This is a genomic window from Stenotrophomonas sp. SRS1 (assembly GCF_026130205.1).
GTDB lineage: Bacteria > Pseudomonadota > Gammaproteobacteria > Xanthomonadales > Xanthomonadaceae > Stenotrophomonas > Stenotrophomonas rhizophila_B.
In genome coordinates this window covers 1-461,373 of the sequence record NZ_JAINFD010000002.1, presented here as the reverse complement: position 1 = coordinate 461,373, position 461,373 = coordinate 1, and the positions used below count along the sequence as shown (strand labels likewise).

The window sequence follows — 461,373 nt, the reverse complement described above, 5'->3', positions numbered from 1 at the left end:
TCGGCCAACCCCAGCATCGCCGCCAGTCGCGGCAGGCGACACAGCTCGGGCAACCAGGACTGCTGGCGCGGGTCGTTCATGGCGTCAGGCGGCGAAGCGCGCCTCGAGCCACTCGCCCAGCGCGTGCATTTCTTCCGCACATACCTGGTGGGCCATCGTATAGGTGTGCCACTCCACCGGCAGGCCGAGGGTTTCCAGGGTCTGCGCGGTGTCCCGCGCGATCGCCACCGGGATCACCGGATCCTGCGTGCCATGGGCCATGAACACCGGCACGCTGATCGCACCGGCCACACGGGAAGCCGCCGCCTTGGCCGGATCCGGCAGATAGGTCGACAGCGCGATCAGCCCGGCCAACGGACGCGTACGACGCAGCAGCGCGCTCAGGATCACCGCCCCACCCTGGGAGAAACCGGCCAGCAGGATCCGTTCGGGCGGAATACCACGGGCGACCTCGCGTTCGATCAGCAGCTCCAGTTCCACGATGGAGGCGTCCACACCTGCGCTGTCGGCGCGCGAACGGAAGTCCGCGCTGACGATGTCGTACCAGGCGCGCATCGGGACACCGTTGTTGATCGTGATCGGCTGCACCGGGGCATGCGGGAACACGAAGCGGATCGCCGGCCAGTGCGGACGGACCAGTTCGGGCACGATCGGGGCGAAGTCATGGCCATCGGCACCCAGGCCATGCAGCCACAGCACCGACCACTGCGGGTCGGCGCCGGTTTCGTTTTCCACGGTATCCAGCATCAGGCGGCTCCAGTACGTTCAAGCCGCATTATGACCGCGCCCCACCGCAATGGGGGCGATGCCTGGAGTGACGTGATCAGCCGGCGGGATGTGCCTCGGCGGCGGCGCGGCGCAGTTCGGCCGCACGCACCAGCACCTTGGGCGGCGCCGATTCTTCGGGGATCTCCATCAGGCCCAGCCGGTGCATCCAGACGCCAGCGGTGCGCGAAGAGGTGAAGCCCACCACCGGAATCGCCAGCACCATGCCGATCACCACCGGGGCCATCCACGCGGCCAGCGAGGGGGAAACCGCGTAGGCCAGCGCGCCCATGAACAATCCGAACACGCTCAAGCCCCCATAGCCGCGCGCCAATGCCGACCAGGACACACCGCCATCGTCGCGCTGCTGCGCATCCCAGCCCGAGTCCCTGCCGGCCAGCACTTCGGCCACACCGCGCGACTGCACGTACATCACCACCGGCGCCATCAGTGCCGCGAGGATGGTCTCCAGCAGCATCGAGATGAACGCGCGGATCGTGCCGCCGCAGCCACGGCGCTCGACCGGCTCCAGCAACATCGCCAGATAACCCAGCACCTTGGGCGAGAGCAGCACCACCATGGTGATCGCGAACATGCGGATCACCTGGGTCTCGTCCTGGTGGCGCCAGTACACGCCGGGCGAGAGATGCAGCACTTCATTGAGGTCGATGCCGCCCTGGAACAGGGGAATCGCGATGCCGATCAGCATCAGCATCGCCCACATCGGCGCGGTGAAGTAATGCCCGATGCCGACCAGCATGTGCATGCGGCTGACCCAGTGCAGGCCTTTTGAGCCGACGATCTTGGCGTGCTGAAGATTGCCCTGGCACCAGCGGCGATCGCGGACCAGCAGGTCGGTGAGCGTGGGCGGGCCTTCCTCGTAGCTGCCTTTAAGGTACGGCACCATGTGGGTGGCCCAGCCGCCACGGCGCATCAACGCGGCTTCGACGAAATCGTGGCTGAGCACATGGCCACCAAACGGCTCCTTGCCCGGCAGCAGCGGCAGGCCGGCCTGCTCGGCGAATGCCTGGGTGCGGATGATCGCGTTGTGACCCCAGTAGTTGCTCTCCGCGCCATGCCACCACGCCACGCCACGGCCGATCACCGGGCCGTATACGCGCCCGCCGAACTGCTGCATGCGGGCAAACAGGGTGCGCCCACCGACCACCGCCGGCAGGGTCTGGATCAGACCGACATCCGGGTTGTGTTCCATGCCCGCGACCAGGCGCACGATGGTGTCGCCGGTCATCAGGCTGTCGGCGTCCAGGATCAGCATCTGCGGGTAGGCACCGCCGAAACGGCGGACCCAATCAGCGATGTTGCCGGCCTTGCGCCCACTGTTGTCGCCGCGGCGACGGTAGAAGATGCGGTCATGGCCGCCGACCGCATCGCAGAGCGCATGGAAGGCTTCTTCTTCGGCCTGCCCGATGTCGTCTCGCCGGGTGTCACTGAGCACGTAGAAATCGAAGTTCTCGAGCTGGCCCGTCTCGGCGACCGACTCATAGATCGCCTGCAGGCCGGCCAACAGCCGACGCGGGTCCTCGTTGTAGGTGGGCATCAGCAGCGCGGTGCGGGTGTGCACGGTCGGCAGCGGCGCGTCCGGATCGATCCCCAGCTTGTAGCCACGATCGAACACCGCGGTCAGAAAGCCGGCCACGGCCCCGGCGAAGGACAGCGCGATCCAGGCGAACAGGCCCACGAACAAGACCAGCAGGCAGGCTTCGAGCACGCTGATGCCGTTGACGGCCAGCACCTTCCACATCATCCGGCTGGCGGCGGCGGTCATCGCGGCGGTGCCACCCAGGATGTAGAAGCGGCGCAGCCCGATCATCCGGGGCGCGGTGCGCTGACGCCGGACCTGTAGTTGGCCTTCACGCAGGGACTGCTCGGGCATCGGCAACGGCGACTCGGCCGGCAACGTCGCCCGACCGGCATCCAGTCGGGCGTGGAGGGTCTGGGTACTCATGCGCGATGTCCCTGTGCAGGGCGTGCCAGGCCGAAGATGCAAGATGCGAAAAGGGGCGTCCTGAGCGCGGCGCGCCGGAGGGCACGCATTCGTCCTGTCGGTGCGGGCCGATCACCGGCACGCCGCTGTTGTCTGTGACTACCGGAACCCACGAACTCTCCAACCGACTTGAGACGAAAAATGCGGCTCAGTCTATGGCGCGAAATGTAAGGTGGGTGCGAAGGTTTCACCGGTGATTTCTCCGCATTCAGCTTTTGGATCGAGCCAAGTGGGCAGCGTCGCAGGACCACGGAGGCGCAGGGCCCGTGCCATGGGCCTCTCCCCATTCATCTTACAGATGATCGTCATCGGACACGACAGTCCAGAGAAGGGATGTCTTCCCCCTGTCCCCGGCACAGCAGATGCCGGCGTTGCGCAGTTCGCCAGTCGGCCGCGCATGGCCGAGCCGCCCCGGAATCGAGGCAGCAGGTAGGGCAAGCAGGTCGCCAGACCGAGGGCCTGGCAAGGTGCATCCACTCAGACGGTGGGCGCGGCGATGGCCAGGTCGGCATCAACCGGCAGGCGCGACAGGGCGCGCGCGCTCACCTGCGAGAACTGCAGGTGGGCAAGCAGATGTTGCGCCTGGGTGGCCACCGGGCACGGCGCAATCTGCGGTCCTGCCGGGGGGCGCTCGGGGGTCATTACATCACTGGACATGGAAGGGCATCTCGTTGACGTCGCATTGCCCGCGGGGCTTCCGGCCGCGCGGATTGCGCACCCTATCGGAAAACCGGGACGAATGTGTGACGGCGCCCGCCGTACCTGCTGGAGGGGGTGGGATGCACCGGAAAAGTGGCGCTTTTCCAGGTCGCCCCGCTATCATGTAATCGTTTTCAAACAACGATTCGGATATGGATTCCAACACTGCTTCCCCCCTCAGCCCCAAGTGGCAGTTCCGCTTCAACTTCTTCGAACAGCACGGCGCCCCCAATTCGCCTGGCTTCAAGGCCGCATTCAAGACGTTGACGTTCGGCCAGAGGATCAAGATCAACTTCAACTTCTTCGCGCTGTTCTTCAGTTGGATCTACCTGCTGATTCTGGGTATGTGGCGCAAGGCGCTCACCATTCTGGGCATCACCCTCGTGCTGATGGTGATCCTGGCGTTCCTGCCGGACGTGGTCGGCCGGGCGATCGGCATGGCCTGGTCGGTGCTGATCGCGCTCACCACCAATTACTCGTACTACCTGGAAAAAGTGAAGGGCGACACCAGCTGGAACCCCTTCGCAGGCATGCGCTGGTAAGCACTGCGCACGCCTGGATGAAGAAGCCCGGTCATCGACCGGGCTTTTTTGTGCCGCGCCGACCGTGGGCGTCGATCACCACCTCCCCATCTTCTTTGCGGAACGGCGCCTGCACCGGCGGCAGGATCTCCAGCACGGTCTCCGAGGGTCGCGCCAGGCGCACCCCCAGTTCGGTCTGCACGAAGGGCCGGTTGATCAGGATCGGATGGGCCAGCATCGCATCCAGCAACTGGGTGTCCTCCAGCGTTGGATCGGCCAGGCCCAGCGCGGCGTACGGGGTGCCTTTCTGGCGAAGCGCATCGCGAACCTGCAGGCCTGCGGCGGCGATCAGTGCGATCAAACGCTCACGATCCGGCGGGGTGCGCAGGTACTCCACCACCTCCGGCGCCACGCCGGCATGGCGCATCAGCGCGAGCACATTGCGCGAGGTCGCGCAGTCCGGGTTGTGGTAGATCACGGCCTTCATGCGTGGGTGCGCATCGGGTTGGGCAGCAAGGACATGAGGTTGCTCCGGATTTATTGTTCGACTATTCTAGAAACATGGAACACGACACCGCAACCCACGCCCTTGCCGCCCTCGGTCATAACACCCGCCTGAGCGTTTTCCGCCTGCTGGTCCAGGCCGGCCGGGGGGGGCGGTTGGCCGGAGAGATAGCCGCCGACCTCGGCCTTCCCGGTGCCACGCTGTCCTTCCACCTCAAGGAACTGAGCGCGGCCGGCCTGGTCAGCGCCGAGTCGCGCGGGCGCAGCATCTGCTACCGCGCCGACTTCAAGGCGATGAATGGCCTCATCAGCTACCTCACCGAGAACTGCTGTGCCGGCGAGACGGACTGCGGTCCCACCGGCCAATGCGCACCGTCGTGCTGATCGGTTGACCGCCGGGCCCATCGCGATGACGACACGTGCCACCTCCCGCCTGTCCTTTCTGGACCGCTGGCTTACCCTGTGGATCTTCGCGGCGATGGCGCTCGGGGTGGTACTGGGCACCGTCTTCGATGGCCTGCCCGCCGCGCTGGACGCGATGACCATCGGCGGTACCAACCTGCCGATCGCAGCAGGTCTGATCCTGATGATGTACCCGCCACTGGCCAAGGTGAAGTACGAGGCGCTGCCCGCCGTCTTCGCCGACAAGCGCGTGCTGGCGCTGTCGCTGCTGCAGAACTGGGTGGTGGGACCGGTGCTGATGTTCGCGCTGGCCGCAGTGTTCCTGCACGACCGGCCGGAGTACATGACCGGGCTGATCCTGATTGGTCTGGCCCGTTGCATCGCGATGGTGCTGGTCTGGAACCAGCTCGCGCGCGGCGACAACCAGTACGTGGCAGGCCTGGTCGCGTTCAACTCCCTGTTCCAGATCGCCTTCTTCAGCGTCTATGCGTGGCTGTTTCTGACCGTGTTGCCGCCGCTGTTCGGATTGCAGCGCAGCGTGATTGATGTCAGCACCTGGACCATTGCCGGCGCGGTGCTGGTGTATCTGGGCATCCCCTTTGCGGCGGGCTATCTGGGGCGACGCCTGCTGCTGCGCGTGCGCGGGGCTGACTGGTACGAAACGCGCTTCCTGCCCGCGATCAGCCCGGTCACCTTGGTCGCACTGCTGCTCACCATCGTGGCGATGTTCAGCCTCAAGGGCGGCGATCTGGTGCGCATTCCCATGGATGCGGTACGTATCGCCATCCCACTGACGATCTACTTCTTCGTGCAGTTCCTGCTGAGCTTCTTCATGGGCCGCTGGATCGCACGCGACTATCCGCGCACCACCGCCATCGCCTTCACCGCAACGGGCAACAACTTCGAACTGGCCATCGCCGTGGCGATCGCCGCCTTCGGGCTGGGCTCACCGGTCGCATTCGCTGCCGTGATCGGGCCTTTGGTGGAGGTGCCGGTGTTGATCGTACTGGTCCATCTGGCGCTGCGCCTCGGACGCCGCTGCTTCAATGAGACCGCCGCACTCCCCCATTGAAACGAATCGAGCCTGTCGTTGATGCCCTCACCGGGCAAGCAAACTGAGAAGCCCGCACTCTGGCAGCGCCTTATGCGGGTGATAGCATGCACGGAGTTCATCTCCCGCCCGCATGTAGACCTCCTGCCGAAAGGAGGGTTGCCACCTGCCTGGACAAGGACCGTCATGGCTCCGTCAAACCGACTCGCGTTCCTCGATGCCCTGCGTGGGCTTGCTGCCGTCTATGTGGTGATCTTCCATGTAATGGCAATGCCATCACCTGCACTGGCGACAGGCCCAGTAATGGGCGCGATCCTGGCAATGGGTGGTACCGGCGTCGCGCTCTTTTTCGTCATCAGCGCGTTCTCGCTGGCATACACAATGCCGCGCCACGCCGCGACGCCTCGACCGCTGCTGAGCTTTTACCTGCATCGGGTGTTTCGTATCGCGCCGTTGTTCTTCGTGCTGCTGGCTTTCTCGATCTGGCGCGATGGCCGTGGCAGCCACGCTGGTCACTCTGCGACTGAAATCCTGGCCAATGTGACGTTCACGTTCAACCTGTTTGACGGATGGGAAGCCGGGATCGTCTGGGCCAGCTGGGCCATTGGCGTAGAAATGCTCTTCTATGCAGTATTTCCACTACTTTTCCATTTTATCCACACCCTGACGCGAGCCAGCGTGGCGGCGCTGCTGGGCACCATCATCAGCCTGCTTGCGGTCACGGGCATGCTTGGCGCACCCGGGTTGGCGGCGACTGGCGACTACGGCCTGCTGCGCCACTTGCCTGTGTTCCTCTACGGCATTCTTGCCTATCACGCCTTCAAGGCACTTCACGTGATGCAGCCGAGCAAGGCTCGGCGCTGCGGCATGGGGCTGCTGGTCATCGGTGGCACTGTGCTGATCGGGCTGACGCTCGCCAGTGCACGCGCAGCTCTATCCCCGGCTATCGGCTGGGGTCTGTTCGGCGCCACCTATGCCGTGTTGCTTCTTGGCATGTCATTGTTCCCGCTGTCGGCGGTGGTCAACCGCGCTACAACGTACCTCGGCCAGGTCAGCTACTCGCTTTATCTGGCCCATCCCATCGTCATTGCGCTGCTCCTACCGGTGTTCCGACGTATCCAGGCGTCAGTACCCCAACCGGATCTGGCCTATCTTGCCTGCGCAGCGCTGACGCTTGGCATCGCCATTCCATTGGCACAGCTTGGCTATCGCTTCATTGAGGTACCCGGCATACGCGCCGGGCACCACATGCTGGCTTACATCAACGCCCGACGTACCACCGCGATGGAGCGCGCCGACCAACGGGAGTAATCGGCAGGATCCGGCCTCAGAACGTCTGCCACTCCTCACTCGCCACCGCCGCCACCGGTACGCGCGAGGTACCGCGCGCAGGCGCACTACGACGCACCGGTGCGGCCGGCGTGCCGGGATGGGCCTGCAGCCGGAAGATCGCCACCGCCGTGCCCAGCTGCTGCGCCTGCTCTTCCATCGCACGCGCAGCCGCCGTGGCCTCCTCGACCAGTGCGGCATTCTGCTGCGTCGTTTCGTCCATCTGGGTGATGGTCTGGTTGACCTGCTCGATACCGGCCGACTGCTCCTTCGACGCCGCCGAGATCTCGGCCATGATGTCGTTGACCCGGCGCACGCCGGTGACGATCTCTTCCATGGTGCGGCCGGCGGTGTGGACCAGCGCGGAGCCCGCGCTAACCTGGGTGACCGAATCGTCGATCAGCCCCTTGATCTCCTTCGCCGCGCCCGCCGAGCGCTGCGCCAGTGCGCGCACTTCCGTGGCGACCACCGCGAAACCACGGCCCTGCTCGCCCGCACGCGCCGCTTCGACCGCTGCGTTCAATGCCAGGATGTTGGTCTGGAACGCGATGCCGTCGATCACCGAGATGATCTCGGCGATGCGCTTGGAGGACGCCTCGATCCCGGCCATGGTGGTCACCACCTTGCCGACCACCTCACCACCCTTCGACGCCACATCGGCTGCGCCCGCGGCGAGCTGGTTCGCCTGCACGGCATGGTCCGCGTTCTGACGCACGGTGGAGGTCAGTTCCTCCATCGAGGCGGCGGTTTCTTCCAGGCTGGCGGCCTGTTGTTCGGTACGGCGCGACAGGTCGCTGTTGCCTGCGGCAATCTCACCGGCAGCGAGGTTGATGCTGCCGGTGGCCTGCTGGATGCGGCCGACGATGTCGGTCAGCTGCACCACGGTGGTGTTGGCATCATCACGCATCCGCGCGAACACGCCGTGGAAATCGCCCTGCATGCGCGCGGTGAGATCGCCGGCGGCGATCGCCCGCAGCAGCGCGGAGATCTGCTGCAGGTTGTCGTCGCTGACCTGCATCATGGTGTTGAGGTTTTCGACCATCGCGCGGAAGTCGTGATCGAAGCGCACCACGTCGCCACGCTGGCTGAAATCGCCCATTGCCGCGGCACCGGCGAGATCGCCGATCTGGGTATTGATCGCGCGCAGGTTGGCCTTGGTGGTATCCATCGCGGCGGTGAAGGCGGCCTGCTCACCGGGCAGACGATCCATGTCCTGGCTCAGGTCACCGACCGCATAGCGCTGCATCACCTCGACCAGACGACGCGTGACCGCGATATTGGCGCCCACCAGCTGGTTGGTGTCTTCCACCATCTTGCCGTACTCGCCCGGGAAGGTATGGGCGTCCATGCGGTAGCTCAGCTCGCCTGCCTCGTGGCGCTGGGCCATCTCACCCTGTGCGGCCATCACTGCGCGCAGCTGGCTGCGCATACGCTGCATCGATTCGAGCAGTCGGCCGACCTCGTCATTGCGCGCGGGCGGCAGCGGCGTATCCAGACGACCCTCGGCGACGTCGGCCGAGAGACGGACCGCATCGGCCAGCGGGCGGATCGCCTGCCGGCGCAGCAACACGTACACGCTGCCACTGAGCACCAGTGCCGCGCCCAGGCCAACGGCCAGGATGATCCACAGCAGCGCGCGCGCCTGCGCGGTGATCAGCGCATGCGGCACGACCACGCCCAGCGCGAAATGCTCCTGGCTGCCGCCGATGCGCAGCGGAACGTAGGTCTTCACATTACCTGCCGCATCCGGCTCGAAGGCATCGAAGGGCTTGTCTGCCTTGACCGCTGCCAGCATCGCCGCGGTCAGGGCGTCGTCGCGGCGCTTGCCGATTTCCTGCGGGTCCTGCGCGGCCAGCACGATGCCACCGGGCGAGATCAGTTCGACATGGCCTTCGCCCATCGGGCGCAACGCGGCCAGGTGCTTCTGCAATGCGGCCAGCGCGAAATCCACCGTCACCGCACCAACGAACGTCCCCTCATCGATCACCGGGGTGGAGAGCGTGGTCATCAGCACTTTCTGGCCGCCGACTTCATAGGTGTACGGTTCGGCCACGGTCTGCCGCTTGAGCGCCTTCGGCTTGAGATACCAGTCGCCATCGCCGGGCACGTCATAGCCGGTGAGCGCATCCTGCATCGGCGCACCGTCGTGCCAGGCCCAGTAGCTCATGAACCGGCCGGTGTCATCGTGTGCCTCGGCGCCGACGAACTCGGCATCCTTGCCATCGAAGGCGTCGGGTTCCCACAACGTGCCAAAGCCCACCCATTCCGGGTGCACCTGCACCTGCTGGTGGATCACCGCAGACACCGTCGCCCGCGACAGCGTTCCCGCAGCGCGCTGGACGAGCAGATTCTGTGCGAGCGCCTGGCTGGTGGCGAAGGCGCTGGACAGATCACCGCTCACCCGCAGGGCTTCGGCCTGGGCCTCGCTCTGCATGGTGTGGCGGGAGGCATCGACCAGCGACGCGCTGGCTTCCCGATAGCTGATGGCGGCGGTGACACCGAAGCAGAGCATGGCGATCAACGCCGTACCCAGCATCAGTCGGTTGGCGATGCTGCCGGGGCGCTTGGACGCGGTGGGGCGGGACACGGGCATGGGGGCGGTTCCGGAAAAAGGGCATACCGGCGGACGCAGACATGCGCCGCCACGGAAACACGCAGTCCATTGCGGGCCGGTACGCGCGCGGTGCAATCACGGCGCGGCCAGCGGAGATCGGGGATCGATGCCACCGTCCCGCCCTGTGAAGATGCCGCCTGCAGGCACCGCGACGGTGCCCGCCCAGAGAAGGGACTCAGTTGGATAACGGCGATAGGCCCACGATGTTTAGCACGGCTTTCTGACCGTGTTCAGTGTCCGCCGGCAGAGGCATCGCCCCGCCCCAGCCGCTCCACCAGTGTCTGGCTGGCCGCGTTGAGTCCGACCACCTCCACCTGCGCTCCGCGTGCACGCAGTTTGCCGGTCACCCGCTCCAGCGCACCCACCGCGCTGAGGTCCCAGAAGTGCGCCTCGGTCAGATCGATCACCACGCGCGCGGGCACGTGCAGCAGATCGAAGGCCGCCGCGAACTGCCCGGCCGAGGCGAAGAACACCTGCCCGCTGACTGTGTAGACACGGGTACCGTCGGCCGTGTTGGCTTCGGCGATGTCCAGCATCCGGCCCACCTTGCGGGCGAAGAACAGCGCCGACAGCAGCACCCCGGTCAGCACCCCCTTGGCCAGATCGTGGGTGGCCACGGTCACAACCACCGTGCCCAGCATCACCACCGAGGAGCTTTTCGGGTGCAGCCGGAACTCGGCGAACGAGCGCCAGTGGAAGGTGCCGATGCTGACCATGATCATCACCGCGACCAGGGCGGCCATCGGAATCTGCCGGACCCAGTCCGCGCCGTAGACCACCAGCAGCAGCAACAGCACACCCGCCACCAGACAGGACAACCGGCCACGCCCGCCGGAGGACACGTTGATCACCGACTGCCCGATCATCGCGCAGCCACCCATGCCGCCGAACAGCCCGGCGGTGATGTTGGCCAGGCCCTGCCCGGCGCACTCGCGGTTGCGCTGGCTGGGGGTGTCAGTCATGTCTTCCACGATCTGCGCGGTCATCATCGATTCCAGCAGACCGACTACCGCCAGCGTGGCCGAGACCGGCAACAGGATGCGCAGCGTCTCCCAGGTGAGCGGCACATCCGGCAGCAGGAAGGTCGGCAGGCTGTCCGGCAGCGCACCCATGTCGCCGACGGTGCGGATGTCCAGGCCAAGCCAGATCGACAGCCCGGTGAGCACCACTATCGCCACCAGCGGTGAGGGCACCGCCCGGGTCAGCAGCGGCAGCAGATAGATGATCGCCAGGCCGGCCGCGCACACGGCGTACACCGTCCATGGCATCCCGATCAGCTCGGGCAACTGCGCCAGGAAAATCAGGATGGCCAGTGCGTTGACGAAGCCGGTGATCACCGAGCGCGAAACGAAGCGCATGAGTGCACCGAGCTTGAGCGTGCCCGCGACGATCTGCAGCAGTCCGGCCAGGATCGTGGCGGCCAACAGGTACTGCAGGCCGTGGTCGCGGACCAGATCGACCATCACCAGCGCCATCGCGCCGGTGGCCGCGGAGATCATGCCCGGCCGGCCACCGGCGATGGCGGTGACCACCGCGATGCAGAACGAGGCGTATAGGCCGACCTTGGGGTCGACCCCGGCAATGATGGAAAAGGCGATCGCCTCGGGGATCAGCGCGAGGGCGACCACGGCGCCGGACAGCAGATCACCGCGGATGTTGCCGAGCCATTGCTGGCGCAGCGGATAGGACACAGACATGGACAGACTCCACGCACCGGCGATGCGCACGGCGCGTTGTGTGATGAAGACAAGCACTCCCTGAGCCAGCGCAAGGGCCGGCGCGTCGTCAACGCGGTATCAGGGTGGCGTCATCACACGGCGGCCGGAGCAGGAGGGGCGCGCAGGATACCGCAGGGCGACGGGGGCCTCAAACCGGCGGCCATTGACCGGCCGTGGCGGCGGCGCGCAGGATGCGGGCACCCCCCCTGCCCCGGAACGCGCCCATGTACGGTTTGATCGGCAAGATGTTGACCGCGCCCGGCCAGCGCGACGCCGTCATCGCGATCCTGCTGGAGGGCACCAGCGCAATGCCGGGCTGCCGCAGCTACGTAGTGGCGCGAGACCCGACCGCGGCGGAGGCAATCTGGATCACCGAGGTCTGGGACAGCCAGGAACTGCACCGTGCCTCGCTGACACTGCCGTCTGTCCAGGCGGCGATCGCGAAAGCGCGGCCGATGATCACGGGGTTCGGCGAGCGGTTCGAGACCGAACCGGTGGGCGGCCTGGACACTGGCGCGGCGCAGCCCTGATCACCGCGTGGCATTGCCTGCCCATCGCGACGGCGCCTGCCCGGTCACCCTTCGGAACGCCGCCGCGAACTTGCCAGGGTTGGCATAGCCCATCGCCAAGGCGACCTCGGTGACGCTGTGGCCTGCCAGCAGCCTCGGCTTGGCGGCCTCCATCCGGCGCCAGGTGAGGTACGCGTAGGGCGTCATGCCGGTCGCCAGCCGGAAGCCGCGACTGAATCCACTGGCCTCCTGACCGACTTCCTGCGCCATGCGGGTAACGCCAAGGTCATCGCCGAGATGGGCCTCGATCAGGGCCTGAACGCGCTTGACGTGCACCGGCGACAACGCGCGTCGCGTCGCGGGCGCCGCAACCGGGAGTCCTGCCAGCCGCGTCATGACCAGATCGATACCGTGCTCGAAGAACGCGGCTGAGCCTGCATGCGCTTCAGCGCAGTGCCATAGTGCCCCCATCACCGAGGCGATCACCGGGTCCTCCTGCAGCGTCGATGCTGCGCGATGCAGCTGCTCCAAGCGCACGTCGTGCCCCTGCAGATGCCGCGCGTCGATGGCCAAGCCCAGCAGCGCCAGCGCTGGGCTGCGGAATTCGCCTGGGCAGTCCGGCAGCACCACATTGAACGCGCCTGCGCGCCAGGGCTGCGCGATGCGTCCGAGCGCCGTGCGCTGATACAGGGCGCCGCCGCCGCCAGTGAGCAGCCCGATGCGCAACGCACTGCCCTCGCCCATCGCGCCCTGCGCCGCGGCGAACGTATGGCGGAGCATCAGCACCGAGCCGTCGGCATTGCCAACGCACGCGTCCAGCGGACCGCCACTTTCGGCCGCCACGCGTGCAGCCACGGCAGTCGTTGGTGAGGCAGAGGCGCAGGTCATCGGGTGTCCCGTTCTGGAGCGGCCGCTCCGGAAATGGAGCAGCGGCACCTGATTGTTACACAATAACATTGGCGATTCTTCCCCATCACCGTGGTGCGCGCCACCACCCCCAGAGGCTCCTCGTGAACCACGCTGTACTTGCCGGCGCCGTGCTCGCCGCGCTTCAGTTGCTGCCCAGTGCACCCGCCCGGGCCCAGTCCACCCCGGCCGCCAAGGCCACCGAGCTGGACGGCATCGTAGTGACCGGCAGCAAACGCGATACCCCGTACCTCAAGAGCGACATGTCGGTCACCGTGCTCAACCGCGAAGCGCTCAAGGAAGCGCACGTCACCGAGTTCCGCGACCTGGACAAGCTGGCCCCCAACGTGAAGTTCAACGTGATGGGCCAGCTCAGCGACATGTTCATCTCCATCCGCGGCATCGAGTCCAACCCGTTTCTGGTCAACCGGGCCTCGGTCTATATCGATGGCATTCCGTTCCGCGAGTTGAGCAACGCGGTGTTGAACCATGTGGAGTCGGTGGAGATCCTGCGCGGGCCGCAGGGCACGCTGTACGGGGCGAACAGCGAGTCCGGCCTGGTGCTGGTGCGTACGCGCGCACCGTCGGCGACGACCGAAGGTGAGGTGAATGTCGGGCTGACCTCCTTCGGCAACGGCCATGGCAGCAGCGTGGATGGCTTCCTCGGCGGCGCGCTGGGCAACAGTGACCGGTTGTCCGGCTCGGTGGCGTTCATGGCCTCGGACGAAGACAGCCACCTCAAGAACCTCACGCCCTTCAACGGTGTCAAGGGCAAGGTCAAGGAAACCTATCTGCAGGGCAAGCTGCGCTGGGAACCGACCGATACGCTGGCCATCAACGCGATCGCCTATCACCTGGGCACGCGTGCACCCGGGATGTTCGAGTACGAATATCTGCCGCTGGATGTCGGCCTGTATAACCGTACCTACGGCGATCTCTTCAACGGCGGCCGTCGTACTGGTGACTTCACTTACATCAACGATGCGCCCAAGCGCACCACCAAGAATGAAACCGTGGCCGGGACCAGCGCGCAATGGCAATTGTCCGGTGGCACGCTGGACGCGGCACTGTCCTACCGCCAAGAGGAGGACACCTCCGCCGGCTACGACTTCGATATGACCGCCACGCCCGCGTTGGCAGGCCGCATCTACGACAAGCAGCACAGCTGGAACGGCGAACTGCGCTTCAGCTCCCCCAGCGATCAGGCGCTCACCTACATCGCCGGCGTTTCCACCTACCGGCACCACAAGGACTCCATTCTGGGCACGCTGGTCGGCCCGCCCTTGCGCGGCTTGGGCAGCTATGACCTCGCCCCGCTGCAGGGCTCGGATGGGCAGGACTACAGCGTGTTCGGCACCGCCAGCTACACCCCACCCTCGCTGCCGAAACTGACCGCCAGTCTCGGCCTGCGCCATGAGCAGGCCAGGCGTTCCACACGCCAGCGCGAAGGCACGCTCGACCTTGGCCCGGGCGGGCTGGTGTTCTATCGCGACGCCGAACTCGCACACACCTTCACTGCCACACTGCCGCGCGTGTCACTGCGCTACGACGCCAGCGACACGCTCTCGTTCTACGCCGCATCCGCCAAGGGCTACATTCCGGGCGGCTTCAACCTGGCGGCCGCGCAGAGTGACGTGGTCAACGACAAAGTGCTGCGCTACGAATCGGAAATGATGTGGAGCCATGAGCTCGGCTTCAAGATGAACGTGCTCAACGGGCGCGGGCATATCGGTGGCGCGGTGTTCCACATCACCTCGGACAACTGGCAGGAAATCCAGCTGGCCACCGATGCCAACGGCCGTCCGATCTCCTCGGACTATGTTGGCTCGGATGCGTCCATCCGCTCGCGCGGTGTCGAGCTGGAAGGCGCGCTGGAGGTCCTGCCGGGCCTGACGCTGATGGCAAATGCGGGTTACGTCGACGCCGAGTACCGCAAGCTGTTCGTCGGCGCGAATGAAAGCCTGGCCGGCAACGACGTCAAACTCACTCCGCAGTACACGGCGTATCTTGCCGCACGCTACCAGCACCGCTCCGGGCTGTTCGCGCGTGTGGAGTCTTCGTTCAATGGCCGCATGGCGCTGGACGAACGCAATCGTGCCTACCAACCGGCGGTCGCCATCCTCGGCGTGCAGTTCGGCTATGAAACCGGACCGTGGAGCACCCGCGTGTACGTCGACAACCTGACCAACAAGCGGCGCATCAACGGGTTGATCTTCGACAACCTGGCGTTCGGGCGCGACGGCAACTACTACGGCCCCATCGACCGGCCGCGCATCGTCGGTGCGGAGGTAGGCTATCGTTTCTGAGGCAGCATGGAGGGTGCCACGAGCGGCGCCCTCTATTCCTTGAGTACGTCCTGTGCATCCACCATATCCACCCCGGAGATCTGCCCCAGCCAACCGTCGAACCACGGCTTGTGAGACGCGCCGACGATGGAGAGGACGCGGGAACCGGGGTGGTCACGCACGACCTCGAGAATGTTGGCGACCATGCGCAGATTGCGGATCTCCCAGCCCTGCACCCAGATCTGGGGATAGTGCTGCGGCGATACGGCAGCCAGTGTCTGGCTCACATTCGACTCGGCGAGCACCTGCAGCGCCGCAGGATCGTTGACGCTGCGATACAGCCCGAGCACGTCGTTGGAGGCGATGAAGGCCGCTTCGCGTTCGGTCATGGCATCCAGCGCAGGTCCATAGGTGCTCCACGCCTGCTGGAGCGCCGTGCCGAACGCCTTGCGATCCGCAATCTGGTGGTTATCACCGGTGTGATCATCGATGGCGTACACACGCTGCTGGCCGAGTCGCGCCGCGAGCACTGCGGCGACCTGATAGCTCTCGTTCTTGCGGGTGCCAAGCTGCTTGAGCAGTTCGACCAGGCTCTCGTCCAGCCCATCACCTGCCCGTCGCTCGGCCACGGGCAGCTGCAGCCATTGCACATAGGCAGACGCTCGCTCGCCAGCGGCGAGGAACAGCGCCGCGAGTTGGCGGCGTTGCCCGGCGGTGGGGGCAGCCGGCCACGCCGCCAACGTCGTGTTGACCTGCACGAGCGCGGTCGGCACCTCCAGTCCCGTGGCCGCTTTCGCCGTCTCCGTGCTGGCACAGTAATCATCGCCGTAGACCGTTGCATGACGCTTGGCCAGATCGCACTGCTCACCACTGATGGCTTCGATGGTGATGTAGCCGGGCTTGAACGCCGCCAGCCTGTCCAGCAGTGGATCCAGTGCCTTGGGATCGAAGGCCTCGTGCTCGCTCAGGTGGATGCTGCCCAGCACGAGAATCTCGGTGCGCGGGCCGACCATCTCCTTGTCGAGCGAGGCGAGGTCGACACCGGCGTACGCGACCGTGGGCAGCAGAAGCGTCAGGCAGGCCGACAGCGTTGAGTAGCGTTGCTTCATCATCCAGAGCCTGAGCGGGGTGTTGCTGGATGTTTTAGCACTGCACCTGCGCGGGGGCACCTGCCCAATGGCAGGGTGACCAACGACGACGGCGAAGAGGGCTGCGTTGATGCGCGTTCCGCCCCCTGCAATGCATTGCGCTTCCACCAGTGTCAGAATTCCACGGTCTGCGCGCCTGCAGACCGTGCTCAAGGAAGCGAATGTGACAACGGGAAAGGACTCGCGCGAATGGATCAGATGGGCACTGCTGCTCGTCTTACTTGCCATGCTGTTCGGCATTCCCAACAGTTCGCCGTGGTTCGGCCTGGTGTTCGTTTACATCATGGCCGCCGGGTTGTTCATCGTGGGCAGCATGCTGTGGACCGCACTGCGCAGCCAGCGGGCCGCGGCCGCAGTGCGCCGCATGCCGCCCACGCGGGCCCTTCAGACCCGCGAGGTGAGGGCATTGGAGTGGTTCGGTCAGCCCGAGCGCATCGTTTGGCGCATGCCCCGCGGGAACGCGATTGATCTTGCAGGGGCGGCACAGGCCGCGGGCCGTCGCCCGGTGGTGCACACGCTTCGCGGACCGTATCGCGTGATGGTGCGTGGCCAGCACCATGAGCGGCATGACTTCATCGGCGAGGTCGAGGTGCTGATGCTGCCGGGGGCTGATCGCTGCGTGCGCGCGGACAATGAAGCCGACGTGCTGCTATGCGGGAAGTTCGCAGTGGTGCTTGCGTTGAATGGCGCGTGGCGGATTGACCAGGCGCCATCGTTGTTGCGTTGAATGATACGAGGAGTGAGGCGGCGGCCGTTCCGTCATGCTGGCGCAGCGGCCCAGTTACCTATAAGCCTGACGCCCAGATCACAACTGGACGAGCCAGAAGAAGCATCGCCGCGCACCCCTGGGGGCAATAGAGCACCCCTCTTGTGTCTGAACCCATTGAATCTGAACAGGTATGGCTGCAAGTCAGGCCCGATGCGCCTGCAAAGAGCCCTTTGCCCTGAAACCCAGTTTGCTATAAAACTTATACAAACTTTATAGTTAGCATCCATGAAGATCCCGGTAGACCCGCCAAAGCTGAACGAAATCATGGAAGAGGCAGCCCAGCACCCCGGCTTCCTCGGCATCATCATGTCCGGCAAAACCTCTGCCGAGGTCAATGGAGAGTACATTCACTGGGACAGGCTCCGGCACAAAACCCCGCCTGAGGGGCTGACCTCGCGCACCTGGTGGGCCAGCATCAAGTTGGCCAGGCTGGGATTGAAACGCAACCTGCCACTGCTCGATAAGCATGCCGTGAACTTCTCGGTGTCCATTACCGACACCCTCCAGAAGCGCCTTCACTTCATTGACCGCGAAGCGGCCGGTGCCATCCAGGGCATGGAACGCTCTGGTGGGCAGGGTCGTTTCCTCATGCGCTCGTTGATCGAGGAGTCCATGACATCCTCCCAACTCGAGGGTGCTGCGACCACGCGAGTGGTGGCCAAGGAGATGCTCAGCACGGGTCGACAACCTCGCGACCAAAGCGAGCGGATGATCTACAACAACTACATCACGATGAAGGCGATCCGTGAGCGCGGCAAGCGCCCCTTCACCGTCGATGAAATTCTCGAACTGCATGCGATGCTCACCGACGGCACACTCGAGTCCGAGGAGCACTGCGGCCGGCTGCGGACCGCAGAGGACAACGTACTGATCTTCGACCGTGGATCGGACACCGTGCTTCACACGCCACCGCCTGCACGGGAAGCGCGCGAACGCTTGCAACGTCTGTGCGACTTTGCCAACAGCCAGGACGACGAGCCGTTCGTACATCCGGTGATCCGCGCCATCGCGATTCACTTCCAGATCGGATATGACCACCCCTTCTACGATGGAAATGGACGCACCGCACGCGTTCTCTTCTATTGGGCAATGATGAATGCAGGTTACTGGCTGACGGAGTACCTCTCCATCTCCAGCGTGCTCAGAAAGTCCCCCGGCAACTACATGCGCGCGTATCTGTACACCGAGCATGACGATGTTGATATGACGTACTTCGTCGCACAGCAGCTGGATGCGATTGAACAGTCGATCACCGCTCTGCACCGGTACATCCTAAGCAAGAGCGAGCAGGACAGGGCAGCGCGCCGAGTGCTACGCAAGGCGCAGGTGGCCGGCATCGAGCTCAATCACAGACAGCGGGCGATTCTCGCGAATGCCATCAAGGATCCAGATCGGGGGTACACCGTGGCGACCCACCAAGCTGCCCATCAGATTTCCTACCCGACCGCATTGGGCGATTTGACGGCCCTTGTGGACGCCGGCCTGCTGGAGAAGCACAAGGTCGGGCGTGCAAATGAGTTCGTACCGGTAGTAGACATCGCGACGATGCTGCAGCAGTAGCGCTTTTTGGTGGGCCCACCAGGACTCGAACCTGGAACCAAAGGATTATGAGTCCTCTGCTCTAACCGTTGAGCTATAGGCCCTTGCGGCCGCACAGTGTAGTGGAGGCCCGCAGGCGCTTTCCACTGCAACCCTCACATCAGCCAAAACGCTGCCCCATCGCCTGCACCCGACGCGCATTCTCCGCAGCCAGCTCACGCAGCCCGCCCAAGCGCAGCAGCGCCGAACCCGCCACGCGCTGCCAGTAGTCCGCCGCCAGCGGCGCTGCCCAGTGCAGGTGCGCGAGCTGGCCGCTGCGCTCCGGCGCGATGGAGGCAAGCGGCGCAGCCACACGCAGCACCCCTGTGCGCGAGGGTGCCAGTGACATCGGCAACATGTCATACGCGGGCGCCAACGGCAGCGGGCCGCGATCAACCAGGTGGAAACCCAGATTGCCCTGATGCATGTCGCTGTTGCCGATCAGCCGGCCGAACGCGTGCAGCCTTCCCATCGCGGCCTGCGCGTCGCGATCGACCCAGCCCTGCGTCAGCAGCGCGTCGGCGGCGGTCCCCCAGTCCACGGTCACGTCACCGACGAAGGCCGAGGACAGCGCCAGCAGCGAGACGAAGCCGCGCCGGCCCAGCACGTCGACGGTGCGGTCGAAGCGCTGCACCTCCAGGAACGTATGCGTGTCGGTCTGGAGTATCTCGGACACCGCTGCCGGCACGCCGGCGTCGCGCAGGCACTGCAGGGCGAGGTGCTCGCAGACCAACAGGTCCGCCCAGCGTTCTGCGGCCTCGCCTGCGGTGGGCTGCGCGAACTTCACCAGCGCCGCATAGCGCCCTCCCTCATGTTCCACCGTGGCAGTGAACTTCGGTTGCTCGCCACCCGGCGACGATCCGACGTCTTCGCCTTCCAGTGCCGCTGCGGCGCGCTCGGGATAACGACGCGCGCGCTGCCCGGCCAGGACGTGATCGCCAGGCGCGTCGAGCGCGCGCAACGCCATCTGCACGGCATCGCCGCCCAGCAGGAGATCACCGATCTCGGTGCCGCCTGCACGCACCAGCGCCTGTAGGGTGTCACCCGATTGCCATCGATTGAGGTCGTCGGGGACGCCCAGGTCACGCCCGCGACGATGCGCGAACGTACGCCCGAGAAAACCCTGTGGCCGCAGGTCGTCCAGGTACCACGGCAGCCCCGGGAAGTGGCCATCAACGGTCTCGGCTGGCGAACGGGTCAGATTGGGGCGTGCGGCGTTGGTCGTCACGTGGAAGGTCTCGCCCGTGAGTGCCACGACTGTGCCCAGTTCTTCAAGGGTGGCGTCCGGGCGCAGACGGAACAGCGGCCACTCGCTGCCCGCGGCGGTCTGCTGGCGCATGGCATAGACCGTGGCGCGGGTGCGGCCAAGTCGCACCACGCGATCCCCGGCCTCGGCGACAAGACGACTCAACGTTGTCCGGGTAACCCCCAGGCGATCGACGAGATCGGCAGCTGAGACGACCTCGCCAGCAGGCAGGTTGTCGAACAGCGTCTGGAGCTGGACGGTACGAGGACGGGCCATGGCCTAAGTTTCGGGACGAGTTAAGTTACGAATCTATACGGCAATCTTCGGCGAAGCGCAACCCAATTAACCATATAAGCCATTGATTGAAATAACATCACCCCGGAGAACACCGAGAAAAAATCCGTAATTAAGTTACGAAAAACGCAACGAAATCACCAAATCAGCCTAGCGATCCCAACCCCGTCGAACACCCCTCCATCCGCTGCGCCGCCGCTAGGCTCGAGTACACCACGCGGCGACACCCGCCCCAAAAAACAAACCCCGCTTGCGCGGGGTCTGTCGGGTTTCAACGCGGTGCGCTGGAATCGATCAATCGATATCCAGGAAGCTGCGCAGCTGCTCGGACCGGCTCGGATGACGCAGCTTGCGCAGCGCCTTCGCTTCGATCTGGCGGATACGCTCGCGGGTGACGTCGAACTGCTTGCCCACTTCCTCGAGGGTGTGGTCAGTGTTCATGTCGATGCCGAAGCGCATGCGCAGCACCTTGGCTTCCCTCGGGGTGAGGCCGGCCAGCACGTCACGCACGGTTTCAGACAAGTTGATGTTGGTGGTGTTCTCGATCGGGGACTCCACGTTGGTGTCCTCGATGAAGTCGCCCAGATGGGAATCCTCGTCGTCGCCGATCGGGGTTTCCATCGAGATCGGCTCCTTGGCGATCTTCATCACCTTGCGGATCTTGTCTTCCGGCATGTCCATTTCCTTGGCCAGCTCCTCCGGCGTAGCCTCGCGGCCGTACTGCTGGAGCATCTGACGGGAAATGCGGTTCAACTTGTTGATCGTTTCGATCATGTGCACCGGAATACGGATGGTGCGCGCCTGATCGGCGATCGAACGGGTGATGGCCTGGCGGATCCACCAGGTCGCATACGTGGAGAACTTGTAACCACGGCGGTATTCGAACTTGTCCACGGCCTTCATCAGGCCGATGTTGCCTTCCTGGATCAGATCGAGGAACTGCAGGCCGCGGTTGGTGTACTTCTTGGCGATCGAGATGACCAGGCGCAGGTTCGCTTCGACCATTTCCTTCTTGGCCTTGCGTGCACGCGCTTCACCGTAGGCCATGGCGCGGCTGATTTCCTTCAGCTCGTCCAGTTCCAGCCAGGTGGTTTTCTCGATGTCGATCGTCGCCTGCTGTTCGGAGATGATCTGATCCTTCACGTCACGCAGGGCCGAGGACCACTTCTGCTTGCGCTTCAGTGCGTCTTCCACCCACTCCAGGTTGGTCTGGTTGCCTTCCCACGAGCGGATGAAGTCCTTGCGCGGCATGCGCGCGGTCACGGTCGCCAGGTTCAGCACGCGGCGTTCGTGGGACTTGATCGAGGCCATGACGTCGCGCAGCTGCTTGACCAGCACATCGGTCAGCGGCAACGGCAGCTTCAGGGTCACGAACACGGCGGCCATGTCGTCGCGCAGCTTGGCCAGCGGCTTGCGGTCGCCCTTGGCAGCGGCCTTCTTGAACGCGGTGTACGCATCGCTCAGGGCCTGCATGCGGCGCGCGACTTCTTCCGGATCCGGACCGGTCGGGCCGGCCTCTTCCTCGACGTCGTCGCCGTCATCTTCTTCATCGGCGTCGTCGTCAGCGTCGTCACTGGTGTCTTCGGCCACGGCCGGGGCCGGGACTTCTTCGACCAGATCGTTGAAGCCGACGATCACTTCGGCCAGGCGCTTCTTGCCTTCCTTGTGCGCGTCGTAGTCGGCCAGCAGCGATTCCACCGATACCGGGAAGGTACCGAGTGCGGCCTGGACCTGGCCCAGACCTTCTTCGATGCGCTTGGCGATGGCGATTTCGCCTTCGCGGGTCAGCAGCTCGACGGTACCCATTTCGCGCATGTACATGCGCACCGGGTCGGTGGTGCGGCCACCTTCGGTGTCGAGCGCGCTCAGCGCGGCGGCAGCTTCTTCGGCCGCGGTGTCATCGACTTCGCGGTTGCCGGTGTTGCCATCGTTGAGCAACAGGGTTTCTGCATCGGGCGCAACTTCATGGACATCAATGCCCATGCCGTTGATCATGCCGATGATATCTTCGATCTGCTCCGGGTCGACGATGTCGTCGGGCAGATGGTCATTGACTTCGGCGTAGGTCAGGTAGCCCTGTTCCAGGCCCTTGCTGATCAGAAGCTTGATGTCGTTTTGCTGGGCAGGACGTTCGTTGGCCATGTAGTGCTCGCGCCACCGGCTGGGAGAGGGAATAGAACCTAGCATTATACCAGCCCGGCGCCCCGCGTTCCCGGGCGGTGGTCCCGGGGGCTAGGGTCTGAGCAGGAAGGTCACGGGACCATCGTTGACCAGGCTGACAACCATATGGGCACCAAACTGGCCGGTTTCCACCCCCGGGGCGTGTTTTTGTCTGCAGATATCGACCAGCCGGTTGAATCCGCGTTCAGCCTCCGCCGGCGGCGCGGCGGTACTGAAGCCCGGCCGCATCCCACTGGATGTATCGGCCGCCAGGGTGAATTGGCTGACCAGCAGCAATCCGCCACCGGTATCACGCAGGGACCGGTTCATCTTTCCGGCCTCATCGCCAAACACACGGTAACCAAGCAGGCGATCGGCCATCCGGGCGATCTGGGCCTCGCTGTCGCCCGGTTCCATGCCCACCAGGGCCAGCAGACCGGAGCCGATCTGGCCGATGACCGCCCCCTCGACACGGACGCTGGCTTCGCTGACGCGCTGGATCAGGACAAGCATGGACAAGGCTCCGCAACTGAAGGCGGCCTACCTTAACGTGCCCGCGCGCCGACAGGCAGGCCGCCAGCGGCTAGACTTTGCAGTGATGAAACCGCACACCACTGCCCGCCTGGCCTACCGCGCCGCTGCCCTGTTCACCCGCCTGCCCTGGTCCTGGCTGCGTGCCTTCGCCTCCGTCCTGGCCTGGCTGTGGATCCGTCTCAATGCCCGTGAGAGCCGCGTCACCCGCCGCAACCTCGAGCTGGCCTACCCCGACATGGGCGAGGCCGAGCGCACCGTGCTCCACCGCGAGGTGCTGCGCTCGACCGCGCTGCAGGCCATCGAGACCCTGCGCCTGTGGACCCAGCCGCGCGAACGCAATCTCGCGCGGTTGACCGAGCGTCACGGCGAGGCGCTGTACGACGCCGCCCTGGCCGCCGGCAAAGGCGTGATCGTGGCGGCACCGCATTACGGCAACTGGGAGCTGCTCAACCAGTGGCTGGCCTCGCGCGGGCCGATCGCGATCGTCTACAAGGCGCCGGATGAGGAAGTGGGCGATGCCTTCCTGCAGCTGGTCCGCGGCGGCGACAACGTGCAGCAGGTGCGCGCCGAGGGCCCGGCCGTGCGCCAGTTGTTCAAGGTCCTCAAGGACGGCGGCGCCACCGGCATCCTGCCCGACCAGCAGCCCAAGGCCGGCGACGGGGTGTTCGCCCCCTTCTTCGGGGTGGAGGCGCTGACCATGACCCTGGTCAACCGGCTGGCCGAGCGCACCGGCGCAACCGTGCTGTACGGCTGGTGCGAGCGGATCGGCCCGGGCATGGAGTTCGCCCTGCATATTGAAGCGACCCCGCCGGCCGTGGCCGATCCGGACCCGCGCACCGCGGCCACCGCCCTCAATGCCGGGATCGAACGCATCGCCCGGCGCGATCCGGCGCAGTATCAGTGGACCTACAAGCGCTATACGCTGCGCCCACCGCAGAGCGGCGAGGACGATCCCTATGCCACCGAGGACCATCCGCACTGACTGCGACGCAGCGTCGCGCCGCTGGTGCGATTGAATCGCCGCGATCCGTCCCCACTGTGGAAACCACGATGTCCCCCACGGCCCCTGACATGTCCTCTGCTTCTTCCCTGTTCGGCGACCCGGCCGCGATCCGTTGCGAGCGCGCGGTGGCCGAACTGCGTGCCGGCCGCCCGGTGGTGATCGACGATGGCCAGGGCCAGCGCCTGGCTTTCATCGCGCTGGACAGCAGTACCCGCACCAGCTTCACCGCCTTTGCCGCGGCCGCGGAAGATCGCCACTACCTGTTCCTCACCGCCACCCGCGCCCGTGTGCTCGGGGTGAGCGCCGATCGGGGCGCGCGCGTGCCGCTGGCCGGCATCGACTTCGATGCCCTGCCCTCGCTCAGCTACCTGCGCGACCCCGGTGCGATGCCCCCGGGCTGGACCGGTGGCGAAGCGCTGGACGATGGCGCGGTGGAAATCGCCCGCCTCGGCCTGCTGCTGCCGGCGATGGTCGGCGTGCTGCTCGCCACCGATGACCGCCGCTTCGACGACTGCGCGCAGGTCTCGTTGTGCGACCTGAGCCAGGGCGCCGAGCAGGCCGCGCATGCGTATGAACTGGTGGCCCGCTCGCCGGTGCCGCTGCGCGAGGTCGGCATGACCGAATTCGCGGTGTTCCGCGGCGGCGTGGCCCAGCGTGACCAGGTCGCCATCATCGTGGGCAGCCCGGATCTGTCCGCCGTGGTGCCGGTTCGCGTGCACTCCTCCTGCCTGACCGGTGATCTGTTCGGCTCGCTCAAGTGCGACTGCGGCGACCAGCTGCGGCGCGGCCTGCGCAAGCTCAAGGACCTCGGCGGCGGCGTGCTGCTGTACCTGGACCAGGAAGGCCGCGGCACCGGTATCGCCGCGAAGATGCGCGCCTACGGTTATCAGCACGATGGCCTGGATACGATCGACGCCGATGCCCAGCTCGGCTTCGGTGCCGACGAGCGCCGCTACGGCAGTGCCGTGGCGATGCTGCAGGGCCTGGGCGTCAGCCGTGTGCAGCTGCTCAGCAACAACCCGACCAAGGCCCAGCGCCTGCGCAATGCCGGCATCGACGTGGTCGACTGCGTGCCGGTCACCGGCGACATCACCGCCGAGAACGAGCAGTACCTGCGCACCAAGGCCGAACGCGCCGGCCACCTGCTCGATGTGGACGCACTGATCCAGGCCGCGCAATAGCCCACGGCAACCTGCTACCGTCTGCGCCACGGGCGGTTGCACCTGTACGCATGCGCCCGGTCCGTTTTCCAGCCGAGCGCCTTGCCTTGTCCGAACTTCTCGACACTCCCGTGCCGCCGCCCTTGCCGCTGTTGCCGCCCGCCCCCGACTGGCAGGCGATGCCCCTGCGTTCGGCCTCGCTGGCCGCGTTCGGTGGTGCGATCGCCGGCGCACTCCTGCTGGGAGGCGTGCTCGGCGCGCTCTGGGTGGTGTTCGATCTGCCGGGACGCTGGTGGGGCGCAACCGGCATGGTCGTGCTCGGCGCGCTGATCGGTGCGGCCCTCGCGTTCCGCCGCCAGCGCCGCACGTATTGGCGGCTGGATGCGCAGGGCCTTGGCTTGCGCCGCGACCTGCTCTGGCAGAACGAAACCCGTGTACCGACCTCGCGCGTGCAGCACCTGGATCTGCGCCGTGGCCCGATCGAACGCAGTGCCGGCTTGAGCACGCTGGTCGTGCATACCGCCGGCAGCCGCTTCAGTGCGGTCACGCTCAGTGGGCTGGACAGCGCCGATGCCGAGCGCCTGCGCGACACCCTTGCGCACCAGCTGGACCAGGACGACGACGCACTGTGAGTACCCCGCCGCCGCTTGACGCCGCGCCGGAGCAGCGGCTGCATCCCTGGTCATGGCTGTTCGTGCTGCTGATGCAGTTGCGTCAGGGCTTGATACCGCTGATCGCGCTGGTGGTGTTCGGCCAGCGCGGCGACCGCGATGAGCTGTGGCTGTCACTCGGCCCGGTGATCGCCGTGGTGGCGCTGGTCGCGTACTCGGTGCTGCAGTACCTCACCTATCGCTATCGGATCGGCGCGTCGGCCATCACCGTGCGCAGCGGGGTGTTCGCGCGCAATCGTCGCGAGATCCCCTTCGCCCGCATCCACAACGTGGTGGTCCACCAGAACCCGTTGCACCGCCTGTTCGGCGTGGCCGAGCTGAAGCTGGAATCGGCCGGCGGCCATCGCCCCGAAGCGGAAATGCGGGTGCTCAAACTGGATCAGGCGCTGGCACTGGAGCGCCTGGTACGCCAGCGCGGTCAGGCAGTGCCGGCCACGGCCGAGGGCGACGCCGCTGCGGCCGAACCGGCCGAGGATGTGCTGCTCGCCCTGAGCCCGGGCGAGGTGGTCCGTATCGGCCTGCTGTCCAACCGCGGCTGGGTCGTGGTGGTGGCAGTGCTGGGCGCGATGGTGCAGTTGTTCCCGCGTGGCAGCGTCTCCGATGTGATCGAGGCCGGCGGTCGGCAGGCCTTCGGGTATGCCAGCCACCTGCACCCCGGGATGTGGCTGTGGACCATTGCCGCGGTGGTCGCCGTGGTGGGCTTCTGGGTGATGCTGCGGGTGTTGTCGGTGGTGCTCGCGCTGCTGCGCTATTACGGCTTCCGGCTCAGTGAGCACGAGCGCCGGCTGACCGTGGCCAGTGGGCTTCTGACCCGCATGCGCACCAGCGTGGCGCGGCGCCGGATCCAGGCCTGGACGTTGCGCGAGAGTGCGCTGCAGCGCTGGTTCCAGCGCCGGCAACTGCGTATCGATATCGCTGCCGGCAACCCCGGCGAAGGTGAGCGGCGTGACCTGCGCGAGCTGGCGCCGCTGGCGACGCCGGCCGTCTGCGATGGGCTGGTCCAGCATCTGCTGCCGCACCTGCAGTGGCCGCCAGCGCGCTGGCAGCCGGTGCAGATGCGCGGCTGGTGGCGGCTGTGCCTGGCCGCGCTGTGCATCGTTCCGTTGCTGACGGCGGCGGCGATCTGGTACGGCGGGCCGTGGGGCGCGGTGTTGCTGCTGTGGCTGCCGTGGTCGGCGTTCCGCGCGCACCGGCAGATGGCGCGCATCGGCTATCACCTGGATGACGACTACGTCGCCGTGCGCGGCGGCTGGTGGCAGCGCTGGTGGCGCTTTGCCGAACTGGACAAGCTGCAGGCGCTGCGCCTGACCCGCTCGCCGCTGGACCGCCGGCTGGGCACCGCCAGCGTATGGCTGGATACCGCGGGTGCAGGCATGGGCACGCCGCTGGTGCTGCAGTACCTGCCGGAAGCGGAGGCGCGTGCGGTGTACGAACAGTTGGGCCGCGCGTTGGCGAAGCGTCGCCTGCGCTGGTAGGAGAGAGCCTTACCGCTTCGCCGGCCCCCAATACCCGAGCTCCTTGCGGATCTGCAGGCCGCGCGTCCATGCACCGAACGGTTTGCGCTTGAGCGTACCGAGTTCACCGGACAGGAAATCCTCGGTCGCCGCGATCACCCGCTCGGCCGAATACCCATCGCGGAACGGATGGATGGTATCGGCGTAGCGCCGGATTTCGGCCATCAACGCCGGGGTGGGATTCAACGCCTGGGCCAGCATCGCCGGCAGTTGGGTGGCATCGTCGAAATCGATCATGTGCGGCTGCGGAACCCGGTTACGGAAGGTCACCACCGGTTTGTGCTGCACGATGAACTCGGAGACGATCGAGGAAGTATCCGAGACCAGCACATCGGCGGCGCGCTGCCCGGCCATCACCTGTTCCGGCTCGATGAAGCGCGCATGCGGGCCGGCCAGCGCGCGGTAACGGTCGAACAGCTCCGGGGCGCACTTGGGGTGCAGGGTCAGCAGCCAGTAGTGCTCGCCACGGGCGATATCGGCCGCGATCTGCTCGTACAGATGCGGCGCGGCGCTCAGCCGCTCGGTGAAGGTCGAGCCGAACAGGATCACCGGGCGGCCCTGTGCCGGCACGCGCAGTCCCGCGCTCAGGCCACCGTCATCGCGGAACAGCGGATCGAGCTTGGGCCAGCCGGTCTCGGCCACGGCGAAGTGGCCCTCGCGCGCGGCCAGCTCGCGGAACGGGGTGGTCGTGGCCGGGCCCTGCGTGCAGTACAGATCGAACAGGCCGCGCACCCGGAAGTGGCCGCGGGCACTGTCGCGCTTCTGCACGTTGAAGCCGTGGAAGACCTGCACCTTGGCCCCGGCAATGAACGGCGGCACCCAGTTGGCGGCGCTGAACACCGCGCGCGGACGTAGTGCCAGCGCGTCTTTCAGGCCTGCATTGGGCACGCCGGGCAGCGACGCGCCGGCGGCGCCATCGGCGAACCAGGCCGACACCGATTGACCGGATGCGTGCAACGCCTGCGCCAGAGGGGCGAGAATGGGCAGCGCATAACGCTCCGTCGCAAACAGCAGGTACTCGGCCATCATGTCCTCCTCGACCGCTCCCACTGAACGGCCTCGCATTTCGGCCTGCATTATCGCGTTCAATGAAGCCGACCGCATCGGCGATTGTCTGGCCTCGCTGGCCTTCTGCGATGAGATCATCGTGGTGGACTCGCAGTCCACCGATGCCACGGTGGCGATCGCGACCGCCGCCGGGGCGCGGGTGCTGCAACGTCCGTTCGATGGTTTCCGCAGCCAGAAAGCGTTCTGCGTCGAGCAGGCCGCGCATGACTGGGTGCTGTGCCTGGACGCCGACGAGCGCATCAGCGACACCCTGCGCGAGGCGATCCTGTCCGCCCAGGCCAACGGTTTCGCCGGCCACCACGGCTACCGGTTCGCACGGCTTTCCGAGTATTTCGGCAAATTCCTGAAGCATGGCAACGCCTACCCGGACCGGGTCCTGCGCCTGTTCGACCGCCGCCATGGCGGCTGGCGCGGCAAGCGTGAGATCCATGAGGCGGCCAGCGTCGATGGCGCGGTGGGTACCCTGCCCGGCGATCTGATCCATTACCCCTACCGCTCGCTGGAGCAGCAGCTGCTCAAGACCCAGCGCTACGCACGGATGATGGCCGAACACGAGTTCGCGCGCGGCAAGCGCGCCACCCTGCCCAAGCTGATCCTTGCCCCGGCGTGGCGGTTCTGGCGCGGACTGTTGTTCCGCGGCGGCTTCCGCGATGGCTGGCACGGGCTGGTCTATGCCTATGTGCGCGCCAACTACGTGCGCCAGAAGACCATCATGCTGTGGATGCTGCAGAACGGGCAGCCGGTGACCGATCCGCCACGGGATCAGCCAGGCGCCTGAGCCCTGGCCTGTGCCAACGCCACCCGGCGGGTATGGCCCTGGACGATCGACAGTCCGGCCAGCAGCCCGACGATGGTGACGTAGAAGCTGGCCGTGATCTGGTGCGCGAACATCGACTGGGTGATCCCGCACAGCACATAGGTCACCACCACCATGATTCCGGCGGCCGCCGGACCACGGAAGGCCTGCTCGCCGCTGCGCCGGTGCAGGCCGGTGAACACCCACAGCGGCACGCCATAGATGGCCAGCAGCAACAGCAGGCCAGGTGCGCCCTGGGTCGCGGCCCACTCGGCCAGATCGTTGTGCGCATGGCCCAGATGGCAGCGCAGCTCACCCGGATCGTCGCGGCAGACCGGCAGCCGCTGCATGGCGCTGTCGAAATGGCCGATGCCCACGCCGGTCAGCGGATGGTCGAGGAAGGTGTCATAGGCCACCTGCAGGCGCTCCAGCCGCGCACCGGCCGAGGAATCGCTGTCACCGCGCTCCATCCGCACCACGTCATGCTTGAGCTCGGTCAGGCGGACCTGCTCACGCAGGCTCGGGATGGTCAGGGTCAAGGTACCGGCGATCGCCACCAACGCCAGCAGCACGCCCAATCGAGCAGGCCCGGTACGCCAGCGCAGGCTCATCGCCATGACCACCAGCAACGCCAGCAGGGCCAACCAGACACCCCGGCTGCCGCTGAGCACGATGGTGACGCAGCCGGCGACCATGCCCACGATCACCCATGTCCAACGTTTGTGTGGCCGGCAGAACACCACCAGCACCATGAGCACCAGCACGATGTCGGCCAGTACGATGGCGTTGGTACTGAGGTCGGCACGCGGCGCGCCGCCGGCCACCTGCAGGATCGACAGGACCATGGTGCCGAGAAGACCGGCCAGCGCCCCGCTCCACAGCCAGCGGATGTCCGGCCGCAGTGCACAGACCCACAGGGCGATCCAGGGGATCACCACGAACCGCGAGCGGTTGTCGATATCGCGCAGACCCTGCTCGAACAGATAGATGGAGAGCAGTGCAAAGGCAATCGCTGCCACCACCAGCCAGGTCAAGGCCTTCACCGGCCGCCCGGCCAGGCTACGCGCGCGCCACAGGTAGTCCGGCGCCAGCAGCGTGCTCAGCAGCAACAGGATGCCGTAGGGCAGCAGGTTCTGCGGCAGCGTCAACACCAGCGCCGGCATGCAGAACAGGCCCACGGTGGCGATCCAATGCGCCACCCCGGCGCGCCCCTGCAGCAGCGGTAGGGAGGCAGGCGCGGCCGGCCCGGATGCGGGGGAGAACGTCATTGCCAACCTCGATTGCCACACGCAGGATTGCAGAAATCACTCATCGCCATCGATCCGGTGCAGCGCGCGTTCGCGTGCCTGTTCCTCGGCACTGGCCACGCACGGGCCATGGATATCACCCGGCCTTACCAACCACCAACGCCGGCGGTTGGCCACGCCGGCCAGTTCGGCGCTGGTACGGTCCACGCAGGCCAGCAGCGCATCCTCCTGCACCAGGAGCCAGCGCTGCTGCGGCTGTTCCGCCTGCCAGGCAACGCCATCGGCGAGCTGCCGGTCCCAGCGCCGGTTGAAGCCGAAGGTTGCCGCGTTACGGTCCGCCATCAGCAGGTTCTGTTCTTTCCAGGCCACCAGACCGAGCTCGGCATCAGGGCCGATGCGCTCGCCGACCTGATGCATCAGGCCACGCGCGGAGCTGGAGTCGTTGAACAGGGGATAGCCGATCAGCCCGAACGCCACCCAGGCCATGGTCAGGGTGGCCACCACCGCCAGATGGAAGCGCCGCACCCCGGCCACGCACAAGGTGAGCACGGCCCAGCAGCCCAACGCGACCGCGACCCAGCCCAGGCCCGAGGTCACCGCGGTATCGATGCCACGGTCGAGGATGAGTTTGCGCTCGAAGCCCGGCTGGCCCATCAGCATCGAGATGCCGATGCCCAGCAGGCCGGTCGCCAGCAGCGCCACGAAGCCGCCCAGCAGCCACTGGAAGGCGCGCTTGCGCAGCAGCCCCGGCAACAGCGGCGCCAACGCCAGGCAGAACATGGGCAACGCCGGCAGGATGTAGACATCACGCTTGCCGTTGGGGATCGAGAAGAACAGCACGATCAGCAGCCACCACACCAACGGCAGCAGGTAGCGCGCATCGCGCCGCTGCAGGCGCCGGCGCCAGGCCGGGATCGCCCAGGGAATCGCCAGGAAGGCCGGGATCCACATCGACGGCATCGTGCCCAGGAAGTACCACCACGGCTGGTGGTGATCCCAGGATTGCGCATAGCGCTTGGCGGTCTGCCGGAACAGGATGTCATCCAGATAGGCGCGGTACTCGGTCGAGCCGCTGCCCAGCGCGGTCACCACCATGGGAACCAGCCACAGGGCGATCGCCAGCAGAAACGCCAGCGGCCCGGCCCAGAACCGCCAGTCGCGGATGTGCAGCTTGACCCGCGGCCAGCCCAGCAGCGATGCCACCGCGGCCGGCACGATCATCAGCAGCGCGATCACCCCCACGCCCTTGGTGATCACCCCCAGGCCGGCAGCGAACCAGCCCAGCCACCACCATCGCCACGCCGGCCCACTGAGCAGGTGCCGCAGCAGGCCGTAGTTGGCCAGGGTGATGAAGAACACCACCAGGGGGTCGATCTGGGCTTTCTTGGACTGGAAAGTGAAGTGCAGCGCGAACAGCAGCGCCCACGCCGCGTACAACCCGACCCGCCGTGTCCACAGGCGGCGGCCGAGATCATAGACGCAGGCCAGCGTCCCCAGCGCGGCCAGCAACGAGGGCAACAGGAACGCCACGCGCCAATCGCCGATCAGCGTGTACAGCGTCGCCTGCGACCACATCAGCATGGGCGGCTTGTCCGAATACAGCTCGGTGCCGCGATGCGGGAACAGCCAGTCGCCGCTCTCCACCATCTGCTTGGCGACCAGCGCAAAGCGTGGCTCATCGGACGGCCACGGATCACGCATGCCCAGGCCAGCCCCCAGAACGAGCAGGGCCATCAGGGCAAGCAGCCAGAACTCTCGGGATGCGCGGTTTTTTAGCATGGGGCGGAATTCTAGCCGGGTTCGGATCAGCCCTTCTTTAACAGACGCGCATAGAAGAAGCCGTCAGCACCGTTCTCACCCGGCAGGCGCTGGCGCCCGGCCCAGGAATCATGGCCATACGCCTCGCCCAGCGGCAGGAATCCCGCATCACGGGTGCGCTGCAGGAAGGCTTCGACCTGGAACTGGTTTTCATCGCGCAGGATCGAGCATGTCGCATACAGCAGGGTTCCGCCCGGGGTAAGCATCGTCCAGCAGGCATCCAGCAGGCGTGCCTGCAGGGCCATCAGTGCCTCGATGTCGGTCGCGCGGCGATGCGCCAGCACATCCGGCTGGCGGCGGATGATGCCGGTGGCCGAACAGGGGGCGTCGAGCAGGATGGTGTCGAACAACTGCCCGTCCCACCAGCTGGCAGGATCGGTCGCGTCACCCGCGAGCACCTTCGCATGCTGGCCCACGCCGGTACGCACGAACGTTTCGCTGATGCGCTTGAGCCGGCGCGCGTCGATATCCAACGCCAGCAGCTGCAGGGTGGGATCGCGCTCCAGCAGGTGTGCGGCCTTGCCGCCCGGTGCGGCGCAGGCATCAAGCACCCGCGACCCCGGGCGCGGCGCAAGCGCATCGGCCACCTGCTGGGCAGACAGATCCTGCACCGACAGCGCGCCATCGGCGAAGCCCGGCAGCGCGGACACGGCTACCGGCACCGGCAGACAGATCGCGTCGGCACCCACGCTCGATGGCTCGGCCGCGATACCGGCTGCCTCCAACTGCTGCAACATCGCATCGCGGCTGCTGTGCTGGCGGTTGACCCGCAGCCACAGCGGCGCGGCCTGCAGGCTGGCACTGAACACGGCATCGGCCTCCTCCGGCCAATCCTGTTCGATCTTCTCAGCCATCCACAGCGGGAAGGCATCGCGCGCCGGCAGCGGCGGAATGCCTTCGCGCTGGGCGCGGCGCAGCAGTGCATTGACCATGCCGGCCTGGCGATCTCGGCCCATCGCGCGGGCAGCGTCGACCGTGGCCGAGAGCGCGGCGTGCGCCGGCAGCTCCAGCGCGTCGAGCTGGGCGAAGCCGACCAGCAGCAGCGCGCGCAGTTCGTCTTCGCGCACACTCAGTGGCCGCGGCATCCATTGCGCCAGTGCGGCGTCATACGCGGCGCGGCGACGCAGCACGGCAAAGCACAGCGCCTCCAGCAGCGCGCGGTCGCGGCTGTCGTCCAGGGTCGGCAGTGCGGTGGCCAGTTCGGCCTTGAGCGAACGGCCGCGGCCGATCACCTGGGCCAGCACGCGCGCGGCCAGCACGCGGGTCGGCACGCCGGGGGCGGTATGGGCGGTGTAGGGGCCTGCAGGCTTGCTGGAACGCGCGTTGGTCATCTCAGGCACCCACGCCGAGATCACGACGGGCATTGAGGTAGTCGGCGGCGGTGATCGCCTTGCCGCCCTCACGCTGCAGCACACGCAGGCGCAGCGCCCCCAGGCCGCAGGCGATGTCGATGCCGTCGCGCGAGGCGGCCAGCAGCGTGCCCGGGGCCTTGCCCTGGTTGTCCTCCAGCGCGATCGCACCATGGATGCGGACGCGCTCGCCGGCCAATGTCGCCTCGGCGATCGGCCACGGGTTGAAGGCACGCACGGTACGGGCCAGCGCCTGGGCATCATCGGACCAGTCCAGGCGGGCTTCGGCCTTGTCCAGCTTGTGCGCGTAGGTGACGCCCGCCTCGGGCTGCGGCTGCGCGATCGGCTTGATGCCGGCACGCAGCAGGCCCAGGCCATCGGACAGCACCTGCTCACCCAACGCGGCCAGGCGGTCGTGCAGCTGACCGCCGGTGTCGTTGGCGCCGATCGCGATGTGCTGCTTGAGCAGCACCGGGCCGGTGTCCAGCCCCGCTTCCATCTGCATCAGGCACACGCCGGTCTCGGAATCGCCGGCCTGGATCGCACGCTGGATCGGCGCGGCACCGCGCCAGCGCGGCAACAGGGAGGCATGCACGTTCCAGCAGCCATGGGTCGGGATCGCCAGCACGGCCTTGGGCAGGATCAGGCCATAGGCCACCACCACCATCAGATCCGGCTGCAGGTCGCGCAGCTGCTGCTGGGCTTCGGGGGTCTTGAGGCTTTCCGGCTGGAACACCGGGATGCCGCGTGCGATCGCTTCCAGCTTGACCGGCGATGGCGCCAGGCCACGGCCACGCCCTGCGGGACGATCAGGCTGCGTGTACACCGCGACCACTTCATGGTGGCGGGCTGCGGCACGCAGCGAGGACACGGCGAACGCCGGCGTACCGGCAAAGACAATCTTCATGGCGACCCCACTAACAGAACGTAAAACGGCGCCGATGTCCGGCGCCGCGCGACAGCACACGTCGCGCGGTCAACCCGCGCGGCGGTCGCTGCAATCACCTCAGGCAACGTGCTTGCGCAGCTTGGCCAGCTTCTTGCGCACCATCTCGCGCTTGAGCGGCGAGAGGTAATCAATGAACAGCTTGCCGTCCAGGTGGTCCATCTCGTGCTGCACGCACACGGCGAGCACGCCGTCGGTGGTCAGTTCCTGGGCCACGCCGTGGCGATCCAGGTAGCGCACGGTGATCTGGTTGGCGCGGGTGACGTCGGCAAAGATGCCCGGCACCGACAGGCAGCCTTCCTGATAGACCTGGCCCCCTTCGTTGGCGACGATCTCCGGGTTGATGAACACCATCGGGGTGTCCTTCTCCTCACTGACGTCGATCACCATGAAACGCTTGTGCACGTCGACCTGGCTGGCGGCCAGGCCGATGCCCGGAGCGTCGTACATGGTCTGGAACATGTCATCGATCAGGGTCTGGAACGCCGGCGTGGTCACGTCGGCGGCATCCATCAACGCGGCCTTGGTGCGCAGGCGCGGATCGGGAAATTCGAGAATGGGCAGGAGAGCCATGGCAAATACCGGTAGGGGGCGCCGGTCGAAGCGGCGTACAGGGCGATTCTATCGCCAACGCTTGCCCCGCGCCCCGGTTTCTGGACTATAGTGCGCGAACCTGTTGGGGAATCAGGCACCACATCTATGTTTGAACGAACTCGTACGGTCGTCGCCGTAGCGATGCTGACCGTCGCTACCTATGCTACCGCCGTGGAAATGAATGGCGGGCACCCGGATACCTATGTCGTGCGCAAAGGGGACACGCTGTGGGACATCTCGGCGCGGTTCCTGCAGAAGCCCTGGCTGTGGCCGGAGATCTGGCAGGCCAACCCGCAGGTCAAGAATCCACACCTGATCTACCCGGGTGACGTGCTCAGCCTGGCCTATCTGGACCGCGTCGTGGCCCAGCCCGGCCAGCGCCAGGAGGCCCCGATCAACGGCGTCCCGCTGGAGCAGGTCGAGCCCTTCCTGAAGCAGCTCAGCGTGGTCGACGAGGTCAAGTCGCTGCCCTACGTGGTCAATCTGGAAGACAACCGTCTGCGCGCCACCACCGGCCAGACGGCCTATGTGCGGGGCCTGGAGAATGCGCAGGTCGGCCAGCGTTTCGCCGTGGTCCGCCCGACCGTGCAGTACGCCCTGCCCAAGCCGACTGAAGATCTGAACGCCCGTGGCGACACCACGCCTGGCAGCGGCAACGTCTGGAAGACCTTCATCGTGCCGAGCAAGCGCAACCAGACGCTGGGCTACGAGCTGGCCCAGATCAACGTCGGCACGGTGACCCGCGTCCAGAGCGGCGATGTCGAGGTGACCTCGGTCGTGCTGCAGGGCCAGGTCGATGGGCGCGAAGTCCGCGCCGGCGACCGGCTGGTGCCGGTCGAGGCCCGCCCCTACGACCTGCAGTTCGTGCCGCACGTTCCCGCCCCGCAGACCGCCGATCTGGATGTCCGGGTGCTGGCCGTGGCCGACACCTTCACCTCGGCCGGCCCGCGCGACGTGATCGCGATCTCCGCCGGCAGCGCCAACGGCGTGGACAACGGCACGGTGTTCTCGCTGTGGCGCCAGGGTCGTCACGTCGCGCACCGCATGGACTACCCGAACTCGTCACGCATGGACGATGCGCTGGTCAGCGGAGCCGGCCGGGTCACCCTGCCGGACGAGTACGCCGCCCATGCGATGGTGTTCCGCACCTTCGAGAACGTCAGCTACGCGCTGGTGATGGAAGGTGTAAAGCCGGTCAAGGTCGGTTATTCGGCACTGCATCCCGATAAGCAGTAAGCGCGGCAGAATCTGACGTTGCACTCCGACGGCGCCCTAGGGCGCCGTCGTCGTTTGCGTCCCAGGCTGTCGGGATGCCGATTCCCTGCGTTGCCTCGTCCACCGCCCTGCTCACCCTGGTCCTGGCCGGCGGTGCCCTGCCACCCCGCCTGCGCCTGCTGCGGGCGTTTCCGGATGCGGGGGCCGCGCTTCGGGCCGGGCCGAGCGCATGGCGTGCGGCCGGCTGTACTCCTGTCCAGTGCGCCCGCCTGGCCCTGCCGGACGTGGTTTACCTGAAGCACGCACTGGCGTGGCTGGCCGACCAGCGCCATCACCTGCTGGGCCTGACCGATCCCGACTACCCGGCCCTGCTGGCCCAGATCGAGGAACCGCCCCTGGCCCTGTTCGTGGATGGGGAGCCGGCCCGGCTCTGGCACCCCGCCGTGGCCGTGGTCGGCAGCCGCTCGCCGACTCCGGGGGGCCGTGAGCACGCGCAGGCATTTGCCATGGCCCTGGCCCGCGACGGCTGGTCGGTGGTGAGCGGGCTGGCAACCGGTGTGGACGCGCAGGCCCATGACGGCGCACTCCAGGTGCCCGGCGGGATGACCGTCGCCGTGGTGGCCACCGGCCTGGAGCAGACCTATCCGCGCCAACATGCCGCCCTGCATGCCCGCATCGCGGCGAACGGGGCGGTGGTGAGCGAATATCCGCCGGGCATGCCGGCCATCCAGGCGCACTTTCCCGCGCGCAACCGGATCATTGCCGGGCTCAGCCTGGGCACCCTGGTGATCGAGGCCGCCCAGCGCTCCGGCGCCCTGATCACCGCCCGCTGCGCCGCCGAGGCCGGGCGGGAGGTGTTCGCCCTGCCCGGCTCGATCCGCAACGCGCGTGCCCGCGGCTGCCACCGCCTGATCCGCCAGGGGGCGGCGCTGGTGGAAGAACCGGCCGAGGTGACCGCCGGGCTGACCGCGCTGGCCCAGACCCTGGCCGGGGCCTTGCGAACCCGGCTGGACGCCCCCACTGAACAGGCACGACCGGCGCCCGGGCGCGCCCCCTCCTACACCGACCCGGACTACCAGTGCTTGTGGAAAGCCCTGGATGACGACCCAACGGGTATGGATTCCTTGATCCAGCGCAGCGGATTGACGGCGGCTCAGCTGTCGGCCATGCTGCTGGTCATGGAACTGGATGGAAAGGTAATGGCCGCCTATGGTCGCTACTGTCGAAAACCCTAGTTTCTTCACCTCCACAGCGTCGTTGACGCAGGCCGAGGGGCAATGAAAGAGAGCATTCTGGATGTCCTGCTGTACCTGTTCGAACACTATTTCAGCGAAGACGCGGATCTCATCCGCGACCGCGACTCCCTCCAGAACGGCCTGATCCAGGCCGGCTTCAGCCCCACCGAGATCAACAAGGCCTTCGATTGGCTGGACGCGCTCGCCGAGCAGCGCCCGGCCGTGGTACTGGGCCGCGTCAATGGCCCGGTACGGATTTTCCATGGGCCCGAGCTGGACAAGCTCGACGTGGAAGGCCGTGGCTTTTTGATGTTCCTGGAGCAGCACGGCATCCTCGATGCCAGCCAGCGCGAGCTGGTGCTGGACCGTGCGATGGCGCTGGACCAGGACGAACTGGACCTGGACGACCTCAAATGGGTCGTGCTGATGGTGCTGTTCAACCAGCCCGGTGCCGAAGCCGCCTATGCCTGGATGGAAACCCAGATGTTCGTGGACGAACCGGAACCGCTCCACTGACCTTACACTGAGCGCCTTGCGCATTCAGGAGCGGGCCGGTGGACCAGTGGTTCTTTGCAGAAGGAAACAGTCAGCAGCGCGGTCCGCTGCCTGCTGACGAGTTGATCGCGCTCTACCGTTCCAGCCGCATCGCGCTGGATACGCTGGTGTGGCGCGACGGCATGGCGCAGTGGCAGCCCTTGGAATCCGTGGCGGCCGAGATCGGTCTGGACATCGCTCCTGCCGCCGAGGCGGTGGAGGCGATCACGCCTGATCCCGCTGTCCCGCCGGCACTGCCTGCCGCGCCCATCACGCCCGCTCCGAGCATCGACCCTACCGCCGTGCTGCCGCCCCGCAAGGGCCTGAGCGGCTGTGCGATCGTGGGCATCATCGCGGCCGTGTTCGCCGTGCTGGTGCTGATCGTCGGCGGCGTGCTTGCAGTGCTGGCGGTACCGGCATACCGCGAGTATGTCGCGCGCGGCAAGACCACCGAGGCGATCGCCACGCTGGCCCCGATCAAGTCCGCCGTGGCCGAGTTCGCCAGCGAACATGGCCGCTGCCCGGTCAACGATGACGAGGGCTTCCAGCCAGCCGAAAGCTACGCCGCCGGTGCCGTCGGCGCCGTGCGGATCGGCCGTTTCGACAATGGCCACTGCGGCGTGGAAGCCGAACTGACCGTACCCGGCAGCACCTCGCTGGACGGCAAGCTGCTGTGGCTGGATTACGACGGTGAGCAGCAGCACTGGGAATGCAGCGGCGAGCCCGACGACACGTACCTGCCGCAGGATTGCCGCGGCTGATAACGGACAGATGTCCATGGATGCACCCAACAGGGGATTGAAGCAATGACTGAGTGGTATTTCGCCGATGGCCAGGAACGTCAGGGACCGCTGAGCGCAGACGACATGCGCCAGCGCTTCCAGCGGGGTGAGATCACCCTGACCACGCTGGTGTGGCGGGAAGGGTTTGCGCAGTGGGCACCGCTGTCCGAGGCCGTCGATGAGCTGCAGCTGCAGCATCTGGCCAGTACGGCCAGTACGGTCGGCAGTGGCATCGACCTGCGCGGCGATTACACCGCCATCGACAACGGCACTGCGCCGCTGCCGGGCACCGGCGGTGGTACCTACTCGCCGTACACCGCGCCTGCCGCGGCCACCGGCTATGCCAACACCGCCGTGGTCAGTGGCCAGGAGGTGGTCTATGCCGGCTTCTGGAAACGTTACGCCGCCTACTTCATCGACTACATCCTGCTGACCGTGGTCACCCTGCCGCTGAGCATGATCATCAACGTGATGGGCGTCAGCTCGGGCAACGAGGGCGTGCAGGTCGCGCTGACGCTGGTGGTGATGCTGCTCAGCATGGTGATCAGCATCGGCTATTACGCCGGCTTCCACGCCTCGCGCGGTGGCGCCACGCTGGGCAAGATGGCCGTCGGCATCAAGGTCGTGCGCGGCAACGGCGAGCGGATCAGCTTCCTGCGGGCCTTCTGCCGCTACCTGGCCACCATCGTGAGCAGCCTGATCCTGATGATCGGTTTCATCATGGCCGCCTTCACCGAGCGCAAGCAGGCGCTGCACGACATGATGTGCGACACCCTGGTGGTCGACAAGTGGGCCTTCACCGAGCATCCGGAGCTGCAGCAGCGCGGCCTGGGCACGGTCACCATCGTGATCCTGGTCATCGCCGCACTGGCCGTGGTGGCCCTGTTCGGCGTGATGCTGGCCATGATCGGCGTGATCGCCTCGATGTCCTGATCCAGGCAATCCTCACACCCGGCCGCTTGACACAAGCGGCCCCGGCGTGATTCCACTAATAGGCAAGAAAGCTGAACGCCCGGCCCACCCCCGGGCGTTCGGTTTATGTATATCGCCCGCGCCGCTTCACTAATGCGGCCATTTGCTCCACCCTAGCGGCCCTCCCCGGGGCCCTGCCCATAGAATCCTGACGCCATGCCCAAGCACCTGCTCATCGTCGAATCGCCCGCCAAGGCCAAGACGATCAACAAATACCTCGGCAAGGACTTCACTGTCCTGGCCTCGTATGGGCATGTGCGTGACCTGGTGCCCAAGGAAGGCGCGGTCGACCCCGACAACAACTTCGCGATGCGGTACGACCTCATCGAGAAGAACGAAAAGCACGTCGATGCCATCGTCAAGGCCGCCAAAGGCGCCGACGACATCTTCCTGGCGACCGATCCGGATCGCGAGGGTGAAGCGATCAGCTGGCACATCGCCGAAATCCTGAAGGAACGCGGGCTGGTCAAGGACAAGCCGATGCAGCGCGTGGTCTTCACCGAGATCACCCCGCGCGCCATCAAGGAAGCGATGGGCCACCCGCGCGAGATCGCCGGCGACCTGGTCGATGCCCAGCAGGCGCGCCGCGCGCTGGACTACCTGGTCGGCTTCAACCTGTCCCCGGTGCTGTGGCGCAAGGTGCAGCGCGGTCTGTCCGCCGGCCGCGTGCAGAGCCCGGCACTGCGCATGATCGTCGAGCGCGAAGAAGAGATCGAAGCCTTCATCGCCCGCGAGTACTGGAGCATCGATGCGCTGTGCGCGCATCCCTCGCAGCACTTCAATGCGCGCCTGATCAAGCTGGACGGGCAGAAGTTCGAACAGTTCACCGTGACCGACGGCGACACCGCCGAGGCCGCGCGCATGCGCATCCAGCAGGCCGCCCAGGGCGCCCTGCACGTCACTGATGTGGTCAGCAAGGAGCGCAAGCGCCGCCCGGCCCCGCCGTTCACCACCTCCACGCTGCAGCAGGAAGCCTCGCGCAAGCTCGGTTTCACCACGCGCAAGACCATGCAGGTCGCGCAGAAGCTGTATGAAGGCATGGCGATCGGTGAAGAAGAAGGCACCGTTGGCCTGATCTCGTACATGCGTACCGACTCGGTGAACCTCTCGCAGGATGCGCTGGCTGAAATCCGCGACGTGATCGCACGCGATTACGGCATCGGCTCGCTGCCGGACCAGCCGAACACCTACCAGACCAAATCCAAGAACGCCCAGGAAGCGCACGAAGCCGTGCGTCCGACCTCCGCGCTGCGCACCCCAGCCCAGGTGGCGCGCTTCCTCACCGACGACGAGCGCAAGCTGTACGAGCTGATCTGGAAGCGCGCCGTCGCCTGCCAGATGATCCCGGCCACGCTCAACACCGTCAGCGTGGACCTGTCGGCCGGCAGCGAGCACGTGTTCCGCGCCAGCGGTACCACCGTGGTCGTGCCCGGCTTCCTGGCCGTGTACGAGGAAGGCAAGGACAACAAGAGTGCCGAGGACGACGATGAAGGCCGCAAGCTGCCGGCGATGAAGCCCGGCGACCGCGTGCCGCTCGAGCGCATCCTGGCCGAACAGCACTTCACCCAGCCGCCGCCGCGCTTCACCGAAGCGGCGCTGGTCAAGGCGCTCGAGGAGTACGGCATCGGCCGCCCCTCGACCTATGCCTCGATCATCCAGACCCTGCTGTTCCGCAAGTACGTGGAGATGGAAGGCCGCAGCTTCCGCCCGTCCGACGTCGGCCGTGCAGTGTCCAAGTTCCTGTCCAGCCACTTCACCCAGTACGTGGATTACGACTTCACCGCCAAGCTCGAAGATGAGCTCGATGCGGTGTCGCGTGGCGAGGAAGACTGGATCCCGCTGATGGCGCGGTTCTGGGAACCCTTCCACAAGCTGGTCGGCGAAAAGAACGAATCGGTCGACCGCGCCGAGGCCAGTGGCGCGCGCGAGCTCGGCACCGATCCCAAGACCGGCAAGCCGGTCAGCGTGCGCCTGGGCCGTTTCGGGCCGTACGCGGCGATCGGCAGCACCGCCGAGGACGCCGAGGACAAGCCCAAGTTCGCCTCGCTGCGCCCCGGCCAGTCGATGCACACCATCTCCCTGGAAGACGCGCTGGAGCTGTTCCTGATGCCGCGTGCGCTCGGCCAGGACAAGGAGGAGGACGTCAGCGTCGGCATCGGTCGCTTCGGTCCGTTCGCCAAGCGTGGCAGCACCTATGCCTCGCTGAAGAAGGAAGACGACCCGTACACCATCGATCTGGCCCGCGCCGTGTTCCTGATCGAAGAGAAGGAAGAGATCGCGCGCAACCGGATCATCAAGGAATTCGAGGGCAGCGAAATCCAGGTGCTGAACGGTCGGTTCGGCCCATACATCAGCGACGGCAAGATGAACGGCAAGATCCCGAAGGATCGTGAGCCCGCCTCGTTGACCCTGGCCGACGTGCAGAAGTTGATGGAAGACACCGGCAAGCCGGTGCGCAAGGGCTTCGGCAAGAAGGCCGCCAAGAAGGTCGTGGCCAAGAAGGCACCGGCCAAGAAAGCGGCCACTGGCGACGCGACCAAGAAGACCGCCACCAGGAAGGCCGCGGTGAAGAAGGTCGCCAAGAAGGCCACGGCAAAGAAGGCAACCAAAAAGGTGGCCAAGAAAGCCGTGAAGAAGGCCGTCAAAAAGGCCTCCTGATCGCCTTGGTTGACCCCTCCCGCCACGGCGGGAGGATAATGCGGGCCATGCATCCGGCCCGCCTGTCATGAACGAACTCACTGTGGACACTGCCCTGCCTGCGCTGCGCGCCGGCGGGGTGATCGCCTATCCCACCGAAGCCGTCTGGGGCCTGGGCTGCAATCCCGCGCACGAAGCGGCGGTGATGAAGCTGCTGCAGCTCAAACAACGGCCGGTCGAGAAGGGGATGATCCTGGTCGCCGCCGATCCCGCCCAGCTGGACGGCTGGGTACGGATGGACGCGCTGCCGCTGGATCGCCAAGGCGCGGTGCTGGCCAGCTGGCCCGGCGCCAATACCTGGATCCTGCCCGCCGGCGAACGTGCGCCGCGCTGGATCACCGGCGAGCACAGCGGCATCGCGGTGCGCATCAGCGCACACCCCCTGGTCGCCGCGCTGTGCCGCGCCTGGGGAGGCCCCCTGGTCTCCACCAGTGCCAACCTCGCCGGCGAGCCGCCGGCACGCACACGCGCCGAACTCGACCCGCGCCTGCTGGCAATGCTCGATGGCCTGATCGATGGCCAGACCGGTGGCCTGGCACAGCCCACGCCGATCCGCGATGCGCTCAGCGGCCAGGTATTGCGCAGCTGAGCCGGCTTTTGCGTGGCGGGGAGCAAACCCGCACACTGAGCGCATGACCCTGCGCCCTGCCCTGTGCTTGTTCCTGTCCGCACTGCTGAGCCCTGTCGTGCCTGCGGCGGCGCAGAGCGACAACGTGCGCGTGTATCGCTGCGTCGGCAGCAGTGGCGCCGTCTCGCTGCAGGACGCACCGTGCCGCGAAGGCCGGCAGGAAGTGCGCGACCTGCAGCGTCCGCGCGATCCCGCCCCGCGCGTGGTACGCAGCGACCGCGGGCCCGACCCGGCGCCTGCACCGCGAGCGCCCGAGCGCGAAGTGCGCTACGTGCACGTGCAGCCGCCGCAGCCGATGTACGAGTGCAGCACCAGCGAGGGCGACACCTACGTCAGCGACAGCAACGAAGGTAATCCGCGCTGGGTCCCGATCTGGACCAATGCCTATCTGCCCTATCGTCCCGGACCGAGGCCGCCATCGGGCGGCTATCCACCGTCACGCCCGCTGCCACCGATCGCGCCGATGGGCAGTGGTTCGGTGCGCAGCAGCGGCGGCTCGCTCTCCGTCAGCGGCGGCGGCTCACGGGTCGGCGGCAGCATCAACATCGGCGGTGGCAGCTCGCACTGGGAAGGCGGCGGTTATCCGTACCCCGGTGTGGAAAACAGCGTGGTGATGCCCGCCGGCAACGTGCTGGTGCGCGACGAATGCCATGCGCTGCCCGCTCAGGAAGTCTGTTCGCGGTTGAAGGACCGGCGCTGGGACCTGATCCGCCGCTACAACAGTGCGCTGCAGGGCGAGCGCGACGCACTGACCCGCGAGCAGCGCGGGATCGATGCGCGCCTGGACCAGGACTGCGGCGGGGCATGAAACGGTCCCTGCTGCTTATGGTGCTGGTGAGCCTGCCCGCTGCGGCGGACGAATCGGTGTTCTTTCGCTGCACCGATGCCGGCGGCAGCCTGACCATCCAGAGCGTCGCGTGCCCCGCTGGCAGCGAACAGCGCATCCAGCGGATCAGCGCGCCGGTGCGTGGCCCGGCCGTGACCGGGAATGCGCCGACCGCCCCCACCACCGAATACAGCATGCCGCCGCTGCCGCAGGACGGCGACGAAGCCAGTGGTCTGCTCGACAGCGCTGCGCTGCGCCCTGAGCCCTCCACGGCCGTGCAGGACGCTGCAGGGCCGCCCAGGCCACCGCTGCCGGAGATCTATCAGTGCGTCTCCGCCGATGGCGGCCGCTACCTGCATGAGCGCGAGCCCGCCCCGTCTCGCTGCGAATCGCTGGCCCTTACCGGCCTGGGGGGCAGTCATGCGCCGAGCAATGCGGCGAGCTGCGAAGTGGTGCGCGACGCCTGCCAGCCGATGGCGGAGGAGCAGCGATGCAGCGGCTGGCAGCAGCGCTTCCGCGATGCGCGGGGCCGCGAGCGCTTCGCGGCCCCGGACAACCAGGCCGCGGCGACCGCCGAGCGCGCGCGTCTGGAAGCGGTGTTGGCCGACAGCGATTGCCCGGTGCCGTGACCGGTAGTGCCGGTCGCTGGCCGGCTCAGAACCCGTAGCGCAGGAACCCGCCATCCACCGCGATGCACTCACCGGTGACGTAGCTGGAGGCCGGCAGGCACAGAAAACCGACCGCCGCCGCCACCTCTTCCGGTTCGCCGATGCGGCGCATCGGGGTCCGCTCGATCACCTGGTCGTAGTAGTCCGGATCCGACAACGGCCCGGACGTACGCCGGGTGCGGATGTACCACGGCGCCACGGCGTTGACGCGGATTCCGTCCTCGGCCCACTCCACGGCCAGGTTGCGGGTCATCTGGTGCATCGCGGCCTTGGTCATGCCATACACCGCGCCGCTGCGCACGTGGGTCAGGCCGGACACGCTGCCGACGTTGACGATCGCCGAGGCCGCGTGCCGCGCCAGCAGCGGGTGCGCATAACGCGACAGCTCGAACGCCGAAAACAGGTTGGTCTCGAAAATCCCGCGCCACTCGTCTTCGGTGTATTCGGTGGCCGGCTTGCTGATGTTGCCACCGGCATTGTTGACCAGGATGTGCAGTCCATCGCTGTGGTCTTCTACCCAGTCCAGGATCTCGCGGCGGTCCTCGTCATCGGACACGTCGGCAGCCAGGCCATGGATGTCGCGGTCCGGGAAGGCATCGGCCAGTTCGTCGCGGGCCATTTCCAGCGCATCGGCATCGCGGCCGACGATCAGCAGGTCCGCACCGAAGCCCAGCAGTTCGCGCGCGATCGCCAAGCCGATGCCGGCACTGGCGCCGGTGATCAATGCGGTCTGTCCATCCAGTCGCCAACGTTGCGCGCTCACGTGCTTCTCCTGCGGTGATCCATGGGATGCGGCACCCACGGTGCGGCCCGGATAGGATAACGCGCGATGGCCGGCACGCCGGACGCCGTCACGCGCGATGCGCGAGGCGGTGGGACACTGATGCTCCGCTACCCGCTCAACGAGGGAGGTTGCCATGACGATCCGTACTGCCCTGCCGCTGCTCGCGATGATCGCGCTGAGCGCCTGCAACCGCCCGGTGCCCCCGGCGCCGGATACACCGCCGGAACCGCAGGCCACCGAACTGCGCGAGGCCATCCAGCAGCCGATCGACCGCGCCAGGAGCGTGGGCGATACGTTGCAGAAGACCGCCGACGCGCAAGCTGCTGAGGTGGACCGCGCCACCGGCGGCGACACCCCGCCCCGGCCGTGAGCCCAGCGACCAGATAGCAGAACGCCCGGCACAGGCCGGGCGTTCTTGTGTCACACCGAACCGCTGATGCCGCTTACAGACCGCAGAAGCAGTACACCAGCGTCTTGACCGGCGCGGCGTTGTTGCGCGGATCGCGTGCAGCCTCCTCGACGAAGCGCAGCTGGGTGTCCAGCTCCGGCATCGAACGGGCCAGCATCAGGCGGGCCATGCCCGATTCGCCCAGCATCCAGGCACCGGCATGGCTGCCGGCGAAGCCGCTGAGGAACTGCGCGAACGGGGTCGCGCCCTTCTCGATGTAGCGCACGCGGAACTTGTCATCCGCGCCCAGCTTGGCACGGCTGGCCGCGTCGGCCACGGCAGCCTTCAGACCGCCGAAGTCATCGACCAGGCCACGTTCCTTGGCCTGCGCACCGCTCCACACGCGACCGCGGGCGACTTCATCAACCGCTTCCACCGGCTTGTTGCGCGCGGCGGCGACCTTGCCGGTGAAATCGGCGTAGCCCTTGTTGATCACCGACTGGATGACCTGGCCCACGGCCGGGTCCATCGGGCGGGTGATGTCGAACGCGCCGGCGAAGCGGGTAGTGCCCACGCCATCGGTATGCACGCCGATCTTGTCCAGCGAGCGCGCCACGTTCGGGATCATGCCGAAGATGCCGATCGAACCGGTGATCGTGGACGGGTCGGCGTAGATGCGATCGGCATTCATGCTGATCCAGTAACCGCCCGAGGCGGCCAGATCGCCCATCGAGACCACGACCGGCTTGCCGGCTTCCTTCAGCGCGACCACTTCGCGGCGGATCTGCTCGGAGGCGAACACTTCACCGCCCGGCGAGCTCACGCGCAGCACCACGGCCTTCACGTCCTTGTCGTCGCGTGCTTCACGCAGCAGCGCCGAGGTCGACTCGCCACCGATGCGGCCGGCCGGCAGATCGCCACCGGAGATTTCACCGGCCGCCACGATCACCGCCACCTGCGGACGCGAATCCACCGGCGAACGACGGCCATCGAGCACGCTCAGGTAGGCATCCAGATCGACGTTGCGGTAACCACCGTCAGCGTCATCATCGGCGACACCACGCTCGGTCAGCAGGGTATCCACTTCCTCGCGCGTCTTCAGGCCGTCCACCAGCTTCTGCTGCAGGGCGAACTTGGCCAGGTCGCCACCGGCAGCGGCGATGCCTTCGGGCATGGTGTCGATGCCGGCGGCCAGCTGTGCCGGATCCAACTTGCGTGCCTTGGCGATGTCGGCCAGGTAGCGCTGCCACACATCGTTCATCCAGAACAGATCGGCTTCCTTGGCCTGCGGCGAAGCGGCATCGAGCACATACGGCTCGGCGGCCGACTTGTACTCGCCCACCTTGAACAGGTGCACGTCCACGCCCAGCTTGTCCTGCAGGCCGGTGCGGAAGTACTGGCGGTAGCGGCCCAGGCCTTCCAGCACCACGCCCCCCATCGGGTCGAGGTAGACCTCGTTGGCCTGCGAGGCGAGCAGGTACTGCGACTGGCTCATGTTCTCGCTGAAGGCCACGACCTGCTTGCCGGCAGCGCGCAGCTCCTGCAGCGCAACCGTCACTTCGCGCATCGAGGCGAAGCCGCTCGGCTGCAGCTTGTCCAGCTCCAGCACCACGCGCTCGATCTTCTTGTCGGTCTTGGCGGCCTCCAGCGCGCGGATCAGATCGCGCAGCTGGATTTCTTCGGCGCTCTTGTCGCCCACCGCCTTGCCCAGCGCGCGGCTGACCGGATCAGCACTGAACTGTTCGACCAGCCGGCCTTCCGGTGCGATCACCAGGGTCGTGCGGTCCTGCAGCGACGTCTTCGAGGTCGCGCTCTTGCCCATCGCGACGATGAACACGATCAGGATCAGGAACAGCAACCCGAAGAACACCAGGTTGAGGATGAGCCGGCGGGTAAAGTTCATCACATCCCACAGCCCGATGAAGAAGCTGGCGACGGGATTGCGACGCGCGGGTTGATTCATGGGGGTAACTCCAAAGTGGCTTCTTGCCGTGGTGCCAGAATAGCCGGTGCCGGGCGCGCCGGCATCGGACACAAGTCAGGGTGTCGAAGGGAGACCGGCGCGGGCGCTGCTCACGCGCAGGCGCCAGGCCATCAGGATGGCGGCAGCGGTCAGGCCCAGGATCAACCCCAGCCACATACCCTGCGGGCCCATGCCCAGCCCCAGTCCCAGCCCGGCGCCCAGCGGCATGCCCAGGCCCCAGTACGAGAACATGGCGATGAACATCGGCACGCGGGTGTCTTTCAGCCCGCGCAGCGCGCCGGCCGAGAGCACCTGGACGCCATCCGGGAACTGGAACGCGGCCGCATACAGCAGCAGGGTCGAGGCCAGGGCGGCCACGCCCAGATCGTTCGTGTAAACGCCAACGATGGCGTCATGGCCGAACAGCAGCACCAGCGCGGACAGGGTCTGCGTGCCCAGGATGATCAGCAATCCTGCGATCGCCGCGCGGCGCACGCCCAGCCCGTTGCCACTGCCGACGGCGTGACCGACCCGCACCGTGGTGGCCTCGGCCACGCCCATCGGGATCATGAAGCACAGCTGGGCCACGTTGATGGCGATCTGGTGCGACGCCGCTTCGGTCGCACCCAGGCGCCCGATCAACAGCGCGGTGACGATGAACAATCCACCTTCCATCAGCACGGTGATGCCGATCGGCAGGCCGGTCCGCAGCAGGTCCCAGATCGCGCTCCAGCGCGGCGCCTCGAAGTGCGCGAACAGCTGCAGATGGGCGAAACGCTTGGTCTTCCAGAGATAGCCGGCAAAGCACAGCGCCTGCAGCCACATCATGATCGCCGAGGCCATGCCCAGGCCTTCGGCGCCCAGCTCGGGGAAGCCGAGCTTGCCGTAGCAGAGCACGTAGCCCAGCGGCGCCAGCACCAGCAGGCCGCCAAAGCCGAGCAGCATCGTCGGCAGCGTCCAGTGCATCCCCTCGCTGAGGTAGCGCATGCAGAAGTACAGCGTCAGCGCCGGGCCGCCCCAGCGCACGGCATGCAGGAACGCGGTCGCGCCGGGCACGATGTCCGGCGCGATGCCGAACGCCGGCAGCAACGGCGGCACCACCGTGAGGAAGGTGAACATGATCAGGCCCAGGCCCAGCGCCAGCCACAACGCCTGGCGGAACAGGGGGCCGATCTCGCGCTCGCGGCCAGCACCGTGCAGCTGCGAGACCGAGGCGGTCAGCGAGATCAGGGTGCCGATCGGGATCAGCATCGGCAGCCACAGCAGCGCCGTGCCGATGGTGACGGCGGCGAGCGTGTCGGTGCCGTGGTGACCGGCGATCACGTTGTCGACGAAGGAGATCAGGCCGGTGGAGACATGGCCCAGAACCAGCGGCAGCGCGAGCAGACCGGTGGCGCGCACTTCCCGGGAGAGGCGCGGCGTGGAGGAAGCGGTAGACATGGACGTCACAGACAGCAACTACGGTCGCGCGCGGAGGGCACAGGCACCGGGTTGCGGCCCGATATCTTACGCGCGCGGCCGGGGAAAAGCCGCGCTTTCAGGTAAACGGGGCGATGCCGTCAGTGGCCGACGTGCTCGCGCAGCCAGGTGTCACGCGCACCCGGGGCCACGCCCAGGAATTCGGCGCGTACGCGATCGCGGTCCTGCGGTGGAGTGCGCTGTGCGACCAGGGTCAGCTGAGTGAGCTGGGAGGGCGTGAGCTGGCGCAGCACCGCCAGCGCGGTGGGGCGCTGTTCGGCCGGCAGATAGCCGAACAGGCCCTGCAGTTTGGTGAACTCATGCCCGAGCTGCGGGCCAAGCAGCCAGCCGTCGCGGAAGCGCTGGTCCTGTTCGGCGAAGCGCTGGCGAAGCGCCTGCTGCTGCGCCGGCGGCAGCGCTGCGACGCGGGCCGCCGCGGCACGGACACGGGCACGCTCGCTTTCGGTCATGGCCTGCCAGGCCGCGTAGCGGCTGCGCAGCTCGCGCAGCTGGGCCGGATCCAGCGCGGCGGGGGTGGCCGGGATCGCCGGCGCCGTGGCGCTGGGCGGGGCCGGCACCGCCAGCGGCACCTCGACCCGGTTGGGGGCGGCGCTGGCCGCACTGGCGAGCCCAAGGGCGATCAGCAGGAAGGCAGGCTTACTCATCGGCGGCAGCCGTCTCCAGGCCGGCGGTAGCGGGTTCAGGGCGGCTCGGCTGGGCCTGCGATTCGTCCACCGGTACCGGCCCGCCAGCAGCAAACCAAGCGTACAGATCGGCATCGCGGGCGGTCGGCAGGTCCGGATCGGCCAGCATCGCCGCGTCCGTGGCGGCGAAAGGCGAGGCGGTCGGGGCCACGGTCGGCAGGTCATCGGCCGGCAGCTCCTCCACGGTGACCTGGCCGGCATCGGCAACCGCGCCTTCCGGTGTGTCCGCCGTGGGCTCATCGGCCTGGCCGGCGTGCTTCCACCATGCCGCCCCGCCGAGCAGTACGCCCACCGTGACCGCGACGATCAGCACCCCCTTCCACGGGAAGCGACGGCCGCGCGGGCGCTTGACCGGGCGGCGCGGAGTGGGCGCATCGGATTTGACCGGGGTGCGCCAGGAGGCAGCATCGGGCTGCTGGCTGGCCGGCGCGGCCACCGGCTGCTGCAGGCGCTGAAGGCGGCTCGCCGGCAGGTCACGGATACGCAACTGCACCTGCTCTGCCAGCGCACGCCAGCCAGCGGCATCGGGGTTGCCATGGGCATCGCGCGGACAGGCATCGGCCAGTGCGTGCTGGTAGTCGGCCATCGGCAGATCCAGGATCTTTGCGGCCGCGGCTTCATCCAGCCCCCCACCGATCCGCAGCAGGAACGCCAGTCGCGCCGGCGCGGCCAGCCCGGCCAGGTGCTCCAGCGACGCGGGCCAGGTGCCTCCGGCCGGCTCGCGCAACGGCGCGCGGTGTACCAGCAGCGACCAGAACCGCTCCGGCCACTGGGCCATGGGCAGATCGCTGGCGATCCCGGCGAAGGCACGCATGACGGCGACCAGCGCCTGTTCGGCGACGGTCGGGTCGCCGCACTGCAGCTCGGCCACGACCAGGGCGCGGCGTTCAACGCCACGGAGAAACGCCGACAGCGCGCCGGCTGCGGTAGAAGAAACGGGGGCGGGCGCAGCCGTCATAGCAACTCCATCATTGTGTGGAAATGATAGCGATTGCGTCACTCCAGCGGCGCGCGGATGTTCATTTCCTGTGAGCGGCCACGGTCCGCAAAGCCTTCCGGCGCAAAAGGTTGTGCACAGCACCACGTAAAACCGGGGTAGAACCACACGTGAGCCCCGCGTCAAGTCTGTTTCAACTTTGTTTCACAGCTATCTTGTTGTTTTTATTGATCATTGTTGCGTGGCTATTTTTTGACCAACCTGAGCAGAACGTCGGAAGTTCCTGACGCAAGGCGGTCACATACGCAGTGGCGCACAGACTTATCCACAGAAGATGTGGATAAGCCTGAATCTCCAATCAAGTCGGATATTTAGGTGGGATTTATGATTCGGCGCGCACCCGGTTGAGACGGTGAATGGGCGTGATCCGGTCCGCCCCTGCCCGCTACACTGGCCCGATGACCTCCTCGTCTTCGACCCTGCGCGTCGCCCTGCCGGTGCCGCTGCCGCAACTGTTCGACTACGCCCCGCCGCCCGGGCCGGCCCCGGACCCGGGGATGACCGGGCAACGGGTCCGGGTGCCGTTCGGCTCCCGGGAGCTGGTCGGCGTGGTGGCCGGGATCGGCCAGGTCGAAGACCCCGGCAGCCTGCGCGCCGCGATCGAGTGGATCGACACCACGCCCCTGGTGACCGGTGAGCTGTGGCGCTCGCTGCAGTGGCTGGCGCGCTACACCCATGCCCCGCTGGGCGAAGTGATCAGTACGGCCCTGCCCGGTCCGCTGCGGCGGGGTGAGGCCGTGCCGGACACCCATCAGTGGGGCTGGCAGCTGACGGCCGCCGGCCACGACCCGCAGCCCAAACTGCGCAGCGGTACCCGCCCGCAGCGCCTGGCAGCGTGCTTGGCCGAGGGCGTGGTGAACGAAGACCGCCTGGATACCTTGATGGACGACTGGCGCAGCGCCGCGCGCTCGCTGGCCAAGCGCGAGCTGGTCGAACGGATCGCGCTGGAGCACAGCCCGGCCGTCGCGTCGCCGGCCAGCGGCCCCGCGCCCAACGCCGAACAGGCCGAGGCGATCACCGCGATCACCGCCGCCGACGGCTTTGCCGCCTTCCTGCTTGATGGGGTGACCGGCAGCGGCAAGACCGAGGTCTACCTGCAGGCCATCGTCGCCTGCCTGGCGCGCGGCAAGCAGGCGCTGGTGCTGGTGCCGGAGATCGGGCTGACCCCGCAGACGCTGTCGCGCTTCCGCAACCGCCTGGGCATTCCGGTGCATGTGCTGCACTCGGGCTTGAACGACAACGAGCGCGCCCGCGTGTGGGCCGCCGCCGCGCGGGGCGAAGCACAGGTCATCGTCGGCACGCGCTCGGCGGTGTTCACGCCGCTGCCGAATGCGGGCCTGATCGTGATAGACGAAGAGCACGACGGCAGTTACAAACAGCAGGACGGCATCCGCTATCACGCACGCGATTTTGCGCTGGTGCGCGCCAAGGCACTGGACGTAGCCGTCGTGCTCGGCAGCGCCACGCCGTCGCTGGAATCGCTGCACAACGCGCATGCCGGCCGTTACACCCACCTGCGCCTGAAACAGCGCGCGGGCGCCGCGCGTCCGCCGGTGGTGCGCGTGCTGGATGTGCGTAAACGCCCGCTGCGCGATGGGCTCTCGCCGGAAGTACTGGCCGGCATCACCCAGCATCTGCAGGCCGGGCACCAGGTGCTGGTGTTCAAGAACCGCCGCGGCTATGCGCCCGTGCTGCTCTGCCATGACTGCGGCTGGACCGCGCCGTGCCAGCGCTGCGATGCGCCGATGACCGTGCATGCCGGCGGCCGCCGCCTGCAGTGCCACCACTGCGGTGCGCGCCAGTCCGCGCCGCTGGCGTGCCCGGACTGCGGCAGCCTGGCGTTGCAGCCGCAGGGCATCGGGACCGAGCGGCTGGAAGAACACCTGGTCGAGGCCTTCCCGGAGTTCCCGGTGATCCGCATCGACCGCGGCACCACCGGCAAGCGGGATGCGCTGGAAACCCAGTTGGCCTCGCTCGGCGATCGCGCGGGGATTCTGGTCGGCACGCAGATCCTCGCCAAAGGTCACGACCTGCCGAAGCTGACCCTGGTGGTGGTGGTCGGCATCGATGAAGGCCTGTTCTCGGCCGACTTCCGCGCCAGTGAAAAACTCGCGCAGCAGCTGATCCAGGTCGCCGGCCGCGCCGGGCGTGCGGTGGATGCCGGCGAGGTCTGGCTGCAGACCCACCACCCGGGGCATCCCCTGCTGGAGACGCTGGTCAACGGCGGCTACCACGCCTTTGCCGATGCGGAACTGCAGCAGCGCGAGGCGGCCGGTTTCCCGCCGTTCGCGCACCTGGCGCTGCTGCGTTCCGAAGCACAGCAGGTGGAGCATGCCAACGCGATGCTCAGCGCCGTACGCGCCTTGATTCCCGACGATGCCGCCGTGGAGCGCTACGGCCCGATGCCGGCACCGATGCCCCGCCGCGCCGGCTACCAGCGCACCCAGCTGCTGCTGTCCTCACCCGCGCGACGCCCACTGCATGGCGTGCTGGATCAGGTGACGCCGCAGATCTCCGCGCTGCCGCAGGCACGCAAGGTGCGCTGGTCGCTGGATGTGGATCCGATGGATCTGTACTAGGCCGGCAGGTGCCGACCGTTGGTCGGCACGGCCGCTCAGGTCAGCGCGGTCATGACCCCACGCTGATACGCCGGCCGCTGCTTCAGCCGTTCGTACCACGCGGCCAGATGCGGCAGGTCCGGCCGCTGGATCGGCATCTCGAACCAGGCATAGATGAAGGCACCCAACGGGATATCGCCCATCGCGAACTGCTCACCGGACAGATACGGCTGCCGCGACAAGGCCTCATCGGCCATCGCCAGCAACTCGCCCGAGCGCACCAGTGCGGCAGCGATGCGCGCCTCGTCCCGATCAGCAGGCGCGGTCCGCAACGTGCCCCAGAACAGATCGCGGAACACGCCGGCGAAGGTCGAGGTGGTCCAGTCCATCCACTTCTCCGACTGCGCGCGCGCCACCACGTCTTCCGGGTACAGCGTGCCCAGCGCGTAGCGCGCGCAGAGATAGCGCACGATGGTGTTGGATTCCCACAGCGGCAGGCCCTGGTCCTCGATCACTGGCACCAGCCCGTTCGGATTCATCGCGCGGTATTCCGGCGACTGCGTGCCACCGAATGCACCGCCGACCTCGATCGACTCGTAGGGTGCCCCGATCTCCTCGGCACACCACAGCACTTTGCGCACGTTGCTGGAATTGCGACGGCCCCAGATTTTCAGCATGATCGGACTCTCGTATCGGGCGATGCGCGGCACGGGTCGCGCGGTGCGGATACGATACGCCCAACGGCGGGCTGTTACTTCGCCGCCTTCGCCGCACTCTTTTTCGGCAGCGCGCGCACATAGGTCGATTTGCCGTCCTTCTTCATCTCGAACAGACCGGTCGCGGCCAGCAGATCGCTGAGTTTTCCGTACCCGTAATTGCGCGAATCGAACGAGGCCTGGTTGCCGATCTGGCTGCCGACCGGCCCCAGGTGTGACCAGCCATCCTCGGCTTCGGCCGAGGTCACCGCGCGGCGCAGCATCTGCACCAGCCGGGTGTCATTGCGCAGCTCCGGGCCACTCTTGCGCGGGCGGGTTTCCTCGTTGTCCTGCTCCACCTCCTGATCGGCCGCATGCGGCTGACCCAGGGCTTCGATGTAGGTGAACTTCGAGCACGCGTTGACGAATGGCTCAGGCGTTTTCTTCTCGCCGAAGCCGTACACCTTCACCCCGTCGGTCAGCAGGCGCATCACCAGCGGGGTGAAGTCGGCATCACTGGAGACGATCGCAAAGCCATCCAGATTGCGGGCGTACAGCATGTCCATCGCGTCGATCACCATCGCCATGTCCGAAGCGTTCTTGCCGCGGCTGTAGGCGAACTGCTGGATGGGGCGGATCGCGTACTCGTGCAGCACGGACTCCCACCCTTTCAACCGCGGGCTCTTCCAGTTGCCGTAGGCACGGCGGACATTGGCCACGCCATAGCGAGCCACTTCGGCCAGCACCGCATCAATCTTGGATGAGGGCGCGTTGTCGGCATCGATCAACAGGGCGATGCGCTTTTCCGGTTCGGACATCTCGGTCTCCTGGGCAGGATCGGATCGGCCATCGGGCAAGCGCGATGGCCCTTGAACCCAGTATCGGCCATCGACGTGAACATCGCGCTTCACGTGCGACCATGGGCCGCATCACGAGACGACCTGCGCCGCCCCCCGCCGGCGCCCGCCAAGGAGTGAAGCATGACCCGCGATCCCACGCCCCACCTGCTCATCATCGGTGGCGGTTTTGCCGGCCTCTGGGCCACCCGTGCCCTCGCCTCGGCGCACGTGCGCATCACCCTGGTGGACCGTCGCAACCATCATCTGTTCCAGCCGCTGCTCTACCAGGTGGCCACCGCAGGCCTGTCCGCGCCGGATATCGCCGCGCCGCTGCGCCACATCCTCGGTCACCAGCGCAATGTCGAAGTGCGCCTGGGTGAAGTGACCGACATCGACAAGGCCGCGCGCACGGCGACGCTGGCCGATGGCACGCAGATTACCTACGACACCCTGATGCTGTGCACCGGCGCCACCCATGCCTACTTCGGCCACGACGAATGGGCCGCCGATGCGCCGGGCCTGAAGACGCTGGACGATGCCATCGCGCTGCGCCGCAAGCTGCTGCTCGCCTTCGAGCGCGCCGAGGCCGAACCCGATCCGGCGCGCAAAGCGGCGTGGCTGAGTTTCGCCGTGGTCGGTGGCGGCCCCACCGGCGTGGAACTGGCCGGCACCCTGGCCGAGATCGCGCGGCACACGCTGCGCAATGAGTTCCGCCATATCGATCCCGCCTCGGCCAAGGTCCGCCTGATCGAAGCCGGCCCGCGCGTGCTGTCCACCTTCCCCGAGGTGCTCTCGCTCAAGGCCCGCCGTCAGCTGGAAAAGCTCGGCGTGGAAGTGCTCACCGGCACGCCGGTCAGCGACATCAATGCCGAAGGCTTCCAGCTCGGCGAGCGCTTCGTCGAGGCCCGCACCGTGGTCTGGGCCGCCGGTGTCGCCGCCTCACCGCTGGCGCGCACGCTGGACGTGCCACTGGACCGCGCCGGCCGCGTGCCGGTGCAGCCTGACCTCACGCTGGAGGGCCACCCGGAGATCTTCGTTGCCGGTGACCTAGCCGCACTGAGCCAGGCCGACGGCAAGCCGGTGCCCGGCGTTGCGCCGGCGGCCAAGCAGATGGGCAAGCATGTGGCCACCACGATCCAGGCGCGTCTGGCCGGCAAGACCGCGCCGGGTCCGTTCAAGTACCAGGACTTCGGCAACCTGGCGACCATCGGCCGCATGGCCGCCATCGTCCACCTCGGCCGGCTGCAGCTCTCCGGCGTGCTGGCCTGGTGGTTCTGGCTGGCCGCGCACGTGTTCTTCCTGATTGGCTTCCGCAACCGCGTGGTGGTGCTGCTGAACTGGGCGGTGGCGTACTGGAGCTACCAGCGCAGCGCGCGGATCATCTTCGGCGATGCACAGGACGATCGCCGGCCGAAACGACCGCCCACGCCCTGATCATCCCTGCGACAGACATCCCCAGCCGTCGACCTGGCCGCTGTAGGAGACCGCCTCGCTGGCCAGCAGACCTTCGAAGCCGGCGATGTTCTGGTGGGTCGGCAGCATCAGTGGATGCACCACCACCTGCCACGGGTACTCTTCGTTGCCCTCGTAGGCAGCGAAGGACACCTTCTGGTCGTTCTTGAGCAGGTGCACGGCAAAGGCGATCGCCACATCCTGGGTCGGGAAGATCAGCGCGAAATCCACCTCGCGCGGAATCGACAGATCGTCGCCATCCTGCAGCATGTTCCAGAGCACATCGCCATTCTCATCTTCCGGGTACAACGACAGATCGCGGGACATGGCACTCCAGGGCTTGGGCAAGCGGATCAACGAACGAGGGTCGATGGTATGCCGCCAACGAAGGCCCGAACAACCCGCACGCGGGGCTACGTGGGTTCGGGCAACTGCAGCCACGCCAGCTTGCGCTCGCGCGGTTGCCGCTTCAGCTGCCACTCGGCCTTCGACGCCGCTGCCCGGTCCGGGTAGGCGCGCATCGCCAGCACCTTCACCGGCGGGTTGGCCCGCGTGTATTTCGCCCCTTTGCCGGCCAGATGGGCCTGGAAGCGCGCGTCCACGTCGTTGCTGATGCCGGCGTAATAGCTGCCGTTGCGGCATTCAAGCAGGTACAGGTACCAGAGGGCGGGTTCAGCGGGCATACCGGGATTATCCCCCGGCACGGGCCCGGCGACTGCTAGAATCCGCCCCGGATGCAGGAGAGAGGCGCCGCGCTGGCGCCCGCCGAAGGCGCAGGCTCCCATAATCGCTCAGGCCGGTGGCTGCACAGCCACCAACCATGCATCCGACACGCCGATCTGGAGAGAGGTCTTCAATGACCCGCCGAAGGGGCACGTGGCTTTGGCCACCGAACTCTCAGGCAAAAGGACAGCGGGAGCGGCAACGGAATCCCACCCCACGACAGTGCAGCGGCGCTGGCGTGATGCGTGCGTGTTTCCGTCCCCGCCTGACGTGTTTCCCGGAGCCACCCCATGCTGCTCTCCCTGATCTACCTCATCGCCATCTCGGCCGAAGCCATGACCGGCGCGCTGTCGGCCGGCCGCCGCCGCATGGACCTGTTCGGCGTGGTCATCATCGCCTGCGTCACCGCGCTCGGCGGCGGCTCGCTGCGCGACATCGTGCTCGGCCACTACCCGCTGGGCTGGGTGAAGCACCCGGAATACCTCGGCTTCACCATCTGCGCGGCGCTGATCGCGACCTGGGTGGCGCGCTGGATGCACCATTTCCGGCGCACCTTCCTGGTCCTCGATGGCCTGGGCCTGATCGCGTTCACCCTGATCGGCTGCACGGTCGCGCGCGAGGGCGGGCACACGGTGCCGATCATCCTGATCGCCGGCATGCTCACCGGTGCGTTCGGCGGCGTGCTGCGCGATGTGCTGTGCAACGAGGTCCCGCTGATCTTCCAGAAAGAACTGTATGCGGTGATCACCCTGCTCACCGGCGCGGCCTACCTGACCCTGCTGGAACTGGGCGTATCGCTCAATGCGGCGACGCTGTGGTGCCTGGGTGGTGGCTTCCTGTTCCGCCTGCTGGCGATCCACTTCAAGTGGGAAATGCCGAAGTTCGTGTATCGCGACGAGGTGCATTGACGCACCGGCGGGCATGACCAAGGTCACGGGAGCTTGAGCGGCCCGGCCCTGTATCATGGCGCTCCCGTTCCATTCGAACGGCATCCAGCCACGCGGCGGTGTTCCACCCGCTGCCCCGCCAGACACCCTCTCCCCCGTTGACCAGCCGCTGTCGGCCGGTCCCCATGGACGCACTGCTCCGGTGGAGGGTGCGCAGGATGCGTATGTCCGCTTCAACGCCCCCGTCGTCTCGCCGTCGTATGGTCAAACCGCTGTTGATCGCTGCCGCTGTCGGCCTGGCCGCCATCGCTGCATGGAAACTGCTCTCGCCCGCCCCCGCCGCCGGCCCGTCCGGTGGTCCGCAGCCGACCCCGGTACGCGTGGCCACCGCAACGCAGGAAGATATGGTGGTGCGCCTGAAGGCGCTCGGCACGGTGACCCCGCTGCATACGGTGAGCATCCGCAGCCGCGTGGATGGCGAACTGCTGCGTCTGGCGTTCTCCGAAGGCCAGCACGTCACCGCCGGCGAGCTGCTGGCCGAGATCGATCCGCGCCCGTTCCAGGTGCAGCTGTCGCGTGCGCTGGGTACCCAGCAGCAGAACCTGGCCGAGCTGGACAACGCCGAGAGCCAGCTCAAGCGCTTCGCCGAACTGCAGACCAAGCACTTCGTCTCCGCGCAGGACCTCAGTGATCAGCAGAGCAAGGTGCGCCAGCTGCAGGGCCGCCGCCAGACCGACCAGGCCGCGGTGGATGAAGCACGCCTGCAGCTGCAGTACACCCGCATCACCGCGCCGGTGGCCGGGCGCATGGGCCTGCGCAATGTGGATGTCGGCAACCTGGTGCGCAGTGGCGATACCGAACCGCTGGCCACGATCACCCAGACCACCCCGATCAGCGTGCTGTTCACCGTGCCCGAGCCGGACCTGCCGGCGGTGGTCGCTGCGGCACGCGCCAATCCGCAGCTGACCGTGGAAGCCTGGGACCGCGAGGAGCGCACTGCACTGGGCGATGGCGTGCTCTCCAGCCTGGACAACCGCATCGATACCGCCACCGGTACGCTCAAACTGCGCGCGCAGTTCGCCAATGCGGATGAATCGCTGTTCCCCAACCAGTTCGTCAACGTGCGCCTGCAGGTCAGCAGCAGCGATGCGGTGGTCATTCCCAATGCCGCGGTGCAGTTCGGCAGCAAGGGCAGCTACGTCTACGTGATCGCGGCCGATGACACCTCGTCCCTGCGCAGCGTGGTGCTCGGCCCGGCCGATGGCGAACGCGTCTCGGTGCGCGAAGGCCTCAAGGCGGGCGAGCGTGTGGTGGTGGAAGGCATCGACGGGCTGCGCGAAGGCGCCAAGGTCGAGGTGGTGGAGCAGGACCCGCCGCGGACCGGCGCATGAACCTTTCGCGCCCCTTCATCGAGCGCCCGGTCGCGACCACGCTGCTGATGGTGGCGCTGCTGCTGTCCGGCGTGATGGCCTACCGCCTGCTGCCGGTCGCGGCACTGCCGCAGGTCGATTACCCGATCATCCAGATCACCACGCTGTATCCCGGCGCCAGCCCGGATGTCACCACCAGCGCGGTCACCGCGCCGCTGGAACGGCAGCTGGGCCAGATCCCGGGGCTGAAGCAGATGTCGTCCACCAGCTCCGGCGGCGCGTCGGTGATCACCCTGCAGTTCTCGCTGGAGGTGGCGCTCGGCGTGGCCGAGCAGGAAGTGCAGGCCGCGATCAACGCCGCCGACAGCTTCCTGCCTGACGACCTGCCGGTGCCACCGGTGTACCGCAAGGTCAACCCGGCCGATACGCCGATCCTGACCCTGGCGGTGACCTCACAGGGCCTCTCGCTGCCGCAGGTGCACGATCTGGTCGATACGCGCATGGCGCAGCGGCTCTCGCAGCTGCCCGGCGTCGGCCTGGTCAGCCTGGCCGGCGGGCAGCGCCCGGCGGTCCGCATCCAGGTCAATCCTTCTGCGCTGGCCGCCAACGGCCTGAGCATGGCCAGCATCCGTACCGCGATCGGCACGGCCAACGTCAACATGCCCAAGGGCAGCTTCGACGGGCCGACCCGCGCGATCATGCTCGATGCCAACGATCAGATGCGCTCGGTGGCCGAGTACCGCGCCCTGATCCTGGCCTGGAAGGACGGTGCACCGCTGCGCCTGGGCGACGTGGCCACCATCGAAGATGGCGCCGAGAACCGCCAGCTGGCCGCGTGGTCGGGCACCACCCCGGCGGTGCTGATCAACATCCAGCGCCAGCCCGGCGCGAACGTGATCGCCGTGGTCGACCAGGTGCGTGCGCTGCTGCCGCAACTGCAGGCCTCGCTGCCGGCCGGTGTGGATGTGGCCATCCTCAGCGATCGCACCGAATCGATCCGCGCGTCCATCCGCGGCGTGCAGCACGAGCTGCTGATCGCGATCGCACTGGTGGTGATGGTCACCTTCCTGTTCCTGCGCAACATCCCGGCCACGATCATTCCCAGCATCGCGGTCCCGCTGTCGCTGGTCGGCACGTTCGGGGTGATGCTGCTGGCCGGCTTCTCGCTCAACAATCTCACCCTGATGGCGCTGACCATCGCCACCGGCTTCGTGGTGGACGATGCGATCGTGATGCTGGAGAACATCGCCCGTCATCTGGAGCGCGGTGCCACGCCGATGCAGGCCGCACTGAAGGGCGCCAGGCAGATCGGCTTCACGCTGATCTCGCTGACCCTGTCGCTGATCGCCGTGCTGATCCCGCTGCTGTTCATGGCCGACGTGGTCGGCAAGCTGTTCCACGAATTCGCGATCACCTTGGCGGTGGCGATCGGCATCTCGCTGCTGGTCTCGCTGACGCTGACGCCGATGATGTGCGCGCGCCTGCTCAAGGCCGGCCATGCGACCCGTCGCGATGCCGATGGGCAGGAATCGGCCCAGCAGGGCGACCCGTTCGACCGCGTCGTGGCGGTCTACGATCGCCAGCTGCACTGGGTGCTGCAGCGCCAGCCGCTGATGCTGGCCGCTACCGTCGCCACGCTGGTGCTGACCGCGCTGCTGTACGTGTGGGTACCCAAGGGCTTCTTCCCGGTGCAGGATGCCGGGCTGATCCAGGGCATCAGCGAGGCGCCGCAGTCGATCTCCTTCCAGGCGATGGCGCAGCGCCAGCAGGCGCTGTCGGCGGCGTTGCTGGAAGATGAGGACGTGGCCAGCCTGTCCTCGTTCATCGGCGTGGACGGCAACAACGCCACGCTCAACAGTGGGCGTCTTCTGATCGAATTGAAACCGCACGCACAGCGCGATGCCGATGCGCAGGCGATCATCGCGCGGCTGCAGCAGCGCGTGGCGCATGTACCGGGCATCAAACTGTACCTGCAGCCGGTGCAGGAACTGGGCATCGAGGACCGGATCAGCCGGACCCAGTACCAGTTCACCCTGACCAGCCCGGATATCGCGCAGCTGGATACGTGGACGCCGCGCCTGCTCGAGCATCTGCAGCAGGCACCGGCCCTGGCCGACGTCGCCAGCGATCTGCAGAACCAAGGGCTGCAGGCACACGTGGTGATCGACCGGGTCGCCGCGGCGCGTCTGGGCATCAGCGTGGAGACCATCGCCGATGCGCTGTACGACGCGTTCGGGCAGCGCCAGATCTCGACCATCTTCACCCAGGCCAACCAGTACCGCGTGGTGCTGGAAGCGCGCCCGGACGTGGCCTTCGGTCCGGATGCGATCGCACGCCTGCACGTCACCGGTCCGGATGGTCGGCAGGTGCCGCTGGGCGGCATCGCCCGGATCGAACAGCGCCCCGCGCAGCTGCTGATCAACCACGTGGGCCAGTTTCCGGCGGTGACGTTCTCGTTCAACCTCGGCCCGCAGGCATCGCTGGGCGAAGCGGTGCAGGCCATCGAGAGCGCACGCGCCGCGATCGGCCTGCCGGCCAGCGTCGAACTGCGCCTGCAGGGGGCGGCCGATGCGTTCCGCGCCTCGCTGTCGAGCACGTTGTGGCTGGTGCTGGCGGCGGTGGTGGTGATGTACCTGGTGCTGGGCGTGCTCTATGAGAGCTTCATCCATCCGATCACCATCCTCTCCACCCTGCCTTCGGCCACGGTGGGGGCGTTGCTTGCGTTGCTGGTCAGCGGACGCAGCCTGGACCTGATCGCGGTGATCGGCATCGTGCTGCTGATCGGGCTGGTCAAGAAGAACGCGATCATGATGATCGACTTCGCGCTGGAGGCCGAGCGCGAGCACGGCATGGCGCCGCGTCAGGCCATCCATCAAGCCGCATTGCTGCGCTTCCGCCCGATCCTGATGACCACGCTCGCCGCGCTGTTCGGCGCGATCCCGCTGATGTTCGCCAGCGGCTCGGGCGCCGAGCTGCGCCAGCCGCTGGGCCTGGTGATGGTCGGTGGGCTGATCGTCAGCCAGGTGCTGACCCTGTTCACCACGCCGGTGATCTATCTGTTCTTCGACCGCTTCCGCCAGCGCCCCGCGCCGGTGACCGACGGGGCTGACGAGGCGCTGGCGTGAGTCCGCTGTCGCGGGCGATCGGCTGGTTCGTGCAGCATCCCGTCGCCACCGTGCTGCTGGCGGTGGCGGTGGTGCTGGCGGGCCTGCTCGGGCTGCGCCTGCTGCCGGTCGCGCCGTTGCCGCAGGTCGACTACCCGGCGATCAACGTCAGTGCCAGCCTGCCGGGCGCGAGTCCGGAATCGATGGCGGCCAACGTCGCCACGCCATTGGAACGTGCACTGGGCACCATCCCGGGGTTGACCGGGATCGACTCGGCCAGCACCCAGGGCTCGACCCAGGTCGAGCTGACATTCGCGCTCGGCCGCAACGTGGACGATGCCGCGCGCGACGTGCAGGCGGCGATCAACGCCGCGCGCGCGCAGCTGCCCAGTGGCATGCCGGGCATGCCGCAGTACCGCAAGGTGAACCCCTCGCAGGCGCCGATCATGGCGCTGGCGCTGAGTTCGGACAGCCTCTCGCCGGGCCAGATCTACGACGTGGCCTCCACCGTGATCGCGCAGAAGCTGGCGCAGATTCCCGGCGTCGGCGAGGTGCAGGTGGGCGGCAGCTCACTGCCCGCGGTGCGCGTCTCGCTCGATCCCAATGCCCTGAACCATCACCGCATCGCGCTGGACGACATCGCCGCGGCGATCCGCAACGCCAACGCGCTCAAGCCGCTGGGCACGGTGGCCAGCCAGGCCCAGCAGTGGCAGCTGGCGGCCACGCTGCAGCTGCGCACCGCCGCCGAGTACCGCCGCTTGATCGTGGCGATGCGCGACGGCCGCCCGGTGTACCTGGAGGATGTGGCCGGGATCCGCGAAGGCGTCGAGGATCGCTACGCCAGCGGCTTCCACAATGAGCGCCCGGCGGTGCTGCTGATCGTCAGCCGCCAGCCGGACGCCAACATCATCGAGACCGTCGACGCCATCCAGGCGCAGATGGCCACGCTGCAGTCACTGCTGCCGGCCACCATCGACATGCAGGTGGTGATGGACCGCTCACCGGTGATCCGCGCCACCCTGCGCGAGGCCGAGCTGACGCTGTTGCTGGCGATCGCCCTGGTGGTGCTGGTGGTGCTGGCCTTCCTGGGTCACTGGCGCGCGGCGCTGGTGCCGACGGTGGCGATCCCGGTCTCGCTGCTGGGCGCGCTGGCGATCATCGCCCTGCTCGGGTTCTCGCTCAACACGCTTTCGCTGATGGCGCTGATCGTGGCCGCGGTACTGGTGGTCGACGATGCGATCGTGGTGCTGGAAAACATCGCCCGCCATCGCGAAGAAGGCGCCTCGCCAATGACCGCCGCGCTGCGGGGCGCGGGTGAAGTCGGTGCCACGCTGCTGTCGATGAACATCGCGCTGGCCGTGGTGTTCATCTCGATCCTGTTCCTGGATGACTTCGTCGAGAAGCTGTTCCGCGAGTTCTCGCTGACCCTGGTGGCGGCGATGGGCGTCTCGCTGCTGGTTTCACTGAGCCTGACCCCGATGCTGTGCGCGCGCCTGCTGGGCCGTGAGCGGCCCGGTGCGGGCAACGTGCTGCAGCGGGGCGGCACGGCGTTGTTCGAGCGACTGCGCGGCGCCTACGTGGCCAGCCTGCAGACGATGCTGCGCTGGCTCGCACTGCCGCTGCTGCTGTTCGCCGGCGTGATCGCGCTGAATGTGTGGCTGTTCCAGCAGGTGCCCAAGGGCATCGTGCCCAAGCAGGACACGGCGCAGCTGCGTGGCTTCGCGCGCGGCGACGACGGCCTCTCTTTCCAGGTCATGCAGCCCAAGATCGAGGCCTACCGCAAACTGCTGCTGGCGGACCCGGCCATCAGCGACATCATCGGGTATATCGGTGGGCGCAGCGGGGTCAACAACGCCTTCATCATGATCAAGATGAAGCCGCTGGCCGAGCGCAAGGTCTCCAGCCAGCAGGTGATCGACCGCCTGCGCGCCAACATGCCGAAGATTCCCGGTGGCGGCATGTTCCTGTGGGTGGACCAGGACATCAAGCTGGAAGGCAGTGGCGACAGCGGCCAGTACGAGTTCCAGCTGCTCTCCGGCGAACTGGAACCGCTGCGGCAATGGACGCCCAAGGTGGCCGATGCACTGCGCGCCCTGCCCGAGCTGGTGGATGTGGAATCCAAGGGCGATGAAGGCATGCGCCAGGTGGTGCTCGACATCGACCGCGATGCCGCCGCCCGCCTGGGCGTGGACATGCGCATGATCGCTTCGGTGCTCAACAACGCCTTCAGCCAACGCCAGGTCGCCACGCTGTACGACACCCTCAACCAGTACCGCGTGGTGATGGAGCTGGACCCGCGTTACACCCAGGATCCCTCCACGCTGGAGCAGATCCATGTGATCGGCAAGGACGGCCAGCGCCTGCCATTGTCGTCCATCGCGCGGTGGGAGTACGGCATGGCGCCGGACCGGATCTATCACAGCCAGCAGTTCGCCTCGGTCTGGATCGAATTCGCGCTGGCGCCCGGCGTCACCCTGGACCAGGCAGTAAAAGCGGTGGACCAGGCCATGGCCAGGATCATGTTGCCCACCCATGTGCAGGCGCGGCTCAGTGGCGAAGCCGGTGGCTTCGAAAAGCTGCGCGAGCGCCAGCTGTGGCTGATCCTCGGCGCGATGCTGGCGGTGTATCTGGTGCTGGGCGTGCTGTACGAGAGCTTCGTGCAGCCGCTGGCGATTCTATCCACCCTGCCCTCGGCCGGCGTTGGCGCCTTGCTGGCGCTGATGGCCTTCGGCAACGAGTTGAACCTGATCTCGCTGCTTGGCCTGTTCCTGCTCGTAGGCGTGGTGATGAAGAACACCATCCTGATCATCGATTTCGCGCTGTCGGCCGAACGCGAGCGCGGGCTGTCGTCGTACGACGCGATCTGCGAGGCGGCACGGCTGCGGTTCCGCCCGATCCTGATGACCAGCGTGGCCGCGCTGTTGGGCACATTGCCGCTGATGCTGGCCACCGGCGAAGGCTGGGAGATGCGCCAGCCGCTGGGCATCGCGATCGTGGGCGGGTTGCTGGTCAGCCAGTGGCTGACCCTGTACACCACGCCGGCAATCTATCTGGCGTTGGCGAGGCTGCGGCGGGCGGCGTGATCATCGGACGCGCGACGCCCTAGGCCATCGGCAACATCAGCGTCATGCCATCCATTGGCGACTCGATGAAGCCATGCTTGAGATAGAACCCTTTGGCAGTCTCGTCGAAAGCATGGCACAACAAGGCACGCGCGCCGATCTGCCCGCAGACCTGCAGCGTGCGTTGTACAGCGTCCTTCAGCAGCCCCGCGCCGACGCCTTGGCCGACCCAGTCGGCATGGACGGCCAGCCTGCCCAGCACGATGACCGGAATGGGGTGCGGCATGTTCCGGCGAAGACGGCCGGGAACCACGTGATGTGAAACGCCGCCGGCAGCAAGTGCGTAGTAACCGACCACGTTGTGTTGCGTATCACAGACAACAAAACACCGCGATGCGCCCGATGCCTGGTTCTGATGCGCACGCTCCACCAACCACGAGGTCAGCGCCGCGGCGCTGCATCGGAACTGCTCCAGTCGATGCCCCTGGGCAAGCGCTTGCGGCGCAGACAACCGCACTGTTCAGCGCTCCCAAGGTGCGGGCGTGCTCAAGAGCTTCCTGATAGCGGCGTTGTTTTCCAGCGGTGCATCCAGCAGTGCATTGAAGCGCCGCAGCTCCTGAGGACTCAGGGAGAACTGGGTCTGGTCCGCCAGTACCTCCCGCGCCTTCTCACAGGCCGCATCCAGAATGAACTCGGTTCGGCTTACCCCGGCAATCTCGACGGCACGGTCTATCAGCGCCTGCTTGTCGGCGGGCGCCCGGAAGTTGATGACTTTGGTGGCGAGGGCCACAGGAGGCACTCCGGAGGTCTGTGCATACAATGTACACACAACTGGATGATCGCTCAACGGCACACCCCTCGTTGCAAACGGTGAGGCAAGGGTATGCCGTTAGTTCTCAATGAAAAATAGGGAGTTTCCCCGGAATTTGGTAGGCCGCAACTCCCCGCGCAGGGGCGCTCCGCCCTCTCAGGCGGCCTTGCTGATCCGCACCGCCCGCCGCGCACGCACCGCTTCGGCCAGGCTTTCCAGCACCGCCAGCGAGCTGTCCCAGCCGATGCAGCCATCGGTGATGCTCTGGCCGTAGGTCAGCGGCTGGCCGTCGACGAGGTCCTGCCGGCCGGCCACCAGATGGCTCTCGACCATGACGCCGACGATGCGCTCTTCGCCGTTGGCCAGCTGGGCGTTGATGTCGGCGATGACCTTGGGCTGGTTTTCCGGATTCTTGCTGCTGTTGGCATGGCTGGCATCGATCATGATGCGCGCGGCCAGGTGCGACTTGGCCAGGGTCTGGCTGGTCGCTTCAACGTGGTCGGCATCGTAGTTGGGCGTCTTTCCGCCACGCAGGATCACGTGGCAGTCCGGATTGCCGGCAGTGGCCACGATGGCGGTGCCGCCTTCCTTGGTGACTGACAGGAAGTGATGCGGGTTGGACGCCGCACCGATCGCATCGGCGGCGATCTTGATGTTGCCGTCGGTGCCGTTCTTGAATCCGACCGGGCACGACAGCCCCGAGGCCAGTTCGCGATGTACCTGGCTTTCGGTGGTGCGCGCGCCGATGGCGCCCCATGCCACGAGATCGGCGATGTACTGCGGCGAGATCACATCGAGGAATTCAACGCCGGCGGGCAGGCCGAGCTTGTTGATGTCGCGCAGCAGGCCACGCGCCACGCGCAGGCCCTTGTTGATGTTGAAGCTGCCGTCCAGGTCCGGATCGTTGATCAGGCCTTTCCAGCCCACCGTGGTGCGCGGCTTTTCGAAGTAGACGCGCATGACGATTTCCAGCTCGTCAGCAAAGGCGTCACGCAGCGGCTTGAGGCGCTGGGCGTATTCGATGGCGGCCACCGGGTCGTGGATCGAGCACGGGCCGATCACTACCGCCAGGCGGTCATCGCGGCCGTGCAGGATCTCGTGCAGGGCCGCGCGCGAGGCGCTGACCGTATCGGAGGCTTCGTCGTCGCAGGGCAGCATCGCCAGCAGCTGCGCCGGCGGGGTCAACGGTTCGATCTTGCGGATGCGCAGGTCGTCGGTATGGGGGGGCATGGGGTAACTCCTTGGCAGTGGGGGTCCCCAGCGCGGCGGCAACAAAAAAGCCGCCAGGTGCGCTGGCGGCTTTCGGGAATGCGTCTGAAGGTTTCTTCAGGGTGAACGCATGCCTTCCTCCGCCGGTGGCTTCGGAAAGTAATACCAAAAGTAGGAATTGGCGGGGCGTGCGTTCATTGGGGAGTATTGATAACACAGGGGTTTGGAGGTGCCAACTGTTTCATTCGCAACTGCGATGACCATTCAGCCGCTGCCGACCCGGCGTGCACCATCACCCTCGCGGCAGCGCGGCCAGCTCGGCCAGGTGCTGCTGCAGGTTTCCCGCTGCACCCACTGCATGGGTAGTGGTGAAGTACTCATGCCAGCCGGTGGCGCCGATCGCGGCCAGCAAGGCATCGGCATCCAGCCGTTCTGCGCACTGCCACACCGCATAGAACTGCTCGGCCGTGGTGTGCGGCACGTCCTGCTCGATACGGCCCATCGCTACCGGCGTGACGCGTGCGGGATCCACGTTCTGCATGCCCGCACCGATGCGGGCGAAGAGCGCCCCGCGCGACACCGGGTCCAGCGCGGTCCAGGCAGGGGTGGCGGTGTACAGCTCGATCAACATGTGCGACATGGCATTCCTTGAGGTCAGAGCGAGCGCAGTGCGCGCTTGCGGATATAGGTGTTGGCCGGATCATCGCCGTGGTGCTGCTGCCATTCGCTGCACAGTGCGCGGACCCAATCGGGCTGGCTTTTGCCGGCGTCGTTGAGCCAGTTGCCGACCGAATCCTGCACGTAGCGCGAGGCGTCACAACACAGCGCCTGCAGCAACGGCAGGGCGTGGTGGGGTTCCTGCTTGAACAGCGTGATGTGCGCGGCCCATACGCCACGCGGGCGCAATGCTTCGCAGGCAAAGCGGCGCACGTTGGGTGAGGCGTCGGTACTCCAGCCGTGCAGGTGCGTCAGCACGCGCAGCGGTTCGGAGACGATATGCGGACGCACGGCCAGCCACGCCCACTCGCGCACGCCAAAATGCGCGTCATCGGCAAGCGCGCGCAGCGCATCCAGCTTGTGCTCCAGTGACAACGCAGGGTCGCTCCCGATCAGATAGCAGGCCCAGCCACGCACCGTGTCACTGGCATGGCGTGACCACTGCGCGTGATCGCCGTGACCATGCACGCGCAGCAGAGTGGCCGCACCCTGCATGCGCAGGGTGATGCCGCGCTTGGCGGCGTTGCGCATCGGGGTGATCGCAGAGGCTGGCAAACCGGGTGCGACATTGGCCATCAGCTTGGCGAAATCAACGGCCAGCACTTCGGCCAAGTGCGTGGCTTCGGTTTCACCGCGATCCAGCTGTCCGCGTCGCTCGCGGGTGACGGGCTGCTTCATCCGGCACGCCCTGCGTCAGTGCGCGACCACACGCGTTGCAACAGCGTGCCGAGCGTGCGCCGTTCCCTGGGGCTGATATCGGCGAACAGCGAGGCGATCCAGTGGGTCTGCTGGTCGAACAGTTGCGCAGCCAACGTCTGGCCCGCTGCAGTCAACTGCACCTGGATGCGTCGCTTGTCGTCCGGATCACTGTGGCGGCTCACCAGGTGCTCGCGCTCCAGGCCATCCAGCAGGCCGGTCACGGTGGCACGGGTGACGCCGGCGCGCTCGGCCAACTGGTGCGGCGACAGTGCCGTGTCCGCGCCGCGCAGCAGGAACAGCAGCACGAAACGTCCTTCGCTCAGGCCCAGCGGTGCCAGACGACCCGCGCAGTCCTGATCGATCGCGCTGGCCAGCGACAACACCTGGAAACACAGCGCCAACTCACCCGTATCCGGCTGGCCGCGACGTTCCAGCTCGGTCAGGAAGGCCTGGTGTTTGATTTCCAGCATGCAGGCGGATCCGGAATAGTACGGCGGCTAACTATATCGCCGTTGCATGGCATCTGGAAGCGTTTCGTACCGGAAGTCGCGCCGACGACAGGTACTTCAGCGCCGACCGGCGCGCTGTGAGCCCGTGATACGCGCACAAAAAAACCCCGCCTTCCGGCGGGGTTTTTCGTACTGCATTGGCGCATTACTGCTCCGATGCGTGCCGACCGAAGGCCGGCCTCTACATCAGAAGTCCATGCCGCCCATGCCACCCATACCGCCCATGCCGCCGCCAGCTGCGCCAGCGCCGTCATCCTTCTTCGGGGCTTCGGCAACCATCGCTTCGGTGGTGATCATCAGGCCAGCGATCGAGGCAGCGTTCTGCAGCGCCGAACGGGTCACCTTGGTCGGGTCCAGGATGCCGAATTCCAGCATGTCGCCGAACTCGCCGGTGGCTGCGTTGTAGCCGAAGCTGCCGGTGCCTTCCTTGACCTTGTTGACGATCACGGACGGCTCTTCGCCAGCATTGGCCACGATTTCGCGCAGCGGGGCTTCCATCGCGCGCAGGGCGATCTGGATGCCGTGGTTCTGGTCTTCGTTGGCACCCTTCAGGCCGCTCAGCGCGGTGACCGCACGGACCAGGGCAACGCCGCCGCCCGGGACCACGCCTTCTTCAACGGCTGCACGGGTCGCGTGCAGGGCGTCGTCGACGCGATCCTTCTTTTCCTTCATTTCGATTTCGGTCGAGGCACCGACCTTGATCACGGCAACGCCGCCGGCCAGCTTGGCCACGCGTTCCTGCAGCTTCTCGCGGTCGTAATCCGAGGAGGTGTCTTCGATCTGGGTCTTGATCTGGGTGACACGCGCTTCGATGTTGGCCTTCTCGCCGGCGCCATCGATGATCGTGGTGTTTTCCTTGGAGACCTGCACCTTCTTGGCGCGGCCCAGGTCCTTGATCGTCGCCTTTTCCAGCGACAGACCGATTTCCTCGGAGATCACGGTGCCGCCGGTCAGCACGGCCATGTCTTCCAGCATCGCCTTGCGACGATCGCCGAAGCCCGGTGCCTTGACGGCCACGACCTTCACGATGCCACGGATGGTGTTGACCACCAGGGTGGCCAGCGCTTCGCCTTCGATGTCTTCGGCGATGATCAGCAGCGGCTTGCCGGCCTTGGCGACGCCTTCCAGCACGGGCAGCAGATCGCGCACGTTGGAGATCTTCTTGTCGTGCAGCAGCACGTACGGATCATCCAGGTCAGCGGTCTGCGACTGCTGGTTGTTGATGAAGTACGGGGACAGGTAGCCACGGTCGAACTGCATGCCTTCGACGACGTCCAGCTCGTTGTCCAGGCCCGAGCCTTCTTCAACGGTGATGACGCCTTCCTTGGTCACGCGGCGCATCGCTTCGGCGATGATGTTGCCGATCGACTCGTCCGAGTTGGCCGAGATCGTGCCGACCTGGGCAATCGCCTTGTCGTCAGCGGTCGGCTTGGAGATGTTCTTCAGCTCGGCGACGGCGGCGATCACGGCCTTGTCGATACCGCGCTTGAGGTCCATCGGGTTCATACCGGCAGCGACGGCCTTGGCGCCTTCGCGGATCAGGGCCTGGGCCAGCACGGTGGCGGTGGTGGTGCCGTCGCCGGCGTCATCGTTGGTGCGCGAAGCAACTTCCTTCACCATCTGCGCGCCCATGTTCTCGAACTTGTCAGCCAGTTCGATTTCCTTGGCGACGGAGACGCCGTCCTTGGTGATGGTCGGCGCGCCGAAGCTCTTTTCGAGCACGACGTTGCGGCCCTTCGGGCCCAGGGTGGCCTTGACGGCATTGGCGAGAACGTTGACGCCGCGAACCATGCGGGCGCGGGCGTCTTCACCGAAACGAATATCTTTGGCAGCCATTGCGATTACCTTTTTATGTAGAGCCGGGCGATGCCCGGCTGCTTGAACGGGAGGAAGTGCGGAAGCGCCGGCACGGGGCCGGCCGCATCACTCAGCCGACGATGGCGAGGATGTCGTCTTCGCGCAGGACCTTGAACTCGACGCCTTCGGACTTGTAGCTGCTGCCGGCGTACTGGCCGTAGATGACCTTGTCACCGACCTTCAGCGACGGCGCGCGCACGCTGCCGTTGTCCAGGGGCTTGCCCGGGCCGACGGCCACGACTTCACCCTTGGTCGACTTTTCCTTGGCGGAATCCGGAATCACGATGCCGCCGGACGAGATTTCGTCGGCTTCGATCGGCTTGACTACGACGCGGTCATGAAGCGGCTTGATGCTCATGTGAGACCCTTTTAAGTTGTTGATTGGTCTAGGAAAGTCTGGGGATGTTAGCACTCGCACAGGGCGACTGCCAGCCACGCTCACGAAAAAACCCGACGGTGCGGGACAGAGCAGAGATGGTGCTGGCCCCTCCCCTTTCAAGGGCAGTGGGCCGGATTTTTTCGCCGACCCCGGCCTGGATGTGAATGTTTGACGCAGTTCTCAATGCGAAAGGTCGAATCCGACAGACCTACGGATGTGTCATCTGGAGTGAGTAGATTCGATCGGCATTGACCAATCACAAGGAGCCGTAGATGAGGTTGCTGACGCCGCTGTCCCTGGCCTGCCTGCTGGTGCTGGCCACCAGCCCGGCCCGGGCCGATGTATTCATCAATGAACTGCATTACGACGACAGCACCCCGGCCGGGGACGTCGGCGAGGCGATCGAAGTGGTCGCCACCGCCGGTGAAGACCTGTCCGGCTACCGGCTCTATCTCTACAACGGCAGCAACCCCTCGGCGGCCGCGGTCTACGCCAACAACGCGGTCCCGGCCGGCACCGCCAGTTGCGGCGGCGCCCGGCTGGCCACGGTCAGCTACCCGACCAACGGGATCCAGAACGGTCCCAACGACGGCATTGCCCTGGTCGACGCCAGCGGCAAGGTGGTCCAGTTCCTCAGCTACGAGGGCACCATCACCGCCGCCGGGGGTCCCGCGGCAGGCCTGACCAGCCAGAACATCCCGGTCAGCGAGACCAACAGCACCGCCCCGGGCACCTCCCTGCAGCTGACCGGCAGCGGCAGCCAGTACGTCCATTTCACCTGGGCCGAATCGGCCACGCAGACCTTTGGCGCGTGCAACCACGGCCAGACCTTCAGCGGCGGCGGCCCGACCGGCCCGAACACCGCGCCCTCGGTCACCGCCACCACCCCCGAGCAGGGCGCCAGCACCTTCCCGGCTGCCGCCGACCTGAGCGTCACCTTCAGTGAGCCGGTCACCCTGTCCAGCGGCGCCTTCGCGCTGAGCTGCGGCCAGTCCGGCACGGTCGCGCTGAGCCACCCGACCACCGGCACCCGCTTCACCCTGGCCACCAACACCGCGCTGGTGGCGGGGGAAGCCTGCCGCTTCGACATCCGCGCCACCCGCGTGAAGGATGCCCAGGGCGCACGCCCGGCCGCCGATACGCGCATCGCCTTCACCGTGGCCACCGCCACCACGCCTGATCCGGGCAACCCTGGCACTCCCGGCGAGTACTACGCCCGGGTCAACACCTCCAACCCCAGCCAGTTGCGCTGCTCGCTGCACGAGACCATCAAGGGTCACACCGCCTACCCCTACAGCGGCTCGGGCACCAGCACCTGGACCATCCTGGAAATCGCCGACGAAGATCCCAACAACAGCGGCAAGATCCTCGATGCCTACCGCAACCGCAGCTACACCAAGGTCAGCGGGCGCGCAGGCACCGGCAGCGGGCTGACCTACAACCGCGAACACACCTGGCCCAACTCGCTGGGCTTTGCCAGCACCACCGGCGACAAGGGCCTGCCCTACGCGCCCTATACCGACACCCACATGCTGTATCTGACCGATGCACAGTGGAATGCGGACCGCGGCAACAAGCCCTTTGCCAGATGCGACAGCAACTGCGGTGAACGCGCGACCGAGGCCAACAATGGCTTCGGCGGCGGCAGTGGCGGCTACCCGGGCACCTCCAACTGGGTGCGCACGCCGGATGGCAATGGCGGCTCGTTCGAAGTGTGGGGCCACCGCAAGGGCGATATGGCGCGTGCGGTGATGTACATGGCGATCCGTTATGAAGGCGGTAAAGATGCCAAAACCGGGCAGTCCGAGCCGGACCTGGAGCTGACCGACGACCGCAGCAAGATCGTCAAGACCTCGGCCTCACCGGCTTACATGGGTCTGCTCTCGACCCTGATCGACTGGCACCTGTCCGACCCGCCGGACGCGGCAGAACGCGCTCGCAACGAGGTGATCTTCAGTTTCCAGGGCAACCGCAATCCGTTCATCGACCACCCGGAGTGGGCCACCCCGACGCTGTTCACCTCGGCCAAGCCGGCCACCTGCCAGCTGGCCAACTGAGCCCGGCCGACCGGCGCCCCCTCGCGGCGCCGGTCGGACCATTGGCCTCTGGCGGTCCTATACTCGGCCGTCATGTCGATTGCCGATCCCGTCTTCCTGCTGTTCACCACCTGCCCCGACGTGGCCTGCGCCACGCGGCTGGCACGCGCGCTGGTGGACGAACGCCTGGCGGCCTGCGTCACGCGCCTGGACGGGGCGCATTCGACCTACCGCTGGCAGGGCGAGGTCACCGAGGACCATGAGGTCCAACTGTTGATCAAGACCACCGGCAGCCGCCTGGACGCGGCGATCGCGCGCGTGCAGGCCCTGCACCCGTATGAACTCCCCGAGTGCATCGCGGTCGAAACCCGCGCCGGCCTGCCGGCGTACCTGGATTGGATTCGGGCGCAGACCCGTGAGGAAAGTGATTGATGACGCTGTTTCGTCGTGTTGCCGCGCTGTGCGCGTTGCTCGTGGTCTCCCTGCCGGCCTGGGCGGTCAGCGAAAAGGATCTGCTCCCGGTCGATGAGGCCTTCGGGCTCACCGCGCAGGCGCGCGACCGCGACCGCGTGGAGATCAGCTGGAAGATCGCCCCGGGCTATTACCTGTATCGCCACCGCACCACGGTCAAGGCCGATGCCGGCTTCGACGCCGAGGCGCTGCAGCTGCCGGCCGGCAAGAAGCACCACGATGATTTCTTCGGCGAGGTGGAGACCTACCGCGAACGCCTGACCGGCGTGCTGCCCGGCAAGGCCGCCGATGGCACCGACACTGTCACGCTGGAAGTGCGCTACCAGGGCTGCGCCGATGCGGGCGTGTGCTACCCGCCGCAGAAGCGCACGCTGCAGGTGAAGCTGCCGGCCGGTGGCGGTGGCACTGCCAGCGCGGCACCGGCCGCCGCCAGCGCTGCTGCCTCCCCGTTCAACACCCCACTCGCCAACACCACCGGCAGCGCGCTGCGCCTGCCCGGCACCAGCAACGCCCAGGCGTTGCCGCTGCCGTCCGAGCGCGCCTTCGGCTTCGATGCCATCGTCGGCGATGGCAACACCGTGCTGCTGCGGTTCACGCCGGCGCCGGGCTACTACCTGTATCGCGACCGCACCTCGCTGGCGCTGGAAGGCGCGCCGGGCATCCGCGCGGACAAGCCGACATGGCCGGCCGCGAAATCGCACCGCGATGAGCACTTCGGCGACGTGGCGGTGTATTTCGACCAGATCGACGTCCCGCTGCCGCTGCGCCGCAGCCGTGCCGATGCCACCGATGCCACCCTGGTGATCACCTTCCAGGGCTGCCAGACCGATGGCATCTGCTACCCGCCGATGACGCGGCGGGTGAAGCTGGCGCTGCCGGCCGGCACGATCAATGCCAAGGCCGATGAGGTCGCACAGAAGACCGAGGTCATCGCGCCGCTGCCCAATCGCGACAAGCGCGCGCAGGCCCGCGGCGACGGTGGCACCGGCAGCCAGCCGATGCTGATCCGCCCGAACGAGCCGGCCCTGGCCGTGCCGGGCGACACCGCCGCCACCCCGGATGCCAGCGCCGACAACGCACAGCGCACCCCTCCGCCGGCCTCACCGGCCGCCGCACCGGGCAACCTGCTGGTGCTGCTGCTGTTCGCCGTGGCCGGTGGCCTGATCCTCAACCTGATGCCGTGCGTATTGCCGATCCTGTCGCTGAAGGTGCTGGGTGTGGCACAGAGTGGCGAGAGCCGCCAGCGCGCGCGCAGCCATGCACTCTGGTACACCGCCGGCGTGCTGGTCGCCTTCGCTGCGATCGGTGCGCTGGTGATCGCGCTGCGTGCAGCGGGCCAGGCCGCGGGCTGGGGCTTCCAGCTGCAGCACCCGTGGTTCATCGCCGCGCTGGTGTATCTGATGTTCGCCGTCGGCCTGAGCCTGTCGGGCGTGTTCACTATGGGCGGCAGCATGGGCGGGGTCGGCCAGACGCTGGCCTCGCGCAGCGGCCCGGTCGGCGATTTCTTCACCGGCGTGCTCGCCTGTGTGGTGGCCAGCCCGTGCGTGGCCCCGTTCATGGGCCCGGCACTGGCCTATGCCTTCGCTGCGCCCGGCCTGCAGGCGATGCTGGTATTCCTGGCACTCGGCCTGGGCCTGGCCCTGCCGTTCCTGCTGATCGGCTTCGTGCCGTCGCTGGCCCGTCGCCTGCCGCGCCCCGGCGCGTGGATGGAAACCCTCAAGCTGGTGCTGGCCTTCCCGATGTACGGCACCGCGATCTGGCTGCTGTGGGTGCTGGGCAAGCAGCGCGGCGTGGATGCGATGGCGCTGGTGCTGGGCGGCCTGGTGATCCTGTCGCTGGCGCTGTGGTGGTTCGAGCGCAGCCGCTGGCGCAGCCAGCGCGTGGGCGGCCTGCTGGCCCTGCTGCTGGTGCTGGCCGCGCTGTATCCGATCTGGGGCGTGACCCGCCTGGATCCGCCGGCCAAGGCCGCACAGCCGGCCAGCGACAACGTGGTGGAGTACTCACCGCAGATGCTGGACCGCCTGCGCCAGGACAACCGCGTGGTGTTCGTCAACATGACCGCCGACTGGTGCGTGACCTGCAAGGCCAACGAGCGCGCGGTGCTGGGCACCGATGCCTTCCGCGACACCCTGCGCCGGACCAACGCGGTCTACATGCGCGGCGACTACACCAATGTCGACCCGCAGATCACCGCGTTCCTGGATGAGCACAAGGCGGTCGGCGTGCCCCTGTATGTGGTCTACGGCCCGGGCGCACCGCCGACGGTGCTGCCGACCGTGCTGACCCAGGCGCTGGTGGAAGAAGCGCTGCTGCGGACCGCACGATGAGCCTGCGGCCACCACGGCAGATGGTCGTGGTGGTCGTGATCGCGGCCGTGCTGGGCATCGGCACGGGGCTGTGGTTCGCCGGGCATGACACCCGCGCTGCGATCGCCCCACCCCCGCAGCGCGCGGCAGTAGCCGCAGCCCAACCCGGCGATCCGATGCCGGCGATCACCCTGCCCGACATCCACGGACACCCCGTGGATCTGGCCCGCTTCCGTGGCCGCCCCCTGTTGATCAATGTCTGGGCCAGCTGGTGCGGCCCCTGCGTGGAGGAAATGCCCGCGCTGAACGCGTTTGCCGACGCCCAGGGCGACAGCGGCGTGCAGGTGCTCGGGCTGGCGCTGGATACCCCCGAAGGCGTGCGCGATTTCCTGGCCCGCATTCCCGTGGCCTACCCGATCGTGCTCGACACGCCCGGCCCTGCCGATGCCAGCGTGCGCCTGGGCAATGCACAGGGCCTGCTCCCCTATTCGGTGCTGGTCGATGCCGAAGGGCGCATCGTGAAGCAGAAGCTCGGGCCGTTCTCTGCCGGCGAGATCGAGGCGTGGGCGCGCCACTGAGGCCGTCTGCCATCGTCGACAGCGTGGCCGTTGATCGTGGCCGCGCAACCTCGCCGAAGGTCTTGACCGCCGTTGCGGCACCCCCAACAATGACGAGATTCATTCTCATTCGCTGCCAGGCAGTGTCACGCCGCCTGCGTGGCTGGCCGCGCTGCCTTCTGCCGCCGGAACCGCCCCATGTTGAAGACCGTTCTTTTCCAGCTGCATTGGCTGCTGGGCATCACCGCCGGCACCGTGCTGGCGGTGATGGGGCTGAGTGGCGCCACGCTGTCCTTCGAAGATGAGCTGATGCGCGCGGCCAATCCGGCGCTTGCGCAGGTGGTGGAACGCCATGCAGCCGGCGAGCAGCCGCTGGCGCTCACCGAGCTGCTACCGCGATTGCAGCAGGACATGCCGCACGCGCTGCAGCGGCTGCGCGTGGATGCCACCGGGCAGCGCCTGTCGGTCGCGCGTTTCGAAGGCGGCCAGGCCAACTGGCGCTACTTCGATCCGTACACCGGCACCGTACTCACCGGGTTGCGGGGGATGGCGTTCTTCGCCTTCGTCGAAGACCTGCACCGCCACCTGGTCAGCGGCGAACGTGGCCGCCTGATCACCGGCAGCTGCGCGATCACCTTGGTGTTTTTCTGCCTGTCCGGGCTGTATCTGCGCTGGCCACGACGCTGGTGGCACTGGCGCACCTGGCTGGCGGTGGAATGGTCGCGCACGGGGCGCAGTTTTCTGTGGAGCCTGCACTCGGTGGTCGGCACCTGGGTACTGCTGGTGTACCTGCTGATCGCACTGACCGGGCTGTGGTGGTCGTTCGACTGGTACCGCAAGGCCGCGACCACCTTGCTCGGCGGCTCGAGCGCCGAGCAGAGCCAACCGCGCACCCGCGGCGGCCCACTGGATCTGCACAAGGTGCAGGCCACCCTGTACGCGCTGGACGGCGTGCGCCACGGTTACATCGATCTGCGCTTCCCGGCCAAGCCCGGCCGCGCGCTCACCAGCCGCGTGCAGGGCGGCGATGCCGCGCACGACCGCGCGCAGGACATCGCGCAACTGGATCCGGCGACTGGCGCACTGCTATCGCTGGAGCCCTACGCCGCCAAAAACCCCGGCGGCAAAATCATCGTCAGCATGTTCGCGCTGCATTCGGGCAGCTTCTTCGGCCTGCCCGGGCGGATCATCGTGATGCTGTCCAGCCTGGGCATGCTGGTGTTCTTCATCACCGGCTGGATGTTGTACCTGGACCGCCGCCGCAGGAAACGCGAGGTGCGTGCCTCACGCCTGCCTCTTGCTGCGGCCATGGGCACTGGACAGCCGTGGCTGGTCGGGTTCGCCAGCCAGAGTGGGTTTGCCGAGCAGCTGGCCTGGCGCGCTGCCGCCCAGTTGCAGGCGGCCGGCCTGCCGGTGCAGGTGCGTCCGCTCGCGCAGGTGGACGCGGCACTGCTGGCTACCACGGACAAGGCGTTGTTCGTCATCAGCACCTTCGGCGATGGTGAAGCACCCGATGCCGCGCGTGCGTTCGAGCGACGGGTACTGACGCAATCCGGGTCACTGCAGCGGCTGGCATACGCCGTGCTTGGGCTGGGCGACCGCGAGTACGCGCGCTTCTGTGGCTTCTCGCGTCAGGTGGATACCTGGCTGGCCGCGCAGGGTGCACAGCGCCTGTTCGCCAGCATCGAGGTGGACCGCACCGACGCGGTCGCACTGGGGCACTGGCAGCAGCACCTGGCCGCGCTGACCGGCGTCGAGGACCACACCCCGCTGCCCGCGCCGGTCGAGCTGCAACCGTGGGCGCTGGACGCGCGCGCGCAGCTCAATTCCGGCAGCGCCGCCGGGGCCATCTGGCAGGTGTCACTGCGGCCGCCGGCACACACCCGTTGGCAGGCCGGCGACATTCTGGAGATCGCCCCCCGCCATGCGCGTGCACACGTGCTGGCGGTGCTGACCCGCAATGGTCTGGATCCGCAGGCACCGGTGACGGTGGATGGACGCATCACGACGCTGGCCGAGGCCGCCGCCGCGCGCGTGCTGCCGGAGACAGCGCAGGCGCCCGATACGACTGCAGCGCCTGACGCCGCACGCTGGCTGGCGCGTCTGCCGGCACTGCCGCATCGTGAATACTCCATTGCCTCGATCCCGGGCGATGATGTCGTGCAGTTGGTGATCCGGCTGACCGAGCTGCCCGATGGCCGCCACGGCCTTGGCTCGGGCTGGCTGTGCGTACATGCCGCTGATGGGGACAGCATCCGCGCCCGGGTGCGCCCGAACAGCGGTTTCCATCGCCATCCCGAACATGCCCCGATGCTGCTGATCGGCAACGGTACCGGGATCGCTGGCCTGCGCAGCCTGCTGCGTGAGGCAGACGCGCGTGGCGACCGCGGGCATTGGCTGGTGTTCGGCGAGCGCACGCGTGCGCACGACTTCCTGTATCGCGGGGAGATCGAGGCGTGGCAGGCGCAGGGCCATCTGCGCCGGGTGGACCTGGCGTTCTCCCGCGATCCGGACGGCGGCGGCTATGTGCAGGACCGCCTGCGTGCGGCGCCGGAGGCACTGCGCGCGTGGGTGGACCTGGGCGGCAGCCTCTACGTGTGCGGCTCGCTGCACGGCATGGCCGAGGGCGTCGATAGGGTGCTGCGCGAGGTGCTGGGCAACGACGCGGTCGATGCCCTGCTCAAAGAAGGGCGCTACCGCCGCGACGTGTACTGAGGTGCACTGCGCCGCTCAGGGAAACCAGCGGCGCAGATAGCGCGCGGTGGCGCCCTGCCTGGCGCGACTGACCTGGGCCGGCGTGCCTTCGGCCACGATCCGGCCGCCCTCCTCGCCCGCGCCCGGCCCCACATCGATCACCCAGTCCGCATCGGCCACCACGCGCAGGTCGTGCTCGACCACCACCACCGTGTTGCCGGCATCGACCAGGCCGTGCAGCTGCGTCATCAGCTTGTCCACATCGGCCGGATGCAGGCCGGTGGTCGGTTCATCCAGCACGTACAGGCTGTTGCCGTGCTGGCTGCGTTGCAGCTCTGTCGCCAGCTTGATCCGCTGCGCCTCGCCACCGGACAGCTCGGTGGCGGGCTGGCCCAGGCGCAGATAGCCCAGGCCGATATCCCGCAGCAGCTGCAGCGGCCGCTGCACGGGCGGCTCTTCGGCGAAGAAGGCCAAGGCTTCCTCCACCGTCATCGCCAGCACCTGCGCGATGTTGCGGCCGTTCCACTGCACCTCCAGCGTCTTGGCGTTGTAGCGCTGCCCATGGCAGGTGGGGCATGGCGCGTAGACGCTGGGCATGAACAACAGCTCGACGTGGACGAAGCCCTCGCCTTCGCAGGTTTCGCAGCGGCCTGCCGCGACGTTGAAGGAGAAGCGGCCCACACTGTAGCGGCGTGCCTTGGCCGCGCGGGTGCCGGCAAACAGTCGGCGCACATGATCGAACAGGCCGGTGTAGGTGGCCAGGTTGGAGCGCGGCGTCCGCCCGATCGGCTTCTGGTCGACGTTGACCAGACGCTTGATCGCCTTGGCCCCGTTCAACCGGCCACGGGTGCGTTCGATGCGGCTGGGCTGCGGCAGGTCGGTGTCGGTCTCTTCGATGACCGGCTCCTGCCCCAGGTGCTCGCCGACCAGCTCGACCAGCGCCTGGCTGACCAGACTCGACTTGCCCGAGCCGGAAACTCCGGTCACCGCCGTGAACGCCCCAAGCGGAAAACGTGCATCCACGCCATGCAGGTTGTTGCGGTGAACGCCCTGCAGGCCCAGCCAGCCGGACGGCGCGCGCGGCGTGCGGCGCGGACCGGCGGCGTCCTGGAACAGATACGGCGCGGTAACAGACGCCTTGATCGTGCGCAGGCCGTCGGGCGGGCCGCTGTAGAGCACCTGGCCGCCGTGCTGACCCGCACCCGGGCCGACATCCACCAGCCAGTCCGCACGGCGCAGCATCTCCAGATCATGCTCCACCACGAACAGCGTGTTGCCGCCCGCCTTGAGCTGCGCCAGTGCGTCGTACAGGGCCTCGCCATCGGCTGGATGCAGGCCGGCGGTGGGCTCATCGAGCACGTACACGACGCCGAACAGGCTGGAGCGGATCTGCGTGGCCAGGCGCAAGCGCTGCAGTTCGCCCGGTGACAGCGTCGGGGTCGCGCGGTCCATCGACAGATAGCCCAGACCGAGCGATTGCAGCGTGCCGATCCGTTCGACCAGATCGTGCGCGATGCGCTGGGCCGCGATGCGTTTCTCCTCGGACAGATCCGGCGTTCTACGCACATCGCTGCCGCCCGCATGCGCGTTGCCACCGGCAGCGACCCGCTTGGCCGTGGCCTGCTTGCCGGCGCTGCGGCTGCGCGTGGCGGTTGCTGCCGCTACCTCGAAATGCCCCTCTGCCGCCGGACGCAATGCCTGTGCCATGGCGCTGAGCGGCAGTTGCGACAACGTGCCGATATCCATGCCGGCGAAGGTCACCGAGAGCGCTTCGCGCTTCAGCCGGCGGCCATCACAGACCGGGCACTTTGCGCCGATCATGTAGCGCGCGACGCGCTTTTTCATCATCGCGCTCTGCGTGGTCGCAAAGGTGTGCAGCACATAGCGGCGCGCACCACTGAAGGTGCCCATGTAGCTTGGCTCTTCCTTGCGACGCACGGCGGCGCGGGTTTCGGCCGGGGTGAAGCCGGCGTACACCGGCACCACCGGCTGTTCCTCGGTGAACAGGATCCAGTCACGCTGCTTCTTGGGCAGGTCGCGCCAGGGAACATCCACGTCGTAGCCGAGCGTGACCAGGATGTCGCGCTGGTTCTGCCCGTGCCACGCCGGCGGCCATGCGGCGATGGCGCGTTCGCGGATGCTCAGCGAGGGATCGGGCACCATCGACTGCTCGGTCACTTCATACACGTAGCCCAGGCCGTGGCAGTTCGGGCAGGCGCCCTGCGGCGTGTTCGGCGAGAAGTCCTCGGCGTAGAGCATGGGTTGCCTGGCCGGATAGGTGCCGGCGCGCGAGTACAGCATCCGCAGCAGGCTCGACAGCGTGGTGACGCTGCCGACGCTGGAGCGCACGCTGGCCGTGCCGCGCTGCTGCTGCAGGGCCACGGCCGGCGGCAGCCCCTCGATCGCATCCACGTCCGGCACGCCCACCTGGTCGATCAGGCGACGTGCGTACGGCGACAGCGATTCCAGGTAGCGCCGCTGCGCCTCGGCGTAGAGCGTACCGAACGCCAGCGAGGACTTGCCCGAGCCGGAGATGCCGGAGAACACCACCAGCGCATCGCGCGGGATGTCGACATCCACGTTCTTGAGGTTGTGTTCGCGTGCGCCGCGGACGCGGACGACGGCGGTGCTGGACGGGGTACGTCGCGCTGGCTTGTTCATGGGAGCAGGATAGCGAACCGCACTGGCTCACCGCCGGTGAGGGCCCGTGAAGGGCGCGTTGATCCGGCACCGGCCACGCCGGTCCGAACGTGCGAGAGTGAAGAAGGGAACAGCACCTTCACAGCGATTGCGCTGAACTACCGCTGGGAGTGCGGTGGGATTGCCGCCAACACGCCATGCCGTACGGAGAGAGACCGCCATGACCGCCTTGAAAATCTTCCTGCTCGCCGGTGCACTGCTTTACGGCCTGCCGGGGCTGGTGTGGTGGGTGAATCATCGGCGGGCCAAACGCGCCAGGCTGGCCCAGCGCGTGATCAGCGTGGATGCCCCCGCGCCATGAGCGACGCTGCCGGGAGGACCTCCGAATGCCATTGACCGACGAACAGCGCCGCATCCTCGATGACATCAATGCCACGCGGCCGGTCAGTGACCAGGACGCCAACTGGGCGGTGAAGGCCGGCTATGCAGCCCAGGCCGAAGATGGCGACATCGACCTGACCCAGGCCGGTCGCCAGCTTGTGGATTCCAGCACGCTCTAGACGTGCCGGGATCGATCAGACCGGTGCGAAACCGCGGGTGGTCTTCTTTTCGTTCTTCTCGGCCTTCTTTTCCTTCGCCGTCTTGGCAGGCTTCTTTTTCGTTTCTTTCTGCTTGTTCAGGCCCTTGGCCATGGCAGCGTTCCCGGTTGGATGTTCCGCAGCATGGCACATCCGGGGCGTGTCAACGCATCGGTGCGGCATGCACGCCCCGGCTCAGATCACCCGGGCGGGTCGTTGCAGCCCGCGCCCCACAACGCACACCAGCACCGCGGTCGCCGCGAAGCCACCGGCCAGCCAGAGGTTGGCACTGAGCCCCTGCCGGTCGAGCGCCTGACCGCCCAGCCATGCGCCCGCTGCGATCCCGATGTTGAAGACGCCGACGTAGAGCGCGGAAGCCACCTCCACCGCGCGGGGCGCAGCCTTCATCATCCACGTCATCAACCCGACCGATACGCCGCCGTAGGCCAGCCCCCACGCGATCAGCGCGATGGCACCGCCGGCGCGCGCGTCGCCCATGGACAGAAACAGCAGCGGCGCCAGCACCAGGCCCGCTGCGATGAGCAACACCGTCGGTGCCGTGTATCTCGCCGCCACGATGCCCGCGAGGAAATTTCCGGCCATCCCGGCAGCGCCGTAGCCGAACAACAACAACCCCACCCAGCGCGCGTCGAATCCGGAGACTGTCATGAGCAGTGGCCGCACGAAGGTGAAGGCAATGAAGTGTCCGGCGACCAGCAGCAAGGTCAGCAGCAACCCGAGCTGCAGCCCCCGGTTGCCCAGCTGCTCACCGAACTGGCGCACGGTGGTGGTATGGGTCGACGGCAGCCTGGGCACGACGGCCAGATGCAGTGCGAGTACCACCGCGCTGAGCAGGGCCATGCTGGCGAATGCCCAGCGCCATCCCAACAGCTCACCGATCAAGGCACCGAGCGGAACGCCCAGCACCGAGGCCGCCGCCACACCGCCGAAGATGAGCGAGGTGGCCAGCCCGACGGATCGCGTCGGCACGAGCCGCATGGCCAGCCCGCCGGCAATCGCCCAGATGCCGCCCATGCACAACCCGACCAGCACGCGTGCCGCCAGCATCCAGCCCAGCGTGGGTGCGAAGGCCGCGCCCAGATTGGCGATCATCAGCAGGCCCAGCAGGCCGCACAGCAGCGTGCGTCGGTCCAGCCGGCCGGAGGCGATGACCACGAGCGGGGCGAACAACGCCGCCAGCAACGCCGGCAGCGAGACCATCAGGCCTGCGGTGCCGGTGCTCGTCTGCAGGGCGTCGGCGATCGGGGTCAGCAGGCCGACGGGCAGCATTTCGGTGGTCACGACCGAGAACGTGGCCAGGCTCACGGCGGTGACCGCCCACCAGGGGTGGCGTGCATCGGGCTGTCGCCCGGAAAGGGGGGGCGTCATGCTGCAGCTCCGTGTGGTGTGAGTGTTCCAGGTGCTTGCATCAGGCGTCCCCCGAGGCGGGTGCCGGGGGCAGACGCAGCCTGCGATGCGCGGACATCGCGGCCAGCAGCACTGCGCCGCCGGCACACACCGCGATGAGGAATCCCGCGCGCACCCCATGGGCATCCACCCACTGGCCGGACGCGGCGGCACCCAATGCGACACCGACGTTCAATGCCGCCAGCAGCCAGGTCATGCCTTCGGTCAACTGACGCGCCGGCACCTGCTGCTCGACCAGCGACATCGCCACGATCATGGTCGGTGCGAAGAACGCGCCGGCCACGAACACCGCCGCACCCAAGCCGAACAGGCTGCCCGCCCACCACAGTGGCAACGTCGTCAGTGCGGTCGCGAGCCCGCCCAGCAGCAACCAGCGGTGCAACGGCGCCTGCAGCTTCATGGCGCCGAACAGCGCCCCGGACAGGCAGGAGCCGGCGGCATAGGCGGACAACACCAGGCTCGCGGCCGCGGGCTGGCCCAGGTGCGCGGCGAAGGCGACGCTGACGACATCCACCGTGCCTACGATCACGCCCATGGCGACCATCAACAGCGCGAGCCAGCGCACGCTGGGCAGGCGCATGACAGACCCATCGCGCCTGGCGGTCGACGCTGCTGCGTCGATGGGCGGCTCCGTCCGGCGCTGCGCGATCAACGCAAGCACGCCGATCGGCAGCAGCACGGCAGCAGCGAGTACACCGGCCTGGGGAAGCACTGCGACGGCCAGGCCGACCGACAGCGGCGGCCCGGCGATGAAGGTGACCTCATCGAAGACGGTTTCCAGCGCGTACGCGGTCTGCAGCTGCGGCTGGCCGCGATAGATCGCGGTCCAGCGCGCGCGCCCCATCGCGGACATGCTGGGCATCGCGCCGGCCAGCAGCGCGCCGACGAAGAGCAGCGCGGTCGGCGCCTCCCACCACGAGGCGCCGAGCAGGAGCAGCAGCCCGAGCACGCTGACGCCGGTGGCCAGCGGCAGTATCCGGCGCTGCCCATGCCGATCCACGAGACGGGAGACCTGCGGTGAGAGCAGCGCGTAGGTCAGCACGAAGGTGGCGGCCACCGCGCCCGCCAGCGCATAGCTGCCACGCACCTGGGCCAGCAGCGTAATGATGCCGATGCCGGTCATCGGCAAGGGTAGCCGCGCCAGCAGGCCCGCCAACGCGAAGCCGGGGCTGCCCGGGGCTGCGAACAGCTGTCGATAGGGGTTGGTCACGGTTCTCTGCACTGCCTTTTGCGCCACTTACATACACATCGTATGTTTAAAATCCTATATACATACGCACCGGATGTAAACAATCATCCGTCCCGTATGCAAGGAGATGATGATGGTTCGCCGCACCCGTGCCGACATGGAGCAGACCCGTGCCACGCTGCTGGCCACCGCCCGCGCGGTCTTCAGCGCGCGTGGCTACGCCGAGACCTCCATGGACGATCTCACCGCGCAGGCCGGGCTCACCCGTGGCGCGCTGTATCACCACTTCGGCGACAAGCAGGGCCTGCTCGCGGCCGTCGTCGATCAGATCGACGCCGAGATGGACGACCGCCTCAAGGCCATCTCCGACGCCGCCGAAGACCCGTGGGCGGGCTTTCGCCTGCGCTGCATCGGGTATCTGGAGATGGCGCTGGAGCCGACCATCCAGCGCATTGTCCTGCGCGACGCGCGCGCGGTGCTCGGCGGTGCCTCGCCGGAATCGCAGCGCCACTGCATCGATTCCATGCAGCGCCTGCTCGCCTGCCTGATCGATCAGGGCGTGGTCGCCGAGGCCAACCCGCAGGCCCTCGCCTCGCTGGTGTACGGCAGCTTGGCCGAGGCGGCGTTCTGGATCGCCGATGGCGACGATGGCGACGATGGCGATGCGCGGCTGGCACAGAGCGTGACCGCGCTGGACCTGCTGCTGCGTGGGCTGCGGGTCACCTCACCGCACTGACCGCTCATCCTGTCTGGCCGCCACTGGATCGGGAGCCTGACCGCAGGTCATATATCGCTCCATGTACTCGCAGGGCCGCCCCTACGCTTCTCCCATCTACTGAAGGAGAGGACGCATGAAGATTCTGGGTGTTGTGCTGATGGCATCGGCGCTGGTGATGAGCGGCCCGACCGCGGCAAGGAACGCTGCCCCGGCCACGGACCGGACCGCGGCGCTGGTCCACGAGGCCGATGCGTTCTTCAAGGGCCAGCAGCCGGGCGGCGTGGTCCTGGTGACCCAGGGCGACCGGGTGCTGCTGCGCCGGGCCTACGGCATGGCCGATATCGAAAATGGCGTGGCGATGCGACCGGACGCCGCGCTGCGGCTGGCCTCGGTGACCAAGCAGTTCACCGCGGTGGCCGTGATGCAGCTGGTGCAGGCCGGCAAGCTGCGGCTGGAAACCCCGCTGGACACACTGGACCCGGCACTGGCCGGCCCCATGGGCAAGGTGACGGTGCAACAGCTGCTCACCCATACCTCCGGCATCAAGAACGTCAGCAGCATTCCGGCATCGCGCGCCGCGCGCCGCGAGGAGGCCGATGCACTCGGCCTGATCGGCTACTTCAAGGATCTGCCACTGGAGTTCGCCTCCGGCACGCGGTTCCGCTACAGCAACTCCAACTACATCGTGCTGACCCACCTGATCCAGCGCCTGTCCGGCCAGTCCTATGCCGAGTACATGCAGCAGGCGATCTTCCAGCCGCTGGGCATGCAGCACACCCGCTATGACACCCACCTGGCCATCATCCCGGGCCGTGCGCATGGCTATCGGAAAGCGCAGGGCGTGCTGCAGAACGCGGACTTCATCAGCATGACGCAGCCCCAGGGCGCGGGTGGCCTCATCAGCACGGTGGACGATCTGGCACGCTGGCATCAGGCACTGCGCGACGGCACCCTCGTTCCCGCCGCGTTGCTGGCGCAGGCCATGAGCAAGACCGTGCTGGCCGACGGCAAGGCATCGCCATACGGCTTCGGCTGGATCATCGGCCAGGTGCAGGGCCTGGCCGATGTGGAGCATGGTGGCTTCATCAACGGCTTCAACAGCTACGTGGTGCAGCTCAAGGCACCGGATGTGTTCGCCACAGTGCTGACCAATGCGGAGTTTCTCGATCCGACCACGTTGACCGTACGGCTGGCCGCGATTGCCGCCGACGTCCCGTATGCGGCCACCGTCGCGCCCAGTGCGAAGGACGCCGTCTGGCTTGGCCGCTACGTGCTGGCCGAGGATGACGTGCGGGTGCTGTCGCTGGTCGATGGTCACCTGCAGCTGCTTCGCCAGGGCGAGGGTGAGGAACCGGTCGCGGTCAGCCCCGGCACCGATGGCCGCTACTACCTGGATGGCGGTCTGGATGCACTGAGCTTCGCCACTGCCAACGACGGCCGCGCGTTCGTGACACTGCATGACCGGCTGATGGGCGATACCGTCGGCTACCGCGCGCCGACCGCGGCCGCCCCGGCTACAGGCTCAGCACATCCCTGAGGCGTGCGCTCTGGCGGCGGGAGACCTCCACCTCCAGCCCGCCGCGCAGGGTGAGCATCAGCCCGCCATTGCTCCAGGGCGACACCTGCTCCACGTAGTCCAGATTGACGATGTACTGGCGGTTGGCCCGGAAGAACTTTTCCGGCGCCAGCTGCGTTTCAATCGCGCCCAGCGGGCGATACAGCAGCGGAGCGTGCTGCTGGAAATAGACGCGGCTGTAGTTGCCGACCGCCTCGATCACCCGTACGTCGCGCGGTTTGACCAGGTAGCACTGCTCGCCATCCTTGATGAAGATCGGGCTGTCCATCGAACGCCGTACCGGCGTGACGGCCACCGCCTCGGTCAGCTTGTGGATGGCCTGCGCCAGCCGCTGCGGCTCGATCGGCTTGAGCAGGTAATCCACGGTGTTGTAGCCGAAGGCCTTGAGCGCATGTGCATCGAAGGCGGTGGTGAACACGATGCGCGGCACCTGGGTCAGCCGCGCGAGCACATCGAAGGCATTCCCGCCGGGCAGGTCGATATCCAGGAACACCACGTCCGGGGTGGTGGACTCGATCAAGGCGATGGCGGCATCCACATCGCCGGCATGGCCGACCACGCTCAGTTGTGGATAGGCCTTGAGCTGGTGCTCCAGCTCGAAGCGCGCCAGTTCCGAGTCTTCCACGATGACGGCGTCGATCATGCTGCACTCCCGATCCAGACACGGGCGACGACACTGTCGCCCTGTTCTTCCAGGCTCAGGCCTGCATCGCTGCCGAAGGACAACTGCAGCCGCTGCCTGAGATTATCCAGGCCGGTACCGGTGCCATCCGGCGCCCGCAGCTGGCCACTGTTGCGCACCTCGATCCGCAGCACGCCCGCCGGTGCGGCAATGGCGACGTGCAGATCCCCGCCGGTGCTGCTGAGCCCCAGGCCATGCTTGACGGCGTTCTCCACCAGCAGCTGCACGCAGAAGCGCGGCACCTGCCTGCGCAACGCTACGGCATCCACGTGCTCGCTGTAGCGCAGCCGCTCGCCCAGCTGCAGGCCAACCAGGCTCAGGTGGTCGCGCACTACCGCCAGCTCTTCTTCCACGGTCACCAGCGCGTCCTCGCTGCCGGTGAACTGGTAACGCAACGTATTGGCAAAGCGCGTGATCTGCTCCCGTGCCAGATCCGGATCCTTGAGGATCAGCGCGCGGATGTTGTTGAGGGTGTTGAACGTGAAGTGCGGGCTGATATGCCCGAGCAGGCGCTGCAGATGGGCTTCCTTGAGCGCCAGCTGCAGATCCTTCTGGTGACGGGCCGCTTCGGCCAGCCGGGTCTGCCGGCTGATGGCCAGATACAGCAGGCTCCAGGCGATGAAGGCCGGCGCCAGCAGTGGCGCACGCGAGATCATCGGCTGCGCATCGTGCAGGGCCGCCAGCCCAGGTGAGAGACCGGCCAGCAGGGAAAGCACGACATACACGGCCACGTCCACACCGACGGCTGCCAGCACACTGGCGACCAGCAGCATGCCCAGCCAGCGCAGCTCCCCATAGCCATCGGCCTGCACCTTACGGTACAACCAGCGCAGCCCCAGGCTGGCCAGTAGACCACCGATGCTGACCGCAGCCACCGCCAGGAACTGAAGCGCGTCCGGCACCGACGCTTCACTCGGCCGCGCAATGAAGGCGATCAGCGCGAACAGCGACCAACCCAGCACGTGCAGGAGCCAGAACCTGAGGGTCACCGCATCGATCCGCTGGAGGGGAGCCGTACTCTACTCGATCCGGCTGGCCGGCCCCGCTCAGCGCCGGCGCGAGGTCATACGCGGCTGCAGCGCGTCCAGGGCGCCGGCGTTGCGGCGCGCCCAGTCGTAGATCAGTTCGACCGGTTCCACCAGTTGCCGCCCCAGCGGGGTCAGCGTGTACTCCACCGAGGGCGGCACGGTGGGGTACTCGGTGCGCAGCACGATCCCGGCATGCTCCATGTCGCGCAGGGTCTGGATCAGCATCTTCTTTGAAATGGCCGGCAGGCTGCGGTGCAGGGTGTTGCTGCGGGCCGTGCCGTCGTGGCGCACGGCCAGGGTGTGCAGCACCATCGAGGTCCACTTGGTGCTGAACAGCTCCAGCACCCGCCGGGGCGCGCAATCCTCCTGCCAGTGTTCTTCGGGACTGCCGGTTTTCATGTGTGGTTACCGTTTGGTGCCTTCTTTCGAGGCGTACCTGGATATCCTAAGGTGTGCGCCTGTAAAACAATGAAAGAGGCGACATCGTGAGGCAGAAAGCGTTGGTGGTTGGTGCGACCGGGATCGTCGGCAGTGCGCTGATCCAGCAGTTGCTGCAGGAAGGCTGGGAGGTGCATGGCCTGGCGCGTCGGCCCGATGCGCTGCCGGCGGGTGCGCACGGCGTTTCGGCCGATCTGCGTGATGCCCAGGCCACACGTGAAGCGCTTTCCGGACTGGCGCCCACGCATGTGTTCATCACCACGTGGTCGCGGCAGGCCAACGAGGCCGAGAACATCCGCGTCAATGCGGCAATGGTGCGCCATCTGCTCGATGCGGTGCAGCCGGCCGGCACGGTGCAGCACGTGGCGCTGGTGACCGGCCTGAAACACTACCTGGGCCCTTTCGAAGCCTATGCGCAGGGCAACCTGCCGCAGACCCCGTTCCGTGAAGAACAACCGCGCCTGCCGGTGGACAATTTCTATTACGCACAGGAAGACGAGGTGTTCGCCGCCGCCGCGCGCGATGGGTTTCACTGGAGCGTGCATCGCCCGCACACGGTGATCGGTGCGGCGGTCGGCAATGCCATGAACATGTGCACCACGCTGGCCGTGCATGCCACCCTGTGCCGCCACACCGGGCGCCCGTTCCAGTTCCCGGGCTCGCGCGCGCAGTGGGAAGGGGTGACCGACATGACCGATGCCGGCGTGCTGGCACGGCACCTGCTGTGGGCCACCCGGACCCCGGCGGCGGCCAATCAGGCCTTCAACGTGGTCAACGGCGATGTATTCCGCTGGCGCTGGATGTGGGGCCTGATCGCCGCGTGGTTCGATATCGAGGCCGTGCCGTTCAGCGGTGAGGTGCAGCCGCTGGCGGTGCAGATGGCCAACGATGCTGCGCCATGGTCCGCACTGGCCGCCACGCACGGTCTGGCAGAGCCGGATATCCACCGGCTGATCTCTCCCTGGCACACCGATGCCGATCTCGGGCGCCCGCTGGAGGTGATCACGGACATGTCCAAGAGCCGCCGGATGGGGTTCCTGGATTACCAGCCCAGCGACGATGCCTTCTTTGCGCTGTTCGCCAGGCTGCGGGCGGCCAGGTTGATTCCCTGAAGCGGGGTTACCTTAGACACTGTGGTCCCTGCGGTGCGAGCCGCTAGGCTGCGGCACACGCCCGCCGGGCCTTTTCGGATCTCACCCATGCCCCTGTTCTGGCCATCGTCGCTGGTGTTGCTGGCGGCGCTTCCGCTGAGTGCGCCCGCTGCCGAGCAGTGGGTCGTCACCACCGATCTCTGGGGCAACCCGTATTACCAGACGCTGCACCTGGACGTGCAGGACGCGCGCGTTGGCGGAACGCTCGGCGGCGACCCCATCGCAGGCACGCTGCGTGACGGGTCTCTGCGGTTCACGGTGAAGGACAGCGATGGCCAGCTCCAGCACTTCACCGGTACCGTCAACGACGCGCACATGCAGGGTGAAAGTGATCAGCCGGATACCAACAATCGCGCGGCACGGGCCACGCATGCGTTCCGCGCATGGCGGGTGCCCACGCGGGCGGGCAACGCACCACAACACCATGTGTTCACGCCGACGGACTACTCCAATACCTTCAGCGCGGACCGGGCACCGGTCCTGGTGATCCATCCCGGCGATTCGCTACAGACCCGGACGCTCGACTCCGGTGGCGTCGACGAGCATGGCGTGACCCGGGCGCTGTTCGGCAATCCACAGGTGGGACCGTTCTTCATCGTCGGTGCAGAGCCGGGCGATACGCTGGCGATCACGCTCACCTCGCTGAAGCTCAACCGCGATTACGCGGACAGCCTGGATGGCCTGGTAGGCCGACTGAAAACCCCGCGCGTCGCAGCCGAGGCCACCGCGTTGGGCAAACCGGTGCGCTGGACGCTGGATCGCACCAAGGGCCTTGCCCGCCCGGAAGGGGCCTCGGGTGCGTTGAAGAACGTCCAGATTCCAGTCAAGCCGATGCTGGGTGGCCTGGCCCTCGCGCCGGGCTTCGGGTATCCGCCGCTCTCCACCGGCGATACCCAGGACAGCGGCGGCAACATGGATTTCAACGCTGTCGTCGAAGGCAACACCGTCTATCTTCCCGTGCAGCAACCCGGCGCCCTGCTGTACCTGGGGGATGGCCACGCGTTGCAGGGCGATGGTGAAACCACGCAGTGGGCATTGGAAACGTCGCTGGACGTAGTGGTGCGGGTCGAGCTGGTGAAGCGGGCATCGATCTCCACCCCGCGTGTCGAATCACCGACGCAGATCATGACCCTGGGCCAAGGCGGCTCCAGCGACGACGCGCTGCGGATCGCCACCTCGGGCATGCTGCAGTGGCTGGCGCAGGCCTACGGCCTGTCCCTGTCCGAAGCGGCGCAGGTGCTGGGCGTGGCGGTGCAGTATCACGTCGCCAATCTGGCTGGCCGCAGCGTCGGCGTGGCAGCGAAGATCGACAAGGCCGTGTTGCAGCAGTTGCCCACGCCAGCACCGGGCGCCACCGCAGCAGGCGAGGCACGCAGCGCGCGGTGATGAAGGCCAGGTGATGACGCGGATCAACGCGGAGAAGGTGTTCCACAGGCGTACCGCACTTCGCTAATCTAGGTTGGCTTATTGCACTGCCTTGATGCCGCCCTCCCCACCGCGAGTCCCCTTTGAGCTCCTCACCCTCCACCGGTACCCACGGCGAACGTGATGCCGAGCGCGTCAAGCTGGCGCTGGCCGCTGGCGCGATCATCGGCACCTGGTTCTGGGATGTTGCCCAGGACAGCCTCACCGTCGACGATGCACTCGCCCAGGCCCATGGCCTGGACCCGGCGCTGGCCCGCAGCGAACTGCGCCTGGAGCAGGTGATCTCCGTGGTTCACCCGGACGATCGTCAGGGGCTGACGCAGGCGATCGACGACGCCGTCCGCCGCGGCGGGCGCTATGCCCACCAGTACCGGACACGCGGTCCGGACGGTGCTTACCGCTGGATCGAGGCCATCGGTCGCGTCGACCTGGACGCCCAGGGCAATGCGGTCGGGTTTCCAGGCGTCCTGATCGATATCGATGAACGCCGCCGCGTGGAGGCCGAACGCGATCAGGCACAGACCTTGTTGCGTTCCTTCGTCGAAGCGGCCCCCGGCGTGCTCTACGCCAAGGACCGGCAGGGCCGGATCCTGATCGGCAACCGCGGCACCACCGATCTGATCGGTCTGCCGCCCGAGGTGTATGTGGGGCGCACCGATGCCGAGCTGCTTGCTGATCCTGTGCAGGCCGCCACCGTCATGGCTACCGACGAACGGGTCATGGCCAGTGGGCAGACCGAGCAGTTGGAAGAAGAAGTGAGTTTCCGCGATGGCCGGCGCGCCCACTGGTTGTCGACCAAGTCGCCGCTTCGCGATGCCGACGGCACGGTGATCGGGCTGGTCGGCACGTCACTGGACATCACCGACCGCAAGGCCGCCGAAGCCCGTCATCTGGAGGCGGAAGAACGCTACCGGCTGGCGGCCCACGCCACCAACGATGCGATCTGGGACTGGCGAATCTCCGATGGCCACGTGATCTGGAACGAGGCGCTGACCACCCTGTTCGGCCATGCGTTCAGCGAGACCAGTGCGCAGTGGTGGCTGGACCATATCCACCCCGATGACCGTGCGCGCGTCGATGCGGATATCCATGCCGTGATCGAGGGCGACGGCACCGCGTGGAACAACGAGTACCGGTTCCGACGCGCCGATGGCAGCTTCGCCTCCGTGCTCGACCGCGGGACCGTCCTGCGGGGCAAAGGCGGCGAACCGCTGCGGATGATCGGCGCGATGCTGGACCTGACCGTGCGTGAGGCGGCCGAGGCAGCCCTGGCCAAAAGCGAGGAGCGCCTGCGGTTTGCCACCGAAGCAGGCGACATGGGCTTCTGGGATGTCGACCTGGCGGCAGACGCCTTGATCTGGCCGCCCCGGACCAAGGCGATGTTCGGCATCTCCCCCGATGTCCCGGTGTCACTGCGCGACTTCAACGACGGCATCCACCCCGACGACCGCGAAGCGACCCTCGCCGCCTTCGCCGCCGCAGCCGACCCGGTGCAGCGTGCCCTCTACGACGTGGAGTACCGCACGATCGGTAAGGAGGACGGCGTCGTTCGCTGGGTCGCAGCCAAAGGCCGCGGTCACTTCGAGGGCGACCGCTGCGTGCGCGTGGTGGGGGTGGTGATCGAGATCACCGCGCGCAAGATCGCCGATGCGCGCCTGAAAGAATTGAACGAGCATCTGGAAAGCCGCGTGCTCGAAGAAGTCGCCGAGCGCACCCGCGTGGAAGATGCGCTTCGGCAGAGTCAGAAGATGGAGGCCGTCGGCCAGCTCACCGGCGGTATCGCCCACGACTTCAACAACATGCTGGCGACCGTGATCGGCCCGCTGGATCTGCTGGCGATGCGGCTAGGCGACAACGACCCGCGCACCAAGCGCTACATCGACATGGCCATCGATGGCGCCACCCGGGCGGCGCAGCTCACCCAGCGGTTGCTGGCGTTCTCGCGCCAGCAGCCATTACAGCCGGTTCCACTGGATGTGAACCAGCTGGTGGCGGGCATGTCCGACCTGCTGGTGCATTCGCTGGGCAGCAGCATCCGCTTGCAGACCGTACTGGCGGCCGACTTGTGGCAGACATTCGCCGATGCCAATCAGCTGGAAAACGTGATTCTCAACCTGGCCGTCAATGCGCGCGATGCGCTGCCTGGCGGTGGGCGCCTCACGGTGGAAACCGCCAACGGTGAGATCACCGCGGGTGCTGGCTCCGCCCCGGCGGAGGTTCCCGACGGCGAGTACGTTCTGATCACCGTCACCGACAACGGTAGTGGCATGCCGCCGGAGGTGATCGCCAAGGCATTCGATCCGTTCTTCACCACGAAGAAGGTGGGCCAAGGCACGGGGCTTGGCCTGTCGCAGGTGTATGGCTTCGTCAAACAGTCGGCCGGTCACGTAAAGATCCGCTCTGCCGTCGGGCAGGGAACGACGGTGACCCTGTATCTGCCGCGCCTCATTGCCGACTTCGCCGCTACGCCTTCGCCGACAACCAGCGGTACCGCTCCGCTGAGCGGGGGCCGCGAGCGTGTGCTGATCGTGGAAGACGAGCCCGGCGTCCGCCAGTTCTCCATTGATGCGTTGAGCGAGCTGGGCTACCCGGTGCTCGCCGCCGATGGTGCCGCTACCGCGCTTGCCCTGCTCGACAGCCATCCGGACATCGCGCTGTTGTTCACCGATGTGGTGATGCCCGAGGTCAACGGGCGGCAGCTGGCCGATGAGGCACTCAAGCGACGGCCGGATCTGAAAGTGCTGTTCACCACCGGCTACAGTCGCAATGCGCTGGAGCACGACGGCGTACTGGACCCCAGCGTCCACCTGATCGGCAAACCTTTCACGCTGGAGGAGCTGGCCCTGCGGGTGCGCGCGGTGCTTGCCGAGGTGCGCTGACGGGAGGACTCCGGGAATCGAATTCCGGAGTCCTGGAACGTAGTGCACGCCCTTGATTCGACAGGGATCAGGCAGCCTGCTGGCTCCTGCCTGCCTGGGTCCACCATGAAACGTTCACTGCTCTGCGCCCTCTTCTCCGCCGCGCTGCTGTTCTCCCCCACCACCGTTCTGGCACAGACCAGCGACCATGACGCCGTAGACCAGCTCATGCAGAAGATGCTGCGTGGCTTCGAGGCAGGCGACCCGGCGCTGATATTCGAGGTACTCAGGAAAGATGGCGTGGTGGTGGGCTACTCACCCGCCGCCGGCCGCATGGTCACCCAGACCACGGAAGAATGGGCCAAAGGCTTCACTGGCGAGCCGGCCACGGATGAGGCGCAGCGCAAACGCAGTTACCGGATCCTGGACGTCACGCCACACGCTGCGCAGGTGAAGCTGACGCTGGACTACCCTGGTTGGGATGGCGAAGACTACCTTGCCCTGCTGAAAATCGATGGCAAGTGGATGATCGTGAGCAAATCATGGAGCGGCCAACGCAAGTCGCCGGCGTCATGAGTCTTCATCCTTCACGCTCACGTACAGCGTAGGCACGGCCTTCATGAAATCCCCCAGTCGTCCCATCTGGATCTGCAGATCATCGGGGAGGACGTCGGCCGCAGCGTCGAGCAGTGCCTGGCAGTGCCGCTCGAACGGTGCGACCACGCGACGTCGTGGCTCGAGCATGATGGAGTAACAGGCCTGGCTCGACCACGGCGGGGGCGCCAGCGCGTAGTGCGAGCTGCCCAGGGCAAACAGCGGCGCGTGGCTCTCGCCTGGCAGCGACAGCGTGATGTCGTTGGCGTTCACCTCGGCCCGGGTGTGGGTGCGCTGGATCGCCCACGCATCGAGTGTGTTGCGGCCCGGCACCGGGCCCACGGTGCCATCCACGGCGCCCGCCAGCAGGGACAGCGCGGCGTCCACGCTCACCCCGTAGTGGTCCAGCATGTGAGGCTCCAGCGCCATCCACAGCTGTATCGCGCCGGCCACCGGACCATACGCGTGCAGGATGTCTGCAGGTGCCAACGCCGGCAGCAGCGTGGACTGCACCAGCTGCGCGAGTTCCTCCACGCTGCGTGTGGCGCTGGTGACGGTCAGGAACAGATACGGCGCCATCCCCGCCCGCTCGGACTCAAGCGTCGGCACGGCCGCCGCCCCCTCCACGGCATTGCCACGCGCGCACGAGGGCAACAATGCGGCGCCCGCAAGCGCGGCCAACAGCAGGCGCCGCCGCGCCAGAAAATGAGTGTCATCCATGCGCAGAGAATACACGGGGGTAAAAGCGACCCGCTTGACGGGCCGCGTATTTTCTCAATACTGCGCCAATGCTCAGCCAACACTTTCTCTTCTTCTTCGCGATGCTGGGCGCCTTCAATGGCATCGTCGCGGCGTCGGTATTGTGGTGGCGCGCCAAGGGTGAGCCCACGCAGCGCTGGCTCTCACTGCTGATCCTGATGGTGGGTGTGCGAACGGGAAAATCCGTGGCGTTCCACTTCTGGCCGGATATTCCGCTGGTCGTTCTCCAGCTCGGGCTGACCGCCTGTTTCCTGATCGGCCCCTGCCTCTACTTTCTGGTGCGCTCCAGCCAACGGGAGACTGCCGGGACGGACACGAACGGCCGGTGGCACCTCGCCGCGCTGCTGGTGCTTGCCGTGGCGGTGAATGTCCTGCTGCCCTACACCCGCAACATCGAACTGTGGCGGTACGTCATCACGCCGGGCATCAACTATGCCTGGCTGGGCTACCTGCTGCTCACCACCGTGCAGGTGTATCGCCACCGTGCCCGGCTGCTGTCCTCGCCGTCCGCCACGCTTCTGCTTGGGGCGCTGGGGGGCATCTGGATCATCTGGATCGCGTACTACACGGCGGGATACACGTCCTATATCGTCGGCGCGCTGTCCTTCACCTTCGTTCTCGCGGTAAGCGTTCTGGTCGGGCTCCGCCTGCGCGCGGGCCGGGCAACGATCGAGCCCTATCAGGACCGTCGGATTCCCGCGTCCGACGCCGCCGTTCAACTGCAGGCCCTGGCCGAGCTGATGGCGCGCGAGCGGTTGCATCTGGACCCTGCCCTGACCCTGCCCCGCCTCGCCCGCCGGCTTGGCATGCCCCAGACCCGGCTGTCGCAGCTGCTCAACGACAACAACCAGACCTCGTTCAAGCAGTACCTCACCCAACTGCGGGTGATCGAAGCCAAGGCGATCCTGCAACAGCAGCCTCCCAAGCCGCTGGATATCGTGGCGCAGGAAGCGGGCTTCCAGTCCATGTCGACCTTCTACAGCGCATTCAAGAAGTGCGAGGGCGTCACCCCGGCGGCCTACCGCACGGCCGCCACACACTCCTAGAATCGATTTCCGCACTCCGGGAAGACGCTGCAATACATTGATTTGAAAGCGATTGGATAGGGTGCTGGCTCCTTCCTGCGAGTCAGCGCCATGCAGACGTTACGTACCATCGCCACCTTCGTATTGCTCCTGCTCAGCGTCTGGCTGGGCGGTACCTGCACCACCGACGCTGCGCCGCGGACCACCGTCCCCACGGCCGTGGGACAGCCCGCCGGCGGCCAGCAGAACCGCATCCTGTTCATCATCGCCAGCGCCACGGTGCATGGAACGTCCACGCTCCCGGCCAGCGTCAGTTTTGGCGAGGTGGTGCATGCCTGGGATGTCTTCCATGCCGCCGGCTATGCGGTGGACTTCGTGTCGCCCGACGGCGGCGCCGTACCGATTCTCGATGACTACGTCAGCGACGACGTGGCGCACCGTCTGGACGATGCCCGGATCATGCGCGGGCTGCGCGGCACCGTCACCCCGGCACAGATCGATCCCACGCAGTACCGGGCGGTGTACTACGTGGGCGGCAGCAATGCCATGTACGGGGTCGCCGAGAACGTGGCGCTGCAGCGCATTGCGATGCAGGTCTACGAGGGCAACGGCGGGGTGATCTCGGCTGTCTGCCACGGAACGGCCGGCATCGTGAATCTCCAGCTTGCCGGTGGCCAGTACCTGGTCTCGGGCAAGCGCATCAGCGGCTACCCGGAAGAGCATGAGCGGCAGGATGCGCCCTATTTCAACCAGTTCCCGTTCCTGATCCGCCAGACCGTCGTGTCCCGCGGCGGTGCCTTCCGGACGGTGGAAAGCGATGACCCGCATGTCGAAGTCGATGGCCGGCTGGTGACCGGGCAGAACTACGCCTCTGCCACGCCGGTGGCGCAGGCCGTGGTCGAGGCACTTCGCGCCCAAACGGCGCAAGCATCCAGCCCATCAGCAGCTCAACCCTGATCTCCCACACCCCTGAGGAAACACCATGAAAGTATCGATTCGATCCGTCGGCCTTGCCGCCAGCCTGTGCCTGCTGCTCCCCACCTCGGTCATGGCGCAGAACACCGATCGTGAGGCGGTGGACAAGGTCATGCAGACCTTCATGCGCGCCTACATCACCGCCGACAACACGTTGGCCAAGGACGTCTTCCGGGCAGACGGCGTGATGATCGGTTACTCCGAAGCCCGTGGCAGCGCGCTGCAGATGCGGACCGGGGAACAGTTCGCCGAGGGCTTCAACGGCAAGCCGGCGGCCAACGAGGCCCAACGCAAGCGCCGCTATGAAATCGTGGACATGGCCACCAACCTGGCGGCCGTCCGCGTAATGCTGGATTACCCAGGCTGGGACGGCGTGGACTACGTGGTTCTGCTCAAGACCGATGGCAAGTGGAAGATCATGAGCAAGTCCTGGACCGGCCAGATCAAGCCCTGAGCTGAACCTGGCAGACGGGACGCCATCGCTTCCGGGAGCTACCCGGAAGCGATGCGAGCCTGCATCCTGCCTGGGCTCAGTCGGCGCTCAGGTTGGCAACGAAGAACCGGGTGAGTTTGTCGAACGGAATCCGATCAACACGATCATAAAGATCCACATGTCCTGCACCCGGGACGAGATACAGCGCTTTGGGCTGCCCGGCCAGCGCGTAGGCCTTCTGGCTGAACTCCAGCGAGTGGGCCTCGCTGCCGGCGATGAACAGCATCGGGCGTGGCGAGATCGTCTCGATGTCATTGAATGGGTAGAAGTTCACGAAGCGGACTTCGCTGGTCAGCATGCGGTTCTGGGTGGTCTCCAGCGTGCGGCCCTTGGGAATGGCGATGCCACGCGGGGTCCGGTAGAACGCCCAGAACTCGCGGGTCACGGGATCGGCATCGGCGGGCAGTTGGATGGGAAGATAGTCGAGGAAGATTCCGTTGCCGGTGGTGAACTCGGTGTAGCGCTGCTCGGCCGCCTTGGCCAACATCGCCTTGCGCTGTTCCAGCGACACCGACTGGCCCAGACCGTTGCGCGTCACGTCGCCCATGTCATACATGCTGACCGTGGCAATGGCGCGCAGCCGCGGATCCATCTTGGCCGCGCTGATGGCGAAACTGCCGCTGCCACAGACGCCGAGCACGCCGATCCGCGTGCGGTCGATGAAGTCGCGGGTCCCCAGGTAATCCACTGCGGCACTGAAGGCTTCGCTGTACATCTCCGGGGCGACCAGATTGCGCGGCTCGCCGTCGCTCTCTCCCCAGAAGGGCAGATCGATCGCCAGGGTCACGAAGCCCTGCTCGGCCAGCTTCTGCGCATACAGCATGGAGCTCTGCTCTTTGACCGCCCCCATCGGGTGGCCGACGATCACCGCGGCCGACGCGGTGGCGTTCGATGCCGCCTTGGGCCGGACGAGATTCCCCACCACCTCCATGTGGTACTGGTTCTTGAAGGTCACCCGTTCAACGGTGACCGTGTCACTTTTGTAGAAATTGTCTGCACCGGTTGGCATGGTGGCTCCCAGGGTCGTGAAGGAACTGGCGGCCAGCGCCAGCAGCAGGGCAAGTCGTTTCATGAGAGGTACTCAGCGAGAAATGCGGGGCGTTGGTAGGCCGGACCCACGGTAGCCCTCCGCAACCACCGTGATTAGCCGGGGGAATGCGGAAGGCGTACTGAGCTCTGCTCACAAATCGCGGTGTTAATGTGGGCATCGCGCCCGACTCCTGATGCGGAATCAGCAATGGCTGTCCTGAAAACCAACGATCTGCAGGCGTTTCTGGCCGTCGCCAGGGAGCAGAGCTTCACCAAGGCCGCGGCACGGCTCGGGGTCTCTGCATCGGCGCTGAGCCACACCCTGAAACAGCTCGAAGCGCGCCTGGGCGTCCGGCTGCTGGCCCGGACCACGCGCAATGTCGCGCCCACCGAAGCGGGCGAGCGGCTGATGCGCTCGATCGGCCCGCATTTCGACGCCATCGGCGAGAGCGTGGATGCGCTCGGCGATCTCCGTGACCGCCCTGCCGGCACCCTTCGCATCACCTGCAGCGACGATGCCATCGAGATGGTGATCCGGCCCAGGCTGGCGACGTTCCTGGCCGCGTACCCGGACATCACGCTGGAGTTCTACGTGGACTACGGATTCACCAACGTGGTCGAGGAACGCTTCGACGCGGGCATCCGCCTGGGCGAGGCACTGAGCAACGACATGATCGCCGTCCGCATTGGTCCGGACTGGCGGCTGGTGGTGGTGGGCTCGCCTGCGTACTTCCAGCGCCATCCCAAACCCCGTACGCCGTACGAGATCACGGGGTTGCCCTGCGTCAACATCCGTCACCGGCCCGCAGGCAGCATCTATGCATGGGAGTTCGAAAAGGACGGCAAGGAATTCAGCGTCAAGGGAGAGGGGCAGCTGGTGTTCAACAGCATGTTCCATGTCATCAATGCCGCCGTGGATGGCATTGGACTGGCGTATGTGACCGAGGATCTTGCCGCGCCCTACCTCGCCAGCGGCCAGCTGGTGCAGGTGCTGGACGAGTGGTGTCCGCTGTTTTCCGGCTACCACCTCTACTACCCCAACCGCCGGCAGGGATCGCCTGCGTTTGCCGCCCTCATCAACGCGCTGCGCCATCCAGCACTATGACGTGCGGGTGCGCGCGGCAAGCGCAGCCAGCAGCGAACCGACAAGCAGCACCGCCGCGCTGACGATGAAGGTCGCGCGGTAGCCACTGCCGTCGAAAAGCAGCCCACCCACCGTGGAACCCAGCGCGATGGAGAGCTGCACGACCGCCACCATCAGTCCGCCACCGGCCTCGGCATCATCGGGCATGGACCGGGCCAGCCATGCCCACCAGGCGACCGGAGCAGCCGTCGCCACCAGGCCCCAGGCAGCGAGGAGCACGAAGGCCATGCTGATGGAGTGACCGAAGACGGTGAGCCCCACCGCGATGGCCGCCATGACCAATGGGATGATCATCAGCGGCAGGTACACGCTCTTCCTGATGCAGCTCCCGATAAGCACGGTGCCGACGAAGCCGGCCACCCCCAGCGCGAGCAGCAGCATCGACAGCGTGCCCACGCTGACCTGGGTCACCGTTTCAAGGAACGGGCGCAGGTAGGTGAACAGCATGAACTGACCGCTGAAGAACACCCCGACGGCGGCCATCCCGCGCAGCACGAGCGGGCGCCGCAGAACAGCGAAGATGCTGCCGGTCGCCTGGCGAGGCGCCGGCTTCAGTGCAGGAAGACTGATCCATTGCCACACCAGTGCGATCACGGCGATCGGCAACAGGCATAGAAAGGCGCCGCGCCAGCCGATGATGCCGCCGAGGTAGCTGCCCAACGGGGCTGCCACGACCGTCGCCAGCGCATTGCCACCATTGAAGACGGCGAGCGCCTTGGGCACGCTCGCGGCCGGCACCACCCGTATCGCGATCGCGGCCGACATCGACCAGAAGCCGCCGATGACCACACCGATCAGCGCGCGCCCGATCATGTAGACCGGATAGCTGGGGGCGAGGCTGACGATGACGCCGGAGATGCCCATCAGCACGGTGAGCAGCAGAAGCAGTGTCTTGCGGTCGAGGTCACCTGCGATGCGGGCGATGCACAGGCTGGTGATGACGGCGAAGGCACCGGAGATGGCAATCCCATAGCCGGCCCATCCTTCGGTAACACCGAGCGAGGTGGCGATGGGCGTCAACAGACTGACCGGCATGAATTCCGAGGCGACCAGGCAGAACACGCACAGGGTCATGGCGAAGATGCCGGCCCAGTGCGCCGGCGCGGCGGCAGCGCGATTCGCGTCGCTCTGCGCGGGGAGGGAGGTGGCGACAGGGGGCATGGGGAGCACTCTCTGGAACAGGAATGGCGTTGCCGCCCTGCACAGTGCGCAGGGACGAGACAGGGACGTGGCGTTGGGCAGCGCGGACGACGCGCGACAGAGCCCGGACGTGCTTTCAGTGGGCGCCATGGTGGCCCACGCAGCGGGGACTGATAAGCAGCCCCGGGGTTCATGGACTACTGAGGTTTTCTCAGCAGTGCGTCATCACCACACCATCGAAGCGCTTCGACCAGCAGCGCGAACGCCGGCGAGTTCTGGCGCCGGCTTGGGTAGTAGAGATGGAAACCGGGAAAGGGCGGGCACCAATCCTGCATCGCCCGCATCAGCCGCTTGTCCGCCAATGCATCGGCCACGATCAGGTCCGGCACGCAGGCCAGGCCGCGGCCCTCCAGTGCCGCCTGGACGATCAGGCGCACACTGCTCAACGTCAGCCGCCCCTCCACCTGCACGTTCACGCTGCGGCCGTCCTTTTCGAACTCCCACGCATACAGCCCACCCTGGGTCAGCAGTCGCATGTTGATGCAGTCATGCACGGTCAGGTCCTGGGGCGTACGCGGCACCCCGCACCGCTTGAAGTAGTCCGGGGCACCGACAACGGCCATCCTGAGCGGCGGCGTGACCGGGACCGCGATCATGCCCTTGGCCACCTGCTCGCCCAGGCGTATGCCCGCATCGAACCCCTCCGCGACGATGTCGGCCAGATTGGACTGGTCGGTGATCTCCACCCGGATGTCCGCGTAGGTATCCAGCAGAGGCTGCAGCTTGGGCCAGACCACCTGTTCGCTGGCCGGATCGCTGCTGTTGATGCGCAAGGTGCCGCTGGGCCGATCGCGCAGTTCACTCAGGTCGTCGATAGCGCTGTCGATGCTGGCGAAGTGCGGCCCGATCTGCGCCAGCAGCCGTTCACCGGCTTCGGTCGGTGTCACGCTGCGCGTAGTGCGGGTCAGCAAGCGGATCCCCAGCCGCTGCTCCAGCACCCGCACGGTATAGCTCAGCGCAGCCTGCGACACCCCCATCCGCGCGGCCGCGCGGGTGAAGCTGCGCTCCTGCGCCACCGCCATCAGGGCGCGCAGGTCGTTGTAGTGGTCGCGCCGCATGGTCGCCCATTGATAAGCCGTTTTTATAACTCTATTCGCGACCTGCAGGTTTATCCACATAAAACGGTGCGGCACCATGGGTGCGCCCCACGTTGGGCCATCCCCGCAGGAGCGCACGATGACCACCCCGCCTTTCCCCTCCTTCGCTGTCGCTGCCCGATCGCATCATCGGATGCACGGCCGACTCATCCACCGCGCCACCCTGCGGGCTGCCGCTGCGGCACTTCTGTTTGGCATGGCCCTGCCCCTGCTGGCGCAGCACCCGGCCCCCGCCCACACCACGGATATCCACATGAACACGCAGTCGGCTCTCTCCGCACGCCAACAGGCCATCCTGCCAATCGCCGCTTTCACGGCGGCCGGCGATCTTCACCGCCTCGAACCGGCCCTGCGCGCCGCGCTGGACGCCGGGCTGACGATCAATGAGATCAAGGAAATCCTGGGTCAGCTCTACGCCTATGCAGGCTTTCCGCGCGCATTGAATGCGCTGGGCACCTTCATGACGGTGGTGGAGGACCGCAAGGCACAGGGCGTCCACGATGCGCAGGGGAAGGCACCGACCGCGCTGCCCGCGCCGGACCAGATGCTGGCCGTAGGCACCGCCAACCAGACCCGGTTGTCGGGTCAGCCGGTCGCAGGCCCGTTGTTCGCGTTCTCCCCTCAAATCGACCGCTACCTCAAGGAACATCTGTTCGGCGCGATCTTTGCGCGCGACAACCTCGACTGGGGTGATCGCGAGCTCACCACCGTGGCCGCGCTGTCGGCCATGACAGGGACCGAGTCGCAGGCGCAGGCGCACATGCGCATCAGCCGGAACGTGGCGCTCAGCGAGGCGCAGCTGGAGCACGTCGTGGCGGTGCTGCGCGACGTGGTCAGTGCCGAGGCCGCCGATCGCGCGGACCAGGCGCGGCGCCACACGCTCGCAAATTGAACCTTGCACAGGAAATGGCCATGACCGGCTGGAAGGCACTGATGCTGACGTCACTAATACTGGGGAGCACCGAGGTCGGCGCGCAGCCCATCGTGCGTTTGTTCGAGCTGCATGCCGACCCTGGCCGACAGGAGGCGTTCGATGCTGCCGGCCGGCGCAACCTGGACGCCTCCCTGCAGACGGAGCCGGGTGTTCTGGCGATGCACGCCGTCACTGATCGCCAGCGGCCGGGCGTGGCGTACGTCTTCGAAATCTACGCGGATGCGGACGCGTTGAAGACGCATCTTGCGACCGCGCATTACGCCGATTTTCTGCGCGCCACGCAGCCGCTCGTTGCCGACAAGAAGCTGACGGAAACAACACCGGTGTTTCTTGCCGAAAAGCCGGACCGTCTCTCGGTCATGCAGCGCGGCAACACGCCGGAAGTCCGGATGGTCGATGTGACGGTCAAACCCGCAGATATACCGGCATTCACCCGGATCGTCACGGCGGAGATGCGCGAGTCCATGCGGATCGAACCGGGCGTCCTGGCGATGTATGCCGTTACACGGCGGGATCACCCGGAGCAGTGGATCTTCTTTGAGATCTACGCCGATGCGGCTGCGTATGACATGCACCGGCAAACGCCTCACTTCAAGGACTATCTGCAGCGGACTGCGGAGATGCTGGTGGACAAGGGGCACAGCGAGGTGAGCACCATCGCATTGAAGAGCCGTGGCGGGATGTTCTTCGATGCGACCGACATGCCCTGAAGCGGGCACGCTGTCATACGTGCCCGGAAACTCAATGGCCCGCCGGAAGGATCAACGCTCTCCGCGCACCCCCAGCCAGGGGATCGCCACAACGCGAGGTGGCGTCGCGATGACGCTGCTGCGCGCACTCACGCGCCCCCCTGCCATCGGCATCCACCTGCGACACTCCGCCGCCTTGCCCGCCAAACCGCACCTGCACGCCGATGCTGTTGCTGCGCAGGCTGTTGCGACCCTGCTCGTGACCGAGCAGCAGCGAGAACATCCAGCCGCTGTCCAGCTGCAGATCCACGCCAGCGCCGATCGACAAGGCATCATCGTTGTAGCTGCGCATCGCCAGGACGTAATCGCTCGCGTTCGGGCGCTGCACATAGTTCATCGTGGCTTCGCTGCGGTTCTCCAGCGCCTTGCGATACTCCACGTTCCAATGCGGACGCCAGCTGACGCGCTTGCCCTGGAAGGCATGGTTGCCCTCGATGCCCAGCGCGACACTGCTGTTGTCGATGTCCTGACGACCGTAGGTCAGATCGAACGCATCCAGACCATGCTCGCGATAGCCATCCAGTCTCGCGCGGTGCCCATCGTAGCGGCCATAGCTGGTCAGCGTGGTGCCGCCGGCACTGCGATGTTCGTAACCAAACGTAAGTGAGCCGAACCACTGGTCGCCCTGGCGTGAGCCATGCGCCGACGCGCCGACCAACTCATTCCAGCGATTGACATCGAAATCCAGCCGACCGCTGGCCAGCATGCCGTCGAAGAACACGTGCTGGCCCGCGCGCCACAGGCCGTAGACGGCCAGCGAGCGCTGGTCAGCATCGGTGCTGGACGGACTCTTGATGAAGTCGGTGTCCTGTCGCCCCCAGCTGCCTGCAAGTCCCAGCAGCACGTTCTCGCCGATGGCCCGATCCGCACCAACCGTGATTCCGCCGGTGTTGAAGTCGAATCCACCGCTGCCGCGCCCGGCCTTGCCGAAGGTCGCCGTACCGGCTGCCCATGCACCCCAGCCCTCGGGCAGGCGCGGAAGACCGTTGACCATGCTGTCGGCTGCTCTGTTCAGCGGTACCGAGATACCCGGCACACCAAGGCCGCCTGCGTAGGCCAGGGCGATGTTGAAGCTGGAGGCATTGCTGCCAACCCGCACTTGGCGCAGGCGGTCGCGGATGTTGCCCTGCTGCACCTGGGCAAAGCGGATGCTGGCATCGGCCTGCGCCTGCAAGGTGCCGACAACCTGCGCATCGGCGGTCGGATCAGGACGCGCCGCCACGACCAGCCGGACCTCGATCGACGCTGCTGCGTAACTGCCGCTTGCCGCCTGTGCAGCGGTCAGCACCGTACTGCCCTCACCCACTACGGTCACCCTGCGGCCATTGACCGTGGCGACGGCCATGTTGGAGCTGCTGAAGGTGAACGCGCCGGGGCTGGTGCTCTGCGGCAGGGCAAGCTCAAAGTCCGATTCGCCATACACCTTGCTCAGATCGTCCTGCCAGGTGATCACCGGGGTGGCCATGCTGATGTTCACCTCCAGCTGCAGCTGGGTTGCGGCGGCACGCAATGTGTCGCCGGCCTGATTGGCGGTCAGCACGCAGCGACCGGCGGATACCATCGTCACCGTGTCGCTCTGCACAGCGCACACCGAAGGGGTTGTGCTGGCAAACACAATGGGATTGCCGGAGTCACCGCCGGTGGCGGCGACACGGAAGCTGCCGCCCGCGCTGTAGACGGGATCGGCCGGCGTTGCGGTGAAGCCGGTGATGGTCTGTACGGCCGCCGCCACCACGAACCGGTAACTACGCTGACCACTGAAGCCATTGGCGTCGGTCACCTCCACGTCGAAATCGAAGGTACCGGCGGACGTAGCTTCACCGGAGATGTCCCCGGATTCGGCGAGCAACAGCCCTGGCGGCAGGCTGCCGGAACGCAGCGCAAAGCGGTAGGGTGCTGTCCCGCCACTGGCGGTCAGGCGCTGCCGATAGTCCTGCCCGCCATCGGCGGGCGGCAGCTGCGGCTGGTCCAGCATCAGGGTCGGCGCATCCACCACTAGGGTATAGCTGCGGCTCGCGGTGAACGGACCCGTGCCGGTGCTGCTGTCAGTCACCAACACCGTAAAGCTGAAGGAGCCTGCTCCGTTGGGGGTACCGAACAGCTCGCCGCCGGGCGACAACTGCACGCCGGCCGGCAACGCGCCACCGGAGACCGCATAAACGTACGGACCGGTACCGCCGCTGGCCGACAGGATGTGACGGTAGGCATTGCTGGCCGTGATGGACGCCAGCGAAGCAGGATCCAGCGACAGCGTCGGTGCGGACACCGTGATATCCACCGCAGCCGCTGCGGAGGTGGTGTAGGCATCGCTGGCGCGGTAGGTAAAGCTGTCCGGACCTGCATAGCCCACGGCCGGCACGTACTCGATATCCATGCCGTTGACCGTCGCCGTGCCATGGCTGGGGGCGCTCACCATGGCTACAGCGGTCGGTGTACCTGTGATCGGCAGCGTGATCGTAGTTGCCGCCGCACCGTAGGCAACGGTGGCCGTGGTAGGACCGGCAACCAGGGCCGGGGCCGGCGTGACTGCATTGGAGGCTGCTGAAGCCGAACCCGTACCGGCGCTGTTGGTGGCGGTCACGGTGAAGGTGTAAGTGACTCCCGGCGTCAGGCCGTTGAAGCTGAGCGGCGAGCCGCTCCCCGCGACGGTGGCACCGCCAGGCATCGCGGTGGCGGTGTATCCACTGACCGGCGCGCCTCCATCGTTGCCGGGTGCGGTGAATGTCACGCTTACCTGACCGGCGCCGATGACCGTCGCGGTGCCAATGCCCGGCGCGGCGGGGACAACTGCATTGACCGTAAACGTTCGGGTGACCTGAGCCGCCGGCAGATAGCTGCCATTGCCGGCCTGGTCGGCATGCAGGGTACAGGTACCTGCACCCACGAAGGTCAGCATGCCGCCGGTAGTGATCGTGCACACCCCGGTCGTGGACGAAGTGAACGTCGGGGTCAGTCCGGAATCCGCCGTGGCGGTAAAGGTCGGCGTTGTGCCGAAGTTCTGCGTTCCCGGGTTGTTGAACGTGATGAGCTGCGCGGCCTTGGGGGTTACCGCGCTGGAAGCCGTCGAGGACGGACCCGCGCCGGCGGCATTGTCTGCCGTGACCGTAAAGGTATACGCGACCCCGTTGGTCAACCCGGTAACCACCATTGGCGAGCTCACTCCATTCACAGGGGCGACATCGGCCGGACTGACGGTGACCGTGTAGCCGGTGATGCTGGCGCCGCCGGTGAACACAGGCGGCACGAACGCGATGCTGACCTGGGTATCACCGGCAGTGGCCGACGGAGCGGGAGGGGCGCCCGGCACAACCGGAGCGACAGTGAATGACTGACTTGCCTGGGGCGCAGCCAGATAGCTGCCATCGCCGCCCTGGTCGGCGTTGATGGTGCAGGTACCTGCGGAAAGGAACGTCAGCGCGCCGCCGGACGTGATCGTACACACTCCGGAGGTGGCGGATCCGAAGCTGATCGTATAGCCGGCACCAGCGCTGGAGGTGGCGGTCAGCGTCGGCGTGGTGCCGAAGTTCTGCGTGCCGGGGTTGTTGAAGGTGATGGTCTGCGGCGCTGCAGGCATCACACTGTTGGACGCCGCCGATGCGTCACCTGTACCGGCTGCATTGCTCGCGGTGACAGTGAAGGTGTACGCCACGCCGTTGGTCAAGCCGGTCAACGTGACTGGTGAACCGGCGCCGGTCGCAGTGACCCCGCCCGGGTTGGCTGCCACCGTGTAAACGGTGATGGGCTCCCCCCCCGTAAAGGACGGTGCGGCGAACGTGACCGTGGCCTGGGTGTTGCCGGCGGTGGCCGTGCCGATGGTCGGCGCACCTGGCACCACCGCATTGATGGTGAAGGTCTGCGTCACCGTGGTAGCCGCATTCCATGCGGGACTACCCGCCTGATCGGCGTCGATCGTGCACACGCCGGCACTGACGAAGGTCAGCGTGCCACCCGAGCTGATGGTGCACACCCCGCCAGTGGACGAACTGAACACAGGAACGAGTCCCGAGCTGGCCGTCGCCGAGAGCGCTGGCGACGTGCCCATGGTCTGAGTGCCCGGATTGGCGAACGTGATGGACTGGTTGCCCTTCGGCGTCACCGCGCTGGTCGCGCCGGAGGCTGCGCCAGTGCCGGTTGCGTTGATCGCCTTCACGTCGAACGTATAGGCGGTGCCGTTGGTGAGGCCTGAGACCACGATAGGTGACGTGGTGAATCCATTGCCACCTGCGGTGGCACCGCCTGGGCTCGCGGTCACCAGATAGCCGGTGATCGCCGAGCCACCATTATCGGCCGGCGCGGTGAAGGCCACGGATACCTGGGCATCGCCAGGCGTTGCTGCTCCGATGACCGGCGCGCCGGGAGCGGCAGGCATCGCCACGGTGTGGGTCACACCCGACAGGTAGGGCGCAACACCCGTGTTGCCCGCGGCATCGGCAATGTCCGTCGCACCATTGAGATTGACCTTGAGCGTCCCCGAACCCGCGATGCTGCCAACGTTGACGTTGACCGATGTCCCGGAACTCGCCGACACACTCACGATACTGCCACTGGCACTGCCCGTGCCGACGAGTGTGAAATCGTCCGTGGACACATTCGACACCGTCTCATCGAAGGTCACCGTGAATGCCATCGCCGCGTCGCTTGCGGCGGGGGATCCCATCGGCGCGATGCTGTTGACCGAAGGAATGCGATTGTCGACCGTCGCGTTGCTGGTATCGGCCGTGGTGGTGGTGTTGGCGGCGTTGTCCGTCGCGGTAAAGGTGACGTTGCGGTTGCTGACACCATTGATGGCGCCACCGACGATCGTATAGGTTGCCGTCCAGACGCCGCTGCTGTTGACGGCGGTGACAGCGCCGCCGCCACCGAACTGGCTGAAGTTCACGCTGACTGCGCTGATCGTATCGGTATTGTTATCCCCGCCCGCCGTGTTGTTCCAGACGGCAGTGACGGTGTCGCCGAGTTTGTAGGCACCACCAGTTCCCGACGCACCGCTGATGTTGATGTTTGCATTGGTCAACGTCGGGGCGATGGTATCCACCGTGGCATTGGTGGTGTCCGCACGGGTGGTGCTGCCACCGCTATTGGTCGCGGTCACGCTGACGTTGCGGTTGGCGGCGTCGATGACTCCGACCGTGAGGGTATAGGTCGCCGTCCAGATGCCGGCACTGTTGATGGCCGCGACGGCCGAACCACCCCCGAACTGGCTGAAGTCGACGGTCACCGCGCTCACGCCGGCATTGGTGTCGCCACTCGCACTGTTGTTCCAGGTCGCGGTGACGGTATCGCCGATCTTGTACGCGCCGCCGGTACCGGTCCCGCCACTGATGCTGATGCGTGCGTCGCTCACCGTGGGCGGCAACGGAGCTCCGCAGCTCACCGTGGCGGTGAACGTTCCACCGCCTCCTCCCGACCACAGATAGACGACATAGTCACTGGCGTCAGCCGGCACCACATGGGTGGCATTGAGATTCAACTCATTGTTCTGCGCCGCATACTGCTCACCTACGTCCGTGAGCTTGCCGTCATCATAGATCGCAAAACCACCGCCACCGCCATTGTTGGCATTGCTGGTATTTGTGCTTCCCGCTGAAGTGACGACATAGTGGAGCCGCTCCCCGGCAGCAACTGCATAGGGACCTTCGAAACGATCTACGGAAGGCGTGTTGATGGTGACTCCACCACCCCAGTAGGTTTGAATCGCCTGGCAGCCACTGGACAGCGCCGCCATCGCAGGCGCGGTTGCAGCAAGGCCGCAGAACGCTGCGGCGAACAGGGTGAGGCGACGCAGAGTGCGACGCTGTTGGGATTTGGGACACACACCAGCGGCCCGGCAGGCAGACACGATCAACGACACACGACACCCCTTGTTGCCTTGTAGTGCCTTTCCTGGAAAAGGCCGAAAACAGCACAACCGCCCCGGGAGTACCCCAAGATCGACTGCCCGCCTGGATAGTTGTGATCCTTCCCCTACCGCTGCCCGGTTCCTTCCAGGCAGGTCACGCCCTGCAATCTCTGTTCCACCCGTGACCGCCACGAACTCCACAGGGTCGCCGAGCCGGCCATCCCACCGGCCGATCGGGCACGCGCATTGCGCGCCATGCGGAGATATCGGCCACGTTGCCTGAACCTGTAGCGTCGGTCCGATGCTGTTTGGGGGACTGCCGGCTAGCCAGTTCCACGTGTCTCCGCCGCGGCGCCCGAGGCAGCACAGCCTGCGGACATCGTGCTACCGCAACGGTCCCGCTCAATTTTCAAACATACGCTTGAAACACGCGTAACTTCGTCGAACTGGACACGATCCACCAGTTCCGCCAGACTCCGCCCTTTCCTGTTGTTCGGCACCCATGGCGAAACTGCTGGTCCTGCATGGCCCCAACCTCAACCTGCTCGGCACGCGCGAGCCGGGGGTCTATGGGCACACCACGCTGGCGCAGATCGACCAGGCCCTGCTGGCCCAGGCGCAGGCCGCCGGCCATGCCGTGGAGAGCCTGCAGTCCAATGCCGAGCACGTGCTGGTGGATCGGGTGCAAGCCGCCCGTGAAGACGGCACCGCCTTCATCCTGATCAACCCGGCAGCGTTCACCCACACCTCGGTGGCCCTGCGCGATGCGCTGGCCGCGGTGGACGTGCCGTTCATCGAGATCCACCTCTCCAATCCGCATGCGCGCGAGCCCTTCCGCCAGCACAGCTATTTCAGCGACAAGGCGGTCGGGGTGATCTGTGGGTTCGGGGCGGACAGCTATCGCTATGCGATGGATGCAGCGCTGACCCGGCTGGCGGCCACCTCCGCGTGATGACGCTGCCGCGTGTCCTCGCCAGCGTCGCGCTGTGGGGCTGCCTGTGTGGCGCCGCCATCGCCGCTGATCGCAGCGCGGAAGGCATCGACTGCGCGCAGCCGAGCGGCACCATGGAATCGGATCTGTGCGCCTCGGATGTGGCCAGCGAGGCCGATACCGAATTGAACGCGGTGTACGCCCAGGCGCGTCAGCAGTTGCGCAGCCAGGCGGCCGAAGGCGCCTGCACGCACTGCGCCGATGCGGAAAAGCAGCTGATCCTGGCCCAGCGCGCGTGGGTGCAGCTGCGCGATCACGATTGCGATGCGGTCTACGCCTTCAACGCCGATGGCACCTCGCGCAATGGCGCGCAGATGCGCTGCCTCACCACCCTCGCGCGCGACCGTACGCGGCAGCTTCGCGATTTCTACGAATTGCTTTGACCCGAGCGCATCGCGCTTCCCACCACACTGACACCACGAGCCAAAGAGGCCCCTATGGATCTCCGCAAAATCAAGAAACTGATCGACCTGCTGGAAGAGTCGAACCTCGCCGAAATCGAAATCAAGGAAGGCGAAGAGTCCGTGCGCCTGTCGCGCGCGCCCGTCTCCGGCTACGGCATGGTGCAGGCCCAGCCGCAGATGATGATGGCCCCGGCACCGGTCCAGGCCGCTGCCCCGGCGATGCCGATGCAGTCACCGACCGAGGCCTCCACCGGTGGCACCGCCAAGGCCGGCAACGCCCTGCCGGATGGCCACGTCCTGCGCGCACCGATGGTCGGCACCTTCTATTCGTCGTCCTCGCCGGACAAGCCGGCCTTCGTGTCGGTCGGCCAGGCGGTCAAGGCCGGTGAAACGCTGGCGATCATCGAAGCGATGAAGATGTTCAACCCGATCGAAGCCGATGTCTCCGGCACCATCGTCGCCATCCTGGGCGAAAACGGCCAGCCGGTCGAATTCGACCAGCCGCTGTTCGTGATCGGCTAAGGATTAGTCCATGCTCGACAAAGTCGTTATTGCCAACCGAGGGGAGATCGCGCTGCGCATCCTGCGCGCGTGCCATACCCTGGGCATCCGCACGGTGGCTGTGCATTCCACGGTCGACCGCAACCTCAAGCACGTGGCCATGGCCGACGAGTCGGTCTGCATCGGTCCGGCACCGTCCTCGGAGAGCTACCTCAACATCCCGGCCCTGATCGCTGCGGCGGAAGTCACCGACGCCCAGGCCATTCACCCGGGCTACGGCTTCCTGTCGGAGAACGCCGACTTCGCCGAGCGCGTGGAAGAATCCGGTTTCATCTTCATCGGCCCCAAGGCCGACACCATCCGCCTGATGGGCGACAAGGTGGAAGCGATCCGCGCGATGAAGGCCGCCGGCGTGCCGTGCGTGCCCGGCTCGGGCGGTCCGCTGACCGACGACATCGTGGCCAACACCAAGATCGCCCGTGAGATCGGCTACCCGGTCATCATCAAGGCCTCCGGTGGCGGTGGCGGCCGTGGCATGCGCGTGGTGCATGCCGAAGCCTCGTTGAAGGCGGCCATCGAGACCACCAAGTCCGAAGCCAAGGCCGCTTTCAGCAACGATCAGGTCTACATGGAGAAGTTCCTGGAAAATCCGCGTCACGTGGAAATCCAGGTGCTCGCCGACGGCCAGGGCAATGCCATCCACCTCGGTGAACGCGACTGCTCCATGCAGCGCCGCCACCAGAAGGTGGTGGAAGAAGCGCCGGCACCGGGCATCACCGCTGAGTTGCGCGATGAGATCGGCAAGGTCTGCGTGGAAGCCTGCATCCGCATCGGCTACCGCGGCGCGGGCACCTTCGAGTTCCTGTTCGAAGGCGGCCGCTTCTACTTCATCGAGATGAACACCCGCGTGCAGGTGGAACATCCGGTGACGGAGATGGTGACGGGCATCGATCTGGTCTGCGAGCAGCTGCGCATCGCTGCCGGCCAGAAGCTGACCATCAAGCAGAGCGACGTGGTGCTGACCGGTCACGCAATCGAGTGCCGCATCAACGCCGAAGACGCCGAGACCTTCGTGCCGAGCCCGGGCCAGATCACCGCGTTCCATCCGCCGGGTGGCCCCGGTGTGCGTGTGGATACCCACATCTACAGTGGTTACCGCGTGCCGCCGAACTATGACTCGATGATCGGCAAGCTGATCGTGCACGGCCCGGATCGCGAGACCGCGATCGCGCGCATGCGCGTGGCGCTGAGCGAGCTGGTCGTGGACGGCATCAAGACCAACGTCGCGCTGCAGCAGCGCATCATGCGCGACAAGGGCTTCCAGGCCGGTGGACAGAACATCCACTACCTGGAAAAGCGCCTGGCCGAACGCAAGAACAAGTCGATCGCGTTGACCTGATCGCTTGCTCTACGCGGTATGCCGGACAGCAGAAAGGCGGGGATCTCCCCGCCTTTCTGTTTGCGCGAACCGCGCTGCCGGAGGGCACAAACCCGGTAGCGCCAACCCATGGTTGGCGTACGCGTGACATGCCGCCTGCATACCGCAGCCACGCATGGCGTGGCGTTACAGACGCGTGCTTACGGCTTGGCGGTATCAGCCGCAGTGACCTGCGAGTTCTTCACCGGCTCCACGCCCAGCGACGAGGTCGGATCCATGATCACCATCGTCTCGGTGGAGCCATCCGGCCACACCACCTGGAAGGTGCTGCCGCTGGGCAGCGAAGCGAACGGCATGCCACTCTGCGCGCGGTATACCGCAGCGACCTGACTGGCACCGGCACGACGCACCTCGGCATCGGCCTTGACCGAGGTCAGCTGCACTTTGGACAGGCTTCGGTAACGATCGTCATAGGTGTCGATCATCACCAGACCCACCGCTCCAGCCGAGTACGCGACAAACAACGCCACCCAGAACCAGAATTTCGCACCATGCAGGATTCGACGGTAATTCATCGCCCTTTCCTCTGCTTGACCAGCTCTTCGACCAACACGCTCATTTTCCCCGCACCTTGCCGCGATACCGCAGCGTCATACACAAAAGTGGCAAAGTCCTGCCCACCGTCCTGCGAACAGATCCCTCCGTTCGCGCAGAAATTGTTCATCAGCACACTGTCCGGCCCGCAGGCCATGCCCAGCTCGCAGGCCGCCAACCGCCAGGCCAGTTCGCTGAACTGATCGCCGGCCACCAGGCCGCTCATCGCGTTGTCGCCGCTGGCACGTTGGCCCATGCCCGGCGCCAGTGCCATGAAGGCTTCCGGATCCCGCGAGTCCATCACCCGCTCGACCAGCCCGCGACGATAGTCCGGTGCGTTTTCCAGCGGATGACCTTCGGCGAACAGCGAGGCCTCGGCCGCCAGGTTGCCGGCCTTGGCGGCCTGCAGGCGCTGGGTCAGGATCAACGACCGACCCAGATTGTCGCTGCTGACGAAGCCGGCGCAGCGGCGCGAAACGCGCTCGCGCGCGGTCACCATCGACACGGACGCTTTCATGCCCAGGCCGGTCAACACGTCGTTGTCCAGCTGGTAGCCACCCGGGTCCATGGCGTACGTGGCGCAGTAGTCGTACACGCGGCTGACCATCCACCCGGCCTCGGCGTTGCCATTGGCGGCCTGCAGCTGCAGGCGCTGCGCATAGGCGAACAGGTCGGTATCGCCTTCGATATCGGCGCGCAGGTCCAGCGGCAGGCCGGAGGCCACGCCCGACCCGCGCTCGTTGCCGAGCAGGCGCCGGGCCAGTTGCCGCGCTTCTGCCGGAACCGCACTCGGCGCACTGCCTGCCGGCGGCTCATCCATATGCTGGCCGGGCTGATCGGCATGCAGCACCCGATCACCGGCGCGATAGCCCACCACCCCCAGCAACGCCAGGGCCGGTACGAACAGCAACCAGGTTTTCAGGGTCGGCACGAGCGCCATGGGCAAAGGTTCACAGGCTGTCGGTGATGGACAGCAGAAATCCAAGTTTAGCAAGCGGCCACAGCGGTGTCTGAACCGGCTGTCCGGCCGATCTTACCGGCCAACGAGACGCCCGGACCTGAGCGGCGCCGGGACCATCAGCCCGCACTGGTCTAACATGCACGGTTTTCCGCCGGTCCCTGCCACCATGCCCTTCCTGGAACTCACCCTGCACTGCACCGAAGCCACCCAGCCGCGCTATGAGAATGCGCTGGACGACGTGGGCGCGCTGGCGGTGACCCTGCTCGATGCCGATGCCGACACCAGCAACGAGCGCGCGATCCTGGAACCGGGCGTGGGCGAGACCCCGTTGTGGAACGATCTGGTGCTCACCGCGCTGTTCCCGGGCGATACCAATGCGCTGGCCCTGCTGGCCGCGCTGGATGCCTTCGATCCCGGCCTGGACTGGGCCAATGCCAGCTTCCGCGCCGTGGCCGACGAAGACTGGGAACGCGCCTGGATCGACCAGTTCCAGCCGATGGCCTTCGGTGAACGCACCTGGATCGTGCCGTGGAACCATGAACTTCCAGAGGCCGCGCAGGCCGAGGAGGCCGCCGTGGTCCGCCTGGATCCAGGCCTGGCGTTCGGTTCGGGCACCCACCCGACCACAGCCCTGTGCCTGCGTTGGCTGGACGGCCTGGCCGCCGAGGGTGCGCTGGCCGGCAACACCGTGCTCGATTTCGGCTGCGGCTCGGGCATCCTTGCCCTGGCGGCGCTGAAGCTGGGGGCCGCGCGCGCGGTCGGCGTGGACAACGACCCGCAGGCGGTGCTCGCCACCGGTGACAACGCCGAGCGCAATGGGCTGCAGGACCGTGTGCAGGTCTATCTGCCGGACGACGAGCCGCAGGCGACGTATCCGGTCGTGGTGGCCAACATCCTCGCCTCGGCGCTGGATGCACTGGCCGATGTGCTGGCCGCGCGCGTCGCGCCGGGCGGCCGCATCGCGCTGTCGGGCATCCTGCATGGGCAGGAAGGCGAACTGCTGGAGCGCTATGCCCCGGCCTTCGAACAACTGGCGGTGGCGCAGGACGGTGACTGGATGCGCATCACCGGCGTCCGCCGTGCTTGAATAGCCCGTCTCCTGCCCGGTCCCGTGCCCATGTCCGAGCCTCCGATGCCGCCGCGACGCCCGATCGCCACGTTCCTGCGTCCGTCGCCGGAGGCGCGGGCCGATCCGGCTGATCGCCCGGCCGCGCCGTCTGACGCAGCGCCTGCGCCGTCGGCCACGCCTGTGGACGATCGCATCGGACCGCTGGCGGTCGAACAGGTGATCGATGCACAGCCGGTACACGAGCCGGAACCCTCCGTCTCGGAATGGGAACGCTCACCCGCGTCCGAGCGGCACCGTGTCGCCGACGATGCGCTGGCGGCCGCGCCACTCGTTGAGACGGCAGCCCCATCGGATGACGTGCGCACCTTCAACGAGGCCGCGCGCAGCACGGCCACGGCGGCCCTGCCGCCAGCCGACGCCATCACCACACCGAGCTTCCTGCGCCTGCCCGGTGCGCGCCTGCGCACGCCGCGCTGGCAGTGGGGCATGGTCGCCGGGCTGGCCGCCGTGCTGCTGGTGCAGATCGCCGTGGCCGACCGCGCCCGGCTTGCTGCCGATGCCGGCACCCGCCCGTGGATCGCCGGGCTGTGCGGCGTGCTGCGCTGTTCATTGCCGGCCTGGCGTGAGCCGACGGCCTTCAGCATGCTCAGCCGCGATGTGCGCCCGGTTCCGGGCCAGGCGGGCGCGCTGCAGGTGCAGGCGAGCATCCGCAACGATGCACGCTGGGCCCAGGCCTGGCCGTCGCTGCGGCTGTCGCTGTCCGATGCCGATGGCCGCGTGATCGGCACCAATGTATTCGCGCCGGCCGACTATCTGGACCGCACCACGGACCCGGCCGCTACGCTGGAACCGGGGCAAAGCGCGCAGATCGCCTTCCGCGTCCGCGAGCCTGCGGCGTCTACCGTCGCATTCACCTTTGAGTTCCTCTGAGGCGTCGCCGGGGCCGCCGCAGCGTGGCAGGCGGCCGACGCACGCGCTAGACTGACCCCATCACCCTTCCGCCGTGGGCTGTTGTCCGCCCCGGCTCTTGCACCGGGAAACTCCTTGAACGCTGTCCTTTCTCGTCCTGACAACAGTCGTGGCGCGCCCAAGCCACCCCTGCGCGAACACGTGGCCCAGTCGGTCAGGCGCTACCTGCGGGACCTGGATGGCTGCGATGCGGACGATGTCTACGAGATCGTGCTGCGCGAAATGGAAATCCCGCTGTTCGTGGAAGTGCTCAACCACTGCGAAGGCAACCAGAGTCGCGCCGCGGCGATGCTGGGCATCCACCGCGCCACCCTGCGCAAGAAGCTGAAGGAATACGGCATCACCACCTGATGCCGGTGGGCAGGCGCCGCGTGCCTGGCCGGAAGTAGGCCGGATCGAGCAGCGCTCGGTGCCGGCCTTCGTCGTTTCTGGGGCCATGCCAGCGCCACTGGCCTACACTATGCCCCCGCTCCGCTTCGATCTCCTGCCCCCATGAGTTCCGATCTGCTGCCCGTGCGCCGGGCCCTGCTGTCCGTTTCCGACAAAACCGGTCTGATCGACCTGGCCCGCGCCCTGGCGGCGCGCAACGTGGAGCTGCTCTCCACCGGCGGTACCGCCAAGGCGATCCGCGAGGCCGGCCAGGCAGTGAAGGACGTGGCCGACGTCACCGGCTTCCCGGAAATGATGGACGGCCGGGTCAAGACCCTGCACCCGATGGTGCACGGTGGCCTGCTCGGCCGCGCGGGGCTGGATGACGCGGTGATGGCCGACCATGGCATCGGCGCGATCGACCTGCTGGTGCTGAACCTGTATCCGTTCGAGTCGGTGACCGCCAAGGCGGACTGCACCCTCGAAGACGCAGTGGAGAACATCGACATCGGTGGCCCGGCGATGCTGCGTTCGGCCGCGAAAAACTTTGCCCGCGTGGCGGTGGCGACCGATCCGTCGCAGTACGACGAACTGCTCGCCGAACTGGACGCCAACGACGGCAAGCTGTCGGCGGCCAAGCGCTTCGCCTTCTCGGTCGCGGCGTTCAACCGCGTAGCCCAGTACGACGCGGCGATCAGCAATTACCTCTCCGCCGTGACCACCACCGACACCGCCGTGCCGGTGCGTGCGGAGTTCCCGGCGCAGATGAATTCGAACTTCGTGAAGGTGATGGATCTGCGCTACGGCGAGAACCCGCACCAGAGCGGCGCGTTCTACCGCGACCTGTACCCGGTGCCGGGCACGCTGGCCACGTTCCAGCAGCTGCAGGGCAAGGAACTGAGCTACAACAACCTGGCCGATGCCGATGCGGCGTGGGAGTGCGTGCGTCAGTTCGACGTGCCGGCCTGCGTGATCGTCAAGCACGCCAACCCGTGCGGCGTCGCCGTGGGTGCCGGCAACGGCGATGCCTATGAGCTGGCCTACGCGACCGACCCGACCAGCGCCTTCGGCGGCATTATCGCCTTCAACCAGCCGCTGGATGCCGCCACCGCCAAGGTGATCCTGGACCGCCAGTTCGTGGAAGTATTGATCGCCCCGGACTACGAGCCGGCCGCGCTGGAATACGCGCAGAAGAAGGCCAACGTGCGCGTGCTGCGCATTCCGCACGGGCAGGGCCTCAACAACTACGACACCAAGCGGATTGGTTCTGGCCTGCTGATGCAGAGCGCCGACAACCGCGGCATGAGCCGCGACGAACTGACCGTGGTGAGCAAGCTGGCGCCCACCGACAAGCAGTTCGCCGATCTGCTGTTCGCCTGGAAGGTCGCCAAGTTCGTCAAATCCAACGCCATCGTCTACGCCAAGGACAACCGCACGATCGGTGTCGGCGCCGGCCAGATGAGCCGCGTCTACTCGGCGCGCATCGCGGGCATCAAGGCCGCCGATGCAAACCTGGTGGTGGACGGCTCGGTGATGGCCTCCGATGCGTTCTTCCCGTTCCGCGACGGCATCGACGCCGCCGCTGCGGCCGGCATCAAGGCGGTGATCCAGCCGGGTGGGTCGATGCGCGACAGCGAAGTGATCGCCGCGGCCGACGAACATGGCCTGGCGATGGTGTTCACCGGCGTGCGTCACTTCCGCCACTGATGCCTGGACCGACACGGATGTCTCCACGGCCTCGCCACCGCCTTGCAGCGGTGGTGATCGTCACTGCCGCAGGGGTGCTGGGCTGCACGCCCAGCAGCGCACCGGTGCCGTCGCAGGCAGCACCGGATGCAGTCGCGCCGAAGGCCGCCCCGCTCGCCCACGTCAGCCGCACGGAGCGCCTGCAGGCCTTCCTGACCGAGCGCTACGGCAAGGCCGCCAGGCTCTCAGGAAAATGGCGTGGCAGCTGGACCCAGGACGGCGACACCCGCCTCACCGATTGGCATGTGTGTGCCGAACAACCGGTGGTGACCGGCGACAGTTGGCAGCAGCTGTTGGCTGTCTGCGGCTCACCCCTCGATAATGCCCACCCGGACCCGGGCGCGATCGACTTCTTCGTGCTGCGCCCCGAGGCGGACCGCTTTACCGTGGCCGCCGAGCTGACCGGGCAGAACTTCGGCAGCCAGGGTGAACCCGGCACGGTGCAGATTCTCCGCGCCGGCAGCGACTTCTACGGTTTTCGCATCGAGCATGGCTGGTTCGGCCAGGGCTATTCGCTGATCACCCAGACGCTGGTGCTGCCTGGCCCGGATGGGCTGGTGGAGGCCGGCGGGATGCGCAGCCATATCGACAACAACGCGGCCTACGACTGCGACGATGCCGACGCGGAACCGGAGTGCCAGGCGCGGCTGTTCAACCTGGAGTTCACCTTGTCCTTCGACAGCCGCGATCCGGCGGCGCGACAGTGGCCGCTGGTGATCGAAGAGACCGGCCTGGGGTGTGGCGGGCAGCCGGTGCAGCGCGAACATCGGTTCACCCTGGACCCGAAAACGTGGACGTATGCGTTCCCCGAGGCGCTTCAGCGCGAAGGGTGCGAGTGATCCGTTCGTGGGCACTGGCAGGTGTGGCGCTGGCGCTGCTGGCCGGCTGTGAGCGTACACCTGCGTCTTCCGAACCCGCCAAACCACATCGTGTGCTCGACACCACGGCGCAGCCAGAAGACACCGTGCGGGTCAGGGGCGATCACACCCAGCGCCTGCTGGCCTTCCTTCGCACGCGCTATGGCGACAAGGCCGCCCTGGATGCGCCGTGGAAGGATGCGTGGGAGGACACCGAGGTCGAGGCACTACGCCCGGTCACCCGCAGCGTGTGCGCGCGTGACACGGTCACGGCCGGCGGTCATGAGCAGACCCTGTTGGCGGTGTGCCAGACCCTGGACGACGCAGCCACGGTCGAGCCGGGACGGGTCGATCTGTATGTGCTGCGCGTGGGTACGGACGATGAAGACGCCAACCGGGGCGGCATGTTCACCCCACTGCCTGCCAAGGATCCGCTGCTGGTGATGGCCCAGCGCCTTCAGGGACCCTACGGGCGCCACGGCGCACCGGGTACGGTCCAGATCGCGCAGCTTGGCCCGCAGCGCCGCGCGTTCCAGATTACCCACGAGGAACACCGGCGCGGCCACCGGCGCCTATGGCGCAGTTACATCGCCGAACACAACCATCGTCTGCGCGATGTCGCCCGGTACCGCGACCACCTCGACAATCTCGCCCTGCACGGCTGTGACGGCAAACCGGCCGACTGCGGCGAGGGCGTGTTCGCGGTCGACTTCAGCACGACCGTGGGCGACAGCAACGTCGTGGATGGCTACTGGCCGTTGACGGTGCGTGCCAGCGGCCACGACTGCACGGGCCCGGCGAGCGAGTTCTACCAGCTCATCTTCGATGCCCGGCAGCGCGCGTATCCGGTGCCGGATGACCTCCAGCGCGACGGCTGCGCCGATAGCTGAGGCCGTGTTGCCATGACGACCGACCGCGCGAATGCACCCGCCGCCCGCACCGCGTAAAATCACGTTCCTGCCCTCTTACGCGAGAACTGCATTGAAGATCCTGGTCATCGGCGCTGGCGGCCGCGAACACGCCCTGGCCTGGAAGCTGGCCCAGTCCGCGAAGGTCCGTGAGGTCATCGTCGCCCCCGGCAATGCAGGCACCGCCACCGAGCCCAAGTGCCGCAACGTGGACGTCAAGGTCACCGATCTGGACGGCCTGCTGGCACTGGTCGGCACCGAAGGCATCGGCCTGACCGTGGTCGGCCCGGAAGTGCCGCTGGTGGCCGGTGTGGTCGATCGCTTCCGCGCCGCCGGGCACCGCATCTTCGGGCCCACCGCCGCCGCCGCGCAGCTGGAGGGCAGCAAGGCGTACGCGAAGGACTTCCTGGCCCGTCACAAGATCCCGACCGCGTTCTATGCCGTGCATACCGACATCGAACCGGCGCTGGCCTACCTGCGTGAGAAAGGCGCACCGATCGTGGTCAAGGCCGATGGTCTGGCCGCCGGCAAGGGCGTGATCGTGGCGATGACCCTGGCCGAGGCCGAGGACGCGGTGCGCGACATGCTCTCCGGCAATGCCTTCGGCGATGCTGGCGCACGCGTGGTGATCGAAGAATTCCTGGACGGCGAAGAAGCCAGCTTCATCTCGATGGTGGACGGTAGGACGGCACTGCCGATGGCGACCTCGCAGGACCACAAGCGCGTCGGCGACGGCGATACCGGCCCGAACACCGGCGGCATGGGCGCGTACTCGCCGGCCCCGGTGGTGACCGATGAGGTGCATGCGCGCGTGATGCGCGAGGTGGTCAACCCGACCGTGCAGGGCATGATCGCCGACGGCATTCCATTCACCGGCTTCCTCTATGCGGGCCTGATGATCGATGCCAGCGGCGCGCCGAAGGTGATCGAGTTCAACGTGCGCTTTGGCGACCCGGAAACCCAGCCGGTGATGCTGCGGCTGCAGTCGGACCTGGTGGATCTGGTCGAAGCGGCGATCGATGAGCGCCTGGACACCGTGGAGGCGCAGTGGGATCCGCGCCCGTCCCTCGGCGTGGTGATGGCCGCCTCGCCGTATCCGGAGACCCCGATCACCGGCGACGTGATCCATGGCCTGGAGGCGGTCGCCGCGACGGCCAAGGTGTTCCATGCCGGCACCACGCTGGACGCGCAGGGCCAGGTGCTCAGCGCCGGCGGCCGCGTGCTGTGCGTCGCTGCGTTGGGCGGCACGGTGGGCGAGGCACAGCGCAACGCATACGCCGGCGTCGGTGCGATCCACTGGACCCATGAGTTCCACCGCCGCGATATCGGCTGGCGGGCGATTGCGCGCGAACAGGGCTGAGGCGGGTCAAGGGCAGCAACGGCTGCCGTGCAGCGCAAAGGCCCGGCATTGCCGGGCCTTTGTTCTAGAGGACGGCGTCGAGGCCTTTCCGGTCGATCAGGTTCAACAGTTTCAGCGATGGCCCACTGGGCTTCTTTTCGCCCTGCTCCCAACTGCGCACCGTTGAAACGCTGGTGTTCAGCACGCCTGCGAATACCGGCTGGCTGAGCGCAAGCGATGTGCGAAGTGCACGGATCTGGGCGCTGCTGTACGTGGGCACCGGCTCCAGGCACAGGGCGTCGTAGCAGATCAATCGACGCTTATCGATGACGCCATGCGCATGCAGGTGGACCGCAGCATCGTGCACGGCCTCCAGAAGCCGGCTCTTCGGGCGCCGCGGCTCAAGTGTCTTTGTCATGACATATCTCCTGCAGGTCGCCGCACTTCACGGCGCGATCCAATTGTGTCGAGCTCATTCCCAGAAATTCCGAGGCATACAACTGGAGCGCATCCCGTTCCGTACCGCTGATTGTCGCGCGCTCGTTCTTCTCATAGCCGAAAAGGAAGAACCAACTGCTGCCCCGTGGGGCCGCGATGATGGTCGGGACACTCCCGCGCTTCCCGCGGCCGGGCAATCGAACCCGCTTCTTGAAGATGCCACCGCCCAGGTCAGCATCCACCAGGCCTCGCCGCATCTCTTCCACCGCGCGGCACAGGGCTTCGTCGCCGAGCGTGGACCTTCGCAGGCTGCGGTTGAAACTCCGGGTTCGGAAGATACGCTGCATGACCATACCGTGCCACTTAGTGGTACGGCGTGAACATCGGCAGGTGGCGTCACCGTCTGTCGGAAAGATCAGCGGCGAGATACCGGTATAGCGCTACCGGAACAGAAAAGGCCCGGCATCAGCCGGGCCTTTTTGCGTAACCACGCCAGTCACTGCATCACGCAGTAAACAGCGCCTTCATCTTCTTCAGGGCATTCGCCTCGACCTGGCGGATGCGCTCGGCCGACACGCCGTACTCATCGGCCAGCTCCTGCAGCGTCACCTTGCTGTCCGCGTCCAACCAGCGACGGCGGATGATGTCGCGCGAACGCGCATCCAATTCGGCCATGCCTTCGCGCAGCAGCTGCAGCTGATTGTCTTCGCTGTCCATCCGCTCATACGCCATCGAAGGATCTTCTTCGTTGGCCCGCAGGTAGGCAGCCGGCGACGGCGGCGCATGATCGTCATCGTCATCGCTGGAGAGATCGAAACCGATATCGCGACCCGACAGGCGCGACTCCATCTCGAGCACTTCGCGCTCGGACACGTTCAGGTCCTTGGCCACCGCGCTGACCTCGGCCGCGTTCATCCAGCCCAGGCGGGTCTTGGACTTGCGCAGGTTGAAGAACAGCTTGCGCTGCGCCTTGGTCGTGGCGACCTTGACGATGCGCCAGTTCTTGAGGATGAACTCGTGCATTTCCGCACGGATCCAATGCACCGCGAACGACACCAGGCGAACGCCCATGTCCGGGTCGAAACGCTTCACCGCCTTCATCAGGCCGATGTTGCCTTCCTGGATCAGGTCGCCCAGCGCCAGGCCGTAGCCGTTGTAGCCGCGGGCGACGTGCACCACGAAGCGCAGGTGGGAATGGACCAGCTCGCGCGCGGCGTCCAGGTCCAGCTCGTCGCGGAAGCGGCGGGCCAGATCCTGCTCGTCATCGACCGACAGCACCGGGATCTGGTGCACGGCACCGATGTAGGCGTCCAGCGAACCGAGCGCACTGGGAATCGGGAGATTGTTTGCCACAAGGGCAGTAGAGGTGTTCTGGCTCATAGCACTCATCTTAGCAGTCCCGGAATTGGACTGCTAAAGGGGAAAGAAGTTCCAGCGTTCTGTTGATGGGATGCTGGTACAGATTGCCCGTCTAACGTACCGCGAAATGATGACAGTGGCGAGAGCCTGGGAACGGCGCCGAAAAACCAATGAAATCAACGATTTATGGTGGTTAATGGGGTGATATCGCGTGTTTTCTGGCTGAACAGCCCGCAGGAAGCGCCCATTCATCCCGGAAAGGTTGCCGGCAGTTCAGCCAGGCATGGCCTGGCTCTACCCCCCTGCGCTCCCATGCACCCACCGAAGCCAACCGCCAACACCGCGATCCCCGGTAGTGCCACGCCATGCGTGGCAGGCCCGAACCCACCGAAGCCTAGTAGTACCCCGCCATGTTCAAGAAGAACCCCTTCTGGTCGTACTTCAGCTCGGTCATGTCATCGCTGAACTCGGTGAAGTTGTAGCCCACCCCGACCTTGAAGTTCTCCCCTACCCGGCGGTCCACGCCCACCAGCCAACCTTTGCGCACGCCGCCGTCGCGCACCTTCAACCACCGGTGCTCGGCCAGGCCTTCCCATTGCGCGAACAGGCGATAGCGCAGTTGCAAGGCAGCGAAGTCGGCACGGCTGTCCAACCACGCCCCCTCACCGCGCCCGGTGCGGTAGTCACCCCAGCGCGAGGCCAGCTTGCCGGCCACTTCCCAGCGCGCGCCCAGCTGGCGGATCCCTTCGAGCGAAAGGATCTGCGACCGCTGGTCATACAGGTTGCCGCCCTCCTGCCCGAGCGAGGCCACGTCGTAGAGGTAGGTGAACTTGCCGAAGCCGGCCCAGCGCGTGTTGTCGTGCGGGCGCCAGGCGAAGCCCATGTTGGTCTCCACCAGCTTGGCGTCGGCCAGGCGGTCGATGCGGTCTTCGGTATCGGCGTAGTTGGCGCGCAACGCGAAACGCCAGTCCTCATTGAGCTTGTACAGCAGGCGGTTGGTGGTCACCCACTGCTCGCGCTGCTCGGCGCCACTGTCGCGGCGGTACTCCAGCTTGCTGTTCCACTGCGCCACCGCATCGGTGCGCCCGCCACTGACGCTGTAGGCGCGGCGGTCGACGCGGCCGACGGTGGAATCCAGCTCGCCGTCCATGATCGTGAAGCCCAGGTTCCAGCCCTGCGCGGGATAGAAATCCATGCCGAAGGTATGCACGAGGCCGGCGCTGTCCTGGCGGCGATCCTTCAGATACTGGCTCTCGTTGTAGACGTTGACCTGGTTGCTCAGCCGCCAGCGCTGGCCCAGCGTCCAGCCACTCTGCAGGCCGGTATCGAACAGCGGATCGGTGCCGGTGCGGTCGGTGCTGTAGCTGTAACTGCCGTAGAGGCTGTGATCCGGGGCCATGCGGTACTCGCCATCGACCTTGGCACCATGACCGCGGCTGCCACCACTCACTTCCGCACCGACACTGCTGCGATCACCGAACAGGTACCGCGCGCCGAGGGTCAGCAGGTCATTCTTCTCGTAGGCACCGCCGTCATCGTCCAGCGTGACCTGGCCGGTGCCGTACACCTCCCACGAGGCCCCGAAGCGCTGGCGGTAACCGATCGCGGCCAGCAGTGCGTCCACGCTCTGCAGTTCCTGCTCCTCGCGCACGCGGCGCAGTTCACCGGTCAGCTGGCCGTCGTTGCCCAGCCGCCACTCGGCGGTCAGCTGGCTCTGCTCCAGGGCAAGTTCGCCCTGTTCGGTGCGGGTGTGTCGGCCATACAGACTGAAATCGTCGTTGAGGTAGCCGAGGAACTCGGCGCCGTACTCCTGGATCGGCAGGCCGGTATCCTGGCGCGCGACCGAGAAGCCAGCATCGACATCGCGCCACCATGCCCCCAGGCTCCAGTCCTGCGTGGTCCAGCCCAGCTCGCGCAGGTTGGCCCGCGCTTCCACTGCACTGGCGGTGCCCGAGCGCCGGCCTTCGTACGGGTTGCGGCGGATGAAACTCAGGCCGCCGTTGTCCGAATAGAACACCGGGGCGGCGGTCGCTTCGGTGCGGGTCTGCTCCATCTTCAGATAGGTGCCACGCCCTGCCTGCAGGGTGAGGTCGGCGCCCTTGAGGCTGTAGTTCTCACCGCTGCGGTTCTCGTCGATCCAGGTGCCGCCGATCGCCACGTGGTCGCCGATCCACTGCCGGCCACGTGCGCCGTAGGTCACGTCATTGCTGCTGAAGCCCAGCGGCACGTATTCGTAATCCACCAGCAGCAGCTGGTCGTAGCCATCGAGCGGCATGTCGCGGGTGATGCTGCGCACGTTCTCGCGGGTCAGCTGTGCCAGCGGCCGGGTCAGGATCAAACGGCCCTGCAGCGTGTCGATCTCGTAGTCCACGCCTTCCTGCAGCGTGGCGCGGGTTTCGGTGCGGCCGGTAGTGCGGTCGCGCACTTCCAGCACCACCTGTTCCGAGCCGGGCAGCACGTCGGTATGGCGCAGGTAATACAGGCTGCCGCCGGTGCCGAGGAACTCACTGTGGCCTGGTGCGGACTGCGCTTCCGATCCAAACACCTTCACCTGCGAGCGTGCCTCGCCCAGCGGCGTGGCCTCCAGCGACCGCCAGTTCAACGCACCGCCGTACAGCGAGCGCACGTACTGGCCGTACTCGGTGCCGGTGATGCCGGTGGCGTAGTTGCCCCACACGGCCTGGCTCTGGTCCCAGTCCACGCGCAGGTACAACCGCCCCTGCGTATCCACGTCGCGATACGTGGTGGAGTCATCGCCATACACCGGGTAATACAGGTCCGGATCCAGGCGGCGGAACACGTCCTGTGCGTCGGCCTGGGTGAAATCGCGGAACAGATACTTCAGCTCACGGTCCTGGGTGTCGGCCTGTGCAGTGACCAGGTATTTGCCGCGCAGCTTGCCCTTCAGATAGAACGCCAGCCGGCCTTCGCTGAGGAAACTGTCATCGTCACGATCATCGGCGGCGAGCGGCTGCAGATTGCCGCTGGCGCTGTTCTTGGAGACGGTGACATCGGCAATGGCGACCAGGAACAGGTAGCGGCCGGTGACATCCACATCCAGCTGACGCTGCGCGGAGGGTGCATCGCGTGATTCCACACTGACGTCGTAGCGATGCTCACCCACCGGCTCGAGAAACTCGGCCGCGAACTTCTGCTCCAGATCGACCGGGAAGTCCTGGCCGTTGATGCGCACGCGGCTGTTGGGCTCCAGGTTGCGGCCATACAGGCGCACGCGCGACCCGTGGATGGGGATGTTCTGCAGGCGGAGCATGCTCTGCCCATAGATGCTGTTGCTGAGCTGCAGGTCCTGCGCGCTGTCGCCATCCAACGCCTGGCCAAGTGTCTTCTGCACGCTCTCGCGGGTGATCTGCAGGCCACGATCGAAATCGGCCGGGGTCACCAGTTGGATGCGCTGGAGGCGGGTTTCATCGAACGCACCACTGGCGCCGTAGGCGCGCGCCACGTAGATCAGCTCATCGCCGGTGCGCAGCTTGATCTGCGGCGGCAACTCACCGCTCCATTCGGCATCGCCGACGTAATCGGCCGGCAGCTCGATGCGGGCCAGCGGCGTGACCAGATCCGTGTCGGTGCCGCGATACAGCGTCACCTCCAGTGTCTGGATGAAGGAGGCGTAGTTGTTGTAGGTGTGGAAGCGCAGCGGGCGGATCACCCGGCCGTTCTCGAACGGCACCGTGGCGGCCGCCTGCACGCTCAGGCTGGGCGGCACCATGGTCGGGTCTTCGGTGGCCCACACCACGCCGCCGTTGGGCAGCTCGGCCATGAACTGGCCCCCACGCGCGGCGACATCCGGGGTGACTGCCGGCGATGCCGGCACCGCGCCGGCCGCGGGAAACTCCGCGCGGCCGGGTAGCGGCAGCTCCGGCTCGCTGTCATCGAGGATACGCAGCAGCAGCCCGTCATCGTTGCGGCAGCTGTCGGCCTCGCAGCGGATCGGCGCGGGGGTCGGAACCGGTGTGCCCTGCTGGGCCGCCGCCGGCAGGGCCAGCAGCAACACGCTGGCCAGGCCGACGATGAGGCGGCGGGAGATCGGGCTCGGAATCAGGGTCATATCCATGTCAGCGCCCCTCCCCGGTCATGCGACCGGAACTGGCAGGCTCGGGGGGATCGTCCAGGCGCAGGCGATGCAGTACACGCCCGTCGGCGCCCAGCACCTCGACCGTGGTTGCCGTGGCGATCGGGCCGGGCAGCTGTGGGCGTAGTGCCTCACGCAGCACCTGCGCACGCTGCAGGGCGAGCGGCGCCTGCCCGGCGGCAGCGCTGAGCTGCAGGCGCCCGCCACCGCGCGACACCAGTGCTTGAGCGGCCGTTGTGATCACCGGCGCGCGGTCAGCGTCCAGCCGTGCCGTGCCGGGGGCGAACAACGCGTCGCCGAGTTCGATCCGCGCGGGGCGCGATGCCGCAGTGGCAGTCGGCACGGTCGGATTCGATGCGGTCGTGCTCAGCGCACCCTCGGGCATCCGCACGCCGAAGTCGAAGCGCGCCGGCAGCCCAGGCGTGATGCGACGGACCAGCGGATTGGGCGTGGTGAAGCGCGCACCGGCCGGCAGCGTGGACGGATCCACCTTGAGGATGAAGTTGCGCCCGCGCGCTTCGCCACCGGGGATCCCGACCAGGTGGTAGCGGCCGAAGGCGTCGGTTTCCATCAGCAGGCCTTCCACCGCTGCGATGCGCACGCCGGGAATGCCGCGCTCACCGTCATCCTGGATGCCGTTGCCGTTGCGGTCGTCGAACACGCTGCCCACGATCAGGCTTTCATCGAGCAGTGGATCGGTGGTGATCTCCACCTCGGCCGAGGCGACGTTGCCGATCGTGCGGTTCTCGCCGTCGATGGCGGTGATGCGGTTGGTATGCACGCCCGTACCAGTACCCGCACCGACACGCAGGTAGTACACCACCGTGGCCCGCTCACCCGCCGCCACATCGATGCCATCGATGCGCAGCGGCTGCACGCCACTGGTGCGCGCGTCGTTGTCGGCATCGATCACCGCAAAGCCACCGCGCACGAAGGTGAAGCCCGGCGGCAGCGTATCCAGCAGCGTGGCGCCATTGGCATCCACCTCGCCGACGTTGTCGATGGTGACGGTGTAGCGCACCAGGTCACCGATCTGCGCGCTGCGCTTTGCGGCCACCTTGGTCAGGCGCAGCACGGCCTGCTGGCCGGCCACCGTCACCGCGACATTGGCCTCGGCGCACATCGGGGTCGGGATGGATACATCGCAGACCCGGTAGCGGAAGCTGTCGGTACCGGCGAAGTTGGCCGCTGGCGTGTACGTGCACAGACCGTTGGCGCACTGCACGGTTCCGTGCGCCGGTGCCACCGCGACCTGCAGCGAGGCCGGATCCAGCGGCGCAGTGCGGGCACTGTCATTGGCCAGTACATCGATCACCTGCGGTCCGGCGGTTTCAGCGGTCATGGCGTCATCGGCCAGGGTGAGTACGTTCGGGTCCACCATGACCGTGACCGTCGCACCGGCACACATCGCCGGATCAGCCACGTCGCAGACCTGATAGTCGAAGCTCTGCTCACCGGAGAAGTTGGCCAGTGCAGCGAAGCGGATGCGGGCACGCGGCATCACCGTCGCGGTGCCGTAGGGCGGCGCTGCGGTGATGGTCACGCTGACCGTGTCCGGATCGATCGGGGTGCCGTTGACGCGGTCGTTGCCCAGTACGTCGATTTCGATCACGCCGTCCTGCGGTATCTCCACACGGTCATCCGTGGCGTCCACGCCGGGTTCGCCGGCGATCACCGTCACGGTCACGTTGCCGGTGTCGCAGACGGTGGGCTGGTTGAGCAGGCAGATCGTATAGGTTGTGCTGTAGCTGCCCGGGGCCAGCCCGGCGGCGACATCCACCCAACCGTCGGCGCTGAAGCTCAGTGCGTTGGTGGCCACCGGCGCGAAACTCACCTGGGACGGATCGAGCGATGCGGCGTTGAACGTGTCATTGGTGAACACGTTGAGCAGCCGCACGCCGCCGGTCGGACCGACCGGACCGCCGCTGTCGTCCACCGCCAGCAGGGCACCGACGGGGCCTTGTATCCGGACGGTGGCGATCGCGGTGGTGCAGTTGGTCGGCACGCCGTTCTCGCACAGCTGGTACGCCAGCTGCACCTGGCCGGGCTGCACACCGGCCGCGACCATGATCTGGCCCTGGTTGTTCATCGTGTAACCGGGCGTGCTGCCGGTCAGGCTCGGGACCACACTGCCGACCGGCGGCGGGGAGACGTTGTTGAAGCTGTCGTTCTCCAGCACCGAGCGGGCGATGGTGCCGCCCACCGCCGGGTCCACCGGCGTGCCGGTGAAGTCATCGTTGACCGCCAGCACCACGTTGACCGAGGCGGTCAGGGTGAGCGTCACGGTGGCATCGCCACACTGCGCGCTGTACGGCGCGGGCAGACAGACCCGATAAGTGAAGGTCAGCGGGCCCGCGGTGCCCGAGGGCGCGGTGTAGGTGAAGCTGCCATCCGCGTTGAACAGCAGGCCCGGCAGCGTGCCACTGGTGAGGGTGTAGAGCGCATCGGGCGCGGCGTTGTCATTGAGGCCGACGTTGCCTATGAGCGGCAGACCGGCAAGCACGGTGAAGCTGTCGTTCTGCGGTGTCGGCGTGATCACCACGGTCACAGTGGCGGTGGCGCAGTTGGCCGGCGCGGCCGCTTCGCAGATCTGGTAGGTGATCGGCGTGGCGCCGGATGCCGCGCCGGTGCCGACGCTGATCGTGCCGTCTGGATTGATCGTGACCGCAGCAGGTGCGCCGACCAGGCTCAGGATCACATCGGCGGGCGGCGGTGGGCTGATCCCGTTGAGGCGATCGTTGGCCAGCACACTCGTGGACGAGCTTCCCCCCGCCACGACGTTGGTGAGCACGTCATCGCCCGCCACCAGGGTGCCGTTGTTGATGTTGATGGTGACCGTGGCCGTGCCGCAGGTCGACGCATAGGGCGCGGGCAGGCACGTCAGGTAGGTGAAGCTGACCGGGCTGGGCGTACCCGGCGGCGGAGTGTAGGTGAACGCACCGGTGCCGGTCAGGATCAGCCCGGCCGGCGTGGCGCCCTGCACGGTATAGAGCGCGGCAACCGGCATGTTGTCGTTGCTGGCCACGCTGTTGCTCAGGGTTTGACCCACCTGCACCGAGAAGGCGTCGTTCTGAGGTGCCGGGCTCACCACCACGGTGACGCTGGCGGTATCGCAGTTGCCCGGCGCAGCGGCTTCGCAGATCTGATAGGTGATGGCGGTGGCCCCGGAGGTGACGCCGGTAGGCACGATGATCCTGCCGTCGGTTCCGATGCTGAAACCGGCAGGTGCGCCGACCAGACTCAGCACCACATCGCCAGCCGCCGGCGGCGACACGCCGTTGAGGCTGTCATTGGCCAACACGCTGGCAGCGGAGGTGGTCCCCGGTGCAACGCCGGTCAAGGTGTCGTCAGCGGCCACCAGTTGGCCGTTGTTGATGCTGATGGTGACGATTGCCTGTCCACACAGGCTCGCGTTCGGGGCCGGCAGGCAGACCTGGTAGGCCACGCTGACCGGACCGGTCACGCCAACGGCAGGCGTGTAGGTGAAACTGCCATCCGGGGTGAACAGCAGCCCTGCCGGCGCGGTACCCTGCAGCGTGTAGAGCGCACCGGCCGGGGTGTTGTCGTTGGCGGCAACGGTGTTGGTCAAGGTCTGCCCCGCCTGCACCGCGAAGGCATCGTTCTGCGGTGCGGGGGTCACCACCACGGTGACACTGGCGGTGTCGCAGTTGGACGGCGCAGCCGCTTCGCAGATCTGGTAGGTGATCGTGGTCGGCCCGGAACCGACGCCACTGCCGACACTGATCGTGCCGTCGGGATTGAGGGTGAAACCACCTGGTGCGCCGACCAGGCTGAGGATCACATCGCCGGCCGCTGGCGGCGACACCCCATTGAGGCTGTCGTTGCCAAGTACGCTGCTGCCCGTGGTCGCCCCGGGCAGCACGCCGGTCAAGGTGTCATCGCCCGCGCTCAGCGTGCCGTTGTTGATGTTGAGGGTGACGGTGGCGGTCGCGCACAGACTGTTGTTCGGCGCCGGCAGGCAGGCCTGGTAGGTAAAGCCCACCGGCGACACCGCACCGACCGGCGGGGCATAGGTGAAGCTGCCATCGGAAGTGAAGGTCAGCCCTGCCGGTGGCATGCCCTGCACGGCCCAGGTGGAGCCGGCCGGCATGGCGTCGTTGGCGGCCACGCTGCTGCTCAGTGTCTGTCCGGCCTGCACCGAGAACGCGTCGTTCTGTGGGGCCGGGCTGACGATCACGGTAACGCTGGCGGTGGCGCAGTTGCCCGGCGCCGCCGCTTCGCAGATCTGGTAGGTCAGCGTGGTGGGACCGGCACTGACCCCGGCGGACACGGCGATGGTGCCGCTGGGCGTGATCGCAAACCCACCCGGCGCACCGACCAGGCTCAGCACAACGCTGGCCGACGCCGGCGGTGAGACACCATTGAGGCTGTCGTTGGCCAGCACGCTCGCCGCCGAGGTGGTGCCCGGCGCCACGCCACTCAGCGTGTCGTTGCCGGCGAGCAGCGTGCCGTTGGCGATGTTGAGGGTGACAGTGGCCGTGGCACACAGCGACGTCGGAGCCGGCAGGCAGGCCTGGTAGGTGAAGGTGACCGGACTCGGCGTGCCGGCCGCCGGTGTATAGGTGAACGAACCGTCCGGAGTGAAGACCAGGCCGGTCGGCAGCGGGCCCTGCACCGCGAACGTCGCACCGGCCGGCATGCTGTCATTGCTGGCCACGCTGTTGCTCAGGCTCTGCCCGGCCTGCACGGTGAAGGCATCGTCCTGCGGCGTGGGGGTCACGATGAGTGTGACGGTGGCGGTGTCGCAGTTGCTCGGCGCAGCTGCCTCGCAGATCTGGTAGGTCAGCGTGGTGCTGCCCGATACCACGCCGGTCGCCACGCTGATGGTGCCTGCCGTGGTGATGGCAAAGCCTGCCGGTGCGCCCACCAGGCTCAGCTGCACGTCGCCCGGAGCGGGCGGGCTGACCGCATTGAGGGCGTCGTTGGCCAGCACGCTGGAGCTGGACGTGCCGCCGGCGACGATCTCGCCGAGGGTGTCGTCGACGGCGACCAAGGTGCCGGTGTTGACGTTGAGCGTGACGGTGGCGGTGTTGCACAGGGCGGCATCCGGCGCGGGCAGGCAGGCCTGGTAGGTGAACGTCACCGGGCTGGCGGTGCCGAGCGGCGGCGTATAGGTGAACGTGCCGTCGGCATTGAAGGTCAGGCCGGCTGGTGCGGTGCCCTGCACCGCCCAGGTGGACCCGGTGGGCAGGCTGTCATTGGCGCCGACATTGCCGTTGCTGATCGTGCCGCCGACCTGCACCGCGTAGGCATCGTCCTGCGGCGCAGGTGCGATCACCAGCGAGACCGTGGCGGTATCACAGTTGGACGGCGCAGCGGTTTCGCAGATCTGGTAGGTCAGCGTGGCCGGGCCGGAGGTCACCGTCAGCGGCACGCTGATCGTGCCGTCGGTGGCGATGCCGTACCCGACAGGTGCACCGACCAGGCTCAGCTGCACGCTGCCCGGTGCGGGCGGGCTCACCGTGTTGAGTGCATCGTTGGCCAGTACGCTGGGCGTGGCTGCGCCCGGCGCAATACCGACGAAACTGTCGTCGCCAGCAACCAGCGTGCCGAGGTTGACGTTGACGGTCGCCGTGGCGAGACCGCACACCCCACTATTGGGCGCGGGCAGGCAGGTCTGGTAGGTGAAGGTCACCGCGCCGGCGGTACCGACCGGCGGGGTGTAACTGAAGCTGCCGTTGCTGTTGAACACCAGCCCGGTCGGCGCGGTGCCCTGCACGGCCCAGCTCGAACCGGCCGGCATGCTGTCATTGTTGGCAACGCTGCCGCTGGTGATCGTCTCGCCTGCCTGCACGGCGAAGGCGTCGTTCTGCGGCATCGGCGTGACCACGAAGCGGATCACGGCGGTGTCGCAGTTGGTCGGCGAGGCGGTCTCGCACACCTGGTAGGTCAGCAGCGTGGCGCCGGCGCTCACCCCGGCCGGGACCTGCACGGTGCCATCGTTGTTGATCACGAAGCCAGCCGGCGCCCCGACCAGCAGCAGTTGCACGGTGGCAGACGCCGGCGGAGTGACGCCGTTGAGCGAATCGTTGGTCAACACGCTGGGCGTGGCGGAGCCGACACTGACCGGAGCGGCGAAGGTATCGTCGTTGGCCACCACCGCATTGACGCTGATGTTCAAGGTCGCCGTGGCGGTACCGCACACAGCTGCGTCAGGTGTGGGCAGGCAGGCCTGGTAGTCGAAGGTGACCGGGCCGATGGTGCCGGCCGGCGACGTGTAGGTGAAGCTGCCGTTGCTGTTGAACACCAGGCCCTGCGGCGGCGATGCCACACTCCAGCTGGAACCGGCCGGCATGTTGTCGTTGGCCGACACGCTGCCGGTGCTGGGCTGGCCGGACTGCACCGCGATCACGTCATCAAGCGGCACCGGACGCACCACCAGGGCGATGTTGGCGGTGGCGCAGTTGTTGGCGGCCGCCACTTCGCAGATCTGGTAGAGCAGCACGATGGCGCCGGTGGGCGCGTTCGCCGCCACCGAAAGCGTGCCGTTGGAAGTGAGCGTGAACCCGCTGGGCGCGCCGACCAGCGACAGCGTCACGCTGGCGGCGGCTGGCGGGGTCACCCCGTTGAGCGCGTCATTGGTCAGCACGCTCGGCGTGCTGGTACCTGGCGCGATCGCTCCGAAGCTGTCGTCGGCGGGCACCAGCAGGCCGTTGTTGATGTTCAAGGTGGCCGTGGCCGTGCCGCACACGGCGCTGTTCGGCGCGGGCAGGCAGGCCTGGTAGACGAAGCTGGCCGGGCTGGTGGTGCCGGCCGGCGGCGCATACGTGAAGCTGCCATCGGCGGCGAACGTCACGCCTGCCGGCGGCGTGCCCAGCAGCGTGTAGAGCGTACCGATCGGCATGTTGTCGTTGCCCGCCACGTTGGCGCTGAGCGTCTGTCCGGCCTGCACGGTGAAGGCATCGTTGGCCGGCGCCGGGGCGACCACCAGCGCGATGCTGGCGGTGGCACAGTTGGTCGACGCGGCCGCTTCGCAGATCTGGTAGGTCAGCGTGGTCACACCGGCCGGCGCACCCGCCGCCACGGTGACCGTGCCATCGGCGGCGATCGCAAAACCGGTCGGTGCACCAATCAACGACAGGACCACCTCGGCGGCCACCGGCGTGGCGCTGTTGAGGGTGTCGTTGGTCAGCACGGACGGCGACGCGGCACCCGGCGCGAGCGGAGTGGTGAAGCTGTCGTCGATCGCCACCAGGGTGCCGCTGTTGACGTTGATCGTCGCGGTCGCGGTGGCGCATGCCGCGGCATCCGGCGCGGGCAGGCAGACACGATAGTCGAAGGTGATGGCCCCGGTGAAACCGGCCGACGGCGTGTAGCTGAAGGTACCGTCGGCCGCCAGCACCAGGTTGTCCGGCGGGATGTTGAGCACCGTGAACTGTGCCCCTGCCGGCGCATTGTCGTTGCTGGCCACCGAGCCGTTCAGTACCTGCCCGGCGGGGGTGGACAGCGCATCGTCCACTGCCGATGGCGCAACCACCAGGCGTACCGTGGCGATGGCGCAGTTGGCCGGTGCCGCCGCTTCGCACAGCTGATACGTCAGGTTCTTCACTCCCGCAGGCGTTCCGGGTGCCACCGTCACCGCCCCCTCTGCGGTGATCGCCAGCCCGGCCGGGGCACCCACCAGCGCGACCTGCACATCGGCCACGGCCGGCGGCGTCGCACCGTTGAGCGCGTCGTTGGCCAACACCGAGGTAGTGCTGCCACCGGTCACCGGATTGATCGGCGTGGCGCTGAAATCGTCATCGTTGGCGGCCAGGGTCCCCACGGTGATGGCGATGCTGGCGCTGGCAGTGGCACACAGGGCCGCGTTCGGCGCTGGCAGACAGACTTGGTAATCGAAGTTCACCGGCGTAGCGCCACCCACCGGCGGCACGTAGTTGAAGCTGCCCGACGGGGTGAACGACAGCCCCGCCGGCACTGTGCCGGTGACGCTGAACACCGCGCCCGCCGGCACGTTGTCGTTGTCACCTACGTTGCCGTTGAGCGCCTGCCCGGCCGCCGTCGAGAACGTGTCATTGGTAGCCGAGGGGGTGACCACCAGGCGGATGGTCGCGCTGGCGCAGTTGCCGGGCAGCACCGCCTCGCACACCTGATAGGTCAGAACCGTGGCGCCGCCGGTGGCGCCGACGGGCACCTGCAGCAGGCCGTTGGCATCGAGGGTATAACCGGCCGGCGCACCGACCAGGCTGAGCAGAACGCTGCCTGCCGCCGGCGGCGTGGTGCCATTGAGACTGTCATTGAGCAGCACGCTGGTCGCGCTGCCGCTGCCGGGCGACAGCGGGGTGGCGCTGAAGTCGTCGTCCAACGCGACCAGGGTGCCGGCGTTGACGTTGATCGTGGCACTGGCACTGCTGCACTGCGCGCTGTCCGGTGCCGGCAGGCAGACCGTGTAGGTGAACGCGACGGGCCCGGTGACGCCCACTGGTGGGGTGTAGAGGAAGGTGCCGTCCGTGCCGAACTCCAATCCGTCCGGCACGGTGCCGGTGACTCGGAATACTGCGCCGGTGGGCACGTTGTCGTTGCTGCCGACGGTGCCTGCCAGCAACTGTCCCACCGGGGTGGAGAAGACATCGGCGGCGGCGAGCGGCGACACCACCACGCTGATCTGCGCCGAGTCGCAGTTGCTGGGCAGCGCCGCTTCGCACAGCTGATAGGTGAGCGTCACCGCACCGGCCGGCACGCCACTGCCGATCGTCAGTGTGCCGTCGGCCAACAGCGTGTAACCCGGCGGCGCACCGATCAGGCTGAGCAGCACATCGGCCGACGCGGGCGGTACCGTACCGTTGAGGCCATCATTGCCCAGCACCGATCCGGCGCTGCCACCCGTGGCGGGATCGATCGGCGTTGCGCGGAAATCATCGTCGTTGGCGACCAGCGTACCGGCGTTGACATTGATCGTCGCAGTCCCACCCGAGCACACCGCGCTGTCTGGTGCAGGCAGGCACGTCAGGTAGGCGAACGTCACCGCGCCCTGGGTTGCCACCGGCGGGGTGTAGGTGAAGCTGCCATCGGGGTTGAACACCAGCCCTGCCGGTGCCGTGCCGCTGAGGCTGAAGCCCGCGTTCACCGGGACGTTGTCATTACCGGCCACGCTGGCACTCAGCGCCACGCCGACCTGTGTACTGAAGGTGTCGTTGACCGCCACCGGCGCCAGCAGCAGTTGCACCGCACCGGTGTCGCAGTTGGAGGGCAATGCCGCTTCGCACAGCTGGTAGCTGACGTTCACCGCGCCGGCAGCAGCGCCGCCGGGAATCGAAAGGGTGCCGTTGCTGTTGATCACGTAACCGGCCGGCGCACCGATCAGACTCAGGATCACCTGTGCCGGTGCCGGCGGAATCGCACCGTTGATGGTGTCGTTGCCCAGCACGCTGTTGGTGGTACCGCCGGTGGCGGGATTGAGGATCGCGCTGCGGAAATCATCGTCGTTGGCGACCAGCGTGCCGGCATTGACGTTGAGGGTGACCGTGGCGGTATCGCACACGCCCTCCAACGGTGCGGCCAGGCAGGCCTGGTAGGTGAAGGTGGTGGTACCGGTGTACTGCGCCGGCGGGGTATAGGTGAAGCTGCCATCGACGTTGAACACCAGCCCGGCAGGTGTGGCACCGGACACTGCATACGTGGTGCCGACGGCGACGTTGTCGTTCACTGCCACGTTGCCGCTGACCGGCGTGGCCACCTGCGTGGTGTAGGCGTCGGCCACTGCATCCGGCGCGATCACCACCGCGATGGCGGCGGTGGCGCAGTTGCTGGTCCCGGCCTGGCACACCTGGTAGCTCAGGCTGATCGGACCGGCCGGAGCGCCGGCGGGCACCTGCAGCTGGCCGTCCGGCTCAAGCGTGTAGCCGGCCGGCGGTGCGTTGATCAGCGACAGCGTGGCCTGCGCCGGCAGGATCGCGACGCCATTGAGGGTGTCGTTGCCGAGCACGCTGGCGGTCAGGCCACCAGCACCGGTCAACGGCGTGCCACTGAAATCATCGTTGCCGGCGACGATCGCACCGGGACTGACGTTGATGGTTGCGGTGGCCGCATCGCAGATACCGGCATTCGGTGCCGGTAGGCATGCCTGGTAACGGAAGGTGTCCGGCCCGGTATAGGCGGACTGCGCGGTGTAGCTGAAGCTGCCGTCGGCGTTGAACGTCACCGTGCCGTGTGCGGCCACGGCCAGCAGGCTGAACTGCGCACCTACGCCCACGTTGTCGTTGCCGGCCACATTGCCGGTCAGCGCGATGCCCGCCGTGGCCGAAAACGCGTCGTCGACCGCATCGGGTGCGACCACCAACTGCACATTGGCAGTGGCGCAGTTGGTCGGCGCGGCCAGTTCGCAAACCTGGTAACTGAAGCTCACCGCGCCGGCCGCCGCACCCACCGGAACCGATACCTGCCCTGCCGTGTTGACCGCGTAGTTGGCCGGGGCGCCGGTAAGGGTCAGGGTGACCGCGGCGGGCAGGGCCGCCGCACCGTTGAGGGTGTCGTTGCCGAGCAGGCTGATCGTGGAGGTGGTGCCCGGCTGCAGCGGCGTGACGAACACGTCGTTGACTGCGGCGATCAGGTTGGCCTGCACGTTCACACTCACCGTAGCGGTATCGCACACGCCGACATTCGGCGCCGGCAGGCAGACCTGGTAGGTGAACGAATCCGGTCCGGTGTTGCCGTTGATCGGCGTGTAGCTGAAGGTGCCATCGGCGTTGACCACCGCGGTGCCACGGGGGGGCGGGGTGCCCAGCGTGTAGGCCGAGCCGCTGGCGATGTTGTCGTTGCCGGCCAGGCTGCCAGTGGCCGGTTGTCCGCCACCGGGCGTGGACACCGTGTCGTTGACCGCATCGGGGCTCACCACCAGGTTGGCGGTGGCCGTTGCACAGTTGGCCGGCAACGCGTTCTCGCAGAAGCGGTAGGTCAACGCCAGCGGGCCGGCTGCCGCAGTGACCGGTACCTGGATGGCCCCGTTGCCGGTGATGGCAAACCCGGCCGGCGCACCCACCAGGCTCATCGTCACCTGGGCCTGCGGCACCGCGCCGCCGTTGAAGGTGTCATTGGTCAGCACGCTCGGGGTGAGCCCGCCCGCACCGGACGGCAGGGGCGTGGTGAAGGTGTCCTCAGCGGCCACCAGCGCATTGGCATTGACCACGATCGAGGCGGTCGCGGTGGCGCACACGCCGCCATTCGGTGCTGGCAGGCAGAGCTGGTACTGGAACGAGGTCGCCGTGGCGATGCCCCCGGCGGGCGCATAGACGAAGCTGCCATCAGCGTTGAGGGTGAGCCCGGTCGGCGGCGTGCCGACTGCGCTGAAGGTTGCGCCGGCCGGTGCGTTGTCGTTGCTGGCCACGGTGCCGCTGAGCGACGCCACGCCACCGGTCGCGTTGAAGCTGTCGTTCACCGCGGTCGGGCCGATGATCAGGCTCACCGTCGCGGTGGCGCAGTTGGTCGGCGAGGTGTTTTCGCAGATCTGGTAGGTCAGCGTGGTCGCCCCGGCGGCCGCACCCGCGGGCACGGTGATCACGCCTGCGCTGTTGATGGTGAACCCGGACGGTGCGCTCTGGAGCGCGATGATCAGATCGGGTCCGTTCACCGGCGCGCCGTTGAGCGTGTCGTTGCCGAGCACGGTGGGCGTGCTGCCGCCCGTGGTCGAGGAGATCGGCGCAGTGAAGGCATCGTTGTTGGCGACCAGCGCATTGGCCTGTACCGGCACGGCCGGCGTGGTGGCGCTGTTGTCGCCCGGCGTCGGATCGGTGGTACCGATGGGCAGCACCAGCGACACGCTGTTGGCCGGCACCGTGGCCGGTGTGCTGGTGGGTGCGGTGCCATTGACCAGCAGCACCACGCTGTCGCCGACCGCGACACTGACCTGCACGTTGATCGCGTTGCCACTGCCATTGCCTTGGGCGCACGAGGAGGCGGTCGTGGTGGCCTGGCAGGTCCAGCTGACGTTGGTGAGCAGCGCGGAAACGGTGTCGACCACGCCCACGCCCGAGGCCGCCGACGGGCCGGCGTTGTTGACCTGGATGCGGTACTGCACCGGCCCACCGGCGGCGACCGGGGTGGCACTGAGCAGGGTCTTGGTGACACTCAGCTGAGCCTGCAGCGCCAGTGCGTTGCTGTCGGTCGCGCTGTTGTTGCCCAATGCGGGATCGGCCACGTCGGTCGGTGCGCTGACCGTGGCGGTGTTGTTGAGCGGGTTGGGATAGCTCTGCGCCAGCAGCGGCGGCGGCAGCAACAGCGCCAACAGGGCCAACAGGGCCACCGCATGCGCGATGCTGGCCGACGCCCTGCCTGCCCTGCGATGCGTGCCGTTAGCTGCCATGCGTTCATCCTCGAAAGCGGCCAACGGCCCTGGTCGGTCCATTCGGCTGTGGTGGTCCTGTCCATCCCGACGCAGGGCGACTGCCTGCGCTGCCCGCGGTGCTGTTCCCGACGCTAGTACGCGCCGGGACTACTGCTGAAGCTGACCGGCACACTGATCGTGGCCTGCCCCCCGTTGATGAGATTCACCCCGACGTTCACTGCAGTGCCGCCAACGGCACCACCGCTGGCCGCCGCGCAGGCGCTGCCACTGGTGGCGCTGCAGGTCCAGGCGCCACGCAGCGTGGTGCCGCTGGGCAGGCTGTCAGTGACCACGGCATTGGTCACCGCGTCCGGGCCGTCATTGCGCACCAGCAGCGTGTAAGTCGCAGTGCCGCCCGGCGTGTAGCTGCCGCTGCCGTCGGTCTTGGTGATCGACAGATCGGCCTGGCGCGTTCGATTGGTGATCCGGCAGACCAGCGTCACCGCGGTGGCGGTCATCGCGGGCGCCTGCAGCGTGAAACTGCCGCCGCTGCCAGAGGACACCACGGCGTTGTTCTGGTCGGTGCACTGCCACGTGCTCGCATAGCGCGTGAGCGTGGTGCCGGCCGCCGCCGCTTCGGCCAGTGCGTAGCTGCCACCGGGGACAGTGATCACCGCCGCGGTGGCACCGTTGTTGCCCACGTTGCTGGCCGAGCCGACGGTGCTGCCGTTGTAGGTGATGGACAGGTTGAAACGGCCGGTATCGCTGGTCGGCTGCAGATCCTTGACCAACTGCAGCGTCGCCGCACAGGCCTGGGTGATGCCTTCCACAGTGAAGACCGCTTGGCCGATGCGGATGCCGAGCAGGCCCAGCACGTTGTCGACCAGCCCACCCAGCAGCGCCGTCAGTACGGGCGTGACCAGCCCATTCACCTGCGTCCGGATCGGCGTGAGCAGGGTGTTGACGATGCCGTTGACCAGATCCGCCACCGGCAAGGGCAGCGCGATCCCCCCCAGCAGCGTCACCGTTGGATTGCCGCTGGTGACCTGGATGCTGAGCGAGTTGACCAGGGTGGACACCATGGTCGCCGCACTGACCGTACCGGCACTCAGCGTGCGGGTCTGTGGATACGGGCCGGTGAAGCTGGCGCTCTGCAGCCCGGGGGTGGCCGTGGCGAAACTGCGGATGCTCACCGTCAGGGGAACGGTGATATCGGCAATCGGCGTCTGCAGGCCGAGAATGTTGGCCGACACCCGCACGCGAACGCTCAGCGAGGTGAGCGTGGCAGCACTCAGCGCGCTATCAGTCAGCACGGTGCTGCGATTGAAGAACGTGGCATCGCTGATCTGGCCGACGTACAGGTTCACCAGTCCCGGGCGCGCCTGCAGGGTGACCGCGTTGCCGACCAGGTTGATCGCCGAGATCGTGCCTTCGGCCCGGGCGACGTCGGCATACACCTGCAGGTGCAGCACGTCGGCGCTGACACTGGTGTTGGACAGAGTGACGCCGAGTAGATTCAGACCGCTCAGGGCCGCTGACAGCGTGCCGGTGTTCAACCCCTGCACGAGATCCAGATCGAGCTTGATCCGGATCGCAGCGCTGTGGAACGCCGCACCGGCTGCGCCACAGGTGTAGACGGGCGGCTCGATCACCTGCGCCCACAAGCGCACATTGGCCACGCCATTGAGACCGAGCGCAGCGGTGTTGACGGTGATCGGTGTGGGCGTGGTGAGCACGTTGCGGAAGTTGTAAAGCTGCACACCGCCGGTGAGCAGATCGAGCACATTGAGCCGCACGGTCGCCAGCGAACCGGTGGGCAGTGCGATCTGCAGGATGTCGGCCAGGCGGATGCTGCCCGTGGCACCGGCCACGCCCAACGGCAGTGCGTTGAGGACGTTGGCCGCTGCCGTCTGCCCATCGGCCTGCAGCACCTGCACCATCGCCGCGCGGAGTTGGCCCAAGGTGATGTTGGTGTTGAGCACCTGGCTGGGATCACTGACCACCACGCCGCCGTTGAGTTGGGTCAACAACGCATTGAGATTGACGTTGGCGCCGGCCAGGTTGTTCCAGTCGGCCACGCTCAGATTGAGGGTGGTACCGGGCAGCAGGACGCCGAACAGCAGATTGAGCACCGGGCTCTGGGTGGAATCGATCGAGGCCAGCCGCGGGCCCGCGCTGACGCACGCGCCCGCAGTGCACGCCGACTGGGCATTGGCTGAAGAAATACCGGCACTTAATGCGATCAGCGTCACAAATAGCAGGGTTTTGGCCATCAAACTGAATCGCCTTAACGCGAGCTTCACACCAGAAACTTTATCCATCGGCCATCCCCTGCGTCCTGGCCGAAGCCGCCTGTCACCGGCCGGTGGGTACCGACCATGATCGACAGGGCATCGGCCTGCTTCCGATGTTTTGGATATCCCGGCGCGTCATGGCCGGCTTGAGGGATTAACTACGTGCACGGATGGAAACCGTCAAACCGGCCACATCCAATGCAGGGGGAAGTTTGACTGTCGGCTCGCGGTTTCTCGGTGGAGCGCTTAGTGCGACAGCGGCGGCAAGTGATTCTGTACAGAGCAGGAAAAGAATCACTGCCCGGCAAGTATCGATAACCATCCACCGATCAAGGAACGAGAAAGGGGAAGGCCATGTTGGCGATGTCGGATCGAATTCGCGCAGCACGCACCAGTGCAGGGATGTCACAGACACAGTTGGCCGTGGAAACCGGCGTCAAACGCAGTGCGGTCGCGCAATGGGAGCGTCGCGGCGGTACGCACCCGAGCGTGTCGCACCTTGCACATATCGCCGTCAGCACGCGCGTTCGTTTTGAGTGGTTGGCCACGGGCCGCGGCGTGTGCAAGGCCAGCGGCGAAGAACTCACCGTGAGCACGCCCACCCAGGACTACGTGCGTGATGATCTGGAGGGCAACGTGCTGTCGCTGCTGCGGCGCCTGCCGCCGCGCAAGCGGCAGGTCGCGCAATCCATCATCGAGATGCTGGTCGTGTAGGCCAGCACGGTCGCGGGTCAGGCCGGAAGATCCAGCGCAGCGCGCGGCGGCAGCGACCAGTCGATGCGGCCGTGGCCGCGGCGCTGCAGGTACTCGTTGGTCATCGAGAAATGCCGGCACCCCAGGAAGCCGCGATGCGCCGACAACGGTGACGGATGCGGTGCCTTGAGCACGCGGTGCCGGCCGGTATCGATGACCTTGCCCTTCTGCTGGGCGTAGCTGCCCCACAGCAGGAACACCAGGCCCTCGCGCTCGCGGTTGAGGGTATCGACCACGTGGTCGGTGAAGCCCTCCCAGCCGCGCCGCTGGTGCGCACCGGCGCTGCCCGCTTCCACGGTCAGCACCGCGTTGAGCAGCAGCACGCCGCGATGCGCCCACGGCAGCAGGCACCCGTGGTCGGGGCGCGGAATGCCCAGATCGGCCTCGATCTCTTTGTAGATGTTCAGCAGCGACGGCGGCACCGGCACGCCCGGCATCACCGAGAAACTCAGGCCATGGGCCTGGCCATACCCGTGGTAGGGATCCTGGCCAAGGATGACCACCTTGACCTGGTCGAAGGGCGTAGCATCGAACGCGGCGAAGATCTGCGGGCCCGGCGGAAACACCTGCGCACCGGCCGCCTTGCGCTGGCGCAGGAACGCGGAGAGGTCACGCATCTCCGGGCGCAGCAGGTAATCACCGATACGCGTCTTCCAGCTCGGTTCGAGCTGGATACTGGGTACTACATCGTCATTCATCGCAATACAGGTTTGTCGTTGAGGCGGGACAGACGCAGCTGGAACAGCACCTTGGTGATGAGCAGCCGCTCTTCGATCGGCTTCTGCACCAGATCATTGGCACCGGCCTGGAGCAGCCCGGATTGATTGTGCGGGTTACCGTCGCCGGTCATCACCAGCACCGGCAGGCGGCGCTTGCCGTAGCCGAAGTCCACGCGCACGCGCTGCACCACATCGCGGCCACTGAGTTCGCCCTTGAGCGTGACATCGGTAAGCACCAGATCGATGCGGTGACTGCTGCGGCCGAGCGACTCGGCGGTGAGCAGCGCGAAGGCGTCTTCGGCCGTCAGCACGTGCAGCACGTTCAAGCCCTGCCGTTCGAGCATGCGCTTGGTCGCCTCGGCCACCACGCGGCTGTCCTCGACATACAGGATCGTCGCGCCCGGAATCGTCTCCGGCTGGACATAGCCGCGGATGAAGGTGGCCAGCGCTTCGTGGCCGAGCGCCTTGTCGAAGTAGTCGGTGACGTACTCGGTGAAGCGACGCTGCTCCAGATGCTGCTGCGCGTCGCCGGACACCACGATGACCGGCACATAGGCCTGGCCCGCCGCGTCGCGCACGATGCGCGCCAGGTCCAGCCCGTCGCCGTCGCTCAGAGTGAGCGAGGTGGTGACCAGACTGACCGGCCCGGCGTCGAGTGCCGCACGCGCCTCGCCGATGCTCGCGCAGCCCACCACCTCCACCGCCGGCAGTTCGCGTTGCAGCACATCGGCAATCAACTTGCGGACCAGCTTGGAACCATCGACGACCATCACGCGCGGCGCATCGTCGGCGAGGTGCTTCAGGACTTGCGGGCGCATGCGGGCCTCAGGTTTCGGTCGGACGGGTCTGGCGCAGGAAATGCCCTGTCACCAGCCAGGCGCCCAGCCAGCCCAGCACGACGGTGCCGAGCAGCACGAACGACGAATGCAGCAGATCCAGACCATGCAGCACGAACGGGCTGCCGTAACTCTGCGAGAGTGCCGCCAGCGGCGGGCGCAACGCCAGCCCGGCCGCGCCGATCAGCGCCAGCGCGACGGCACCGGCCCCCAGGCCATACCACGCGCCCAGATACAGGAACGGGCGGCGGATGAACCCATCGCTGGCCCCGAGCAGCTGCAGCACACCGATCTCATCGCGGCGGGCCTGGATGTCCAGGCGCACGGTATTACCGACCACCAGTGCGGCGCCGAGGCCGAGCAGGACCGACAGCACCTGCACCAGGCGCGTACCAAAGCCCAGCCAGCCATCCAGGCGCTTGCGCCACAGCGCATCGTGCTGGACCAGGTCGGCCTGCGGCAGGCCTTCCAGCGACTGCGCCAGGCGCGCGTCATCGGCGCCCTCGCCCGGGGTCACGATCAGCAGGGTCGGCAGTGGATTGTCATGCAGCGCATCGATCGCCTCACCCAGCCCGGCGCTTTCGCGCAGCTCGGCCAGGCCCTGCTCCGGGGTCTGCACGGTGACGTTGGCCACATCGGCGCGGCCGCGCAGGGTCTCGGCGACCTGGCGGGCCGCATCGGTACCGGCATCGGTCTTGAGGAACAGGTTGATGTCGCGCGACTGCTGCACGCTGCCGGCGAAGTGCTTGAGGTTGTCCAGCGCGATCGACAGGCCCAGCGGCAGGGCCAGCGCGAGCGCCATCACCATCACCGTGAGCAGGGTCGCCCACGGCTTGCGCCACGCGCGGCCGAGGCTGAAGACCACGCTGTGGCCGTGGTGGTGCAGCCACACACCGAAGCGCGAGGGCGCGGCGGTTTCTTTGGTCACCGGGGTGTTCATTCGGCCAGGTCCTGCGGCGAGATGTCATCGACCAGGCGGCCGTGGTCCAGGATCAGCACGCGCTTGCGCATGCGCCGCAGCAGCGCGAGATCGTGGCTGACCACCAGCACGCTGGTGCCGCGGTCAGGCAGCTCGGCAAACAGCGCCATGATTTCCGCCGCCAGCGTGGGATCCAGATTGCCGGTCGGCTCATCGGCGACCAGCAGCTTGGGCTCGCCGACAATCGCACGGGCGATGCCGACGCGCTGCTGTTCACCGGCCGACAGCTGGGAAGGCAGGGCTTTTTCGCGGTGGCCCAGGCCCATGCGTTCGAGCACCGAGCGCACGCGCTTGCCGATCTCGTTGCGGCGGGTGCCGCGCAGGATCAGCGGCAGGGCGACGTTCTCGGCGATGCTGCGGTCCATCAGCAGGCGGTGGTCCTGGTAGACCGCACCGACCTCACGCCGATGCCGCGGGATACTCCCGCCACGCACCTTGAGCAGGTTGCGCTCATCGAAGATCACCGCGCCGCGGCTGGGCCGCTCGTCGAGATGGATCAACTTGAGCAGGGTGCTCTTGCCCGCACCGGAATGGCCGGTGACGAACAGCATCTCCCCGGGGGCGACATCGAAGCTGACGTCCACCAGTGCCTGGTGGCCGCCGGCATATTGTTTGCTGACATTGTCAAAACGCAGGACGCTCATTCCCTGATTATGCAGGACGAGGGTGGCGGCGTGGAGGTGGGGTGTATCTGTGGGTGCCGACGGTTGGTCGGGGGAAGCGCCATCGCATTCGCGCTGTCGCCCCACGGTTCGCTGCGCAAACCGTGGGCCCCTCTCATCAGCACCCCATCCCCCGCCGCTTCGCGACCGCCCCCTTACCAAGGGGGCTATACCCCCCCAGGCATCGCGGGTCACGCGTCCCGTCTTACGAACCGGACAGCATCCGGCGGATCTTGCGGCCCAGGCGGGTCAGGAACGACGCGCCCGGATCGGCGGCGGGCGTGCCGCGCATCGGCTTGGCGGTCACCTGCACCGGGGTCACCGGGCCGGTGGCTGCCGCGCCCTCGGCACCTTCGACCGGACGGCCGTGGCGACGACGACGGCGCTTGCGCGGCGCGCGCTCACCTTCCACCGCCGGGCTGCCATCGGCAGACGGCGCGGCGGTCGGGGCCAGCTGCGGCTTGACCTCGGCCTCGACGGCGGCGACCGGCTGCTCGCCTTCCACGTGCGGCTTGCGCTCGCGACGCGGCTTGCCATCGGCACTGCGCTCGCCCGGTGCACGGCGCTCGCCACGACCACCGGCCGGCTTGCCGCCACGGCTGCTGCCACCGCCACGACGCTGCTCTTCGGCGGCACGCGCTTCGCGTGCTTCGCGGAAGATCTGGCCGACGCTTTCGTTCTCGTCGCCCTCGGCATCACCTTCGCCTTCCGGCGACGGTGCACGCGGCGCGCGCGGGATCGGGGTCAGGATTTCGCTGGTGACCGGCTCGACCGGGATCTTCTGCTCGATGTAGGCCTCGATGTCCGGCAGGCCCATCGCGTAGCGCTCGCAGGCAAAGCTGATCGCATCGCCTTCTTCGCCCAGACGCGCGGTGCGGCCGATGCGGTGCACGTAGTCTTCCGCATCGAACGGCAGATCGTAGTTGTAGACGTACTTGATGCCGTCGATGTGCAGGCCGCGGGCGGCGACATCGGTGGCCACCAGGATTTCCAGCTGGCCCTTCTGGAAGCGGTTGAGCAGGCTCTCACGCTTCTTCTGCGGCACATCGCCGGACAGCACGCCGACGCGGTAGCCGGCCTTTTCCAGCGAACGCGCCACACGCTCGACGAACACCTTGGTGTTGACGAACACCATGGTGCGGGCACCTTCGCTGCGCGAGAGCAGGCCCAGCAGCAGCGGGATCTTCTCTTCGTCGGCCGGGAAGTAGATGCGCTGGCGCACGCGGGCGGCGGTGATCGATTCGCTCTCCACCACCAGCTTCTGCGGCTCGTTCATGTGCTCATAGGCCAACTCCAGCACGCGATGGCTGAGCGTGGCGCTGAACAGCAGCGTCTGGCGCGTGCTGCGCTCGGGCATGCGGCGCAGCAGGAAGCGGATGTCCTTGATGAAGCCCAGGTCGAACATGCGGTCGGCTTCGTCGAGCACGCAGATTTCGCAGGCGTGCAGCGAGACCACTTTGTGCTGCTTGACGTAGTCGATCAGGCGGCCCGGGGTGGCGATGATCACGTCAACACCCTGCTGCAGGATCTCGCGCTGCTTGTCGTAGTCCACGCCACCGTAGACCAGCGCGAAGCGCAGGCCGAGGTCGGAGCCGAACTTCACAGCATCCTTGTGGATCTGGATGGCCAGCTCGCGGGTGGGGGCCAGGATCAGCGCGCGCGGGTCTTCCGGCTTGCGATCAGCCAGTGCCGGGCGGGTCAGCAGGCGGTTCACCACCGCGACCAGGAAGGCCAGGGTCTTGCCGGTGCCGGTCTGGGCCTGGCCGGCGACGTCGCCGCCGGGCAGCGCGACCGGCAGGGTCAGCGCCTGGATGGGCGTGCAACGGGTGAATCCGGCTCCTTCAAGGCCGGCCTGCAGGGCCGGATGCAGCTCGAAGGAGGAGAAGGTCAAATCGGTCAGCGGTTTGTCGCTCATGAGTCCGTCTTGGTAAGGCCAGCCGGCAGAGGTGCGGGTGGCTTGCATCATCTTGGGGGGCACCGTCGCAAACGGCCCCTGCGCCGGGATTGGCGGGGCCGGACTCGGGTCCAGGGCGCCGCGCAATGCCCCAGTTTAGCGCAATGTCGGCGGCAAACCGGGGTGGACGGTCGCACCGACCTCTGAGAATGCCCGGCCTCAGGGCGTCTGCCCGCACGCCAATTGGCCGGGAAGCGCCGTAGACCCCGCGTTCACAGGCCCTGCCGCCGGTTGAACAGGCCACCGCCGAGGGCTGGAAGCAGGCCCCCGCCTGCCGCATATCTGACGTGACCGCCCTGCCCTGCACAGGGGGCGATCACGGGATGCTTCTTTCCAACCAGCGTCTGTCCGGTCACGACGATAGCGGTACACTTCGCCCCGTGAGCGTCCAGGCATCCGCCGTACGCACCGCTGGCCGCCCGCGGCCACGAGGCACCAGACGAGGGTCACGCCCGCTTGGCGTTGCCCAGGTTCAACTTCCTCCGGCCCTGCCGGGTGCATTACCAGACGAGAAACCAAGATGAGCGACAAGGTTGTACATGTCGGCGACGCCGACTTTGATAGCGCAGTGCTGAATTCCAAGGAACCGGTGCTGGTCGATTTCTGGGCCGAATGGTGTGGTCCCTGCAAGATGATCGCCCCGGCACTGGACGAACTGGCCGATGCCTACAACGGCCGCGCCAAGATCGCCAAGGTCAATGTGGACCAGAACCGCGCCCTGGCCGCCAAGTACCACGTGCGCTCGATCCCGATGCTGCTGGTCTTCAAGGACGGCGAAGTCCAGGCCCAGCAGATCGGTGCCGTCGGCAAGGCCCAGCTGGCCGGCATGCTCGACAAGGCCCTGGCCTGATCGCAGCAGGCAGCCGGCACCGTCCGGCTGCCACGCGGGCCCGTCGCCCGCATGAATGACCCTGCCCCACCCGGCTTGCGCGCCGCCGCGAGCCGGTGTTAGTGTCGGCATATCCGGCCGCATTCGCGCGCCGCATCTTCTGGACGCAGTTTCCTTCCAGATCCTTTCCCAACGTTCGCCGCCCTGCCGGGCGCTCGCACCTTCTAGCGAGGAATCCAGCACTTGTCCGATATCACTACTTCCGAACCCGGGAGCGCCGACGCGCCCGCCGAGAAGCGCGTGCGCAAGCCGCGCGTCGCCAAGGCCGCCGCCAACACCGCTGCCGAAGCCGGTTCCCCCCCCTCACAACCCGCTCTGCCTCTGGCTGCCGCGTCTGACGCGCCGGCGCCGGCTGCCGCTCCTTCGGCAGCCCCGCAGGCATCGGCGTCGGCAGCTTCTGCCGGTGGCGACGCATCGCCCTCGCAGGGCGGTGGTCAGCAGGACACCGGCGACGGTGGCCAGCGCAACCAGAACGGCCGCAACCAGAACCCGCAGGGCGGGCAGAACCCGTACCAGCAGGGCCAAGGTCAGAACCAGGGCCAGGGCCAGGGCCAAGGCCAAGGTCAAGGCCAAGGCAATCGCCGCGACCGTTTCCGCAATCGCCGTGACCGCAACCGCGGTGGCGATCGCTACAACGACGACGGCATGCCGCAGGACAACGGCGAACAGCAGCCGTTCGTGCGCAGCCAGCAGGCCAACGTGCCCGAAGGCTTCCCGGTCTATTCGCTGAGTGACCTCAAGCGCATGCCGGCACAGAAGCTGCTGGAAATCGCCGAGCAGCTGCAGATCTCCGAAGGCGTGGCCCGTGCCCGCAAGCAGGACGTGATCTTCGCCCTGCTCAAGGTGCTGACCCGTCATGGCGACGGCGTTGCTGCCGATGGCGTGCTGGAAATCCTGCCGGACGGCTTCGGCTTCCTGCGCGCGGCCGAAGCCAGCTACCTGGCCGGCCCGGACGATACCTACATTTCGCCCAGCCAGATCCGCCGCTTCAACCTGCGTACCGGCGATCATCTGTCCGGCCGCATCCGCTTCCCGAAGGACGGCGAGCGCTACTTCGCGCTGTCGATCGTGGACACCATCAACGGTGAGCCGCTGGAAGCGTCCAAGAACAAGGTGCTGTTCGAGAACCTGACCCCGCTGTTCCCGCGCAAGCGCTTCACCCTGGAACGTGGCAACGGCTCGTCCGAAGACATCACCGGCCGCATCCTCGATCTGATGGCACCGCAGGGCAAGGGTCAGCGTTCGCTGATCGTCTCCCAGCCCAAGGCCGGTAAGACGATGATGATGCAGCAGGTGGCCACGGCGATCACCACCAATCATCCGGACGTGCACCTGATCGTGCTGCTGATCGATGAGCGCCCGGAAGAAGTGACGGAAATGCAGCGCACTGTGCGCGGCGAAGTCATCAGCTCCACCTTCGACGAGCCGGCCGCCCGTCACGTGCAGGTCGCCGAAATGGTGATCGAGCGTGCCAAGCGCCTGGTCGAGCACAAGAAGGACGTGGTGATCCTGCTCGACTCGATCACCCGCCTGGCACGTGCGTACAACAACGTCGTGCCGAGCTCGGGCAAGGTGCTGACCGGTGGTGTGGACGCCAACGCCCTGCACCGCCCGAAGCGCTTCTTCGGCGCTGCGCGTAACGTGGAGGAAGGCGGCAGCCTGACCATCATCGCTACCGCGCTGGTCGATACCGGCAGCAAGATGGACGAAGTGATCTACGAAGAGTTCAAGGGCACCGGCAACAGCGAAGTGCACCTGAGCCGTCGCATCTCTGAAAAGCGCGTGTTCCCGGCGATCGACATCAACCGCTCGGGTACCCGCCGCGAAGATCTGCTGATCGAACCGGAACTGCTGCAGAAGATCTGGATCCTGCGCAAGCTGCTGCATCCGATGGATGAAATGGCTGCGATGGAATTCCTGCTCGACAAGATGAAGAACACCAAGTCCAACGACGAGTTCTTCGGTTCGATGAAGCGCTGATCCGCACTGCATCGAAACACAACGAGGCCCCGCACTGCGGGGCCTTTTTGTACCCCTTCGCTGATGCCGTTCCAACCGCATCCCGGCTGGCGCGGCACCCTTCCTGCCCGTGATCCCATGCGCCCGTTGTCCGCCCGCCTCAACCTCGGCACGCTGATCCTTGCCCTGGCCCTGCTCAGTGCCCTCATCGCGCTGGCCAATACCCTGCATGCCAGCTACCGCGTGCAGCGCGAACAGTTGATCGGCAACACGCTGGAAGCCAACCGTGTGTACGCCAGCAAGCTGGCCGAATCGACCCAGAACTTCGTGCTCTCGGCCCAGCAGCAGATCGCCTACAGCGCGACCGTACTGGGCCAGCGCCGGCATGACCGGGCGGATCTGGAAGCCGAAGCCGCACGCCTGCAGCTGCAGACCAACAGCTTCAATTCGGTGCTGATCGTCGATGCCGGCGGCACCGTGCTGGCCACCTCGCCGCAGAGCCTGGCGCTGCAGGGCGTGCTGCTCAAGAGCGTGGGCAATCGCGATGCACTGGCACGCCGCGTGCCGTTCATCAGTGATCCCTACGAGTCGGCGACGGGCCGGCTGCTGGTCGCGATCTCGCACCCGATCTTCACCGCGCAGGGCGAGTATCAAGGCTACATCAGCGGCACCATCTACCTGCGCCAGCGCAGCATCCTGCAATCGCTGCTGGGCAAGCATTACTACCGCGACGGCTCGTACCTGTACGTGGTCGATCGCCATGGCCGCATCCTGTATCACATTGAACAGGACCGGATCGGCCAGTTCGCGCTGGAGAACCCGGCCGTGCAAGCGGTCACCCAAGGACATTCCGGCGCGCAGCAGGTGCTCAACAGCCACGGCGTGCGCATGCTGGCCGGTTATGCGCCGGTGCCGAGCGTGGGCTGGGGCGTGGTGGCCCAGCGCCCCACCGCGGCCACACTGGCGTCGCTGTCCAAACTGATGTCGTCTGTGATCTGGAACGCGATTCCGCTGGGCATCCTGTCACTGCTGATCACCTGGTGGTGCGCGCGGCGCATCTCACTGCCGCTGTGGCAGCTTGCCCGCAACGTGCAGAACCGCGACACCGGCATCGCGATCCGCCACGTCACCGGCATCCGTGCGTGGTATTACGAAGTCGCCCAGCTCAAGACCGCCCTGCTCTACAGCTTCAACCTCCTGCAGGACCGCATCGGCAAGCTCAACCGCGCCAGCATGACCGACCCGCTCACCGGCCTGCAGAACCGACGCGGCCTCCAGCAGGGGCTGGAAGACTGGCAGGCCCGTGGCCAGCCGTTCGGGATCATCGCGCTGGATATCGACCGCTTCAAGGCCATCAACGACCGCTTCGGCCACGCGATCGGCGATGCGGTGATCCTGCGCATCGCACAGTTGATGCGCGACGGTTCGCGCGACACCGATCTGCTGTGCCGCAACGGTGGCGAGGAATTCCTGATCCTGCTGCCGGGCAGCGATGCCGCTGCCGCCGCCCGGGTGGCCGAGCGCCTTCGCCTGCAGGTGGCCGCCGAAGTGTTCGAGCAGGTCGGCGCCGTCACTGTTTCGCTGGGCGTGGCGCACTACCCCACCTACCACAACGACCCGCAGCAGGCCCTGCGCCTGGCCGACAAGGCGCTGTACATGGCCAAGGAACAGGGCCGCAACCGCACGGTGGTATACCCGCAACCCGACAGTACCGGCATCGGGTAAGCAGCGCATCGCGGGCGCAGCACGCCCGCGATGTCCGGCGGCGCGTTCAGCCGCTGAGCGGCGTGAGCAGGCGCGGTGCGTTGGGATCGTCGGCCAGGGTCGCCGTACCATCGGTCAGCAGATCCGGCGAGAACCCGGCGCTGTCGGCGCCGGTCACCCACGGGATGCGGCTGCGCGGGCCGGGGATGTAAGCGCGCCAGTGCCCCAGATCATCGGCAGGCGTCTGGTTGATGGCGAAGGTCACCGGCACACGCAGCGTGCGGTAAGGCTGACCGAGGGCGGTATCGCCGGCGCTCTGCGGGAAGCGCCACTTGCGTGCGGCCTCCAGCGACGCCTTGGCCAGGCCACTGCGGAACGCGTCCATCTGTCGCGGCGTGCCAGCGCTGCGCAGGTTGACCTGCTCGGCGATCCGGTCGATCACCCGGCCCTCTCCGTCGACCTTCAGCGCCAGATACACCGTGCCCTGCCCGCCATTGCGGAATACCTCGGCCGGATACCGTGGCGGCAACATCCGCCCCCGGATGTCTGCTGCACGTTCGGCATCACTCTTGGCGGGCTCGAAGTGCGCGCTGACCAGCCGCACGTTGAACGTCTCGTTCGCCCCCGGCCGCGCCACCACGCGCACGGTCATGCGCGTGTCCATCGGCACCGGCACGCCGTCACGCACACTTGGCTCGAACTGCCACTGCTGCACCGTGTTGCGCACCAGCGCGGCTACGGCATCGGGAAGCGCGTCCTGCTTGTCGATCTCCAGCGCAGTGATACGCCCGTCGCTTCCAATGGCCAGCGCGCCCTCCACGCGCATCCCCATTTCCACCGACACATCGGCCGATAGCTTGGCGGCATGAGTAGGGGCTGCCGCCAGCAGCAATGCCGCCGCAATTGTCTTGATGATATCCATCGTGGTGTTTCTCCTCATGCGATCCATCGTCATCGCTGTCGACAGAATAGTGCGCAATGAACACGCGCCTTATTTGGTCGACACATGGTTGGCAACCTCACCAGAGACGCCCTCTTCTTTTTCGTCAGCCCTGACCCAGCGTAGTCTTCAACTGCGGACCGGTCTCTTCACCCGCAAGGTAGACGCCATCATCGAGGGCATCCGGCGCGACCAACTGCGGCTCGGGCGCCAGCCAGGGTGCGGTGTTCCGAGGGCCCGGCAGATACGGCTCCCACCGTGGCGCATTGCGATCGGCTGGCGGTGCGAAGCGCACCGGGAAACGCACCACCCACGTGTCGCGAGCGGCCCGTGGGCCCTGCGTGGGCACCCGGAAGTGCCAGTCGCGCACGGCCTGCGTGGCACTGTCGGCGAACGCTGCCCGGGCTGATGCGATCTCGCGCGGCGATACCAGCACGCGCAGATTGACCTGCTCTGCCAGCACGTTGCGGACCTTGCCGTCGCGGCCAACCTGGATCAGTAGGAACACATCCGCAGCGGCTTCGCGGCCCACCCGGCGCGCAGGGAAGGTCGGAACCGATCCCCGTTCACGGGCCACGATGGTCGGATCGTTCTTGTCGTACTCGACAAAGCTGGCGTGGCGGATCTCCACACGCGAACCGCCATCGTCGAGCGTCTTGCCGATCAGGCGCAGCGTCATCGGCGTGGTGATGGCGACGGACTGGCCATCGCGTACGGTGGGTTCGAACTCCCATCGAGCGACTGCATCTTTCACAAAGGTGACGACGCCTGCCGGAATCGCGCTTTCCCGATCCAGGCGCACCGCAGCCACGCGGCCGTCCGCACCGATATCAAGGCTGCCCTTGATCCGCATGCTCGACTCCACCTGGCTCTGGAGCGCGCGCATGCTCGGTGCCGCATGAACGTCCTGTGCTGCCAGGCCTACGGCAACTGTTGCCACGCCAAGCGCCAGTACCCACTGCCATGCCACTTTCATCAATTCGACTCCCTGTCCTGATGGTCTGTCAGCCTAGCAAACTCTGCAGGTTGGTTTGGAGACTTACCCGCACCCTCATGCTCATTGAGGGGCTCGGATGATGCACCACAGCCAGAATGATCACCCGCCAAGCGGGGTCAGCAGTTTCGGTCCCGTGCTGGCGGCGTCCGCCATGAACACGCCGCCGGCAGGCAGCAGGTCGGCATTGGCATCAGCGCTCAGTGCCTTGTCGCTGCGCCACGGGGCCTGCTGGTGCGGGCCGGGAATGTAGGCGTCCCAGCGGCCGTATCGCTCCACCTCATCGCTGAACGAGAATCGCACCGGCACCCGGATGGTCCAGCTCGCCTCGTCCTTCTGATCTCCGGTAGAGGGCGCCTTGAAGGTCCACTTACGTGCGGCGCCCATCGACACGCGGGCCAGCTTGTCGCGCATTTTCCGCATGTTCGCCTCGTTGGCGATCACACGAAGATTGACCTGCTCGGTGGCCACATCCAGCACCTTCCCGTCGCGCCCGACCTGTATCAGCAGCAGGACATCGCCACGCCCGCGCGCATTGAAGACATCCTCGGGATACACCGGCGGCGACATCTTCACCTTGGTGACGTTGTCGGTCGAGGTTTCGTCGTACGTCTCGAAGTTCGCTGCCAGCAGCGTGATCAGGCCGGTGCCATCGGGGTTGTTCTTCGCACCCAGGCGGATGGTGGCCGGCGTACGTGCCTTGACGGCCTGGCCATTCACTCGCACCGGGGCGAACCGCCACGTCTTCACGGCACTTTCGACGAACGTGACGATGGTCTCGTCGACCTGCGCGCGCTTGTCCAGGCGGAACGCCTCGACCTGGCCTTCGGTACCGATATCGATCTCACCGGTCAGCACCATGCTCGCTTCAGCCTGCTCGCGGACCTCGCGCTTCGTCTGCGCGGCCACATCGAACATCGTCGACGCCCCCATGCCCCCCAGTACAAGCATCAACGCAATTCCTCGGAATGAACGCATTTCCACCTTCTCCTTGTGAATGCATCCAAGCCTAGCCCAGGTTCCGGCCGAGGCCTATCAGGCAAGTCTGTTACTGGCTGAATAGGGAGGCGTATCCGGATACTCACCCGCGGCGAAGCCGACCTGCAGCCGCTGCCACCACACTGGATCGAAAAGAGGCGCGAAATGCTCGCGCACCGCGGCCAGCTCGAGTGCCGGCAGGCCCATGAACATCCAGAACCGTTCCGGGAACACATCCCGTGGCCCGATCTGGAACCACGGCTCGTCAGCCAGCGCTTCCTCCTCATTGCGCGGCGCCGGCCACGCACGGAAGTTGCACTCGGTGACCAGACACAGCTCGTCGTAGTCGTAGAAGACCGCACGTCCATGCCGCGACACGCCGAAGTTCTTCGGCAGCATGTCCCCGGGAAAGATATTGTTGCGCGCCATGTCGGTGATCGCCTGCGCATAGTCGAGCGCGGCGACGCGGCGTGCCTCGGCGGTCTGCTCACGCAGGTACAGGTTGAGCGGACGGAACCGCCGCTGCACGTAGCACAGCGCGATCACCAGTTCGTCGCCGTCCTCGCGCACACTGCTGGCGCACTGGGTCAGCAGCTCCTCACGCAGCGCCGAGGAGAAGCGCGCCCGCGGGAAACGCAGGTGCCGATAGGGCTGCGCATCGAGCAGCCGGCCGACGCGATCCAGGTTGAACACCAGGGCGTACTTCTCTTCGACCTGGTGCCGGGTCATGGTTTTCGGCCAGGCGAAGCGGTCCCGGATCAGCTTGAACACCAGCGGATAGCTGGGCAGGGTGAACACCGCCATGACCATGCCGGGCGTGCCGTCGGCATGCACCAGCTGCTCACTTGGCTGTTCGTGGAAGTGACGGAAGAACGTGCGATAGCGTTCGGTCTTGCCCTGCTTGGCACGCCCGAGCACGGTGTAGATCTCATCGACCGGCTTGCCCGGCAGCAGGCTGCGCAGGAACACCACCGCATCGCCCACCGTGGCCAGATCAGCTTGGAAATAGCTGCGCGAGACGCCGAACAGATGCGCGACATCACGGCGCCGGGTCAACACCGCATCCACGCGCAGGCCGCGCTCGTCATGCACCAGCGCGATCACGCAGGGCGAGAAGCGATGCTCACCGAATACGCGCCCCACCAAATAGGCGCGACGCTCGCGATAGAACACGGTGTCGAGCAGTTCAATGCTGCGCACCGGGTAGTCGCCCCAGTGCGCCAGATCGTCCTGCAGGCGCACCGCGATCGCAGCGGCGCAGCGCAGCTGGTGCGCGTACGGCACATCGAAGCGATAGTCTCCCAGTACGCGCATGAAGGCATCGGCCGGGCGCGTGGGCGACAAGGTGTAGCTGTGCCGCGCGACCGGATGGGTAATGGCATCGGAGGGCTCCACGTCCATCGCCATGAACTCGATCGCCCCGTCCACACCGCGGGTGGCGAACAGCCGGCGCGCCAGCGTGTTGTAGAACGTCTTGTACAGCTCGGCGTCGATCAGCCCCGCCAGCAACGCCGCATAGGCCGTGCGCACCTGCAGCCACAGCGCGCGCTCGCCGATGCGCTCACCGACTGCACGGCGCAATTCATCCACGGTCTCGGCGATACACCGGTCGTACAGCCCGATGCGCTCCACGGCGTCCTGCCGTGCACCGGCCCAGTCGCGCCGTTCGAAGCGCTGCCGCGCACGCCGCGAGATCGCCGCGAAGCGCGCGTGGTAATCCTCGAACCCATCGCGGATCAACCGCGCAAGCGCCTCCGCTGACGCAGTCATGCGGTGCCACCGATGGGGCATGGAACGTTCTGGCAGGAACAGCGACCGTGCATGCATCCACTTCCACAGGACCTGCTGCCACCATACGGCAGCGACTGGGCGCTTGCCCAGCGGGCGCCCACAAAAAAACCCGCGCCGAAGCGCGGGTTCTTCATCGTTCACCGCAGCCGCGGGACCGCTTCGTTACAGCGCAGACAGCGCGCTGTTGAAGGTGGTGCTCGGACGCATCGCGGCGCTGGCCTTGGCCACGTCCGGACGGTAGTAGCCGCCGATGTCGACCGGCTTGCCCTGCACCGCCGCCAGCTCGCTAACGATGGTCTGCTCGTTCTCGGCCAGGGCCTTGGCCAGTGGAGCAAAGCGGGCCTTCAGCGCGGCATCGTCATCCTGCGCGGCCAGGGCCTGGGCCCAGTACAGCGCGATGTAGAAGTGGCTGCCGCGGTTGTCGATGCCACCGAGCTTGCGTGACGGCGACTTGTCGTTGTCCAGGAACTGGCCGTTGGCCTGGTCCAGGGTCTTGGCCAGCACGGTGGCACCGGCGTTGTCGTAGCGGTTGCCCAGGTGCTCCAGCGAGGCCGCCAGCGCAAGGAACTCACCCAGCGAATCCCAGCGCAGGTAATCCTCTTCCACGAACTGCTGCACGTGCTTGGGCGCCGAACCACCGGCACCGGTCTCGAACAGGCCGCCACCGGCCATCAGCGGCACGATCGACAGCATCTTGGCGCTGGTGCCCAGCTCCATGATCGGGAACAGATCGGTCAGGTAGTCGCGCAGGACATTGCCGGTCACCGAGATGGTGTCCTCGCCCTTGCGGATGCGGTCCAGCGAGAAGGCGGTCGCTTCCACCGGGGCCAGGATGCGGATATCCAGGCCGGTGGTGTCGTGGTCCTTCAGGTAGGTCTCGACCTTGGCGATCACCTGCGCATCGTGCGCGCGGGCGGCATCCAGCCAGAACACCGCCGGGGTGCCGCTCAGGCGAGCGCGGTTCACGGCCAGCTTCACCCAATCCTGGATCGGGGCGTCCTTGGTCTGGCACATGCGCCAGATGTCACCGGTCTGCACGGTGTGCTCGAACACCACGGCGCCCGCCTCATCGGAGACGCGCACGGTGCCGTCGGCCGGGATCTGGAAGGTCTTGTCGTGCGAGCCGTATTCCTCGGCCTTCTGTGCCATCAGGCCGACGTTCGGCACCGAGCCCATGGTGGCCGGGTCGAACGCACCGTGGGTGCGGCAGTCGTCGATCACGGCCTGGTACACACCGGCATAGCAACGGTCGGGGATGACGGCCTTGGTGTCCTGCAGCTTGCCATCAGCATTCCACATGCCGCCGGAGTCGCGGATCATCGCCGGCATCGAGGCATCGACGATCACGTCGCTCGGCACGTGCAGGTTGGTGATGCCCTTGTCCGAATTGACCATGGCCAGGCCCGGGCGCTTGCCGTACTCGGCGGCCAGGTCGGCCTTGATCGCTTCCTGGGTCGCTTCGGGCAGCTGCGGCAGGCGCGCGAACAGATCACCGATGCCGTTGTTCGGATCGAAACCAGCTTGCTTGAGCACCTCGGCATGCTTGGCCAGCACGTCCTTGTAGAACTCTTCGACGACCACGCCGAACATGATCGGGTCGGAGACCTTCATCATGGTGGCCTTGAGGTGCAGCGAGAACAGCACGCCCTTAGCCTTGGCATCGGCGATCTGCGCCTGCACGAACGAGGCCAGCGCATTGCGGCTCATCACCGCGGCGTCGACGATCTCACCGGCCTTGACCGCAGTCTTTTCCTTGAGCACGACGCTGCTGCCGTCGGCTTTGAACAGTTCGATCTTCAGGCTGCCGGCAGTGGCCAGCGTGGCCGACTTCTCGCTGCCGTAGAAGTCACCGCCATCCATGTGCGCGACATGCGACTTGCAGTCCTTGGACCACTTGCCCATGCGATGCGGGTGCTTGCGGGCGTAGTTCTTGACCGACAGCGGCGCGCGGCGGTCCGAGTTGCCTTCGCGCAGCACCGGGTTCACCGCGCTGCCCTTGACCTTGTCGTAGCGCGCCTTGATGTCGCGCGAAACGTCGTCGGTCGGCACGTCCGGATAGTTCGGCAGTGCGAAGCCCTGGTCCTGCAGTTCCTTGATCGCGGCCTTCAGCTGCGGCACCGAGGCGCTGATGTTGGGCAGCTTGATGATGTTCGCGTCCGGGGTGGTCGCCAGCTGGCCCAGTTCGGCCAGGTGATCGGCCTCTTTCTGGTCGTCTTTCAGGTAATCCGGGAACAGGGCCAGGATGCGGCTGGACAGCGAAATATCGCGGGTTTCCACGGCAATGCCGGCGGTGGCGGTGTAGGCCTCGACGATCGGCAGCAGCGACTGCGTGGCCAGGAACGGGGCTTCATCGGTGAGCGTGTAGAGAATCTTGGGCGTGTTCGACATGGGGGATCAGGGCTCTCTTGCAGATCTCGTGAATGATGGCCGACGGCAATGCCGGGCCGCGTGCAACCGTGTCGCGTGCAGGGCCTCGCACAGCCTGGCCCGCACTTTCCCCGGGGACCGCGCCAACCAACGGCGCGCACGGCGGGAAACCCCTGCATTGTCGCGTTTTCAGCCCCCCGGAGCAAAGCCACCCCATACGCAAACGTACTGGAACGCTGTGGTGCATCGGCGCCAGGCCCCCGCAGTTTCCGGATGCAGAACCGCTCATTCGGAAACTGCGGCGGCCTCCGGGAGACCGTCCACCCATTCCGCGAGGGGCTTTCCCCACACGCTTTGGCGAGGACACGTGAGTGTCTGGCTGCTGTGGTTGCGCTTGAAACTACATACCCGGAAGCTGCCAACTGCCGCTGCCAGATCCTTTCGCTGTGAGGCGCCGGTCGCCGTGCCGATCAGATGCAGCGGCATGACACCCGATCGGCCAGGCTTGACGAAGATGTCGTATCGGGTCGAATCGCCCTCGGCTGTTCTGTAGCCTGAAAGCTGATAGTCAGGAAGGGTTAGTTTCAGATCGATAGAGGATCCCGGACTGGGCGGTTGCGGTGCGTCGCCTTCATAGACCAACAGCACCCTCCGTTGCTCCTTCAGAACTTCATGAATCCCGAAATCCGCAGGTGATTCGTAGCTGATCGACATCCCGGTGGGGACACGCAGGCAGGCGCCATAGAGGAAGTGATCGCAACTGTAGGCCCATACGCCCCCGTCTTGGGCGGAAGCAGCAAAAGGAATAATCGCTGCAGCAAGAGCTAGAACTCCGGAAAGTCTTTTCATACAACGGCACCCGGAACTCTATTCATTATTCCATTCCCACGCATCGGATCGGGGAGCCCTGTTCGCTTATCGTACTGATCATCGACACCTCCCAGATGACCTACTTCATGAGGGACAACTCCACTTAAAAATCTATCGAGGACATTTGCCTCGCTTCGCTTCCCACCTAGCTCAGCGAAGCTTCTTCCCGTTGGATTGGAGGTCTCGCCCTCAACCAGCTTGATCTCATTACGGGCAGGGCGCGGTGTCTTTTTATCTATATCTGAAACACTCACATTCACACGGGTTTCCTTACCATCAACGCTATAGGTACCTGACATCCCTGCCACCTGTTCCTTGAAGGATGCAATCCGCTCCGGTGTTGCAGCGTTTCCCGTGAACTTTGCGTGCAAATCTATCTTTATAGATCCATCTTTCATCTGCGTAACTACAGCGACACGTCCATCTGGGTCAGTGAACGAGTAGGGATTGCTGTTCGCATATCGATATCGGTTGAATTGAGATGCCTTTTCCCCATGAGGACTTACGGGATCCACGCTTAAAAAGATGCCCAACTCTGGAGAGAAATAGCGTTGCTGCATGTAACTGAGGCCTGTGCTTGAGTCTTGCACGTGCCCAGCGCAGCCCGGCGCATCGAGCACTCGTGGACCGACAGATTGGCCATAGGGCTCGTAGATAAACCGTGCTGTCACATTCCCCTGTTCATCACTGGTTGCAACCTTGTTGCCAAGAGCATCAGTGTGGATGTAGGTAACCGTCTGCGCATGAGCAGACCAGCCCATCATCATAGAAGCTAATACGCACCACCTTACTTGCCCCTTCATTTGGCGCTCCGATTTCCTTGTCAGAAGTCGAACCTTCTTATCACATCTGCATGCACCAGCCGCGCCCACAAAAAAGACGCAGCCTCGCGGCTGCGTCCATCGTGAGCCTGTTGCCGGGAGAGAGTCGGCGTCTAGGCTTACTTGACCTCAAACTCCTGCGGCGATCCGGCCGCCTTACCATCTACCATGACTTCCGCGCGGTACTTGCCCGCCGGCCAGCCATTGGCATTCTTGAAGGAAATGTTGGTGGTTTCGGCACCGGTGGTATTGACCACCTGGTTCTGCTCACCAGCCACCTGGCCATTCTGGAAGGTCAGCTTGGCCGCCACGTTGGCGTTGTTGGCGCTGCCATCGGTGCGGATCGACACGATGATGTCGTCCTTCGGCGCGAACAGCGCGGCCGAGGTGACGGTCTTGTCGGCTGCGGCGGTCTTGCCAACGGTAACGGCCGAAACGTTCACCCCTGCTGCAGCGGTCATCGGCTGCGGCGCGGCTTCGGTCATCGGGGCCGGGGCGGCCGGCGTCATCGCGGCGGGCTGCGCGTTGTTGTCAGCGGTGTCTTCTTTCTTCTTACAGCCGGCGAGGGCCACGGTGGCCAGAAGTGCGGCGAGAACGGCAGTACTGATGGACGACTTCTTCATGTGAGGTTGCTCCCTTGTAGATGATGGGCAGTACAGCGGATCAGGCTTTGGGCGGCAGTTTCAGGGTCTGGCCCGGTTGGATCTTGTCCGGGTCGTCCAGTACATCGCGGTTGGCCTCGAAGATGCGCTTCCACGCATTGGCATCACCCAGTTCCTGCTTGGCGATCTTGGAGAGCGAATCGCCCTTCTGCACCGTGTAGGTGCCCCCGACCTTTTCCGCAGTGGTATCCACCGAGGAGGTCACGCCCGAAAAATCGACCTGATCGACTTTCTGCGCAGTGGTATCAACGCTGGCGCTGACACCGGAAAAGTCGACTTTCTTATCGGTACTCATCCATACACTCCCGTCTTGATTGACGACATGGGAGGCACGGTGTCACAGCCCTTGTTAATGGGGCATGGCGTGGATGTGAAGACGTGCGGAACGCCTACTGGCGCAGGTCGCGGACGGTGCGCGCCGGGGCGGCGATGCCCGGGCTGGCACGCCACGGGTTGATGTCCAGCCCGCCGCGGCGGGTGTAGCGCGCTTCCACTTCCAGCCACTGCGGCTGGCAGCGCTGGGTGATCTCGCTGAAGATCCGCTCCACGCACTGCTCGTGGAACTCGGCGTGCTCGCGGTAGCTGATCAGGTATTTCAGCAGTCCGTCGCGGTCGATCTTCGGGCCGCGGTAGCGCACGCTGACACTGGCCCAGTCCGGCTGGCCGGTGACCGGGCAGTTGGATTTGAGCAGGGCCGAACTCAATGTTTCAGTGACCACCTCATCGGCATCGGCGAACAGGAACTCCGGGGCCGGCGGGCCGTAGCGCTCAATGGTCACCTCGCGCTCGTCCAGCGACTCGCCCTCGGGCTCTTCCACCAGCGGCGGCACCCCGAGCACCACCGTCACCACCGCCCCGGCACACGCCGACAGATCGCGGGTGATGCACAGCCGCGCGGCCGCGTCATCATCGAAACCCGTGCTGTTGAGCGAGTTGAGATACAGCTTGAACGACTTGGATTCGATCAGGTTCGGCGAGGTGCACGGCACGCTGACCGTGGCCACGGCCACACGCGGTTTGCCGCGACCGTCCAGCCAGCTCAATTCATAGGCCTGCCAACGGTCATGGCCGACGAACGGCAGCGCCGCCTCGTCCAGGCCGATCTCCTCGCGGGCGCCACGGCGCGGGATGGGGAAGAGCAGGCCGGGATCGTACTGCGACGGGTAAGCAACCTCGCGACCGAGGCTGGAGTCCTGGGGGGTATTCATGCCGCCATTTTACGCCGGTAGGCGCGCGGCGTCCGGCGGCGAAAACGAAAGGCCCCGGCCAGCGGCCGGGACCTACCGTCTACCAGCCGTCGTTTGACGTCAGCCTGCGCCAGGCGCCGCAGCCGCCGTCCCGTTGAGGTAATCCAAGCTCACCTGCAGCAGCGCGCGCAGGCCCACATCCAGCGCCTTCTCATCAAGCAGGAACTTAGGCGAATGATTGGCCGGCGCCGTGGCCGGATCGATCCCCTCGCTGGTGGAGCCCACGAAGAAGAACATCCCCGGTACCTGCTGGGCGTACAGCGAGAAGTCCTCGGCGCCCATCTGCAGCGGCGGCTCATACACATTGCCCTCGCCCACCACGGCCTGCAGGCTCGGCAGCATGCGCGCGGTCAGCGCCGGATCGTTGACCGTGGCCGGGTTGCCCTCGGACTCGTAGATCTCGGTTTCGGCCTTGGCCCCGTGCGCGGCCGCGGTGTGCTCGGCCACGTTGCGCAGGTCGGCGAAGATCTGCTGGCGCATGCCCTCGTCGAAGGTGCGGATGGTGCCGACCATCTCCACTTCATCGGGAATGATGTTGTAACGGATGCCGCCCTTGATCGCGCCGAAGGTCACCACCGCCGGCTGCTTGGAGAGGTTGGCGCGGCGGCTGACAATGGTCTGCGCGGTGCCGACCAGGTCGGCGGTGGCCACGATCGGGTCCACCCCGTTCCACGGCGCCGAGCCATGGGTCTGGCGGCCGATCACCTTGATCCCGAACCGATCCGATGCGGCCATCAGCGGGCCGCCACGCACCGCGATCTGGCCGGCCGGCACGCTGGAGAACACATGCAGGCCGAACACGGCCTCGGGCTTGAAGTCCTTGAACAGGCCTTCCTTGAGCATCAGCGCCGCACCGCCCTCTTCCGGCGGCGGCGCGCCTTCCTCGGCGGGCTGGAAGATCAGCATGACTTCGCCGGGCAGGTTCGCGCGCATCTTCACCAGCGCATCGGCCACGCCCAGCAGGGTGGCGGTGTGGGCGTCGTGACCGCAGGCGTGCATCACCCCGACGGTCTCGCCGCGGTAGGTGCTGGTGGCCTTGGAGGCGAACGGCAGGCCGGTCTGTTCGGTCACCGGCAGTGCGTCCATGTCCGCGCGCAGGGCGATCCGCGGGCCGGGCTTGCCGCCCTTGATGATCGCCACCACGCCGTGGTGGGCGATGCCGGTCTGCGGCTTCAGGCCCATCGCGCGCAGGCGCTCGGCCACCTTGGCCGAGGTGCGTTCTTCGCGGTTGGACAGCTCCGGGTGCTGGTGGAAGTCACGGCGCCAGTCGATCACCTGGGCCTTGAGGCGGGTCGCAGCGGCGGCCACTTCCGGGCGTTCGGCGGGGGCGGCGGCGGCCAGGCCGGGGGCGGCCAGCAGCAGGGCGGACATCAACAGCGACAGACGGGGCATTGAAGGTCTCCACGGGTCAGAACGGCGGTCGAACCTGAATGTAGGGCATCGGCGCCGGTCGCGCTGTAACTTTCTGCCCGGGCAAACGTTCATGGATGGAACCTCACCCGTCACATCCGGTCTGATCGCCCGTCCCATCCGTCATGCATGAAAGGCCACGGGCGACGAGTATGCTTTGCGCCTAGCCAACCGGGCCCCCGCCCTTCGCCAGCCCTCGGGAGTTATTGAATGTCGCGTTTCTGGAAGATCGTGCTGCTGGTGGTCGCAGTGCTGGTGATTGCCGTTGTGGGTATGCGCCTGATGGGCGGCAAGAAGGGGGATGCAGGCGACCCGGCAGCCGAAGGGCGCCAGGGCGGTGATCCGGCCAATGCCGGCCCGGTGCCGGTCACGGTGATCGATGCGGTCCGCCAGGACGTGCCGGTCTACGCCAGCGCGCTGGGCACGGTGGCGGCGATGAACACCGTCACCGTGAGCCCGCAGGTCGGCGGCCAGCTGATCAGCCTGAACTTCAAGGAAGGCCAGGAAGTGAAGAAGGGTGACCTGCTCGCGCAGATCGATCCGCGCACCCTGCAGGCCAGCTACGACGAGGCCGCGGCGGCCAAGCGCCAGAACCAGGCCCAGCTCGCCACCGCCCGCTCCAACTACCAGCGCTCCAATTCGGCCGAATACCGCCAGTACGTGGCCAAGACCGACCTGGACACCCAACGCAATCAGGTGGCCCAGTTCGAAAGTGCCGTGGCCGCCAACGAGGCCAGCATGCGCGCCGCCCAGGTGCAGCTGCAGTACACCCGGGTGACCGCCCCGATCTCCGGCATCGCCGGTATCCGTGCGGTCGACGCCGGCAATATCGTCAGCGCCGGCACCGCGCTGGTGACGCTGACCCAGATCCATCCGATCCATGTCGTGTTCAACCTGCCCGAGCGCCAGCTGCCGGCCGTGCGCGAAGCCCAGGCCGCCGGTGCGGTGGATATCGCCGCGCTGGACCGCAACGACGCGCACGTCCTTACCGACGGCGGAAAGCTGGACGTGGTCGACAACCAGATCAGCAGCGACAGCGGCACCTTCCGCGCGCGTGCGCTGTTCGACAACGCCGACAATTCGCTGTGGCCGGGCCAGTTCGTCAACGTCCGCATGCAGCTGCGCACCATCGCCGGCGGCGTGGTGATCCCGACCCAGGCCGTGATGCGCGGGCCGGACGGCGAGTACGTCTACATCGTCACCCCGGACAGCACCGTGGCCATGCAGACGGTGAAGAGCGGCGTGGAAGTCGGCGACAGCCAGGTGCAGATCACCGAGGGCCTGAAAGGTGGCGAGCGGGTCGTGAGCGAAGGTCAGTTCCGGCTCAAGCCGGGCGCCAAGGTGACCGCGCTCAAGCCGGGCGAAACCCCGGCCGCACCGACCGAAGCCGAGCTCAAGGCCGCCCAGCAGCAGGGTGGCGGTGGACGCCGCGGTGGCGGTCCGCGCTGATCGCGCCCGCCCTACGTACCTGACGCCGGCCCCAGGGCCGGCGTTCGCCTGATCCAACGCAGCACGACGCACCAGCAAGGACCCGCCCGTGGGCTTTTCGACGATTTTCATCCGCCGCCCGATCGCCACCTCGCTGCTGATGGCGGGCCTGCTGCTGCTCGGCATCCTCGGCTACCGCCAGCTGCCGGTGTCGGCGCTGCCCGAGATCGATGCGCCCAGCCTGGTGGTGACCACCCAGTACCCCGGTGCCAACGCGGTCACCATGGCCTCGCTGGTGACCACGCCGCTGGAGCGCCAGTTCGGGCAGATCTCCGGGCTGGAGATCATGACCTCCGATTCGTCGGCGGGGCTGTCCACGATCATCCTGCAGTTCTCGATGGACCGCGACATCGACATCGCCGCGCAGGATGTGCAGGCCGCGATCCGCCAGGCCACCCTGCCCTCCTCGCTGCCCTACCAGCCGGTCTACAACCGGGTGAACCCGGCCGACGCGGCGATCGTCACCCTCAAGCTCACCTCCGACACGCGCCCGCTGCGCGACGTCAACAACTACGCCGACTCCATCCTCGCCCAGCGCCTGTCGCAGGTGCAGGGCGTAGGCCTGGTCTCCATCGCCGGCAACGTGCGCCCGGCCGTGCGCATCCAGGTCAACCCGGCGCAGCTGTCCAACATGGGCTTGACCCTGGAAGAGCTGCGCAGCGCGCTGACCCAGGCCAACGTCAACGCGCCCAAGGGCTCGCTCAACGGCAAGACCCAGTCCTACTCGATCGGCACCAACGACCAGCTGACCAGTGCCGCCGAGTACCGCGACACCATCATCAGCTACAAGAACGGCCGCCCGGTGCGCCTGTCCGATGTGGCCAACGTGATCGACGGCGTGGAGAATGACCAGCTGGCCGCGTGGGCCGATGGCAAGCCGGCGGTGCTGCTGGAAGTGCGGCGCCAGCCGGGCGCGAACATCGTGCAGACCGTCGAGCGCATCCGCGCGTTGCTGCCGCAGCTGCAGAACGTGCTGCCGGCCGACGTGCATCTGGACATCTTCAACGACCGTACCGAGACCATCCGTGCTTCGGTGCATGAAGTGCAGTTCACCCTGATCCTCACCATCGGCCTGGTGGTCGCGGTGATCTTCGTGTTCCTGCGCCGCTTGTGGGCGACCATCATTCCCTCGGTAGCGGTGCCGCTGTCACTGGCCGGCACCTTCGGTGTGATGGCGTTCGCCGGCATGTCGCTGGACAACCTCTCGCTGATGGCGCTGGTGGTGGCCACCGGCTTCGTGGTCGACGATGCGATCGTGATGATCGAGAACATCGTGCGTTACATCGAACAGGGCAAGAGCGGGCCGGAAGCGGCCGAGATCGGCGCGCAGCAGATCGGCTTCACCGTGCTCTCGCTGACCATCTCGCTGGTGGCGGTGTTCCTGCCGCTGCTGCTGATGCCCGGCGTCACCGGCCGCCTGTTCCACGAATTCGCCTGGGTGCTGAGCATCGCGGTGACGCTGTCGATGCTGATCTCGCTGACGCTTACCCCGATGATGTGCGCCTACCTGCTCAAGCCCGATGCGCTGCCCGAGGGCGAAGACGCGCACGAGCGGGCGGCCGCCGCAGGCAAGACCACCGTGTGGTCGCGCACCGTCGGCCTGTACGAACGCAGCCTGGACTGGGTGCTCGACCACCAGCCGCTGACCCTTGCCGTCGCTGCCGGCGCGCTGGTGCTGACCGTGGTGCTGTACCTGGTGATTCCCAAAGGCCTGCTGCCCGAGCAGGACACCGGCCTGATCACCGGCGTGGTGCAGGCCGACCAGAACATCGCCTTCCCGCAGATGGAGCAGCGCACCAAGGCCGTGGCCGAAGCGCTGCGCAGCGACCCGGCAGTGACCGGTGTCTCGGCCTTCATCGGCGCCGGCACCATGAACCCCACGCTCAACCAGGGCCAGCTGTCGATCGTGCTCAAGGAGCGCGGCGACCGCGATGGGCTCGATGAGATCCTGCCGCGCCTGCAGAAGGCCGTGGCCGGCATTCCCGGGGTGGCGCTGTACCTCAAGCCGGTGCAGGACGTCACCCTGGATACCCGCGTGGCCGCGACCGAGTACCAGTACTCGCTGTCGGACGTGGACAGCGCGCAGGTCGCGCTGCAGGCCACGCGCCTGACCGAGGCGCTGCGCCAGCGTCCGGAGCTGGCCGACGTGGACAACAACCTGTCCAACCAGGGCCGCGCACTCGAGCTGACCATCGACCGTGACAAGGCCAGCGTGCTCGGCGTGCCGATGCAGACCATCGACGACACGCTGTACGACGCCTTCGGCCAGCGCCAGATCTCCACCATCTTCACCGAGCTCAACCAGTACCGCGTGGTGCTGGAAGTGGCCCCTGAGTTCCGCACCAGCACCGCGCTGATGAACCAGCTGGCGGTGGCCTCCAATGGCGCCGGTGCGCTGACCGGCAGCAACGCCACCAACTTCGGCCAGGTCACCTCGTCCAACTCGTCCACCGCCACCGGCATCGGCGCGCAGAACACCGGCATTCCGGTCGGCGCCGGCAACATCATCCCGCTGGCCGCCTTGGCCGAGAGCAAGGTCACCAGCACCCCGCTGGTGGTCAGCCATCAGCAGCAGCTGCCGGCGGTCACGGTGTCGTTCAACATCGCACCGGGCTATTCCTTGTCCGATGCGGTCAAGGCGATCGAGGAGACCAAGGCGGGCCTGGAGATGCCCTCGCAGGTGCACGCACAGTTCATCGGCAAGGCCGCCGAGTTCACCGGCAGTCAGACCGATGTGGTGTGGCTGCTGCTGGCCTCGCTGGTGCTGATCTACATCGTGCTGGGCGTGCTGTATGAGAGCTACATCCACCCCTTCACCATCATCTCCACCCTGCCCCCGGCCGGCGTGGGCGCGCTGCTCGCGCTGATGGTGTGCGGGCTGCCGTTGTCGGTGGACGGCATCGTCGGCATCGTGCTGCTGATCGGCATCGTGAAGAAGAACGGCATCATGATGGTCGACTTCGCGATCGAAGCACGCCGCACCGGTGCCAACGCGCATGAGGCGATCCGTCGCGCGTGCCTGCTGCGCTTCCGCCCGATCATGATGACCACCGCTGCCGCGATGCTGGGTGCATTGCCGCTGGCGCTGGGCACCGGCATCGGCTCGGAACTGCGCCGCCCGCTGGGCATCGCCATCGTCGGCGGCCTGCTGCTCTCGCAGCTCGTGACGCTGTACACCACACCGGTGATCTACCTGTACATGGAGCGCTTCTCCGAGCGCCTTCGCCAGCGCCGCGAGCAGCGTGCGCTGCGTCATGGCCATGGCCCGGTGCAGGAGCCGCAAGCGTGATGATGAGCACCGCAGGCCGTTGCGGAGGCGTTCGATGAACATCTCCGGTCCGTTCATCCGCCGCCCGATCGGCACCGCTCTGCTGGCCATCGGCCTGTTCGTGGTCGGCGTGATCTGCTACCTGCAGCTGGGTGTCTCGGCGCTGCCGAACATCCAGATCCCGGTGATCTTCGTGCACGCCAACCAGGCCGGCGCGGATGCCACGACGATGGCGTCCACGGTGACCGCGCCGCTGGAACGCCACCTCGGCCAGCTGCCGGGCATCGACCGCATGCGCTCGTCCAGCTCCGAAGGCAGCTCGCTGGTCTTCATGATCTTCCAGAGCGACCGCGACATCGATTCGGCCGCGCTGGACGTGCAGACCGCGATCAACTCGGCGCAGTCCGACCTGCCTGCGGGGCTGGGCACGCCGATGTTCCAGAAGGCGAACCCGAACGATGACCCGGTCATCGCGATCGCGCTGACCTCGGAAACGCAGTCGGCCGACGATCTCTACAACGTGGCCGACTCGCTGCTGGCCCAGCGCATCCGCCAGATCACCGGCGTGTCCTCGGTGGATATCGCCGGTGCCTCCACGCCGGCGGTGCGCGTGGACGTCAACCTGCGCCTGATGAACGCCCTCGGCCTGACCGCCGACGATCTGCGCAACGCGGTGCGCGCGGCCAACGTGACCTCGCCGACCGGCTTCCTCACCGATGGCAACACCACCACCGCGATCATCGCCAACGACTCGGTGGCGCGCGCGGCCGACTTCGCCCAGCTGGTGATCAAGACCGCCGACAACGGCCGCGTGATCCGCCTGCAGGACATCGCCAACGTCTACGACGGGCAGCAGGACGCCTACCAGGCCGCGTGGTTCAACCACAAACCGGCGGTGGTGATGTACGTGTTCACCCGCGCTGGCGCCAACATCGTGGAGACCGTGGACCGGGTGAAGGCGCAGATCCCGACCCTGCGCGACTACCTGGAACCGGGCACCACGCTCACCCCGTATTTCGACCGCACCCCGACCATCCGCTCGTCGCTGCATGAAGTGCAGATCACCCTGCTGATCGCGCTGGCGATGGTGGTGCTGACCATGGCGCTGTTCCTGCGCCGGCTCGCCCCGACCCTGATCGCCGCGGTGACCGTGCCGCTGTCGCTGGCCGGCGCGGCACTGGTGATGTACGTGCTGGGCTTCACCTTGAACAACCTTAGCCTGCTGGCGCTGGTGATCGCGATCGGCTTCGTGGTCGACGATGCGATCGTGGTGATCGAGAACATCATGCGCCACCTCGACGAGGGCATGCCGCGCATGCAGGCCGCCCTCACCGGTGCGCGCGAGATCGGCTTCACCATCGTCTCGATCACCGCCTCACTGGTGGCGGTGTTCATTCCGCTGCTGTTCGCCGAAGGCATGATGGGTGCGTTCTTCCGCGAGTTCACCGTCACCCTGGTCGCCGCCATCGTGGTCTCGATGATCATCTCCCTGACCCTGACCCCGGCGCTGTGCAGCCGCTTCCTGAGCGCACATGCCGATGCCGGCGCACCCAGCCGCTTCGGCCGCCTGCTCGATGCCGGCCACGACCGCATGCTGCGGATCTACGTGAAGCTGCTCGACTTCTCGCTGCGTCATGCCCTGTTGTTGTCGCTGACCCCGCTGCTGCTGATCGGCGCGACCATCTTCCTGTTCGGTGCGGTCAAGAAGGGCGCGTTCCCGGCCCAGGACACCGGCCTGATCTGGGGCCGCGCGAACTCCAGCGCCACGGTCTCCTTCGACGATATGGTCAACCGCCAGCGCCGCATCACCGACATGCTGATGGCCGATCCGGCGGTGAAGACCGTGGGCGTGCGCCTGGGCAGTGGCCGCCAGGGTTCCAGCGCGCAGTTCAACGTTGAACTCAAGTCACGCAAGGATGGTCGCCGCGAAACCACCGCCCAGGCACTGGCGCGGCTGAGTGCCAAGGCCGACCGCTATCCCGACCTGCAGCTGCGCCTGCGTGCGATCCAGGATCTGCCCAGCAATGACGGCGGGGGAGCCAGCCAAGGCGCGCAGTACCGCGTCTCGCTGCAGGGCAACGATTTGGCCCAGCTGCAGGAGTGGCTGCCGAAACTGCAGGCCGCGCTGAAGAAGAACCCGAAGCTGGCCGACGTCGGCACCGACGTGGACGCCGCCGGCCTGCGCCAGAACATCGTGATCGACCGGGCCAAGGCCGCACGCCTGGGCGTCTCGGTCGGTGCCATCGACGGCGCGCTGTACGGCGCCTTCGGCCAGCGCCAGATCTCCACGATCTACTCGGACATCAACCAGTACAGTGTGGTGGTCAACGCCCTGCCCGAGCAGACCGCAACGCCCGGAGCGCTGGACCAGATCTACGTGCGGGCCGGCAATGGCGAGATGGTGCCGATCACGGCGGTGGCCGAGCAGGTGCCGGGGCTGGCGCCATCGCAGATCACCCATGAAAACCAGTACACCACGATGGAACTGAGCTACAACCTCGCCCCCGGCACCAGCATGGGCGAGGCCAAGGCGATCATCGACAGCACGGTCAACGGCATGCGCATGCCCGGTGACATCCGTCTGGCCGAGGACGCAGGATTCGGCTTCGATTCGGACCCGATGGCGATGCTGATCCTGGTGATGGCGGCGATCATCACCGTCTACCTGGTGCTGGGCATGCTGTATGAAAGCCTGATCCACCCGGTCACCATTCTCTCCACGCTGCCGGCGGCGGGCGTGGGTGCGCTATTGGCGCTGTATGGCACCAATACCGAGCTGTCGGTGATCTCGATGATCGCGCTGGTGCTGCTGATCGGCATCGTCAAGAAAAACGCGATCATGATGATCGACTTCGCCGTGGTGGCGCAGCGCGAGCACGGCAAGACGCCGTTGGAAGCCGCACGTGAGGCCAGCATCGTGCGCTTCCGCCCGATCATGATGACCAGCATGGTGGCGATCCTGGCCGCAGTGCCGCTGGCGATCGGCCTGGGCGAAGGCTCCGAGCTGCGCCGCCCGCTGGGCATCGCGATGATCGGCGGCCTGCTGTTCTCGCAGAGCCTGACCCTGCTCAGCACTCCGGCGCTGTACGTGATCTTCTCGTGCCTGCGCGAGCGCTGGGTGGCTCGCCGGGCGCGGCGCCGCGAGAAGCGTGCGTTGAAGCGGGCCGCCGCCGCGCGGTGATGGCGGCATGCCTGCACTGAACGTGGTTCATGCAGGCAGGTGCCGACCGTGGGTCGGCCCGCCGCCGGATTGACGCAATCGACCCAAAAGAGAACAATTCGCATCAGCCACGGTCCTGCACTGCCCCCCGCGATGCCCCGCTGCCGCTGACGCGGCACGCCTGACGACTCAGCCACCCCCTCTTTTCCGCCTTCTTCTGATCGCGGACGGTGTGCTGCTGTCCGCGGAGGACCCCCACAACATGCGCCAGTCTGTGTCTTCGCTCCCGGCCGTGGTGCCGGGCCGCCGTGCCCTGCGCCCGGCCCTGCTCGCCCTTTCCCTTGCCGCGGCCTGCACCGCCCACGCCCAGTCCGCCCCGGATGGCGGCGCCCGGGCGCGCTCGGCCACCGATCTGGATGCGATCAAGGTCACCGCCGAACGCACCCATACCGACACCGGCGCCTTGGGCGACCGTGCCGTGCGCGATACCCCCTTCGCGATCTCGGTGGTGGGCCGCGAGGACATCGAGAAGCGCCAGGTGGTCTCGCTTGGCGAGGCCTTCCTCACCGATCCGTCCGTGGTCACCCAGGTCAGCGCCTACGCCAGCGGCTGGAGCTCGCCGATCCGCAACCGCGGCATCGATCTGAGCTACGACAGCTACCGCGTCAACGGCCTGCAGGTCTCTTCGTGGGGCACCGAGTGGCCGCTGGAAGTGATGGAGCAGGTGGAACTGCTGAAGGGTCCCGGTGGCTTCATGTATGGCTTCGGCCAGCCCGGCGGCATCGTCAACTACGTGACCAGGAAGCCGACCGAGGTCACCACGCTGTCGGCGCAGCTTGGCTGGCGCGAGGCGGGCATCGTCAGCGGCCAGGTCGATGTGGGCGGGCGCTTCGGCGACGAAGAGATGTTCGGCTACCGCTTCAATGCGTACCAGGAGAAGGGCGAGACGTTCAACGGCGGCGACGTGAACCGCAAGGTGGGCGCGCTGTCGCTGGACGCGCGTCTGAGCGACCGCCTCACCTGGACCTTCGATGGCGTGTTCCAGTCGCGCGAGCTCAGCAACGAATCCCCGCAGTACTACTTCATCGGCCTGACCGAGCTGCCGCGCCCGCTGGCCGGCGACATCGACAACAGCATCGATGGCAGCTACTACGACACCCGTTCCAGCCTGCTCTCCACCGCCTTGAACTGGCAGATCAACAGCGACTGGAAGGCCAGCCTGAGCTATGGCGTGACCACCTCGTGGAACGACGTCAACAAGATCTTCGCCTACATCGATGACGTCAACGGCGACTACGACGTCAACACCTACGAGCTCGGCGGCAAGAGCGAGTGGAAGCTGGCCCAGGCCATCGTGCAGGGCCGCTTCCAGACCGGCCCGCTGTCGCACCAGGTCGTTGCCGGCGTCTCCCACCAGACTGGCCTGGGCTGGGACCGTCCGTACGAGTGGAACACCCTCGGCCGCGGCAACATCTATCAGCGACCTACGCTGCGCCATGATGCGGTCGGCTCGCGCGTGCTCAGCCGCGGCAGCGAGACCGTGCAGCAGGCGGTGTTCGTGAGCGACACCGTCAGCTTCGCCGACGGCTGGTCGGTGCTGGCCGGCGCGCGCTACAACGACTTCGAAAACAAGGGCGCGTACCACACCTATCCGGTCACCCCGACCTACGCCCTGATGTACAAGCCGGCCGATGCCGTGACGCTGTATGCCAGCTACGTCGAATCGCTGGAAGCCGGCAGCCGCGTGGGCAGCGATTACATCAATGCCGGCGACGTGCTCGACCCCACCATCAGCAAGCAGTACGAGATCGGCGCCAAGATCGAGTACCCGCGCTGGAGCGCCAATGCGGCCGCCTTCCGATTGGAGCGTGGCGCGAACATCGACCTGATTACGTCCGCCGGCAAGCTGCTGGTGCAGGACGGCATCACCCTGTACGAAGGCGTGGAAGTCAGTGGCGATGTGCGCCTGACCGATGCCGTCACCCTCGGTGGCGGCGTGACCTGGCTGGACCCGACCTACGACAAGCTCTCCCCCGACAGCGTCGCCCAGCAAGGCAACCGCACCGCCGGCGCCGCCCGCTGGCAGGGCGTGCTGCACGCCGACTACAGCATCCCGCAGATTGACGGTCTGAGCGTGTATGCATTGGCCCGCTACTACGGTGACGTCTACTACGACGCCGACAACACCCTCAAACTGCCCGACTACACCCTGGTCAACGCCGGCCTCGGCTACCGCATGCAGGCCGCCGGCCATCCGGTCACCTGGCGCGCCGGCGTGGAGAACCTGGCCAACAAGAAGTACTGGTCCAACGCAGGCGTGGGCCTGCCGCGCACCTTCTCGGTCAGTGTGCGGTTCGATATGTAAATTGCACCGGTCCCGCTTTTCGATGCGCACCGACCCACTGTCGGAGGGTCGGCGTGGGTGGGTGGACGGGACCGTTTCGCGCCATGGATGGCGCGAATCGAGCTTACAAGGACGTACTTGCTGCGTGTCCCGGCAACCCACCCACGCCGACCCAGCCCCGCAGACAGAGGTGTCCCCTTCACCCCGCTCCGGCAATAATGGCGGCCTGCCTTCCGCCGAGTCGCCATGCCTTCGTTCGAAACCCGCGTCAGCCGCCTGTGGGCGCATGAGAAGGCCAGCTATGGCCTGCGGGTGTTCATTGCGTTGTCCGCGGCGATGGGGCTGTGCTGGTACCTGGACCAGCTGCCTGCGCTGCCTGGCGTGTTCCTGGGCATCATCGCCAGCGCGATCGCCGAGACCGACGACAACTGGTGGGGCCGGATCAAATCGGTGGCCCTGTCACTGGTGTGCTTCGTGGCCGCCGCCGCCGCGGTCGTGGTGCTGTTCCCGCATCCGTGGTGGTTCATCACCGCGCTGGCCGCCGCGACGTTCGGGCTGACCCTGCTCGGCGCGCTCGGCGAGCGCTACGCCTCCATCGCGCAGGCCACGGTTACGCTGGCCATCTACACCATGATCGGGCTGGAGCAGCACGGCGCGACCGATCTGCCCCAGGCGATCAACGCGGTCAGCCACCTGCTGGCCGGTGCGGTCTGGTACGCGCTGCTCTCCATCCTGTGGACCGCCCTGTTCGCCAACCGGCCCGTACGCGAGCGGGTCGCGCGCCTGTACCTGGAACTGGGCCGCTACCTGCAGCTCAAGGCCGATCTGTTCGAACCGGTGCGCGATGCCGACGTGCAGAAGCGCCAGCTGGCCCTGGCCGAGCAGAACCGGCGCGTGGTCGAAGCGCTGAACATCGCCAAGACCGCGATCCTGGCGCGCTTCGGACGCTCCGGCCGGCCCGGCGTGCAATCCGGCCTGTACCTGCGCCTGTATTACATGGCCCAGGACTTCCACGAGCGCGCCAGCTCCTCGCACTACCCCTACGGCGCGCTCACCGAGGCGTTCTTCCACAGCGACGTGCTGTACCGCTGCCAGCGCCTGCTCGCGCTGCAGGGTGAGGCCTGCGCCAACCTGGGCCAGGCGATCCGCCTGCGCCAACCGTTCCAGTACGGCGAGCGCACCAAGCAGGCCACTGCCGATCTCACCGATTCGCTGACCTGGCTGCGCGCCCAGCACAACCCGCAGTGGCAGCGTCTGCTGGCCTCGCTGGAACTGCTGGGCCACAACCTGCAGAGCATCGAACGTCGCCTGTCCGAGGCCGAGAAATCCGAGTCCACCCTGGACAACGTCGATACCCGCCTGCGCGATACCAACCCGCATACCCTGCACGAGATGGGCGTGCGCATCCGCCAGCAGCTCACGCCCGGCTCGGTGCTGTTCCGGCATGGCCTGCGCATGGCGCTGGCGCTGATCATCGGTTTTGCCGCGATCCGGCTGTTCAACGCCCAGAACGGCTCGTGGGTACTGCTCACCATCGTGTTCGTGTGCCGCCCGCACTTCGGTGCGACCCGCCAGCGGCTGGCGCAACGGATCGCCGGCACGCTGATCGGCCTGGTGCTCACCTGGGCGCTGATGCAGCTGTTCCAGGACCTGCGCATCGAACTGCTGATCGCCCTGCTCTCGGCGCTGCTGTTCTTCTTCACCCGCAGCGATCGCTACCTGGTGGCGTCTGCGGCGATCACGGTGATGGCACTGACCTGCTTCAACCTGATCGGCGATGGCTTCCTGCTGATCTGGCCGCGCCTGGTGGATACGCTGCTGGGCTGCGCGATCGCCGCGGCGGCCGCGTTCCTGATCCTGCCCGACTGGCAGGGCCGGCGCCTGAACCTGGTGATGGCGCGCGTGCTCGACAACTGCGCCAAGTACCTGCACGCCGTGCTCGGCCAATACGGCAGCGGCATGCAGGACGATCTGGCGTACCGCATCGCACGGCGTGACATGCACAACGCCGATGCGGCGCTGTCCACCGCGTTGTCGAACATGCTGCGCGAGCCCGGCCACGTGCGCCGCAACCTGGATGCCGGCTTCCGCTTCCTGGCGCTGTCCAACACTCTGCTTGGCCATCTCTCCGCACTGGGCGCCCACCGCACCCAGCTGGACAGCTACGGCCAGGATCCGCTGGCGCTGTCTGGCGGTGAACGGGTGCAGCAGGCGATGCAGCAGATCGCCAGTGCGCTGCAGCAGCGCGAGCCGGTGGCCGAAGACGCCAACGAGGGCGATCGGGCCCTGGCCGAGCAGCTGGAGCAGATCCCGGACGACATGCCGCCCAAGCTGCAGCTGATCCGCACCCAGATGGGGCTGATGCTGCGCCTGCTGCCCAAGCTGCGGGGCGCCGCCAACGAGGCCGCGCGCACGTTGAGGTAGGTATCGACCGTTGGTCGATACGGATGTTGAACGTGTCACGGCCAACGGTCGTGAGCTACCGCCCCGGGGCGACGCGCGCCGTTGCCATGCTGCGCCAACAGGGAGAATGCTAGGCTGCGCCGGTTCGCAAGGAGTCTCCATGTCCGGCCATAGTCAGTTCGCCCTGCTCAAGCAGCGCCGTTTCCTGCCGTTTTTCATCGTCCAGTCGCTGGGCGCGTTCAACGACAACGTCTACCGCCAGGCCATCATCGCGCTGCTGTTCTTCCTCGGCACGCCGATCGAAGAGCGCTCGCTGTATACCAACCTGGCGCCGGCGATCTTCATCCTGCCGTACTTCCTGTTCTCGGCGCTGGCCGGCCAGATCGCGGAGAAGCTGGAGAAATCGCGGCTGATCGTGATCACCACGACCATGGAAATCGCGATCATGTCGCTGGCCGCGCTTGGTTTCCTGACCGAGAGCATGCCGGTACTGCTGGTCGCGCTGTTCTGCACCGGCATGCAGTCCACCCTGTTCGGACCGGTGAAGTACTCGGTGCTGCCCTCGATCCTCAAGCCTGAAGAGCTGACCGGCGGCAACGGCCTGGTCGAGATGGGCACCTCGCTGTCGATCCTGACCGGGATGATCGCCGGCGGCCTGATCTTCGCCCTGTCCGGCAGCCATGGTCCGATCGTGGCCGCCACCGCCGTGATCGTGCTCGCGGTGGCCGGCAACCTGACCGCACGCATGATCCCCAAGGTCGATGCCGGCGCGCCGGACCTGAAGATCCACTGGAACCCGCTGCCCGAGTCGCTGGCAGTGCTGCGCATGGCCAAGAAGCAGAAGGCCGTGCGCAACGCGATCCTGGGCGTGTCCTGGTTCTGGTTCGTCGGCACGATGATGACCTCGCAGCTGCCGACCTATGCCGAGGTCAACCTCGGCGGCGGCTCCCTGCTCTACATCTTCGCGCTGGCCCTGTTCTCGCTGGGCACCGGCACCGGTTCGCTGCTGTGCGAGAAGCTGTCCGGGCGCACCGTGGAAATCGGGCTGGTGCCGCTGGGCGCGTTCGGCATGACCGCCTTCATGCTCGACCTGTACTTCGCCCGCGTCGGCGAAGCGGCGACGGCCGGGCTGTCGATCTGGCAGTTCGTGCAGGCCCCGGGCAGCGCGCGCATCATCATCGATCTGATCGGCATCGGCCTGTTCACCGGCTTCTTCGTGGTACCGCTGTTCGCCCTGATCCAGAGCCGCACGGCCAAATCGGAAATGTCGCGCGTGTTCGCCGCGCTCAACATCCAGAACTCCGGCTTCATCGTGCTGGCGGCGGGGCTGGGCCTGCTCACCCAGCGCGTACTCGACTGGACCATCCCGCAGCTGTTCCTGGCGCTGGCGATCGCCAATGCCGTGGTGTCGATCTACATCTTCACGATCGTGCCCGAGTTCCTGATGCGCTTCCTCAGCTGGGTGATGGTGCGCGCGCTGTACCGGCTGCGTCCGCATGGCATCGAAGCCAACGTACCGGACGAAGGGGCGGCACTGATCGTATGCAACCACGTCAGCTACATGGACGCGCTGATCCTGTCGGCGACCCTGCCGCGCCCGGTGCGCTTCGTCATGTACTACAAGATCTTCAACATCCCGGTGATGCGCTGGATCTTCCGCACCGCAAAGGCCATCCCGATCGCCGGCGCACGCGAAGATCCCGCGCTGATGCAGGCCGCCTTCGATGAGGTGGACAAGGCGCTGGCCGAGGGCGAGCTGGTCTGCATCTTCCCGGAGGGCGCGTTGACGCGCGATGGGCAGGTGGGCGCGTTCAAATCGGGCGTGGAGAAGATTCTCGAACGTCGCCCGGTACCGGTAGTGCCGATGGCGCTGCGCGGGATGTGGTCGAGCATGTGGAGCCGCCGCGACACGCGCCTGGGCCGCATGCGTGTGCCACGCCGTTTCCGCGCGCATGTCGAGGTCGTCGCATCTGCGCCGATCGCAGGCGAGGTCGCCACCGCGCCGATGCTGGAAACCCAGGTGCGGCAGCTACGTGGCGATCAGGCGTGAGCCCCGCGCTGCCTGCATGTAACCGTATACATAGAGGCAGGCACATCGGTTAGATTACCGCCCGGGACACCTCGTACGCACCCACCCACCCAAGCAAATGGAGTTTCGCTGATGAATGCCACTGCCCCCCTGCCGCCCGCCCCGGGCAGCATTCCGAACCACCTGATCTGGTCGATCGTCGTCACCATCCTGGCGTTCTTCGTGTGCTGCCTGTCGTGCCTGAGCTTCCCGGGCATCGTCACCGGCGTCGTCGCGATCGTATTCGCCAGCAAGGTCAACGGACTGCTCAACCAGGGCGACCTTGAAGGCGCACGTCGTGCCTCCAAGAACGCCAAGATCTGGGCCTGGGTCACCACCGGCTTCCTGATCGCCGGCGTCGTGCTGTTCGTGATCTCGCTGGCCTTCATGGGCGTGGACGGTTACATGGAACAGATGCAGCAGTTCCAGCAGCAGATCGAAAGCAACAGCTGATGATCGCGCTGCACGGCAAGCGCTGGTTGCTGGCGGTGTTGCCACCGGCCGCCTTGGCGGCCGGTGCGGGGATCTGGGTGCTGCGGCACTACGACCCCAACAGCGCCAGCAGTCCGTTCCCGCCGTGCAGCTTTCTGGCGGTCACCGGGTATTACTGCATCGGCTGCGGGCTGACGCGTGCACTGCACGCGCTGGCTCATGGCGATGTGGTCACCGCCTTTTCGATGAATCCCCTGGCCATGCTGATGCTGGCCATCGCCCCGCTGGTACTCGGTTGGGCACTGGGCTGGCGACCACGCGCGCTGCAGCCGTTGATCACGCTGCTGATGAAGCCCGCTTTCTGGCTGATCCTGCTGCCCGCATACTGGATCGCACGCAACCTGCCGTGGGTGCCGTTTACCTGGTTGGCGCCGGGCTGACCCGGACCATCAGGTGACCCAACCGGCGATCACCAGCAGCGCCAGCACCGCCATCCACAGCAGCAGCATGCGCCACACCAGGCTCATCGCATCGCGCAGCTCCGGCAGACGACGCCACACCGGCACCATCCCCGCATCACTGTAATCATGCGCATCCTCGCGAAGCTCGGCGCTCACGCTTGCCCGCGCGACCGCACCGAGGAAGTGTGTCGAGGCCGACCACTGATTGCCGTGCGCCTCGCGCCACGCCTTGAACGCGGTATCGAAATTGCCGACCAGCGCCATCGACAGTGACATCAACTGCGCGACCGGCCACTCCAGCCAGGCCAGCACCACGCGCGCACCGGCGACCGCTTCCACGCTGGCCAGCGAGCGCATCGGGCCAACCGCCAGCAAGGCCAGCAGGCGATACAGCAGCGCACCGACCGGGCCCAGCAGCAGGAACCAGAACAGCACTGCGAACCAGCGCCGCAGCGCGTTGAGCACCGTTGCTTCGACGAGCGAGGGGACGTCTTCCTGCAGGCTGCCACCGGCGGACTGCAACTGTGCGATCGCCAGGTGGCGGGCGTGGGCGTCATCGGCGTCGATCACCGTCTCGACGTCGCGGTCCAGATCGCGCGGACCCCAGCACATCACCAGTACCAGCACGCCCAGCAGCAGCGACGGCAGGCCGTAGACGCGGTCATCGAACAGCCACTGCAGCAGGCCCAGCACCGCCACGAACGGCAGCACGGCCAGCCAGGCGCCCTTGCGGCCGCGCCAGAAGCCGTCTTCGGCGGCGTGCCGGTCCAGCCACTGCAGCCAGCGCCGGTACAGGCCGAAACGCCGCAGCGCGACGGCCACGCCCGGCGCGACATGGCCCAGGGCCAAGGCAACCAGCACGGCGACCAGGGTGGTGAACATGTAAGCCTCCGGCTCGGGACGTGGAACGCGCCGCTACTATGCCTTGCGGCCCGGCAATTCCCCGGGCCGTTGGTAATGTACCGCGCCGCGTGTTCAGCCGGCGGCAACGGCAGGCGCCCCTCAGGCGACCTGTTGGCGGTACCAGTGTTCGATCAGGCTGCGCGAGATCGAGATGGGCGGGGACAGACGGATGCCGTCGCCGTCATCCTCGACATCCCGGGCGAGCGCCGCGCCCACTTCCTCGGCAGTGAACCAGCGCGCATCTTCCAGTTCGCCGTTCACGGTCGGCACGTCGTCTTCGGCCGTGGCGGCGAAGCCGAGCATCAGTGCGCCCGGGAACGGCCACGGCTGGGTGCCCAGGTAGCGGCACTCACGCACACGTACGCGGCTTTCTTCGAAGACCTCGCGGACCACGGTCTGCTCCAGCGATTCGCCGGGCTCCACGAAGCCGGCCAGCACCGAGTAACGGCGCGGGGCCCAGTTGGCCTGGCGGCCCAGCAGCAGCCGGCCCTGGTTTTCCACGGCCACGATCACCGCCGGATCCACGCGCGGGTAGTGTTCGGTGGCGCACTGGCCACACCGACCGACGAAGCCGCCGCGGCTGAAGGTCACCGCGCCACCGCACACCCCGCAGAAGCGGGTGCGCGACTGCCAGTAGGACATGCCCCGGGCGTAACAGAAGGCGGTGGAATCGGCGATGGACCAGGTGGCGGCAGACTGGCGCAGATCCACGCGCTGCGGCGCGGCCACCGTCACGGCGGCGGCCTCCAGCGAGAACCACGCCTGCTCGCCGCGCAGGCCGAGGAAGATCGCGGTGCCGGGCCCGCCGCCGAGATCGGCGCCGGTCAATGGCAGTGGCTGACCGTCATCGCCGGCCAGGGCCGTGCCATCGGGATCGAGTACCAATACGCGCGCGTCCGGCCACAGGCGCAACAACGCATCGGCGTCATCGCGCAGGGTATCGGCGCGCTCCAACGGCTCGCTGACGAAGGCGAAACCGGAAAGCTGCGGAGTAAATGTGGACATCGCAAGAGCCTGCCCACATTCGGCGGGGCTGGCAAGCGGCAACCGACCGTTTGGCCGGTTGCGCGCACATCACATGCTGAAACTGCTGCCGCAGCCGCAGGTGGTCTTCGCGTTCGGATTGCGGATCACGAACTGCGCGCCGGTCAGGCTTTCGGTGTAATCCACCTCGGCGCCCATCAGGTACTGCAGGCTCAGCGGATCGACCAGCAGCGTGACGCCGGCGGTATCCACGGCCAGATCGTCTTCGGCGCGGTTCTCGTCGAACTCGAACCCGTACTGGAAGCCGGAACAACCGCCGCCTTCGATGTAGACGCGCAGGGCGAGGGCAGCATTGCCCTCATCCTGGATCAGCTCCTTGACCTTGGCCGCAGCGGCCTCGGTGAAGTTCAGCGGACGGTCCAGGGACTGGTAGTTCGGCGCGGCGGCGGGAGCGCCGGGCAGGGAAACAAGCGTGCTCATGCCCCCAGCATGGGGGTGCATGAGCACGGTTTCAAGCTCAGGCCATCGCCTCGGCCAGCTTCTTGCGGGCCGCGGTGTCCTTGCCCTTGCCCTCGTCCGCATCCCCGGACGGCGGCGGCAGGGCCATCTGCGCCGAGGTGTGGATCAGGCGGCCGGTCAGCTGGGCGCCGGCGTGCATTTCCACCACCTGGTAATGGATGTTGCCGGTCACCCGGGCGCTCGGGGTCAGTTCGACCCGCTCGGTGGCGTGCACATCCCCGTCCAGGCGGCCGCTGATGACCACCACCTGGGCGCGGATCTCACCCTCGATGGCGCCATGCTCGGCCACCGTCAGGGTGGCGTTGCTGGCGCCGTCCTGGGCGATCACTTTGCCCAGGATGGTGCCTTCCACGTACAGACCACCGCTGAATTCCACGTCCCCGCGGATCACCACCTGCGCGCCGATCAGCGCGTCCACGACAAGATGTCCGTCGCGGTTGGATTTGTTGCTGCCAAACATGGGCTTATTCCCCTTCTTTTGCCGATGCCGCCGGTGCGCCGGCCTGCTTCCAATCGAATACCTGGGTGGCGCCCCCCGCGCCTGATCCCAGCGTGACCCGCACACGTTGCGGGGTGAAGCCTTGCGGCAGCATCACGCTGCCGGTGAGCTGCTGGAAGTACCGGAAGGAATAGTCCTGGCCCGGCACCTTGGTGCGCTGGTGCAGCTCGTCCCAGCTGACCGAGGTCAGCTTGCCGTCCTTGACGCCTTCCACCGTGAAGCGCATCTGCCCTTGGCTGATCGCCCCGCGGTTCAGGTTCTGGGTCAGCACCACGGCGTACTGCCAGGTGCCGCCGGTCTCCGGCGCGAACTCCACCGAATGGGTGTTCAGGCCCTTGCGCTGGCTGGTCGCACCGACCAGACGCTCGTAGAAGGCCACGTCGGCACGCAGGCCGGCGATTTCTTCGTCGCGCTCGCCCAGCGAGGCCTGAACCTCGGTGTTGGCGGCGCGGCTGATGCGGTCGGACGCCTGCAGGGTCGCCTGATGCTGCTGCAGCTCGATGAGCTGCTGCTGGAGGCGCTCATTGCGGGTTTCGGCGGCCTTGAGCTGGGTGCCGACGTCACCGCCGGGCGAGCCCAACCAGGCGCCAAGCAGCGCGGCCAGGACCAGCGACAGCAGCCAGGCCCCGCCCAGCACCAGCAGGCGCTTGCGGTCCTGCACGGGCGGCGCGCCCGGCCGGCGGATCTGGATGCGGGAAGGTGTGGGTTTATTCATGGCAGTCCTGGGCGACTGCGCCTGCCGGCGCTGTCGCAACGGCCCCTGTCTGGAACGACGGGCTAGTGTAAGTCAGGGGAAAGACCTTGTCCGCGCAGGACCGGGATCGGGGCAGTGGCGTTCATGGACGTCATCCCCGATAGTGTGCGCCTGTGCACATTCTGCAGCCGGAGCGCGTGCCATGACCGAAGCCCACCTGTTCGTGATCGGTATCCTGCTGGCCTGGCTGGCCGGTATCCGCGTGTACCTCACCGTGTTCGGCGTCGGCCTGGCCGGGCTGCTGGGCTGGGTCGATCTGCCACCCGCGCTGCAGGCCACGGAGTCCTGGTGGGTGCTGGGCACCTCGGCCGCGCTGGCCATCGCAGAATTCTTCGCCGACAAGATTCCCGGGGTCGATTCGGCCTGGGATCTGGTCCAGACGCTGGCCAGGGTGCCGGCCGGTGCGTTCCTGGCCGCCGCCACGCTCTCGCCCAGCGGCGAGCTCAGCGGCACCGCACTGGTGGCCGGCGCCGGCGTCGCGCTGGCCAGCCACGGGCTCAAATCCGGTACCCGCGCCCTGCTCAACACCTCGCCCGAACCGGCCAGCAACTGGGTCGCCTCGGCCGCCGAAGACACCGTGGTGGTCGGCGGACTCGCGCTCGCCCTTGCCCACCCATGGCTGGCGCTGATCCTGGTGGTGGCGTGCAGCCTGATCGGCGCCTTGATCGTGTGGATGATCTGGCGGACGTTGTGGAAAGGCGTGCGCTGGCTGATGCGCCAGGCCGACAGTGGCCAGACGCAGGTCAAACCGGGAACCCTGCCACGGTAATGCGCGCCCTGCCCTCGGGCGTTCGTCGCATAATTGCGGCGCAGACTGGGAGTACTGATGGCCGTTCACGACAACGTTGTTGCACCCCCTCGCGCCGTGCGCGCTGAAACGCCGCCGGCCGACCACTGGCAGCGCTGGCAGCGCCCAGGTGCGCCGGCGCCCGTGGCCAACAGCAATGTCATCCCGCTCAATGCCGCAGCGGCCAGCCCGCCGCCCCTGCTGCCGCCGCTGCCCACCGATGCCAGCCAGATGATCCCACCCGGTATCGACTCGCCGTACCGCGTCCTGATCGTCGAGGACGACCGCTCGCAGGCCCTGTTCGCGCAGAGCGTGCTGCACGGTGCCGGCATGCAGGCGCTGGTGCACAGCGATGCCGAGGGCGTGCAGCAGGCCATCGCCGAGCACCGTCCCGATCTGATCCTGATGGACCTGCATCTGCCCGGGCTGGATGGGATGCGCCTGACCGCGCTGATCCGCCAGCAACCCGGCCAGCAGTTGCTGCCGATCGTCTTCCTCAGCGGCGACCCGGATCCGGAGCGCCAGTTCGAGGTGCTCGACAGCGGCGCCGATGATTTCCTCAGCAAGCCGATCCGCCCGCGCCATCTGATCGCGGCCGTGTCCAACCGGATCCGCCGCGCACGTGCGCAGGCCGCCTCGCAGGCGGGCAACGCCGGCGCGCCGGTAATGAACAACCCCGAGACCGGCCTGCCCACGCGCCATCACGTGATGCAGCAGCTCGGCGCCTCGCTTGCCCATCGCGATCGCGGCGGCGTGTTCTTCATCGAGATCGCCAGCGCGCTCGGCCTGCGCGAACGCTATGGCTACGCGGCCTTCGAGCGGCTGATGACCCAGGCCGGTCAGCGCTTGGCCGATGCCGCCCAGCCCCACCTGCTGGCACGCCTGAACGACAACAGCTTCCTGGTGCTCGCCCGCAATGCCGACGAGGACACCCTGGATGCGATGGCGCATGCACTGCGCGAGCAGCTGTCCACGCGCGCCTTCGTGATCCGCGATGACGAATCGGTCCACCTGCGCGGCGTGGTCGGGCATGCCCAGCTTTCGCCGGGCTTCCCCGATGCGGGCAGTGCACTGGAAGCGGTCGAGCGCACCACCCTGCAGGCCCGCCTGCTGACCGCGGGCGTGGCCGCCTACGTGCGCCGCGAAGATGTGGCCGCGCAGGAACACCTGGCGTTGCTTGAAGGGCAGCTGGAACTGGCCTACCAGCCGATCGTCGCCGTGGCCGGTGGCAACACCGCGCAGTACCAGGTGCTGCTGCGGCTGCGCCAGGCCGATGGCAGCGTGCTGGCGGCCGGGCAGGTGATTCCGGCCGCCGAAGCGGCCGGGCGCATCGCCGATCTGGACCAGCAGGTGCTCGACCATGCGCTGGGTCTGCTGGATCTGTACCGCCACGCCGCGCAGCCGCTGCACCTGTTCGTCTCGCAGTCACTGCGCACCCTGGCCCGCGATGCCTTCGGCGACTGGCTGCTGGAATCACTGGCGAGCCGGCAGATTGACGGCAGCGCGCTGGTCATCGACGTGCGCCTGCCCGATGCGCTGATCCACACCGTCACCCTGCAGCAGTTCTGCACCCGCATGCATGCAGCGGGCGTGCGCTTCTGCCTGAGCCAGTTCGAGCCGGGCGATGAAGCCAATGCGCTGATGTCGCAGCTGCCGTTGGCCTTTGTGCGCATGGCGGCGCGCTTTTCCAACAGCCACACCAACCAGCAGACGCGTGACGAACTGCGTGCGGCGATCGATCTGGCGCACCGCGCCGGGCTGCGCATCATCGGCCAGCAGATCGAAGACCCGCAGGCAGCGGCCGCGATGTGGATCGGCGGGGTCGATTTCATCCAGGGCAACATGGTCCAGTCCGCGGGCAGCGAACTGAACTTCGACTTCCAGAACTCGGTGCTCTGAGCATGGGGCGCCATGGACGGCCCGCCCACTCGCCCACCCCGGCCTCGCTGTGGATCGCTGCCGCGGCGGCCGCAGTCTGCGCCACCGCTGGCGTGATGGCGCGGATCGGTGCCAATGGGCCATGGATCGACATCGCCGCCGGCACCGGCCTGCTGGCACTGATTGCCGGCATCCAGGCGGTACGCCGCTGGCGTGACTCGCAGGACCAGCTGGAGACGCTGCAGCGGCGCAATGAGGCATTGGTGCTCGAGCGCGATCAGCTGCAGCAGCGCCGGCAGCAGCAGAACCAGCTGGAACAGGAACTGCTCGGCGCCAAGCAGGCCGCCGAAGCCGCCGCATTGGCCAAGGGTGAATTCCTGGCGACGATGAGCCACGAGATCCGCACGCCGCTCAATGGCATCCTGCCGATGCTCGATCTGATCGCGCGCGGCCAGCTCGGCAGCGACCAGCGGCAGATGCTGCAGACCGCCGCCGCCAGTTCGCAGCAACTGCTGCGCATCGTCGATGACATCCTCGATTACTCGCGGCTCGAGGCCAAGGGCCTGAACCTGGAGATCACCACGTTCAATCTGCGCGAACTGCTCGAAGGTCTGGTGCAGTTGATGCAGCGCGCCGCCGATCCCAAGGGCCTGCAGCTGTCGCTCGAGCTGGATCCCGCGGTGCGCCTGTCCGTCCGGGGTGACCCGGTGCGCCTGCGCCAGGTGCTGAGCAACCTGCTGGTCAACGCAATCAAGTTCACCGAGCGTGGCCACATCCGGCTGCGCGTGCAGCGCCAGGGCGAGACCAACGCGCAGCACCAGCTGCGGTTCGAGATCGTCGACAGCGGTATCGGCATCGACGAGGCGCTGCAGGCGCGCCTGTTCCAGTCCTTCAGCCAGGCCGACGCCTCGACCACGCGCCTGTACGGCGGCACCGGGCTCGGCCTGGCGATCTGCAAGCGCATCATCGACCTGATGCACGGCCGCATCGGCGTGCACTCCACGCCCGGGCACGGCGCCACGTTCTGGTTCGAGATTCCGCTGCTCAAGGTGATCGGCGATCTGCCTGCCGCGCTGAGTGCGCGCCGTGCCCTGCTGGTCACGCGCGACCCGTTGCTGGCCCAGCGCATCGAGCGGGTGACCCAGCACCATGACCTGCGCCTGCACACGGTGGAGACCAGTGCCGAGGCGATCGATGCCCTGCGCGCGCCGCAGCGCCGTGGCATCGATCCAGTGTTGGCCTGGGTGATTGCAGACACCGATGGCCTGCGCCTTGGCGCCCAGGCACTGCAGAACGCGGTGGCCGGCAATGAGCGGCACCCGGAGGCGCAGCTGCTGTGGCTGTATGGCGATGAGGCGCCCGTGCCCGAGGCGCTTGGCCCCGGGCCGGCCCTGTCGCGGCTGGCCGCCGACAGCGAGCTGCATGCGGTGTTGCGCCCGGTGGTGCCCAGTGCGCGCCCGGCCGCGCTGCTGGCCGAGGTGGAATATGCCGGCTCGCCCACGGCGCTGCCGCAGTTCCCACTGCGTCTGCTGCTGGTGGAAGACAACAGCGTCAATCTGCTGGTCGCGCAACGGCTGCTGCAGGTGCTCGGCTGCGAGGTGGTCACTGCCACCCAGGGCGAACAGGCACTGGAGGCGCTGCGTACGCAGACGTTCGATCTGGTGTTGATGGATTGCCAGATGCCTGTGCTGGATGGCTACGACGCCACCCGCCGTTGGCGCGCCCATGAGTCTGCACAGGCTGCCGCGCGGTTGCCGATCGTGGCGATGACCGCCAATGCGATGGCCGGCGACCGCGAGCGCTGCCTGCAGGCCGGCATGGACGATTACCTGTCCAAACCGATCAACCGCGAAACGCTTCAGGTGGTGCTGGCACGGTGGAGCAGCGCGATGGCCGATGACGTCGCCTCGACACCGCCGCTGGCCACGCCATCGGCGCTGACCCCGGCACCGTCGCCCCTCGCACGCGACGAAACGCCCGCTGCGGTACTCGACCAGGACGTGCTCGATGAACTGCTGGACGTGATCGGCGCGGACACGGCGCGCATCATCGGGGTGTTCCTCGATGACACCCCGCCGTTGATCCGGCAGTTGCAGGATGCTTCGGTCGCCGCGGATCTGGACCAACTGCGGGCGCTGGCGCACAGTCTCAAATCGGCCAGTGCGAACGTAGGTGCGATGGCCCTGTCGGCCGCGGCCTGGCGGATCGAGCACGATGCCCGCGCCGGCACGCTGGAGCGCCCCGCCGTGGCGGTGGCGCTGTTGATCGCCGAGTTCGCGCGTGCACGGATCGCGCTGGCCGGCTATCACGCCCGCCTGCGCGTCCCGCTGCAGGGCTGACTCAGTCTTCGATCTTGGTCAGCAGGTAATTCGGCTCACCGATGCGCTCGATCAGGTCCAGCTGGGTTTCCAGCCAGTCGATATGCTCTTCCTCGGACTCGAGGATCTTCACGAACAGCTGGCGGCTGACGTAATCCCCGATCGAATCGGCATACGCCACAGCCTCGCGCAGCGTGACCACGCCATCGCGTTCCAGGCTGAGGTCGCACTGCAGGATCTCGGCCGGGTTCTCGCCGATGCGCAGCTTGCCCAGCGCCTGGAAGTTCGGCAGGCCTTCGAGGAAGAGGATGCGGTCGGACAGGATGTCCGCATGCTTCATCTCTTCGATCGATTCCTTGTACTCGTGATCGGCGAGTTCCTTCAGGCCCCAGTTCTTCAGCATCTTGGCGTGCAGGAAGTACTGGTTGATCGCGGTCAGCTCGTTGTAGAGGACCTTGTTGAGGAATTCGATGACTTTGGCGTCGCCCTTCATGAGCGTGCTCCTGCTGCGTGGAATCGCGGGCACTGTAGCGCGTCGCGCGCAGGCATGAAGGAACGCGAATCGTGCTCAGTTGCGGCCCGCAACGGAGCGGGCCCAGCTCAGGCGGCTTGCAGGCCGAGAACCGGCAGCGGCAGGTCGTGGGTGGCGCTGAACTTGGCCAGCAGGTCCGCCGCCATGTCCAGGCAGGAACCGCAGGTCGCGCCGCAGCCGGTGCGCATCGTCAACTCGGACACGCTCACGACACCGCTTTGCGCGGCTTCGCGGATCTGATGGTCGGTAACCCCGTTGCAGATGCAGACGTACACGTGCGGACTCGGCAGACAGGCCCGGATTGGCCTGCTGCTATTCCAATGGAAACGCGAATGGTTGTCAATTTCGAACCTGAATCATTCTCGATACGGTTCAGAGCCGCCGGAGATCGCTCAGACGGCGCCCGGCTCGCCCTTGGCCTTGCTGCGCGGCCAGTAGCCGCCACCCCGCTTGGGCGTGGTGCGCTTGCGCGGCCGGTCGTGACCGGCGGCGTTGCCCGGCATCCAGGCTTCCTGGGCGGACTTGGGCATCGTCTCCACCCCCGTCCCGGCCACCCCCCGTGCCAGCGGCGCCAGATGGCGCAGGGCACGCGCATAGACGCCCCGCTTGAACATCACCACATGTTCGACCGGGTACCAGAAATCGACCCAACGCCACTGGTCGAACTCGGGGCTGTCCGTATGGTCCAGGGTGACGTGGGATTCGTCTCCCGCCAGCCGGAGCAGGAACCACACCTGCTTCTGACCGATACAGACCTGCCGTTCATTGCGGCGGATGGCCCGTGCCGGCAGCCGATAGCGAAGCCAACCCGGCGTCGCCCCGAGCACTTCAACGTGCTCCGGCAACAACCCGGTTTCTTCCTGCAACTCGCGATACATGGCTTCGACAGGCGTCTCGTCGGTGTTCATGCCGCCCTGCGGGAACTGCCAGCCATCCCGGCGCACACGTCGTGCCCAGAAAACCTGCCCATCCTGCCGCATCAGCACAATACCGACGTTCGGTCGATAGCCGTCCGGATCGATCACGATGCGGACTCCTAGAAAAATCTACTGATCGGGACTGTGCCACGCCCGCTGCCCACTCACAAGCGCGGTGAAAAAGTGTTGACAGATTCCGAATACATCTCCAGAATTGCCGGCTCCCTGAGGCTATGTAGCTCAGCCGGTTAGAGCACAGCACTCATAATGCTGGGGTCGGTGGTTCGAGTCCACCCATAGCCACCAAGTCCGCTTGGTTTTTCAGGGAGAAAGTGCAATAATTGCACGCACATTTTGCCCCGTCGCCAAGCGGTAAGGCACCTGACTCTGACTCAGGCATTCGGTGGTTCGAATCCATCCGGGGCAGCCAAACAAAACAAAAGGCCTGATCGAAAGATCAGGCCTTTTGTTTTGTTTGGGCGTTTGTCCGGGCGCATCGCGCCCCGACCCCACAACTTGCGCAGCATGGTGTGGGCGCCAGCCCTCCCCTGCCACATCCCCGCGCCTGACGGCGCGCCCCCTTGGACGCCAAGGGGGCTGTTTCACCAGAGAGAGGGTGGAGACGGCCGACACCCTCCCCATGCCGGGCCGCGAAAGCAGCCGACCAGCGGTCGGCACTACCAACGGCGCTACCCCACATGAAACAGCGGCGAGCGCACCGGTGACGCCGGAGCCGTCGCCAGCCCTTGCTGCATCCGTCTGACAGCCAGCTGATCTGCGCGGCGGACACCCACCCCCGGAAACGACAAAAGCCCGGCCGAAGCCGGGCTTTTGCGTACCCCAGGGGGATCCCGAAGGATCCCACGCCAGGCGCGATGGATCAGCGCTTGGAGAACTGGGTGGCGCGACGTGCCTTGTGCAGGCCGACCTTCTTACGCTCGACTTCACGGGCGTCACGGGTCATGAAGCCAGCCTTGCGCAGCTCGGACTTCAGGGTTTCGTCGTACTCGACCAGTGCACGGGCGATGCCCAGACGGATCGCACCGGCCTGACCGGTGGTACCACCGCCAGCGGCGGTGACCATGATGTCGAAGCTTTCGGTGTTCTTGGTCAGTTCCAGCGGCTGACGCACGATCATGCGTGCAGTCTCACGGCCAAAGAACTCGTCCAGCGGACGGCCATTGACGGTGATGTTGCCGGCGCCCTTGCGCAGGAACACGCGGGCGGTGGAGGACTTGCGGCGGCCGGTGCCGTAGTTTTGCGTGATAGCCATGATTAGATATCCAGAACCTGAGGCTGCTGAGCGGCGTGCGGGTGCTCGGAACCCGAGTACACCTTGAGCTTGCGGTACATGGCGCGGCCCAGCGGGCCCTTCGGCAGCATGCCCTTGACGGCGGTCTCGATGACACGCTCCGGGTGGCGCTCAAGCGCCTGGGCCAGAGTTTCGGTCTTCAGGTTGCCGATGTAGCCAGTGAAACGGTGATACAGCTTGTCCTGCAGCTTGTTGCCGGTGACGGCAATCTTTTCTGCATTGATGACAACCAGGTAATCACCGGTATCAACGTGAGGGGTGTAAACCGGCTTGTGCTTGCCGCGCAGACGGCGGGCCAGCTCGGTGGACAGACGGCCCAGCGTCTTGCCGGATGCGTCGACGAGATACCAGTCGCGCTGGACGGTCTCGGACTTTGCAGTGAAAGTGCTCATGAAAGAACTCTAGTAGGTCGGGCTCATTACGGCGCAGTACGGCCGGAACTCTGCCACGCGTTGTGAAGAGGCGGGATTGTACTGGCCATGTCCGCCACATGCAAGTTGACCGGATTCCGGCTTGGCACGCCGGTCCGCGGGGGCGAGAATCGACAGTCCCCCGCCGCGACACTTCCTGCCATGACCGCGCTCCGCCAGATCACGCCGCTCGACCACCTGCTGACCGAAGCCCAGCGAGCCCTGGATACCGTGTTCGGCAATCCGCCCGCCAGCCGCCCCTACCCGGCCGAGGCCACTCCGGACGTGCAGATGGCCGCTCCCGAGCGCCGCCATGCAGCCGGGCTGATGCGCATCAATCATGTCGGCGAGGTCTGCGCCCAAGGCCTGTACTTCGGCCAGGCCGCCGTGGCCCGCGAGCCGGAAACCCGCGCGCACCTGCTCGATGCCGCCCAGGAAGAGACCGACCACCTGGCCTGGTGCGCCCAGCGCCTGCGCGAGCTGGACAGCCGCCCCAGCCTGTTCAACCCGATCTGGTATGCCGGCAGCTACACCATCGGCACCCTGGCCGGCCTGCGCGGGGATGGCTGGAACCTGGGCTTCGTGGTCGAGACCGAACGCCAGGTCGAAGCGCATCTGGACGAACACCTGGACACCCTGCCCCCGGCCGATCTGCGCAGCCGTGAGGTGATCAAGGTGATGAAGATCGACGAGGCCCGCCACGCCGACCACGCCGAGCATGCCGGCGCCCGGAAGCTGCCCGCACCGATCCCGTCGGTGATGGCGCTGGCCTCCAAGGTGATGAAGACCATCGCGTACCGCCTTTAAGCCTCCACCGCGCCGCGTGCATCTGGTGAAAAGCCCCCCCCCTGAGTCAGGGGGGCGCCGCGAAGCGGCGGGGGTATGGGTGTTCAGTGAGACGGGGGCCCACGGTTCGCACAGCGAACCGTGGGAGCGCCAGCGCGGATGCGAGGGCGTTACCCCGAGACCAGCTTCAGGCCGATCACACCGGCCACGATCAACGCGATGCAGGCCAGCCGCGACGGCGAGGCGCTGTCGCCGAACAGGAAGATGCCCAGCATCGCCACGCCCAGCGCGCCGATACCGGTCCAGATCGCGTACGCCGTGCCGACCGGAATGGATTTCATCGCCTGGCTCATCAGGTACAGGCTGACCAGCGCCGCGCCAACGGTGGCCAGGGTGGGAAGCGGCTTGCTGAAGCCTTCGGAGTACTTCATTCCGATGGCAAAGCCGATCTCGAACAGACCGGCAACGAGAAGATAGATCCAGGGCATGGGGATTCCTTGGGTTAACAAAAGCAAAACGGCCCGGTGTTTTCACACCGGACCGTCGTCGGTAGCTACCGTGGAACTGGGTTTTGCGCAAACACCGGTTCCACAGGGCGGGCCGTCCCGCCTGAACGAGGCCGCCCGGGCCAGGCCCGGGCGACATCGCGAAGTGCCTTACTCGGCCAGATTGCGCCCATGGAACAGCTCTTCGATCTCACGGCGCAGCAGCGCCTCGATCTTCATGCGTTCCTTGAACGACAGGTTCTTGGCCTTCTCTTCGAACAGGTACTGGTCCAGGTCGAAGTCCTTCAGGTGCATCTTCGTGTGGAAGATGTTTTCCTGATAGACGTTGACGTCGAACATCTCGTAACGGGACTTGATGTTCTTGGCCAGGAAGTTCTGGATCGAGTTGATCTTGTGATCGATGTAGTGCTTCTTGCCCTTCACATCGCGGGTGAAGCCACGCACGCGGTAATCCATGATCACGATGTCCGATTCCAGACTCTCGATCAGGTAGTTCAGCGCCTTCAGCGGGGAAATCACACCACAGGTAGCCACATCGATGTCCGCGCGGAACGTGGCGATGCCCTCCTGCGGATGGGTTTCCGGGTACGTATGGACAGTGATGTGGCTCTTGTCCATGTGCGCGACCACGGCGTCGGAGATCAACTCCTTGCCGGCCTGCTTCTTGTCGATCACCGGCTCTTCCGAGATCAGGATCGTCACCGAGGCACCCTGGGGGTCGTAGTCCTGGCGGGCCACGTTCAGGATGTTCGCGCCGATGATCTCGGCAACGTCGGTCAGGATCTGAGTCAGCCTATCGGCGTTGTACTCTTCATCAATATATTCGATGTAACGCTGACGCTCCTCTTCGGTGCGGGCGTAACAGACGTCATAGATGTTGAAGCTCAGCGCCTTGGTGAGGTTGTTGAAACCCTGCAACCTCAGGCGAGGCAACGGCTTGACCACGGCGGTCGATCCTGTGTGTGGTGGGAAAGAAGTAAGTATGGGGCAAAGTGATCGGACGCGAAACTTGCATTGAAACGAGTAGGTGTGTTCGGTTTGCCCTTCACAATTGGGATCGTTAAGCTCGCGGCACATAGCCGTGAATTCTTCATGAGCAATCGGAGCGCCTCAACGTGTCAACTGTGCGCCTTGCCGCAAGTCCATTAGCCCTGGATATCGCAACAATCGATCGCTTCCTGGCACACAGCCACCGCCGACGCTACCCCGCCCGTACCGATGTTTTCCGCCCGGGCGATCCGGCCGGCACCCTGTACTACGTGATCAGTGGCTCCGTCTCAATAATGGCTGAGGAAGATGACGATCGTGAGCTGGTGCTGGGCTACTTCGGCTCCGGTGAGTTCGTCGGTGAGATGGGCCTGTTCGTCGAATCGGACCGCCGCGAGGTGATCCTGCGCACCCGCACCCCGTGCGAACTGGCCGAGATCAGCTACGAGCGCCTGCATCAGCTGTTCCTGGGGCCGCTCTCGGCCGATGCCCCGCGGCTGCTCTACTCGATCGGCCAGCAGCTCTCCAAGCGCCTGCTCGACACCAGCAGGAAAGCCAGCCGCCTGGCCTTCCTGGACGTCACCGACCGCATCGTGCGGACCCTGCACGATCTCTCCCGCGAGCCCGAGGCGATGAGCCACCCGCAGGGCACCCAGCTGCGCGTGTCGCGCCAGGAACTGGCCCGCCTGGTCGGCTGCTCGCGTGAAATGGCCGGCCGCGTGCTCAAGAAACTCCAGACCGACGGGCTGCTGCATGCCCGCGGCAAGACCGTCGTCCTGTACGGCACCCGCTGATCCTGCCCGCGTAGTGCCGGCCGCTGGCCGGCAACCACGCAGATCCACACCCATGCCCGTCGACATGGACGAGGTTGCCGGCCAGCGACCGGCACTACCTGCCCATTTGCCGCTAGGCTGTGCGCATGGAACTTGGCAGTGAATTCTATTGGTTCATCCTGATCGGCCTCGGCGCGCAGCTGGTCGATGGCGCGCTGGGCATGGCCTTCGGGTTGATCTCCTCCTCCGTGCTGCTCAGCATGGGCCTGCCGCCAGCAGCGGTCAGCGCCAGCATCCACACCGCCGAAGTCTTCACCACGGGGGCCTCCGGGGTCTCGCACCTGGTCGCCGGCAACGTGGACCGCCGGCTGTTCCTGCGCCTGGCGCTGCCCGGCGCGGTCGGCGGCGTGGTCGGCGCCTACGTGCTGACCCAGCTTCCCGGTGACGTGATCCGCCCCTTCATCTATATGTATCTGCTGGTGCTGGCCATCTTCATCCTGCTGCGCGCGGCCGGACGGATGCTGCCGGCCCAGGAAGTGAAGCGGGTGCCCCTGCTGGGATTCGTGGCCGGCCTGCTGGATGCCAGCGGTGGCGGCGGCTGGGGTCCGGTGGCGACGTCCACCCTGCTCGCTCGCGGCGGCCAGGCCCGCACCACCATCGGCACGGTCAACGCCGCCGAGTTCGTGGTGACCCTCGCCGTGTCGATCACCTTCCTGCTGACCATGGGCGTGCAGTACCTGAACATCGTGGCCGGCCTGCTGATCGGCGGCATGATGGCTGCACCGGTGGCCGCGATCCTGGTCAAAAAGGTCAAGGAGCGCTGGGTGCTGATCGCCGTCGGCGTGCTGGTGCTGGGCATCAGCCTGTTCCAGATCGGGCATGCGATCGTGCAGTGGCGCGCAGGCTGAGCCGGACGCGACACCTTTCCAGCCCCTTTCAGGCTATTTCAACGTCGCATCAGACCTTGTCACCGGCCCGATCGACACAGCCCCAGTTGAGCACGGGGGTACCCGGCGGCAGCACCTGACGGAAATAGTCCACCCGTGACGCCTTCGGATTGACCACCACCGGCGCCGCTGCGGCCAGCAGCAGCGGCAGGTCGGCGCTGCTGTCGGAGTAGGCCGTGGCGATCTCGCCATAACCGCGCTCGCGCAGCATCCGCATCTTTTCTTCGTTGTGGCAGTGGCGGGTGGCGATGACCGCGCCCATGAACGGGCCGACCTCGCTGCCGATCACCGGCACGCCCTGGTGCGCCACGAAGGCCAGGATTGCGCGGGCCAGTTCCGGCGGTGCGCCGGTAGCGACCACGACGCGGTCGCCGGCGGCACGGTGACGCGCGAACACCTCCAGCGCCACGGGCAGCAGGCGGCGGCGGATATCGGCCTCGTGCTTGAGGACGTAGCGGTCGATCACCTTGTTGAACTCGCGCGCCCGGTGCAGGCCAAACGTGGCGATCCAGACATAGCCGGAAATGCCGCGGCGGCGGGTGGGCAGGAAGGCCACCAGCGGACCGAGCAGCGGCGTGGCGACCAGGGCGGCCAGCAGCCGCAGCGGGTTGCGCTTGATCAGCCAGGCGAACAGATGGCTGCCGGAATCGCCGTCATACAGGGTGTGATCGAAATCGAAGACCACCAGCGGGGCGTCGTCGCGCGGCGTTGGATAGATCGCTGTCATGCGCTGAAGAATAGCTGACGCAGACCCTCGCCGGGCTCTTCCACGCGCATGAAGGCCTCACCGACCAGGAACGCGTTGACCCCGGCCTCGCGCATCACGCTGACGTCAGCCGGGCCGAGGATGCCGCTTTCGGTGACCAGCAGGCGGTCGCGCGGCACGGCCTGGCGCATGTCCAGCGTGGTCTGCAGCGACACCTCGAAGGTGCGCAGGTTGCGGTTGTTGATGCCGATCAGCGGCACCGGCACCTGGATGGCGCGCTCGAGCTCGTCGATGTCATGCACTTCCACCAGCACGTCCATGCCCAGCTGCATGGCCAGGTCGGACAACTCGGCCAGCTGGCGATCGTCGAGGGCGGCCACGATCAGCAGGATGCAGTCCGCACCGAGCACGCGCGCTTCATACACCTGATAGGCATCGATCACGAAGTCCTTGCGCAGCACCGGCAGCGTGCACGCTTCACGCGCCTGCTGCAGGTAGGCGTCGCTGCCCTGGAAGAAATCCACGTCGGTCAGCACCGACAGGCAGCTGGCCCCACCGAATTCGTAGCTCACCGCGATGTCGGCCGGATGGAAGTCCGGGCGGATCACGCCCTTGGACGGGCTGGCCTTCTTGATTTCGGCGATCACGGCGGGGTTGCCAGCGGTGATCGAGGCGCGCAGCGCATCCGCGAAGCCGCGCACGGGCGGAGCCTGCTCCACGCGCGCAATCAGTGCTTCAAGCGGCACCTGGGCCCGGCGTGCGGCGACTTCTTCGGCCTTGCGGGCCAGGATGGTATCGAGGATGTCGCTCATGTCATTGGGGTCCTGGAGGCCGGCCATTATCGACCAGCCCCGCTGAATTCGGAAAACGCAGGCTCAGACGGCCCCGCGGATGCGGCGGGTGGCGGCGACGTACTGCTCCATCCGCGAGCGCGCACTGCCATCGGCCAGCACGGCACGGGCACGGGCCAGACCATCGGCGATGCTGTCGGCGACACCGGCCACGTACAGCGCGGCGCCGGCATTGAGCGCGACGATGTCGAGCGCCGGGCCGGGCTGGTTGTCGAGCACACCCCGCAGCATCGCGATGGATTCCTCCGGGCTGTCCACCTTGAGATTGCGGCTGGCCGACATCGCGATGCCGAAGTCTTCCGGATGGATCTCGTACTCGCGCACCTTGCCGTCGCGCAGCTCGCCGACCAGCGTACCGGCGCCGAGCGAGATCTCATCCATGTTGTCGCGGCCCCACACCACCAGCGCGCGCTCGGCGCCGAGTTCGCGCAGCACGCGCGCCTGGATGCCGACCAGATCCGAGTGGAACACGCCCATCAGCACGTTGGTCGCACCCACCGGATTGGTCAGCGGGCCGAGGATGTTGAAGATCGTACGCACGCCCATTTCGCGGCGCACCGGCGCGACGACCTTCATCGCCGGGTGGTGCATCGGTGCGAACATGAAGCCGATGCCGGTTTCGGTGATCGCGCGCGCGACCTCGTCCGGCTGCAGATCGATGATCGCGCCCAGCGCCTCGACTGCATCGGCACTGCCGGACTTGGAGGAAACACTGCGGTTGCCATGCTTGGCCACCTTGGCCCCGGCCGCAGACACCACGAACATCGCGCAGGTGGAAATGTTGAAGGTGTGCGAACCATCCCCACCGGTGCCGACGATATCCACCAGATGCGTCTTGTCCTCCACCGGTACCGCGAGGGCGAGCTCGCGCATCACGGTGGCGGCACCGGCGATTTCGCCGATGGTTTCCTTCTTGACGCGCAGGCCGGTCAGGATCGCGGCGGTCATCACCGGCGACACTTCACCGCGCATGATCTGCCGCATCAGGTCGACCATTTCGTCGAAGAAGATTTCGCGGTGCTCGATGGTGCGCTGCAGGGCTTCCTGGGCGGAGAAGGTCATGCGGGGTCCTTTGTGATGCAGATGCGGCGCGCTCAGCGCTGCAGGAAATTCTTCAGCAGGGCGTGGCCATGCTCGGTGAGGATCGACTCGGGATGGAACTGCACGCCCTCGACCGGATACTCGCGATGGCGCAGTCCCATGATCTCTTCGATCGAGCCGTCCGCGTTCTCGGTCCAGGCGGTCATTTCCAGGCACGCCGGCAGCGTGGTCTTGTCCACCACCAGCGAGTGGTAGCGGGTGGCCTGGTAGCGGTCCGGCAGGCCGGCGAACACGCCCCTGCCTTCATGGCGGATCGGCGAGGTCTTGCCGTGCATGATCGTACCGGCGCGGATCACATCGCCGCCGTAGACCTGGCCGATGCTCTGGTGGCCCAGGCACACCCCGAGGATCGGCGTGGTCGGGCCAAGCCGGCGGATCAGCTCCAGCGACACGCCCGCTTCGTTGGGCGTGCACGGGCCGGGCGAAATCACGATGCGCTCAGGCGCGAGCGCGGCGATTTCATCGACGCTCAACGCGTCGTTGCGCACCACCTTGACCTCGGCGCCCAGCGTCTGCAGGTACTGCACGAGGTTGTAGGTGAAGCTGTCGTAGTTGTCGAGCATCAACAACATGGTCAGGGTCCGTCTTGAATGGGGAAGTGGCGTGCACGCAACGGCGCACGTGTCAGACAGTTCGGCGGCAGTGCCTTACAGGCCCTTGGCCGCCTGCGCGACCGCACGGAACAGCGCGCGGCCCTTGTTCATGGTCTCGTCCCATTCCTTGCCGGGATCGGAGTCGTAGACGATGCCGGCGCCGGCCTGCACGTGCAGGCGGCCGTCCTTGATCACGGCGGTGCGGATCGCGATCGCGGTATCGGCATCGCCATGCCAGCCGATGTAGCCGATGCTGCCGGCGTAGACGTTGCGCTTGATCGGCTCCAGCTCGCGGATCACTTCCAGTGCGCGGATCTTGGGTGCGCCGCTGACGGTGCCGGCCGGGAAGGTTGCACGCAGCACGTCGGCGTAGCTCAGGCCCGGCTGCAGCTGCCCGGTGACTTCGCTGACGATGTGCATGACGTGGCTGTAGCGTTCGATCACGAACTGCTCGCCCACTTCCACCGTGCCCGCCTTGGACACGCGGCCGGCATCGTTGCGGCCGAGATCGATCAGCATCAGATGCTCGGCACGTTCCTTGGGATCGGCCAGCAGTTCGACTTCCAGTGCGTTGTCTTCTTCCACCGTCGCGCCACGCGGGCGGGTGCCGGCGATCGGCCGCACGGTGACTTCCCCGTCCTGCAGCCGCACCAGGATTTCCGGCGAGGAGCCGACCACCTGCACGTCGCCGGTGTCGAGGAAGTACATGTACGGCGAGGGATTGAGCGCACGCAGCGCGCGGTACACATCCACCGGGCGCGCCTTGAACGGCACGCTCAGGCGCTGGCTCAGCACCACCTGGAAGATGTCGCCGGCGCGGATGTATTCCTTGGATTTGTCGACCGCCGCAATGAAGCCTTCGCGGGTGAAGCCGGAGACGAAATCGTTCTCGTCCAGCACATCGCGGGTGATCGGCGCGGGGTAGCCGGCACCGGGCGCACGCAGCTTGGCGACCAGCGCATCCAGCTTGGCCTGGGCATCCTCCCATGCACCGGGCTGACCCGGGTCGGCATGCACGATCAGGTACAGGCGGCCCTTGAGGTTGTCGAACACCGCCAGCTCTTCGGAGTGCAGCAGCAGGATGTCCGGCGTGCCCAGCTCATCGCGGCCACGCGGCGGTGCCAGGCGCGGTTCGATGTAACCGATGCACTCGAAGCCGAACCAGCCGACCAGGCCACCGGTGAAGCCGGGCAGACCGGCCAGCTTGGGCACCGAGTGGCCGCTGCGCAGCGCTTCGACCTCGGCGAAGGGGTCGGCGACCTCGCGGGTTTCCACCACGGTGCCGGACTCGCTGATGGTCAGGGTATGGCCGTGGAAGGCATACACCCGGCGCGCCGGCAGGCCGATGATGGAATAGCGCCCGAAGCGTTCGCCGCCCTCGACCGATTCAAACAGATAGGTATGCGGGCCGTCGGCGAGCTTCAGATAGACCGAAAGCGGCGTGTCCAGGTCGGACAGCACTTCACGGACGACGGGGATGCGGGTGTGGCCTTCAGCGGCCTGCTGCTGGAACTGCTCGAGCGTAATCAAGACGACTTTCCTTCCGGGAAACGGCGGTGGCGGGACGGACGACGGCAACAGGCCACCATCGCCACCAACGGCGAGCGGAAGAAAGGGTATGCGGGGTCGTCAGAATGGACACGCGGCGACTGTACCGCATTGACGGCACCGGATGGAACCCGGCGACGCCCCTGGCATCAGCCCCGCGACAGCAGCGGGCTGTCCAGTGCCACATGCAGGTTGACCCGCCTCGGCACGCAGTCGATGCGGAAGTGCCGGGCCTGGACCGGTTCGCCATCCAGATTGAGGGTCAGCGGCACCTCGGCCTCGATCTCCACCCACGGCGCCTGCACACGTTCGGCCACCTGCTCCAGCGCGCCGCGCTTGCCACCCTTGACCAGCGCGGCAAAGGTGGAGGCGACCTCCCCGCTCAGCTCAGGGATCACCGTGATATCCAGCAGACCATCATCGATCAGGGCCTCCGGACACAGCACCTGCCCACCGCCGGCCTGGCGACCGTTGCCCACGCCGAGTGCGATGAACCCACCGGCCCATTCGAACCCCGGCGCGCGGACCCGTGCCTGGATCGGATCGATCCGCCCCAGCCTCGATATCCCGGTGACCAGATAGGCCAGCCCGCCGAGCACTTTCTTCAAGCCCTCATCGGTCTCCACCGTGACCTCGGTGCCGAAGCCGCCACTGGCCACGTTCGCGCACCACCACACCTTGCCATCGGCATCGATGCGCAGCAGATCGACCGGGCGCGCGGGCGCCTGCGCGATCAGCTCCAGCGCCGCCAGCGGTTCATCGGGAATCTCCGCCGCGGTGGCGAAATCATTGGCCGTGCCCAACGGCAACAACCCCAGCGACGGCAGCGCGTCGGCCGACTCCTCGCGATGCGCCAGCGTCTCGGCCACCTCACTGAGCGTGCCATCACCGCCGGCCGCGATGATCGTATCCACCCCGTGGGCGATCGCCTCGGCCACATAGCGTTCGGCGTCGCCCGATTCCCAGGTCACCCGTACCTCCAGTTGCACCCCGCGCTCACGCAGCGCGGCCACCGCCTCGCGCACATCCTCATTGCCGGTGGCCTTGCCGTTGAGGATCAAACGCCAATGGGGACGGCTCATGCGGTACTTCCAGGGAGTGGGGAAGCGAAGGCTAGCAGCGGACGGCGTGGCCGCCGGTGAACGTCATCAAAGCGTCACCCATGGCCCGGAGAATGGAAGGCCATAGCAAGGAAGATGGATGGAGGCAGGATCAGCCTCCCGCTATTCCCAGGGCCGCATCAGCAATGGTGCGGTCTTTTTTTTAAGACAGCTCAGCCTTCGGCGAAGGTCCGCAGCGCCTCGCCTTCCATCCGGTACACCGTCCACTCGCTCTGCGGCGTCGCCCCGGCCGCTTCATAGAACTGGATCGCCGGTTCATTCCAGTCCAGCACCGACCACTCGAACCGCCCGCAGCCTTCGGCCACCGCGATCCGTGCGATGTGCTGCAGCAGCGCCTTGCCGGCACCGCTGCCGCGGCTCTCCGGGCTGACGTACAGATCTTCCAGATAGATCCCGTTACGGCCCAGCCACGTCGAGTAGTTGTAGAAATACACCGCATACCCGATCGCCACACCATCGGCTTCGCAGATCAGCGCATGCGCCTTCGCCGCCGGCCCGAACAGACTCGCACGGATGCCCGCTTCGTCGGTCTGCACCGACGACGCGGCCTTCTCGTAGATCGCCAACTCGCGGATGAAGCGCAGGATCAGCCCCGCATCCCCGGCGGTGGCCACGCGGATGGTCACGGCAGCCACCGGTCCCATGGCTCAGCCCCGCGCCGCGGCGACGTTGCCGCGCATCTGCGCGATGATGTCCTGGTAGCTGGTCTTCGCATTGAAGATCGCCGAGCCGGCCACGAACGCATCCGCACCGGCCGCCGCGATGGCGCCGATGTTGTCGGCCTTCACGCCACCGTCGATCTCCAGGCGGATGTCCTTGCCACTGGCATCGATCTTCTTGCGGATCGCGCGCACCTTGTCCAGCGCCGAGGGAATGAACGCCTGGCCGCCGAAACCCGGATTGACCGACATCACCAGCACCAGGTCCAGGTCATCGAGCACCCAGTCCAGGATGTCCACCGGCGTGGCCGGATTGAGCACCACGCCCGGCTTGCAGCCCAGCGAACGGATCAGCTGGATCGTGCGGTGCACGTGGCGGCTCGCCTCCGGATGGAAGCTGATGTACGTCGCGCCGGCCTCGGCGAAATCCGGAATGATCCGGTCCACCGGCTCCACCATCAGATGCACGTCGATCGGTGCGGTCACGCCGTGCTTGCGAAGGGCCTGGCAGACCAACGGGCCGATGGTCAGATTCGGCACGTAATGGTTGTCCATCACATCGAAATGCACCCAGTCGGCGCCGGCCGCGAGCACGTTGTCCACTTCCTCGCCCAGGCGGGCGAAATCGGCGGACAGAATGGAGGGAGCAATGATGCAGTTGGACATGGCCGGGGCCTTCAGGAGGTTGAAAGAGGGCGCCGCGCGGAATCAGCGCTTGCGCAGGGTCTTGATGCGGTCATAGGCGGCATTGAGCTGGCGCGACTTGCGCTCGGCCTGCTGGCGCAGCTCCGGCGCCGCGCCGACCACCTTGTCCGGGTGGTACTGGGACATCAGCCGGCGGTAGGCCAGGTCGATCTCGGCATCGGTCGCCTCGGAGGTCAGCCCCAGCTCCCGGTAGGGGTTTTCCCTGTTCAGCCGGAACCAGTCGGCATCGAAGGCATGTCCCAGCAACAGCCCGACCACGGCCCCGAACAGCGGATTGGGCCTGAACAACAGGGCGCCAGCGATGAATCCGAGCAGTTTTCCGTACCAGCGCATGGTGGTCTGGGCAGCCAAGGCGACAAAGGATCTTCATTTTACGTCACAGCGGGCCCAACCCGCTTTACACTAGGCCGCCCGCTGTCTGTGCGGGCCCTCCGGGTCCCCTGGACAGCTGTCATGACGAAGCCTCAGGAGTGCCCGTGCCGACCACGTTGTTGCAATCCGATCTCCCCGGCCTGCCCTTGCGCCATCGCGGCAAGGTGCGTGATGTTTTCGACATTCCGCGCGACCGGCTCCCCGCCGGCACTCCGCCGGGGGACTACCTGCTGATGGTCGCAACCGACCGTCTGTCAGCCTTCGACGTGGTGCTGCCCGATCCGATCCCCGGCAAGGGCGAGATGCTCTGCCAGGTCTCGAACTTCTGGTTCGCCAAGACCGCGCACCTGATGCCCAACCACCTGACCGGCATCGATGTCGCCAGCGTGCTGCCCGAGGGTGTCGATCCGGCCCTGTACGCCAAGCGCGCGGTGGTCACCCGCAAGCTCAAGCCGGTTCCGGTCGAGGCGATCGCCCGTGGCTACCTGATCGGCAGCGGCTGGAAGGACTATCAGCGCACCGGCAAGATCAGCGGCATCGAGCTGCCCGACGGCCTGCGCCAGGCCGAACAGCTGCCCGAACCGATCTTCACTCCCTCGACCAAGGCCGCCGTCGGCGACCATGACGAGAACATCGATTTCGATGCGATGGTGAAGGCGGTCGGCGCGGACCTGGCCGAGCGCGTGCGCGATGCCACCCTGCGCATCTATGCCTTCGCCGCTGATTACGCCCGCGAGCGCGGCATCATTCTGGCCGACACCAAGTTCGAGTTCGGTACCGATGCCGATGGCCGTCTGTACATCATGGACGAGATGCTGACCCCGGATTCCTCGCGCTACTGGCCGGCCGACGAGTACGAGGTGGGCACCAGCCCGCCGAGCTACGACAAGCAGTTCGTCCGCGACTACCTGGAGACGCTGGACTGGGGCAAGACCGCCCCGGGCCCGAGCATCCCGGCCGAGATCATCGAGCGCACCCGCGCCAAGTACGCCGAGGCGCTGCAGCGCCTGGCCGGTATCTCGGTCGACTGACCGGCACGCGTTCCCCGGGCGTGGGCCGGGGAGCGCGGTTTCCGATGCCGGGCCATGTCGGGCAGACGATGGAAGGCAGCCGACCAACGGTCGGCTCTACCGGCGGTATGCTCTGCAGATCCTGGGAGGGAACATGGCCACCACCACCGTCGCACGCCCGATCGACCGCTATTTCGCCAGTTATTCCAACGACCACCGCAATGCGCTGAACCAGCGCATCCACGTCGTGGCCGTCCCGGCGATCGCATGGTCGGTGATTGCCCTGCTGTGGTGCCTGCCGCCGCTGATCACCTGGTTCCAGAACGGGATCTGGGCCGGCCTGGCGATGTTCGCCGCCTGGTGCTTCTACAACCGCCTGTCGCGCACGCTCGGCTACGGCATGCTGGCGTTCTTCTTCGTCAGCGGCTGCGTCTGCCGTCTGCTGGAAGCCGAGATAGGCCTGGTGAACCTGTTCTGGCTGGCGCTGGGCGTCTTCGCCGTGGCCTGGGTCGCGCAGTTCATCGGCCACAAGCATGAAGGCCGCAAGCCGAGCTTCCTGACCGATCTGGTCTACCTGCTGATCGGCCCGCTGTGGGTGCTGGCCAAGCTCTACCGCCGGATGGGTTGGCGCTACTGACCGGTTTTTCCTGAACGAGCGAGGACGCTCACCAGCACTCCACGCCACACCGTCCAGCATCGTCCGCAGTGGCCTTTCGAGCGACGGTCACCGTTCATCTTCGTGCACATCTCCGCGGTCCCGCAGGCCCTGCGACCACTGGTTCCGGACCCGTTTCGACCGGTGCCGGGAGGCCACAGTCGGCAAAGTCGCCAGCGGGCCTCCATACGGCCGTCGACGGACCCGAATGGGGCCATGCGCTGCCCGGAAAAAATGAATCAGTGCACGTTACATGCAATTGAGGGCGTATTCGGGTGTATCGGCAGCAATTGCCTGCCTGTTAGACTGAACGACCTGCTCGTGAATCCCGCATTCCCTGCATGAATCCTAGTCTGCTCCTGCTGCTCGCCCTGCCCTTCCTGATGGCAGTGGCCGTCGCTTCATTCCGCCGCACCTCCCGCTCCACGGCCGCCTGGGTAGCCGCGGCCGCTCCGCTGGGAGGACTGGCGCTGTTGGCGACGATGACCCCGGCCATCATGGACGGCGGAATCGTCCGCAGTTACGGGGAGTGGATACCGCAGATCGGCCTGGCCTTCTCGTTGCGCCTGGATGGCCTGGCCTGGATGTTCGCCGGGATGGTGCTGGCGATCGGTGCGCTGGTGGTGATGTACGCCCACTACTACCTCAGTGCCCGCGACAGCGCCCACCGCTTCTACTGCTACCTGCTGCTGTTCATGGGCGCCATGCTGGGCATGGTGCTCTCGGGCAACCTGTTGCTGTTGATGGTGTTCTGGGAAATGACCAGCATCAGCTCGTTCCTGCTGATCGGTTTCTGGTCGCACCGCCAGGATGCCCGCGAGGGCGCCCGGATGGCCCTGGTGGTCACCGGCGGCGGCGGGCTGGCGCTGCTCGGCGGCGTGCTGCTGATCGGCCGCATCGTGGGCAGCTTCGAACTGGATGCGGTGCTCGCCGCCGGCGATCTGATCCGCGCCAGTTCGCTGTACCCGTATGCCCTGTTCCTGGTCCTGGCCGGCATCTTCACCAAGAGCGCCCAGTTCCCGTTCCATTTCTGGCTGCCGCACGCGATGGCTGCGCCGACGCCGGTCTCGGCCTACCTGCATTCGGCGACGATGGTCAAAGCCGGCGTGTTCCTGCTGGCACGCCTGCATCCGGCGCTGGCCGGCACCGATCTGTTCTTCTATACGGTCAGCGGCATCGGCGCGATCACCCTGCTGATCGGCGCATGGAACGCGATCTTCCAGCATGACCTCAAAGGCCTGCTGGCCTATTCGACGATTTCGCATCTGGGCCTGATCACCATGCTGTTCGGCCTGTCCACGCCGATGGCGGTGGTGGCCGGCGTGTTCCATATCCTCAACCACGCCACCTTCAAGGCCTCGCTGTTCATGGCCGCGGGCATCATCGACCACGAGACCGGCACCCGTGACATGCGCAAGCTGGGCGGCCTGCGCCGGTTGATGCCGATCACCAGCGCGCTGGCGATCATCGCCTCACTGGCGATGGCCGGCATTCCGCTGCTCAACGGCTTCCTGTCCAAGGAAATGCTGTTCGCTGAGGCGCTGACCGCGGGCGGCCCGGAGACCATGCGCGTGGTGATGTCGATCGCCGCGCTGCTGGCCGGCGTGTTCGGCGTGGCCTACAGCCTGCGCTTCGTGCACGACACCTTCTTCGGCAAAGGCCCGCACGATCTGGACCGCGTCCCGCATGAGCCGCCGCGCTTCATGAAGGTCCCCGTCGAGATCCTGGTCGTGGTCTGCGTGGCCGTCGGCGTCGCCCCGGCGATCACCATCGCCCCGGTGCTGCACGCGGCCGCCTCCTCGATCCTGGGCGCGGCAATGCCGGCCTACAGCCTCTCGGTCTGGCACGGTTTCAACACCCCGTTGATGATGAGCATCGCCGGCGTGATCGGCGGTATCGCGCTGTACTTCGGCCTGCGTCGCCTGATCAACCTGCATGCGGTGGTCAGTCGCAGCATCGGCCGCAATATTTTCCACAAGCAGCTGGACCTGGTGTTCGGCTTCGCCCACCGCCTCACCCAAGGCCTGGCCAACGGCAGCCTGCAGCGCATGCTGATGGCGCTGGTGCTGGTGGCGATCGTCGTCGCCGCCGCGCCGTTCGTGGCCAACCCGGCCTCGCCCAACTGGCCCTCGCCGCAGCCGATCCCGCTGCTGGGCTGGGCGCTGTGGCTGGTGATGATGGCCTGCGCGCTGGGCGCACTGTTCGTCTACCGGCAGCGCCTGCTGGCGGTGCTGGTGGTCGGCGGCGTCGGCCTGATGGTTTCGCTGACCTTCGTGTTCCTCTCGGCGCCCGATCTGGCGCTGACCCAGCTGCTGGTGGAGATGGTCACCCTGGTGCTGATGCTGCTGGGCATGAACTACCTGCCGATCCAGTCGCCACCGGAGAAGTCGGTCTGGCGCAAGCGGCGCGATGCGGTGATCGCGATCGTCGCCGGTGGCGGGCTGGCCGCGATGGCCTACACCGCCATGACGTTGCCGCCGAACACCATGGCCGGCGAGCTGCTGGCGCGTGCGCTGCCGGAGGCGTATGGGCAGAACGTGGTCAACGTGATCCTGGTCGACTTCCGTGGCTTTGATACCTTCGGTGAGATCACCGTGTTCGGCATCGCCGCGCTGGTGGTGCACGCCATGCTGCGCCGCTCGCGGATGGCGCCGGAACAGATCATGCCCGGCCCGCCGATCAAGCTGCCGGTGCCGGCCGATCTGGCCCAGATCATGTTCCCGCTCACCCTGACCGTCTCGATCTTCCTGTTCCTGCGCGGCCACAACGCACCCGGCGGCGGCTTCATCGCCGGGCTGGTGCTGGCCGTGCCGCTGCTGATCCAGTACGTCATCCAGGGCACCACCTCGGTGGAATCGCGCTTCGGCTTCGATTACATCCGCTGCATCGGTGCGGGTCTGCTGATCGCCATCCTCAGTGGCTGCGCGTCGATGCTGTTCGGCGTGCCGTTCCTGACCAGCGGCCATCTGGACCTGCACCTGCCGCTGATCGGCGAGGTACCGCTGGCCAGCGCGATCGGCTTCGATACCGGCGTGTACCTGGTGGTGTTCGGCGGCGTGATGCTGATGCTCTCGATGATGGGCACGATCAAGCCCTCGCGCACCCGCAATGCCCGCAAAGGCGAGATCGATCCCAACCGCCGTTCGGCAAAAACCGGGGAGATGCACTGATGGAACTGGCTCTGGCAAGCGCCATCGGCGTACTGAGCGCGATCGGCATCTACCTGCTGCTGCGCGCGCGCAGCTTCGATGTGATCCTCGGCATGACCTTCCTGTCGTATGCCACCAACCTGCTGATCTTCGCCGGCGGCCGGCTGGTGCAGGGCAAGGCGCCGGTGCTGCGTGAGGGCATCGACAGCGACCTGGGCAACTACACCGATCCGCTGCCCCAGGCGCTGGTTCTGACCGCCATCGTGATCGCCTTTGCGATGACCGCGGTCAGCATCGTGCTGGCGATGCGCAGCCGCAGCGACAACCACAGCGACCACGTGGACGCGCACGAAGAAGAAGAACTCCCCGCCGATACCGCGCCGGGCCGGGAGGGCGGCGCATGAACCATGCGGTGATCCTGCCCATCCTGATTCCGCTGTTCGGCGCGGCCTGTTCGCTGTTCGTCGAGCATCGCCGCTACGGGCCGAAGGTGCAGCGCACGGTGGCGTGGACCACGCTGACCGCGCTCGCCGCGGCCGTCGCGCTGCTGTTCGCGCAGACCGCCGACGGCAGCATCGCGGTGTACCTGCTGGGTGACTGGCCCTCGCGCCTGGGCATCGCGCTGGTGGCCGACCGCCTCTCGGCCTGGATGCTGGTGACCACACTGCTGCTGGCCATCCCCTGCCTGCTGCACGCCTGTTCGGGCTGGGACCGCCGCGCGCCGCACTTCCATGCGCTGTTCCAGTTCCAGCTGGTCGGCCTCAACGGCGCGTTCCTGACCGGCGATATCTTCAATCTGTTCGTGTTCTTCGAGGTGATGCTGATCGCCTCCTACGGCCTGCTGCTCAGCGGCGGGCGCGGCCTGCGCATGCGCATCGGCCTGCACTACGTGGTGTTCAACGTCACCGCCTCGACCCTGTTCCTGATCGCACTCGGCCTGCTGTACGCCTCGCTGGGCTCGCTCAACATGGCCGAACTGTCGCAGCGCATCGCTGAAGTGCCGGCCTCGCACCTGACCCTGGTCAAGGCGACGATGGGGCTGTTGCTGCTGGTGTTCTGCAGCAAGGCTGCGCTGATGCCGCTGTATCTGTGGTTGCCCGAAGCCTATGCGCGTGCGCCGGCCGCGGTGGCCGCGCTGTTCGCGATCATGACCAAGGTCGGCCTGTACGCGGTGCTGCGGGTCAGCACCCTGTGGTTCGGCGAGGGTGCCGGCCCGATGGCCGGCTACGGCAGCCAGTGGCTGCTCTGGGCCGGTGTGGCCACCCTCGTACTGGGCGGCCTGGGCGTGCTCGCTGCGGCGCGCCTGCGCGTGCTGATCTCCTACCTGGTGGTGGTCTCGGCGGCGACGCTGTTCATCGCCTTCTCGGTGCGCACACCCGAAGTGCTCTCGGCCGGCCTGTACTACCTGCCGCACAGTACCTTCGTAGCCGCCGCGCTGTTCCTCATTGCCGACCTGATCCGCCGCCGTCGCGGCGGTGCCAGCGATCGCAAGGAAGTCATCGCACCGATGCCGGGCAAGGAAACGCCTGCGGTGCTGTTCCTGATCGGTGCGGTCTCGGTCGCGGGCCTGCCGCCGCTGTCCGGCTTCCTGGCCAAGGCCGCGCTGCTGGCCGGCATGCCGGCGCAGTACACCTGGGCGGTGTGGGCCGCCGTGCTGGGCAGCAGCCTGATGGTGATCGTCGGCCTGACCCGTGGCGGCATCCGCCTGTTCTGGCGCGTACCAGTGGTTGAGGAAGGCGCACCCAAGCCGCGCAAAGCACCGACGCGCACCGTGGAATTGTTCGCCGCCGCGCTGCTGCTCAGTTATGGCATCGCGATGAGCGTGTTCGCCGGCCCGCTGATGCAGCACACCGATGCGATGGCCACCCAGCTGCTGCAGCCCCAGGACTATGTGGGTGAACTGCGCGCCACCACGCCGGAGATCCGCCAGCCATGACGCGCAAGCCTTCCCTGTACAAGCGCATCCTGCCTTCGCCCTCGCTGAGCGTGATGGTCGTGGCGTTCTGGCTGTTGATGTCCGACAGCTTCACCCTGGGCCAGTTCGTGCTCGGCATGATCCTGGGCGTGGTGGTGCCGTTGTTCGCCGCCCGGCTGGACCGCGAGTTCGCGCGGATCGGCTCGCTCAAGCCCCTCCCCAAACTGCTGTTCGTGACCCTGTGGGACATCCTGATCTCCAACATCCGGGTCGCGATCCAGGTGCTGGGGCCGGAGCGCCGCATCCACCCCGGCTTCATCTGGCTGCCGCTGGATATCGCCAACATCCACGGCATCGCCGCGCTGACCAGCATGATCACGCTGACCCCGGGTACCGTCTCGGCCGCGTTGTCCGATGACCGCCGCTATCTGCTGGTGCACGTGCTGCATCTGGATGATCCGGACGAACTGATCCGGCAGATCAAATCCCGCTACGAAGCCCCGCTGATGGAGATTTTCCCATGACCGGACATATGTTCATCCAGACCACGATGGTGGTGTGCATGCACGTGGTCGGCCTGGCCATGCTGCTGGCCACCTGGCGCCTGCTGCGCGGCCCCACCGTGCCCGATCGCATCCTTGCGCTGGACACCTTGTCGGTGACGGCCATCGCTGAACTCATGTTGTTCGGCATGTACCTCAACTCGGCGGTGTACTTCGAAGCGGCGCTGATCATCGCCATGCTCGGTTTCGGCAGCACGGTGGTGCTGAGCAAGTTCGTGCTGCGCCGGGACATCGTCGAATGATCACCTTCATCCAGATCGTACTGTCGATCCTGCTGCTGTTCGGCTGCTTCTTCATCCTGGTCGGCGCGCTCGGCCTGGTGAAGCTCTCCACCTTCTTCAAGCGTCTGCACGCACCGACCAAGGCCAGCACCCTGGGCGTGGGCTGCGTGCTGGTCGGCTCGGTCTGTTATCACATCTTCCTCGGCGAAGACCCGCAGCCGCGCGAGCTGCTGATCACCGTGTTCCTGTTCATCACCGCGCCGATCAGCGCGCACATGATGGCCAAGGCGGCGCTGTCGCTGCTGATGGAAACCCGACCGGACCTGCCGGGCCACAAGACCGCCAAGGAAGAACAATTGCCGCCGCCGGAGCCGCGCCATCCGGGCGACACCGAGGGTGCAGAGGCGCCGGTTTCCCGGGACAGCCAGTAGCGCCGACCGTGGGTCGGCTGCCTGCATCGTGCCGGAAGGCAGCCGACCCACGGTCGGCTCTACGTAGTGCGACGTTCAGCCGCCCCGGATCAACGCCAGCTCCAGCGCGATCCAGCCGAGGAAGGCCACCACCAGCACCGCGCCTTCGCGCCGGCTGATCGTCAGATCGCCGCGTAGCATCGGATAGAGCACCAGCACGAAGGCGATCGCCGCCGGCAGCTCCAGTTTCACGAACGATCCGGGCAGCGCCAGCGGCCGCAGTGCGGCCATCCCACCGACCACCACCAGCAGGTTGAACAGGCTCGAGCCGATCACGTGGCCCAGGACCATGTCGCCCTGGCCACGCCGGGCGGCGGCAATGGCGGCCGCCACTTCGGGCAATGCGGTGCCGATCGCGACGGGCAACAGGCCGACCAGCAGCGGCGACCAGCCCAGCCCGGCGCCGAACACCGGGGCGGCCTGCACGATCCAGCGCGCGCCGATGTACAGGCATAACGCCGCGAACAGCAGCCGCAGGGTATTGAGGAACAGCCCGGTGCGGGTCATCGCATAGCCGGCGATGGCCTCGCGCACCGGTTCGGATTCCAGCTTCGCCCGGCGCAGCAGGGCCACCAGCAGGGCGACGAAGGCGAGCAGCAGCACGGCCCCTTCCCAGCGTGCGAGCACGCCATCCAGGCCGAACAGGATCAGCAGCGCGCTGGCGGCGGCCAGACAGACCAGCAGCGGTGACAGCAGGCGCGCACGGACCAGCAGGGGCGCAGCGAGCGCCGCCAGGCCCAGGGTCAGGCCGACGTTGACGATATTGCTGCCCACCGCATTGCCCAGCGCGAGTTCTTCCGCCCCGACCACGAAGGCACGGGCGTTGACCACCAGCTCCGGCAGCGAGGTGCCGAAGGCCACCAGCAGCAACCCGGCCACGAACGGCGACGCGCCGAAGCGCTGGGCCAGGCCGGAGGCCGCCCGCACGATGGAGTCACCGCCCAGTGCCAACAGCACCAGGCCCAGCACGAACCAAACAGTGGCAGCGATCATCTGGTGCTCCCCGGTGACAGATGTGAGCCGATTCTAGGGCCAGCCCACGCCAAACAGTGAAGGCCCGCTCCGGCGCTGCGGCCGGAGCGGTGCCGGTGGCTCAGGAGCAGCCTTCCACGTAGTCGACCTGCGGGGTCTTGCCGACCCGCCACGCGGTCACGTTGCCATCGCCGTTGATCTCGAAGTTGACCAGCGCGCCGCCTTCGGTCGCCGGGCGCACCCGCAGGTTGTGGCCCTGCTCGTCGTACTTGTGCGGGGTCAGATCGCCGCGATCCGGGTACAGCGTCTGCAGCTGGCCGAGCGACATGCCGACCTTGCCGCCACCGGGGGCGACGATGCGGTCGTTGCGCACGTCATAGCGCACCAGTCGCTTGCCTTCGATCATGAAGATCACGTCCTCGGCCTGCGTGCCCTCCGGCCGCAGGGCATGGCAGTAATCGTCGGCGACGTCGCCCTGCAGGGGTTCCTTCCAGGCTGCCCGGACCTCGTCCAAGGTGCTGCCCAGCGCCACGGGACCGTAGCCATCCAGCCGCGCCGGTCCCTGCGTCGCCGTGCCCGGTGCCGCCGTGGCGGGCGCTGCCGGCGCGGTGTCCGCCGCCGGTGTTGGCACGGCCGCCTCGGCGTCAGCCGACGGCGTCTCCGGCGTGCGCTCGCACGCGGCCAAGGCCAGCACCATCCCCATTGCCATCACGCTTCCCAGCTGTTTCATGCCTGCATCCTCCCGGTGAATCGGCGCAGCCTAGCGCGAGCGCCGTGTGGGCGGCATGCACAGTGTCGCTGTCATCCGCGTTTCACCTTCCGCGTTCAGGCTCGGCCTGCACCGCATCGACCCCGCCCCCATGCAACCGCAGAAGACCGACCTCGCCCGCACCGCCCTGCAGGCCCACCGCGCGCCCCTGGACATGCGCCAGCGCCGGCTGTTGATCCTGTGCGACGGCCAGCGTGACCTGGTCCAGCTGGGCCAGCTGGTGGGCCCGGAAACCCCGGCGATGGTGATCCAGCTGATCCAGAGCGGGTATCTGGTGTCGAGTGCGGTCGCGGAGGCCGCCGTTGTCGCGCCCGCCGCGCCCGCACCTGCGGTGACACCGACCGCGGCGCCGGTGCCGGTGACCGAACGCCGCCGATCGCTGGTGGCCGCCCGCATCTACCTGCTGGACATCCTGGAACTGCAGCGCCATCCGCAGGCGGCGGCGCTGTTCCACACCCTGCAGCAGTCGCGCAGCGACGAGACGGTCATGGCCGCGCTGCAGGCCGCATTGGACGCGCTGCCAGGCCTGACCTCCACCGGCTACGCCGAGCGGGTCCGGCAGCGGTTGCTGGAGGTACTGCCGAAGGAACACGCCGAGCGGTTCCAGATCGCGGTGGTTTGAGCCCGATTACCCCGAGAAATTCGCCTTCAACCCCTGCCAGCACTGCTGGTACCCGCGCTGGCGATGCGCCGCATCCATCGCCTGGGCGGTGGGGCGGATCACGCCGCGGGTTTCGAACATGAAGGCCATGGTGTCCTTGATCACGTCCGGCCTGCTCAGGTCGGCCGCGGAGGCCTTCTCGAAGGTCGCCGCATCCGGGCCGTGGCCGCTCATGCAGTTGTGCAGCGAGGCACCGCCGGGTACGAAACCTTCGGCCTTCGCATCGTAGGCGCCGTGGATCAGGCCCATGAATTCGCTGGCGATGTTGCGGTGGAACCACGGCGGGCGGAACGTGTTCTGCGCGACCAGCCAGCGCGGCGGGAAGATCGCGAAGTCCATGTTGCTGGTGCCCGGGGTGTCGCTGGGCGAATGCAGCACGAGGAAGATCGAGGGATCGGGATGATCGTGGCTGATCGAGCCGATCGTGTTGAAACGGCGCAGATCGTAGCGGTACGGCGCGTAGTTGCCGTGCCAGGCGACCACGTCCAGCGGCGAATGATCGATATCCGCACGCCACAGCTGGCCCTCGAATTTGGCAATCAGTTCGAACGCGCCGTCGATGTTCTCGAACGCTGCATGCGGGGTTTCGAAGTCGCGCGGATTGGCCAGACCGTTGGACCCGATCGGGCCCAGGTCGGGCAGCTTCAGCAGCGCCCCGAAGTTCTCGCAGACGTAGCCACGTGCGTCGCCGTCGGGCAGTTCGACACGGAAGCGCACACCGCGCGGGATCACCGCGATCTGCTGCGGCTCGATCTCGATCACGCCCATTTCGGTGAGCAGGCGCAGGCGGCCGAGCTGCGGGACGATCAGCAGCTCGCCATCGGCGTTATAGAAATAGCGGCCCTGCATGTCGCGGTTGGCGGCATACAGGTGGATTCCCACGCCACCGTGCGCGTCCGGCGAGCCGTTGCCGCCCATGGTGTACAGCCCCTCGATGAAATCGGTGGGCGTGCTGGGCAGCGGCAACGGATCCCAGCGCAACTGGTTGGGCGAGACCGCGCCCTGCGCGACGTCGCCGTGCAGGTTCGGCTGGCTGAAGGGGGTGAATTCGCCGTGGGTCACCGCGGGACGGATGCGGTACATCCAGCTGCGGCGGTTGCTCCCGCGCGGCGCGGTGAACGCGGTGCCGGACAGCTGTTCGGCGTACAAGCCATGGGCGACACGCTGCGGGGAGTTCTGCCCCACCGGCAGCGCACCGGGCACCGCCTCGGTGGCGAACTCGTTGCCGAATCCGGTCTGGTAGCCGCGGGCGGTGAGGGAGGTGCTCATCTGTGCGTGTCCTGGCAAGGCCTGGAAAGAGACGGAAAAGTTACTGGCACTACAGTCTGACGGCCGGGGTCACCCCGGCACGCCAGCGATACGGCGGCCGGGTCGGCCCCGGCGCCGCGATGTCACGTTACAGCACGCCGCGCTTCATCTGATCGCGCTCGATGCTTTCGAACAGCGCGGTGAAGTTGCCTTCGCCGAAGCCTTCATTGCCCTTGCGCTGGATGATCTCGAAGAAGATCGGGCCGATGCAGTTGGTGGTGAAGATCTGCAGCAGCTTGCGCTGCTTGGTCTCCGGGTCGGCATCGATCAGGATCTTGTTCTTGGCCAGGCGCGCGACGTCTTCACCGTGGTTGGGCACGCGCAGGTCGATCACATCGAAATACGTGTCCGGCGTATCCAGGAACTCCACGCCCTGGGCGCGCATCGCTTCCACGGTGTCGTAGATGCTCTCGGTGAAGCAGGCGATGTGCTGGATGCCCTCGCCCTTGTAGGCGTCCAGGTACTCGTTGATCTGGCTCTTCGGATCGGAGGATTCGTTGAGCGGAATGCGCACGATCCCATCCGGGGCGGTCATCGCCTTGGACACCAGGCCGGTCTTGAGGCCCTTGATGTCGAAGTAGCGGATCTCGCGGAAGTTGAACAGGCGCTCGTAGTAATCCGACCACTGCTGCATGTTGCCGAAGTACAGGTTGTGGGTCAGGTGATCGATGAAGGTCAGCCCGAAGCCCTTCGGGCGCTGGTCCACCCCTTCGATCGGCGCGTAGTCGGTATCGAACATGCTGCCGCTGGCGCCGTAACGGTCGACCAGGTACAGCATGCAGTCGCCGATGCCCTTGATGATCGGGGCGGCGACGGCGCGGGTGTCGGGCTTGAAGTCGATCGCTTCGGCGCCGTTGCCCAGGGCCATCTGGTAGACCTCATCGCCCGGCTTCTTGAAGCGGATGGCGAAGCCGCAGGCGCACGGACCGTGCTTTTCGGCGAAGTCCGAGGCGAACGAGTCCGGCTCTTCATTGACCAGGAAGTTCACGTCGCCCTGGCGATAGACCGTGATCGCACGCTGCTTGTGGCGCAGCACCGCAGTGAAGCCCATCTTGCGGAAATAGTCGTGCAGTTCCGCGCCACGGCCGGCCGGGGCGGCGAACTCGACGAACTCGAAACCATCGATGCCCATCGGGTTTTCGAAGGTGGTGACCTGCATGCCCGGATCGGGTGCGAAGGACGCGGTGCTCGTTTGGCTGGTCATGCTGTGGCTCCAAAGCAGTCCGCATCGGAAAAAACCAGGTGCGGTAGGAAGGCAGACCCGCGAGAATGCGGAGTCCGGAACGTAGGTTATAGTTTCACATGAAACCACCATCAAGGTGCACCGCAGCATGAGCCCGCCCGATCCCAGCAGTCACAGCATCCGCGCCTCGCACGCCCTGCTCGATCTGGAGCAGTTCCTGCCGTACCGGCTGAGCGTTCTGTCCAACCGCGTCAGCGGCAACATCGCCAAGCTGTACGGGGACCGTTATGGCCTGGCGATCCCCGAGTGGCGGGTGATCACGGTCCTGGCGCTGTATCCGGGCTCGTCGGCCAGCGAGGTGTCCGATCGCACCGCGATGGACAAGGTCGCGGTCAGCCGCGCCGTGGCCAGACTGCTCGAACGCGGCTTCATCAAGCGTGAAACCCACGGCGATGACCGCCGCCGCTCGGTGCTGGCGCTGTCCGCCGCCGGTTTCGAGGTCTACGAGACCATCGCCCCGCTGGTGATCGATATCACCCGCAAGCTGATGTCCGTACTCAGCGAGGAAGAGGAGCAGATGCTGGAAACGCTGATCCTGCGCCTGGCCGGGGAAGGCCTGCAGCGGATGGACGAGTAGGCAACGACCGTTGGTCGTTGCGGCTCAGCTGAGGTGCTTGCGCCGTGCATGCACCCACGGCGCCGCCAGTGCGCCGATGGCGCCGGCGGCAAAGCCCAGCGAGGCGGCCACGGCGGCCGCCTCGATCGCGCCTGGCAGGGCCAGTGCCGCCACTACCAGCAGCAGCGACGGCAGGCCGATGAACACCGCCATGAAGTAGCGCCAGCGCGGTGACCACGTCCCGACCTGGAGCAGGCTGACCGGCATCCAGGTTTCTGCCGATGCGTCCTGCGCGACCTTGGCGGCGACCTTGGTCAGGTCGGCCTCGACCGGCCCTTTGCCGCCGCGTGCGCTGGCCAGCATCGCCGCCACTTCATCCACGGCCGGGAAGCTGGTCGGCCAGGTCTGGGGAGCACTGACGCCGTAAGCGGTCAGCAGCGGCACGCTGATCCAGGGCGCCCGCAACGGACGCACCTTGCGGCGGTCCATCACGCACCAGATCTGGGTCACGCCATGGGCGGTAACGCTGTACAGCGCCAGCTGCGCTGCGGCCGGGTACGGCAGCATATGCACGCGGGCGGCCATGCTGTCGTAGCCCATCGCGCGCAGGAAACCGGGGCGGGTGCGCCCTTCGTGTGCCCACGCCAGGCCGAGTGCGCCGACCAGGTAGGCCTCGGCAGGATCTTTCACACCTGCACTGGCGCGATCATCGCTGGCCAGGAAGAAGGCCAGGGACTTGGGTTCGGCGACATCCTGCTGATCCCAACGCCCGGCATCGCCGAGCACGTGCTTGAGCGGCAGGCGGGCGGGCGCGGTCTCGTCCTTGCTGGCGTTCTGCAGGAACGGCACCACGCTCAGCACGAAGCCCTGCAGATCCACACCCCGGATGCCGCTGCCCTGCCACTCGGTGGGAATCAGGCCGGGCAGCGTGCCCTGGCGTGCCAGCGCGTCCAACTGCGCTTTCTGCTCGACCAGTTTCTGCACGGCCGCCTTGAGCAGCACGTTGTCCGGCACGGACACCATCGGCAGGCGGTAGCGGATCGCGCCGGGCCCCGGGGTATCGGCCTCGGCCTCCAGCGCATCGGGTGCGGTCTGGTCATCGAGCAGCACATCGACCGGCGGCAGGCTCACACCGGCCGGTGCATCAAGGCAGACTTCGGTGGTGCTGTCGCTGGTACCCGGCTGCATGCGTCGATTCCGTCGGTTGTCCGCCACGAACAGCGCGGCATGAGGTCCTTGGAGGTAGCGGCAGGGTGGCGCGGAAATTGAGCGCAAAAAAAAGCCGCGGAATCCGCGGCTTTTTCGATCACGACGCCTTCGGTGGCGCCCATTGCTTCATGAAGGCGAAGAAGCGGCCACGGTCGTAGCCCTTCTTCTGCCCCTTGTCCGCCTCCAGCTCACCGGTGAACTGCGAATGCAGCAGCGTGCCGTCGGCATCGAGCACGAACAGGTGCGGGTAGCCCTTCACTGCCGGGAACTGCGACAGGAACGACGCGTTCTCGTTCTCTTCGCTGTAGTTGACCTTCATCCAGACATAGTTCGCATCGCGGAAGCTGCGGATCTCCGCATCGCCCTCGATGAAGCCGTCCATCAGATGGCACCACGGGCACCACTCACCGCCCACATCCAGGATGATCCGCTTGCCACCGCGCTGGGCCTCGACCTTGGCCGTGGCCAGATCGGCGACCGGATCGCGGGCCGGATCGAACTGGGCGTTGAGCGCCGCGATCGCGGCGATGTCCGCCGCGGCCGGGGTGTTGCCCGAGGCCACCGGTTCGCCTGGATCGGCGACCGGGGTCTTCTGCTCGGAGGTATCCAGCGGCTGCGCAGGCGCAGCGGTGGGCGTCGACGACGGCGAACAGGCAGCCAGCAGGCCGGCCACGATCATCGACATTCCCGCTGCTTTCATGCGCATTGCAGACCTCACTTGACGCCGTGCATCAGCTTGTTGATCAGCGGGGCGACCAGGAACAGCACCACGCCGGAAATGATCAACGCCCAGAAGCCGAAGGTGTAGCCCTTCAGGGCCGACTCCACGGTCATGCCGCCTTCGCCGCTGACCACGCCGGCGAAGATGCCGGACATGTTGTTGCCGATGCCGGTGGACAGGAACCAACCGCCCATGCCGAAGCCGACCAGACGCACCGGGGCCAGCTTGGTCACCATCGACAGGCCGATCGGCGACAGGCACAGCTCACCCACGGACTGGATGACGTAGACCATGAACAGCGTCCAGAACGGGATCTTGCCGTCCACGACCATGCTCGACAGCGCCACCATCAGCAGCGCGAAGGCCGCACCGTTGAACAGCAGGCCCAGGCCGAACTTGCGCGGAATCGACGGGTTGGCGCGACCCAGCTTGATCCAGATCCAGGCAATGATCGGGGCCAGGGTGATGATCGCCACCGAGTTGACCGACTGGAACCAGGCAGTCGGGAATTCCCAGCCACCCAGGTTGCGGTTGACGATGTTGTCGGCCAGGAAGGTGAACGAGCTGCCGGCCTGTTCGAAGAACATCCAGAACATCACGTTGAAGGTGAAGATGATCAGCATCGCGATGACGCGGTCACGCTGGACCTTGCCTTCACGGATGCCCTCCACCAGCAGCAGCACTGCCAGCGCGATGAACATCACGCCCAGGATCCAGGCCAGCGCGGTGGCACCGGTGGAGAGCAGGAAGAAGGCGACCGGGATCGCCACGATGGCACCGATGAACACCATCACGATGCGGCCATAGCCCTCGGCGCCGGCCGGCGGGGCGCCAATGCCCTTGAGGCCGGCACGGCCGACGTAGAACCAGGCCAGGCTGATCAGCATGCCGATGCCCGAGGCGATGAAGACCATCTTGTACGACGGCATCGCCTTGGTGCCGAACACGCTCTCGGCCAGGTACTGGGTCAGCACCGGGGCGATCATCGCGCCGATGTTGATGCCCATGTAGAAGATGGTGAAGCCCGAGTCGCGGCGCTCATCCTTCAGGCCGTACAGCTTGCCGACCATGGTGGAGATATTGGGCTTGAACAGGCCGTTGCCGATGATGATGGTGGCCAGGCCCAGCTCGAAGATTTCCTTGTTGGGCATCGCGACCATGAACAGGCCCGCAGCCATGATCACCGCGCCGGTCAGGATCGAGCGCTGGTAACCCAGTACCCGGTCGGCAACGTAGCCGCCGAAGATCGCCGCCGCATAGACCAGCGCCAGATAGGCACCATAGGTCCGGCTGGCTGCGGCCTGGCCGGCCGAGTCGCCTTCGAAGAACTGCGCGACGATGTACAGCACCAGCGCCCAGCGGATCCCGTAGAACGCGAAGCGCTCCCAGAATTCGGTCATGAACAGCATCCACAACGGGCGCGGATGGCCCAGCGTGGTCTTGAACTCCGGCAACGCCGGTTCGGGAACGGATTTCGCGGCGGTGTCTACGCTCATGCGGGATTCCTGGGTTCGGTGGAAGACATGCACGTCCGATGTGCGAAAGCAGCGCGGGAGAATCCCAGACCAACCACGTTCACGTCAAATACACGCTGATGTGTACCGCTGGCAGCACGGTCGCTGAACTTGCATCTGAAACTGCCGGGGTAAAACCGTCAGCGCAGCAATGGCGGGGCCTGCCGCACGGTAGCGGTGATAGATACGCCAAATATGAATAGGCTTATTGGCGCCCGTGCTCGATCACTCGTCTGGCGGCATCGGGTCGTCGTTGCGGATCGTGGTGCGCACCTGGAACAGTTCCGGGAAGAAGGTCAGTTCCAGCGCCTGGCGCAGGAAGCCGACCCCGCTGGAGCCACCGGTCCCGCGCTTGAAGCCGATCACCCGCATGACGGTGCGCATGTGGCGGAAGCGCCACAGCTGGAAAGCGGTCTCCAGATCGACCAGGTCCTCGCACAGCGCGTACTCACGCCAGAACCGATCGGTGTTCTGGTAGATCCGCTCGAACACCGGGTGCAGCGCATCGTCGGCCACGTGCGGCTGCTGCCAATCGCGCCCCTGATAGCCGGCTGGGACCGGATGGCCGAAGCGGGCCAGGTAGCGCAGGAACTCCTCATACAGACTGGGGGCGTCGAGCACCTCCTGCAGCTGGGCCTGGCCGGCCGGGTCATGCGAGAACACCTGCAGCATCTGCGCGTTCTTGTTGCCCAGCAGGAACTCGATGTAGCGGTACTGCAGCGACTGGAAGCCCGACGACGGGCCCAGCACGTCGCGGAAGCCCATGTATTCGGAGGGGGTCAGCGTCTCCAGCACCGACCACTGCTCGGTGAGCTGGCGCAGCACCTGCTTGCTGCGCGCCAGCACCTTGCGGCACTGCCAGACCTCATCGCGCTGCAGGAACCCGATCGCCGCGCGCAGTTCGTGCGCCAGCAGCTTCAGCCACAGCTCGGAGGTCTGGTGCTGGATGATGAACAGCATTTCGTCATGGTGCGGCGGGTTGGACAGCGGCTGCTGGGCCGACAGCAGCTGATCCAGGCGCAGGTAGCCGCCGTAGGTCAGCCGCCCCTCCAGATCGGTGTGGATACCGGCTTCGAGATCGCGTTGGTTCTTGTCGACGGACATGGCAGGGACCGCTTGAGGGGCAGAAAGGGTAGCGCAGTGGCCCGGTGGCCGTGCATCTGGCGGCCGGCGGCTTACCGTTCCACCAACTCTGCCGAGCGCACGACGTTGACGCCCGGCGCCGGTGCCAGGGCTGCCTCGACCAGCGCGGCCGCAATGCGCTCGGCCGGATTGATCCGCCACGCCCGCGGAAGGGCCGGACCCAGTACGCCCAGCACCAGGCTGGCCAGATGCTCGCCGGTGCGCCGCTCGGCCCGCTCGCCCCCGATCAGCCCGGGGCGGACCAGGGTCAGGGAGGGGTAGCCCAGTTCCCGCAGGTCCTGCTCCAGCTGGCCTTTGACCTGGTTATAGAAGATGCGCGAGCCCGGGTCGGCCCCCATTGCCGAGTTCAACGCGAAGGCATGCGCGCCTTGCGCCCGCGCCAGCCGCGCCACCGCCAGCGGCGCGTCATGGTCGACCCGCGCGAACGCCTCCTTGCTGCCGGCCTGTTTGATCGTGGTACCGAGCGCACAGATCACCGCATCCACCGCCCACCAGTCGGCCGCGGCCGGCAGCTGCGCGAAGTCCACCACCGGAGTGAGCAGCGCCGCATCGGTGGTGTCCAGCGGGCGGCGGGTCGGGGCGACCACCGCATCGCAGCGCGGGTCGTCCAGCAGTTGCCGCAGCACATGACCACCGACCAGCCCGGTCGCACCCACCAGCATCACCTTCATCGCATTCTCCTGCCTTGCTCGTGCTTACCATCCTGCCATGCAGGATCGGTTCAAGCGTGACCGGACTGCGCCGATACTGTTCCCACCTCTCCACCGCTCCGGCCCCTCGGCCGTGCCCTGCAAGGATCTGCCGCATGACGGACCCGCACGACGCTCCCCCCAGCCCCGGCACCGCCGTAGGCCGGCTGCTGTCGCGTCGACAGAGCGTGGGCACCGTAGTGGACGCGGCCACCGGGCCCGCCCCGGCCCTCAAGGGCGGCAGCAGCGCGATGCTGCAGCGGCTGTTCGCCGGGATCGATTCCCCCGAGCCCTTGCTGGCCGCGTTCGCCAATGGCATGTCCACCCTGCCCGGCGAGCTGGGCGATATGGGCCTGCGGCTGCAATCGGCCCAGCGCAGCGCTGACTGGGTCAGCTACGGCCGCGCGATGCGCCAGCTGATCGACAAGTACATCCGCACCATCGAGCAGGAAACCCCCGACGGTCAGCCCGACAGCCTGCGTCTGCGCGAGTTGCTGCGGCACACCCTCGGGGTGACCGTGGCCAGCCTGCTGCAGAACATGCCTGAACTGCGCGAAGAGCCCGGGCACCTCGCCGGTGAGGTGCATCGCTGGCATCCCGGCCAACCGCTGCAGCCGATCGAAGTCCGGCTGCGCGAGCTCTCCCACCAGATCGGCGTACGCAGCGATGGCTGGCAGGAACAGCAGGAGCTGTTGCTGAGCCTGTTCGATCTGCTGCTGGACAACATCGGCGAGCTGCTCGACGACAGCAGCTGGCTGCACGGCCAGGTGCACGCGGTGCGGTCACTGATCGGCGGTCCGCTCGATCGCGACTCGGTGGAACAGGCACGCGCCAACCTGCGCGAAGTGATCTACAAGCAGGGCCTGCTCAAACAGGGGATCGTGGAATCCAAGGCCGCGATGAAGAACGTCATGGGCGGCTTCATCGAGCGCCTGGATGGCATGGCGGTCAGCACCGGCGAATACCACGACCGCATCAGCAGCTACGCGCTGGCCCTGAAGGAAGCCCGCAGCATCGCCGATCTCAACCAGCTGCTGCAGGACGTCCTGGTGGACACCGGCCGGGTGCAGGAGCAGGCACTGCAGGCGCGCGATCACCTGGGCAACGCACGCCGCGAGGTGGAACAGGCCGAGCAGCGCATCGCCGAGCTGGAGCAGGAACTGCGCGACGTCTCCGGGCTGGTCCGCACCGATCCACTGACCGGCGCGCTCAACCGGCGCGGGCTGGATGAACTGCTTGAGCGCGAAATGGCGCGCGCCGCCCGCCATGGCCATCCGCTGGCGCTGGCCCTGCTCGACCTCGACGATTTCCATCAGACCAACACCCTGCACGGCCATGCCGGCGGCGATGCGGTACTGCGCCATCTGGTCGAGGTCTGCCAGCTGCATCTGCGCAGCAGCGATGCGATCGCGCGCCTGGGCGGGGATGAGTTCGTCCTGCTGCTGCCGGAAACACCGGCGGCGGACAGCATGTCCACCCTGCTGCGGTTGCAGCGCTCGCTGGCGCAGCGGCCGCTGCCGTTGGACGAGCAGCGTGTGCCGGTGCATTTCAGCGCCGGCCTGGCGCAATGGCAGCCGGGCGAAGCGGCAGACGCGCTGTTGCGGCGCGCCGATACGGCGCTGTATGCGGCCAAGCGGGTTGGCAAGAACCGCGTGCAGGCTGCCGAGCCGGCGCGCTGATCCGGTGGCTGTGATATTCCGCGCCCCGGCGCGAATCACCCGGGTATGCACATGACTCTGCCCCGCACCGCCCACGATCCACGCGCGCGCTTCGCCGCGTTGCTGGAGCAGCACCGCGGCATCGTGCTCAAGGTGGCGCGCGGTTACTGCCATCAGCACGAGGATCGGCTGGATCTGGTCCAGGAGATCAGCGTGCAGGCGTGGGCGGCATTCGAGGATTTCGACCCGGCGCGGGCGCGCTTCTCGACCTGGTTGTATCGGGTGGCGCTCAATGTGGCGATCTCGCAATGGCGCCGCCAGCAACATCGGCACCACCACACGCCATTGGATGATGACCTGCCAGTGGTCGACGACGGCCTTCCACCCGAACAGCGCCACGCGCTGCGCCAGCTGGAGCTCGCCATCCACGCGCTGCCACCGCTGGACCGCGCCCTGATGCTGCTGCACCTGGACGACCACGACCATCGGCAGATGGCCGAGGTGCTGGGCATCAGCATCGCCAATGTTTCCACCCGCCTGCACCGGGTGCGCCAGCAGCTGCGCACCCGCTTGAACCCCACCGACTGAGGGAACCGCCATGCAACCGGATGAGCTCAAGCAGCTGTGGAGCCACGCCAACGCTCCCACCGACGCGCAGGAGGCCTTCGCGCTGGATGCGTGGCGCAGCCATCGGCAACGGGCCGTACAGCATCAGCTGGGAGCCTTCAGCCTGTGGCAGTGGCTGCAGCTGGCGATCTGGCTGGCCGTGGCGGTGTATTGCGGCAGCCAGTGGTGGCAGCAACCGCCGCTGGCGGTGATGCTCAGCGCGCTGTCCCTGCACGCGTACTGCATCGCGGCCATCATCGTCAGCATCACCCGCCTGCAGCGCCGACGACAGCTGCATCCCACCCTTACGGTGGTGGAGCAATCGCAGCAGTTGGCCGCGCTGCGCTGGCATACCGCACTGACCGAACTGCTGCTCGGCCTGCCGTGGTGCTGGCTGTGGCTGGCGGTGCCGGTGCTGGTGGCCTGGCAGGCGTGGGGGGTGGATCTGGGCGCGTTCGCCGCACCGTGGCTGCTGGTATCGCTGGGTGCAGGGACGCTGGCCATGCTGGCCGCATGGGTCCTCGCCCGCCGCTGGGCCCAGCGCGCGCCGGCATCGCCGCGGCTGCAGCGCGCGCTCGACGCGCTCTCCGGGCGCCGCCTGGCCCGTGCCCGCGCCGAGTTGGAGGCCCTGCGCGGGTGGGAATCGGCCTGAGCTGGGCGAGCCTCAGTGCGCGGGCTTGGCCCCGCGCAGCTTCTGGAATGCGCTGACGGCGCCCAGCACTACCGCGCCGATCACCACGCCGACGATCACGTTGCCCAGCGCGTTGATCAACCAGCCCCAGCGGCCATCGCCGCCCATCTCCAGAATGGCGTGATGCAGCGGCGCGATGCTGTGCACCAGGATCCCGCCACCGACCAGGAACATCGCTGCGGTACCGGCCACCGAGAGGAACTTCATCAGCCACGGCGCAGCCACCAGCAGGCCCCGGCCGATCGCGGCCAGCGCGGCGCCCTTGTTGGACAGGTACAGGCCCAGATCGTCGAGTTTGACGATACCGGCGACCAGGCCGTAGACGAACACCGTCATCGCCAGCGCGATCACCACCAGCGCGGTGACCTGGTTGAGGAAGGGGGCGCTGGACACCACGCCCAGCGACAGCACGATGATCTCCGCCGACAGAATGAAGTCGGTGCGGATCGCGCCCTTCACCTTGTCCTTCTCCCACGCCACCATGTCGACCTTCTCATCGGCCAATGCCTTGACCCGCTCGGCCTTGCGCTGCTCGTCCTCATCGCGCGAATGCAGGAAGCGGTGCGCGAGCTTCTCCACGCCCTCGTAGCAGAGGAAAGCGCCGCCGATCATCATCAGCGGGGTGATCGCCCAGGGCAGCCAGGCACTGATCGCCAGCGCGGCCGGCACCAGGATCGCCTTGTTGACCAGCGAGCCCTTGGCCACCGCCCACACCACCGGCAGCTCCCGGTTGGCGCTGACCCCGGTTACCTGCTGGGCGTTCAGCGCCAGATCGTCGCCGAGCACGCCGGCGGTTTTCTTGGCCGCGACCTTGGTCAGCACCGCCACGTCATCCAGCAGGGACGCAATATCATCGAGCAACGCGAACAGACTGGCACCGGCCATGGTGGATCCAAAGGAGAAGGCGGAAGCGCCGATTCTGACCGATCCGCCCCCTGTCGCGGTAGCAGGCGCGGATTCACCGGCCCACCACTGCCGCCCGGCCACACTGCCGGTGATCGTCGCCCCGGAGTCCTGCTTGAACACCACGCCCGTCGTTCCCGGTTCGCCGTCGCTGGTCAAGGGCATGAACCGCCGCAGCCAGATCCTGCGCCTGCTGTTGCGCTACCGTAATTCCGGCGTGTTTTCAGGCATGAACCTGGATGCACGCGCGGTCCACGATGTGCCGCCGGACGGCAACCCGGAGCAGTTCGTCACCGATCTGGAATCGCTGGGTCCGACCTTCGTCAAACTGGGACAGATGCTTTCCACCCGGCCGGACATGGTGCCGGTGGAGTTCGCCACGGCCCTGGAGCGCATGCAGGAGAACGTGGCGCCGATCCCGGTCGAGCGCGTCGCGGCGATCATCGAACAGGAGCTGGGTGCCTCGGTCTCCAAACTGTTCGCCAGCTTTGATCCGGTCCCGCTGGGCTGCGCCTCGATCGCCCAGGTCCACCGCGCCGAACTGCATGACGGGCGTCAGGTGGCGGTCAAGGTGCAGAAGCCCGAGGTCGCCGCACAGCTGCGCTCGGACCTGGAGGTGCTGCGCAGCTTCGCGTTGGCCGCTGACCACCTCACCCAGGTCGGCCGTCGCGTACGCCTGCGCGACTGGCTCAATGAGTTCGCCAAGACGTTGATGCAGGAGCTGGACTACCAGGCTGAGGCCGAGAACCTGCAGCGCTTCGGTCAGCACCTCAAGCCGTTCAAACCGCTGTGGATGCCGCAGCCGATCTGGGACTACTGCAGTCATCGCGTGTTGACCATGGAGCTGGCGCAGGGCGTGCGCGTGGACATGATCCCCGACGTGCGCCGCACCGAGCAGCCGATGGCGCCGCTTGCCGCTGCATTGATCCGCGGCTATGTCGATCAGATTTTCGTGCACGGCGAGATCCATGCCGATCCGCACCCGGGCAACCTGCGCGTCACCCCGGACGGTCGTCTGGCGATCTTCGACCTGGGCATGGTCGCGCACATGCCGCCGCGGCTGCGCGAGCGGTTGTTGAAGCTGTTGTTCGCAGCGGTGGACGGGCGTGGCGAGGAAGTGGCCGACGAGATCATCGGCATCAGCACGCGGCTGGAGTACTTCGACGAGGAACGCTACCTGCGCGAGACCGGCCAGGTCATCGCACGCTACGCGGCCAACAGCAGCTTCTCCGAGGGCCGCGTGGTGCTGGACCTGGTGCGCATCGCCACCGCCAGTGGCCTGCGCACTCCGCCGGAGCTGAGCCTGCTCGGCAAAGCACTGCTCAATCTGGAAACCGTCTGCCGACTGCTGTCGCCCGACCTGGATACGCGCCGCATCGTGGAGAAACAGCTGCAGCACGTAATGCGCGCACGCCTGAAGAAATCACTGTCCAAAGCCAACCTGGCCAGCGAAGCGATGGAGATCCAACAGCTGCTGCGCGATGGGCCGCGCAAGATGACCGACATCCTCGCGCTGCTCGCCGAGAACCGCCTGCAGATGAAAGTCACCGGGCTGGAAGAATCACGCCTGATGGAAAACCTGCAGAAGATCGCCAACCGCGTGTCCGCCGGTATCGTCACCGCCGCCCTGATACTCGCCGCAGCGATGATGATGAAGGTCGATACCGGCTGGCATCTGTTCGGCTATCCGGCGATCGCATTCACCTTGATGTTGATCGGTGTGTTCCTGGGATTGGGCATCATCCTCAGTGCGTTGATCTTTGATCGTCGTGCACGTTCGAAGGAAGAACGCGGGCACCGTTGACGCGTTGTCCACGCGCGGCACGCATTCAGACACAACGAAGACACCTCCGCAACGTGCGTTGCAATGCTGCATCGCGCGAACTTCTTCACGCGCGTTTTACGTCGCATATAGCAATGCGATGCGTGATGAAGTATGTCGTTTTCAACAAACATTTCAGTCAGGTTCGTGCAGGCATGATCGAGTCATCGGCTTGTCATGCATGTGTGGTTGAGACAGCCGGTCGGATGGGAACTGCGTCGTCATGACGTCCATCACCACCTGTCTCCACTGCCAAAAGTGCTTATGCTCTGGATCCTGCTGCTGTCACTGTTGCTGCTCACCTGGCTGTTCCTCGCATCTGACAAGTGGGTGTGGTGGAAGGCAAGCCTGATGTCATTGCTGCTGCTGACGCTCAGCGCATGGTGGTTGATCAACAAGTTGTCCGGTGACGGCCTCAATGCAGCCACGCTGTACCACCTCGGCGCGGACATGGAAGGCGCCGGTGTCGCCGACTTCAAGCACTACATCGCCGGCTTCATCGCGCTCGCCTTGGTCTCGCTTACCCCCTTGCTGCTGGCACGCCTGCGTCGTCGGCCCCGCCCCGCGCATGGCAAGGCGGTGTTTGCCGGCTTCCTGGCCATGTGGTTCGTCGCCATCGTGGTGAGCCCGCTGTACAGCGATGGCCAGCGTCTGTACCAGCAGATGCGCCCGGTCGACTACAGCATGGTCAAAGCCGAATACCGCGTGCCGACCCAGCCGCTGACCAAGCCGCGCAACATCGTGTGGATCTACGGCGAAAGCCTGGAGCGCACGTATCTCAATGAAGAAACCTTCCCGGACCTGATGCCCAACATCAACCGGCTCGCCGCGCAGTCGCTGGACGTGCGCGGGCTGGTCTCGGCCGAAGGCGGTGGCTGGACCATCGCCGGCCTGGTCTCCTCGATGTGTGGTGTGCCACTGACCACCGCCAAGGAAGACGAAAACAGCATGGGCCGCATGGGCAGCTTCCTGCCCGAAGCGGTCTGCCTGGGCGATTACCTCAAGCAGCAGGGCTACACCAATCACTACCTGGGCGGGGCCAACGGCCAGTTCGCCGGCAAAGGCCAGTTCCTGGCCACGCATGGCTTCGATACCGTCGACGACCTGGCCTGGTTCAAACAGCAGAAGATCACCCGCGCGCATTTCTCCCCGTGGGGCGTGCATGACGATGTGCTGCTGGACAAGGCATACGACCGCTTCGTGCAGCTCTCGCGCAAGGGCGAGCCGTTCATGCTCACCACGCTGACCATGGACACCCATCACCCGGCCGGCCATCTGCCCGTGGCCTGCAAAGGCACCCGCTACAAGAGCGAGCACGGCAACATCGGCATGCTCAATGCGCTCAAGTGCACCGACGGGCTGATCGCCAAGCTGGTCGACCGTATCCAGGCCAGCCCGTACGGCGAAGACACCCTGATCGTGATCGCTTCCGATCACCTGGCCATGCCGAATGATCTCAGCCATATCCTCGCCAAGCAGGACCGCGAGAACCTGCTGCTGTTCCTGGGCAAGGACATCGCCCCGCGCCAGCTGGCCGCACCGGCCGGTTCGACGCTGGATTCGGGCGCGACCCTGCTGAGCCTGATCGATCCGGCCATCGATTCGATCGGCTTCGGCCGCTCGCTGCTGCATCCGGAGCGTTCGGACAGTGCCAGCGCCGCGGTGTTCCGCGACAACGGCAAGGACTACCCGCGTTACCTGGCGTTCTCGCGCTCGCTGTGGCTGGGCGACAAGACCCGCCAGCTGCGCATCGATGACGACAACCAGGTGGTGATTGGCCTGCAGCATGTGCAGCCGCCGGTGCTGCTGGAGTACGACAAGCACTGGGACCTGAAATCGGTCTACCTGGAGAACACTTCCAAGCAGTTCGATCTGGCCGATCCGTCCAATACGCTGGCCTACGTGGATCGCTGCACCGCGTTCGAGGACGGCTCGGCCGATGGCGACTGGTGCGCGATGCTGGTCAACCAGGACAAGGGCATCAAGCTGTTCCGCGATGACCAGCTGCGCGGTGGCGTGGCGGTGGATGGGCCGCTGGATCCGTTCAACGGCCCGCGCCCGAGCATCCGCCAGGCGCACATGATCACCCAGAAGGGTCGCCGCACCCGGGCCGGCCAGTACATGGTGCAGCTGGTGACCAAGCAGTCACCCGACCGCGGCTTCTGGATCGAGGCGGTCTCCTCGCAGCGCAAGGTGGTGGTCGCCCAGCAGTGGGTACAGCCGGATGCCGAGGGGCGCATCAACCTGAGCTTCGGCCTGGACCACGAGGTCGATGATCTGGAAGTGCGTGCCTGGTTGAACCACGCCGAGAAGCTGGCCGTGGATACCTTCGCGCTGGTGCCGTCGCGCCGCGGCAACCGCGGCTGATCCGGCCGTCCCGGGCGGTGCCGGGCGCTGTCGGCCGTCGATATCGGTAGTGTCGGCCGCTGGCCGGCTCCCGATTCTCTCTGCATCGTGCAGCTGCCGGCCAGCGGCCGGCACTACCTGCGTCGCGACGATACCGACCGACGGTCGGTAGCTACCGGCCTGCTTACGCGTCGGGGTCGGGCTTCGCTGCCGGGTCACGCACCAGATGGATATCCGTCGGCGAGGACAGCGCGATCCCGGCAGCGGCGAACGTCTGCAGCATCGTGAAGTACAGCTCGCTGCGCGCTCCGTATACCGCCCGTGGGCCGGAGACGTAGGCGAAGCTGTTGATCGCGATCTGCCCGTTGGCGATCGAGTCGATGAACACCGACGGCGCCGGATCGCTGAGCACGCCCGGGTGCTCGGTGTACGCATCCAGCAGGATCTGGCGCAACGCGGCCACATCGGTGTTCAGCGGCACCGAGAACTGGATCTGGATCCGGCCCTGCGCGTTGCCCATCGTCATGTTGCGGATGGTCTTGGTGATCAGTTCGGAGTTGGGCACGATCAAGGTGGACTTGTCGCCGACCTGGATCTCGGTCGAGCGCACGCTGATCCGCTTGATGTCGCCTTCCTGGTCGCCCAGCTTGACCCAGTCGCCGATCTTGACCGGCCGCTCGGCCAGCAGGATCAGCCCCGAGACGAAGTTCTGGGTGATCGCCTGCAGACCGAAGCCGATACCCACCGACAGCGCGCTGACCACCAGTGCCAGCTTTTCCAGGCCGATGCCCAGCGCGGTGACACCCCACAGCACCGCGGCGATGATGCCGAGGTAGCGGGTGACGGTGCTGATCGAGTTGCGCGCACCGGCATCCAGCTCGGTCTTGGGCAGGTAGGTGTCGCTCAGCCAGCGCTGGAAGGTCTGCATCACCGCCCACACCACCAGGAACACCAGCACCGCATACAGCACGCTGCTCGGCCGGAGCGTGGTCTCACCGATCTTCAGGCCGCCGGACAACGAGTCCAGCCCGCCCAGGAAAGCGTTGAGGTTGCCGAACGGCGCGGCCAGCATCAGCACGCCCAGCACGATCACCCCGACCCGCAGCACCGCCGAGAGCAGCACGCCGGCCTGCTCCACCCGCGACTCACTGAGCCCGGTGGTCAACACGATGGTCTGCCCGGCACGGCTGCTGGGCGCGAGCACCCAGGTGGCCAGGTCATCGGCAAACTTGAGCAGCAGCGAGACCGCCATGAACACCACCGCGACCCAGACCAGCTGCTGGGCCACGAACAGCGCGAAGTTGAGATACCCCAGCAGTGTGGCGATCACCGCCGCGGCCACGGCGATGTGGCCGATCAGGCGCGCCAGCACGATCCAGCCACTGCGGCGAGGCGCCCCCCGCACCTTGCCATCACCACCGGCGCGGGGATCGGCCCGTGCTTCGGCTTCGGCGGCTTCGGCCGCCTGACGGTTGTGCATGCGCGCCAGCGAGGTCAGGATCGCGATGATCAGCCCCAGGTAGGTCAGCGCCATCAACCCATCGGCGGCCACCGTGGTCACCTCGCTGGTGCGGGCTGCACGGTCGAGGGCGACCAGCATGATGCTCAGCCAGGTCAGGCCGGCCGCGCCCCAGGCGTACTTGCGCAGCCGCAACGCCGCGCTGTCATCCAGCGACAGCAGCCGCCACGACGGGCGCTTGGGGACCAGCAGACAGGCGCTGAGCGCCGCGATGAAGGCGGCCACGAAGGTGGCTACCTCGAAGGTCTCGGCCACCTGCTGCAGGCGCGGCGGGATCGCGCCGATCGCGTCCAGCGATTCCACCAGGGCCACCGCCGCCAGGCCCGGCAACAGCGTGCCGACCAGCAGCAGCCACACCGCCAGGCCGGAGCGGCGCAGGCGTCCATCGGGTGCACGCTCGGAGGCGGCAAAGCGGCGCCCCAGCGCGCGCAGCCACAGCCGCAACGGGAAGAACAGCACCAGTGCGACCGCCAGGCCGATCAAGGGCGCGTTCCAGCCATGCTTGGCAATGGCCTTGCGGGCCGCGTCTTCGCCCAGGCGGTAAAGAATGGCCAGGCGGTGCACATCGTCCGGCACATCCTTGGCGAAGCTGCGCCACAGCGCAGGTGACAGCGGCGAGGCGACCTTGCGGCTCAACTGTTCGCTGAACTGGGTGACCCGCATCTTCTCGATGCGCTCGCCGAGCTGCTTGGCATCCACTGAGAGCAGCTTGGCGCGGGCGATCTGCGCGGTGATGTCGGCCTTCTGCTGGTTAAGCGCCTTGCGCTGCCGGCTCACTTCCGGCGGCTCGACGGTGCCTTCGGCGACCTGTCCAAGCTGCTCGAGCCGCGCATCCACCTGCTGACGCTGCGGGTCGAGGGCGCTCTGCAGGCCGTCGGCATCGCGCTGGACGGCCAGGGCGCGGTCGGACAACGCCTTCAGGGTTTCAGTGGTGCCCGCATCTTCCAGCGCGTCACTGGTGGCGCGCAGCGCTTTTTCGGCCTGGACCAGTTGTCTGGCCAGGTCCGGGGGCGGATCCGTGGCCTGCCCAAGCGCGACCGGCGCGGCGCCGAGACAGGTGAACAACAGCAGCCAGCCCAGCGACCGCACCACAAACGAAGAATGACGAAGCGACACGCCAGCACCAACGGTTCGCGCGGACCACCGCGCCTGCCCGCGACTATAAACCGGGCCCCGTTCAGAACAGGTATGCGGGCGCTCAGTACTTCAGGCGGAGCTCCTCGACCTGCGGCTGCAGGCGGGCATACCAGTCCTGGAACTCTTCCTCGGTGATCTCCTCGGGCGCGTAGACCGCGATCTCATCCCAGGCGTGATCGGTCGGCAACGGCTGCCGCGGCCCGGCGCGCAGGGTGTAGGTCACGCCCTCGTGGTCGAGCACATCGTCGGCGGTCTCGCGCTGCTGGCGGGCAACGCCGGTTTCGCTCTTGAGCAGAATCACCTGGTACATCCGCATCTCCATCGCTGTTGAAAGAAGCGCTGATGGCGCTCCGGCCCAGCATAGCGCTGCGACCGCAAGCGGGACATGACGCGACCACAACGGACTGTCTCGACGCCGCACTCGCCCCGGCTTCACCCGGCCGTGGCAGCGGCCCCGGCATCGTGGGATCGCACTCCCACCAGCGTTCACCCATGACCACACCGCCCGACCTGAAAACCGTTCCCGACCTCAAGCTGCCGCGTTACCTGGGCACCTGGTACGAGATCGCCCGCCTGCCGATGAAGCATGAGCCGGAAGGCTGCACGGATGTGTCCGCGCATTACAGCCTCAAGGACAACGGCCACGTTGCCGTGGTCAACCGCTGCCGCATGGGCAACGAGATCGAGGAAGCCGACGGCGAAGCCTGCCCCGTGGACAACGACACCGCGCGGCTGGAGGTCAGCTTCCTGCCCAAGGGCCTGCGCTGGCTGCCGTTTACCAAGGGCGACTACTGGGTGATCCAGATCGCACCGGATTACAGCGTCTCGCTGGTCGGCAGCCCGGACCGCAAGTTCCTCTGGCTGCTCTCGCGCACGCCCACGCTGGACCGCACCACGCAGGAGCACTATCTGGCCCAGGCGCGCCTGCAGGGCTTCGACCTGACCGAACTGATCCAGACCCCGCACACCGGCCACCCCACCGCCTGAGGCTGCCATGGATCTGAAGAGCGGGTATCCGTTCTGGGCCGTGCGCAACGGCCTGATGCATGCCTTCCCACCGCTGGAGAAGGATCTCAACTGCGAGGTGCTGGTGGTCGGCGGCGGCATCAGCGGCGCGCTGATTGCGGACGAGCTGTGCGCGCACGGTCATGATGTGGCGCTGATCGAACAGCGCGACATCGGCTGGGGCAGCACCGCGGCCAGCACTGCGTTGCTGCAGTATGAGATTGACACGCACCTGATCGACCTGGCCCAACGCTACGGCGAGGACGCGGCGGTGCTGGCCTATCAGGCCTGCGCCGAGGCGATCCCGGCCATCTGCGAGGTGGCCGCGTCGTTCCGCGATGTGGACTGTCACCGCATGGCCAGCCTGTACTACGCGAGCAAGCGCGGGCACCAGGCCGTACTGGCCGAAGAATGCGCGCTGCGTGCCAAGCACGGCTTCGATGTGCGCTGGCTGGACAGCGAGGCGGTCCAGGCCGGGTACGGCATCCGCGCACCGGGCGCAATCCTCAGCGCGCTGGCCGCACGCATCGATCCGTACCGGCTCACCTATCGTCTGCTGATGCGGCTGCACACGCGCGGCTGCGGGGTCTACGACCGTACCGTGCTCGATACGCTCACCCCGACCCCGCGCGGCGTGACCGCCACCACCTTGGGCGGCGCCCGCATCCGTGCCCGCCACGTGGTGATGGCCACCGGGTATGCCGGGCAGCGCTGGTTGAAGCCCTCGGTGGCCCGCAACCGCAGCAGCTACGCCTTCATCACCGATCCGATCCATCCGGACCTGCTCGGCCCCCTGCGCGAGACCATGGCCTGGGAATCGGCGCGGCCGTATCTGTACCTGCGCAGCACCGGTGACCACCGGCTGCTGATCGGCGGCGAGGACGATGCCATCGATCTCCCGGCCCGGCGCGACCGCCGGGTGGAGAGCAAGACCGTCACGCTGCTCAAGAAGACCACCAAACTGTTCCCGCACCTGCCGCTGCAGCCGGCCTTCTCCTGGGGCGGTACCTTTGCCGAGACCCACGATGGCCTGCCGTTCTTCGGCCCGCACCCACAATGGGGGCCGCGGGTGCTGTTCGCCATGGCCTACGGCGGCAACGGGATCACCTATTCCATGATCGGGGCCGGGCTGCTGCGCGCGGGCATCGAGCGGCGCCGGCATCCGCTGACAGAGCTGTTCGGATTCGGCCGGTTGCGTTGAGTTCCCCTTGCAACCCACGCCATGACAGGCATCATTCAAACTATGCCTGCTAGCGTCAGCGCTGTCGGCCGTCCCGCCTGTCTGCTCCGGAGCCTCTCATGATCCGCCTGCTTCCCCTGCTGCTGTGCCTGTCCCTGCCCGGTGTGGCGCTGGCCCAGTCTGCGGCAGGCGCCACCGGCCCGCAGTCCTCGACCGGGCTGGATCTGAGCATTCCCGATGCGCCCATGCAGTACTTGAGCGATCAGTCCCTGCGCGGCGATCCGCCGGGCACGTTCTACGGCGATCGTACCGGCCGGCGTTCAACCGATCGTGCAGCCAACGGCATCGCCCACGTGACCGACGACAAGCTGCGGGTCAACGGCAGCCTGACCACCGGCATCGGCTACTCGGAGAATTTCGGCAATACCCACTACAACGCTGCCGAACTCAACCTGAGCAAGAACTACACCAATGACGAAGGCAACACCCGCAACGTCAACATCAACATCCGGGTGAGCGAAGGCAAGGGTCCTGGCTTCTACGGCCCCTATGGTGCATACGGCTATGACGGCTTCGACGGTTACGGTGGCTACGGCCGCGGCCCGGGCTACTGGGATTACCCCTCGCGCTGGTAAGCGCGGCATCCCTCACGCGGACATGCGGACGGCCGGGGAAACCCGGCCGTTCGTGCATCCAGGGCGCGGTGGCGCGCTGGAATCAATCCCACCAGCCATCACGCTTGCTGGCGAGCACGCGGCCGTCGTGGCCACTCATGCGCACTTCCACGCGCTGGTTGCGGGCGTTGCGCGCATCCAGGGTCCAGGTCGCGCCATCGCGCTCGATCGACTCGATCTGCGTCAGCCCGGCCTTGCCCGCCAGCGCCAGGATCTGCCCGGCGTCCAGCACAGCGCGGCCATCGCGCGGATCGAAGATCTCGCCCTTGGTGTCATCGATGATCACTTCATCGACAGTGCCGTCCTTGCGGGTCACGTCCGCTTCCCACACGCCATCGTCGTGCTCCAGCTCATGCACCTGGGTGTAGCCGGCCGCGCTCAGCTTGGCCTGGACCTGGGCGGCCGACAGGTTGGCGGCAAAGGCCGGGGTGGCGAACAGCGCAGCGGCCAGGGCGGTAGCGGCAATCATCGTCTTCATGGGAATCCTTGAGGGGGGCACCGGTCCATTCCGGCACCGCCAGTCTGGCCACCGCGCCTAACCGGACCATGAGGGCGACTGTTAGATACTGTTTAGACAGCCCCGGTATACCGGTGCCCTGCCCTCTGCCCTGCGTGCCCGCATGTCTGCCCTGTCCCTGATGCTGCCCCTGCTGCTGACCCTCGCCCCGCAGGACCCGATGCGGGTCCTCGACGGTGGCAGCCGTCAGCAGGACAGCGTTCGCCAGGCGGTGCGCCAGGGTCGCTTCGTGCCGCTGGAGCAGGTGGTCGCCGACGCGCTGCGTCGCTACCCCGGCAAGCTGATCGAGGTTGAGCTGGATGACGGGAAGTACGAGATCGAGATCCTCGGCCCGGACGGCGTGGTGATGGAGTTGGATTACGATGCCGCCACCGGCCGCCTGCTGAAGATGGAAAAAGACTGATGCGCGTGCTGCTCGCCGAAGATGACGCCCTGCTCGCCAGCCGGTTGCAGACGCTGCTGGAAGAGGCCGGCTACGTGGTCATCCACAGTGCGGAGGGGCGGGATGCCGAGTACCAGGGCCAGATCGAGGACATCGCCGCGGCCGTGGTCGATCTGGGCCTGCCGGGCCTGGATGGGCTGAGCGTGATCGAACGCTGGCGCCAGGCCGGGCGCGACTTCCCGGTGCTGGTGCTGACCGCCCGCGCCCGCTGGCACGACAAACTGGCCGGCTTCGATGCCGGCGCCGACGACTACCTGACCAAACCGTTCCAGCCAGAAGAGCTGCTGTTGCGCCTGCGCGCGCTGATCCGCCGCAGCGCCGGCCACGCGCATCCGCGCCTGCAGTGCGGCCCACTGGTGCTGGACGTCAACGCCGGCCGCTTCGAGCTGGACGGCGCGCCGCTGGCACTCAGCGCGCAGGAGCACCGCATCCTCACCTACTTCATGCATCACCCCGATACCGTGTTGAGCCGCTCGCGGCTGGGCGAGAACGTCTACGAAGACGGCTTCGATCCAGACTCCAACACGCTCGATGTACTGATCGGCCGCATCCGCCGCAAGCTCGGCAGCGAACTGATCCACACGCATCGCGGCCAGGGCTTCCGCCTGTCGGCAACGCCATGACCACCGGCTCGCTGCGCACCCGCCTGCTGGTGGCCGGTGGCCTGGGCCTGGTGCTGGTCTCCGCCTTGGCGACCTGGTGGCTGGGCGCGATGTTCGAGCGTTCGGCGCGGACCGCGATGGATGAGCGCCTGGGCAACGATCTGATCGCGGTACTCGCACTGGCCGAAAGCGATGCCAACGGCCAGCTGCAGTGGCGCGACACGCTGGCTGACGAGCGCTACCGCCGCGTGTTCTCCGGCGACTACTGGCAGGTGCTGGACCAACAAGGCCGCGCGCTCGGACAATCGCGCTCGCTGTGGGATGACGCGCTGGCCGCACCCACCGCGCTGCAGCCGGGACCGGCCAAGGCCTTCGATGCTCCCGGCCCGCTGCAGCAATCCCTGCGTGTGCTGGCCCAGCAGGTCCGCCTGCCCCGCGCCGCCGCGCCGGTGATCGTCATGGTCGCCACCGACCGCAGCCAGCTGGATGCCCAGGTCGCCAGTTTCCGGCAGCGCACTGCGCTCGCCCTGGCGGTACTGATCGCCGTGTGGTTCGGCGTGCTGGTTACCCAGGTGCATTACGGCCTGCGCCCCCTGGCCGAACTGGGCCGCATTGCCGGGCAGGTCCGCAACGGCGAGAACGTGCGCTTCCCGCAGCAGGGCCTGGTCAAGGAAGTCGCGCCGCTGGCCGTCCAGCTCAACGCGCTGCTCGACCATCATCAGCGCATGGTGGTACGCGCACGCCGCAGCGCCGAAGACCTCGCGCACGCGTTGAAGACGCCACTGACCGTGCTCACCACCGAAGCCGAGGGCGATGGCAGCGATTGGCGCCAGACCCTGCGCAGCGAGACCGCGCGCATGCAGGCCAGCATCGATCGTTACCTCGCTGCAGGCTTGGGCGCTGACAGCCAGCAGCGCACGCCGGTGGCGCCGGTGGTGAGCGCGCTGTGCGGGCTGATGCAGCGCGTGCATGCCGCGCGCGGGCTGCGTTTTACGTGCGACAGCGACACCACGGCGGTGTTCGCCGGCGCGCGCGAGGATCTGGAAGAGATGCTGGGCAACCTGCTCGACAATGCGGGCAAGTGGGCCAGTCACGCGGTGCGCGTGGAGGTGACCGCGCTCGGTGGTGAGCTGCGGATCACGGTGAGCGATGACGGTCCCGGGCTTCCCGTGGAGCAACTGGAGCGCGTCGTCGAACGTGGCGTGCGGCTGGATGAGCGCGCGGCCGGGAGTGGGTTGGGATTGTCGATCGTGGCGGACATCGCCGAGAGCTACGGTGGGACGCTGGTGCTGGCCAATGGCGCGTCGGGGTTGCAGGCGACGGTAACGTTGCCGGCAGGGTAAGAGCTGCCCTCGCTGACGGCATTGCTTGTGCCGTTGGTAGTGCCGGCCGCTGGCCGGCTCCCCGACCCTGCATGGTGCCGGCCAGCGGCCGGCACTACCGGTCACGTGGAGCGGATTTGATGCTGTACGTCATCCACGCATGGCGTGGATCTACCGGCCGGCGTGAGTTACCTGCCGGCGTGCATCCACCAGCAATCAATGGCATCCAGCACGATGTGGATGATCAGACCGATGCCGAACAGCCGCGTCTTCTTCGGTATACACAGCCCCGCATACACCGCGATCGCCGGTGCAGTGTGCAGCGGATGGAGACCGATGCTGCAGCGGTTCGGGGCATAGATCGGGTCGGCCAGCAGGTGGTCCAGATCGATGATCCAGCCCAGCAGCATCAGCACCCAAGCGGACATGAAACGCCTGCGCCAGAACATCCACGCCAGCACCGCCGGTACGGCCGCATGCAGGAACAGATGAAAGATCGCGCGGGCGCTCATGGGATTTCCAGGTGCCTTGGAAGGACGGCCAGGCAGTGCCCGACGCTACGGACGGCCGAGTGAGGCCCGAAGGCCATCACCCGTCGCCACCGGTTTACGCCAGGGGCTCGTCGGACAGGTAGGTGTAGCCGGTCAGACCGGCTTCCAGTGCCTCGGACAGTTCCTGCGCGCGCTCGGGCGAGAGCTTCGCCGCCGCCACGCGCTCGGCGTAGCTGGCGCGCAGATCGGCCAGGCTGTAGCCCACGTAGTCCAGCATCACATCGGTGGTGTCACCGCGGCGCTGCTGGGTGATCGCGTAGCCATCGGCGTCGGCCACCACTTCCACCGCGTCGGTATCACCGAACAGGTTGTGGATGTCGCCGAGGATTTCCTGGTACGCACCGACCATGAAGAACGCGATGCGGTAGCTCTCACCGGACTTCAGCGCGTGCAACGGCAGCGAGGTGTCCAGGCTCTCGTTCTCGACATAGGTTTTCACCATGCCGTCCGAATCGCAGGTCATGTCCGCGATGATGCCGCGGCGCTCGGGCTGCTCGTTCAGGCGCTCGATCGGCACGATCGGGAACACCTGGTCGATCGCCCAGGCATCCGGAATCGATTCGAACACGCTGAAGTTGACGAAGTACTTGTCGACCAAGCGCTCGTTCAACTCGTCCAGTGCCGGGCGATGGCTCTTCTCGTCATAGCTCAGGCGGGCACGCACGGCATGGGCGATGGCGTAGAACAGGTCGTCGATGCGGGCGCGCTGCGGCAGGTCGATCTGGCCCAGCGCATAGCTTGACAGGCCTTCGGCATGGAAGTGCTGCGCCTCCTGGAACAGCTCCACCGCCGGGCGCTCGTCGAGCTCGGCGTGGATCTCGCGCAGGTGGCGGATCGCCGCCGGCTCGTCGTCATGCTGGTCCGGCACGCGGCCTTCCTGCGCCTCTTCCACTTCCGAGACGTTGGCGATCAGCACCGCGTGGTGCGCGGTCATCGCGCGGCCACACTCGGTGACGATCCGCGGCGGGGTCAGGCCATGCTCTTCGCAGGCATTGGCCAGCGGCTGCACGATGTTGCTGGCGTAGGAGTTCAGGCCGTAATTGATCGAGCAGAAGCTGCGCGAGCGGGTGCCTTCGTAATCCACGCCCAAGCCGCCGCCGACGTCCACGTGGGTGATCTTCGCGCCCAGGCGCGAGAGCTCCACGAAGTAGCGGGTCGCTTCGCGCATGCCGTTGGCGATGTCGCGCACGTTGGAGATCTGCGAGCCCATGTGGAAATGCAGCAGGCTCAGGCAGTCGGCGTACTCGGTATCGCGCAGCGACTTCCACAGGTCCAGCAGCTGGCGCGGCGAAAGACCGAACTTGGCCTTGTCGCCGCCGCTGTTCTGCCACTTGCCCGCGCCCAGCGAGGCCAGGCGCATGCGCACGCCCAGGCCCGGCTTGACGTCCAGCGCCTTGGATTCCTCCAGCACCAGCTTCAGCTCGGAGGGCTTCTCGATCACGATGAAGGTCTGCAGGCCCAGCTTGCGACCGATCAGGGCCAGGCGGATGTATTCGCGGTCCTTGTAGCCGTTGCAGACGATCAGGCCACCTGGGCGCGACAGCGCCAGCACGGCCATCAGCTCGGGCTTGCTGCCCGCTTCCAGGCCGAAGCCCTCGCCGTGGTGACTGGCGAGCGTGCCGGCCACGCCACGGTGCTGGTTGACCTTGATCGGGTACACGGCGGTGTAGCCGCCCGGATAGTCCCAGTCGGCCTGCGCCTGCGCGAATGCGGCCTGCAGCTTGCCCAGGCGCTGGCCCAGGATGTCCGGGAAGCGCACCAGCAGCGGCAGCTTGGCGCCGGCCTCGCGGGCGGCGTCCACGATCTTGGGCAAGGACACCACCGGGCCGTCCTGGCCAGTCGGTCTCACCACCATGTGTCCTGCCTGATCCACGTCGAAGTAACCATCCGCCCAATGCGGAATCGAGTAGGTCTTGCGGGCTTGGTCGAGGGACCAATCGGTCATTTCAGTGGGCCTGGTTGGTAAAAAAGGGGGTGCATGATAACGCCTATGTGGCGACAGCTCCGTTATCATGCGCGCCCGCGCCCGTGCTCTGGCTTGAAACCTGAACGGGCCAACCCGTCCGGACGTGGCTTGCGCCACGCGGCACCGCCGCCAGCCCGGCTCCAACACCCTTCCGAACAGGACTGCTGCTCCATGACTGACAACAACAACTGGTACATCGAACACTTCGAGCGCACCGGCTCGGCCATCGGCTACCGCCTGACCGGCAAGCTGGATGAAGTGCAGTCGCCGTTCCAGAAGATCGAGATCTTCGCGACCACCGATTGGGGCAACCTGATGACCATCGACGGCGCCATCATGTTGACCAGCAAGGACAACTTCTTCTATCACGAGATGATCAGCCACCCGGTGCTGTTCACCCATGCCGCGCCCAAGCGCGTGGTGATCATCGGCGGCGGCGACTGCGGCACCCTGCGCGAAGTGCTCAAGCACGCCGGCGTGGAGAGCGTGACCCAGTGCGACATCGACGAGCAGGTCACCGTGATGGCCCGCAAGCACTTCCCGGAACTGTGCGATTCCAACGATGACCCGCGCGCCGAGCTGATGTTCGACGACGGCGTGGCCTACATGGCCAACTGCCCGGCCGGCAGCGTGGACGTGGTGATCGTGGACTCGACCGATCCGGTCGGTCCGGGCGAAGGCCTGTTCAACAAGGCGTTCTACGAGAGCTGCTTCAAGGCCCTGAAGGATGACGGCATCCTGGTGCAGCAGTCCGAATCGCCGCTGATGCAGCTGGACCTGATCAACGAAATGCGCGCCGAGATGGGCAAGGCCGGCTTCGGCTCGTTCAAGACCCTGCCGTTCCCGCAGCCGTGCTACCCGACCGGCTGGTGGAGCGTGACCCTGGCCCGCAAGGGCGAGAGCAGCTTCGATTTCCGCCAGGCCGATTCGGCCGCCAAGTCGTTCGAAACGCTGTACTACACCGCCGCGCTGCACACCGGTGTGCTGGTGACCCCGCCGTTCGTGGCTTCAGCCCTGAAGGGCTGAAGCGCCGTACCAACTCGCTGCGTTGATACCCCAGGGTTTGCCCTGCAAACCCTGGGGCCCCGGCTTACCAGCACCCACATCCCCCGCGCCTGTCGGCGCGCCCCCCTTGACTCAAGGGGGGCTCCTTGCTGGATGGAGCGGCGATGGAATGCCCAACAAAAAAACCCGCGCTGGCAACAGCGCGGGTTTTTTTGTTGTTCCGTCACCGGGTAGTGCCGGCCGCTGGCCGGCAACCTCGTGAAACCAAGGCCTCAGATCGCCCAGATCCCCGCAATCACCGCCACCACAAGGCCCCACTTGATCACCTGGTAGGCCACGACGCTGCGCTCGCGCAGGGCCTTGGCCTTCAGGCGCACCTTGTAGACGCTGCCGAAGGCCTTGTTGACGCCACCGGTCGGGTCACCCGGCAGGTTCGGCGAGGCGCCACCGGCCAGCAGCGTGGAGGCAACCGCACGGTTGAACAGACCCGGCAGACCGAAGCGGAGCGGGCGGGCGATATCGCAGAACAGGATCACGCGGTCGTCCGGCGTCTCGTTGTGCGCGTGGTGGATGTAGGTCTCATCGAACATCATCCACTCGCCGTCGCGCCAGCTCTTCCGGATGCCGTCCACGTCGATGTAGCAGGCGTCATCATTCGGCGTGGCCAGGCCCAGGTGCAGGCGCAGCGAGCCGGCGAAGGGATCGCGGTGCGGGCGCAGTTCGCTGCCCGAGGGCAACTGGGCGAACATCGCCGCGCGCACGTCCGGCAGCGATTCCAGCAGCGCGGTGGTCTTCGGGCACAGCGCCTTGGCCGACGGGTGCGAGGGGCCGTACCACTTCAGGTAGAAGCGCTTCCAGCCGCGGCGGAAGAACGAGTTGAAGCCGGCATCGTTGAAGGTGCTGGAGGCGGCGATCTTGTCGGCATCGCGCAGGGCCAGTGCCTCGTCGCGGATCATCTGCCAGTTCTGGCGCAACGGCTCCAGCTGCGGAAATTCCTTGCCCGGATCCAGAAACGGCGTGGTCGGCACCTTCGAGAACGCGTACATGATCACGTTGATCGGGGCCATGAAGCTGGAGTGGTCCAGCAACTGGCGCGACCAGCGTGCACGCACTTTGCCGCGGTAATGGATGTACAGCACGCAGGCAATGAACAGCCCTGCCAGCACGATCTTGATCATCAGTCTTCCTCCGGCATGGCCGGACCCGAAATAGTGGGGGCGATGCACGGCAGGCACCGGCATCGATACGGCGGCAATGGGCGGGGACGTGCCGGGGTGGGGCGGCCGCCAATGTCGCGAACAACAGCGTATGGTCGGCAGCGCCCGCGTCGCGGTCAAGCACGGGCTGGGCGGCATTCAGCGCGGCTTGGCTGAACGGACCGCCTAGACTGTCCCGATGCACGGTCCTGCCACCCCCGATCCCTACCCCGTCCTCAGCCAGGCCTACCAAGGGTTTTTTGAGCCGCTAGCCGGTGCTGTGGCGCCACGTGCGGAGCGCATTGAAGGTCGCCTCGGCGCGCTGCAGCTGGACCGCCATGGCCCGGCCGATGCCGCACTGAGTGTAGTGCTGGTGCATGGCGCTGGCGGCTACGGGCGGATGTTTGCGCCACTGGCCCAGCGCCTGGCAGTGGCGGGCCATGAAGTATTGGCCCCCGATCTGCCGGGCTACGGGCTCAGCCCCGCGCCCTGGTCACAGGTGGACTACGCGGCGTGGAAACGCAGCCTGCTGGCGCTGATCGAGGCTGAGCACGTACAGCGCGCGCGCCCCTTCGTCCTGCTGGGTGCCAGCATCGGCGGCTACCTGGCCTATCTGGTCGCCGCTGAATCGCCCTGGGTGCGTGGTCTGGTGGCCACCACCCTGGCCGACCCGCGCGATCCCGCCGTGCAGGCTGCGCTGGTGCGGCAGCCCTGGATGCGGCGGCTGCTGCCTGCCCTGCGCCCGGTGAGCCGGCTGACCCGGGGCCTGCGCGTGCCGGTGCGCTGGTTCACCCACATGGACCGGATGTCATGCGATCCCGCGCTGTCGGCGCTGGTCTGCCGCGACCCGCTGGGCGGTGGCAACCGGGTACCGCTGGGCCTGCTCGCGTCCTTGTTCGACACCCCGCCGGCCGTGGAGCCCGAGCAGTTCACCCGCTGCCCGGTGCTCATGGTCCATCCCGCGTGCGACGCATGGACGCCTGTTCAGATCAGCGACCGCTTCTTCGAGCGGCTGGCCGCGCCGCGCCAGCGGGTACTGCTGGAGGCGTGCGGTCACTTCCCGATCGAACCGCCTGGCCTGGACCAGCTGCGCGACGCACTCCTGCCGTTCCTTCACCGCATTGCTCAATCGCCCGCTACCCAAGCGACTGATTGAAAAAGAAATTATCCCAAACGATACAAGATTGTCCGCTTCAGCGCGACGAACTGTTCCACGCTGGGCGACGACATTTCTCCGACATCGTCTGGATTCGTGTACTGGCGAGTACTAAAATTAACGAAATCTTTAGTTCCCACAGTAAGCAGCACCGGTACGCCTGACGCATTGCGCCGACCGCCGGGTCGCACAGACCCCTATGAACACAATTGTTGCCCCGTGTGTCGATGACACCACCCCCGCCGAGCTGCTCAAGCGCGGTGAACGCCTCCTGGAGCCCGATGTCTACCGCACCTGCCTCAATGGCCAGCCTGCGGTGGTCAAGGATTACACCCGGTATCGCGGCACCCCGCTGTCGCCGATCGCCCGCCTGCTGGTCCGCCGCGAAGCGCGCATCCTGCAGCGCCTGAGCGGCTGGAAGCACGCCCCGGCCCTGCTCGGCACCATCGGCGGCCTCGCGCTGGGCATGGAGTTCATTCCCGGCCAGACCCTGAGCGCGGCCCAGTCGGTCGGCATCGAGGTCTTCGAGCAGCTGCAGTACGCCCTGACCCGCCTGCACGCCGCCGGCATCACCCACAACGATCTGCACGGCACCAACGTGATGGTCAGCGGCGGGGTGCCGGTGCTGGTGGACTTCACCTCGGCCTGGCGCAGCCCGCGCTGGCTGCCGGTACACCCGGTCTCACGCCAGCTGCGCCGCAGCGACATGAAGAACCTGCTGAAGATGCGCCAGCGCCTGACCGGCGAGCGCCCCAGCGCCTCCGAGGCGGCCCGGGTGGCCGACCCGCGCTGGGTGGCCGGGGTGCGCGTGGCCTGGAAGCGCTTCTACCGCTGGTTCAAGGGCCACGCCTGATCGCGGGTGCCCTCGGGAAGCCGCGCGCGTTACAGCGCGTCGGCGTCCAGCTCACCGGTGCGGATGCGCACCACGGTGCCCAGGTCGTACACGAAGACCTTGCCGTCACCGATCTTGCCGGTGCCGGCGGCTTTGACGATGGCCTCCACCACCTCTTCGACCTGATTGTCGACGACGGCCACTTCGATCTTCACCTTGGGCAGGAAATCGACCACATACTCCGCCCCGCGGTAGAGCTCGGTGTGGCCTTTCTGCCGCCCGAAGCCCTTGACCTCGGTGACCGTGATCCCGGTGACGCCGCGCTCGGCCAGCGCTTCGCGCACGTCGTCGAGCTTGAACGGCTTGACCACCGCCATGACCATCTTCATCCGTCTGCACTCCTGTGTTCCAGGCTGCGAGGATAACGCCTGTCCGCCGGTGAACGCGATGCGCGCGGTCAGTGCCGCCGGCAGCGTGGCGGCTTATCCTTGGCGTATACCCCGCGGAGCCGCAGCATGATCGACCTCAACCACCTCGATGACCTCGCCCGCCGCCTGAGCGACATGGTCCCACCGGGCCTGCGCCAGTCGCGCGAAGAACTGCAGGCCACCTTCAAGACCGCGCTGCAGGCCGGGCTGGGCAAGCTGGACCTGGTGACCCGCGAGGAGTTCGACGTGCAGCGTGCCGTGCTGCTGCGCACCCGCGAGAAGCTGGAGGCGCTGGAGAAAGTGGTGGCCGAGCTGGAAACGCGAGGGGCGGCTGCGCCCCGCGAGTGAGGCTACGCCAGGATCTGCGGAGGCGGCAGCGGCTGCCCTCCATCCACGATGCGATAAGGACGTCTGAATGAGTCAACATGATGCCCAGATGCTGGCCATCGCCGGTACCTGCCTCGTGGCAGTGATCGTCGCCATGTACCTGATGCGCTTCATCCGGATCGACGGCGCGCTTGGCCGCAGCGCCTACCGCGTCGTCTTCTCCGTGCTGGCTGGACTACTCGCACCGACGCTGGTCGTCGGTGGCCACGGCGCGCTGCCTGCCCCGTTCATCGCCTGCCTCCCATTGCTCGCGCACAACACCACGTCCATTGCCGCGCTGGAGCTGGCCGGGTACGGCCTGCTCGCCATCGGTACGGGGATCGGTGGTGGCGAAATGTGGGTCTTCACCCTGCCGACCCTGCTGGTGTTTGCACTGATGATGGCGTTGCCCTGGTCGCGCGCGAAGCGTCCCCGCAGCCGCGCGAGGGGATAACGCGCGTTACACGTCCTGCAGCACGAACCGCTCGATCGCCAGCGCCGCGCCATCTTCGGCGTTGGTCGCCGTCTCGAAGCGCGCCGTCTGCTTCACCGCCGGAATCGCGTTGCCCATGGCGACGCTGGTGCCGGCGAACTGCAGCATGGTCAGGTCGTTCTCCTGATCGCCCACCGCCATCACGTTGGCGCGGTCCACGCCGAGGTGCGCGGCCAGCTTCTCCAGGCTCGGGCCCTTGCCGGCGCGGTGATCGAATACTTCCAGGAAGAACGGCGCGCTCTTGAGCACCGCGAAGCGATCGGTCAGTTCGGATGGCAGGCGCTGGATGGCGGCATCCAGCACCTCCGGCTCATCGATCATCATCAGCTTGATGAACTGCATCGCCGGGTCCATGTCCGCCACCCGGCGATACGACAGTGGCACGTTCGACAGGTGCGAATCGGCCACGGTGTAGTGGCTGATGTCCTGGTTGGGCGTGTACATGCGCCGACCATCGAGCGCCTGGAAGTGGATACCGAGTTCGCGTGAGATCCGCTCGCAGAACACGAAGTCCTCGAAGCTCAGCGGAAACTCGATGACGCGCTGGCCGCTGCCGATGTTCTGCACCACCGCGCCATTGCAGGCGATGCAATAGTCCTGCTCGCTCGCGATCCCCAACTGCTGCAGGAACGGTGCCATCCCCGACACCGGGCGGCCACTGGCCAGCACCACCTGCACGCCCTGCGCGCGGGCGCGGGCGATGGCCTGCATCACCCGGGGCGTGAGCGTGTGGGACGGATCGAGCAGGGTCCCGTCCATATCGATGGCGACCAGTTCGATTGCGCCGGAGCGGTGGTGCATATCCATGGTGTTCGACGGCGTGGAGCGTGGGGGCATCCAGTCTAGCGGGAGTGCTGGATACGGTGGCGGCGATTGCCTACCCCACGGCGCGGCAAGTGCTGATGGATCGGGTGCTCCGTGTGCTGCCACTGTGCACGGCATGCCGCAGACCCCGGAAACAACTGCATGAGCCTTGCGCTGGTGCACAGCCGTGCCCGTGCCGGCGTCAAAGCGCCGGCCGTGAGGATCGAGGTATTCCTGTCCGGCGGGTTGCCGCACACCCAGATCGTGGGTCTGCCGGCCGCCGCCGTACGGGAATCGCGTGACCGCGTGCGTGCCGCGCTGATCTGCGCGCGGTTCGAGTTTCCGCAGCGGCGCATCACCATCAACCTGGCCCCGGCCGATCTGCCCAAGGAGGGTGGGCGGTTTGATCTGGCCATCGCGCTGGGCATCCTCGCCGCCAGTGGTCAGATCGATGCGCAGTGCCTGGACAGGTACGAGTTCCTCGGCGAACTGGCCCTGACCGGCGAGCTGCGCGGTGTCGACGGCGTCCTTCCAGCGGCGATCGCTGCCGCCCGGGACGGCCGCAGCCTCATCGTGGCCGCCGCCAACAGCGAAGAAGCCGCACTGGCCCAGCACGCTGACGTTCGCGTTGCCCGCACCCTGCTGGAGGTCTGCAGCGCCCTTGAGAGCGGCACACTGCCTCCGGCCGTGGCGGCTGACCCACTGCCGGTCAGCATCCCCGACCTGCGCGACGTGCGCGGCCAGCTGCAGGCCCGGCGGGCGCTGGAGGTCGCGGCGGCCGGTGGGCATCACCTGCTGCTGCTCGGCACGCCCGGCTGCGGCAAGACCCTCTTGGCCTCGCGCCTGTCCGGCATCCTGCCCGCTGCCAGCGAGCTGGAGGCGCTGGAAGCGGCCACCATCGCCTCGTGCAGCGGCCAGGGCATCGATGCGGGGCGCTGGAGAGAGCGGCCCTACCGAGCGCCACACCATACGGCCAGCGCCGTCGCGCTGATTGGCGGTGGGTCGCATCCGCGCCCTGGCGAGATTTCGCTGGCGCATAACGGCGTGCTGTTTCTGGACGAGCTGCCCGAGTGGAGCCGGCACGCGCTGGAGGTCATGCGCGAGCCGATTGAATCCGGTGTTGCCGTGGTCAGCCGCGCTGCACGTACCGAACGGTTTCCTGCCCGGTTTCAGCTTGTTGCGGCGATGAATCCGTGCCCGTGTGGCTGGGCAGGCGACCGGAGCGGGCGCTGTCTCTGCACCGAAGAGGTCATCCGTCGCTACCGCGGGCGTGTCTCCGGGCCGTTGATGGACCGAATCGATCTGCATGTCGAAGTGCCTCGGCTGGACCCGCGTGAGCTGCGCGATGACGCGCCGCTTGGCGAGGATAGCGCGAGTGTTCGTGCCCGTGTGGTGGCCGCGCGGGAAGTGCAGCTGCTGCGAAGTGGAAAGGCGAATGCACAGCTGCTGCCGTTCGAGCTGAGCGAGCATTGCCGGCTGTCAGGGGAGGATCAGCAACTGCTGGAGGATGCTGTGGAGCGGTTGCAGCTGTCAGCGCGCTCGATGCATCGCATCCTGCGGGTGGCGCGGACATTGGCGGATCTGGGCCATGCGCAGGACATCGCGACGGCGCATGTGGCAGAGGCGATCGGGTATCGGCAGTTGGATCGAGGGATGGGGGTGCAATAGCAGTGCATCGGCGACCACCACATCCCACGCCACGCAACGAATCTGCCAGCAACGTTGGCCCTCGTGGTCAAGCACACACAGTGCCAGCAGGGAGCAGGAATCACATGGAGAGACGCTACACATGAAAAATACCGTAGGCATTGGACGCATCGCATCGTCTGCCGTTGTTGCCAGCCCCTCTGCCAGCGCTACGGCACTGCGGCATTCGGCTGCGAATATCGCTCTCTCAAGAGCAGGGGATGCGAGGACCCTCGTCAACGCGGCACTTACCCAGAGAACCGACGCCATGCGCGCCGCAACCGGCGGCCCTACCGATGAGATGCGGACAGCCCTCGCGAAACTGGCCTCCGACTACCTCTCAGGGAATTCCAGGATCAACCCGTTCAAGACGCTTGAGGGAACGCTCCTCATGGGAGTCATAGCGAATACCAATACGGTCTTCACTGAGGACGAGCGTCGCGCGGCATTCGTCGAAGCGGAGTCTCGAGGAATACTGACGTCCGGGCCACACAACAATGCCATCAGCGCCTATACGACGACGCAGTCGTTTCAGAACATCGGTACGAAGACCCTCTTCGCTCACATTGCCCAGCACCGGTCCCAGAAGTGAAGTACTGTCGTTCAGCCGCGCTCAGCGACACACAGAACGTAGCACCTCACTGCAATGGCGATGACTTCCAAGCACATCCAAGGAGGCTATGTGGAGCACACAGGTCCGCGCATCGAGATCGACGTGTCGTATCAGCTTGCGGAGTACCGGCAGTTGCTGCATGAAGTCATTGCGATGGACATGGTGGCCCGGAACGAGCATCTGAATCGCACCAGCCCTTGGAACTGGCCGATCGTGCAAAGCGTCGTCCTGGCCGTTGTGGTGCCGCCGATCTTTGCCTGGAAGATGCTCCGCGTCGGTCGCTGTGCGTTCGTCTTCAGTGCGGCAGGCATCTCGCGCACGAGCAGAGGCAGAACTGCCTTCCGAACATGGCACCAGGTGAAGCATGTGCAGCGGTTGCAGGCGGCTTATCTCATCGAACTGATCGAGGGCGGCGCGATGCCCATTCCCGTCCGGGAAATGGACACGGAGCAACATCAGCAGTTTGAGCGTCTGCTGGCATCTGTGCCGGTGGTGATCCTGGAACCAGCTCACTGACGGATTGGCAGCCGCCTCAGTAAGCCCGCTCCGGCCCCACCGGCACGATCCCCGACGGATTGAGATGCCGATGGCTCTCGTAATAGTGATGCTTGATGTGCTGGAAGTTCACCGTATCCGCCACCTCGGGAATCGCCATCATCCGCGCCACGAACGTATGCAGGCCAGCGAAGTCCGCAATGCGCCGCACGTTGCACTTGAAGTGCACGTAGTACACCGAATCGAAGCGGATCAACGTCGTGAACAGACGGATATCGGCTTCGGTCATGGCATCGCCCACCACCCACGCATGTTGCTGCAGTCGCTCGTCCAACCAGGTGAGCGTATCGAACAACGGCCCAACAGCCTCTTCGTACGCCTCCTGCGTTGACGCAAAACCCGCTTGGTAAACTCCGTTGTTGACGGTGGCATAGACGCGTTCGTTGATCGCGTCGATCTCAGCACGCAGCGCGGCCGGATAGAAGTCACCGGCCTTCGCACCCAATCCGTCATAGGCTGTGTTGAACATCCGGATGATGTCCGCCGATTCATTGCTGACGATCGTCCCGCGCTCGCGATCCCACAGCACCGGCACCGTCACCTTGCCGGTCATCCCAGGTTTGGCGGCCGCATACAGCTCATGCAGATAGCGTGCACCGCGCTCGGGCTCCGGCGTCACCTGCGGGCCGGGCTCAAAGGTCCAACCCTGATCGCCCATGTGCCAGTTCACCACCGACACGGGCACCAGATCCTGCAGGCCCTTCAGCGCGCGCACGATCAACGTGCGATGTGCCCACGGGCAGGCGAGACTCACATACAGGCGGAACCGCCCAGACGCCGCTTTGAGGCCAGGCTCGCCATTCGGGCCATCACAGCCATCGGCGCTCAACCAATCGCGGAAGGTGGACTCCTCGCGCTTGAAATGACCATCCTCATCGGCGGCACCTGCGGTGCCTTCCTGCCATGTTCCATCGACCAGCATGCCCATCGCGGGAGTACTCCTTTGATAGTAGTTTGTGGTGCGCCGGTGGTGCGTCCCGGCATCGGTACATCGTTGTAGCAGATGCAGTTGCAATGCCCGGTGATGGGTGGCCTCGATCGGCTTGCAGTGCATTGGGTTCATCACTGAGACACATGCACCTGCGGCAGAATGTCGATGTATCTACGTGAGGCATTCCCCTCCATGCGCATCCACCATATCGATCTTCCCGTGTCCGATGTCGCCGCCACCGTGGCGTACTTCCGCGATGAACTTCAGCTGCCGGTCGAGGGCTCGGCCGTGCGCATCGGCTGGAGCACCCTGGAGCTGCACCCCGCAGGATCGAACCCGGTCGGTGGTGTGCACCTGGCGTTCAACGTGCCGGCCAATCGATTCGAGGCGGCTACAGAATGGCTCAAAGCGCGCGCCACCCTGCAGCGCGATCTGAAGGGCCATGACCATTTCACCTTCGATGGTCGCTGGGATTCGGAGTCGATCTATTTCACCGGGCCAGACGGTCTGATCCTGGAGTTGATCGCGCGGCGGCGACTGCCTGCCGGCGAGCGCCAAGGCGAGTTCCATGGCAGCGAGATGACCTGCATCAGCGAGGTCGGCCTGCCCGCTGAACACGTGGGCGAAGTGCAGGCGACGGCCGAGGCGGCCTTCGGGTTGAATCCGTTGTCACAGCCCACGCCGCACTTCGCACCGCTCGGCGATGACGAAGGCCTGTTGATCGTGGTCGATGCCACGCGCCGCTGGTTCCCCGAGCAGAAAGTGCTGCCGAATGCGCGCGGCATCTGCGTCGTGCTGCATGACGTGGTGCCTGGCGCGGTGGTCGAAGACGACGCACTGGGCTGGCATCTGCGCTCTGGCTGAACAGGCCCGGACGAACGAAGCCCCGCCGGAGCGGGGCTTCAGTTCACACAACAGCCGGCTGGGCTCACTCTTCCTCGTCCTGCTGGCCGCCCTGCTGCTGGTTCTGGTTGCGCTGCTGCTGTTCCTGCTGCTGTTGCTGCTGCTGGTCGCGACCGCGTTCGGGCTGTTCGCCGCGCTGATTCGGGTTCTGCTGGTTCTGCTGAGCCATCTCGATTCTCCGGTTGCCGCAAACGGAATGTTGCGGTCGGGGCCATCCTCTGCAGCGGCAGGTTAACGACGTGTGGGGGTTTGTATACGAATTCGTCAACGTCTCCCCGCCAACGTTTTCTGCGGGTACAAACCCCATGTCGCAGTAGGCGTTGGCCTGCATATGAACGGTTCGAATTCCCTTATGCCGCTACGTGCCAGCCAGCTTGCCGTGCGACTGAACAGGCCATTCCGGCACCGCTCCGTGCGGATGACGCGCAGATGACGATCACGGCATCACCGGCGGCACGTAGGTCAGCGTCATGCCGAGCAGCCACAGCAGGCCGAGCACAAGGGGGATGTGCACCAGCAACTGGATGAAGGTGAAGCCGACGATGTCGCGCGCCTTCAGGCCGAGCACGCCCAGCAGCGGCAGCATCCAGAACGGGTTGATCAGGTTCGGCAGCGCCTCGGCGGCGTTGTAGACCTGCACCGCCCAGCCCAGATGGGCCTTCAGTTCGTTGGCGGCCTGCATCACGTACGGCGCTTCGATGATCCACTTGCCGCCGCCGGAGGGCACGAAGAAGCCGAGTACGGCCGAGTACACGCCCATCACCAGCGCGAAGGTGTCGGTGGTGGCGATATGCACGAACAGCGTGGACAGGCGATGCGCGAGGGTCTCATCGCCACTGCCGGTGGCGTGGGTGAGGATCATCGCGATGCCGCCATACAGCGGGAACTGGATCAGCACGCCGGTGGTGCTGGGGACGGCCTTGGCCACCGCGTTGAGGAAGCTGCGCGGGCGCCAGTGCAGCAGCAGGCCGAGCGAGATGAACAGGAAGTTGTAGGTGTTGAGGTTGGCGATGGCGGTGACCACCGGCTTGCTGGCGAACTCGCCGAACAGCCAGCCGAACGCGAGCAGCGAGAGCAGCACGGTCAGCAGCGGGCTGTACTCCAGCCACTCGCCGGGGCGGGTGCGCGGCTGCAGCGGCTCGGCCTCGGCGCGGGCGGCGCCTTCGAAGTCTTTGGCCGTGCGCGCGGTGGCGGCGCCGGGTGCGGTGAGCCAGGCAATCAGCAGCGACACCAGGATCAGCGCGGATGTCAGCGCGATCGACTGCCACAGGAAGATGGTTTCGGTGAAGGGCAGCACGCCGGTGATTTCCACCAGGCCGGGCGGCATGCTGGCCGGGTTGGCCTGCAGCTGGGCGGCCGAGGAGCTCAGGCCCATCGCCCAGACCGCGCCGAGGCCAAGGTAGGCCGAGGCACCGGCGGCGCGGTAGTCCATGTTGAGTGCTTCGCGACGCGCCAGTGCGCGCACCAGCAGGCCGCCGAACACCAGCGAGAAGCCCCAGCTGAGCAGCGAGGCGAGCATGCTGATCAGGCCGACATAGACCACCGCGCCACGGCCGGTCTTGGGCACACGGGCCAGCAGCTCGATGAAGCGCGCCACGATCGGCGCGGTGGCGACCGCATAGCCACCGATGACCACGAAGGCCATCTGCATGGTGAAGGGGATCAGGCTCCAGAAGCCCTCGCCGAAGGCGGTGGCAGTGGCCTGCGGAGTCGCGCCGAAGCCCATCGCCGCGGCCGCGACGATGACCACGCCGAGTACCGCGAACACATAGGCATCCGGGAACCACTTTTCCGCCCAGGCGGCCGAGCGCAAGGCCGCGCGCGCCATCCAGCCGTCCTGCACCACCGTTGCCGTGTTCATTGCCCACCCTCCCCGATCATTCAATGGGAGGGATTCTGGGCGCTGCAAACGGCGCTGTCAGTCGCCTAATGGTCGTAGTGCCGGGCGCTGCCCGGCTCTGCGAGGTGATCGGGAGCCGGCCAACGGCCGGCACTACCACTGCGCGCGTTACGGGTAGCACCCGACCGTTGGTCGGGTGGCCCCCTCAGCGCACCGCCAGCGACACCGCGATGCCGGCGAACAGCGCGGCGCCGACCCAGTTGTTGTGCAGGAAGGCCTTGAAGCACGGATCGCGCTCGCGCTTGCGGGCAATCCAGAACTCGTAGGCGATCAACCCTGCGGCAACGCCGACGCCGACGCCGTAATAGAACCCCAGCCCGGCGCGCAGGCCGACCAGCGCCATCGTCCCCAGGAACAGCGCGTAGAGAATCCCCTGGATGACCAGGTCCAGATCCCCGAACAGGATCGCGGTCGAATGCGAGCCCATCTTCAGGTCGTCATCGCGGTCGACCATGGCGTACCACGTGTCATACGCGGTGGACCACAGGATGTTGGCGCCGTACAGCAGCCAGCCGATCACCGGCACCTCGCCCTGCACCGCGGCGAAGGCCATCGGGATGCCCCAGCCGAAGGCCATGCCGAGGTAGACCTGCGGCAGGTGGGTGTAGCGCTTGAGGTAGGGGTAGCTGGCGGCCAGGAACACGCCGATGAAGCTCATGCCGATGGTGAGCCAGTTCAGGGTCAGCACCAGGGCGAAAGCGACGATCATCAGCCCGGCGAACAGCGCCAGCGCCTCACGGCCGGACACGGCCCCACTGGCCAGCGGGCGGTCCTTGGTGCGCTTGACGTGCGGGTCCAGCCAGCGGTCGGCGTAATCGTTGATCACGCAGCCGGCCGAGCGGGTCAGCCAGACGCCGGCGGTGAACACGAACAGCGTCCACAGTGGCGGCAGCCCGCCGGAGGCCAGCCACAGCGCCCACCAGGTGGGCCACAGCAGCAGCAGGGTGCCGATCGGACGGTCGGCGCGCATCAACTTCCAGTAGTGCCGCCAGCGCGACGGGGGCGCCGCCTCGGGCGCTTCAAAACGTTCGTAAGCCATCGGTAAAGGATACCGCCTGGGCTGGCCGGGCGCGCCGCCGCCCGGCGCATCGGTGCAGGGGGCAGACCTGCGCGGCGTTTACGGATAGAATGCTCCTCCCGCGCCGCTTTGGCGGTCCGTGGCCCCATCAGGCGGCCCGGCGGGACGCAGGACACAACGCGCTCGTAGCTCAGCCGGATAGAGTAGTGGCTTCCGAAGCCATTGGTCGGGGGTTCGAATCCCTCCGGGCGCACCATCCTCGCCACTTCCCCGTGTTCATTGCTTTGCCTGCGCTGACCGCGCCCAGGCTGGGCCGCGCCATCGCCTGGCCGACCGGGTGAACGCGCGCACGGAATGGCCGGTACACATCGGTACCGGCCCTGGGACGTCAGCCTTCCTCAGTACGTCCCATCAAACGCGAAGATCGGCTTGCGCTGCTTCCACAGGCCGGCGGTGAAATCCGGGAATTCCAGCGTCTGAAAACTGTTGGCGATGGACTGCTCGGACAGCGGCGTGATCGCGCTCCAGGTGACTGCGTCGTAGATGTCGATCGGCATCGGTGCCTTGGCCTTCAGGGCTTCCACGAAGGCATGGATGACGAACCAGTCCATGCCACCGTGGCCGGCGCTGGCGGCGGTCGCGGCGTGCTGCTTCCACAGCGGGTGCTCGTACTGATCCTGGTAGGCCTGGAACGGTTCCCACTTGTGCGGCGGGCTGCGCCCTTCGATGTGGATGGACTGGTTCACATCCATCCACAGGCCCTTGGTGCCCTGCACGCGGAAGCCCATCGAGTACGGGCGCGGCAGCGAGGTGTCGTGCTGCAGCAGGATGGTCTCGCCGTTTTCGCAGGCCAGGGTGGTGGTGACGATGTCGCCGAGCTTGAAGGCCACCTTGGTACTCGGGTGGGTGGTGCCACCGCTCTTGGCCACGGTGTACTCGTGCAGGCCACGCGCCTTGCTGGCAAACGCGTTGATGTGGGTGAAGCGGTTCCCACGGTTGATGCCGGTGTACATCGCACACGGGCCGATGCCGTGGCTGGGGTACAGCTCACCGTTGCGCTGCACCGAATGCTCAGTGCGCCAGCGTGCTTCGGACCAGCCCTTGGCACCGAACTCCACGCCGCTGTCATACGGCTGGCTGGGGTCGCCGGAGTTGAACTTCACCCCGCGCAGGTCGTGCTGGTAGCCGCCCTGCAGGTGCACCAGTTCACCGAACAGGCCCTGGCGCACCATCTGCAGCGCCGCCATCACATCGCGGCGATAGCAGACGTTCTCCAGCAGCATGTACGGCGTGCCGGTGGACAGCTGGGTCTTGAGCACGTCCCAATGGTCCTGCAGGGTGATGCCGGCGACCACTTCGCAGCCCACCGCGACCTTGGCCTGCATGGCCGCGATCGCCATCGGTGCGTGGTACTCCCAGGGCGTGGCGATGATCACGCCGTCCAGGCCGCGCTGCTCGATCAGCCGCTTCCAGGCGTTGACGTCGCCGTCCTGGCCGTACGCCTTGGGCGCCGGCTTGCCGGCCTTGGCGACCATGTCCATGCCGCGCTTGAGCATGATCGGCTCGATGTCGCACAGCGCGACCACCTCCACGTCATCGCGGCGGACCAGTTCCTTCAGCAATACCTGGCCGCGCATGCCGGTGCCGATCAGGCCCAGCCGTACCTTGCGACCGCGCGCCCAGGCAGGCGTGTTCGGCAGCAGGCTGGTGGCGGCGACGGCCGCGCTGGCGGCGATGAATTCTCTGCGTTTCATGGACAGTACCTCGTGTGAAGATCGCGCCGGCCAGGACCGGCGCGAGGGATGCATCAGAATTTGTAGCCGACGGTCAGACTGTAGCCGCGACCGAAGATGGTGGCGTAATCGCTGGAATCGCCGAGGAAGCTGTTCGGGTCATAGAACGGCAGACGGTCGAACAGGTTCTTGATGGTGAATCCGACGTTCCAGTGGGCATCCGGACGCCAGGCCACGCTCAGGTTGGCGGTCCACCACGACGGGGCGCCATCGCACTTGCTCTGCTCCACCGGCAGGTAGCCGGCGGTGCAGGTCTGCGGGTTGTTGTCTTCCTCGTCGATCTGCTGCAGCGCCCACTTGGTGCCGCCCACGTAATTGACGAAGACGCTGGTGGTGACCTGCTTGTAGCTCCAGTCCGCGTTCAACGTGGCGCGCAGGCGCGGGTTGTTGTAATAGCCGACCAGGTCGCCGTAGTACCAGCCGCTTTCATCATCCAGGTAGGAACGGTTGCGGTTGGCGATGGTGGCGGCCACGCCGATGTTGAGGTTGCCCCACTCGCCCAGCGAAAAGCGGCTGCGTGCATCGATGTCGAAGCCGTCGATCAGGGTCTTGCCACGGTTCTTGTACTGGCCCACCACGCTGGCCACGTTGCCCACGCTGTAGCCGGGCAGCGTGCCGGGACAGGCGACGCCGCTGGCCGGGTCGGCGCACATCGCCGCCAGCGCGGCCAGGTTGGCGCGGTCGCTTTCGGTGATCGGCGAACGGGTGGAAGAGATGATGTCTTCGTCGCGGGTGAAATCCGGGGCGACGATTTCATTGCTGCGGTAGATGAACCAGTAATCGGCCGACACCGACAACCACTGCGTCGGCTCGTAGACGAAGCCGAGCGTGGTGATCTTGGCCTTCTCCGGCTTCAGATCCGGGTTGGGCTGGGTCATGCGCGCCACGGTGCGGCTGCAGTCGGTATTGAGCAGCGTATTGCCGAGGTCGACATCCCCCCCGCGCTGCGACTGCAACAGCAGGTTGGCGATGGCGTTGGTCTCGTTGCAGCGCACTTCATCGCGGTAGCCGCCCAGCTGGGCGAACACGCCGCCGTTGCCGGACTCGGCCAGGCTGGGGGCGCGGAAGCCGGTGGAGTAAGTGCCGCGCAGCATCAGCTGATCGAACATCTGGTACTTCAGGCCGATCTTCGGGGCCAGGTTGGCGCTGAAGTCCGGGTACTTGTCCACGCGCAGTGCGGCGTCCAGTTCCAGCTTCTCGGTGAGCGGCGCCACCGTCTCGGCGAACAGCGCATAGGTGTTGCGCTTGCCGTCGAACCACGAGCCACCCTGCTGGGTGATCAGGCCGTTGGCCGCGTCCGGGTTGCCGGGCGTGTAGAAGGTCTCGCGGCTGGCGTTGAAGCCGAAGGCCGCACGCACTTCGCCGGCCGGCATCTGGAACAGCGGACCTTCGATCTTGCCGTCCAGGGTATGCAGGCGCGTCCAGGACTGGATGTCGAAGGTCGGGAATGCTTCACGGATCAGGGCGGCGTTGGCCTCGCTGATCTCACCGAATTTGTACGCCGGGTGATCGGAAATGATCACGCGGCCGGTGCCCGGATCGACAGAATACGGGCCGAAGGCCTTCTCGAAGCCGGCCAGGTTCACGTTGGTGGTCTGGTAGGTGACCGAGTGGCTCCCGGCGGTGGCGAACGCGGTTTCCCAGTTCCAGTCGCCGATGTCACCGCGCATTCCGGCCACCACGCGGTAGCTCTGATCGGTGTTGCGCTGGCCGAAGTGGTTGGCACCCACGTCCTGCAGCAGGTACTGCAGGCCAACCACGCCGCCCATCAGTGCCTTCAGTTCGGGCGAGGCATTGTTGTATTCGTTGTTCGGGCCCAGGTACGGATACAGGAACTGGTTGACCGTGGTGCCGGTGTTGCGCGAGAACCAGCTGGTCGGGTTGCCGGTGGTGGTGCCGTAGGCGCGCGGCGTACCGCCGTTGGCGGTCAGGTCGATGTCGGTGTAAGTCGCCTCGGCGAAGGCTTCGGTGCTGTCACCGATCAGGAAGTGGGCGTTGACGTACGCCGTGTTGCGCTCGGACTTGGCGCCGGCGTCGATCTCGTTGTTCATCCACGTCTCCCAGATACAGCGCGGGCCGGCCGCTTCGCTGGTGAGCACGTTGTTGCAGCCTGGCGCGGCTTCCTGCACGCGGCGGCCGGTGACCGGATCGAAGGCGAAGTAGCTGCCCGGGTTGAACTCGCCCGGCTTGCTGCCGGTGCCCAGGCGCAGGTTGGGAAGGTAGTTGGGGTTGTTGACGTAGTACTGGTCGGGCCGCTTGTCGTAGAAGTCGCTCAGCGGGATCGCATCGCGCCGGTACAGATTGATCGAGGCGTAGACGTTGTAGCGGTCTTCATCCAGATCGCCGAAGCCGGCGGTGATGCTGCCCTGGTGTTCACCGTAGGAGCTGATCCGCGAGGATTTATCCGTGGTGAGGTTGATCTCCGCGCCCTGGTAGGAGCGTTTGGTGATCACGTTGATCACGCCGGCCACCGCATCGGTACCGTACACCGCCGAGGCGCCGTCGGTCAGCACTTCCATGCGTTCGATCGCTGCGGCGGGGATCGCATCGATGTTGACGAACTGGGTCTGGAAGCCGGCCGGCGCGCCGTAGTAGGACAGGCGACGGCCATTGAGCAGCACCAGCGTGCCCTGCGCGCCGAGGCCACGCAGGTTGGCCTGCGAGGCGCCGTCCGAGCCGGTGAACAGTGAGCGCGAGTCCTGCTGGCCCGGGCGTGCGGCCGGCAGGTTGTCGAGCACCTGCAGCAGGGTGCGCGCGCCCATGTTCTCGATGTCCTGCTTGCTGATCACCTGCACCGGCGAGGCGGTTTCCACATCGCTGCGGCGGATGTTGGAGCCGGTCACCTCGATGCGCGACAGCTCGGTGGCTTTCGTATCCGGCGTTGCGTCCTGGGCGCTGGCACTGCCGACCACCGCGACGGCCAGGCCGAGTGCGATGGACAAGGGGGTGGCGGTGATGCGGCGATGACGATGGCGTTCGGTCAACATCTTTGGCTCCTTGTTCGATCCGCAGCGTGGGGCTGGCGGTGGATGGGTGTTTTCGGGCAAACGTCCCCCGTGCCGCGGCCAGACGGCCGCAGACGGGAAACGGGAGAGAGCGGTATTTCGAGAGGCGGTTCGGTTACGGCGACACGATGCTGGCGGTATCGCCCTCCTGTCCGATCAGGGCGGCATTGGCCCAGTTGCCACAGACCTGCGCGGGGTGATCGCCCTGCGCCCCGAGCGTGCGCAGGCTCAGCCGCTGCAGGCCGCGCACGTCCAGCTCCGGTTTGACCACGCCGGGTGCGTTGACCAGGCCGCTGTCGTACAGCAGCCGACCGTCACCCCACACCTGGAACTGCATACCGCCCGCGGTGCGGCACTGATCATCGATCCCCAGGTCGGCGCGCAGCAGGCGCCAGCCGCCGCCCAGCTGCAGATCGATCCGGCTGCTGGCGTTGACGCCCAGGCCGCGGCGGAAATGCAGCCCGTTCATGCGCATCTCCGTCTGGCCACCGAAGGCGTGGTCGGCAGCGACGCTGGCCTTCAGCGGGGCCGGCATGGGCAGCGTGGAGAGATACAACTGCTGCGCCGGGCCTTCCGGCTGCGGATGCTCCAGCACGTGGAAGGTGGACAGCACGATCGGGCCGACATCGCGCGGCTGCAGCGCATCCACCGCACGCGCCACGCTGCCCTGCGCAGCGGTCACCATCGGGTCGGCACCGCTGGCACCGTCGCCTTCCGGGTTCTGCGTGCTGAGCACGCGGAAGCGCAGCAGGCGGCCGGCATGGGCGGGGAAATCGATCTGCTGCACGCCTTGCTGCAGGGTCAGGCGGCCGCGCTTGATCGGCTCACCCCATTCGCCGTTGCTGTCGGCCATGTAGATTTCGTAATCGCGGATCTGCCCACTCTTCCAGTGCTGGTCGTTGCGCGGCGCCAGTTCGATGCCGTCGATCAGCTTGCGTTCGCCGAAGCCCAGCACCCACTCGTGCGCACCGGTCTTGACCGCCTGGTTGCGCACCGTGCGGAACCACGTGGCCGGATCATCGTCGAAGGCCTTCTCCATCTCGTAGCCCTGCTCCTCGGCCGGGCGGTTGACCACCAGCAGGCTGTCGGAGGGCAGCGCGCGGCCCAGTTCCGGTGCGGCCGGGAAAGCATCGTCGGCCGGTGCGGCGGCGATCGGCAGCTCCAGCTGCAGTGCGAGCGGCTGGCGGATGTCGGTCGGTGCGGTGCGCACGTGCAGGGTGCCTCGGCGCTCGGTCGCGTCGAAGTACCAGCCTTCGTTGGCGCCCTTCCAGTCTGCCTGGTCGGCCAGCATCGGCAGCGCACGGCCGTCCAGCATCACTGCGGCGGGACGCTGGCGGCTGAGCACGCGCAGCGCATAACGGCGCTGCGGCAGCTGGCCGGCGTACTGGCCCTGCACCGCCTCGATGCGCACCTGCACCGGGCCGCTGCCCTGCGCTGGTCCCTGCACCGTGATCGCCTGCGTGCTCGATTCGCCTTTCTCATAGCGGCGGGTGGCGCCATCATCTTCGTACAGCGTGTACTGCGAGGTGCCCTGCGGGTACAGATCGAAGGTCACTTCATCCAACGGCTTTTCACCGTCGTAGAGCATCGCCGGGTACATCGGGATGATCGCGCCGGCGCGCACGAACACCGGAATCGTCGCCAGATCGACCGCGCGATCCAGCGAACGTCCCTCGGCACCGGCGGCCAACTGGCGGCCGTCCCAGTAGTCGATCCAGCGGCCCTGCGGCAGGTGGATGTCGCGGCGCCAGCCACGGCTCGCGGCCTGGCTGCGGTACACCGGCGCGATCAGCAGCTCGCGGCCGAGCAGGAACTGGTACTTGTGCGCTTCGGTATAGGCCTGCGGGTCCTGCGGGTAGTCCCACATCAGCGCGCGCAGCAGCGGCGCGCCGCTGGTCGCCGCATCGTGTGCCAGCCCGTACATGTACGGGGTCATGCGCATCTTCAGCTTGAGGTAGTCGCGGTTGACGCTGCGGTAGGGTTCATCGAACCACCACGGGTGCTTGCGCGCGTTGCCGGACCAACCGGACATGCCCATCAGCACAGGGGTGAAGCTCTTCCACTGCAGGTCACGGGTGAAGGTCTCGGCGCTGCCACCGAAGATCGCATCCACGTCCCCACTGGCGTAGGCCATGCCGGACAGGCCCGAGCCGATCAGGGTCGGAATGTGCCAGCGGATGTAATCCCAGCTGCTGCTCTGGTCGCCGGTCCAGGCCACCGCGTAACGCTGGATGCCGCCCCAGCCCATCACCGTCCACAGGAACGGGCGCGAGTCGGAATTGTTCATGATGCCGTTGAAGGCGGACTGGTTGGCGTCCATCGCGAACTGGTAGCCCTTGCCGGTCCAGGCCACGTCCAGCTTCTGCACGCGGCTGCCGGCAGTACCGACTTCCCAGGCGATCTTGTCGACGCCGTTCTCGGTCCACAGGCCGGTCTTGAAGCCGTATTTGGCCAGGCCCTGCACGGTTTCGGGCAGCTTCTTGTAGCCGCAGCCGTAACCATCGTTGGGCAGGATCCAGCCGCCGGGCATGTCGTGGTCGCGGTACTGCCTGGCCACGCTGTCCACCACATCGGGGGTGGTGCCGGTGGGGCCGTCGCGCCAGCCGTCGGGCACGCTGCCGGGCTTCTTGATGTTGTCGCCATCGTTGTAGCAGTCGGCGTCGCCATACGAGAACGCCCAACGCGGCAGCAGGCCGGCGCGGCCGGTCAGCGTGGTGTAACGGTCCAGCAGCGTATGCAGGCTCGGCCCGACGAAGTAGTACGCATCGAAGCGGTCCTCGCGGTGAAGCAGCGTAGCCTGGTCGGCCTGGCGCAGATCATAGGTGCCGTCGCTCCACGTGTTGCGCAGCATGCCCCAGCCCCGCGAGCTCAGCAGCATCGGCGCCGGGTTGGGGCGATCGCCTTCTTCCCAGCCACCGGAGTACGACACCTCCAGTTCGCGGCCCTTGAACTCGAAGCGACCGTTCTGCTGGCCGCCGCCGTAGAAGTGCTCATCGCCTTCGCTGGAGAGCACCTGCACGCTCTGGTCCTTGTCCAGATCCAGCGGCTGCAGTTCGTGCCACAACGCGACATCACGTTCGCCCTCGCGGCGATCCAGCGACAGACGCAGTGGCTGGCGCTGGATGCGCAGCACCAGGGCGTCGGTACGGATACGCACCTCGTTGCCATCTTCTTCCACCTCGAAGGCGACCTTCGCGGGCGGCTGCGGCAGCACGATCGGGGCAGCCTTGTCACCGGCATCGGTCAGCGTGCCGTTGCGGCCGGCGCGCACACGCAGCACGTCATCGCGCAGCAACTCCACGCGCAGCGTGGCGCCGGTATCGGTGCTGAGTGTCCAGCCGGCGGTGCCGTCGTTGGCGGGGGCAGCGGTGATCGCACGCAGGTTGCCCACCGGCGCCGCGTTGGCAGTGGCAGCCAGAGCCACTGCGGTGAGCAGTGCGATCTTCAGACCAGTGCGTCGAAACCGGAAGTCCACCTTGCCCCCAAGCCCGCGGTCAGCGGGAAACTGAAACCAGTGCGGCCGACTCTAGGGCAGGGTCTCGAAAGATGTCAACAAATTGCAAAGAAAAAGGAAGGATATTTTGCTATAAACGAAAGATGCGGCAGCGCGGCACTTTCCAAATGCCACCTGAATGCGCGTTTGTGATCGTCTGAAACCTTGGTGCAGCGCGGCATTCATAACGAGGAGCCGGCATCGGCCTTCGGGTGAAAGACAAAAACTGTGACCCACCGACCTTTTCTTTATCTTTCGCTATTTGACATTTCGAAAGAAAACGCAGAAGGTGCGGTCGCCCAACAGGAATTGCGAATGGACGCTTCTCTGCTCCCTGATTTGCCCACGTGGCAGCGCCTCGGTGGCGCCAATACCGCCGAAGAAATCGCCCAGCAGCCCCGCGTGTGGGCTGCGCTGGCCAGCCTGCTGGAGGCCGCGCAGGCGCGCGTCGATGGCTTCCTCGGGCAGGCCCTGCGCGATCCCAACCAGTTGGTGATCTTCACCGGCGCCGGCAGCTCGGGCTTCATCGCCGAGATGGTGGCCGACCAGATCAATGCGCAGTGGCCTGCCGAGGTCCGCGCCGTGCATACCACCAGCCTGCTGACCCATCCGGCGCTGTACCTGCGCCGCGACCGCCCCACCCTGCTGGTGTCATTCGGGCGCAGCGGCTCCAGCCCGGAGAGCGTGGCCGCGGTGGATCTGGTCCGCGACCAGGTGGAGCACGCGCGCTTCGTGGATATCACCTGCAATGCCGAGGGCGAACTCGCCACGCGTGGCCACGGCCGCAGCGATACGTTGTCGCTGCTGATGCCACCGGCCAGCTGTGATCGCGCCTTCGCCATGACCAGCAGCCTGAGCTGCATGCTGCTGGCCGCGCTGAGTGCGTTCGACAGCGCCCCGTGGGAAGCGCGGCTGGAGCGTCTTCGCACGTTGGCCAGCCATGGCGAGCGTGCGCTGGATGCCTGGGATGCCGCGGTGGTCACCCTCGCCCAGGCGCCGTATTCGCGCGTCATCTATCTCGGCAGCGGCCCACTCGAAGCGGTCGCCCGCGAGGCCGCGCTGAAGGTGCTCGAACTCACCGCCGGCCGCGTGCTGGCGCTGGCCAATACGCCGCTGGGGTTCCGCCATGGGCCCAAGTCCACCCTCAACGGCGAGACCCTGGTGGTGATGCTGCGCAGCGCGCAGCCACTGGCCCGCCGCTACGAGCAGGACCTGTTGAACGAACTGCGCCGCGATGGCATCGCCGGGCGGGTGCTGTCGATCGGGTCGGACGACGCGGACCGCGCCGACGGCGATTTCGTGCTCGATGCGCCCGCGCTGCCCGATCCGTGGCTGGCCCCGCTGTGGCTGCTGGTGCCGCAGTGCTATGCGCTGCAGCGTTCGGCCGCGCTCGGCATGACCCCGGACAATCCCTTCCCCGACGGCACGGTCAACCGTGTGGTGCAGGGCGTGACCATCCACCCCCACGGCTGAGCACGCATGCAGACCTGGTACGGGATCGACATCGGCGGCACCAAGATCGAACTGGTCGCGTGCGACGCCACGTTGAGGGTGCACCACCGCCAACGCGTGGCGACGCCGACCCGCGACTACGCCGCGTTCCTGCAGGTGATCGTCGATCTGGTCGACGCGGCCGATGCCGCACTCGGCCAGCGCGGCGTGGGGGTCGGCATCGGCCTGCCCGGCGTGCGTGATCGCGTCAGCGGCCGCCAGCTCAGTGCCAACGTGCCCAGCCTGACCGGGCAGACCGTCGGTGCGGACCTGCAGGCACGCCTGCAGCGCCCGCTGGAGCTGGGCAATGACCTGCAGTGTTTTGCTTTGTCCGAAGCCCATGACGGCGCCGCCGCCGGCTACCCCAGCATGTTCGGGGCAATCCTCGGCACGGGGGCAGGCGGTGGCTTCTGCGTCGGCGGCCGGCTGATCGCCGGTCACAACGGCATCGCCGGCGAGTGGGGCCACTGGAGCCTGCCGGCCACGCTGCAGCAGCGCCACGATCTGCCCGTGCTGGACTGCGGCTGCGGCCTGCGCGGCTGCCTGGAGCGTTACGTGTCCGGCAGCGGCCTGGCGATGATCCATGAACGCCGTGGCGGCGACGCGCTGGATGCCGCCGAGGTGGTCGCACGCGCCCAGGCCGGTGATGCCATCGCGCAGCAGGCCCTGATCATCCACCGCGACCTGCTCGGCTACAGCTTCGCCAGCCTGATCCTTGCGCTGGACCCACACGTGATCGTGCTCGGCGGCGGGCTCTCCAAGCTGGAACAGCTCTACCGCGACCTCCCGGCCGCGATCGCGCCCTACCTGTTCGACGGCGTACGCGTGCCGCCGATCCTGCCGCCCACCTTCGGCGATGCAGGCGGTGCGCGGGGCGCCGCCCTGCTCGCGCGCCAGCACCACCCTTCCCCCTGAACACCGCTGTTACTGGAGTTGCCATGTCCGCCGTCCAATCGTTGATCGCCGCCCACCGCCAGGGCCACCCCGTCGGGCTGTACAGCGTCTGCTGCAGCAACGCGCAGGTGTTGCTGGCGGCGATGCAGGTCGCGCAGCGCTACGACACCCTGCTGCTGATCGAGGCGACCTCCAACCAGGTCGATCAGTTCGGCGGTTACACCGGCATGACCCCGCCGCAGTACCGCGACTACGTGCTGCAGCTGGCGCGCGATGCCGGCTTCCCGACCGAGCGGCTGGTGCTCGGTGGCGACCACCTCGGTCCCAACGCCTGGCAGAAGGGCCCGGCAGACGCCGCAATGGCAAACGCGCGCGAACTGATCGCCGCCTATGTCGCCGCCGGTTTCCACAAGATCCACCTGGACTGCAGCATGTCCTGCGCCGATGACCCGACCCCGTTGCCGGATGCCATCGTCGCGGCGCGCTCGGCCGAGCTGGCGCGCATCGCCGAGCGCACGGCCGCCGAGCACGGGCTGCCGCCACCGGTCTACGTGATCGGCACCGAGGTACCGATTCCCGGCGGTGAAGCCTCGCTGGCCGGCGGCCTGCAGGTGACCACGCCGGCGGCCGCAGCGACCACCCTGGCAATTCACCGTGAGGCGTTCTCCGCCCCGGACCTGCTGCCGGCCTGGGAGCGCGTGATCGCGATGGTCGTCCAGCCCGGCGTGGATTTCGACCACAGCAGCGTGCACTACTACGATCCGGCCGCCGCCGCCGACCTCTCGGCCTTCGTCGAACGGCAGCCGGGCATCGTGTTCGAAGCGCACTCCACCGATTACCAGACCGAAGCCGGTCTGCACGCGCTGGTCCGCGATCACTTCGCGATCCTGAAAGTCGGCCCGGCGGCGACCTACGCCTTCCGCGAGGCGGTGTTCGCGCTGGCGATGATCGAGCGCGAACTGCTGCCCGCCGCGCAATGCTCGCATCTGATCGAGGTACTGGACCGCTGCATGGTCGACGCACCGGGCAGCTGGCGCAGCTACTACCAGGGTGACGAGCACGAACTGCGCCTGCTGCGCGCGTATTCGCTCAGTGACCGCAGCCGCTATTACTGGGGCGAGCCGGCGGTACAGGCGGCACTGGACACGCTGGTCGCCAATCTCACCGCGCACGCGCCGCCGCAGATGCTGCTCAGCCAGTTCATGCCCGAACAGCTCAAGGCGATCGAGGCCGGTGAGCTGCGGCCGGCGCCGTTGGCGCTGATCCAGAACAAGGTGGCGCTGCGCCTGGCCGAGTATGCCCGGGCCTGCAATCGCAACCGCTCAGGGGCGGATAACGAAACCCGGCAGGCCAAGGAGCTTTCGGAACGGTAAGCTTCGGCTTTCCCTTTCGAACGGAATCGCCCCCATGCGAAACACCCGGCAGCGCCGCCAACAGATCCTCCAGACCCTGGTCGAGCACGGCAACGTGCAGGTCAGTGAGCTGGTGGCGCGCTTTGCGGTCTCGGCGGTCACCATCCGCGCCGACCTGACCCACATCGAATCGCAAGGGCTGGCCACGCGCACCCACGGGGGCGCGACGCTGGTGCGCACGCCGCCGCAGGAACAGGACATCCATGAAAAGGACGCCCTGAACCTGCCGATGAAGGACCGCATCGGCATCGAGGCGGCCAAGCTGGTCAAGGCCGGCGACAACATCATCATCGACTCCGGCTCGACCACGATGACCCTGGCGCGGCACCTGCGCGGGCATCGCGACGTCACGGTGATGACCAACGGGCTCAACATCGCCTGGGAGCTGGCCAACGCGCCCGGCGTGGAGCTGCTGCTCACCGGCGGGCTGCTGCGCAAGCAGTCGCTCTCGCTGCATGGCAGCCAGGCTGAGGCGAGCCTCAACACGTACAGTTTCGACACCCTGTTCCTGGGCGTGGATGGCCTGGACCTGCAGTTCGGCCTGACCACCCACCATGAGGCCGAAGCCAGCCTCAACCACCGCATGGTCGAGCGCGCGCGCCGCATCGTGGTGCTGACCGACGCCTCCAAGTTCGGCCGGGTCAGCCTGCACCGCATCGCACGGCTGGACCAGGTCCATACCATCATCACCGACGGCAGCATCGAGCCCGAGCACCTGGAAGGGCTCCAGCGGCTGGGCGTCGAAGTGATCATCGCCGAGTCCCCGCCTTGACCGAGTCCCGCTCCCTGCACGGCCGCCTGCTCACCGACACCGGTTGGGTCCGCGGCGATCTCCATTTCGATCAACGCATCACCGCGATCGATACCGCGCACGCCGATCCGCGCGTCGACGATGAGGTGCCGCTGATCCTGCCCGGCTTCATCGACCTGCATGTGCATGGCGGCGCCGGGGTGGACATCATGCAGGGCGGCACGACCGCGCAGACGGTGGCACGTGCGCATGCCCGGCACGGCACCACCGCGCTGCTGGGCACCACCATGACCGCGCAGGAGGACGACATCACCCGCGCGCTCCGGGGCCTTTCCGCTGCGATCGCCACGCGCGAACCCGGCATGGCCCGCGTGCTGGGCGTGCACCTGGAAGGCCCCTTCATCAGTGCGCAGCGCCTGGGCGCGCAGCCACCGCTGGTGGTCGAGGCCACGCTGGCCGACGTGCAGCGCCTGCATGCGATCGCACCGATCAAGGTGCTTACCCTTGCGCCGGAGATCGGCCAGCACCTCGCGCTGATTCCCGCGCTGAGCGCGCTCGGCATCCGCGTGCAGCTCGGTCACAGTGCCGGCAGCTACGAAGACGGCGTGGCCGCATTGAACGCCGGTGCGGCCGGCTTCACCCATCTGTTCAACGGCATGACCGGCGTGGATCACTATCACCCGGGCATCGCGACCGCTGCACTGGCGCATGCGCAGTACGCCGAACTCATTCCCGATCTGCAGCACGTGCATCCCGGCGCGATCCGCACCGCCCTGCGCGCGATCCCGCGTTTGTACTGCGTCACCGATGCGACCGCCGCCACCGGCATGCCCGATGGCGAGTACGCGCTTGGCGTACAGCGCGTGCACAAATGCCTGGGCTGCGTGCGCTTGTCGAGCGGCTCGCTGGCCGGCAGTGCGCTGACCATGGACAAGGCGCTGCGCAACCTGGTCTCGCTCGGCCTGGACATCGCCGATGCCTCCCACCGGCTGTCGCGCTACCCGGCTGACTACCTCGGCATCGACGACCGCGGGCGCATCGCGACCGGTGCCTGGGCGGACCTGGTGGTGCTCGACCACGACCTGCGCGTGCGTGGCGTGGTGGTGGAAGGCGATGACATCGCGCTCGACTGAGCGTTGACCCCCGCGCCGCCATGGCGCACGCACTTGCAGACAGGACCGGCACGATGAACGACGTTTCCGCAGCCATGCCCGTGCACGCAGGCGCCTCCGCGCCACGCTGGCCGGTACGCTATCTGTTGTTCATCGGCGGCATGGGGGGGCTGCTCTACGGCATCGACATCGGCATCATCGCCGGCGCCCTGCCCTATCTGGAGGCCACCGCCACCGCGAGCTGGCACCTGACCAGCCAGCAGTTGGGTTTCGTGGTGGCCGCGGTGCTGCTGGGCAGTGTGCTGTCTTCACTGTTCGCCGGGATGGTCGCCGACCTGATCGGCCGCCGTGGCGCGATGCTGCTGGCCGGCGTGCTGTTTACCGCGAGCATTCCGGTGATGGCCCTGTCCGACGGCTATGGCGCGCTGTTGATGGGGCGCCTGCTGCAGGGCATCAGCGGCGGCCTGATCGGCGTGGTGGTGCCGCTGTATCTGGCCGAAGTGCTCAGCCCGGAACGACGTGGGCGTGGGGCGGCGATGTTCCAGCTGCTGCTGACCATCGGCCTGGTGTTGGCCGCGGTGATCGGGCTGTACCACGCGCATGCCGTGGATGCCGCGACCGCCGCGGTGCGCCATCTGCCCGGCGCGGAGCAGCAGCGCCTGCTGTTCGACGTCAAGGATCATGCCTGGCGCACCATTTTCTGGAGCTGTCTGCTGCCAGGCCTGGTGTTCACCGGGGGCGTGCTGCTGATCAGTGAATCCCCGCGCTGGCTGGTGCGCCGCGGCCGCATCGATAAAGCGCGCCACGCCCTGCAGCGTACCGTCGCCGCGGACGACGTGGAGCCGACCCTGCAGCGCATGCAGGCGCCGGACGAGCTCCAGATCGGCCGCAACGGCAAGCGCGACCCGCTGCTCAGCCGCCGCTACGTGTGGCCGTTCGTGCTGGCCTGCCTGGTGCTGGCCTTCACCCAGGCCACCGGCATCAACTCGGTGCTGGCCTACGCAGTCAACATCCTCAACCAGGCCGGCCTGCCCGGCTCGGTGGCCAACGGCGCCGATGTGGCGATCAAGCTGCTCAACGCGGTGATGACCGTCGTCGCGCTGGTGCTGGTGGACCGCAAGGGGCGCAAGTTCCTGCTGATGTTGGGCAGTGGTGGCATCACGCTGTCGCTGCTGGCCGCTGCACTGTTGTTCGTGCAGAGCGAGCGCGGGCGGCTGGATGTGCAGGCCGCGCTGCAGCAGCAGGTGAGCGGCACCACCCTGTCGCTGCCGCTGGATGCCGCGCAATGGCAGCGGCTGGATGGCAACGCCGGCACCGCACCGCAGCAGCTGACCGTGTCGTATGCCTACGGCGGCTTCAGCAACGTGCGCTCACTGCGCAGCGACAACCCGATCGATGCCACGCTGCAGATCCGCCGCGAGGACGCGGTCTCGGCCGACAGCGTGATCGGCCGCTTCTTCCGCACGCTCCACCTCAACCCGTTCCCGGACCCGGCGCAGGCCGCCAACGCGCCGCTGGTGATCGAACGTGCGGTGATCGGCCCGGTGCCCTCGCCCACCCACGGCTGGCTGGTCGCCGGCTGCATTCTGCTGTTCGTCGCGTTCTTCGCGGTGGGCCCGGGCGTGTGCGTGTGGCTGGCGCTGTCCGAGCTGATGCCCACCCGCATCCGCTCCAACGGCATGAGCATCGCGCTGCTGATCAACCAGTTCGTCTCCACCGTGATCGCCGCGATCTTCCTGCCCACGGTCGGCCATCACGGCTATGCCAGCATGTTCTTCTTCTGGGCCGGCTGTACGTTGCTGTACTTCCTCATCGCTGCGTTCTGGCTGCCGGAGACCAAGGGCAAATCGCTGGAGCAGATCGAGGCGAGTTTCCGCTGAACGGTCCGCAGCCCGACATGGGGCTCAGGGAGCCTTGCCCGTGATCTCCGTATACAGCCGGTGCGCTTCTTCCGTGCTGTCCAGCCCGCTCACCTGCATGGACTGCGCGAAGGGGCCGGCGATGACGGCGACATTGAGGACCTCATCGCCGACGGTAAATGCCACACGCTTGGCTACGCGCGCTTCCGTGGCCGCGAGGATGCGCGGTGCGGCTGCATCGGTGAAGCGCAGGATCAGGGTCCCGTGGCCGGTGTGGCCGTCGGTCCCCAGGGCCACCGAGGCGATGTCGGCCGTCGTGATGAAAGCGGGCTCGATCAGGAACAGCGCGTTGCCGTCGCGGTCCTTGAGCATCGTGGCGCCGGGGCGCTTGGCATCCTCGGCCACCTCACGCATCTGGATACCCGCCTGCGCCAGCGGTGCGACGCCCGCCGGCGTCTCGATCGCCGCCGGTGCAGGAGGTGGCGGGGTGCAGCCGCTGAGGCCCGCCCCCAGTGCCATCGTCATGATCAACAGACTGCTGCGCATGCGTGTTTCTCCATGAGTAGATGACGTCAGTATCGCTGCTGTGAGCACTCAGCGCGGCGGCAACTACGCCAATCGGCTGCGCTTACGGCACCCGCGCACAAACCCAGACCTGCATCGGGCCGGCACCGGCATACTGCAGCGCGCGCAGGGCGGCATCGGTGGTGGCCCCGGTGGTCATCACATCGTCGACCACGGTCAGCCCGGCAGGTGGATGGCCGCGTACGGTGAATGCATCGCGCAGATTGCAGCGCCGGGCATCCGCGTCCAGATTCGATTGCGCTGCGGTTTCACGGGTGCGCTGCAGGCCCTGCCAGAGTGGACAGCACAGCCCGCGCGCCAGCGGCTTGCTCAGTTCCAGCGCCTGGTTGTAACCGCGCTGGCGCAACCGGCGGCGGTGCAGTGGCATCGGCTGCAGCGGCCCGGCCAGAAACGGCGGCACGCGCTGAAGCATCAGTTGTGAGAGCAGCCGGCCGGCGGCCAGGTCCTGGTGGAATTTGAACCGGATCAGCAACCGGTCGATCGGCGGCGCGTAGAGGAACGCGGCACTGGCCGCCGCCTGGCGGGGGTACTCGTCCACGCAGCGCTCGCAGTGATCCCCTGCTGCATCACCGGGGTCGTTCGCCGCCAGTGGCAGTGCGCATCGCCTGCAGGCGTGGTCATTCCAGGGCAGGTCGCGATGGCACGCGCGGCACAGGTCCATCCCGTCTTCGCCCGGGCACTCGCAGACCAGGCAGCGCAGCGGCAGGATCTGCCATCCAAGCCAACCGAGTACTCCGTAAACTTTCGAAAAGACCATATGGTTGACAGAAGAAGGCTGCCTCACCAGACTGCCGCCCTTTCGTTCCACTATCTGTCAGGACACTCCCATGGCTTCTGTCATCCGACACGACTGGCACCGCGAGGAGTTGCTGGCCCTGTTCGCGCTGCCGTTCCCGGACCTGCTGCACCGCGCGGCCAGCGTGCACCGCGAGCAGTTCGACCCGGCGGAAGTGCAGGTCTCGACCCTGCTCTCGGTCAAGACCGGCGGCTGCCCGGAAGACTGCGCTTACTGCCCGCAGGCGCAGCGCTACAGCACCGGGGTGGACGCACAGAAGCTGATGGCCACCGACGACGTGGTCGCCAAGGCCCGCCAGGCCAAGGCGGCGGGCGCCTCCCGGTTCTGCATGGGCGCGGCCTGGCGTTCGCCCAAGGACCGCGACATCCCCAAGGTGGCGGCGATGATCCGCGAGGTGAAAGCACTCGGCCTGGAGACCTGCGCCACGCTGGGCATGCTCAGCGGCGCGCAGGCCACCGCCCTGCGCGAGGCCGGGCTGGACTACTACAACCACAACCTGGATACCGCGCCGGACTACTACGATTCGATCATCCACACGCGCCAGTACCAGGACCGCCTGGACACGCTGGCGCACGTGCGCGATGCCGGGCTGAAGACCTGCTGCGGTGGCATCGTCGGCATGGGTGAGACGCGCGAACACCGCGCCGGCCTGCTGCTGGCGCTGGCCACCCTGCCGGCCCATCCGGATTCAGTACCGATCAACCGCCTGGTGCAGGTCGCCGGCACACCGTTGCACGGCACCGCCGAGCTGGACCCCTTCGAGTTCGTGCGGATGATCGCGGTGGCCCGCATCGTGATGCCACGGGCGATGGTGCGGCTCTCGGCCGGGCGCGAGGCGATGAGCGATGAGCTGCAGGCGCTGTGCTTCCTGGCCGGGGCCAATTCCATCTTCTACGGCGAAAAGCTGCTGACAACCGGCAACCCGGACACCGAACGCGATCTGGCCCTGTTCGCACGGCTGGGCCTGCGCCCGATGCCGGTCACGGTGGACGCCGCCGGGCACGACCACCCGGGCACGGTCCACGCCGACATCACCGCCGGCGGCAGCTGCGGGCAGGCGGCCTGAGCCCCGAGCAGCGGGCCCGGCAACCGGGTACGCTAACGGCCCACCCGGACCCCCTGATGACCATGGCCCGTCCTGACCTGCACGACCGCATCCAGGCCCAGCGCAAGCTCCGCGACGCGCAGGGGCGCCTTCGCGTGCGCCGCATGGTGAGCCGGCGCGATGGTGTGCAGCTGGAAGTGGACGGCCAATGGCTGACCAACTTCTGCAGCAATGACTATCTGGGTCTGTCGCAGCAGTTCGGCGTGGTCAGCGCATTGCAGGATGCCGCTGCGCGCGAAGGTGCCGGCGCGACCGCCTCGCACCTGATCTGCGGCCACCATGCCCTGCATGAAGCGCTCGAACAGGAGATGGCCGACTGGCTCGGCTATCCGCGGGCGCTGCTGTTCGGCAGTGGCTTTGCCGCCAACCTTGCCGTGCAGCAGGCGCTGCTCAGCGAAGAAGACGATGTCTGCGTGCAGGACCGGCTCAACCACGCCAGCCTGCTCGATGCCACGCGCCTGGCCGGTTGCCGCCTGCGTCGTTATCCGCATCTGGATACCGAAGGCGCGCTGCGCCAACTCAAGCACGCGCCCAACGGCGCGGCGATGCTGGCCACCGACGGCGTCTTCAGCATGGACGGTGACATCGCCCCGCTGCGGTCGTTGTCGCTGGTGGCGCGCATGCAGGAAGCGCTGCTGTACGTCGATGACGCGCACGGCATCGGCGTGGTCGGTGAACACGGCCGCGGCTGCGTGGCCGATGCGGGCCTGGGCGTCAATGATGTGCCGCTGCAGCTGGCCACGCTCGGCAAGGCGCTCGGCGGCAGCGGCGCGGTCGTGCTCGGTGACGAGGCGATGATCCAGCACCTGGCCGAAACCGCGCGCCCCTACATCTACACCACCGCCGTACCACCGGCGCAGGCGGCCGCCGCCCTGGCCGCGGTGAAGCTGGCGCGCCGCGACGACTGGCGCCGCGAAAAGCTCACCGAACTGATCGGCATCTTCCGCACCGGTGCGCGCCAGCACGGCCTGGAATTGATGCCGTCCGATACCCCGATCCAGCCGTTGCTGTGCGGCGCCGAGTCGACGGTGATGGGCATGTCGGCCGCGCTGGAAGCCGCCGGTTTCCTGGTCAGCGCGATCCGGCCGCCGACCGTACCGGAGGGCAAGGCGCGCCTGCGGGTGACACTGTCGGCGCTGCACGCACCCGCACAGGTCCGCGCCCTGGTCGATGCGATCGCGCATGCCCGCGATACCGTGGTGCAGCAGCAAGCACTGAGCGCGCTGACCGCGTGACACCGCAGCGTTGAGCATGCATATCGAGGTCATCGGCCAGGGCCCGGCGCTGGTTCTCATCCACGGCTGGGCCCTGCACGGCGGCGTGTTCGCACCGTTGGTGGAGCGCCTGTCGGCGCACTTCCAGCTGCACCTGGTGGACCTGCCCGGCCACGGCGCCAGCCGCGATGACACCACGCCGCTGCGCCTGCCGCATGTGGTCAACGCCATTGCCGCGGCCACGCCGCCGGCGGTCTGGTGCGGCTGGTCGCTCGGGGGTCTGTTCGCGCTGCATGCTGCCGCGACCCTGCCCCAGGTGCGTGCGCTGGCGATGATCGCCGCCACGCCGCGTTTCGTGCGCGGCGAGGACTGGCCGCATGCGGTGGAACCGGCGGTGTTCGAGCAGTTTGGCCAGGATCTCGCGCAGGACTACCGCGGCACGCTGGAACGCTTCCTCGCGCTGGATGCGATGGGCTCCGAACACGCCCGTCAGGAACTGCGCACGCTGCGCGAGATGCTGGTCGCACGCGGCGAGCCCGCCCCTCGTGCGTTGCAGGAAGGCCTGCGCCTGCTGGAAAACACCGATCTGCGCGGCGCCTTGGCCCAGCTGGGCAAGCCCAGTCTGTGGCTGGCCGGCCAGCGGGACCGGCTGGTCTCGGCGCGGGCCATGCAGGCTGCTGCCGCGCTGGCGCCGGGCGCGCAGGCGCATGTGATCGCCCAGGGCGGGCATGCCCCCTTCCTCGGCCATACCGATGAGGTGGCCGCGCAGCTGCAACACTTTGTTGCCGCGCAGCCTTGACCTGTTCCGGCCGCGCATCACCGATCATGTACGCCTGCCTTTCCCCACAGGACTGACCCCATGGATCTTGGAATCGCCGGCCGCTGGGCCCTGGTCTGCGCCGCCAGCAAAGGCCTCGGGCTGGGCTGTGCACGCGCACTCGCCCGCGAAGGCGTCAACGTGGTGATCGCCGCGCGCGGTCAAGCCGACCTGGAACACGCCGTACTCGAACTGCAGGCCCTGCCGGGCGCACGCCGGGTGATCGGCGTGGTTGCCGACATCACCGCCCCGGAGGGACGTGCCGCCGCGCTGGCCGCCTGCCCGCAGGTCGACATTCTGGTCAACAACGCGGGGGGCCCGCCGGCGGGCGATTTCCGCCAGTTCACCCGCGAAGACTGGATCGCCGCACTGGATGCCAACATGCTGGCTCCGATCGAGCTGATCCGCGCCACGGTGGATGGCATGATCGAGCGTGGCTTCGGCCGCGTGGTCAACATCACCTCCTCCTCGGTGAAGGCCCCGATCGACATCCTCGGGCTGTCCAACGGCGCACGCTCCGGGCTGACCGGGTTCGTGGCCGGGCTGGCACGCAGGACCGTCGCCCACAATGTCACCCTCAACAATCTGCTGCCGGGCCAGTTCGATACCGATCGTCTGCGCGGCAACTTCGCGTATCTGGCGCAGCAGCAGGGCATCGATGCCGGCCAGCTCGCCGAGCGCAAACGCACGCATATTCCCGCCGGCCGCTTTGGCACCGCCGATGAGTTCGGTGCCGCCTGCGCCTTCCTGTGCAGCGCACAGGCCGGCTACATCACCGGGCAGAACCTGCTGATCGATGGCGGCGCCTACCCGGGCACCTTCTGAGTCCACCCGCACCACCGTTTTGAGCCGTGAGTACCCCATGACGTCCAGCTTCGATCCCCATCACGTCCGCCGCGCCTTCTCGCGCGCCGCCAGCAGTTACGACGCCGCCGCCGCGCTGCAGCGCGAGGTGGAAAAGCGCCTGCTCGAATCGCTGGACTACCTGGAAAACCGCCAGCCGCAGGTGGTGCTCGATGTCGGCAGCGGCACCGGCCATGCCAGCGCGCTCATGAAGAAGCGCTGGCCGAAGGCACAGGTGATCGCGCTGGATCTGGCCCAGCCGATGCTGCGTGAGGCGAAGAAGCAGGCCGGCTGGTGGAAGCCGTTCTCGCGCGTGTGCGGCGATGCGCAGGCGTTGCCGGTGCTGGACCAGAGCGTGGATGTGATCTTCAGCAACCTGTGCCTGCAGTGGGTGGAGGACCTGCCGGCGGTGTTCGCCGGGTTCCGCCGCGCGCTCAAGCCCGGCGGCCTGCTGCTGGTCTCCACGTTCGGGCCGGAGACGCTGATCGAACTGCGCGATGCGTTCGCCGCGGCCGACGACGTGCCGCATGTCAGCCGCTTCGCCCCGATCGCACAGTTCGGCGATGCGCTGATGATGTCCGGTTTCCGCGATCCGGTCCTGGACCGCGACCTGTTCACCCTGACCTACGACGACCTGACCGCGCTGATGCGCGAGCTGAAGGCGATCGGCGCCACCAACGCGCGCCAGGACCGCCGCCATACGCTGACCGGGCGCGGGCGCTTCGATGCCGCGCGCGCAGCCTACGAGCCGCTGCGGCGCGCAGACGGCAAGCTGCCCAGCAGCTGGGAAGTGATCTACGCACACGCGTGGGCGCCGGAAGGCGGCGCACCGATCCGCGAGCGGGGGCACGATGTCGCCACGGTGCCGGTCTCGGCGATTCCGATCCGCCGCAAAACGCCCTGAGCCGAACGCGCTGATCGCGTCCAGCCGACCAACGGTCGGCTCTACGACGGGAACAGATCGCGGTGGAAGAAATAGATTTCCTGCGCCAGGAACCGCCAGCTGGTGTGGAAGCTGCGGAAGCGCGTGCTCGGCGTGGACGAGGCCAGCGCATCGATGCCCAGCTCGCGGCACAGGCGCAGCGCGCGGGCCATGTGCAGCGGGTCGCTGACGATGATCACGCGGTGCAGCTTGCGCTGCTCCATCAGGCGCCGCGCCTCGATCAGGTTCTGGCGCGTGGTGCGTGAGGCGGTCTCGATCAGGATCGCGTCATCGGGCACGCCCTGCTTGAGCGCGTAGCGACGTGCCACCTGCGATTCGGAGAAGCGCGCGCCGGTGCCACCGTAGCCACCGGTGAAGATCAGCAGCGGCGCATAGCCGTGCTGGTACAGATCCAGCCCGTGCCGGATGCGCTCTTCGAACACCGGCGACGGCTTGGCGTCATACGCCGCCGCGCCGAGCACGATGATCGCGTCAGCCTTCTGCGCCTGGTCGCGCTCGCCGATCCAGACGATCCACGCCGTGACCCCGAGCAGCCAGACCGCCAGCAGCACGCACAACCGCCACAGCCAGCCGAAGAACCCCACCCCTGTGCGTCGGCTCATGCCACCCCCCACGGGAGGGCATCAAGATCGACGTTGCCACCGGACAGCACCACGCCCACGCGTTTGCCGGCAAAGCGTTCCGGTTCGGCGAAGATCGCCGCCAGCGCGATCGCCGACGAGGGTTCGACCACCTGCTTGAGCACCTGCCAGATCACCCGCATCGCCGCGACGGTATCGGCGTCGGCCACGGTGATCACCTGCGATGCACCGTGCAACAGCGCAAAGTTGGGCGCGCCCAGCGTTCCGCGCAGGCCGTCGCAGAGGGTGTCGGGGGTGAAATCGATGCGCCGCTCGCCCGCGGCCAGCGAGCGCGCGGTATCGGCGGCACCCAGCGGCTCGGCCAGGATCAGGTCCACCCCGGGGGTCGCAGTCTGCAGCGCCAGCCGCGTGCCGGCGGCCAGGCCACCACCGCCGACCGGTACCACCATCACGTCCAGTCCGTCGGCGGCGTGCAGCAGTTCCAGCGCAGCCGTGCCTTGGCCGGCAATGACCCGGGGGTCGGTATAGGGGTGCACCAGGGTGGCCCCGGTTTCAGCCTGGACTTGGGCGCACATGGCTTCACGCGCGGCGATCGAGGCGTCGCAGCGCCACAGCGTGGCCCCGTGGCGGCCGATGTTGGCCAACTTGGCGGCCACGGCTCCCTCGGGCACCACCACATGACAGGCAATGCCGCGGGTACGCGCGGCCAGCGCCAACGCGGCGCCATGGTTGCCCGACGAGTGGGTGACCACCCCGCGCCGGGCCTGTTCCTCATCCAGCGCCCAGACCGCACTGCAGGCGCCGCGGAACTTGAAGGCCCCGCTGCGCTGCAGGTGTTCGGCTTTGAAGAAGACGGTCGCGCCGGTCATGGCATCGATCGTGCGCGAGCGCAGGACCGGGGTCACGCAGGCGTGCGCGGCAATGCGTGCCGCCGCCGCCAGCACGTCGTCAACACAGGGCAAGGGTGAATCGCTCATGACGCAAGATTAACGTATGCCCCGCATCCACACCCGCCTTGCTGAACATGTCAGCATGGCAACCATTCATTCGGACCGGGCCAAGTTAAGGGCCGATTCAATGCCATGGGCCGAAGCTGGCCATACAGCCCTTTGGGGGGACCCCATCATGAAAATGCGCCTTGTTCTTGCCGGTGGCCTGTTGTTGGCCCTGTCCGGCTGCGCGACGTACGACTATGTCGGCGGTGGCGGCGGTGGCAATGGCTACTACCACGGCGCACCCTCGGTCGAGTACCGCTACCCGGCTGGGTATCCCTATGGTTACGGCAGCGGCTACTACGGCGGCGGTGGCTATTACGGCTATGGCGGGTATGGCGGTGGCTACGGCTACCCGGTCTACCGTCCGTACCCGAACTATCGCCCGCCGCACAATCACCGCCCGCCGCCGCGCCCCGGCAACGGCAATGGCGGTCAGCCGACCCGTCCGCCGGATCGTCCGCGCCCCAACAACGGTGGCTCGCCGTGGCGGAACATGGATTCGGTGAGTGGTCCGCGCCGGCCGCAGCCGCAGCAACAGCAGCGCCCGTCGCCGCGGCCCCAGGCCCGGCCGGCCCAGGCACCACGCCCGGCGTCCCCGAGGATGAACGGTTCCCCGTGGCGGAATCTCAACAATGCGAACCAACGCACAGTTGAGCCCTGATATGGCTTGATTTTCACGCGCCCGGCGGTTCAATCTAGCCGGGCGGTGACGGCCACGGTCACAAAGTGCCAAAAGCGACAAGTGGCGTCACATTCGGTTCTATGTCGATATCCGCCAGGAACATCTGGATCCCCCCTGTTCCGGCCCTGTCGGATGTCGGCACCTATAACGCAGAAGGCCCCGCCAATGGCGGGGCCTTTTGTATCTGGCGCCCTTGAAACCAGCGCGGGACGGCAAAAAAACAGGGCCGGCAGTCCCCCGACTACCGGCCCTTCTGCTTCCCCACGATGCGCTTGGACCGGCCCCTGTTCCAATTCCGGTCCGTTACGCACAAGGCGCATGCCATCCTGGGTGCTATTGGGTTATCTGCAGAAAACGTGCCAACTTGAGGGTGGATTTCATGGCCCCCGACGAATGGCGCTAAAATCGCCACCCGCGCCCTGCCTCCAGGGCTGATCCGGGCCGTCCGGCCCCGTCCCGAGCTCCTCCGCCATGACTGACACCTTCTACCGTTACGACGTCATCGTCATCGGCGGCGGCCACGCCGGCACCGAGGCCGCGCTGGCGGCCGCACGCAGCGGTGCGCGCACCCTGCTGCTGACCCACAACGTGGAAACGATCGGCGCGATGAGCTGCAACCCGGCCATCGGCGGGATCGGCAAGGGCCATCTGGTCAAGGAGATCGATGCCCTGGGCGGCGCGATGGCGCATGCCGCCGACCGCGCCGGCATCCAGTGGCGCACGCTCAACGCCTCCAAAGGGCCGGCCGTGCGCGCCACGCGCTGCCAGGCCGACCGCAATCTGTACCGGATGGCGATCCGCCAGATCGTCGAAGCCCAGCCCAACCTGACGGTATTCCAAGCGGCGGTCGATGACCTGATCATCGAAGGCGATGCCGTGCGCGGTACGATCACCCAGACCGGGCTGCGCTTCAGCGCGGCGGCCGTGGTGCTCACCGCCGGCACCTTCCTGGCCGGCAAGATCCACGTGGGTGAGACCCAGTACGCCGCCGGCCGCATGGGCGACCCGCCGGCGACCACGCTGGCCGCGCGCCTGCGCGAGCGTCCGTTCGTGATCGACCGCCTCAAGACCGGCACCCCGCCGCGCATCGATGGCCGCTCGCTGGATTACACCGTGATGGAAGAACAGCCCGGCGACGATCCGCGCCCGGTGATGTCCTTCCTCGGCAGCGTGGACGAGCACCCGGCGCAGGTCAGCTGCTGGATCACCCACACCAGCGAGCGCACCCACGAGATCATCCGCAACGCGCTGCACCGCTCGCCGCTGTACAGCGGCCAGATCGAAGGCATCGGCCCGCGTTACTGCCCCTCCATCGAGGACAAGGTGGTGCGCTTCGCCGAAAAGGCCAGCCACCAGATCTTCGTCGAGCCTGAAGGGCTGGACGTGGTCGAGATCTATCCCAACGGCATCTCAACCTCGCTGCCCTTCGATGTGCAGCTGGAGCTGGTGCGCAGCATGCGCGGCTTCGAGAACGCGCACATCACCCGCCCCGGCTACGCGATCGAATACGACTTCTTCGATCCGCGCGGGCTGAAGAACACGCTGGAGACCAAGACCGTCAGCGGCCTGTTCTTTGCGGGCCAGATCAACGGCACCACCGGCTATGAAGAAGCCGCCGCGCAGGGCCTGCTGGCCGGGCTCAACGCCGCGCGCTTCACCCGTGACGACGCCGGCTGGTGCCCGCGCCGCGACGAGGCCTACCTGGGTGTCCTGGTCGACGACCTGATCACCCACGGCACCAACGAGCCGTATCGCATGTTCACCAGCCGCGCCGAATACCGGCTGCAGCTGCGCGAGGACAACGCCGATGTGCGCCTGACCGGCCTCGGCCGCGAGCTGGGCCTGGTCGACGACCGCCGCTGGAGCGCGTTCCAGACCAAGCAGGACGCGGTGACGCAGGAAACCGCACGGCTGCGTGCGCTGTGGGCCACGCCGTGCAATGCGCTGGGCCGCGAGGTGGAAGCTGCGCTGGGGGTGGCGGTCAGCCGCGAAACCAACGTACTGGATCTGATCAAGCGCCCGGAACTGGACTACGCCACGCTCATGCAGGTGCCGTCGCTCGGCCCGGCCGTGGCCGATGCCAAGGTGGCCGAGCAGGTCGAGATCGGGGTGAAGTACGCCGGCTACCTGGACCGCCAGCGCGACGAGATCGAGCGCCAGCAGCGTCACGAGAACACCGCCATCGCCGCCGATTTCGATTATGCCGGCGTGCGCGGTCTCTCGGCGGAAGTGCAGCAGAAGCTCGAGCGCGTGCGGCCGCAGACCCTCGGCCAAGCCCAGCGCATCCCCGGCATGACCCCGGCGGCGATCTCGCTGCTGCTGGTGCATCTGGAACGCGCGCGCCGCAGCCGCGTGGCGTAACGGAAAGAAAAAACGGCGCCCGGTATCATGACCACGCGCCCAGCAGGGCGCGTCATTGTCTGGAGTCCGCATGTCCCCGATCCGCCCCTTCCTTGACACGCTGCCGGTGCTCGGCGAACGCGTCTACATCGATCCGGCCTGCACGATCATCGGTGACGTGGTGCTGGGCGATGACGTCTCGGTGTGGCCGGGCACGGTGATCCGCGGCGATGTGAACCACGTGCGGATCGGCGCGCGCAGCAACATCCAGGACGGCACCATCATCCACGTCAGTCACCACAGCCCGTTCAACAAGGGCGGCTACCCGACGATCATCGGTGAGGGCGTCACCGTCGGCCACGGCACCATCATCCATGCCTGCACGATCGGCGATTACTGCCTGATCGGCATGGGGGCGTGCATTCTCGATGGCGCGACGGTGAACACGCACGGCTTCCTGGGCGCCGGCGCGGTGCTCGGCCCGGGCAAGGTGGTCGGCGAAGGCGAGCTGTGGCTGGGCAACCCGGCACGGCTGGCGCGCACGCTCAGCGACAAGGAGATCGAGTCGCTGCATTACTCGGCCGATCACTACGTGCGCCTCAAGGACCAGTACCGGGGTTGATTGCGGTAAAGTCCTCAGCCGACCAGGAAGCAGTCGAGAACCGCATGCCCCCGCTGGCAGACCGGAGAGGACTCCGGCCCCCCTCGTGCCCGCCCGCAGGATCCCGCGCGATGCGCCGCCGATGAGCGCGCCCATGCTGGATACCTACCGGGAGGTCATCACCCCCGAAGGCGTGCCTCTGCACCTGCCCGTGGCCGGGCCGTTGCCGCGTGCGCTGGCGTGGGCGATCGACCTGGTGATCCGGGTGGGTGCGTTGATGGTGCTGAGCATTCCACTGGCCTTCCTCGGTGGATTCGGCCAAGGCCTCTACCTGGGCCTGATGTTCCTGTTGATGTGGGCCTACACCATCGTCCAGGAGGCCTGCTGGGGCCGCACCCTGGGCAAGCGCGCGATGGGCCTGCGCGTGGTGGCGAGCGATGGTGGGCCGATCGGCTGGATGAGCGCGATCACCCGCAACCTGCTGCGCACCGTGGACATGCTGCCGTTCGGCTACGCGCTGGGACTGCTGTCGAGCCTGTTCGATGCGCATGGCCGCCGCCTCGGTGACCTGGTCGCGGGAACCGTGGTGATCCACCAGAGCGCACCGCCGGTGGGCGGCACGGTGCCGGTCGGCAGCGTACTGGCCCCGCCGCAGCCACTGCAGCCGGCCGAGCAGGCCGCCGTGGTCGACTTCGCCGAGCGTGCGCCGCGGCTGTCGGTGCCGCGCCAGCAGGAACTGGCCGACATCGCCGCGCCGCTGACCGAGAGCCAGGGCCAGGTCGGCGTGCTGCGCCTGTATGCGATGGCCAACTGGCTGCTGGGACGTCGATGAGACAGGAACAGTTCGTCGCCCGCTACCAGGCCGAGTGGCAGACGCTGGAGCAGTGGCTGGCCCAGCGCGGTGAGCGTCCGCGGCAGGCGCGCCGGCAGGCGGCCCACGAGGGTCTGGACGATGCCGACTTCCCGCAGCGCTATCGCCGCCTGTGCCAGCAGCTCGCGCTGGCGCGCCGGCGCGGCTACAGCCCGCAGCTGGTGGCACGCCTGCAGCAGCTGATGCAGCAGGGCCACACCCTGCTCTACCGCACGCCGCGCCCGCAGTGGCGGCGTGCGCTCGCCTTCCTGTTCGCCGATTTCCCGCAGCTGGTGCGCAGCCAGGCGCGCAGCATGTGGGTCGCTGCGGCGTTGTTCGTGGTGCCGCTGGTGGGCAGTTTCGCGCTGATCCTGTGGCGCCCCGAGCTGATCCATCTGCTGATGGACAACGCGCGCATCGCCGAATTCGAACGCATGTACGATCCGGCATCGCCCAACCTGGGCCGCGACAGCGGCACCAACTGGACGATGTTCGGCTACTACATCATGAACAACATCAGCATCGGCCTGCGCACGTTCGCCTTCGGCTTGATCGCCGGCGTCGGCACGGTGCTGGTGATGCTGTTCAACGGCGTCGGCATCGGATCGGTCGCCGGCCATCTGCAGCATATCGGCCATGGCGATCCGTTCTGGCGCTTCGTGGCCGGCCACGGCGCCTTCGAGCTGACCGCGATCGTGATCGCCGGCGGGGCGGGCCTGCAGCTGGGCATGAAACTGCTCGCACCCGGTCGCCGGCGGCGCATCGATGCGCTGGTCGAGGGCGGTGTGATCGGCGCCAAGCTGTGCGTGGGCGTTGCGGCGATGCTGCTGATCGCCGCCTTCATCGAAGCGTTCTGGTCCTCGATCGCGGCAATTCCGGCGTGGGGCAAATACAGCGTTGCCGCTGTGCTGTGGACCACCGTGTTCGTGTGGTTGTGGCGTGGCGGACGTGGGGCGGCCGATGCAGATTGATCGGCTCAACGTCGTGCTGCGCGCGCGCTCGGGCTGGGAAGCCATGGAGCTGGGCATGGCCCTGGTACGCCGGCATGCCGCGGCGATCTGGGCGCCGTGGATCCTCGTGTCGCTGCCGGTGTTCGTGCTGCTCAACGCAGTGGCATGGTGGACCAACAGCTTCGGCTGGGCCTGGCTGGCGATGTGGTGGCTCAAGCCGCTGTTCGAGCGCATCGCGCTGTACGTGATCTCACGCGGGGTGTTCGGCGATGCATCCACGCCCCTGCAGACATTGCGCGCGCAGCGCACATGGGGCTGGCAGGGCTTCTGGGGCTATCTCGGCTGGCGACGTCTGAGCCCGCTGCGTTCGGTGCTGCTGCCGGTCAATCTGCTGGAAGGCGCGGATCCGGCACATCGTCGCCAACGGCGTCGCGCCATCGCCGGGGGTGCGATGGGCTATGCCGTCCTGCTGACGATGGTGTGCATGGTCTTCGAGACGGTGCTGGTGGTCGGCGGCATCGCAGCGGTGTTCCTGTTCATTCCGGTGGACCTGCTGTCCGAGTCCTGGCGCGCGGCATGGGAGCTGGCCAAGCAGGACATGCCCGCATGGATGCAGCTGGGCGTGAACCTGCTGTTCTGGGGGGCCGCCACGCTGATCGGCCCGTTCTACGTCGGTGCCGGCTTCGGCCTGTATCTGGATCGCCGCACCCAGATGGAAGCGTGGGATGTGGAGATCGCCTTCCGCCGCCTGCATGCACGGTTGCAGCGCGCTGCGCCGCTGCTGGTCCTGGCCCTCGTGCTGCTCTGGCCGGGCGCGGCACTGCACGCCCAACAGGCGCCGGCGCAGTCGAACACCAAGGGTGCGTTGCCGGCGCCGGCCGATGACGCTCCGTCGCCTGCGCAAGACGCCGATGCGGCTTCGGACGCGGACGCCGACGGTGGCGAAGATGATGACGCCGATGACCCGCCGCGGACGTACGACAACGATCCGGACAACACGCCCCCGGTCATCTTTGGCGATGACGCGGTGGATACGGCTGGCTTCCGCCAGGCTGTGCAGCGCGCGTATGAAGACCCGCTGCAGAGCCCGACCCGTGAGGTTACCGAGTGGAAACGCATCGAAAGCGATGCAACCGAGGCGGAGAAGGCAAAACGTGAGGCTGCGGCCAAGGCCACTGGCAAACGCGGCAGCAAGGGGCCGCTGTTGCCGGCCCGGATCGCCGAATGGACGCTGTGGGCGGTGGTCGGGGTCCTGGTGTTGCTGCTGCTGGCCACCGCACCGCGCTGGCTGCCGTGGCTGCGCGGCTCCGGCCAGCGCCGTCGTGCGAAGGCCGCGGCGGTGGTCGAAGAACCAATCCGGATACCGGACGTGGTGCCGCCCGATCCGGCGTCGCGTGCGCGTGCCCTGTGGCAGGAAGGACGCCCCCGCCAGGCGCTGGCGCTGCTGTACCGCGCCAGTGTCGAATCGATGAGCGAGCGCGCCGGGATCACGCTTCCGCCGGGTGCCACCGAAGCGCAGTGCCTGCGTGCCTCGCGTCGGATGCCGGTCGAGGCCGACCGCAGCCTGTTCGCGCGCATCGTGCGGGTCTGGCAGTACGCGGCGTATGCCGGCCGACTGCCCAGCGATGATGACTTCGATGCGCTGGCCACGATTCTGCAGGCTCAGTTCGGGTGGCGCGCGTGAGCGTCCGTCTGCGCTGGCTGCTGATCGTCCTGGGCCTGCTGGTGATCTGCGTGCCGCTGGCGATCCTGTTCCTGCGCACGCACGAGCGGGTGACACACATAGAACACCTGCCGCCCCAGGGCGAAGCCAGTTACAACGCACTGTACGTGCTCGGCCAGGCGCTGCGTGCGGATGGGATCACGGTGCAGTCGCGCCCACGTCTGGACCTGACCCGGATGCCGCTGGAGCCGGGCGATACCGTGGTGCTGCTGCAGGACAGTGGAGAGGTCCCGGCGCCGGCCGTGACCGAGCTGATGGCGTGGGTGGCCAAGGGTGGGCATCTGATCGTGCGCACGCCACCGATCGGAAAGGACAGCGCCGGTAATGGCCCCCTGCTGGACGCGCTCGGCGTGGACAGCGAGGGCTACGAAAGCTACTGCCAGCGCTTCCACGTACGCGACGATCCGCAGCATGTCGAGTTCTGCAATGGTCGCCGCTTCTCGGCCGAGCCGCCTGCCGGCGTCACCCTCGAGCGTGGCTGGGGTGACGACCATGACCTGGTCTTCGCCCGCCTGCGCCACGGCCAGGGGCGCATCGACGTATTGGCCGACATGGCCTTCATGCATGGCAAGGGCCGGCCCAACCCGAGCGTTCCGCCGAATGCTGCCAACGCCTTCGTTGATGACCTGCACGACAAAGCCCACCGCGATCTCACCCGCTACGTGCTGGCGCCCAACTATGGCAAGGGCACGATGTGGCTGGTCTACGCCTCGCGCCCGCCGTCATTGTGGAACCGCGTGTTCTACCTCGGCTGGCCGGTGTGGGCGCCGTTGCTGCTGGCCCTGCTCGGCTGGCTGTGGCAGCGTGCGCAGCGCCTGGGCAGTGAACTACCCTCGCCTGCCGCGGAACGCCGCTCGCTGCTGGAACACATCCGCGCCAGTGGCGAACACCTGCTGCGCTTTGGCAAGGCACCACTGCTGTATGACGCGGTGCGGGGCGCCTTCCTGGCCCGCCTGCGGCGACGCTCGCCGACGGCAGCCGCCCTCACCGGCGAGGCCCAGGTGCACGCCATCGCCGCGGTACTGCAGTGGTCGCACGAGCGCGTGCGGACCGCCTTGACCCCACCCGCTTCCCACGACGTCGCCGGCCTGCGCGACCGCATCCGCCTGCTGATCCAGATGAGAACCCTGCTATGACCGAGCCGACGCTTCCGCCGCCGTTGTCCCCGCCTGCCGTGACGCCATCCCCGTCGCCATCGCCGTTGTCCGAGCGCGTCGATGCCGTCCGTGAGGCCGTGGGCCAGGCCTTCATCGGCCAGCCCGAGGTCCTCGACCAGATCCTGATCGCGCTGCTGGCCGGCGGCCACGTGCTGATCGAAGGGGTGCCGGGGCTCGGCAAGACGCTCCTGGTGCGCGCGCTCGCCCAGGCGCTGGAGCTGGATTACGGCCGTGTGCAGTTCACCCCGGACCTGATGCCCAGCGATGTCAGCGGCCATGCGGTGTACGACCCGAAGACGGAGAGCTTCAAGATCCGTCGCGGCCCGGTGTTCACCAATCTGCTGCTCGCCGATGAAATCAACCGCGCCCCGGCCAAGACCCAGTCGGCCCTGCTGGAAGTGATGCAGGAAGGCCAGGTCACCATCGAAGGCAAAGCGTTCGCGCTGACCCCGCCATTCCTGACCCTGGCCACCCAGAACCCTGTCGAGCAGGAAGGCACCTACCCGCTGCCCGAAGCGCAGCTGGACCGTTTCCTGCTGAAGGTGCTGATCGACTACCCGACGCTGGACGATGAGAAGCGCATGGTCGATGCGATCACCACCGGCCGCAGCGCCGCCGATTTCGATCTCTCCCAGGTGCCACGCGTGCTGAACGCGGCCGAGGTGATTGCGTTGCAGCAGGCGACCGCAGCAATCACGGTCGATCCGGAAGTGATCGACTACGCGGTGCGGATCGTCGCCGCCACGCGGCAATGGCCGGGTATCGCGCTCGGTGCCGGCCCGCGCGGCAGCATCGCGCTGGTGCGTGCGGCCCGTGCGCAGGCCGTGCTGTCCGGTCGTGATTTCGTCACCCCCGATGACGTGCGCGATATCGCCAAGCCCGCCCTGCGCCACCGCATCGCGCTGGCGCCGGAACTGCAGATCGAAGGACAGAGCGCCGACGACGCGCTGACCGCGCTGCTGGCCAAGGTGGACGCACCGCGCAAATGAGTGGGCGCGTCCTCCATCGCGAGCGACCGGCATGAGGCCGGGCGCACTGCTGCTGGCATTGCTGGCCGGTTGGGGCCTGCTCGGCGTGCCGGTGGTGATCGGCGCATGGCCGCACGCGGTCTGGTGGGCGATTGGCGGTGGCGTGGCGCTGATTGCGCTGGTGGACCTGCTTCGCCTGCGCCACCAGCCCTCGCCCAGCGTGCACCGCGAGCTGCCGGAGTCGCTCGCGCTGAACGTCGAGCGTGAGGCGACGCTGCGGCTGGAATCGAGCCGGCACCAGCGCGTGGAGGTATTCGATCTGGTTCCCGGTGGCTGGAGCCTGCAGGGCCTGCCGCGGTCGCTGGCGCTCAAGCCGATGGTCACCAGCAGCGTGGCGTACCGACTGACCCCGACCGCGCGTGGCCGTTTCGTCTTCGAGGGCGTGCACCTGCGCATGCACAGCGCGTGGCGGCTGTGGCATCAGCGGCGGCAACTGCCGCCGGCGCTGGCGGTGCGCGTCTACCCCAACTTCGCACCGCTGACGCGCTTTGCATTGTTCAGTGCCGAACAAGCCTCGCGCCTGGTCGGCGCGCACCTCAAGCGCCGCCGCGGCGAAGGCACCGATTTCCATCAGATGCGCGAGTACCGCGTCGGCGACAGCCTGCGCCAGGTCGACTGGAAGGCGACCGCGCGCGCGCGCAAGCTGATCTCCCGCGAATACCAGGACGAGAAGAACCAGCAGCTGGTGCTGATGATCGACACCGGCCGGCGCATGATGGCCAGCGAAGGCGGGCTGTCGCACTTCGATCATGTCCTCAATGCGGCGCTGGTGGTGTCCTACCTCGCGCTGCGCCAAGGCGACGGCGTGGGCCTGTTCGCAGCCGGGGGCGACAGCCGCTGGGTCGTACCGAAACGCGGCATGGGCACCATCGATACCCTGCTGCGCGCCAGCTACGATCTGCAGGCGCAGCCGGTTGCCACCGATTACCTTGCCGCCGCCACCGAACTGTCGCTGCGCCAGCGCCGCCGTTCACTGGTGATGCTGGTCACCAACGTGCGCGATGAGGACATCGAAGATCTGCTCGCCGCAGTGCGCCTGCTGCAACGCCAGCACCTGGTGTGCGTGGCCAGCCTGCGCGAACGCGCGCTGGATGATGCGCTGTCCCAGCCGGTGGAGACCCTGCAGGACGCTGCCCAGGCCGGTGCGATCGCGCGTTACCTGCAGCAGCGCAGCGACGCACATGACGCGCTGCGCAGCCACCGGGTGATGGTGCTGGATGTCACCGCCGAAGCACTGCCGGGGGCGCTGGTGGAACGCTACCTGGCGGTCAAGCGGGATGGGTTGCTGTAACGCTCAGAGATAGATGCGCGTCGGCGCTTCGTCGATGATCGCGTGCGGTACGAAGCGGGCGCTGTCGCGGGTGATCCGGCTGTTGTCCTCACGGATGCCCATGCCACAGGCCTGATCACCCACCACCCAGCTGCCGATCAGCGGATAACCGCCATCGAACGCGGTGAGCGGATGCGCGGCCTGGCGGATCGCCGGGCCGGTGTACGGGCCTTCGCTTTCCTGCCAGCTGCCATCGGCCAGGTGCATGGCCACGTTGGCGCCCTCGCGCGAGAACAACGGCTTGCGCACCCAGCCACGCGGCAGCTCGCTGCCATCGTCGAACTCGGCCGCGAGCAGGTTGGGGTGGCCACGGTGACGCTGCCACAGCAGCGGCAGCACGCCCTTGTTGCTGAGGATCGCCTTCCACGCCGGTTCCAGCAGCTGCACGCCCGAGGCGGGCAGCGCCTGGCCGAACGACTCGGTCATCAGGTCTTCCAGCGGGTACAGTTTGAACAGGCTGCCGATCACGGTGTCGTCCAGCGCGGTGAAGCGCCCGTCCTCGGACAGGCCGATATCCTCGATCGCGATCGCTTCACCACGAAGGCCAGCCTGAGCCGCACAGTCGCGCAGGTAGGCGACGGTGCCCTGGTCTTCTTCCGACGCACCGACCGCGCTGAAATACAGCGGCGGCGGCAGCTGCGCGGCCAGCTCACCGAAGCGTTCGACCAAGGCCTCATGGATCGCGTTGAACTGATCGGCATCCGGCGGCAGCCGGTTCTGGTTGCGCTGGTCCTCCAGCCACTGCCACTGGAAGAACGAGGCCTCGAACAGCGAGGTGGGCGTGTCGTAATTCAGCTCGTAGAGTTTGGCCGGGCCGGTGCCGTCGTAGGCGAAATCGAGCCGCCCATACAGGTGCGGCTCGCGGCGGCGCCAGCTCTCGGCGATCCAGTCGCGGAACTGCGGCGGGATCGCCAGCTGGTCCATCAGCTGCTGGCTGCCCACCACCTCGTCGACCAGATCCATCGCCATGGCATGCAGCTCGGCGCTGGGATCTTCGATGTCCTGTTCGATCTGGCGCAGGGTGAACGCGTAGTACGCGGTTTCATCCCAGTACGGCAGGCCATCGATGGTGTGGAAACGGAACCCGGATTCTTCTGCCCGAGCGCGCCATTGGCTGCGCTCGGCGATACGCACGCGCTGCATCGATCAGCCGCCGACGCTGCTGCGGTTGCTGCTGGTGTTGCCGAAGCCGCCGCGGCTGGCGGTGACCGCCCGGTTCGGGGTGGCATTGACCGGCGCCAGGCCGGCCTTGCCCGCGCCGATGCCGCTGGCGGTGTTCATGCCACCGGTCGACGGACCCGGGCGTGCCCAGCCCTTGGCCTTGTCCTGGTAGGCCGGGCTCGCGGCCGGCTGCTGGGCCAGGCCGGCGCCGCCACGGTTGCTGAGCATCTGCGACATGAAGAAGCCCATCATCATCGGGCCGATGAACGAATGGCCGGTGGAGGTCTTCTGTTCCACACACTGCTCGGCGTTGTATTCGGCCTCGCAGGCTTCACGCGTGGCGTACTTGGGGGCCGCATCGGCCGACTGCTTCTGCGCTTCGGCAAACGCGTTGCGGCAGCTGGACGGATCGCCGGTGGCTTCGGTACAGGCCTGCACCGAGGTGTAGAGCCCTTCCTGCACCTGCACGGCCTCGTTCTTCTGGCAGGCGGTGAACAGCAGCGGCGCAGCGCTCATCAACAGCAGCGCAGTGGTCCTGGAACGTTTCATGGCGTCATGCCCCCTAGTACGGTTATCTCCCCAATCATGCCTGATCGGGGCGAACAACCAAAACCGGCAAAGTCCAAAACATGAACAGCGTTTCAGCATTCGCTCTGGGCGGGGCCGCGCCAGCGGCGAAGGTGGTTGCAAACGCAACCGGAATTTTTCGGCAGAATCGAGGTGAAACGCGCCCCCACGGCCCGCCAGATCCTGCCAGCCACCATGCCTGAATACCGCTCCCGCACCTCCACCGCCGGCCGCAACATGGCCGGCGCCCGCGCCCTGTGGCGCGCCACCGGCATGACCGATGGCGACTTCCACAAGCCGATCATCGCCATCGCCAATTCGTTCACCCAGTTCGTGCCCGGCCACGTGCACCTCAAGGACCTGGGGCAACTGGTGGCGCGCGAGATCGAGCAGGTCGGCGGCGTGGCCAAGGAGTTCAATACGATCGCGGTGGATGACGGCATCGCGATGGGCCACGACGGCATGCTGTATTCGCTGCCCAGCCGCGAGATCATCGCCGACTCGGTGGAGTACATGGTCAACGCGCATTGCGCCGATGCGCTGGTGTGCATTTCCAACTGCGACAAGATCACCCCCGGCATGCTGATGGCCGCGCTGCGGTTGAACATCCCGGTGGTGTTCGTCTCCGGCGGGCCGATGGAAGCGGGCAAGACGCGCCTGTCCGAGCACAAGCTGGATCTGGTGGATGCGATGGTGATCGCCGCCGATGAAAGCGCCAGCGACGAGAAGGTCGCCGAGTACGAGCGCAGTGCGTGCCCGACCTGCGGCTCGTGCTCGGGCATGTTCACCGCCAACTCGATGAACTGCCTGACCGAAGCGCTGGGGCTGTCGCTGCCCGGCAACGGCTCGACCCTGGCCACGCATGCCGACCGCGAGCAGCTGTTCCGCCGCGCCGGCCGCGTGGTCGTGGAACTGTGCCACCGCTGGTACGGCGGCGAAGACGTGGGTGCATTGCCACGCGGCATCGCCACCCGCGAAGCCTTCGAGAACGCGATGACGCTGGATATCGCGATGGGCGGCTCGACCAACACGATCCTGCATCTGCTGGCCGCCGCGCAGGAAGCGGAGGTGGACTTCGACCTGCATGCCATCGATGCGCTGTCACGCCGTGTGCCACAGCTGTGCAAGGTCGCGCCAAACACGCCGAAGTACCACATGGAGGATGTGCATCGCGCTGGCGGTGTGTTCGGCATCCTCGGCGAACTCGCGCGCGGTGGCCTGCTGCATACCGACGTGCCGACCGTGCACAGCCGCACCCTGGCCGAGGCGATCGCACGCTGGGATGTCGCGGTGAGCACCGATGAAAAGGTGCACGATTTCTTCCGTGCCGGCCCCGCCGGCATCCCGACCCAGGTCGCCTTCAGCCAGGCCACGCGGTGGCCGACGCTGGACGTGGATCGTGCCGAAGGCTGCATCCGCGCCGTCGCGCATGCCTATTCGTCCGAAGGCGGGCTGGCGGTGCTGCGCGGCAATCTGGCCGTCGATGGCTGCGTGGTGAAGACCGCCGGCGTGGACGAATCCATCCACGTGTTCGAAGGCAACGCGCGCGTGTTCGAGAGCCAGGATGCCGCCGTGCAGGGCATCCTCGCCGATGAAGTGGTGGCCGGCGACGTGGTGGTGATCCGCTACGAAGGCCCGCGCGGTGGCCCGGGCATGCAGGAGATGCTGTACCCGACCAGTTATCTGAAATCCAAGGGGCTGGGCAAGCACTGCGCGCTGCTCACCGACGGCCGTTTCTCCGGCGGCACCTCGGGCCTGTCGATCGGGCATGCCTCGCCGGAAGCGGCCTCGGGCGGCACCATTGGCCTGGTGCGCAACGGCGACCGCATCCGCATCGACATTCCCGCACGGCGCATCGATCTGCTGCTGGATGACGCCACGCTGGCCGCACGCCGCGCCGAACAGGACGCGCTCGGCTGGAAGCCGCGCGAGGCGCGCCCGCGCAAGGTCACCGGTGCACTCAAGGCGTATGCGTTGCTGGCCACCAGTGCTGACAAGGGCGCGGTGCGCGACCTGGCGAAGCTGGAGGGGTAGGTCCACGCCATGCGTGGGTGCGTGCAGTTTCAGGCTGCGGCGCGTTCTGATCGGAGAGCAGCCACGCATGGCGTGGCTCTACCGTTTCGGAGCGCAATGCCCCGTTGCAAGTGTCGTGTACCGCTACCCGATCACGCGCTTGAACGGCGGCAGTGAATCGATGATGCGCTTGCCATAGCGGCGGGTCAGCAGCCGCGAATCGAGGATGATCACGCGGCCGGTATCGGTGGAGGTGCGGATCAACCGGCCGGAGAACTGGGTCAGCGTGCGCAGCGCATGCGGGATAGCGATCAGGTTGAAGGCATTCAGGCCGCGGCTCTCGAACCACTCGCTCAATGTGGAGGTCTGCGGATCGGTCGGCACCGCGAACGGCACCTGGGTGATCACTACCGTGGTGCAGGCTTCGCCGGGCAGATCGAGGCCTTCGCCGAAGGAATTGAGCCCGAACAGTACCGAGCCCTCGCCGGCCGACGTACGCCGCAGGTGTTCGTCGATCATCTTCTGCTTGGCGGTCTCGCCCTGCACCAGCACCTGCTTGCGCTGCGCGGCCGGCATCAGCTCGGCCACCTTTTCCATCTTCCAGCGCGAGGTGAACAGCACGATGCTGCCCTTGCCCCAGTCCAGCTCCTTGACCAGGTACTTGGCGATTTCCCTGGGGTGACCTTCCTTGTCATCCGGGGTCACCGGGAATGCCGGCACGATCAGCTGGGCCTGGTTGGGCAGATCGAACGGCGAGGCCAGCGAGACCATCTCGGCTTCGGCCGGAATGCCGTTGTCGATCGCCAGCGCCTGGAAATCGCCACCGCCGGTGAGCGTGGCCGAGGTCATCACCACCGAATCCACTTCATCCCAGAGCAGCTTGCGCAGCACGTTCGCCGCCGAGACCGGCGAGCCATGCAGGACCAGGTCGCCATCGCGCGAGAGGGTGATCCAGCGCGCGGTCGGCGGCTGGCCCTCCTTGTCTTCGCGGCGCCAGCCGCTCCACAGATTGTGCTGCTGCTCGATCATCTCCAGCGCCATGCCGAGGTTGCGCTGCAGGCGCTCGCGCGCGGCATCCTCGGGCTTGCCCTTGGCCACCTGCGTCAGCGCGGCGTGCGCCCAGTTGAACAGCGCGCGGGTGTCGTCGGCGATGGCCTCGATATCCGGCATCCAGATGTCCGGCAAGCGGCCATTCGGAGCGCGCCACATCGGCTCCTGCGCGGCCGGGTCCGGCCGCCAGCTGCGGTCGATCACATCGCGGAAGGCCTTGAGCTGCTTGCTGACCTTGGCGGCGGCTTCGATGGCCTCATTGGGTAGCAGGTTGCCCAGCTTGTCCTTGTCCACCGCGCGGTAGGACGCGGCGATCAGCACCTGCAGGCGGCCGGTGCGCTTGGCCATTTCGTCCAGCGCGAGGCTGGCCGCGCCCTGGTCGATGGCGACGTTGCCGATGTGGTGCCCTTCATCAAGCACCAGCAGCATGTCCGAGGGCGGCGCGATCAGCGGCTGGCCGTTGTCGCTCTCGCCGATCGACAGCGCCGACAACAGCAGCGCGTGATTGGTCACCACGATCTGCGCCTCGCGCACGGTGTTGCGCGAGCGCAGCACCGCGCACTGCGCCGAGTAGGCGCACTTGCGCCCCGCGCAGCCCGAGGCCGGCGTGGTGATGCGCGAGCGCAGGGTATTGCTGATCGTTTCCGGCGCGTTGTCCAGGTCACCGTTCCAGCGGCCTTCCAGGAAGGCCTTGCTCAGCGACTGCGCCAGGTCCATCTCGATCGGCGCCAACGGCCGGTCGAACAACGGCTGTTCGTCGTCGAACATGCCTTCCTGCGCGCCATCGCCATGCGCCTCGGCCGCGTTGCGGGTGCACAGGTAGCGGGTGCGGCCCTTGGCCAGCGCCACGGTGGCTTCAATGCCGGTGGCCTTGAGGAAATTGGGGATGTCGCGCTCGACCAGCTGCGACTGCAGCGCCACGGTGCCGGTGCTGATCACCAGTTTCTTCTTGGTCGCCAGCGCGATCGGCACGCCGGCGGTCAGGTAGCCCAGCGACTTGCCGACGCCGGTGGGCGCTTCGACCACGCCGACGCCGCCGCTGTGCGACAGCGCACGCGACACCACACCGATCATCTGGCTCTGCGAGCGCCGGGTACTGAAGCCGGGCGTATTGGCCTGCAGCTTGGCGTAGGCGTCGCGGATGCCGGCCTTGAGCTCGTCGTTCAGGGCGCGGGGAGCTTCAACTTTTTCGGTCACGCCGGGGGACTGCCTGACTGGATCACGGCCCCCATTTTCTCACGACCCGGGGGCCGTGACCGGCGCCATTTTCCGCGCCGGTTCATATCCGTGACGCGGCCCACGCCAATACTGTGGGCCGCGACAGGCGGCTGCACCCGCTCAGCGTGGCGGCAGCGGCGCAGCGGGTGGAACGGCGCGGCCGCGCAGCGCGCGGGTCATCGCCCAGACCAGCAGCACCAGCGCGAGGGCCTCGAACAGATTGAGTGCGAAGTGGCCGGCACCGAGCAGCTTGGACATCAGCTGCAGGTTCTCGTAGTTGCCCTGCTGCACCATCCACATCGGCACCAGGTTCAGGACCAGGCCGGCCAGGGTGGTCAGCGCCATCACGCCGAGCGCACCCAGGGCCACGCTGCGGATCGCGCCGCGCGGGGTATCCACCACCCAGACCACGGCGATTGCCAGCGCGATCAGCACCGGCAGGCGCACGCCCACCATGGTCAGCATCGAGATCAGCAGATCCATGTCCACCGGCTCAGTCCTCGCCGGCCAGCGGGGCCAGCTGGGTGCGCAGCTCGGTGTAGACGGCATCGGTCTGCGGGCGCACCGCGTGCCACTGCAGGAAGCTCTCGGCGGCCTGTTCGACCAGCATGCCCAGGCCATCGACGATGTTGCGGCACCCCGCCGAGCGCGCCCACGCGGTAAAGGCAATCGCGGCCTCGCCGTAGTTGAGATCGACCGCGGTGGTCATGCTGTTGACCAGCGACAACGGCAGCTTGAACTCCGCAGCGCGGTCGCGGCCGGCCGAGGTGGCGTTGATGATCAGCTCGAAATCGCCCAGCTCGCGGATGTCTTCCCAGTAGCGGGTGATGGCGCGGCCCGGCTCGCCCATTGCATCGATCAGCGCGTCGGCGCGCTCGGGGGTGCGGTTGACCACCACCAGCTCCAGGATGCCGGCATCCAGCAGGGCCGGGGCCACGCTGCGGGCCGAGCCGCCCGCGCCGATCAACAGGGTGCGGCGGCCACGCAGGTCCAGGCCGTGGCGGTCGGTGAGATCCCGGACCAGGCCGATGCCATCGGTGGTATCGCCGTGCCAGCGGTCACCCTTGCGCAGCAGCGTGTTGACCGCACCGGCGCGGCGCGCGCGCGAGGTCAGCGTGGTGCACAGCGCGAAGGCGGCTTCCTTGTGCGGCGCGGTGATGTTGGCGCCCACGCCACCCTCGGTGGCAAAGGCGTCCAGGGCCGCCAGGAACTCGCCCGGCGATGCCTCGATCGCGCGGTAGTCCAGCGCCAGTCCTTCCTGCCGGCCGAACGTGGCATGGATGTGCGGCGACTGCGAATGCGCGATGGGCTGGCCGAATACGGCGTAACGGTCGGTCATGGGTTTCCTGCTCCGGGCCTAGAATGGAACGCAAACCCCAACGGACGCGATGATGCGCATTCCATTGTCTCTGCTCGCGCTGAGCGCCAGTTTACTCTGCACACCCGCCGCGATGGCGCTTTCCGAATTCGGCATCGAGGGCATGGGCGTGGTCTCGACCAAGGCCAACGAAGCCCAGGCCACGATCGCGCCGGATGGCCAGCGCATCGTGTGGGCCAGCGACCGCGCCGGCGGACACGGGGGTTGGGACCTGTGGCAGGCGGTGCTGCGCGAGGGGCGCTGGCAGGACCCTGCCCCGCTCGCGCTCAACAGCGCCAACGACGAGCGCGACCCGTACTTCAGCCACGATGGCCGCTGGCTGTACTTCGCCTCCAACCGCCGCGGCGGCCAGGGCGGCTTCGATCTGTACCGTGCCCCGGTGGCCACCGACGGCACCCTCGGGACCGCGCAGGCCCTGCCGGCGCTCAACACCCGCGCCGACGAACGTGCACCTGCGCTGCGCCCGGATGGACGCACGCTGCTGTTCTCGCGCAATGGCACGCCCACCCAGGGCGGCTTCGATCTGTATCTGGCGCCCGTGCAGGGCGAGGGATTCGGCAGCGCGCAGGCCCTGCCGGCCCCGCTCAATACGGCCGCCGATGAACTCGGGGCCGCGTGGCTGGACAATGCGCACGCGCTGGCCTTCACCCGCGCGAGCGAGGGGCATTCGCAGGTCTTGCTGGCGAGCTGCGATCACCGCCAGGCGGCGGTGCCGCTGACGCTGTCGTTCAACACCGCCGACGGCCAGACCGGCGCGCCGGTGGTGGACGCGTCAAAACCTTCGGAGATGGTCCTGGCTGGCATGGCACGCGCACCGCGTGCCGGCGGGCTGGATCTGTACCGGATCAAGAAGCCGTCGGTGCCGCAGGGTACTGGCTGCGGTTGACGCTGCGGTCGCCGCAAGGCAGCCACGCGTGGCGTGGCTCTCCCCGTGGAGGCGGCGCCGCCCAGCGTCAATGGCCCTGCAGCAGCTCCGCGCGCAGCTGCTCGTAGTGCGCCTCGCTGATCTCGCCGTGATCCTTGCGCTGGTTCAATGCCGCCAGCTGCGCCTGCAAGGCGGGCGACAGCTGCGCCTCACGGGCGATGCGGGCGGCGGCGGAGGGTTGCTCCGGCGCCTGCCGCGCAGCGCGGCGCACGCCACGGATCACCAGCCCGATGACCACGGCGAAGGCGAGCACGCCGGCCGTCCAGGTCACCCACTGTAGCCATCCCATCGTCTGCATCATCGTCGTCCTGTATCGGGGTGGGCGCGTATTGTCAGCGTTCGCGCAGCCAACGCGCCACCTGCGGGGCGAAATAGGTCAGCACGCCATCGGCGCCGGCACGCTTGAAGCCGATCAGCGACTCCATCACGCAGGCCCGTTCGTCCAGCCAGCCATTGGCGAAGGCCGCCTTCATCATCGCGTACTCGCCACTGACCTGATACGCGAAGGTCGGCACGCCGAACTGCTGTTTCACCCGGCGTACGAGGTCCAGATAGGGCATGCCCGGCTTGACCATCACCATGTCCGCGCCTTCTTCCAGATCCAGCGCGATCTCGCGCATGGCCTCGTCGCCGTTGGCCGGGTCCATCTGGTAGGTCTTCTTGTCCGCCTTGCCGAGGCCGGTGGAGCTGCCGACCGCATCGCGGAACGGACCGTAGAACGCCGAGGCGTACTTGGCCGAGTAGGCCATGATCCGCACGTTGACGTGGCCGGCGGCATCCAGCGCACGGCGGATCGCACCGATGCGGCCATCCATCATGTCCGAGGGCGAAATGATGTCCACGCCGGCTTCGGCGTGCGACAGCGACTGCTTGACCAGTGCCTCCACGGTGATGTCGTTGAGCACGTAACCCTTGTCATCGATGATGCCGTCCTGGCCGTGCGTGGTGTACGGATCCAGCGCGACGTCGGTCATCACGCCCAGCTCCGGGAAGCGCGACTTCACCGCGCGGATGGCGCGCTGTGCCAGACCGTTCTCATCCCACGCCGCGGCGGCATCGAGCGACTTGCCGGCCGGATCGATCACCGGGAACAGGTCGATCACCGGGATGCCCAGTTCCAGCGCTTCTTCGGCCACCTTGAGCAGCTCGTCGATGGACAGCCGCTCCACGCCCGGCATCGAGGCCACCGGCGCGCGACCCGCCAGCTCGTGCACGAACACCGGGTAGATCAGGTCGTCGGTGGTCAGCGTGTTCTCGCGCATCAAACGGCGCGAGAACTCGTCGTGACGCATGCGGCGGGGGCGATAGTCGGGGTGTGCCATGAGGAACTCCGGAACGGAATGCAGGAAAGAGTGCAGGAATTACTGCAGCAGGTACTGCCGCGGTTGCAGGGGCTCGGGCAGCGGCTGGACGCCCAGGCTGTCGAGCAGATCGATTTCGACGGTGCGCACCATCGCATCCAGCGGCAGGTCGTTGGATTCCAGCCCGAACGGCTCTTCCATCTCCTCACCGAGCTGGTCCAGGCCGAAAAACGCATAGGCCAGCACGGCCGAGACCACCGGCGTTGCCCAGCCCAGCGAGCTGGCCAGGCCGAACGGCAGCAGCACGCAGAACAGCCATGCGCAGCGGTGCAGCAGCAGCGTGTAGGCGAACGGCAGCGGCGTGGTCAGGATGCGCTCGCAACCGGCCTGGATGCTGGACAGCGCATGCAGGCGTGTTTCGAACTGGGTGTACAGGTACGGATCAAGCTGACCGGCGCGCAGTGCCTGGGCGAGATCGGCAGCGATCATCGCCAACAGTTGATCCGGTGCATTGAGGCGCTGGCCGAACCGCGCGCGGTCGGCCTCCGGCACCCACGGCAGTGCCGCCAGCATCATGTCGCGGCCACGCAGGCGGGCGGCCAGCGCATGCGCGAAGCCGATGCACAGCCGGCACACGCGGTCGCGCAGCGCGGGATCGTCAACCAACAGCGCCTGACACAGGCGTGCCAGGCTGCGTGATTCATAGATCAGCTGGCCCCACAGCTTTCGGCCTTCCCACCAGCGCTCGAAGCAGGCGTTGTTGCGGAAGCTGAGGAAGATCGACAGCACCAGGCCCAGCAGCGTGAACGGTGCCACCGACACGCGCTCGATGCCCGGCGGGTGCCACAGCTCGGCCAGGGCCGCGACCGCAACCGACAGCAGCAGGATCGCCACGACCTTCGGAGCCACCGCCGGAACGATGGAGCCGCGCAGGATGTAGAGCAGTTGCCAGCCGTGGGGACGAGGACGAATGATCATCGGTGCAGGGAGAGCGCCCGGACGGGCGAGGACCGCCGGCGGAGCCGGATGCGGCAGCCGGTCATTCTACGCCGATGGTGCCGGGCGGCCGTGAGCTGCGACGGTCGGTCGCACCCGGGCCGCGCACGGGCCGCTCAGATGATGCCGCCACCCAGCCCGAGCCGCACGACACCCACCACCACCACGATGCCGTTGAGCACCAGCCCGGTCCAGGCCCGGCCGCGCTTGCTGGCGTGGGTGAACAGGATGCCGATGGCCGCGATGACCGCGCCCACCGCGGCAAACGGGATCAGGAACCAGTTGCCCCAGCCCAGCAGCGGGATCAGGGCCACAATCATCCAGAGCAGCGCGACGATGCCCCACAACAGACTGATCAATCCCATGCCCGGCTCCTTGAGGTGAATGCGTGGCCCACCATAGCGGTTCCCGGCGCAGGCGCAAGCGGCAGCGAGACGCCGTTGGCGGGGGCCTCACCGGGGCGGTGCTAGGGTGCGCTGGCAGGGGTTGGGACCGATTCAGTCACCAGCGCCGATCATCCCAGCCATCACACACAGGGGTAACGCCATGAACATCCGATGCGCTGCATTGCTGGGCCTGGCGCTGCTCAGCGCCGGCTGCGCCAGCACCTCCAAGGTCATGCTCGGCCAGGCGCGTGCGCCGGTCGATCCGGCCACGGTGCAGATCTACTCCACCCCGCCGGCGGGGTCGCAGGAAATCGCCCAGCTCGAATCGGCCAGTGCAGTCGGTTTCGGCACACAGGGCCAGACCGATGCCGCCGTCATGCGGCTCAAGCGTGAAGCGGCCGCCCTTGGTGCCAACGGCGTGATCCTGATGGGCGTGGGTTCCAGCGGCTCGCCGGTGGGCATGTCCGTCGGCGCGGGCAGCTATGGCTCGCACGTGGGCGGTGGCGTCGGCATCGGCATCCCGACCACGCAGAAGCGCGCGGCCGGTGTGGCGATCTGGGTGCCAAATCCGCCGCCGGCGCCGCGCCTGCCGACGCAGACGATCACGCCGCAGCGGTAAAGAGCGCTGCGGTAACAGATACCGCGGTAGGCCACGACCATTGGTCGTGGCTGCTGGAACAGCGCACCGACCAACGGTCGGTGCCTACCGCAAACGCGTCAGCGCTTGGCCGCGCTTTTGTACTTCGGCACGAACACGTCGTTGACGGCCTTGGCCAGCTGGTCCGGCGGCAGCAGGCCCTGGTCGAGCAGGAAGTTGTTGAACGCCAGCCGGTCGAAGCGATCGCCCAGCGCCAGCTCGGTCTGCATGCGCAGCTCAAGAATCCGGGTGTAGCCGTAGAAGTAGCTGCCGGCCTGGCCGGGCATGCGCACCATGTAGCGGTCCAGCTCCTGCGTGGCCATCGCCTTGGACAGGCCGACCTCATCGATCAGCACGCGCTCGGCGTTGGCCCGGTCGATCTGACCCAGGTTGAGCATCGGGTCCAGCATCGCGCGCGCGGCCCGCAGCAGGCGGAACTGCAGCGCGATCAGCTGACCGTCCAGCGGCTCGTACGGCACCATCTCCGCTTCGGCATACAGCGCCCAGCCTTCCACGTTGACCGAATTGAAGGCGAACATCGTGCGGGCCAGCGAGATGCCGCGCTCGACCATCGCGGTGAACTGCAGTTCGTGGCCCGGTCGGCCTTCATGCGCGCTCAGCGTCCAGGCGGCGGAGCCGAAGTTGAAATCGTCGTACTGCGCGGCCTTGTCGCCGGCGGCCGGGTTGCCCAGCGGCAACACGAAGGTGCCCTGCTGCCCGGTATTGCCGACCAGCGGCGCCGGCAGGAAATGCGGTGCCGGCGAGGCGGCGCTTTCGGCGGCCGAGCCCAGGCGCATCTGCATCGGGCGCTGCGGCACATCGACGATCTTTTCCTTGCGGATGATCGGGTCGATCGCATCGATCACGCCGCGGTAGTGGTGCTCGAGCTGATCGTCGGGGATCTTGTCGCCCTTGAGCGCACGCACCACGGCCACCGGATCGGTGCTGTCAGTGACCTTCAGGCCCTTGGCCTGCACCACCAGCGGCGCCAGCTGGCGCATCGCCGAGCGGGTTTCCATGAATTCCAACTGGGCCCGCTGCATCAACAGCGCCGGGGCGATGTCGATGCCCACGCGCTTGAGCTGGTAGGCATACAGCGGCTCGGGCAGGCGCGCATCGGCGCGGGCTTTGGGCAGCACCTCACGGCGGGTCCAGTCGCGGTACTCGCGCAGCTGGCTGGCGATGGCCTGCAGCGCCTGCTCGGCGCCGGCCACCTTGTACTTGCCGAACAGCTGCTCGATGCCGGTGATGTAGGTGTCCACATTGGCCAGCGACTGCTCGACTTCGATCTTCGTCGGCTGCAGCAGGGTCTTGTCGCCCAGGCGTTCTTCATAGCGCTGGCGCGACAGGGTGGTCACCGGCTGCGTGCCCGGGGCAAGCCCGGCGTAGGCCTTCAGGCGATCCAGCGCCTTGGCCCGGCGCTCGGCCGGCACCTGATCGGACAGCAGCAGGTTGAGGCCGCTGAACACTGTCTGCGGGGTATCGCTCCACGGCAGCAGGTACTTCTCGTTGAGTTCGCTGCCTTCGATGTTCTGATCGGCGGCAGCGATCATGATCGCCAGGTCCTGGCGGACGTTGGCATCACGCTCAGTGGCGAGCTTGGCCTGCAGTTCACTGCGCGCCTTGGCCATCGCCGCGCGGTAGCGGGCGCCATTGTCCGGGCCGAAGTCGGCCACCTTGTCGTCATAGCCCGGCACGCCGAAGAAACCGGTCTCTTCCGGCTGGAACGGGCCCTGCGCATCGAGCAGGATCTGCGCCAGCGTGTTGCTGCGGGTGACCCATGCCGGCGAGGCGGCGGGCTTGGCGGCAGCCGGGGCGGCCAGGGCCGGCGGGGCCGACAGTGCGGCGGGAACGGACAGGGCCAACGCGACGGCGAGGACAAGCGGCTTCATGCAGGAACTCCAGGGCAGGATGCCTGCGACCCTACGCACTCACGCCCGGCGCGGCAATCGGCCGGAGGTCATGCCGTGCTCAGACGCCCAGCGAGGCGGGCGACGGTGGGCACTCGCCCTTGGCCCGGCACTCGGCCAGCGCGCAGCGCTCGGCGGCCTCGGCGTCATCCAGCGCGGTCAGATCGATGGCCTCGTTGGCATCGGTGACCACGTACAGCATCGGGTAGTCCCAGTGCTCGCCACTGCGCTTGGCATTGAGGAACAGGCGGCCCTTCCCTTGTGGGCCGGTCACCCCGATCACGAACTGGCTCTGTCCGTTGGAATGCATCGAGCCGGCGGGCAGGTAACCATCGCGCAGGGGCTCACCGAGGGCCTCGACCAGTTCGATGTTGCAACGTGCGCGGCGCATGGCCTCCTGGTAGGGCGTGCTGGATTTGCTCCAGTACGCCCACTGGGAGAGCGCGAACCACACCGCGCCCGCTGCCGCCGCAATGCCGACCACCACTGCCAGTGGCATGGCCCAGCGCCAGTGGCGGCGCCACCAACCGGTGCGCACGGTGGTACCGGGAAGTGCAGGCGGCAATGTCATCGGCAAACTCCTTGTCAGGCCGGTGGCAGGAACGGCGGATCAGGGCGCCAGGCAGCGCCCCAGGAAATCCTCGGCCAGGCGGTAGCGGTGCAGCGCATTGCTGCCCGACAGACCGTGCTTGGCACCGGGATAGGTCATCAGTTCAAACGGCTGGCCGCGCTTCTGCAACGCACTCATCAACACGGTGGAGTTGGTGAACAGCACGTTGTCATCGGCCATGCCGTGGATCAGCAGCAGTCGCGAGCGCAGGCCGTCGATATGCGCCAGCACGCGCGCTTCCTCGTAGCCCTTCGGGTTGTTGCCCGGCAAGTTCATGTAGCGCTCGGTGTAGTGGGTGTCGTACAGGCCCCAATCGGTCACCGGTGCACCGGCCACGCCACAGGCATAGCTGTCCGAGGCCTTGGCCAGCAGCATCAGGGTCATGTAGCCGCCGTTGGACCAGCCCTGCACACCGATGCGCGCCGGATCGACCCACGCCTGCTGCTTCAGCCAAGCCACGCCGCGCAGCTGGTCAGCCACTTCCACCGTGCCCTGCACGCCGTACAGTGCACCGCCGAAATCACGGCCGCGGCGTGGGGTACCGCGGTTGTCGAGCGAAAACACCACGTAGCCCTGCTGGGCCAGGTACTGGTTGAACAGGTGATCGCCACGGCCGGGCCAGCTGTTGGTGACCGTCTGCGAGGCCGGGCCGCCGTAGACGTACACCGCCACCGGGTAGCGCTTGGCCGGATCGAAACCGGTCGGCTTGATCAGGCTGTAATGCAGCTCGGTCTTGCCGTCGGCGGCGGTCAGGGTGCCGAACTCGACCGGGCGCTGCGCATCGAGATAGCGCGCGTACGGATGCGCCGGGTCTTCAAGATTGTTCTCGACCAGGGTCGCGATCTTCTCGCCGTTGGCACGGTGCAGCGCGATCTGCGGCGGCGTGGTGGTGTTGGACCAGCTGTCCACGTAGACGCTGGCGTTGCGCGCGAAGCTGGCGGTATGCATGCCCGGGGTCTGCGACAGGCGCTGCGGCGCACCGCCCTGCAACGACACGGCGTACAGCTGGCTTTCGCGCGGGCCGTCCATGCCGGCGCGGAAGTAGACCTTGCCGGCGTCTTCGTCCACGGCCAGCAGTTCGTCCACCGGCCAGTTGCCGGCGGTCAGTGCGGTGACGGTCTTGCCGTCATCGGAGATGCGGTACAGGTGCTCGAAACCACTGCGCTCGGACGACCACACAAAACCACCCTGCTTGAGGAAGCGCAGGCTGTTGTGCAGTGGCACCCAGGTCGGCGAGGTTTCGGTCACCAGCGTGCGCTGCTGGCCGCTGGCCAGCTCGGTCTGGATCAGTTCGAGCGTCTTCTGGTCGCGCGACTGGCGCTGGAACGTCAAATACTTCGGGTCGCGCCAATCGACGCGGGCCAGATAGATATCGGGGTTGCGGCCCAGGTCGATCCAGCGCGGCGTGGCGTTCCGGCGCGGCGCGATCACCGCCAGTTTGACGGTGACGTTGTGGTCGCCGGCGGCCGGGTAGCGCTGCTCGATCATCTCGGTGCGGTCGGCATACATCTCGTAGCGCTTCTGTACCGGCACCGGCGATTCGTCGATGCGGGCGAAGGCGATCGCCGAGTCATCCGGCGCCCACCAGTAGCCGGTGTGGCGGTCCATTTCCTCATCGGCGACGAACTCGGCCACGCCGTTGCCGATGGTGTCGCTGCCATCGCCGGTCAGCTGGATCTGCTGGCCGCTGGCCAGGTCGATCACCCACAGGTTGCGGGCGCGCACGAAGCTGACGAAGCCGCCCTTGGGCGAGAGCTTGGCATCCGTGGCGAAGCCTTCACCGTGGGTGAGCTGGCGCACCGCGGCCTTGCCCTGTTTGCTCAGGTCGTACAGGTACAGCTCGCCGCCGAGCGGGAACAGCAGGGTGCGCGCATCCGGCGACCACTGGTAATCGACGATGCCGGTCATCGCGGCGATGCGCTGGCGCTCGCGGCGGGCCTTTTCGGCGTCGCTCAGGGTTTCCGTGCCGGGCAGCACCACCTTGGAATCCACCAGCAGATGGGTCTGGCCGCTGGCGATGTCGTACGCCCACAGGTCCAGCTGATTGCGGTCCGCATCCTTGCCGCGCAGGAAGCTGACCTGCGAACCGTCCGGGGCCACCTTGGGTTTCATCAGGGTCGGGCCGGACAACGGCAGCGGGCCGGTGATGGCATCCAGGGTCAGTTTTTCAGCGTGGGCGAGCGAGGTCGAGGCGAGCATCAGGGCGAGCGAAGCAAACAGGTGGCGCATGGAGGGTTCCGGCAGCGTCTGGGCAGTCCCCGGCCAGGAAAACGGCACGGGGAACGCTTCATCCTAACCAAAACCGTTCCGGTCGTGCCGGGAGCTGGCCGGTTCCAGGCCGCGCCGACCGCGCCGGAGAGCCGGCCAGCGGCCGGCACGACCGGGCAAGCGACCACCGCGTCAGCGCTGGCCGAACAGGTGCTTGCGCTCTTCCTCGCTGAGCGGCTTGCCGGCCTGCGGATTCACCTTCTCGCGCAGGGCATACGCGCGCTGGGTGGCCGGACGGGCGGCGATCGCGTCATGCCAGCGCTTGAGGTTCGGGAAGGCGTCAACGTCCACCGGGAGCTTGTCGTAGGCCCCGATCCACGGGTAGCTGGCCATGTCGGCGATGCTGTACGCCTCACCGCCGAGATAGGCGGTCTGGGCCAGGCGCTTGTCCATCACCCCGTGCAGGCGGCGCACTTCGTTGTTGTAGCGCTCGATCGCATAGGGAATCTTTTCGGGCGCGTAGACGTTGAAATGGCCCATCTGCCCACTCATCGGGCCGAGCCCGGCCATCTGCCAGAACAGCCATTCCAGAACGGCCACCCGGCCGCGGGTGTCGGCCGGCAGGAAGCGACCGGTCTTCTCGGCCAGGTACAGCAGGATCGCGCCGGACTCGAACACGCTTTGCGGGGCGCCGCCGTCGGTGGGCTGGTGGTCGACCAGCGCCGGCATCTTGTTGTTGGGTGAGATCGCCAGGAAGGCGGGCGTGAACTGGTCCCCGGCGCCGATGTTCACCGGCTGGATCCGGTACGGCAGCCCGGTTTCCTCCAGCATCAGCGTGACTTTGTGGCCATTGGGGGTAGGCCAGTAGTACAGATCGATCATGGCGACGGCGCTCGCGAAGAGGGAATCCCGAGTCTAGTCCGTCACTCGGCTTGGCAGGGTCAAGCCGGACCGTTACGCTGCGCCGTCCCCGCAACGCAGCATTCCAGCATGAGCTCGACCCAGACCCCCATCAGTCCCCTGTCCTCCCTGATCTTCGCCTCGCGCTGGCTGCAGCTGCCGCTGTACCTGGGCCTGATCCTGGCGCAATGCGTCTACGTGTTCCTGTTCGGCAAGGAACTCTGGCACCTGCTGCACAAGGCCAACAGCATGGGCGAGCAGGAGATCATGCTGCTGGTGCTGGGCCTGATCGACGTGGTGATGATCTCCAACCTGCTGGTGATGGTGATCGTGGGCGGCTACGAGACCTTCGTATCCCGCCTGCGCCTGGAGAACCACCCCGACCAGCCGGAGTGGCTGAGCCACGTCAACGCCAGCGTGCTGAAGGTGAAGCTGGCGCTGTCGATCATCGGCATCTCCTCGATCCACCTGCTCAAGACCTTCATCGCGGCCGGTACTCTGGACGGCCTGCCGTCGTGCAACAGCCCCGACTACATCCTGGCGGTGCAGACCGCCATCAGCACGGTCGGTCCGAGCGCTGCGGCCGCCTTCAAGTGCGCGCCCCTCACCTCCACCGGCGTGATGTGGCAGACCATCATCCATGCCGCCTTCATCCTGTCGGCGATCGGCATCGCCTACACCGACAAGCTGATGAACGGCACGCCCAGCAAGACACTGTCGCACTGAGGCTTGCCCGGCAGCGGCGGCATCGGTGAGGATGCCCCCTGCCCTGACCGCCTGGCCCCCGGGCCGGGCGGGTGATGCTAGATTGCACACCTGCGGGTCCGCCGTGGACGTCGGGAAACGTCCACGGCCTTCGGTCGGCCTGACCGCATCAGGCCCTACGTATCGTCGTCTTCAAAGGGGAGTTGGATGTCGCACGTCAAGACTCATGGCCCGGCGCGGCTGTTCGCGCCGATGATCCTGCTGGTGGCCCTGTCCGCCTGCTCGGGCAAGGACGAGACCGCACCGGCGACGCCGGCGGCCCCTGTGGCCCCCACTGCTGCCCCGGCCGCACCAGCGGTGTCGGCCAAGGTCCAGTCGATGGGCACCGAGGAACTGCGCGAGCTGGCCAGCAAGGCGCTGCGCGAGAACCGCATGTACGCCCCGGCCGGCGACAATGCCATCGAGTATTACCTGGCGCTCCGCGACAAGACGCCGGATGACGCCTCGGTCAAGAGCGCACTGACCGATCTGCTGCCCTACACCCTGATCGCCGCCGAGCAGAACCTGGGCCGCGAGGACTTCGCCGAAACCCAGCGCCTGGTCGCGCTGATCGAGAAAGTCGACCCGACCGCCCCGGCGTTGCCGCGCCTTAAGCAGGGCATCAGCGGCAGCATGCAGACCGCGCTCAAGCGAACCCAGGAAGAGACCGACAAGGTCAAGAAGGACGCCGAGACCCGCGCCAAGCAGCTGGTTGAACAACAGCGCCTGGCGCAGCAGCAGACCACCGAAGCCGAGGCCGCGCGACAGATCGCCGCGCAGCAGGAGGCCGCGCGCCGTGATACGCAGGATGCCGAGCGCCAGGCCACCGCCCGTCGCGAGGCCGAACAGCGCCAGCAGCAGGCGGCTGCCCAGCAGGCCGCGGCCACCCGCCAGGCCGCCGTCGCGCCGAGCCTGCGCCCGGTCAGCACGCCCGCCCCGCGCTACCCGGCCGACGCCCTGCGCTCGGGCACCTCCGGCGAAGTCCTGGTCGAGCTGACGGTCGGCACCGACGGCTCGGTGACCGCTGCCCGCGTGCTGCGCGCCACTCCGGCCCGCGTGTTCGATCGCGAAGCACTCAACGCGGTCAAGCGCTGGAAGTTCGAGCCGGTGGGTGCACCGGTCACAACGCGCCGTACGCTTGCCTTCGCGCCGGAAGGCGGCTGATCGCGGCGTCACGTTGGTTGAGGAAAGGCCCGGAGCGATCCGGGCCTTTCCTTTAACGGGGACGGGGGTAGTTAATAACAGGGGCGGAGGTAGTTAAGCGCGCTTCTCCTACGGCTGCGTGCACCACAGGCCTAGCTCTTTTACCTTCGTGGGTCTGCAAGGTAACGGTTCGCCATCAACGTTGCCGACCATGCCCCGTTCCGCTCGCTTGGTTCTCCCTGGCATCCCGCTTCACGTCATACAACGTGGGGTCAATCGCGCTGCACTGTTCATCGACGATGAAGACCGGCATCACTACCTGCGCCTGTTGCGCAATGCCTGCCGCAAGCAGGCGGTTGCCATTCACGCGTTCGTGCTGATGGGCAATCACGTCCATCTTCTGATCACACCGTCTACAGCAGAGGGGCTGGCCCCGGCCATGCGGCAGTGTGGGCAGAACTATGTGCAGTACTTCAACAAGCGACATGTGCGCAGCGGGACGCTGCTGGAGGGCCGTTTCAAGTCGTGTCTGGTGGATTCCGATGGTTACCTGTTGATGGTGCATCGCTACATCGAGCTGAATCCGGTACGGGCCGCGATGGTGGCGTTTCCAGAGGAATATCGATGGTCCAGCGTTCGGGTGTACCTCGGCCTTGAGCACAACCCGATGCTGACACCACATCCCTGCTACACCCTCCTGGGCCCGACGCCGCAAGCACGTGCGAATGCCTACAGCGAATGGCTGCGGGCCAGCATTCAACCAGACGAACGAGAGCGGATCGTGACCTACGTCGCGCAGGAGCGCGCGTTGGGCAGCCCGCGCTTCCAAGACATGGTTGGGCGGGCATTGCAGAGGTCCGTGGTCTGCAGGCCTACGGGAAGACCGGTCAAGGAGACGGGCGACTAGCAGACTATCGGTCAGCGTGCCGGAACCACCTGACACCCACCGAATTAACTACCTCCGTCCCTGTTATGAAGAAGGGCCCCTTTCGGAGCCCCTCGTGGATCACCCCGAAATCGCCAACCGTTCCTGATGGTAGCGACGCACCGCCGCATACCAGAACAGCGCCGCCAGCCCGAAGCCCGCGCCGAGGTAGACCGCCCACATCTGCGGGCTGATCGCTTCGTGGCGGATGATCTTGAGCAGCATCTGGTTCTGCGCCAGGAATGGCACCGCGAACTGCCACAGCTCACTCTTGATCGGGTACACCATCAGCGCATACCCCGGCAGCATCGGCAGCAGCATCAGCCAGGTCATGTGGCTCTGGGCTTCTTTCATGCTTTTGGCGGCCGCCGAGAGGAAGGTCAGCAGCGAGGTGCCGATGAACAGCATCGGCAGCATGATCAGCAGCATCTGCAGCATCGGCACGAAGCCCATGTTGAGCTGCCGGCCTACCCCGCCGGAAGAGAGCTGCGCGCTGATCTTGAAGGCCGCCAGCGTCAGCAACAGCGACGCTACACCGACAGCGCAGGCCGCAGCGATCTTTCCGCTGACGATCGCACTGCGCGGTGCCGGGGTGGCGAGCAGCGGCTCCAGCGATTGCCGCTCACGTTCGCCGGCCGTGGTATCCATCACCAGGTAGGCGCCGCCCAGGAACGAGGTGATCGTCAGCAGGATCGGCAACAGCACTGACAGCATCATCCCGCGCTTGGCTTCGGCCGTCGCCAGGTCCTGAGCGGCAACGTCCAGCGGTCGGGCCACCTGTGCATCGATACCGCGCGCCAGCAGGCGCAGGGCGCCGACCTGCTGGCTGTAGCCGCCCAGTGCCGCCTCCAGGCGGCTGCTGGGAATATCGGCGGCGCGGCGGGTGCTGTCCTTGATGATCTCCACCAGCGCCGGGCGGCCGTCGGCCCAGTCCTTGCCGAATTCCGGGCTGATGCGCAGCGCCACATCAATCCGCTGGCTGCGGATCGCCTCGGTGAGGTCTTTCGGTGCCTCGGTCGCATTCAGACCCTGCGATGCCAGGAAACGCACCAGATTGGGGGCATGCTCGCCGCCGATCATCGGGATTTCCAGCGGCTGCTCGATCTGCGTCTTGACCCGGCTTTCGGCCAGCTTGCTCATGCCCAGGATCAATACCGGGTACAACAGCGGCCCCAGCAGCAGCGTCAGCGCGAGCGTGCGGCGGTCACGGGAGAGATCGCGCAGTTCCTTGCGCATCACGGTCAACAGCGTGGCGAACGAACTCATGCGTGCAATCCTTCTTCGGTACCGATCGCCTTGACGAAGGCATCTTCCAGGTTGCTTTCCCCGGTCTGTGCGCGCAGCTCATCGGCGCTGCCGGCCGCCATCACCGTGCCCTGGGCGATGATCACCACGTGGTCACACAGCGCAGCCACCTCCTGCATGATGTGGCTGGAGAAAATCACGCAGCGCCCCTCGTCGCGCAGTCCCCGCAGGAACCCGCGCAGCGCGCGCGTGGTCATCACGTCCAGCCCGTTCGTGGGCTCATCCAGGATCACATTGCGCGGGTCGTGCACCAGGGCGCGGGCGATCGCGGTCTTGGTGCGCTGGCCCTGCGAGAAGCCTTCGGTCTGACGGTCGAGGATGTCGTCCATCTCCAGCGCCGTGGACAGCACCTTGGTGCGCTCACGGATCCGCGCCGCGCTCAGGCCGTGCAGCTGGCCGAAGTAGGCGATGTTCTCGCGCGCGGTCAGGCGCTTGTACACCCCGCGCGCGTCCGGCAGCACCGCCAGCTGGCGACGCACCGCGACCGGGTCCACCGCCGCGTCGATGCCATCCACCAGCACGCGGCCCTGATCGGGCGCCATCAATGTGTACAGCATGCGCATGGTGGTGGTCTTGCCGGCACCGTTCGGGCCGAGCAGGCCGGTGATGCGGCCGTCTTCGGCGTGGAAGCCCACGTTCTGGACGGCCTGGATCAGGCCGGTCTTGGTCTTGAAGGCTTTATGCAGATTCTCGGCGACGATCATGCGCGCACCTCCCCGGTGCGGTACGAAGTACGGTTCATGGGGCCCACCCGTTGAACGAGGTGAAGGCGGGCACCGGGCTGAGGGTATCCAGGCAGGTGGCATCGAGCGACTTGGCATCCGCCGTGTCGATGAACTGCCCGAGGATGCGTGGCATGCAGCCGGCGTTGATCGTGCCGTGGCCCTGCCCCTTGGCGAGCAGGTGACGGCCGTTGGGCAGCTGCTTGACCACCTGCTCGGCGTAGCGCGGCGGTGTGACCGGATCGAACTGGCCCGACAGCAGCAGCACCGGCAGCGACGAAGCGAACGGCGCGGTGAAATCCTTCGGTCGCGAACCGGCATTCCAGGCCGGGCATGCCGCGAAGAACATGCGCGCCACTTCCGGGCCCAGCACGCGGTCGCCCTGCGCACCTTCCTGGTAGCGATCGGCATCTTCGGCGCACAGCACCGACCACTGCATGCCACGGTTCATCTGCACGCCGAGGGTGCGGCTGGCCATCTTGCTCAGCGACATCAGCGGCGCATAACGGCCCTGTGCAGCTTCATCCAGCATGACCGGCAGCAGCGAGGACAGCTCGGGCATGTACGAGAACATGAACGCCAGGGCAGTGACCGAATCGGCGGTCAGCACGCCATGCTCTGCCTGACCGGTGCCCGGGTTGCGGTAGTCGACCTCGACCGGCGCCTTGGCCAGGGTCGCCATGACGTTGCGCAGCTGCGTACGGGTATCCACCGGGAAGCGTTTGGCGCAGATCGGATCCTGGCGGCACTGCGCCGACTGCAGGGTGATCGCATCTTCGAAGGTGTTGGCGAAATCACCGCCGACCACCAGGTCGTTCGGCACCACGCCATCGATCACCACCGTACGGGTGTGCTGCGGATAGCGCGCGGCATACTGCTGCGCCACGCGGGTGCCATAAGAGCCACCGACCAGGTTGACCTTGTCCACCCCGAGCGCTTTACGCACCGTATCCAGATCACCGATGGCCTCGGTGGTGGTGTAGAAGCGGGTGTCGGCGCGGCCGGTCAGCGACTGCGCGCACTGGCGGGCGTAGTCCTCGATCAGCGTGGTGCTGGGCGCCGCGTTCTCGTCCAGCGGCAGTTCCTTGCCCTGCGCATCCAGGCAGGTCAGTGGATTGGACTTGCCGGTACCGCGCTGATCGATCAGGAAGATGTCGCGCTGCTTGCGCACGTCACGAAGTGCCATGTTGACCGGTGCGGCAACATCCGTCGCGGCCTGGCCCGGGCCACCGGCGACGAAGAAGACGGGGTCGCCGTTGCCCGCGCCATCGTTGCCGGCGTTCAGCCAGGCGATGTTCAAGCCGATCTTGCGACCGTCCGGTGCCGCCGGGTTCTCCGGCACCTGCAGCGTGGTGCATTGGGCTTCGACATTCGCGCTGGCCTGTGCGCTGGTCAGGGTGCAGGGCTGGAATGCCAGCGTCCCGTAGAGGCGCTCTGCCGCTTTGGGCGTCGCCTCCGGGGCAGCCTGGCAGGCAGCCAGCAGCAGGACTGCTGCGCTGGCCAGGGGACGGCAGGGAAGTCGCATGGTCGATCTCGTCCTGGAGTTAAGGGTCTCAGCATGCCATGACGACCGGGCGGCGCGGATGTGACCGGGCGCGCAGGCATCGGAGCGGACCCACCCCGACGATATCCGTCAGCGGCGCTGTGCCGGTCCCGACATGACGGTCCGGTCGCGACCCTCGGCCTTGGCCTGGTACAGCGCCGCATCGGCATCGCCCAGCAGACGCGCGATGTCGCCACGGCGATCGATGGCCAGCCCGATGCTCGCCGTGACCGGCACCGGCACACCGTCGATCAGGGCCGGCGAGGCGCGCAGCGCATGCAGGATCCGATCGGCGTACTGCATCGCCCCGGCGGCATCCGCACCGGGCAGCAACACAATGAACTCCTCGCCACCATAGCGTCCCAGCAGATGCTCGCGGTCGGCCACGCAGCCGGCAAGTACATCCGCGATACGCCGCAGGACCGCGTCGCCGGCCAGATGGCCCCAGCGGTCGTTGATCTGTTTGAAGTGGTCCACGTCCAGCAGCAACAGCGCCAGCGGTCGAGGGGCGCGGCGCACGCTGCTGAGCAGGTTGGCTCCATCAGCGAGTACCGCACCGCGGTTGAGCAGACCGGTCAGCACATCGGTACGCGCCAGCCGCTGCAGATCGACCAGCATCCGTTCCACCAGCAGCAGCACCAGCGCGAAACACCGGGCCAGTTCCAGGATCAGGCCGATCAGGTACGTGGCGAATACCGGCGACCCGGCGCGCATGATGTCATCGCCCGCATCCGGCGCGACGGGCAGGAACAGGCGGATCAGATAAAGCAGGGTCTGCGCGCCAAACACGGCCGCCGCCAACCGACAGCTGGTGCGCTGCGCGGGGGGCGCCTGGCGCAGCAGCAACCACGTCATCCAGCCGTTGAGCAGCACCGCGAAGACGCTGAAGACATGCAGCCGGATGACCAGGCTGGGATGGACCAGCAGGAAGAACGTGATGGCGCCCAGGTAGCTGAGGCACAGCACCACGGGCTGCCAGGGCGGCAGGCGATGGCCGAGATGGCGCGCCACGCCGTACAGCATGAGCACGCCAGACAGCGCGACTGCGACATTGCTGGCCAGGATCCCGGAGACCGGTGGGAGATAGGGGCGCACTGCGACCAGCGTCAGGCTGACTGACAACAACCACAGACTCGCCGTCCACAGCCGCAGCGCGGGCTGCCGCCGCAGCACCAGCAACAGCAGCGAAAAGCCCATGGCGATGCCCAGGCACAGCAGGAAGCCGAGCACGGCGATGGTGGGGAAGTCCAAGAGCATCGTGGCAGTCAGGCCGGGGGGACGCGGCGCATCTTACCGCCAGCCGCAGGCCGACGCCGCTGGGCGCCCACACCCTCAGGCGTGACCGCCGGACACGGTCACTTGCTGCTGACGTACTTCTCGCGCCGCACCTGCGGAGTCGGCAACCCGGCCGTCTTCAGCGCCTCGAACGTCGCATCGACCATGTCCGGGTTGCCGCACAGGTAGGCAATGTCGGTGCCCGCGCTCGGAGCGAATTCGGCCAAGTGCTGTTGCACGTAGCCGTGGCGTACGTCCGGATGCGGGTCCTCCGGCAGCTCGCGGGACAGGCACGGCACGTAGCGGAAGCCCGGATGGGCGGCCGCGAAGGCATAGAAGTCCTCGCTGTAGAGCAGTTCGGCCGGCGTGCGGGCACCCTGCAGCAGGACCACCTCCACGCCACGCTCGGCCATGGCGGTCGCCAGCAGCGGCAGCATCGACCGGTACGGGGTGACCCCGGTTCCGGTGGCGATCAGCAGATAACGGGCGTTATGGTCGCCCGGCTGCAGGCAGAACCGGCCGAACGGGCCGCTGGCGCTGACGTGGCCGCCGATGTCCAGGCCCTCGAACAGGGCCGTGGCGGCACCGCCGGGGACGAAACTGACCGCGATATCGACCGCGTCACCGGCGCCGAGGGCATGATCATGAATGGTCGCCAGCGAATAACTGCGCTTGGTAGCGGTGCCATCGGCGTACTCGAAATGGACCTGGATGAACTGGCCGGGCTGGAAATCCAGCGGCTGGCCGTCATCACGCAGGAACTGGTAATGGCCGATGGTGGGCGCCAGCATGCGCCGGTCGACCAGTTTTAGGGGGAATTGGGCAGGCACGACGTTTCGGGACAGTGTGTAGCCGGGGCGAGCCCTCGGGGTCTTCTATAATAGCCGCTCCCCGCCCCTATCCAGCGCCAGCCCATGGGCGCGAAGGCAAGAGCTTGGCTTCCCAGAACACCCCCGCGCCCACCGCCGCGCCCGCCCTGCGGGTGCGTGACCTCCGCAAAACCTATGACAACGGCACCCAGGCGCTGAAGGGCGTCTCCCTGGACGTGGCCCCGGGCGACTTCTTCGCCCTGCTGGGCCCCAACGGCGCCGGCAAGTCGACCCTGATCGGCATCATCAGCTCGCTGGTGAACCTGAGCGAAGGCCAGGTGGAGGTATTCGGCAGCGACCTGGTGCGCAACCGCAGCGCCACCATGCGCCTGATCGGCCTGGTCCCCCAGGAGATCAACTTCAACCTGTTTGAAAAGCCCTTCGACATCCTGGTCAACTACGCCGGCTTCTATGGCGTGGCGCGTGCCGAGGCGGAGAAGATGGCCGAAGAAGAGCTCAAACGCGCCCACCTGTGGGAGAAGGCCCAGGTGATGAGCCGCACCCTGTCCGGCGGCATGAAGCGCCGGCTGATGATCGCCCGCGCGATGATGACCCGCCCGCGCCTGCTGATCCTGGATGAGCCGACCGCTGGCGTGGACATCGAGATCCGCCGCGACATGTGGCGCGTGCTCAAGGAGATCAACGCCGCCGGCACCACGATCATCCTGACCACGCACTATCTGGAAGAGGCCGAGCACCTGTGCCGGAACCTGGCCATCATCAACCACGGCCAGATCGTCACCCAGGGCCCGATGCGCGAACTGCTGGCCAAGCTGGACGTGGAAGGCTTCCTGTTCGACATCGACGGCAGCCTGCCAGCCCAGCTGCCGGAGATCGAAGGCGCCATCCTGATCGCCACCGACAGCCACACGCTGGATGTGGACATGCCGCGCGCGATGGACCTCAACCGGGTGTTTGACGCCTTGAACGCCGCCGGCATCCGGGTGCGTTCGATGCGGACCAAGAGCAACCGCCTGGAGGAGCTGTTCGTGCGCCTCACCGGCAACCAGGAGAATGTGGCATGAGCAGCACCCCGACCCCGGTCCTGACCGACGGCCAGCGCAACCGCATCGCCCTGATGACCATCGTGCGCCGTGAAGTGGCGCGCATCCTGCGCATCTGGGGCCAGACCCTGGTGCCGCCGGCGATCACCATGACCCTGTACTTCCTGATCTTCGGCGGGCTGATCGGCTCGCGCGTGGGCGAGATGGGCGGCTACAGCTACATGCAGTTCATCGTGCCGGGCCTGGTGATGATGAGCGTGATCCAGAACAGCTACGGCAACATCAGCTCCTCGTTCTTCGGCGCCAAGTTCGGCCGCCACGTGGAAGAGCTGCTGGTCAGCCCGATGCCGAACTGGGTGATCCTGTGGGGTTATGTGTCCGGTGCTGTGCTGCGCGGCATGATGGTCGGCGTGATCGTGCTGATCATCGCCATGTTCTTCACCCCGGTGCGCATCCCGCATCCGCTGGTGACGTTGACCACGGTGCTGCTGGGCGCGACGATCTTCTCGCTGGCCGGCTTCATCAACGCGGTGTACGCCAAGAAGTTCGATGACGTGGCGATCGTGCCGACCTTCATCCTGACCCCGCTGACCTACCTGGGCGGCGTGTTCTATTCGGTCAAGCTGCTGCCGACGTGGGCCGAGGCGGCCACGCATGCCAACCCGATCTTCTACATGGTCAACGCATTCCGCTACGGCCTGCTGGGCACCAGCGACGTGCCGCTGTGGGTGGCCTACGCGCTGATGATCGGCTTCGTGGTCGCATTGACCGCGCTGGCGCTGTGGCTGCTGAAGCGTGGTGTGGGGATGCGCAGCTGATGCGCATCCTGATTCTCGGCGCCGGTGGGACCGGTGGTTACTTCGGTGGTCGCCTGGCCCAGGCTGGCGTCGACGTGACCTTCCTGGTGCGCCCGGCCCGCGCTGCGCAGCTGGACGCGGCAGGGCTGGTGCTCCGCAGCCCGCGGGGCGACGCGGCGTTCCCGGTCCAGCACGTCACCGCCGAGGCGCTGCCCGCACTGGCGAGCGCTGAACCGTTCGACCTGGTGATCCTGAGCTGCAAGGCTTACGACCTGGCCAGTTCGATAGAAGCGATCGCCCCGGCGGTCGGCCCACGCACCACGGTGCTGCCGATCCTCAACGGGCTGCGCCATTACGCCGATCTCGATGCGCGCTTCGGCCGCGACGCGGTGCTGGGCGGGTTGTGCTTCATCAGCGCGACCAAGGCCGCCGATGGCGCGGTGGTGCATCTGGCGCCGGCGGCCAAGCTGACCTTTGGCGAGCGCGACGGCACCGGCAGCAGCGCGCGCGTGCTGGCACTGGCGGCGGCCTGCGTACAGGCGGGCGTGGACCACGTCGCCAGCGATGCCATCGGGCAGGAGCAGTGGATCAAGTACACCTTCCTGACCACGCTGGCGGCGGCGACCTGCCTGATGCGCGCCGATGTCGGCACGATCGTGGCCACCGATGACGGTGCGGCGATCGTGCGCGGCCTTTACGACGAATGCGTGGCGGTTGCCGAGGCGGCTGGCGAGCCGATCCCGGCCAAGGCGCGCGAGATCGCGCTGACCGCAACCACCCAGGCCGGCTCGTCCTTGAAGGCCTCGATGCTGCGCGATCTGGAGGCCGGCCAGCAGGTGGAGGCCGGGCATATCGTCGGCGACATGCTGGTGCGTGCACGCGCAGCCGGACAGGCGGCGCCGCTGCTGGCGGTGGCCTATGCGCACCTGCAGGCCTACCAGCAGCTGCGCAGCGCCTGAGCACGATGCCTACCGCGCTGCCCGCCCGCGTGCTGGTGCTGGGCCTGGGCTACAGCGGCCGGCATCTGGCCGCGCTGCTGCACGCGCACGGCGTGGCCTGCAGCGGCACGGTGCGTGATCCGGCGAGTGCGCCGGAGGATGGGCTGCTCCGCCACCGTCTGGTTGCAGGCGAACCGATCAGCGCGGAGCTGTGTGAGGCAATCCGCACGGCCGAGGCCATCGTCTGCGCCGTGCCACCCGATGCGGAGGGCGACCCGGCCTTGCGCCTGCTCACCGATGCGCTGAGTGACAGCCCTGCCCTGCGCTGGGTCGGCTATCTCTCCTCGACTGCGGTGTATGCCGACCGCGCTGGCGGCTGGGTCAACGAGACATCCACCGCCGATGCGACCGATGAGACCGCCTTGAAACGCCTGCACGCGGAACAGCAGTGGCAGGCCGTCGCGCAGGCCCGCGGCATCGCCTCGGCGGTGTTCCGGCTGCCTGGCCTGTACGGGCGCGGGCGCAATGCACTGGTCCAGCTGGCGCAGGGCAAGGCGAGGCATGTCGTGCGGCCGGGGCTGGTGTTCAACCGGCTGCATGTGGAGGATCTGGCCAGCGCGGTGCTGGCGGCAATGCAGCAGGCCGAAGGCCATGCCCTCCATCTGCTCAGCGATGACGAACCAGCGCCGCCGCAGGACGTGGTGGCCTACGCGGCGGCGCTGAGTGGGCTGCCGCTGCCCGTCGTGCAGGCGTGGGACGCACCCGAGGTGGCCGCCTCACTGCGCCGCTTCTACACCAGCAACAAGCGCATCGATGGCCGCGTCACGCGCGCCGCATTGCAGTGGCAGCCACGCTTCACGACCTACCGCGAAGGGCTGGACGACGCGTGGGCCCACGGCGACGGACGCCCCGCGCTACGGTAGCCCACGACCGTTGGTCGTGGGTGCGGTGCACCAATGCGCGGCCCGACACGCGTACCGACCCACGGTCGGTACCCAGCCTCTCAGGCCGCGTCAGGCAACCGGAAGAACGCGCGCGTAGCCGCCGTCGCGTTGGCTGCCGTGGTCGCCACGTCTTCCCCACGATCACGGGCCAGCTCTTCAACAATGTGCGACAGAAACATCGGCTCGTTGCGACGGTCCTTCGGCAGTGGCTTGAGCGTGCGCGGCAGCAGGTACGGTGCGTCGGTCTCGATCATCAGCCGGTTGGCCGGGATGTGCTTGACCAGCTCGCGCAGGTGCGCGCCGCGGCGTTCATCGCACAACCAGCCGGTGATGCCGATGTACCAGTCCTGGTCCAGATAATCGAACAGTTCCTGGCGCTCGCCGGTGAAGCAATGCACCACCGCCGGGCCGAGCTTGCCGTCGAAATTCTTCATCTGCGCCATGAAATCGGCATGGGCGTCGCGCTGGTGCAGGAACAGCGGCTTCCCGTTCTCGGCGGCGAGCTGCAGTTGGCGCTCGAAGGCACGGTGCTGCGCCGGGCGCGGCGAGAAATCTCGGAAGTAATCCAGCCCGCACTCACCTGCCGCCACCACCTCGGCATGGGCGTGCAGCGCGCGCATTTCCGCGTCGCATTCGTCGGTGTATTCCACCGCATGGTGCGGGTGCACGCCAGCGGTCGCGTACAGGAACCCCGGATGCTGGCGGGCCAGATCCAGCGCCATCGGCGAATGCTCGCGGCTGGCGCCGGTGATCACCATCTGCACCACCCCCGCCTCGCGCGCACGCGCCAGCACGGCGTCGCGGTCGCGATCAAAGGAATCGTGGGTGAGGTTGGCGCCGATATCGATCAGTTGCATGGGGCTGCTGCAGGACGGGAAACCCGGCCATTGTACCTGCGCCCCGGCAGGCTCAATCGGACGCCCCGCGCGTGGGGCGATCATGGCGCTCCCACCGCGTGGGCAGGCCGAACGCTGCGCAGTCGCGGCACGTCAGCGCGCCGCCGGCGGTAGCGTCGAAACGCAGGCGGCGCGCGGCATCGTCAGCACACTCAGCGGTATCGTCGAGCAGAAGCTCGAAGCCATCCGTCCGCCGGCACAGGTAGAGAATGTCCTTGCGGCGGTCCAGCGTGCTGCGCGCCAGCGCCTTCAGCGTGATGTAAGCCACATCGTCGGCCAGCTGCAGGCTCGGATACACCGCTTCGCGCAGCGTGCCATCGGCCAGTGCGCGCTGGATCGCAGCATCATCGCTCAACCCCGCCGGCAGGTAGCGCGCCTGGATCTGCGCCCGGGCGAGCACGGCCCAGTGGTTGCCATCGTAGGGTGCCTGCAGCGACGTGTCCGCCTCGGCCGTGGCGGGCTCGGCAGCGATGGCAGCGAACGGCGCCATGGCGCCTGCGATCAACAACGACAGCACGCGTAGAGCGCAGCGCATCGGGGTATCCATGGGGTCAGGGCGGCACAGGGAAACACGCCCGCCGCGCGCTGGCAATGCGCTGCGCAGCGGACGCCGTATCCTTGTGCAATGAGCCCCCCGATTTTCCCCATCTCCACGCTGCTGCCGCAGATCCTGACCACGCTGGAGCGCGGCACCCGACTGGTGCTGGAAGCGCCACCCGGCGCCGGCAAGACCACCCAGATGCCGCTGGCCCTGCTGGATGCGCCATGGCTGGAAGGCCGCAAGATCATCATGCTGGAGCCGCGCCGCGTGGCCGCCCGCAGCGCCGCGCAGTTCATGGCGCGGCAGCTGGGCGAGAACGTCGGTGAGACCGTTGGTTACCGCATCCGCTTCGAGAACAAGATCTCCGCGCGGACCCGCATCGAGGTGGTGACCGAGGGCATCCTGACCCGGATGCTGCAGGACGACCCGCTGCTGGAAGGCGTGGGCGCGCTGCTGTTCGATGAGTTCCACGAGCGTCATCTGGCAGCCGACCTCGGTCTGGCCTTGGCCTTGGATGTGCAGTCCCAGCTGCGCGAGGACCTGCGCATCGTGGTGATGTCGGCCACGCTGGATGGCGAGCGACTGGCGCAGTTTCTCGATGCGCCGCGCCTGAGCAGTGGGGGCCGAAGCTTCCCGGTCACGATCGCGCACTTCCCCGCCCGCCGCGACGAGGCACTGGAACCGCAGGCACGGCGCGCCGTCGAGCAGGCCTTGGCCGAGCATCCTGGCGATGTACTGGTGTTCCTGCCCGGCCAGCGCGAGATCGCGCGCGTGCAGACCGCGCTGCAGTCCGTGCTGGATCCGGCCGTGCAGGTACTGCCGCTGCATGGCGAGCTGCCAGTGGACCAGCAATCGCAGGTGCTGCAGCCCGATCCCGGCGGTCGGCGCCGCGTGGTACTGGCCACCAACGTGGCCGAGTCATCGGTGACCCTGCCCGGCGTGCGGGTGGTGATCGACGCGGGTCTGGCACGCGAGCCGCGTTACGACCCCAACAGCGGTTTCGCGCGCCTGGACGTGGTGAACATCGCGCAGGCCTCGGCCGATCAGCGTGCCGGCCGTGCCGGCCGTGTCGCCGAGGGCTGGGCGTGGCGCTTGTGGCCGCAGTCGCAGCGGTTGGAGGCACAGCGTCGGCCCGAGATCGCGCAGGTGGAACTGGCCTCGCTGGCACTGGAACTGGCCGCCTGGGGCAGTGACGACCTGCGTTTCGTCGATACACCGCCGGCCGGTGCACTGGCCGCCGCGCGTGAGCTGTTGCAGCGTCTGGGCGCACTCAGCGACAGCGGCACGCTGACCCCGCTGGGCCGGCGCATGCTGACCCTCGGCACGCATCCGCGCCTTGCGGCGATGCTGATGGCGGCAGGCAGTGGTGTCGAGCAGGCCCTGGCCTGCGATCTGGCCGCGCTGGTGGAAGCGCGCGATCCGCTGCGCCAGGGCGGTGATGCGCTCGCCGCGCGGTGGCGGGCGCTGGCGGCGTTCCGCCAAGGGCGGGCACCCCACGACGCCAACCGCGGCGGCCTGGCCACGATCGATGCCGCCAGCAAGCAGTGGCGGCGACGCCTGCGCTGTGATGCCGCGCCCCCTTCCTCCGTCGAAGCGCATCAGCTCGGCGACCTGCTCGCACATGCGTTCCCGGACCGGATCGCTGCCCGCCATCCCACCGATCCGCTGCGCTACCTGCTGGCCAATGGCCGCAGCGCGCGCCTTTTTGATCCCAGCGATCTGCGTGGTGAGCCGTGGCTGGTTGCGGTTGAACTGCGCTACGAAGCACGCGACGCATTGCTGCTGCGCGCCGCGCCGGTGGACGAGAACCGCCTGCGGCGTGACTTCCCGGCGCGCTTCACGCAGGAGGACGTGGTGCGCTGGGACGGTGAGAAACGTGCGCTGGTCGCGCGGCGCGAAACCCGTTTCGATCGCATCGTGCTGGACAGCCGCTCGGCCGGCCGCGTGGATCCCGCGCATGCCGCGAAGGCCCTGACCGAGGCCGTGGCCGAACTCGGGCTGGAGGCACTACCGTGGACGGATGGCCTGCGCCAGTGGCAGGCACGGGCGCTGGCCGTGCGTGCGTGGATGCCGGAGCTGGAGGTGCCGGACGTCTCCGATGCAGCGTTGATGGCGACGCTGCCGACCTGGCTGACGCCCGCGTTCAATGGCAAGACACGCCTGGATGCCCTCGATGAATCCAGCCTCGGCGAAGCGCTGAAGTCACCGCTGCCGTGGGCGCAACGCCAGCTGATCGATCGTCATGCCCCGGTCCGCATCACCGTGCCCTCCGGCATGGAGCGCCCGATCCATTACGCAGTGGATGCCGACGGCATCAGCCCGCAGGCGCCAGTGCTGGCGGTCAAGCTGCAGGAGCTGTTCGGCCTGAGCGATACCCCACGCATCGCCGACGGGCGCATTCCGTTGACGCTGCACCTGCTGTCCCCCGGCGGCCGCCCGCTGCAGGTCACCCAGGATCTGCGCAACTTCTGGGCGAACACCTACGCCGAGGTGAAGAAGGAAATGAAGGGGCGGTATCCCCGACATCCGTGGCCGGACGATCCGTGGACGGCGAACGCGACACACCGCGCCAAGCCGCGCGGCACGTGAACACGCCGCCCTCTTCCTCACCCGACGCGCGCATTCATGGCTGTCACCTGACCATCGCCGGGCACGTGGCTCGCGCAGCGCGGGGAACCGGCTACAGTCGTGATCCGGTCGTAGCACATGGATAACACGCCCTACACGGCCACCGCGCGACACTGGATCAGAACCTTTAGGCAAGGACCCCCCATGAGCAGATTGACTGTGATTACCGACCGCGCCCTCGAGCGTGCCCTGGACCTCGCCAGCACCGCGGGTGATGGCCTCAAGCATGCCGGCAGCAACCTGCGCCATTTCGGGCCGCAGGCCACCGACTGGATCAAGACCGGTGCCGCACTCGGCGCGGTCAAGACCGGCAGCAAGGTCGCCGCCAAGGTGGTGCGCCGCAATCCGGCCGTGACCATCGCCGCCGCCGCTGTCGGCGTGGGGCTGCTGGGCTATGCGCTGTACCGCAAGCAGCAGAAGAAGAAGCTTGCCAACGGCGGCGTGGTGAACGGCCAGGCGCAGCGCATCAGCGCACGCAACCGCCGCAACGAGACCGTGGTGGACGAAACCAGCGATATCGGCAGCGACGCCTGATCCGCTGACGCGTTACCGCACGTGCATCGAAACCGCCGGTCGCTACCGGCGGTTTTTTATTATCCGACCTCGCGCCATTGGCCGGGTTGAAGATCGCCGATCGCATGCGCGCCCATCGAGACACGCACCAGGCGCAACGTGGGCAGTCCGACCGCTGCGGTCATGCGGCGCACCTGCCGGTTGCGGCCTTCGCGCAGCGTGATCGCCAGCCACGCATCGGGCACCGTCTTGCGGAAACGCACCGGCGGCGTGCGCGGCCACAGCTCAGGCGACGGTTCCAGCCGTTCGACACCGGCCGGCAGCGTTGGCCCATCGTTGAGCAGCACGCCACGGCGCAGCGCCTGGACCTGCGCATCGGTCACCGTGCCTTCGACCTGCACCCAATAGGTTTTGTCGGCCTTGTGCCGCGGATCGGTCAACTGGTGTGCCAGGCCGCCGTCATCAGTGAGCAGCAGCAGGCCTTCGCTGTCGTAATCCAGCCGGCCAGCCGCGTACACCGCCGGTGGCAGCCCGAAACCAGCCAAGGTCGCGCGCGGCGGCTGGCTGCGGTCGGTGAACTGGCACAGCACGTTGAACGGTTTGTTGAAGGCGATCAGCATCGGGGCAACAGCGGCACGGGGATGGCCCATTGTCCCATCCCCGTGCCGCCGCCGCGATCCGGACGGCGTCAGCCGATGACGTTCATCTTGAGCAGAAAGTAGACGAGCACCAGCACCACGCCGCAGACATTGGCGATGCGGGCTTCCCGTGCCCAGCGCCCCGTGGCGGGCGCGTTGAACGCGCTGCGTCCATCCAGCGCAGCGCCAGTGAGCAGCAGCCCAAAGCCCGCCGCCCCCATCAGGTCGTAGCCGTGCTGACCGTAAAACACGAAATCAACGATCTTGATCAGCGTCATCGCCGCAAGACCGATCAACAGCAGCTTCTTCAAGGGTGCATTCCTTTACCGTCCCTGGAACGCGCGGGCCGCAGCCCGCGCGCTGTGTCTTATGCGCGGGTCGCTTACTTGCCTGGCTTCACGAAGCGCAGGGTCATGCGGTCGCTTTCGCCGATCGCCTGGTACTTGGCCTCGTCGGCCGCGTCATGCTGGTTGGTCGGCGGCAGCGTCCACACACCGTTCGGGTAATCCTTGGTGTCGCGCGGATTGGTGTTGATCTCGCTGCTGCCGGCCAGTTCGAAACCGGCGGCCTTGGCCATCGCGATCACCTGCTGCTGGCCCACGTAACCGGTCTTGTCGTCTGCCGGTACATCGGCCTTGGCCCGGTGTTCCACCACGCCGAGCACGCCGCCTGGCTTGAGCACCGAGAAGAAGCCCTTGAACATGCCTTCGGCCTGGCCGCTGCTGCGCCAGTTGTGCACGTTGCGGAAGGTCAGCACCACGTCCGCCGAGTTGGCCGGGCCAAAGACCGGGGCCTTCGGGTCATAGGCGACCACGCGGCTCTTGCCGAACACAGCAGCGTTGCCGGCGAACTTCTTGTCCAGCCCATCTCGGCTGCGCTGCTGGTAGTCGCGGCCACGTCCCTCCGCCACGGCCATCGGGTCGACCACGGCGGCGACGTACTGGCCCTTGTCGTGCAGCAGCGGCGCGAGGATTTCCGAATACCAGCCGCTGCCCGGGGTGACTTCGATGACGGTCTGCCCCGGTGCGACGCCGAAGAACGACAGCGTCTGCGCGGGATGGCGGTACGCGTCGCGCTTGACGTTGGCCGGATCGCGGCGGCTGTCCTGCACGGCTTTCTGCACGGCCGGGGTGATCGCGACCTGCGCGTTCGGGCCGGCGGGCTTGATCGCCATCGCAGGCGTGGCAAGCATCAGGGTAGAAACAGTGAACAGGCAGGCACAGGTCAACGAACGGGCTTTCATCGGCGAGCTTCCGGTAGCGGGATGCCGCGAGACTAGCAGCGAAGCGTGTACAGGTGTTCACAAAACGTTAGTGCGACGCAGCAATCCGGAACACTGTTTTGTGCCCGCTGCCCCAACGCTGTCACCACACCGGCCGTATCCTGTGGAAACGATTCCCAGGGAGAACATCACCCATGACTGCCACGCGTGAACTCGGTCGTTCCGGCCTCCATGTCGCCCCCATCGCCTTCGGCGGCAATGTCTTCGGCTGGAGTGCGGACGAGAAGACGTCCTTCGCCCTGCTCGATGCCTTCGTCGATGCTGGCTTCAACCTGGTCGACACCGCCGATGCATATTCGGCATGGGTGCCCGGCAACCAGGGCGGCGAATCGGAAACCATTCTGGGCCGCTGGTTCAAGCACAGCGGCAAGCGCGACAAGGTCGTGCTGGCGACCAAGGTCGCCAAGTGGGCCGAGCGCCCGGGACTGTCCGCCGACAACATCACCGCCGCGGTGGAGGATTCACTGCGCCGCCTGCAGACCGATGTGATCGATCTGTACCAGGCGCACGAAGATGATGAAGCCACTCCGCTGGAGACCACGCTGGCTGCGTTCGGCCGCCTGATCGAACAGGGCAAGGTGCGCGCGATCGGTGCTTCCAATTACAGCGCCGAGCGTCTGCGCGATGCCTTGAGGGTATCGGCCGACTACAAACTGCCGCGCTATGAAACGCTGCAGCCGGAGTACAACCTGTACGACCGCGCCGGTTATGAGGCCGGGTTGGAAGCGGTGGTGCGCGAGGCGCAGCTGGGAGTGATCAGCTACTACTCGCTGGCAAGCGGCTTCCTCAGCGGCAAGTACCGCAGCACTGCCGACGCGGGCAAGAGCAGCGCGCGCGGCCAGAGCGTGGTCGACAAGTACGTCAATCCGCGCGGGCTGCGCATCCTGGGCGCGCTGGACGATGTGGCCAGCACGCATGGCGTGAGCCCATCGCAGGTGGCGATCGCATGGTTGATCGCGCGCCCCGGCATCACCGCACCGATCGTCAGCGCCACCAGCGTCGAGCAGTTGAAGGAGGTACTGGCGGCGGCGAACGTCGCGTTGTCGGCGCAGGATGTGCAGCAACTGGATGACGCCAGCGCCGAACAGGCCTGAGCCCATAGGTCTTTGCCACGGACAGCCGCCGCAGGGCGGCTGTTTCCGTTTGGGGCGGGCGTTCCGCTCCCGGACCGGCCGAGCCCCTGATGTTATCGGCTGGCCCGGCTGTCCTCGGCGACCAGCGCATGGTGCAGGCTTACCCCGGCGCGCACGCCTTCGGCGCTGGCCAGGCTGATATTGCCCACCAGCGTTGCATCGCCCGCCGCGTAGATGCCGGGCACGCTGGTCTGCTTGCCCGCGTCGACCTGGATGAGCACGCCGATCGGGCTGTCCTCCAGCGCGCAGCCGAGCTGCTCGACCAGCGGTGCCGCCATGTGCTGCCGCGCGGTGACGAACAACGCGCGCAGTTCAACACGGCGACCATCGGCGAGCACGGCGGCACTCAGGGCCGGCGCCTCACCTTCCAGGCCAACCACCGCCGCATGCTCGATGCTGACCCCGCGGCGCTGCAGCGCGGCCAGGTCGTCGGCCTCCAGCGTCATGCCGCGCGCGAACAGGGTGACGTCGCCCCAGTCGGCGAGCAACGCGGCCATGGTGGCGGACTTCTCATGCCCGCCCAGCAGCCCGATCGCGCCGCCCCCGATCTCATAGCCGTGGCAGTAAGGGCAGTGCACGACGCTGTGGCCCCAGCGCTCGGCCAGGCCGGGCAATTCGGGCAGTTCGTCGCGGATGCCGGTCGCCAGCAGCAGCTTGCGCGTGGCCCAGCTGTCACCGTTTTCGGTGCCGACCACAAAGCCATCCACGGTTGGTTGGGCGGTGGTGACCGTGTCACTGATCCAGCGCACCGTGGGGTAGTCCAGCAGCTGGGTCTTGGCGTTGCGCAGCAGCTCGGCGCCGGCGATGCCGTCCTGACCGAGCACGCCGTGCGAATGCGCGGCGAAGCGGTTGCGCGGCAGGCCGCTGTCGATCACCAGCACCTCGCGGCGGGCGCGTGCCAGGATCAGGGCGGCGGACAGGCCGGCGAAACTGCCGCCGACGACAATCGCATCAAACGTCATGGGGAACTCCTGCAGCGTGGTGGGCCAAGTGGCGGGCGAAGGCCTCGCCCAAGGTGGCCAGGGTGGTGTCATGCAGGCGGGCCTCGAGCAGGGCCTGGGCCTGGCGGTAACTGTCGTCGAGCGCGTCGTTGACCACGCGCTGTACCGGGCAGCCGCGGCCGGTCTCGCGGGCGCCGGTGTGCAGCAGCGCAGGCGCACCGATGGCCACGTACACGTCATAGAGCGTGATCTGCGCCGCTTCCCGGGCCAGCTGGCTGCCGCCGCCATGGCCACGCACGCTGGTGACCAGCCCGCCCTTGTGCAGGGCGGACAGCAGGCGCCGGATCACCACCGGATGGGTTGGCAGGCAGGTGGCGAGCTGCTCGGAGGTGCGCGGGCCGTCCTGGCCGACCAGATGGGCCATCACGTGCAGCGCGTCGGAGAACTGGTTGCTGGATTTCATGTAACTACAATAGTTACGAAATAATTGCCTGTCCAGTCCTGTTTCGTTCCATGTGTGACCAATTTTCATCTACACGCCGTCGTCACAACGTTTAATGGAACGGTAACCGTGATTGGCGTCGCACTTCAGCCTGCTTTAGGCAGACCGATACCGCATTGCCCTTCCCCACTTTTCATTTCCCATGACGTCCTCCGCACCGGCGCGTCCACGCGCCCTGAGTCTTCAGTTCAAACTGCTGGGCGCGCTGTCGCTTGGCCTGATCATCATTGTCCTCGCCGCCCTGGCCGGGCTCGGTTCGGCGTGGCGCAACCTCTCGACCGAGGTCCCTCCCGAGCTCGCCCGCAAGGCACAGGCCGAGCTGCTCCAGCGCGAGTTCCGCCTGCAGGTGCAGGAATGGAAGAACGTATTGATCCGCGGGGCGGACGACGCACAGCGCGAACGCCACCTGGCGGCATTCGATGCGGAGGGACGCCGCATCGCCGAATTGGCGGGCACGCTCGCCACCAGCCGCGACGAGCAGACGCGCACGCTGGCCAACCAGTTCCTGACCGAACATCGTGCCCTGGAGGCCCGCTACCGCGGGGCGCTGGAGGCGTTTGCCGCCAGTGGCTATGACACCCAGGCGGCCGATGCGCTGGTGCGAGGCGCTGATCGCAGCGTTGGGACGACACTGGACGCGCTGGCGACACGCGCCAACGAACGTGCCGAGTTCGAAACCAATGCCACCTCCGAGCGCGCACGTGCCGCGCTGGTGGCATCGGCGATCACGACGGCGCTGGCAGCCGCGGTGCTGCTGGTGGTGCTGGCGCTGTGGCTGCGTCGCGCGGTGATCGCACCCGTGATCGCGGTGGAAGCAGCCGCCCGCGCCGTCGCACGCGGCGATCTGGAGCACACGATGGTGGTGCGCAGCCGCGACGAAATCGGCCGTCTCGGCACGGCGATGACCGAGGTGACCCAGACGCTCAAGGCCGTACTGGATGCGCAGGCAACCATGGCTCAGCGCCACGACGCCGGCCAGATCAGCTACCGCATGGATGCCGACGCCCTGCCCGGCGCTTACGGTCAGATGGTGCGCGAGAACAACACCTTGGTCGCCAACCACATCCAGGTGAAGCTGCGCGCGATCGAGGTCATGGGCCGCTATGCGGTCGGTGATCTGTCGGTGGACATGGAGCGCCTGCCCGGCGAGAAGGCGGTGATCACCCAGGCGCTGGACACGGCCAAGGTCAACCTCGGCGCGATCAATGCCGAGATCAAGCGACTGGCCGAGGCGGCGGCGTTGGGTGATTTCAGCCTGCGTGGTGATCAAGCGCGCTACCAGCACGACTTCGGCGAGATGGTCGGCGGCCTCAACCGCCTGATGCAGACCACGGAGCAGGATCTGGGCGAGGTCTCACGCGTGCTGCAGGCGATTGCCGGCGGGGATCTCAGCGCGCGCATGCACGGCGATTTCCACGGTGTGTTCGCGCGCATGCGCGATGACATGGCGCGCACCACCGGCCAGCTGACCACCATCGTTGGCGACATCAAGCACGCGGCCCAGTCCATCCAGACGGCCGCGGGCGAGATCGCCGCGGGCAACAGCGATCTGTCGCGCCGCACCGAGCAGCAGGCAGCGAATCTGGAAGAGACCGCCGCCTCGATGGAAGAGCTGACCTCCACGGTGCGCCAGAACGCCGAACACGCACGCCAGGCCAACCAGCTCTCGATCAGTGCAGCCTCGGTCGCCTCGCAGGGCGGTGAGGTGGTCGGCCGGGTGGTCACCACGATGGGCGCGATCCAAGGCTCGTCGCGGCAGATCGCCGAGATCATCAGCGTCATCGACGGCATCGCCTTCCAGACCAACATCCTGGCGCTCAACGCCGCCGTGGAAGCGGCACGAGCCGGCGAGCAGGGCCGCGGCTTTGCGGTGGTCGCCAGCGAAGTACGGACGCTGGCGCAGCGTTCGGCCGGTGCGGCCAAGGAGATCAAGGCGTTGATCGATCAGTCCGTGGCCGATGTCGACAGCGGCGCAGCACTGGTGCGGCAGGCCGGGCAGACCATGGGCGAGATCGTCGGCAGCGTGCAGCGCGTCACCGACATCATGGCCGACATTGCCGCCGCGTCGCAGGAGCAGTCGGCCGGCATCGAGCAGGTCAACCAGACGGTGGTGCAGATGGACGAGACCACGCAGCAGAACGCGGCCTTGGTGGAGGAAGCCTCGGCGGCGGCGCGCAGCATGGAAGAGCAGGCCGTCGCCTTGAATGCGGCGGTGGATGTGTTCGTGCTGGATGCCGGGCGCGGTGTGGTGAGCGGATTGGCCCGCGCGGCGTGATGCAGCGGTAGAGCCGGCCGCTGGCCGGCAACCGCACGCAGCACGCATCGGAATGGCGCCGGCCAGCGGCCGGCACTACCGGACGTAGGGGGTCCCCACCATGGCCTCGGCCAGGTGATCCAGGAACGAGCTGATCCGCGCCGAGACCGCCGTGTTGCGGTAGTACACGGCGTGGATCGGCTGGCGGACCTCCACGGTGAGGTCCGGCAACAGCTGGACCAGGGTGCCCGCCTCGCGGTCGCGGTGAGTCATGAAGTCGGACAGGCAGACGATGCCCACCCCTTCCAGCGCGAGCCGGCGCAGCGTTTCACCGCTGGAGACTGCCATCGCCGGGCGGACGTGCAGCAGCGCGTCCGTCGCGCCGGGCAGCGGCCAGTGATTGAGTGAGTCGGGCTCGTTGAAGCCCAGCAGGGTGTGCACGCCAAGCGCCGCCACATCACGCGGGGTGCCGTGCTGCTGCAGGTAGGCCGGGCTGGCCATCACGCGCAGGCGGCTGTGCGCCAGCGGCCGCGCATGCAGGGTGGAATCGGCCAATGGCCCGATCCGGATGGCCACATCGGTGCGCCGCTCCAGCAGATCGATGTAGCGCTCGCTGCTGTTGAGCTCCAGCGTCACCTCGGGATAGCGCGCGCGGTAGCTCGCCACCAGCGGGGCGATCACGTGCAGCACGAACGGCATCGCCGCATCCACCCTCAGGCGCCCGGCCGGGCGTTGGCGCCGGGCGGCGATCTGTTCCTCGGCCGCTTCCACCGAGGCCACGATCGCGCGGGCCTGTGCCAGGAAGCCGTCCCCTTCCTCGGTCAGCTGCAGGCGACGGGTGGTGCGGGTCAGCAGCGTGGTGCCGAGTTTCTCCTCCAGCCGGCCCAGCGCCCGGCTGACACCGGACGTGGTCTGGCCCAGCTGCGCGGCAGCGGCGGTGATCGATCCGCTGTCGATCACGGCGATGAAGGCCTGCATCTCATCCAGAGTGGTTTTCATGTCAGCGGCATCGGGGGCTCGCCCTATTATTGACCATGGGGCAACAGTGATTGGCGTGAAGACCGCTTTTTTTGCAAGAGTGCGGCGCGCAGACTGCGCAGCCTTACTCCCACCGGTATCCGTCCATGTCCCGTGGTATCCCCTTGGCCTTGTTGGCGTTGACGCTGGGTGCGTACGCCATCGGCACGACTGAATTCGTCATCGTCGGCCTGATCCCGACCATCGCCGCCGACCTCGGCGTCACCCTGCCCTCGGCCGGCCTGCTGGTATCGCTGTATGCGCTTGGGGTGGCGGTCGGTGCGCCGGTGCTTACCGCGCTGACCGGCCGCGTGCCGCGCAAGACCTTGCTGGTCGCGTTGATGCTGTTGTTCACCCTTGGCAACGTGATCGCCTGGATGGCCCCGGGCTATGGCGCGCTGATCGTGGCGCGCGTCCTGACCGGCCTGGCGCACGGCGTGTTCTTCTCGATCGGCTCGATCATCGCCACCTCGGTGGTGCCCAGGGAAAAGGCCGCCAGCGCGATTGCGATCATGTTCACCGGCCTGACCGTGGCGCTGGTGACCGGCGTGCCACTGGGTACCTTCATCGGCCAGCACCTGGGGTGGCGCGCCACCTTCCTGGCCGTGGCCGCGCTGGGTGTGATCGCGTTGATCGGCAGCCTGCTGTTCGTGCCGCGTCATCTGCAGCGCAGCGCACCGGCCACCTTTGGCCAGCAACTCGCCGTGCTGGCCCAGCCGCGGCTGCTGCTGGTGTATGCGATCACCGCACTCGGCTACGGCGGCACCTTCCTGTCCTTCACCTACCTGGCCTCGATCCTGCAGGACGTCACCGGTTTCTCGGCCAATGCGGTCAGTGGCGTGCTGCTGGTCTACGGCGTTTCGGTGGCAATCGGCAACCTGTGGGGCGGCCGCCTGGCCGACCGTCGGGGCCCGATCCCCGCACTGAAGCTGATCTTCGCGTTGCTCGCCGCGGTGTTGTTCGTGCTCACCTTCACCGCCTACAACACCTGGCTGGTGCTGCTGACCGTGCTGGCGCTGGGTGCGGTGGCGTTCGGCAACGTGCCCGGCCTGCAGGTGTATGTGGTCAAGCAGGCACAGCGTTTTGCCCCGCAGGCCGCCGATGTGGCCTCGGGCCTGAACATCGCCGCGTTCAACGTCGGCATCGCGCTCGGTGCCTCGCTGGGTGGCCTGGTGGTCGATCACTTCGGCCTGATGCACACCCCGTGGCTGGGTGCACTGGTGGTGATGGGTGCGTTTGGACTGACCGTACTGAGTGGCCGCCTGGACCGCCGCGATGGGGTTGCCGACCGCGCCGAAGGCATCGCCGTGAGTGCGCACTGATCGATCCCGACGTCGGACCGACGGTCGGCATCACGCGACAACAGCCGACCCACGATTCGTTTCACGCAACCGCAGCCGACCCACGGTCGGCTCTACGTCGCTTTACGGTGCACGGCGTAGCCTGCACCTCACCCCATGAAGGAGTTTCCATGAGCATTCCCGCATTCGGCCTCGGCACCTTCCGCTTGAAGGGCCAGACCGTGATCGACTCGGTGCGCAACGCACTGGATGTCGGCTACCGCGCCATCGATACCGCGCAGATCTACGAGAACGAAGGCGAGGTCGGCCAAGCCATCGCCGAGTCCGGCGTGGCCCGCGACGATCTGTTCCTGACCACCAAGATCTGGATCGCCAACTTCCACCACGACGCGCTGCTGGAGAGCCTGCGCGAGAGCCTGCGCAAGCTGCGCACCGACCACGTCGAGCTGACCTTGATCCACTGGCCGTCGCCGAAGGATGCGGTGCCGATGGCCGAGTATCTTGGTGCACTGGCCAACGCCAAGTCGCAGGGCCTGACCCGACAGATCGGCATCTCCAACTTCACCATCGCCCAGACCCGCCAGGCCATCGAGATCCTCGGGGCCGATGCGATCGCCACCAACCAGATCGAAGTCCACCCCTACCTGCAGAACCGCGCGCTGATCGCGTTCCTGAAGGACCAGGGCATCCAGGTCACCGCCTACATGAGCCTGGCCTACGGCGAAGTGCTCAAGGACCCGGTGATCCAGGCCATCGCCGCGCGTCATCAGGCCACCCCGGCCCAGGTCGCGCTGGCGTGGGCGTTGCAGCAGGGCTTTGCGGTGATTCCGTCCTCGACCAAGCGCGACAACCTCGCCGGCAATCTGCTGGCTGCGGAACTGCGCTTGAGCGATGAGGACATGGCGCAGATCGCCACGCTGGACCGCGGGCATCGCCTGGCGAATCCGGAGGGAATCGCGCCGGCCTGGGATTGATCGGGTGCGTGCCGACCAACGGCCGGCACCTACCGGAAGCGGCCAGCGCCTGATCACGGCATGGACATCATCGGGTAGTGCCGGCCGCCGGCCGGCACCTACCGGAGCAACCAGTCCCGCATCGCCGCGCTGACCTCGTCGGGCTTCTCCATCGGGGCCAGATGGCCACAATAGGGCAGCACCACCAGGGTTGAATCCGGCACCAGCGCATGCATCGCCTCGCTGATCGCCAGCGGGGTGATACGGTCGTTGGCACCGCACACGATCAACAGCGGATCGCGGTACCCGGCCAGCACGTCATGGCCATCCTCCCGGTCCAGTGCGCTCTGGCGCAGGAACACCTCCGCGCCCAGCCGCGCGGTCATATCGCGTACGCGCTGCACCAGCACATAGTCATCCAGCCGCGAGGCGTCGATGTAGCTGCGCATCAACGTGTCGCCGAAGCCGTGGAACTTTCCGGGCAGACGCACGCTTGCCTGCTGTGTCTTCCGTTGCGCGGCGCGCTCGGGCGAGTCGGCATGGATCGAGGTATCGATCAGGGCCAGCCGCAGCACCCGCTCCGGCGCGGTGCGCAGGATCTGCTGGGCGACGAAGCCGCCGAGGGAAAAACCGGCCAGGGCGAAACGTTCGGGCGCCTGCGCCAGCACGTCGTCGACCACGGCCTGCATCGTCTCGCCGCGGGTCTGGTCGCCCACGATGCACTCGGCGATATCGGACAGGTCGGCGATCTGCGCACGCCAGAGTTCAGCGTCGTTGAGCAGGCCGGGGAGCAGCAGCAGGGGGAGGCGGTCGGTCATTCCGTATTGTCGCCCCGCCCACGTGCACGCGCCGTACCGCGATCGGCTCAGTGCGTTGCAGGATCGGGCGCCTGCGGCACCTGCACGTCCTGCACCGGCAGGGTCACCACCATCACCGTCGAATCGTCCGGGTCGAGCCGGGTCTTGAAGCCCAGGCTCTGGCACATCGCCAGCATGGTGCTGTTCTCGCGCAGCACCTGGCCTTCGATGATGTTCAGGCCGAGCCACTGGGCGTACTCGATCATGATCGCCATCAGCCGCCAGCCGATGCCATGGCCCTTGAGGTCGGAGCGGATCAGGATGCCGTACTCGCCACGGTCGTAGTCCGCATCAGCGTGCAGGCGCACGGCACCGAGCATGTCGCCACTGCGCGGATCGATCGCCACCAGTGCGATGGAGCGGGCGTAGTCGAGCTGGGTCAGGCGCGCGATGAACTCGTGGCTGAAATGCTTCACCGACTGGAAGAAGCGCAGGCGCAGGTCGTCATCGGTGACGCGCGCGAAGAAGGCGCGGAACAGCGCGTCGTCCTCGGGGCGGACCGGGCGTACAAAGGCGGGGGCGCCGTCGGACAGGGTGATGGTGCGCTCCCACTCCTTCGGGTACGGAAATACCGCGAAGCGTGGGTGGCCGCGGCCCTTGTGCAGTTTGCGGGACGGTTCGATCGCCACGCGCGCATCGAGTGCGATCACGCCGTCGCGGTCAGCCAGCAGCGGATTGATGTCGAGCGTGCGGATCTCGGGAATGTCGGCGGCAAGCTGGGCGAGCTTGACCAGGATCAGCGCGACTGCACGTTCGTCGGCGGCCGGGACATCGCGGTACGCCTTGAGGATGCGTGAGACCCGCGTGCGGCCGATCAGTTCATGCGACAGGCGCAGGTCCAGCGGCGGCAGGGCGATCGCTTTGTCATCGATCACTTCCACCGCGGTGCCGCCGCGACCGAACACGATCACCGGGCCGAAGGTCGGGTCGTCGGCGATCCCGGCAATCAACTCGCGCGCCTTGGGCCGCACGATGGTCGGCTGCACCAGCACGCCATCAATGCGCGCATCGGGCCGCTTTTCGTGCGCGCGCGCGATGATCGAGGTGGCTGCCGCATGCACGGATTGCAGGGTACTGAGGTTCAAGCGCACGCCATCCACATCGGACTTGTGTGGGATATCGGCCGAGAACACCTTGATCGCCACCGTGGCGCCCTGCTCCAGCAATGGCTGGGCCAGGTCCATCGCCTCGTGGGCATCACGGGCCTGCATCACCGGCGCCGACGGAATGCCGTAGGCGCTGAGCAGCTGGTGGGTGGCGATCGGGTCCAGCCATTGCTGGCCGGCCGCGAGCGCAGCCTCCACCAGCGCGCGGGCGCCGACGGTATCGACCACGAAATCCTCGGGCAGACTGGGTGGGGTTTCCATCAAGGCGGCCTGCGCGTCGCGGTAGCGCACCAGATGCTGGAAGCCGCGGACCGCCTCGGCTTCGGTCGGATAGGTAGGCACGCGCGCGGCATTGAGCGTGGCCGTGGCACGATCGTCGTTGCCCAGCCACACCGCGAACACCGGCTTGTCGCGGTGGTGTCGCGGTCGCAGGCCGAGCGTGCGGGTCAGCGCCTGCGCGGCATCGGCCGAGGAGGTGAACGCGGTCGGCACGTTGACCACCAGCACGGCGTCGTTCTCGGTATCGGACATGAGCGCTTCGATCGCCGCGGCGTAGCGGTCGCCGTCGGCATCGACCACGATGTCGACCGGATTGCTGCGCGACCAGCCTTGCGGCAGCACCGCATCGAGTTGTGCGACGGTGGCCGGCGACAGCTCGGCCAGGCTGCCGCGCAGGGCCAGCAGCTGATCCACCGCCAGCCGCCCCACCCCACCGCCGTTGCTCAGGATCGCCAGCCGGCGACCCGGGAAGGTGCCGAGCCGGCCGAGTGTTTCGGCCGCGGTGAACAACTCATCCAGCGCGCTCACGCGCAGCAGGCCCGCACGGTTGAATGCCGCGCCGTACACCGCATCGGCACTGGCCAGTGCCTGCACGTGGGTATCGGCATCGGGATTGATGCGGATGTGGCGGCCGGATTTGACCACCACCACCGGCTTGGCGCGCGCCGCGGCACGCGCGGCCGACATGAACTTGCGCGCATCGCGGATGTGCTCGACGTAGAGCAGGATCGCGCGGGTGCGGTAATCGGTGGCGAAGTAATCGAGCAGATCGCCGAAGTCGACATCCAGGGTGTCGCCGAGCGAGACCACGGCGGAGAACCCGACCGAGCGTGCCACGCCCCACTCCACCAGGGCCGCGGCAATCGCGCTGGATTCGGAGATCAGGGCCAGATCGCCGGCCTGCGGGAAGTGCGCGGCGATGCTGGCGTTCAAGCGCGCATGCGGGGCGATCACGCCCAGGCAGTGCGGGCCGAGAATGCGCAGGCCCTTCGGCCGGGCGGCCGCCTCCACCTGCGCGGCCAGCGAGCCCGGGCCTTCGCCCAGGTTGGCAGTGAGAATGATCGCCGCGCTGACACCGCGCTCGGCGGCGGTGGCCACCACCTGCGGCACGATGCTGGCCGGGGCGGTGATCACCACCAGTTCGGGCACCCAGTCCAGGTCCTTGAGCCGCTTCACCGTGCGGATGCCATCGATCTCGCTGTAACGCGGATTGATCCAGGCCACCTTGCCGGGGAAGCCGGTGCCGCGCAGATTGCGCATCACCGCGCGGCCGGCGGAGCGTTCACGTGGGCTGCCGCCGATCACGGCGACCGACTGCGGGCGGAAGACAGCTTGCAGGTGGTAGGTGCTCATGCGATCAGACAGTAACAGGGACGGAGGTGATTAATAATCACCCCCGTCTCTGTTATTAACTACCTCCGTCCCTGTTAAAGCAGGGTGCCGCGCAGGATCATCGCGGCGATGCTGAAGTAGATGACCAGGCCGGTGACGTCCACCAGCGTGGCCACGAACGGGGCCGAGGCGCTGGCCGGGTCGAAGCCCAGGCGCTTGAGGATGAACGGCAGCATCGAGCCGGACAGCGAGCCGAAGGTGACGATACCGACCAGTGCCGCGCCGATGGTCAGTGCCAGCAGCTGCCAGTGCTCGCCGTAGTCGTGCAGGCCCAGCAGCTGCCAGGACACGATGCGGATGATCGCCAGCACGCCCAGGATCGCACCCAGGGTGATGCCGGTCGGCACCTCGCGCAGCGCCACCTTCCACCAGTCGCGCAGGCGCAGCTCACGCAGGGCCAGGCTGCGGATCAGCAGCGAGGTCGCCTGCGAGCCGGAGTTGCCGCCCGAGCTCATGATCAGCGGGATGAACAGCGTCAGCACCACCGCGCGTGCCAGCTCGTCTTCGTAGTGCTGCATCGCGCTGGCGGTCAACATTTCGCCAAGGAACAGCACGCTCAGCCAGCCGGCCCGCTTGCGCAGCATCTCGAAGAAGCCGATCTGCATGTACGGCTTTTCCAGCGCCTCCATGCCGCCGAACTTGTGCACGTCCTCGGTGGATTCTTCGATCAGGGCATCGAGGATGTCATCCACCGTGACAATGCCCAGCACATGGTGCTGCGCGTCGACCACCGGGATCGCGAGCAGGTCATGGCGGCGGATCAGCTGCGCCACCTCTTCCTGATCCAGCTGCACCTCCACCGTCACCGGCGGGTTGACCTGGGCGACGTCGAGGATGGGCTCCTCAGGCAGCCCGGTGATCAGCCGGCGCATGGTGACTACCTGCACCAGCGCCCGGGTGTGCGGATCCAGCACGTAGATCGCGTAGACGGTCTCGCGGGTGCGCTCGACCTCGCGGATGTGCTGCAGGGTGCGCCCGACCGTCCAGTCCGAGGGCACACTGACGAACTCGGTGGTCATCAGCGCGCCGGCGGTGTGCGCCGGGTAGCTCAGCAGCTGCTGGATCGCCTTGCGCGCCTCCGGGCTGAGCAGCGGGATCAGGCGCGCGCGCTCGTCCTCGTCCAGCTCGTGGACGATGTCAGTGGCGCGGTCATCGGCCATCAGCCCGAGCAGGGCGGCCGCGCGTGCCACCGGCATGGCCGCCACCAGATCGCCCCCGCGGTTGAGCTCGGGCTGCTCGAGCATCTTCACCGCGCGCGGCAACGGCAACGCGGCCAGCGTGTCGGCGGCGCGCGACAGGCTCAGCGTGTTGAGGAATTCCACCGCGTCGGCAGTGTTGAAATTATCGAGGGGTGCGCTCAACGAGGCGGCATCGGCCACCGGGCGCAGCAGGTCTTTCTGGTTCATCGTATTCGCCTGTGGGTATCGCATTGCGCGACGCCAACGCTGGCGAACCGACCCGTGTCAGGCGGTCGCCATCGCTGGCGTCGAGCAAGGTCGACTTCTACTGTCGCTGGACATGGGTTGGGGACTCCGGAAGGGTTTACTGCCGACGGCGGACGCCAGCAGCGGCGGGCAGTCTGGACCTGGGTGTGACGCAGGTCAACCCTTGTGCTGAACCCCGTTCCGGTGGGAGTCGCCTTCCGCACCCATCGCGGTCGCATAATGGCGCGTGGCCCCGGCCACAGGCCCCGGGCCGCCCGGGGAGGCCTTCCACCCGCACGGCACACACCCCCATGAGCAGGTTCCCCCATGCATAGCGGCGCGCTCGAGCTGGCCCTGGTGCTGCTGCTGGCCGCGGTGATCGCGGTGCCGGTCTTCAAGAAACTCGGCCTGGGCGCGGTGCTCGGCTATCTGGCCGCGGGCGTGGTGCTCGGTCCGGATGGCCTGGGTTTCGTGCAGGACGCCGACCGCATCCTCAGCGCCGCCGAGATCGGCGTGGTGATGCTGCTGTTCGTGATAGGCCTGGAGCTGTCGCCCGCGCGCCTGAAGGTGATGCGCCGCTCGGTGTTCGGTGCCGGCGCGCTGCAGGTCGCGCTGAGCGCCCTGGTGCTGGGCAGCCTGCTGATGCTGGATCACTTCCAGTGGAAGAGCGCGTTGATCGTCGGCATCGCGCTGGCCTTGTCCTCCACCGCGGTCGGGCTGCAGCTGCTGTCCGAGCACAAAGCGATCAACAGCGATTACGGGCGCCTGGGCTTCGCCATCCTGCTCTTCCAGGATCTGATCGCGATCCCGTTGCTGGCCGCGATTCCGCTGCTCGGCGGTGCGCGCAACGACACCCTGCAGTGGAACGACGTGGCGATCGCGATCGGCGCGCTGGCGGTGGTGATCCTGTGTGGCCGGCCGGTGCTGCGCCGGCTGTTCAACATCATCGCGCGCACGCGCAGCCCGGAAGTGTTCACCGCCACCGCGCTGCTGGTGGTGCTGGGCACCGCATGGTTCATGCAGGAGGCCGGGCTGAGCCCCAGCCTGGGCGCGTTCCTGGCCGGTGTGCTGTTGTCCGACTCGGAATTCCGGCACGAACTGGAATCACAGATCGAGCCGTTCAAGGGCCTGCTGCTCGGCCTGTTCTTCATCGCCGTCGGCATGGGCATCGACCTGGACCGCATCGTCGCCGAGCCGATGATGATCGCGGCAGGCGTGGCGATCCTGCTGGTGGTGAAGTTCGGCCTGCTGTTCGGGATCGGCAAGCTGGCCAAGCTGCGGACCCGCCACGCGGTACTGCTGGGCAGCGTGCTGTGGCTGGGCGGCGAGTTCGCGTTCGTGGTGTTCAACGAGGCGCAGCGCGCGCACCTGCTTGGCAGTGCGAACCATGATCGGCTGGTGGCGATTGTCGGCCTGTCCATGGCGATCACGCCGCTGTTGATGATCGGCCTGATCCGCCTGTTGGGCCACGATGAAGGCCCCAAGGCGCCTGCCCAGCCCGCCGACAAGGTCGACATCACCGATGTGCAGCCGCAGGTGATGATCGCCGGCATGGGCCGCTTCGGGCAGGTGGTCGCGCGTCTGCTGACCGCGCAGAAGATCCCGTTCGTGGCGCTGGAGTCCAATCCGGATACGGTCTCGGACCTGCGCCGCTTCGGCAACAAGCTCTATTACGGCGACCCGACCCGGCCGGAAATGCTGCGTGCCGCCGGCGGCGAACATATCCGCGTGTATGTGGTCACGCTGGATGATCCAGACGCCAACATGCGGGCTACGCGTTTGATCCGGCGGATGTATCCGGATGCGGTGGTGCTGGTGCGCGCGCGTAACCGCCAGCATGCGTGGCGGCTGATGGACATGTCGGCCGAACCATTCCGCGAGGTGTTCGGGACCAGCCTGGAACTGAGCGAACGGATGCTGATCGCGCTGGGCATGTCGGTGGAGAGTGCGCGCAGCCATGTGCAGCGCTTCCGCGAGCATGACGAGAAACTGCTGCGCGATCAGTACCTGGTGTACGACGATGAAGCGGCGGTGATCCAGACCTCGCGCGATGCGCGTGCGGACCTGATGCATCTGTTCGAGGCGGATGCGGAGAGTGATGGGAAGGGGGTGCACGGCAACCCACCGCGTTGATGAACCTGCAGGTGCACCTGCCCGTGCCTCATTGAGCGCTGCCGGCCAGCGGCCGGCACTACCAGGCGGGGCTCAGCCGTTATCGCGCAGGAACCGGGCCATCGAAGACACGCCCGGCACCAGCGGCTCGAACTCGCCGGCAACGTCGATGAAACCGCGCATCACCGCGATCTCGCGCGGGCTGCGGTTGAGCGCATCGCGCACATCCGGGTCGGCACCGGCACGCAGCAGGCGCTGCACCAGCAGCGGCAGCCCGTGCAGGGCTGCCAGATGCAGCGGGCCGAAACCGCGCGGATCGCGCACCTCCAGCGACACGTCTTCGTCGAGCAGGCGCTCCACCGCGGCGAGCACGATCTGCTCATCGCAGGCGGTGCCCGGTTCGGCGCGGGCACCGAGCAGCAGCAGCAGCGGCGTGACCGAGCCGGCGGCGGCCTGGTCCGGTTCGGCGCCGGCCAGCAGCAGCGTGTCCAGCAGGGCGAGCAGACGCGAGCGGTCGCGCGCACTGAAGCCGTACAGCGCAGCGCAGTGCAGCGGGCCGAGCTGCTGTGCATCGCCCGCGTGTACGTTGGCGCCGGCGGTGAGCAGGCGCGAAACGATGTCCGGCAGGCCCAGCGCCGAGGCCAGCATCAGCACCGTGACGCCGCCCGGCAGGCGGTACTCCAGTTCGGCACCTGCATCGAGCAGGGCCGAGACGATGTCGATCTGGCGCATGCTGACCGCGGCCGACAGCGGCGTCGCACCACTGGCGGCGGCATGCTGCGGATTGGCGCCACGGGTAAGCAGCAGATCGACTACCGCCAGGTGCCCGCCACCGGCGGCACGCAGCAACGCGGTGCAGCCCTGGGCGTCGACCACATCAACGCCGAAGCCGAGATCGATCAGGCGACGCACGGCATCGGCGTCACCGGCCATCGCGGCCGCCGGCAGGTCGCCGTCGCGCAGCGCGCGGCGGGGCAACGGCCACACCCGCCAGTCCAGCCAGTCAGCCAGATCGCGGCGGCCGATCGACAGGGCCACGCCCAGCGGGGTCTGGCCGTCGGCGGCGCGGGCTTCCGGTGAGGCGCCCTGCTGCACCAGCAGCTTGATCGAGCCTTCGCGCGCGAGCGCGGTGGCCAGATGCAGGGCGGTCATGCCATGGCTGTCGCGTGCTTCGCGGTCCACGCCCTGGGTAAGCAGGGCCTGCTGCAGGCGCAGCCAGCCCAGCCGCACGGCCAGCGACAGCGGCGGATCACCGGCCGGCGACGGCGCGAATGGATCCGCGCCGCGTTCCAGCAGTTCAAGCGCAAGCTGTTCCAGCCCGCGTGAGGCGTGGTCGTGCTGGGCGCAGGCGCTCAGCAGACGCGCCAGACCACCGCGACCGGCCGGGGACAGGCCACGGCGCAGCAGTATCTGCAGCGCAGGCACCGCGTCGATGCCCCGCGCCAGCAGCGCGAACATCGGGGTGTCACCGCAGGCATCCAGTACCTCCGGCGCCGCGCCGTGGGCGAGCAGCCAGTCCAGCGCCTGCGGATCCAGCGCCAGTTCGGCCTCGTGCAGCAGCGCACCAAGTTCCTCCGGCGCACACAGGCGGGCCAGCGCGGCCATGCCCTCCACGTTGCCGAAGCTCAGCGCTTCGCGCAGCAGTTCCAGCGGTGGACGATCCGGCAGCGAGGGCGAGGCCGCATCGCTGTCGCCGGACATCACCAGCCCGTCGCTGACCGCGGACGGCAGCGGATAGGCGGGGTCCAGCAGCGAAACGATCGCCCAGCGCCCGGCGCCAGCAGCGATATCCACCGCACGACGGCCCTGCGGATCGGCCACATCGACGGCGATACCCAGGTCACGCAGGCGGCGGATCAACAGCGGCGAGACGTTCTCGGCCATGCAGGCCAGCAGCACCGCGTTGCGGCCTTCCCCATCGACGGCATTGAGATCGGGGTGGTGCGGCAGCAGGTGTTCGACCACGCCGGCACGGCCACCCCGCGCGGCTTCCAGCCACGGGGTACGCGCCAGTGCGTCACGGGCTTCCAGATTGGCGCCCGCTGCGAGCAGCACGTCGATGATGTCGACATGGCCGGCCAGCGCGGCTTCGTGCAGAGCACTGCGGCGCTGGCGGTCGCGCGCATCGGCGCGGGCCTTGTGTTTGAGCAGCAGCTGCACACCGGCCGGATCGTCTTCTTCGGTGCCGGCGGCAGCCAGCAGCACCGGCGTGCCCTCGGCCGGCTCGGTCCTGGCCCCACGTTCCAGCAGGAACTTGGCCAGGCGCCAGTTGCCGACCTGGCAGGCCACGGCCAACGGTGACCAGCCATCGTCGTTCAGCGCATCCACTTCGGCAGCGGCATCGCGCAGCAACGCGGCGACGCCGGGATCGGAACTGCGCGCGGCGTGATGCAGGGGGGTGTTGCCTTCGCTGTCCACCGCACGCGGGTCGGCGCCGTTGGCGAGCAGGGTCATCACCGCTTCGGGGCGGCCGTGCCAGCTGTCGCGGGTAGCGGCCAGCAGCGGGGTCATACCGCGATGCGGCGCGTTGACGCCCACGCCGCGGGCGATCAGTTCACGCAGCAGGCGCAGGTCGGGCAGCACGGCCGCGAGCACGGCCAGGCTGCGCTGGTCGCGCCAGGCCGGATCGGGCAGCCCGTGCGGATCGGCACCGGCCTGAAGCAACTGCAGGGCGCGGTCGACCCGGCCGCTGCGCGCGGCGTCGTACAGCGCCGGCTGCTGTTCGTGCAGGCCGATCGATTCCAGCGGCGTGGGCTCGGCATACGGCTCGGCGAACGGATCCTCGCGCGCATCACGGGTCTGCGCCGGCAGCGTCGCGGTCAACGCGTCAGCCGGTGCGATCGCCTGCAGCAGCAGATGTGCCAACGGCGACAGCACGACGACGGCAGCGGCGACCGGCCAGCGCAGCGCTTCCGAAACCAGCCCGGGCCATGCCGGCAACACCACCAGCGTGCACACGAGTACCACCAGCGCGGCGACGGCCAGGCCGCGCCAGGCGGTCAGATCACGCCCGGCCAGGGTCTGCCAATGGCGGGCCAGGCTGCCTTCGCTGCGTTCCACGTCATTCCACAACGGCCAGGTCCGCCAGACCCCTAGCAGCGCGGCGCTGACCGCCACGCTCAGGCCCAGCACGGCCGCCAGGCTGCCACTGTCATGCAGCGCCCCCAGCGGCCAGGCCACCAGCAGGGTCAACAGCAACGGGCCGAGGGACCACAACGCCAGCAGGGCCGGCGCATCCTGCCGGGCGACCTGCGGCAGCGGCAGCACGGGGCGGGTCCGGCGCCACCACGACACCGCCAGCGCGAACGCGGGCTGGGCCAGCGCGGCGCATACGGCACCGGGCACGCCACCGACGGCCGCAGCCAGGGCCAGCAGCACACCGAACGCGGCAGCGGAGGCAACGGCGCGGGGGCGTTGGGGGTCAGTCATTGCGTCGCGGCATCCGGACCGGCGTCAACGGTGGCGGCGGCAACTGCAGATGGAAGCCGCGCTCGGTCAGGTTCTGGCGCACTTGTGCGGCATCGGCCTGGGCGAGGCGACGGTCGGGAGTCAGGGCCACTTCGAGAACGAACTGGAACGGCGCCAGCGAGGCCTTCACCGCGTCAGGGATGACCGAGAAGTCATCACGAACGGCGAGATAGACGAAGCTGTCCTGCTTGCGTTGGCTTTTATAGACGTAGGCTTGCATGCCGCAGGGCTTTGCCCAGGGTAGTGAATGACATTGATTGTGGAGGAAAGCTGGCACAGGTGAAAGCTGCGTGCACTGTCCCCGTCGGTTTTCCGTCGCGCGACAGCATCAGGTTCATCAATGTCGCGATGTCGTTCAGCTGGGCGCCGCTGCAGTCTGCCCATGCCGCCGTGATGAATACGTGGCCGCGGCGGGTCTGTCGGTGCCCACGGCCGCCGATTCCGCAGACCACCGCCCACAAGGCGGTGGTCTTTCGGCTTACTTCACCTTGGCGTAGGTGCCCTTCAGCGCCACGCCGGCCAGGATCGTGCCCGCATAGCATTCGTAGTTGGTGGTGCTCTTGAACTCGTTCTTCTTGTAGTAGCTGACGATGTCGACCACGGCGTTGGCGCCGCGCGACTTGGCGCCATCCTGCAGCGCGCGCAGCGCCGACAGAGCCACCCAGCGGCAGGCTTCGGCATCGCTCTTGTTGGCCGCGTTGGTCTTCTTGTTGGTGACATCCTCACCCAGGCGCTGCAGCACGCTGACTTTCTCACCGGCCAGATAGAACTTCACGCTGCCGTCGATACCCACATTGCGGGCTTCGGCGGAATTGACCAGCTCATGCAGCGACTGTTCCACGCGGGTATCACGGGCCTGGGCGGTGCTGGCGACAGCCAGCAGGGCGGTGGCGGCAATCAGGGCAAAACGACGCATTCAACTTTCTCCTTGTTGGGGGGGGACGCGAGGGGTCTACGGAAACGGACGGCCCGCACGGCAGGCCGGAAACAGCGGTCAGTCCTGCCAGCGGCGGAAGATCAACGAGGTGTTGATGCCACCGAAGGCGAAGTTGTTGCTCATGACGTAGTCGGTCTGCAATGCGCGCCCTTCGCCATCGATGTAGTCCAGCGCGCCGCAGCGCGGATCGACCTCGTGCAGGTTCAGGGTCGGGGCGAACCAGCCATCGCGCATCATCTCGATGCTCAGCCAGGCCTCGAAGGCGCCGCAGGCCCCGAGCATGTGCCCGACGTAGCTCTTGAGCGAGCTGATCGGCATGCCCGGTCCGAACACCTGGTGGGTGGCCTGGGTTTCAGCGATGTCGCCGTGCTCGGTGGCGGTACCGTGCGCGTTGACGTAGCCGATCCGGTCGGCAGCCAGGTCAGCATCGTCCAGCGCCAGCCGCATCGCCTGGGCCATGGTGCCGGCGCTGGGCTGGGTGACGTGCTGGCCGTCGCTGTTGGTGCCATAGCCGACCACTTCGGCCAGGATCGTGGCGCCGCGCGCCTGCGCATGCTCCAGCTCTTCCAGGATCAGCGTGCAGGCGCCCTCGCCCAGCACCAGGCCATCGCGGTGCGCATCGAACGGGCTGGGCGTGGTCTGCGGCGCATCGTTGCGCACGCTGGTGGCGAACAGGGTGTCAAACACCGCCGCGGCGGTGGCGTCGAGCTGCTCGGCACCGCCGGTGACCATCACCGTCTGCTTGCCGCTGCGGATCGCTTCATAGCCCGAACCCACGCCCTGGCTGCCCGACGTACAGGCGCTGGAAGTCGTGTAGACGCGGCCGGACAAGCCGAAGAACACGCCGATGTTCACCGGCGAGGTGTGGCTCATCATCTTCAGGTAGGTGGTGGCGCTGATACCGTCAGTGGTGTGCTCATGCAGCATGCGGCCGAACTCGGCGGTGGCCTCGTGGCTGCCCGAGGACGAGCCGTAGGCCACGCCGGCCATGCCGCTGCGCAGCACCGGATGGCCGAGCAGACCGGCCGCCTCCAGCGCCAGCTCGGTGGCACGTACCGACATCACCGCCACCTTGCCCATGCTGCGGGTGGTCTTGCGGTTGTAGTTGGACGGGAGTTCGAAATCTTCAGCCGGTGCAGCCAGGCGGGTGTTGAGGCCATCGAAGACCTCCCACTCGGGGATGTAGCGCACGGCATTGGTCCGCGCCTGCAGGCGCGCCCGGATGCTCGCCCAATCCTGCCCGAGCGGGCTGATGGCAGCGGCGCCGGTGACCACGACACGACGATCGGGGCGGGCCATCAGACCATGCCTCCGTTGACCGAGATCACCTGGCGGGTGATGTAGCCGGCCGACTCGGAGAGCAGGAAGGACACGGCCGCAGCGACCTCCTCCGGCTGGCCCAGGCGGTTGGCGGGAATCAGCTTGAGCGCGTGCTCGACCACTTCTTCATTGACCATCTCGGTCTCGATCAGCCCGGGGGCCACGCAATTGACGGTGATCGCGCGGCTGGCCAGCTCCAGCGCCAGCGCCTTGGTGGCGCCGATGATGCCGGCCTTGGCCGCACTGTAGTTGGTCTGGCCACGGTTGCCGACCAGGCCGGACACCGAGGACAAGGTCACGATGCGGCCCGGTTTGCGCCGGCGCACCAGCGGCATCACCAGCGGGTGCAGCACGTTGTAGAAGCTGTCCAGGTTGGTGTGGATGACCGCATCCCAGTCCTCCGCGGGCATCGCCGGGAAGGCACCGTCGCGGGCGATGCCGGCGTTGCAGACCACCCCGTAATACGTGCCGTGCTCGGCGATGTCCGCTTCCAGCGCAGTGCGCGCGGCATCGCGGTCGCTCACGTCGAACATCAGCACCCGGGCCTGCCGCCCCAGCGCCTGGATCTCGGTCACCACGGCCTGCGCGTCCTCGATGCGGCTGCGGCAATGCACCACCACGTCGAAGCCGTCGCGCGCGCAACGCAGCGCCACGGCACGGCCGATGCCACGGCTGGCGCCGGTCACCAGCACAGTCAAATTCCCTGTCATGCCTCTCCACTCTCCAGATAAGCCGCTGCATCCGTGGGTTGGAACACGGAAACGTTGGCGACTGCCACTTCGATATCGCCCGCCAGGATCCGGCAGGCGAACATGCCCAGGCCATTCTCGCCCAACAGCTCGCAGTTCGCCTCCACCCGCAGGCAGCTGCCGGCGGCAAAGTATGGCTGGTGGGCGGTGTAGCGACGGCTGCCGAGCAGGAAGCCGATCGAGGGTTCCGCACCGGTCTGCCAGGCGCGGCACCCGGCCCAGGCGGCGATCGCCTGGGCCATGTATTCGACCCCGACCCAGGCGGGCACGCCGTCGGGGGTGCAGAACAGACCCTGCGTCGGGACGTCCACCTCGACCGCGATGGACTCGTCCTGCCAGGCCACCACGCGGTGGATCAGGCGCATGCTGTCGCGGTGCGGAAGCACGGCGTCGATGTCGGGGGGCAGCGGCATGCTCATCCCTTGGCCAGTGCCAGCACGGCATTGCTGCCGCCGAAGGCGAACGAGTGGCTGAGCACGTGCTGCAGCGGCTGCGCGGCGCGCGTCCCCGGTGCCACCAGCGCCAGTGCCGGCAAGGCGTCATCGGCCTGCCCGTCCCACCAGTGGGTGGGCAACTGCTGGTCGGGGTTGTCGGCCAGCGTCATCCAGCACAGCGCCGCTTCGATCGCGCCGGACGCACCCAGCGTGTGCCCGGTCAGCGGCTTGGTCGAGCTGGCCGGCACCTGCGTGCCGAGCACGGCGGCGACCGCCTGGCTTTCCATCGCATCGTTGTGGCCGGTGGCGGTGCCGTGCAGGTTCACGTAGTCGATCTGCGCGGCCGTCAGGCCGGCCCGGTCCAGCGCCTGCTGCATCGCATCGATCGCCCCGCGTGCCTGCGGATCCGGCGCGGACATGTGGTGCGCATCGGAGGATTCGCCCCAGCCGGAAAGCCGCACCGGGCCCGGCTCACGGGTCATCAGGAACAGCGCCGCGCCCTCGCCGATGTTGATGCCGTTGCGGTTGACGGAGAACGGATTGCAGCGCGCCGCCGAGACCGACTCCAATGCGCTGAAACCCGCCACGGTGAACCGGCACATCGAATCGGCGCCACCGGCCACCACGGCATCGACCGCGCCGGCCTGCAGCAGGCGCGCGGCCGACATCAGCGCCTTGGCGCTGGACGAGCAGGCGGTGGAGATCGTCCACGCCGGACCGGTGCTGCCGATCCGCTCGCGCACGAAGCGCGCGGCGGTGCCCATTTCCTGCTGTGCGTAATGGAAATCGGCCGGCCACACGCCATCGCGGTGATGCGTCCGCAGTGCGTTCTCCGATTCGCCGATGCCCGAGGTGCTGGTACCGATGATCACCGCCACGCGCTCGGCACCAAAGCGCGCCACGGCAGCAGCCACGCCCGCGCGGATCTGCTCCAGTGCCGCGTCCAGCAGGCCGTTGTTGCGGCCACGCAGGGCCACCGGCAGGGCGGACAGGTCCGACAGCGGCGCATGCACTTCGCCCAGTGCCAGCGTGCGCCCGGGGACGATCGCAGCGTTGTCGCGCAGGCCACCGGGCTGCGCCGCGAACAGGCCGTCGCGCACCTGGGCGCGGTCGGCACCCAGCGCGCAGATCACGCCCAGCTCGTTCAGATAGACCGCGCTACTGCTCACTCTTGGCCCTGCCCCATGTCCATCGATTCGATCACCAGTTCATAGCCCTCGGCCAGATTGCGCAGGCGCACGCGGCCATCGGGCAGCGTGTCGCGCACCAGCCAGGACTTGCCGTCCTGCGCCAGGCTGCGCACGCCATCGCTCTCCTGCAGGGTCCAGCCAGCCGGCAGCGCAGCGCGGATGGCCGCCGCCGGCCACAGCGCGAACTGCAGGTCGTCCAGCACGCGCTCACCGCGCACCTGCGGTGGCAGCCATGGCGCACGGGTCTGCTCCAGGTGCTGCCCGTCCCAGACCATGCGCACGCCGGTCTGGCCCATCGCCTGCACAGCCAGCCGCACCTGCTCGGCGTCCACTTCCAGCAGCGCATCCAGCTCGCGCTGGTGGCTGCCGAAGCGGAACTGCAGGCGCTGCTGCAGCTGCACCGGTTGCGGCAATGCCGACGGCGCCAGCTGCAGCGTGGGCAGCTGCACCAGCGGTGTGGGCATGCGGGTGCTGGCACACGCGGCCAGCAGCAGGCTCAGCAACAGGGTCAGGATCAGGCGCTGCACAGTTCCTCCAGCACGCGCAGGCGCCGGCCCGTGGCATCGGCGACATACGGGTTCTGCGTATCCCAGGCGTAGCCGGCCAGGATCGAGGAGATCATGCGGCGCACCTCCGGCTGCGGATCGGGATGGTAGATGATCTTCTGGAAGCCACCGGCGTACCAGGCTTCGACAAAACGACGGAAGGTCTTCACCCCGGCACGCAGCGGCACCGAGAACGCCTGCTCCCAATCCACCGTCTCACCGGCATGCTCGCGCGCCAGGCATTCGCTGGCCAGCTGCGCCGACTTGAAGGCAATCGTCACGCCCGAAGAAAAGACCGGGTCCAGGAACTCGCCGGCATTGCCCAGCAGCGCATAGCCCTCGCCCCACAACGAGGAAACGTTGGCCGAATACCCGGTGATGGTGCGCACCGGCAGCACCGCCCATTCGGCGTTCCTGAGCAGGCGGGTCAGGTTCGGGTCTTCGCCGACGATGGCCTGCAGCTTCTCCAGATCGGTACCGGCGTAGCGCTCGAAGAAGCTCGGCTCGGCGACCACGCCCAGCGAGCAGCAGCCATTGGAGAACGGAATCGTCCAGTACCACACGTCCACGTGCTCGGGATGGGTGGTGATCAGGATCTTGTTGCGGTCAAAGCCCGCGCCGGCCGGAATGTGGTCGCGCACGTGGCAGAAGATCGCGCCGCGCACCGGGAAGTTCGACGGCGACTCCAGCTTCAGCAGGCGCGGCAGCAGCCGGGCGAAACCGCTGGCGTCGAGGATGAAACCGGCCTCGATGGTGTACTCGCTGCCATCCGGGCGGCGCACCTGCACCTGTGCCGGGCGGCCGGGCTGCACCGAGAGCACTTCATCGCCGAAGCGCAGCGTGGCGCCCATGCGCTCGGCACCGCGCGCCAGCACATCATCGAAGTCGGCGCGCTGCACCTGGTAGGTGGTGCCCCAGCCCGGCGAGAACTTGTCGCGGAAATCGAACTCGGTGGTCGCTTCGCCGCGCACGAACGCGGCACCGTTCTTGTACTGGAACCCGGCCTGCACCACGTCCTGCAGCAGCCCGGCGGCCTCGATGTACTCCATGCTCTGCGGCAGCAGGCTCTCGCCGATCGAGAAGCGCGGGAACTGCTGGCGCTCCAGGATCAGCACCTGGCGGCCCTGCTGGCGCAGCATTGCAGCAGCCACGGAACCGGCCGGACCGGCGCCGATGACCAGGATTTCAGTACGTTCCACGTGCGGGTTCATCGGTACATCCTTGATCAGATCAGGTGAGGAAAACGCGGTCGCTCAGTGCGGGGCGTCGTGCGGCGGGGGGCGGAACAGCGGCGAAATCAGCCAGACCAGGCCGATGCCGAACAACAGGGTCAAGCCGAACGCGCGCAGCGCCGGCGTGGCCGACAGCCCGAGCAGGCCGAACGACAGCCAGGTACTGGCCGCGCCAACGCACACGGCCAACCAGGCACTGGCATCGCCGCGGTGCTCGATCAGGAAGATGCCGTAATCGATGCCCATGCCGAGCAGCAGCATGAGCGCGAGCACGTTGAACAGCTGCAGCGGTTGCCCGAACAGGCCCAGCAGGGCCAGCGTCAACGCACCGGCAACCAGGGTCGGGGCGAGCACGCGCCAAGCCTGCCCGCGGTAGCGCCAGTACAGCACCGCGAACACCAGCGCGATGCCGATCAGCAGCAGGCCGCTCATCAGCTTGCGGTAGTGCTTGAGCAGCTGCGAGAAATCGGCGGTACGGTCGACCCAGCGCACGCCATCGATGCCCTTGGCCTGTGCTTCCAGCAGGGCCAGTGCATCGGCGCGGGAGAGGTCATCGACCATCACCACCGACGCCACGCCCTGCCCGACCGTGCCCAGCCACAGGTGGCGGAACGGCATCGCCGCCGGCGATGCGAGGAAGGCCTCGGCCTGCAGATCCTGCGCGGCATAGGCGGGGCGCAGCAGCGGCTCACCCACGGCCTCACCGACCTGGGCCAGCACCTGCGGCTCGACCTTGGCCGTCAGCGCGGCATCGGCGCGCTGGCGCTTCTGCGACGGCAGCCAATCGCTGATCGCGCGGTAGCCGCCGATCTGCCTGTCTGCTTCCAGCACGCGCAAGCGGTCGATCAGCGCTTCTTCGCGCTCGAGCACCTGCTCGGCGGTGTCACCCTGCACCAGATAGAACTGCGCCGGGCTGGGCATGCCCAGCATCTGGCTGATGCGGATCTGCTGGGCGATCAGCTCCGGTGGCGACGACTGCAGGCTGCGCAGGTCGTCGTTGGTCTGCAGGCGCGCGATGCCGATCACCGACAGCAGCGTCACCACGCCCAGGAACATCGCCGCCTTGCGCCCATGCAGGCGAGGCCAGCGCTCCAGCGTGGCGCCGAGCCAGCGCGCAAAGCCGGTGCGACGGATTTCGCCGCCATCCAGCCACGGGAACCAGAAGATCACGGTCAGGAAGGCGGCGGCCAGGCCCACCACCGAGAACAGCGCCATCTGGCGCAGCCCCGGGAACGGGGCCAGGCCGAGCGCGAGATACGCCAGCGCGCTGGTCAGCAACGCCAGCCACAGGCCCGGCAGCAGATGCCGCAGCAGCTTCCAGCGGCGGTCGGCCGGCTCGGCCTGGCGCGAGGCGAACCAGTGGATGCCGTAGTCCTCGGCAACACCGACCAGTGACGCACCAAACACCAACGTGAGCACGTGCACCTTGCCGAATACCAGCACCGTCACCGCCAGCGCGACACCGCAGCCGATCAGCAGCGAGGCAGCCACCAGCAGGATCGGGCGCAGCGAGCGGAATGCCAGCCACACCAGCAGCAGCACCGCGGCCAGCGAGCCCCAGCCGATCGTGTTGATTTCCCAGTTGGCCTGCACCGCAGCGGCTTCGGCATGCAGCGGCACACCGGCGCGCAGCACCTCCAGCCCCGGCGCCTGCCTGGCGGCGGCCTCGGCAGCGGTGTCCAGCAGCAGATCGATATGGCGCTCACCATCGAGCTGGAACGCCGAGCCGACCGTGTCGTACTGCACGATCGACCAGTGTTTGCCATCGGCCTCCAGCAGTCCGTCGTCGCCCATCTGCAGGCCCGAGCCCAGCGCACGCTCCTGCCACCACTGCGGCCACAGCGACAGCGGATCCTGCCGCCACTCGGTCAGGCGCGGTGCGCCCATCGGACCGTACAGCGCCGCCAGCGCGGACTCGGCCAGGCCCTGAGTGGATTCATTCTGCAGCCGCTCGCGCTGTGCGCTGGTCAGCAGGCGGTCGCGATACGGTGCGTAGAACGCGCGGGCCTGATCGAACCAGCCCTCGATCGAGCCGCTCTCCTGGAGCAGCGGGGCAGCGCCCCGCTCTACCTTGATGGCATCGCGGAAGGCCGCCTCGGCCGCCTTGGTCTGCGCCGCATCGGTGCTGCCCAGCAGCACCACGATCTGGCGCGCATTGGCATCGGCGATGCGCCGGGTGACATCGGACAACAGACGGTCATGCGCGTCCTGCGGCAGCAGCGCGAGAATGTCGGTATCGATCCGCGGTTCGCTCTTCCACAGCTGCCACTGCTGCACGCCCAGGCCGACCAGCACCAGCAGCCAGGCGATGGCCAGCCAGCGCCAGATGCGCTGCAGGCGGCCGTTCGAGGTCAGCACGTCATTCAAACCTGCGACCCTCGTCGGTGCTCAGCGTGGCCGGCGTATCGCTCATGCCGGCAAAATGGATGCGGGTGACATCTTGGTTGGCCTCGTTGATCTGGACCTCGCGCACGTAACGGTCGCCGCTCAGGGTGAGCTGCGCGAACACCTTGCCGAGCATCGCCGAGCGCGGGGTCAGCTGCATTTTCCAGGCGTTGCCAGGCAGCACCTCGACCTTGACCGTGAACTGCGCCGACAGCGCCTGCGCATCGCCACTCATCAGCGCGAACATGATCGCGTTGACCGAGCGCATCGCCGGTTGCTGACGGCCATCGAGTTCGACCCGGCTGCTGCCATCGCTTTGCCGGCTGAGGATGCGGTCACGGGTGACCACCACCTCGGACGGGAACGGCTTGAGCGTGGTCCAGATCACCCCGTGGTCCTGGGCCAGCACGAAGCGGCCCTGCGAGCGCAGCGGATTCTTGAAGCCGGCGACCTGCTTCTCCTGGGTGAACTCGCCACGCAGCACGTCGACCTTGGCCACGCGCTGTTTGACGGCCTCCACATCGGTAGCGGCAAGCGCCGGGGCGACCACGGCCAGCATCACCAGCACGCACAGCGTGCGCAGGAAACGGTTCATTGCGGTTGCACTCCCAGACGCTCCCACAGCACCGGCGGGCACAGGTAGAGCATTTCATTGGTGGCCGCGTCGACCGCGACCTGGATGGTATGGGCGCGGGTCAGCGTGGTACCGCTGTCCGCATCCAGGATTTCGTAGGCGATCTTCAGGCGGTTTTCCCACTCGGTGATCGTGGCGCGCACGCGCAGCGCCTGGCCGTACAGCAGCGGCCGGATGTACTTGACCCGCGCATCGACCACCGGCCACAGGTAGCCGGAATCGCGCATCTGCGGGTAGTCGTAATCGTGACGCTGCAGCAGTGCGCAGCGCGCGATCTCGAAGTACTTGAAGTAATTGCCATGCCAGACCACTTCCATGGCGTCGCAGTCATGGAACGCCGGCGACAGCGTCACCTCAAAGCTCAGGTCAGGCGTCGACATACAACTCCCAGCGCTGTGCGCGGATGTCATCCAGCAGGGCGCGCAGCTCGCCATCCAGCGCGCGGTCTTCCTCGATCAGGGCGATGCGCTCGGACAGGTCCTGGTACATCGCAGCCAGATCGCCGTGCAACGTCGCCTTCATGCCGACGCGCTCGCGCAGCGCCACGCCCTGGCGGGCAGTGATCAGCAGCGCGGCGACGACCTGTTCGGTCAGTTCGATCACGCGCAGGCAATCGCGCGCGGCGATGGTGCCCATGCTGACCTTGTCCTGGTTGTGGCATTCGGTGGACCGCGAGAACACCGAGGCCGGCATGGTCTGCTTGAGCGCTTCGGCGGTCCAGGCCGACACGCTGATCTGCAGCGCCTTCAGGCCATGATTGATCGCTGCACGCTCACCGGTGGCGGCCGACAGATTGGCCGGCAGGCCATGGTTGAAGCGCGCGTCCACCACCAGCGCCATCTGCCGGTCGAGCAGATCGGCCAGGTTGGCAATGGTGTTCTTCAGCGCATCCATCGCAAAGGCGATGTGGCCCCCATAGAAGTGCCCGCCGTGCAGGATGCGCTCGCCCTCGACATCGATCAGCGGGTTGTCGTTGGCGCTGTTGAGCTCGGTTTCGATCAGCTGGCGGAAGAACGGCAACGCATCCTGGACCACGCCGATCACGTGCGGCGCGCAGCGCAGCGAGTAACGGTCCTGCAGGCGCTGTTCGTTGCGCGGCGGACGATCGCTGTGCAGGTCCTGGCGCAGGCGCGCGGCGATCTGCATCTGGCCCGGGTGCGGCTTGGCGGCGAACAGCATCTCATCGAAGTGGTGCGCGTTGCCGTCACTGGCCAGCACGTTGAACGCGGTCAGGCGCGTGGCCAGCTTGGTCAGGTAATCGGCGCGGTCATACGCCAGGCAGGCCAGCGCCGTCATCACGGCGGTGCCGTTCATGATCGCCAGGCCTTCCTTGGGGCGCAGCCGCAGCGGGGTCATGCCGATCTCGGCCAGCACCTCGGCGGCCGGGCGGCGCGCCCCCTGGTACATCACCTCGCGCTCGCCACACAGCACCGCGGCCACGTAGGACAGCGGGGTCAGATCGCCACTGGCACCGACCGAGCCCTCGGCCGGAATCAGCGGCAGCACATCGTGACGCAGCAGTGTGGCCAGGCCCTGCAGCAGCGGATGACTGACGCCGGACATGCCACGCACCAGCGAGGCCAGGCGTGCAGCGATCACCGCGCGGGTCTCCTGCGGATCCAGGAAACGGCCCAGGCCACAGCCGTGGTAGGTGAACAGGTGATGCGGCAGCTCGGCCACCAGCGCCGGCGGGATGTTCACCGTGCACGAATCGCCGTAGCCGGTGGTCACCCCGTAGATGACGCCATCTTCGCGCAGCAGGCGATCAAGGAAATCCGCGCCGCGCTGGATGTGCGCGGTGAATGCCGCATCGTCGGTGACGACGGCCTGTGCCTGCCGCTGCGAGAGCGCGACCACGTCTTCGATGGTCAGCGGCGCATCGCCGAAGCGGACGGAGGGTGCCTGATCGGCCTTACTTGCCATGAGATGCCTGATCCCAGAAGGGGAAGAAATTGAACCAGTCCAAGGGTGCCTGGATGACCTGAACTTCCAGCCACCGGGCGAAATCTTCAGCCTGCGCAGTCAGCGCGGCGTCACGCGAACCGCGCGGCAATACGATGCGGTCGGTGAAATGCTCAAAGCGCACGCGGTAGCCTGCGCCGTGGTGCAGGCAGGCCATGGTGTAGACCGGGCACGCCAGCGCCGCAGCCAGCACATAGGCGCCAATCGGGAACTGCGCGGTGTGGCCAAGGAACGAGGCCGGTACCGTGCGACCGCCGCGCAGCGGCACGCGATCGCCGACGATGGCCACGAAGCCACCCGCCTCGACCCGGCGCTGCAGCTCGACCGCGGTGGCCGGGCCCATGTCCGTGACCTGCAGCAGTTCCACCGAGGCCAGCGGATCAAGCCGCTGCATCAGCCGGTTGAAACGCTGCGCGTGCGCGGTGTGCACCAGCACGGTGATGTGGAAGCCGGGCACCTGCTCGGCCAGCACCTGGCACAACTCCAGGCACCCGATGTGCGCGGTGAGGATCAGGCCGCCTTCACGACGCGCGATCTTGTCCAGCACCAGGTCGCGCTGCAGATAGATGCGCTCGGGTGGGTAGCGGCCGCCCAGGCCCAGCAGCTTGTCGAGCATGGTGTCGGCAAACAACGCGAAGTGCTTCAGGCTCTGCCAGCGGCCCGGCGGTGCGGAAAACACGCCGGTGTGCGCCTGCAGACGCTCCAGATACTGCAGCGAGGATTCGCGCGCGACCCGGTTGGTCAGCCAATGGCAGAGCACCACCGGGTAGACGCACAGGCGGAACGGCCAGCGCCCGAACCAGCGGTGCACCCAGCACAGGAACAGCACGCCGGCGGCCGAGGTCGACTCGCCGATGTCGGCCCAGTGCGGCGCGCCCTCAGGTGCAGGCGTGGTCATGCGCGAGCACCTGCGATGCGCTGCCACAGCAGCCGCGGCGCGCGCCACAGCATCCCGAAGAACAGGCGCGCGTGCATGCGGCTGATGCGCACGTTGTCGCGCCACACGTCGAAGTGCGAGACGCCATCACTGGGATAGGTGACGGCGGTCGGCACATTGATCACTTTGACGCCGCGCCAGAACAACCGCACCAGGATTTCGCTGTCGAAATCCATGCGCCGGCCGATGGTTTCCTCGCCGACCAGGCGCGTCACCGGTGCCAGCGGATACAGGCGGAAGCCGCACATCGAGTCGCGGATCTGCAGCGACAGCGTGTTGATCCAGACCCAGATGTGCGTGGCATAGCGGCCGTACAGGCGCGCCTTGGGCACGCTCGCATCGTAGGCGGGCGTGCCACAGATCACCGCCTCCGGCTGCGCCTGCGACAGCGCGACGAAGCGCGGGATATCGCCGGTGTCGTGCTGGCCATCGGCATCGATCTGCAGCACATGGCTGTAGTCCAGACGCGCCGCCTCGGCGAACCCGGCCAGCATCGCGCCGCCCTTGCCCTGATTGACCGCCAGCCGCAGCAGCGTCACCTGCGGTGCGTGCGCGCGCGCCAGGGCATCGAGCACCTGCGCACAGTCCAGATGCGAACCATCGTCCACCAGCAGGCACGGCAGGCCACTGGCGAGCACGCCCTGCACCACCGCGCCGATCGCATGCGCGTGGTCGTAGACCGGGATCACCACCAGCGGGGTGAAGGCCGACCTGCTCATGTCACTGCCCGTGTCATCACGCATCGCCGAACACCACCCGGCCGCTGGCATGCACGCCATGGTCGGAGACATAGCGGAAGCTCATTGCCGATTTGGCCGCATCCCAGCCCAGGCTCAACTGCAGGCAGTCGCCGGGGCGCGCCACATGCTGGAACTTCACCGCATCCATCCGTACGAACCGCGGCGGCATCGTGAAGGCGCTGCGGCCGTAGTGGATCGCCCAGTCCAGCTGAACCACGCCGGGCAGGATCTTCGCCTGCGGGAAATGCCCATCGAACGCCACCAGGTCAGGATCCAGAACAAACTGCAGCAGCGCGGTGGTGTCATCGCGCTGCTGCCACTCGGCCGTCGGCATCAACGGGCGGAACAGCGCCGCCAGTGCCGCGGCGGTAACCTTGCCCTGCGCGTTGACGGGGAGTTCGTCGATGAAGCGCCAGCGGCGCGGCCGGGTCACGGCGTCATGGCTGCGGGCCAGATGCGCGCTGAGCTGCTGCGCCTGGCGGCGGCGCTCGGCGTCATCCCACTGTGCGGCGCCCGTCGCCTGCGGCACCACCACGGCGGCCAGCTGTTCGCGCGCGCCCGGCAACACCAGCACGCGCACCTCCTGTACAGCCGGGTGCGCGCGCAGCTGTTGCTCCAGGGCATCCAGCGAGACGCGGCGCTCTTCGATCTTGACGATGCGATCGGCGCGGCCGAGCAGACGGAAGCTGTGGCCGTCGTCGGCCACGGCACGGTCCTGGGTCAGCCACCAGTCCTCGCTCGCCAGGTGCGGCGAGCGGACCGCCAGGCAGCCCTCATCGATCCGCCAGGCAACGCCGGGCAACGGGTGCCACTGCGGCCGCGCCGCACTCCAGCGCCGCCACGCCACGCCACCGGTCTCGCTGCTGCCGAAGACTTCGGTCGGGGCCACGCCCATCAAGGCGCGCACCTGCAGCGCCGCCTCGGTCGGCAGCGGACCACCAGAGGAGAACACCGCGCGCAGCTGACCGTCCAGCGAGGACCAGTCCAGCTGCTCGGGCAGGCGTTTGAGATGGGCCGGGGTAGCCACCAGCACTGACGGCTGGCCGCCCAGCGCGCTGATCAGGTCTTCGTGGAAGAACCGGCGCGGCTGGATCGCGCGCCCGGCCACCAGCGGCCACAGCACCCGGAACAGCAGCCCGTAGATGTGCTGGTGCGAGACCGTGCCCTGCACCTGCGCACCGTCGAGCTGCTCGCCGAAGGCGGCCTGCAGCGCATCCACCTCGCGGGTCAGCTGGTGCATGCGTTTGACGATGGCGCTCGGCGCGCCGGTGCTGCCGGAGGTGAACACCACCAGCTCCAGCACCGCTTCGTCCAACGGCTGCAGCACCTGCTCCGGATCGGCCGCCGCATCGGGCTGCAGCGGCGCATACCGGGCCGGGACGTCACCGGCGAACCCGGCCACGCGCGGGCTCAGCCCTTCCAGCGTGGCCGGCAGGTTGTCGCCGCCCAGGAACACCCGCTTGCCGGCATGCCAGGCACCCAGCAGGGCGGCGGCGAAGGTCAGCGTGTCATCGAAATACAGGGCCCAGTCGGTGCCGGGTGCACGCGCGAACGCCTGCCGCCAGGCCAGCACCTGCGCGCGGAACTGCGGGTGCTCCACCACGGTGTCGCCGGCGATGCCCACGATGCGGCCCGGGCGCGGGGCCAGCGCCAGCCGGTCCAGTGCGATCCACTCAGCCATGGGCATGCGCCGCTTTGACCCGTCGCCGGACCAGCCATTCCCCGCCAAACAGAGCACCCATCATCACGTACGCCAACAATCCGTTGTAGAACGCCCAGACCTGGTTGGACGCCCACAGCGCCGTGGCCAGAGCCAGACTTCCGTTGAGAACAAAGAATCCGCACCAGATCCACGTGACGCGGCGGGTATAGATCACGGCAAACGGCGGCAGGTCCGGCTCGCTCAGCCGCGCCAGGCGCTCCACGGCACTCGGCCCGAAGCGCAGGCTGGTGGCGAAGATGACCAGCATCACCGCGTTCACCAGCGCGGGGTACAGCTTCAGCGGCAGCGCCTCGTTGAAGGCCGTGGCCACCAGGGCGAGTACACCGGTGCCGAGTGCGGCCACCCACCACACCGCCTGGCGGGTGGTCAGCGCGCGCAGCGCGGCCAGGGTGAACAGCAGCAGCGACAACCAGCGCGGCTCGAACCGGCCCAGCGACAGGTAGACCACCAGCGGGTATGCCAGCGACAGCAACGCAAACGCCGCGACGCGTACCCGGACCATGGTCAGTCTTCAGCGATGGCCGTCAGGCGGCCGCTTGACCGGGCAACAGCCCGTGCACCACATCCACGATGTCCTGCACGGTGCGCACCTGTTTGAACGCTTCCGGCTGCAGATTGCGGCCGAGCAGCGGCTTGAGCTGCACGATCAGGTCGACCGCGTCGATGCTGTCGATGTCCAGGTCGTCATACAGCCGCGCGGCGGGCGTGATACGGCTCGGCTCGATCTCAAAGCTGTCCTTGAGGATCTTGACGATGCGCTCGAAAAGTTCGTTCTTGGTCATGGGTAAATCCTGACGCGCCGTTAGGACGGCTGGCGTGCGGCGACAAACTCGCTCAGGGCACGCACGCTGGAGAAATGGCGACGGGTCTCTTCCGAATCGGCTGACAGGCTGACACCGTACTTTTTCTGCAGGGCCAATCCAAGTTCCAGCGCGTCGATCGAATCCAGGCCCAGCCCTTCAACGAACAGGGGCGCGGCGGAATCGATGTCTTCGGGAGTGATGTCTTCCAGTGAAAGCGATGAAATGATCAATTCCTTGATCTCGTGCTCAAGTGCTTGCACGGGTCGGGTCTCCAGCGAAGTCGAAGTAATGGGCAAGATGGTCGGTCACACGCCGGGCGGCCAAGGCATCCCCCCTGGGCGCATCGCCGGTCTCGTTCAGAAACGGGGCAATCGGGAGATCCTCCCCGACTTCCAGCTGAACGTGAAATCGCCGTGATGGCACACGATACCATTTCTGGCCCTTGGTCAGGGTCAGCGGGGTGCAGGTGATCCGGACCGGCGTGATGTCCAGCCGGCCCCGCACCGCGATGTTGGCGGCCCCGCGCTGCAGCCGCAGCGGCTGGCCCGGCACGGTTCGGGTGCCTTCCGGGAAGATCACCAGATTGCCGCCGGCCTGGACCGCCGCGATGCAGTCATCGATCAGGCCCGCCCCGTCGTCGTTGGAGACATAGCCGGCCGCGCGGACCGGGCCGCGCATGAACGGGTTGCGCGCCACGGCCTGCTTGACCACGCAATCGGCATTGGGCAGCTGGGCGATCAGCAGCACCACGTCGATCAGGGTCGGGTGATTGGCCAGGATCAGCAGGCCGTTGCGCTGCAGGCGCTCCCCCCCGCGGATCTCATAGGTCATCAACCCGAGCCGGCGCATCAGGCCAACGTGGGTGGCGAAGCTGCCCTGGACCAGGCGGCGCGCCAAGACGCGCCGGCGCACCGGATCGCGGATCAGCAGCAGCGACAGGAACAACAGGCCGCCCAGCACCAGCCCCCCGATCCCGAAGGCGGCAAAGCTCAGCCCCGTGCCAAGCACCCGCCAGGCATGGTTGATCCGGGCCGGCCAGCGCTCAGCCATGGCGTTGCCAGGTCCAGCGTTGGCCATCGGCATCCAGCGCCAGTGCCGTTTCACCGGCCAGCAGGAAGCGCAGCACGTCCAAGCCATGCGGCAGCCCCTCGGAGGGGCGGTCTTCGCCACCGGCGCCCCAGCCCAGCGACAGCCGGGTGCCCGGACCGTCGGCCGGCCCCAGCCGCCAGCACCACGCAAAGAACGGGTCCGGCTCGTCGGCGAAGCCCGCGTAGACCGGCGGCAAGGCGGATTCATAGACCACCAGACGCACCTCGGGCGCGCCGTCGGCCAGCAGCCCGAAGGCCTCGATGCAGGCGGTCTCGACCGTGGCGCGGCCGGCGGCAAGCGCCAGATAGTTGCCGCGATGCCCGCGGGCGATCGAATACAGCGCGGCAATCGCGTTGTGCACCGACAGGCCGAAGGCCGTCGGCGACATCGGCTGGTCCGCGCTCAGGGTGTTGAGCAGTTCCATCGAGCGGGCCACGTCGCCATGCCGCGAGGCAAACACCAGTGGCACCTGGCCACCGTCGTCAGGCTGCTCGCACCAGCAGGCAGTCTGGATCGCCATGCGCCCCAACCGCTCGATCCGGCGGCGCTGCATGGCCGGCACTTCGGACAATGCCGGGGTGTCCTCACCGGTCGGCAGCCAGGGGGCGTTCGCCCACGCCTGCCACTGTTCCCGGGTGGTGATGCCCGGCGCCCAGGCCGACCAATCCAATACTGAAAACTCGATCATTCACGCCAACATGATGGATGGGTACCAGGACGGGCACGCGCCATGATGGCAACGCGGAGCGGCTCCCCCATGCCAGCCGGCCCACGCCTGTCGTCGACAGCGTCCGGCACCGGACGCGGTGCCGATAAAGGTGCGCACGCTATCATGACACTCTCGGCACTGGCAGCATTCACATTCTGAAATGAGCAACACGATCAACACCGCAGCGGACCCGGCCATCGCTTCCCCTTCCCCCGGACCCGCGTTGTTCCGTGTCGCCTATGCCCCGGCCGCGGACCGCGATGCCGCGCTGGCCGACCCGTGCACGCTGGCCGTCTTCGGCTTTGGTCTGCGCCACGCCGCGCTGGAGGACCCGCGCTGGCTGCACGTACCGCTGGCCGAACACGGCCCGGGGCGGATCGAGGTCTGGCGCGGTAGCACCCCGGTCGAGCACGGCATCACCGAGGGCGTGCGCTGGTCGCACACCGACGGCCTGCTGTTCGGGGTGCTGGAGATCGACGAGATCGACAGCGACATCGAGTCGGCCGCGACCGAGGCCTACGCGCGGATGAGCGCGTTCCTCTCGCGCTGCGGTTATCCGCACCTGCTGCGGACCTGGAACTATCTCGACGCGGTGACCGAAGGCGATGGCGATGATGAGCGCTATCGACGTTTCTGCGTGGGCCGCGTGCGGGGCCTGCGGGAGCTGGATGAGGCCGCGTTGCCGGCGGCAACCTGCATCGGTCGTTTCGACGGTGAGCGCCGGCTGCAGGTGTATTGGCTGGCAGCGCGCGAGCCGGGCCAGCCGCTGGAGAATCCGCGCCAGGTGAGCGCGTTCCGTTATCCACGCCAGTACGGGCCGCAGTCGCCGAGTTTCTCGCGGGCGCTGCTGCCGCCCTTGGCGACGGGGCTGCCGTTGCTGCAGTCGGGGACGGCGGCGATCGTGGGGCATGTGTCGCAGCACACGGGGGCGGTGGATGATCAGTTGCGGGAGACGCTGAGGAATCTGCAGAGTCTGGTGGATACGGCGCGCGGTCAGCGGCCGTCGCTGTCACCGATGCTGGGGTCGACGTCGGTGCTGAAGGTGTATGTGCGGCGCGCGGAGGATATGGGGGCGGTGGCGGCGCAGATGGCGGCGCTTCCGACGGCGCCGCCGTTCGTGGTGTTGCATGCGGAAGTCTGCCGGGCGGAGCTGCTGGTGGAGATTGAAGGGCTGCACGGCTGAGTCTTCGCTGGTCGCAGTTCAGCTCCGCTGATTGCAGTTCCGTGTAGTGCCGACCGCTGGTCGGCTGCTCTTGACCCGTTTTTATGCGGTTGACCCTTCCCGCCGCCGAGGCAGCCCTCGACCCACACGGAACAGTGACGCGCGGCAAGCGGTCACACCGCCTCAGTGATACCCCACATCCGCCCGAACCTTGCCGCGGAACACCCGGTATGACCACGCCGTGTAACCCAGGATCACCGGCAGCAGGATCACCAGCCCGACCAGGCTGAAGCTCAGCGACGAGGCCGGCGCGGCGGCCTGCCACAACGTCATGCTCGGCGGCAGCAGATACGGCCACATGCCCAGCACCAGGCCGATGAAGCCGAGGATGAACAGCGCCAGCGTCAACAGGAACGGCGGCAGATCGCGCTTGGGATGCATCGCGCTGCGCCACAGCGCGGTGGCCACGGCCAACGTCAGCAACGGCACCGGCGACAGCCACCAGAAGTTGCCATCGCTGAACCAGCGCGCCATCAGGCGTGAATCCAGGAACGGCAACCACGCGCTCACCAAGCCCATGAACACGATCACCGCCACCACCAGCGGGCGGGTCAAGGTGCGTGCGAACGTCTGCTCGCGGCCTTCGGTCTTGAGGATCAACCAGGTACTGCCGAGCAGCGCGTAGCCAAACACCACCGCTGCGCCGGTCAGCATCGAGAACGGGCTGAACCAGCTGAAGGCGCCGCCCACGTAGCGGCCATCCACCACCTGCAGACCCTGCACGAGTGCGCCCAGGATCACGCCCTGCGCGAAGGCGGCCAGCAGCGAGCCCAGGCCAAAGGCCACGCTCCACAGCCTGCGCGAGCGGTGCGCCTTGAAGCGGAACTCGAAGGCGACGCCGCGGAACACCAGCGCGACCACCAGCAACAGGACCGGCAGGTACAGCGCCGACAGCAGCGCGGCGTAGGCCTTGGGGAAGGCGGCCATCAGCCCGGCCCCGCCCAGTACCAGCCAGGTTTCGTTGCCGTCCCAGATCGGGGCGGCAGTGTTCATCATGATGTCCAGCTGTTCTTCATCCTCGGCCATCGGCGCGAGGATGCCGATGCCGAGCACGAAGCCATCCAGCACCACGTACATCAGCACACCAAAGCCGATCACCGCGAACCATGCCACCGGCAGCCAGGTTGTCATCTCCATCTCAGCGTTCCTCCAGCGGTTCATCGGCACCGGACAGCGGCCGCGCAGGGGTGTGGCTGCCGGCATCCAGCTTCGGTGCAGGCTCATGCGGCTTGGGACCGGTGCGGATGATCTTCACCAGGTACCAGACGCCCCAGCCGAACACGAACGCATAGCCGACGATGTACACGCCCAGCGACAGCGCCGTCATCCACGCACTCTGTGGGCCGACGGCATCGGCGGTGCGCAGCACGCCATAGACCACCCACGGTTGCCGGCCCATCTCGGTCACGAACCACCCGGAGATCAGCGCGATGAAGCCGCTGGGCAGCATCCAGTTCCAGCCGCGGATCAGCCAGCGCGACTGCAGCAACTTGCCGCGCCACCACTGGAACGCCGAAACCCAGGCCAGCAGCAGCATCAGCGTGCCCAGCCCGACCATCACCCGGAACGCGAAGAACACCGGCACCACCGGCGGGCGATCGCTGGCAGGCACCGAGGTGAGCGGATCGAAGGTGCCGTCCAACGAATGAGTGAGGATCAGGCTGCCCAGGCGCGGGATCGCGATTTCGTAGTCGTTGCGCTCGGCCTTTTCATTGGGCACCGCGAACACCACCAGCGGGACACCCTTGCCCTCGCCTTCGGAATGCCAATGCGCTTCCATCGCCGCGATCTTCATCGGCTGGTGCTTGAGGGTATTCAGGCCATGCATGTCGCCGACGAAGATCTGTACCGGCACCGTCAGCGCGGCGAAGCCCACCGCCGCCAGCAGCATCTTGCGGCCGGCTTCGCGGTGCACATCCTTTCGCAGGTACCACGCGCCCACGCCGCCAATCACGAAGCAGGTGGTGATGAACGAGCCCAGCGCCATGTGCGCCAGGCGGTAGGGGAAGGACGGGTTGAAGACAATCTGCCACCAGCTGTCCGGGTGCACGATGCCATCGACCATCGTGTAGCCGGCCGGCGTCTGCAGCCAGCTGTTGGAGGACAGGATCCAGAACGTGGAGACCAGCGTGCCCAGCGCCACCATGCAGGTGGAGAAGAAATGCAGGCGCGGCGAGACCTTGCCCCAGCCGAACATCATCACGCCCAGGAAGCTGGCTTCCAGGAAGAACGCCGTGAGCACTTCATAGGTCAGCAGCGGGCCGATCACCGTGCCGGCGACCTCGCTCAGCCGGGGCCAGTTGGTGCCGAACTGGAAGGCCATGACGATCCCGCTGACCACGCCCATCCCAAAGGAGACCGCGAAGATCTTCTGCCAGAAGAAATACAGCTCGCGCCAGACCGGATTGCCGGTGCGCAGCCAGCGCGATTCGACAAAAGCCAGCCAGCTGGCGGTACCGATCGTGAAGGCCGGGAACAGCACGTGGAAACTGATGACGAACCCGAACTGGATCCGGGACAACAACAACGCGTCCAAGAGACGCCTCCGACTGGCTTCTGAAATCCGCACCAGTCTGGGCCTGTATCCGTGAAAGGCACATGCGACCCGGTGACGCGCTGCTTCACTTTGTCGCAGGGGCTACCGCGAGCGTGAGGGCCCTTTCGCGGCCGGCAGGGGAAGCCAGGCTTTTCGGGGCCTGTCGGTGGGTTGGGCGCTGGGGCCCCATACCCTTGGAGGCGAAATAAAGGAGGAGGGGTCGGCCGCAGGCCGACGCCGGGGGACATTCGCCGGAAAGGGTATGGGGCCCCAGCGCCCAACCCACCGACCACCGCTTGCCTTCCGCGCGAGCACACGCCCATGACCTGTGGCCCCTTCCTGCGGCCCTTGCGGCTGCTACGCTTGCCGGGTTTTCCTCATTGGTGCCGCCCGCAATGCCCAGAACGCTGCCTTTGTCCCTGCTGCTGCTCGCCGCCCTCGGCGGTGCTGCCCATGCGGCGCCGACGCCGATCACCATCGAGCAGGCCATGGCCGACCCGGACTGGATCGGTCCGCCGGTCGAGAGCGCCTGGTGGTCCTGGAACAGCCAGCAGGTCGAGTACCAGCTCAAGCGCAACGGCAGCCCGGTGCGCGATACCTTCCGCCAGCCGGTCGCCGGTGGCGTGGCCGCACAGGTGGGCGATGACCAGCGCGGCACCCTGGATGTGGACAGCCCGGTCTACGACAGCGCGCGCCAGCGCTCGGCCTTCGTGCGCAACGGCGATGTGTTCGTGCGCGACCTGCGCAGCGGCGCCCTGACCCAGCTGACCCGCAGCACCGAGAAGTCCGTCGCGGTCAATTTCGCCCGCGACGGCGGTGTGATCTGGCGCACCGGCCAGAATTGGTTCCATTGGACGGCCGCAGCCGGCGTGCAGCAGGTCGCCAGCCTGAAGGCCGAGAAGAATCCGGACGATGCGCCCAAGGCCGATACCCTGCGCGAACAGCAGCTGCGTACCCTGGCCACGCTGCGCAATGATCGCGCCCAGCGCGAGACGCTCAAGGCACAGGAAGCCAGCTGGCGCCGCGCCGATGGCACCCGCGCACCGGGCCCGGTGTATCTGGGTGCGGATGTGGAGATCGTCGACAGCGTGCTCTCACCCGATGCACGCACCCTGATCGTGGTCACCAAGCCGAAGAGCTTCGATGAAGGCCGCGGCGGCAAGATGCCCAAGTACGTGACCGAGTCGGGTTACGAAGAGTTCGAGGACACCCGCACCCGCGTGGGCCGCAACGATCCGGAGCCGAATGCTCTGTGGCTGGTCGATGCCGTCGCTGGTACGGTCAAGCCGCTGTCGATGGACGGCCTGCCGGGCATCGGCACCGATCCGCTGGCCGCGCTGCGCAAGGCCGCTGGCAAGGACGCCCTCAAGGGCAACCGCCCGGTGGAAGTGCTTGGTGGCCCCGGCGCGCCCGGCATCCGCTGGAGCCCCGATGGTCAGCAGGCCGCGATCATGCTGCGCGCCAACGACAACAAGGATCGCTGGATCGCCAGCGTGACCCCGGCCAGCGCCAAGCTGGAAACGCGTCATCGTCTGACCGACAGCGCCTGGATCAACTGGAGCTTCAACGATTTCGGCTGGTCCAACGACAACCGCACGCTGTGGCTGCTGTCCGAGGAATCGGGCTACTCGCACCTGTACACCCAGCAGGGCACGGCCAGGCCGCAGGCGCTGACCGGCGGCAAGTGGGAAACCTCGATGCCGGTACCCAGCGCCGACGGCCGCGGCTTCTACTTCCTGTGCAACCAGCAGTCGCCGGGCGACTACGAAGTGTGCGCGGTGGACAACGCCAGCAAGCAGGTGCGTGAGCTGACCTCGCTCAACGGCGTGGAAGACTTCTCGCTGTCCCCGGACGGCCAGCAGCTGCTGGTGCGTTACTCCGGCGCCTACCTGCCGACCCAGCTGGCCGTGGTGCCCGCTGCCGGTGGCCAGGCCAAGGTGCTGACCGACACCCGCACCGCCGAGTTCAAGGCGCGCGAGTGGGTCCAGCCCAAGCTGGTGCAGGTGCCGTCCAAGCACGGTGCCGGCGTGGTCTGGGCCAAGTACTACGGCCCGGAGACCTTCGAGCCGGGCAAACAGTACCCGATCGCCATGTTCGTGCACGGCGCCGGTTACCTGCAGAACGTACACCAGCAGTACCCGGCCTACTTCCGCGAGCAGATGTTCCACAACCTGCTGGTGCAGAAGGGCTACGTGGTGCTGGACATGGATTACCGCGGCAGCGCCGGCTACGGCCGCGACTGGCGCACGGCGATCTACCGCAACATGGGCCACCCGGAACTGGAAGACTACAAGGACGGCCTGGATTGGCTGGTCGCCACCAAGCAGGGCGACCGTGACCACGCCGGCATCTACGGCGGTTCCTACGGCGGCTTCATGACCTTCATGGCGCTGTTCCGCTCGCCGGGCACGTTCAAGGCCGGCGCGGCGCTGCGCCCGGTGGTCGATTGGCACCAGTACAACCACGGCTACACCGCCAACATCCTCAACACCCCGGACATCGACCCGGAGGCGTACCGCACATCGTCGCCGATCGAATACGCCGAAGGCCTGCAGGATCACCTGCTGATCGCGCACGGGATGATGGACGACAACGTGTTCTTCCAGGACTCGGTCAACCTCACCCAGAAGCTGATCGAGCTGCACAAGGACAACTGGACGATCGCGCCGTACCCGCTGGAACGCCACGGCTATGTGCGTGCCGATTCCTGGCTGGACCAGTACAAGCGCATCCTCAAGCTGTTCGAAGAGAACCTGAAGTAATCCAGCGATGACGTCGGTTTCTACTGACGGGCAGCACGCCGCGGCGACGATCGATATCGTCGCCGCGGTCGTTTTCGACGCCAGTGGCCGTGTGCTGGTGGTGCGCAAACACGGCTCGGACACCTTCATCCAACCCGGCGGCAAGCCCGAGCCCGGCGAAGCACCGTTGGTTGCCTTGGCGCGTGAGCTGCACGAAGAACTCGGGGTCGCCCTGGACCCTGCCAGTGCTGTACCGCTGGGCCGGTTCGAGGCATGGGCGGTGCACGAGGCCGGGCACCGCGTACGGGCACATGCCTATCTGGTGAGGGTCATCGGCATGCCCCGCGCACAGGCGGAGATCGCCGAACTGGCCTGGGTGCCGCTGCGCCCGCCGCATGGGGTGCGCTTGGCACCGTTGAGCGCAGACCATATCCTGCCCGCGGCCGCGAACGCGGTGGCTGCGACCTAGACGTCGCGGCCTGCCCAACCAGGACACCGGATGTCAGCGTCGCTTCCCCCGCAATTGCCTTCCTGCACGCCACACCCCAGCGGGGATGGTGCACCTGCGTTTCTCGCACCCCTGCTCAAGTCCGTGCTGCTGGTCTGCCTGGTCACGGCCGCGATGTGGGCGGTGCTGGCACTGATTGCGATCCCCCTGTCGGGCTCGGAGGCGCTGCAGGCGCTGCTGGCCGATGAGGACCTGCACTGGCTGCCCGGCTCGCTGCGCTGGCTGCTCACCCACCCGGTGCTGGCCAACGTACTGCTGTGCGTGTCGAGCCTGCTGGGCATTGCGGCGTGCTGGGGGATGCTGCGTCGCTGGCGCTGGGCGTGGGCACTGTTCATCGTGCTGCTGGCGGTCACCGCCGTGCTCAACGTGATCGCCGCGTGGTTGCTGGACGATGCCTTCCGCCACCTGCTGGCGCAGATACCCGGTGACACCCTGTCGATCGAACTGCTCAAGCTGCGCAGTGAGCTGCGCGTGCAGCGCGTGATCTGCAGCGGCCTCGCCGGCATGACCGCGATGGCCTTCGCGGTACTGCAGGGCTGGCTGATCGTGCGCTTGTGCGCGGCCGATGTACGTGCGCTGTTCCGCCGCTGACCTGTTTCCCGCAGCGCCACGGTGCGCTGCACGACCTGCAAGGATGATCGTGTGACTGTTTGCCTCCCCCTTCTGCGCCGCCACGGCTGGCGCGCGACCCTGTTCACCCTGCTCACGGCGGTCAGCCTGCCGGCAGCGGCCCAGGCCATGGTCTGTGGCACGTTCGTGGCCAAGGACAGCGGCACCACGTTGACCCTGCACAGCGCCAACGAGGGCGTTCGGCAGATTCCCGGCCAGGCGCCCGAGCCTTACATCCTCAGCCGCATCGGTGACGAACTGAAGTTGGCCGACCTCGACAACGGCGGTGTCGGATCGCTGAACGTGCAGGAAGGCGGTCGCCTGCTGAGTGACCGCTTCAACGAATACCGCTTGCAGAAGGCGGCCACCTGTCACCCCGCTGCGGTATTTCCAGCCCGATCGTGCCGGGCCGAGATCGGCACCTGCCTGAACGACACGCTCTTTGCCAGCAACGACCGCCTGCGGCAGTGGTGCCGCGAGGATGTCCCGGCCGCCTGCAAGCGCCTGCTGGCCAATTTCCAGTCCGAAGCGCGCGAGGCCAGGACGCTGGCGGCGACCCGGGACGATACTCCGGAACTGCCCGAGCCGGAGGTCTGCAAACCCGCGTCCGCGGAGTACGACCAGGCTGCCTGTCTGGAGGCCGCGCGCGACGCGATGGGACAAGCCCTGGCCAAGGCGCTGCTTGGCGGGCTCAGCGCAGCCAAGGCGTCACCGCTGCCGGCCATACAGCTCGATGAGATCACCACCCTGTGCCGGGCACAGACCAGCGGCACATTCTGTGCCAACGCTGCCGAGACGTTGTGGGACGCCGGCCGCCTGATCCCGGCCCGCGATGCACTGCAACGGGCGTGCGCCCTGGGCAGGGACCCGCGCGCCTGTGAGCGTGCAGCGCCGCTGGCCACGCTGGATGCCAAGGCACTGACCCCGGTGACAGCCACTGCCCTGCCCTGCGGCAGCTACGTGGCCAGCCAGGGCCTGATGGACCATCTGCCGTTCGGCGATGGCGGCATGATCGACAGCGGCTTCGGCGGCAAGCTGCGCGCGCGGCTGGTCGATGGCGACATCCGCGTGCGCCACGACCAGGGCGACGACTTCGTGTTCAAGCGCCTGGCCAACGGCAACCTGATCGGCATGGACAGCTGGAACCGCTTCAGCTACTACGAGCGCACCGGCGAGGCGCAGCAGTGCAGCGCGCCGGTGATCTTCGTCGAAACCCCGCTGCCGCAGGATTGCCCGACGCTCGGCCGCGAGGGCGGTGCGCAGGCGTGCTGCGCGGCCGGCAAGCTGCAGGGCTGCAATGCCGCCGGTCACCAACTGGCGCTGCGCAACCGCTGGGCCGAGGCGGCGCCCTTCTACATGAAGCTGTGCACCGCTGGCGTACGCGAAGGCTGCGAGAACCTGGCCAGCGTCTACGAGCACACCGGTGACGAGGCGCTGCCCGAACAGATGGCCGCCCTGTGCGCGAAGGATGGCAAAGGCACCCATGTGGCCTGCGATGTGCACGCGACCCGCAACTGGGGCCTGATGCGGGTCAGCGCCGGGCTGGAACAGATTGCCGAGCGCATGACGACCGAGCCCGATGCCGAAGCGGACGACGACAAAGCACCGGCCGAGGCCCCCACCACGACGAAGAACAGCAAGAGCAGCACCCGCAAAAGCGGCCACTGAGCGCCAGTGAGCACACGCAGGCCGTGCACCGGCCTGCGGTAAAGTAGCGCCCATGAACGATTTCGACCGCGTCCGCGCGTATCTGACCGACCTGCAGGACCGCATCTGTGCGGCGATTGAAACCGCCGACGGCCAGGCCCGCTTCACTGAAGATCTCTGGCAGCGCGCGGAGGGTGGCGGTGGCCGGACCCGCATCCTGCGCGATGGCGCGGTGTTCGAGCAGGCCGGGATCGGGTTCTCCGATGTGGCCGGCACGCGCCTGCCGCCGTCGGCCTCGGCGAACCGGCCGGAGCTGGCCGGGGCTTCCTGGCGCGCCACCGGCGTCTCGCTGGTGTTCCATCCCGCCAATCCCTACCTGCCGACCACGCACGCCAACGTGCGCTACTTCCGCGCCGAGCGCGATGGCGTGGCAGTGGCCTCGTGGTTCGGCGGTGGCTTCGACCTCACCCCGTTCTACCCGATCGACGAAGACGTGCGGCACTGGCACCAGGTCGCGCATGATCTGTGCGCGCCCTTCGGCCAAGAGCGCTATGCGGCGCACAAGCGCTGGTGCGATGAGTATTTCTTCCTGCGCCACCGCAACGAGACGCGCGGCGTGGGCGGGTTATTCTTTGACGATCTGCACGGGGATTTCGAGCGCGATTTCGCCTATCTGCGCGCGGTCGGCGACGGTTTCCTGGACGCCTATCTGCCGCTGGTCGAGCGCCGCAAGGACACGCCCTACGGCGAGCGCGAGCGCGAATTCCAGCTGTACCGGCGCGGCCGCTATGTCGAGTTCAATCTGGTCTACGACCGCGGCACCCTGTTCGGGCTGCAGAGCGGTGGGCGCAGCGAAAGCATCCTGATGAGCCTGCCGCCGCGCGTGCGCTGGGAGTATGGCTTCCAGCCGGAGGCCGGCAGCGATGAGGCGCGTTTGGCCGATTACCTCGTCCCGCGCGACTGGCTCTAACGGCTCTAACGGGGACGGAGGTAGTTAAGCGCATGCGCTTAACTACCTCCGTCCCCGTTATTTCTTCGGGACGATCGTGATGTGCCCGTTGATCTCCAGCACCGCCAAGGCGACGTCGTCGATCGTCAGGCAGCCCTGCTGACGCAGCGCGGCGTCCAGATCGGACGGGGTCACCAGCTCACGCTTGAGTACCGAGTCGAGCACTTTGCCATCGCGTGCGATCAGCACCGGCTCGCCTTCGACCAGCGATTCGATCCGACGGCTGCGCGTGGTCAGCCAGCCGACGCCGTAGTTGATCGAGATCAGCGTCGCCGCGAGCAGCAGGCCGCCGCCCAGGGAGGTGTCCTGGCCCAGCAGTGCGTTCTGCACCGCGTTGCCCAGCAGCACGATCAGCAACACGTCGAAGGGGGTGATCTGGCCCAGCGCGCGTTTGCCCGAGAGCCGCACCATGCCCAGCACCACCACGTACACCACCACCGCGCGCAGGATGAATTCCCACCACGGCATGGCCAATGCAAACAGGTCGCTCATCGCCTCTCCCCGACTGGTCCGGCCAGCATGGGCCGGCACCCGGCCAGAGGCAATGGTTGGGCATCGCGGGCGGCCGTTTTCCGGCGCCACAAATAAAAAGCCCCGCCAACCAGGGGGAGGTTAGCGGGGCCGGGGAACGGGCGCTTGGGGAGGAGCCCCCGTTCCGAGATCTGCTCCAGGGGATGGGAGAGATCCACAACAGGCGTTGCGCCTGTCGAGGTCTATAAAAGCACTCCGAACATTGATAGTTCGTGAAGGCGCCCAATTAATACTGGGCTCCTCCCGGAAACATTCATCCAACAGTCAGATTATCGGGAAGCAATGAACCAATTCAGCGTTTTGACTGTGATTCAGGCCTCAATGTGCCTCGTCCCAGTTATCACCGACGCCAGCGTCCACCACCAACGGCACGCGCAGTTCGGCCGCTGACGACATCAGTTCAACCACTTTCAAACGCAAGGTGTCGAGGAAACTGCTTTCGGTTTCGAACACCAGTTCATCGTGAACCTGCAGAATCATCTTGGCCTGGTCGCTGTGGTCCTGCAGCCAGCTGTCCACCTTCACCATGGCGCGCTTGATGATGTCCGCCGCGGTGCCCTGCATCGGGGCATTGATCGCGGCCCGTTCAGCACCCGCCCGCAGGCCTTGGTTGCGGGCGTTGATGTCGTTCAGGTACAGGCGGCGGCCGAACAGGGTTTCCACATAGCCCTGGTCGCGGGCCTGCTGGCGCATCCGCTCCATGAAGTCGCGCACGCCCGGGTAGCGGCTGAAGTACAGCGCTACGTAATCCTGGGCCTGGCCACGGTCGATGCCCAGGTTGCGGGCAAGGCCGAACGCGCTCATGCCGTACATCAGGCCGAAGTTGATCGCCTTGGCGGCCCGGCGCTCGTTCGAGGTGACCTCCTCCAGGCTGCGGCTGAAAACTTCCGCCGCGGTCGCCCGGTGCACGTCCACGCCCTGCTCGAAGGCCCGCACCAGGCCGGGGTCCTCGGAGAGGTGGGCCATGATCCGCAGCTCGATCTGCGAGTAATCGCAGGCCAGGATCTTGCGGCCCGGCGGGGCCACGAAGGCGCGGCGGATGCGGCGGCCATCCTCGGTGCGGATCGGGATGTTCTGTAGGTTCGGGTCCGATGAGGACAGCCGGCCGGTGGCGGCACCGGACTGGTGGTAACTGGTGTGTACCCGCCCGGTGTCCTGGTTGATCATCTCCGGCAGCTTGTCGGTGTAGGTGCTGCGCAGCTTGGCCAGCCCGCGGTACTCCAGGATCACCCGCGGCAGCTCGTGCTGCTCGGCGATCGCCTCCAGCGCCTCTTCATTGGTGCTGGGCTGGCCCTTGGGGGTCTTCACCAGCGCCGGCAGCTGGAGTTCGTCGAACAGCACGGCCTGCAGCTGCTTGGGCGAATCCAGGTTGAAGGTGCGCCCGGCCAGCTCGGTGGCCTTCTGCTGGGCGGCCAGCATGCGCGAGCCCAGGTCCTGGCTCTGCCGGCGCAGTTCGGCCATGTCGATGTGCACGCCATTGGCTTCGATGCGGGTCAGCACTGGCACCAGCGGCATCTCGATGTCGCGGTAGACGCTGTCCAGCGAGGGCGTGGCCCGCAGCTGTGGCTGCAGCGCGTGGTGCAGGCGCAGGGTCACGTCGGCATCTTCGGCGGCGTAGCGGCAGGCTTCGTCCAGGCCCACCTGCGAGAACGAGATCTGCTTGGCACCCTTGCCGGCCACCTCCTCGAACTTGATGGTGGTGTAGCCCAGATAGCGCATCGCCAGCGAGTCCATGTCATGGCGCGTGGCGGTGGAATTGAGCACGAAGCTCTCCAGCATGGTGTCGTCGTGGTACCCCTGCAGGTTCACGCCGTGGCGGCGCAGCACGTGCAGGTCGTACTTGCCGTGCTGGCCAAGCTTCTTCTTGGAGGGGTCTTCCAGGGCAGGACGCAGCGCGGCCAGCACCTGCTCGCGTGGCAGCTGCGCCGGCGCGCCGGGGTAATCGTGGCCGACCGGGATATAGGCCGCCCGGCCCGGCTCGACCGCCAGGCTGATGCCGACCAGGTTGGCGCGCATGGCGTCCAGCGCGTCGGTCTCGGTATCGAACGAGATCAGCTCGGCATCGGCCAGGCGCTGCACCCAGGCGTCGAGCTGCTCGGTGGTCAGCACCATCTCGTACTCGCCGGGGGCGGAGAGCGCCGGATCGACCGGCACCACCGCCTCATCCGGCGTGGCACGGGCGTAGCCGGCCGCAGTGCCGCGCAGGCTGACCGGGGCATCGCTGGCAGCGGCCGGGGCCGGCACGGGGCCGCCCAGCTCCTTCAGCGCCTGGGTGAAGCCGTAACGCAGGTACAGCTCGCTCAGCGACGGCACGTCCGGGTCGCGCAGCGGCAGCGTCTGCGCCGAGACCTCCAGCGGCACATCGGTGCGGATCGTGACCAGCTCGCGGTTGAGCGGCAGGCGCTCCAGTGCCGCGCGCAGGTTCTCGCCGATCTTGCCCTTCATGGTCGGCGCCGCCGCCATCACCCCATCCAGGTGCTGGTACTCGGCCAGCCACTTGGCGGCAGTCTTGGGGCCGCACTTCTCCACGCCGGGCACGTTGTCCACGGCATCGCCCATCAGCGCCAGCAGGTCGACGATCTGGTCGGCGCGCACGCCGAACTTCTCCATCACCGCCGCGTCCGAATCCATGCGGCTGCCGGTCATGGTGTTGACCAGTTCGATACCCGGGCGGACCAGCTGGGCGAAGTCCTTGTCGCCGGTGGAGATGGTCACCTGCAGGCCATCGCGGTGGCCCTGCAGGGCCAGCGTGCCGATCACATCGTCGGCCTCCACGCCGGGGATGCGCAGGATGCTCAGGCCCAGCGCCTCGACGATGCGGCACATCGGCTCGATCTGCGGCCGCAGGTCGTCAGGCATCGGCGGGCGGTTGGCCTTGTAGTCGGCATACAGGTCGTCACGGAAGGTCTTGCCGGGCGCATCGACCACGAAGGCGACGTACTCAGGGCGCTCCTTCAGGGTGGCGCGCAGCATGTTGACCACACCGAACAGCGCGCCGGTGGGTTCACCGTGTGCGTTGGTCAGCGGCGGAAGCGCGTGGAACGCGCGATACAGGTAACTGGACCCGTCAATCAGGACTAATCGGCTCATGTGACGATTCTACGCGCCCGGCCCTGACCGTCGTCGGCACCGGCCTCACGATCCATCGGGCATAATCGGGCCCTCTTCGCCCAAGGACTCCCGGCCCATGAAGATTCTGTTGCTCGCAGTCGTGCTCGCGCTGGCTGGCTGTGCCACTGGTGGCGGCGGCAGGCCCCCGGTCGATGTCACCGGTGCCGATGTGGTCAAGACGGTCCAGGACAACGGCGACACCATCGAGGAGTACCGGGTCGGCGGCCAGCTGCGGATGGTCAAGGTGACCCCGTCGCGCGGCGCCCCGTTCTACATGTACGACCAGAACGGCGATGGCCGCATGGACGGCGACAAGGACGGCGTCTCGCCGGTGTACTGGAAGCTCTACAGCTGGTGATTCGGGCGTTGACCGCTGCCGCCCCGTGACCGCACGGGGTCGGCCAGGCGCTGACCCCCATCCCTGCTTTCCCACGCTCGATGACAACACCCGAACGCCGCCACGATCCGAATCCGGCTGAACTGCGCGCCGGCCTCACTGCAGAGCAGCGCCAGGCGGTGGAGACGCTGGAGCATTTCGGCTGGCAGCTGCGCTTCGTGCGTCGCCCGCTGTTCCGCGATCCCGTGCCGGTGCTGTTCGACCGGACGGGCGAGCGCTATGTGGTGCTGCAGCCGGATGGCACGCTGGATGAATCGCAGACGTTGAAACTGCGCGATTGAGGGGCACTGAGGGGCACTGCCGGCCAGCGGCCGGCACTACCGCTTCCCCGTTATCGGATGACCAGCACCGGTACCGTGCTGCGTGCCAGCACTTCGGCGGTCTGGCTGCCGAGCAGCACACGGGTCACGCCACGGCGGCCGTGCGAGGTCATCACGATCAGGTCGCTGCCGCGTTCGGTGGCGGTATCGATGATGCCATCGGCGGCATAGCGGTCCAGCACATGCACGGTTTCGGTGCGCAGGCCCTGCGCTTGCGCAGCAGCCTTGGCCGGCTGCAGCACCTTCTGCGCGGTCTCTTCGCGGTCGGCTTTGTATTCGGGCGTGTTCATGTAGCCCACGCTCCAGCCCATCGCGTCATACATGCCCACCGCCCATGGCTCGGAGACGGTCACGATATCGACCTCGGCATCGAGGTCCTTGGCCAGCTCCAGGCCCTTGGCCAAGCCTTTCTCGGCCAGCTCCGAACCATCGGTGGCAATCAGGATGCGCTTGTACATGGCAGAGCTCCTTGGGGTGTGCGATGGGAACATCACCATTGCACACCCGGTGTGGACGCAGTGCCTTGAGCTGGATCAATCGCCGTGGGCGCGCGCAGGCACCCCCCGCGCCGGATTGCCCACCACGGTGGCGCCCGCAGGCACATCGCGGGTGACCACACTGCCCGCACCCACCACCGCGTCATCGCCGATGGTGACGCCGGGCAGCACGATCGCGCCGCCCCCGATCCAGACATTGCGCCCGATCCGGACCGGCTTGGCCGACTCCAGGCCTTCAGCCCGCGCCTGCGGATCACGCGGATGGTCGGCAGCATAGATCTGCACTGCCGGACCGATCTGGGTGCCATCGCCGATGCTGACCTCGGCCACGTCCAGGATCACGCAGTTGTAGTTGAGGAACACGCCTTGCCCCAGGCGGATGTTGTAGCCGTAATCGCAGTGGAATGGCGGCCGGATCACCGCGCCCTCGCCGACCGCACCGAGCTGCTCGCGCAACAGCGCACGGCGCACGGCTGGGGTTTCGGCCAGGGCGGCGTTGTAGCGGACCATCCACACCTTGGCGGCGGCCATGTCGGCCTGCAACTCGGGATCACCGGGGCGGTAGGGCAGCCCGGACAGCATCTTTTCCTTTTCACTCGGACGCATATGGCCTCCATCAGACAGAAGCCGATGATGCCGGTTGCGTGTTCGACTGTCAGCGCGTGCGGCGACGCGTGCCCAGCAGCGCGACCAGTGCGAAGACGATGCCGCTCAGCCAAAACCACAGCGTTGCCCGGCCGATGCACACCCCACTGGGCTGCGGCTGGCAGCGCAGGCGCAGCAGATCGAAGTCGCCGCCGTCGGCCAGGCAGGTCTGCGCGTGCTGGAACAGGGCCAGCACCGGCTCGGCCCAGCCTGCCGACCATGTCAGCAGGACCAGTGCAGCAAGCAGATATGGAATTCCCTTGTTCACGAGTGCGCTCCCAGCGGACAGGGGCAGACTCTGGGCGCCGACCGGGGGAGCGACAAGCGGCACGCGACGAACTGTGTGAAATCCGGGATGAGCCGGGGGCGATCGGGGATGAAGCGAGACGCCCTGGCCCACCACAACGCGGATAGCGCAGGCATGCGCTGCCTGGGATGCCTGTGCTGCAGCGCAGGACGGAGACCGACAGCGCCCATGACAGACTTCGCGCATGCGCCCTCTGCTCATCGCCCTGCTGTGCTCGCTGGCCCTGCTGCCGCTACCCGGACTTTCCGCCGCGCCGGGTCCGGACCGCGTGCTGATCTTCAGCCGCACCGCCAAGTTCCACCACGACGCGATTCCTGTGGCCGTGGCGACGCTGCGCGAGCTGAGTGCCGAGGCCGGCATGACGGCGGACCCGAGCGACGATCCCCGCGATTTCCGCCCCGACAACCTCGCCCGCTACCGCGCCGTGGTCTTCGCCAATACCACCGGCGATGTGCTCGACGCCGCGCAGCAGGCGGCGATGGAACAGTTCATCCGCAACGGCGGCGGCTTCATGGGCGTGCACGCCGCGGCCGACACCGAGTACGACTGGCCGTGGTACGGCGAACTGGTCGGCGCGTGGTTCCACAAGCACCCCGAGGGTCTGCAGGAGACGCGGGTGCAGCCTGAGCGTGACGGCAAACCGTCAGGCCCGGCGTGGCCGATCCGCGATGAGCTCTACAACTACCGGCGCAATCCGCGTGGGATGGTGCAGGTCATCGCGACGGTGGACGAAGCGCGCTACGACGGCGGCACCATGGGCGCCGATCATCCCATCGCCTGGTGCCGGCCCTTCGATGGCGGCCGCAGCTGGTACACCGGGCTGGGCCATGATGCTGCGGTGTACGGCAATCCGGATGTGCGGGCGCAGCTGCGCCGTGGCCTGCGCTATGCAGCAGGCCACGCGCCGGACTGCTGATCAGGCGGTACGCACCACGCGTGCGCCCTGGCACAGCGGGTAGCTCGCCAGCAGATCGGCGATGCGCGCGTGCAGGGTGTCGAACGAGGCGCCATACAGATACAGCGCCGTCTCGGTCGGGCCCTGCCACCAGCTGCAGATCTCGCCGTGGCCTTCGATGCGCTCGACGATCTGTTCGAACACATAGTTCGAATCACACTGTTCGTAGACCTCATCGGGCAGATCGGTGCCGTTGAGATACAACGCCAAGCCTTCGGTGACGCCGAACGGCTGAACGGGGGCGCCTTCGCGCTGGATCAGCGAGCCCTTCGGCGCTCCCAGCTGCTCCAGCAGCTCGATCACACCAGGCAACGAGGCCGGATCGTTCAGCGCGACCTCGATATCGCCGTAGTCCACTTCACCGTCTTCGGTCAGCGCGGTGCCACCGCCGGTGATCTCGCCCAGCTCGGCACTGCCCAGCAGCGCATCGAGCGGGTCTTCGAACAGCTCATGGCGATGCTCGGGCTGGAGCCTGGCGTTCAACTTGACGGTGAGGTGCAGCGGCGAATCGGTCATGGCGGGGGCCTGCGCGAAAGGAATGCCGCCCATTGTAGTGCCGGCCGCTGGCCGGCTCGCGACAACGCCGCGGCAAAGAGCAGCCGGCCAGCGGCCGGCACTACTGGATGACGAGCGTCGCTCAGAGCACCGTCAGATTGGCATACGCCATCACCAGCCACTTGCTGCCGGCCTCGATGAATTCGACCTGCACGCGGGCGTGCTGGCCGCTGCCTTCGTAGTCGGTGACCATGCCTTCGCCGAACTTGGGATGGTTGACCATCGCGCCCAGCTTGAGCGGCGGCGCTTCCAGTGCCGCGTGGCCCATCACCCGGTTGGCACCGAGCGAGGTGCCGCGCGAGACCTGCACCTTGGGGCGCACTTCGTTGACCAGCTCACGCGGGATCTCGCGCAGGAAGCGCGAGGGCACGTTGTAGTTGTCCTGGCCATGGATGCGACGTGATTCGGCGTAGCAGAGCACCAGCTTCTGGCGCGCGCGGGTGATGCCCACGTACGCCAGGCGACGTTCTTCTTCCAGCCGGCCGCTTTCTTCCAGCGAGCGCGCGCTCGGGAACAGGCCGTCTTCCATGCCGGCCAGGAACACCAGCGGGAACTCCAGGCCTTTGGCAGCGTGCAGCGTCATCAACTGCACGCCCTCTTCGCCGGCCTGGGCCTGGCCTTCGCCGGCTTCCAGCGAGGCGTAGGCGAGGAAGGCGACCAGCTCGCTCATGTCCTGGGTTTCTTCGACATCGTCTTCGCGACGCACGAAGCGCGAGGCCACCGAGACCAGTTCGTCCAGGTTGTCCGCGCGCGATTCCGAATCCAGCGCGTTGCGGCTTTCCTTGGACCAGTGCTCACGCAGGCCCGAGCGCATCAGCACGTGGTCGATGCGTTCGGCCAGGGTCATCGTGTCGGCTTCGGCCTGGAGCTGGTTGACCAGCACCAGGAACCCGGCCAGCGCGTTGCGTGCACGTGCAGCGAGCTCATTGCCCTGGGTGGTCAGCATGGTGGCCTCCCACAGCGAGATCGCGTGGGTACGGGCCAAACGGCGCACTTCATCCAGGGTGCGGTCGCCGATGCCACGCGTCGGCGTGTTGACCGCACGCTCGAAGGCGGCGTCATCGTTGCGGTTGGTCATCAACCGCAGGTACGCCAGCGCATCCTTGATTTCGGCACGCTCGAAGAAGCGCATGCCGCCATACACACGGTACGGCACCTGCTCGGAGAGCAGCGCTTCTTCGAAGGCACGCGATTGTGCATTGCTGCGATAGAGCACGGCGACGTCGCCATAGCTGCCACCATCGCGCACCCACTGGCGCGCGCGCTCGACCACGTAACGCGCTTCGTCCATTTCGTTGTAAGCCGCGTACAGATCGATCGGATCACCATCGCCGCTGTCGGTCCACAACTCTTTGCCGATGCGGTCCGGGTTGTGCGCGATCACCGCATTCGCCGCGCCGAGGATGTTGGCGGTGGAGCGGTAGTTCTGCTCCAGGCGCACGGTCTGCGCGCCCGGGAAATCCTTCAGGAAGCGCTGGACGTTCTCGACCTTGGCGCCGCGCCAGCCATAGATGGCCTGGTCGTCGTCGCCGACCACGAACACGTGGCCGGTCTCACCGGCCAGCACGCGCACAAAGGCGTACTGGATGGCATTGGTGTCTTGGAACTCGTCCACCAGGATTTCGCGGAAGCGCGAACGGTAGTGCGCCAGCAGCGCCGGGTTGTCGCGCAGCAGTTCATGCGCGCGCAGCAGCAGCTCGGCGAAATCGACCAGACCGGCGCGGTCGCAGCGCTCCTGATAGGCGATATACGCCTGGCGCATGGTTTCCAGCCACGCGTCATGCGGCTCGGGCTGGATGTGCTGCGGACGACGGCCTTCGTCCTTCTGCTCGTTGATCCACCAGGCGATCTGCTTCGGCGGGAACTTGCCGTCGTCGATCTCCAGCTGCTGGACCACGCGCTTGACCAGCCGCAGCTGGTCGTCCGAATCCATCACCTGGAAGCTGTCGGGCAGCTTGGCGTCCTGGAAGTGCAGGCGCAGCAGGCGATGGGCCAGGCCGTGGAAGGTGCCGATCCACGCGCCGCGGCTGCCCTGCGACAGCTGCAGGTCGATGCGGTGACGCATCTCGCCGGCGGCCTTGTTGGTGAAGGTCACCGCAAAAATGCCATGGGTCGGCACGCCGCAGACTTCATTGAGCCAGGCGATGCGGTGGATAAGCACGCGGGTCTTGCCGGAACCGGCACCGGCAAGCACCAGATGGTGGCCGGGCGGGGCGGACACAGCTTCGCGCTGGGCGGGGTTCAACCCGTCGAGCAAGTGGGAAACATCCATGTCCCCATTTTACCCTCGGGCGGGGCGCTCCGGGCCGTTACCCGGCACCCGGATCGAACGGGTTCAGCCGCGCGCGGCCTGTTCGGCCTGCACGCGCAGTTCCGGGATCGCCAGGCTCTCCCACAGGGTGCCGATGCGCAGGCTGCCGACCACCCGGATCGCGGGCTGCGGCTGGCCATGGCCATCGATCAGGGCACCGTCGTCCACCGTGGTCTCCAGCCCAAGGCCGTGCGGGCCAGGGCGGGCATGTCCGTCCGCCAGCAGTTGCTGGATCAGCGGATTACGCATGGACAGCGCGCGGATCTCCACCCCGGTGGCATTGATCACCGCGCCTACGGTCAGGGGCGGCAGGCCACCGTCCGGGCTGCGGCCGTGCAGCTGCAGCCCGCGTTCCTGCACCAGCAGCGTATCCAGCCGGGCCCGATGGCGCTGCAGCTGGCCGCTGCGCTCCAGTTCGCTCACCTGGGCATGCACCGATTCGGCGATGCGGTGGCGGTGCACGTCCCAGTACCGCACCACGTGGCGCAGGAAGCGGCGCTGATCGGCCTCGCCCAGGCTCAGCCACAACGCCTGGCCCATCGGCCGGATGCGGTCCATCACGCTCTGCCATGGAATGCCTTGGGCCGCGGCGGCATCGGCCTGCGCGCGCAGCTCGCGCACGCGCTGGCGCAGCGACATCGCCAGCAGCGGCTGCGGATCGAAGGTGACCGCAGCGCCGTGCGCCTGTGGCAACGGCAGCAGCGCATGGCGCGACAGCACGTAGATGCGCCCGCGGTGACCGGCAGCGGCCAGGGCAACCACACTGTCGGCCATGCTCAGGCCCGAGCCGATGATGGCCAGATCGTCATCGCCGGCCAGCACGCGCACGCCGTCGTAATCCCACGCCTCCACCGCCTGTGCGGGCGGCAGTGCGTCGGCACCGGGTACCGGCAGCGGACGCATGCTGTTGCCACAGGCCAGCACCACGCGCTGCGCGCGCCACGTCACGTCATCGTCGAGCCGCAGCTCCACGCCGTGTCCGGTCGGCTCCAGCGCGAACACCGGCTGCTCGACCACCTCCAGCGCCGCTGCGCTGCGCTCGCATGCCTGTTCCAGGCGCTCACGCAGGTAGGCGGCGAAATGGCGGCGCGGCACGAACTGGTCCGCCAGCACCGCGCGCGGCACATCGGCAATCGCCTGGCTGTCGATCAGGTAATCCAGGAAATCCGCAGGCTGATCGGGCAGCCCGCTCATCTTGCCGGCCGGCACGTTGAGCAGGTGCTCAGGCCAAGGCGTGGCGTAGGCGATGCCTTCGGCCAGCGCCGACGCCGGCTCGAACAACACGATGCGTGACGGTCGCGCAGCATGGCGCAGGGCCTGCAGCGCAACGAGGACGCCGGCAGCGCCGCCGCCGACGATGGCCAGATCACACTGGCGGTGGGTATCGGACGCAGTCATGCCTCGATTGTAGGCGATGCGCGTGGGCCGGCCGTCCACGTGCGTCACAGCGGGCTACATCAACGCATCGGCCAGCCGCGCGATGCCTTCGCGGCTGCGCTTCCACGCCGGCCGTTGGCGCCACGTCGCCAGATCGAGCTGACGGGACTGTTCGAGATAGTCGGCTTCGATCTGCGCCAGCTGCCGCACCATGCCCGGGTCATAGCAGAGCATGCCGATCTCGGCATTGAGCGCGAACGAGCGGATATCCAGGTTGATCGAGCCGACCAGGGCAATGTCTTCATCGACGGTCAGGTGCTTGGCATGCAGGAAATGCGGTTCGTACAGTGCGATGCGCACACCGCTGCGCAGCAGCTCATCGTAGTAGGCCTCCTGCGCCCACGAGGTCAGCCGCTGGTTGGTGCTGGCCGAGAGGATCAGCTGCACCTGCACGCCGGACAGCGCCGCGATGCGCAGCGCACTCAAGGTCGCCTCATCCGGCACGAAATACGGCGTGACCAGCACGATGCGCCGGCGCGCCAGATGGATCAGCGCGTTCACCGCATCGCGCGCATTGCTGAAGGGGTAGGCCGGGCCACTGGGGAGCAGCTGGGTCGGTACATCGGCCGAGCACACCGGCACAGCGGTGAGTACGTCCAGGCGCTGCCCGGTTTCCATGTACCAGTCGCTGGCGAACACGGCTTCCAGGTGCGCCACCACCGGGCCGCGCACGCGCGCGACCAGCTCCTTGTTCGGGAACCCCGCAACAAACTGCGCGCGCGCCAGGTTCTGTGAGCCGATGTAACCGACGCGGTTGTCGATCACCGCGATCTTGCGATGGTTGCGTAGGTCCATGCGGCCACTGCGGCGCCACCGCAGCCCACCGGGCAGCATCGCGCGCACATCTACGCCGAGGGCTTGGAGACGGTGGCGGTAGTGGCGCAGCCCGCGCTTGGCCCCGACTGCATCAAGCAACACGCGGCAGTGCACGCCGCGCGCCGCAGCCCGCTGCAGCGCTTCGACGATGGCCTCGCCGACGGCATCGTCGAACATCAGGTAGTACAGCAGGTGCACGCGCTCACGGGCCTGGTCGATGTCTTCGATCAGGGCCTGCAGCGAGGCGTCGTAGTCATTGAGCAGATCCACCGCGTTGCCGTGGATGGGCATGAAATCGCCCTGGCGCTCGATCAGCGGCACGATCTCGGCGGTGGCCGTCTCCGGCGGGGGCGTCCAGCGCAGGGGCGGCTGCAGGGCCTGCTCCTCGCGGATCACCTGGGAGGCCTCGGCCTGGCGCTGCACGCGTTGGCGCGACAGCCACGGATGGCCGAACAGCAGGTACAGCGGCAGCCCGAGCAACGGCACGAAGCCGACCAGCAGCAACCAGCTGCGCGCGGCACCGGGCGTGGTGCGGCTGGGAATCCACAACAGCGCGGCCAGCCGGATCAGCCAATCCAGCATCAACAACCACGAACCCAGCAGCCACTCGAACAGCATCGCGTCGCCCGTCGGGAAGGGAAACGCATTCTGCCATGGGCCGCTGTGCCGCTGCGCCGCTGGGGTGACCGGTGCAGCCGCTGCGGCCCGGCACCGTGCGATGCCGGAAACGGAAAAACCCGCCACGAGGGCGGGTTTTTCGTCGGGAAGCTCAAGGATCCTTGCGGATTACTTGATCTTGCCTTCCTTGTACAGGACGTGCTTGCGCACGACCGGATCGTACTTCAGGAATTCCATCTTCCCGGGGGTGTTCTTCTTGTTCTTGTCCGTCGTGTAGAAGTGGCCAGTGTTGGCCGTCGAAATCAGACGGATCTTATCGCGCTTGCCTGCCATGATCGTTTACTCCTCAGACCTTTTCGCCGCGCGAACGCAGCTCAGCCAGAACGGAGTCGATACCGTTCTTGTCGATGGTGCGCAGGGCATGCGCGGAAACACGAAGCTTGACCCAGCGGTTTTCGCTGGCAACCCAGAAGCGGCGCTCGTGCAGGTTGGGCAGGAAACGACGACGGGTCTTGTTGTTGGCGTGCGAGACGTTGTTACCCGTCTGCACTCGCTTGCCGGAAACTTGGCATACGCGGGACATTGCGCACCTCGATAAAAGTAGTTGTCAGCCCATAGCCCGGGCGACGGCGGCCTCGGCGGTTTCCCGCCACACGTCATGAGAATCAAAGGGTTACGCTGTCGAGGGCGGACCGGATGACGTGTTCCCGGCCACCGATCCAAAGGTTTTTGGACACAGCGAGCCGCGCATTATGCCCGCTTCGGGGGGCTGCGGCAAGCTGGCGCGGCGCCGGCACGCCATCCCGGTCCCGTGACGGGCCCTCCGCTAGGCTGCCCGGGCATCGAACCCGGACTCAATGGATGACCCCAGCGCCTTCCTTCCCCCTCCCCAGCGGCCTTTCATGAAGCTGCTCGCCCTGACCTACGGCACCGAAGGCGACACCCGCCCGCTGGTGATGCTCTGCCATGGGTTGATCGCCGCGGGCCATGAGGTGCTGCTGCTGGCCGAGCGCGGCACGCTGGAGACCGCGCGCGAGCTGGGTGTCCCGCATGCCGCGCTGGAGGGCGACATCCATGACGAGGTCGTGGCGCTGGTCTCGCGCGGTAACGCCCGTCTCGCCGCCTCGCGGGGTCTGGCGCGGATGGCGCAACGGCACGTGCCCGGATGGATACGCCAGGCCGATGCCGCTGCCGCCGGCTGCGATGCCGTGCTGACCGGCGGGCTGGCCGCTTTCGTCGGCCTGACCGTGGCCGAGCACCACGGGCTGCCGGTGATCGGCACCGGGATGATCCCACTGACCCCGACCGCCAGCTTCCCCTCCCCGTTCCTGCCACGCCTGCGCTTGCCCGGCGTTCTCAACCGGCTCAGCTACACCTTGGTCAACCACGCGGTGTGGCGCACCTTCCGGCGTCCGATCAACGCCGCGCGAGTGGCACTGGGCATGCCGAGGCGCGCCTCCCCCTGGCGGGATCTGCCGATGCTGTACGGCATCTCGCCCAGTCTGCTGCCACCGCCGCTGGACTGGCCGGACAACCACCAGATCTGCGGCCAGTGGCGCGCGCCCGAGCGTGGCTGGCAGCCGCCGCCGGATCTGCAGGCCTTCCTGGAGGCCGGTCCCGCCCCGGTCTACCTCGGCTTCGGCAGCATGACCGGCTTTGATCGCGACCAGGTGCTGCCTGCACTGCTGGCGGCCCTGGCGCCGCGGCGGGTGCTGCTGTTCCCGGGCTGGGCCGGGCTGCCCAGTGCTCCCCTGCCGCCCAACGTGTTCGTGATCGGGCCGACCCCGCATGAGGCATTGTTCCCGCGCTGCGCGCTGATCATCCATCACGGTGGCAGCGGCACCACACATTCGGCCTGCCGGGCCGGCGTGCCCTCGCTGGTGATGCCGTTCGCCGCCGACCAGTTCTTCTGGGCGGATCGGCTGCACCGGCTGGGCGTGGCACCGGCGGCGTTGTCGCCGAAGCGGTTGGACGCCAACACGCTGGGACGGGCAGTTGGCTTCGTCGAGCACGCCGAAACGCGTGAACGGGCTGCTGCTCTGGGAAGGGAGATGGGCACCGAAGAGGGGGTGGAGGAAGCGGTCGATCTGATTCAGCAATGGCTTGCAGGAAATCGATCAGCGCTGAGTGGACGAGGCGGGGCCAAGTGTGACCCCGTCATTTGACCGCCACGGCAACGGACTGCTGTAATGGCCCCACGACCCCGCCCTTGCCGTCGTCATTCAGTTGGCTAAACGGCTTGGGACGAAGAAACCGCCGAAAGGCGGTTTTTTCATGCCCGAAGGAAAGTGCGCATGACTGACACCACCGCCGTCTACGTGGATGGCTACAACTTTTACTATGGCCGGATCCGGGGGACGTCCTACAAGTGGGTGGACATCGTCACGCTGTTCGAACGCTTGGTGCATGAGCAGACGCCGACGTCACAGATGACGTTGGTCAGGTACTTCAGTGCGTTTTGCCTTGCCCGGTTCTCGACTCATGGCAATGCGTCCACGATCGCCCAAGACAGCTTTCTACGTGGGCACGAAGTCCGTCATGGCAGCCGTTTCCAGAAGACAATGGGAACCCACACGCATGATCGCAGCGGGACCAAGATGCCGCGATATGTCGATGGACAGCCCTTCAATCGGGCCGATAGGGTGAAAGTCTGGAAGCTCGAGGAGAAACAGACGGATGTGAACATTGCGCTGGCAATGTATCGCGATGCCGCGTCAGGAAGATTCTCACAGCTGGTGGTGTGCTCCAACGATAGTGATGTGGAACCGGTGCTACGCGCCATCAGGGAGGATTTTCCGCGTGTTCGCCTTGGAGTGATCACCCCAAGGCGGCCTCCCGAGGAAGCTGCGGTTGCCCACCGCAACATGATGTCCTCGCTGTCAGCGAATGCGCATTGGGCGCGCAGCCATATCCACGATGAAGAGCTGGCGTCCTGCCAGTTGCCTGACCGGATCCAGACCGGAAAGAAGCCTATCGATAAGCCAGCCCATTGGTGAGGCGGCCGGGTCCGCACGTGACATCACGTACGGACCCGTCCTTCATACCGCGTCAGGCCCGTTCCGATGCAGCCACCGATACAGCACCGGCAACACCAACAACGTCAGCAGCGTCGACGAGACGATGCCGCCGATCACCACGGTCGCCAGCGGGCGCTGCACCTCCGAGCCGGCGCCGACGTTGAAGGCCATCGGCACGAAGCCGAGCGAGGCCACCAGCGCGGTCATCAGCACCGGGCGCAGACGGCCCAAGGCACCGTCGCGCACCGCCTGCGGCAACGGCATGCCGTGCTCGCGCAGGCTGCGCACGAAGCTGATCATCACCAGGCCGTTGAGCACCGCCACACCGGACAGCGCGATGAAGCCCACGCCGGCCGAGATCGACAACGGAATCCCACGCAGCGCCAGCGCGAGCACACCGCCGGTGAGCGCCAGCGGCACGCCACTGAACACGATCGCCGCATCCTTGACCGAGCCGAAGGCCCAGAACAGCAGCGCGAAGATGATCGCCAGCGTCACCGGCACCACGATCGACAACCGCTGGCTGGCCGAGATCAGCTGCTCGAAGCTGCCGCCGTACTCGATCCAGTAGCCGTTGGGCACCTGCACATCGCGCCCGATCGTCTGCTGCAGCTCGCCGACAAACCCGCCGAGGTCGCGGTCGCGCACATTGGCGGTAACCACGATCCGGCGCTTGCCGTTCTCGCGGTTGATCTGGTTCGGCCCTTCGCTGTTGCCCAGCGTTGCCAGCTCACGCAGCGGCACCGTGCGTGCACTCCCGCTGGTCCAGCTACCGGTGCGGCTGGACTCGTCGGCGTCATCGGCCAGCGCCGTCTCCAGCGACACCGGCAGGTCCGCCAGGGCGGCCGGGTCCTGGCGTAGCGCTTCGGGCAGGCGCACCACGATGTCGAAGCGGCGGTCGCCTTCGAACAACTGCCCTGCCACCTGCCCGCCGACCGCGGTGGCCACGGTCGACTGCACCTGGCCCGGATTCAAGCCATACCCGGCCAACGCGGTGCGGTTGGGGGTAACGGTCAGCAACGGCAGGCCGCTGGTCTCCTCCACCCGCACGTCGGCCGCGCCCGGCACCGTGCCGACCACCGCCGCGATGCGCTTGCCGACCGACAGCAGCGTGTCCAGATCGTCGCCGAACAGCATCACCGCCACGTCGGCACGCACCCCGGAGATCAGCTCGTTGGTGCGCATCTGGATCGGCTGGGTGAACTCGTAGTTGTTGCCGGGCAGCTGCTCGACCGCCTCCTCCAGCTCAGCCAGCAGTGCCGCACGCGATTTGCGTGGATCCGGCCAGGCCTTGCGCGGTTTCATCATGATGAAGGTATCGGCGACCGACGGCGGCATCGGATCGGACGCGACCTCCGGCGTGCCGATCTTGGAGAACACCTTGTCCACCTCGGCGAACTGCACCAGCCGGTTCTCGATCTGCTTCTGCATCTCGATGGACTGGGTCAGGCTGGTCCCGGGGATGCGCATGGCGTGCATGGCGACATCGCCTTCGTCCAGGTTCGGCACGAACTCGCTGCCCAGCCGCGTGGCCAGCAGGCCGCAGCCGACCACCAGCACCAGCGCACCACCGACCATCCAGCGGCCGCGACGCAGCGAGAAGGCCAGCATCGGCTCGTAGCGCCGACGCACCCAGGCCATCAGGCGGTTTTCCTTCTCCTGCACACGGCCACCGAGGAACAGCGCGATCGCCGCGGGCACGAAGGTCAGTGCCAGCACCATGGCACCGGTCAGGGCCAGCACCACGGTGATCGCCATCGGGTGGAACATTTTTCCTTCCACGCCGGTGAGCGCGAAGATCGGCAGGTACACCGCGGTGATGATGCCCAGCCCGAACAGGCTCGGGCGGATCACCTCGGCGGTGGCGCTGGCGGTTTCGGCGAAGCGTTCATCGCGGGTCATGTCGCGGCCGAGCGCGTGCTGGCGTTCGCCGAAGCGGCGCAGGCAGTTCTCGATGATGATCACCGCCCCGTCGACAATCAGGCCGAAGTCCAGCGCCCCCAGGCTCATCAGGTTCGCCGAGACGCCGCCACGGGCCATGCCGGTCAGGGTGAACAGCATCGCCAGCGGAATCACCGCCGCGGTGATCAATGCCGCGCGGAAGTTGCCGAGCAGCAGGAACAGCACCACGATCACCAGCAGGGCGCCTTCGATCAGGTTCTTGGCGACTGTTGCGATGGTGCGGTCGACCAGCGCGGTGCGGTCGTAGCTGGCGGTGACGGTGACGCCCTCGGGCAGACTGGCCTGTGCCTGCTGCAGACGCGCCGCCGCGGCCTGGGCCACATCGCGGCTGTTGGCCCCGATCAGCATCACCACCGTGCCCATCACCACTTCATGGCCATTCTGGGTGGCCGCACCACTGCGCAGCTCCGGTCCGTCCTGCACCTGGGCGACGTCGTGCACGTGGATCGGCACGCCTTCGCGGCGGGCCAGCACGATGTTGCCGATTTCCTCCAGGTTGGCGACCTGGCCGGGGATGCGGACCAGGAACTGCTGGCCGTTGCGTTCGATGTAGCCGGCGCCGACGTTCTGGTTGTTGGCCTCCACCGCCTGCGCGACATCTTCCAACGTGAAGCCCAGCGCGCGCAGGCGTGCCGGATCCGGGGTGATGTGCACCTGGCGCTGGAAGCCACCGATGGTGTTGACCTCGGTCACGCCGGGCACGTTGCGCAGCTGCGGCCGGATCACCCAGTCCTGCAGGGTGCGCAGGTCAGTGGCGGTGTACGCCGTGCCATCGGCCTTGCGCGCCTTGGGATCGGCATCGATGGTGTACATGAAGATCTCGCCAAGGCCGGTGGAGATCGGGCCCAGCTGCGGATCCAGCCCGTCGGGAATCTGCGATTTGACCTGCTGCAGGCGTTCGGCGACCTGCTGACGCGCGAAGTAGATGTCGGTGCCGTCCTTGAACACCACGGTCACCTGCGAGAGCCCGTAGCGCGACAGCGAGCGTGCCTGCTCCATCGCCGGCAGGCCGGCCATCACCGTTTCCACCGGATAGGTGATGCGCTGTTCGGTCTCCAGCGGCGAGTAACCGGGGGCCGCGGTATTGATCTGCACCTGGACATTGGTGATGTCCGGCGTGGCGTCGATCGGCAGCTTGGTGAAGCTCCAGCTGCCGATGACGATCAGCACCAGGGTCAGGGCCATCATCAACCAGCGATGGGCGATGGCGGCACGGAGGATGCGCTCAAGCATGACGGCGCCCTCCGGATGCGGGGCGTGGCGAGCCGTCAATGTTCATGCGATGCCCCTGCCTTGCCGATGTCGGCCTTGACCACGTAGCTCTGTTCGACCACGACGTCTTCGCCGACGGTCAGGCCGCTGAGTACTTCCACCTTGCCCGCATCGCGCGCACCCAGGGTCAGCGCACGCGCGGTGTAGGTGTCGCCTTCGCGCACGAACACCACGTCCTTGCCATCCATCGTCTGCAACGCGCTCAGCGGCACCACCTGCGCGGCCGGCGTGGTGGCCACCACAATGCGCGCCTTGACCGCGGCACCGGGCCGCCATTGGCCGTCGTCGTTGCGCAGGGTGGCGCGGGCGACCGTGCTCTGGCTGGCGGTGGCGGTGCCGGGCAGCACGCGTTCCAGCGTGGTGGTCTGGCTGACGCCGTCGGTCATGCGTGACACGGTGACCGGCACGCCGGCGGTGATGTGCTGGGTGTCGTTGCCGAAGATATGCAGGTCCACCCACAACGTGGACAGATCACCGATCTCGAACAACGGCGTGCCCTCGCCCGCCACCCCGCCGACCTGCGCCTGGCGCGCGAGCACCACGCCGCCGATCGGTGCCGTCACGGTGTAGGTGGTGAGACTGAGGTTGCTCTCGATGCTGGCCACTACCTGGCCGGCGCGCACGCGGTCGCCCACGTTCGCGCGCAGCGAACGGATCGGGCCGGGAAAGCGCGCCATCACCTGGGCTACGCGGCCATCGACCGGGGTCAGCAGCCCCTGCACATCGTGTTCGTCGGCGATGGTGCCGGCGGCGACCGGTGCCACGCGGATGCCGGCCTGTTCGGCCATGGCCGCGGCGATGGTGGTGCTTTCCGGGGCATCGTGATCGTCATGATCATCGTCGTGCCCGGCCTCACCATGGCCGGCATCCGTGCCGGCGGCCTTGGCCGGCGCCGTGGCGGGTTCGCTGCTGCCGCAGCCGGTGAGCACCATCAGCGCGATCAACAGGCTGCCGACCAGCGCGGTACGGATCAGGGTAGTGGTCATCGGCGGTCCTCCGTGGACACGGTGTCGGTCGCGGCGACCATGCTCTGGCCGGTCAGTCGCTGGAGTTCGATCAGGGCGGTCTGTGCGGCGATGGCCGCGTCGAGCTGGCGCTGGCGTGCGTCGATCCGCATCGCCTGCAGCTGCGCCCATTCCATGTAGCTGATCGCACCGGCGCGCCATGCCTTCTCGGCAGCGTTCTCGGCACGCTGCAGCTGCGGCAGTACGTCGCGCGCCATGCGGGTGACTTCCAACCGCGAGGTCAGGTAGCGGCCATGCGCTTCGGCGAGCGTGGCGTACAACTGCAGCGCGCGCGACTCGCGCTCCACACTGTTGAGCGCCAGTTCGGCCTCGGCGGCGCGGATCTCCGGGTCGGCACGGCGCACACTGCCCAGCGGCAGGCTGAAACCGGCGACCAGGGAGGTGTCGCGGGTATCGCGGCTGTTGCGCACGCCGACCTGCCAGCTGACATCGGGCCGTGCCTGGGTGCGGGCCAGCTGCACCTGGGCTTCGCGGATGCGGCGCTCGCCGGCCAGCACCGCCAGTTCCGGGGTGCGCTGCAGTTCCTCGGCGAGCACGGCGAAGTCCTGCAGCGCGGGCAGCTGCATCGGGTCGCCGGTGACCACGTCGAAACCGGGCTCGCGCTGGCGCCACAGTGCTGACAGCGCCGCACGCGCGGACTGATCCATCTGCCGGGCGCGATCGCGGTCCAGCTCGGCCTGGGCCTGCATCGCCTGCGCGGTCAGCAGCACCGACTCGGGCGAGGCACCGGCCTGCAGACGCAGCCGCGCGGCGGCGACGGCGCGACGGCGCTGCTCGATATCGGTCTCGGCGATGCGCAGCTGCTGGCGCGCGTCGGTCACTGCCAGATAGCGGCGGGCGACCTCGGCCATCAGATCCAGCCGCGCGGTTTCGCGCTGCGGGGCCAGGCTGTCCAGGTTCGCTTGGGCCACGGCACGGCGGGCATCCAGCTTGCCGCCGCGTTCCAGCACGCCGGCCAGGGTGACGGTGACTTCGGCGGCATCGAAGCCACGGGCGTCCCCGCTGCCGAGTGCGTTCTCCAGCTCCACGCCCACGGTCAACGGGGGCGACAGGCCGGCCGCGTCACGGCGGGCTTCCCACACCGGACGCTGGGCCTGCGCCAGGCGCAGGTCGGGGTGGTACTGGGCGACGCGCGCGATGGCGTCGTCGAGGGTCAACGGTGCAGCAGGTGTCGTGCCCTGTGCGTACACGCACGGCACGAACGCAATGGCAGCCAAAGCTGCCAGACGCATCCACATGGGAGTCTCCAGAAAGCGATCAGATGGCAAACGGCGGCACGCGGCCGCAGGGCATCAGACCGCTATCGGAGGACGCAGCAGGTTCTCGGGCGGCTGCGTGCGCAGCTGCGCGATCAACCCGGCAGGCACGCCGTGGCTGGGGGCCGCCGGCAGGCTCCAGGCCATCGCGGCCATCGGCAGCACGCCACCGTGGCCATGACAGTGGCCGCAATGCACCAGGGCATGCAGCCAGTCTTCCTTGCCGTCGTCGTCGCCTGGTACATCGGCAGCGGCGTCATCCAGGCTGCCATGCACGTCGCTGCTGTCCGCGTGCACGGTCAGGTGGATGTCGGCCAGCGCCGAGGCCAGCGAACTGCCGAACACGCCCACACCGACCACCACCAGCATCAGCAGGCGGAGCAGCAGGGACGGACGCGGGCGGGCACGACGGAACATGGCCCGCAGAGTAGCCGGGCGTGAAGCCGTTACACAATCGCAGCCCGGCCGCTTGGTTCACGTTGGCCGGGGCCGGCGCGATGGCCGGCCCGGCGCACCTCAGCTGGCGGCGGCCTTGCGCTGGGCGATGAAGGCCTGGATCTGCGCCTCCAGCACCGGCAGCGGCACCGAGCCCTGGCTGAGCACGGCATCGTGGAAGGCCTTGATGTCGAAGCGGTCGCCCAGCTCCTGCTCGGCCTGCGCGCGCAGGCGCACGATCGCGATCTCGCCCAGCTTGTAGCTCAGCGCCTGGCCCGGCCAGGAGATGTAACGGTCCACTTCGGTGGTCACTTCATGCTCGCTCAGCGCGGTGTGGTCGCGCAGGTAGGACAGCGCCTGCTCGCGGGTCCAGCCCTTGTGGTGCACGCCGGTGTCGATCACCAGGCGCGCGGCGCGCCACATCTCGTAGGTCAGGCGGCCGAAATCCTCGTACGGGGTTTCGTAGATGCCCATTTCCACGCCCAGCTTCTCGCAGTACAGGCCCCAGCCTTCGCCATAGGCGGAGATGTAGTTGTTGCGGCGGAAGGCTGGCTGCTCGCCCTGCTCGGCGGCCAATGCGCCCTGCAGCGCATGACCGGGATCGGACTCGTGCAGGGTCAGCGCCGGCAGGTTGTACAGCGGCCGCGCCGGCAGGTTGTAGGTGTTGAGCCAGTAGGTGCCCATGCCACCACGGCCGGCGGTCCAGAACGGGGCGATGTCCGGCGGCACCGGCACGATGGTGAAGCGCGCACGCGGCAGCGTCATGTACTTGCCGATCACGCCATCCACGCGCTTGGAGATCCATGCCGCCCGGTGCAACAGCTCGTCCGGGGTCTTGGCGTAGAACTGCGGATCGGTACGCAGGAAGGTCAGGAACTCGGCGAAGCTGCCCTTGAACTCGACCTGCTGGATGATGCCGTTCATCTCGGCCTGGATGCGCGCGACTTCCTTCAGGCCGATCTCGTGGATCTGCTGCGGGGTCAGGTCCAGCGTGGTGTATTCGTGGATCTGCTGCTTGTAATACGCCTTGCCGCCCGGCATCGCCTCGGCGGCCAGGGTGGTGCGCGCCTGCGGGACGTACTCGCTGACGAAGAAGGTGCGCAGCTTGGCGAACGCCGGCACCACGCTGCCGCCGATGGCTTGGCGGGCCTGTTCCTGCAGCTGCGCCTGCTCGGCGGCGGGGATGCTGGCCGGCAGCTTCTTGAACGGCGCGTACAGCGGCGACTGGGTCGGGTCCTTCAGTTCGGACACGGTGGCAATCGAGACCTCGCGGCCATCAAGCACCGCACGCGGCACGCTGAAGCCGCGCTTGAGGCCGGCACGCATGTTCTCGGTCTGCTGGTCGAAGTAGCGCGGCACATCGTTCAGGCGCGCGATGTAGTTGCGGTAGTCCTGCGCGGTCTTCATCTCGCGCCGGGCCATGAAGGACAGGTTCGACCAGAACGAGGAGTCCGCGTTGAACGGCATTTCGTAGGCGCGCAGGCGTACCTCGGCGGCCAGGTTGAACACCTGGTCGCGGTAGATCGCGTAGTTGATGCGGTTCTCGGCCGAGAGTGCCTTGGTGTCGACCTTGTCCAGCTGGGCCAGGACGTCGTCCCAGACCTTCAACCGGCCCTGCTGCGCGGCGGCACCGACATCGGGCATGCGGGTCGCATTGGCCGGGCCGTCGCCGTCTTCGCTGGCTTCACCACCACCGGCTTCGCGCCAGGCCCATTCTTTCTCGTAGATCGCGCGGAACTGCGCATCGGCGGGGCTTTCGGCGGCCAGGCTGGCCGGGGCGGCGGCCGGGGCAGCCGGGGGCGCGGCCAGGGCAGCGCCGGCGGGAAGAGCCAGGGCGAGCAGCAGCGCAGTAACGAGCGGTGATTTCACGATCAGGGATTCCCGAGAGACGGCAAACCCCGATCATGGCACCAAGCTGGCGGGCGGTGCATGGATCAAAAGTCCTGCGCGACCCTAGTGGGTGGCCTTGTCCCGCTTCCACCCACGGTGCGCGATATCCAGCTTCAGGCTGTACAGCGCGGTGAAGGCCGGGAACAGGTTCTGCAGCACGCCCACCGAGTCCTGTTTGGCCGAGAACAGGAAGTAGCTCAGCGTCATCAGGCTGCCGACCACGCTCATGTACCAGAACAGGCGCGGGATCACCGGCTTGCCGGCGCGGCGCGAAGCCACGAACTGGACCAGCCAGCGGCCGCCGAACATCAGCGCGCCGGTGTAACCGATCAGCTTCCAGCCGGTGACGTGCAGGCCGGTCCAGTACAGCCAGGTGAGCGGCTGATCGAGCCAATGCAGTTCCATCAGCGTTCTTCCACGGCGGTGCGCTTGCTGCGCGTGATCAGCCAGGCCACCCCGCGCAGGTCGCGGATGCCGACCAGGGCGCGGCCGAGATTGTTGTACTTGGACACGCCGGCGGTGCGGTGCCGATGATTGACCGGCACGCTGATGGTCGTCCAGCCGGCCCGCTGCATCAGCGCCGGCAGGTAGCGGTGCATGTGGTCGAAGTACGGCAGATCCAGGAACGCGGCGCGCTCGAACAGCTTGATGCCGCAGCCGGTGTCGGGCGTGTCATCGCGCAGCATGCGGGCGCGGATCGCATTGGCCCACTTGCTGGCCCAGCGCTTGCTGCCCGAATCCTGGCGATTGACGCGCCACCCGGCGAACAGCTTGACCTCGGTGGCGGCTGCGGCCCGTGCAGCGAGCAGCTTGGGGATGTCGGCCGGATCGTTCTGGCCGTCACCGTCCAGGGTGGCGATCCACGGCGCACGCGCGTGCTTGACGCCGTTGCGCACCGCGGTGCTCTGTCCGCTCTGGGTCACGTGGTGCAGCACCCGCAGCTCGGGCGTGACGGCCTTCAGGGCCTGCAGCACCGCCAGGGTGTCGTCGCGCGAGTGGTCGTCGATGTAGACGATTTCGAAATCGATCTGCCCACGCAGTGCGGTGGTGATCTCGTTGATCAGGGGCGTGACGTTGTCGCGTTCATTGAAGACCGGGACGACGACCGACAACTGGGGTTGGCTCATGGTCGGGCTCTGCGAATGGCCAGGATCGAAAAAGAGCGCGCATTCTCCGCGCCCGAGGTTATCCGAAGATGAATCGGCGTGTGTGTGTCAGGCGTGAGCGCCGAAGTAATCGCGGCACCAGGCCACCACCGGCGGCAGACCGCGCTCGATCGGCATGGCCGGCTCATAGCCGAATGCGTCATGCGCGCGCGTGGTATCGGCCATGGTGCGGATCATGTCGCCGGGCTGCATCGGCTTGTAGACCTTCTGCGCCGGGCGTCCGGCCGCGGCCTCGATGATCCCGATGAAATGCTCCAGCTCGATCGGCGTGTGGTTGCCGAGGTTGAAGACTCGATGCGGAACGACCTCGCTGGACGGATGCGCCAGCGCGCCGAGGATGCCATCCACGATGTCGGAGACATGTGTGAAGTCGCGCTGCATCTTGCCGTCGTTGAACACGTCGATCGGGCGGCCGGCCAACACCGCGCGCGAGAACAGCAGCGGTGCCATGTCCGGGCGGCCCCACGGGCCATACACGGTGAAGAAGCGCAGACCGGTGGCATGCAGCCCGAACAGCTGGGCGTAGGTGTAGGCCATCAGCTCGTTGGCGGCCTTGGTCGCGGCATACAGCGAGCGTGGCTTGTCGATACGCTGGTCTTCGGAGAACGGCGGGGTCGCCGAATCGCCGTACACCGAGCTGCTGGAGGCATACACCAGATGGGCCACGCCGCGATGGCGGCACAGCTCCAGCATGTTGACGAAGCCGGTCAGGTTGCTGTCGACGTAGGCATGCGGGTTCTCCAGCGAGTAGCGCACGCCGGCCTGTGCGGCCAGGTGGATGACCCGGGTCGGTTGGATCTCGTCGAACAGCGCGGCCAGGCCCTCGCGGTCGGTCAGATCGAGCACGCGGATGTCGGCGTCCGGGCACAGCGCGGCCACGCGATCGCGTTTGATCTGCGGATCGTAGTAGTCGTTGTAGTTGTCCAGGCCGACGACGCGCTCACCGCGCTCAAGCAGGGCCTTGCAGGTGTTGGCGCCGATGAAACCGGCCGCGCCGGTCACGAGAATCGTCATGGGGTCTGTCCATCATGCAGCCACGTATCAATACAGCGTGCCCGGGACGCACGCGTGGCGATCCGCGCGTCCCGGTGGCCCGCCTCACCAGAGGCTGAGCGGCGCTTCCTTGGCCAGGGTGGCCTTGCGTTCCTTGCTGAAATCCCACCACGGCCGCGGTGCTTCGCCCTGCATGAAACGCAGCACCGACAGAAATACATCGATCACGCAGGGGTCGTGCATCACCCCGGTGCGCAGACACAGCTGCGCGTACATGTCATAGGCATCGCGACCGCGCAGATGCGCTGGCACACGGATGCCGATCAGACGGAGATCTTTCTCACAGGCCGGCCCGACATTCGGCAGGTCGGTCAGACGCAACAGATGGTTGCGGTCGACCTTGGTGGGGTTCATTGGTTGGGGAAGATCCTCTGACGCCTGCGGGGACTCAGCCCTTCTGTGCGCGAAGTCGGTCGAGCACGCCATCCAGCGTGTCCAGGTCGGTGTAATGGATGATCAGTTTGCCCTTGCCGCCACGGCCGTGGGCAATCGCCACGCGGGTACCCAGCGACTCGGACAGTTCGGTTTCCAGCGAGGCGATATCCGCCTGCGGCGCCGCGGCAGCGGGCTTCTTGCGCAGCGCGCCGGGCACTTTGCCGGCAGCGAACTGCTGCGCGCGGTGTTCCACTTCGCGTACCGACCAGCCCTGGTCGGCCGCTTCCTGGGCCAGCTTGCTGGCCAGTTCCGGCGCCAGGGTGAGCAGCGCGCGGGCATGGCCCATTTCCAGCCGCCGGGTTTCCAGCAGCAGGCGGATGGCGATCGGCAGCTCGAGCAGACGCAGCAGATTGGACACCGCCGCACGCGAGCGGCCGACGGCCTGCGCGGCTTCGGCGTGGGTCAGGGCGAACTCGCTGATCAGCCGCTGCAGCGCTTCGGCTTCTTCAAGCGGGTTGAGGTCTTCGCGCTGGATGTTCTCGATCAGCGCCATCGCGATGACGGTGCGGTCTTCCAGCTCACGCACCACCACCGGCACTTCATCCAGGCCGGCCAGCTGCGACGCGCGCCAGCGGCGTTCGCCGGCCACGATCTCAAAGCTGTCCGGGCCCAGCTGACGCACCAGGATCGGCTGGATCACGCCCTGCGACTTGATCGACTCGGCCAGCTCGGCGAGCTTGGTCTCGTCCATATCGCGGCGCGGCTGGTACTTGCCCGGCTGCAGGTGGCCGACCGGCAGCTTGCGCAGGCGTTCACCCGGCTGCGGTTCGACCACGGCGGCTGCCTGCACCTGTGTCACTGCCCCCTTGGGCCCCAACAGCGCGTCGAGGCCACGGCCGAGGCCGCGTTTCTTGCCGAGGGCAGGCTTGGTGCTCATCAGGCGGTCTCCATGGCCTTGTCGGCCTTCTTGCGTTGGTTGTTGCGACGGATGATCTCGCCGGCCAGGCCGAGATAGGCAACGCCACCGCGCGAGGCACGGTCGTACCCCACGATGCTCTGGCCATGGCTGGGTGCCTCGGCCAAGCGCACATTACGCGGCACGATGGTGCGGAACACCTGCTCGCCGAAATGCTCGGTCAGCTCGGCCGACACGGCATTGGCCAGGTTGTTGCGCACATCGAACATGGTCCGCAGCACACCCTCGATCTCCAGCGCGGGATTGAGGTTGGCACGCAGCGCTTCGATGGTTTCCACCAGCGCGCTCAGGCCTTCCAGCGCGTAGTACTCGCACTGCATCGGCACGATCACCGAATCGGCGGCGGCCAGGGCGTTGAGCGTCAGCAGCGACAGCGCCGGCGGACAGTCGATCAGGATGTAGTCGTATTCGTCGCGGATCGGGGCCAGCGCGCGCTTGAGGCGCTGCTCGCGCTCGCTCTGGTCCATCAGCTGGATCTCGGCGGCGGTCAGGTCGATGTTGCCCGGGAGCAGGTCGAAGCCTTCCGGGGTCTTCACCCGGACCTCGGCCGCGGTGCTTTCGCCCAGCAGCAGATCACAGGTGGAGGCGGCGACTTCGCGCTTGTCCACGCCGCTGCCCATGGTCGCATTGCCTTGGGAATCGAGGTCGACCAGAAGCACGCGCTTGGGTGCAGCAGCCAGGGAGGCGGCCAGATTGACAGCGGTCGTGGTCTTGCCGACGCCACCTTTCTGGTTGGCGATGGCGATGATGCGGGCCATGCGGGTGAGCCTCATCGGCAGGGAGTGGGACTGGTCATTATGCGTATATGGGGCGTGTCATGCACTGTGAGATGCGCGGAAGGCACGCGCCGCAACACAGCAGCGAAGCCCACGGGCACGCCGATGGCGCCGCGTGGGGCCACCGCGGGAGGGGGGCGGGACGACCGTAGGGCGGGCGATGCAGGCGGTGAGGTCACCGGCTCACGGGCCGGTGACCACCACCAGATGGCGCTCGCCGGTCAACCCGGGAACGCTCAGCGGCACCACCTTCTCCACCGACCAGCCGGCGGGCAGCTGCGCGATCTCGTCGTGCGGGTACACGCCTTTCATCGCCAGCAGGCGGCCGCCCGGGCGCAGCAGATGCCCACCAACCCGGATGATCCCGGCCAGGGTATCCATCGCGCGGGCGGTCAAATGGTCATAGGCGGCCGGTTCGGCCAGCGCCTCGGCACGCGACTCGGCTATGCGGGCGTTGCCCAGGCCCAGCTGGCGCACGGCCTCGCGCATGAAGCGGGCTTTCTTGCCGTTGCTCTCGACCAGGGTCACCTGCAGCTGCGGGCGCGCGATCGCCAGCGGAATGCCCGGCAGCCCGGGGCCGGTGCCCAGATCGGCCAGGGTGCCGGTCTCCAGGAATGGCTGCATCGCCAGCGAATCGAGCAGATGGCGGGTCACCATCTCCAGCGGGTCGCGGATGGCCGTCAGGTTGTACGTACGGTTCCAGCGATCGAGCAGGGTCAGGTAGGTCAGCAGCGGCGGTGCCAGCGCGGCATCCAGCTGCATGGCGGCCAAGCCGCGCTCAAGCGCATCGGCCACGCCAGCGGGGAGGGTGTGTTCTGTCATGGGACCATTATCGCAGGTCGGTAGAGCCGACCGCGGGTCGGCGCCCCATCTCACATGGCATGCCAGGCCAGCGCGGCCCGGAAATCGTCGGCTGCCTGCCACTCATGCAGGTGCCAGCGCTCGGCCGGACCCAGTTCCGGATCACACCAGGCCAGGTGCAGGCCACCGTCGATGCCGGGCGCGAGCTGCAGCCGGTGCAGACCGAAGGAGATGCCCTGCCCCTGCGCCTTCAACAGCGCTTCCTTGGCACACCACACGCGGAAGAACCAATGGTTGCGGGCGTTCTCGTCCAGCGATTCCAGCCAGGCGATCTCGGCCGGGTGGAAGAAGCGCTGCACGATTTCCAGCATTCGTGGGCGCGGGCGCAGCGGCTCCAGGTCCACGCCGAGGCGGACGCCTTCCCCGAGGGCGACCAGCAGCTGCCCGTGGCTGTGGCTCCAGCCGGTGCCGATATGCGCCAACGGGCCATGCAGCGCTGGCCGGCCGCGCGGGTCGCGCTGCAGCGGCAGCTCATCCGGCGCCCCGCCCAGCTGCTCGGCCAGCAGCACCCGGGCCTGGGGCTCGCCCCGGGTGCCCGGCACATGCGGCAGGCGCCAGACCGTGACCGGCCCGAAGCGCCAAGGGCCGTCCAGCGTCGCCGGCAGGGTCATGCCACGGCTCCGCCATCGCGGCTGCACGACGATTTCACAGCGTGTGCCGTCCACTGCAGGGGTTGCAACCGCACAGAGGGAGTCAACGTTATGGGCATCATCATCTGGTTGATCGTCGGCGGCATCGTGGGCTGGCTTGCCAGCATCATCATGAAGCGGGACGCGCAGCAAGGCATCATCCTCAACATCGTGGTCGGCATCGTCGGCGCATTGCTGGCCGGTTGGCTGTTCGGCGGTGGCATCAATGAAGCGATCACCATCCGCACGTTCCTGTTCTCGTTGATCGGCGCAGTGATCCTGCTCGCGATCGTGAATCTGTTTACGCGCAGAAACGTGCGGTAACGACCGCACGTACCCCGTTTGATCAACAAGGCCCGGCACTGCCGGGCCTTGTTGTTTCCACGATCAGCCCAGCTGCACCCAGGCCGGGGCATGGTCGCTGGGGCGTTCCCAGGTACGCGGCTCACGGTCGATGCCCGAGGCCAGCGCGCGCGCCTTGAGCGCGTCGGAGACCAGGGTCAGGTCGATGCGCAGGCCCAGGTTGCGACGGAAGCCGGCCGCCCGGTAGTCCCACCAGCTGAACACGCCCTCTTCCTCGCTGTGCAGGCGGAAGGCATCGTGCAGGCCCAGCTGGAGCAGCGTGTCCAGGGCGCCGCGCTCGGCAGTGGAGGTCAGGATGTGGTTCTCGTTCCAGACCAGCGGGTCGTGCACGTCGCGGGCATCGGGCGCGATGTTGAAGTCACCCATCACCACCAGCTCCGGGTACTTCGCCAGCTCGGCCTCGACCCAGGCATGCACGGCCTCCAGCCAGCGCAGCTTGTAGGCGTACTTGTCGGTGCCCACGTCCTGGCCGTTGACCACGTACAGGTTGATGATGCGCACGCCGTTGACGGTGCCGGCGATCGCGCGCTTCTGCTCATCCTCGAAACCGGGAATGCCGATCTGCACGTCCTGCGCCGGTTCGCGCGAGAGCAGCGCGACGCCGTTGTAGGTCTTCTGCCCGGCAAACACGCTGCGGTAGCCCAGCCCGGCCAGCACCGCGTCGGGGAACTTGTGGTCCTCCATCTTGGTTTCCTGGATGCCGACCACGTCCGGCGCGAACGCCGTGAGCCATTGTTCCAGGTGCGGCAGGCGCACGTTGAGCGAGTTGACGTTCCACGAGGCGATTTTCATGTGCGCCATTCTACCGGTAGCCACCGGCCGTTGGTCGGTGGCGCAGGTAGTGCCGGCCGCTGGCCGGCAGCCTCTCGCGTCCGGGCACGCAGATTTTTTGCCCCATGCCCGCGTCCCCCCGCTAGGCTGTGGCCCACCCTGGTAGCGCAGATATTCAATGAACGCAGATGCCTTCGTAGCAAGGTGGTACGCGGAGAAAGCGAACCTGCTCGCCATGGCATGGACCCCAGGCACAGCGTGCGCAGCAAGAATCGCCGCGCTGGACCTGTCGCCCGGGCAGACCCAGCAGTTGCGCGAGATGCTCGATGTCTTCACCACCGACACCCTCTACACCCTGCTGCTCGGGCTGGATGGCAGCGCCGCGCTGGGCGGTGACCAGCGCCACTACACCCTGCTGGACGAGGACGGTTCGGTGATCGCCGAGGAAGGCGATCTTGAAGCTGCGGCCTATGCGTGGTTCCACGAAAACCGATCGTCGCAACCAAGGCGTTGATCGTTATTTTCTCAACGCCAAGCTCGATCAGGCCCGATGCTTAGGCACGTCCGCGTGAGCCGAATAGCCGTGGTAATCGGCTCACCAGCGCATCGGTTCGATTTTTTGCGCGGGACCCGGGCAGCCGAGCAAGTCTCGACGTTACCGTGCAACACAGCAAGGTTCACCGAACCATCGCCTTCAACATCCCGGCGATCTTCGAATACGGCGGTTTGAGCAGATCGCTGGCGGCCCAGCGCGACTGCCACAGGATGGGCAGCTGCTTGCTCATCGCATCGAAACCGGCGCGCGCGTGATAGGCGCCCATGCCACTCGGGCCAACGCCGCCGAACGGCAGCCCATTGACCGCGAAATGCAGCAGCGTGTCGTTGACGGTGACGCCGCCGGCCACGACCTGGGCCAGCACCCGTTCCACCTGCGTACGCTCGTGACTGAAGACGTACAGCGCCAACGGGCGGTCACGTGACTGCACCGCCGCGATGGCGGCGTCCAGATCCGGATACGCGCAGACCGGCAGGATCGGGCCGAAAATCTCCTCGCGCATCAGCGCCAGATCGGCCGGCGGATCGAGCACGATGGTCGGCACGATCAGCCGCTCGCGGCGCGCACGCTCGGGATCGACCGTGGCCAGTTCGATCACCGGCACGCCCCGCGCGCGGGCTTCATCGAGATAGCCGCGCAGGCGCTGGTACTGGCCGTCGTGGATGATCCGGGTGTAATCGGCGGCGTCGCTGAAATCGCCATAGCGCGCCTGCACCTGGGTCTGCAGCTGCTGCACCAGCTCGCGCTGGCGATGGCCGTCGATCAGCACGTAGTCCGGCGCGATGCAGGTCTGGCCGGCATTGAAGAACTTGCCGGTGGCCAGGCGCGCGGCGGCCTTCTCCAACGGGTAGTCGCTGCAGACAATGGCCGGGGATTTGCCGCCCAGCTCCAGCGTGAGCGGGGTCAGGTGCTCGGCGGCGGCCGCCATGACCTTGCGGCCGATGGTGGTGGAGCCAGTGAACACCAGGTGGTCCAGCGGCGAGCCGGCCAGGGCGCTGGCGAGGTTTCCATCGCCCTGCACGACCGCCACGCGATCGGAAGGGAACACGTCAGCCAACAGCGACTGCAGGAAGGCGCTGGTGCGGGGGGTGTGCTCGGACGGCTTGAGGATCACGTGGTTGCCGGCGGCGATCGCGGTGGCCAGCGGAATCAGCGCCAGATTGACCGGGTAGTTCCAGGGTGAGATCACCCCGACCACGCCCAGCGGCACCGGGCGGGTCTGTGCGCGCGCCGGCCAGAACCGCCAGCCGACACCGACCCGGCGCGGCCGCATCCAGCCGCGCAGGTGGCTGCACAGGTGGTCGATGTCGCCGAGCACGGTCATGCCATCGGCGATCAGCGATTCGTGGGTGGAACGGTGGCCGAAGTCGGCCGAGATCGCCGCGGCCATGTCCGGCAGGCGCGCCCTGAGGGCAGCGCGCAGGCGCTGCAGGTCATCGCGGCGCTGTTCCAGCGTCGGGCGGTTGGCCTGCCAGGCGGTGCGCAGGGTCTGCACGATCGCGGGCAGTGCAGCGGGATCGGTGTGGGCATCGCTCATGGGCCGACTATAGCGGCAGGCTGCGTGATGGCGGGATCGGTAGTGCCGGCCGCTGGCCGGCAGCCTCACACGCTTCTCCGTAGGTTCTTCGGGAGCCGGCCAGCGGCCGGCACTACCCCGTAAAGAGAAGGGGCCGCGATCTGCATCGCGGCCCCTTCGTCCTGCCGTGTGGATCACCGTTACTTGGTGATGTCCACATCCTTGGTTTCATGCAGGAACAGGCCACCGACCACGACCGTCATCAACGCGATGATGATCGGGTACCACAGGCCGTAGTAGAGGTTGCCGGTACCGGCCACCAGCGCGAAGGAAATCGCTGGCAGGAAGCCACCGAACCAGCCGTTGCCGATGTGGTACGGCAGCGACATCGAGGTGTAGCGGATACGCGTCGGGAACAGCTCGACCAGGTAGGCGGCGATCGGGCCGTAGACCATGGTCACGTACAGCACCAGCAGCCACAGCATGAAGATCGTGCCGGGGATGTTGATGCGCGCGTTGTCCGCCTTGGCCGGGTAGCCGGCGGTGCTGAGTGCGCCCTTCAGCTCGCCACCGAAGGCATCGCCCTTGGCTTTGAGCTCTTCCTTGGTCAGGCCGGCAGCCTCGTACGAGGTCACCTCGGCGCTGCCCACCGACACCGTCGCCAGCGTACCGGCCGGTGCCGGCTTCACTTCATAGGGCACACCAGCCTTGGTCAGGGCCGCGGTGGCCACGTCGCAGGAGCTGGTGAACTTGCGCAGGCCGACCGGATCGAACTGGAACGAGCAGGTGTTCGGATCGGCATTGACCAGCGCCGGCGAGTTGGTGCGGGCTTCTTCGATGGCCGGGTTGGCGAAGTGGGTCAGGCCCTTGAAGATCGGGATGTAGGTGATGGCAGCCAGCAGACAGCCGGCCAGGATGATCTTCTTGCGGCCGATACGGTCCGACAGCCAGCCGAAGAAGATGAAGAACGGCACGCCCAGCGCCAGCGCGGCGGCGATCAGCAGGTAGGAGGTGGTCGCGTCGACCTTGAGCATGCTGCTCAGGAAGAACAGCGCGTAGAACTGGCCGCCGTACCACACCACGGCCTGACCGGCTGCGGCACCGAGCAGGACCAGCAGCATCAGCTTGAGGTTGCCGTCCTTGAGGCTGTCACGGAACGGGGTTTTGGAGCCCTTGCCTTCGGCCTTCATCTGCTGGAACAGCGGGGATTCGCTCAGCTGCAGGCGGATCCACACCGAGATGCCCAGCAGCACGATCGAGACCAGGAACGGAATACGCCAGCCCCAGGCTTCGAACGCTTCATTGCCCAGAAAGTAGCGGCAGGCCAGGATGATCAGCAGCGACATGAACAGGCCGAGCGTCGCGGTGCACTGGATGAAGCTGGTGTACAGGCCACGCTTGTCGGCCGGTGCATGCTCGGCGACGTAGGTCGCGGCACCACCGTATTCGCCACCCATCGCCAGGCCCTGGGCCAGACGCAGGATGATCAGGATCACCGGGGCGGCGAAGCCGATCGAGGCGTAGTTGGGCAGCACGCCGACCAGGAAGGTCGAGATGCCCATGATCAGGATCGTGACCAGGAAGGTGTACTTGCGGCCGATGCGGTCGCCGAGGCTGCCGAAGAAGGCCGCACCGAACGGGCGCACGAAGAAGCCGGCCGCGAACGCCAGCAGGGCGAAGATCATGCCCGTGGTTTCATTGACGCCGCTGAAGAACTGCTTGGCGATGATCGCGGCGAGCGAGCCGTACAGGAAGAAGTCGTACCACTCGAAGACAGTACCCAGGCTGGACGCGAAGATGACCTTCTTGTGTCCCTGGGTAAGTTGGGCTTTTGTTGGTGCGGGTGTGGTGGACATAGGACGCTTCCCCTCCGAAGCAATCGTTGTGTTGTGCCGGCTGTACACCGGCAATCGTTTTTTCTTTTAGAAGCTGTATTTCGTCGTGAGCTGCAGACGGCTGATATCGCCCTTGCGGCCATCCTCGATCTCGCGCACGCCGTACATCAGCTCGGCGCCGACATCGACCTTGGGCATTGGTGTGTAGAACACATTGCCGCGGATGCTCTGCACGCTCTTGGTGACCAGCGGGCCGAGACTGCCGTCGTTGTCGTAATCGCTGCGCGCGTAGATCAGGTTGGTACGCAGCTTCGGGGTGAAGGCATGGCGCCAGCCCACGTAACCGGCGAGGACGCCGGTCGGATTGAGTTCGTCGCGGGCGATGTCATACGCGGTATCGGCGGTGACACCCAGGCCGATGTAACGTGCGATGCCCTCGCCACCGGTGACCTGGTAATGCAGCGTATCGGTCGGGCCCATCACCCACTTGCCGCCCAGGGTGAGGCCGCCGCCGATCTTGTCCGCATCGGCACCGGTGGTCTGGTTGTCGACCTTGAGCTGACGGACCACGCCGCCGACACCGAAGGTGCCCCAATCGCCCTTCCAGCCATAACGCAGGGTCAGATCCGGCAGCGCGCCGCGATCGGAGTTGCTGGCCACGTTGGTCCACGCGCCGGTGACCGGGTTGCGGGTACCGGTGAGCAGCGTGGTTTCCGGGTTTTCCAGCGCGACGCTGAAGCCGCCCTGGGTGTAGCGGATCTGTGCCTGGCGCACGAAGATCACACCATCGGTCGGGCCGACGAAGTCGGCGGCTTCCGGCAGCGAGGCCGCGTCCATGAAGTTCGACCAGGTCTGGCCGGCCATCCAGTTGTTCCAGTACATGTAGGCGTGACGCAGGGTCGCACCGTAGGTATTGGTCGCGGTCTGGTTGCCCAGCGAGTTGCCGAAGAAGTCCATCTCGAAGAACGCACCGGACTTGTTGCCGGCCTCGCTGACATTGTCGATGCCAAGATTGAAGCGCGAGAACTTGGCGTGGGCGTTGTAATCCACGTCCGAACGCTTGCCGCTGCCGCCGGCGCCGGCCACCGGGGTCTGGCCCGGCAGATACAGCGCGCGGCCGGTGGCATCGTCGGCCAGCTGACCGTCGCCGGTCTGGGTGGCGAGGAAATCGGCCTTGATGAAGCCGCCGATCTTGACCGTGGTCCCTGGCGCGGCGCCAGGGGTGATGGTGGTGACCTGGATCGGCTGCTTGCCGGCCGGCACCGTGGCCGCCACCGGTTGCTGTGCCTGGACCGTGCGCACGGCGGTGACATCGGTCTGGGCCTGGCTGATCTGGACCTGCTGTTGCTGCTGGTTGTTCAGCAGCAGCTGGACCTGGCGCTCCAGCTCGACGACGCGGGCTTCCAGGGCTTTCTCTTTTGCGGTTTCGGCGAACGCCATGCCTGGCGCGATCAGTGCGACGAACATGGCAGCGGCCAACGGCCGGCGTGTCGTCCTCAGCAAACGGTGGCTCATGTTGCCCTCTCTCCCGGGTGGCAAGGTGATGCCGCGCATGGGGCACGGTCGACCCGAGGGTGCGGCGCGTTGACGCACCGAAGCTATTGGCCATTAGTCGTACTCGCCCCAACGGGCGAGTACGACCCGGGCGCCGGCAGGCAACCGGCAGGTGCCGCAGGCACCGCGCAGGTACCGACCATTGGTCGGTACGCCTTGCCTCACGACCAACGGTCGTGAGCTACCGGGGTCGGCTGCCATGTCATATAGGGGTGGTCGGCGTTCGACCATGGTCTAACCACCTCGACACCGCGCAGGCGGGTGGATGCGGCAAACTGAGGGGGAGAGGTCGCCGCTTATGCTGCGACCGCACAACCCAAGTCAACGTGCAAGTGAGGGTGCCATGGCTGATCTTTACCCCGTCGACGCCGCGTTCGCCGCGGCATCGCGGATCGACAAGAACACGTACCAGCAGCTCTACCGTGAATCGGTGGAGCATCCGGATGCCTTCTGGGGCAAGGCCGCCGAGCGCCTGGACTGGTTCAGGAAACCGACCCGTATCAAGAACGTCAGCTACCAGCTCGACGATTTCCGCATCAAGTGGTTCGAAGATGGCGAGCTCAACGCCAGCGTCAACTGCCTGGATCGCCAGCTCGACAAACGCGGCGACAAGATCGCCCTGCTGTTTGAACCGGACAGCCCCGATGCCCCGGCGCAGGGCGTCACCTATCGCGAGCTGTATGAGCGCACCTGCCGCCTCGGCAACGCGCTGCGCAACCTCGGCGTCAAGAAGGGCGACCGGGTCACCATCTACCTGCCGATGATCGTCGACGCCGCCGTGGCCATGCTGGCCTGTGCACGTATCGGTGCGATCCACTCGGTGGTGTTCGGCGGCTTCGCCCCGAACTCGATCGCCGACCGCGTCATCGACTGCGGCAGCAAGCTGATCATCACCGCCGACGAAGGTCTTCGCGGTGGCAAGAAGATTCCGCTCAAAGCCAATGTCGATGCGGCGTTGAAGCTGCCCGGCACCACCACCGTGGAAACGGTGCTGGTGGTCCGCCACACCGGCGGCGCGGTGGACATGCAGGCCCCGCGCGACCGCTGGTTCCACGATGTGGTGGACCCGCAGCCGGCGCAGTGCGAGCCCGAGCGCATGAATGCCGAGGATCCGTTGTTCATCCTCTACACCTCCGGCTCCACCGGCAAGCCCAAGGGCGTGCTGCACACCACCGGCGGTTACCTGCTGTACGCGGCCTACACCCATGAAGCGGTGTTCGACCTGCGCGAAGACGACATCTACTGGTGCACCGCCGATGTCGGCTGGGTCACCGGCCACAGCTACATCGTGTACGGCCCGCTGGCCAACGGCGCCACCTCGGTGATGTTCGAAGGCGTGCCGAACTTCCCGAACACCTCGCGGTTCTGGGACGTGATCGACAAGCACCAGGTCACCATCTTCTATACCGCCCCCACTGCGATCCGCGCGTTGATGCGCGAAGGCGATGCACCGGTCAAGCGCACCTCGCGCAGTTCGCTGCGCCTGCTCGGCAGCGTCGGCGAGCCGATCAATCCGGAAGCGTGGCGCTGGTACTACGAGGTGGTCGGCGACAGCCGCTGCCCGATCGTGGATACCTGGTGGCAGACCGAAACCGGCGGCATCCTGATCTCGCCGCTGGCCGGCGCGGTCGATCTCAAGCCGGGCTCGGCGACCCTGCCCTTCTTCGGCGTGCAGCCGGCGCTGGTCAATGCCGATGGCGAGATCCAGGAGGGGGCCACCGAAGGCAACCTGATCATCCGCGATTCGTGGCCGGGCCAGATGCGCACCGTCTACGGCGACCATCAGCGCTTCATCGACACCTACTTCCGCACCTACCCGGGCAGCTACTTCACCGGCGACGGCTGCCGTCGTGACGAAGATGGCTACTACTGGATCACCGGCCGCGTCGACGATGTGATCAACGTCTCCGGGCACCGCATCGGCACTGCCGAGGTGGAGAGTGCGCTGGTCTCGCACCCCAAGGTGGCCGAAGCGGCCGTGGTCGGCTTCCCGCACGACATCAAGGGCCAGGGCATCTATGCCTACGTGACCCTGATCGCCGACGAGACGCCGAGCGATGAACTGCACAAGGAGCTCGTGGCCTGGGTACGCAAGGAGATCGGCCCGATCGCCGCGCCCGACCATCTGCAGTGGGCGCCGGGCCTGCCCAAGACGCGCTCGGGCAAGATCATGCGCCGCATCCTGCGCAAGATCGCCGAGAACGCACCGGATCAGCTCGGCGACACTTCGACCCTGGCCGATCCGTCGGTCGTGGCCTCGCTGGTGGAAGAGCGGAAAGTGAAGTGAAGTAACCCTTCGCCCCCTGACTCAGGGGGCTGTCATCTCGATAGACTTTTTCGTTGCGTCGCTGCACGCCTCCGCAACATGGCCCCCACCATGACGACCCTCCTGATTGCCGATGACCACCCGCTGTTCCGCGAAGCCCTTCGCGGGGCCGTGCAACGCGTCATCCCCGGCGTGCAGCTGTACGAAGCGGACAGCGTGGAAGCGCTGTACCAGCTGGCCGACCAGCACACCGACGCCGACCTGGTCCTGATGGACCTCAACATGCCCGGCGCGCAGGGCTTCAACGCGCTCGTGCATATGCGTGCCCTGCACCCGCAGCTGCCGGTGGTGGTGGTGTCGGCACGTGAGGAACCGACGGTGATGCGACGCGCGCTCGACCACGGCGCCTTTGGCTTCATCCCCAAATCCGCCGATTCGGACACCATCGGTCATGCACTGGGCACCATTCTCGATGGCGAGACCTGGGCCCCACCGGAAGCGCACAACGTGCCCCAGACCGGGCGCGAGGAACGCGAGATCGGCCAGCGCCTGCGCGAGCTGACGCCGCAGCAGTTCCGGGTGTTGCAGATGCTCGGTGCCGGCCGCCTCAACAAGCAGATCGCCTACGACCTCAACGTCTCCGAAGCGACGATCAAAGCCCACGTCACCGCGATCCTGCGCAAGCTGGGCGTCACCAACCGCACCCAGGCGGTGCTGATGGCCGGCAAGCTAGCCATCGACGACGAACAGATCGTGTTGCCGCCGGAAGAGGAGTAGATCCACGCCATGCGTGGATGACGCGGTGCCGGAAAGAACAGCATCCACGCATGGCGTGGATCTACCCGCTTCGGCTATAACGCCTTCGGCGTTATAGCCGAAGCTATGAATTCCAGCGTTACCTGCGCAATTCGTCGCAAACGCTCCACGCCGCAGGCCCGGTGCTAAGCTTCGCGTCCCCTTGGGGAGTAGCCGGATTCCTGTTGAAGGAATCGCCCGTATCAACATACTCGGCCAGTGCGCCGTGGTGCGGGCAACCATCTTGGTTGGCGAGACCAGCGGTCCGCGTGCGCAACGACAGGTTGGGCGCGTTCGCGGTCCGTTGCTCGATATCGCCCGACCTGCCGCGTACCCCAATGTCCCCTGTTTCGATCCTGCTGATCGGCTTTGCCATGTCCACTGATGCCTTCGCTGCGGCGATCGGCAAAGGCGCGGCCATGCGCAAACCGCGCTTCTCCGACGCGCTGCGCGCCGGCCTGATTTTCGGTGTCATCGAAGGCATCACCCCGGTGATCGGCTGGCTGCTCGGCCGCGCTGCGCTGGAGTACGTGGAGGCCTTCGATCACTGGATCGCGTTCGGCCTGCTCGGTGCGCTGGGCGTGCACATGATCATCAACGGCCTGCGCCCCGATGAGGGTGCGGAGGAAGACGACACCAGCAAACACCACGGCTTCTGGCGCCTGGCGATGACCGGATTCGCGACCAGCATCGATGCGATGGCGGTCGGTATCGGCCTGGCCTTCCTCGACGTGCATATCGGCGTCATGGCGCTGGTCATCGGCCTGTGCACGCTGACCATGGTCACCTGCGGGATCATGCTCGGCCGCGTGCTGGGCGGCATGGTCGGCAAGCGCGCCGAGATCATCGGTGGCGTGATCCTGATCATCATCGGCTCCACCATCCTGTACGAACACCTCAGCGGTGCGGTGGCCTGATCGGACACTGCGACCGTCGCCAACCCGCGGCTAGAGATCGCCGCGGGTATCGTGGAACGCCGCCAGGAAGGCGCGTAACGAGGCCGGCTTGATCGGCTTGGTCAGCAACCGGTAACCGCGGTCGCGCGCCATCCGCTTCAGCTCATCGCGGCCATCGGCGGTAAGCAGCGCACCGGGGATCGCGCGCCCGGCCTTCTGGCCCAGGGCCACCAGCGTATCCAGTCCATCCAGGCGGTCGTGCAGGTGGTAGTCCACCAGCATCACATCCGGCCGCTCCACGACTTTTTCCAGCGCCTGGTCGACCGTGCTCGCGGTGATCACCTGCACCTGCCAACGGCCGAGCAAAGCGCGCATGCCATCCAGGATCTCCTGGTCGTTGTCCACGCACAGCACGCGCATGCCCGCCAGCGAATCGGTGCGGGTGACCGGGCTGGGTGCTGGCAGCGCTGTCATGCTGGGCAGCGCCGGTGCGGCCACCAGCGGCAGCAGGATCGAGAACATGCTGCCGCTGCCCACGCGGCTGCGCGCGTTGAGGCGATGATCGAGCAGACGCGAGATGCGCTGGCAGATCGACAGCCCCAGCCCCAGCCCCTGCTCGCCCCAGTCGAAGGGCTGCTGGTAGCGATGGAACTCATCGAAGATCTGCTGCATGTGGTGTTCGGGAATGCCCGGGCCGGTATCCCATACCTGCAGTTCCACCTCCGGCCCGCGATGCCGCACCGCCAGCACGATGCGGCCCTGGCGCGTATAGCGCAGTGCATTGGCCAGGAAGTTCTGCAGCACGCGACGCAACAGGCGGCGATCGCTGCGCACCCACGCCGGCCGTGCGAACAGGTCCAGGCGCAGGCCACGTCCGGCGGCGACGGGCGAGTACTGCGCCGCCAGTTCGCGCATCAACAGGCTGACGTCGAAATCGCCGATCACCGGGTGCAGCCCGCCGGCATCCAGCCGGGAGACGTCCAGCAGGCCATCCAGCAGCTCTTCAGCGGCGCGCAGTGACGCATCCACGCGCTCGGCCAGATGCCGCTGCTCTTCGTTGTTGTGGTGGCTCTCACGCAGCGCCGAAGCGAACAGGCGGGCGGCATTGAGCGGCTGCAGCACGTCATGGCTGATCGCCGCCAGGAAACGCGTCTTGGACTGCTGCGCCATCTCCGCCTCGTGCGAACGTTCGGCCACGCGCTGCTCCAGCGTTTCGTTGGCTTCCAGCAGCGCGCGCTCGGCGTGCTTGTAGTCGGTGATGTCGTTGTAGCTGGTGACGTAACCGCCGCCGGGCAGCGCCTGCCCGCGCATCTCGATCACTTTGCCGTCGCTGCGGGTGCGCTCGAAGATGTGCGGTGAGCCGGCGCGCATGTAGCCGATGCGGCGGTTGATCTGCACCTCGATCTCGCCCTCGCCCAGCTCGCCGCGCTCGGCGTTGTAGCGGATCAGATCGGCCACCGGGCGACCCACGTAGAGCATGCCGTCGGGATAGCCGAACATCTGCTGGTAGCGGCGGTTCCAGGCGGTCAGGCGCATGTCCGGATCGACCACGCTGACGCCCGCGCTGATGTTCTCCAGCGTGGTCGACAGGATCTCGCGGTTGAAGCGCAGTTCCTGGCCGGCTTCATCGAGCACCGCCACGACTTCGCCCAGATCCATGCCCGAGCCGCGCAGCAGGCTGGTCAGCAGCAGACGCGCGGACGCCGCACCGATCGAGGCAGCCAGCAGGCGTTCGGTGAACTGCACCCAGGCACGGTCGGCCGGGGCCGACGCCTGCAGCTCGCGCCCCAGCGATTGCGCCTGCTCAAAGAACGAGCGCCGTGCATGGCGGTCACCCACCACGCGCGCGGCCAGCGCCAGCAGGTCGCCCACATGCACATGGCCCGGCCACGCACCGGCGACCGACGGCCGCTGTGCATACGGATCCAGGAAGGGTGCCGCACCCAGCCGCTCGTCCACGCCGGGACGCCAGCGCACCGAGACCAGCACCATGGCGGCCACGTTGACCAGCAGCGACCAGAACGTGCCGTGGGTCAGCGGGTCCCAGCCACTCATTCCGAACAGGTGCTGCGGCTGCAGCCAGTCGATACCGAACGGGCCCTGCACCAGCCAGCTCGCATCCATCCAGCCGGCATGGGTCAGCGCAGGCAGCAGCAGGGTATAGACCCACGTGCCGAAGCCCAGCAGCATGCCGGCCTCGACGCCCCGGCGGCTGGCACCGCGCCAGTAAAGTCCACCGATCAACCCGGGCGCGAACTGGGCCACCGCCGCGAACGCCATCAATCCGTACGAGGCCAGCGTGCTGTCATTGCTGCTGCCGCGGTAGTAGCTGTACGCCACCAGGGCCAGCAGCAGGATCGCCGTGCGCCGGATCCACAGCACGCGTGAGGCGACGTTTGCTGCGTCCTCGTGGTGATCGTTGCGGCGCAGCAGCACCGGCATCACCAGGTCATTGCTGACCATGGTCGCCAACGCGATCGAGGCCACGATGACCATGCCGGTTGCCGCCGAGAAGCCGCCGACATAGGCGACCAGTGCCAGGAACTTGCGGCCCTCGGCCAGCGGCAGGGCCAGCACCATGCTGTCGTCGGCCACGCTGCCACCGGTGCCGAACAGGGTCACGCCCGCCGTGGCGATGGGAATCACCATCGCCGAGATGATCACCAGGTAGGCCCCGAACATCCAGCGCGCACGGCGGATGTCACGCACGTCGCCGCACTCGACCACCGCCACATGGAACTGGCGCGGCAGGCAGATGATGGCCAGGAAGCTCAGCAGGGTCTGCGAGATGAAGCCGACGGGCGGCAGGCCGCTGAACAGCGTGTGCGCCGATTCGATCACCGCATCGGTGCGGTCGTTGAGCCACAGGTAGGCGAACAGCCCCAGCGCGACCATCGCGATCAGCTTGATCATCGACTCCAGCGCGATCGCCAGCATCATGCCGTGGTGGTGCTCGGTGGCATCCACCTGGCGGGTGCCGAACAACGTGGCGAACAAGGCCATCAACAGCGCCACGTACAGCGCCGGATCGGTGAAGAAGCCGGTGGGCCCGACGTTGCCGGTCAGCACCTGCAGGCTCATCGCCACGGCTTTGTACTGCAGGGCCAGGTACGGCACGATGCCGATCAGCGCGATCACCGCCACCAGCGCGGCGAGCCGCCGCGAGCGGCCGAAGCGCGAGGAGATGAAATCGGCGATGGACACCACGTTCTGGCTGCGTGCGATCAGCGCCAGGCGCTCGATGATGCGCCAGCCGAACACCCACAGCAGCAACGGCCCCAGGTAGATCGGCAGGTAGCCCACGCCGTTGCGCACCGCCGTGCCGACGGCGCCGTAGAACGTCCACGACGAGCAGTACACCGCCAGCGCCAGGCTGTAGACCACCGGGCGCAGCCACGGGCGGTCGGGGTACATCGGGCGACGGTCGCCCCACCACGCCACCCCGAACAGCAGTGCGGCGTAGGCCACCGAGACCAGCAGCAGGATCCAGCTAGAAACCACAGGGTTGTTTCCGCGAGAGCAGCCCGCAGTGTAGCGGCTGGGCGGCCCCGCCCACGGCCCGGTTCAGGCCGGCACCGCCGCCAGCGGCCGGGTCGGCAGACGAATGCTGACCCGGGTACCCCGGTCCTTGCCGCTCTCCACCTGGATGTGTCCTCCGGCCGCCTCGACCAGGCTGGCGGTGACGGCCAACCCGAGTCCCGTCCCCTGCCCGACCGGCTTGGTGGTGAAGAACGGCTCCAGGCAGCGGGCCCGCACCTCCTCGCTCATGCCGTGGCCGCTGTCGCTGACCTGGATGACTACCTCATCAATACGCGAGGGCTGCACGACCGCCAGGCTGAACTGGCCCCCGTCCGGCATGGCCTGGTGGGCATTCACCGCCAGGCTGAGCAGGATCGACTCCAGCTGGGCCGGATCGAAATGGATCAGACACTGCACCTGACCGCTGTCGACCTCGCACTGCACCCGCGCGTCGAACACCTGCTGCAGAGTGGGTGCCATGGCCGTGATCGTCGCTGCGACATCCAGCAGCTGCGGCCGGCTGTGCTCCAGCCGACTGAAATCCAGCAAGCGCCGGCTGACGGCCGTCGCACGCCGCACCGCGGCGTCGGCCCCCTGCAGTGCCACCTGGAGGTCACCTGCCTGGCTGCGCCGGGCTTTGGCGATATAGCTCTGGATCAAGGCCAACAGATGGTTGAAGTCATGCGCGATGCCGCTGGCGAGCCGACCGACGTTCTCCATCTTCATCGCGTGCACCAGCTGATCACGCGAGCGCTCCTTCTCCTGGATCTCCAGCTGCAGCTCATCGCGCTTGCGGGCCAGATCGCGGCTATGCTCCCGCGCCACCTGCAGGCTCTCACGCAGGCCGGTGACGCTGTGATGCAGCAACCACGCAGCCATCAGGGTGGCGAACATGCATATCGCCAGGTCATTCACCGCGAGCAGGAGCCGATCGGGGCGGAACATCAGGCTGGACGCGTCGACCCACGCCCCGACCACGATCAGCACGCATACCCCACTGGTGACCCACCACAGCGGGCGCCTGCCCAGTACGGCCGCCACCAGCATCACCGGCAGCAGCAGCACCAGCTGCAGCCGAAGCTGTGCCGCCAGCCCCCAGTACGCATAGGCCACGGTGAGCAGCAGCATCTGGCCAACAACAAAGAGGATGGCCGCGCGAAGCGGACGCCCTGCACGCTGCAGCAGCAGGCAGAGCAGGCACAGCAGTGCGTGCAGCCCACCAACGAGCGGCACCACCAGATCCAGCGCCATCCCCATGCGCAGCGCGATCGAGACCGCCATCAACAGATGGAACAGGCCCACCATGTGCAGCAGGCCACGGAGCATGGCATCAGTACGGCGACCCAGCGACTGCGGCGCAGCAGCGGCAATGGAGCCGTTCCGGGTGGGTGGTGGTATGGGCATGCGCGGCAGGCTCCAGGCCGGAGCGACAGCGTCCGGCAGCAAGGAGGGTATATTAGCGGCGCGTGATCCGGCAGCGTCGCTGCTCCGGTGTCACGAGGAACGTGCCGCATTGCCGTCCGTCCGCATTCGATCGGGAAGTCGCTGCCCTCATGCCTACGTTGTCCTTTGTCCGTCGCGGGCTGTCCGCGCTTGTCTGTCTTTCCTGGCTGGCCGCGCCGTGCGCGCTGGCGCAGCACCCGATGGACAGCGTTCCACTGACCGCGCAGGTGCAACAGTGCCACGGCTTGCTGACGAGCGCGCCGCGCACGTCGCTGCAGATGGCGCGTTCATTGCTCGCCGGGCCCGTGCTGCCCACCTCGATCGAAATCGGTGCCTTGGGATGCCTGGGTGCGGCGCTGCGCTCCCAGGGTCATCTCGACCAGACCGTTGAATTGCCCGACCGCCTGCTGGCCGCTGCCGCGCGCCCTGATGCAACGGCCGAGGACCAACTGCGCGCTCATTCCATCGCCGCACACCTGCTGTTGTGGCGCGGCGACCATGGCCAGGCGCTGGAATTGACCAATCGCTTCCTGGAAGAAGCGGTCCGCCAACGCGACATCCAGGGCCAGATCGGTGCCTTGATGCAGATCGCCATGATCCGCGGCGACGCGATGGGCGATGCGCAGGGCGCTCTGACGTACCTGCAGAAAGCCACCGCGCTGAGCGAGCATATGCGTCGGCCGCCCAATCCCGGTGATCTGGTCCTGTACTACAACTTCGGGTATGCCCTGCTGCAGATGCAGCGGCTTGAAGAGGCCAATACGGCCTTCAGCCGGGCCGAGGCAATCGGCACGCGGGTGGGCGGCCAGGACCTGTTCCTGCACCGCATCGTCAGTCACCGCGCCGAGATCCAACGCCTGCGCGGACAGCTGCCGGCCGCCGAAGCGGGGCTGCGCCGGGCCTTGGCCTGGCAGGCGGCGCAGGACCCGCAGGGCCAGGTTGTCACCCTGCAGCGGCTCGCCCGGCTCACCCTTGATCAGGCCGGTGCGGAGGCGGCGCGCCCCTTGGCGGAACAGGCTCAGGAGCAGGCTGAGCGCGGCCATTTCAGCGATGAAGTCCGTGGCGGGCTGGACCTGCTGGGCGATATCCATACCTTGCTGGGCAACCGCGAGCAGGCCCTGCAGTACGCGCGCCAGGCCCGTGATATCGATCGGGCTCGCAGCAAAGGGGAGACGCTCAATCAGCTCGCCAAGCTGCAGGCCACCGCCGAGCGCAGCATCCACCCGGCCGACATCCATGCGATGCAGGACCTGGATCGTGTGCGGGTGCTGCGCAATGGCGCGCTGATTGCATTGTTGGTGGTGGCCGGCATCGCCACGTTCGTCGTGCTGCGCATGCGCCGGCAACGGCATCACCTCGCCCTGCTGAGCAGCACCGACCGGGTGACCGGCCTGATCAACCGGCGGGAGGCCGAACAGCTGCTTGCCGCGGAACGGGCCAAGGGCGGGGCCGATCAGCGCAGCGTGGTGATGCTGCTGGAAGTGGACGCGTTCAAAGCCCTCAACGAGCGACACGGCGAGGCCGCCGGCGATGCCGTGTTGCGCGCCGTGGCTCAGTGCCTGCGCCGACACTGCGACAGCCATGACCGCATCGCCCGATGGGGTGGCGCCAGCTTCCTGGTCGTCCGGCACGATACCGCTGCGCCAGCCGCGCAGGCGCTGGCGAGCCATCTGCGTGCCGCGATCGAGCGCCTGGTGGTGGACATCGGCCCGGCCCAGCATCTGACCCTGACGGCGAGTATCGGCATGGCACCGTTGCCGCTGTTCGCGCATGCGCCGGATGCGCCGGATGCGCTCGACGACAGCCTGCGTGCCGCCGATCGGGCGCTGCAGAGCGCTCGCCGAAGTGGACACAATGCCTGGGCCATGTTGTGGGGCGAGGACGCCGGCCGCGATGTCGATCTGTACAGCCTGCTCCACGACCCCGCCAAGGCGATGGCCAGCGGCTGGTTGTCACTGGCGGGAAGCCGGCCGATGGCCTGGCTTCCGCCACGGCCGGAGCCCGCGCGCACCCCGGTGGATCAGGATGTGCAGACAGGGACCGGACAGCCGCGCTGATCGCGGCTGGGGTTCAGCGCGTCACGTCGAAGCGTACTTCCACCCGGCGGTTGGGCAGCAGGCATTCCAGCAGCGCCGCACGCGGGCGCACGCCATCGCATTGCTGTACCTGCTGGGTGTCGCCTTTGTACTCGTAGCGGATGCTGGCCGGATCGACGCCCCGGCCGATGAGCAGCTCACGCACGGTCCGGGCACGCCGCTCGGACAACGCCTGGTTGGCATCGAAGCCTCGGCCCTGCATGCGGTCGGCATGACCCACAAGGGTCACGCCCTCCAGCTGCAGGGACTCGTCGGCAATGCTGGCCAGCGCGCGGTCCACGCTTTCCAGTGAGTAGGTGCGGATGTCGCGGTACGCGTCACGGTCGAACTCGAACAGCACATTGGCCACCAGCGGGCCCGGTGCCGGGGCGATGGCCGGGCCGACGTCGCACTGGCGGGCCGACGCCTCGGCGTCATTGACCAGTTCCTCGGCGATCTGGATATACGGCTTGGAATGGCGCCACTGCTGCTGGTTGAACTCATTGCCGGCGTGCACCAGCTCGACCTCACCGCAGGCGACCTGCTGCTGCGCGCACACGAAGCCCGGCGCACCGTGCAGTACCCGCAGGCGCTGCCACAGGTCATCGCGCAGGTATTTGGCGTTGTTCACCAGCGGCGTATCGGTGGGCAGCGGCGAGAAACCCTGCTCCATGCCGATGATCAGCTTCTCCGATTCGGTGAGCGCCTGCTGCGGGAACGCACTGCGATCATTGCGGCTGTACTCGTGGAAGGACACGTCCAGCCAGCACTGTGCCTTGGACAGGTGGTAGTCGCGGATCGGCCGCCCACCGTCATTGAGCGCCTGGATGCGGCCCTGGGTGACCTCATAGGTGCCATGGTCGGCATGGATCGCCTCATCGGTGATGCGCTGCTGCTGCGGCAACAACTGCGCCTGCTGCGCGCCGGCGTGCCCGGCCACAGCAGCCAGAAGAGCCGCGGCAAGCAGCGACGGAGCAATACGGTCAATCGGGAAAAGAGTCGTCATCAGGGCATCCTCAGCGTGCCGGGTCGCGGTAGCGGACGGGGTCCGGCCGGAAAAGGTCTTCATCGAACTTGAAGCGCAGGCGCAGGAACACGCCCTGCTGGGTGTACTCGTAACCGTTCAGGTCACGATCGCCGGCGAACCCGCTCCAGTTGTAGCCGGCCGACAGCCACAGGTTCTGCCGCAGCAACCGGCCGACCTCCATGCCGTAGGCATACTGGTTGGCACCGCTCTGCCCACGGAAGGTGGAGCCAAGCACGCCGATGTCCCAGTTCTCGGTGATGTCGTACACCACACGGCCGGAGAACAGCATCGCGCGGAAGCGGCTGTTGACCCGTGCACTGTCGGTATAGGCGAACTGGTCCTGCTGCCATTTGCCGGCCACGCGGCCGGTGAACCACCACGGTCGCGACGGATGCCAGTCGGCGTGCGCCGAGACGATATGCGCGCGGGTGCGCACGTCCTGGCTGCTGCCATCGATGGTAGTGCCGTCGGACAGGGTCAGGCCGCTTTCATCGCGCTCCAGCTTGTACTCGTAGCGGGCCAGCGCGTTGATCCGGTTGCGGTCGGTATCGCGGTACGCCACGCCGAGCTGGAAACGATCCTGCAGCACATCGCCGCGGGCATCGTAGCGCGTGCTGAGCAGATAGTTGCGGGCCAGCAGCGTCCAGTCACGGCTGAGCTTGCGGGCGAGCATGAACTGCAGCAGCGTAGTGTTGAACGCCTCATTGACCTCGGTGTCGGGCACATCCTCGGAGATCCGGTGCTCGGCACGGATCGCCCCGCGCCACAGCGGATTGGCGCTGTAATCCAAGGCGAGCGCCAGGCCGGTGCTGTCGCCGGTACTGCCATCGATCACCTTGACGTGCTCGGCCGAGCTGGCCAGGCGCAGGCCTTCGCGGATGTCCCAGTTGTTGCGGATACCCGAGGCGGCCTGCACATCGCGGCCGCTGATCGAGTCGCGCAGGCGGTACTCGCTGAAGGTCTGGGTATCGCGCAGGTAGCTGCTGTCGATACCGAACACCAGCGCATCGGCTTCGCGGTCGGTGGTGGTGATGCCGTAGGCGCTGGTCAGGCCGGTCTGCTTCTCATAGCGGCCATACACGCGGCTGCGTTCGAACACCTGGTAGTCCAGGCCGGCCGCCAGGCGCTTGCGGTCTTCGCCGCTGACGCTGTGCTCCACTTCCGCGCCGGCGCTGAGGCGATCGCTCAGGCGGTAGCCCAGCCCGAACCGGGCACTGTCCGATTCCAGCTCGGTGCCGACCGGCAATTCGCTGGTGATCGGACTGCCGCTGCTGCTGCCGTTGATGACCATCAGGCCGGTCAGCGGATCCAGTGCCTGCTGGCCGTAGCCCAGCGCGCCGCCACCGGAACCGGTCGCGAACCCACCGGTCAGACCGCCGGGATTGCCGAACGGCACCCCCGACGACCACGGCGAGGTCACGCCGATGGTCTCGCGGATGCTGCGTACGCCCAGGTCCACGGTCAGCCGTTCGGTAGCGCCGATGCGTACACCGGCACCGCCGGCATCGCGCTTGCCACCATCGGGGTTGCGGTCCTCGCTGCGCAGGCCTTCCACGTACAGTTCCAGCCGCGGGCCGACACGGTAAGCCAGTCGCGCGTTGTACTCGCCGCGGCCACCGTACAGCGGTGCGGCCGGGTTGTTGAAGGCTGGGTCGGTGCGCGCGGCGAACACGCGCGCGTCGAGCTTGTCGGCGCTGTGCGCGAACTCCACCCGCCACGCATCGCCCTCCACTTCCCCGGTGATGTCCTTCAGGCCCTGCGAGGTGATCTGGTTGATCGAATTGGTATTGACCTCGCTGCGGGTGCGCGCGAACTCGGCCACCAGCAACGTGTTGGCACCGAACCGGTAACTCGCATTGGCGCTGCCCATCTTGAATTCGGCATACGGGTTGCGGTCATCGACCGCCGCCGCACCGACCTCGAGCTGCCCGGTCAGTTTGACCTGTGCATCGGCGCCGACCACCCAGAACTTCTCGGTGCCCTGGTCCAGCTCATAGGTGATGCGCAGCGACACCGGATTGAGATCGCTGTCGAACGCGGGCAGGAATTGATTGAGCAGGATCCGGCCGGAGAACGGCTCGAAGCTGTAGTCGACCAGCCGTGCCAACGAACGCACCGAGGTGATGCGGGTCGGCTGGTTGCGATCGCGCACGATCACTTCCACCCGTTCGCTGCCCTCCAGCACGGCGTTGTTGCGCAGTGCGTAGGGACCGCTGCCCTGGCTGCGGAACTCCTCGATCACCTGGCGCAGCGAATCCTGCATCGCAAACACATTGCTGCGCACGCGCTCGCTTTCGAAGTGCCAGCCCAGGCCAGTAGCGGTGCGGTTGTAAGTGCCCAGGCTGCGCTGCGGGATCGCGCCACTGCCGCCAATACCGCTTGCGGTGGCCAGCGTGTCGCCGGTCTGGAAATCGCCGTACAACAGATAGCTGCGCTGGTTGTCGATGCGCACGTAAAGGCGCTCGGCCGAGCGCGCGTCGAAGCCGCGCAGTGAGGAATCGCCGTAAACCGGGTAGAACTCTTCCGGCTGGATGTCGCGCAGCAGGCGGCCACGGGTGTCTTTGTCCGAATCGTAGGCGGCGGTCAGCAGGTACTCGCCCTTGATCCGACCCTTGACGAAGAACGCGGTGCGCGCGGCCGCATTGGCCTTGCCGTTGTTGAACTGGCGCTCCCAGCGGCGGATGTCGCGGTCGAAGGCATCGTGATGCTCCACCGGCGAGATCAGGCCGGCGTTGCTGCGCCGGCGGAAGTTGACCACGCCTTCGATCAGACCGGTGGCCAGCAGCTCACGCATCTCCGGCAGGAATCCGATCGTGCCCTGTGCCGTCTCGGCGCCGGCAGTGATGCGCAGCACCACATCCTGCGGCTCATGCGGGGCAAGCAGGTCGAATTCGGCCACGCCATCGACCACCTGCAGCTGGATGCCGGGGGTGACCTTGTCGGCGTCCAGCGCACCCGGACCCAGTTCATCGGTGCGCGAGCCGGGCAGGCGGATGCGGCCACCGCTGGTCTCGATCGTGGCGTAGGTGGTGCCGGCCAGCGCACGACCGGCGGCGTCCAGCAGCTGCACACGCACATGCACGGCGCTCTGGCCGTCGGCCGGTACGCCATCACGGTCCAGCTCGACCAGGATCCGGTCGAGCGTGCCCGGCACCGCGCTGTCCAGCGCGCGCGGGGCAGGATCGGTACTGGCCGGGCTGCGCGGGTACAAAGTGCTGGCATCGCCGAGCACCGGCGTGAAGCGGCCGGGGCTGCCGACGCTCTGCGCCATGGCGGGCACGGCAGCCAGGGCGCAGGCGAGCAGGCTCAGGCGCGGCAGGCGGGACAACGTCGCGACGCGGCTCATGGCTGGCCCTCCGTCGAAGCGCCGGCAGCGGGCGGATGGGCTCTGGGTTGCACGATCGGTCTCTGGTTGGCCGAGTCGGTCGCCTGTTGCGGCGCCCGCGCGGGTTTGCTGTCGAAACGCAGCGGCGGCTGCCCGGTCTCGGTCTCCGGCGCACGCACCTCACCCTGGGTACGGCGGGCCTTGACCTGCTCCAGCACCGGATTGGCACAGCTGCCTTCAATGAAATCGGCGCGGTGCAGCTCGCCGTTCTTGAGATCCAGGAACAGACTGTCGGCGTCGCCCAGGTTGCGGTTGCTGCTGGTGGTCAGGCGCGCGCCGAGCGGCAACGTGCTGGCATCCACCTTCAGCGTGTGGCTCTGCGGCGGCAGGCCGCAGTAGCTGTACTTGCCTTCCGAGTCGCTGATCACCCAGGTGCCGTCGGAGAAGTACAGGCGCACGCCGGGGATGCCGAGCTCTTCGAGGTCCTGCACATGGTTGTTGTTGCAGTCCACGAACACCTTGCCCAGCACGCAGGCCTGGTCGGTGAACACGCCACCGGTGACGCGCACGCGGTACTCGGCACGGTTGGACGGCAATGCGCCCGGCAGCGGCGTGATGCTGCCGGTGTCGATGCAGCCACCACTGAAGGCACAGCCGAAGGCCTGCGCACGGTTGATGCCATCGCCCTGCTGCGCGCCCACGCCAACCCGCACGCGGTAGGTCAGCACGATCTGGCCACCGACGCTGATCGGGCCGACATCGAAGCCCAGCAACGGGCCCGGCTTGCCGGACGGATCGGTCACGGCGCGGCCGTCGGCACGGGCGGTGCCGTCGATGTAGGTGAAACCGCGCGGCAGGCGATCGATCACGTTGACCGTGCGCAGCGCGCTGCCCGCGGTCTGGCGGATGGTGATCGTGTACTGCACGGTGTCACCGATCTCGGCGGTCTGGCGGTCACCGTTCTTGCTGATCGCCAGGCCGGTCGCCACCGCGGTGTCCAGCGGCAGGTGGTTGTTGATGATCGCGGCGGTGTCCGACCCGGCCAACAGGGTCAGGTAGTACTGCGTGGCCGTGCCGACCGCTCCGGTCGGTGCGAGCCGGTTCGGCTGCACCTCATGGTTGGCGCCCGCGCTGCCGGCCGGCGACAGCGCGCCAGTCTGCGGCGGGATCAACGTCGATACGAACTGGTAGCTGCCCGGGGGCGTCACGGTGAGCTGGAATTCGCAGCGCGCCGGCGCGGCCGGGCTGAAGGCGAACTGGTAGAAGCCCTCGCTGCCCACCGTCATCGAGATCGCACTGCCCTCCAAACGGTAGCCGCCGCTGCCGGCATTGAGCACGGCGGTACGCGGGTCGTAGCCGGCACACATGCCGACCGGGCTCAGGGTCACGATCGAGCCCGGCACCGGGTCGCGGGTGGTGGCGTCGTAGACCACACCCGACGGATCCACCGGCAGGCTCTGCTGCGGCAGGTGCTGGCCGGGGCTGAGCACGACTTCCAGCTGGCTGATGCCATCGTCGGTCACCCGGCAGGCACTTACGCCGGCACGAGCGATGGCCGCCTGGGCGTCGCAGGTCTGCTGGATGCCGCTCACGGACTCGCGGGTGACCGGGTTGGGCCACAGGATGTTGGAGGCCGGGTCGCGGAAGCGGATGTTCCAGATGACGCCCGGCACCACATCGCCAAAGCGGTAGCTGCCGTCGGCACCGGTCGTGGTGGTCTTGACGATCTGGCCAGTGGCCGGATCAACCAGTTCCACGATCCACGACGACAGACGCTGATCGCCGCTGTCCAGCAGCTGATCGTCGCCACCGATGTCGTACCACACGGTTCCGCCGACCGACGCGGCCAGCTGCACCGCATTGGGCACACGGCAGGCGTTGAACTGGATCGCGTCCACGCACTCGGGCAGCTGGGTCACATCGCCCTCGAACGCGCCGCGCTCGGCCGGCGTCGGCGTGCGGAACTCATTCTCGCCACCGCCTTCGACCAGTACCGCGTTGTTGACGGTGCCCGCTTCTGCGGCCGCGGCGCCCACCAGGGCCTGCACGCTGATCGTGTCGACCGAGGTGGCACCGGCAGCCACGACCTGCTGGCTGCGGCAGTCGAAGCGGGTGTCACCCACGGCACCGGTGCAGACCCAGCCGGTCCCGCTTGGCGCGGCGGCCAGGGTAAGCCCCTGCGGAAGGCGGTCCTGCACCACGTACTCGCCGCGCGACGGCTGTTGCCCGCCATTGCGCACCTGGATGGTGTACGTGGCGATGTTGTTGACGGTGAAGCGCGTGCTGCCGGCGGATTTGCTGACCAGCATGTCCGGCGAATCCCCGATCTCACCGAAGTTGTTGTCCAGCGAATGGCCGCCCAGCGGCAGCACGATCTGGCTGATCGCCGAGGGCACGGTCTCGCGGCCGGTGGCCACGCCGGTGACGATGCCGTCCACCGCGCCGGCACTGGTGATGCCGTTGAGGGTCTGCGGCGGCTGGGTCGGCTCGGTCACGGTGTAGGTGCCCGGGCGCAGCCCATCGAACCGGTAGCGGCCCTCGGCATCGGTGGTAAGCGTGATCGAGACAGCCTGGCCCAGGTCGTCGGTGCCGGTCAGCACCACGGTGACGTTGGCGATGCCGCCCTCACCCGTGTCGACCACCCCGTTGTCATTGCTGTCGTTGTACACGCGGCCGGCGATGCTGCCGGTCGGGATCTCACCGAAGTTGTTGTTCACCGACTGCTGGTTCACGCCCAGCACCAGGCCGGCGATCGTCGACGGCGCGGTGCCCGGTGCCGTCACCGTGCCACCGGTGCTGCCGGCCACGGTGCGGCCATCACGGGTGCCCGTCGGCTGGTCCGGCTCGGTCACGGTGTACGTGCCCGGGGGCAGATCGCTGAAGCTGTAGTTGCCGTCGGCATCGGTCACGGTGTCGCGGGTAATCGGATTGCCGACCAGGTCCGTGCCGGTCAGGGTGATGGTGACGTTGGCCAGACCGGTCTCACCCGGGTCGACCACGCCATCGTTGTTGCGGTCGGTCCACACCTTGCCGCTGATCCCGCTGTTGAGCGGAATCTCGCCGAACAGGTTGTCCACCGAGGCGCTGCCCGGGGTGGTCAGATCGATCGTGCCGATGCGGCTGGGCACGGTGGCCACAGGCGTAGCGGTGCCACTGCTGACACCGCCGACGGTGCCGGCGGTGGTGATGCCGTTGCTGGTGCCGGTCGGCTGCTGCGGTTCGGTCAGGGTGTACGTGCCCGGGCGCAGATCGGCGAAGGCGAAACGGCCATCGGCGTCGGTCTGCACGCTGCGGATGACGCTGGCGCCGGTGTCGTCGGTCCCGGTCAACTCGATGGTCACGCCTTCGATGCCGGCTTCGGCCGCGCCGTTCTGCGCACCGTTGTTGTCGGCGTCGAAGAACACGGTGCCGGACACGGCCACCGCGAGCACTTCACCGAAGTTGTTGCTGATCGAGGCCTTGCCCGCCGGCAGCACCACCGCGCTGATCGCACTGGGTACGCTCGCCACCGGGGTGGCGGTGCCGACCGCAGTGCCGTCGATGGTGCCGGCGGCCGTAATGCCATTGATCGTGGCGACGCCGTTGAACACCGGCTGCGCGGCCTGCTGGATCACCGTATAGGTGCCCGCCAGCAGGTCGTCGAAGCGATACCGCCCGTCGGCGTCGGTCGCGATCGCCGCGACCGGCTGGCCCAGCGCATCCACGGTGCCGCCCGGCAGCTGCACCTGCACGTTGGGCAGGCCCGGTTCGCCGGCGTCCTGCATGCCGTTGTTGTTGCGGTCCAGGTAGACCGTGCCGGAGAGTGCAGCAGCGCGCTCGCCGAAGTCATTGCCGGTGGAACCGGCCGCGGGCAGGTTGGTGATCGTGATCAGGTTGGCCGGGGTTTCGCGTCCCTCGGCCAAGCCGGTCGGCTGGGTCTCGGTGATGCGGTAATCCTGGCCGGCGACGGCGCCGGGATAGCTGTAATGGCCATCGGCATTGGTCACCAGCGTTTCGGTGGTGTCGTCGGTGGTGCCGAACACACCGTCCGGGCCCGCACCCACGATGATCACCTGCACGCCTGGGATGCCGACGTCGCCGGCGTTGTTATCGCCGTCATCGTTGCGGTCCAGGTAGACCGTGCCGCTGATCGGGGCGTTGGCCAGCTCACCGAACAGGTAGCCGGTAGCGTCCTGTCCGGCGTTGATGGCGATGCCGGAGATCACGTTGGGCACGGCGGTGCTGCCCGGCGTGGCGGCGTTGCCGGCGGTGTGCTTGCCGTCCAGGTACGTGGCCGGCTGGGTTTCCGTCAGTGTGTAGCCGGTGCCCGCCTGGGCCGGCAGCAGATCGCTGAAGCGGTAGGCGCCATCGGCGTCGGTGGTCGCGGTCAGGTTGACCGGATTGCCGAGCACATCGGTACCGGTGAGCGTCACGATCACGTTGGCGATCGGGTTCTCGCCGCTGTCGCGCAGGCCGTTGTTGTTGCCGGCGGCCAGGTTGGAGAAATCTTCGTAGACCGAGCCGGCAATCGAGCCGAGCTTCTCACCGAAGTCATTACCGTTGGAACCGGTCAACGGCAGCGCGGTGATGTCGATCTGGTTGCTCGGGTTCTCGGCCGCATCGGCGTAGCCCTGCGGCTGCGTTTCAGTGATGCGGTAGTTCTGCCCCACGACCAGATTTTCGAAGGTGTAGCGGCCCTGTGCATCGGTCTGCACGCTCACCGGCGGCAGATCGTCGGCGGTGCCATGGATGCCGTCCGGGCCAGCGCCGGTCAGCGTGATGGTGACGTCCAGCAGGCCACCATTGGGCTGCGAGCCGCGGCCGCCGGCGTCGCCGGCGTCGCCGGCGTCGAAGTCGCCATTGCCGTTGCGGTCCAGATAGACATGGCCGGAAATGGACGTGATCGCGTCTTCGCCGAAATTGAACGCGGTGCCGTCGTCGCCGCTGGACAGATCGATGCCGGCGATGCGGTCGGTAGTGGCAGCATCGCCGCTCACACCGGTAGCTGCCGTGCAGCTCGCACACGCAACGCCGCCGACCAGACCCGGATTGATCGCGCTGGGGCGATTGCGATAGCTGCCATCGGGCAGCACTTCGCGCAGCGTATAGGCTTGCAGTGGATCCAGATCGATGAAGCTGTAGCTGCCATCATTACCGGTGGTGCGCGTCGCAACCACCGTTCCCGCGGCATCGAGCAGTTCAATGGCGGCATTGGCGATCGGCGCATCGCCGGCGTCGCGTACGTTGCTGTAGTTGCTGTCGACATAGACGAAGCCGGACAGCGACGGGCGACGCACTTCCGGGAAGTTGTAGCGCACCGCATCCACGCCGGCGCCCAGCAGGATCGCGGTGTAGACCGAATCGGCGGTGCTGGCCGGGGTCACGGCAGCGAACACGCCACCGGCCGACGGCGCTTCGGCGCCGCTGGTGGGCGGTGCGACCGGGCCGTTGACGTAGGCCGCAGGCTGGGCCTGGGTAAGGGTGTAACCGGCAGCACCGGCCGGGGCAAGGTTCTCGAAGCGATACACGCCCTGCGCATCGGTGGTGGCCTCCCGTGCGACCACGGCGCCATACGCATCTTCACCGCTGAGGTACACGGTCACGCCGGAGATCAGCGGCTCGCCACTCTGCAGCGTGCCGCCGTTGGCGCCGCTGCGGTCGCGGTCCTGGAACACCACGCCGGTCAGCGAGGAACGGACCACCGTGTGGGTCGTCGTATCGTCGTTGTTGCCCGGCTCGGGATCGAGCTGGTCACTGGTGGCCTTGGCGGTATTGATGCCGCTGCCATTGGCCGGCAGTGTGGTCCAGCGTGCCGGGATCAGCACGCGTACGCGCCCGTCCAGCGCCAGATCGCCCATGCGGCAGGTGACGGTGCGGCCAGCCAGCAGACAGTTGCCCATGCCGGTGGTCTGTACGCCCGGATCGGCGGTGGTGCCGATCTTCTGCCAGGTGATCGCAGCGGCGCCGCCGATCACCTCGAGCCCTGCGGGCAACGTGTCGGTGACGGCCACGCCTTCGCCGTTGAGCGGGCTGGTCCCGGTGCGGTCGCGCGAGAGGCTGTGCCCGGGACCGTGGTTGACCACGTCCAGCACGAACCAGAACGGCTGATGCAGGCTGACCGTGCCGGCGTCGGCAGGCAGCGCGACGCCAGGGTCGGCGCTGGGCGTGATCACCACGCTGGACTTCTTCATCTCCAGATCCGAGCGGGTGCGGATGCTGGTTTCCTGGGTGGCGGTGTTGTTGCTGGTATCGCTCTCGGCCTCGGCCGAGCGCGCGGTGACCGAGTTGCGCAGCGTTTCGCCGGTGGCCGGCGGCGCGGTCATGTACTGGTAGACCAGGTACAGGTAGCTGGTCTGTTCGCTGGCGATCACCCCGTCGTCGGTCGTGATCACGCCCACGCTGGGCATGGTGCAGGAAATGGTCTGCGGGCCGGTGCTCGGATTGGTGCTGCCGGCAGCCATCGAACAGCGGGTACCGACCGGCTCCAAGGCACCCTGCGGCGTGGTGGCGGTACCGGTGCGGCTGCCCACCAGGCTGATGCTCGCGCCCGCAGCCGGACTGATCCTGTCATCGATCATCGTCTGCGTGGCCAAGGAAGGGCCGTCGTTGCGCACGCTGATCTGGTAGTAGATGTAGTTGTTGGTCTCCATCCCGGCGCGCGAGTCGAAGCCCAGCGGGTCGACCGCACCGTCGAAGTTCTGATCGATCTTGTTGACGATCAGGTCCACACGCCCGGCGTCGAAGTTCAACGTGGCGTCTTTGCTGTCGTCATCGGTGCGGCTGTTGTAATCGTAGGTAAGACCATTGGCATCGGTGCCGCTGGACGGATCTGCGGTGCCATCGCCATCAAGGTCGAAATGGACGCTGCCGGTGTTGGTGAACTGGCGTCCGGTATTGCCACTGTTGACGTTCGGGCGGATCACCACCGTCATGGTTTCGGTGGAGTTGTTGGCCATCTCCTTGGGCGTACAGGTCAAGGTCAGCGTGGCGGGCGCGCTGCCGGTGTTGAACCAGGAGGTGCCCCCGGGCGCCGGTGCGGAGCTGATGGAGGCATCGCGCGCGGTGACCGCGCAGACCTTGCTTGCCGCATCTGAACCGGTACGCAGCGCGGAGACCAGCACGAAGCCGGCATCGTTGGCAGGCAGCGTGAACACATCGCTGAAGACCACGCCACGTGCGGTCGACGGCCCCTTGTTCTGGTAGGTGATCTGGTAGGTCGTGTTGACGCCGGCACGCCCGGGCGTGCCGGAGGTGATGCTCTTCAGCGTGGTGGCGACATTGGCCACCGGATCGATCTGGACCCAGTCCGAGGCAGTGTTGTTGCTCTGGTCGATCTCGCCGAGTGCACCGGAAATGGCCGGGTCGATGCGCACACCGGCCGTGTTGCAGAAGCGACCGGCCGGCATGGCCTGACCACCGCAACTGCCGGAAGGCTGGCGCTGGCTGTCGAACAGGCCACGGTTCACGGTGAAGCGGACGGTGGCGGTCTCGTTGCGGCCCAGCACGGTGGTGCCCGCATTACAGACCCACGCACTGCCACTGAGACGGCAGTTCCAGCCTGCCGGACTGGCGTTGCCGGTGACCGTGGTCATGCCGGTGACGAAGCCCGGGATCGGGTCGTTCACCACCACGCCAGTGGTGGCTTCGCCCGCATTGTGGATCTGCAGGGTGTAGGTCACCGCGTCATCGCTGTTGCGGATGATGTTGTCGGTGTCGCCCGGTCCATTGGTCTGCTTGGTGATCGACAGGTCGGCACGGTCGTCGGTAGCGCGGCTCTCACCACCGGCACAGTCGTTGGTATCGTTGGGGTCGCGATCGATGCCGCCAGCGGTCGTCGGCTCGAGCGAGCCGCCGCTGCCGCCGGTGCAGGCGTCATTGCGCAGCACCCCCGCAGTGCGCGCAAGCGTCTGCAGTGCCAGTGCGGGCGCGCTGGCATTGACGGCGACTGGATAGCCACTGGTCAGGGTGCACGTCACCGTCTGCGCCTGGCCGACGGCCCAGGCGCGATCGACGCTGCAGCTCCACGGGCCGGTGGCCGCCGAGGTGCCCGGCCCGATGGGCTGCCCGCTGGCATCGACCCACTGTTCGCCGGCGGAAAGCGTATCGACCACCTGCAGGTTGCCGGTCACCGCGCGCGGCCCCTCGTTCCGCACGCCCAGCGTGGAGGTCATCATGCTGTCGCTGCGTACGCCCGTGCCGTTCCACACCGGCACCAGCAACGGCGCCTTGGATTTGCTCATGCGCAGATCGGCGCCATCGGGAATGATGGTCAGCCCGACGGTGCCACTATTGTTGCCCGGCACGGGGTCCGGTGTGGTCGCGCTGATCTGGGCGGTGTTGCTGACCACGCCGCTGCTGTTGGTGCCGGTCGAAGGCACCTGTGCGGTGATGGTGATGATCGCCTGCGCGCCGGGCGCGAAGCTGCCGGCCAGGCTGCAGGTGCGCGTGGTCGCGCCCGCATTGCTGGTGCAGGTCCAGCCCGCGGGGGCATTGCCGCCGGTAATCACGAAGCCCTCGGGCATCGCATCAGTGACCACCACGCCGGTGGCGGCGCTGGGGCCGTCGTTGCGCGCGGTCAACGTGTAGGTGACGACCGAGCCAGCCGCCGCCGGGGCCGGCGAGACCGACTTGGACATCGCCAGGTCCGCACCGGCAGTGACGGCGGTGGTCACCTGCGCTGAATTGTTGTCCGGCACCGCATCGGGCACCGAACCGGCATTGACCACGGCTGCATTGACGATGTTGCCGGTGCCCACATTCACTTTGCCGCGGAACTGATAGCTCGCGCTTGCGCCCACAGCCAGGGTGCCGTTGTAGGTGCCGTTCTGCGCGCTGAAGCTCCAGTCGGCGCCACTCGGCACGCCCACCAGCGTCACGTTGGGGGGCAGCGTGTCCACCACCCGGAAGCCGGTGGTGACACTGGGACCGTTGTTCTTGACGGTAAGGGTATAGGTGACCTCGCCGCCACCGATGACCGGATCGGGCGTGGCGGACTTGCTCAGCTCCAGATCGGCCGCTGCCTGGATCGTGGTCGTCTGGTTGGACGTATTGTTGGCCGTGTTGGTGTCACCGGCGAAGAACGGATCACTGCTCTGCAGCGCCACGATCGGGGTCGATGCCGGGGGCAACGCCGCCGCGAATCCAATTGCGGCATGCAGGCTGATCGTGGCCGGCTGGGTCTGCAGCGTGGTGACCGGCAGCTTGAACTGGTACGGCGCGCCGGAGGCGATCAACGTGGGGTTGGTGCACACCACGCGGGTCGTGCCGGCACTGCCGGGCGAAGCGCTGCAACCGGACGGTGCCGGGCTGCCCAAGGCCGTACCGACCGGCAAGTCGATGATCGTGACGCTGCCAGCCGCGGTGTCGTTGGCACCGTTCTCGACCTTGACGTTGTAGATCACGGTCGTGCCCGCCGGCACCGGGTCGTAGCCGGTATCGGAGAAGTCGGTGATCTGCAGATCCACTGCCAGTGCGGACAACGGCATGGCCAGCATCAGCATCGCGAGGGCGGCGCGCCAGCGGCCCTTGCGGGCGGCTGCGTACACGCGCTCGAACGGCGTCACCGCCGCGCAGATGGCTGCGCGATCGCTATGGCTGGACATGCGTTGTTCCCCTGTTCCGGTCTCTGCTGCTTTCAGAGGGAACGCGGCCAGGTGCGGTGATGACCGCGGGCAGGCGCTGCGCTCCCGTGACGTGATGCGACTGGAGCGGGCGTGACTGTCGTCATCGGCACGCTCAAGCGGGGCGCATTGTGGTGTCGCCGCATCGGCAAGTCAGTGCCGCCCGCTCACGCTGGCTCACACTTCCTCACACGTCGGGCCCACCGGCCGGATCAGGGGGTCAGCAGGTAGCCTTGCCCACGCAGGGCACGGATCGGCAGTTCAAGGCCGGTGGCGGTGCGTACGCGTGCGCGCAGGCGGTGCACCAGCACATCGAGCCGGTGCGGGTCGAAATCCCACGGGGCATCGGTAACACGCTCGATCAGGCGCTCGCGCGTGACGGGTTCACCCACCGCCTCGAACAACAGCTGGAGCGCGCCACGCTCCATCGCGGTCAATGCCAACGTCTGCTGGGCGGGCGAATGCAGCGTCCATCCATCAGCAGAGAGCTGCCAGGCCCGCTGCACCTCCGTGACAGTCTCCACGGCGGGGCGCCCAGCGGACAGGCGACGACGCAGGCTGAGCAGCCCGGCGGCCAGCACGTCCAGATCCAGCGGTTTCACCAGGTACACATCGGCGCCCTGGGTCAGGCCATGCGCCATGTCATGCGGACTGCCACGCCCGGTCAGCATCACGATGCCGATATCCGCGGCCTGGCGCAGATGGCCGGCCACGGCATAGCCATCCTCGCCGGGCAGGCCGACATCCAGCACGACGATGTCGCACCGGTCCTGCAACAGCGCGCGATAAAGCGCCTCGGCACTGCCCAGGCCGCGCACCGCGGCACCGCGCCAGGACAGGTCATCGAGCATCAGCGCGAGCAACTCGGGGTCGTCCTCGACCACCCAGACGGTCAAGCCATCCAGTTCCCTGTCCACCACCGGCAGCAGTGGGCCGCTGTGGTTGTGCTGATCTGCCGTCACGTGACCGCTCGCCTCCCTACGCTGGCCTGCAGTCTAGCGGCCACCTCGAAGCGAGCCAAATGCGACATAGGTGGCAGACGCAGCGGCCGGCCACGACGTGGATCGTGACCGGCCAGGGCACTCATTCCGCCGGAACGCCCATTTCCTTGAGCAGCTCCGGCGCCGGGTAGACCTTGGCCAGCAGCCAGCGCAGGTAGCGCATGTCCACGTGCACGGCGCGCTTGAAGCGCGGGTCGAACCACCAGCTGGCGCTGACCGACTCCCAGTTGCTGTCGAAGTTCAGGCCGATCAGCTCGCCCTTGGCGTTGAGCACCGGCGAGCCGGAGTTGCCCCCGGTGGTGTCCAGGTTGGTCAGGAAGTTGACCGTCTGGGTCTTCAGCACCGGATCGGCGGTGGAACCGAAATCGCCCTTGGCGATCGCGTCCAGCAGCGGCTTGGGCGCATCGAACGGGTAGGCGTTGGTGTTCTTCTCCACGATCCCGGCCACGGTGGTCACCGGGTCGAAATGCACCGCATCGCGTGGCGACAGCGCCTCGACCTTGCCGTAGCTGATGCGCAGGGTACGGTTCGCATCCGGGTAGACCGCGCGGCCCTGCTTGGCGCGCCAGGCGAACAGCGCCTGCATGTACGCCGGACGCAGGCGCAGCTGCTCGCCTTCGCGGGTCTTGCGCTCGTCATCCAGGCGCAGCTGCGCGGCCACCAGCGGGCCGGCCAGATCGATCAGCGGATCGCGCGCCAGCGCCTTGCCCTCTTTCGCCGCGGCAAAGCGCGACAGGCGCTCGGCTTCGTCGCCCAGGTGCGTGTTGGCGTACAGCGTATCCAGGGTCTTGGCCAGCGCGGCCGGCGTGCGGCCGAAGGCCGCGTCGAACTCGGGCACGCGCTGCGCGTCGGGCAGCTGCTGGTAGCGGTTCAGCAGCGTGGTCAACAGGGCTTTCTCGATGGCCGGATCGTAGCGGCGCTGGACCTGCTTGAGCACGCCTTCGATCAGCGCCAGATCACGCTGCTGATAGCCCGTGTCACGCTCGGCATCGGGCTTGGCCGATTCGATGCGCAGGCGCTCCAGGGTCAGTGCCGAGCGCAGCAGCTGGCTCTGCGACGCGAGCAGATCGAGCAGCAGATCGCGTTCGCCCACCGAGGCGCCGCTGGACAGCGAGGTCAGCAGGGACTGGATGTCGCCCCGGTATTTCGCGTCGGTGGCCTGCAGCATCGCCGCCTCATCGGCGGCACGCTGCGCCTTGGCATCGCTGCGCAGCAGGCCTTCCAGCTCGCCGGCGGCACGCTTGCGGTTGTTCTTCAGCGACTGCAGCTGCGAGGCGTAACGAGTGCGTGCCTGCGCATCCTTCGCACTGGCCGCTTCGATGGTGTCGATCATCTGCTGGAACACCGCCACGCGACGCGGCAGCACGGCATCGATCTGGCCAGCGAATTCCGCGGCGGTGCGATGACGGTAGGTGATGCCGGGGTAACCGGCCAGCATCGCGTAGTCGCCGGTCTTCGGGCCGTCGATCGCCATCTTCAGGTGCGCCGGCGGGTGGTACGGCACGTTGTCCACGCTGTACGGCGCGGGCTTGCCGTCCTTGCCGACGTAGGCACGCAGCAGCGTGAAATCACCGGTGTGGCGCGGCCACATGAAGTTGTCGATCTCGTCGCCATAATTGCCGATCGCGCGCGGCGGTGCGTAGACCAGGCGCACATCGCTCAGCTCTAGCTGGCGGATGCGATAGAAATCGGTGCCGTAGTACATGTCCGCCACGCTGCAGCGGATGTTGCCTTCTTTCTCGCACTCGGCCACCAGCTGCTTGCTGGCGCGGTCGACCGCATCGAAATACGCACGTCCGGTCTTGCCGCGCGCATCGCGCAGCACTTCATCGGTGACCTTGTCGAACCCGACCGTGACCAGCACGCGGAAATCCGGGTTGGCCGCGCGCTCATCGCTGCGGCCCTTGGCGATGAAGCCGTCGTTGATCAGGTTGTGCTCGGGCGAGGTGTTGTACTGGATCACGCCCATGGCCACATGGTGGTTGGTGAGCAGCAGGCCGTCGTCGGAGACGAACGAGCCGGTGCCACCACCCGCACGCACCACCGCACTCAACGGCGGCGCGGTGACGTTGGCCAGGTCGCCCGGGTTGCCCTTGAAGCCCGCCGCCTTCAGCGGTTTGGCAAGGTCCGGCAGCTGGGTCGGCATCCACATGCCTTCATCGGCATGGGCGCCGGCAGCGAGGGTCAGGCCAAGCGCCAGCGCGGCGGTGAGGGGTTTGCGTGAAGACATGGGCACATCCGGTACGTCAGAACAGCCCGAGACCTTAGCCACTGAGGCCCCGCAGGGCAACGGCCGATGGTCAGGGGTGGCCGGGGCTGGCTAGAATCAGCGCTTCTCAGGGGGAGATGGCAGGGATGATCGTAGGGATCGATCTGGGCACGACGCATTCGTTGATCGGGGTGCATGACGGCCAAGGAGGCCGCCTGTTTTCCAACGCTTATGGTGAACTGCTGACACCCTCGGTGGTCAGCCTGGAGGGCGATACGGTGCTGGTCGGGAGGGCCGCCCGGGAGCGGCTGGTTACCCACCCCCAACTGACGACGGCAACCTTCAAGCGACTCATGGGTACCGACCACGAGTTCATGCTCGGGGAGCGCCGGTTCCGCCCTGAGGAGCTTTCCGCCCTGGTACTGCGATCGCTGCTTGCCGACGCCGAGGCGGCACTGGGGGTTCGTATCGAAGAGGCCGTGATCAGCGTGCCGGCCTACTTCAGCGATGCGCAGCGCAAGGCCACGCGCACGGCGGGAGAGTTGGCCGGCATCCGCGTTGAACGCTTGATCAATGAGCCGACCGCCGCCGCGTTGGCCTATGGTCTGCGCGACCGCGAGGGCGAAGGCCGGGTCCTGGTGCTGGACCTGGGCGGTGGCACGTTCGATGTGTCGATCCTTGAGTTGTTCGATGGCGTCGTCGAGGTGCATGCGTCGGCGGGCGATACGTTCCTGGGTGGCGAGGATTTCCTGGACGTGCTGCTGCAGGCGTTCGCGACCGATACGGCCACCGATCTGAAACGGTTGCCGGCGTCGGAGCTCGCACGCCTGCGCCAGCAGATGGAAGCGTTCAAGCAAGGCCTGTCGACCCGTGGCGACAGCACACTGCAGATCCAGCTGCTGGGTGCGGTGGTGCAATGGGACTGCACCGCGGAGCGCTTCGAGACGCTTGCCGCACCGTTGCTGCAGCGCATGCGCCTGCCCATCGAGCGAGCGCTGCGTGACGCGCGGCTGGGGGCCGATCAGATTGATGACGTGGTGCTGGTTGGCGGCGCGGTGCGCATGCCGATGGTCGGGCGACTTGCGACACGGCTACTGGGCCGCCTGCCGTTGCGGCACATCCACCCGGACCAGGCCATCGCGCTGGGGGCCACCCTCGCGGCGGGCCTGAAGGAACGGGCCGTCGATCTGAATGAAGTCGTGTTGACTGACGTGTGCCCCTACACGCTTGGCATCGACATATCGCGGATGGACGAACGCGGTCGCTATCACCCGGGTTACTTCCTCCCGCTGATTCCGCGCAACAGCGTGGTGCCGGTAAGCCGTGAGCAGTCGATCAGCCCGGTGTCGGACAAGCAGAAGATTCTGTCGGTCGGTGTCTACCAGGGCGAACATCCCGTGGTGGAACGCAACATCATGCTCGGCCGGCTGGAAATACCCATCGATGCCACCCGCGGTGGCGATGGCAGTTTCCGCGTTCGCTTTACCTACGACGTCGACGGCCTGCTACAGGTAGAGATCACCGACACCAGCGACGGGCGCAGACACGACCTGGTCCTGCAGCGCAATGAGGGCGCGCTGGATGCTGCACAGATCCAAGTGCGGTTGGCCGCGCTGCAGGCACTGAAAGTGCACCCGCGCGAGCACCTGCCGAACGTGGCGCTGATGGCACGCGCCGAGCGGGTGTATGCGGAGTACATCGACGAACGGGACCAGGTGCAGGCATGGCTGGCACAGTTTCGTTCAACCCTGGAAGGCCAGGACATCGGACGTATTTCCGAACAGCGCGAGGCGTTCAGCGCGGCGCTGGATGCGCTGGAGGCTGAATCGTGAGTGCAGGCGAGGAACTGCTGGAACTTGCCGGACAGGGCGACGAGCGCGCGCTCAAACGCGCCTATGCACGCCTGCTGCGCTCCAACCGGCCCGATGACGATGCGGACGCCTTCCAGGACCTGCATGCCTGCTACCAGCATGCGCTTGCACTGTGCCGCAGCGCGACAGACGAGCGACACGATGCGTCCGATGCGTCCGATGCGTCCGACGCATTCGACGCCCGACAAGCGGGTGTAGAACCTCCCGCTGCTCCACGGGTCGCCGTCACCGGACCGGCTGCGCCGGTTCTGGAGCCGCATGTCGCGGCACTTGAGCTCGTCCAGTACGCGGCAGTCGCCGATGCATCCGCATTGGCCGTGCTGCTGCAGGACCGGGCGCTGGGCTGGTCGCTGCGGTTTCGCAACGACGTTGGATGGGCACTCCTGGACCACCTGCAGCGGGAACATCCGCCGCTGTCGGAGGCGCACTTCAACGTAGTGATGCAGGCGTTTGACTGGGACGATATTGCGCTTGACCTCGATCCGCTATGGCTGGCGGCAGTGGGCCGGCGGTGTCGACAGGCTTGGCTGCTGCTGCCCACGTCGCGGGGCGCGCTCCGCGTCGCCTATGAACGGTGCAGTGATCGCTATCTGTCCACGCAGGAAGTCGATGAGGTCGTGGCGCGACTGGGTGAGCAGCGTCCGCATTGGCGCAACCGTCTCGAGGCGATCGTCACCACCCGTGCCCGTGACACCCCTTACCTGCTGGCCGCACTGGAGTATTGGCCGGCAGAAGAGGTGCCCGCGGGGCTGGATCCGGTGCAGGTCGGCTTCTGGGCGAGGTTCGGCGAGCCATCGCATCGCGTTCACCTTCGCTACGGCGCGGTGCGGTGCGCGATCATCGGCCTTTTCATGGGGCTGATAACCGCGTGGGGCGTCCACGCCAGCCCCGCAGTGGATGCGTACCGGGGTGGGATGATGATTGCGGTGGCGACCCTGCTGTTACCTGCCAGCTGGCTGCTGTTGCTCGGCTACAGGGCGTTGCTGCGCTGGCAGTACGCCCATGAAAGCGATGCACGTGGACCGGCCTGGCTGCGCTGGGCCTTCCTGCCGACAGCGGCCGCTGCGGTGGGAACCGCGATGTGGGCACAGCGGGCGCTGGGAATGGATGGACTGTTGTTGATATCGCTCGACCGCGCCTGGGTATTCGGCTTGGCCCTCATCGCGATGACGCGCGCCAGGACGCGTGGCGCGGATCCACACCGCGAGGCCAACGCACTGCCACTGGTCCTCGGCGTGATCTGGCCGGTGGCGGGGATCGCGCTCTCACTCGTGTACTGGTCCATGGACCTGCGCAGGAACTTCAGCGCGTCCCGAAGATGACCACGGCCGCATGACCAACGGCAATCGCCTGCCGGGTTGCAGGCACCTGCAACCCGGCAGTGCACGACGTCATTTTTCGCGCCGCCAGTTCAACGACCCACGGTTCTCCACCGTGCTCGACTCAAGCTCCACATCGAAGCCACGGCGCAGCAGGTACTTCAGCGTCAGCACCGAGCCACTGCCGACCAGCGAGACGCCGTAGCCGATGTACAGCTTGGGCGAGATGTACTTGCCGAAGCCGATCACCGAGCCGCCCAGCGCGCGCGACTGGCTCACGCCGGCGTCGTCCAGGCCAAGCTTGGCGCCCAGCTGCGAAGCGAGCAGGCCGCTGCCGGCCGACAGCGCCGCCGAGGCCGCGTTGACCTGCTGGGCCTGATCGCTGCTGGCACCGGTGAGGCTGCGTCCCAGCACCAGATAGGCCAGTGCCTCGGACTGCGACATCGCCGGTTCCGACCACACATCCACGCGCGGCGACTGCGCCCGCCCGGTGACGTCGATGCCGGCGGTGACATCACCCACGGTGCGCTGGGCACGGATGTTGATGCGCGGATCGGAGACCGCGTTGTAGTTCCAGTTCAAGTTGCCGCGGGTGATGGTCAGGTCCTGTCCGTAGGCCTTGTAGCGCCCACTGACTTCCAGCCCGCCGTTGGCGGTCATCTCCCGGCCCGGGCGTGCCCATACCTGCATCTTGCCGGTCAGCGCGCCCTTCAAGCCGAACCCGGCCATCTTGACCTTGTCGCCCAGACTCACGGTCAGGTCCATGTCCAGCGGCGAGCTGGGACCCTCTTCCGGATCGACCGGGTCCAGCACCACCACGTCTTCAGAGACCGAGGTGCCACGGTCCAGGCGCTCCAGATCGAGATCCGCTTCAGGCACGTGCACGGTGCCACGCAGCTGCATCGCGCTGCCGGCCAGGGTGAAATCCAGGTCCGGATTGGCGATCACGCGCAGCTCGCTGGTGTTGGCCAGCAGCACATTCTCGCCGTGGATATGCAGCTGCAGCGGCTGTGCATCGCCGAACCACGACAACCCGCCATCGACGTACAGCGTGCCCTTGCCGGAGTTGGCCTGGGCGGTGATCTTGGCCGAGCCGTCCGGCTGCGCGGTGAAGCTGCCCTTGCCTTCGGCGAAGGTCAGGCCGAGCGCGGGGAACTCGCCATTGAACTTGCTCAGCGTGGCCTCACCACCCAGCGACGGCGTACCACGGGTGCCGCGCAGGCTGACGTGGCCTTCGATCAGGCCGGTCGGGCGCACGATGTCGGGCGAGAACAACTCCAGCCAGTACAGCCGCGCGATGTTCATGTACAGCTCGCCGGTCAGCGGTGCGTTGGCATCCCAGCCGGTCTGCACCTTGGCATCGACGAAGCCGTCGCCCTGGAAACCGACACCGAGCTTGGCGTTGATCTGCTGCGGGGTCATCTCCAGGTTCACCGAGAACTGGTCGTAACGCACCAGCTCGCCACGCGCGTTGTCGCCCAGGCGTACCCCGCCTTCGCGCGAGGTGACCGAGGCACTGCCTTCCCACGCGTTGCCGCGGGGGCGGATGCGCCCATCCAGATTCACTTCACCGCGCAGGAAGATGCGGCGCCCGGACTGCGGCGGCAGCCACGGCTGCACCAGCGCCAGCGGCAAGGCATCGCCCCGCACCAGCAGCCCTTCGCGCGGCCAGTTCGCGCTGGCGCACAGCGCGCCGCCGGTGGCGGCACCCAGGCAGGCATCGCTCAGGGTGACGTTGCTGCCCTGCACGCTGAAGGTGGCCGGTGCGCGCAGGCTCCAGGCATCGCCCTTCATCGGTGCGATGCGCAGCGCAGTCAGATCGCCACGCCAGGCCTGGCCCTGCTGGCGCACGCCACCTTCCAGCGCGACAGCACCCAGCTCGTTCTTCGTCTGTGCATCCAGGCGCAGATTGGAGAGGCTGCCGCGGGCATTGACGTTGAGCGTGTCCAGCAGCATGCCGACCTGGACCTTGCTGCCCTGCACCGCCAGCGTGCCACTGTCGCCCTGCCACGGCAGCCGCCCCTTGATGCTGATCGCCTCCGCGCTCCAGTCGTCCCAGCGCAGGCCACTGCCAACCAGATCGGCGGTGATGTCCGGCGCGGTACGTGCGCCCTTGATCAGCACATGGCCACGCAGGCTGCCGCTGCTGTTGGGCAGCAGGTCGTCCAGCTGCACCGGCTCCAGCTGCGCATCGATATCCAGGCGATCGCCCACCGAGCCCTTGGCGGTCAGGCGGCTGTTGCCCAGCGCCAGCCGGAGGTTGCCCTCGCCCTGCTCGCCGCGCAGCGCGAACTTGCCCTGTGCATCCAGCGCGCGCTTGCGCAGCGTGCCCTTGATGCCGGGCACATCGACGGTGGCTTCGTAGCTGCCAGCGGTACCGGCCGGACTGCCGGCCGGCGGCGGCAACTGGCGGCCCTTCGAGGCAAACGAACCGGACAGCTTGCCGTCCCAGCCCGGCGCGAAGTAGCCCGGATCGAAGCCGGCCAGTTTGGCGGCCACGTCCCAATCCAGCTGCGGCGCCCAGGCCACCTGCCCGGTCACGTCGAGCGAACCGCCCGGCGTGCTGGCCTGCAGCTGTTTGATCACGGCGGCCTGGTCGTTGCCGCGCACGTCGAACTGCAGATCGGCCACCTGCTTCTCGCGTTCCACCGAGGCACGGCCGACCGCCGCCCACGCCTTGAGCGTGCCGGCCAGGCCCATGCGCGCTTCTTTCAGCGTCACCGGCACCGGCGCAGCGGCGCCCGGGGTGGTGGTATCGGCGGCGGGCACGAAGGTGAGGTCGTTGGCGACGATGGAGAAGCGCAGGCTGGCGTTTTCCTTGTCGGTGAAATCGGCGATGCCTTCCAGCCGCGCCTGGCCACCAAAGCCCTTCACCTGCAGCGGCGACACGGTCAGCACCTGGTCGGCCAGGCCGACCTTGGACGGTGCCAGTTCCACCGCGATGTCGCCCTGCTTGAAGCTGCCCTGCAGATTGGCCTGGCCACCCTTGCCATCGGCCCGCACATCCAGCGCCATCGGCGTGCTGGTGCTCGCGTCCATGCCCGGCACCAGCAGGGCCAGGTCCAGTTCCTTGCTGCGCGCAGCGAGTTTCCATACCGGGTCGGTGCGGCCATCGAACACCAGGCTGGCCTGCAGCGGCGCGGGCGCGTTGCCGGCGATCGCCACTTCCATATGCCCCAGGTCGCCGCGGGCCACCAGGCCCAGGCGCGCCGGGGTCCGCCCGCGCGGGGCCGGCATCAGCGCGCCGATGGTGATGTCGGTGTCGTAATCGCTGCGCGGCAGATAATGCCCGTCCACGCGGAAATCGCCGTAGCTGCTGTCCACGATCAGCTGGCGCGCGCGGAATTCGCCATTGGCGATCTCCAGGCCACCACGCACCTTGGCGATGTCGATCAGCGGCTGCTGCGCCTGGGTGATGCGGAAGCCATCGATGATGATGGTGTCGGCCTGGATCGCCAGCGGCATTTCGATCTGCGGCAGCGAGTCCGGCCACGACGGCAGCTCAAACGGCTCATCACTCTTGGCCAGGTTCAACGTGGCGTTCTTGATCTGCAGCGCATCGAGCTGCAGCTTGCGGCCCAGCAGCGGCCGGATGTCCGGATCCAGGTAGGCGCGTTCGGCGGTGAAATGGATGTCGTCGTAACGGAAGTCCAGGTCGTGCAGCACCAGCGGCCCGGCGACCGGGCCATCCACCTTGCTCCAGGTGAGCGAGGCGCCGACCGGCAACCGCGCCACCACCTGGGCCAGCAGCACATCACGGCCGGCCACGGTCTGCAGCAGCCAGTACACCAGCAGCAGGGCCAGCAGCACCAGGCCGAGCACGGTGAAACCCGACCACGCCCAGAAGCGGCGCTTGCGGTAGAAACGCACGCGCGGCGGCGGCGGTGTCGCGGGGGCGGACGGCGTCGGCGTACTCACAGGTCCGCTCCGATGTTCAGGTACAGCTGGAACTGCGAATCCGGGTTGTTCAGGCCATGCGCGATATCCACGCGCACCGGGCCCACCGGCGATTTCCAGCGCACGCCAAAGCCCACGCCGGTATGCAGGTCGATGGTGTTGTCGAACGCGCTGCCGGTGTCGACGAACACCGCCGCGCCCCAGGGCCCGCCCTTGAAGTAATGCTCATATTCGGCCGAGCCGACCACCAGGTTCTTCGCGCCGAGCGCGTATTTGTCCGGCGGTGCGGTACGCGGGCCGACTTCGCGGAAGGCATAGCCGCGGATGCTGCGATCGCCACCAGCGAAGAAGCGCAGGCTCGGTGGCATCGCGACAAGATCGCTGGTCCAGGTGGTGCCGCCTTCGCCACGCAGGATCAGCCGGTCGCTCTCGCCGATCGGCACATACCAGCGCAGTACCATGTTGGCCTGCACGAAGCTGGTGTCCGAGCCTGCACCTTCGACGCCGCCACGCAGCGTTGCACTGCCGCTGATGCCGCGGCGCGGGAACATCTCATCGTCCACGTTGACGTAGTCGGCCACCAGCTGCGGGTAGACCAGCGTGGAAGTGTTGTAGACCGCGTCGGTGAACTCGGTGCCGGAGGCATACCGCCAGCGCTCGCGCAGCGCGTTGATCGAGGCGATCGCGGTCCAGTACTCGTTGATCTCACCGCTGCGGCTGGCCGACAGTTTGAAGTTGCGCAGGTCGATGTAATCGGTCTGCTCGTCATAGGCGCTGGCGGTGAACGCATACCAGCCGTCGAGCCAGGCAAAGCCCGGGATGCGGTAGCTGGTGACCAGGCTCTTGCGCTTCTGCGCATAGTCGAGCTGGGTGTTCATCTTGTGGCCGCGGCTGTTGAGGAAGCGCCGCTCCAGGCCGCCGCGCACACCGGCGCCACTCTCGCTGCCGTAGCTCAGGCCGGCGGTGTAGATCGTGCGCTTGGCGCGGGTCAGGTTGACGTCTACCGGCACATCGCCGTTCTCGTCGGCCTGGTCCGGGCGCGGCTGGATGTCGATCACGCTGAAGTAATCGAGCTTGGTCAGCGATTCGCGCAGGCGGTCCAGTTTGCCTTCGTGGAAGTAGCTGCCTTCGTCCCAGTACACCAGCGGGTCGAACAGCTTGTCGACGAAGTAATCCTGATGGAAACGGATCTCGCCCATGTTGTAGCGGCGGCCGCTGTCCCAGGTGAGGTCGACGTCGGCGGCGTTCTCGGCGCGGGTGATCTGCACCTGGCGCTGGGTGAAGTCGGCATCGAAGTAACCGCGCTCGGCCAGGCGCCGGGTGACCCGGATCTTGCTGGCTTCGTACTCGGTGTGTTCGAAACGCTGGCCCTTGCGCGGCTTGAAGTTCTCCAGGTCTTCCTGGAGGTACTGGTCCAGCTGGGCCGGGCCGGTGATGTCGATATGCTCGCGGCGGACCACGGTCGGCGGTCCCTTCTCGACCTGGATCACCACGCGCAGGTTCTCGCCCTCGCGCGGGCTTTCCACGGTGATGGTCGGGTTGTAGTAGCCGAACGGCTCCAGCGCCTCGCGGGTCTGGCGCTCGGCCTGGGACAACAGATATTCCAGCCGCGACTCGCCCTGGACCTTGCCGATGGTGTCGTACAGGGACAGCGAGACCTCGATGTTCTCGATCATCTCGGCGTCGTCGCCCTTGTCCAATCCTTTGATGTCCACTTTCTCGATGGTCCCCCGTGCATGTGCCACCGAGACGGTGGCAAGGGACAGGAACATCAGCGGAAGGGCGAATTTCGTTGGCTGCATGGCGACAGCATAACGGCCCATCGCGAGCATGCGAAATCGGCGTGGCTGTTTCAGAAAGGCAGTGAAGACGCCGTTAAATTCCGCGAGAAAGTCGCTTGCGTTGCACGCGGTCTGATCGATGACAACACGTCATCGGACAGAAGCGTCCGCGACGCAACAGCGACACCAAATGACGCTTCCAGCACGAATATCGCAGGGCGCCGCCCTCCCGGAAACGCAGAAGGCGCGAACAGCCCACGCCGTCGCACCTTCTGGTCCACCGCGGGGCGCCCGGCCCCGCCGCGTCAGTTGGACAGGTGTTCGATCGCCGCCACGCTGCCCAGGCGGTCGCCCAGGCGCTTGAGCAGGGCCAGGCGATTGGCCCGCAGCGCGGGATCCTCGGCATTGACCATCACCGCATCGAAGAACGCATCCACCTGCGGGCGCAGGCGCGCCAACCGGTTCAACACGCTCACGTAGTCCTTCTGGTGCAGGCTGGCGTTGCTGTCATCAATGGCCGCTTCCACCGCTTCGGCCAGTTCGCTTTCGGCCGGCTCGGCCAGCAGCGCCGGGTCGATCATGCCCGGAATCTCGCCCTCGGCCTTGCGCAGGATGTTGCGGATGCGCTTGTTGGCCGCGGCCAGCGCCTCGGCTTCCGGCAGCGCGGCAAAGGTGCCGATGGCATCGATGCGGCGGTCGAAGTCATACAGCGAGGCCGGCTTCAACTCGGCGACCGCGTTGAAGTGCGTGGCCGGCACGCCCTTGTCGGCGTAATAGCCGCGCAGGCGGTCGATGATGAAGTCGTACAGCTCCTGCGGCAGCGCGTTGGTCTTGCGCTCGGCACTGGGCTGCACGCCCGCCGGCAGGCCGGCGACGGCGGTGCCGATCAACGCGCGCAGATCCAGATCAAACCCGCTCTCGATCACCGTCCGCGCCAGGCCCAGCGCGTTGCGGCGCAGCGCGAACGGGTCCTTGTTGCCGGTCGGCTTCAGGCCTGCGGCAAAGCCGCCGGCCAGCGTGTCCAGACGCTCGGCGATGGCCAGCACCTTGCCCAGCGGCGAGAGCGCGATGTCATCGCCACCGAAGCGCGGCTGGTAGGCCTCGTCGATGGCCAGCGCCACCTCCGGCGACTCCCCGCCAACCACGGCGTAATGACGGCCGGCGATGCCCTGCAGCTCGGGGAACTCGTTGACCATGCGCGACTGCAGGTCGTTCTTGGCCAGCACCGCAGCACGCTTGGCCAGCACCGGCTCGACGCCCACCTGCGGCGCGATGGCCTCGGCGAGGGCGGCCACGCGGGCGACCTTGTCGGCGACCGAGCCCAGCTTGGCCTGGTAGGTGACGGTCTTCAGGCCGTCGCCCATCGCTTCCAGACCCTGCTTCAGATCTTCGTCGAAGAAGAACTTGGCATCGGAGAAGCGCGGACGGATCACGCGCTCGTAGCCCTTGGCTACTTCGGCCACGTCTTTGGATTCAATGTTGGCGATGCCGATGAACTTCTCGGTCAGCTTGCCGCCGGCATCGAGCACCGGGAAGAACTTCTGGTTGATCTCCATCGTCTCGATCAGCGCTTCCTGCGGCACCGCCAGGAACTCGCGCTCGAAACTGCACAGCACCGGCGCCGGCCATTCGACCAGGTTGACCACCTGTTCCAGGTTGTCCGGGGTGATGCGCGCCTGGCCGCCGGCCTGCGCGGCCGCCGCGTTGACCTGCTCGACGATGCGGGTACGGCGCGCGTCGGCGTCGACCAGCACATAGGCGGCCCGCAGCGAGGCGACGTAGTCCTCCGGCGCGCTCAGCCACACGGTCTTGTCATGCATGAAGCGATGGCCGCGGCTCATGCGGTCGGCCTTCAGGCCCATCACCTCGGCCTCGATGATGTCCGGGCCGTGCAGCAGCACCAGCCAATGCACCGGGCGGGCGAAGCCATAGGTGTGGCTGCCCCAGCGCATCGGCTTGGGTATCGGCATCGCGGCGATCGCCTCGCGCAGGATCTCCGGCAGCAGCGTCGCGGTACGCGCGCCCGGCGTGGTGGAGCGGTGCACGAAGCGCTCGCCCTTGGCATCGGTGGTGCGCTCCAGCGCGGTCCAGTCGATCCCGGCCTTGGCCGCGAAGCCCTGCAGCGCCTTGGTCGGCTGACCCTCGGCGTCGAGCGCGATGTTCAGGTACGGGCCCAGCACTTCGCTGTGCTGTTCCGGCTGTTCCACCGCCACGCCGGGCAGCAGCACGGCCAGGCGGCGCGGCGTGGACAGCGGCTTGGCGTCGCCCCGTTCGATGGCCACGCCACGCTTGCTCAGGCCGTCCACGACGCCATCGAAGAAGGCCTGGGCCAGGCCCGGCAGCGCCTTGACCGGCAGTTCTTCGGTACCCAGTTCGATCAGCAGCGGCTGCATCGTGCTCATGCCTGCACCTCCTTGGCGGCCACGGCGTCCAGGCGCTTGGCCTCGTACAGCCTGGCCACGGCCTGGGCCAGCGCGCGCACGCGCAGGATGTAGCGCTGGCGCTCGGTCACGCTGATCGCGCGGCGCGCATCCAGCAGGTTGAACGCATGGCTGGCCTTGCAGACCTGCTCATACGCCGGCAGCGGCAGGCCGACATCGACCAGCGTCTGCGCTTCTTTTTCGCAGGCATCGAAGCGATGGAACATTTCGTCCACGTCGGCGTATTCGAAGTTGTAGGTGCTCTGCTCGATCTCGTTCTGCAGGTACACATCGCCATAAGTGACCGGGGTGCCATCCGGACCGTAGGTCCAGATCAGGTCATAGACGTTGTCGCAGTTCTGCAGGTACATGCACAGGCGCTCCAGACCGTAGGTGATCTCGCCGAGTACCGGCTTGCACTCCAGGCCGCCGGCCTGCTGGAAATAGGTGAACTGGGTGACTTCCATCCCGTTCAACCACACTTCCCAGCCCAGGCCCCAGGCGCCGAGGGTCGGCGATTCCCAGTTGTCCTCGACGAAGCGCAGGTCGTGCACCAGCGGATCGATGCCCAGCGCCTTGAGCGAATCCAGGTAGAGCTGCTGGATGTTGTCCGGGCTCGGCTTCATCGCCACCTGGTACTGGTAGTAGCGCTGCAGGCGGTTGGGGTTTTCGCCGTAGCGGCCGTCGGTCGGGCGGCGCGAGGGCTGCACGTACGCGGCATTCCAGCTTTCCGGACCGATCGAGCGCAGGAACGTGGCCGGGTGGAAGGTGCCCGCACCGACCTCCAGGTCCAGCGGCTGGATCAGCACGCAGCCCTGCTGCGCCCAATACTGGTTGAGGGTCTGGATCAGGCCCTGGAAAGTGATGGGAACGTTCGTCGTGACGGACATGCGGCGGATTCTTGCCTGCAGAAGGGGTGCGCTAGTATAGCGACCGACCGCACGGGCCTTCCGTGCCTGGGGAAACGGAGGATGGATCCACGCCTGCCAGCGGCGTTTGCCAGCGTCCCTGAGGGGGTCCTCCCCCTGCCACACGGGCGCCTCGATTTCGACCAGGTCGCTGCAGCGCTGGTCGCCGATGGCCTGGTCGCCGCCGCCGATCTGGAGCGCATCCGCTTCTCCGCCCCGGGCGCACGCAACGCCAGCGAGGTCCATCCACTGGTCCTGCTGGCCAACCTGAAGCTGGGCGCCAGCGCCGGCGGCGAGCTCGGCCTGGAGCGCCTCAGCGAGTGGCTGGCCCAGCGCGCGGGTGTGCGCTACCTGCGGGTGGACCCGACCCGGGTCGACGTCTCGGCAGTCACCGCCCTGGTCTCCCATGCCTATGCCCGCCGCCACCGCTTCCTGCCGCTGGCGGTGGACAGCGAGCGCGTCCTGGTCGCCACCAGCGAGCCGCTGGCCCAGGAATGGCTGCGTGACCTGCAGCACCTGAGCCGCCGCCGGATCGAGCTGGCGATGGTCAACCCGCTGGACCTGCACCGCTACACCATGGAGTTCTACGGGGTGACGCGCTCGGTGCGCGGCGCCCGTGGCGATGTCCGCGGCGAAACCAGCAGCACCCTGCCCAGCTTCGAGCAACTGGTCGAGCTGGGCCGCGCCGGCGACGTCAACGCCGACGACCAGCACATCGTGCACATCGTCGACTGGCTGCTGCAGTACGCCTACGAGCAGCGCGCCTCGGACATCCATCTGGAGCCACGCCGCGACATGGGCCGCATGCGCTTCCGCATCGATGGCGTCCTGCACAAGGTGTTCGAGGTGCCGCCGGCGGTGATGACCGCCGTGGTCAGCCGGATCAAGGTGCTGGGCCGGATGGACCTGGCCGAGCGTCGGCGCCCGCAGGACGGCCGTATCAAGACCCGCTCCCCGGGTGGGCGGGAGGTGGAAATGCGCCTGTCGACCATGCCCACTGCGTTCGGCGAAAAGTGCGTGATGCGCATCTTCGACCCGGATGCCGCCTTCAAGAGCATCGACCAGCTCGGCTTCAGCCCGCAGGAAGCGGCCGGCTGGACCGCCCTGGTCGAGCGCCCGCACGGCATCGTGCTGGTCACCGGGCCGACCGGCTCGGGCAAGACCACCACCCTGTATTCCACGCTGAAGCGGCTGGCCACCCCGGACGTGAATGTCTGCACGGTGGAAGACCCGATCGAAATGATCGCCCCGGAATTCAACCAGATGCAGGTGCAGACCAACATCGACCTGGATTTCGCCAGCGGCGTGCGCACCCTGCTGCGGCAGGACCCGGACATCATCATGATCGGCGAGATCCGCGACCTGGAGACCGCGCAGATGGCGGTCCAGGCCTCGTTGACCGGCCACCTGGTGCTGTCCACCCTGCACACCAACGATGCGCCCTCGGCGATCACGCGCCTGCTCGATCTGGGCGTGCCGCATTACCTGCTCGCCTCCACCCTCAACGGGGTGCTGGCCCAGCGCCTGGTGCGCACCCTGTGCGCCAGCTGCAAGGTGCCCACGGTGCTCTCGGCCGAGCAATGGGCGGTGCTGACTGATGCCGATGCAGCATTACCTCAGGCGCCCACGCCATATGCACCGGTCGGCTGCATCGACTGCCGACGCACCGGTTTCCTCGGCCGCGTGGGCCTGTATGAGTTGCTGCCATTGGGTTCCAGCCTGCGCCGGCACATCCGCGCGGACATGGATCTGGCCGCCTTCAACCGTGCCGCACGTGCTGAAGGGGTACGAACCCTGCGTCGCGCGGGGCTTGAAAAGGTAGCGGCAGGGCTGACTACAATCGAGGAAGTCCTCTCGGTCCTGCCTCCCCCGGATGAATTCCGCCCCGTTCCTGATTCTTGAAACCGGCCAACCCGTCGCCTCGCTGCGCCGCTACGGGCGGTTTTCGCACTGGATCCGGGTCGCGGCCGGGCTGGATGCCGACGAGACCGTGGTGGTCGATGTCGAGCATGGCGGCACCCTGCCCAGCCACCGCGATTTTGCCGGGGTGATCGTCAGCGGCTCGGCCGCCTACGTCACCGACCGCGCCGAGTGGAGCGAACGCAGCGCGCAGTGGCTGCGCGAAGCCGCCCACGACGACCGCCCGGTGTTCGGTATCTGCTACGGCCACCAGCTGCTTGCCCACGCGCTGGGCGGCGAAGTCGCCTACAACCCGGCCGGGCGCGAGTCCGGCACGATCGAGCTGGCGCTGGATCCGTCGGCAGTCGACGATCCGCTGTTCGGCGGCCTGCCCGCGCGCTTCCCGGCCCACGCCACCCACCTGCAGACGGTGCTGCGCGCCCCGGAAGGTGCCGCGATCCTGGCGCGCTCGGCGCAGGACAACTGCCACGCCTTCCGCTGGGGCGCGCATGCCTGGGGCGTGCAGTTCCATCCGGAGTTCGCCACCCACCACATGCGCGGCTACGTCCGCGCCCGCGCCGAGTGCATCCGCCAGCACGGCGGCTGCGCGCGCAGTGTCGCCCGCGAGGTCAGCGCCGCGCCGCTGGCCCGCCAGCTGCTGCGCCGTTTCGTCCGCCAGGCACGCAACGCCTGAGGCCGGCGCGGCGCCGTCATCCGGGCGCAACGCAGCGTCCGCGCCGCGCAGGGCGGCCTTCAGGTCACGCGCCGGGAAAACAGGGATAATCGACCGCAATCGGGCGTTCGCGCCTTCTCCCCTGTCCCGGAATGTTATGAGCGAGATTCGCAAGCTGCCGGCCTCCGCCGGCGCGGAATGGCTGGTGTCGGGTTTCACCCTGCTGCGCAAGGCGCCGCTGGCGCTGGGCCTGCTCGGCGTGATCTGGGCCGTGGCCGCGTTGCTGGTGATGTCGCTGGCGATGGTCAGCCCGGCGCTGAGCACGCTGGCGCAGCTGTTGATGGCACTGGCCGGCCCGCTGTTCTTCGGCGGCCTGGTGTGGGCCGTGCGCGAAGTCGACCAGGGTCGCGTCGCGCAGCCGTCGCACCTGCTGCAGGGCCTGCATGAAGGCCGCGCGTTGAACCTGCTCGCCTCGCTGCTGCCGCAGCTGGTGGCCGGCCTGTTCCTGGGCGTGTTGTTGCTGATGTTGATCGGCAGCAGTGGCCTGCAGCACCTGAGCGAGGTGATGGTGCAGCTCAACGCGATCAGCCAGTCCGGCGCGCAGCCGGACCCGGCGCAGATCGAAGAGCTGATGGCGAGCCTGCCGGCGATGCGCATCCTGCTCTGGCTGGCACTGGTGGTGGTGACCTTCCTGGCGATGGCGCTGGCGCTGTTCACCCTGCCGCCGCAGGTGATGTTCGAGCACCGCAACGGCCTGCAGGCGATGCGCCTGAGCCTGCGCGCCTGCCTGCACAACGTGCTGGCGATGCTGGTGTTCTTCCTGCTCGCCTTCGTGGCGGTGTTTGCGATCTATTTCGGCGTGATGCTGGTCGCGCTGATCGCGCAGCTGATCGGCGGCACGATGCTCGCGCTGTTCGTTGCGCAGCTGCTGCTGATGGGCGTGGTGATGCCGGTCTTCGCCGGTGCTATCTACACGGCGTGGAAGCAGATGTTCGGCCAGCAGGGTCCGCAGACCCCGCCGCCGATGTCGGGCCCGAACAACGTGTTCGCGGCCTGATCCAAACAAAAACCCCGGCCTTTGCCGGGGTTTTTGTTTGTGCCTTACTCCGGCTGCTCTTTCCCGCCCGGGCGTGGCACCAGCCAGCGCGCGGCGTGGATGCCCAGTTCGTAGAGCAGGCACATCGGAATGGCCAGCATCAGCTGCGAAACCACGTCCGGCGGCGTCAGCACCGCAGCCAGCACGAAGATGCCGACGATCGCGTAGCCGCGACCTTCCTTGAACTGCTGCGGCGTGATCCAGCCGAGCAGCACCAGGATCACCATCGCCACCGGCAGCTCGAAGCTGGTGCCGAAGGCGAAGAAGATCGCCAGCACGAAATCCAGGTACGCCGTCGCATCCGGTGTGATCGCAATCACCTCCGGGCGGAACGTGGTGAGGAAGTGGAACACCGCCGGCAACACCAGGAAATAGGCGAACGCGCAGCCCAGATAGAACAGCAGCACCGACGAGGCCAGCAAGGGCACCGCCAGGCGTTTTTCGCGGGCGTACAGGCCCGGCGCCACGAACGACCACAGCTGGAACAGCAGCCACGGTACGGCGATGAATACCGCCACGAAGAAGGTCAGTTTCAACGGCGCGAAAAACGCGCCGGCCGGATTGGTCGCGATCATCGTCTGCCCGTTGGGGAGCTGCGAGATCAACGGTTCGGCGATCATCGTGTAGATCTGCCGCGAGAACGGCATCAGGCCCAGCAGCACCACGCCCAGCCCAATCAATGCGCGCACCAGCCGCGCGCGCAGCTCGATCAGGTGTTCGACCAGCGAACTTTCGTTGCTTTCATGCTCGCTCATCGCGGTGCCTCTTGGTTCGGCGGCGTAGGCACAAGCGTGGGCGGCGCGGTGTCAGTCGACGGCGGCAGGGCTGCCGGCGGATCTGCACGCGGTGCGCTGCCATCTATGCCCGGCGGCGCCATCGCATCGCGCGGCGGCTCGGCCTCCTCGGTGGCCACCACATGCTGGGCCACGCTGGCCGGCGAACCCGGCGCGGGGCCGGTCATCATCGGTTCGTCCTCGGCTGACGCGGCAATGCCATCGCCATGCTGCGCCACGTCCTGACGCATCTGCTCGGCTTCGCGGCGCACCGCTTCGCCACTGGCACGCAGCTGCGACTCGGTATCGCGCATCGAGGTTTTCACATCATCGAACTGCCGCTTGATCTCTTCGGCGTGCAATTCACGCTCGAGCTCCTGCTTCACCGAATCCCACTGGTTGCGGGCACGGCGCACCCACAGCCCGGCAAAGCGGGCCGCCTTGGGCAGCCGCTCGGGGCCGAGGACGACCAAGGCCACCACCGCGATGACCAGCAGTTCACTGAAACCGATATCGAACACGCCAAGCCGCCCGGATCAGCGCGGGTCGCGGTCGTGCTCGGTCTGCGACGTCGTCGTCGAGTCCTGCGGACGCGAACTGTCGCTGAGCTGCGCGTTCGGCTTGTCCTCGTCGCGCATGCCCTTCTTGAATTCCTTGACGGCGCTGCCAAGGTCCTTGGCGCCGCTGGTCAGTTTCTTGGTGCCGAACACCAGCAGAACGATGACCAGCACGACCAACCAATGCCAGATGCTGAAACTGCCCATGAGCCGCTCGCGTTACGTAGTGATCAGACGGTTGAGCATAGCGCACCGGCGGTAAGCCGGCGCGCGTGACAAAAGTCAGTTGCCGTCCAGCGATTCGGTACGGACTTCACCGTCGCCGACCGGCTGGAAGCCCTGCTGCGCGGCCGGTTGCGCCGGAACGGACTGCAGCGGGGCGGTGGTCGCGCCGGCGGCGGCCGGGGCCGGTGCCTGTTCAGGTCGAACCGGTACGGCGGCGGCGCGCGGCGCAGCGGCCGGCGCTGGGGCATTCCCCGCGGTGCCGCGCTTCTCGCGGGCGGTATAGGTGGCTTCTTCCAGGCGATCACGGAAGGCGACCACGTCCACCGAGGGCGGCTCGCCGACACGGCCTTCGAACACCATGCGCGGCGTGGTGTTGCTGCCATAGGCGTCCAGGTTGGCGGCATCGTCGATCTGCAGCACGGCGCCATCCAGCGCCACCCCGGCGAACAAGCCGCGGGCGCGCGACCAGGACCAGATTTCGGCCTTCAGCTGGCCATCGGTGGCGGCCGCGGCGTTGCGCCCGACCGGACCAGCGGCGACGCCGGCATCGGCGCCCAGGGTGAACTTGCCGTTGACGAGATTGTCCAGGCTGCGGTCGTTGCGGAACACCAGCACCACATCGGAGGACTGCACACCGGCCTGGAAGCCGATGCTGCCGCCGGTGAGCTTCACGAACACCGGGTTGGACCAGCTGCCATCGGGCGTCTTGACCGACATCAGGCCATGGCCGCGACGGCCACCGATCACCAGACCGGCCTTGATCGTGTCGGGAATCACGATGACCGCGCGGCCTTCGTCGAGCAGTTTGTCCGGAATGCCCTGCTCGGGGATGTCCTGGATTTCATTCAGGACGCGCACCGCATTGCGGGCGCGCTGATCCTCCTGTGGCCCGGCCATCGCCTGGGTCGACAGCAGGCTGGCGGAGATCAGCAGTACAAGGCTGAGACGGCGCATGGTGGGCTCCAGAAGGTCTACGTAGACAAAGATAAAGCAACTGGCCGACGTTAGAAGGCTTGCGATGAATCCGCAATGAGTGATCCGGACTATCGATACAGCTGAGAAATCATGTTCATCATCCAAATCCATCCCGCCAATCGCGCAGACCTGCGAGAATGACGCCATGCTCGACGCACCCGACACCGCCGTGCTGGCGGTCAATCTAGGCACGCCCGAGACGCCAACCGCCCCGGCGGTGCGTCGCTACCTGGCTGAATTCCTCAGCGATCCGCGCGTGGTCGCGATTCCGCCGCTGTTCTGGAAACCCTTGCTCTACGGGCTGATCCTGCCACTGCGCAGCGGTCGCTCGGCCGCCAAGTACGCCCAGGTCTGGCTGCCGGACGGTTCCCCGCTGATGGTCTACACCCGGCGTCTGGCCGAGGCCATGCAGGGCCTGATGCCCGATCTGCGGGTGCGCCATGCGATGCGTTATGGCGCCCCGGCGCTGCCGGCCGAGCTGGACCGGCTGGCCGCCGAAGGCATGAAACGGATCGTGGTATTGCCGCTGTATCCGCAGTATTCGACCACCACCACCGCCTCGATCGAGGACCAGGTGCGCGAGTGGCAGCCGAAACATCCCGGGGTCACTGTGACCCTGGTGCGCGATTACGCGGTCGATCCGGACTGGGTCGCCGCCGTCGCCGGCAGCATCCGCCAGTGGTGGGAACAGCATGGCCGCGGCGAGAAACTGGTGTTTTCCTTCCACGGCATTCCGCAGCGCCTGGCCGATGCCGGCGATCCGTATCCGCAGCGCTGCGAAGCCAGCGCCCACGCAATCGCCCAAGCGCTGGAGCTGCCCGACGATGCCTGGCAGCTGACCTACCAATCGCGTTTCGGCCGTGAAAAATGGCTGCAGCCCTACGCCGAACCCACCCTGTGGGCGATGGCCGAGAAGGGCGTACGCAGCATGGACGTGGTCTGCCCCGGCTTTGCCACCGACTGCCTGGAAACCCTGGAAGAAGTGGCGATGGGCTTTACCGAAACCGTTGCCGAGCGCGGCGCGACGATGCGCTATATCCCCTGCCTCAACGACGCGCAGGCGCATGCACTGGCGCTGTCGCGGCTGAGCATCGCGGCGCTGGCATGACGCTGCAGCCGTTCTCGCTGTCGGTCGCCGGCACTCCTGTGGCCGGCCTGCGGTCGGCTGAGACCGGCGGCACGCGTGTCCTGGCGCTGCACGGCTGGCTGGACAATGCCGCCAGCTTCGTACCGCTGGCCGCGCAGCTGCCGGAGCTGGAGCTGGTGGCGATCGATCTGCCCGGCCACGGCCACAGCGCGCACCTGCCACCGGGCACGCAATACAACACGCCCGGTGCGATCTGCCACGTGCTCGATGTCGCTGACGCGCTGGGCTGGGACCGCTTCGTGCTGCTTGGTCATTCGATGGGCGCCGGCATCGCCAGCCTCACCGCAGCGGCTGGCCCGGAACGGGTAGAGCGCCTGATCGCGATCGAGGCACTCGGTGGCCTGCGCGGCCCGGAGAATGAGACCGCGCAGCGTCTTCGCGAACACGTGCGCGCCGCGCGGGCGCTGCCTACCCGCAAACTGCGGGTGTTTCCCGATCTGATCGCCCCGATCCGCGCCCGCATGATGGCCAACCAGCTCAGCGAGCCCTGCGCGCGCCTGCTGGTCGAACGCGGCGTCACACCGGTCGACGGCGGTTACAGCTGGTGCAGCGATCAGCGCCTGATGCTGCCGACCGCGATGCGCCTGAGCGAGGCGCAGATCGACGACCTGCTCGCCGCGATCGACTGCCCGACCCAGGTGATTTACGCGACACCGGCGCAGTCCTATTACCCCGAGCCGCTGCGCAGCGAGCGCATCGGTCTGCTGCGTGACGGGCGGCTGGCGGTGTTCCCGGGCACGCACCATCTGCACATGGAGCATCCGCAGGTGGTGGGTGACGTGATCCGTCGCTTCCTGGCCGAATGACAGGCTTCGCGTCGTCGCGTTGAGTCGACACAACGCCCCCCTCCGGCGCGTTGCGCTGTAGCAGATCGTGTCGGTCGGCGGATGTCACGCCGCTCAATGTTTACGCTTCCCGGCCGATACCAAGGATGCAGCCCGGCATGCGTCGGCTGCATTGCCGCTTGCTCCGCCGTTGCGAAGCCGCGTATCCACCAAGGCTTCCAGGGAAGGTCGTAGCAATGTCGGATTGGCCGCGCCACCGCCCACCGGGCCGGGTCGCGCCCGTGGCACCCCGCGCCAGGGCAGCGGCGTGCCCTCGCGCATACGTTCCCCCGCCGCCCCGATCCCCCGCGCTTTCCACTGCCACGCCCACCGCATTGCCGGTGTCCGGGGCGGTCCCCGCCCGTGCGCCCGCGCGCGGCGGAATGCCTGCTTTCTGCTGATCCTGGAGTTCTTATGTCCGCCATTTCCCATGCGTCGCCCCGCCCACCCGACCGTACCCCGCGTTCCACGCCCGGCCGCGACACGGTCTATCTGATCGCAGCTGGCGTGGTGTTGCTCGCCGCGCTGATCACCGCGGTCTGGTTGCGGCAGCCGTGGTCGGTGCTGCCGCTCGCCATCGTCGCGGCGCTGGTGGGGATGCTCGCCACGCGCGGCCGCCGCCAGGCGCAGGCGCTTGTCCGCGCCGAGGCGCGCGCCAACGCCTTCGCGGCAGACCTCGCCGGGCACCGTCAGGCCCAGGACGCTGTGCATCAGCACGATGCGCAGGTCCGGCAGGCACTGGATGTCTCGCGCACGGCGATGATGATCGCCGACAACGATCACGTGATCCGCTACGTCAACCAGTCGGTGGTGACCCTGCTGCGCAACCAGCAGACCAGCCTGCGCGAGGCCTTTCCGGACTTCGACGCCGAGCGCCTGGTCGGCAGCAGCATCCATCGCTTCCATGCCAATCCAGACCGCATCCGCGCCATCCTCAATACCTTGATGGTCACCCACCATGGCCGCGTCCGGATCGGGCCGGTGCATTTCGCCCAGGTGGTGACGCCGGTGTTCGATCCGCAGGGCAAACGCCAGGGTTTCGCGGTGGAGTGGCATGACCGCACGCATGAGCTGCTGTTGGAGAACGCGGTGGCGGGCATCGTCGATGCCGCCAGCAAGGGGGATCTTGATCGCCGTCTGCAGGCCACCGATGGAGGCGCCAGCTTCCTCAATGGCCTGACCGGCGGCATCAACCAGCTGCTGGACAGCGTCGGCGGCACCGTCGGTGAGATCCGCCGCGTGCTCTCGGCGCTGGCCGACGGGGATCTGGATCAGCGCATGCAGGGCGACTTCCACGGCTCGTTCGAGGCCATGCAGCGCGATGCCAACGCAACGGCGGAGCAGCTGACGGCGATGGTCGCGCGGATCAAGCAGTGCACCGGTTCGATTTCGCTGGCCGCCAGTGAGATCGCCAGCGGCAACGATGATCTGTCCGAGCGCACCGAGCGCCAGGCCGCGCATCTGGAAGAGACCGCCGCCTCGATGGAAGAACTGACCTCCACGGTGCGCCAGAACGCCGAACACGCGCGCCAGGCCAGTGCGTTGGCGCACGGCGCGCATGACGTTGCCACGCGTGGCAGTAAGGTGGTAAGCCAGGTCGTGACCACCATGGATGCCATACAGACCGCCTCGCAGCGGATCGGCGACATCACCCGCGTCATCGACGGCATCGCCTTCCAGACCAATATTCTTGCCCTCAACGCCGCCGTGGAAGCAGCACGCGCAGGCGAGCAGGGTCGAGGCTTTGCGGTGGTCGCCAGCGAAGTCCGCATCCTCGCCCAGCGCTCTGCCGATGCGGCCAAGGAGATCAAGAACCTGATCGACGCCTCCGTGGTGCAGGTCGCCGAGGGCGCGCGTCTGGTGCAGGACGCCGGCCAGACTATGGGCGAGATCGTCAGCAGCGTGGCCAGCGTCAGCGGCATCATGGCCGAGATTTCCTCAGCCTCGCAGGAGCAGGCCGCGGGCATCGATCAGGTCAACCAGACCGTGGCGCAGATGGACGATGCCACCCAGCAGAACGCAGCACTCGTGGAAGAAGCCAGTGCCGCCGCACGCCTGTTGGAAACGCAGGCGGCCGACCTTACCCAGGCGGTGGCCGTGTTCCGCCACCAGGCCCACCCCGCGCGCCGAGCCGCGCTGGCCTGATCTGACAGTCAAGCAGCAGGCGCTACGGCGATTGCTGCCGCCAGGCGGCGATCTTCTCGACCGCCTGGCCACCCACGCGTGGCCCCGGCAGTCCGGTCGGCAGCGTATGCACCTGCAGGCCAGCGCGGCGGCATCTTCACCGCAGACTGTCCGTTCGTCCATGACCCATTGCAGCGACGCCACGTCGCTGCCGGCGCACAGCAGCTGATCCAACAACACGGATCCCATGTGACCGAATGCCCGCCCGCGGCCTGCACGCGGCGTCGCTGCCTCCGTGCCATGCAGTCACATCATTCCAGATAGCTTGCGCACCATTCCAGACAGCGTGGCCGAACTGCGGCAGGCGTTGCCCTATCGTGTGGGGACGCGGCTGGGTTGGTCGGGCGTTGGGCCACGATACCCTTGCCGGCGAATGTCCTCCGGGCCCCGCCTTACGGCGACGCCCTCCTCCTTGATTTCGCCCACAAGGGCATCGCGACCCAACGTGTCCAGACCACTGGCGCCTTCAGAAGAGCTGGGGTTCTCGGCGCGTACCGCACGCATTGCCGCGTAGCGGCCGCTAGGCGTCTGGGCAAAATCAAGGAGGAGGCCGTCGCCGCCAGGCGGCGGCCGGGGGACATTTGCCGAGGGGCCTGCCGATCGCTGCGGGGCGCTCACGCTGGACTACAAGGCAGCGCCGTATCGCCGGGCGCCATCTGCATTGGCAGTTGTATCGAAGCGTTCCTCCCGCTGGGAGGAGAACAAAAGAAAACCCCGCTGCGTGAGCAGCGGGGTTTTCGGGGTAAAAACCCTGGCGATGACCTACTCTCGCATGGCTTAGGCCACACTACCATCGGCGCAGCTGCGTTTCACTTCCGAGTTCGGGATGGGATCGGGTGGTTCCACAGCGCTAA

Annotated in this window: 382 protein-coding genes, 4 tRNA genes, 1 rRNA gene, 2 pseudogenes and 2 riboswitches (1 of these 391 only partly in view); of the genes and pseudogenes, 172 read left to right on the top strand and 217 right to left on the bottom strand. The window is 67.2% G+C overall.

Annotated elements, in window-relative coordinates; genetic code table 11:
• The 4 genes from K4043_RS07765 to K4043_RS07750 all read right to left on the bottom strand — a co-directional run.
• Nucleotides 1–80 carry the 5' end (the start) of a histidine kinase gene (locus K4043_RS07765; protein WP_265308836.1) on the bottom strand. Its footprint begins 967 nt before the window's first position, so 80 of the gene's 1,047 nt are visible here — the first part of the coding sequence; the start codon lies at nucleotides 78–80; the stop codon falls past the left edge of the window.
• Nucleotides 81–84: 4 nt separating this feature from the next.
• On the bottom strand, nucleotides 85–750 hold the full coding sequence (locus K4043_RS07760) for a carboxylesterase (RefSeq protein WP_184997286.1): 666 nt from the start codon (nucleotides 748–750) through the stop codon (nucleotides 85–87).
• A gap of 73 nt (nucleotides 751–823) precedes the next feature.
• Nucleotides 824–2,731 (bottom strand): glucans biosynthesis glucosyltransferase MdoH, encoded by a 1,908-nt coding sequence (gene mdoH, locus K4043_RS07755; RefSeq protein ID WP_123730089.1) that lies wholly within the window; start codon nucleotides 2,729–2,731, stop codon nucleotides 824–826.
• A gap of 516 nt (nucleotides 2,732–3,247) precedes the next feature.
• Nucleotides 3,248–3,427, bottom strand: a complete 180-nt coding sequence (locus K4043_RS07750; protein WP_148045943.1) for a hypothetical protein — start codon at nucleotides 3,425–3,427, stop codon at nucleotides 3,248–3,250.
• 194 nt (nucleotides 3,428–3,621) lie between these two features.
• On the opposite strand from K4043_RS07750, the gene K4043_RS07745 reads away from it, so the two are divergent.
• A complete protein-coding gene (locus K4043_RS07745) occupies nucleotides 3,622–4,011 on the top strand; it encodes a DUF2628 domain-containing protein (RefSeq protein ID WP_123730088.1) in 390 nt (129 codons plus the stop codon).
• Nucleotides 4,012–4,042: 31 nt separating this feature from the next.
• Here K4043_RS07745 and arsC read toward each other — a convergent pair whose 3' ends face one another.
• Nucleotides 4,043–4,477 (bottom strand): arsenate reductase (glutaredoxin), encoded by a 435-nt coding sequence (gene arsC, locus K4043_RS07740; protein WP_265308834.1) that lies wholly within the window; start codon nucleotides 4,475–4,477, stop codon nucleotides 4,043–4,045.
• Nucleotides 4,478–4,551: 74 nt separating this feature from the next.
• Between arsC and K4043_RS07735 the strand changes: the two genes are divergently transcribed.
• The 3 genes from K4043_RS07735 (at nucleotide 4,552) to K4043_RS07725 (ending at nucleotide 7,258) form a co-directional block, all read left to right on the top strand.
• A complete protein-coding gene (locus K4043_RS07735) occupies nucleotides 4,552–4,878 on the top strand; it encodes a metalloregulator ArsR/SmtB family transcription factor (RefSeq protein WP_123730086.1) in 327 nt (108 codons plus the stop codon).
• Nucleotides 4,879–4,903: 25 nt separating this feature from the next.
• Nucleotides 4,904–5,968: an ACR3 family arsenite efflux transporter gene (gene arsB / locus K4043_RS07730; RefSeq protein WP_123730085.1), complete on the top strand. Its 1,065-nt coding sequence runs from the start codon at nucleotides 4,904–4,906 to the stop codon at nucleotides 5,966–5,968.
• Nucleotides 5,969–6,133: 165 nt separating this feature from the next.
• Nucleotides 6,134–7,258: an acyltransferase gene (locus tag K4043_RS07725; protein ID WP_265308833.1), complete on the top strand. Its 1,125-nt coding sequence runs from the start codon at nucleotides 6,134–6,136 to the stop codon at nucleotides 7,256–7,258.
• A 16-nt stretch (nucleotides 7,259–7,274) separates the two neighbouring features.
• Here the strand turns inward: K4043_RS07725 and K4043_RS07720 are convergent, their stop codons facing one another.
• Together K4043_RS07720 and K4043_RS07715 are read right to left on the bottom strand one after the other, a co-directional pair.
• Nucleotides 7,275–9,869 (bottom strand): methyl-accepting chemotaxis protein, encoded by a 2,595-nt coding sequence (locus K4043_RS07720; RefSeq protein ID WP_123730083.1) that lies wholly within the window; start codon nucleotides 9,867–9,869, stop codon nucleotides 7,275–7,277.
• Nucleotides 9,870–10,120: 251 nt separating this feature from the next.
• On the bottom strand, nucleotides 10,121–11,587 hold the full coding sequence (locus K4043_RS07715) for a SulP family inorganic anion transporter (protein ID WP_265308832.1): 1,467 nt from the start codon (nucleotides 11,585–11,587) through the stop codon (nucleotides 10,121–10,123).
• 245 nt (nucleotides 11,588–11,832) lie between these two features.
• Here K4043_RS07715 and K4043_RS07710 point away from each other — a divergent pair, with 245 nt between their 5' ends.
• The gene (locus K4043_RS07710; RefSeq protein ID WP_123730081.1) at nucleotides 11,833–12,138 is read left to right on the top strand and encodes a putative quinol monooxygenase; all 306 of its coding nucleotides are present in this window, start codon (nucleotides 11,833–11,835) and stop codon (nucleotides 12,136–12,138) included.
• On the opposite strand, the gene K4043_RS07705 is transcribed toward K4043_RS07710, so the two are convergent.
• Nucleotides 12,139–12,960, bottom strand: a complete 822-nt coding sequence (locus K4043_RS07705; RefSeq protein WP_265308830.1) for an AraC family transcriptional regulator — start codon at nucleotides 12,958–12,960, stop codon at nucleotides 12,139–12,141. It lies immediately after the preceding gene.
• 167 nt (nucleotides 12,961–13,127) lie between these two features.
• On the opposite strand from K4043_RS07705, the gene K4043_RS07700 reads away from it, so the two are divergent.
• Nucleotides 13,128–15,329 (top strand): TonB-dependent receptor plug domain-containing protein, encoded by a 2,202-nt coding sequence (locus K4043_RS07700; RefSeq protein ID WP_265308828.1) that lies wholly within the window; start codon nucleotides 13,128–13,130, stop codon nucleotides 15,327–15,329.
• Between the two features lie 32 nt (nucleotides 15,330–15,361).
• On the opposite strand, the gene K4043_RS07695 is transcribed toward K4043_RS07700, so the two are convergent.
• A complete protein-coding gene (locus K4043_RS07695) occupies nucleotides 15,362–16,417 on the bottom strand; it encodes a DUF5694 domain-containing protein (RefSeq protein WP_265308827.1) in 1,056 nt (351 codons plus the stop codon).
• Nucleotides 16,418–16,601: 184 nt separating this feature from the next.
• On the opposite strand from K4043_RS07695, the gene K4043_RS07690 reads away from it, so the two are divergent.
• Together K4043_RS07690 and K4043_RS07685 are read left to right on the top strand one after the other, a co-directional pair.
• Nucleotides 16,602–17,183 (top strand): hypothetical protein, encoded by a 582-nt coding sequence (locus tag K4043_RS07690; protein ID WP_265308826.1) that lies wholly within the window; start codon nucleotides 16,602–16,604, stop codon nucleotides 17,181–17,183.
• A 267-nt stretch (nucleotides 17,184–17,450) separates the two neighbouring features.
• Nucleotides 17,451–18,785: a Fic family protein gene (locus tag K4043_RS07685; RefSeq protein ID WP_265308825.1), complete on the top strand. Its 1,335-nt coding sequence runs from the start codon at nucleotides 17,451–17,453 to the stop codon at nucleotides 18,783–18,785.
• A 7-nt stretch (nucleotides 18,786–18,792) separates the two neighbouring features.
• Here K4043_RS07685 and K4043_RS07680 read toward each other — a convergent pair.
• The 4 genes from K4043_RS07680 to dtd form a co-directional block, all read right to left on the bottom strand.
• A tRNA-Ile gene (locus tag K4043_RS07680) sits at nucleotides 18,793–18,868 on the bottom strand.
• Between the two features lie 56 nt (nucleotides 18,869–18,924).
• Complete coding sequence (yjjJ, locus tag K4043_RS07675; RefSeq protein WP_265308823.1) at nucleotides 18,925–20,325, bottom strand: type II toxin-antitoxin system HipA family toxin YjjJ; 1,401 nt, start codon at nucleotides 20,323–20,325, stop codon at nucleotides 18,925–18,927.
• 312 nt (nucleotides 20,326–20,637) lie between these two features.
• Entirely contained in the window at nucleotides 20,638–22,485 is a 1,848-nt protein-coding gene (rpoD, locus tag K4043_RS07670) for an RNA polymerase sigma factor RpoD (RefSeq protein WP_123730073.1), read from the bottom strand.
• 90 nt (nucleotides 22,486–22,575) lie between these two features.
• Nucleotides 22,576–23,016, bottom strand: a complete 441-nt coding sequence (gene dtd, locus K4043_RS07665) for a D-aminoacyl-tRNA deacylase (protein ID WP_265308821.1) — start codon at nucleotides 23,014–23,016, stop codon at nucleotides 22,576–22,578.
• Nucleotides 23,017–23,101: 85 nt separating this feature from the next.
• Here dtd and K4043_RS07660 point away from each other — a divergent pair, with 85 nt between their 5' ends.
• The 4 genes from K4043_RS07660 (at nucleotide 23,102) to K4043_RS07645 (ending at nucleotide 27,346) form a co-directional block, all read left to right on the top strand.
• Nucleotides 23,102–24,019 carry a lauroyl acyltransferase gene (locus K4043_RS07660; RefSeq protein ID WP_265308820.1) on the top strand — a complete coding sequence of 306 codons (918 nt, stop codon included), beginning with the start codon at nucleotides 23,102–23,104 and terminating at the stop codon, nucleotides 24,017–24,019.
• 68 nt (nucleotides 24,020–24,087) lie between these two features.
• Nucleotides 24,088–25,221 carry a GTP cyclohydrolase II RibA gene (gene ribA / locus K4043_RS07655; RefSeq protein ID WP_265308819.1) on the top strand — a complete coding sequence of 378 codons (1,134 nt, stop codon included), beginning with the start codon at nucleotides 24,088–24,090 and terminating at the stop codon, nucleotides 25,219–25,221.
• Nucleotides 25,222–25,379: 158 nt separating this feature from the next.
• Nucleotides 25,380–25,832 (top strand): PH domain-containing protein, encoded by a 453-nt coding sequence (locus K4043_RS07650; protein WP_123730852.1) that lies wholly within the window; start codon nucleotides 25,380–25,382, stop codon nucleotides 25,830–25,832.
• Nucleotides 25,829–27,346, top strand: coding sequence for a PH domain-containing protein (locus K4043_RS07645; RefSeq protein WP_265308818.1), 1,518 nt, complete (start codon nucleotides 25,829–25,831; stop codon nucleotides 27,344–27,346). The genes K4043_RS07650 and K4043_RS07645 overlap by 4 nt, the downstream gene beginning before the upstream one ends.
• Before the next feature lie 9 nt (nucleotides 27,347–27,355).
• Here K4043_RS07645 and K4043_RS07640 read toward each other — a convergent pair whose 3' ends face one another.
• The gene (locus K4043_RS07640; protein ID WP_265308817.1) at nucleotides 27,356–28,414 is read right to left on the bottom strand and encodes a CDP-glycerol glycerophosphotransferase family protein; all 1,059 of its coding nucleotides are present in this window, start codon (nucleotides 28,412–28,414) and stop codon (nucleotides 27,356–27,358) included.
• Here K4043_RS07640 and K4043_RS07635 point away from each other — a divergent pair.
• Nucleotides 28,413–29,231, top strand: a complete 819-nt coding sequence (locus tag K4043_RS07635; RefSeq protein ID WP_123730067.1) for a glycosyltransferase family 2 protein — start codon at nucleotides 28,413–28,415, stop codon at nucleotides 29,229–29,231. The two genes, K4043_RS07640 and K4043_RS07635, sit on opposite strands and share 2 nt — an antisense overlap.
• Here K4043_RS07635 and K4043_RS07630 read toward each other — a convergent pair.
• The 5 genes from K4043_RS07630 to def all read right to left on the bottom strand — a co-directional run bounded on the left by K4043_RS07630 (nucleotide 29,216) and on the right by def (nucleotide 35,182).
• Nucleotides 29,216–30,517, bottom strand: coding sequence for an O-antigen ligase (locus K4043_RS07630; protein ID WP_265308815.1), 1,302 nt, complete (start codon nucleotides 30,515–30,517; stop codon nucleotides 29,216–29,218). The two genes, K4043_RS07635 and K4043_RS07630, sit on opposite strands and share 16 nt — an antisense overlap.
• Before the next feature lie 36 nt (nucleotides 30,518–30,553).
• On the bottom strand, nucleotides 30,554–32,275 hold the full coding sequence (locus tag K4043_RS07625) for a glycosyltransferase family 39 protein (RefSeq protein ID WP_123730065.1): 1,722 nt from the start codon (nucleotides 32,273–32,275) through the stop codon (nucleotides 30,554–30,556).
• A 26-nt stretch (nucleotides 32,276–32,301) separates the two neighbouring features.
• A complete protein-coding gene (gene rsmB, locus K4043_RS07620) occupies nucleotides 32,302–33,645 on the bottom strand; it encodes a 16S rRNA (cytosine(967)-C(5))-methyltransferase RsmB (protein ID WP_265308814.1) in 1,344 nt (447 codons plus the stop codon).
• 1 nt (nucleotide 33,646) lies between these two features.
• Entirely contained in the window at nucleotides 33,647–34,570 is a 924-nt protein-coding gene (gene fmt, locus K4043_RS07615; protein ID WP_265308813.1) for a methionyl-tRNA formyltransferase, read from the bottom strand.
• A 99-nt stretch (nucleotides 34,571–34,669) separates the two neighbouring features.
• Nucleotides 34,670–35,182: a peptide deformylase gene (gene def / locus K4043_RS07610; RefSeq protein ID WP_123730063.1), complete on the bottom strand. Its 513-nt coding sequence runs from the start codon at nucleotides 35,180–35,182 to the stop codon at nucleotides 34,670–34,672.
• 126 nt (nucleotides 35,183–35,308) lie between these two features.
• Between def and K4043_RS07605 the strand changes: the two genes are divergently transcribed.
• From K4043_RS07605 to K4043_RS07565, 9 genes are all read left to right on the top strand, one after another.
• A complete protein-coding gene (locus tag K4043_RS07605) occupies nucleotides 35,309–36,439 on the top strand; it encodes a LysM peptidoglycan-binding domain-containing protein (RefSeq protein ID WP_265308812.1) in 1,131 nt (376 codons plus the stop codon).
• A 74-nt stretch (nucleotides 36,440–36,513) separates the two neighbouring features.
• A complete protein-coding gene (dprA, locus tag K4043_RS07600; RefSeq protein WP_265308811.1) occupies nucleotides 36,514–37,653 on the top strand; it encodes a DNA-processing protein DprA in 1,140 nt (379 codons plus the stop codon).
• Between the two features lie 42 nt (nucleotides 37,654–37,695).
• Nucleotides 37,696–38,169: a DUF494 family protein gene (locus K4043_RS07595; protein ID WP_088433666.1), complete on the top strand. Its 474-nt coding sequence runs from the start codon at nucleotides 37,696–37,698 to the stop codon at nucleotides 38,167–38,169.
• A gap of 38 nt (nucleotides 38,170–38,207) precedes the next feature.
• Nucleotides 38,208–38,948 carry a pilin gene (locus tag K4043_RS07590; RefSeq protein WP_265308809.1) on the top strand — a complete coding sequence of 247 codons (741 nt, stop codon included), beginning with the start codon at nucleotides 38,208–38,210 and terminating at the stop codon, nucleotides 38,946–38,948.
• Nucleotides 38,949–38,993: 45 nt separating this feature from the next.
• Nucleotides 38,994–39,902: an RDD family protein gene (locus K4043_RS07585; RefSeq protein ID WP_123730059.1), complete on the top strand. Its 909-nt coding sequence runs from the start codon at nucleotides 38,994–38,996 to the stop codon at nucleotides 39,900–39,902.
• Between the two features lie 195 nt (nucleotides 39,903–40,097).
• The gene (locus tag K4043_RS07580; RefSeq protein ID WP_265308808.1) at nucleotides 40,098–42,599 is read left to right on the top strand and encodes a DNA topoisomerase I; all 2,502 of its coding nucleotides are present in this window, start codon (nucleotides 40,098–40,100) and stop codon (nucleotides 42,597–42,599) included.
• Between the two features lie 67 nt (nucleotides 42,600–42,666).
• On the top strand, nucleotides 42,667–43,227 hold the full coding sequence (locus tag K4043_RS07575; protein ID WP_265308807.1) for a Sua5/YciO/YrdC/YwlC family protein: 561 nt from the start codon (nucleotides 42,667–42,669) through the stop codon (nucleotides 43,225–43,227).
• Nucleotides 43,228–43,270: 43 nt separating this feature from the next.
• The gene (locus K4043_RS07570; protein WP_265308805.1) at nucleotides 43,271–44,074 is read left to right on the top strand and encodes a DUF4124 domain-containing protein; all 804 of its coding nucleotides are present in this window, start codon (nucleotides 43,271–43,273) and stop codon (nucleotides 44,072–44,074) included.
• Nucleotides 44,071–44,721, top strand: a complete 651-nt coding sequence (locus K4043_RS07565) for a hypothetical protein (RefSeq protein WP_123730055.1) — start codon at nucleotides 44,071–44,073, stop codon at nucleotides 44,719–44,721. The genes K4043_RS07570 and K4043_RS07565 overlap by 4 nt, the downstream gene beginning before the upstream one ends.
• Nucleotides 44,722–44,746: 25 nt before the next feature.
• On the opposite strand, the gene K4043_RS07560 is transcribed toward K4043_RS07565, so the two are convergent.
• Nucleotides 44,747–45,523 carry an SDR family oxidoreductase gene (locus tag K4043_RS07560; RefSeq protein WP_265308804.1) on the bottom strand — a complete coding sequence of 259 codons (777 nt, stop codon included), beginning with the start codon at nucleotides 45,521–45,523 and terminating at the stop codon, nucleotides 44,747–44,749.
• 154 nt (nucleotides 45,524–45,677) lie between these two features.
• Here K4043_RS07560 and K4043_RS07555 point away from each other — a divergent pair, with 154 nt between their 5' ends.
• Nucleotides 45,678–45,914 (top strand): hypothetical protein, encoded by a 237-nt coding sequence (locus tag K4043_RS07555; RefSeq protein WP_123730053.1) that lies wholly within the window; start codon nucleotides 45,678–45,680, stop codon nucleotides 45,912–45,914.
• Between the two features lie 73 nt (nucleotides 45,915–45,987).
• Here the strand turns inward: K4043_RS07555 and sppA are convergent, their stop codons facing one another.
• The 4 genes from sppA to K4043_RS07535 all read right to left on the bottom strand — a co-directional run bounded on the left by sppA (nucleotide 45,988) and on the right by K4043_RS07535 (nucleotide 51,015).
• Nucleotides 45,988–47,895 (bottom strand): signal peptide peptidase SppA, encoded by a 1,908-nt coding sequence (gene sppA, locus K4043_RS07550; RefSeq protein ID WP_123730052.1) that lies wholly within the window; start codon nucleotides 47,893–47,895, stop codon nucleotides 45,988–45,990.
• Between the two features lie 75 nt (nucleotides 47,896–47,970).
• Nucleotides 47,971–49,350: an MATE family efflux transporter gene (locus K4043_RS07545; protein ID WP_265309315.1), complete on the bottom strand. Its 1,380-nt coding sequence runs from the start codon at nucleotides 49,348–49,350 to the stop codon at nucleotides 47,971–47,973.
• A gap of 104 nt (nucleotides 49,351–49,454) precedes the next feature.
• A complete protein-coding gene (locus K4043_RS07540; RefSeq protein WP_123730051.1) occupies nucleotides 49,455–50,018 on the bottom strand; it encodes a DUF3106 domain-containing protein in 564 nt (187 codons plus the stop codon).
• Nucleotides 50,011–51,015 (bottom strand): hypothetical protein, encoded by a 1,005-nt coding sequence (locus K4043_RS07535; RefSeq protein ID WP_123730050.1) that lies wholly within the window; start codon nucleotides 51,013–51,015, stop codon nucleotides 50,011–50,013. The genes K4043_RS07540 and K4043_RS07535 overlap by 8 nt, the downstream gene beginning before the upstream one ends.
• 437 nt (nucleotides 51,016–51,452) lie before the next feature.
• On the opposite strand from K4043_RS07535, the gene K4043_RS07530 reads away from it, so the two are divergent.
• Nucleotides 51,453–53,633 carry a primosomal protein N' gene (locus tag K4043_RS07530; RefSeq protein WP_265308802.1) on the top strand — a complete coding sequence of 727 codons (2,181 nt, stop codon included), beginning with the start codon at nucleotides 51,453–51,455 and terminating at the stop codon, nucleotides 53,631–53,633.
• Between the two features lie 35 nt (nucleotides 53,634–53,668).
• On the opposite strand, the gene K4043_RS07525 is transcribed toward K4043_RS07530, so the two are convergent.
• The gene (locus K4043_RS07525; protein WP_265308800.1) at nucleotides 53,669–54,289 is read right to left on the bottom strand and encodes a glutathione S-transferase; all 621 of its coding nucleotides are present in this window, start codon (nucleotides 54,287–54,289) and stop codon (nucleotides 53,669–53,671) included.
• Nucleotides 54,290–54,363: 74 nt separating this feature from the next.
• A complete protein-coding gene (locus K4043_RS07520; protein ID WP_123730048.1) occupies nucleotides 54,364–55,125 on the bottom strand; it encodes an NYN domain-containing protein in 762 nt (253 codons plus the stop codon).
• Nucleotides 55,126–55,287: 162 nt separating this feature from the next.
• Between K4043_RS07520 and K4043_RS07515 the strand changes: the two genes are divergently transcribed.
• On the top strand, nucleotides 55,288–56,580 hold the full coding sequence (locus K4043_RS07515) for an NAD(P)/FAD-dependent oxidoreductase (protein ID WP_265308798.1): 1,293 nt from the start codon (nucleotides 55,288–55,290) through the stop codon (nucleotides 56,578–56,580).
• On the opposite strand, the gene K4043_RS07510 is transcribed toward K4043_RS07515, so the two are convergent.
• Nucleotides 56,581–56,925: a ribonuclease E inhibitor RraB gene (locus tag K4043_RS07510; protein WP_123730046.1), complete on the bottom strand. Its 345-nt coding sequence runs from the start codon at nucleotides 56,923–56,925 to the stop codon at nucleotides 56,581–56,583.
• 86 nt (nucleotides 56,926–57,011) lie between these two features.
• Entirely contained in the window at nucleotides 57,012–57,302 is a 291-nt protein-coding gene (locus K4043_RS07505) for a GIY-YIG nuclease family protein (RefSeq protein WP_184997201.1), read from the bottom strand.
• A 23-nt stretch (nucleotides 57,303–57,325) separates the two neighbouring features.
• Nucleotides 57,326–57,419, top strand: a riboswitch (glycine riboswitch).
• An 8-nt stretch (nucleotides 57,420–57,427) separates the two neighbouring features.
• Nucleotides 57,428–57,519: riboswitch (glycine riboswitch) on the top strand.
• Between the two features lie 92 nt (nucleotides 57,520–57,611).
• On the opposite strand from K4043_RS07505, the gene K4043_RS07500 reads away from it, so the two are divergent.
• The 4 genes from K4043_RS07500 (at nucleotide 57,612) to K4043_RS07485 (ending at nucleotide 65,765) form a co-directional block, all read left to right on the top strand.
• Complete coding sequence (locus tag K4043_RS07500; protein ID WP_265308796.1) at nucleotides 57,612–58,229, top strand: trimeric intracellular cation channel family protein; 618 nt, start codon at nucleotides 57,612–57,614, stop codon at nucleotides 58,227–58,229.
• 203 nt (nucleotides 58,230–58,432) lie between these two features.
• Nucleotides 58,433–59,599, top strand: coding sequence for an MdtA/MuxA family multidrug efflux RND transporter periplasmic adaptor subunit (locus K4043_RS07495; RefSeq protein ID WP_265308795.1), 1,167 nt, complete (start codon nucleotides 58,433–58,435; stop codon nucleotides 59,597–59,599).
• Nucleotides 59,596–62,703 (top strand): MdtB/MuxB family multidrug efflux RND transporter permease subunit, encoded by a 3,108-nt coding sequence (locus tag K4043_RS07490; protein WP_265308794.1) that lies wholly within the window; start codon nucleotides 59,596–59,598, stop codon nucleotides 62,701–62,703. The genes K4043_RS07495 and K4043_RS07490 overlap by 4 nt, the downstream gene beginning before the upstream one ends.
• A complete protein-coding gene (locus K4043_RS07485) occupies nucleotides 62,700–65,765 on the top strand; it encodes an efflux RND transporter permease subunit (protein ID WP_265308792.1) in 3,066 nt (1,021 codons plus the stop codon). The genes K4043_RS07490 and K4043_RS07485 overlap by 4 nt, the downstream gene beginning before the upstream one ends.
• 19 nt (nucleotides 65,766–65,784) lie before the next feature.
• Here K4043_RS07485 and K4043_RS07480 read toward each other — a convergent pair whose 3' ends face one another.
• From K4043_RS07480 to K4043_RS07445, 8 genes are all read right to left on the bottom strand, one after another.
• Nucleotides 65,785–66,261: a GNAT family N-acetyltransferase gene (locus K4043_RS07480; RefSeq protein ID WP_123730041.1), complete on the bottom strand. Its 477-nt coding sequence runs from the start codon at nucleotides 66,259–66,261 to the stop codon at nucleotides 65,785–65,787.
• Nucleotides 66,262–66,264: 3 nt separating this feature from the next.
• On the bottom strand, nucleotides 66,265–66,534 hold the full coding sequence (locus K4043_RS07475; protein WP_265308791.1) for a DUF1778 domain-containing protein: 270 nt from the start codon (nucleotides 66,532–66,534) through the stop codon (nucleotides 66,265–66,267).
• Nucleotides 66,535–66,711: 177 nt separating this feature from the next.
• On the bottom strand, nucleotides 66,712–67,785 hold the full coding sequence (aroG, locus tag K4043_RS07470; protein WP_123730039.1) for a 3-deoxy-7-phosphoheptulonate synthase AroG: 1,074 nt from the start codon (nucleotides 67,783–67,785) through the stop codon (nucleotides 66,712–66,714).
• A 271-nt stretch (nucleotides 67,786–68,056) separates the two neighbouring features.
• Complete coding sequence (locus tag K4043_RS07465) at nucleotides 68,057–68,404, bottom strand: DUF6616 family protein (RefSeq protein ID WP_265308789.1); 348 nt, start codon at nucleotides 68,402–68,404, stop codon at nucleotides 68,057–68,059.
• 14 nt (nucleotides 68,405–68,418) lie between these two features.
• A complete protein-coding gene (locus K4043_RS07460) occupies nucleotides 68,419–69,159 on the bottom strand; it encodes a DNA alkylation repair protein (protein ID WP_265308788.1) in 741 nt (246 codons plus the stop codon).
• Nucleotides 69,156–69,650: a MarR family transcriptional regulator gene (locus tag K4043_RS07455; RefSeq protein WP_265308787.1), complete on the bottom strand. Its 495-nt coding sequence runs from the start codon at nucleotides 69,648–69,650 to the stop codon at nucleotides 69,156–69,158. Before K4043_RS07455 ends, K4043_RS07460 begins: the two co-directional genes overlap by 4 nt.
• 225 nt (nucleotides 69,651–69,875) lie before the next feature.
• Complete coding sequence (gene groL / locus K4043_RS07450; RefSeq protein ID WP_019183552.1) at nucleotides 69,876–71,525, bottom strand: chaperonin GroEL; 1,650 nt, start codon at nucleotides 71,523–71,525, stop codon at nucleotides 69,876–69,878.
• A 91-nt stretch (nucleotides 71,526–71,616) separates the two neighbouring features.
• Complete coding sequence (locus tag K4043_RS07445) at nucleotides 71,617–71,904, bottom strand: co-chaperone GroES (RefSeq protein WP_019183551.1); 288 nt, start codon at nucleotides 71,902–71,904, stop codon at nucleotides 71,617–71,619.
• A gap of 293 nt (nucleotides 71,905–72,197) precedes the next feature.
• On the opposite strand from K4043_RS07445, the gene K4043_RS07440 reads away from it, so the two are divergent.
• The 5 genes from K4043_RS07440 (at nucleotide 72,198) to K4043_RS07420 (ending at nucleotide 80,010) form a co-directional block, all read left to right on the top strand.
• Nucleotides 72,198–73,982 carry an endonuclease gene (locus K4043_RS07440; RefSeq protein WP_265308786.1) on the top strand — a complete coding sequence of 595 codons (1,785 nt, stop codon included), beginning with the start codon at nucleotides 72,198–72,200 and terminating at the stop codon, nucleotides 73,980–73,982.
• 72 nt (nucleotides 73,983–74,054) lie between these two features.
• Nucleotides 74,055–74,393 (top strand): divalent-cation tolerance protein CutA, encoded by a 339-nt coding sequence (cutA, locus tag K4043_RS07435; protein WP_265308784.1) that lies wholly within the window; start codon nucleotides 74,055–74,057, stop codon nucleotides 74,391–74,393.
• On the top strand, nucleotides 74,393–76,759 hold the full coding sequence (locus tag K4043_RS07430; protein WP_265308783.1) for a protein-disulfide reductase DsbD: 2,367 nt from the start codon (nucleotides 74,393–74,395) through the stop codon (nucleotides 76,757–76,759). The genes cutA and K4043_RS07430 overlap by 1 nt, the downstream gene beginning before the upstream one ends.
• Nucleotides 76,756–77,316 carry a TlpA disulfide reductase family protein gene (locus K4043_RS07425; RefSeq protein WP_265308782.1) on the top strand — a complete coding sequence of 187 codons (561 nt, stop codon included), beginning with the start codon at nucleotides 76,756–76,758 and terminating at the stop codon, nucleotides 77,314–77,316. The genes K4043_RS07430 and K4043_RS07425 overlap by 4 nt, the downstream gene beginning before the upstream one ends.
• A 177-nt stretch (nucleotides 77,317–77,493) precedes the next feature.
• Nucleotides 77,494–80,010, top strand: a complete 2,517-nt coding sequence (locus K4043_RS07420; protein WP_265308780.1) for a sulfite reductase flavoprotein subunit alpha — start codon at nucleotides 77,494–77,496, stop codon at nucleotides 80,008–80,010.
• Nucleotides 80,011–80,025: 15 nt separating this feature from the next.
• Here the strand turns inward: K4043_RS07420 and K4043_RS07415 are convergent, their stop codons facing one another.
• Nucleotides 80,026–82,650 carry an excinuclease ABC subunit UvrA gene (locus K4043_RS07415; protein WP_265308779.1) on the bottom strand — a complete coding sequence of 875 codons (2,625 nt, stop codon included), beginning with the start codon at nucleotides 82,648–82,650 and terminating at the stop codon, nucleotides 80,026–80,028.
• 199 nt (nucleotides 82,651–82,849) lie between these two features.
• On the opposite strand from K4043_RS07415, the gene K4043_RS07410 reads away from it, so the two are divergent.
• Together K4043_RS07410 and K4043_RS07405 are read left to right on the top strand one after the other, a co-directional pair.
• Nucleotides 82,850–82,990 (top strand): hypothetical protein, encoded by a 141-nt coding sequence (locus K4043_RS07410; protein WP_184997194.1) that lies wholly within the window; start codon nucleotides 82,850–82,852, stop codon nucleotides 82,988–82,990.
• A gap of 25 nt (nucleotides 82,991–83,015) precedes the next feature.
• Complete coding sequence (locus tag K4043_RS07405; RefSeq protein ID WP_265308778.1) at nucleotides 83,016–83,189, top strand: hypothetical protein; 174 nt, start codon at nucleotides 83,016–83,018, stop codon at nucleotides 83,187–83,189.
• A gap of 213 nt (nucleotides 83,190–83,402) precedes the next feature.
• On the opposite strand, the gene K4043_RS07400 is transcribed toward K4043_RS07405, so the two are convergent.
• Nucleotides 83,403–84,596: an MFS transporter gene (locus tag K4043_RS07400; RefSeq protein WP_265308777.1), complete on the bottom strand. Its 1,194-nt coding sequence runs from the start codon at nucleotides 84,594–84,596 to the stop codon at nucleotides 83,403–83,405.
• A gap of 40 nt (nucleotides 84,597–84,636) precedes the next feature.
• The gene (locus tag K4043_RS07395) at nucleotides 84,637–85,845 is read right to left on the bottom strand and encodes an MFS transporter (protein WP_265308776.1); all 1,209 of its coding nucleotides are present in this window, start codon (nucleotides 85,843–85,845) and stop codon (nucleotides 84,637–84,639) included.
• 112 nt (nucleotides 85,846–85,957) lie between these two features.
• On the opposite strand from K4043_RS07395, the gene K4043_RS07390 reads away from it, so the two are divergent.
• Both K4043_RS07390 and K4043_RS07385 read left to right on the top strand, forming a co-directional pair.
• Complete coding sequence (locus tag K4043_RS07390; RefSeq protein WP_123730847.1) at nucleotides 85,958–86,560, top strand: TetR/AcrR family transcriptional regulator; 603 nt, start codon at nucleotides 85,958–85,960, stop codon at nucleotides 86,558–86,560.
• A 115-nt stretch (nucleotides 86,561–86,675) separates the two neighbouring features.
• Nucleotides 86,676–88,079, top strand: coding sequence for a serine hydrolase domain-containing protein (locus K4043_RS07385; RefSeq protein ID WP_265308775.1), 1,404 nt, complete (start codon nucleotides 86,676–86,678; stop codon nucleotides 88,077–88,079).
• Here K4043_RS07385 and K4043_RS07380 read toward each other — a convergent pair.
• The 3 genes from K4043_RS07380 to K4043_RS07370 are packed head-to-tail and all read right to left on the bottom strand — an operon-like array spanning nucleotide 88,057 to nucleotide 90,227.
• Complete coding sequence (locus K4043_RS07380; RefSeq protein WP_265308774.1) at nucleotides 88,057–88,761, bottom strand: LytTR family DNA-binding domain-containing protein; 705 nt, start codon at nucleotides 88,759–88,761, stop codon at nucleotides 88,057–88,059. The genes K4043_RS07385 and K4043_RS07380 overlap by 23 nt on opposite strands.
• On the bottom strand, nucleotides 88,758–89,789 hold the full coding sequence (locus tag K4043_RS07375) for a histidine kinase (protein ID WP_265308773.1): 1,032 nt from the start codon (nucleotides 89,787–89,789) through the stop codon (nucleotides 88,758–88,760). Before K4043_RS07375 ends, K4043_RS07380 begins: the two co-directional genes overlap by 4 nt.
• 57 nt (nucleotides 89,790–89,846) lie before the next feature.
• On the bottom strand, nucleotides 89,847–90,227 hold the full coding sequence (locus tag K4043_RS07370; protein WP_265308772.1) for a helix-turn-helix domain-containing protein: 381 nt from the start codon (nucleotides 90,225–90,227) through the stop codon (nucleotides 89,847–89,849).
• 83 nt (nucleotides 90,228–90,310) lie between these two features.
• Here K4043_RS07370 and K4043_RS07365 point away from each other — a divergent pair, with 83 nt between their 5' ends.
• The 4 genes from K4043_RS07365 to K4043_RS07350 all read left to right on the top strand — a co-directional run bounded on the left by K4043_RS07365 (nucleotide 90,311) and on the right by K4043_RS07350 (nucleotide 96,276).
• Nucleotides 90,311–91,378 (top strand): SDR family oxidoreductase, encoded by a 1,068-nt coding sequence (locus tag K4043_RS07365; RefSeq protein ID WP_265309314.1) that lies wholly within the window; start codon nucleotides 90,311–90,313, stop codon nucleotides 91,376–91,378.
• 87 nt (nucleotides 91,379–91,465) lie between these two features.
• Nucleotides 91,466–92,803, top strand: a complete 1,338-nt coding sequence (locus tag K4043_RS07360) for an acetamidase/formamidase family protein (RefSeq protein ID WP_265308770.1) — start codon at nucleotides 91,466–91,468, stop codon at nucleotides 92,801–92,803.
• A gap of 122 nt (nucleotides 92,804–92,925) precedes the next feature.
• Nucleotides 92,926–95,721 carry a PAS domain-containing protein gene (locus tag K4043_RS07355; protein ID WP_265308769.1) on the top strand — a complete coding sequence of 932 codons (2,796 nt, stop codon included), beginning with the start codon at nucleotides 92,926–92,928 and terminating at the stop codon, nucleotides 95,719–95,721.
• 105 nt (nucleotides 95,722–95,826) lie between these two features.
• Nucleotides 95,827–96,276 carry a nuclear transport factor 2 family protein gene (locus tag K4043_RS07350; protein WP_123730020.1) on the top strand — a complete coding sequence of 150 codons (450 nt, stop codon included), beginning with the start codon at nucleotides 95,827–95,829 and terminating at the stop codon, nucleotides 96,274–96,276.
• On the opposite strand, the gene K4043_RS07345 is transcribed toward K4043_RS07350, so the two are convergent.
• Nucleotides 96,271–97,014, bottom strand: a complete 744-nt coding sequence (locus tag K4043_RS07345; RefSeq protein ID WP_265308768.1) for a hypothetical protein — start codon at nucleotides 97,012–97,014, stop codon at nucleotides 96,271–96,273. The two genes, K4043_RS07350 and K4043_RS07345, sit on opposite strands and share 6 nt — an antisense overlap.
• 68 nt (nucleotides 97,015–97,082) lie before the next feature.
• On the opposite strand from K4043_RS07345, the gene K4043_RS07340 reads away from it, so the two are divergent.
• The 3 genes from K4043_RS07340 to K4043_RS07330 all read left to right on the top strand — a co-directional run bounded on the left by K4043_RS07340 (nucleotide 97,083) and on the right by K4043_RS07330 (nucleotide 99,507).
• The gene (locus K4043_RS07340) at nucleotides 97,083–98,099 is read left to right on the top strand and encodes a helix-turn-helix domain-containing protein (protein WP_265308766.1); all 1,017 of its coding nucleotides are present in this window, start codon (nucleotides 97,083–97,085) and stop codon (nucleotides 98,097–98,099) included.
• A gap of 90 nt (nucleotides 98,100–98,189) precedes the next feature.
• A complete protein-coding gene (locus K4043_RS07335; protein ID WP_265308765.1) occupies nucleotides 98,190–99,035 on the top strand; it encodes a type 1 glutamine amidotransferase domain-containing protein in 846 nt (281 codons plus the stop codon).
• 25 nt (nucleotides 99,036–99,060) lie between these two features.
• On the top strand, nucleotides 99,061–99,507 hold the full coding sequence (locus K4043_RS07330; protein WP_265308764.1) for a nuclear transport factor 2 family protein: 447 nt from the start codon (nucleotides 99,061–99,063) through the stop codon (nucleotides 99,505–99,507).
• 76 nt (nucleotides 99,508–99,583) lie between these two features.
• Here K4043_RS07330 and K4043_RS07325 read toward each other — a convergent pair whose 3' ends face one another.
• Complete coding sequence (locus K4043_RS07325) at nucleotides 99,584–100,618, bottom strand: alpha/beta hydrolase (RefSeq protein ID WP_265308763.1); 1,035 nt, start codon at nucleotides 100,616–100,618, stop codon at nucleotides 99,584–99,586.
• 165 nt (nucleotides 100,619–100,783) lie between these two features.
• Here K4043_RS07325 and K4043_RS07320 point away from each other — a divergent pair, with 165 nt between their 5' ends.
• Nucleotides 100,784–101,680: a LysR family transcriptional regulator gene (locus K4043_RS07320; protein WP_123730014.1), complete on the top strand. Its 897-nt coding sequence runs from the start codon at nucleotides 100,784–100,786 to the stop codon at nucleotides 101,678–101,680.
• Here the strand turns inward: K4043_RS07320 and K4043_RS07315 are convergent.
• Both K4043_RS07315 and K4043_RS07310 read right to left on the bottom strand, forming a co-directional pair.
• On the bottom strand, nucleotides 101,675–103,009 hold the full coding sequence (locus tag K4043_RS07315; protein WP_265308762.1) for an MFS transporter: 1,335 nt from the start codon (nucleotides 103,007–103,009) through the stop codon (nucleotides 101,675–101,677). The two genes, K4043_RS07320 and K4043_RS07315, sit on opposite strands and share 6 nt — an antisense overlap.
• Before the next feature lie 47 nt (nucleotides 103,010–103,056).
• A complete protein-coding gene (locus K4043_RS07310; protein WP_123730013.1) occupies nucleotides 103,057–103,977 on the bottom strand; it encodes a LysR family transcriptional regulator in 921 nt (306 codons plus the stop codon).
• 118 nt (nucleotides 103,978–104,095) lie between these two features.
• Here K4043_RS07310 and K4043_RS07305 point away from each other — a divergent pair, with 118 nt between their 5' ends.
• Complete coding sequence (locus K4043_RS07305) at nucleotides 104,096–104,908, top strand: carboxymuconolactone decarboxylase family protein (RefSeq protein ID WP_265308761.1); 813 nt, start codon at nucleotides 104,096–104,098, stop codon at nucleotides 104,906–104,908.
• Nucleotides 104,909–104,928: 20 nt separating this feature from the next.
• Nucleotides 104,929–105,660, top strand: a complete 732-nt coding sequence (locus tag K4043_RS07300; protein WP_265308759.1) for an antibiotic biosynthesis monooxygenase — start codon at nucleotides 104,929–104,931, stop codon at nucleotides 105,658–105,660.
• A gap of 31 nt (nucleotides 105,661–105,691) precedes the next feature.
• Here K4043_RS07300 and K4043_RS07295 read toward each other — a convergent pair whose 3' ends face one another.
• Complete coding sequence (locus tag K4043_RS07295) at nucleotides 105,692–111,514, bottom strand: autotransporter domain-containing protein (RefSeq protein WP_265308758.1); 5,823 nt, start codon at nucleotides 111,512–111,514, stop codon at nucleotides 105,692–105,694.
• A 526-nt stretch (nucleotides 111,515–112,040) separates the two neighbouring features.
• Between K4043_RS07295 and aroQ the strand changes: the two genes are divergently transcribed.
• Genes aroQ through accC form a run of 4 tightly spaced genes read left to right on the top strand, consistent with a single transcriptional unit; the run spans nucleotide 112,041 to nucleotide 114,833 of the window.
• The gene (aroQ, locus tag K4043_RS07290) at nucleotides 112,041–112,490 is read left to right on the top strand and encodes a type II 3-dehydroquinate dehydratase (RefSeq protein ID WP_123730010.1); all 450 of its coding nucleotides are present in this window, start codon (nucleotides 112,041–112,043) and stop codon (nucleotides 112,488–112,490) included.
• Nucleotides 112,490–112,912: a lysozyme inhibitor LprI family protein gene (locus K4043_RS07285; RefSeq protein WP_123730009.1), complete on the top strand. Its 423-nt coding sequence runs from the start codon at nucleotides 112,490–112,492 to the stop codon at nucleotides 112,910–112,912. The genes aroQ and K4043_RS07285 overlap by 1 nt, the downstream gene beginning before the upstream one ends.
• A 54-nt stretch (nucleotides 112,913–112,966) precedes the next feature.
• On the top strand, nucleotides 112,967–113,455 hold the full coding sequence (gene accB / locus K4043_RS07280) for an acetyl-CoA carboxylase biotin carboxyl carrier protein (RefSeq protein ID WP_123730008.1): 489 nt from the start codon (nucleotides 112,967–112,969) through the stop codon (nucleotides 113,453–113,455).
• Between the two features lie 10 nt (nucleotides 113,456–113,465).
• Complete coding sequence (gene accC, locus K4043_RS07275) at nucleotides 113,466–114,833, top strand: acetyl-CoA carboxylase biotin carboxylase subunit (protein WP_123730007.1); 1,368 nt, start codon at nucleotides 113,466–113,468, stop codon at nucleotides 114,831–114,833.
• Between the two features lie 179 nt (nucleotides 114,834–115,012).
• Here the strand turns inward: accC and K4043_RS07270 are convergent, their stop codons facing one another.
• Both K4043_RS07270 and K4043_RS07265 read right to left on the bottom strand, forming a co-directional pair.
• Entirely contained in the window at nucleotides 115,013–115,387 is a 375-nt protein-coding gene (locus K4043_RS07270) for a hypothetical protein (RefSeq protein ID WP_123730006.1), read from the bottom strand.
• Complete coding sequence (locus K4043_RS07265) at nucleotides 115,384–116,346, bottom strand: hypothetical protein (RefSeq protein WP_265308756.1); 963 nt, start codon at nucleotides 116,344–116,346, stop codon at nucleotides 115,384–115,386. The genes K4043_RS07270 and K4043_RS07265 overlap by 4 nt, the downstream gene beginning before the upstream one ends.
• Nucleotides 116,347–116,533: 187 nt before the next feature.
• Between K4043_RS07265 and prmA the strand changes: the two genes are divergently transcribed.
• The 7 genes from prmA (at nucleotide 116,534) to purD (ending at nucleotide 123,645) form a co-directional block, all read left to right on the top strand.
• Nucleotides 116,534–117,454: a 50S ribosomal protein L11 methyltransferase gene (prmA, locus tag K4043_RS07260; RefSeq protein WP_265308755.1), complete on the top strand. Its 921-nt coding sequence runs from the start codon at nucleotides 116,534–116,536 to the stop codon at nucleotides 117,452–117,454.
• A 30-nt stretch (nucleotides 117,455–117,484) separates the two neighbouring features.
• On the top strand, nucleotides 117,485–118,366 hold the full coding sequence (locus K4043_RS07255) for a DUF3426 domain-containing protein (protein ID WP_265308753.1): 882 nt from the start codon (nucleotides 117,485–117,487) through the stop codon (nucleotides 118,364–118,366).
• Between the two features lie 114 nt (nucleotides 118,367–118,480).
• On the top strand, nucleotides 118,481–118,756 hold the full coding sequence (gene fis / locus K4043_RS07250; RefSeq protein WP_123730002.1) for a DNA-binding transcriptional regulator Fis: 276 nt from the start codon (nucleotides 118,481–118,483) through the stop codon (nucleotides 118,754–118,756).
• A 141-nt stretch (nucleotides 118,757–118,897) separates the two neighbouring features.
• Entirely contained in the window at nucleotides 118,898–120,481 is a 1,584-nt protein-coding gene (purH, locus tag K4043_RS07245; RefSeq protein ID WP_265308752.1) for a bifunctional phosphoribosylaminoimidazolecarboxamide formyltransferase/IMP cyclohydrolase, read from the top strand.
• Nucleotides 120,482–120,498: 17 nt separating this feature from the next.
• The gene (locus K4043_RS07240) at nucleotides 120,499–121,359 is read left to right on the top strand and encodes a hypothetical protein (RefSeq protein ID WP_265308751.1); all 861 of its coding nucleotides are present in this window, start codon (nucleotides 120,499–120,501) and stop codon (nucleotides 121,357–121,359) included.
• Nucleotides 121,356–122,267 (top strand): hypothetical protein, encoded by a 912-nt coding sequence (locus K4043_RS07235; protein WP_265308750.1) that lies wholly within the window; start codon nucleotides 121,356–121,358, stop codon nucleotides 122,265–122,267. Before K4043_RS07240 ends, K4043_RS07235 begins: the two co-directional genes overlap by 4 nt.
• Before the next feature lie 91 nt (nucleotides 122,268–122,358).
• Nucleotides 122,359–123,645 (top strand): phosphoribosylamine--glycine ligase, encoded by a 1,287-nt coding sequence (gene purD / locus K4043_RS07230; protein WP_123729997.1) that lies wholly within the window; start codon nucleotides 122,359–122,361, stop codon nucleotides 123,643–123,645.
• A 64-nt stretch (nucleotides 123,646–123,709) separates the two neighbouring features.
• Here purD and K4043_RS07225 read toward each other — a convergent pair whose 3' ends face one another.
• The 6 genes from K4043_RS07225 to K4043_RS07200 form a co-directional block, all read right to left on the bottom strand.
• Entirely contained in the window at nucleotides 123,710–124,042 is a 333-nt protein-coding gene (locus K4043_RS07225) for a DNA-binding transcriptional regulator (protein WP_265308748.1), read from the bottom strand.
• Nucleotides 124,026–124,409: a type II toxin-antitoxin system RelE/ParE family toxin gene (locus K4043_RS07220; RefSeq protein WP_265308747.1), complete on the bottom strand. Its 384-nt coding sequence runs from the start codon at nucleotides 124,407–124,409 to the stop codon at nucleotides 124,026–124,028. The genes K4043_RS07225 and K4043_RS07220 overlap by 17 nt, the downstream gene beginning before the upstream one ends.
• Nucleotides 124,410–124,566: 157 nt before the next feature.
• The gene (rpoH, locus tag K4043_RS07215) at nucleotides 124,567–125,442 is read right to left on the bottom strand and encodes an RNA polymerase sigma factor RpoH (RefSeq protein WP_019183519.1); all 876 of its coding nucleotides are present in this window, start codon (nucleotides 125,440–125,442) and stop codon (nucleotides 124,567–124,569) included.
• A gap of 373 nt (nucleotides 125,443–125,815) precedes the next feature.
• A complete protein-coding gene (locus tag K4043_RS07210) occupies nucleotides 125,816–129,496 on the bottom strand; it encodes a TonB-dependent receptor (RefSeq protein WP_265308746.1) in 3,681 nt (1,226 codons plus the stop codon).
• A 1-nt stretch (nucleotide 129,497) separates the two neighbouring features.
• A complete protein-coding gene (locus K4043_RS07205; RefSeq protein WP_265308745.1) occupies nucleotides 129,498–141,833 on the bottom strand; it encodes an Ig-like domain-containing protein in 12,336 nt (4,111 codons plus the stop codon).
• 113 nt (nucleotides 141,834–141,946) lie between these two features.
• Nucleotides 141,947–144,067, bottom strand: a complete 2,121-nt coding sequence (locus tag K4043_RS07200; RefSeq protein ID WP_265308744.1) for a hypothetical protein — start codon at nucleotides 144,065–144,067, stop codon at nucleotides 141,947–141,949.
• Between the two features lie 375 nt (nucleotides 144,068–144,442).
• Here K4043_RS07200 and K4043_RS07195 point away from each other — a divergent pair, with 375 nt between their 5' ends.
• Nucleotides 144,443–144,802 (top strand): helix-turn-helix domain-containing protein, encoded by a 360-nt coding sequence (locus K4043_RS07195; protein WP_123729992.1) that lies wholly within the window; start codon nucleotides 144,443–144,445, stop codon nucleotides 144,800–144,802.
• A gap of 17 nt (nucleotides 144,803–144,819) precedes the next feature.
• Here K4043_RS07195 and ung read toward each other — a convergent pair whose 3' ends face one another.
• The 5 genes from ung to rhlB all read right to left on the bottom strand — a co-directional run bounded on the left by ung (nucleotide 144,820) and on the right by rhlB (nucleotide 149,952).
• A complete protein-coding gene (gene ung, locus K4043_RS07190; RefSeq protein WP_265308743.1) occupies nucleotides 144,820–145,539 on the bottom strand; it encodes a uracil-DNA glycosylase in 720 nt (239 codons plus the stop codon).
• A complete protein-coding gene (locus K4043_RS07185) occupies nucleotides 145,536–146,378 on the bottom strand; it encodes a response regulator (RefSeq protein WP_265308742.1) in 843 nt (280 codons plus the stop codon). The genes ung and K4043_RS07185 overlap by 4 nt, the downstream gene beginning before the upstream one ends.
• 7 nt (nucleotides 146,379–146,385) lie before the next feature.
• Nucleotides 146,386–147,336 (bottom strand): permease-like cell division protein FtsX, encoded by a 951-nt coding sequence (gene ftsX / locus K4043_RS07180; RefSeq protein ID WP_123729989.1) that lies wholly within the window; start codon nucleotides 147,334–147,336, stop codon nucleotides 146,386–146,388.
• Nucleotides 147,333–148,019: a cell division ATP-binding protein FtsE gene (ftsE, locus tag K4043_RS07175; protein WP_019183511.1), complete on the bottom strand. Its 687-nt coding sequence runs from the start codon at nucleotides 148,017–148,019 to the stop codon at nucleotides 147,333–147,335. The genes ftsX and ftsE overlap by 4 nt, the downstream gene beginning before the upstream one ends.
• A gap of 223 nt (nucleotides 148,020–148,242) precedes the next feature.
• Complete coding sequence (gene rhlB, locus K4043_RS07170; protein WP_265308741.1) at nucleotides 148,243–149,952, bottom strand: ATP-dependent RNA helicase RhlB; 1,710 nt, start codon at nucleotides 149,950–149,952, stop codon at nucleotides 148,243–148,245.
• A 559-nt stretch (nucleotides 149,953–150,511) separates the two neighbouring features.
• Between rhlB and trxA the strand changes: the two genes are divergently transcribed.
• The 3 genes from trxA (at nucleotide 150,512) to K4043_RS07155 (ending at nucleotide 154,564) form a co-directional block, all read left to right on the top strand.
• The gene (gene trxA / locus K4043_RS07165) at nucleotides 150,512–150,841 is read left to right on the top strand and encodes a thioredoxin TrxA (protein ID WP_019183509.1); all 330 of its coding nucleotides are present in this window, start codon (nucleotides 150,512–150,514) and stop codon (nucleotides 150,839–150,841) included.
• A 222-nt stretch (nucleotides 150,842–151,063) separates the two neighbouring features.
• Nucleotides 151,064–152,860 (top strand): transcription termination factor Rho, encoded by a 1,797-nt coding sequence (rho, locus tag K4043_RS07160; RefSeq protein ID WP_265308739.1) that lies wholly within the window; start codon nucleotides 151,064–151,066, stop codon nucleotides 152,858–152,860.
• A 117-nt stretch (nucleotides 152,861–152,977) separates the two neighbouring features.
• The gene (locus tag K4043_RS07155; RefSeq protein WP_265308738.1) at nucleotides 152,978–154,564 is read left to right on the top strand and encodes a sensor domain-containing diguanylate cyclase; all 1,587 of its coding nucleotides are present in this window, start codon (nucleotides 152,978–152,980) and stop codon (nucleotides 154,562–154,564) included.
• Nucleotides 154,565–154,610: 46 nt separating this feature from the next.
• On the opposite strand, the gene K4043_RS07150 is transcribed toward K4043_RS07155, so the two are convergent.
• The 11 genes from K4043_RS07150 to K4043_RS07100 all read right to left on the bottom strand — a co-directional run bounded on the left by K4043_RS07150 (nucleotide 154,611) and on the right by K4043_RS07100 (nucleotide 166,605).
• Complete coding sequence (locus K4043_RS07150; protein ID WP_123729986.1) at nucleotides 154,611–155,465, bottom strand: protein tonB; 855 nt, start codon at nucleotides 155,463–155,465, stop codon at nucleotides 154,611–154,613.
• Between the two features lie 124 nt (nucleotides 155,466–155,589).
• Nucleotides 155,590–156,459: an energy transducer TonB gene (locus K4043_RS07145; RefSeq protein WP_265308736.1), complete on the bottom strand. Its 870-nt coding sequence runs from the start codon at nucleotides 156,457–156,459 to the stop codon at nucleotides 155,590–155,592.
• Nucleotides 156,460–156,579: 120 nt separating this feature from the next.
• Nucleotides 156,580–157,428 carry an energy transducer TonB gene (locus K4043_RS07140; RefSeq protein WP_148045937.1) on the bottom strand — a complete coding sequence of 283 codons (849 nt, stop codon included), beginning with the start codon at nucleotides 157,426–157,428 and terminating at the stop codon, nucleotides 156,580–156,582.
• A gap of 84 nt (nucleotides 157,429–157,512) precedes the next feature.
• A complete protein-coding gene (gene aceK / locus K4043_RS07135; RefSeq protein ID WP_265308735.1) occupies nucleotides 157,513–159,225 on the bottom strand; it encodes a bifunctional isocitrate dehydrogenase kinase/phosphatase in 1,713 nt (570 codons plus the stop codon).
• A gap of 183 nt (nucleotides 159,226–159,408) precedes the next feature.
• Nucleotides 159,409–161,634, bottom strand: coding sequence for an NADP-dependent isocitrate dehydrogenase (locus K4043_RS07130; protein WP_265308734.1), 2,226 nt, complete (start codon nucleotides 161,632–161,634; stop codon nucleotides 159,409–159,411).
• 264 nt (nucleotides 161,635–161,898) lie between these two features.
• Nucleotides 161,899–162,462 (bottom strand): hypothetical protein, encoded by a 564-nt coding sequence (locus K4043_RS07125; protein ID WP_265308733.1) that lies wholly within the window; start codon nucleotides 162,460–162,462, stop codon nucleotides 161,899–161,901.
• Nucleotides 162,459–163,286, bottom strand: coding sequence for an RHS repeat-associated core domain-containing protein (locus K4043_RS07120; protein WP_265308732.1), 828 nt, complete (start codon nucleotides 163,284–163,286; stop codon nucleotides 162,459–162,461). Before K4043_RS07120 ends, K4043_RS07125 begins: the two co-directional genes overlap by 4 nt.
• A gap of 137 nt (nucleotides 163,287–163,423) precedes the next feature.
• Nucleotides 163,424–163,927 (bottom strand): hypothetical protein, encoded by a 504-nt coding sequence (locus K4043_RS07115; RefSeq protein WP_265308731.1) that lies wholly within the window; start codon nucleotides 163,925–163,927, stop codon nucleotides 163,424–163,426.
• Nucleotides 163,928–163,967: 40 nt separating this feature from the next.
• Nucleotides 163,968–164,261, bottom strand: coding sequence for a LysM peptidoglycan-binding domain-containing protein (locus K4043_RS07110; RefSeq protein ID WP_121040566.1), 294 nt, complete (start codon nucleotides 164,259–164,261; stop codon nucleotides 163,968–163,970).
• Nucleotides 164,262–164,355: 94 nt separating this feature from the next.
• The gene (queF, locus tag K4043_RS07105) at nucleotides 164,356–165,174 is read right to left on the bottom strand and encodes an NADPH-dependent 7-cyano-7-deazaguanine reductase QueF (RefSeq protein ID WP_265308730.1); all 819 of its coding nucleotides are present in this window, start codon (nucleotides 165,172–165,174) and stop codon (nucleotides 164,356–164,358) included.
• Between the two features lie 99 nt (nucleotides 165,175–165,273).
• Nucleotides 165,274–166,605 carry a M20 family metallopeptidase gene (locus K4043_RS07100; RefSeq protein ID WP_265308729.1) on the bottom strand — a complete coding sequence of 444 codons (1,332 nt, stop codon included), beginning with the start codon at nucleotides 166,603–166,605 and terminating at the stop codon, nucleotides 165,274–165,276.
• A gap of 228 nt (nucleotides 166,606–166,833) precedes the next feature.
• On the opposite strand from K4043_RS07100, the gene K4043_RS07095 reads away from it, so the two are divergent.
• From K4043_RS07095 to K4043_RS07060, 8 genes are all read left to right on the top strand, one after another.
• Nucleotides 166,834–168,072, top strand: a complete 1,239-nt coding sequence (locus tag K4043_RS07095; RefSeq protein ID WP_265308727.1) for an efflux RND transporter periplasmic adaptor subunit — start codon at nucleotides 166,834–166,836, stop codon at nucleotides 168,070–168,072.
• An 88-nt stretch (nucleotides 168,073–168,160) separates the two neighbouring features.
• Complete coding sequence (locus K4043_RS07090; protein ID WP_123729978.1) at nucleotides 168,161–171,400, top strand: efflux RND transporter permease subunit; 3,240 nt, start codon at nucleotides 168,161–168,163, stop codon at nucleotides 171,398–171,400.
• 34 nt (nucleotides 171,401–171,434) lie between these two features.
• Entirely contained in the window at nucleotides 171,435–174,560 is a 3,126-nt protein-coding gene (locus K4043_RS07085) for an efflux RND transporter permease subunit (protein WP_123729977.1), read from the top strand.
• Between the two features lie 241 nt (nucleotides 174,561–174,801).
• Nucleotides 174,802–176,904, top strand: a complete 2,103-nt coding sequence (locus K4043_RS07080) for a TonB-dependent receptor (RefSeq protein ID WP_265308726.1) — start codon at nucleotides 174,802–174,804, stop codon at nucleotides 176,902–176,904.
• A 225-nt stretch (nucleotides 176,905–177,129) separates the two neighbouring features.
• On the top strand, nucleotides 177,130–179,307 hold the full coding sequence (yccS, locus tag K4043_RS07075) for a YccS family putative transporter (RefSeq protein ID WP_265308725.1): 2,178 nt from the start codon (nucleotides 177,130–177,132) through the stop codon (nucleotides 179,305–179,307).
• A gap of 139 nt (nucleotides 179,308–179,446) precedes the next feature.
• Entirely contained in the window at nucleotides 179,447–181,336 is a 1,890-nt protein-coding gene (locus tag K4043_RS07070; protein WP_265308724.1) for an MFS transporter, read from the top strand.
• Nucleotides 181,337–181,447: 111 nt separating this feature from the next.
• Nucleotides 181,448–181,807, top strand: coding sequence for a CD225/dispanin family protein (locus K4043_RS07065; protein ID WP_123729974.1), 360 nt, complete (start codon nucleotides 181,448–181,450; stop codon nucleotides 181,805–181,807).
• Complete coding sequence (locus K4043_RS07060) at nucleotides 181,807–182,226, top strand: DUF2752 domain-containing protein (protein WP_265308723.1); 420 nt, start codon at nucleotides 181,807–181,809, stop codon at nucleotides 182,224–182,226. Before K4043_RS07065 ends, K4043_RS07060 begins: the two co-directional genes overlap by 1 nt.
• A 9-nt stretch (nucleotides 182,227–182,235) precedes the next feature.
• Here K4043_RS07060 and ampE read toward each other — a convergent pair whose 3' ends face one another.
• From ampE to K4043_RS07035, 5 genes and pseudogenes are all read right to left on the bottom strand, one after another.
• A complete protein-coding gene (gene ampE / locus K4043_RS07055) occupies nucleotides 182,236–183,129 on the bottom strand; it encodes a regulatory signaling modulator protein AmpE (protein WP_123729972.1) in 894 nt (297 codons plus the stop codon).
• A gap of 120 nt (nucleotides 183,130–183,249) precedes the next feature.
• Complete coding sequence (gene nudC, locus K4043_RS07050) at nucleotides 183,250–184,155, bottom strand: NAD(+) diphosphatase (protein WP_265308722.1); 906 nt, start codon at nucleotides 184,153–184,155, stop codon at nucleotides 183,250–183,252.
• A gap of 69 nt (nucleotides 184,156–184,224) precedes the next feature.
• Nucleotides 184,225–184,614, bottom strand: coding sequence for an iron-sulfur cluster insertion protein ErpA (erpA, locus tag K4043_RS07045; RefSeq protein ID WP_019185327.1), 390 nt, complete (start codon nucleotides 184,612–184,614; stop codon nucleotides 184,225–184,227).
• A 133-nt stretch (nucleotides 184,615–184,747) separates the two neighbouring features.
• Nucleotides 184,748–185,113: pseudogene (locus K4043_RS07040) on the bottom strand (polymer-forming cytoskeletal protein); the annotation flags it as partial.
• A gap of 4 nt (nucleotides 185,114–185,117) precedes the next feature.
• Nucleotides 185,118–185,867, bottom strand: a complete 750-nt coding sequence (locus K4043_RS07035) for a DUF6776 family protein (RefSeq protein WP_123729970.1) — start codon at nucleotides 185,865–185,867, stop codon at nucleotides 185,118–185,120.
• A 181-nt stretch (nucleotides 185,868–186,048) separates the two neighbouring features.
• On the opposite strand from K4043_RS07035, the gene K4043_RS07030 reads away from it, so the two are divergent.
• From K4043_RS07030 to K4043_RS07020, 3 genes are read left to right on the top strand one after another with little or no spacing between them, the layout of a single operon-like run.
• Entirely contained in the window at nucleotides 186,049–186,675 is a 627-nt protein-coding gene (locus tag K4043_RS07030) for a DUF4126 domain-containing protein (protein ID WP_123729969.1), read from the top strand.
• A gap of 57 nt (nucleotides 186,676–186,732) precedes the next feature.
• Nucleotides 186,733–188,592 (top strand): EAL domain-containing response regulator, encoded by a 1,860-nt coding sequence (locus tag K4043_RS07025; RefSeq protein ID WP_265308719.1) that lies wholly within the window; start codon nucleotides 186,733–186,735, stop codon nucleotides 188,590–188,592.
• A gap of 2 nt (nucleotides 188,593–188,594) precedes the next feature.
• The gene (locus tag K4043_RS07020; protein ID WP_265308718.1) at nucleotides 188,595–190,910 is read left to right on the top strand and encodes an ATP-binding protein; all 2,316 of its coding nucleotides are present in this window, start codon (nucleotides 188,595–188,597) and stop codon (nucleotides 190,908–190,910) included.
• A 1-nt stretch (nucleotide 190,911) separates the two neighbouring features.
• Here K4043_RS07020 and bfr read toward each other — a convergent pair whose 3' ends face one another.
• The 3 genes from bfr to K4043_RS07005 form a co-directional block, all read right to left on the bottom strand.
• Entirely contained in the window at nucleotides 190,912–191,382 is a 471-nt protein-coding gene (gene bfr / locus K4043_RS07015; RefSeq protein ID WP_019185321.1) for a bacterioferritin, read from the bottom strand.
• Nucleotides 191,383–191,489: 107 nt separating this feature from the next.
• Nucleotides 191,490–191,696, bottom strand: coding sequence for a (2Fe-2S)-binding protein (locus K4043_RS07010; RefSeq protein ID WP_088433582.1), 207 nt, complete (start codon nucleotides 191,694–191,696; stop codon nucleotides 191,490–191,492).
• A gap of 117 nt (nucleotides 191,697–191,813) precedes the next feature.
• Nucleotides 191,814–192,446 (bottom strand): RNA pyrophosphohydrolase, encoded by a 633-nt coding sequence (locus tag K4043_RS07005; protein WP_121040607.1) that lies wholly within the window; start codon nucleotides 192,444–192,446, stop codon nucleotides 191,814–191,816.
• A gap of 121 nt (nucleotides 192,447–192,567) precedes the next feature.
• On the opposite strand from K4043_RS07005, the gene K4043_RS07000 reads away from it, so the two are divergent.
• Both K4043_RS07000 and K4043_RS06995 read left to right on the top strand, forming a co-directional pair.
• Nucleotides 192,568–192,644 (top strand) — tRNA-Met (locus K4043_RS07000).
• Nucleotides 192,645–192,693: 49 nt separating this feature from the next.
• Nucleotides 192,694–192,768 (top strand) — tRNA-Gln (locus tag K4043_RS06995).
• 450 nt (nucleotides 192,769–193,218) lie between these two features.
• Here K4043_RS06995 and rpsI read toward each other — a convergent pair.
• Both rpsI and rplM read right to left on the bottom strand, forming a co-directional pair.
• Entirely contained in the window at nucleotides 193,219–193,611 is a 393-nt protein-coding gene (gene rpsI / locus K4043_RS06990) for a 30S ribosomal protein S9 (protein ID WP_017354549.1), read from the bottom strand.
• Nucleotides 193,612–193,613: 2 nt separating this feature from the next.
• Entirely contained in the window at nucleotides 193,614–194,042 is a 429-nt protein-coding gene (rplM, locus tag K4043_RS06985) for a 50S ribosomal protein L13 (RefSeq protein WP_017354548.1), read from the bottom strand.
• 180 nt (nucleotides 194,043–194,222) lie between these two features.
• Between rplM and coq7 the strand changes: the two genes are divergently transcribed.
• Nucleotides 194,223–194,867 (top strand): 2-polyprenyl-3-methyl-6-methoxy-1,4-benzoquinone monooxygenase, encoded by a 645-nt coding sequence (coq7, locus tag K4043_RS06980; protein WP_123729966.1) that lies wholly within the window; start codon nucleotides 194,223–194,225, stop codon nucleotides 194,865–194,867.
• A 149-nt stretch (nucleotides 194,868–195,016) separates the two neighbouring features.
• Here coq7 and sugE read toward each other — a convergent pair whose 3' ends face one another.
• Both sugE and speD read right to left on the bottom strand, forming a co-directional pair.
• A complete protein-coding gene (gene sugE / locus K4043_RS06975) occupies nucleotides 195,017–195,334 on the bottom strand; it encodes a quaternary ammonium compound efflux SMR transporter SugE (protein ID WP_123729965.1) in 318 nt (105 codons plus the stop codon).
• A gap of 168 nt (nucleotides 195,335–195,502) precedes the next feature.
• Nucleotides 195,503–196,297, bottom strand: coding sequence for an adenosylmethionine decarboxylase (speD, locus tag K4043_RS06970; RefSeq protein WP_019185315.1), 795 nt, complete (start codon nucleotides 196,295–196,297; stop codon nucleotides 195,503–195,505).
• Between the two features lie 170 nt (nucleotides 196,298–196,467).
• On the opposite strand from speD, the gene crp reads away from it, so the two are divergent.
• Entirely contained in the window at nucleotides 196,468–197,133 is a 666-nt protein-coding gene (gene crp / locus K4043_RS06965) for a cAMP-activated global transcriptional regulator CRP (RefSeq protein ID WP_123729964.1), read from the top strand.
• A 125-nt stretch (nucleotides 197,134–197,258) separates the two neighbouring features.
• Nucleotides 197,259–198,020, top strand: a complete 762-nt coding sequence (locus K4043_RS06960; protein ID WP_123729963.1) for a sulfite exporter TauE/SafE family protein — start codon at nucleotides 197,259–197,261, stop codon at nucleotides 198,018–198,020.
• Nucleotides 198,021–198,069: 49 nt separating this feature from the next.
• On the opposite strand, the gene K4043_RS06955 is transcribed toward K4043_RS06960, so the two are convergent.
• The 9 genes from K4043_RS06955 to K4043_RS06915 all read right to left on the bottom strand — a co-directional run bounded on the left by K4043_RS06955 (nucleotide 198,070) and on the right by K4043_RS06915 (nucleotide 205,676).
• A complete protein-coding gene (locus tag K4043_RS06955; RefSeq protein WP_265308713.1) occupies nucleotides 198,070–198,786 on the bottom strand; it encodes a haloacid dehalogenase-like hydrolase in 717 nt (238 codons plus the stop codon).
• Nucleotides 198,783–199,577, bottom strand: coding sequence for an indole-3-glycerol phosphate synthase TrpC (gene trpC, locus K4043_RS06950; protein WP_019185311.1), 795 nt, complete (start codon nucleotides 199,575–199,577; stop codon nucleotides 198,783–198,785). Before trpC ends, K4043_RS06955 begins: the two co-directional genes overlap by 4 nt.
• Nucleotides 199,578–199,640: 63 nt before the next feature.
• Entirely contained in the window at nucleotides 199,641–200,678 is a 1,038-nt protein-coding gene (gene trpD / locus K4043_RS06945; protein ID WP_123729961.1) for an anthranilate phosphoribosyltransferase, read from the bottom strand.
• Between the two features lie 32 nt (nucleotides 200,679–200,710).
• A complete protein-coding gene (locus tag K4043_RS06940; protein WP_265308711.1) occupies nucleotides 200,711–201,289 on the bottom strand; it encodes an aminodeoxychorismate/anthranilate synthase component II in 579 nt (192 codons plus the stop codon).
• Between the two features lie 75 nt (nucleotides 201,290–201,364).
• A complete protein-coding gene (gene trpE / locus K4043_RS06935) occupies nucleotides 201,365–202,840 on the bottom strand; it encodes an anthranilate synthase component I (RefSeq protein WP_265308709.1) in 1,476 nt (491 codons plus the stop codon).
• A 167-nt stretch (nucleotides 202,841–203,007) separates the two neighbouring features.
• Nucleotides 203,008–203,940 (bottom strand): lipid kinase YegS, encoded by a 933-nt coding sequence (gene yegS / locus K4043_RS06930; RefSeq protein WP_265308708.1) that lies wholly within the window; start codon nucleotides 203,938–203,940, stop codon nucleotides 203,008–203,010.
• Nucleotides 203,941–204,131: 191 nt separating this feature from the next.
• Nucleotides 204,132–204,614, bottom strand: coding sequence for a GNAT family N-acetyltransferase (locus K4043_RS06925; RefSeq protein ID WP_123730838.1), 483 nt, complete (start codon nucleotides 204,612–204,614; stop codon nucleotides 204,132–204,134).
• 12 nt (nucleotides 204,615–204,626) lie between these two features.
• On the bottom strand, nucleotides 204,627–205,304 hold the full coding sequence (gene rpe, locus K4043_RS06920; protein ID WP_070426117.1) for a ribulose-phosphate 3-epimerase: 678 nt from the start codon (nucleotides 205,302–205,304) through the stop codon (nucleotides 204,627–204,629).
• A gap of 42 nt (nucleotides 205,305–205,346) precedes the next feature.
• The gene (locus tag K4043_RS06915; protein ID WP_123730837.1) at nucleotides 205,347–205,676 is read right to left on the bottom strand and encodes a DnaJ domain-containing protein; all 330 of its coding nucleotides are present in this window, start codon (nucleotides 205,674–205,676) and stop codon (nucleotides 205,347–205,349) included.
• A 143-nt stretch (nucleotides 205,677–205,819) separates the two neighbouring features.
• On the opposite strand from K4043_RS06915, the gene K4043_RS06910 reads away from it, so the two are divergent.
• The 8 genes from K4043_RS06910 to K4043_RS06875 all read left to right on the top strand — a co-directional run bounded on the left by K4043_RS06910 (nucleotide 205,820) and on the right by K4043_RS06875 (nucleotide 213,659).
• Nucleotides 205,820–206,746 (top strand): phosphoribosylaminoimidazolesuccinocarboxamide synthase, encoded by a 927-nt coding sequence (locus K4043_RS06910; protein ID WP_019185298.1) that lies wholly within the window; start codon nucleotides 205,820–205,822, stop codon nucleotides 206,744–206,746.
• A 133-nt stretch (nucleotides 206,747–206,879) separates the two neighbouring features.
• On the top strand, nucleotides 206,880–207,362 hold the full coding sequence (locus tag K4043_RS06905) for an Mpo1-like protein (protein WP_123729957.1): 483 nt from the start codon (nucleotides 206,880–206,882) through the stop codon (nucleotides 207,360–207,362).
• Between the two features lie 359 nt (nucleotides 207,363–207,721).
• Nucleotides 207,722–210,550 (top strand): monovalent cation/H+ antiporter subunit A, encoded by a 2,829-nt coding sequence (locus K4043_RS06900; protein ID WP_123729956.1) that lies wholly within the window; start codon nucleotides 207,722–207,724, stop codon nucleotides 210,548–210,550.
• Complete coding sequence (locus tag K4043_RS06895; RefSeq protein ID WP_019185295.1) at nucleotides 210,550–210,933, top strand: Na+/H+ antiporter subunit C; 384 nt, start codon at nucleotides 210,550–210,552, stop codon at nucleotides 210,931–210,933. Before K4043_RS06900 ends, K4043_RS06895 begins: the two co-directional genes overlap by 1 nt.
• Complete coding sequence (locus tag K4043_RS06890; RefSeq protein ID WP_123729955.1) at nucleotides 210,930–212,465, top strand: monovalent cation/H+ antiporter subunit D; 1,536 nt, start codon at nucleotides 210,930–210,932, stop codon at nucleotides 212,463–212,465. The genes K4043_RS06895 and K4043_RS06890 overlap by 4 nt, the downstream gene beginning before the upstream one ends.
• Nucleotides 212,462–212,968, top strand: a complete 507-nt coding sequence (locus tag K4043_RS06885; RefSeq protein WP_123729954.1) for a Na+/H+ antiporter subunit E — start codon at nucleotides 212,462–212,464, stop codon at nucleotides 212,966–212,968. The genes K4043_RS06890 and K4043_RS06885 overlap by 4 nt, the downstream gene beginning before the upstream one ends.
• Nucleotides 212,965–213,249 (top strand): K+/H+ antiporter subunit F, encoded by a 285-nt coding sequence (locus tag K4043_RS06880; RefSeq protein WP_019185292.1) that lies wholly within the window; start codon nucleotides 212,965–212,967, stop codon nucleotides 213,247–213,249. Before K4043_RS06885 ends, K4043_RS06880 begins: the two co-directional genes overlap by 4 nt.
• A complete protein-coding gene (locus tag K4043_RS06875; RefSeq protein ID WP_123729953.1) occupies nucleotides 213,246–213,659 on the top strand; it encodes a Na+/H+ antiporter subunit G in 414 nt (137 codons plus the stop codon). The genes K4043_RS06880 and K4043_RS06875 overlap by 4 nt, the downstream gene beginning before the upstream one ends.
• Before the next feature lie 75 nt (nucleotides 213,660–213,734).
• Here K4043_RS06875 and K4043_RS06870 read toward each other — a convergent pair whose 3' ends face one another.
• Both K4043_RS06870 and K4043_RS06865 read right to left on the bottom strand, forming a co-directional pair.
• The gene (locus K4043_RS06870; RefSeq protein WP_265308704.1) at nucleotides 213,735–214,691 is read right to left on the bottom strand and encodes a sodium:calcium antiporter; all 957 of its coding nucleotides are present in this window, start codon (nucleotides 214,689–214,691) and stop codon (nucleotides 213,735–213,737) included.
• A 100-nt stretch (nucleotides 214,692–214,791) separates the two neighbouring features.
• Nucleotides 214,792–215,400 (bottom strand): hypothetical protein, encoded by a 609-nt coding sequence (locus tag K4043_RS06865; RefSeq protein WP_265308702.1) that lies wholly within the window; start codon nucleotides 215,398–215,400, stop codon nucleotides 214,792–214,794.
• A gap of 130 nt (nucleotides 215,401–215,530) precedes the next feature.
• On the opposite strand from K4043_RS06865, the gene K4043_RS06860 reads away from it, so the two are divergent.
• Nucleotides 215,531–216,061, top strand: coding sequence for a hypothetical protein (locus K4043_RS06860; RefSeq protein ID WP_265308701.1), 531 nt, complete (start codon nucleotides 215,531–215,533; stop codon nucleotides 216,059–216,061).
• 6 nt (nucleotides 216,062–216,067) lie between these two features.
• Here the strand turns inward: K4043_RS06860 and hmgA are convergent, their stop codons facing one another.
• Complete coding sequence (gene hmgA, locus K4043_RS06855; RefSeq protein WP_265308699.1) at nucleotides 216,068–217,369, bottom strand: homogentisate 1,2-dioxygenase; 1,302 nt, start codon at nucleotides 217,367–217,369, stop codon at nucleotides 216,068–216,070.
• 127 nt (nucleotides 217,370–217,496) lie between these two features.
• Nucleotides 217,497–218,612, bottom strand: coding sequence for a 4-hydroxyphenylpyruvate dioxygenase (gene hppD / locus K4043_RS06850; protein WP_265308698.1), 1,116 nt, complete (start codon nucleotides 218,610–218,612; stop codon nucleotides 217,497–217,499).
• A gap of 127 nt (nucleotides 218,613–218,739) precedes the next feature.
• Here hppD and K4043_RS06845 point away from each other — a divergent pair, with 127 nt between their 5' ends.
• Entirely contained in the window at nucleotides 218,740–219,228 is a 489-nt protein-coding gene (locus tag K4043_RS06845; protein WP_026070113.1) for a MarR family winged helix-turn-helix transcriptional regulator, read from the top strand.
• A gap of 24 nt (nucleotides 219,229–219,252) precedes the next feature.
• On the opposite strand, the gene K4043_RS06840 is transcribed toward K4043_RS06845, so the two are convergent.
• The 5 genes from K4043_RS06840 to K4043_RS06820 all read right to left on the bottom strand — a co-directional run bounded on the left by K4043_RS06840 (nucleotide 219,253) and on the right by K4043_RS06820 (nucleotide 224,465).
• Nucleotides 219,253–220,395, bottom strand: a complete 1,143-nt coding sequence (locus K4043_RS06840; protein WP_265308697.1) for a hypothetical protein — start codon at nucleotides 220,393–220,395, stop codon at nucleotides 219,253–219,255.
• Between the two features lie 118 nt (nucleotides 220,396–220,513).
• A complete protein-coding gene (locus K4043_RS06835; RefSeq protein ID WP_265308696.1) occupies nucleotides 220,514–221,122 on the bottom strand; it encodes a thioredoxin family protein in 609 nt (202 codons plus the stop codon).
• Nucleotides 221,123–221,130: 8 nt separating this feature from the next.
• Nucleotides 221,131–222,633 carry a peptide MFS transporter gene (locus tag K4043_RS06830; RefSeq protein WP_123729945.1) on the bottom strand — a complete coding sequence of 501 codons (1,503 nt, stop codon included), beginning with the start codon at nucleotides 222,631–222,633 and terminating at the stop codon, nucleotides 221,131–221,133.
• Between the two features lie 243 nt (nucleotides 222,634–222,876).
• A complete protein-coding gene (locus K4043_RS06825; protein WP_123729944.1) occupies nucleotides 222,877–223,755 on the bottom strand; it encodes a tryptophan 2,3-dioxygenase family protein in 879 nt (292 codons plus the stop codon).
• Between the two features lie 71 nt (nucleotides 223,756–223,826).
• Nucleotides 223,827–224,465, bottom strand: a complete 639-nt coding sequence (locus tag K4043_RS06820; RefSeq protein ID WP_265308695.1) for an NAD(P)H-binding protein — start codon at nucleotides 224,463–224,465, stop codon at nucleotides 223,827–223,829.
• Between the two features lie 134 nt (nucleotides 224,466–224,599).
• On the opposite strand from K4043_RS06820, the gene K4043_RS06815 reads away from it, so the two are divergent.
• From K4043_RS06815 to K4043_RS06805, 3 genes are read left to right on the top strand one after another with little or no spacing between them, the layout of a single operon-like run.
• Nucleotides 224,600–226,162, top strand: coding sequence for a GGDEF domain-containing protein (locus K4043_RS06815; protein WP_265308694.1), 1,563 nt, complete (start codon nucleotides 224,600–224,602; stop codon nucleotides 226,160–226,162).
• 45 nt (nucleotides 226,163–226,207) lie between these two features.
• Nucleotides 226,208–226,729: a sigma-70 family RNA polymerase sigma factor gene (locus K4043_RS06810; RefSeq protein ID WP_265308693.1), complete on the top strand. Its 522-nt coding sequence runs from the start codon at nucleotides 226,208–226,210 to the stop codon at nucleotides 226,727–226,729.
• Nucleotides 226,730–226,739: 10 nt separating this feature from the next.
• Nucleotides 226,740–227,399, top strand: coding sequence for a hypothetical protein (locus K4043_RS06805; protein ID WP_265308692.1), 660 nt, complete (start codon nucleotides 226,740–226,742; stop codon nucleotides 227,397–227,399).
• 12 nt (nucleotides 227,400–227,411) lie between these two features.
• Here K4043_RS06805 and K4043_RS06800 read toward each other — a convergent pair whose 3' ends face one another.
• Nucleotides 227,412–228,323 (bottom strand): DUF808 domain-containing protein, encoded by a 912-nt coding sequence (locus K4043_RS06800; RefSeq protein ID WP_123729939.1) that lies wholly within the window; start codon nucleotides 228,321–228,323, stop codon nucleotides 227,412–227,414.
• A 166-nt stretch (nucleotides 228,324–228,489) separates the two neighbouring features.
• Here K4043_RS06800 and K4043_RS06795 point away from each other — a divergent pair.
• Nucleotides 228,490–230,145 (top strand): annotated as a pseudogene (locus tag K4043_RS06795) (AarF/UbiB family protein); the annotation flags it as partial.
• A 282-nt stretch (nucleotides 230,146–230,427) separates the two neighbouring features.
• Complete coding sequence (locus K4043_RS06790; RefSeq protein WP_265308691.1) at nucleotides 230,428–232,530, top strand: phosphoglycerol transferase I; 2,103 nt, start codon at nucleotides 230,428–230,430, stop codon at nucleotides 232,528–232,530.
• Between the two features lie 163 nt (nucleotides 232,531–232,693).
• Here K4043_RS06790 and K4043_RS06785 read toward each other — a convergent pair whose 3' ends face one another.
• Nucleotides 232,694–235,120, bottom strand: coding sequence for a DUF3772 domain-containing protein (locus tag K4043_RS06785; protein ID WP_265309313.1), 2,427 nt, complete (start codon nucleotides 235,118–235,120; stop codon nucleotides 232,694–232,696).
• Between the two features lie 106 nt (nucleotides 235,121–235,226).
• Nucleotides 235,227–235,475, bottom strand: coding sequence for a hypothetical protein (locus K4043_RS06780; protein ID WP_121040674.1), 249 nt, complete (start codon nucleotides 235,473–235,475; stop codon nucleotides 235,227–235,229).
• 182 nt (nucleotides 235,476–235,657) lie between these two features.
• On the opposite strand from K4043_RS06780, the gene K4043_RS06775 reads away from it, so the two are divergent.
• The 3 genes from K4043_RS06775 (at nucleotide 235,658) to K4043_RS06765 (ending at nucleotide 237,985) form a co-directional block, all read left to right on the top strand.
• A complete protein-coding gene (locus K4043_RS06775) occupies nucleotides 235,658–236,152 on the top strand; it encodes a lipocalin family protein (RefSeq protein WP_265308690.1) in 495 nt (164 codons plus the stop codon).
• Between the two features lie 7 nt (nucleotides 236,153–236,159).
• A complete protein-coding gene (locus K4043_RS06770; RefSeq protein ID WP_265308689.1) occupies nucleotides 236,160–237,371 on the top strand; it encodes an FAD-dependent oxidoreductase in 1,212 nt (403 codons plus the stop codon).
• A 98-nt stretch (nucleotides 237,372–237,469) separates the two neighbouring features.
• Nucleotides 237,470–237,985, top strand: coding sequence for a hypothetical protein (locus K4043_RS06765; RefSeq protein WP_123729934.1), 516 nt, complete (start codon nucleotides 237,470–237,472; stop codon nucleotides 237,983–237,985).
• 82 nt (nucleotides 237,986–238,067) lie between these two features.
• On the opposite strand, the gene K4043_RS06760 is transcribed toward K4043_RS06765, so the two are convergent.
• Nucleotides 238,068–238,502 carry a PepSY domain-containing protein gene (locus K4043_RS06760; RefSeq protein WP_259258801.1) on the bottom strand — a complete coding sequence of 145 codons (435 nt, stop codon included), beginning with the start codon at nucleotides 238,500–238,502 and terminating at the stop codon, nucleotides 238,068–238,070.
• 199 nt (nucleotides 238,503–238,701) lie between these two features.
• Here K4043_RS06760 and K4043_RS06755 point away from each other — a divergent pair, with 199 nt between their 5' ends.
• Genes K4043_RS06755 through K4043_RS06745 form a run of 3 tightly spaced genes read left to right on the top strand, consistent with a single transcriptional unit; the run spans nucleotide 238,702 to nucleotide 240,928 of the window.
• Nucleotides 238,702–238,944: a PepSY domain-containing protein gene (locus tag K4043_RS06755; protein ID WP_310443479.1), complete on the top strand. Its 243-nt coding sequence runs from the start codon at nucleotides 238,702–238,704 to the stop codon at nucleotides 238,942–238,944.
• Nucleotides 238,944–239,606: a response regulator transcription factor gene (locus K4043_RS06750; protein WP_265308688.1), complete on the top strand. Its 663-nt coding sequence runs from the start codon at nucleotides 238,944–238,946 to the stop codon at nucleotides 239,604–239,606. The genes K4043_RS06755 and K4043_RS06750 overlap by 1 nt, the downstream gene beginning before the upstream one ends.
• Nucleotides 239,603–240,928, top strand: a complete 1,326-nt coding sequence (locus tag K4043_RS06745) for a sensor histidine kinase (protein WP_265308687.1) — start codon at nucleotides 239,603–239,605, stop codon at nucleotides 240,926–240,928. Before K4043_RS06750 ends, K4043_RS06745 begins: the two co-directional genes overlap by 4 nt.
• 167 nt (nucleotides 240,929–241,095) lie before the next feature.
• Here K4043_RS06745 and K4043_RS06740 read toward each other — a convergent pair whose 3' ends face one another.
• Together K4043_RS06740 and speA are read right to left on the bottom strand one after the other, a co-directional pair.
• Nucleotides 241,096–241,419, bottom strand: a complete 324-nt coding sequence (locus tag K4043_RS06740; RefSeq protein WP_265308686.1) for a DUF6122 family protein — start codon at nucleotides 241,417–241,419, stop codon at nucleotides 241,096–241,098.
• Nucleotides 241,420–241,513: 94 nt separating this feature from the next.
• The gene (gene speA, locus K4043_RS06735) at nucleotides 241,514–243,403 is read right to left on the bottom strand and encodes an arginine decarboxylase (protein WP_265308685.1); all 1,890 of its coding nucleotides are present in this window, start codon (nucleotides 243,401–243,403) and stop codon (nucleotides 241,514–241,516) included.
• A 192-nt stretch (nucleotides 243,404–243,595) separates the two neighbouring features.
• On the opposite strand from speA, the gene speE reads away from it, so the two are divergent.
• Nucleotides 243,596–244,450: a polyamine aminopropyltransferase gene (speE, locus tag K4043_RS06730; protein ID WP_265308684.1), complete on the top strand. Its 855-nt coding sequence runs from the start codon at nucleotides 243,596–243,598 to the stop codon at nucleotides 244,448–244,450.
• A 251-nt stretch (nucleotides 244,451–244,701) separates the two neighbouring features.
• Here speE and K4043_RS06725 read toward each other — a convergent pair whose 3' ends face one another.
• Nucleotides 244,702–245,607 (bottom strand): aspartyl/asparaginyl beta-hydroxylase domain-containing protein, encoded by a 906-nt coding sequence (locus K4043_RS06725; protein ID WP_184997178.1) that lies wholly within the window; start codon nucleotides 245,605–245,607, stop codon nucleotides 244,702–244,704.
• A gap of 298 nt (nucleotides 245,608–245,905) precedes the next feature.
• Here K4043_RS06725 and K4043_RS06720 point away from each other — a divergent pair, with 298 nt between their 5' ends.
• Together K4043_RS06720 and K4043_RS06715 are read left to right on the top strand one after the other, a co-directional pair.
• A complete protein-coding gene (locus K4043_RS06720) occupies nucleotides 245,906–246,781 on the top strand; it encodes an alpha/beta hydrolase (RefSeq protein WP_265308683.1) in 876 nt (291 codons plus the stop codon).
• Nucleotides 246,782–246,980: 199 nt separating this feature from the next.
• Nucleotides 246,981–247,634 carry an RIO1 family regulatory kinase/ATPase gene (locus K4043_RS06715; RefSeq protein WP_265308682.1) on the top strand — a complete coding sequence of 218 codons (654 nt, stop codon included), beginning with the start codon at nucleotides 246,981–246,983 and terminating at the stop codon, nucleotides 247,632–247,634.
• Nucleotides 247,635–247,663: 29 nt separating this feature from the next.
• Here K4043_RS06715 and K4043_RS06710 read toward each other — a convergent pair whose 3' ends face one another.
• Nucleotides 247,664–248,002: a P-II family nitrogen regulator gene (locus K4043_RS06710; protein WP_123729924.1), complete on the bottom strand. Its 339-nt coding sequence runs from the start codon at nucleotides 248,000–248,002 to the stop codon at nucleotides 247,664–247,666.
• 126 nt (nucleotides 248,003–248,128) lie between these two features.
• On the opposite strand from K4043_RS06710, the gene K4043_RS06705 reads away from it, so the two are divergent.
• Both K4043_RS06705 and K4043_RS06700 read left to right on the top strand, forming a co-directional pair.
• Nucleotides 248,129–248,389, top strand: a complete 261-nt coding sequence (locus K4043_RS06705) for an accessory factor UbiK family protein (protein ID WP_265308681.1) — start codon at nucleotides 248,129–248,131, stop codon at nucleotides 248,387–248,389.
• Between the two features lie 67 nt (nucleotides 248,390–248,456).
• Nucleotides 248,457–248,861, top strand: a complete 405-nt coding sequence (locus K4043_RS06700; protein ID WP_265308680.1) for a hypothetical protein — start codon at nucleotides 248,457–248,459, stop codon at nucleotides 248,859–248,861.
• A gap of 6 nt (nucleotides 248,862–248,867) precedes the next feature.
• Here the strand turns inward: K4043_RS06700 and yidA are convergent, their stop codons facing one another.
• On the bottom strand, nucleotides 248,868–249,707 hold the full coding sequence (gene yidA / locus K4043_RS06695; protein ID WP_265308679.1) for a sugar-phosphatase: 840 nt from the start codon (nucleotides 249,705–249,707) through the stop codon (nucleotides 248,868–248,870).
• A gap of 159 nt (nucleotides 249,708–249,866) precedes the next feature.
• On the opposite strand from yidA, the gene K4043_RS06690 reads away from it, so the two are divergent.
• From K4043_RS06690 to K4043_RS06680, 3 genes are all read left to right on the top strand, one after another.
• Nucleotides 249,867–251,372 (top strand): YifB family Mg chelatase-like AAA ATPase, encoded by a 1,506-nt coding sequence (locus K4043_RS06690; RefSeq protein WP_265308678.1) that lies wholly within the window; start codon nucleotides 249,867–249,869, stop codon nucleotides 251,370–251,372.
• A 121-nt stretch (nucleotides 251,373–251,493) separates the two neighbouring features.
• Nucleotides 251,494–251,982, top strand: a complete 489-nt coding sequence (locus tag K4043_RS06685) for a hypothetical protein (protein ID WP_265308676.1) — start codon at nucleotides 251,494–251,496, stop codon at nucleotides 251,980–251,982.
• Nucleotides 251,983–252,042: 60 nt separating this feature from the next.
• Nucleotides 252,043–252,519: a YcxB family protein gene (locus K4043_RS06680; protein WP_265308675.1), complete on the top strand. Its 477-nt coding sequence runs from the start codon at nucleotides 252,043–252,045 to the stop codon at nucleotides 252,517–252,519.
• A 16-nt stretch (nucleotides 252,520–252,535) separates the two neighbouring features.
• Here the strand turns inward: K4043_RS06680 and K4043_RS06675 are convergent, their stop codons facing one another.
• Nucleotides 252,536–253,486 (bottom strand): glutathione S-transferase family protein, encoded by a 951-nt coding sequence (locus K4043_RS06675; RefSeq protein ID WP_265309312.1) that lies wholly within the window; start codon nucleotides 253,484–253,486, stop codon nucleotides 252,536–252,538.
• A gap of 195 nt (nucleotides 253,487–253,681) precedes the next feature.
• On the opposite strand from K4043_RS06675, the gene K4043_RS06670 reads away from it, so the two are divergent.
• Nucleotides 253,682–254,353 carry a VOC family protein gene (locus K4043_RS06670; RefSeq protein WP_265308674.1) on the top strand — a complete coding sequence of 224 codons (672 nt, stop codon included), beginning with the start codon at nucleotides 253,682–253,684 and terminating at the stop codon, nucleotides 254,351–254,353.
• 64 nt (nucleotides 254,354–254,417) lie between these two features.
• Here K4043_RS06670 and K4043_RS06665 read toward each other — a convergent pair whose 3' ends face one another.
• The 3 genes from K4043_RS06665 to ubiA form a co-directional block, all read right to left on the bottom strand.
• Complete coding sequence (locus K4043_RS06665) at nucleotides 254,418–254,561, bottom strand: hypothetical protein (protein ID WP_265308673.1); 144 nt, start codon at nucleotides 254,559–254,561, stop codon at nucleotides 254,418–254,420.
• A gap of 267 nt (nucleotides 254,562–254,828) precedes the next feature.
• Nucleotides 254,829–256,220, bottom strand: a complete 1,392-nt coding sequence (locus tag K4043_RS06660) for a TIGR00366 family protein (RefSeq protein ID WP_152151094.1) — start codon at nucleotides 256,218–256,220, stop codon at nucleotides 254,829–254,831.
• 217 nt (nucleotides 256,221–256,437) lie between these two features.
• On the bottom strand, nucleotides 256,438–257,331 hold the full coding sequence (gene ubiA / locus K4043_RS06655) for a 4-hydroxybenzoate octaprenyltransferase (protein WP_176987916.1): 894 nt from the start codon (nucleotides 257,329–257,331) through the stop codon (nucleotides 256,438–256,440).
• Nucleotides 257,332–257,489: 158 nt separating this feature from the next.
• On the opposite strand from ubiA, the gene K4043_RS06650 reads away from it, so the two are divergent.
• Nucleotides 257,490–257,566, top strand: a tRNA-Arg gene (locus K4043_RS06650).
• A gap of 142 nt (nucleotides 257,567–257,708) precedes the next feature.
• Here K4043_RS06650 and K4043_RS06645 read toward each other — a convergent pair.
• The 3 genes from K4043_RS06645 to K4043_RS06635 form a co-directional block, all read right to left on the bottom strand.
• Entirely contained in the window at nucleotides 257,709–259,064 is a 1,356-nt protein-coding gene (locus tag K4043_RS06645) for a Gfo/Idh/MocA family oxidoreductase (RefSeq protein ID WP_265308671.1), read from the bottom strand.
• Nucleotides 259,065–259,117: 53 nt separating this feature from the next.
• Nucleotides 259,118–262,090 carry a TonB-dependent receptor gene (locus K4043_RS06640; RefSeq protein ID WP_265308670.1) on the bottom strand — a complete coding sequence of 991 codons (2,973 nt, stop codon included), beginning with the start codon at nucleotides 262,088–262,090 and terminating at the stop codon, nucleotides 259,118–259,120.
• A 133-nt stretch (nucleotides 262,091–262,223) separates the two neighbouring features.
• Nucleotides 262,224–265,583 (bottom strand): TIM-barrel domain-containing protein, encoded by a 3,360-nt coding sequence (locus K4043_RS06635; protein ID WP_265308669.1) that lies wholly within the window; start codon nucleotides 265,581–265,583, stop codon nucleotides 262,224–262,226.
• A gap of 333 nt (nucleotides 265,584–265,916) precedes the next feature.
• Between K4043_RS06635 and K4043_RS06630 the strand changes: the two genes are divergently transcribed.
• Genes K4043_RS06630 through K4043_RS06605 form a run of 6 tightly spaced genes read left to right on the top strand, consistent with a single transcriptional unit; the run spans nucleotide 265,917 to nucleotide 273,141 of the window.
• Entirely contained in the window at nucleotides 265,917–267,074 is a 1,158-nt protein-coding gene (locus K4043_RS06630) for an SIS domain-containing protein (protein ID WP_265308668.1), read from the top strand.
• A gap of 6 nt (nucleotides 267,075–267,080) precedes the next feature.
• Nucleotides 267,081–268,007, top strand: coding sequence for an ROK family protein (locus K4043_RS06625; protein ID WP_265308667.1), 927 nt, complete (start codon nucleotides 267,081–267,083; stop codon nucleotides 268,005–268,007).
• A 23-nt stretch (nucleotides 268,008–268,030) separates the two neighbouring features.
• Nucleotides 268,031–269,359 (top strand): D-tagatose-bisphosphate aldolase, class II, non-catalytic subunit, encoded by a 1,329-nt coding sequence (locus tag K4043_RS06620; RefSeq protein ID WP_265308666.1) that lies wholly within the window; start codon nucleotides 268,031–268,033, stop codon nucleotides 269,357–269,359.
• A gap of 34 nt (nucleotides 269,360–269,393) precedes the next feature.
• Entirely contained in the window at nucleotides 269,394–270,170 is a 777-nt protein-coding gene (locus K4043_RS06615; RefSeq protein ID WP_265308665.1) for a DeoR family transcriptional regulator, read from the top strand.
• The gene (gene nagA / locus K4043_RS06610; RefSeq protein WP_265308664.1) at nucleotides 270,167–271,282 is read left to right on the top strand and encodes an N-acetylglucosamine-6-phosphate deacetylase; all 1,116 of its coding nucleotides are present in this window, start codon (nucleotides 270,167–270,169) and stop codon (nucleotides 271,280–271,282) included. Before K4043_RS06615 ends, nagA begins: the two co-directional genes overlap by 4 nt.
• A gap of 53 nt (nucleotides 271,283–271,335) precedes the next feature.
• Complete coding sequence (locus K4043_RS06605) at nucleotides 271,336–273,141, top strand: sugar porter family MFS transporter (RefSeq protein WP_265308662.1); 1,806 nt, start codon at nucleotides 271,336–271,338, stop codon at nucleotides 273,139–273,141.
• A gap of 24 nt (nucleotides 273,142–273,165) precedes the next feature.
• On the opposite strand, the gene K4043_RS06600 is transcribed toward K4043_RS06605, so the two are convergent.
• Both K4043_RS06600 and K4043_RS06595 read right to left on the bottom strand, forming a co-directional pair.
• Nucleotides 273,166–273,666 carry a hypothetical protein gene (locus K4043_RS06600; RefSeq protein WP_265308661.1) on the bottom strand — a complete coding sequence of 167 codons (501 nt, stop codon included), beginning with the start codon at nucleotides 273,664–273,666 and terminating at the stop codon, nucleotides 273,166–273,168.
• An 82-nt stretch (nucleotides 273,667–273,748) separates the two neighbouring features.
• Complete coding sequence (locus K4043_RS06595; protein WP_265308660.1) at nucleotides 273,749–274,462, bottom strand: ComF family protein; 714 nt, start codon at nucleotides 274,460–274,462, stop codon at nucleotides 273,749–273,751.
• A 70-nt stretch (nucleotides 274,463–274,532) separates the two neighbouring features.
• On the opposite strand from K4043_RS06595, the gene bioB reads away from it, so the two are divergent.
• The 5 genes from bioB (at nucleotide 274,533) to bioC (ending at nucleotide 279,384) form a co-directional block, all read left to right on the top strand.
• On the top strand, nucleotides 274,533–275,567 hold the full coding sequence (bioB, locus tag K4043_RS06590) for a biotin synthase BioB (RefSeq protein WP_265308659.1): 1,035 nt from the start codon (nucleotides 274,533–274,535) through the stop codon (nucleotides 275,565–275,567).
• A 62-nt stretch (nucleotides 275,568–275,629) separates the two neighbouring features.
• Nucleotides 275,630–276,841 (top strand): 8-amino-7-oxononanoate synthase, encoded by a 1,212-nt coding sequence (gene bioF, locus K4043_RS06585; RefSeq protein ID WP_123730833.1) that lies wholly within the window; start codon nucleotides 275,630–275,632, stop codon nucleotides 276,839–276,841.
• Between the two features lie 16 nt (nucleotides 276,842–276,857).
• A complete protein-coding gene (gene bioH, locus K4043_RS06580; RefSeq protein WP_265308658.1) occupies nucleotides 276,858–277,619 on the top strand; it encodes a pimeloyl-ACP methyl ester esterase BioH in 762 nt (253 codons plus the stop codon).
• A 60-nt stretch (nucleotides 277,620–277,679) separates the two neighbouring features.
• Nucleotides 277,680–278,462: an SDR family oxidoreductase gene (locus tag K4043_RS06575; RefSeq protein ID WP_265308657.1), complete on the top strand. Its 783-nt coding sequence runs from the start codon at nucleotides 277,680–277,682 to the stop codon at nucleotides 278,460–278,462.
• 37 nt (nucleotides 278,463–278,499) lie between these two features.
• Nucleotides 278,500–279,384: a malonyl-ACP O-methyltransferase BioC gene (gene bioC / locus K4043_RS06570; protein WP_265308656.1), complete on the top strand. Its 885-nt coding sequence runs from the start codon at nucleotides 278,500–278,502 to the stop codon at nucleotides 279,382–279,384.
• 41 nt (nucleotides 279,385–279,425) lie between these two features.
• On the opposite strand, the gene K4043_RS06565 is transcribed toward bioC, so the two are convergent.
• Together K4043_RS06565 and K4043_RS06560 are read right to left on the bottom strand one after the other, a co-directional pair.
• Nucleotides 279,426–280,037, bottom strand: coding sequence for a YdcF family protein (locus K4043_RS06565; protein ID WP_123729896.1), 612 nt, complete (start codon nucleotides 280,035–280,037; stop codon nucleotides 279,426–279,428).
• Nucleotides 280,022–280,981: a pyridoxal-phosphate dependent enzyme gene (locus K4043_RS06560; protein ID WP_265308655.1), complete on the bottom strand. Its 960-nt coding sequence runs from the start codon at nucleotides 280,979–280,981 to the stop codon at nucleotides 280,022–280,024. Before K4043_RS06560 ends, K4043_RS06565 begins: the two co-directional genes overlap by 16 nt.
• Before the next feature lie 148 nt (nucleotides 280,982–281,129).
• On the opposite strand from K4043_RS06560, the gene K4043_RS06555 reads away from it, so the two are divergent.
• The 9 genes from K4043_RS06555 (at nucleotide 281,130) to K4043_RS06515 (ending at nucleotide 291,621) form a co-directional block, all read left to right on the top strand.
• Nucleotides 281,130–281,660 carry a hypothetical protein gene (locus K4043_RS06555; RefSeq protein WP_259262023.1) on the top strand — a complete coding sequence of 177 codons (531 nt, stop codon included), beginning with the start codon at nucleotides 281,130–281,132 and terminating at the stop codon, nucleotides 281,658–281,660.
• Nucleotides 281,661–282,152: 492 nt separating this feature from the next.
• Nucleotides 282,153–284,042, top strand: a complete 1,890-nt coding sequence (gene mnmG, locus K4043_RS06550) for a tRNA uridine-5-carboxymethylaminomethyl(34) synthesis enzyme MnmG (protein ID WP_265308654.1) — start codon at nucleotides 282,153–282,155, stop codon at nucleotides 284,040–284,042.
• Between the two features lie 70 nt (nucleotides 284,043–284,112).
• Nucleotides 284,113–284,643, top strand: a complete 531-nt coding sequence (locus K4043_RS06545) for a gamma carbonic anhydrase family protein (protein WP_123729892.1) — start codon at nucleotides 284,113–284,115, stop codon at nucleotides 284,641–284,643.
• Nucleotides 284,644–284,764: 121 nt separating this feature from the next.
• On the top strand, nucleotides 284,765–285,454 hold the full coding sequence (locus K4043_RS06540) for an RDD family protein (protein ID WP_123729891.1): 690 nt from the start codon (nucleotides 284,765–284,767) through the stop codon (nucleotides 285,452–285,454).
• Nucleotides 285,451–286,443 (top strand): stage II sporulation protein M, encoded by a 993-nt coding sequence (locus K4043_RS06535; protein ID WP_265308653.1) that lies wholly within the window; start codon nucleotides 285,451–285,453, stop codon nucleotides 286,441–286,443. The genes K4043_RS06540 and K4043_RS06535 overlap by 4 nt, the downstream gene beginning before the upstream one ends.
• Entirely contained in the window at nucleotides 286,433–288,106 is a 1,674-nt protein-coding gene (locus K4043_RS06530) for a DUF4129 domain-containing protein (RefSeq protein ID WP_123730831.1), read from the top strand. Before K4043_RS06535 ends, K4043_RS06530 begins: the two co-directional genes overlap by 11 nt.
• Nucleotides 288,103–289,281: a DUF4350 domain-containing protein gene (locus tag K4043_RS06525; protein ID WP_265308652.1), complete on the top strand. Its 1,179-nt coding sequence runs from the start codon at nucleotides 288,103–288,105 to the stop codon at nucleotides 289,279–289,281. The genes K4043_RS06530 and K4043_RS06525 overlap by 4 nt, the downstream gene beginning before the upstream one ends.
• The gene (locus tag K4043_RS06520) at nucleotides 289,278–290,291 is read left to right on the top strand and encodes a MoxR family ATPase (protein ID WP_123729889.1); all 1,014 of its coding nucleotides are present in this window, start codon (nucleotides 289,278–289,280) and stop codon (nucleotides 290,289–290,291) included. The genes K4043_RS06525 and K4043_RS06520 overlap by 4 nt, the downstream gene beginning before the upstream one ends.
• Nucleotides 290,292–290,322: 31 nt before the next feature.
• Complete coding sequence (locus tag K4043_RS06515; RefSeq protein ID WP_265308651.1) at nucleotides 290,323–291,621, top strand: DUF58 domain-containing protein; 1,299 nt, start codon at nucleotides 290,323–290,325, stop codon at nucleotides 291,619–291,621.
• A gap of 3 nt (nucleotides 291,622–291,624) precedes the next feature.
• On the opposite strand, the gene K4043_RS06510 is transcribed toward K4043_RS06515, so the two are convergent.
• Together K4043_RS06510 and K4043_RS06505 are read right to left on the bottom strand one after the other, a co-directional pair.
• Nucleotides 291,625–292,803 (bottom strand): glutathionylspermidine synthase family protein, encoded by a 1,179-nt coding sequence (locus tag K4043_RS06510; protein WP_123729887.1) that lies wholly within the window; start codon nucleotides 292,801–292,803, stop codon nucleotides 291,625–291,627.
• Between the two features lie 3 nt (nucleotides 292,804–292,806).
• Nucleotides 292,807–293,370: a DUF1190 domain-containing protein gene (locus K4043_RS06505; protein ID WP_121040776.1), complete on the bottom strand. Its 564-nt coding sequence runs from the start codon at nucleotides 293,368–293,370 to the stop codon at nucleotides 292,807–292,809.
• Nucleotides 293,371–293,583: 213 nt separating this feature from the next.
• On the opposite strand from K4043_RS06505, the gene ilvD reads away from it, so the two are divergent.
• Nucleotides 293,584–295,422 (top strand): dihydroxy-acid dehydratase, encoded by a 1,839-nt coding sequence (gene ilvD, locus K4043_RS06500; protein WP_265309311.1) that lies wholly within the window; start codon nucleotides 293,584–293,586, stop codon nucleotides 295,420–295,422.
• 123 nt (nucleotides 295,423–295,545) lie between these two features.
• On the opposite strand, the gene dinG is transcribed toward ilvD, so the two are convergent.
• The 3 genes from dinG to aroE form a co-directional block, all read right to left on the bottom strand.
• Nucleotides 295,546–297,648 carry an ATP-dependent DNA helicase DinG gene (gene dinG / locus K4043_RS06495; RefSeq protein ID WP_265308650.1) on the bottom strand — a complete coding sequence of 701 codons (2,103 nt, stop codon included), beginning with the start codon at nucleotides 297,646–297,648 and terminating at the stop codon, nucleotides 295,546–295,548.
• Between the two features lie 141 nt (nucleotides 297,649–297,789).
• Nucleotides 297,790–298,152, bottom strand: coding sequence for a hypothetical protein (locus tag K4043_RS06490; protein WP_123729883.1), 363 nt, complete (start codon nucleotides 298,150–298,152; stop codon nucleotides 297,790–297,792).
• Nucleotides 298,153–298,162: 10 nt separating this feature from the next.
• The gene (aroE, locus tag K4043_RS06485; protein WP_123729882.1) at nucleotides 298,163–299,008 is read right to left on the bottom strand and encodes a shikimate dehydrogenase; all 846 of its coding nucleotides are present in this window, start codon (nucleotides 299,006–299,008) and stop codon (nucleotides 298,163–298,165) included.
• A 52-nt stretch (nucleotides 299,009–299,060) separates the two neighbouring features.
• On the opposite strand from aroE, the gene K4043_RS06480 reads away from it, so the two are divergent.
• Nucleotides 299,061–299,933, top strand: a complete 873-nt coding sequence (locus K4043_RS06480; protein ID WP_265308648.1) for a TolB-like protein — start codon at nucleotides 299,061–299,063, stop codon at nucleotides 299,931–299,933.
• Nucleotides 299,934–300,000: 67 nt separating this feature from the next.
• Here K4043_RS06480 and K4043_RS06475 read toward each other — a convergent pair whose 3' ends face one another.
• The 4 genes from K4043_RS06475 to K4043_RS06460 all read right to left on the bottom strand — a co-directional run bounded on the left by K4043_RS06475 (nucleotide 300,001) and on the right by K4043_RS06460 (nucleotide 302,634).
• Nucleotides 300,001–300,270 carry an SHOCT domain-containing protein gene (locus K4043_RS06475; RefSeq protein ID WP_260232237.1) on the bottom strand — a complete coding sequence of 90 codons (270 nt, stop codon included), beginning with the start codon at nucleotides 300,268–300,270 and terminating at the stop codon, nucleotides 300,001–300,003.
• Between the two features lie 34 nt (nucleotides 300,271–300,304).
• Nucleotides 300,305–301,294: a porphobilinogen synthase gene (gene hemB, locus K4043_RS06470; RefSeq protein WP_123729880.1), complete on the bottom strand. Its 990-nt coding sequence runs from the start codon at nucleotides 301,292–301,294 to the stop codon at nucleotides 300,305–300,307.
• Between the two features lie 39 nt (nucleotides 301,295–301,333).
• Nucleotides 301,334–302,251: a bestrophin family ion channel gene (locus tag K4043_RS06465; protein ID WP_123729879.1), complete on the bottom strand. Its 918-nt coding sequence runs from the start codon at nucleotides 302,249–302,251 to the stop codon at nucleotides 301,334–301,336.
• Nucleotides 302,252–302,385: 134 nt separating this feature from the next.
• Nucleotides 302,386–302,634: a hypothetical protein gene (locus K4043_RS06460; RefSeq protein WP_123729878.1), complete on the bottom strand. Its 249-nt coding sequence runs from the start codon at nucleotides 302,632–302,634 to the stop codon at nucleotides 302,386–302,388.
• 181 nt (nucleotides 302,635–302,815) lie between these two features.
• Between K4043_RS06460 and K4043_RS06455 the strand changes: the two genes are divergently transcribed.
• Nucleotides 302,816–303,274, top strand: a complete 459-nt coding sequence (locus tag K4043_RS06455) for a hypothetical protein (RefSeq protein WP_019185443.1) — start codon at nucleotides 302,816–302,818, stop codon at nucleotides 303,272–303,274.
• A 98-nt stretch (nucleotides 303,275–303,372) separates the two neighbouring features.
• Here the strand turns inward: K4043_RS06455 and K4043_RS06450 are convergent, their stop codons facing one another.
• The 4 genes from K4043_RS06450 to K4043_RS06435 form a co-directional block, all read right to left on the bottom strand.
• The gene (locus tag K4043_RS06450; protein ID WP_265308646.1) at nucleotides 303,373–305,184 is read right to left on the bottom strand and encodes a DUF885 domain-containing protein; all 1,812 of its coding nucleotides are present in this window, start codon (nucleotides 305,182–305,184) and stop codon (nucleotides 303,373–303,375) included.
• Between the two features lie 79 nt (nucleotides 305,185–305,263).
• Nucleotides 305,264–305,773: a cytochrome c oxidase assembly factor Coa1 family protein gene (locus K4043_RS06445; RefSeq protein ID WP_123729875.1), complete on the bottom strand. Its 510-nt coding sequence runs from the start codon at nucleotides 305,771–305,773 to the stop codon at nucleotides 305,264–305,266.
• A 39-nt stretch (nucleotides 305,774–305,812) separates the two neighbouring features.
• Entirely contained in the window at nucleotides 305,813–308,041 is a 2,229-nt protein-coding gene (locus K4043_RS06440) for a S9 family peptidase (protein ID WP_123729874.1), read from the bottom strand.
• 171 nt (nucleotides 308,042–308,212) lie between these two features.
• Nucleotides 308,213–308,902, bottom strand: a complete 690-nt coding sequence (locus K4043_RS06435; RefSeq protein ID WP_265308645.1) for a glutathione S-transferase N-terminal domain-containing protein — start codon at nucleotides 308,900–308,902, stop codon at nucleotides 308,213–308,215.
• Between the two features lie 108 nt (nucleotides 308,903–309,010).
• On the opposite strand from K4043_RS06435, the gene K4043_RS06430 reads away from it, so the two are divergent.
• The 3 genes from K4043_RS06430 to K4043_RS06420 all read left to right on the top strand — a co-directional run bounded on the left by K4043_RS06430 (nucleotide 309,011) and on the right by K4043_RS06420 (nucleotide 311,714).
• Nucleotides 309,011–309,646, top strand: coding sequence for a TIGR00645 family protein (locus K4043_RS06430; protein ID WP_123729872.1), 636 nt, complete (start codon nucleotides 309,011–309,013; stop codon nucleotides 309,644–309,646).
• 186 nt (nucleotides 309,647–309,832) lie between these two features.
• Nucleotides 309,833–310,828, top strand: a complete 996-nt coding sequence (locus tag K4043_RS06425; protein WP_265308644.1) for an energy transducer TonB — start codon at nucleotides 309,833–309,835, stop codon at nucleotides 310,826–310,828.
• Between the two features lie 190 nt (nucleotides 310,829–311,018).
• Nucleotides 311,019–311,714: a transposase gene (locus K4043_RS06420; protein ID WP_265308643.1), complete on the top strand. Its 696-nt coding sequence runs from the start codon at nucleotides 311,019–311,021 to the stop codon at nucleotides 311,712–311,714.
• Between the two features lie 99 nt (nucleotides 311,715–311,813).
• On the opposite strand, the gene K4043_RS06415 is transcribed toward K4043_RS06420, so the two are convergent.
• From K4043_RS06415 to K4043_RS06395, 5 genes are all read right to left on the bottom strand, one after another.
• A complete protein-coding gene (locus K4043_RS06415) occupies nucleotides 311,814–312,998 on the bottom strand; it encodes an ABC transporter permease (RefSeq protein WP_123729869.1) in 1,185 nt (394 codons plus the stop codon).
• The gene (locus K4043_RS06410) at nucleotides 312,995–313,741 is read right to left on the bottom strand and encodes an ATP-binding cassette domain-containing protein (protein ID WP_123729868.1); all 747 of its coding nucleotides are present in this window, start codon (nucleotides 313,739–313,741) and stop codon (nucleotides 312,995–312,997) included. The genes K4043_RS06415 and K4043_RS06410 overlap by 4 nt, the downstream gene beginning before the upstream one ends.
• Nucleotides 313,742–313,775: 34 nt before the next feature.
• On the bottom strand, nucleotides 313,776–315,284 hold the full coding sequence (locus K4043_RS06405; RefSeq protein ID WP_265308641.1) for an alpha/beta hydrolase: 1,509 nt from the start codon (nucleotides 315,282–315,284) through the stop codon (nucleotides 313,776–313,778).
• 108 nt (nucleotides 315,285–315,392) lie between these two features.
• Nucleotides 315,393–316,559 carry a GGDEF domain-containing protein gene (locus K4043_RS06400; RefSeq protein WP_123729866.1) on the bottom strand — a complete coding sequence of 389 codons (1,167 nt, stop codon included), beginning with the start codon at nucleotides 316,557–316,559 and terminating at the stop codon, nucleotides 315,393–315,395.
• 98 nt (nucleotides 316,560–316,657) lie between these two features.
• A complete protein-coding gene (locus tag K4043_RS06395; RefSeq protein WP_123729865.1) occupies nucleotides 316,658–317,407 on the bottom strand; it encodes a ferredoxin--NADP reductase in 750 nt (249 codons plus the stop codon).
• Between the two features lie 104 nt (nucleotides 317,408–317,511).
• Here K4043_RS06395 and K4043_RS06390 point away from each other — a divergent pair, with 104 nt between their 5' ends.
• The 4 genes from K4043_RS06390 to K4043_RS06375 are packed head-to-tail and all read left to right on the top strand — an operon-like array spanning nucleotide 317,512 to nucleotide 321,108.
• On the top strand, nucleotides 317,512–318,471 hold the full coding sequence (locus tag K4043_RS06390; protein WP_123729864.1) for an ABC transporter ATP-binding protein: 960 nt from the start codon (nucleotides 317,512–317,514) through the stop codon (nucleotides 318,469–318,471).
• Nucleotides 318,468–319,268 (top strand): ABC transporter permease, encoded by an 801-nt coding sequence (locus K4043_RS06385; RefSeq protein WP_123729863.1) that lies wholly within the window; start codon nucleotides 318,468–318,470, stop codon nucleotides 319,266–319,268. Before K4043_RS06390 ends, K4043_RS06385 begins: the two co-directional genes overlap by 4 nt.
• Nucleotides 319,268–320,206 (top strand): 2-dehydropantoate 2-reductase, encoded by a 939-nt coding sequence (panE, locus tag K4043_RS06380; protein WP_265308640.1) that lies wholly within the window; start codon nucleotides 319,268–319,270, stop codon nucleotides 320,204–320,206. The genes K4043_RS06385 and panE overlap by 1 nt, the downstream gene beginning before the upstream one ends.
• A 5-nt stretch (nucleotides 320,207–320,211) precedes the next feature.
• Complete coding sequence (locus tag K4043_RS06375) at nucleotides 320,212–321,108, top strand: NAD-dependent epimerase/dehydratase family protein (RefSeq protein ID WP_265308639.1); 897 nt, start codon at nucleotides 320,212–320,214, stop codon at nucleotides 321,106–321,108.
• A gap of 80 nt (nucleotides 321,109–321,188) precedes the next feature.
• Here K4043_RS06375 and K4043_RS06370 read toward each other — a convergent pair whose 3' ends face one another.
• Nucleotides 321,189–321,986 carry a TatD family hydrolase gene (locus K4043_RS06370; protein ID WP_265308638.1) on the bottom strand — a complete coding sequence of 266 codons (798 nt, stop codon included), beginning with the start codon at nucleotides 321,984–321,986 and terminating at the stop codon, nucleotides 321,189–321,191.
• Between the two features lie 52 nt (nucleotides 321,987–322,038).
• Nucleotides 322,039–322,560: a hypothetical protein gene (locus K4043_RS06365; RefSeq protein WP_265308636.1), complete on the bottom strand. Its 522-nt coding sequence runs from the start codon at nucleotides 322,558–322,560 to the stop codon at nucleotides 322,039–322,041.
• Nucleotides 322,561–322,650: 90 nt separating this feature from the next.
• Between K4043_RS06365 and hrpB the strand changes: the two genes are divergently transcribed.
• Nucleotides 322,651–325,155, top strand: a complete 2,505-nt coding sequence (gene hrpB, locus K4043_RS06360; protein WP_265308635.1) for an ATP-dependent helicase HrpB — start codon at nucleotides 322,651–322,653, stop codon at nucleotides 325,153–325,155.
• Between the two features lie 183 nt (nucleotides 325,156–325,338).
• Nucleotides 325,339–325,728 (top strand): hypothetical protein, encoded by a 390-nt coding sequence (locus tag K4043_RS06355; protein WP_123729857.1) that lies wholly within the window; start codon nucleotides 325,339–325,341, stop codon nucleotides 325,726–325,728.
• Between the two features lie 59 nt (nucleotides 325,729–325,787).
• Here the strand turns inward: K4043_RS06355 and K4043_RS06350 are convergent, their stop codons facing one another.
• The 3 genes from K4043_RS06350 to K4043_RS06340 all read right to left on the bottom strand — a co-directional run bounded on the left by K4043_RS06350 (nucleotide 325,788) and on the right by K4043_RS06340 (nucleotide 327,537).
• A complete protein-coding gene (locus K4043_RS06350; RefSeq protein ID WP_265309310.1) occupies nucleotides 325,788–326,327 on the bottom strand; it encodes a pseudouridine synthase in 540 nt (179 codons plus the stop codon).
• Between the two features lie 68 nt (nucleotides 326,328–326,395).
• A complete protein-coding gene (locus K4043_RS06345) occupies nucleotides 326,396–326,656 on the bottom strand; it encodes a hypothetical protein (protein WP_123729856.1) in 261 nt (86 codons plus the stop codon).
• A gap of 71 nt (nucleotides 326,657–326,727) precedes the next feature.
• Entirely contained in the window at nucleotides 326,728–327,537 is an 810-nt protein-coding gene (locus tag K4043_RS06340; RefSeq protein WP_259262074.1) for a methyltransferase, read from the bottom strand.
• A 224-nt stretch (nucleotides 327,538–327,761) separates the two neighbouring features.
• Between K4043_RS06340 and K4043_RS06335 the strand changes: the two genes are divergently transcribed.
• Nucleotides 327,762–328,721: an aldo/keto reductase gene (locus tag K4043_RS06335; protein WP_123729854.1), complete on the top strand. Its 960-nt coding sequence runs from the start codon at nucleotides 327,762–327,764 to the stop codon at nucleotides 328,719–328,721.
• 92 nt (nucleotides 328,722–328,813) lie between these two features.
• Here the strand turns inward: K4043_RS06335 and K4043_RS06330 are convergent, their stop codons facing one another.
• Together K4043_RS06330 and K4043_RS06325 are read right to left on the bottom strand one after the other, a co-directional pair.
• On the bottom strand, nucleotides 328,814–329,722 hold the full coding sequence (locus K4043_RS06330) for an NAD(P)/FAD-dependent oxidoreductase (RefSeq protein ID WP_265308634.1): 909 nt from the start codon (nucleotides 329,720–329,722) through the stop codon (nucleotides 328,814–328,816).
• Nucleotides 329,712–330,164: an Rrf2 family transcriptional regulator gene (locus tag K4043_RS06325; protein WP_265308633.1), complete on the bottom strand. Its 453-nt coding sequence runs from the start codon at nucleotides 330,162–330,164 to the stop codon at nucleotides 329,712–329,714. The genes K4043_RS06330 and K4043_RS06325 overlap by 11 nt, the downstream gene beginning before the upstream one ends.
• Nucleotides 330,165–330,345: 181 nt before the next feature.
• Here K4043_RS06325 and K4043_RS06320 point away from each other — a divergent pair, with 181 nt between their 5' ends.
• Nucleotides 330,346–332,478, top strand: coding sequence for a methyl-accepting chemotaxis protein (locus K4043_RS06320; protein WP_265308631.1), 2,133 nt, complete (start codon nucleotides 330,346–330,348; stop codon nucleotides 332,476–332,478).
• 75 nt (nucleotides 332,479–332,553) lie between these two features.
• Here the strand turns inward: K4043_RS06320 and K4043_RS06315 are convergent, their stop codons facing one another.
• The gene (locus tag K4043_RS06315) at nucleotides 332,554–333,456 is read right to left on the bottom strand and encodes a LysR substrate-binding domain-containing protein (RefSeq protein WP_123729850.1); all 903 of its coding nucleotides are present in this window, start codon (nucleotides 333,454–333,456) and stop codon (nucleotides 332,554–332,556) included.
• Nucleotides 333,457–333,581: 125 nt separating this feature from the next.
• Between K4043_RS06315 and K4043_RS06310 the strand changes: the two genes are divergently transcribed.
• Nucleotides 333,582–334,796: an MFS transporter gene (locus tag K4043_RS06310; RefSeq protein ID WP_265308630.1), complete on the top strand. Its 1,215-nt coding sequence runs from the start codon at nucleotides 333,582–333,584 to the stop codon at nucleotides 334,794–334,796.
• A 149-nt stretch (nucleotides 334,797–334,945) separates the two neighbouring features.
• Entirely contained in the window at nucleotides 334,946–335,749 is an 804-nt protein-coding gene (dkgB, locus tag K4043_RS06305; protein WP_265308629.1) for a 2,5-didehydrogluconate reductase DkgB, read from the top strand.
• 98 nt (nucleotides 335,750–335,847) lie between these two features.
• Here dkgB and K4043_RS06300 read toward each other — a convergent pair whose 3' ends face one another.
• The 3 genes from K4043_RS06300 to mgtE all read right to left on the bottom strand — a co-directional run bounded on the left by K4043_RS06300 (nucleotide 335,848) and on the right by mgtE (nucleotide 340,768).
• Nucleotides 335,848–336,546 (bottom strand): alpha/beta hydrolase, encoded by a 699-nt coding sequence (locus K4043_RS06300; protein ID WP_265308627.1) that lies wholly within the window; start codon nucleotides 336,544–336,546, stop codon nucleotides 335,848–335,850.
• Between the two features lie 47 nt (nucleotides 336,547–336,593).
• Nucleotides 336,594–339,323 carry a bifunctional acetate--CoA ligase family protein/GNAT family N-acetyltransferase gene (locus tag K4043_RS06295; protein ID WP_265308626.1) on the bottom strand — a complete coding sequence of 910 codons (2,730 nt, stop codon included), beginning with the start codon at nucleotides 339,321–339,323 and terminating at the stop codon, nucleotides 336,594–336,596.
• Between the two features lie 74 nt (nucleotides 339,324–339,397).
• Nucleotides 339,398–340,768, bottom strand: a complete 1,371-nt coding sequence (mgtE, locus tag K4043_RS06290; protein WP_070469987.1) for a magnesium transporter — start codon at nucleotides 340,766–340,768, stop codon at nucleotides 339,398–339,400.
• A gap of 345 nt (nucleotides 340,769–341,113) precedes the next feature.
• Between mgtE and K4043_RS06285 the strand changes: the two genes are divergently transcribed.
• Nucleotides 341,114–342,919, top strand: a complete 1,806-nt coding sequence (locus K4043_RS06285) for a monovalent cation:proton antiporter-2 (CPA2) family protein (RefSeq protein WP_265308625.1) — start codon at nucleotides 341,114–341,116, stop codon at nucleotides 342,917–342,919.
• A 72-nt stretch (nucleotides 342,920–342,991) separates the two neighbouring features.
• Here the strand turns inward: K4043_RS06285 and K4043_RS06280 are convergent, their stop codons facing one another.
• The 21 genes from K4043_RS06280 to K4043_RS06180 form a co-directional block, all read right to left on the bottom strand.
• The gene (locus tag K4043_RS06280) at nucleotides 342,992–346,327 is read right to left on the bottom strand and encodes an ankyrin repeat domain-containing protein (protein WP_265308623.1); all 3,336 of its coding nucleotides are present in this window, start codon (nucleotides 346,325–346,327) and stop codon (nucleotides 342,992–342,994) included.
• Nucleotides 346,320–346,586 carry a YcgL domain-containing protein gene (locus tag K4043_RS06275; RefSeq protein ID WP_123729843.1) on the bottom strand — a complete coding sequence of 89 codons (267 nt, stop codon included), beginning with the start codon at nucleotides 346,584–346,586 and terminating at the stop codon, nucleotides 346,320–346,322. The genes K4043_RS06280 and K4043_RS06275 overlap by 8 nt, the downstream gene beginning before the upstream one ends.
• Nucleotides 346,587–346,844: 258 nt before the next feature.
• Nucleotides 346,845–347,282 carry an excinuclease ATPase subunit gene (locus tag K4043_RS06270; protein WP_265308622.1) on the bottom strand — a complete coding sequence of 146 codons (438 nt, stop codon included), beginning with the start codon at nucleotides 347,280–347,282 and terminating at the stop codon, nucleotides 346,845–346,847.
• Nucleotides 347,283–347,360: 78 nt separating this feature from the next.
• The gene (locus K4043_RS06265; protein ID WP_265308621.1) at nucleotides 347,361–348,602 is read right to left on the bottom strand and encodes a beta-ketoacyl-ACP synthase; all 1,242 of its coding nucleotides are present in this window, start codon (nucleotides 348,600–348,602) and stop codon (nucleotides 347,361–347,363) included.
• Entirely contained in the window at nucleotides 348,602–349,333 is a 732-nt protein-coding gene (locus K4043_RS06260) for a 3-ketoacyl-ACP reductase FabG2 (protein WP_121040865.1), read from the bottom strand. Before K4043_RS06260 ends, K4043_RS06265 begins: the two co-directional genes overlap by 1 nt.
• Nucleotides 349,330–349,785 carry a hotdog family protein gene (locus K4043_RS06255; protein ID WP_123730828.1) on the bottom strand — a complete coding sequence of 152 codons (456 nt, stop codon included), beginning with the start codon at nucleotides 349,783–349,785 and terminating at the stop codon, nucleotides 349,330–349,332. The genes K4043_RS06260 and K4043_RS06255 overlap by 4 nt, the downstream gene beginning before the upstream one ends.
• Nucleotides 349,786–349,787: 2 nt before the next feature.
• Entirely contained in the window at nucleotides 349,788–350,975 is a 1,188-nt protein-coding gene (locus K4043_RS06250) for a beta-ketoacyl-[acyl-carrier-protein] synthase family protein (RefSeq protein ID WP_123729840.1), read from the bottom strand.
• A complete protein-coding gene (locus K4043_RS06245) occupies nucleotides 350,972–351,523 on the bottom strand; it encodes a DUF3261 domain-containing protein (RefSeq protein WP_265308619.1) in 552 nt (183 codons plus the stop codon). Before K4043_RS06245 ends, K4043_RS06250 begins: the two co-directional genes overlap by 4 nt.
• Nucleotides 351,511–352,752, bottom strand: a complete 1,242-nt coding sequence (locus K4043_RS06240) for an NAD(P)/FAD-dependent oxidoreductase (RefSeq protein WP_123729838.1) — start codon at nucleotides 352,750–352,752, stop codon at nucleotides 351,511–351,513. The genes K4043_RS06245 and K4043_RS06240 overlap by 13 nt, the downstream gene beginning before the upstream one ends.
• 42 nt (nucleotides 352,753–352,794) lie before the next feature.
• On the bottom strand, nucleotides 352,795–355,140 hold the full coding sequence (locus K4043_RS06235) for an MMPL family transporter (RefSeq protein ID WP_265308617.1): 2,346 nt from the start codon (nucleotides 355,138–355,140) through the stop codon (nucleotides 352,795–352,797).
• A complete protein-coding gene (locus K4043_RS06230) occupies nucleotides 355,133–355,753 on the bottom strand; it encodes an outer membrane lipoprotein carrier protein LolA (protein ID WP_265308615.1) in 621 nt (206 codons plus the stop codon). The genes K4043_RS06235 and K4043_RS06230 overlap by 8 nt, the downstream gene beginning before the upstream one ends.
• Nucleotides 355,750–356,172, bottom strand: a complete 423-nt coding sequence (locus K4043_RS06225; protein WP_123729835.1) for a thioesterase family protein — start codon at nucleotides 356,170–356,172, stop codon at nucleotides 355,750–355,752. The genes K4043_RS06230 and K4043_RS06225 overlap by 4 nt, the downstream gene beginning before the upstream one ends.
• The gene (locus K4043_RS06220) at nucleotides 356,159–357,715 is read right to left on the bottom strand and encodes an aromatic amino acid ammonia-lyase (protein ID WP_123729834.1); all 1,557 of its coding nucleotides are present in this window, start codon (nucleotides 357,713–357,715) and stop codon (nucleotides 356,159–356,161) included. The genes K4043_RS06225 and K4043_RS06220 overlap by 14 nt, the downstream gene beginning before the upstream one ends.
• Nucleotides 357,705–358,652, bottom strand: a complete 948-nt coding sequence (locus tag K4043_RS06215) for an acyltransferase (RefSeq protein ID WP_123729833.1) — start codon at nucleotides 358,650–358,652, stop codon at nucleotides 357,705–357,707. The genes K4043_RS06220 and K4043_RS06215 overlap by 11 nt, the downstream gene beginning before the upstream one ends.
• Nucleotides 358,649–359,434 (bottom strand): glycosyltransferase family 2 protein, encoded by a 786-nt coding sequence (locus K4043_RS06210; RefSeq protein WP_123729832.1) that lies wholly within the window; start codon nucleotides 359,432–359,434, stop codon nucleotides 358,649–358,651. Before K4043_RS06210 ends, K4043_RS06215 begins: the two co-directional genes overlap by 4 nt.
• Nucleotides 359,427–361,112, bottom strand: coding sequence for an AMP-binding protein (locus tag K4043_RS06205; RefSeq protein WP_265308613.1), 1,686 nt, complete (start codon nucleotides 361,110–361,112; stop codon nucleotides 359,427–359,429). The genes K4043_RS06210 and K4043_RS06205 overlap by 8 nt, the downstream gene beginning before the upstream one ends.
• Nucleotides 361,105–361,656: a hypothetical protein gene (locus K4043_RS06200; RefSeq protein WP_088433443.1), complete on the bottom strand. Its 552-nt coding sequence runs from the start codon at nucleotides 361,654–361,656 to the stop codon at nucleotides 361,105–361,107. The genes K4043_RS06205 and K4043_RS06200 overlap by 8 nt, the downstream gene beginning before the upstream one ends.
• A 22-nt stretch (nucleotides 361,657–361,678) precedes the next feature.
• The gene (locus tag K4043_RS06195; protein ID WP_019185496.1) at nucleotides 361,679–361,936 is read right to left on the bottom strand and encodes an acyl carrier protein; all 258 of its coding nucleotides are present in this window, start codon (nucleotides 361,934–361,936) and stop codon (nucleotides 361,679–361,681) included.
• 20 nt (nucleotides 361,937–361,956) lie between these two features.
• Nucleotides 361,957–362,217 carry a phosphopantetheine-binding protein gene (locus K4043_RS06190; RefSeq protein ID WP_019185497.1) on the bottom strand — a complete coding sequence of 87 codons (261 nt, stop codon included), beginning with the start codon at nucleotides 362,215–362,217 and terminating at the stop codon, nucleotides 361,957–361,959.
• Nucleotides 362,204–363,007, bottom strand: coding sequence for a lysophospholipid acyltransferase family protein (locus tag K4043_RS06185; protein ID WP_123729830.1), 804 nt, complete (start codon nucleotides 363,005–363,007; stop codon nucleotides 362,204–362,206). Before K4043_RS06185 ends, K4043_RS06190 begins: the two co-directional genes overlap by 14 nt.
• Nucleotides 363,000–363,734, bottom strand: coding sequence for a beta-ketoacyl synthase chain length factor (locus K4043_RS06180; protein WP_265308612.1), 735 nt, complete (start codon nucleotides 363,732–363,734; stop codon nucleotides 363,000–363,002). The genes K4043_RS06185 and K4043_RS06180 overlap by 8 nt, the downstream gene beginning before the upstream one ends.
• 181 nt (nucleotides 363,735–363,915) lie before the next feature.
• Here K4043_RS06180 and K4043_RS06175 point away from each other — a divergent pair, with 181 nt between their 5' ends.
• A complete protein-coding gene (locus K4043_RS06175; RefSeq protein ID WP_260232236.1) occupies nucleotides 363,916–364,938 on the top strand; it encodes a pteridine-dependent deoxygenase in 1,023 nt (340 codons plus the stop codon).
• A 162-nt stretch (nucleotides 364,939–365,100) separates the two neighbouring features.
• Here the strand turns inward: K4043_RS06175 and cydB are convergent, their stop codons facing one another.
• Together cydB and K4043_RS06165 are read right to left on the bottom strand one after the other, a co-directional pair.
• Nucleotides 365,101–366,114 (bottom strand): cytochrome d ubiquinol oxidase subunit II, encoded by a 1,014-nt coding sequence (gene cydB, locus K4043_RS06170; RefSeq protein WP_265308611.1) that lies wholly within the window; start codon nucleotides 366,112–366,114, stop codon nucleotides 365,101–365,103.
• A gap of 1 nt (nucleotide 366,115) precedes the next feature.
• Nucleotides 366,116–367,513 (bottom strand): cytochrome ubiquinol oxidase subunit I, encoded by a 1,398-nt coding sequence (locus tag K4043_RS06165; protein WP_123729827.1) that lies wholly within the window; start codon nucleotides 367,511–367,513, stop codon nucleotides 366,116–366,118.
• A 395-nt stretch (nucleotides 367,514–367,908) separates the two neighbouring features.
• Here K4043_RS06165 and K4043_RS06160 point away from each other — a divergent pair, with 395 nt between their 5' ends.
• Genes K4043_RS06160 through hemF form a run of 5 tightly spaced genes read left to right on the top strand, consistent with a single transcriptional unit; the run spans nucleotide 367,909 to nucleotide 373,988 of the window.
• Nucleotides 367,909–370,275, top strand: a complete 2,367-nt coding sequence (locus tag K4043_RS06160) for a prolyl oligopeptidase family serine peptidase (protein WP_265308610.1) — start codon at nucleotides 367,909–367,911, stop codon at nucleotides 370,273–370,275.
• 7 nt (nucleotides 370,276–370,282) lie between these two features.
• Nucleotides 370,283–370,723 (top strand): NUDIX domain-containing protein, encoded by a 441-nt coding sequence (locus K4043_RS06155; protein WP_265308608.1) that lies wholly within the window; start codon nucleotides 370,283–370,285, stop codon nucleotides 370,721–370,723.
• A gap of 30 nt (nucleotides 370,724–370,753) precedes the next feature.
• Complete coding sequence (locus K4043_RS06150; protein WP_265308607.1) at nucleotides 370,754–371,353, top strand: hypothetical protein; 600 nt, start codon at nucleotides 370,754–370,756, stop codon at nucleotides 371,351–371,353.
• Between the two features lie 51 nt (nucleotides 371,354–371,404).
• Nucleotides 371,405–373,039, top strand: a complete 1,635-nt coding sequence (locus tag K4043_RS06145; protein WP_265308606.1) for a hypothetical protein — start codon at nucleotides 371,405–371,407, stop codon at nucleotides 373,037–373,039.
• 52 nt (nucleotides 373,040–373,091) lie between these two features.
• On the top strand, nucleotides 373,092–373,988 hold the full coding sequence (gene hemF / locus K4043_RS06140) for an oxygen-dependent coproporphyrinogen oxidase (protein WP_265308605.1): 897 nt from the start codon (nucleotides 373,092–373,094) through the stop codon (nucleotides 373,986–373,988).
• A gap of 57 nt (nucleotides 373,989–374,045) precedes the next feature.
• Here the strand turns inward: hemF and K4043_RS06135 are convergent, their stop codons facing one another.
• Both K4043_RS06135 and polA read right to left on the bottom strand, forming a co-directional pair.
• The gene (locus tag K4043_RS06135) at nucleotides 374,046–374,519 is read right to left on the bottom strand and encodes a YetF domain-containing protein (protein ID WP_123729821.1); all 474 of its coding nucleotides are present in this window, start codon (nucleotides 374,517–374,519) and stop codon (nucleotides 374,046–374,048) included.
• A gap of 357 nt (nucleotides 374,520–374,876) precedes the next feature.
• Entirely contained in the window at nucleotides 374,877–377,648 is a 2,772-nt protein-coding gene (gene polA / locus K4043_RS06130; protein ID WP_265308603.1) for a DNA polymerase I, read from the bottom strand.
• Between the two features lie 97 nt (nucleotides 377,649–377,745).
• On the opposite strand from polA, the gene K4043_RS06125 reads away from it, so the two are divergent.
• Nucleotides 377,746–378,027 carry a DUF2782 domain-containing protein gene (locus K4043_RS06125; RefSeq protein WP_265308602.1) on the top strand — a complete coding sequence of 94 codons (282 nt, stop codon included), beginning with the start codon at nucleotides 377,746–377,748 and terminating at the stop codon, nucleotides 378,025–378,027.
• 80 nt (nucleotides 378,028–378,107) lie between these two features.
• Nucleotides 378,108–378,347 carry a hypothetical protein gene (locus K4043_RS06120; protein ID WP_123729818.1) on the top strand — a complete coding sequence of 80 codons (240 nt, stop codon included), beginning with the start codon at nucleotides 378,108–378,110 and terminating at the stop codon, nucleotides 378,345–378,347.
• A 50-nt stretch (nucleotides 378,348–378,397) separates the two neighbouring features.
• On the opposite strand, the gene K4043_RS06115 is transcribed toward K4043_RS06120, so the two are convergent.
• From K4043_RS06115 to K4043_RS06105, 3 genes are all read right to left on the bottom strand, one after another.
• The gene (locus tag K4043_RS06115; RefSeq protein WP_123729817.1) at nucleotides 378,398–378,844 is read right to left on the bottom strand and encodes a universal stress protein; all 447 of its coding nucleotides are present in this window, start codon (nucleotides 378,842–378,844) and stop codon (nucleotides 378,398–378,400) included.
• A gap of 75 nt (nucleotides 378,845–378,919) precedes the next feature.
• Nucleotides 378,920–379,489 (bottom strand): sugar O-acetyltransferase, encoded by a 570-nt coding sequence (locus K4043_RS06110; RefSeq protein WP_123729816.1) that lies wholly within the window; start codon nucleotides 379,487–379,489, stop codon nucleotides 378,920–378,922.
• A gap of 49 nt (nucleotides 379,490–379,538) precedes the next feature.
• On the bottom strand, nucleotides 379,539–379,796 hold the full coding sequence (locus K4043_RS06105; RefSeq protein ID WP_123729815.1) for a hypothetical protein: 258 nt from the start codon (nucleotides 379,794–379,796) through the stop codon (nucleotides 379,539–379,541).
• 223 nt (nucleotides 379,797–380,019) lie between these two features.
• Here K4043_RS06105 and K4043_RS06100 point away from each other — a divergent pair, with 223 nt between their 5' ends.
• The gene (locus K4043_RS06100) at nucleotides 380,020–380,751 is read left to right on the top strand and encodes a ThuA domain-containing protein (RefSeq protein ID WP_265308600.1); all 732 of its coding nucleotides are present in this window, start codon (nucleotides 380,020–380,022) and stop codon (nucleotides 380,749–380,751) included.
• Here the strand turns inward: K4043_RS06100 and K4043_RS06095 are convergent, their stop codons facing one another.
• The 6 genes from K4043_RS06095 to rpmB form a co-directional block, all read right to left on the bottom strand.
• Nucleotides 380,752–381,306 (bottom strand): hypothetical protein, encoded by a 555-nt coding sequence (locus K4043_RS06095; RefSeq protein ID WP_265308599.1) that lies wholly within the window; start codon nucleotides 381,304–381,306, stop codon nucleotides 380,752–380,754.
• Between the two features lie 121 nt (nucleotides 381,307–381,427).
• On the bottom strand, nucleotides 381,428–383,617 hold the full coding sequence (uvrD, locus tag K4043_RS06090) for a DNA helicase II (RefSeq protein ID WP_265308598.1): 2,190 nt from the start codon (nucleotides 383,615–383,617) through the stop codon (nucleotides 381,428–381,430).
• A 63-nt stretch (nucleotides 383,618–383,680) separates the two neighbouring features.
• Nucleotides 383,681–385,072: an FAD/NAD(P)-binding protein gene (locus K4043_RS06085; RefSeq protein WP_265309309.1), complete on the bottom strand. Its 1,392-nt coding sequence runs from the start codon at nucleotides 385,070–385,072 to the stop codon at nucleotides 383,681–383,683.
• Between the two features lie 36 nt (nucleotides 385,073–385,108).
• Nucleotides 385,109–386,527, bottom strand: a complete 1,419-nt coding sequence (gene cls / locus K4043_RS06080; protein ID WP_123729810.1) for a cardiolipin synthase — start codon at nucleotides 386,525–386,527, stop codon at nucleotides 385,109–385,111.
• Nucleotides 386,528–386,695: 168 nt separating this feature from the next.
• Nucleotides 386,696–386,863 carry a 50S ribosomal protein L33 gene (gene rpmG, locus K4043_RS06075; protein ID WP_172407465.1) on the bottom strand — a complete coding sequence of 56 codons (168 nt, stop codon included), beginning with the start codon at nucleotides 386,861–386,863 and terminating at the stop codon, nucleotides 386,696–386,698.
• Between the two features lie 10 nt (nucleotides 386,864–386,873).
• Entirely contained in the window at nucleotides 386,874–387,110 is a 237-nt protein-coding gene (rpmB, locus tag K4043_RS06070) for a 50S ribosomal protein L28 (RefSeq protein ID WP_019185625.1), read from the bottom strand.
• A 319-nt stretch (nucleotides 387,111–387,429) separates the two neighbouring features.
• On the opposite strand from rpmB, the gene K4043_RS06065 reads away from it, so the two are divergent.
• On the top strand, nucleotides 387,430–388,692 hold the full coding sequence (locus tag K4043_RS06065) for a glycosyltransferase (protein WP_265308597.1): 1,263 nt from the start codon (nucleotides 387,430–387,432) through the stop codon (nucleotides 388,690–388,692).
• A 129-nt stretch (nucleotides 388,693–388,821) separates the two neighbouring features.
• A complete protein-coding gene (locus K4043_RS06060; RefSeq protein WP_265308596.1) occupies nucleotides 388,822–389,523 on the top strand; it encodes an NYN domain-containing protein in 702 nt (233 codons plus the stop codon).
• A 42-nt stretch (nucleotides 389,524–389,565) separates the two neighbouring features.
• On the opposite strand, the gene K4043_RS06055 is transcribed toward K4043_RS06060, so the two are convergent.
• The 13 genes from K4043_RS06055 to K4043_RS05995 all read right to left on the bottom strand — a co-directional run bounded on the left by K4043_RS06055 (nucleotide 389,566) and on the right by K4043_RS05995 (nucleotide 403,202).
• Nucleotides 389,566–392,739 (bottom strand): CusA/CzcA family heavy metal efflux RND transporter, encoded by a 3,174-nt coding sequence (locus tag K4043_RS06055; protein ID WP_265308594.1) that lies wholly within the window; start codon nucleotides 392,737–392,739, stop codon nucleotides 389,566–389,568.
• Nucleotides 392,740–392,774: 35 nt separating this feature from the next.
• Nucleotides 392,775–393,764, bottom strand: a complete 990-nt coding sequence (locus tag K4043_RS06050) for an efflux RND transporter periplasmic adaptor subunit (RefSeq protein ID WP_265308593.1) — start codon at nucleotides 393,762–393,764, stop codon at nucleotides 392,775–392,777.
• Entirely contained in the window at nucleotides 393,761–395,041 is a 1,281-nt protein-coding gene (locus K4043_RS06045) for a TolC family protein (protein ID WP_265308592.1), read from the bottom strand. The genes K4043_RS06050 and K4043_RS06045 overlap by 4 nt, the downstream gene beginning before the upstream one ends.
• A gap of 54 nt (nucleotides 395,042–395,095) precedes the next feature.
• Nucleotides 395,096–395,476, bottom strand: a complete 381-nt coding sequence (locus tag K4043_RS06040) for a DUF2946 family protein (protein WP_265308591.1) — start codon at nucleotides 395,474–395,476, stop codon at nucleotides 395,096–395,098.
• A 99-nt stretch (nucleotides 395,477–395,575) separates the two neighbouring features.
• The gene (locus tag K4043_RS06035; RefSeq protein ID WP_265308590.1) at nucleotides 395,576–397,363 is read right to left on the bottom strand and encodes a DUF885 family protein; all 1,788 of its coding nucleotides are present in this window, start codon (nucleotides 397,361–397,363) and stop codon (nucleotides 395,576–395,578) included.
• Between the two features lie 84 nt (nucleotides 397,364–397,447).
• Entirely contained in the window at nucleotides 397,448–397,789 is a 342-nt protein-coding gene (locus K4043_RS06030) for a lipid-A-disaccharide synthase N-terminal domain-containing protein (RefSeq protein ID WP_121040949.1), read from the bottom strand.
• Entirely contained in the window at nucleotides 397,789–398,511 is a 723-nt protein-coding gene (locus tag K4043_RS06025) for a glycosyltransferase family 2 protein (RefSeq protein ID WP_123729798.1), read from the bottom strand. Before K4043_RS06025 ends, K4043_RS06030 begins: the two co-directional genes overlap by 1 nt.
• 87 nt (nucleotides 398,512–398,598) lie before the next feature.
• Entirely contained in the window at nucleotides 398,599–399,564 is a 966-nt protein-coding gene (locus K4043_RS06020) for an SDR family NAD(P)-dependent oxidoreductase (protein WP_265308589.1), read from the bottom strand.
• Nucleotides 399,565–399,648: 84 nt separating this feature from the next.
• Nucleotides 399,649–399,957 carry a helix-hairpin-helix domain-containing protein gene (locus K4043_RS06015; RefSeq protein WP_019185615.1) on the bottom strand — a complete coding sequence of 103 codons (309 nt, stop codon included), beginning with the start codon at nucleotides 399,955–399,957 and terminating at the stop codon, nucleotides 399,649–399,651.
• 34 nt (nucleotides 399,958–399,991) lie between these two features.
• Nucleotides 399,992–400,915 (bottom strand): ParB/RepB/Spo0J family partition protein, encoded by a 924-nt coding sequence (locus K4043_RS06010; protein ID WP_259261933.1) that lies wholly within the window; start codon nucleotides 400,913–400,915, stop codon nucleotides 399,992–399,994.
• Nucleotides 400,915–401,712 carry a ParA family protein gene (locus K4043_RS06005; RefSeq protein WP_019185613.1) on the bottom strand — a complete coding sequence of 266 codons (798 nt, stop codon included), beginning with the start codon at nucleotides 401,710–401,712 and terminating at the stop codon, nucleotides 400,915–400,917. Before K4043_RS06005 ends, K4043_RS06010 begins: the two co-directional genes overlap by 1 nt.
• A gap of 201 nt (nucleotides 401,713–401,913) precedes the next feature.
• Nucleotides 401,914–402,552: a 16S rRNA (guanine(527)-N(7))-methyltransferase RsmG gene (gene rsmG / locus K4043_RS06000; RefSeq protein WP_265308588.1), complete on the bottom strand. Its 639-nt coding sequence runs from the start codon at nucleotides 402,550–402,552 to the stop codon at nucleotides 401,914–401,916.
• A gap of 50 nt (nucleotides 402,553–402,602) precedes the next feature.
• Nucleotides 402,603–403,202, bottom strand: a complete 600-nt coding sequence (locus tag K4043_RS05995) for a 4'-phosphopantetheinyl transferase superfamily protein (protein WP_265308586.1) — start codon at nucleotides 403,200–403,202, stop codon at nucleotides 402,603–402,605.
• 90 nt (nucleotides 403,203–403,292) lie between these two features.
• Between K4043_RS05995 and K4043_RS05990 the strand changes: the two genes are divergently transcribed.
• On the top strand, nucleotides 403,293–403,544 hold the full coding sequence (locus tag K4043_RS05990) for a GlsB/YeaQ/YmgE family stress response membrane protein (protein ID WP_123729793.1): 252 nt from the start codon (nucleotides 403,293–403,295) through the stop codon (nucleotides 403,542–403,544).
• Between the two features lie 63 nt (nucleotides 403,545–403,607).
• On the opposite strand, the gene xth is transcribed toward K4043_RS05990, so the two are convergent.
• Nucleotides 403,608–404,375 (bottom strand): exodeoxyribonuclease III, encoded by a 768-nt coding sequence (gene xth / locus K4043_RS05985; protein WP_265308584.1) that lies wholly within the window; start codon nucleotides 404,373–404,375, stop codon nucleotides 403,608–403,610.
• Between the two features lie 157 nt (nucleotides 404,376–404,532).
• Between xth and K4043_RS05980 the strand changes: the two genes are divergently transcribed.
• Nucleotides 404,533–404,868 carry a hypothetical protein gene (locus tag K4043_RS05980; protein ID WP_265308583.1) on the top strand — a complete coding sequence of 112 codons (336 nt, stop codon included), beginning with the start codon at nucleotides 404,533–404,535 and terminating at the stop codon, nucleotides 404,866–404,868.
• A gap of 163 nt (nucleotides 404,869–405,031) precedes the next feature.
• Here the strand turns inward: K4043_RS05980 and K4043_RS05975 are convergent, their stop codons facing one another.
• The 3 genes from K4043_RS05975 to K4043_RS05965 form a co-directional block, all read right to left on the bottom strand.
• The gene (locus tag K4043_RS05975; protein ID WP_265308582.1) at nucleotides 405,032–406,447 is read right to left on the bottom strand and encodes a coniferyl aldehyde dehydrogenase; all 1,416 of its coding nucleotides are present in this window, start codon (nucleotides 406,445–406,447) and stop codon (nucleotides 405,032–405,034) included.
• Nucleotides 406,448–406,626: 179 nt separating this feature from the next.
• Nucleotides 406,627–408,282, bottom strand: coding sequence for an MFS transporter (locus K4043_RS05970; protein WP_123729789.1), 1,656 nt, complete (start codon nucleotides 408,280–408,282; stop codon nucleotides 406,627–406,629).
• A gap of 66 nt (nucleotides 408,283–408,348) precedes the next feature.
• Nucleotides 408,349–409,776, bottom strand: a complete 1,428-nt coding sequence (locus tag K4043_RS05965) for a porin (RefSeq protein WP_265308580.1) — start codon at nucleotides 409,774–409,776, stop codon at nucleotides 408,349–408,351.
• Between the two features lie 382 nt (nucleotides 409,777–410,158).
• On the opposite strand from K4043_RS05965, the gene acs reads away from it, so the two are divergent.
• From acs to K4043_RS05950, 3 genes are all read left to right on the top strand, one after another.
• Nucleotides 410,159–412,102, top strand: coding sequence for an acetate--CoA ligase (gene acs / locus K4043_RS05960; RefSeq protein WP_123729787.1), 1,944 nt, complete (start codon nucleotides 410,159–410,161; stop codon nucleotides 412,100–412,102).
• Between the two features lie 90 nt (nucleotides 412,103–412,192).
• Nucleotides 412,193–412,858, top strand: a complete 666-nt coding sequence (locus K4043_RS05955; protein WP_121040978.1) for a response regulator transcription factor — start codon at nucleotides 412,193–412,195, stop codon at nucleotides 412,856–412,858.
• A 356-nt stretch (nucleotides 412,859–413,214) separates the two neighbouring features.
• The gene (locus K4043_RS05950; RefSeq protein WP_123729786.1) at nucleotides 413,215–413,793 is read left to right on the top strand and encodes a manganese efflux pump MntP family protein; all 579 of its coding nucleotides are present in this window, start codon (nucleotides 413,215–413,217) and stop codon (nucleotides 413,791–413,793) included.
• A gap of 30 nt (nucleotides 413,794–413,823) precedes the next feature.
• Here the strand turns inward: K4043_RS05950 and K4043_RS05945 are convergent, their stop codons facing one another.
• A complete protein-coding gene (locus K4043_RS05945) occupies nucleotides 413,824–417,273 on the bottom strand; it encodes a PAS domain-containing hybrid sensor histidine kinase/response regulator (protein ID WP_123729785.1) in 3,450 nt (1,149 codons plus the stop codon).
• Between the two features lie 63 nt (nucleotides 417,274–417,336).
• Nucleotides 417,337–418,695 (bottom strand): ATP-binding protein, encoded by a 1,359-nt coding sequence (locus tag K4043_RS05940; protein WP_265308579.1) that lies wholly within the window; start codon nucleotides 418,693–418,695, stop codon nucleotides 417,337–417,339.
• A gap of 149 nt (nucleotides 418,696–418,844) precedes the next feature.
• On the opposite strand from K4043_RS05940, the gene K4043_RS05935 reads away from it, so the two are divergent.
• On the top strand, nucleotides 418,845–420,791 hold the full coding sequence (locus K4043_RS05935) for a diguanylate cyclase (RefSeq protein ID WP_265308577.1): 1,947 nt from the start codon (nucleotides 418,845–418,847) through the stop codon (nucleotides 420,789–420,791).
• A gap of 13 nt (nucleotides 420,792–420,804) precedes the next feature.
• Here the strand turns inward: K4043_RS05935 and K4043_RS05930 are convergent, their stop codons facing one another.
• The 5 genes from K4043_RS05930 to K4043_RS05910 all read right to left on the bottom strand — a co-directional run bounded on the left by K4043_RS05930 (nucleotide 420,805) and on the right by K4043_RS05910 (nucleotide 437,991).
• The gene (locus tag K4043_RS05930; RefSeq protein ID WP_265308576.1) at nucleotides 420,805–421,815 is read right to left on the bottom strand and encodes an OmpA family protein; all 1,011 of its coding nucleotides are present in this window, start codon (nucleotides 421,813–421,815) and stop codon (nucleotides 420,805–420,807) included.
• 10 nt (nucleotides 421,816–421,825) lie between these two features.
• The gene (locus K4043_RS05925) at nucleotides 421,826–425,182 is read right to left on the bottom strand and encodes a hypothetical protein (RefSeq protein ID WP_265308575.1); all 3,357 of its coding nucleotides are present in this window, start codon (nucleotides 425,180–425,182) and stop codon (nucleotides 421,826–421,828) included.
• The gene (locus K4043_RS05920; RefSeq protein WP_265308574.1) at nucleotides 425,179–434,742 is read right to left on the bottom strand and encodes an SdrD B-like domain-containing protein; all 9,564 of its coding nucleotides are present in this window, start codon (nucleotides 434,740–434,742) and stop codon (nucleotides 425,179–425,181) included. Before K4043_RS05920 ends, K4043_RS05925 begins: the two co-directional genes overlap by 4 nt.
• 230 nt (nucleotides 434,743–434,972) lie before the next feature.
• Nucleotides 434,973–435,722, bottom strand: coding sequence for a response regulator transcription factor (locus tag K4043_RS05915; protein WP_265308573.1), 750 nt, complete (start codon nucleotides 435,720–435,722; stop codon nucleotides 434,973–434,975).
• 121 nt (nucleotides 435,723–435,843) lie between these two features.
• Nucleotides 435,844–437,991 (bottom strand): S46 family peptidase, encoded by a 2,148-nt coding sequence (locus tag K4043_RS05910; RefSeq protein WP_265308572.1) that lies wholly within the window; start codon nucleotides 437,989–437,991, stop codon nucleotides 435,844–435,846.
• 125 nt (nucleotides 437,992–438,116) lie between these two features.
• On the opposite strand from K4043_RS05910, the gene K4043_RS05905 reads away from it, so the two are divergent.
• Nucleotides 438,117–439,802 (top strand): molecular chaperone HscC, encoded by a 1,686-nt coding sequence (locus K4043_RS05905; RefSeq protein WP_265308571.1) that lies wholly within the window; start codon nucleotides 438,117–438,119, stop codon nucleotides 439,800–439,802.
• Nucleotides 439,799–441,163 carry a hypothetical protein gene (locus K4043_RS05900; protein WP_265308570.1) on the top strand — a complete coding sequence of 455 codons (1,365 nt, stop codon included), beginning with the start codon at nucleotides 439,799–439,801 and terminating at the stop codon, nucleotides 441,161–441,163. Before K4043_RS05905 ends, K4043_RS05900 begins: the two co-directional genes overlap by 4 nt.
• A 69-nt stretch (nucleotides 441,164–441,232) precedes the next feature.
• On the opposite strand, the gene K4043_RS05895 is transcribed toward K4043_RS05900, so the two are convergent.
• The 4 genes from K4043_RS05895 to glyQ all read right to left on the bottom strand — a co-directional run bounded on the left by K4043_RS05895 (nucleotide 441,233) and on the right by glyQ (nucleotide 450,148).
• The gene (locus K4043_RS05895) at nucleotides 441,233–445,078 is read right to left on the bottom strand and encodes a translocation/assembly module TamB domain-containing protein (RefSeq protein WP_265308569.1); all 3,846 of its coding nucleotides are present in this window, start codon (nucleotides 445,076–445,078) and stop codon (nucleotides 441,233–441,235) included.
• Complete coding sequence (locus tag K4043_RS05890) at nucleotides 445,075–446,880, bottom strand: autotransporter assembly complex family protein (protein ID WP_265308568.1); 1,806 nt, start codon at nucleotides 446,878–446,880, stop codon at nucleotides 445,075–445,077. Before K4043_RS05890 ends, K4043_RS05895 begins: the two co-directional genes overlap by 4 nt.
• A 263-nt stretch (nucleotides 446,881–447,143) precedes the next feature.
• On the bottom strand, nucleotides 447,144–449,240 hold the full coding sequence (gene glyS / locus K4043_RS05885; protein WP_265308567.1) for a glycine--tRNA ligase subunit beta: 2,097 nt from the start codon (nucleotides 449,238–449,240) through the stop codon (nucleotides 447,144–447,146).
• Complete coding sequence (gene glyQ, locus K4043_RS05880) at nucleotides 449,237–450,148, bottom strand: glycine--tRNA ligase subunit alpha (protein WP_123729780.1); 912 nt, start codon at nucleotides 450,146–450,148, stop codon at nucleotides 449,237–449,239. The genes glyS and glyQ overlap by 4 nt, the downstream gene beginning before the upstream one ends.
• Before the next feature lie 81 nt (nucleotides 450,149–450,229).
• On the opposite strand from glyQ, the gene K4043_RS05875 reads away from it, so the two are divergent.
• From K4043_RS05875 to K4043_RS05865, 3 genes are all read left to right on the top strand, one after another.
• Nucleotides 450,230–452,068: a GspE/PulE family protein gene (locus tag K4043_RS05875; RefSeq protein WP_123729779.1), complete on the top strand. Its 1,839-nt coding sequence runs from the start codon at nucleotides 450,230–450,232 to the stop codon at nucleotides 452,066–452,068.
• Entirely contained in the window at nucleotides 452,040–452,759 is a 720-nt protein-coding gene (locus tag K4043_RS05870; protein WP_123729778.1) for a glutamine amidotransferase, read from the top strand. The genes K4043_RS05875 and K4043_RS05870 overlap by 29 nt, the downstream gene beginning before the upstream one ends.
• A 136-nt stretch (nucleotides 452,760–452,895) precedes the next feature.
• Nucleotides 452,896–453,795: a BPSS1780 family membrane protein gene (locus K4043_RS05865; RefSeq protein ID WP_265308565.1), complete on the top strand. Its 900-nt coding sequence runs from the start codon at nucleotides 452,896–452,898 to the stop codon at nucleotides 453,793–453,795.
• Nucleotides 453,796–453,839: 44 nt separating this feature from the next.
• Here K4043_RS05865 and tatC read toward each other — a convergent pair whose 3' ends face one another.
• From tatC to K4043_RS05845, 4 genes are all read right to left on the bottom strand, one after another.
• The gene (tatC, locus tag K4043_RS05860; RefSeq protein WP_102788725.1) at nucleotides 453,840–454,589 is read right to left on the bottom strand and encodes a twin-arginine translocase subunit TatC; all 750 of its coding nucleotides are present in this window, start codon (nucleotides 454,587–454,589) and stop codon (nucleotides 453,840–453,842) included.
• Nucleotides 454,586–455,128 (bottom strand): Sec-independent protein translocase protein TatB, encoded by a 543-nt coding sequence (tatB, locus tag K4043_RS05855; protein WP_265308564.1) that lies wholly within the window; start codon nucleotides 455,126–455,128, stop codon nucleotides 454,586–454,588. Before tatB ends, tatC begins: the two co-directional genes overlap by 4 nt.
• A gap of 15 nt (nucleotides 455,129–455,143) precedes the next feature.
• Nucleotides 455,144–455,371: a Sec-independent protein translocase subunit TatA gene (gene tatA / locus K4043_RS05850; protein ID WP_019185586.1), complete on the bottom strand. Its 228-nt coding sequence runs from the start codon at nucleotides 455,369–455,371 to the stop codon at nucleotides 455,144–455,146.
• A gap of 75 nt (nucleotides 455,372–455,446) precedes the next feature.
• On the bottom strand, nucleotides 455,447–456,343 hold the full coding sequence (locus K4043_RS05845; protein WP_123729775.1) for a YSC84-related protein: 897 nt from the start codon (nucleotides 456,341–456,343) through the stop codon (nucleotides 455,447–455,449).
• Between the two features lie 166 nt (nucleotides 456,344–456,509).
• Here K4043_RS05845 and hemH point away from each other — a divergent pair, with 166 nt between their 5' ends.
• The 3 genes from hemH to K4043_RS05830 all read left to right on the top strand — a co-directional run bounded on the left by hemH (nucleotide 456,510) and on the right by K4043_RS05830 (nucleotide 460,480).
• A complete protein-coding gene (gene hemH, locus K4043_RS05840) occupies nucleotides 456,510–457,472 on the top strand; it encodes a ferrochelatase (RefSeq protein WP_123729774.1) in 963 nt (320 codons plus the stop codon).
• Nucleotides 457,469–458,317 carry an alpha/beta hydrolase gene (locus K4043_RS05835; protein ID WP_265308563.1) on the top strand — a complete coding sequence of 283 codons (849 nt, stop codon included), beginning with the start codon at nucleotides 457,469–457,471 and terminating at the stop codon, nucleotides 458,315–458,317. The genes hemH and K4043_RS05835 overlap by 4 nt, the downstream gene beginning before the upstream one ends.
• A gap of 432 nt (nucleotides 458,318–458,749) precedes the next feature.
• Complete coding sequence (locus K4043_RS05830) at nucleotides 458,750–460,480, top strand: methyl-accepting chemotaxis protein (RefSeq protein ID WP_321160135.1); 1,731 nt, start codon at nucleotides 458,750–458,752, stop codon at nucleotides 460,478–460,480.
• Between the two features lie 788 nt (nucleotides 460,481–461,268).
• Here K4043_RS05830 and rrf read toward each other — a convergent pair.
• A 5S ribosomal RNA gene (gene rrf, locus K4043_RS05825) occupies nucleotides 461,269–461,373 on the bottom strand; the annotation flags it as partial.

Coding starts and splice junctions, on each gene's coding strand:
- K4043_RS05865 (WP_265308565.1), top strand. CDS start 452,896: ATGAGCGAGATTCGCAAGCTGCCGGCCTCCGCCGGCGCGGAATGGCTG.
- queF (WP_265308730.1), bottom strand. CDS start 165,174: ATGAATACCCCCCAGGACTCCAGCCTCGGTCGCGAGGTTGCTTACCCG.
- K4043_RS06125 (WP_265308602.1), top strand. CDS start 377,746: ATGAAGATTCTGTTGCTCGCAGTCGTGCTCGCGCTGGCTGGCTGTGCC.
- K4043_RS07455 (WP_265308787.1), bottom strand. CDS start 69,650: ATGCTGGAAATCAAACACCAGGCCTTCCTGACCGAGCTGGAACGTCGC.
- K4043_RS07060 (WP_265308723.1), top strand. CDS start 181,807: ATGATCGCGCTGCACGGCAAGCGCTGGTTGCTGGCGGTGTTGCCACCG.
- trpD (WP_123729961.1), bottom strand. CDS start 200,678: ATGACCTTCTCCGCCCAGGAAGCCCTGCAGCGCACCATCGAGCACCGC.
- tatC (WP_102788725.1), bottom strand. CDS start 454,589: ATGAGCGAGCATGAAAGCAACGAAAGTTCGCTGGTCGAACACCTGATC.
- K4043_RS06940 (WP_265308711.1), bottom strand. CDS start 201,289: ATGTTGTTGATGCTCGACAACTACGACAGCTTCACCTACAACCTCGTG.
- yidA (WP_265308679.1), bottom strand. CDS start 249,707: ATGGATATGCACCACCGCTCCGGCGCAATCGAACTGGTCGCCATCGAT.
- ilvD (WP_265309311.1), top strand. CDS start 293,584: ATGCCTGAATACCGCTCCCGCACCTCCACCGCCGGCCGCAACATGGCC.
- K4043_RS07070 (WP_265308724.1), top strand. CDS start 179,447: ATGTCCGGCCATAGTCAGTTCGCCCTGCTCAAGCAGCGCCGTTTCCTG.
- K4043_RS07735 (WP_123730086.1), top strand. CDS start 4,552: ATGGAACACGACACCGCAACCCACGCCCTTGCCGCCCTCGGTCATAAC.
- K4043_RS07400 (WP_265308777.1), bottom strand. CDS start 84,596: ATGACGCCCCCCCTTTCCGGGCGACAGCCCGATGCACGCCACCCCTGG.
- K4043_RS07420 (WP_265308780.1), top strand. CDS start 77,494: ATGTTGAAGACCGTTCTTTTCCAGCTGCATTGGCTGCTGGGCATCACC.
- mdoH (WP_123730089.1), bottom strand. CDS start 2,731: ATGAGTACCCAGACCCTCCACGCCCGACTGGATGCCGGTCGGGCGACG.
- K4043_RS06860 (WP_265308701.1), top strand. CDS start 215,531: ATGCAACCGCAGAAGACCGACCTCGCCCGCACCGCCCTGCAGGCCCAC.
- K4043_RS06680 (WP_265308675.1), top strand. CDS start 252,043: ATGACTTCCAAGCACATCCAAGGAGGCTATGTGGAGCACACAGGTCCG.
- K4043_RS07320 (WP_123730014.1), top strand. CDS start 100,784: ATGGCTGTCCTGAAAACCAACGATCTGCAGGCGTTTCTGGCCGTCGCC.
- K4043_RS06370 (WP_265308638.1), bottom strand. CDS start 321,986: ATGCAACTGATCGATATCGGCGCCAACCTCACCCACGATTCCTTTGAT.
- K4043_RS06630 (WP_265308668.1), top strand. CDS start 265,917: ATGGACGCTTCTCTGCTCCCTGATTTGCCCACGTGGCAGCGCCTCGGT.
- K4043_RS06205 (WP_265308613.1), bottom strand. CDS start 361,112: ATGGCTGAGTGGATCGCACTGGACCGGCTGGCGCTGGCCCCGCGCCCG.
- K4043_RS06225 (WP_123729835.1), bottom strand. CDS start 356,172: ATGTCGACGCCTGACCTGAGCTTTGAGGTGACGCTGTCGCCGGCGTTC.
- K4043_RS06160 (WP_265308610.1), top strand. CDS start 367,909: ATGCCCAGAACGCTGCCTTTGTCCCTGCTGCTGCTCGCCGCCCTCGGC.
- K4043_RS07340 (WP_265308766.1), top strand. CDS start 97,083: ATGCTCAGCCAACACTTTCTCTTCTTCTTCGCGATGCTGGGCGCCTTC.
- K4043_RS06575 (WP_265308657.1), top strand. CDS start 277,680: ATGGATCTTGGAATCGCCGGCCGCTGGGCCCTGGTCTGCGCCGCCAGC.
- K4043_RS06045 (WP_265308592.1), bottom strand. CDS start 395,041: ATGTGGATGCGTCTGGCAGCTTTGGCTGCCATTGCGTTCGTGCCGTGC.
- K4043_RS07285 (WP_123730009.1), top strand. CDS start 112,490: ATGACGCTGCCGCGTGTCCTCGCCAGCGTCGCGCTGTGGGGCTGCCTG.
- ampE (WP_123729972.1), bottom strand. CDS start 183,129: ATGTTCACCACCCTGGTCGCCGTGCTGGTTGCCTTGGCCCTGGGCCAT.
- K4043_RS07220 (WP_265308747.1), bottom strand. CDS start 124,409: ATGCAGCGTATCTTCCGAACCCGGAGTTTCAACCGCAGCCTGCGAAGG.
- K4043_RS07185 (WP_265308742.1), bottom strand. CDS start 146,378: ATGCGCCCGCAAGTCCTGAAGCACCTCGCCGACGATGCGCCGCGCGTG.
- K4043_RS06430 (WP_123729872.1), top strand. CDS start 309,011: ATGAGCTCGACCCAGACCCCCATCAGTCCCCTGTCCTCCCTGATCTTC.
- K4043_RS07200 (WP_265308744.1), bottom strand. CDS start 144,067: ATGGCCAAAACCCTGCTATTTGTGACGCTGATCGCATTAAGTGCCGGT.
- K4043_RS07125 (WP_265308733.1), bottom strand. CDS start 162,462: ATGAAAAGACTTTCCGGAGTTCTAGCTCTTGCTGCAGCGATTATTCCT.
- K4043_RS06420 (WP_265308643.1), top strand. CDS start 311,019: ATGCCCCGTTCCGCTCGCTTGGTTCTCCCTGGCATCCCGCTTCACGTC.
- K4043_RS05910 (WP_265308572.1), bottom strand. CDS start 437,991: ATGTCTTCACGCAAACCCCTCACCGCCGCGCTGGCGCTTGGCCTGACC.
- K4043_RS06405 (WP_265308641.1), bottom strand. CDS start 315,284: ATGCGACTTCCCTGCCGTCCCCTGGCCAGCGCAGCAGTCCTGCTGCTG.
- K4043_RS06830 (WP_123729945.1), bottom strand. CDS start 222,633: ATGAGCGTAGACACCGCCGCGAAATCCGTTCCCGAACCGGCGTTGCCG.
- K4043_RS07510 (WP_123730046.1), bottom strand. CDS start 56,925: ATGTCCCGCGATCTGTCGTTGTACCCGGAAGATGAGAATGGCGATGTG.
- K4043_RS06760 (WP_259258801.1), bottom strand. CDS start 238,502: ATGAAGACGATGATTGCCGCTACCGCCCTGGCCGCTGCGCTGTTCGCC.
- bfr (WP_019185321.1), bottom strand. CDS start 191,382: ATGAAGGGCGACGCCAAAGTCATCGAATTCCTCAACAAGGTCCTCTAC.
- tatA (WP_019185586.1), bottom strand. CDS start 455,371: ATGGGCAGTTTCAGCATCTGGCATTGGTTGGTCGTGCTGGTCATCGTT.
- K4043_RS06095 (WP_265308599.1), bottom strand. CDS start 381,306: ATGACCGATTCGCCGCTGCACCTCACCGTCAAGTTGAACGCCAGGCTC.
- K4043_RS06510 (WP_123729887.1), bottom strand. CDS start 292,803: ATGCAGCGCGTGCGTATCGCCGAGCGCAGCCAATGGCGCGCTCGGGCA.
- K4043_RS06210 (WP_123729832.1), bottom strand. CDS start 359,434: ATGCGTGATGACACGGGCAGTGACATGAGCAGGTCGGCCTTCACCCCG.
- K4043_RS06400 (WP_123729866.1), bottom strand. CDS start 316,559: ATGCTCTTGGACTTCCCCACCATCGCCGTGCTCGGCTTCCTGCTGTGC.
- K4043_RS07430 (WP_265308783.1), top strand. CDS start 74,393: ATGACGCTGTTTCGTCGTGTTGCCGCGCTGTGCGCGTTGCTCGTGGTC.
- K4043_RS06600 (WP_265308661.1), bottom strand. CDS start 273,666: ATGCGCAGCAGTCTGTTGATCATGACGATGGCACTGGGGGCGGGCCTC.
- K4043_RS06700 (WP_265308680.1), top strand. CDS start 248,457: ATGAGTCAACATGATGCCCAGATGCTGGCCATCGCCGGTACCTGCCTC.
- K4043_RS07300 (WP_265308759.1), top strand. CDS start 104,929: ATGACCGGCTGGAAGGCACTGATGCTGACGTCACTAATACTGGGGAGC.
- nudC (WP_265308722.1), bottom strand. CDS start 184,155: ATGTCCACATTTACTCCGCAGCTTTCCGGTTTCGCCTTCGTCAGCGAG.
- ung (WP_265308743.1), bottom strand. CDS start 145,539: ATGAATGACGATGTAGTACCCAGTATCCAGCTCGAACCGAGCTGGAAG.
- K4043_RS07370 (WP_265308772.1), bottom strand. CDS start 90,227: ATGAAAACCGGCAGTCCCGAAGAACACTGGCAGGAGGATTGCGCGCCC.
- K4043_RS06665 (WP_265308673.1), bottom strand. CDS start 254,561: ATGGCTCAGCAGAACCAGCAGAACCCGAATCAGCGCGGCGAACAGCCC.
- speE (WP_265308684.1), top strand. CDS start 243,596: ATGACTGACAACAACAACTGGTACATCGAACACTTCGAGCGCACCGGC.
- mnmG (WP_265308654.1), top strand. CDS start 282,153: ATGACTGACACCTTCTACCGTTACGACGTCATCGTCATCGGCGGCGGC.
- K4043_RS06435 (WP_265308645.1), bottom strand. CDS start 308,902: ATGATCGATCTGTACTACTGGCCTACCCCCAATGGCCACAAAGTCACG.
- K4043_RS06155 (WP_265308608.1), top strand. CDS start 370,283: ATGACGTCGGTTTCTACTGACGGGCAGCACGCCGCGGCGACGATCGAT.
- mgtE (WP_070469987.1), bottom strand. CDS start 340,768: ATGAACCAGAAAGACCTGCTGCGCCCGGTGGCCGATGCCGCCTCGTTG.
- K4043_RS06670 (WP_265308674.1), top strand. CDS start 253,682: ATGCGCATCCACCATATCGATCTTCCCGTGTCCGATGTCGCCGCCACC.
- K4043_RS06915 (WP_123730837.1), bottom strand. CDS start 205,676: ATGCGCTGGTACGGAAAACTGCTCGGATTCATCGCTGGCGCCCTGTTG.
- K4043_RS06030 (WP_121040949.1), bottom strand. CDS start 397,789: ATGGAACTGCATTGGCTCGATCAGCCGCTCACCTGGCTGTACTGGACC.
- K4043_RS06375 (WP_265308639.1), top strand. CDS start 320,212: ATGCCTACCGCGCTGCCCGCCCGCGTGCTGGTGCTGGGCCTGGGCTAC.
- K4043_RS05845 (WP_123729775.1), bottom strand. CDS start 456,343: ATGCGCCGTCTCAGCCTTGTACTGCTGATCTCCGCCAGCCTGCTGTCG.
- K4043_RS07020 (WP_265308718.1), top strand. CDS start 188,595: ATGGGGCGCCATGGACGGCCCGCCCACTCGCCCACCCCGGCCTCGCTG.
- K4043_RS06845 (WP_026070113.1), top strand. CDS start 218,740: ATGAGCCCGCCCGATCCCAGCAGTCACAGCATCCGCGCCTCGCACGCC.
- K4043_RS06280 (WP_265308623.1), bottom strand. CDS start 346,327: ATGACTGACCCCCAACGCCCCCGCGCCGTTGCCTCCGCTGCCGCGTTC.
- K4043_RS06265 (WP_265308621.1), bottom strand. CDS start 348,602: ATGGCCCGCCCCGATCGTCGTGTCGTGGTCACCGGCGCCGCTGCCATC.
- K4043_RS07585 (WP_123730059.1), top strand. CDS start 38,994: ATGACTGAGTGGTATTTCGCCGATGGCCAGGAACGTCAGGGACCGCTG.
- bioH (WP_265308658.1), top strand. CDS start 276,858: ATGCATATCGAGGTCATCGGCCAGGGCCCGGCGCTGGTTCTCATCCAC.
- K4043_RS06015 (WP_019185615.1), bottom strand. CDS start 399,957: ATGAACCCCACCAAGGTCGACCGCAACCATCTGTTGCGTCTGACCGAC.
- K4043_RS06025 (WP_123729798.1), bottom strand. CDS start 398,511: ATGAGCCAACCCCAGTTGTCGGTCGTCGTCCCGGTCTTCAATGAACGC.
- K4043_RS06440 (WP_123729874.1), bottom strand. CDS start 308,041: ATGCGCCACCTGTTTGCTTCGCTCGCCCTGATGCTCGCCTCGACCTCG.
- K4043_RS07195 (WP_123729992.1), top strand. CDS start 144,443: ATGTTGGCGATGTCGGATCGAATTCGCGCAGCACGCACCAGTGCAGGG.
- K4043_RS06750 (WP_265308688.1), top strand. CDS start 238,944: ATGCGCGTGCTGCTCGCCGAAGATGACGCCCTGCTCGCCAGCCGGTTG.
- K4043_RS07715 (WP_265308832.1), bottom strand. CDS start 11,587: ATGTCTGTGTCCTATCCGCTGCGCCAGCAATGGCTCGGCAACATCCGC.
- K4043_RS07415 (WP_265308779.1), bottom strand. CDS start 82,650: ATGAACAAGCCAGCGCGACGTACCCCGTCCAGCACCGCCGTCGTCCGC.
- dprA (WP_265308811.1), top strand. CDS start 36,514: ATGCCGATTCCCTGCGTTGCCTCGTCCACCGCCCTGCTCACCCTGGTC.
- trxA (WP_019183509.1), top strand. CDS start 150,512: ATGAGCGACAAGGTTGTACATGTCGGCGACGCCGACTTTGATAGCGCA.
- K4043_RS06315 (WP_123729850.1), bottom strand. CDS start 333,456: ATGAAAACCACTCTGGATGAGATGCAGGCCTTCATCGCCGTGATCGAC.
- K4043_RS06480 (WP_265308648.1), top strand. CDS start 299,061: ATGCGCATTCCATTGTCTCTGCTCGCGCTGAGCGCCAGTTTACTCTGC.
- K4043_RS05940 (WP_265308579.1), bottom strand. CDS start 418,695: ATGCCCATACCACCACCCACCCGGAACGGCTCCATTGCCGCTGCTGCG.
- K4043_RS07120 (WP_265308732.1), bottom strand. CDS start 163,286: ATGAAGGGGCAAGTAAGGTGGTGCGTATTAGCTTCTATGATGATGGGC.
- K4043_RS07525 (WP_265308800.1), bottom strand. CDS start 54,289: ATGCTGAAAATCTGGGGCCGTCGCAATTCCAGCAACGTGCGCAAAGTG.
- K4043_RS07100 (WP_265308729.1), bottom strand. CDS start 166,605: ATGCCCCGTCTGTCGCTGTTGATGTCCGCCCTGCTGCTGGCCGCCCCC.
- K4043_RS07490 (WP_265308794.1), top strand. CDS start 59,596: ATGAACCTTTCGCGCCCCTTCATCGAGCGCCCGGTCGCGACCACGCTG.
- yegS (WP_265308708.1), bottom strand. CDS start 203,940: ATGAGCCGTCCCCATTGGCGTTTGATCCTCAACGGCAAGGCCACCGGC.
- K4043_RS06640 (WP_265308670.1), bottom strand. CDS start 262,090: ATGTTGACCGAACGCCATCGTCATCGCCGCATCACCGCCACCCCCTTG.
- K4043_RS07750 (WP_148045943.1), bottom strand. CDS start 3,427: ATGTCCAGTGATGTAATGACCCCCGAGCGCCCCCCGGCAGGACCGCAG.
- arsC (WP_265308834.1), bottom strand. CDS start 4,477: ATGAAGGCCGTGATCTACCACAACCCGGACTGCGCGACCTCGCGCAAT.
- K4043_RS07140 (WP_148045937.1), bottom strand. CDS start 157,428: ATGCTTGTACTGGGGGGCATGGGGGCGTCGACGATGTTCGATGTGGCC.
- K4043_RS07350 (WP_123730020.1), top strand. CDS start 95,827: ATGAAACGTTCACTGCTCTGCGCCCTCTTCTCCGCCGCGCTGCTGTTC.
- K4043_RS06230 (WP_265308615.1), bottom strand. CDS start 355,753: ATGAACCGTTTCCTGCGCACGCTGTGCGTGCTGGTGATGCTGGCCGTG.
- K4043_RS06330 (WP_265308634.1), bottom strand. CDS start 329,722: ATGACGTTTGATGCGATTGTCGTCGGCGGCAGTTTCGCCGGCCTGTCC.
- K4043_RS05870 (WP_123729778.1), top strand. CDS start 452,040: ATGAATTCCGCCCCGTTCCTGATTCTTGAAACCGGCCAACCCGTCGCC.
- K4043_RS06215 (WP_123729833.1), bottom strand. CDS start 358,652: ATGACCACGCCTGCACCTGAGGGCGCGCCGCACTGGGCCGACATCGGC.
- K4043_RS07565 (WP_123730055.1), top strand. CDS start 44,071: ATGAAACGGTCCCTGCTGCTTATGGTGCTGGTGAGCCTGCCCGCTGCG.
- K4043_RS06765 (WP_123729934.1), top strand. CDS start 237,470: ATGATCCGCCTGCTTCCCCTGCTGCTGTGCCTGTCCCTGCCCGGTGTG.
- hemH (WP_123729774.1), top strand. CDS start 456,510: ATGCTCGACGCACCCGACACCGCCGTGCTGGCGGTCAATCTAGGCACG.
- K4043_RS06790 (WP_265308691.1), top strand. CDS start 230,428: ATGCTCTGGATCCTGCTGCTGTCACTGTTGCTGCTCACCTGGCTGTTC.
- K4043_RS07095 (WP_265308727.1), top strand. CDS start 166,834: ATGTCGCGTTTCTGGAAGATCGTGCTGCTGGTGGTCGCAGTGCTGGTG.
- K4043_RS06050 (WP_265308593.1), bottom strand. CDS start 393,764: ATGACCACTACCCTGATCCGTACCGCGCTGGTCGGCAGCCTGTTGATC.
- K4043_RS06535 (WP_265308653.1), top strand. CDS start 285,451: ATGAGACAGGAACAGTTCGTCGCCCGCTACCAGGCCGAGTGGCAGACG.
- K4043_RS06120 (WP_123729818.1), top strand. CDS start 378,108: ATGACAACACCCGAACGCCGCCACGATCCGAATCCGGCTGAACTGCGC.
- K4043_RS07535 (WP_123730050.1), bottom strand. CDS start 51,015: ATGACGGCTGCGCCCGCCCCCGTTTCTTCTACCGCAGCCGGCGCGCTG.
- K4043_RS05875 (WP_123729779.1), top strand. CDS start 450,230: ATGGATCCACGCCTGCCAGCGGCGTTTGCCAGCGTCCCTGAGGGGGTC.
- K4043_RS07720 (WP_123730083.1), bottom strand. CDS start 9,869: ATGCCCGTGTCCCGCCCCACCGCGTCCAAGCGCCCCGGCAGCATCGCC.
- sppA (WP_123730052.1), bottom strand. CDS start 47,895: ATGAATCAACCCGCGCGTCGCAATCCCGTCGCCAGCTTCTTCATCGGG.
- K4043_RS06775 (WP_265308690.1), top strand. CDS start 235,658: ATGACCACACCGCCCGACCTGAAAACCGTTCCCGACCTCAAGCTGCCG.
- K4043_RS06645 (WP_265308671.1), bottom strand. CDS start 259,064: ATGAAACGCAGAGAATTCATCGCCGCCAGCGCGGCCGTCGCCGCCACC.
- K4043_RS07575 (WP_265308807.1), top strand. CDS start 42,667: ATGAACGAACTCACTGTGGACACTGCCCTGCCTGCGCTGCGCGCCGGC.
- K4043_RS05890 (WP_265308568.1), bottom strand. CDS start 446,880: ATGGGCCGTTATGCTGTCGCCATGCAGCCAACGAAATTCGCCCTTCCG.
- hemB (WP_123729880.1), bottom strand. CDS start 301,294: ATGGCACACCCCGACTATCGCCCCCGCCGCATGCGTCACGACGAGTTC.
- K4043_RS06475 (WP_260232237.1), bottom strand. CDS start 300,270: ATGCAGACGATGGGATGGCTACAGTGGGTGACCTGGACGGCCGGCGTG.
- K4043_RS06870 (WP_265308704.1), bottom strand. CDS start 214,691: ATGATCGCTGCCACTGTTTGGTTCGTGCTGGGCCTGGTGCTGTTGGCA.
- K4043_RS06310 (WP_265308630.1), top strand. CDS start 333,582: ATGTCCCGTGGTATCCCCTTGGCCTTGTTGGCGTTGACGCTGGGTGCG.
- K4043_RS07345 (WP_265308768.1), bottom strand. CDS start 97,014: ATGGATGACACTCATTTTCTGGCGCGGCGGCGCCTGCTGTTGGCCGCG.
- K4043_RS06865 (WP_265308702.1), bottom strand. CDS start 215,400: ATGAAACAGCTGGGAAGCGTGATGGCAATGGGGATGGTGCTGGCCTTG.
- hmgA (WP_265308699.1), bottom strand. CDS start 217,369: ATGAGCACCTCCCTCACCGCCCGCGGCTACCAGACCGGATTCGGCAAC.
- K4043_RS06620 (WP_265308666.1), top strand. CDS start 268,031: ATGTCCGCCGTCCAATCGTTGATCGCCGCCCACCGCCAGGGCCACCCC.
- K4043_RS07265 (WP_265308756.1), bottom strand. CDS start 116,346: ATGGCGCTCGTGCCGACCCTGAAAACCTGGTTGCTGTTCGTACCGGCC.
- K4043_RS06780 (WP_121040674.1), bottom strand. CDS start 235,475: ATGTACCAGGTGATTCTGCTCAAGAGCGAAACCGGCGTTGCCCGCCAG.
- K4043_RS07495 (WP_265308795.1), top strand. CDS start 58,433: ATGTCCGCTTCAACGCCCCCGTCGTCTCGCCGTCGTATGGTCAAACCG.
- rpmB (WP_019185625.1), bottom strand. CDS start 387,110: ATGTCCCGCGTATGCCAAGTTTCCGGCAAGCGAGTGCAGACGGGTAAC.
- K4043_RS06895 (WP_019185295.1), top strand. CDS start 210,550: ATGGAACTGGCTCTGGCAAGCGCCATCGGCGTACTGAGCGCGATCGGC.
- bioF (WP_123730833.1), top strand. CDS start 275,630: ATGGCCCGTCCTGACCTGCACGACCGCATCCAGGCCCAGCGCAAGCTC.
- aroE (WP_123729882.1), bottom strand. CDS start 299,008: ATGACCGACCGTTACGCCGTATTCGGCCAGCCCATCGCGCATTCGCAG.
- K4043_RS07625 (WP_123730065.1), bottom strand. CDS start 32,275: ATGCTAAAAAACCGCGCATCCCGAGAGTTCTGGCTGCTTGCCCTGATG.
- coq7 (WP_123729966.1), top strand. CDS start 194,223: ATGACCGCGCTCCGCCAGATCACGCCGCTCGACCACCTGCTGACCGAA.
- K4043_RS07580 (WP_265308808.1), top strand. CDS start 40,098: ATGCCCAAGCACCTGCTCATCGTCGAATCGCCCGCCAAGGCCAAGACG.
- K4043_RS07330 (WP_265308764.1), top strand. CDS start 99,061: ATGAAAGTATCGATTCGATCCGTCGGCCTTGCCGCCAGCCTGTGCCTG.
- K4043_RS07085 (WP_123729977.1), top strand. CDS start 171,435: ATGAACATCTCCGGTCCGTTCATCCGCCGCCCGATCGGCACCGCTCTG.
- aroQ (WP_123730010.1), top strand. CDS start 112,041: ATGGCGAAACTGCTGGTCCTGCATGGCCCCAACCTCAACCTGCTCGGC.
- K4043_RS06625 (WP_265308667.1), top strand. CDS start 267,081: ATGCAGACCTGGTACGGGATCGACATCGGCGGCACCAAGATCGAACTG.
- K4043_RS07520 (WP_123730048.1), bottom strand. CDS start 55,125: ATGTCCGAACCGGAAAAGCGCATCGCCCTGTTGATCGATGCCGACAAC.
- K4043_RS07410 (WP_184997194.1), top strand. CDS start 82,850: ATGACCGCCTTGAAAATCTTCCTGCTCGCCGGTGCACTGCTTTACGGC.
- K4043_RS07710 (WP_123730081.1), top strand. CDS start 11,833: ATGTACGGTTTGATCGGCAAGATGTTGACCGCGCCCGGCCAGCGCGAC.
- hrpB (WP_265308635.1), top strand. CDS start 322,651: ATGAGCCCCCCGATTTTCCCCATCTCCACGCTGCTGCCGCAGATCCTG.
- K4043_RS07745 (WP_123730088.1), top strand. CDS start 3,622: ATGGATTCCAACACTGCTTCCCCCCTCAGCCCCAAGTGGCAGTTCCGC.
- sugE (WP_123729965.1), bottom strand. CDS start 195,334: ATGCCCTGGATCTATCTTCTCGTTGCCGGTCTGTTCGAGATCGGCTTT.
- K4043_RS06960 (WP_123729963.1), top strand. CDS start 197,259: ATGGAACTTGGCAGTGAATTCTATTGGTTCATCCTGATCGGCCTCGGC.
- dtd (WP_265308821.1), bottom strand. CDS start 23,016: ATGCTTGTCCTGATCCAGCGCGTCAGCGAAGCCAGCGTCCGTGTCGAG.
- rpe (WP_070426117.1), bottom strand. CDS start 205,304: ATGTCCAACTGCATCATTGCTCCCTCCATTCTGTCCGCCGATTTCGCC.
- K4043_RS06515 (WP_265308651.1), top strand. CDS start 290,323: ATGAGGCCGGGCGCACTGCTGCTGGCATTGCTGGCCGGTTGGGGCCTG.
- K4043_RS07530 (WP_265308802.1), top strand. CDS start 51,453: ATGACCTCCTCGTCTTCGACCCTGCGCGTCGCCCTGCCGGTGCCGCTG.
- purH (WP_265308752.1), top strand. CDS start 118,898: ATGAGTTCCGATCTGCTGCCCGTGCGCCGGGCCCTGCTGTCCGTTTCC.
- K4043_RS06200 (WP_088433443.1), bottom strand. CDS start 361,656: ATGGTCCGGGTACGCGTCGCGGCGTTTGCGTTGCTGTCGCTGGCATAC.
- K4043_RS06410 (WP_123729868.1), bottom strand. CDS start 313,741: ATGATCGTCGCCGAGAATCTGCATAAAGCCTTCAAGACCAAGACCGGC.
- K4043_RS06300 (WP_265308627.1), bottom strand. CDS start 336,546: ATGACCGACCGCCTCCCCCTGCTGCTGCTCCCCGGCCTGCTCAACGAC.
- K4043_RS05950 (WP_123729786.1), top strand. CDS start 413,215: ATGTCCCCTGTTTCGATCCTGCTGATCGGCTTTGCCATGTCCACTGAT.
- K4043_RS06355 (WP_123729857.1), top strand. CDS start 325,339: ATGAGCAGATTGACTGTGATTACCGACCGCGCCCTCGAGCGTGCCCTG.
- K4043_RS07065 (WP_123729974.1), top strand. CDS start 181,448: ATGAATGCCACTGCCCCCCTGCCGCCCGCCCCGGGCAGCATTCCGAAC.
- K4043_RS06505 (WP_121040776.1), bottom strand. CDS start 293,370: ATGAAACGTTCCAGGACCACTGCGCTGCTGTTGATGAGCGCTGCGCCG.
- K4043_RS07110 (WP_121040566.1), bottom strand. CDS start 164,261: ATGAGTACCGATAAGAAAGTCGACTTTTCCGGTGTCAGCGCCAGCGTT.
- K4043_RS07725 (WP_265308833.1), top strand. CDS start 6,134: ATGGCTCCGTCAAACCGACTCGCGTTCCTCGATGCCCTGCGTGGGCTT.
- K4043_RS06595 (WP_265308660.1), bottom strand. CDS start 274,462: ATGGTCTTTTCGAAAGTTTACGGAGTACTCGGTTGGCTTGGATGGCAG.
- aceK (WP_265308735.1), bottom strand. CDS start 159,225: ATGACTGCGTCAGCGGAGGCGCTTGCGCGGTTGATCCGCGATGGGTTC.
- yjjJ (WP_265308823.1), bottom strand. CDS start 20,325: ATGGCCCGTCCTCGTACCGTCCAGCTCCAGACGCTGTTCGACAACCTG.
- K4043_RS06685 (WP_265308676.1), top strand. CDS start 251,494: ATGAAAAATACCGTAGGCATTGGACGCATCGCATCGTCTGCCGTTGTT.
- K4043_RS07270 (WP_123730006.1), bottom strand. CDS start 115,387: ATGAATTACCGTCGAATCCTGCATGGTGCGAAATTCTGGTTCTGGGTG.
- K4043_RS06840 (WP_265308697.1), bottom strand. CDS start 220,395: ATGCAGCCGGGTACCAGCGACAGCACCACCGAAGTCTGCCTTGATGCA.
- cydB (WP_265308611.1), bottom strand. CDS start 366,114: ATGGAGATGACAACCTGGCTGCCGGTGGCATGGTTCGCGGTGATCGGC.
- K4043_RS06770 (WP_265308689.1), top strand. CDS start 236,160: ATGGATCTGAAGAGCGGGTATCCGTTCTGGGCCGTGCGCAACGGCCTG.
- K4043_RS06805 (WP_265308692.1), top strand. CDS start 226,740: ATGCAACCGGATGAGCTCAAGCAGCTGTGGAGCCACGCCAACGCTCCC.
- K4043_RS06040 (WP_265308591.1), bottom strand. CDS start 395,476: ATGTTCCGTCGTGCCCGCCCGCGTCCGTCCCTGCTGCTCCGCCTGCTG.
- K4043_RS07325 (WP_265308763.1), bottom strand. CDS start 100,618: ATGAAACGACTTGCCCTGCTGCTGGCGCTGGCCGCCAGTTCCTTCACG.
- K4043_RS06365 (WP_265308636.1), bottom strand. CDS start 322,560: ATGCGCTGCGCTCTACGCGTGCTGTCGTTGTTGATCGCAGGCGCCATG.
- ftsE (WP_019183511.1), bottom strand. CDS start 148,019: ATGAGCGTCCTGCGTTTTGACAATGTCAGCAAACAATATGCCGGCGGC.
- K4043_RS07380 (WP_265308774.1), bottom strand. CDS start 88,761: ATGATCGACGCCGTCATCGTGGAAGACTCGGAACTGGCGCGCTTCGAG.
- cutA (WP_265308784.1), top strand. CDS start 74,055: ATGTCGATTGCCGATCCCGTCTTCCTGCTGTTCACCACCTGCCCCGAC.
- erpA (WP_019185327.1), bottom strand. CDS start 184,614: ATGAGCACGCTTGTTTCCCTGCCCGGCGCTCCCGCCGCCGCGCCGAAC.
- K4043_RS06555 (WP_259262023.1), top strand. CDS start 281,130: ATGAAAATGCGCCTTGTTCTTGCCGGTGGCCTGTTGTTGGCCCTGTCC.
- K4043_RS05930 (WP_265308576.1), bottom strand. CDS start 421,815: ATGACGACTCTTTTCCCGATTGACCGTATTGCTCCGTCGCTGCTTGCC.
- K4043_RS06705 (WP_265308681.1), top strand. CDS start 248,129: ATGATCGACCTCAACCACCTCGATGACCTCGCCCGCCGCCTGAGCGAC.
- K4043_RS06275 (WP_123729843.1), bottom strand. CDS start 346,586: ATGCAAGCCTACGTCTATAAAAGCCAACGCAAGCAGGACAGCTTCGTC.
- K4043_RS07035 (WP_123729970.1), bottom strand. CDS start 185,867: ATGAATAAACCCACACCTTCCCGCATCCAGATCCGCCGGCCGGGCGCG.
- K4043_RS07240 (WP_265308751.1), top strand. CDS start 120,499: ATGTCTCCACGGCCTCGCCACCGCCTTGCAGCGGTGGTGATCGTCACT.
- K4043_RS06745 (WP_265308687.1), top strand. CDS start 239,603: ATGACCACCGGCTCGCTGCGCACCCGCCTGCTGGTGGCCGGTGGCCTG.
- K4043_RS07025 (WP_265308719.1), top strand. CDS start 186,733: ATGGCCGTTCACGACAACGTTGTTGCACCCCCTCGCGCCGTGCGCGCT.
- K4043_RS07570 (WP_265308805.1), top strand. CDS start 43,271: ATGACCCTGCGCCCTGCCCTGTGCTTGTTCCTGTCCGCACTGCTGAGC.
- K4043_RS07030 (WP_123729969.1), top strand. CDS start 186,049: ATGACCGAAGCCCACCTGTTCGTGATCGGTATCCTGCTGGCCTGGCTG.
- K4043_RS06815 (WP_265308694.1), top strand. CDS start 224,600: ATGACGGACCCGCACGACGCTCCCCCCAGCCCCGGCACCGCCGTAGGC.
- K4043_RS05920 (WP_265308574.1), bottom strand. CDS start 434,742: ATGTCCAGCCATAGCGATCGCGCAGCCATCTGCGCGGCGGTGACGCCG.
- K4043_RS06880 (WP_019185292.1), top strand. CDS start 212,965: ATGACCGGACATATGTTCATCCAGACCACGATGGTGGTGTGCATGCAC.
- K4043_RS05980 (WP_265308583.1), top strand. CDS start 404,533: ATGAACGCAGATGCCTTCGTAGCAAGGTGGTACGCGGAGAAAGCGAAC.
- K4043_RS05970 (WP_123729789.1), bottom strand. CDS start 408,282: ATGTCCACCACACCCGCACCAACAAAAGCCCAACTTACCCAGGGACAC.
- K4043_RS06875 (WP_123729953.1), top strand. CDS start 213,246: ATGATCACCTTCATCCAGATCGTACTGTCGATCCTGCTGCTGTTCGGC.
- K4043_RS06285 (WP_265308625.1), top strand. CDS start 341,114: ATGCATAGCGGCGCGCTCGAGCTGGCCCTGGTGCTGCTGCTGGCCGCG.
- K4043_RS06520 (WP_123729889.1), top strand. CDS start 289,278: ATGACCGAGCCGACGCTTCCGCCGCCGTTGTCCCCGCCTGCCGTGACG.
- panE (WP_265308640.1), top strand. CDS start 319,268: ATGCGCATCCTGATTCTCGGCGCCGGTGGGACCGGTGGTTACTTCGGT.
- ubiA (WP_176987916.1), bottom strand. CDS start 257,331: ATGGCTTACGAACGTTTTGAAGCGCCCGAGGCGGCGCCCCCGTCGCGC.
- K4043_RS06905 (WP_123729957.1), top strand. CDS start 206,880: ATGGCCACCACCACCGTCGCACGCCCGATCGACCGCTATTTCGCCAGT.
- dkgB (WP_265308629.1), top strand. CDS start 334,946: ATGAGCATTCCCGCATTCGGCCTCGGCACCTTCCGCTTGAAGGGCCAG.
- K4043_RS06185 (WP_123729830.1), bottom strand. CDS start 363,007: ATGGCTGAGCGCTGGCCGGCCCGGATCAACCATGCCTGGCGGGTGCTT.
- K4043_RS07315 (WP_265308762.1), bottom strand. CDS start 103,009: ATGGCGCCCACTGAAAGCACGTCCGGGCTCTGTCGCGCGTCGTCCGCG.
- K4043_RS06220 (WP_123729834.1), bottom strand. CDS start 357,715: ATGGCAAGTAAGGCCGATCAGGCACCCTCCGTCCGCTTCGGCGATGCG.
- K4043_RS06195 (WP_019185496.1), bottom strand. CDS start 361,936: ATGACCAAGAACGAACTTTTCGAGCGCATCGTCAAGATCCTCAAGGAC.
- trpC (WP_019185311.1), bottom strand. CDS start 199,577: ATGAGCGACATCCTCGATACCATCCTGGCCCGCAAGGCCGAAGAAGTC.
- K4043_RS05975 (WP_265308582.1), bottom strand. CDS start 406,447: ATGAGCGATGCCCACACCGATCCCGCTGCACTGCCCGCGATCGTGCAG.
- hemF (WP_265308605.1), top strand. CDS start 373,092: ATGAACGATTTCGACCGCGTCCGCGCGTATCTGACCGACCTGCAGGAC.
- K4043_RS06675 (WP_265309312.1), bottom strand. CDS start 253,486: ATGGGCATGCTGGTCGATGGAACATGGCAGGAAGGCACCGCAGGTGCC.
- K4043_RS07130 (WP_265308734.1), bottom strand. CDS start 161,634: ATGTCGAACACGCCCAAGATTCTCTACACGCTCACCGATGAAGCCCCG.
- K4043_RS06135 (WP_123729821.1), bottom strand. CDS start 374,519: ATGAGCGACCTGTTTGCATTGGCCATGCCGTGGTGGGAATTCATCCTG.
- hppD (WP_265308698.1), bottom strand. CDS start 218,612: ATGACCAGCCAAACGAGCACCGCGTCCTTCGCACCCGATCCGGGCATG.
- K4043_RS06725 (WP_184997178.1), bottom strand. CDS start 245,607: ATGATCAAGATCGTGCTGGCAGGGCTGTTCATTGCCTGCGTGCTGTAC.
- K4043_RS06690 (WP_265308678.1), top strand. CDS start 249,867: ATGAGCCTTGCGCTGGTGCACAGCCGTGCCCGTGCCGGCGTCAAAGCG.
- K4043_RS07465 (WP_265308789.1), bottom strand. CDS start 68,404: ATGTCGCACATGTTGATCGAGCTGTACACCGCCACCCCTGCCTGGACC.
- K4043_RS06425 (WP_265308644.1), top strand. CDS start 309,833: ATGTCGCACGTCAAGACTCATGGCCCGGCGCGGCTGTTCGCGCCGATG.
- polA (WP_265308603.1), bottom strand. CDS start 377,648: ATGAGCCGATTAGTCCTGATTGACGGGTCCAGTTACCTGTATCGCGCG.
- K4043_RS06465 (WP_123729879.1), bottom strand. CDS start 302,251: ATGATCATTCGTCCTCGTCCCCACGGCTGGCAACTGCTCTACATCCTG.
- K4043_RS06350 (WP_265309310.1), bottom strand. CDS start 326,327: ATGCTGATCGCCTTCAACAAACCGTTCAACGTGCTGTGCCAGTTCACC.
- accB (WP_123730008.1), top strand. CDS start 112,967: ATGGATCTCCGCAAAATCAAGAAACTGATCGACCTGCTGGAAGAGTCG.
- K4043_RS06445 (WP_123729875.1), bottom strand. CDS start 305,773: ATGACATTGCCGCCTGCACTTCCCGGTACCACCGTGCGCACCGGTTGG.
- K4043_RS06890 (WP_123729955.1), top strand. CDS start 210,930: ATGAACCATGCGGTGATCCTGCCCATCCTGATTCCGCTGTTCGGCGCG.
- K4043_RS05955 (WP_121040978.1), top strand. CDS start 412,193: ATGACGACCCTCCTGATTGCCGATGACCACCCGCTGTTCCGCGAAGCC.
- bioB (WP_265308659.1), top strand. CDS start 274,533: ATGGCTTCTGTCATCCGACACGACTGGCACCGCGAGGAGTTGCTGGCC.
- K4043_RS07335 (WP_265308765.1), top strand. CDS start 98,190: ATGCAGACGTTACGTACCATCGCCACCTTCGTATTGCTCCTGCTCAGC.
- K4043_RS07635 (WP_123730067.1), top strand. CDS start 28,413: ATGTCCTCCTCGACCGCTCCCACTGAACGGCCTCGCATTTCGGCCTGC.
- rplM (WP_017354548.1), bottom strand. CDS start 194,042: ATGAGCACTTTCACTGCAAAGTCCGAGACCGTCCAGCGCGACTGGTAT.
- K4043_RS06825 (WP_123729944.1), bottom strand. CDS start 223,755: ATGTCCGTCGACAAGAACCAACGCGATCTCGAAGCCGGTATCCACACC.
- fmt (WP_265308813.1), bottom strand. CDS start 34,570: ATGAAGATTGTCTTTGCCGGTACGCCGGCGTTCGCCGTGTCCTCGCTG.
- K4043_RS06660 (WP_152151094.1), bottom strand. CDS start 256,220: ATGGCGCGCGCGGCCTTGCGCTCGGCCGCCTGGGCGGAAAAGTGGTTC.
- K4043_RS06115 (WP_123729817.1), bottom strand. CDS start 378,844: ATGTACAAGCGCATCCTGATTGCCACCGATGGTTCGGAGCTGGCCGAG.
- K4043_RS07595 (WP_088433666.1), top strand. CDS start 37,696: ATGAAAGAGAGCATTCTGGATGTCCTGCTGTACCTGTTCGAACACTAT.
- K4043_RS05905 (WP_265308571.1), top strand. CDS start 438,117: ATGATCGTAGGGATCGATCTGGGCACGACGCATTCGTTGATCGGGGTG.
- K4043_RS06820 (WP_265308695.1), bottom strand. CDS start 224,465: ATGAAGGTGATGCTGGTGGGTGCGACCGGGCTGGTCGGTGGTCATGTG.
- K4043_RS05830 (WP_321160135.1), top strand. CDS start 458,750: ATGTCCGCCATTTCCCATGCGTCGCCCCGCCCACCCGACCGTACCCCG.
- K4043_RS07425 (WP_265308782.1), top strand. CDS start 76,756: ATGAGCCTGCGGCCACCACGGCAGATGGTCGTGGTGGTCGTGATCGCG.
- cls (WP_123729810.1), bottom strand. CDS start 386,527: ATGCTGTTCGAGTGGCTGCTGGGTTCGTGGTTGTTGATGCTGGATTGG.
- K4043_RS07460 (WP_265308788.1), bottom strand. CDS start 69,159: ATGAAGCAGCCCGTCACCCGCGAGCGACGCGGACAGCTGGATCGCGGT.
- K4043_RS07405 (WP_265308778.1), top strand. CDS start 83,016: ATGCCATTGACCGACGAACAGCGCCGCATCCTCGATGACATCAATGCC.
- K4043_RS06755 (WP_310443479.1), top strand. CDS start 238,702: ATGCGGGTCCTCGACGGTGGCAGCCGTCAGCAGGACAGCGTTCGCCAG.
- K4043_RS07360 (WP_265308770.1), top strand. CDS start 91,466: ATGCCCCTGTTCTGGCCATCGTCGCTGGTGTTGCTGGCGGCGCTTCCG.
- yccS (WP_265308725.1), top strand. CDS start 177,130: ATGCCTTCGTTCGAAACCCGCGTCAGCCGCCTGTGGGCGCATGAGAAG.
- glyS (WP_265308567.1), bottom strand. CDS start 449,240: ATGAGCACGATGCAGCCGCTGCTGATCGAACTGGGTACCGAAGAACTG.
- acs (WP_123729787.1), top strand. CDS start 410,159: ATGGCTGATCTTTACCCCGTCGACGCCGCGTTCGCCGCGGCATCGCGG.
- K4043_RS06385 (WP_123729863.1), top strand. CDS start 318,468: ATGAGCAGCACCCCGACCCCGGTCCTGACCGACGGCCAGCGCAACCGC.
- rsmB (WP_265308814.1), bottom strand. CDS start 33,645: ATGACCAACGCGCGTTCCAGCAAGCCTGCAGGCCCCTACACCGCCCAT.
- K4043_RS05965 (WP_265308580.1), bottom strand. CDS start 409,776: ATGAGCCACCGTTTGCTGAGGACGACACGCCGGCCGTTGGCCGCTGCC.
- K4043_RS06415 (WP_123729869.1), bottom strand. CDS start 312,998: ATGAGTTCGTTCGCCACGCTGTTGACCGTGATGCGCAAGGAACTGCGC.
- arsB (WP_123730085.1), top strand. CDS start 4,904: ATGACGACACGTGCCACCTCCCGCCTGTCCTTTCTGGACCGCTGGCTT.
- rpoD (WP_123730073.1), bottom strand. CDS start 22,485: ATGGCCAACGAACGTCCTGCCCAGCAAAACGACATCAAGCTTCTGATC.
- K4043_RS07115 (WP_265308731.1), bottom strand. CDS start 163,927: ATGAAGAAGTCGTCCATCAGTACTGCCGTTCTCGCCGCACTTCTGGCC.
- K4043_RS05925 (WP_265308575.1), bottom strand. CDS start 425,182: ATGAGCCGCGTCGCGACGTTGTCCCGCCTGCCGCGCCTGAGCCTGCTC.
- K4043_RS07695 (WP_265308827.1), bottom strand. CDS start 16,417: ATGAAGCAACGCTACTCAACGCTGTCGGCCTGCCTGACGCTTCTGCTG.
- rpoH (WP_019183519.1), bottom strand. CDS start 125,442: ATGAGCCAGAACACCTCTACTGCCCTTGTGGCAAACAATCTCCCGATT.
- K4043_RS07225 (WP_265308748.1), bottom strand. CDS start 124,042: ATGACAAAGACACTTGAGCCGCGGCGCCCGAAGAGCCGGCTTCTGGAG.
- glyQ (WP_123729780.1), bottom strand. CDS start 450,148: ATGTCCGTCACGACGAACGTTCCCATCACTTTCCAGGGCCTGATCCAG.
- ftsX (WP_123729989.1), bottom strand. CDS start 147,336: ATGAACACCCCGGTGACCAAAGAAACCGCCGCGCCCTCGCGCTTCGGT.
- K4043_RS06885 (WP_123729954.1), top strand. CDS start 212,462: ATGACGCGCAAGCCTTCCCTGTACAAGCGCATCCTGCCTTCGCCCTCG.
- accC (WP_123730007.1), top strand. CDS start 113,466: ATGCTCGACAAAGTCGTTATTGCCAACCGAGGGGAGATCGCGCTGCGC.
- K4043_RS06270 (WP_265308622.1), bottom strand. CDS start 347,282: ATGCGTCGTTTTGCCCTGATTGCCGCCACCGCCCTGCTGGCTGTCGCC.
- K4043_RS06605 (WP_265308662.1), top strand. CDS start 271,336: ATGAACGACGTTTCCGCAGCCATGCCCGTGCACGCAGGCGCCTCCGCG.
- rsmG (WP_265308588.1), bottom strand. CDS start 402,552: ATGACAGAACACACCCTCCCCGCTGGCGTGGCCGATGCGCTTGAGCGC.
- K4043_RS06545 (WP_123729892.1), top strand. CDS start 284,113: ATGTCCCCGATCCGCCCCTTCCTTGACACGCTGCCGGTGCTCGGCGAA.
- K4043_RS07305 (WP_265308761.1), top strand. CDS start 104,096: ATGACCACCCCGCCTTTCCCCTCCTTCGCTGTCGCTGCCCGATCGCAT.
- K4043_RS06260 (WP_121040865.1), bottom strand. CDS start 349,333: ATGACAGGGAATTTGACTGTGCTGGTGACCGGCGCCAGCCGTGGCATC.
- K4043_RS07255 (WP_265308753.1), top strand. CDS start 117,485: ATGTCCGAGCCTCCGATGCCGCCGCGACGCCCGATCGCCACGTTCCTG.
- K4043_RS07540 (WP_123730051.1), bottom strand. CDS start 50,018: ATGAGTAAGCCTGCCTTCCTGCTGATCGCCCTTGGGCTCGCCAGTGCG.
- K4043_RS06335 (WP_123729854.1), top strand. CDS start 327,762: ATGACTGCCACGCGTGAACTCGGTCGTTCCGGCCTCCATGTCGCCCCC.
- K4043_RS06255 (WP_123730828.1), bottom strand. CDS start 349,785: ATGCCGCTGCCCCCCGACATCGACGCCGTGCTTCCGCACCGCGACAGC.
- K4043_RS07555 (WP_123730053.1), top strand. CDS start 45,678: ATGACGATCCGTACTGCCCTGCCGCTGCTCGCGATGATCGCGCTGAGC.
- rhlB (WP_265308741.1), bottom strand. CDS start 149,952: ATGAGCGACAAACCGCTGACCGATTTGACCTTCTCCTCCTTCGAGCTG.
- K4043_RS06490 (WP_123729883.1), bottom strand. CDS start 298,152: ATGGATCTGCTGATCTCGATGCTGACCATGGTGGGCGTGCGCCTGCCG.
- K4043_RS07150 (WP_123729986.1), bottom strand. CDS start 155,465: ATGGATATCATCAAGACAATTGCGGCGGCATTGCTGCTGGCGGCAGCC.
- K4043_RS06800 (WP_123729939.1), bottom strand. CDS start 228,323: ATGGCCGGTGCCAGTCTGTTCGCGTTGCTCGATGATATTGCGTCCCTG.
- K4043_RS07660 (WP_265308820.1), top strand. CDS start 23,102: ATGAAACCGCACACCACTGCCCGCCTGGCCTACCGCGCCGCTGCCCTG.
- K4043_RS05835 (WP_265308563.1), top strand. CDS start 457,469: ATGACGCTGCAGCCGTTCTCGCTGTCGGTCGCCGGCACTCCTGTGGCC.
- K4043_RS06460 (WP_123729878.1), bottom strand. CDS start 302,634: ATGGGATTGATCAGTCTGTTGTGGGGCATCGTCGCGCTGCTCTGGATG.
- K4043_RS05935 (WP_265308577.1), top strand. CDS start 418,845: ATGCCTACGTTGTCCTTTGTCCGTCGCGGGCTGTCCGCGCTTGTCTGT.
- K4043_RS06740 (WP_265308686.1), bottom strand. CDS start 241,419: ATGAGCGCCCGCGCGATCTTTCATCTGTTCCTGCATGCGGCCGTACCG.
- K4043_RS06295 (WP_265308626.1), bottom strand. CDS start 339,323: ATGAGCACCTACCACCTGCAAGCTGTCTTCCGCCCGCAGTCGGTCGCC.
- aroG (WP_123730039.1), bottom strand. CDS start 67,785: ATGCCCCCCCATACCGACGACCTGCGCATCCGCAAGATCGAACCGTTG.
- K4043_RS06005 (WP_019185613.1), bottom strand. CDS start 401,712: ATGGCCCGCATCATCGCCATCGCCAACCAGAAAGGTGGCGTCGGCAAG.
- K4043_RS07500 (WP_265308796.1), top strand. CDS start 57,612: ATGCTGCTCTCCCTGATCTACCTCATCGCCATCTCGGCCGAAGCCATG.
- K4043_RS07390 (WP_123730847.1), top strand. CDS start 85,958: ATGGTTCGCCGCACCCGTGCCGACATGGAGCAGACCCGTGCCACGCTG.
- K4043_RS07205 (WP_265308745.1), bottom strand. CDS start 141,833: ATGGCAGCTAACGGCACGCATCGCAGGGCAGGCAGGGCGTCGGCCAGC.
- K4043_RS07145 (WP_265308736.1), bottom strand. CDS start 156,459: ATGAAAGTGGCATGGCAGTGGGTACTGGCGCTTGGCGTGGCAACAGTT.
- def (WP_123730063.1), bottom strand. CDS start 35,182: ATGGCTCTCCTGCCCATTCTCGAATTTCCCGATCCGCGCCTGCGCACC.
- K4043_RS06320 (WP_265308631.1), top strand. CDS start 330,346: ATGACGTCCTCCGCACCGGCGCGTCCACGCGCCCTGAGTCTTCAGTTC.
- speA (WP_265308685.1), bottom strand. CDS start 243,403: ATGACCGATTGGTCCCTCGACCAAGCCCGCAAGACCTACTCGATTCCG.
- K4043_RS06055 (WP_265308594.1), bottom strand. CDS start 392,739: ATGCTTGAGCGCATCCTCCGTGCCGCCATCGCCCATCGCTGGTTGATG.
- K4043_RS06325 (WP_265308633.1), bottom strand. CDS start 330,164: ATGAAATCCAGCAACCAGTTCTCCGACGCGCTGCACGTGATGGCCCAT.
- K4043_RS06810 (WP_265308693.1), top strand. CDS start 226,208: ATGCACATGACTCTGCCCCGCACCGCCCACGATCCACGCGCGCGCTTC.
- uvrD (WP_265308598.1), bottom strand. CDS start 383,617: ATGGATGTTTCCCACTTGCTCGACGGGTTGAACCCCGCCCAGCGCGAA.
- K4043_RS07630 (WP_265308815.1), bottom strand. CDS start 30,517: ATGACGTTCTCCCCCGCATCCGGGCCGGCCGCGCCTGCCTCCCTACCG.
- K4043_RS06150 (WP_265308607.1), top strand. CDS start 370,754: ATGTCAGCGTCGCTTCCCCCGCAATTGCCTTCCTGCACGCCACACCCC.
- K4043_RS06900 (WP_123729956.1), top strand. CDS start 207,722: ATGAATCCTAGTCTGCTCCTGCTGCTCGCCCTGCCCTTCCTGATGGCA.
- prmA (WP_265308755.1), top strand. CDS start 116,534: ATGCCCTTCCTGGAACTCACCCTGCACTGCACCGAAGCCACCCAGCCG.
- K4043_RS06835 (WP_265308696.1), bottom strand. CDS start 221,122: ATGCGCATGAAAGCAGCGGGAATGTCGATGATCGTGGCCGGCCTGCTG.
- groL (WP_019183552.1), bottom strand. CDS start 71,525: ATGGCTGCCAAAGATATTCGTTTCGGTGAAGACGCCCGCGCCCGCATG.
- K4043_RS06955 (WP_265308713.1), bottom strand. CDS start 198,786: ATGACAGCGATCTATCCAACGCCGCGCGACGACGCCCCGCTGGTGGTC.
- bioC (WP_265308656.1), top strand. CDS start 278,500: ATGACGTCCAGCTTCGATCCCCATCACGTCCGCCGCGCCTTCTCGCGC.
- K4043_RS06020 (WP_265308589.1), bottom strand. CDS start 399,564: ATGACGATTCTCGTGACCGGCGCGGCCGGTTTCATCGGCGCCAACACC.
- K4043_RS06450 (WP_265308646.1), bottom strand. CDS start 305,184: ATGAAGCCGCTTGTCCTCGCCGTCGCGTTGGCCCTGTCCGTTCCCGCC.
- K4043_RS06455 (WP_019185443.1), top strand. CDS start 302,816: ATGAACATCCGATGCGCTGCATTGCTGGGCCTGGCGCTGCTCAGCGCC.
- K4043_RS07445 (WP_019183551.1), bottom strand. CDS start 71,904: ATGAGCATCAAGCCGCTTCATGACCGCGTCGTAGTCAAGCCGATCGAA.
- K4043_RS05995 (WP_265308586.1), bottom strand. CDS start 403,202: ATGACCCTGCCGGCGACGCTGGACGGCCCTTGGCGCTTCGGGCCGGTC.
- K4043_RS06560 (WP_265308655.1), bottom strand. CDS start 280,981: ATGAGCGATTCACCCTTGCCCTGTGTTGACGACGTGCTGGCGGCGGCG.
- K4043_RS07385 (WP_265308775.1), top strand. CDS start 86,676: ATGAAGATTCTGGGTGTTGTGCTGATGGCATCGGCGCTGGTGATGAGC.
- K4043_RS06180 (WP_265308612.1), bottom strand. CDS start 363,734: ATGATCGAGTTTTCAGTATTGGATTGGTCGGCCTGGGCGCCGGGCATC.
- ribA (WP_265308819.1), top strand. CDS start 24,088: ATGTCCCCCACGGCCCCTGACATGTCCTCTGCTTCTTCCCTGTTCGGC.
- K4043_RS07210 (WP_265308746.1), bottom strand. CDS start 129,496: ATGGATATGACCCTGATTCCGAGCCCGATCTCCCGCCGCCTCATCGTC.
- K4043_RS06240 (WP_123729838.1), bottom strand. CDS start 352,752: ATGAACCCGCACGTGGAACGTACTGAAATCCTGGTCATCGGCGCCGGT.
- K4043_RS06540 (WP_123729891.1), top strand. CDS start 284,765: ATGAGCGCGCCCATGCTGGATACCTACCGGGAGGTCATCACCCCCGAA.
- K4043_RS07310 (WP_123730013.1), bottom strand. CDS start 103,977: ATGCGGCGCGACCACTACAACGACCTGCGCGCCCTGATGGCGGTGGCG.
- K4043_RS07155 (WP_265308738.1), top strand. CDS start 152,978: ATGCGCCCGTTGTCCGCCCGCCTCAACCTCGGCACGCTGATCCTTGCC.
- K4043_RS07515 (WP_265308798.1), top strand. CDS start 55,288: ATGACCCGCGATCCCACGCCCCACCTGCTCATCATCGGTGGCGGTTTT.
- K4043_RS07640 (WP_265308817.1), bottom strand. CDS start 28,414: ATGATGGCCGAGTACCTGCTGTTTGCGACGGAGCGTTATGCGCTGCCC.
- K4043_RS06065 (WP_265308597.1), top strand. CDS start 387,430: ATGAAGCTGCTCGCCCTGACCTACGGCACCGAAGGCGACACCCGCCCG.
- K4043_RS06175 (WP_260232236.1), top strand. CDS start 363,916: ATGAGCAACACGATCAACACCGCAGCGGACCCGGCCATCGCTTCCCCT.
- K4043_RS06010 (WP_259261933.1), bottom strand. CDS start 400,915: ATGAGCACCAAGCCTGCCCTCGGCAAGAAACGCGGCCTCGGCCGTGGC.
- K4043_RS07650 (WP_123730852.1), top strand. CDS start 25,380: ATGCCCCTGCGTTCGGCCTCGCTGGCCGCGTTCGGTGGTGCGATCGCC.
- K4043_RS07440 (WP_265308786.1), top strand. CDS start 72,198: ATGAGGTTGCTGACGCCGCTGTCCCTGGCCTGCCTGCTGGTGCTGGCC.
- K4043_RS06060 (WP_265308596.1), top strand. CDS start 388,822: ATGACTGACACCACCGCCGTCTACGTGGATGGCTACAACTTTTACTAT.
- K4043_RS06100 (WP_265308600.1), top strand. CDS start 380,020: ATGCGCCCTCTGCTCATCGCCCTGCTGTGCTCGCTGGCCCTGCTGCCG.
- K4043_RS07605 (WP_265308812.1), top strand. CDS start 35,309: ATGTTTGAACGAACTCGTACGGTCGTCGCCGTAGCGATGCTGACCGTC.
- rpsI (WP_017354549.1), bottom strand. CDS start 193,611: ATGGCTATCACGCAAAACTACGGCACCGGCCGCCGCAAGTCCTCCACC.
- K4043_RS06710 (WP_123729924.1), bottom strand. CDS start 248,002: ATGAAGATGGTCATGGCGGTGGTCAAGCCGTTCAAGCTCGACGACGTG.
- K4043_RS06530 (WP_123730831.1), top strand. CDS start 286,433: ATGCAGATTGATCGGCTCAACGTCGTGCTGCGCGCGCGCTCGGGCTGG.
- K4043_RS07685 (WP_265308825.1), top strand. CDS start 17,451: ATGAAGATCCCGGTAGACCCGCCAAAGCTGAACGAAATCATGGAAGAG.
- K4043_RS06340 (WP_259262074.1), bottom strand. CDS start 327,537: ATGCTTGCCACGCCTGCGATGGCGATCAAGCCCGCCGGCCCGAACGCG.
- K4043_RS07080 (WP_265308726.1), top strand. CDS start 174,802: ATGCGCCAGTCTGTGTCTTCGCTCCCGGCCGTGGTGCCGGGCCGCCGT.
- K4043_RS06615 (WP_265308665.1), top strand. CDS start 269,394: ATGCGAAACACCCGGCAGCGCCGCCAACAGATCCTCCAGACCCTGGTC.
- K4043_RS06110 (WP_123729816.1), bottom strand. CDS start 379,489: ATGCGTCCGAGTGAAAAGGAAAAGATGCTGTCCGGGCTGCCCTACCGC.
- xth (WP_265308584.1), bottom strand. CDS start 404,375: ATGAAAATCGCCTCGTGGAACGTCAACTCGCTCAACGTGCGCCTGCCG.
- K4043_RS06715 (WP_265308682.1), top strand. CDS start 246,981: ATGAACACAATTGTTGCCCCGTGTGTCGATGACACCACCCCCGCCGAG.
- K4043_RS05990 (WP_123729793.1), top strand. CDS start 403,293: ATGGGCATCATCATCTGGTTGATCGTCGGCGGCATCGTGGGCTGGCTT.